We start from the raw sequence: 358,769 nt of genomic DNA on the forward strand, positions 1-358,769 counted from the left end.
GCCGGACGATCCGGCCGCGCGCGCCGCGTTCCAGGGCCCTCGCGGAGCCGCAGCGAAGCAGCCGTGAAGCAACGGTGGAGCAGCCGCGAGGTCGCCGCGAAGGTGACGTCTCCCTCCGCGAGCCCGGACCGGCCGCGAGACGAGGGCCGCCATGCCGAGCGCGGCGGCGACAACCATGGCGCCTCCGGCGGAATCTGGCACTCCATCAGGAACCGATCACCCCTTGATGTGACGTGCCCATGTCGCCACTCTGTTACCTGGCGCACCCCCCACGGAAACCCGGCGCCGCCACGATGACCGGGCCGCCGCCCGGCACCCACGGGACCGCGACACCCACGGTCCCCCCGTCCCAAGGGAGTTCACCATGTCCACCGGCACCGTCTACGCGCGTCGACTCGCCATTCTGGCCACCTCCGCCGCCCTCACCGTCACCGGTCTCCTCGCCACCGCCCCGGCCGCCCAGGCCGCGATGCCCACCCCGGTCAGCGCCACCACGGCCCGCAGCTATCTGGCGGCGCTCACGGTCAAGGCGGAGGGTTCCACCACCGGTTACAGCAGGGACCTCTTCCCGCACTGGATCACCCAGTCCGGCGCCTGCAACACCCGCGAGACCGTCCTCAAGCGCGACGGCGTGAACGTCGTCACCGACTCCAGCTGTGCGTCGGTCAGCGGCAGCTGGTACTCGGAGTACGACGGCGCCACCTGGACCCTCGCCTCCGACCTGGACATCGACCACGTCGTCGCCCTGGCCGAGGCGTGGCGCTCCGGCGCCAACTCCTGGACCACCGCGCAGCGTCAGGCGTTCGCGAACGACCTGACCCGGCCGCAGCTCATAGCCGTGACCGACAACGTCAACCAGGCCAAGGGCGACCTCGACCCCGCCGAGTGGCTGCCCTCGCGCACCGCCTACCGCTGCACGTACGCCCGGGCCTGGGTGCACGTGAAGTACCACTGGAACCTCAGCGTCGACTCCGCCGAGAAGAGCGCCCTCCAGTCCGTCCTCAACGGCTGCTGAAACGTTACGTCCTGAATGCCCGTCAGGGCGCCTGACAGCGGACGGTCACCGGGGCGGGCGCCCCGCCCCGGACTCCCCGGTGACCGAATGTTGAACTTGCAAGTATTGGTGAGGGGTGCCTAACCTTCGGCTCATCGGTTCCCGTCCCCCACGCCCCGCCCTCCCCCGCGGGGTCAGACCGAAGGAGTCCCCCATGGGCCATCGCCCCACGCCCGCACTGACGAACCGCCTCGACCTGGCCCGGCCGTACGCCCTCGGCCTCTTCCGCATCGTCACGGGCCTGCTCTTCGCCTGCCACGGCGCCGCCTCGCTCTTCGGCGTGCTCGGCGGCGCGATGGGCGGCGGCACCGTCCCCGCCGGTACCTGGCCGGGCTGGTACGCGGCCGTGATCCAGCTGGTCGCGGGCGTCCTGGTCCTCGCGGGGGTCGGCACCCGCAGCGCCGCGTTCCTGGCCTCGGGCTCGATGGCGTACGCCTACTTCAAGGTCCACCAGCCGGAGGCCCTCTTCCCGCTCCAGAACGGCGGCGAGACCGCGGCCCTGTTCTGCTGGGCGTTCGCGCTGCTGATCTTCACCGGGCCGGGCGCGCTGGCCCTCGACGGCCTCTTCGGGGCACGCGGCCGCTCGGCCGCCACGCCCCGGGAGGACGGCGAGAAGCAGGCCTCGCCGGTCGCCGCCTGAACCGCCCGAACCACTTGAGCCGCGCCACCCGATAGCGGACGCGGCCGGAGCGCACCAGTACGATTTCCGGTCACGTCCGCACCGGGCCCGCTCGTGCCCGGCCGCGCCCGCTCCCGCCCCCCGCGGGCAGCACAAGGCCGCCGCGAGCAGCGAGCACCCGGGGGCCAGCTCGCCCCCCGGGCCCCGCTCGCACCCACGGGCAGCGAGCACCCGAGCCCCGCTCGCACCCCGCGGGCGGCAGGCCCGGGGCCCGCCACGGCCCCGCTCCAGCGTTACTCGGCCCCCGCCCCAGCGCGGGTCCAGCGGCGCCGCGTAGGCTCTGGCGCGTGAATCTGCTCGACAGCCTGGGCTCGCTGCGGTCGCTGACCGCGGGCCCATGGATCTACCCGGTGGTGGCGACGTCGATCCTGCTCGACGTCTTCCTGCCCGTACTGCCGAGCGGATTCCTCGTGATCACCGCCGCCACGGCCGCGGCGACGGCCACCGCCGCCTCCCCCGACGTCCCCTCCCTCCTCCCGCTGCTGCTCTGCGCGGCCACGGCCTCCGTCCTGGGCGACTTCCTGGCGTACCGCCTGGCCCGCCGGGGCGGCGCCCGGCTGGACCGGGCCATCGCGCGCTCGCGCCGCCTCACCGTCGCGCAGGAACGTCTCGGCACCGCCCTCGCCCGGGGCGGCGGCCTGCTCGTCGTCCTCGCGCGCTTCGCCCCCGCCGGCCGCTCCGTCGTCTCCCTGGCCGCGGGCGCGGCCAGGCGCCGCATCAAGGACTTCCTGCCCTGGTCGGCCCTCGCGGGCGTGACCTGGGCCTCGTACAGCGTGGGGCTCGGCTGGCTGGGCGGCCAGTGGCTGGGCGCGACGTGGTTCGCCGCGGGCGTGTCGACCCTGGCGCTGTTCCTCGCGGGCGGGCTCGCGGCCTACGTCATACGGCGTCCGGCTGCGGCTCCGGCCGCCGCGTCCTGACGGCGGGGTGCGCGCCGCGCACCTCCAGGCCGTCGAGCAGCCGCGCGGTGGCCGCCGCTATCTCCTCGACGGCGCGGTCGAACACCTCCCGGTTGTGCGCGGCGGGCGCGCGGAACCCGGAGACCTTCCGGACGTACTGGAGGGCAGCCGCGTGGATGTCGTCCTGGGTGGCCTCCTCGGGCAGCGCGGGCGGGCGGAGCGTCTTGATGCTTCGGCACATGCCTCCAGTGTGGCGCGCGCCACTGACAACCGCGTTCCGCGGCGGGAGGGCGGCGGCGGCTGGGGGCGGGGACGGACCGGTGCGGTACGGGGCCCCGTAGTCGTACCGTCGCCGTTCCGGCGGCGGGCACTCACCCCCGTACGGAGGCCCCCACCCACGCGGGGGCTCCGGATCAGCTCCCGAGGCCGCGTCTGCTCCGCGCGTTGATCTCGGCGGCGCGGGCGCGCAGCTCGCGCAGGGGTGTGGCGGGCTGGACGTCGGCCGGCTCGGCCTCCCATTGGGCGCCGCCGTGGACGGCCCGGATCAGAAAGCGTCCGGAGACGCTCTCCACATAGAAACCGACCCGCCCGGTGGCGGTGTCACGGACGAGGTCACCGGCCTCGGGCAGTGGCTGCACGCGTCCCCTCCGTCCCGATCCTGATCCTTGGGGACCACAAGGGAAACGCCGGGAGGCCGCCCTGTCAACGTATCTCTAGAGATGTCCCCCGATGGATGGATCGAGCCCGCGGGACGGCGCACACCTGTGCCCTCGGGCCCGCGACCGCGCCGTAGGGTGTCCCGCAGACGAAGGGAGTGGTCCGCCCGTGACTGACCAGGACAGTGCTCGTCGGCCCAAGTACCAGCGCATCGCTGACGAGTTGAGAAGCGCGATCCGGTCGGGCGCCTTCGCGCCGGGTGATCGCCTCCCCGGCGAGAACGACCTCATGAGCCGGTACGAGGTGGCCCGGATGACCGCCCGGCAGGCGCTCTCCGTCCTCCGCGCCGAAGGCCTCGCCGAGGCCCGCAAGGGCGCCGGGGTCTTCGTCCGCACCTTCCGCCCCCTGCGGCGCCGCGGCATCGAGCGCCTCTCCGGGGCGGGCTGGGGCAGCGGCCGCTCGGTCTGGGCGGCGGAGGTGGAGGAGCGGGCCCTGGTGGTCGACCGGATCGAGGTGGCGGAGGAGCCCGCCGGCCCCCGGGTCGCCCACGTGCTGAACCTGGCCCCGGACTCCCCCGTCTGCGTCCGCAGCCGCCGCTTCGTCCTCGACGACAAGCCGGTGCTGCTCTCCGTCTCGTACCTCTCGGCGGAGCTGGTCCGCGGCACGCGGATCACCGAGACCGACACCGGCCCCGGCGGCACCTACGCCCGGCTCGCGGAGCTGGGCCACCGCCCGGTGCGTTTCCGCGAGGAGATCCGCTGCCGGATGCCGACGGCCGACGAATCGGACCGGCTGGCCCTGGAGTTCGGCACGCCGGTGGTGCTGATCGGCCGCACGGCGTTCACCGGCCCGGGCGTGGCCGTGGAGCTCAACGAGATGACGCTGGACTCGTCGGCGTACGTCCTGGAGTACGACTTCGACGCGTAGCCGGCGTGACGGTGAACGTCACGCCGGGGTCGGCGTGGCGGACCTCCCCCGGGAACGCGGCGGCGGCCCGGGCGACGGCCTCGGCCGGGTCCGTACCGGGCCCGACGTGCGTGACGACGAGCCGGCCCGCACCCGCCTCCGCCGCGCTCCGCCCGGCCTGGGCGGCCGAATGGTGGCCCGGCACCTCCCCGTCGGCCTCGCAGAGGAGGAGGTCACAGTCCCGGGCGAGTTCGACGAGCGCGGGGCAGGGCTCGCAGTCGCCGGAGTACGCGAGGGAGCGCCCCGCCTCGTCCTCGACGCGCAGCGCGAAGGCCGGCATGCCGTGCTCGACCGCCCGCGCGCGCAGGGTGAGCCCGCCGACCCGGGCGACGTGCCCGTCGTACAGCTCCTCGACGGCGAAGGCCCGCTCGACGGGGCTGCGTTCCGGCCCGTTGGTGAGGAACGCAGCCAGCCGGTCGGCGGTGCCGGGCGGCGCCAGGAGACGTACGGGAAGGTCGACCGCGAGCCCGGCGTACAGCAGGCCGTAGTAGGCGGTGAGCAGATCGGCGCTGTGGTCGGCGTGCAGGTGCGAGATCCAGACGGCGTCGATCCCGCCGAGCGGCGCGTACCGCTGGAGCTCGGCGAGCGTGCCGCTGCCCGCGTCCACCCACACCCGTACGCCGCCGCCCTCGACGAGATAGCCGGAGCAGGCGTTCCCGGGCCGGGGGAAGGGGGTGGCGGAGCCGAGCACGGTGATCCGCAGCGCGTCGCTGACCATGCGGACGAGTCTAGGCGGGGCCGCGTCCCGATGTCCGGAAGTCGTGCAGAACTGGTGAAGGGCGTGCGTATTCTGTGTGCTCGCCGGGCCCCATCGGCGGGCGCTCCGGCAGAAACTGAGGGACATTCATGCATCGCGTACGCACACTCGCGGCCCTTACCGCGGCCGCTGCCTCCGGCATCCTGCTCCTGCCCGCGCAGGCGCAGGCCGCCGGCTCCGTCCACCTGTACAAGATCTACTACGACAGCCCCGGCTCGGACACCGGCGCCCAGAGCAGCCTCAACGCCGAGTGGGTGCAGATACGCAACACGACGGGCGCGGCGGTCAACCTGCGGGGCTGGACGCTGAGGGACGCGGCGAACCACACGTACACCTTCGGCTCCTACACGCTCGGTGCGGGCAAGATCGTCACCATCCGCACGGGTCGCGGCACGAACACCGCCGCGAACCTGTACCAGAACCGCGGCTGGTACGTGTGGAACAACGACAGGGACACGGCGACGCTGCGCAGGGCCACCGGCGCGTGGGTCGACTCCTGCGCGTACAACTCGACGCGGTACGACTACAAGTGGTGCTGACGCGCGCCTAGCGGCGGGCCGTTGCTCAGGGCGCGCGATCGTCCGGGTCTCGGCACAGCTCCCTACCGTCTCCGGAGGGTCAGGCGCCCTCGGGGGCGGTGCGGGGGGCCGGGATGGCGGCGCCGTGCTGCTGCACGGCGGCGGTGACCTGCCCGCCCAGCGTCATCACGTTCAGCGTGGCCGAGTTCTCCCCCGCGATCGCCTTCTCCACCCGGGCCACCAGCAGCGAGAACGCCTCCCGCTTCGACAGCCCGTGGTAGGGGCCGACCCTGGTCTCGAAGTAGATCCGCTCGTGCCCGAGGAGCTGCTCCGTCGACCGGTAGTTCTTCCACTGCTCGCGGTACCGGTACACGCTCTCCAGCGACACCGCCGCGACCACCACCACGCTCAGCACCGTGGCCGTGACCCGCGCGAACGGCAGGTCCACGTTCACGAACACCGGCACGAGCGCCCCGCCGACGACCGAGACGGTCCGCATCCGCAGATGCATCGCCTTCATCCGGGTCGCCTTGGTGTCGTACCACTCCTGGTACTGCCCGAGCCTGCTCTCGATGTACCGCTGCGGCGTCATCCCACCGCTCTCCACACCCATGTCGGGCGCGTCCCCCACCTCAACCATGCCGGGAGTACACCCCCGCCCTCGCATCCACGTCAAACCCCTCGGGGCGGGCGCGGGCATGCTCATGGCATGCCGGGCGGCATCATCCGCATCGCGGAACGTCACGCCCAGGCTCTTTTTCACTTTGGACCAGGAGAAGTTCGGCGCCCTTCCAGTCGTCGACCTGACAGCCGAGTACGGCAGCGCGTGCCGCCAGTCGTCCGACGTGTTCCTGTACGCACGCTGATCACCCGGTGAGGAGTGGACCGGAAGACTCGGCACTGCTTCGAGAGCTACTCCGACCGGAACGGCTGACCGCACCTACAGGTCTGAGGCGAACCGTTGCGGCCTGATAGCGACCCCGGCAGGCCGTGACCGGGCCTGCGAAACCCCAGCCCGCCAGAACGCACAACGGTTGGGCTGCGAAAGCCCGCGAGACGCCCGGAACATCGGCCAGGACGCTACGGTGCTGGATCGTCCCGACCTTAGCCCTTGGAGGTTCGTTGCCCACGCGTGTCCAGCCTGCCCGTCCTGGCGATCCCGGCCGCGTTGGCCCCTACCGGATCCTCGGCCGTCTGGGTTCCGGCGGAATGGGAACTGTGCATGCTGCTCTGGACTCCGCGGGGCGTCGAGTCGCGCTCAAGCTCATTCATCCGGCGCAGGCCAGCGACGGCGAGTTTCGTGCACGGTTCAAGCGGGAAGTCACGCTGTCCCGGCGGGTCTCCGGTCCTTGTCTGGTGGCGTTGCTCGACGCCGACACCGACGCCGACCACCCCTGGTTGGCCACCGAGTACGTGCCCGGCCCCACGCTTGCTCAGCGCGTCACTGCGGACGGTCCACTCGCCGGGGCCCAGTTGTACGCCTTGGCGGCGGGCACCGCGGCGGCACTGGCGGCCATCCACAAGGCAGGGGTGGTTCACCGCGACATCAAACCGGCCAACGTCATCCTGGCACCATCCGGCCCTCGGGTGCTCGATTTCGGTATCGCACACGCTCTTGACGGCACCTCTGTAACCCGCACGGGTGTGATGACAGGCACCGCCGGCTGGATCAGCCCCGATTACTACCGAACCGGCACGGCTGGAGCCGCTGGCGATGTGTTCGCCTGGGGAGCTCTGATCGCGTACGCCGCGACGGGACGCCTGCCGTTCGGCACCGGAGCCCCGGACGTAGTGGCATTCCGCGTGATGTCCGGCGAACCCGATATCGCAGGCGTGCCCGAGGACTTGCTCGCGGAGGTGACGTCGTCATTGGCCAAAGAACCTGGCGACCGCCCCGCCCCCGCCGTGCTGGCGGAGAAATGCACCGCTCTGCTCGCCGCCCAGGCCACCAGCCTTCTGTCCCCGAACGCTGACACGGCCAACGTCATCGGGGACTTCGTGGCCGCCCACTGGGACATGCCTACGCAGGACGACCCTGCATGGACGCTTGCCCAACGACGTCCCCTCCGACGCCACGCCGGGCTCCTTGCGACCGTTGGCGTGATGGCATTCGCCGTGGCGCTGGGAGTTACCTACACAATCCGGGAGCAACATGCGGTCACTCCAGCCCCTCCCACGGCAATGCACCGCAGCGACCAATCGGCCCCGGCTTCGACGCCGTCGTCAACCACCACTCTGCCGAGTGTCGCAACGTCGGCCACATGCCTGCCCGTTACCTACAAGTTTCCGGACGGGGAGCGAAGCTGTGAACCCAAGCAAGCCATCTGCGAGAACGGTGCGCCGTGGTACGTCTCCGATATCAACACTCTGTGTGGCGAACACCCTTCCACCCGGGTTGTCCACCTCGTTTCCCAGCCTGAAACCGGCGGCGATCCCGGCACCGTCTTCTGTATTGCCTGGACTGGCGAAGAAACGGGGGCCGACCGCAGCGGCGCGCTTCTCTTGAACGCCCCTGGCTATCAGTGCGGCGCCACTCTCGTGGGCGCCGTCGACGGGCAAGCTGTGCATCTGGACGGCGAGTCGGTCGTTTTCTATGACTCCCCACAAGAGTGCACACCCTCCTACCCCGGGACACGTCTGACTTACCCGGCGATCCTCGACTACAGCCGTCTCGAATCCCAGGTACCCCCGGCATACGTCTGTCTGGTGGAACACGCGGGCGCCTGACGACCAGCGCATCGCCCCCTCAAGAGCGGATGACCGCGTGACCCAGCACACTGCGGGGCGGTTCCCCCAGGCCCAGGTCCTCCCTCCATGGGCCACCCCGGAAGACGGCGTTGTCCAGCCCTTCGACGGTCTCCCGGGCGGGTCGAATACATCTTTCACCCGCTCCCCCTCGTGGATTCCCAGCCTGCATCCCCCTCTGCGCGCTGCGGGGGCTCTTACGAGCTGACGGCCCGGGCAGCGACCCTCCAGTGACCGCGGTTTACCGCTCGATCTGGCACGCAATTGGCACGCACACCAGATCGCAATCCGCTTGCTCACGACGTCATCAGGCTCCCCGTAGCGCAGCACGACGTGAGCCGGCCGAAACGGAAGCGCACGCCAGCCCGGCTCCATCACCCGGTGCAAAGCGTCCGCATCAGCCCCATAGGCAAAATGAAAAGGTCTCCCTTACCGGACTCGACTGCGACTGGCTTTGCTGATGTCAGAGACTCGACTGAGTGGGCGGTCTCCCGGCCTCAGCGTGGGGGGCGCCTCTTCGGGGGGACCGGGCCCGGGATCACATCCTTGCCAAGGTGTTCCTTGATCAAGTACTTCAGTTCCGGCCCTTCGATGAGCTGGAGCCGCCCATGTTGGCGGGCAAAGTCGTGGCTGGCCCTGCCGAACCACGACGTGGTGATCAGGACCCCCTTGGCGGCACGCTTGTGCTCGACCACTCCGGCCAGCGCCTGGACGGACTCCACACCCACGAGCTTGCTGTAGCGCTTCGCCTGAATGATGCACTCACCGTTGAAGACGGGATCCTTGCTGACAGCCACCGCGTCAACGCCCTCGTCTTTGGACGCCTGGGTGTTCCAGGCCTCCATGCCGATCGCCTCGAACAGTTGGCGAATCAGGTGCTCGAACTCGGTGGGCGTCAGCTTCAGCAGCACGGGCCTGCTGTCCAGGCCTGCGACTACGTCCATGCTGTCCATAAGCCGGTACTTCGACAGGTCAAACTCGATGATGGGGCGGATTGGTTCCAGATCATAGGGGTTGGGAGACACCAAAGCATTGAGTCCCCTGAGACACTGCGCTGGATCAACCTGACTGAGACGCAGCTTCGCGAATTGCTCCCTGCTGACGCTAAGCGTCACCAGGCAGGGTGAGACCTCCTGACCGGTGGCACGGTCGATAGTTCTCACATGGCCGTTCAGGATCACGCCATTGACAATCCGATCCGGATCGCTCGTGAAGACCTCGTGGACAGTCCTCAGAGCGACTTGGGCCAGGACGGAGGCGTAGATCTCCTTGCGCTCTTTCTCCGGACGAGGCAGCACGGTCGTCTCATCCCGGTTCTTCACGTAACGGTAGCCCCGCGCGGTAGGGACGATCGCCTCAGGCGGTAAGTGAATCTCAACGAGTACGTCACCCGTGGCAGGTCGAAAGGCGATCCGATGCTCGTGGGGGAAGCCCAATGGATACTCCGACGCATGCAGAACATCCCCTAGATGAGCCTCGACCGCTGCCGGCTCCCCAGCCCTGTACGCCTCGCGCTCTGCGTCCAACTTCGCATTGAAAGTCGCCACTTGGCCAAGGGCTTGCGCTTCGGCCTGTCGATGCTCGGCGCGCTTCCGCTCCAGCGTCGACAGGCGCATCTGCTCGGCCCGCCTGTGGCGCTCTTGTGCCTCGCCGAACCGCGCTCGCGCCTCTGCAACCGCAGCTTCGTAACGCTTCCTGCCAAGACCCAAGACAGCAGCCAGACCACCAGGCTCCGGGGGCGCGAACTCCTCCCAGCGCGGCGAAGGCTCCGGACGAGACCAAGGACGCTCGTCAAACTTCTTCGGCGTGTGAGTCCTCCGCCGACGCTCAAAGGTTGTAGGCGGGTCGCCCACGACCGCGTCACGGAGCAGCTTCCCTAGCTGCTCGACCTCATGCTCAACCGCGATCGTGCTCACCTGCGCCTGCTCGGCCTGGTGCTGCTGATACGCGGCCTTCCGCTCGCGCTCTTGCCGCTTGCTGGCCGTCTCAGCGGCCTTGCGGTCCCGCTCCACTTGTCGTGCCTGTTGCTCCTGGGCACGTCGTAACGCTTGCTGCTGCCGCTGATAGTCGTTGCCTCGGCCGCTGCCCCGTTGCGCCACCTGCTATCCCTCCCTGGCCTTACTCCGCCACACGGCTACATTCCCCTCCCACGTCACAGAATCACGCAGGTCAGGGACGTCACCTTAGACCGGCGCGAGCAATCACGGCGTGCTCCGAAGGCGTCCCGAGCAAGCCGAAGAGTTCGCCCCGCATGACAGCACCCTGCCACCACGCACTGACAGTCGACCTCTGCCGGGCATCCGAATCTGGGCCACCCGTCCCGCTCGCTTCGTAAGCTCGCGCGGACCACAGTTCGCAGGGGACCGCCCCAGCCCACGGGTGTCGCGAAGAGCCGCTCAGGGCTGCCGTCATTCACCGTCGTTCATGTCAGATAGTGGCACGACGCCTCTCGACCGCTCTCGCGGCCGAGCAAAGAACAAGGCCCAGGCTCCCGGTTCAGTACCGGTGACCTGGGCCTTTGTCTATCTACCTACTGGTGGGCGCGGACGGTTTCGAACCGCCGACATCTGCTTTGTAAGAGCAGCGCTCTACCCCTGAGCTACGCACCCGTGGAAGGAGCAACAGCCTACATGGCCCACGGGTGGGTGCCGCAAACCGATTGGTGGTGGTGGGGGGGACAGCCCTACCCCGGGGACGGTGGGTCGCCGGATCGTGGGGTGGGGTGGGGGCCTCGTAGGTTCGGGGGATCGTACGCGTTCGGTCTGGGGGGTTTCGTCATGGGTGGTCGTCGGCGTCTTCGTGGGGTGCTCGCGCTCGTGGGTGCGGGTGTCGCGATGGTCGGGGTCGTGGGGTGCGGGAGTGCCGATGTGGAGGGGGCGCCCGTGGAGCGGCGGGCGTTCGCGTTTTCCGGGGAGGTCCTCACCGTCGACTCGGACGACTCGGAGCTGGTGATCACGCCCGACGACATCGACGACGTACGGGTCGAGCGGCAGGTCGACGGGTGGGTGTTCCTGGGGGACGGGCCCCGGGCCAGTTGGGGGCTGGTGGACGGGCGGCTCACGTTGCGGGTGGACTGCGACGCCGTCGCGGCGAACTGCGGGGCCGTGCACCGCGTGCGGGTGCCCCGCGGGGTCGCCGTGTCCGTCGAGGACGACAACGGCGACGTGACCGTGGAGGGGTTCGACACCCCGCTCAAGGTGCGGTCCGACAACGGTGACGTACGGGTGCGGGAGGTGTCCGGCGCGCTCGACATCGGCAGCGAGAACGGGGACGTGACCGTCGAGGCCTCCGCCACCTCGCCCGAGGTCGTCACCCGCTCGGACAACGGCGACGTGCGGATCGCGCTGGGCGCCGTGCCCCGGCGCGTCGACATGGTCAGCGAGAACGGCGACCTGACCGTCTCCCTGCCCTCCTCCGCCGCGTACGACGTGACCGGCACCACCGAGAACGGCGACCGCCGCGTCGACGTGCCCGAGCGGCGCGGCAGCGGGCACACCGTGCGCGTGCGCAGCGACAACGGCGATGTCACGGTCCGTACGGCGAACTGATCGGCCCGTGTGTTCGTCCTTACCGGGTGGGAGAATGAACGGAACCGATCCGGACCGGGGCACGGCGGACACAGCACGGGAGAGGGACGTTGGCGGCGAGCGACGAGACAGCCCCCGGGGACAGTGCGACGCCCCGTCCCCTCACCGCGTTCCGGCTCGCCCTCGCGCTGCCGCTGCTCGCGGGTGCGCTCCTTCCGCAGGCCTTCGCCGGGGGCGGGACCCGGCGCTGGTTCGGGGGGCGCGGGGAGGGGCAGCGCGCCGAGGCGCAGGCCGCCAAGGACGCCGCGGCGGCCGCCTTCTACGAGCTCGACACCGCCCAGCGCGGGCTGCGGATCTCCATCGAGACGATCACGGCCGTGGACGATTCGCCGGAAGCCCGGCGGGCCGTCGAGGGGTTCGAGGCGCTCGGGCGGCGCATCGACGAGGTCAGCCACGTCTACATCTCCGCCGTCGACGCCCATGACCTCGACCACGACGAACTGGACGCCGCCACCGCCACACGGGCCAGGGACGAGCTGACCCGCGCCAAGGACGCACTCGACACGGTCCGCGGCGAGCTCGACCGCTTCGAGGCGGGCCTCGCGCCGCTGCTCGACCGGGCCGAGACCCAGCTCGCCCGGCTCGCCCCCGCCGCGGAGCGGGCCCGGCAGGCGCTGCGCGCGGCGAGCGACGCCCTCGACGCCGTACGGGGGAAGGGGCTGCGCGCCGACGATCTGGCCGCCCGGCTCGCGGCCCTCGGGCCCGAGCTGACCCGGCTCAACGAAGGTGCGGGCCGGCACGGCGTCCCCGAGACGCTCCAGCGCGCCGACCGGGTGCTGCGGGACGCGGAGGCGGTACGGGCCGAGGCGGAGCGGCTGCCGCAGCGGGCCGCCGAGATCGACAAGCGCCTCGTCTCGCTCCGTACCCGTGCCGAGGCGCTGACGACCCGCGCCGGGGCCGTGGAGCCGGTCCTGTCCGAGCTGCGGCGGCGGTTCACGGCCGCCTGCTGGCAGGACCTCCAGCACGTGCCGGAGCAGGCCGCCGCGACCGTACGGCAGGCGGAGGAGCGGCTCGCGGAGGCGGGCCGGGCCCGTGAGGAGCAGCGCTGGCCCGACGCGATCTCGTTCCTGTCGACCGTCCGCGCCCTGCTCGACTCGACCGACGAGGCCGTGTCGGCCGCCGGGGAGCGGCTGCGGCGGCTCGACGCCGTGGCGAAGGACCCGAAGGCGGAGATCGAGCGCACCCGGTTCACGGTGCGCGACGCCCAGCGCCTGGCCATGGAGGGCCGCAACACGCCCGATCCGCGCCATGCGCGGCCCCTCGACGAGGCCGTCGCCCGTCTCGACCGTGCGGTGGCCGGCCTGGAGGGGCGGCACCCCGACTACTGGCACTTCCTGACGGAGCTGGCGGCCGTTCGGGCCGACGCGGCCCGCGTCGTCGGCCGCATCCGGGAGGAGCGGGGCGCCGGAGCGGCTCACTGAGTCTCCGTCGCCCAGGGCCCGGGCCCTGGGCGAGCGTGTGCGCGGGCGCGGCTGAGTTCGGCCAGGTTCGCTCCGGGTGTCCACATCCCGACCCCGGGGCCTCCCCCGGTCGCGTCGGCGCCGTTAGCCTGGGCGGCATGCCTCGATACGAATACCGCTGCCGCGCCTGCGACGACACCTTCGAACTCGATCGGCCCATGGCCGAGTCCTCCGACCCCGCCGTCTGCCCCGCCGGGCACGGCGACACCGTGAAGCTGCTGTCGGCCGTGGCCGTCGGCGGGTCCGCGGGCGCCGCCCCCGCGCCGAGCGGAGGCGGAGGCGGCGGTGGCGGCGGCTGCTGCGGTGGCGGCTGCTGCGGCTGACCCCGCCTCACCGCGCCCGGCTGCGCCTGGGCGATCAGCGGGCGGCGGCGACGCGGAAGCGGCGGAGGATCTCCTCGCCGGCCGCGACGCCCCGCTCCGTGAGGACGTCGAGGTGCGGGGCGGTCCACTCCGAGTCGGCGAGTTCGCCGTGGCCCGGGCGCCAGGCCAGGTCCGCCGCGAGGAGCAGGTCGGCGTCGAGCAGGGAGTCGCCGGCGGCCAGCGTGAGCGTGGCGCCGGTGCGGCGGGCGACCTCGCGGACCGCGGCGCTCTTGGTGAGCGGCTTCGGCACGGCGTAGACCTTGCGGCCCTGGAGGGAGACGGTCCAGCCGCGGTCGCCCGCCCAGCTGCCGAAGCGGTCGAGCCAGTCCTGGGGGAGCCGCTCGCGCTCGACGACGAGGTACGCGAAGAGGTCCTCGGCGACCCGGTGCTTGCGCACCCACGACAGGTCGGTCGTCGCCGTGAGGTAGGCGCGGATCTCGGAGAGCGGCGCGCATTCGTCGGCGAGCCTGCGGAGGACGGAGGCGTGCCAGTCGGGGTCGGTGACTCCGTCGACGAGGATGTGTCCGCCGTTGGCGCAGATCGCGTACGCCGGCGCGCTGCCCGGGAGCTGGATGCGCTGGTACTGCTTGCGCGTCCGTGTCGTCGTCGGCACGAAGACGGTCTCGGCGGTGAGCCGCGCGAGGAGGTCGGCCGCGTCCTCGGTCATGTAGGAGAGCGGCTTGGACTCGTGGACCTCGACGCAGAGCAGCCGGGGCGCCAGGGCGTCGGGCATGCCGAGGGCGAGGGCCGCGGTCGAGTAGATGAGCGTGCGGTCGAGGTCGCTGGCGACCAGGGTCGTACTCACCGGGACACCACCGCCGTGCCGTCGGCGCCCGTCGCGCCCCGGGTGTATTGGGGGTGGATCAGGCCGACGCAGCTGTACGGGAGGTCGTCGACCTCCTCGACCGGTACGCCGCGCTGCTCGGCCAGCAGGCGTACGTGCGCGAGGTCGGTGCCCGCGCCGCGCTTGGCGAGGATCTTCCAGGGGACGCGGCGCAGCAGGACGCGGGTGGTCTCGCCGACGCCGGGCTTGACCAGGTTGACGTCGTGGATGCCGTACTCCTCGCTGATGCGCTCGACGGCGGCCCAGCCCTCCCAGGTGGGGGTGCGGTCGGCGGCGAGGAGTTCCTTGACGTCGGTGTCGACGGTGTCGGCGACCTCGTCGAAGCGGGCGGCGACGGCGTCGAGGAAGGCGCCGGAGACGTCGGCGCCGGCCAGCTCGCGGTAGAACTTGGCGCCGTGGAAGTCGTCCGGGCCGACGAGGTCGGCGCGCAGGACGGTCCTCGATATCAGGCCGGAGACCGTGGAGTTGAGGCAGGCGGAGGGGATCAGGAAGTCCTCGCGGGTGCCGTACGTGCGGACGCAGGAGCCGGGGTCGGCGAGGACCGCGATCTCCGGGTCGAAGCCGTCGAACTCCTTGAGGGCCTCGGCGAGTTCGCGGGTGATGGCGCCCTTGCCGGTCCAGCCGTCGACGAACACGACGTCGGCGGGGTCGTGGTGGGCGGCGAGCCAGCGCAGCGCGTTGGCGTCGATGCCGCGGCCGCGCACGATGGAGACGGCGTAGTGGGGCAGGTCGAGGCCGTGGCGGGCCTGGGCCCAGCGGCGCATGAGGACGCCCACGGGGGTGCCGGCGCGGGCGAGCGAGACGAGGACGGGGCGGCCGGGGCGCTCGGCGAGGACGGTCTCGGTGACCGTGCCGACGGCGCGGGCGATCCGGGCGGCGGAGGTCTCCAGGGCGCTGTGGAAGAGCTCCTGGTAGCGGGCGCTCGGCTGGTACTCGACGGGGAGCGATTCGGCGTAGTGGGCGCCGCCGCTCTGGATGGCTTCCTCGCGTTCCTCGGTGGGCGCCTCCAGTTCGACGTCCGAGAGGTCCTGGAGCAGCCAGCCGACCTCCTCGGGTGCGTACGAGGAGAAGGCGGGGCCGCGGAGGGGCTCGGGCAGCATGGAGCTCCTTTCGGGAGCTTCGGAGACCGGGGACGTGTGCGTGGACGTGTACGGGGTCGCGTACGGGGAGGCGTACGGGGACGGCGACGGGGCCGCAGCCGCGGAGGGGGCCCGGGTCGGCGTGCCGGGCACGTACGAGGGGACGACGGCGAGGACCACGTGCGGGACGTGCGCGGCGAGGCGGGCGAGCAGGCCGTCCGGGGCGTGCAGCTCCGGGGTGTCGGCGACGGAGTCGACGACGGCGACGACCGCGTCGAAGCCGGCGCCCGCGACGTTGTAGGCGTAGCGCTCGCCGGGACCGTCGGCGGGGGCGTCGTGGGCGGGGAAGACGAGCCGGGTGCGGATGGCGTAGCCGGGGTCGTCGACGGCGAGGACGGGCGAGCGGGTGGTGGTGGAGTACGAGACGTCGTGCCCGGCGCGCTCCAGTCCGAGGGCGAGCCGCAGCGGCGCGTACATCAGCTCCTCGAAGCCGAGGACGAGGACCCGCCGGGCGTCGCCGAGGGCCGCGGCGAGGCGCTCGGTCATGGCCGGCAGGGCCTCGTTCAGGGCGGCGGCGTGGGGTGCGGTGAAACCGTGGCGGCCGCCGTCAGGGACGGCCGCCGGCCAGCCGAGCTCGACCCGTACGGCGCGGCCGTGCCCGGCGCCGGGGTCGTGGGGCTCGCCGGATGCCTGGGGCTCCTGCCGTGCGGGGGTGCCGAGGTCCGCCGTCTCGTGGGCGGCGACGAGCGCCTGGCCCTTCTCCAGGACCCCGTCGGGCAGCCGTACGGTGCCGGCCGCGCCCGCCACCAGGTCGATGCGGGCGCCGATCTCCCGGGCGAAGGCCTCGAAGCGGCCCAGGTCGGCGGCGGAGCGCATGTCGACGAGGGCCACGACCACGTACCGCTCGCGCGGATGGCGGGCGTGCAGGTCACGGATGGTGTTGAGGACGGTGTTGCCGGTGGAGAACTCGTCGTCGACGAGGACCAGCGGGCCGTCCCCGGCGAGCAGCTTCGGGTCCTCGGGGAGCAGCAGGTGCGAGGTGGCGTGCGAGTGGGACTCCTCGAAGCCGCCCGCGCTCGGCACGCCGTCGACCGGGCGCCGGGTGGAGTGCAGGTAGGGCGCGAAGCCCATGCCGTCGGCGACCGAGTGGCCGAGGCCGGTGGCCGTCTCCGCGTAGCCGAGGACGACGCCGCGGGCGGTCTCGGCCGGGCCGAGGAGGTCCCGGACGCGCAGGCCGAGGGCGAAGCCCGAGCCGTACACGACGGAGGGCCGCTGCGGCACGTGCTTGCCGAGCACGCTGGAGACCAGCAGGTGCGCGCGCTTGGGGTTGCGACGCAGTGCGAGGCCCAACAGGGCCGGTAGCTCCTCGCCGCCGATCAGTTCGACGCCCAGTCGCTCCGCGACCCACGTTCCGGTCCACACCACGTCGTCGACGTCCCTTCGTCAGCCGGCCAGGCCGGCGGTGAGCAGTTCCACGAAGCCGACGTCCTCCGCGGCGACGCCGAAGACCTCGGCGCGCAGGAGCGTGCGCTCGGCCCAGGCGCGGTGCGGCTTCACTTCGTTCATCTTGTTCGTGTACACGGAGCGGAGCACTCCGCCACCACCCTGTTCCGGCCGCAGAATGTCCTGCGCGTCGCTCCACTCCTCGTGGCTGACGACGGAGAGCGCGTGGACGGGCAGCACGTGGGTGGGGTGGATGCAGGTCTTGCCGAGCAGTCCGTTGGCGCGGTCGAGTTCGATCTCGCGCAGTAGTCCGTCCAGGTCGTGCTCGATGAGGGCGGTGCGCAGGTCCTCGGCGCGGCCCTCCAGGAAGGGGCTGCGGCGCAGCTGTGGCTTGAACATGCGCTCGCCGGGGCGGAAGTACTCCCAGACGGGGCCGGTGATGGTGAATCCGGAGCCGTCGGCGCGGCCGAGGACGTTGACGACGTCGGCGATGACGTGGGCGACGACCTTGACGTCGTACGCGGTCATGTCGGGCGAGCGGCGCAGGCCGTAGGCGGAGCAGAAGTCGGTGACGCCGAGGCGCAGGGCGAGGACGCGGTCGCGGTGCTTCTCGGTGATGGCGGCGATGCCGGCGAGGGTCTCGGCCCGGGTCTCCAGGTGGAGGAGCTCGGGGGACTCCAGGACGGGCATGGCGAAGAGGCGGCGGCCGCTGGTGCGCTCGGCCCGGGTGAGCGCGTCGAGGAAGGCGTGGCCGCGTGCCTCGGTGAACTTGGGCAGTACGAATCCGGACAGCAGGCGAACCGTTTCGCCGAGCCGGTCGACGAGGTCGGTGATCTGGCGCGGCTCGCGGACCCGGATGAAGAGGAGGGGCAGGTCCGCGGCCGGGTCGGCGTCCGCGGCGGTGTCGGCGGCCGCCGCGGAGTCCTGGTCGGCGCGGGGGCCCGGGGCGGTGCCGGCGTCCGTCCGGCGGCCGGCCGCGAGGTCGGCGAACTGGTGGACGAGGTTCGTCTCGCCCGCCTCCACGTCGGCGTCGCTGATGGAGTCCTCGAGGCACAGCACCATGGAGGCCACTCCGCGGGCGGCCTGCTTGCGCACGTCGTCGGCGAGCCGGGGCCGGGTGGCCGGGCTGTAGAGCGTGGCGCCGAGGGCCACGGCGAGCGTGCGCGCGGGCGAGTCCGCCGTGAAGACAGCGGGCTCGCGGTGGAACAGCCCTGCCCGCACAGCGGACGGGATGTGTCCGAAATGACGCATGTAACTCCCCCGACTGACCCTCTGGGCCCTGACGACACGTGGCCGGTAATAGTACGTAGGTACGGGTGTCCGTAGTTCCCTCACCGCATGAAATTCAGGTAACTCGTCAGCATCCGTCGCCTCTCTCCGGTATCGGTGGTGCCCCCGCGTTGTCCGCGGGTCGACCGGGAGGGCAGGATTGCGGTCATGACGCACGCGATGCTGAAGGGCTCCAACGTCCCTCTCGACACCGCGGCCGTACGGGCCGTGCTCCGCTGGACCCCGGGCCCCGGGGTCCCCGACGTGGACGCCTCGGCCCTGTTGCTCGGCCCCGACGGCCGCGTGCGGTCCGACGAGGACTTCGTCTTCTACAACCAGCCGCGCCACCCCTCCGGGCTCGTGCGGCGGCTGCCGAAGAAGCGGGACGCCGACGGGCTGACGGACACGGTCGAGGCCGACCTCGGCTCCCTCGAGCCGTCCGTCGACCGGGTGGTGGTGGCCGCCTCCTCCGACGGCGGCACCTTCCGCTCCGTGACGGACCTGCGGATCCTGGTCTACGACGCGGGCGCCGGGGCCGGTCGCGAGCCGCTGGCGCTGTTCGACGTGACCGCGGAGACCGGCGAGGAGACGGCCGTCATCTGCGGCGAGCTGTACCGGCGCGGGGAGGGCTGGAAGTTCCGCGCGGTGGGCCAGGGCTACCCGACCGGCCTCGTGGGCCTCGCCACCGACTTCGGGATCTCCGTCGACGAGGACGCGGAGGAGAGCGGCGCGGCAGGCACGGCGGGCGACTCCGGCGCCGGCGGGGCCACCGCGGCCTCCGGCGGCGGCACGGGCGGCGGTGCGGCCGATCCGGACGCGACCGTCGTGCACGCTCCCGTACCGCCTCGGCCGGCCCAGCCCCCCGTACCGCCGCAGCCGACCGCTCCGCCCGCCTACGGCTACCCCCAGCAGCCGACGAACGCCCCCGGGCCCGCCTACGGCTATCCGCAGCCGGTGGCCGCGGCGCAGGAGCCGCGGGCGGCCGAGTTCCGCATGCCGCCCATGGGCCCGCAGTTCATCCGCCCGTAGGCGCGGCTCCGACGACGGAGCAACCGACGGGGCCTCCCGTAACGGCACCGCTCAGGCCTTGGTCTTGTAGCCGCGCCCCCACTGGAGGCCCCAGCCGTAGAGCCGGTCCAGCTCGGCCTGGAAGCCGTAGACGAACCGGACCTCGCGGCGGACCGTCAGCTCGCCCTTGACGCTCTCCACGGAGAAGATCGCGCAGGAGCGGGCCTGCGGCGCGCGCTCGTCGAGCTGGATCTCGATCCGGGGCCCGCTGCTCGGATGGAGCGTGACCGTGGCGTGCGTACGGTCGAAGGCGGGCGTCTGGTCGTAGATGTACGCGAAGAACAGCAGGCGCTTGATCTCGTCCTTGTGGTCGAGGTTGACGAAGATCGTCTCCCCCGACGAGCCGCCGAACCGGTCGTCGCCGCTCAGCTTCACGTACGGCGCCGCGTTCAGGTCGCCGAAGAAGCCGCCGAGCGGCTGGACCACGCCCTTGCTGCCGTCCTTGAGCTCGTAGAGGCAGCCCAGGTCCAGGTCGACGTTGACCACGCCCTGGGTGTGGGCCTGGACGACCTCGGGCTTGAACAGCTGGGAGGGGTTGCGCAGGAGCCGGCCGCTCTGGCGGGAGCGGCCCTCGATGTCGGAGGTCCGCATCCGCCAGGAGAGGTTGACCCGGAGGTTGCCGGCGGCCGCGCCCTGCTGGGTGAGCGAGACCGTCGGGCGCCGACGCGTCAGGTCGATCGTGTTCGCCGCGGCGCCGCCGAAGTCGTAGCGCGCCGTCTGCCCAGGAAACAGCCTGTCCCAGAAGGCCATGGCCTCCACCCCCCACACTCTTCACCACACCGGTCACGCGTGCACCGCGCACATGCCTGCGGGGCGGCCGGGTGCTCCGGCCGCCCCGCAGTGAAGCGTTCCTCATTGTCCGGGGTGTCACACCCCGGCGGTCACCTCGGTCTTGTCGCCCGAGGAGCCCGCTCCGCCCCCGGCCGCCGCGAGGGCCTTGTTGCGGCGGACCGAGGACCAGAAGGACCAGGCGATCAGCGCGACACCGATGAGGCCGGTGACGACCTCGGGGATCTGGTACCGGATGCTGACCATGAGGATCACGGCCAGCGCGCCGATGGCGTAGTGGGCGCCGTGCTCCAGGTAGACGTAGTCGTCGAGGGTGCCCTGGCGGACCAGGTAGACCGTCAGCGAACGGACGTACATGGCGCCGACGCCGAGGCCGAGCGCCATCAGGACGATGTCGTTGGTGATGGCGAAGGCGCCGATGACGCCGTCGAAGGAGAACGACGCGTCGAGGACCTCGAGGTAGAGGAACATGAAGAACGCGGCCTTGCCGGCCAGCTGGATCGCGGAGACCTGCTTGCCGCTGCGCCTGGCCTCTTCCTCGGCCTCGTGCTCGCGCTCCTCTTCCTCCTCCAGCTTGTTCTCGAAGTAGCCGGAGAGGCCTCCGACGACGAGGTACGTGATGAGACCGAAGACGCCGGAGAGCAGGACGGTCGAGGCCTTGTCGACGTGCGTGCCGCCGTGCTGGTGGGCCTGGGTCGCGAAGGTCATGGCGCTGATGGCCAGGACGATCAGGGCGATGCAGACGGAGAGCATGTCGATCTTGCCGAGCTTGGCGAGGGGGCGCTCCAGCCAGCCCAGCCACTTGATGTCGCGGTCCTCGAAGATGAAGTCGAGGAAGATCATCAGCAGGAACATGCCACCGAAGGCGGCGATCGACGGGTGGGCGTCGGTCACGAGCTGCTCGTAGCGCTCGGCGTCGTTCAGCGCGAGGTCGACGGCCTCGATGGGGCCGATCTTGGCGCTGATGGCGACGATGACGACGGGGAAGACCAGCCGCATGCCGAAGACGGCAATCAGGATGCCGATCGTGAGGAAGATCTTCTGCCAGAAGGCATTCATCTTCTTCAGGATTCCGGCGTTGACCACCGCGTTGTCGAAGGACAGCGAGATCTCGAGGATGCACAGGATCGCGACGATCCCGAACGCTTCCCACCCCCCGTAGAGCACCGCTGCGACCAGGCCGAGCGCAGTGATCGCGAACGACCAGCCGAAGGTTTTCAGAACCACTGTCTACCCCATCGTTTTAAGTACGCGTCTTTACGAAACGTTGACCCCGAAGTCTAGAGCGATGCCCCGGAGGCCGGACGCGTACCCCTGACCAACCGCCCGGAACTTCCATTCGCCGTTGTAGCGGTAGAGCTCACCGAAGATCATCGCGGTCTCGGTGGAGGCGTCCTCGGAGAGGTCGTAGCGGGCGAGCTCCTGGCCGTCGGCCTGGTTCACGACGCGGATGAAGGCGTTGCTGACCTGGCCGAAGGTCTGGCCCCGGTTGTCGGCCTCGTGGATCGAGACCGGGAAGATGATCTTGTCGCAGTGGGCCGGCACCTTGCCGAGGTCGACGATCAGCGACTCGTCGTCGCCGTCACCTTCGCCGGTGAGGTTGTCGCCGGTGTGCTCGACGGAGCCCTCGGGGCTGCGGAGCTGGTTGTAGAAGACGAAGTACTCGTCCCCGAGCACCCGGCCCGCCTGGCACAGCAGGGCGCTCGCGTCGAGGTCGAAGGGGGCTCCGGTGGTGGAGCGCGCGTCCCAGCCGAGTCCCACGAGGACCTGGGTGAGGTTGGGTGCGGCCTTGGAGAGGGAGACGTTGCCTCCCTTGGCGAGCGTGACGCCCATGGTGATCGGTTCCTCCCCGGTGTGTCCTGCCGTGCTGCGGTCCTGCGGGTCCTGCGGTCGTGCGGGTCCTACGGCCGTGCGGGTCCTGCGGCGGTGTCGTGGTGCGGTGCGCCGGTGCCGCGTCGGCGCCGTGGAGTGGTCGTTCCCCCTGTGGCCACCGAGGCACGTCCGGCGCCGCACGGGACGTGCGGCGCCGGACGGTGCGAACGGCTCGGGTCAGACGTTGACGCCGAAGTCCTGCGCGATGCCGCGCAGGCCCGAGGCGTAGCCCTGACCGACGGCGCGGAACTTCCACTCCGCACCGTGGCGGTACAGCTCGCCGAAGACCATGGCGGTCTCGGTCGAGGCGTCCTCGGAGAGGTCGTACCGGGCGATCTCGGCGCCGCCGGCCTGGTTCACGACGCGGATGAACGCGTTGCGGACCTGGCCGAAGGACTGCTGGCGGTTCTCGGCGTCGTAGATGGACACCGGGAAGACGATCTTGGCCACGTCGGCGGGCACGCCGGCGAGGTTGACCTTGACCTGCTCGTCGTCGCCCTCGCCCTCGCCGGTGAGGTTGTCACCGGTGTGCTCGACGGAGCCGTCGGCGCTCTTGAGGTTGTTGAAGAAGACGAAGTCCTGGTCGTTGCGGACCTTGCCCTCCTCGCTCACCAGGATGGCGCTGGCGTCGAGGTCGAAGTCCGTACCGGTGGTGGTGCGGACGTCCCAGCCCAGACCGACGGTCACGGCGGTGAGGCCAGGGGCCTCCTTGGTCAGCGAGACGTTGCCGCCCTTGCTGAGGCTGACTCCCACGAGTCCCTCCATAGGTTTCCAGGGGCAGCGCCCCCAGTCGTGCGTTGGCATCGGATCAACGACTGGATCCTAGTGACGGGTTCCCCGTCGAAACAGGCGATTCGCCCGGAGATTCGCCCGGAGATTCGACGGTGTCGCTCTTCGGGCGGTGGGGCGGCCGGCTCAGAGGGTGTCGAGGGCCTTGACGTACTCGCCGAGGTCCCGGGCGTCCGGGAGGGCGTTGACGACGGTCCAGCGGACCACGCCCTCCTTGTCGATGATGAAGGTGCCGCGCACCGCGCAGCCCTTCTCCTCGTCGAAGACGCCGTACGCGCGCGAGGCCTCGCCGTGCTTCCAGAAGTCGGAGAGCAGCGGGTAGTCCAGGCCCTCCTGCTCGGCGAAGACGCGCAGGGTGTGAATGGAGTCGTTGGAGACGGCGAGGAGCTGCACGTCGTCGTTGACGAACTTCGGCAGGTTGTCGCGCAGCTCGCACAGCTCGCCGGTGCAGACACCGGTGAAGGCGAACGGGTAGAAGAGCAGCACCACGTTCTTCTCTCCGTGGAAGTCGGAGAGCCGCACCGAGCGGCCGTGGTTGTCCTTGAGCTCGAAGTCCGGGGCCTTGGAGCCGACCTCGATCGCCATCGCGCACGCTTCCCTTCGACGGGGCCCACCCGTTGGGCCGAATCGGTGACCCCACCCTACGGCCTGCGCACGAAAGCCCCCGCCGGTGGCCCGGCGGGGGCTTCTCGCAGCTGGGGGGATCAGCGCTTGGGGGTGGCCAGGCGGGTGCCCGTCCAGTCCTTGGCGACGCTGATGCTCTTGGTCTGGGAGAGACCAGCTGTCTGCGCGGCATCGTTGATGTCGGACGGCTCGATGTAGCCGTCACGGCCGGTCTTCGGAGTCAGCAGCCAGATCATGCCGCCGTCCTCCAGGAGACCGATGCTGTCCACCAGGGCGTCGGTGAGATCACCGTCCTCGTCACGGAACCAGAGGACGACCACGTCGGCGACGTCGTCGTAGTCCTCGTCCACAAGGTCCTGGCCGATGATGGACTCGATGCCTTCACGGAGATCCTGGTCGACGTCGTCGTCGTAGCCGATCTCCTGGACCACCTGTCCGGGCTCGAACCCCAGCCTTGCAGCCGGGTTGGTCCGCTCCTCCGCGTGGTCCGCGGTCGCGCTCACGGCTTGCCTCCTGATCATGTATCGGAAAATGCTCGGGCCACGCGTGTGCGCGCGGCGCTGGCCGTAGTCCACACGTGCCGGGCCTGATCGCGCAAGTACCCGGCCGTCGAGACCGCCGAAACGGTGACGTTTGGGGCCGTCTCGCCGCAACTTCCGGCTCGCTTGTACCCCGCCTCGTGATCAGGCACACACGAATCGTCCCGCTCTGCGGGCTTCTGAGTCTTCAGTCTGCCGAACGGAAGGGCGAAACGCATGCGCGAGTTGGGCGTAAGGTTGCGATTTGACCGATCACGGCACCCCGGGAGGGTTACCCCTCGGTAAAGATGACGTTTGGCGTCGGCGGGGTACACGATGGAACATCCCGGCTTCAGCGGGGCTCCCCTCCCCCGTGGGGTTCCGCCCGACCAGCGAAGGAACAGCGTGGCTCCCGGATCCGATCGCAGCCCGATCATCATTGGCGGCCTTCCCAGCCAGGTCCCGGATTTCGACCCCGAAGAGACGCAGGAGTGGCTCGACTCCCTCGACGCCGCCGTCGACGAGCGGGGCCGGGAACGGGCTCGGTACCTCATGCTCCGGCTGATCGAGCGGGCCCGCGAGAAGCGCGTGGCCGTGCCCGAGATGCGCAGCACGGACTACGTGAACACCATCGCCACGCGGGACGAGCCCTTCTTCCCGGGCAACGAGGAGATCGAGCGCAGGGTCCTCAACGCCACCCGCTGGAACGCGGCCGTGATGGTCTCGCGGGCCCAGCGCCCGGGGATCGGGGTCGGCGGCCACATCGCGACCTTCGCCTCCTCGGCCTCCCTCTACGACGTCGGCTTCAACCACTTCTTCCGCGGCAAGGACGAGGGCGACGGCGGCGACCAGATCTTCTTCCAGGGGCACGCCTCCCCCGGCATCTACGCCCGCGCGTACCTGCTGGACCGGCTCGACGAGACCCAGCTCGACGCCTTCCGCCAGGAGAAGTCGAGGTTCCCGAACGGCCTCTCCTCGTATCCCCACCCGCGGCTGATGCCGGACTTCTGGGAGTTCCCGACGGTGTCGATGGGCCTCGGCCCGCTCGGCGCGATCTACCAGGCGCGGATGAACCGCTACATGGAGGCGCGCGGGATCGCCGACACCTCGAAGTCGCACGTCTGGGCGTTCCTCGGCGACGGCGAGATGGACGAGGTCGAGTCGCTCGGCCAGCTCTCCATCGCCGCCCGCGAGGGCCTGGACAACCTCACCTTCGTCGTCAACTGCAACCTCCAGCGGCTCGACGGCCCGGTGCGCGGCAACGGCAAGATCATCCAGGAGCTGGAGTCGATCTTCCGGGGCAACGGCTGGAACGTCATCAAGCTGATCTGGGACCGCTCCTGGGACCCGCTGCTGGCGCAGGACCGCGACGGCATCCTGGTGAACAGGCTGAACACCACCCCGGACGGGCAGTTCCAGACGTACGCCACGGAGACCGGTGGCTACATCCGCGAGCACTTCTTCGGCGACGACCACCGGCTGCGGGCCATGGTCGAGGGCATGTCGGACGACCAGATCCTCCACCTCGGGCGCGGCGGCCACGACCACAAGAAGATCTACGCGGCCTACGCGGCGGCGAAGGCGCACACGGGCCAGCCGACCGTGATCCTCGCCCAGACGGTCAAGGGCTGGACGCTGGGCCCGAACTTCGAGGGCCGCAACGCGACCCACCAGATGAAGAAGCTGACGGTCGACGACCTCAAGCGCTTCCGCGACCGGCTGCACATCCCGGTGCCGGACAAGGAGCTGGAGGAGGGACTGCCGCCGTACTACCACCCGGGGCGGGACTCCGAGGAGATCCAGTACATGCACGACCGCCGCAAGGCGCTCGGCGGGTACGTGCCGACGCGGGTCGTGCGGGCGAAGCCGCTGGTCCTCCCCGAGGACAAGACCTACGCGGCGGTGCGCAAGGGCTCGGGGCAGCAGTCGATCGCGACGACGATGGCCTTCGTCCGGCTGCTCAAGGACCTGATGCGGGACAAGGAGATCGGCAAGCGCTTCGTGCTGATCGCGCCGGACGAGTACCGGACGTTCGGCATGGACTCCTTCTTCCCGAGCGCCAAGATCTACAACCCGCTGGGGCAGCAGTACGAGGCGGTGGACCGCGAACTGCTCCTGGCGTACAAGGAGTCGCCGACGGGCCAGATGCTGCACGACGGCATCTCCGAGGCGGGCTGCACGGCCTCGCTGATCGCGGCCGGCTCGGCGTACGCCACCCACGGCGAGCCGCTGATCCCGGTGTACGTCTTCTACTCGATGTTCGGTTTCCAGCGGACCGGCGACCAGTTCTGGCAGATGGCCGACCAGCTGGCGCGGGGCTTCGTGCTCGGCGCCACCGCCGGCCGGACGACGCTGACCGGTGAGGGCCTTCAGCACGCGGACGGTCATTCGCACCTCCTCGCTTCGACGAACCCGGCCTGCGTCTCCTACGACCCGGCGTTCGGTTTCGAGATCGCGCACATCGTCAAGGACGGTCTGCGCAGGATGTACGGCCCGGAGGCCGAGGACGTCTTCTACTACCTGACGGTCTACAACGAGCCGATCCAGCACCCGGCCGAGCCCGAGGACGTGGACGTGGAGGGCATCCTCCACGGCATCCACCGCTTCAAGGCCGGCGAGGCGGGCTCGGTCCCGGCGCAGATCATGGCCTCGGGCGTCGCCGTGCCGTGGGCGATCGAGGCCCAGCGGATCCTGGCCGAGGAGTGGAACGTCCGGGCCGACGTCTGGTCCGCGACGTCCTGGAACGAGCTGCGCCGCGAGGCCGTGGCCGTCGAGGAGCACAACCTGCTCCACCCGGACGAGGAGCAGCGCGTCCCGTACGTGACGCGGAAGCTCCAGGGTGCCGAGGGACCGTTCGTGGCGGTCTCGGACTGGATGCGGTCCGTGCCGGACCAGATCTCCCGCTGGGTGCCCGGCGCCTACACCTCGCTGGGCGCGGACGGCTTCGGCTTCGCGGACACCCGGGGCGCCGCCCGCCGCTTCTTCCACATCGACGCCCAGTCGATCGTCCTCGCGGTGCTGACCGAGCTGGCCCGCGCGGGCAAGGTCGACCGCTCGGCGCTGAAGCAGGCCGTGGACCGCTATCAGCTGCTCGACGTGGCCGCCGCCGACCCGGGCGCCGCGGGCGGCGACGCCTGACGGCCGGGCCGCCGGCACGGACCGGCTGGTGAAGGGCGGTGGGACCGGTGGTCCCGCCGCCCTTCGGCGTTCCTTACGATGCCCGGCATGTCCATCGACAAGGAACGCTGGGAAGAGCGCACCCAGACACCGCTGCTGGTGCTGGCCGTGGCCTTCGGCATCGCCTACGCCGTGCCGATCGTGGCCCCGGACGCCGCGCCGTGGGTGCACCGGTGGTGCAACCACGTCGAGTGGGCGGTCTGGGCCGCCTTCGCCCTGGACTATCTGGTGCGGTTGACCGTCTCCCCGGCCCGCTGGGCGTTCGTGCGCTCCCACCCCCTGGATCTGATCGCGGTCCTGCTGCCGATGGTGCAGCCGCTGCGGCTGCTGCGGTTGGTCTCCACGCTCCTCCTCGTGGGCCGGCGGGCCCGGATGGCCCCGCAGATCACGCTCACCACGTATGTGGCGGGCGCGGTGGTCGGCCTGCTGATGTTCGGTTCGCTCGCGGTGCTGCACGTCGAGCGGGACGCCCCGGACGGCAACATCAGGACCCTCGGGGACGCGGTCTGGTGGTCCTTCACCACGATGACGACCGTCGGCTACGGCGACCACGCCCCGACCACGGGCCTCGGCCGGGTCCTCGCGGTGGGCCTGATGCTCTCCGGGATCGCCCTGCTCGGTGTGGTCACCGCCAACATCGCGGCGTGGTTCATCTCCCGCTTCGAGCGGGACGACGCCGTGGAACGCCGGCAGACGGAACTCCTGGAGTCGCTGACCCGCGAGGTGCGGGAGCTGCGCTCGGAGGTGGCCCGGCTCTCCGCGCCGCCGGAGCCGCCGGCCCGGCCGGAAGCGCCGGCCGCGCCGCCCACGCCGCTCGCGCCGCCCGCGCCACGGGGGCCCGGCGGGCCCGAGGTCCCGGCGCCTACCGCTCCCACAGCTTGAACGCTCTGACCTCGTACGGGGTCTGCGGCACCCAGGTCCCCCGCCCCGGGTACGTCTCGAACTCGCCCGTCTCCTCGCACTCCGCCGACTGGTACGTCGTGACCGGCCGTCCCGTCCGGTTGGCGAGGGACTGGGCCGAGGCTCCGGCCGGCAGGACGACGCAGCTGTCGATGTCCGTCGTGGCCAGTTCGTACGCCCTGGACTTCCCCTTGAAGTCGGGCCGCGGCCAGAGGCAGAGCGCCCCGGGCCCACAGGTCCCGAGCACGGTGCCCCGCGCCCCGGCGGACGCCTCCGCCCCGCTGCCGGCCGGGACCGCCGCCGCGGGCAGCGCCGCCGCGGGCAGTGCCGTCAGCAGGGCGGCAACCAGCACCACGCCGAACGGCAGTGCCCCGAAGGGCAGTGCGCCGAAGGGCAGTGCGCGTCGCTTCACCTTCACGTTCATGTCTTCCAACCCCCGATGCCGTCGATCATTGTCACTCTCTGTAATCAATACTCTGACCGACGTCACACCCCGTTGAGAAGAGGGCCAAAGCTTCTCCACCCGAACGGGTGATACGACACGGCGGCCCCCTCGGATCCGAAGATCCCGAGAGGGCCGCCGAAGCGCCGACACGGGGGCGTCAGATGTGGGCCGCGCCCGCGCCCGCCTCCGCGTTCTCGCCGCGCTTGGTCAGCGTGGCCACCAGGGCCGCGACCACCGCGACGACGCCCGCGACGGTGAAGGCCAGACCCATGCCCTCCAGGAAGGTGTCGTGGATGACCCCGCCGATCTTGGCGAAGACCTCGGGCGTCATGCCGGGCGCCTGCGCGATGCCCGGCGGGACCATGCCGAACTCGGCGGCCTCCTCCAGGGCCGGGTTCGGCGGCACCGGGATGCCGGCGGCCTGCCAGTTCTCCTCGAAGGAGCCCGCGACCTTGGAGGACATGACGGCGCCGAGCACCGCCGTGCCGAGCGCGCCGCCGACCTGCATGGCGGCCTGCTGCAGACCGCCGGCGACGCCGGAGAGCTCCAGCGGCGCGTTGCCGACGATGACCTCGGTGGCGCCGACCATGACCGGGGCGAGGCCCAGGCCGAGGAGCGCGAACCAGAGGGACATCGCGAGCGTGCTCGTACCGGCCGAGAGGGTGATCATGCCGAACATCGCGACGGCCGTGCAGACCATGCCGCCGACCAGCGGCACGCGCGGGCCGAACCGGGTGATCAGGGCGCCCGCCAGCGGCGAGGAGACGATCATCATCGCGGTCAGCGGGAGCAGGTGCATGCCGGCGTCGATCGGGCCCTGCCCCTTCACGCCCTGCAGGTAGAACGTCACGAAGAAGAGGCCGCCCATGAAGGCGAAGGCCATCAGGACCATCAGCACCACACCGGCCGACAGCGGCACCGAGCGGAACATCGCCAGCGGGATCAGCGGCTCCTTGACCTTGGTCTCCCAGAAGGCGAAGACCGCGAAGAGGAACAGCGCGCCGATCAGGCAGCCCCAGGTGTAACCGCTGGCCCAGCCCCAGTCGGCACCGGCCTTGATGAGGCTCCATACGAGCGAGCCCATGGCGCCGGAGAGCAGCACGATGCCGAGGACGTCGAAGGAGCGCGGCGCGTTCTCGGCGCGGTGGTCGTTGAGGATGACCAGGCCGAGGACGAGCGCGAGGACGCCGACGGGCACGTTGATGAAGAAGACGGACTGCCAGCTGACGTGCTCGACGAGGAAGCCGCCGAGGATCGGGCCGCCGGCGGTCGAGGCGCCGATGACCATGCCCCAGATGCCGATGGCCATGTTCAGCTTCTCGGCGGGGAAGGTGGCGCGGAGCAGGCCGAGCGCGGCCGGCATCAGCAGCGCCCCGAAGAGGCCCTGGAGGACGCGGAAGGCGATCACGGCCCCGATGGACTCGGAGAGGCCGATCGCGCCCGAGGCGGCGGCGAAGCCCGCGATGCCTATGAGGAAGGTCTGCCGGTGGCCGAAGCGGTCACCGAGCTTGCCCGCGGTGATCAGGGCGACGGCGAGCGCGAGCAGATAGCCGTTGGTGATCCACTGGAGCTGGTCCAGGGAGGCGCCGAGGTCGGCCTGGATGGCGGGGTTGGCGATGGCGACGATCGTGCCGTCGAGCGCGACCATCATCACGCCGACGGCAACGGCGAACAGGGTCAGCCAGGGGTGGCCGCGCAGGCCCTTCGCCGGGCCCGGCACGGGTTCCCGGGCACCCCCCTGACCCTGCGGGGTCTTGTCCACGGTGGTCTGACTAGTCATGGAAGGAGGCTAGTGACAGTCACTGACAATTGACAAAGCGATTCACGCGTCGGTAACTGTCACGTAGCTCACAGGTACGCTGAGCTGGACGAAACCCCCGAAAAGAGGCCCCGAACGTGACCCCGCCCGCACCCGGTCTCCGCGAGCGGAAGAAGCAGCGCACCCGCGACGCGTTGATCCGGGAGGCCCTGGAGCTCTTCACGAGCCAGGGATACGAGCGGACGACCGTCGACGAGATCGTCGACGCCGTCGAGGTCTCCCAGCGCACCTTCTTCCGCTACTTCTCCTCCAAGGAGGAGGTCGCCTTCGCCGTGCAGCAGATGGTGGAGGAGCGGTTCGTCCGGACGCTCGCCCTGCGGCCCCCCGAGGAGGGCCCCTTCGACGCGATGCGGAACGCCGTCCTCGGCTCCTGGGACGACCTCGGCGAGGCGATCGCCGAGATCATCCCCGTCGAGCTGCACCTGCGCACCTACCGGATGATCGAGTCGACGCCCGCGCTGCTCGCCGCCCATCTGCGGCGCTCCACCGAGATGGAGGACGCCATCGCGCGCCTGATCGCCGACCGCGAGGGCCTCGACGTGGACGCGGACCCGCGTCCCCGGATCGCGGTGGCCGCGTTCAGCGGCGTGATGAGGGTCACGGGCCAGATGTGGGGGCGCGGCGGCGACCAGAGTCTGGCCGCGATCCGGGCGCTCACCGAGCGGTACCTCGACCACCTCAACCCGGCCCTCGCCCGGCACTGGCGGGACGCCACCAAGCCGTACGACGCCAAGAAACCGCACGACGCCACGAAACCGTAGGACGCCACCGAGCCCGGGGTACGCGGCGGGGTGACCGCCGGCGCGGACGCCGCTCCGCCGCCCGGCGACCCGTAGGATCCGGCCACCCGCACCCCGTAGGGTGGCGGCCCGTGACCTCAGCCGACGTCCCGCCCGCCCTCGCCGTCGCCCGCACCCTGATCGTGCTGGCCGTCGCCCTCGTGCTCCTCGCGACCACCGGGTGGACGACGATCCGGCACCAGCCCGCCCCCGGCCTCTCCCGCGAGGCCGCGCTCGCCGCCTGGGCCCGGGAGCGGATCGACCACCGCCCGCCGCCGAGCCCGTACGGCGCCGCCGCCGGTACCGTCGCCGCGTTCTTCGCCCGGCTCGGACCGGCCGGATCCGAGCGGCTCGCCGAGCGGCACCCGCTGGTCGTCGGCAACCTCAACGGTGCCCCCCTCGCCCTGCGCTACCGCGCCAACCGCATCTCCCTCGGTCGCGCGCTCGACGCCGAGCGGAGCCGGGTCGACGACGCCCGGCTCACCGCCGACGGGCGCCACGAGGCGCTCCGGCGCGTGCACCGCTTCGCCTCCCTCCTGCGCCCCGGCCGCAGGATCCTCGCCTTCGACCCGACCGGCCGGGGCCGCGCGGCCGAGGTCCTCGGGGACCTGGAACGGGCCGAGCGGGTGTCCGTGGTCGTGCCCGGCGTCGACACGAACCTCCTCACCTTCCAGAAGACCCACAACCGGTACGGGGCCCCCGCCGGCATGGCCGCGGCGCTGTACGACGCCGAGCGCCGCGCCGCGCCCGGCACCCGGGTCGCCGTCATCGCCTGGGCCGACTACACCGCGCCCGCCGGGGTCGGCGTCGACGCGGTCACCGGCCGGCTCGCCGCGCACGGGGCCGAGCGGCTCGTCGGGCTCGTCGACGCGCTCCCCGGGACCGCCCCGGTGGCGCTCTTCTGCCACAGCTACGGCTCCGTGCTGTGCGGCCTCGCCGCGCACCGGCTGCCCTCCCGGGTGGCCGACCTGGCGGTCGCGGGCAGCCCCGGGATGCGGGTGGAGCGGGCGGCGGACCTCGGCACCCGGGCCCGGATCTGGGCGATGCGGGACGCGGAGGACTGGATCGCGGACGTGCCGTACGTGGCGGTCGGCGGGGTCGGCCACGGCGCCGACCCGGTCGAGCCGGAGTTCGGGGCGCGGCTGCTCTCGGCGGGCGGGGCGGCGGGTCACAGCGGCTATTTCGAGCCGGGGACGGAGAGCCTCGGCAACTTCGCGGCGATAGGGACGGGAGCCTACGACCGCCTGGTCTGCGCACATGCCGACAGCGCTTGCCACGACGGAATCTTCGGGCCGGACGGCCGCTGACCGGTGCGGGAAAGGCCCGGACGCGCGTAGATCGCAGAATTTCCGGACCTTTCGGAGGGGCGACGCGGGCGCGGGCGCCGCATACGATGAGGCGCATGGGTGATGTGCTGGCCGGAATTCATGCCGCCTGGGAGTTCGAGAGCGACGCCCTCGTCATCCGCTTCGATCGGGGGATCATCCGCACGCCGAGGCTCTTCCAGGCACTGCGCGAGCGACGCGTGCCGCACCGGGCCCTGGCGTCCGTGACGCTGACGCCCGGCAGGCGGGGCACCGTCGTGCTGCACGCCGTGCCGCGGCCGGGCGCCGATCCGCTGATGGAGGCGGCCGCGGGGCAGCTCAAGGAGAGCTGCGACCCGTACCGGCTGGTGCTGCCGGCGGACCGCGAGACGCTCGCCGAGTACTACCGGGACGAGCTGCGGGCGCTCCTCGCGCCCGACGCGCGGGAGCCGGCCGAGGGCTTCCTCGTGGCGCCGCCGGAGGGGCCGCGGTCCTTCAAGGCGTACGACGGCAAGGCGACCTTCGACGGGCGCGGCGAGGTGTCGTTCCGCTGGTTCTCGACGGCGGCCTCCTCGACGAAGTGGAAGGCGGGCGACCAGACGTTCCCGGTACGGGAGCTCGGCGGGGTCGAGTGGCGCTCGCCCGACGTGCTCGACGGGTACCTGCGGCTGGTGCCGCGCGGCGGGGAGCCGCGGGCGGCCCAGCCGGACCACGACCCGGCCTCCGTCGTCTTCGGCCTCGGGTACGGCCCGGTCCACGAGTCGCTGCCGTTCGCCGCGGCCGTCCTCGCGGCGATCCGCGGCAGCGGCGACCGCACCCCGGTCGCGGTGACGGCCTCCACGGCGGGCCGCGGCAATGCCTCGCTGGACCCCGGCGCCGTAGCTGAAAGGATTCGGCACCTGGGCGAACTGCACCGGGCGGGGCTGGTGACGGACGAGGAATTCACGGCGAAGAAGGCGGAACTCCTGGCGGAGCTCTGACGCGGGGGGGCCGGGTGCGGGCGCCCTGCGGCGCCGCGGCTCCGGGCCCCTCGTGGGGCCGAGGCCTGGCCGCAGGCCTCCGCGCGGCGGCGCCCATGCGGCCCGTGCGGCCCGTGCGGCCGAGCGGCCCCTCCGGTCCGGGCGCCCGAGCGGCCGCCGCCCGGGCCGCCCCCGCCGCCCGTCATACCCCGGTATCACGCGCCGGACCGCTCCCCGGTATGACGTGCGGGGTCGGGGGCGGTGCCTACGCTGGGGAGGTCATGGGGAACGAAGCGCGGCGAGAGCCGCTCATACGCAGGGGCGGCGAGCGCGTGCGCGAGGCGGTGCGCGGGCTCGGGGTGGCGTTGACCACGCCCGCCGCGCCCGGGACGCCGCTGCTCGCCGAGGGGTCGAAGCGCTGGGTGCGGCTGCTGCCGTACGCCGTCGGGATCGCGCTCGTCAGCTCCCTGCTGCCCACCACCGTCCACCTCCTCGTCCAGGACTACGGCGTGGGCGCCGCCCTCGCCGGTGCCGTCGGAACCCTGCAGACCGCCCCGCTCCTGCTGGCCGTCTCACGGCCCCTCCAGGCCTGGTGGCTGGTCTTCGCGGGCAACGTCCTCGGCGCGTTCGTCCTCCTCGGCTGGGACGGCGACCAGGCCCGGCTGTGGCCCTGGACGCCGCCGGCCGTCGTCGGGTACTGCGCCCTGATGCTCGCGCTCGGTCTGCGCGAGTCCCGTCGCGCGCTGTTCGGGGTGTGGCTGGCCACGGTCGTCGCCGGCTACGCGCTCGACCCGCTCCGGCCCGCCGGGGCCACCAACGTCCACACCCTCGTGGTCGTCCTGAGCGGCGTCCTGCTCCTGCTCACCTCCGCCGTCCGGGCCCGCCTCGACGCCCAGCGGCGCCTCGCCGAGCAGGAGACCATCAGCGAGGCCGAACGGGCCCGGCGCACGCTCCTGGAGGAGCGCGCCCGGATCGCGCGCGAGCTGCACGACGTCGTCGCCCACCACATGTCGGTGATCACCGTGCAGGCGGACTCGGCGCCGTACCGGATTCCGGAGCTGCCGGAGGCGGCCCGCGAGGAGTTCACCTCCCTCGCGGCGAGCGCGCGGGAGTCGCTGGCCGAGATGCGGCGGCTGCTTTCGGTGCTGCGCAGCGACGGCGGCGAGGGCGAGCGCGCCCCGCAGCCGGGGCTCGACCGGCTCCAGCAGCTGGTGGAGGCGACGGTACGGGCCGGGGTCCCGGTCGAGTTGACGCTCTCCGCCGACCTCGGTGACGTACCGCAGGCGGTGGACCTGTCGGCGTACCGGATCGTGCAGGAGGCCCTCGCCAACGTGGTCCGGCACGCGCCGGGCGCGCCGACCCGGGTCTCCGTGCGCGGCGACGGGAACGGCCGGCTGACCGTCCTGGTCGTCAACGGGCCCGCCGAGGAGCGCACTTCTCCGCTGGAGAGCGGCTCGGGCACCGGGCACGGGCTGGTCGGGATGCGGGAGCGCGTACGGTTGACGGGCGGCTCGCTGGACACCGGGCCGCTGCCGGACGGCGGCTTCCGGGTCGCGGCCCGGCTGCCGCTGCGTACGCCCGACAGCTGAGGACGCCCGTGACCATTCGCGTGATCATCGTCGACGACCAGGCCATGGTGCGGGCGGGGTTCGCCGCGCTGCTCGCCGCCCAGCCGGACATCGACGTGGTGGGCGAGGCGCCGGACGGCCGGCAGGGCGTCGAGGTGGCCCGCTCGGCCCACCCGGACGTGGTGCTGATGGACGTGCGGATGCCGGAGATGGACGGCCTGGCCGCCGCGCGCGCGATCCTGCACCCGCCGGCCGGGGTGGTGCACCGGCCCAAGGTGCTGATGCTGACCACCTTCGACATCGACGACTACGTGTACGAGGCGCTGCGCGCGGGCGCCTCCGGCTTCCTCCTGAAGGACGCGCCGCCGGCCGACCTCATCGCCGCCGTACGGGTGGTGGCGGCGGGCGACGCCCTGCTCGCGCCCTCCGTGACCCGCCGGCTGATCGCCGACTTCGCCGCCTCCCGCCCCGCGCCGCGCCGCGACACCACCGCGCTGCGCCTGAACGGCCTCACCCCGCGCGAGACGGAGGTCCTGGAGCTGATCGCCCGGGGCCTGTCCAACCAGGAGATCGCGGACCACCTGGTCCTCGCGGAGCAGACGGTGAAGACCCACATCGGTCGGGTTCTCGCCAAGCTGGACCTCCGCGACCGGGCCCAGGCGGTGGTCTTCGCGTACGAGTCGGGCCTGGTCACGCCGGGTGAGCCGAGGTAGCACCGCCCGCCGGGTGCTCCCTTCCGGGTTGTCCCCGAGGGTTGTCCCCCGGGGGTTGTCCCCCGGGTCCGCGGGGGGTTTTCGGGTCCGCCACCCCCTACCCCGGTACCGGTCCGGAGTTGGCTCCCCGGTGTGACGTGGCGTCAGCCGTCCGCTTCCTACCTTCCTCTCGCCAACGACGCGAACGACGCGACGCGAGTGAGGGAGGGCGGGCCGATGCGCCGCTTGACGAGGATTCGGCGGGGTCTGACGACGGCCGCCCTGGTGGTCGCCGTGGTCGCCGGGACGGCCGGGTGGGCGTCCGGGGACGCGCAGGTGCCGGTGACCGGTGGGCCCGTCGGGATCGAGGCGTGGCGGGGTGCGGGGCTGCCCGACCCGGAGCGGGTGGGGGCGGCCGGGATCGCGCGGTACTTCGCGGGGCTCCCTCCCGTACGGCAGCGGGAGCTGGCCCGCACGTACCCGACGGTCGTCGGGAACCTCGACGGGGCGCCCCTGGAGCTGCGGTACGAGGCCAACGCCCGCACCGTGCCGGGGCGTTATCCGGGGGCGCGGGTCCTGGCCCACGATCCGCGCGGCCGGGGGCAGGTGGTCCTCGCGTACGGGGACGTGGCGCGGGCGGCGCACGTGGCCGTGATCGTGCCCGGCTCGGACGTCGACGCGGGCCGGATCGGGCCGCTCGCGGACATGGCGGCCGCGCTGCACCGGGCGACCGGGGGCCGTACGGCGGTGATCGCCTGGGCCGGGTACACCACCCCGGTCGGGGTGGGCCTGGACGCGGCCACCGGACGGCTCGCGGAGGCGGGGGCGGACCGGCTGGCCCGGTTCGCGGACGGGCTCGCCGCCGTCGGCGCCGCCGAGCCCGCCGTCTTCTGCCACAGCTACGGCTCGGTGGTCTGCGGCCTCGCCGCGCACGAGCTGGAGGCCGCGGACCTCGTCGTCCTCGGCTCCCCCGGGATGCGCGCGGAGAACGTCGCCGGCCTCGGCACCTCCGCCCGCGTCTGGGCCGCGAAGGACCCCGCCGACTGGATCGACCGGGTGCCGAACGTCTCGGTCGGCGGCCTCGGCCACGGCCCCGACCCCACCGACCCGGCCTTCGGGGCCCGCCCCGTCCCGGCCGGCGACGGCCGGGGCCACGGCGGCTACTTCGCGCCCGGCACCTCCTCCCTCCGGGCCTTCGCCCGCATCGCCGAGGGGGACGTGCGATGAGGGCCCTGGTCCGGAGGATCGAGGCGGGCACCCCCGCCCACCGCGACCGCGCCGTCGACGGACTGCGCGCCGTCGCCCTGCTCGCCGTGCCGACCGGGCACTGGCTGCTCGGCGGGTTCACCCGCTCCGCCGACGGGGCGATCCACAACGCCAGCCCGCTGTCCGCCTTCGCGGGGCTCGCCCCGGTCAGCTGGGTCCTCCAGATGCTGGGGATCTTCTTCCTGGTCGGCGGCTTCGCCTCGGTCCTCTCCTACCGGCGCCGCACCGGCTCCACGCGCGCGTGGCTGGGCGGGCGGCTCGCCCGGCTCGGCCGCCCGGTCCTCGGCGTCACCGCCGTGTGGGCGGCGCTCGTCCCGCTGCTGCACCACGGGTTCGGGGTGCCCGTCGACTCCCTGCGGACCGCGTCGACGCTGGTGATCCAGCCACTGTGGTTCGTCGGCGTGTACACGGTGGTCACCGCCCTCACCCCGCTGTGCGTGCGGGCCGCCCGCCGCGCGGGGGTGTGGGCGGCCGCGCCGCTGCTCGGCTCCGTCGCCGTCGTCGACCTGCTGCGCTACGGGCCGTACGCCGACGCCGTACCGTCCTGGCTGAGCCTGCTGAACATCCTGCCGGGTTGGCTCTTCGCCTATCAGCTGGGCGTCTCCTGGGGCGAGGGCCGGGTCACCCGGCGCCACGCCTGGGGGCTGCTCCTCGGTGGCGCCGCGCTCTTCGCCGCCCTGCTCCTGGCCTTCGGCTACCCGGCGTCGATGGTCGGCGTCCCCGGCGAGGCCCGCACCAACTCGCACCCGCCGTCGCTGCTCGTGCTCGCCCTCGCGGCCGCGCAGAGCGGCGCCGCGATCCTGCTCCGCGAGCGGCTCGGCCGGCTCCTGCGGCGCCCCGCGCTGTGGGCCCCGGTCGTGGTGGTCAACCTGTCCGCGATGACGATCCTGTGCTGGCACCAGACGGCGATGCTCGCCGCCGCGATCCCCGCCGCGTACGCCGGTGAGGTCGCCGGGCTGGTCGGCGCGCCCGACTCGGCCGGCTGGATCCTGGCCCGGCTGGCCTGGCTGCCGGTCTTCGCCGGACTGCTGGTGCTCATCGGCCGGTACGCGCGGGGCTTCGAGTCCCCGTGGGCGCGGACGGGCCCGGCCCGCCGCACCCTGGCGGGCCTGCTCGCGGCGGGGTTCGCGGTCTTCGCCCTGGGCCTGGCGTGAGGCGACTGCCGGGAGGCGACTGCCGCGAGGCGACTGCCGTGGGCCCCCGCGCGAGGCCTGAGCCCCGCGCGCGAGCGGGCGGGACCGCTCAGACCTCGCGTGAGACCGAGGTGAACCGCATGTCCGGGTAGCGGTCGCCCGCCACCAGGCCCGCGATCGGCTCCAGCGCGGCCAGTTCGGCGCCGGTGAGGGTGATCCGGGTGGCGGCCGCGTTCTCCAGCAGGCGGGCGCGCTTGCGGGTGCCCGGGATCGGGACGACCGTCAGGCCGTGCACGGCGGCCCGCTGCTGCACCCAGGCGAGGGCGATCTGCGCCGGGGTCGCCCCGTGCGCGGCGGCGATCTTCCGCACCGGGTCGAGGAGGGCGGCGTTCCGCTCGGCGTTCTCGCCGGTGAAGCGGGGCTGGAAGCGCCGGAAGTCCGCCTCCGACAGGTCCTTGCCCGCGTCCGCGAACGCCCCCGTGAGGAAGCCGCGTCCGAGCGGCGAGTACGGCACGAAGGTCACGCCGAGTTCGGCGGCGGCGCCGACCGCGCTGCGCTCCACGTCCCGCGAGAAGAGGGACCACTCCGACTGGAGGGCGGCGATGGGGTGCACCGCGTGCGCCTCGCGCAGCTCGGGTCCGGTGACCTCGCTCAGGCCGAGGTGGCGGACCTTGCCCTCGCGGACGAGTTCGGCCATGGCGCCGACGGACTCGGCGAGCGGCACCCCGGGGTCGCGGCGGTGCATGTAGTAGAGGTCGATGGTGTCGACGCCGAGGCGGCGCAGGCTGTTCTCGGCGGCCCGCCTGATGTACGCGGGGTCGTTGCGGACGGCCCGGTGGGACGGGTCGTCGGCGCGCCGCTCGATGGCGAACTTGGTGGCGAGGGTGATCTCGTCGCGGTGGGCGGCGACGAACGGGGCGAGGAACTCCTCGTTGGCGCCGTTGCCGTAGATGTCGGCGGTGTCGATCAGTGTGACGCCGGCCTCCAGGGCCGCGTCGAGGGTGTCGCGGGCGGCGGCCTCGTCGGTGTCGCCGTAGAACTCGCTGATGCCCATGGCGCCGAAGCCCTGGACGCCGATCTCGGGTCCGTCCTGGCCGCCGAGCCGTACGGTGTCGATCCTGCTGGTCATGTGGGTGTTCCTCCGCATGCGGTGCCGTAGTGGCTGATCTTGATGTCGAGGACGGCGAGCGTGTCCTGGAGCTCGCCGATGCGGGCGGCGACGTCCCGCCGCGTGGCCTCCAGGAGGGCGCGCCGCTCCTCGCGGGTGTGGTCGCCGGCCCGTACGAGTTCGGCGTAGCGGACCATGTCGGCGACCGGCATGCCCGTGAGACGCAGCTTGCCCACGAAGGCGAGCCAGCTCAGGTCGTGCTCGGTGAAGCGGCGCTGCCCGGTGTGGGAGCGGTCGACGTGCGGCATGAGGCCGATCCGCTCGTACCAGCGCAGGGTGTGCGCGGTCAGTCCGGTCAGTTCGGCGACCTCGCTGATGCTGTAGTGGGTCCGGCCCCGGGGACGGGTACCGCTCGTGCTCGTGTCGGCGATCACGCTCATGGGTTCCACGCTAAGAGGTTGGAGTGCACTCGAAGCAAGGGCGCCCAGTAGGCTCGGCCCCATGGAGAGCAGTCTGCCGAGCCTGGCGTCGATCGAGAACTGGCCCGTCCCCACGGCGGCGGCGGCCGTCGTCCGCGCGGACGGCACCCTGGCCGGGTCCCACGGCCCCACCGGACGGCGGTTCCCGCTCGCGTCGGTGACGAAGCCCCTGGTGGCGTACGCGGTGCTCGTCGCGTACGAGGAGGGGGCGGTCGACCTGGACGAGCCGGCCGGGCCCGAGGGCGCGACCGTCCGCCACCTCCTCGCCCACACCTCGGGGCTCGCCTTCGACGAGGACCGGGTGACGGCGGCGCCGGGCACGCGCCGTATCTACTCCAACAGCGGCTTCGAGGCGCTCGGCGACCACGTGGCGAAGGCGACGGACATCCCCTTCGCCGACTACCTGCGCCAGGCGGTCCTGGAACCGCTCGGCATGGCGGACACGGCGCTCGACGGCTCGCCCGCCAAGGACGGGGTGTCGACCGTGGACGACCTCGTGCGGTTCGCCGCCGAGGTCCAGGCGCCGCGGCTGCTCGACGCCCGGACGGTCCTGGACGCGATGACCGTGGCGTACCCGGGGCTGACCGGGATCCTGCCCGGGTACGGGCACCAGCGGCCGAACGACTGGGGGCTCGGCTTCGAGATCCGCGGCGCCAAGTCCCCGCACTGGACGGGCGCCTCGTCCTCCCCCCGGACGTTCGGGCACTTCGGGCAGTCGGGCACGTTCCTGTGGATCGACCCGGACGCGCGGGCCGCGTGCGTGGCGCTGACGGACCGGGCCTTCGGGCCGTGGGCGGTCGAGGCGTGGCCGCCGTTCACGGACGCGGTGCTCGCGGACCTGGGGCGCTCGCGCGCCTGAGGCGCGGGGCCCACGGCCCTGGAGCGCGGGGCCTTCAGCACGCGGGGCCGACGGCCCCGGAGTGCCGGACTTCAGCGCGCGGGGCCGACGGCCCTGGAGTGCCGGGTCTACGGCGTGGCCCGGCAGCGCTCGGCGGGCAGGGTGCCGTCCGGGCCGGTGAGGGTGACCTCGGCCCGGCCCGCCGGGTCCTCCGCGTAGGCGGTCGTGCAGACGAGCTGCTGGACGGCCGGTTCGCGCAGGCCCGTCACCGGGAACGGTGCCCGCACCCGGAACAGCCGGCGCCCCTCCGTGCCGCCCTGTTTCTCCTCCTGGACGTGGAGGAGGCCGCGGGAGGCGGGGAGCGCGGTGGTCAGGCCCGCCGCGGCCTCGGTGTCGCCGGGGCCGTGGAGCAGCGCGCCGAGCACCTTGTCGGTGACCACGCGCGTGCCCCGCAGGTCCTCGGCCCTGATCTCGTAGCCGGTGCCGAAGCCGTCGTACGGGAGCCGGGCGGCGCCCGTGCCGTCACCAGGGTGCGTGGGGTCGGCGACCCCGACCCCGACCTCCCGGGCCACCGGCATCGACCGGCCGTCCGGGCCCAGGAAGTACAGGATCATCCGGCTCTCGGGGATCGGCGCGACCGCGACCGTGGGGGCGCCGCCCGCCTCGACGACGTCGCTCTGCTGGATGCCGCAGGCGGTGAGGGGCAGCAGGCCCGCCGCCGCCAGCAGGCCGGGGAGGGCCGCGGCGGCGCGGCGACGGTTCACAGCGGCATCCTCACGGTGAAGACGGCGCCGCCGCTCGGGTGGTTGGCGGCCTCGACGGTGCCGCCGTGGAGGTGGACGTTCTCCAGGGTGATGGCGAGCCCGAGGCCGCTGCCCGCCGAGCGGGTGCGGGCCGGGTCGGCCTTGTAGAAGCGGTCGAAGACGTGCGGCAGGACGTCCGGGTGGATGCCCGGCCCCCGGTCGGTCACCTCCGTCACGAGCCGGTCCCCGTCGGCGTACACCCGGACCGTCACCGGGGGCCGGCCGTGCCGCAGGGCGTTGCCGACGAGGTTGGCGACGACGACGTCGAAGCGACGCGGGTCGAGGCGGGCCCTGATCCCCTCGTCGAGGAGCGGCACGACGAGCGCCGGGTCGGTCCAGTGCCGGTTCTGGAGGGTCTTGCGCACGCAGTCGGCGACGTCGACCTCGTCCGTGTGGAGTTCGGCGGCGCGGGCGTCGAAGCGGGAGATCTCCATCAGGTCCTCGACGAGCACGGCGAGCCGGCCGGTCTCGGAGCTGATCAGGCGGACGGCGCGGGCGGTGTCGCTGTCGAGGGTCCCGGCGTCGGCGTCCTCGTCGAGGACCTCGGTGACGGCGAGCATGCCCGCGAGCGGGGTGCGCAGTTCGTGGGAGACGTCCGAGGCGAAGCGGCGGGCGCGGGCCTCGGCGCGCCGGAGCTCGGTGACGGAACGCTCCAGCGCGGCGGCGGACTCGTTGAACGTGCGGGCGAGGTCGGAGAGTTCGTCGCTGCCCTTGGCGTGGATGCGGGTGTCGAGCCTGCCGCGTCCCATGTTGTGGGCGGCGTGGCGCAGTTCGCGCACGGGGCGCAGCACCCCGCGGGCGGCGAGGAGGGCCGGGATCAGGGCGACGGCGAGGGCGGGCAGGGCTCCGTCGCGGGCCGCCGCGACGAGGGCCTCGATGTTCGCCTCCTCCTCGTTCAGGTCCATCACGGCGTAGAGGACGAGCCCGGTGGGCTGGCCCGTGCCCTCGACGGCGTCGGTCCGGAAGACGGCGGGGACGGCCATGGTCAGGTACGGGGTGCCGTTCCTGACGACCCGCTGGAAGCTGACGTGCGGGGTGGCCCCGCGGTCGTGGGCGCGGGCCCGCAGCTCGGGGGTGAGGACGGTGGAGGTGGGCCGGTCGGTGGAGGAGGCCCGCAGGGAGCCGTACTCGGCGTAGACCCGCCAGGGGCGCGGCTTGCCCTGGCCGGCGATGAAGAGCGCCCGGTCCCTCAGCTCCTCGGCGGTGGGCGGCAGGGTGATGTTGAGGGCGTCGACCTGCTGGTGGAAGGCGGAGACGGCGGTGTTCTGGGTCTGTTCGAGGATCGCGTTGCGAGCGGCGCGGTAGGTGAGGGCGGCGGTGGTGCCGCAGCCCACGGCGGCGACGAGGAGGAAGGCGAGGACCATGCGGGTGCGCAGGCCGAAGGGGCGCAGGCGGGGCGGGCGGGCGCGGCGCCCCGGGCGGGTGGCGTTCCCGGTGCCGGTCCCCGTGCCGGTCTCCTTCCCGGCCTTCGCTGCGGCTCCGGCTCCGGTCCCCTTCCGGGTCTCCGTACCGGTCTTCGTACCGGTCTCCGCCCCGTTCTCCGCCTCGGGGGCGGGAGAGGTCCTCACAGGGGTCCGAAGCGGTAGCCGAAGCCGCGCAGGGTTTGGATGTAGCGGGGTTCGCCGGGGGTGTCCTCGATCTTGTTGCGCAGCCGGCGGACGCACGCGTCGACCAGCCGGGCGTCGCCGTGGTAGCTGTGCTCCCAGACGTGTTCGAGGAGCTGCTGGCGGCTGAAGACCTGCTCGGGGGCGGCGGTGAGGTGGAGCAGCAGCTTCAGCTCGGAGGGGGCGAGGGCGAGGCGTTCGCCGTTCTTGGCGACGGTGAGCCCGGCGCGGTCGATGGCGAGTCCCCCGTGGAACTCGACGGCCGGCCGCCCGGAGCCGGGCTCCTCGATGCGGCGGAGGACGGCCCGGATGCGGGCCTCGATGACCTCCGTACGGGCGGGCTTGACGATGTAGTCGTCGGCCCCGGCCTCCAGGCCGACGACCACGTCGAAGTCGTCCCCGCGCGCCGTCAGCATGATGATCGGCAGCTGGCTGCTCTCGCGGACCCGGCGGCAGACCTGCACGCCGTTCATGCCGGGCAGCATGAGGTCGAGCAGGAGCAGGTCGGGCCGGAACTCGCCGAGGGCGTCGAGCCCCGCCTCGCCGGTGGGCGCGGTGCGCACCTCGTGGCCGCGGCGCCGGAGCCCGAGCTCGACGCCCTCGCGGACGGAGGGATCGTCTTCTATCAGGAGCACGCGCGGCATCTGTGGAGTATCCCAAGGTCGGTCGGGGCGCCCCGAGGGCGGGGGGCCGGTCGGTTCACGCGCGGCGCGCGCGGGAGCGGGGGCGTGGCCGGGCGAGGGTGCGCAGGAGGGCCTGGACCTCGGTGAGGCGGAGGGGGCGGGCGAGGAGCGCGAAGACCGCGAGGACGGCGAGGCCGCCCGCGAGGCCCGCGACGACCGCGCCCGCGGTGGCGCCCGCGCCGGTGACCGCGCCGGTGACGGTGTCGGCGACGAGGAGTCCGTACCCAGTGGCGGGCACGGCGGCGAGCAGGAGCCGGCCGGTCGCCCCGCGGGTGCGGTCGGAGGGGCCGATGGCGCCGGAGGGCCCGGTGCGGTCGGAGGGCCCGCGGAGCCGCCGGCGCAGCACGTACCCGGTGAGGGCCCACCCCGCCCACAGGGCCAGCGAGTACCCGGCGGCCATGCCGGCGACGGTCCAGCGGGTCGGCAGCCAGAGGTGGGCGGCGAGCGAGAGGCCCGCGTTCAGGCCGGCGATCACCAGGTTGAGCAGGAAGGGGGTGCGGGTGTCGCGCAGCGCGTAGAAGGCGCGGGTGCACACGTACTGGCCGGAGAGGGCGACCAGGCCGGGCGCGAGGGCCATCAGCGTCCAGGCCATGGCGCGGACGTCGGCGCCGCCGGTCCTGCCGTACCCAAAGACGACGGTCATCAGGGGCACGGCCAGCGCGAAGAGGGCGCACGCGGCGGGGACGACGGCGGCGGCGCTCGTCCGCTGCGCCCGCGCGACGTCCCGGCGCACGCCCGCGAGGTCGCCGTCGGCGGCGGCCGCGCTCATGCGGGGCAGCAGCGCGGTGACGAGGGAGACGGTCACGATGCCGTGCGGGACGGTCCACAGCAGATAGGCGTTGTTGTACGCGGCGAGGCCGGTGCCGCCGGTCCCCGCGTCGGCGCCCGGACCGGTCGGGTCGCCGGCCGTCGTGGCGACCCAGGTGGTCACCCAGTACGCCGCCTGGTTGGTGAGGACGAGCAGCACCAGCCAGCCGGCCGAGCGCAGCGGGGCGGCGAGGCCGCTGCCGCGCCAGTCGAAGCGGGGGCGCCAGCGGAAGCCGGCCGCCCGCAGGGACGGCACGAGAGCGAGGGCCTGGACGGCGATGCCCGCGGTCGTGCCCCAGCCGAGGAGGGCGGTCTCGCCCGGCGTGAGGGCGCCGCCGTCGGCCACCACCAGGAAGAGCGCGAAGACGGCGACGACCACGACGTTGTTGAGGACGGGCGTCCAGGTCATGGCGCCGAACCGGCCGCGGGCGCCCAGCACCTGCCCGAGCAGGGTGAACAGGCCGAGGAAGAGGATCTGCGGCAGACAGCTGCGGGCGAAGGCGACGGTGGTGTCGCGCTGGGCGCCGGTGTAGTCGGTGTACGTGTCGACGATGACGGGCGCGGCGAGCACGGCGGCCGCGGTGAGGGCGGCGAGGGCGAGGGCGCAGAGGGTGAGCAGCCGGTCGGTGTAGGCGACGCCGCCGTCCTCGTGCTCCTTCGCGGCCTTGACCAGCTCCGGTACGAAGACGGCGTTGAGGGCGCCGCCGAGGAGCAGCATGTAGACGATCGTGGGGACGGAGTTGCCGACCGCGTAGCCGTCGGCGACGAACCCCGCCCCGAGCGCGGCGGCGACGACGGAGGCCCGGACGAAGCCGGTGGTGCGGGAGACGAGCGAGCCCACCGCCATGAGGGCCCCGCTGCGCAGCGCGGACGGCGCGGCGGCCGCCGGGGCTTCGGCGCGGACGGGTACGGACGGTGCGGACCGCACGGGAAACGGCCCCGGTACGGCGCTCGGGGGCTGGGTCATCGGCGGGCCAGATAGGCCTGGAAGGCGCGGTACAGCGCCTGGTTGGTCGTGCCCGGCATCGGTGTCTCCCACTCCCCCAGCGTCTCGACGACCTGGCCGCCGGTGCCCAGCTTCCAGCGCAGGAGGCCGTGGGCGCGGACGTCCGGGTCGAGGGTGGAGGGTACTCCGCGCATGTCGTAGACGGCGGCGCCGAGCGCGTGCGCGTCGAGGAGCATCCGCCACTGGAGCGCGTTCGAGGGGCGGACCTCGCGGCGGTGGTCGGCGGAGGCGCCGGTCTGGTACCAGACCCGGCCGCCGACGGTGATCATGGTGTGGGCGGCGAGGACCTCGCCCTCGTGGCGGGCCAGGTAGAGCTTCATCCGGCCGGGGTGCTCGGCGTTGAGGACGGCGTACTGGCGCTCGTAGTAGGCGAGGGAGCGGCCGAGCCGGAAGCCGTCGCGCTCCTCGGTGACGCGCAGCAGCCGGTAGAACTCGGGCAGGTCGGCGGCGGAGCCGACGACGACCTCGACGCCGGACGTGCGGGCCTTGCGGACGTTGCGGCGCCACTCCTGGTTGAGGCCGGACCACAGGTCGTCGGTGCCGCGGCCGGTGAGCGGGACCTGGAAGACGTGCCGGGGCTGGGCGTCGGCGCCGTCCTCGGAGTCGCCGCCGCAGCGCCGCCAGCCGCGGGCGCGGAGGCGTTCGGCGACGGCGGTGCCGAGCGGGTCCACCTCGTCGGCGAGGACGTCGGCGAGGCGGCGGCCGGGTCCGGTGCGGGCCTTGACGGTGGCGGCGGTCCAGCGCCGGTAGGCGGGCGACGGGCCGATGCGGACGGCGAAGGCGCCGAGCGAGCGGAGGTGTCCGAGGAGCGGGTCGAGCCAGCCGTCGAGGTCGGGGTCGGACCAGTCGGCGACGGGCCCTTCGGGGAGGTAGGCGAAGCACTTGCGGGTGCCGGGGAAGGGCCGCAGGAGGACGAGGGCGACGCCGGTGAGCGGGCCCGACTCGGGCCCCCAGCCGACGAGTTGGTGGGTCCAGCCGTCCTTGACGTCGGCCCAGGAGGGAAGCTGGAGGAAGCTCGGGCCGTCCGCGCCGGTGGAGCGGGAGGCGAGGAACGCGCGGTACGCGTCGGGGGTGACGGGCCCGAGCCGGAGCGGGCCGGCCGGGGCGCGGCGTTCGGTGGGTGCGGCCGTCACGAGCAGCGCAGACACAACGGGAGCCTCCTGGTTCCGCCCCTCGGTCGTGGGGCGCACAGCAGGCTCACAGCGGAATGCGACCGGTCCGCGCGGCGCGTGTGACCGGACGGTGACCGTTCCTCTGCAGGGCCCGTCACATGGGCTCCGGGCGCCCCGCGAGGCGGTCGGAGCGGCCTAGAGTCCGGGGCGTTCCCCCTGTTCTCGCCCCTCGTTGCGGAGGTCTTCCGTGCTGCCGATACGCACATCCCGTCCCGCGCTCGTGGCCGTCGCGGCCCTCGTCTCCCTCACGGCCTGTACGGCGCGGGCGGCCGACGGCCCCGCGGCGGGCGGGGGTCCGGGGCCGGAGGGCTCCGCCGGGGCGAAGGTGCCGCCCGCGAAGGTGACCGTCGTGGACCCGGCGGCGGGCAGGCCGGTGACGGTGACGGCCTCGGGCGGCACGATCGCCTCGGTGCGGGTGGCCGACGGGGACGGCGGCGTGCTCGCGGGGCGGGCCGCGGCGGGCGGGACGCGCTGGGTCTCGGACCGGAAGGCGGCGCCGGGCACCGCGTACACGGTGGAGGTGACGGCCCGTACCGCCGGCGGCGGCGAGTCGACCACCCGGTCGTCCTTCCGCACCCCGGAGGCGGAGCGGGTCAACGAGCTGACGCTCGCGCCGGGCAAGAACACCACGGTCGGCATCGGGCATCCGCTGTCGGTCGTCTTCGACCGGCCGGTCACGCGGAAGGCGGACGTCGAGCGGCAACTGAAGGTCACCACCTCCAACGGCACGGAGGGCTCCTGGGGGTGGGTGAAGGACTGGTCGGGCCGCGACCGGGCCGACTGGCGCCCCAGGGCGTACTGGAAGCCGGGCACGAAGGTGACCCTGGAGGCCGACCTGAACGGCACGGACTCGGGGGACGGCTGGTTCGTACGGGACTACCGGACCGGGTTCACGGTCGGGGACGCGCAGGTCGTCAGGGTGGACCTCGACCGCAAGCGGCTGTCCGTCGTCCGCGACGGCCGGACGGTCCGTACGATCCCGGTCTCCGGCGGCACCCCCGGCGGCGACAAGCGGTCCTGGCGGGGCACGGCCGTCCTGATGGCGAAGGAGGGCACGATCAACATGAACTCGGAGACGGTCGGGCTCGGCGACGCCTACGACAAGATGGTCGACTACTCGATGCGGCTGACGTGGTCGGGTATGTACGCGCACGCGGCGCCCTGGAACGCGGCCCACTTCGGGCGGGCGAACCGCAGCTCGGGGTGCATCGGCATGAGCGACGCGGACGCCGCCTCCTTCTACGCCTCGGTACGGGTCGGCGACCCGTTCGAGATCACGGGCACCGACACGAAGGGCACGGTGGCGGAGGGCAACGGGTACGGGGCGTGGAACCTGAGCTGGGAGCAGTGGAGGGCCAAGAGCGCCCTCCACTGAAGGACGGCCACCGGCCCCGGGGAGACCCGCGTCGACCAGACACCCGCTAGGGGGCGCGCAGCTCCCAGACCAGGGCCTCGGCGTCCGCCGTGGCGAGCAGTGCGAGGCCCGTGGGAGCGGTGATCCGCGCCGCGTCCCCGGGCGCCAGCTCCTCGTCGCCGACGCGCACCCCGCCCCGTACGACGTGGACGTACAGGGCGTCGGCGTCCGGCAGCGCGGTGCGCTCACCGGCCCGCGGGCGGTGGACGTGGAGGACGGCTCCCGCCGCCGGCAGGTCGTACCGGCCGGGAAGGGCACGGACCAGCTCGTACGACGGGGTGCCGCCCGCTTCGCGCGGGGCCAGCCACATCTGGACGAAGACGAGGGGGTCCGGGCCGTCGTTGCGTTCGACGTGGCGGACGCCGGCCGCCGAGGAGAGGTGCTGGAGGTCTCCGGCGCGGACGACGGTCTCGTGGCCGGCCGAGTCCCGGTGGGTAAGCTCGCCCTCGACGACCCAGGTGACGATCTCGGTGTGGCTGTGCGGGTGCTCGTCGAAGCCTGCTCCCGGAGCGAGCCGCTCCTCGTTGACGGCGAGGAGGGCGCCGAAGCGGAGGTTGCCGGGGTCGTAGTGGGACCCGAAGGAGAAGGAGTGCCGGGTCTCGATCCCGTTCTCCGGGTCGCCCCCGGGGTACCGCTCCCCGGCGCGCTGGATCGTCATCACGTCGGCAACGGTATCCAGCCTTCCGGCGGGAAGCCGCCCCGACCCCGCACGCCGGCGTCCCGATAAGGCAGTCTTGTCCCCGTGCCTGAACCCACGAACGCCCCTCACCCGCACACCGCGACCCTGAAGCGCCTCGAACAGTCCTCCGGGCGGCTCGCCGCCAACGCCATTGCCCGCATGGACGAGACGCTGCCGTGGTACCGGGCGATGCCGCCCGAGAACCGGTCGTGGATCGGTCTGGTCGCCCAGGCCGGCATCGCCGCGTTCACGGAGTGGTTCCGGCACCCCGAGACGCCCCAGGCGATCTCGACGGACGTCTTCGGCACGGCCCCGCGCGAGCTGACCCGGGCGATCACGCTCCGGCAGACCGTGGAGATGGTCCGCACCACCATCGAGGTCATGGAGGCGGCGATCGACGAGGTCGCCGCGCCCGGCGACGCCTCGGTGCTCCGCGAGGCACTCCTCGTCTACGCCCGGGAGATCGCCTTCGCCACCGCCCAGGTGTACGCCCAGGCCGCCGAGGCCCGGGGCGCCTGGGACGCCCGCCTGGAGTCGCTCGTCGTGAACGCGGTGCTGTCCGGCGAGGCCGACGAGGGCGCCGTCTCGCGGGCCGCGGCGCTCGGCTGGAACTCCCCCGAGCACGTCTGCGTGGTCCTCGGCACCGCCCCGGACGGCGACAGCGAACTGACCGTGGAGGCGATCCGCAGGGCCGCCCGGCACGCCAAGCTCCAGGTCCTGACGGGCGTCCTCGGCGACCGGCTCGTGGTCATCGCCGGCGGCAACGACAACCCGCTCGCTGTGGCGAAGGCCCTGATCGGGCCCTACGCGGCGGGTCCCGTGGTGGCCGGGCCCGTGGTGCCCGACCTGCTGGCGGCGACCCGCTCCGCGCAGGCCGCGGCCGCGGGACTCAAGGCATGCTCGGCGTGGCAGGACGCTCCGCGCCCCGTTCTGGCGGACGATCTCCTTCCGGAGCGGGCGATCGCCTCGGATCCCTCGGCGCGCGAGCAGCTGGTGGAGGAGATCTACAGACCGCTGGAGGAAGCCGGCTCGGCGCTCCTCGAAACTCTGAGTGTCTATCTGGAGCAGGCCAGCAGCCTGGAGGGCGCCGCACGCATGCTCTTCGTCCACCCGAACACCGTGCGCTACCGGCTCCGACGTGTGACCGACGTCACCGGCTGGTCACCCTCCGACGTCCGATCCGCCTTCACGCTGAGGATCGCGCTGATCCTCGGGCGCTTGGCCGACGCGGATCCGCAGTCCTAGACTTTTGTCGAACACCAACAATTCCCCCGACGGTTCTTCGTCCCTGTCCTCACGGGCGTTCGGAGCCGTCCCCAAGAGAGAGTGTGAGGGTGCTCGTACTCGTCGCTCCCGGCCAAGGCGCCCAGACGCCCGGCTTCCTGACTCCCTGGCTCGAACTCCCCGGTGCCGCCGACCGCGTCGCGGCCTGGTCCGACGCCATCGGGCTCGACCTCGCCCACTACGGCACGAAGGCGGACGCGGACGAGATCCGCGACACCGCCGTGGCCCAGCCGCTGCTCGTCGCGGCCGGCCTGCTGTCCGCCGCCGCCCTCGGTGACGTCGCCCCCGGCGCGGTCGCCGGACACAGCGTCGGCGAGATCACCGCGGCCGCCTTCGCGGGCGTCCTCGACGACACCGCCGCCCTGCGTCTCGTACGCACCCGGGGTCTGGCGATGGCCGAGGCCGCCGCGATCACCGCGACCGGCATGTCGGCGCTGCTCGGCGGCGACCCCGAGGTGACCGTCCCGCACCTGGAGAAGCTCGGCCTGACCCCGGCCAACGTGAACGGCGCCGGCCAGATCGTGGCCGCCGGCACGCTGGAGCAGCTGGCCGCCCTGGAGGCGGACAAGCCCGCGGGCGTCCGCCGGGTCGTCCCGCTCAAGGTCGCCGGTGCCTTCCACACCCACCACATGGGTCCCGCGGTGGAGAAGCTGCGGCAGGCGGCCGCCGAGCTGTCCCCGGCCGACCCGACCGTGACGTACGTCTCCAACAAGGACGGCCGGACCGTCGCCACCGGCGCCGAGGTCCTCGACCGCCTGGTCGGCCAGGTCGCCAACCCGGTCCGCTGGGACCTCTGCATGGAAACGTTCCAGCAGCTGGGCGCCACGGCGCTCGTCGAGGTCTGCCCCGGCGGCACCCTGACCGGAATCGCCAAGCGGGCCCTGCCGGGCGTGGCCACCGTCGCCCTCAAGACCCCCGACGACCTGGACGCGGCCCGTACGCTCATCGCCGAGCACGCGGCCGTCTGACCAAGGAGTGTCGAGAAGCATGTCGAAGATCAAGCCCAGCAAGGGCGCCCCGTACGCACGGATCCTGGGTGTCGGCGGCTACCGCCCCACCCGGGTCGTGCCGAACGAGGTGATCCTCGAGAAGATCGACTCGTCCGACGAGTGGATCCGCTCGCGCTCCGGCATCGCCACGCGCCACTGGGCCTCCCCGGAGGAGACCGTCACCGCGATGTCGGTGGAGGCGTCCGGCAAGGCCATCGCCGACGCCGGGATCTCCCCGGAGCAGATCGGCGCGGTCGTGGTGTCGACGGTCTCGCACTTCAAGCAGACCCCGGCCGTCGCCACCGAGATCGCCGACAAGATCGGCGCGGGCAAGCCGGCCGCGTTCGACATCTCCGCGGGCTGCGCGGGCTTCGGCTACGGCCTGACGCTCGCCAAGGGCATGATCGTCGAGGGCTCGGCCGAGTACGTTCTCGTCATCGGCGTCGAGCGGCTCAGCGACCTGACCGACCTGGAGGACCGTGCCACGGCCTTCCTGTTCGGCGACGGCGCGGGCGCCGTGGTCGTCGGCCCGTCCGACGAGCCGCACATCGGCCCCACGGTCTGGGGTTCCGAGGGCGACAAGTCCGAGACGATCAAGCAGACCGTGCCGTGGAACGAGTTCACCGTCGGCGACGTCTCGAAGCTGCCGCTGAACGAGGCCGGCGAGGTCAAGTTCCCGGCCATCACCCAGGAGGGCCAGGCGGTCTTCCGCTGGGCCGTCTTCGAGATGGCCAAGGTCGCCCAGCAGGCCCTGGACGCCGCCGGCATCGCTCCGGACGACCTGGACGTCTTCATCCCGCACCAGGCGAACATGCGGATCATCGACTCGATGGTGAAGACCCTCAAGCTGCCGGAGCACGTCACGGTCGCCCGTGACGTTGAGACCACCGGCAACACCTCGGCCGCCTCGATCCCGCTCGCGATGGAGCGGCTCCTGGCGACCGGTCAGGCGAAGAGCGGCGACACCGCGCTCGTCATCGGCTTCGGGGCGGGTCTCGTCTTCGCAGCGACGGTCGTTACCCTCCCCTAGGCACTCGGATCTTTCCGAAAACCCCCGTACCCGAAGTAATCGCAAGAAGGAGCGCCACTATGGCTCACACCCAGGACGAGATCGTCAAGGGCCTCGCCGAGATCGTCAACGAGATCGCCGGCATCCCGGTCGAGGACGTCCAGCTGGACAAGTCCTTCACCGACGACCTGGACGTCGACTCGCTGTCCATGGTCGAGGTCGTCGTCGCCGCCGAGGAGCGCTTCGACGTCAAGATCCCCGACGAGGACGTCAAGAACCTCAAGACCGTGGGCGACGCTGTCGACTACATCCTGAAGAACCAGGACGGCGGCATCTCCAAGGGCTGACCCCGCCCTCGTTGACCCGGCCAGCCACCCGGCGGTGGCGCCGTATCCCGACCATCACACACATGGAGAACGAATTCCTGTGAGCTCGACCCATCGCACCGTGGTCGTCACCGGTATCGGCGCAACGACACCGCTGGGTGGCGACTCCGCATCGACCTGGGAAGGTCTGATCGCGGGACGTTCCGGCGTCAAGCCCCTGGAGGGCGAGCGCTTCGCCGAACTGCCCGTCCAGATCGCCGCGACGGCCGCCGTCGACCCCGGCGACGTGCTGCCCCGCCCGCTCGCCCGCAAGCTGGACCGCTCGGCGCAGTTCGCGCTGATCGCGGCCCGCGAGGCGTGGGCCGACGCGGGCTACACCGCGCCCGCCGGCGAGGACGGGAGCGTCGCGCCCGAGCGCCTCGGCTCCGTCATCGCCTCCGGCATCGGCGGTGTCACCACCCTGCTCGACCAGTACGACGTGCTGAAGGAGAAGGGCGTCCGCCGCGTCTCCCCGCACACCGTGCCCATGCTCATGCCCAACAGCCCCTCCGCCAACGTGGGTCTGGAGGTGAACGCCCGCGCGGGCGTCCACACCCCCGTCTCCGCGTGCGCGTCGGGCGCCGAGGCGATCGGCTACGCCGTCGAGATGATCCGCACCGGCCGGGCCGACGTGGTCGTGGCCGGCGGCACCGAGGCCGCGATCCACCCGCTGCCGATCGCCGCCTTCGCCAACATGATGGCGATGTCGAAGAACAACGACGAGCCCCTGAAGGCCTCGCGTCCGTACGACACCGAGCGCGACGGCTTCGTGCTCGGCGAGGGCGCCGGCGTCGTGATCCTGGAGTCCGAGGAGCACGCGAAGGCCCGCGGCGCCCGCGTCTACTGCGAGGTGCTCGGCCAGGGCCTGTCGGCCGACAGCCACCACATCGCGCAGCCCGAGCCGACCGGCCGGGGCATCGCCACCGCGCTGCAGAACCTGCTGGACGCGACGGACCTGAAGCCCTCCGAGGTCGTCCACCTCAACGCCCACGCCACGTCGACCCCGCAGGGTGACGTCGCCGAGATCAAGGCGCTGCGTAAGGTCCTGGGCGACGACCTGGACCACGTCGCCGTCTCCGCGACGAAGTCGATGACCGGTCACCTCCTCGGCGGCGCCGGCGGCATCGAGACCGTCGCGACGGTCCTGGCGCTCCACCACCGCCTCGCCCCGCCGACGATCAACGTCGACCAGCTGGACCCGGAGGTCGACGCCGACATCGTCCGCGACGAGCCCCGCGAGCTCCCGCAGGGCACGATCGCCGCGATCAACAACAGTTTTGGCTTCGGCGGCCACAACGTGGTCCTGGCGTTCCGCACGGTCTGACGCCACCCGAACACACCGGGGCCCGCTCCCTCACGGGGGCGGGCCCCGGCGTTTCCCGTCGCGACGCCCGCCACCAGCACACGGGGGGCCGTTTCGTGGCGGTTCCCCGGGGTCAGCGCAGGGCGAAGGCCGCGCAGCGGTGCGAGGGACGCACGAAGAAGAGGTCAACAGTTTCGGCTTCGGCGGCCACAACGTGGTCCCGGCCTTCCGCACGGTCTGACGCCACCCGAACGCACCGAGGCCCGCTCCCACCACGCGGGCGGGCCCCGGCGTTTCCCGTCGCGACGCCCGCTACCAGCACACGGGGGCCTCGGCCACGCCGGCCGGACGGAGTCCGGCACAGCGTCCCGAAGCCCGCGCAGCGGTGCGAGGGACGCACGAGGAAGAGGTCAACAGTTTTGGCTTCGGCGGCCACAACGTGGTCCCGGCCTTCCGCACGGTCTGACGCCACCCGAACGCACCGGGGCCCGCTCCCTCACGGGGGCGGGCCCCGGCGTTTCCCGTCGCGACGCCCGCCACCAGCACACGGGGGGCCGTTTCGTGGCGGTTCCCCGGGGTCAGCGCAGGGCGAAGGCCGCCGGTTCCGTCTGCATCAGGAGTTGGTTGAGGACGACGTGGCCGCCGGGGACCGCGTGGAGCTGGGACTCGTGGGAGATGTCCACGGTCTTGCCGGTGTGGGCGACGAGGCGCTGCCGGACGCGGCCCGTGGCGCGGTCGAGCAGCGCGACGGCGCCGGAGCGCTCGTTCTCCAGGACGCCGATGCGGCCGTCGGGTTCCGCCGTGAGCGCCAGCGTCTGGTGCTCCAGCGTCCGGGACCACACCGTGCGGCCGTCCTTCAGCGAATGGGCGACGACCGTGTCCGGGACGATCTCGTCCCGCTCCGCGAGGGTGACCAGGAGGTCGCCGAGGACGAGGGGCCGGGAGAAGAAGCCCATGCCGTCGCCGACGCCCGCGCCCGCGGAGAGCACGCCCGCGGGGCCGGTCAGCGGCACGGAGACCGTGGGCGCCCCCTTGGCGTCGAAGGCGAGGAAGGCGTGGGTGCCGCGGGCGTCGGCCTCGTCGACGGCGATCACGGCCGGGGTGACCGAGACGACCGTCGCCAACGCCTTGGACTCGACGGCGAGGTCACGGGTCCACCGCTGGGCGCCGGTACGGGTGTCGAGGGCGACGATCCTGGCCGCCTCGCCGCACTGCTCCACGACGAGCGTGCGGGCGGCGTCCGCGTCGAGGGCCCGGACCACGCAGGCGGCGGGCAGCGCCCGCTCCCAGAGCCGGTCCCCGGTGTCGGCGGCACGGGCGCGTACGGCTCCGTCCTCCGCGACGACCGCGCTCGCGCCGCCCACCGCGAGGCCGCGGGCGACGAGGCCCGCGCCGCCGAGGGTCCGCTTCCACAGGACCGTGCCGTCGGAGACGCGGACGGCGAGCAGGGTCGCGCAGGGCTTGTCGTGCCGGCCGTGCGCGACGAGGCCGACGCCCTCGCCGATCCCGGGGGACATGGCGCAGAGCGCCTCGCGCCGGGGGGCGGGCACGCTCCAGCGGACGGCGCCGTCGGCGGAGCCGTACGCGAAGAGTCCGTCGATCCGGCCGTGCGCGACGGTGGCGCCGAGGCCCCAGGAGCCGACCCCCTCGTCGTAGACCTGCCCGGCGGGCGGGATCGTCCAGGGGACGGCCGGGCGGGTGTCGGGGGACGCGGAGGAGGAGCCGGGCTTCGCGGGGGCGCCGCCCTGCGCGGTGCCGTCGTCGTCTCCGCCCGCCACGGCCCAGATGCCGCCCGCGAGGAGGGCGAGGACCCACACCGCTGCGGCGGCCACGAGCGACCCGCGACCCGCGCCGCCGACCGGCCCGGGACCGGCGTCCTCGTCCGTCTTGGCGGTACGGGACGGCGGGGCGTCCGTGGCAGCGCCCCGCGCGGAGCCGCCGCGCCGGGCGGCCGCAAGGAGCGTGGCGCCGAGGGCCGCGAGGACCAGGGCGCCGACGAGGGCGGCCCCGCCGGTGGGCCAGGCCCCGGCGACGGCGCCGGACACGGCGAAGACGGCGGCCGCTCCGAAGGCGGCGCCGGAAAGGATCGCGGCGGCCGTCGAGGGCCGCCCGCGCTCTGGTGTCACGTCTCTCCCGCCCGGCGCGCCCCCTGCCCGCCCGGGTGGAATCTACCCGCGTCAGACCACCTGGTGCAGCCAGCGGACGGGGGCGCCCTCGCCGGCGTACCGGAAGGGCTCCAGCTCGTCGTCCCACGGCTTGCCGAGCAGCTTGGCGATCTCCGCCTCCAGCTGCGTCTCGCCCTGCGCGGAGCGGGCGAGCGCGGCGCGCAGCCGGTCCTCGGGGATCAGGATGTCCCCGTGCATGCCGGTGACGGCGTGGAAGATGCCGAGTTCGGGGGTGGCGCTGTAGCGCTCGCCCTCGGCGGTGGGGCAGGGTTCCGCGGTGACCTCGAAGCGGAGCATCTGCCAGCCGCGGAGGGCGGAGGCGAGTTTGGAGGCGGTGCCGGTCTGGCCCTGCCAGGAGAACTCGGCTCTCCAGGTGCCGGGGGACGCCGGCTGACGGATCCAGTCGAGCTGGACCCTCGCACCGAGGACACCCGCCACCGCCCATTCGACGTGCGGGCACAGCGCGCGCGGTGCGGAGTGAACGTACAGAACTCCACGTGTCGTCACCGGGACCTCCAGTGTGGGACGAGGTTCGCCTTTCCCAGCGGCCTCAGTAAACAGCATCAGGAGTAAAACTCCGCAAAAGGGACAGCATGTGACGTGATGTAATTTACCGGAGCCGGTCGGCAAAGGTGCCTCTGGTTCGACGGGGGAAAAGCTACCGTGCCGCGCCGTCATCGGGGTGACGTACGGTCGGTCCGGGGACGGGTGAACACGAACCTTTCACCCACCAGGACGCCGAAGGAGGGGCCGGGGGATGCGCGGCCGACACCGTTTCCGTACCGCCGTGGCCGCGTGGGCCGCCGGACTGCTCACCGTGGGGGCGCTCTCGGGGTGCACCGCGGCCGGGCCCGGGACGGCGGCGCCGAGGCCGAGCGCCACCCCCGCCCCGACGCCGCCGCCGTGGGACGTCTCCCCCTCCTCCGTGGCCGCCGTCGGCGACTCCATCACCCGTGCCTTCGACGCCTGCGGCATCCTCTCCGACTGCCCCCAGGCCTCCTGGGCGACCGGCACGGACGCCGCCGTCAACAGCCTGGCGCGGCGGCTCCTCGGGCCCGAGGCCGTGACCACCCGCAGCTGGAACCTGGCGCGGACGGGCGCGCGGATGGCGGAGCTTCCGGAGCAGATGGCGCGGGCCGCGGCCGCGGGGCCGGAGTTGGTGACGGTGATGATGGGCGCCAACGACGCCTGCCGGGACAGCCCCGCCCTGATGACCCCGGTCGAGGACTTCCGGTTCTCCTTCGAGACGGCGCTCGCCGGGCTGCGGAAGGCGGCGCCGAAGACGCAGGTGTACGTGTCGAGCGTGCCGGATCTGCGGCGGCTCTGGTCGACGGGGCGGACGAACCCGATGGGCCGGCAGGTGTGGAAGCTGGGCGTGTGCGCCGCGATGCTGGCCGATCCGGAGGACCTGAGCCCGGCGGCGGAGCGGCGCCGTACGGCGGTGCGCGAGCGGGTGGTGGCGTACAACGCGGTGCTGCGGGACGTGTGCGCGAAGGACGCGCGCTGCCGGTACGACGACGGGGCGGTCTTCGCGTTCCGCTTCGACGAGGCGCAGCTCAGCCCGTGGGACTGGTTCCATCCGAGCCGGAACGGGCAGGCGCGGCTCGCTGAGCTGGCGTACCGGCGGATCACGGCGGAGTAGCGGTCCCCCCGGGCTCGCCCCCGGGGCCCCGGGGGCGGCTGTCAGGGGCCGCCCCCGGGGCGGTCTGCGGGGGTCACACCTCCAGGGTGGCGGTCAGCCGGACGTCCGCGAGGGAGTGCGCGACGAGGACCTCGTACGTGCCGGGGACGAAGGTCCAGCCGTGCTTCTCCTCGTCCCAGATCTCGAAGGCGCGGCGCGGCAGTTCGAGGGTGGTCCCGACGGTCTCGCCGGGCCCGGCGGGGACGCTCGCGAAGGCGGCGAGCAGGCGGGCCGGGCGCTCGGCGGTGTCCGCGACCGGGGCGAGGTAGACCTGGACGGTCTCGCGGCCGGGCCGGTCGCCGGTGTTGGTGAGCCGGACGGTGACGGCGTGCGGGGTGGCGTCGAGGGAGTCGTACGACCAGGTGGTGTAGCCGAGGCCGTGGCCGAAGGGGTACGCGGGGACGGCGCCGGCCCTGTCCCAGGCGCGGTAGCCGACGTAGAGGCCCTCGTCGTAGGCGAGCCGGCCGCCGGCGGGGGTGACCTCGGTGACGGGGGCGTCGGCGAGGGTGCCGGGCCAGGTGGTGGGGAGGCGGCCGCCGGGTTCCTCGGCGCCGGTGAGGACGTCGGCGAGCGCGGCGCCGCCCTCCTGGCCGGGGAACCAGCCGAGCAGGACCGCGGCGACGTCCTCGCGCCACGGCATCTCCACGGGGGAACCGGCGTTGACGACGACGACGGTGTTCGGGTTGGCGGCGGCCACGGCGCGGACGAGGTCGTCCTGGCGGCCGGGGAGGGCGAGGTCCGTGCGGTCGAAGCCCTCGGACTCGACGCGTTCGGTGGTGGCGACGACCACGACGGCGGTGTCGGCGGCGCGGGCGGCCCGCGCCGCTTCGGCGATCAGTTCGTCGGGGTCACGGCGGGGACCGAGGTGGACGAAGGAGAACATGACGGCGGGGAGGGGGGCCGCGAACTCCTTGTCGAGGGTGTGGAGGAGGGAGATCTCGACGGTCTCCCCCGCGGTGAGCGCGACCCGGCCGCGCTCGACGGGCGAGCCGAAGAAGGCCTCGAAGGGGTCGGTCTCGGGGCCCATGGTCTGGACGCCCTCGAAGAGGGTCGTCCCGGCGACGGTGAGGGTGTAGGCGCCGAGGCCGCGGGTGCCGAAGGCGTGTTCCCCCGACTCGCGCGGGGTGAAGGTCCCGACGACCTCGACGGAGGCGAGGGTGTCGTGGGTGACGCCCTCGGGCAGGTCGTCGCCGATCCACTGGACCTGGCCGTTGGGGAGGCTGCCCTCGCCGAGGAGGCGGCCCTCGGCGTCGCGGCAGCGGGCGCGGAGGGTGAAGCCCTGGTCGGCGGGGGCGAGTTCGTCGCTGGGGTCGGCGCCGACGGTGAAGGTCAGCGCCCCGTCGGGCAGGGCGGCGGTGAGGCCGTCGAGCGGGGAGACGACGTGGTCGGGGAAGACCTGGGCCGAGCCGCCGCCGAGGACCCGGGCGTCGCGGGCGGCGGCGCCGGAGAGGGCGACGCTCGCGCCGGGGGCGAGGGGCAGGGCGCCGTTCTCGTTCCGTACGAGGACGAAGCCGCGGCGGGCGATCTCGCGGGCGAGGGCGTCGCCGTCGATCGGGGCGGGCGGTTCGGTGACGACCGGCGGGGCGCCGTCGAGGGCGCCGACGCGGGCGGCGAGCCGCAGGACGTGGCGCACGGCGGTGTCGACCGCCGACTCGGCGACCTCGCCGGCGCGGACGGCGGCGGCGAGGGCCTCGCCGTACACGGTGACGGGACCGGGCATGGCGACGTCGAGGCCGCCCGTGATGCCGCCGGTGGTGGAGCGGGCGGCCATCCAGTCCGAGACGTTGACGCCGTCGAAGCCCCACTCGCCGCGCAGGACCTCGTGGACGAGCTCGTGGTGCTCGGTCATGGTCACGCCGTTGACCTGGTTGTAGGCGGTCATGATGCCCCAGGGGCGGGCGTGGGTGACGATCGCCTCGAAGGGGGCGAGGTAGAGCTCGCGCAGGGGGCGCGGGGCGATGCGGTTGTCGACGGTGAAGCGGTCGGTCTCGGCGTCGTTGCCGACGAAGTGCTTCACGGTGGTGCCGACGCCGCCGTCCTGGACGCCCAGGACGTAGCCGGTGCCGATGGCGCCGGTGAGGAGGGGGTCCTCGCTGTAGGCCTCGAAGTGGCGGCCGCCGAGCGGCGTGCGGTGCAGGTTGACCGTGGGGGCGAGGAGGACGTCGACGCCCTTGCGGCGGGCCTCCTGGGCGAGGAGGCGGCCGGCCCTGCGGGCGAGTCCGGGGTCCCAGGAGGCGGCGAGCGCGGTGGGGGACGGCAGGGCGACGGACGGGTCGTCGGCGGTCCAGCGGACGCCGCGGACGCCGACGGGTCCGTCGGACATCACGATCGACCGCAGGCCGATCTCCGGGAGCGCGGGCAGGGACCACATGTCCTGGCCGGCGAGCAGCCGGGTCTTGGCGTCGAGGCGGAGCGCGGCGAGCGCCGCCTCGACGACGGCGTTCCTGGCCCGCTCCTGATCGGCGTCGGAGTCTGTTGCGAGCCGCGCCCCGGTCTCCGGACCGTGCTCCGCTCCGTGCTCCGCACCGTGTGCCGCCATGGTCGTACCTCCTCGTTGACGTACTCCTGACCCCGATGGGCGTCATGGTGCCCACACCTACCGGTAGATCGGTAGGTGACGTTACTGTTTCGTGATGACATCATGGCGTACGGTCGCGGAGGCGAGGACTTGCCGGAAGGAGTCGGGGCGATGGTGCGGGCCAGGAGCGAGGAGCGCCGTGCGGAAATCCTGCGCGCCACCCTGGAGGTGATCGCCGAGCGCGGTTACCGGGGCGCGACGCTCGGCGCGGTCGCGGAGCGGGTGGGCCTGACCCAGCAGGGGCTGCTGCACTACTTCCCGACGAAGGAGGCGCTGCTCGTCGCCGTCCTGGACGAGCGCGACCGCTGGGACACGAGCGGCGCGCGGGACAGCGAGGGGTGGCGGCTCGACCTGCTGGAGTCGCTCGTCGAGTACAACGCGATGCGGCGCGGGATCGTGCAGACGTTCTCGGCGCTGCTCGGCGAGAGCGTGACGGACGGGCACCCGGCGCGGGAGTTCTTCACCGAGCGGTACGCGCAGGTGCGGGCGAACATGGCACGGGTGCTGCGCCTGGAGTTCGGCGAGCGGCTGCCGGGCGGTCTGACTCCCGAGCGGGCCGCCCCGCTCCTGACCGCCGTGATGGACGGTTTGCAGTACCAGTGGCTCCTGGACCCGACGGCGGTGGACATGCCGACCGCCTTCCGCGACTTCCTGCGCCTGCTGGCGGGGCCGGGGCGGTCGGACCGCGTCGGGGAGTCGGGCGGGCCCGGGGAGACGGCCGACGTCTAGGTCGTTCCTGTCTGACCGGGGCCGCCGGGGGAGACGGCCGAGGGGCTGCGAGCATGGGCCCATGATGATCGCCGCCGCACAGTTCGCCCCGGTCGCCGGGGACGTCGACGCCAATGTCCGTACCGTCGCGGGAATCGTCCGGGACGCCGGGGCCGCCGGGGCCCGGGTCGTGGTCTTCGCGGAGCTGTCGCTCACCGGCTACGACACGGCGTTGATCCGGTCGCGTCCGGAGCTGGTCCTCACCGAGGACGACGCCCGTCTCGAACCGGTCCGCGCGGCCTGCCGGTCCGCCGGGGTGGCGGCGGTCGTCAACGGGCCGGTGCGGGGCGCCGGTTCGCTGCCCGGCCTGACCTCGCTGGTGATCGGCCCGGACGGCTCCCTGCTCGCCCGCTACGACAAGCGGCACCTGTACCACGGGCACGAGCAGGACACCTTCGCGGCGGGCACGACGGACGGCCGGTTCGCGCTCGACGGGGTCCGGTTCGCGCTCGCGACCTGCTACGACAACCGGTTCCCCGAGCTCGCCGAGCGGGCCGCCGCCGACGGCTGCTCGGTCTACCTGGCCAGTTCGATGCTGGAGGCCGACAACGACTCGTACGAGACGGTGTATCCGGTACGGGCCCGGGACTTCGGTCTGTTCGTGGCGCTCGGCAACTCGCTCGGGCCGAGCGAGGTGGGCGAGGGCGGCGGCAGGGCCGGCGTCTGGGGCCCGGACGGCGGGCGCCTCGCGGACGCGGGCCCGGAGAAGCCGGGGTTCGTGCTCGCCGAGGCCGGCTGAGCCCGTACGACGAGGCGACGCGAGCCCGGCCCGATCCGTAGGAGACGGACCGGACCGGGGTGTTCCCGCCGGGTGCGAAGGGGAGCGCCCGGCGCGAGGAGGCGACGCGCTTCAGTCGTAGGACAGGTCGCCGGCCGAGTAGCGGCAGGTGGTGCCGTCAGGGCCGGTGCCGATCTCCTTGGGCTCCTTGCCGGTGTCGTTGCCGGTGAAGCGGGTGCACGGCTTGATCTTCTTCTTGGCGTCGCCGTGGACGCGGACGTTGCGCAGGCTCGCCGTGTCGCCGTAGTTGGCGTTGACCCCGACGATCGACTTCCCGGGGACGGTGATGTCGACGTCGTTGATGATGATCGTCCGGGCGTACTGCTTGCCGCAGTTGCCGCAGGAGCGGACCAGCTTGCCGAAGTCGGCGACCTGGAACTTGGTGACGACGAGCTTGCCCGCGCCGTTGAACTGGAAGACCTTGTCGGAGGCGCCCTTGGCGCCGCCGCCGTGGACGGAGTGGACGGCCGTCTTTGAGGTGCCCTTGAAGGTGGCGGCGTCCTCGCCGACGTTCTCCCACCAGACGTTCTGGAGGGTGCAGCTGCCCAGGCAGTGGACGCCGTCGGCGGCCGGGGTGCCGATGATCACGTTCTTGAGGACGGCGCCGTCCTTGAGGACGAAGACCGGCTTCTGGCTCTCGTCCTGGCCGTCGGAACCGAGTTCACCGGTGCCGGTGAAGCGCTTGAGCCTGCCGTCGTAGGTGCCGGAGACCTCGATGGTCGTGGGGACCGACCGGGCGCCCTTCGCCTGCGGCCAGGCCGGGGCCGCCGGGGCGGCGCCCGCCGGGGAGAGGAGGCCGGTGGCGAGGATCGCGCCGCCGGTGACGGCGAGCGCGCCGACGCCTCCGACGATCGCCCGGCGCAGGCCCTTCTTCCGCTTGTGTGCAGTCATCGCGTTCTTTCTTCAGTGGGGGAGGTGGTGCACCTCCTGGTTGCCACCGGAAGCGAAAGGGTTGCCGCGTTCTTGATCGATTTTCTCGCCGTGGCCGTCGGCGGGCTCGCCGCGCAGGTCACGGACCATCAGGGTGGCTCCGGCGACCGCGCCCGGCATGAGGAACACGGCGACGAAGGGGACGAGGAAGGAGAGCGTCAGCGGCACGCCGAAGCCGAGGACGGCCAGCCGGCGCCCGCGCAGCAGGGCCAGCCGCTCCTTGAGCTCGACGCCCCGGCGCTGGAGGGCGACGGAGGTGAGCTCCTGGGCGAGGAAGAAGCCGGAGACGCAGAAGCCGACGACGGGGACGACGGTCTGGCCGACGACCGGGACGAAGCCGCAGGCGAAGAGCAGCACGCCGAAGAACGCGACCCGGAGCAGAATGCGCAGGCTGTCGCGGGCGGAGATCCACAGTTCGCGCCAGAGCGGCAGCCCGGACTCGGGTACCTCGCCGCCCTGGGAGCGGTCGACCTCCTCGGAGAGCGACTCGTAGAAGGGCTGGCCGACGAGGAGGGTCACGGCGGTGAAGGTGATGACGGCGAGGAAGAGGCCGAAGCCGAAGACCAGGGCGGTGAGGGCGCCCCGGAAGACACCCTGCCAGGGAGTGCCCCAGTCGTCGGCGAAGGGGGTGGCCCAGGCGGCCAGGTCGTCGGCGCCGTAACCGAGGCCGACGAGCGCGCCCGCGTACAGGACGAGGGTGACGAGTCCGGGCAGCAGCCCGAATCCGAACCACCGTCCGTGCCGGCCGACCCACTTCTGGCCCTTGACCAGGTAACCGAAACCCACCCCGAGATCGCGCATGGAACCAGCCTAACGGGGCCGGTCCGACCCCGGCACGGGTGAGGGCCGCACCCCGGTCGGTCGGGGTGCGGCCCTCACTCAGTGTGCGCGACCGGGGCTCAGACCGCGAGCTCGACCGTGATGTTGCCGCGGGTCGCCTTGGAGTACGGGCAGACCTGGTGGGCCTTCTCGATCAGGCTCTTGGCGGTCTCGGCGTCCACGTTCGGGATGGTCGCCGAGATCTTCACGATGATGCCGAAGCCGTCGTCGTTCTTGCCGATGCCGACCTCGGCGGTGACCGTCGAGCCCGAGACGTCGGCGTTCTCGTTGCGGGCGACGACGCCGAGGGCGCCCTGGAAGCAGGCGCTGTAGCCGGCCGCGAAGAGCTGCTCGGGGTTGGTGCCCTCGCCGGACCCGCCCATGGCCTTGGGCGGGTTGACGACGACGTCGAGCCGGCCGTCGTCCGTGGCGACCCGGCCGTCACGGCCGTTCTCGGCGGTGGCGACGGCGGTGTAGAGGACGTCGGTGTGCTGGATGGACATGCGGGGTCTTCCTTCTTCGGTTCGCCGCGACTCGCGCCCACGATCGCGACGGCTGAGGGAAGACTAACGGGTCGTCGATACGATCATCTTGCCGGTGTTCTCGCCGCGGAGCATTCCGAGGAAGGCCTCCACGCCGTTCTCGATGCCCTCGGCGAAGGTCTCGCGGTACTTCAGCTCGCCGGAGCGCAGCCAGCCGCCGACCTCCTGGACGAACTGCTGCTGGAGGCCGTAGTGGTCGCCGACCAGGACGCCCTGGAGGCGGAGGCGCTTGCCGATGATCATCGCCATGTTGCGCGGGCCGGGGACCGGCTCCGTGTCGTTGTACTGCGCGATCATGCCGCAGATGGCGGCGCGGCCGTGCACGTTGAGCGAGGAGATCGCGGCTTCGAGGTGGTCGCCGCCGACGTTGTCGAAGTAGACGTCGATGCCGTCCGGGGCGGCCGCGCGGAGCTGGTCCTTGACCGGGCCGTTCTTGTAGTTGAAGGCGGCGTCGAAGCCGAGCTCCTCGACGAGGAACTTCACCTTCTCGTCGGAGCCCGCGGAGCCGATGACGCGCGAGGCGCCCCTGAGCTTCGCGAGCTGGCCGACCTGGCTGCCGACGGCACCGGCGGCGCCGGAGACGAAGACGGCGTCGCCCTCCTTGAAGGAGGCGGTCTCGAAGAGGCCCGCGTAGGCGGTGAGGCCGGTCATGCCGAGCACGCCGAGGTACGTGGAGAGGGGGGCGAGCTCCGGGTCGACCTTGGTGGCGTGCTGGGCGGGCACGTCCGCGTACTCGCGCCAGCCGAGGCCGTGCAGGACGTGGTCGCCGACGGCGAAGCCCTCGGCGTTGGAGGCGACGACCTCGCCGACCGCGCCGCCGTCCATGGGGTGGTCGAGCTTGAACGGCGGTATGTACGACTTCACGTCGTTCATGCGTCCGCGCATGTACGGATCGACCGAGAAGTGGAGGTTGCGCACGAGGACGCGGCCCTCGGCGGGCTCGGCGACGGGCACCTCGCGCAGGGCGAAGTCCGAGGCGACGGGCCAGCCGTGCGGACGGGAAACGAGGTGCCACTCGCGGCTGGTCGCGGGAAGTGCGGACATCTGTACGGCCTCCTGGAAAACTACTTCACTACCTGAAACAACCATGCGCCTGGATATTTCATGTTGTCAAGCTTCTGGCTAGAATGAGTCCCATGGCCACCCCACGCACGGACCCCCTGACCCTCGAAGTCGTCGAACTGATCGGCACGGTCGTGGCGCGCTACCACGAGGAGTACGAGGAGGCCGCGGCCACGCACGCCCTCACCGGCGCCCAGGCCCGCGTGCTCGGCCTGCTCACCCTGGAGCCGACGCCGATGCGGAAGATCGCCGAGAAGCTGCGCTGCGAGCCGTCGAACGTGACGGGGATCATCGACCGCCTGGAGTCCCGGGGCCTGGTCGAGCGCCGCCCCGACCCCGCCGACCGCCGGGTCAAGCTCGCCGCCCCCACCGAACAGGGCCGCGACACGGCCCGCCGGCTGCGCGACTCCCTGCACTTCGCCCGCGAACCGCTCGGCGAACTCACCGACGTCGAGCGCACCCTGCTGCGCGACCTGCTGAGGCGGATGCTGGGCGAGGCCGCCAAGTAGCGAGACGCCCCCTAGACGCACCACCAGAGGAAGCGGGTGCACTCCGACGCGGAGGGGCTCGGGGTGGGCGTGGGGGCGGGGGTCGCCGACGTGGGACCCGACGACGGGGTCCCGGACGGGCTGCCGTCCGGCGCCGGGGCGGTCGGGGAGGACGTCGGGGTGGGCGAGCCCGACGCCGACGGGGTGGCCGACGGGCTGGGCGTGACGGCCGGGACGGGCGGCGCGGAGGAGTCCGCCGGGGACGGCGCGCCCGTGCCGGGCGCCGAGACCTGCGCGGTCCCCTCCCCCGTACCCGGGTGGGCGTCCGTGCTCACCTGGCGCGGGCGCGTGGCCTCGGCGCTCGGGGACTCCGTCACCGCGGAGGGCTCCCCGCCCTCCGGCTGCGCGGTCGGCGCGGGGGGCTCGGGCGCCGGCGGTTCCTCGGGGGCGTCCAGCTCCTCCACGGCCGTGGCCGCGCCGCGCTCGTCGGGCTCCGCGAGGGCCAGCCGGACCACGCCCAGGGTCCCGGCGGCGAGCACGAGCCCGACCGCGCCCACCAGGGCGGTGCGGCCCCCGCCCCGCCTCCGGCGCGCACCGGAGCGGCCCGCCGCGCGTCGGCCACCCCCTGTGGCGCCGCGCGGAGGGACCACGACATCCAGCTCGTAGACGTGCTCGGGCGCGAGGGCGTCGGAGGACTCCCCGGCCTCGACGGAGCCGGCGGACCCGGTGGGCTCCGCGGGCTCGGTGGCGCGGGGGGCGGCGACAGCGCCGGGGGCGTCGGCCGGGCCCGCGGCCCACGGTGCGTACGCATCGGGCGCGTCGGGCGCGGCGTACGCGTCCTGCGTGCCGTACGCGGGCGGAGCGCCGTACGCCGATGGGGTGCCGTACGCGTCCTGCGTGCCGTACGCGGGCGGAGCGCCGTACGCCGATGGGGTGCCGTACGCGTCCTGCGTGCCGTAGGCGGGCGGGGTGTCGTACGAGGCCGGGGCGCGGTACGCCTCCTGCGCGGCGTACACGGGCGGCGCGGCGTACACGGTCTCCTGGACCGGTGCCGCGAACTGGTGGGGGATGCGCTGCCGCAGTTCCTCGACAGGGGTCCCGCACCCGGCGCAGGCGAGGGCCCCGTTGAGATGCCGCCGGCACGCGTGGCAGTAGTCCATGGGCCCCGCAGGCTACGTCGCCCGACGCGGCCCCAGCGAGTCGAGGACGTGAGGATCCTGTGAGGAATCCGCAGGTCGTCGACGGTCCGCCGTGATTCTCCCGCTTCGGGAAGGAACGTTCACGCGCCGTCGGGAACCACTCGGACCCGGAACCGTACGGCCCCGGGCGGCGCATCCCAACGCGCGCCGGGCCCCGGGCGGTCGCACGATGCGAACAGGACCGCGCATCAGAACCGCGAACGCGAACACCTCGCCCGTGTCAGCACCGCACTCCGGAGGATCCGCCGTGACCGTCAGCCTGGAACAGCTGCGCCGTTGCCATGTCGCCGTCGACCTGGGCGCCGCCCGCACCCGGGTCTTCGTCAAGGGCGCCGGACTCGTCGTCGACGAGCCGAGCGTCGCCGCCGTCAACACCCGCACCGGGGCGCTCATCGCCGTCGGCGCGCTCGCCGAGAAGATGACGGGCCGCACCCCGGACTACATCCGGGTCGTCCGCCCCGTCTCCGGCGGCACCGTCGTCGACATCGAGATGGCCCAGCGGATGCTCCGTCACCTGCTCGGCGAGAAGCTCCGCCGGCAGCTGCGCCGCAAGCCCCGGCTCCGCGCCGCCGCCTGCACCCCGCACGACAGCGACCCGCTGGCCCAGCGCGCCGCCGTGGAGACTCTCGTGGGGCTCGGGGCGCGCCGGGTGGAGCTGGTCGACACCCTGATCGCGGCGGCCGTCGGCTGCGGTCTGCCCGTGGAGCAGCCGACCGCCACCATGATCCTGGTGTGCGGCGCGGCGACGACCCAGGTCGCGGTGCTCTCGCTGGGCGCGATCGTCACCGCCGAGCGGATGCCGGTCGGCGGCGACGCCATCGACCACGCCGTCATCCAGCACCTGCGCCACCACCACGAGCTGATGCTGCCGAGCCAGTCGGTGCGCCCGCTCCAACTGGCGCTGAGCGGAAACGGCCTGACGCTCCAGGGGCCGAGCTCCACCGAGATCCACGGCCGGGACGTCGCCACCGGCCTGGCCCGCTCGGTGACCGTCGACACCGCCGCCGTGCGGGACGCGATCCACACTCCGCTGACGGCCGTCCTCGACGGCATCGGCAAGGTGCTGCGCGACTGCCCGCCGGACCTCGTGGCCGATCTGGCCGACCGCGGCATCATGATGGTCGGCGGCAGCGCCCTGCTGCCCGGCCTCGACCAGATGCTGCGCGAGGCGACGGGAATGCCGGTGCACATCGCCGAACGGCCGGACGTCTGCGCCGTCATGGGCCTGGGCGCGATGCTGGAGGGCAAGGTCCAGCCGATGGTGCTCGACCCGCTGACCGAGCGCGACCCCCTCTCCGACGACGCCTGAACCGGAGCATACGCCCGATTCGTACGACAATGAGACCATGGCGATCATGGACCAGGACGAGGGCGCGGACAAGGACGTGGACACGGACGGGGTCGTGGACACGGACGGGGTCGTGGACACGGACGGGGCGGGTGACGGGGCCGACGAGCCCCGCCTGCCCCAGCTGCTCGAAGCGGTCCTGGGCGTCGGCACCGACCTCGAACTCCGGACCACTCTCCAGCACATCGTGGACTCCGCGACCGAGCTGACCGGAGCCCGCTACGGGGCGCTCGGGGTCGTCGACCCCGAGCGCCGCCGGCTCACCGACCTGTTCACCTCCGGCATGACGGACCAGGAGCGGTCCCGCATCGGCCGCCTCCCCGACGGCCGCACGGGGCTGCTCGGCGCGCTGATCCGGGACCCTCGGCCGCTGCGGCTCGACGACCTGACGGCCGATCCGCGCTCGTCCGGCGTCCCCGAGGGCCATCCGGAGATGCGGACCTTCCTGGGCGTGCCCATCCGGGTGCACACCGAGGTGTTCGGGAACCTCTACCTCACCGAGAAGGGCGACGGCGCCTTCACCGAGGAGGACCTCGCCCTGCTGCGGGTCCTCGCCTCCCAGGCCGGCATCGCCATCGGCAACGCCCGGCTGTACGAGACGGCCCGTCAGCGGGAGCGCTGGATCGAGGGGGCGGCGGCGGTGACGACCGCCCTGCTGACCGGGGCGTCCGCCGAGAACGCGCTGATGACCGTGGCCGAGCGGGCCCGCATCCTCGCCGGCGCCTCGGCCGGGGTGGTCCTCCAGCCCACGCCCGAGGGCGGGATGGAGATCGTCACCGCCTCGACCACCGACGACCCGGGCGACCTGATCGGCACCGCCATCGCGCCGGGCTCCCCCGTCCTCGTCCAGCTCCTCGGCGGTGAACCCGTGTTCGTCGAGGACTCGGCGACCGACCCGCGCATGACGACCCCGGTCAGGTCCCGGTTCGGTCCGTCGATGATGCTGCCGCTGCAGAGCGGCGGGAAGCTCATCGGCACCCTCGCCCTGCCCCGGCGCCGCGGGGACGCCCCGTACACGGCGGTGGACCGGCTGCTCGCCTCCCAGTTCGCCTCGCAGGCGGCCCTCGCGCTGGTCCTCGCCGACGCCCGGCACGACCGGGAGCGGCTCGCGGTCCTCGAGGACCGGGACCGGATCGCCCGCGACCTGCACGACCTGGTCGTGCAGCGGCTCTTCGCCACCGAGATGATGCTGGAGTCGACGCGGCGCCGGGCCGCGGACGCGTCCGAGGAGAGCGCGCTGCTCGGCCGGGCGGTGGACGAGCTGGACTCGACGATCCAGGAGGTCCGTACGACGATCTTCGCCCTGCAGCAACCGCCCGCCGACGCGCCGGCCACCTTCCGGGGGCGGGTGCTGCGGGAGACGGGCGGGGCGGCGGCCCTCCTCGGCTTCCAGCCGTCGGTGCACTTCTCCGGCGCGGTGGACACGCTCGTCGACGAGGAGACGGCCGACAAGCTGCTCGCCGTGCTGCGCGGCGCGCTCGCGGCGGCCCATCGAAGGCCGGGCGTCGGCGCGGTCACGGTGGAGGTCGGCGTCGGAGCGGCGGGCAGGAGCGGCGTCGGACCCGGAAGCGGAACCGAAGACGCCACCGACGGCGGAACCGAAGACGGCACCGGCGGAGACGGCGGGGGCGGCTGGCTGCGGGTCGCGGACGACGGCACTCCCCCGGCGACGGTGACCTGGCCGTAGCTGTCGTCGCGCCGCCCGGATCCCGCCCCCCTGACGGAGCAGTCCGGCGCGCAGCACCGGGGCCCCCGACCTTGACTGGGGGCGTGGACACCGACACCAAGCCCCCGTCGACGGCGGCCTACCGCAACCTCGCGATGGCCACCATCGGCTTCACGCTCACCTTCTGGGCGTGGGACCTCATCGCACCGATCGCGAGCTGGTACGGCGAGCGGCTGAACCTCAGCTCCTTCCAGCAGTCGCTGCTCGTCGCCGTCCCCGTCCTGGTCGGCTCGGTGGGCCGGATCCCGGCCGGAGCGCTGACCGACAAGTACGGCGCGAAGCTGATGTTCCCGCTCGTGTCGGCGCTGACGATCATCCCGGTGCTCCTGCTGATCGTGGTCAAGGACAGCTACGGCCTGATGCTGGTCGTCGGCTTCCTCCTGGGCCTCGGCGGGACGACGTTCGCGATCGGCATCCCCCTCGTCAACTCCTGGTTCCCGCCCGCCAAACGCGGCCTCGCGCTCGGCGTGTTCGGCATGGGCATGGGCGGTGTGGCGCTCTCGGGCTACTTCACGCCCCGGATCGCGAAGCACGGCGAGAACCTGCCGTTCGTCGTCGTCGCCGTCGCCCTCGCCGTGTACGCGGTGCTCGCCTCGTTCCTCATCACCGACCGGCCCGACCGGCCGGTGCCCACCGCCTCCCTCGCGACCCGGCTCGGCTCGGCCGGGAGGCTGCGGGTGACGTGGGAGCTGTCGGCGCTGTACGCGATCGGCTTCGGCGGCATCGTCGCCTTCGGCGTCTACCTGCCGACGTACCTGAAGACCTGGTACGGCCTCGATCCCACCGACGCGGGCACCAAGGCGGCGGGCTTCGCCCTCGTCACGGTGGTCTTCCGGCCGATCGGCGGCTGGCTCTCGGACCGGGTGCACCCGGCGGTCGTGACCTCCTGTGCGCTCGGGTTCGTCGCCCTCCTCGCGATCGTCCAGGCCTTCGACCCGAAGCTGGACCCGGTCGGCACGATCGCGCTGCTCTGCATGGCGGCCGGCCTCGGCACGGCGAGCGGCTCGGTCTTCGCGCTGGTCTCGCAGGTGACCCCGCAGGCGCAGGTGGGTTCCGTCACCGGCATCGTCGGCGCCATGGGCGGCCTCGGCGGCTTCGTCCCGCCGCTGGTGATGGGCGCGATCTACAGCGCCAAGGACTCGTACTCGATCGGCTTCATGCTCCTGTCCGACCTGGCGCTCGCGGGCTGTGTGTACGCGTACGGGCGGATGCGCACGATCCGGCAGGGCGGCGACGAGCCGGCCCCGGACGACGCGACGAAGGTCCCGGCCGCACGGCCCTGACATCCCGACCACCCCGGCCGCCCCGGCCGCCCCGGCCACGCCCGGCGCCCCGGCCGCACGGCCCTGACACCCCGGCCACCCCGGCAGAATGCCTCCGGCAACCCTCGCTCCGACGACCCGAGGAGTACGACCGGTGAGTGCGCTCTTCCCGGCCCTTGCGGGCCCCTCCGAACGGCCCGCGCTCCGCTGCGGCCCCGACGCCCTCACGTACGGGGAGCTGGCGCGGGCCGCCGACGCCCTCGCCGTACGCGTCGCCGACGCCGTACGGGAGGCCGGGGGCGCCGGGCGGGTCGCCGTCTGGGCCACGCCGACCGCCCGCACGGCGGTCGCGGTGGTGGCGGCCCTCCTCGCGGGCGTGCCCGCCGTACCGCTCAACCCGCGCACGGGCGAGCGGGAGCTGGCCCACATCCTCGGGGACAGTGCCCCGGGCGCGGTGCTCGCGGGTCCGGCGGACGAACTCCCGGCGGGACTCGCGGGGGTGCGCCGGATCGACGTCGACCTGGGCAGCGGGACGGACCCGGCTCCCACCGGTGCGCCCGCTTCCCCCACCGGTGCGCCCGCTTCCCCCACCGGTCCGGCCGCCGTCGAACCCGACGACCCCGAGGCGACCGCCCTGGTCGTCTACACCTCCGGCACCACCGGCCCGCCGAAGGGCGTCCTTCTCTCCCGGCGGGCCGTCGCCGCGTCCCTCGACGCGCTGGCCGACGCCTGGTCGTGGACGGCGGACGACGTCCTCGTGCACGCACTGCCGCTGTTCCACGTCCACGGGCTGGTACTCGGCGTCCTGGGCCCCCTGCGGCGCGGCGGCGAACTCCGCCACCTGCGCTCCTTCTCCGTGGAGGCCGTCACGCGGGAGCTCGGGAGCGGCGGCACGATGCTGTTCGGCGTACCGACGATGTACCACCGGCTCGCGGACGCCCTCCCCCACGATCCGGCGCTCGTCGACGCCCTGGCCGGCGCGCGGCTGCTCGTCTCCGGTTCGGCGGCGCTCCCGGTCCACGACCACGAGAGGATCGCGGCGGCGACGGGCCGGACGGTGGTGGAGCGGTACGGGATGACCGAGACGCTCATGAACACGAGCGTGCGGCCGGGCGACGGGCCGCGCCCCGGGAGCGTGGGGACGCCGCTCGCGGGCGTGGAGCTGCGGCTCGTGGACGAGGACGGCGCGGTGCTCGCCGCGCGCGACGGGGAGACGGTCGGCGAGGTGCAGGTGCGCGGCCCGAACCTCTTCTCCGGGTATCTGAACCGGCCGGAGGCGACGGCGGCGGCCTTCGACGGCGGCTGGTTCCGCACCGGGGACGTGGCGGTCCTGGACGGGGACGGCGCGGTGCGGCTGGTGGGCCGCAGGGCGACCGACCTGATCAAGAGCGGCGGCTACAAGATCGGGGCGGGCGAGATCGAGAACGCCCTCCTGGACCACCCGGGGGTGCGGGAGGCGGCCGTGACCGGCGAGCCCGATCCGGACCTGGGCGAGCGGATCGTGGCCTGGGTGGTGCCGGCGGACGCCTCGGCGCCGCCTGCGGAGGCGCAGCTCGCGGACCACGTGGCCCGGCTGCTCGCCCCGCACAAGCGGCCCCGGGTGGTGCGGCTCCTCGACGCACTCCCCCGCAACGACATGGGGAAGGTCCTGAAGAAGGCGCTGCCGGGCGCGGGGTGAGCGGGCGGGGTCCGTTACGGCGTCGGGTTCAGCGCGTCGTACCGGCGGAAGTTCCGGGCGTAGAGGGCGAGGAGGCCGATCGCGAGGACGCAGGCGAGGCCGCCGCCCGTGACGGCCACGGTCGGCGAGGTCAGATCGGCGACCGAGCCCGCCAGGAAGTCCCCGAGCCGGGGGCCGCCCGCGACGACCACGATGAAGACGCCCTGGAGCCGGCCGCGCATCTCGTCCGGCGCGGCGACCTGCATCATCGTGTTGCGGAAGATCATCGATGCGGTGTCGGCGTAGCCGGCGAGGGCGAGCAGCAGCAGTCCCAGCCACAGGTTCCGGGTGAGCCCGAAAGCGGCGATGGCGGTGCCCCAGCAGGCGACGGAGACGAGGATCGCCTGCCCGTGGTGGCGGATGCGGCTCTGCCAGCCGGACAGCACGCCGCCGAGCAGGGCCCCGAACGCGGGCGCGGCGACGAGGAGTCCGGTGGTCTTCGCGTCGCCGCCGAACCACAGCACGGCGATCGCGGGGAACAGGGCGCGCGGGTGGGCGAGGATCATCGCGCAGAAGTCGGAGAGGAACGTCATGCGCAGGTTGGGGCGGGTGGCGAGGAACCGCAGTCCGTCGAGGACGGAGGCCCGCTTGGTCCCGGTGCGGTCCGGCAGCATCGAGGGCAGCCGCCACATCGCGTACAGGCTCGCGGAGAAGGCGAGGGCGTCGATCAGGTACGCGGTCTGGTAGCCGGCCAGGCCGACGATCAGGCCGCCGAGGCTGGGGCCGACGAGCGTGCCGAAGGTCATGACCATCGAGTTGAGGGCGTTGGCGGCGCGCAGCTGCTCGGCCGGCAGGAGCCGGGGGATCATGGACGTGCGGGCGGGCGAGTTGAGCGCGGCGCACACGGCCTGGAGCGCCACGATCCCGTACAGGAACCAGACGCGGTGGAAGCCCGCGAAGGCGGCGGCCGCCAGGGCGGCGGAGAGCACGGCGGAACCCGCGGCACTGGCGAGGCCCAGCTTGCGGCGGTCGACGGTGTCGGCGACGGCGCCGCCGTACAGGCCGAAGACGACGAGCGGGACGAGGGAGAAGAGGCCGACGAGCCCGACGGAGAACGGCGAGCCGGTGATGTCGTACACCTGGAGGGAGATGGCCAGGGTCGTCATGCCCTGCCCGACCCAGGAGATGGTGCTCCCGAACCAGAGGCGGCGGTAGTGGGCGGAGGTCCGCAGCGGGGTCAGGTCGGCGAGGAGCCTGCGGCGGGGCGGCTCCTGCTCCTCGGCCCCTTCCCTCCCCCGCTTCTCGGTGGCGGTCACGCGGCGCCGGTCCGGACCTCGTCCGCGGCGGGGGCGGGAGCGGGGGCGGGGTGCGTGAGGTCGTACCGCAGCTCGGGGCGGTCCCAGTGGATCCGCCCGGCGGCCCGGACGGTGCCGACCCGCCGCGCGCCGGTGCGGAGGTAGAACTCCTCGGCGGGCGGGTGCGCCACGACCCGCACCCCGTCCAGCCCGGCGGCCCTGGCCTGCTCGGTCATGTGGACCATCAGCGCCCGGCCGATGCCGAGGCCCTGCGCGGAGTCGGCGACGAAGGCCAGGTCGAGTTCGGCCTCGTCGGCGAGGAGGGCGTAGAACCCGAGCACGAGGCCGTCCGCGTCGACGGCGACGTGGACGAGGTGGTGCTCGATGTACGGGCCGCCGACACGGTACCCCTCGACCATGGCGGCGTAGTCGCCCCGGTAGGCGGCGGACTTCCGGACGAGCCGGGTGAGCCGCGGGGCGTCTTCGGCGGTGGCGCGCCGGACGGTGATCTCGGACATGGGGCGAGTATAGGGGTGACCTTGAGCGGCGATCCTTACGAGCGCGGCCGAACCCCGCCGTCAGGCACCGCCGCAGGCGGCGAGGTCGTCGGGGTCGACGCCGTCGAGCCGGGCGGCCAGGGCGTTGAGGCGCTCGCGGAGCTCGACGATCTCGCCCAGGTCGAGGCCGGTCGCGGCGGCGATCCGGCGCGGGACGCCGAGGGCCTTCTCGCGCAGCTCGGCCCCGGCGGGGGTGACGCGCGCGGTGACGGACCGCTCGTCCTCGGCGCTGCGCCGCCGCTCCACGTACCCGGCCGCCTCGAGCCGCTTGAGCAGCGGCGACAGGGTCCCGGAGTCGAGCCGGAGGCGCTCCCCGATGCCCTTGACGGGCAGCTCCCCGTGCTCCCAGAGGACCAGCATCACCAGGTACTGGGGGTAGGTGAGCCCCAGCTCCTTGAGGGCCTCGCGGTAGACGCCGTTGAAGGCGCGGGTGGCCGCGTGCAGCGAGAAGCAGATCTGGTGGTCGAGGCGGAGGAACTCTCCGTCGGGGACCGTGTCGAGCGTCTCCATGCCCCCAGGATACGCGACGGCCTCTCACTCGCAATTGAATTGCGCACAACTTAATAGTGCGCTATCAATAGAGGCACCACCCGGGCATTCACCCCGCCGAGAGGAACAGGAACCCCATGGACGCGATCTACACCGCCGTCGCCACCGCCAACGGCCGCGAGGGCCGCGCCGTCAGCTCCGACGGCCACATCGACCTCCCCCTCGCCCACCCCCAGGCCCTCGGGGGCAACGGCCGGGGCACCAACCCCGAGCAGCTCTTCGCCGCCGGGTACGCGGCCTGCTTCGCCAGCGCCATGGGCCTCGTCGCCCGCCAGGAGAAGATCGACATCGCGGACGCCTCCATCACCGCCGAGGTCTCGATCGGCAAGGACGCGGCGGACGGCGGCTTCGGCCTCGCGGTCGTCATGCGCGCCGAGTTCCCGGACCACCTCCAGGGCGAGGCGGGTCGTGCCCTCCTGGAGAAGACCCACGCGTTCTGCCCGTACTCGAAGGCGACCCGCGGCAACATCGCGGTCGAGCTCGTCGTCGAGTAGTCCGGTAGTCCAGTGGTCCCGTAGGCGAGGGGCCGCCCCCCGTACGGGAAGACCCCCGGCGCGCATCGCTGTGCGCCGGGGGTCTTCCCGTACGCGCACAAGGGGTTCGCCTTCCGTACGGCGGGCAGTCATGGGGCGGCTGCCCGTACGTGGGGCGCGGGCGCTGTCCTTGGGGCGCCTCGCGGCCACCCCGCCCGGCACCGCAGGCACCGCAGGCACCGCCAGGCACGCGCACCACAGCACGCGCACCGCAGCACGCGCACCACCCGCACCGCCAGGCACGCGCACCACAGCACGCGCACCGCAGCACGCGCACCACCCGCACCGCCAGGCACGCGCACCGCAGGCACCCGTACCCGTCCGCTCCCACTCCGGAGGGCAACTCCCCATGGTCGATCTCGATCGCCGCCGGTTCCTTCAGCTGGCAGGCGGCGCCGCCGCCCTGACCATGCTGTCCGACAGCATCGCCCGCGCCGCCGCCATCCCCGCGCAGGGCTCCACCGGCACCCTCCAGGACGTCGAGCACATCGTCGTCCTGATGCAGGAGAACCGTTCCTTCGACCACTACTTCGGCGCGATGAAGGGCGTGCGCGGCTTCGGCGACCCCCGCCCCGTGACCCTCCCGAGCGGCAAGTCCGTCTGGCACCAGTCCGACGGCAAGACCGAGACCCTGCCCTTCCGGCCGGAGAGCGCCAAGCTCGGCATGGAGTTCCTCCAGGGCCTCAACCACGACTGGGCCGGCGGCCAGAGCGCCTTCAACAAGGGCCGGTACGACAACTGGGTGCCCGCCAAGACCAAGGCGACGATGGCGTACCTCACCCGTGAGGACATCCCGTTCCACTACGCGCTCGCCGACGCGTTCACGATCTGCGACGCGTACCACTGCTCGTTCATCGGCTCGACCGACCCGAACCGCTACTACCTCTGGTCCGGCCACACCGGCAACGACGGCACGGGCGGCGGCCCGGTCCTCAACAACGCCGAGGCGGGCTACAGCTGGAAGACCTACCCCGAGCGCCTGGAGGCGGCCGGGATCTCCTGGAAGGTCTACCAGGACATCGGCGACGGCCTGAACGCCGCCGGTTCCTGGGGCTGGATCAGCGACGCCTACCGCGGCAACTACGGGGACAACTCCCTCCTCTACTTCAACGCCTACCGCAACGCCCAGCCCGGCAACCCGCTCCACGACAAGGCCCGCACCGGCACCAACGCCAAGGCGGGCGACGGCTACTTCGACGTCCTGCGCGCCGACGTCCAGGCCGGGCGGCTGCCGCAGGTCTCCTGGATCGCCGCCCCCGAGGCCTTCTCGGAGCACTCCAACTGGCCCTCGAACTACGGCGCCTGGTACATCTCCCAGGTCCTCGACGCGCTCACCTCGAACCCGGACGTGTGGGCCCGTACGGCGCTGTTCATCACGTACGACGAGAACGACGGCTTCTTCGACCACGTCGTCCCGCCGTACGTTCCGGCCTCGGCCGCGCAGGGCCTCTCCACGACGCCGACCGCGCTCGACCACTTCCCGGGGAAGACCGGGTACGTCGCCGGGCCCTACGGCCTCGGCCCCCGCGTCCCGATGCTGGTCGTCTCGCCCTGGTCCACCGGCGGCTACACCTGCTCCGAGACCTTCGACCACACCTCGGTCATCCGCTTCATGGAGCGCCGCTTCGGCGTCCTTGAGCCCCAGATCTCGCCCTGGCGGCGGGCCGTCTGCGGCGACCTGACCTCCGCCTTCGACTTCGGCCGCTCCAGCACGCAGGCGGCGCCGCTCCCGTCGACCGCCGGTTACTACCCGCCGGACCGCAGCCGGCACCCCGACTTCCCCGCCACCGCCCCGGCCGTCGGCTCGATGCCCCGGCAGGAGCCGGGCGGCAAGCCCACCCGCCCGCTGGCCTACGCCCCGTACGTCGACGGCGCCGCCGACACGACCGCCGGCACCTACCGCCTCACCTTCAGCGGCGGGCCGGCCGCGGGCGCCCAGTTCTACGTGACCTCGGCGAACCGCACGGACGCCCCCTGGACGTACACGACGGAGGCCGGAAAGACGATCTCCGACACCTGGAACACCAAGTACTCCAAGGGCCTCACCGACCTCACGGTCCACGGCCCCAACGGCTTCCTGCGCCGCTTCCGCTCCCCCGGCAAGACCCTGGTCCCCGAGGTCAGGGCCCGGCACAACGCCACCACCGGCACCCTCGATCTCACCCTCACCAACCCGACGACGGCCTCCGTGACCCTCACGCTCACGGACGCCTACGCGGGCACCCCGGTCTCGGTCCAGCTCGCCAGGGGCGCCACGGTCACCCGTTCCCTCGACGTCTCCGCCGCCCACCACTGGTACGACGTCACGATCACCACCCCGGCCTACCCCGACTACCTCCGCCGCCTCGCGGCCCACGTCGAGACGGGCGCGCCGAGCCACTCGGACCCGGGCATCCGCACGTCCTGACCCGCCCCGGCGACGCTCCGGCCCTCCGGCCCCGGCGGCCTCAGGGCTGCGGGGTGCCGGAGCGGCGCTGGTCGCTCTCGTTGCGGAGGTCGGTGGTGCGGCGGGCGAGGCCGTCCACGCGCGCGGCGAGGTCGGCGGGCAGCCGGGGCCGGGTGGCGCGGGCGCGGGCGAGGGGCTCCAGGAGGCGGGCCGGATCGTCGGCGGCGAGGGCCTGGCTGAGGTCGCGCCGCAGCGCGGCGGGGAGGCGGTCGAGGGCCGTGATCTGGCCGGCGAGCTGGCGCAGGTCGGCGGCGTTGTCGCGGGCCCAGCTCGTGACGGAGCGGTCGGCGGCGCGGCGGTCGCGCGTCGCCTGGACGCGCTCCTCGCGGGTGGCGCCGGGGCGGCCGGGGCGTACGCGCAGGTAACGGCGCTCGGCGGCCTGGCGGCTGGTGACCCCGAGGGGCTCGGCGAGATCGGCCCAGCTGACGCCCGCCTCGCGGGCGGCCTCGATGAGGCCGGGCTCCCAGCCGGCCAACTGCTCGCGCAGCTCGCGCAGGAGCAGCAGCGCGGCGAGCGCTTCCTCGGACGAGGCGGCCGGGGCCGAGGAGGCACCCGGGCCCGGCGAGGCGGCCGGGGCGCCCGAGGGCTCCGTGGCGGTGGGGGCGCTCGCGGAGCGGGCCGCGCGGACGGTCTCGTCCATCGCGGCGAGCGCCGCCAGCGCGGCGTGGAAGGTCACGGGGTCGCCGCCTTCACCCATGGGATCACGCTCTCCGAATGTCGTCGCTCGAATGTCGTCGTTTCGATGACAGTCCAGTTGTCATCCATCCGTTGACATGTTACAACGGTGTCAGGTGAAGCGCATTGGCCATCACTGCCTGAACCTTTGGAGGTGTTCCACGATGTTGATGCGCACCGACCCGTTCCGCGAACTCGACCGCCTCACGCAGCAGATGCTGGGCTCGACCGGTACGTGGTCCCGTCCCTCCGCCGTCCCCATGGACGCGTATCGCGAGGGCGACGCATACGTGATCATGATGGACCTGCCCGGTGTCTCGACCGACGCGATCGACATCGACGTCGAGCGGAACATGCTCACGGTCAAGGCCGAACGCCGACCGGTCGAGAAGGCCGACGACGTGCAGATGGAGCTGTCCGAGCGGCCCCTCGGCGTCTTCTCCCGCCAGCTGATGCTGGCCGACACCCTCGACACGGAGAAGATCGCGGCGAGTTACGAGGCGGGCGTCCTCACGCTGCGCATTCCGATCGCGGAGCGCGCGAAGCCCCGCAAGATCAGCATCAGCAGCGGCGACGACCGCAGGCAGATCAGCGGCTAGGCCGTTCCTCTCGGATCACGCCGAGACGGCGCACCGAGACGGCGCACCGAAACGGCTCTTCTCGGATCACGCGGAGACCGAGACGGCCCAGGCCGCCACGGGCCGGACGCGGAGGCGGCGAAGGGCGACAGCCCTCCCCTTCTCGCCCCTCCGCTCCGGCCGCCCCGCATCCCCCCGTCCACGAAGGGGTAGCGATGAGACTGCGATGGCAGGCGTTCCTCGAACAGGTCCGGGAACGCGGCGACTACGGCACGCAGGACGAAGCCGAGCGCGCCGCCCGGGTCGTACTGGCGCTGCTCGGCGCCCATCTGGTCGGCGACGTGCGGGCCGCGCTCGCCGCCCGCCTCCCCGAAACCTTCGCCGTCGTCCTGCTCAACCCGCTCCAGGCCGCCGAACCGCTCTCACCGGAACGATTCGTCCGGGCGACGGCCGCCTGGATCGAAGGGGCCACCGAACGGACGGCCGCCTGGGACGTCAGCGCCGTGCTCAGCGTCACCGCCGACGCGGCCGGCGAGGAACTCACGGCCCGGATGCTCCTGCAGCTCCCGCCCGGATACGACCTGCTCTTCGGCCGGCCGCACCTTCCGCGGTGAGCCCGGCGCGCCGCCCCACGCCCCCGCACCGCCCGCTCCGACACCTGTTCGCTCCGCCCGCCCACCCGGCGGGCCCGAAGAGAACGGCGACCTCGTTCCCCATGACCGTCACGACCACCACCACCGCCGACACCACCACGACCGCAACCGCCGGCACCACCACGACCGCTACCGCCGGCACCACGAGCGCCGTGCCCACGCCCGACCGCGGCGGAGTCTCGTACACCGCCCTTCTCGAACGCATCCGGTACGAGGGCGCCTACCCGACCCGCGAACGCGCCGAGACAGCGGTCCGCGCCGTCCTCGCCGCGCTGGGACGGCAGCTCGTCGGCGACGAACGCGTCGAACTCGCCGCCCGCCTCCCGTTCGAGGCGGCCCTGACCCTCACCGCCCAGGTCCCCGCCACCACCCCGCTCACCGGCTGGGAGTTCGTGAAGGACCTCGCCCGCCGCACCGGCGGCAGCCCGGCCACCACCCGCTGGGACGTGGGAGCGGTCCTCGCCCCCGTCGCCCACCTGGCCGGCCCCGACCTCACCGACCGCATCGTCGACCAGCTCCCCCCGGGCTACGCCCTCCTCTTCGGCAGGGCCGAACTCCTCCCCTCGGGCGCGGGCCGCACGCGGGACCGCGACGCCGCCTGAGGCCCGAGCTCCGCCCCGGACCGGACGTCAGAGGGCCGGGCCCGCCGCGTCCCGGCCCGTGACGCCCGCCCTGCGCAGCGTGGAACGCCACGCCAGCGCGACCGCGGTCTCGGCGAGGCCGAGGAGGACGAGCCACAGGCCGAGCAGCCTGGTCAGGGCCCGGGCCGACTCCGTCGGCAGCGCGAGGACGACGACGCCCGCGACGATGCCGAGGGCCGCCACGCCCATCACGACGCCCCGGTGGGGCATGCCCTTGACGGCGATGGCCGTGTACAGGGTGACGATGCCCGACACCAGCCAGGCGGCGCCGGTGATCAGCGAGAGCGCGGCGATCGTCTGGAGCGGGTTGCGCAGGCACAGCACCCCGCCCAGGACGCAGACGACGGCGACGATCAGGCCGGGGGCGCGGTCGCTCTCGCGCCCGAAGACGGCCACGAACCGGAAGCCGCCGATCAGCAGCAGGTACACCCCGATGAGCACGGCCAGGACGTGCAGGGTGACGTCGGGCCAGACGAGCGCGAGGACGCCCGGGACGAGCGTCGCCATGGCGGCGCCGAACAGCCACACCCACGAGCGGCCGAGCCGTGCCAGCTGCTCCTCGGGGTCGACGGCGGGGTCGACGCCGTGGTCGACGGCGGGCGCGGGGCCTTGTGACGTTGCCATGTGTCCTCCTGCCGCCGGTCAGGTCGAACTTCCCCCACCCGTGCGGGTGCCCCGCCAAGCTCCAGCACAAGTGTGCGCCTTCGCCCCGCATCCCGCCCGACGCGCCCGACTCGCCCGCCCGACTCGCCCGTCCCGCCCGTCCCACCGCCTCTCGAGGTGCGAGGAGCGGGAGGGAGCGGTGACGATGGGGTGTGACCGGTGGTCCGGACAGGCGGGCCTCGGGCTCCCGCCGGGAGCGGGCCCGACGAACGGAGGAAGCACCATGGACGCCGAAGAGGTTCCCGAGGTGGGGCCCGTCGATTACCTGGTCCTGGAGTTCCCCGGCAACCGCATGACCGGAGAGGGACTGTCCCGCCTGATCGACCTGGTCGACCGGGGCATCATCCGCATCCTCGACCTCTCCTTCCTGCGCAAGGACACGGACGGCTCCGTCACCGCGCTGCAGATCGCCGATCTCGACGGCGACGGCGAACTCGACCTCGCCGTCTTCGAGGGCGCCTCCTCCGGACTGCTCGGCGAGGACGACCTGCGGGAGGCCGCCGCCGTGCTCGAACCGGGCAGCTCGGCGGGTGTGCTCGTGTACGAGAACGTCTGGGCCGCGCCGCTGGCGACGGCGCTGCGCCGCAGCGGCGCCCGGCTCGTCGCCGGCGGACGGATCCCCCTCCCGGACCTCTTGGCGTCCCTGGAGTCGCTGGAGTCCCAGGAGTCCGAGCAGAAGAGCTCCGCGGCCTGACGCCTCTCCCCCACCCACCCGACGACAAGGAGTTCCGCCATGCCCGGCCTTCTGCGCGGCGTCGCCCGTACCGCCGTCATCTCCGGTACGGCCACCGCCGTCTCCAACCGCGTCTCGCGCCGCCAGGCCGGCCGCTGGGCCCGGCAGAGCGAGGCGCAGGCCGTGGCGCAGCCGCCGGCCGCGCCCGCCGCCGCCCCGCAGGCCCCCGCGGCTCCGCCCGTTGCGGCACCCATGGACGCCAAGATCGACCAGCTGCACCAACTCGGCCAGTTGCGCGACCAGGGCGTGCTCACCGAGGAGGAGTTCGAGGCGCAGAAGCGCCGCGTCCTCGAGTCCTGAGCCGCGACGGCGGCCGGGCGAACCGATGCAGTGAAGGAAGTACGGACATGAGCGGTGTCACCGACAAGCTCAAGGGCCGGATCAAGGAGGTCACCGGAAAGATCACCGGCGACCGCAGGCTGGAGACGGAGGGAAGGACCGACCAGGCGAGGGCGAAGGCCCGGTCGGCCGTACGGGAGGTCCGCGAACGCGCCCGCGGCGTCCGTGACTCGCTCAGGAGGGACCACTCCTGACGCGCGGCCGTGGCTGACCCAGGAGGAGGCCGGATGCCCGAACCGCCACCGGCCTCCGCCCGTCGCGCGCAGCGGCGACGGCGGTGGGCCACGTCGCTCCGGCGCCCTTCGCGCCGCCTGCGCAGGGACCTGTCCCAGCTGCTGTGCGCGGTCGTCGGTCTGGGGCTGGGGCTGCTGGCCCCCGTGATCACGGCGGGCCCCCAGGCGGACGCGGGCCGGGTGGTGGGCGTGCTGTTCACCCTGGGCTTCGGCGTCATCAGCCTGGTCAGCATCATCTACTCGGTGCTCTTCCTGGTGGTGCAGTTCTCCGCGAGCACGTTCACCCCCCGCCTGAACCTGTTCCGCCAGGAGCCCATCGTCTGGCGCACGTTCGCCCTCACCATCGGCGTCTTCGTCTTCTGCGTCACCTCGGGCATCGCCATCGGATCCCGGAAGGACGTCTCCGTCCTCGTCCCCGGGACGGCCATGGCCCTCGCCCTCGTCGCGCTCGTCCTCATGCGTACGCTCCAGATGAAGGCGTTCGAGTCGATCCAGCTCGGCGAGTCGCTGTCCGCGATCGCCGCCCGCGCGCACCGCCTGTACGCGGCCCTGTACGTCCGCCCGTACGCCCCGCCGGGTACGGCGGCCGCCCCGCCCTCCCCCGTGACCGGCACCCCCGTGGCCGACTCCGGCGTGGCCGTCCGGTGGGCGGGGCCGCCCGCCGTGCTCCAGGGCATCGACGTACCCGCCCTCCTCGACGCCGCCCGGCGGCACGACTTCTCCGTCGCCTTCCTGGTCGGTCCCGGTACGACCCTGACGGACGGCACGGTGATCGGCCGGGTGACCCCGGGCGGCGCCGGGGAGGGGGCGCTCCGCGCGGCCCTGTCGACGGGGGTCGAGCGGACCTTCGACCAGGACCCCGAGCTGCCCTTCAGGCTCCTCGCCGACATCGCGCTGCGCGCCCTGTCACCCGCGGTGAACGACCCGGCCACGGCCGTGGAGGCGCTGGACCGCCTCGGGGGCCTGCTCGCGCTCCTCGCCGACCGCGACCTGGACGTCGGCCGCTTCGCCGACCCCGCCGGCCGGACGAGGGTGAGCGTGCCGACGCCCGGATGGGGGCGGTACGTCCGGACCGCCGTCGACGACGTGATCCTCGCCGCCCAGGGGTCACCGATGGCCCTGCGCGGAGTCCGCGACCTCCTGCGCGGCCTCGCCGAGCGGGCCCCCGCCGCCCGGCGCCCCCTCGTGCGCGAGCGGCTCCGCTGGGTCGAGCGGACCGGCAGCGAGGCGTACCCGCTCGTCTGGGCGGACACCTGAGCCGGACGGCCCCCGCGGGCGCACACGTGGCACCACCGGACGAGGAGGCCGAGAATGGGAGACCGGACGCCCCGCCCGGCGCGACCCGCCCGGAACGCGGCACGGACCCAGGTGGTGACACATGTGCCGATGGCTGGCCTACTCGGGTACTCCCGTACTGCTCGACACCATCCTCTACAAACCGGCGCACTCCCTGATCGACCAGAGCCTGCACTCCAAACTCGGGGTGGAGACCACCAACGGTGACGGGTTCGGCGTCGGCTGGTACTCGGACGGCACCGGTTCACCGGCCCTGTTCCGGGAGATCGGCCCGGCCTGGAGCAACCGGAACCTGCGGGAGCTGGCGGACCACGTCCACTCCCCGCTGTTCTTCGCCCACATCCGGGCGTCGACCGGCACCGCGGTGCAGCAGTCGAACTGCCACCCCTTCCGGCGCGGCCGCTGGATGTTCATGCACAACGGCGCCATCTCCGGGTTCCACCTCATGCGCCGCGACCTGACGATGCTCGTGGACCCCGCGCTGTACACCGACATCGAGGGAACGACGGACTCCGAGGTCATGTTCTATCTGACCCTCACCTTCGGCCTCGACGAGGACCCGCCCGCCGCCGTCGCCCGCATGGCGGGCGTGGTGGAGCGCGTCGGCCGCGACCACGGGGTGGAGCACCCGCTCCAGATGACGCTGGCCATCACGGACGGCACCCGCACCTGGGCCTTCCGCTACTCCAGCGCCCGCGCCTCCCGGTCGCTGTTCTACAGCAGCCGGGTGGAGGCGCTGCGCCGACTGCACCCCGACGTCACGTTCCTCCAGGACATCTCCGAGGAGACCCGCCTCATCGTGTCCGAGCCCCTCGGTGACCTGCCCGGCGCGTGGAACGAGGTGCCGGAGAGCACCTACGGCGTCGTCCAGCCCGGCCAGGACGAGCTGCGCCCCTTCGCCCCGGCAGCGGCGTGACGCGGGCGGTGCCGCCATGGTCCTCGACCTGGTCCTGATCGGGCTGGCGGTCACGCTCTTCCCGCTCCCCGTCATGGCCTTCGCCCTGGTGCTGGCCTCGCCGCAGGGGGCGCGGAAGGGCGCGGCGTTCATCGTCGCCTGGCTGGCGTGCCTGGGGGCCGTGACCGCGGCCGTCCTCCTCCTCACGGGCGGCGAGCCGCCCCCGCCCCGCTCCCCGCCGTCCGTCGCCGCGCTCGTGGCCACGCTGGTCATCGGCGTGGGCCTGGTCGGCTACGGCGAGTGGCGACGCCGCCGCAACCGCCGTGCCGCCGGCGCGCCGACGCCACCGCCCCCGGAGTCCCGGGGCCAGGGCGCCACCGTCTGGTCCGCCGCCGTGCTCGCCGTACTCCTCCAGCCCTGGGGCATGGTCGGCGCCGCGGCCACCACGATCGTCCAGGCGAACCTCTCCGAGGGCGGCTCCTTCGTGGCCCTCGCGTTCTTCTGCCTCCTGGCCACATCGACCCTGCTCGCCATGGAGACGTACACGGTGCTCTCCCCCGAAACGTCCCGCCACACCCTCCTCACCCTGCGCACCCGCCTGCTGCGCCACAAGGAACCCGCCATCGTCCTCATCTGCCTGCTCCTGGGCCTCTGGCTCGTCGGCCGAAGCATCTACCGCCTCGTCAACTGAGCCGACGTCGCGCATCGACGGTCGCCCGTGCCGATCCACCGCCGGGACGACGGGGGGGAGGCGACCAGGAGGCGGACGCGCAGGAGCGGCGGAGGCGGGAGAAGGACAGCGGAAGCTTCAGCCGCGCGGGCCGGCTCTCCGACGAGTTCGGGGGCACCTTTCCGTACAGCTACGAGAAGTTCGTGGAGAATCCGTCGTCCGAGCCGTACGTGGGCACGCTGGCGGTCGTGGACTGCTCGCCGGACGGAAACCCTCAGCCCCTCGACCCGCCGAGCCAGACCGTCACCGTGCCGCCGAAGCAGGGGAAGCTCGCCTTCAAGGTGTCCTTCAGCTTCCCCGAAGGGCAGGGAACGGTGACCTCCAACCAGCCGCGCCTCATCTGCGTGACGCTTCGGGACGAGGGCGGGTTCAGGGGCGAGGACAGGGACGCCCTCTCCGTACAGCTGAATCCTCCCAGCGAGACGACCCCCGAGGAGACGACGACCGGGGAGACGACCACCGGAGAAACGACCACGGGGGAGACAACCACCGGGGAAACGACGACCGGGGAGACAACCACCGGAGAGACGACCACCGGGGAAACCACCGACGGGGGCACCGGCGAGTCCGGCGGGCTCGGCTGAGCCGCCCGAGCGAAGGGGGCCGCATGGCCGAAGGGAACCGGCGGGACGACGGGGGCCCCACGGCCGACGGGCCGCCCCTCACGGCCGAGGCGGATTCCGGCGGCGAGGGGCGGCCCTGGAGCAACTGGGCCCTCACGCTCGCCACGCTGCTCGCCCCGACCACCTTCATCGGCGCCCTGCTGCTGTACTTCGGCTTCGCCTACACCAACGCCCTCTACGCGCACTTCGGCGTCGACGCGGCGACCCTCGGCTTCTCCGCCCAGGACTACGCGCTGCGCAGCGCGGGCGCCCTCTACGTACCGGCCGGCGCCGCGCTCACCGTCGCCCTGGTCGCCGTCCTGGTCTACTACGGGGCCCGCGCGGTGGGGGCGAGGAGCGGCGGCCTGCCGCCGGGCGGCCGGTTCGCGCCGTACCTGGTCTCGGTCTGCGGCCTGGCCCTCTTCGCCCTCGGCATGCTCGGCGGGCTCGGCGCGTGGAACGCCGGGGCGATGGACACCCCGCTGCTGCTCGGCAGCGGACTGGTCCTGGTCGTGTACGGCAGGGCCCTGTTCTTCAAGCTGAGCGGCGCCGACTACCCGGTGGCGCGCGAGCGGCTGGCGCTCGCGCTCGTCGCCGCGCTGGTCGGCCTCTCGTCCTTCTGGGCGGTCCACGCGTACGCGAAGCAGCACGGCGACGACGACGCCCGGTATCTGGCGCGCAACCTGTGGCTGCGCCCGGCGGTGACCGTCGACACGACGGAACGGCTCCACTTCCCGCCGCGGCAGGCACGCGAGACCGTCCTGCCCGTAGCCGACCACCCGCAGCGGTTCCGGTACCGGTACGAGGGCCTGCGCCTCCTGGCGGAGGTGAACGGCCGGATGTTCCTCATCCCCGAGAACTGGTCCGAGGCGGGCGGCAGCGTGCTCGTGCTCCCCGCGGGCAACGCGGTCCGCGTCGCCTTCCGCGCGGACTGAGGCGTCGGGGCGACTCCGGGCGCGTCACCGAGAGGCTCCGCCCCCGAACCGGGGCGGAGCCTCGTGGCGTCTCCTCTCAGAGCAGGCCGCGCTGGTACTTCCACGTGACCTTGCCGTCGGTCAGGTGGAAGAACCCGACGGGCGGGAACAGCCCCTTCGCGGCATCGCAGTCGTACTCGAGCCTGTGGCCGGTGGTGGACGGCCAGTTGGGGTAGGCCTCCTGGGTGACCACGCAGGTCGTCCTGGGCACGATCGACCAGAACTGCGCCTCGGACATGCCCACCTGAACCTGGTTGTACATCGCGCGCGTCATCGCCGGAGCCACCGGCTTGTAGAGGTAGTCGTTCTGCTTCGAGAACAGCTGGCCCGCGTCGTTGAAGTTGAAGTTCGCGTACGGGACGTAGTCGCCGCTCTTGGTGAAGCACTGGATCGTCCAGGTGGAGCGGTCACACCAACCGCTCGCGGAGCCCGGCGGAGGCGACTGCTCCGCGCCGACGACGATCTGCCAGACCGTGGCCTGGTCGGCGCCGAAGGGCACCGCCTCGTACTCCTGGACGGTGAAGCTGAAGGCCGTGGTCTCCGCCTGCGCGGCGCCCGTGCCGCCCAGCATCGCCGCCCCCACCGCGGCGCAGGTGACCGCGGCCCACCATGTCTTCTTCATGCTCTCCACCCCTTCTGTCGGGTATCTCCCGGACGCACGCCATCCTTGACGAGCGCACTCTTCCGGTGATCTCCGCCGACTCTCCGTGGCCGGATCCGGCGGGGCGGTGCGTACGGGGTGGGGGCGCGGCCGGACCGCGGGGCTCCGCTGCTCCAACGGAGGGCATTGGGGTGAGTCCCGGCGTGTCGTTCCCGTGATGCGGGTCACAGTGGGTCACCGTGGCGTGAAAGAGCCCGCGGGCGCAGGTGAATCCTTCCTGCGGCCACGGGCGGTGGTGGGGCGGGTGGGACTCGAACCCACGGCCGACGGATTATGAGTCCGCTGCTCTAACCGGCTGAGCTACCGCCCCGTGCGGTCAGGCGCGTACAAGTGTGCGCGCCGTCTGCCGCAGCATAGCCGCTCATACGATCTCCTGCTCCGGAAGATCGGCTCTGCTCGACCGTGAAGACCCCGCCGCGCCCCGCGCGGTTCCCCGGAACGCGAAAAAGGACCCCGAAGGGTCCTTCTCCGTTGGCTCCCCCGGCTGGACTCGAACCAGCAACCCTCCGGTTAACAGCCGAATGCTCTGCCAATTGAGCTACAGGGGATCGCGCTCCCCCGACTGGACTCGAACCAGTAACCTGCCGGTTAACAGCCGGCTGCTCTGCCAATTGAGCTACAGGGGATTGCTGCGTTGCACCGAACGGATCCACCTCGGGCCTTCCCGGGCGGCGCTCGCTCGCTGCGACACATACATTAGCGCAAGCAGGGGGGTGCTCCGCCAATCGGTTCCCCCAGGACGCTTCGGGGAAGGATCGCAGCCATGCGGTACAAGCTGATGTTCGTCGCGGGACTGGCCGTCGGGTACGTCGTCGGGACGCGGGCAGGTCGCGAGCGGTACGAGCAGATGAAGAAGTCCGCGCAGGGCTTCGCGCAGAACCCGGCGGTGCGCAACGCCGCCGAGTCCGCCGCCCTCACCGGGCGGCAGTTCGCGGGCAAGGCGGCCCACGTCGTGGGCGACAAGGTGGGTGACCGGCTGCCGTCCTCCGTGACCGACCGGCTGCACGCGCTGCGCGAGCGCAGCCGGGCCAACGGGCGGGTCTACGAGGACGACGACTGGGGCACCAGCAACACCTGAACCGCCGTGCGTGCGGCAGAATCTCTGTCATGGGGATAGTCGCCGGACTGGACAGCTCTGCGGAGTTCACACGCATCGTCGTCTGTGACACGGACACGGGTGCCGTACTGCGGCAGGGGTACGCCCCCCATCCCGGCGAGCCGAAGGCCTCGGACGTCGACCCGCAGGCCTGGCTGCTCTCCCTCGGGGAGGCCGCGACCGGCGGCCTCCTGGAGGGCGTGGAGGCCATCGGCGTCTCCGCGCAGCAGCACGGCCTGGTGCCGCTCGACGCCACGGGCGGCCTCGTGCGGCCCGCGCTCGTCGGCAACGACAAGCGGGCGCAGATCGCCGCCGCCGATCTCGTCGAGTCGCTCGGCGGGCGCGGCGCCTGGGCCGAGGCCGTCGGCACCGTCCCCCAGTCCGGGCTGCCCGTCGCCAAGCTCCGCTGGCTGGCCCGTACCGAGCCCGAGAACGCCCAGCGGGTCGCCGCCGTGCTCCAGCCGCACGACTGGCTGGTCTGGCAGCTGCTCGGCAGGCCCGCACGGCGGACCACCGACCGCGGCGCCGCCTCCGGCACCGGCTACTGGTCGGCCCGCACCGGCACGTACCGCCCCGACCTCGTCGAGCTGGCCCTCGGCCACCAGGCCGTGCTGCCGGAGGTGCTGGGGCCCGCCGAGCCGGCCGGCACCACGCCCGAGGGGCTGCTCATCTCGGCCGGTACGGGCGAGACGATGGCCGCCGCGCTCGGCCTCGGCCTCGGCACGGGCGACGCGGTCGTCTCGCTCGGCGCGTCCGGGTCCGTGATGGCCGTGCACCACGAGGCGCTCGCCGAGCCGGGCGGCATGATCACCTCCTTCGCCGACGCCACCGGCATGCACCTGCCGGTCGTGCACACCTCCAACGCGGTGCGGACGCTGCGCGGCACCGCCGAGATGCTGGGCCTCGACTCCCTGGAGGAGCTCTCCGCGCTGGCCCTGAAGTCCACCCCGGGCGCCTCCGGGCTCGTCCTGCTGCCGTACCTGGAGGGCGAGCGGACCCCGAGCCTGCCGCACGCCGCCGGCACCCTCACCGGGCTGCGCCGCGAGTCGATGAAGCCCGAACACCTGGCGCGGGCCGCGTTCGAGGGGATGCTGTGCGCCCTGGGCGACGCCCTGGACGTGCTGCGCGGCCGCGGGGTCGAGGTGCGGCGGATCTTCCTGCTCGGTGCGGCGGCCGCCCTTCCGGCGGTCCAGGTGCTGGCGCCCGCGCTCTTCGGCGCGCAGGTCGTCGTCCCCCAGCCGGCCGACTACGCGGCGATCGGTGCGGCCAAGCAGGCCGCCTGGGCCCTCGGGGTCGCCCGGGGCACGCTCTCCCCGACCGCTCCCCCGGCCTGGCAGGGCGCCGCCGCCCAGGTCCTGGAGCCGGGCGAGGAGCTGCCGGTCGGCCAGTCGGTGCGGCAGCAGTACGTGGCCACGCGGGATCAGTTCCACCCGGGCGCGTTCGGGGCGTAGGAGGGCGGCGCTGCGGGGCTCCCAGGCTCGCCGCGGCGACGACACGCCCCCACCCGGGCGGCGAAACCGAGTCGTAACGCCGCGGGGCCGCGGGCGATAGTAGGAGCCGTGCTCATAAGACTTCTCCGAACCCACCTGCGGCCCTATCGAAAACCCATCGCCCTGCTCGTCCTGCTCCAGTTCCTTGCGACCTGCGCGAGCCTCTACCTGCCGACGCTGAACGCCGACATCATCGACGACGGCGTCGTGAACGGCGACACCGGCTACATCCTGCGGTTCGGCGCCCTGATGGTCGGCGTCTCCGTCGTCCAGGGCGTCTGCAACATCGGCGCCGTCTACTACGGTGCCCGCACCGCCTCGGCGCTCGGCCGGGACGTGCGCGGAGCCGTCTTCGACCGGGTGCAGTCGTTCTCCGCCCGCGAGCTCGGGCACTTCGGCGCGCCCTCGCTGATCACCCGTACGACCAATGACGTGCAGCAGGTCCAGATGCTGGTCCTGATGGGATTCACCCTGATGGTCTCCGCGCCCATCATGTGTGTCGGCGGCATCGTGATGGCCCTCGGCCTGGACGTGCCGTTGTCGGGCGTGCTGCTCGCGGTGGTGCCGGTGCTCGGCGTCGCGGTGTCGCTGATCGTGCGCCGGATGCGGCCGCTGTTCCGGACCATGCAGGAGCGGCTCGACACGGTGAACCGGGTGCTGCGCGAGCAGATCACCGGCAACCGCGTCATCCGGGCCTTCGTGAAGGACGGGTACGAGGAGGAGCGCTTCCGCGGGGCCAACACCGATCTGACCGACGTGTCGATGGCGACCGGCCGGCTGATGGCGCTGATGTTCCCGACGGTCATGACGGTCGTGAACATCTCCAGCGTCGCCGTCGTCTGGTTCGGCGCCCACCGCATCGACAGCGGTGCGATGCAGATCGGCGCGCTGACCGCCTTCCTCGCCTATCTGCTGCAGATCGTGATGGCGGTCATGATGGCCACCTTCATGTTCATGATGGTGCCGCGGGCCGAGGTGTGCGCCGAGCGGATCGAGGAGGTCCTCGCGACCGCGTCGAGCGTCGTGCCGCCCACCGAGCCGGTGCGCGCCCTGGAGCGGCGCGGGCACCTGGAGGTCAGGAGCGCGGACTTCCGGTACCCGGGCGCGGAGGAGTCCGTCCTCCGGGACGTGGAGCTGGTCGCCCGGCCCGGGGAGACCACCGCGATCATCGGCTCGACGGGCAGCGGCAAGTCGACCCTGCTCGGGCTCGTGCCGCGGCTGTTCGACGCGACCGGCGGCGAGGTCCTCGTCGACGGCGTCGACGTGCGGCGGATCGACCCGGCGCTGATGGCGCGGACCGTGGGGCTGGTGCCGCAGAAGCCGTACCTCTTCTCGGGGACGGTGGCGACGAACCTGCGGTACGGCAAGCCGGACGCGACCGACGAGGAGCTGTGGCACGCGCTGGAGGTCGCGCAGGCCGCCGAGTTCGTACGAGGTCTGGAGCAGGGCCTGGACGCGCCGATCGCGCAGGGCGGCACGAACGTGTCCGGCGGTCAGCGGCAGCGGCTCGCGATCGCGCGGACGCTCGTGCAGAAGCCGGAGATCTACCTCTTCGACGACTCCTTCTCGGCGCTCGACTACACCACCGACGCGCTGCTGCGCGAGGCGCTCTCCCGGGAGACGGCCGACGCGACCGTGGTGATCGTGGCCCAGCGGGTGTCGACGATCCGGGACGCCGACCGGATCGTCGTCCTCGACGAGGGCCGGGTCGTGGGCTCCGGACGGCACCACGAGCTGATGGCGGAGAACGAGACGTACCGGGAGATCGTGCTCTCCCAGCTGACCGAGGCGGAGGCAGCCTGATGGCCGGTCCTGGCGGACGCATGATGGCCGGTGGCGGCCCCGACCAGCGGTCGATGGACTTCAAGGGGTCGAGCCGGCGGCTGCTGCGGCAGCTCGCGCCCGAGCGCGGCGCGCTGTGGCTGATGCTGCTCGCCTGTCTGCTCTCGGTGGCGGGCTCGGTGGTCGGGCCGAAGATCCTCGGCAGGGCGACCGACCTCGTCTTCGCGGGCGTGATCGGGCGCGGACTCGACGCCGGTACGACGAAGGAGGAGGCGCTCGCGGGGCTGCGGGCGGCCGGTGACGACGGCATGGCCGACATGCTCTCCGGCGTCGACTTCGTCCCCGGCGAGGGCATCGACTTCGGCGCGGTCGGCTCGGTCCTGCTGTGGGTCCTCGCCGTGTACGTGGCGGCGGGCCTGCTGATGCTGGTGTCGACCCGGATGTCGATCCGGGTGATCAACCGGACGGTCTACCGGATGCGGGAGGACGTCCAGACGAAGCTGGCGCGGCTGCCGCTGTCGTACTTCGACAAGGCGAAGCGCGGCGAGGTGCTCTCCCGGGCGACGAACGACATCGACAACATCTCGCAGACGCTCCAGCAGTCGATGGGCCAGCTGATCAACTCGCTGCTCACGATCGTCGGCGTGCTGGCGATGATGTTCTGGATCTCGCCGCTGCTCGCGCTGGTGGCCCTGGTGACGGTGCCGCTGTCGGTGTTCGTCGCGGCGCGGATCGGCAAGCGCTCGCAGCCGCACTTCATCCAGCAGTGGAAGACGACGGGCGCGCTCAACGCGCACGTGGAGGAGATGTACACCGGGCACACCCTGGTGAAGGTCTTCGGCCGGCAGGACGAGTCCGCCGCGGACTTCCGCACGCAGAACGAGGCGCTGTACGAGGCCGGGTTCAGGGCGCAGTTCAACAGCGGTGTGATGCAGCCGGTGATGTTCTTCATCTCGAACATCAACTACGTGCTCGTGGCGGTCGTCGGCGGGCTGCGGGTGGCGAGCGGCACGCTCTCCATCGGTGACGTGCAGGCGTTCATCCAGTACTCGCGCCAGTTCTCGATGCCGCTGACGCAGGTCGCGTCGATGGCGAACCTGGTGCAGTCGGGCGTGGCCTCGGCCGAGCGGATCTTCGAGCTGCTCGACGCCGAGGAGCAAGAGCCGGACGCCCCGCGGAGCGAGCGGCCGAGCGAGCTGAAGGGCCGGGTGGCCCTGGAGGACGTCTCGTTCCGCTACCAGCCGGACAAGCCGCTCATCGAGGGCCTGTCGCTGGCGGTGGAGCCGGGGCAGACGGTCGCGATCGTCGGTCCGACGGGCGCGGGCAAGACGACCCTGGTCAACCTCCTCATGCGGTTCTACGAGGTGACCGGCGGGCGCATCACGCTCGACGGGGTCGACATCGCGAGGATGTCCCGGGAGGAGCTGCGCGCGGGGATCGGCATGGTCCTCCAGGACACCTGGCTCTTCGGCGGGACGATCGCGGACAACATCGCGTACGGCGCGACGCGCGAGGTGACCCGGGCGGAGATCGAGGAGGCGGCGCGGGCCGCGCACGCGGACCGGTTCGTGCGCACGCTGCCCGAGGGGTACGACACGGTCATCGACGACGACGGGGCCGGGGTCAGCGCGGGCGAGAAGCAGCTGATCACCATCGCGCGGGCGTTCCTCTCGGACCCGGTGATCCTCGTCCTGGACGAGGCGACCAGTTCGGTGGACACCCGGACCGAGGTCCTCATCCAGAAGGCGATGGCCCGGCTCGCGCACGGGCGGACCTCGTTCGTGATCGCGCACCGGCTCTCCACGATCCGGGACGCGGACGTGATCCTGGTGATGGAGGACGGCTCGATCGTCGAACAGGGCACGCACGAGGAGCTGTTGGCCTCGGGCGGGGCGTACGCCCGGCTGTACGCGGCGCAGTTCGCGCAGGCGGTCGTCGAGGTCGACTGAGCCGGGGGCGGCCGGTCGATCGGGGGGCGGTCCGCGCGCGGGCCGCCCCTCAGTCGAGGTAGCCGCGCAGCTGGTCGGCGTAGGCGTGGGCGCGGAGTTTGCCGAGGGTCTTGGACTCGATCTGGCGGATGCGTTCGCGGGTGACGCCGAAGAGCTGCCCTATCTCCTCCAGGGTGCGCGGCCGGCCGTCGTCGAGGCCGTAGCGGAGCTGGACGACCTTGCGTTCGCGTTCGCCGAGGGTGGAGAGGACGTCGTCCAGGTGGCGTCGGAGCAGCAGGAAGGCGGCGGACTCGACGGGCGAGGCGGCGTCGCCGTCCTCGATGAGGTCACCGAGGGCGACGTCCTCCTCCTCGCCGACGGGTGCGTGCAGGGAGACGGGTTCCTGGGCGAGGCGGAGGACCTCGCCGACGCGTTCGGGGGCGAGGTCGAGCTGGGCGGCGACCTCGTGGGCGGTGGGTTCGTAGCCGCGTTCCTGGAGCATGCGGCGCTGGACGCGGATGACCCGGTTGATGAGTTCGACGACGTGGACGGGGACGCGGATGGTCCGGGCCTGGTCGGCGAGGGCCCGGGACATGGCCTGGCGGATCCACCAGGTGGCGTACGTGGAGAACTTGTAGCCGCGCGCGTAGTCGAACTTCTCGACGGCCCGGATGAGGCCGAGGTTCCCCTCCTGGACGAGGTCGAGCATGGTGAGGCCGCGGCCGACGTACCGCTTGGCGACGGAGACGACGAGGCGGAGGTTGGCCTCGATGAGCTTGCGCTTGGCGATCCGGCCGAGGACGACGAGCCGGTCCAGGTCGATAGCCAGTTGCGTGTCCAGGTCGGGGGTGGTGGCGAGCTTCTCCTCGGCGAGGAGTCCGGCCTCGACGCGGCGGGCGAGTTCTACCTCCTCCTCGGCGCTGAGGAGCGGGATGCGGCCGATCTCGCGGAGGTACTGGCGGAAGAGGTCCGAGGAAGGGCCGTTGCCTCCGCCGAGGTCGGGGCGGCGGCGCTGGACGGGGATCTCCGGCGGCTCGTCCGGCTCCTCGGGGGACGGCTCCTGCGACACGGTCCGGATCTCGGTCTGCACGGCGGGCGACCTCCAGGAGGGGCGGAACGGCTCCGTCACCCAGTGTGGGGTACGACACATCGCCCCCACGAGGGGCGTGCGGTGACTTTTTGAGTCCGGACCGTGACCGAACGTGTGTCAGAGGGCGGCGGCGCCGTTGTTCCGCAGGGACTGGCCGTACTGGGTGAGCACCCACAGTTCGTTCTGCACGGCGGCGACCTGCTCGGGGTCGCCGTGGGCGCCGAGCCGGGCGAGGGTGCCCTGGACGTCGCGGATGCGGCGGTCGACGGCGCGGAGGCGGACGGTGACGAGCTGGTCGCCCGCGTAGGCCTCGTCGACGGACTTGGCGAAGATCGTCTCGACGGCGAGTTCGGTCACGAGGGCGCGGACGGTGTCGTTGGGGGCGGCCTCGCGGACGGCGTCGAGGTAGTCGGAGGGGGCGCCGGTGGCGCCGCCCGCGTCCTGGATGCACTGGCGGACGGCGGCGTAGGGCGGTGCGGTGAACTCGTCGGTCCCGTAGGCGTCGAAGGCCGGGGAGACCAGTTCGGGCCGCTGCAGGGCGAGCTTGAGGAGTTCGCGTTCGGTGCGGTGGGCGGGGCTGCGGAGGTTGAGCGCGGGGCCGGAGGGGGCGGCGGCCGGGGCGGGGGTGTCGTACGTCCGCCGGGGCTGCTGGCGGCTCGGGCCGCGCTCACCGCCCTGCCGCTGCCAGCGGGCGATCTGGGCGACGCGGCGGACGACGAACTGGGTGTCGAGGATGCCGAGCATGCCGGCGAGCTGGACGGCGACCTCGTGCTGGGAGGCGATGTTCTTGATGCGGGCGACGACGGGGGCGGCCTCGTCGAGGGCGGCGGCGCGGCCCGCGGGGGTCTCCAGGTCGTACCGGTTCACGATCTGGCGGAGGGCGAACTCGAAGAGCGGGGTGCGGGGCTGGACGAGGTCGACGACGGCCTCGTCGCCCTTGGCGAGGCGGAGGTCGCAGGGGTCCATGCCGTCGGGGGCGATGGCGATGTACGTCTCGGCGGCGAACTTCTGGTCGTCCTCGAAGGCCCGCAGGGCGGCCTTCTGGCCGGCGGCGTCGCCGTCGAAGGTGAAGATGACGCGGGCCGAGCCGTTGTCCATGAGGAGGCGGCGGAGGATCTTGATGTGGTCGCCGCCGAAGGCGGTGCCGCAGGTGGCGATGGCGGTGGTGACGCCGGCGAGGTGGCAGGCCATGACGTCGGTGTAGCCCTCGACGACGACGGCGCGGCTGACCTTGGCGATGTCCTTCTTCGCCAGGTCGATGCCGTAGAGCACCTGGGACTTCTTGTAGATCGGCGTCTCGGGGGTGTTGAGGTACTTGGGGCCGGTGTCGTCCTCGCGGAGCTTGCGGGCGCCGAAGCCGACGACGTCGCCGCCGACGTCGCGGATGGGCCACATGAGGCGGCCGCGGAAGCGGTCGATGGGGCCGCGGCGGCCGTCCTGGGAGAGGCCGGAGAGGACGAGTTCCTTGTCGGAGAAGCCCTTGCCGCGCAGGAAGCGGGTGAGGTGGTCCCAGCCGGCCGGGGAGTAGCCGACGCCGAAGTGTTCGGCGGCGGCCTGGTCGAAGCCGCGCTCGGCGAGGAACTTCCGGCCGATCTCGGCCTCGGGGGAGTCGAGTTGGTCGGCGTAGAACCGGGCGGCGACCTTGTGGGCCTCGACCAGGCGGATGCGTTCGCCGCGCTGATGGCCGGGGTTGTAGCCGCCCTCTTCGTACCGCAGGGTGATGCCCGCCTTGGCGGCGAGGCGCTCGACCGTCTCCGAGAAGGAGAGGTGGTCGATCTTCATCACGAAGGCGATGGTGTCGCCGCCTTCCTGGCAGCCGAAGCAGTGGAAGAGTCCCTTGCTGGGGCTGACCTGGAAGGAGGGCGACTTCTCGTCGTGGAAGGGGCAGAGGCCCTTGAGGTTGCCGCCGCCCGCGTTGCGGAGCTGGAGGTACTCGGACACGACGGCGTCGATCGGGACCGCGTCCCGTACCGCCTTCACGTCGTCATCGTTGATCCTGCCTGCCACGCATGAAGTCTACGTGGGGCCGGCGACGGTCAGACCAGGCTCTCCAGGGGTACGGAGGGGTTGGCGAGGGCCTCCGGGTCCACGGCCGTGCGGGAGCGGATGAGCTGCTGGACGGGCTCTGTGACGTCCCACACGTTCACGTTCATCCCGGCGAGGACGCGGCCCTCCTTGAGCCAGAAGGCGATGAACTCGCGCTTCCCGGTGTCGCCGCGGACGACGACCTGGTCGTACGAGCCGGGGGGCGCCCAGCCGGAGTACTCCATGCCGAGGTCGTACTGGTCGGTGAAGAAGTACGGCACCCGGTCGTAGGAGACGGTCTGGCCGAGCATGGCGCGGGCGGCGGCGGGGCCGCCGTTGAGGGCGTTGGCCCAGTGCTCGACGCGGAGCCGGGTGTGGAGCAGCGGGTGGTGGGCGGCGGCGACGTCCCCGGCGGCGTAGATGTCGGGGTCGGAGGTGCGCAGGGACTCGTCGACGGCGATGCCGCCGCCGTCGGCCCGGTCGACGAGGGCGAGGCCGGCGTTCTCGGCGAGGGCGGCGCGGGGGGCGGCGCCGATGGCGGCGAGGACGGCGTGGGCGGGGTGCTCCTCGCCGTCGTCGGTGCGGACGGCGAGGACCATGCCGTCCTGGCCGACGATCTCGGTGAGCCGGGCGCCGAAGTGGAAGCGGACGCCGTGGTCGGTGTGGAGGTCGGCGAAGAGCTGGCCGAGTTCGGGGCCGAGGACCCGGTGGAGGGGGGTGGGGTCGGACTCGACGACGGTGACCTCGGCGCCGTAGCCGCGGGCGGCGGCGGCGACCTCCAGGCCGATCCAGCCGGCGCCCGCGACGACCAGGTGGCCGTTGTCGCGGCCGAGGCCGGCGAGGACCTGGCGGAGCCTGTCGGCGTGGGCGAGCCGGCGCAGGTGGTGGACGCCGGCGAGTTCGGTGCCGGGGACGTCGAGGCGGCGGGGCTCGGAGCCGGTGGCGAGGAGCAGCTTGTCGTAGCGGATGACGGTGCCGTCGCCGAGGCGGACGGTGTGGGCCTCGCGGTCGACGGCGGTGACGGACTGGCCGAGGTGGAGTTCGATGTCGTGGCTCGCGTACCAGGCGGCGTCGTGGACGAAGACGGTGTCGCGGTCCTTGGCGCCGGTGAGGTAGCCCTTGGAGAGCGGTGGGCGCTCGTAGGGGTGGTCGCGTTCGTCGCCGATGAGGATCACTCTGCCGTTGAAGCCCTCGGCGCGCAGGGTCTCCGCCGCCTTGGCCCCGGCCAGGCCCCCTCCGACGATGACAAAGGTCTGATCTGCGTCGACCACGTCGTTTCCTCCTCGTTGCGACCGCTTCCAACCTACGCCCCCGGGAGTTCCCCGGGCCGTACCGCCTCGGGGGCGTGCCTGCGAGGGTCCCGTACGGAGCGGGGTGGCGGAAGAGGGCCTGGGGGTTGCGGCTACCGGTGGGACCGGAGGCGGTCGTGGAGGGTGCGGGCGGAGGCGTCGGTGAGGGAGGCGATCTGGTCGACGACGACCCGCTTGCGGGCGCGGTCGTCGGGGGCGGCGTCGAAGAGGGTCCTGAACTGGGGTTCGAGGCCGTCGGGGGCGCGGGCGACGAGGGCCTCGGCGAGTTCGGCGACGACGATCCGCTGGTCGGCGCGGAGGGCCTCCTGTTCGGCGCGCTGTATGACGTACCGGTCGGCGACGGCCTTGAGGACGGCGCATTCGTTGCGGGTCTCGCGGGGGACGACGAGCTCCGCGCCGTAGCGGGTGAGGGGGCCGGGGCCGTACGCGCGGCGGGTGGCGGTCTCGGCGGCGAGGCAGAAGCGGCCGATGAGCTGGCTGGTGGCGTCCTTGAGGCGGGCCTGGGCGACGGCCGAGCCGTCGTAGCCGTGCGGCCACCACTCCTGGTCGAGGAGCCGGTCGAGGGCTTCGGCGAGCTCCTGCGGGTCGGTGTCCTCGGGTACGTAGCGGCCGACGGCGACCCGCCAGATGTCGGCGCGCTCGGGGTCGGCGAGGAGGAGGTTGGGGTCGACGTGTCCGGCGTGCAGGCCGTCCTCGAAGTCGTGGACGGAGTAGGCGACGTCGTCGGACCAGTCCATGACCTGGGCCTCGAAGCACTTGCGGTCGGCGGGGGCGCCTTCGCGGATCCAGGCGAAGACGGGCAGGTCGTCCTCGTACACGCCGAACTTCGGCGAGCCGGGGTCCTCGGGGTGGCCGCCGCGCGGCCAGGGGTACTTGGTGGCGGCGTCGAGGGCGGCCCGGGTGAGGTTGAGGCCGACGCTGACGAGGTCGCCTTCGGCGTCCGTGACGAAGCGCTTGGGCTCGATGCGGGTGAGGAGGCGCAGCGACTGGGCGTTGCCCTCGAAGCCGCCGCAGTCCTTGGCGACGTCGTTGAGCGCCTGCTCGCCGTTGTGCCCGAAGGGCGGGTGGCCCATGTCGTGGGAGAGGCAGGCGGCTTCGACGAGGTCGGGGTCGCAGCCGAGGGCGGCGCCCAGTTCGCGGCCGACCTGGGCGCACTCCAGGGAGTGGGTGAGCCGGGTGCGGGGGCTGGCGTCCCAGGCGTGGCTGCGGGTGCCGGGGGTGACCACCTGCGTCTTGCCGGCGAGCCTGCGGAGGGCGGCGGAGTGCAGGACGCGGGCGCGGTCGCGCTGGAAGGCGGTGCGGCCGGGGCGTTTGTCGGGCTCTGCGGCCCAGCGTGCGGTGGCGGTCGGGTCGTAGCCGGGAGTGTCCTGTGACGTGGGTTCCGTGATGCCTTCCATGGGTCGACGGTAACCGGAGGGACCGACAGAAGGGCTCAGATCGTGACGAGTTCTCGTACGGGAACGGAGGTGCGGGCGGCGAGGTCGTAGCGGCGCAGGAGCAGTCGGGCAAGGGCGGGGTGGGCGCCGAGGGGGTCGGAGGCGATCCAGGGGGCGTGGGCGGCGCTGCGGGTGGCGAAGAGGCCGGGGGCGGTGAAGCAGGAGGCGACGGCGATCCGGTGGCGGCCGCGGGCGGCGAGGGCGCGCAGCGCCTCGGGGACGGTGGGCGCGGCGGCGGAGGCGTAGGCCGGGACGACGGGGACGCCGCCGAGGCGTTCGCCGAGGAGGCCGGCGATCCGGTGGATGTCGTCGGCGACGCGGGGGTCGCGGGAGCCCGCGGAGGCGAGGACGACGCCGGTGGAGTCCGTGTCGCCGGGGGTCCAGCCGGCCTCGGTGAGCCGGTCGGCGAGGGCCTCGGCGAGGAGGGGGTGCGCGCCGAGGGGGTCGGCGATCCGGGCGCGGAGGGTGGCGGGAGCGGCGGCGACGGCGGCGGGCAGGTCGTGGGTGACGTGGTAGCCGCGGGCGAAGAGGAGGGGGACGAGGATCGCCTCGCGGCCCTCGGCGGCGAGGTCGGCGAGGGTCTCGTCGAGGCGGGGGGTGTCGATCTCGATGTGGGCGAGGCGGACGTCGAGCCGGGGGCGCAGCTCGCGGACGCGGTCGAGGAGCCGGGTGAGGGTGGCGCGGGCGCGGGGGTCGCGGCTGCCGTGGCCGACGGCGACGAGGGTGGGGCGGGTGCGGGTGTGCATGGGTGGGTACCTCCTCCTCGGGCTTCCCGGCCGGGGCGTCGTACGGATGCGTACGGATGCGTACGGATGCGTACGGCGGCCGGGCCGGAGCGGGCGCCGGTCCGGGGTCCGGCCGGGGCCGGTGGCGGGGGGGCGTGTCGTCCGGCTCCGTCTCGTACCGATCGTGTCGGGCGTACGTTGCCTGTCCGTTGCGCGGGGGTCACGGCTTCTTTCCGTGGTCTCACGGCCGTGTTTCCGCGGCCTCACGCGCGGGGGGCGTGAAGTGTCAGGCGGGCGGGGAGGCGGGGCGCCCGGCCGTGAGGCTCGAAGGCGCGCGGCCCGGGCGGGGCGCGGGCGCCGTCAGGCGTCCAGCCAGATCCGGAGGGGGCCGATCTCCTCGAAGCCGGCGGCCCGGGCGGGGGGCAGGTCGTCGCCCGACTCGTAGCCGACGACGGGCCGGTCGGCGGGGGCGGCCGCGAGGGCGCCGGCCCAGCTGAAGGAGGGGTCGGTGTCGCCGGTCACGAAGACGTTGGAGACGCCGGTGACGCGGGCGCTCGCGCTGAGCACCGCGCCGCCGAGGACGCGCCCGTCGGCGGCGTGGCCCGCGACGAGGGTGGTCGCCGGGTCGTCGAGGAGCCCGGGCGGGAAGAGGGCGGCCTCGTCGGTGTCGCCGCCGCTGCGGGCGAGGGCCCAGGCGGTGAGTTCGGCGGGGGTGCGGACGGGGCGCCAGTCGCCGGTGACGGCGGGGGCCGGGAGTCCGGCGGGGCGGTGGATCCACCGGGCCTCGAAGAGCAGCCGGAAGCCCTCGGCGGCCAGGTCCAGGCGGGCGTGGCTGTCCTTGACGGAGGCGCCGGGGGCGGTGCGGTCGATGCCGTCGAGGACGTCCCGGACGTCCGCGTCACCGGTCAGCGTCACCGCGTCCGGGTAGTAGAGCGGGGTGCGGCGGGCGCTGGTCCAGGCGCGTGGTCCGAAGGTGCCGGTGAGGCCGTGGGCGCGGCACATGGCCTGGCACCACTCGGCGTTGTTCCGGACCGCGTCCCCGAGGACCTCTGTGGTGATCATCCGCAGATCGTACGGGTCCGCCCGCGTACCCCTGCCCTCTTTTTTCCTTCCGGATAACGGAATATCTTTTCCGTCATGAGAATGTCCCCCGCGTCGCTCCCCCGGCGCGCCGCAGCCGAGTTCATCGGCACCGCCTCGCTCGTCGCCGTCGTCGTCGGTTCCGGCATCCGCGCCGACTCCCTCAGCCAGGACATCGGCGTCCGGCTGCTCGCCAACGCCCTCGCCTCCGCCCTCGGGCTCGGCCTGCTCATCGCCCTGCTCGGTCCGCTCTCCGGCGCCCACTTCAACCCCGTCGTGACGCTCTCCGAGTGGTGGTCGCGCCGACCCCGCGACGGGGGCAGGGACGCCCTCGTCTACATCGCCGCGCAGCTCGCGGGCGCCGTCGCGGGCGCCCTGCTCGCCGAGGCCATGTTCGGGCGGACGCCCGGCGCCTGGGCGACCGCGCCACGCTCGGAGCCGCACCTCCTGCTCGGCGAGGCCGTCGCCACCGCCGGTCTTGTCCTCGTCGTCCAGGGCCTGCGGCACACCGGCCGCCCCCAGCTCGCGCCGGTCGCGGTCGCCACCTACATCGGCGCCGCGATCTGGTTCACCTCCTCCGGCTCCTTCGCCAACCCGGCGGCCACCGCCGGCCGGGCCCTCACGGACTCGTTCACCGGCATCGCCCCCGCCTCCGTGCCCGCCTTCGCCGCCGCCCAGCTCCTCGGCATGCTGCTCGGCATGGTCCTGGCCGGTGTGCTCTACGGAACAGAACGGGCGTCCACCGAACCGAACGCGGCCGGATCGCGTCGGACGGGGTGACAGCACGTCACCGCCCCACCCCGACCCAGGGAGGTCCCCGCATGCCGGCACGGTTCAGCCGCTGGCTCCCCCGCTCCACCCGGGCCCGCCGCCGCACCGTCCAGGCCGTGATGCTCGGGGCGGTCCTCGCGCTCGCCCCGGCGACCTGGATGCACACCGCCGCCGCGGGGAAGCTCCGCACCACCGCGGACGTCCCCGCCCGGGACGTCGCCCTCGTCTTCGGCGCCGGACTGTGGAAGGGCCGCCCCACCCCGTACCTGGCGCACCGGCTGGACACCGCCGCCGAGCTCTACCGGACCGGCAAGGTCCGGGTCCTCCTCGTCACCGGCGACAACAGCAGGACCGCGTACGACGAGCCGAGCGCCATGCGGACCTACCTCACCGAGCGCGGGGTGCCGGACGCCCGGATCGTCAGCGACCACGCGGGCTTCGACACCTGGGACTCCTGCGTGCGGGCCCGGAAGGTCTTCGGGGTCGACCGGGCGGTCCTCGTCACCCAGGACTTCCACATCAAGCGGGCGGTCGCGCTCTGTGACGCCGCGGGCGTCGACGCGTACGGCGTCGGGGTCGCCGAGCCCCACGACCGCACCTGGTACTACGGCACCACCCGCGAGGTGTTCGCCGCGGCCAAGGCCGCCCTCGACGCGGGCCTGCGCCCGGACCCCCGCTTCCTCGGCCCGCGGGAGCCCGGCGTCACGGAGGCCCTCGCCTCACCCGCCGGGCGGCCCTGAAGCGAGCGGGGAGCACCGCAGTTGTAATACGGGACGCCGTCCCGCGTAACACGGCCGACGCACGATGGCGACATGTCCGAGGTCACCGCCGTTCCCACCCACTGCCCCTACTGCTCGCTGCAGTGCGGCATGTCGCTCCGCCCGACCGGCGCGCCGGAGCTGCCCGCCGAGGTGGTCGAGCGGACCGACTTCCCGGTCAACCGGGGCGCGCTCTGCGGCAAGGGCCGCACCGCCCCGTCCGTACTCTCCTCCCGGGTCAGGCTCACCGAGCCCCTGATTCGTCGCCCTGACTCGGGGGCCCTGGAGCCCGCGTCCTGGGAGGAGGCACTCGTCGCCGTCGCCGAGGGGCTTCGCCTCACCCGCGCCGACCACGGCCCCGACGCCGTGGGGGTCTTCGGCGGCGGCGGCCTCACCAACGAGAAGGCGTACGCCCTCGGCAAGTTCGCCCGGCTCGTCCTCGGCACCTCGCAGATCGACTACAACGGCCGGTTCTGCATGTCGTCGGCGGCCGCCGCCCACCAGCGCGCCTTCGGGCTCGACCGGGGGCTGCCGTTCCCGCTGGAGGACATCCCGCGGACCGGCTGCGTGATCCTCGTCGGCTCCAACCTGGCCGAGACGATGCCGCCCGCCCTGCGCTACCTCACGGAGCTGCGGGAGAACGGCGGGAAGCTGATCGTCGTCGACCCCCGCCGCACGCGGACGGCCGAGCAGGCCGACCTCCACCTGGCGCCCCGCCCCGGCACCGACCTCGCGCTCGCCCTCGGGCTGCTGCACCTCGTCGTCGCCGAGGGCCGGGTGGACGAGGAGTTCGTGCGGGAGCGCACGGAGGGGTGGGAGGCGGCCCGCGCCGGGGCGATGTCCCACTGGCCCGAGCTGGTCGAGCGGATCACCGGCGTGCCGGTCCCGCTGCTGCGGGACGCCGTGCGGACGTTCTGCGACGCCGAGAACGCGATGGTGCTCACGGCCCGCGGCCCCGAGCAGCAGTCGAAGGGCGTCGACACCGTCGGCGCCTGGATCAACCTCTGCCTGGCGACCGGCCGGGCGGGCCGGCCGCTCAGCGGCTACGGCTGCCTCACCGGGCAGGGCAACGGCCAGGGCGGCCGCGAGCACGGCCAGAAGGCCGACCAGCTGCCCGGCTACCGCAAGCTCGACGACCCGGCCGCCCGGGCGCACGTCGCCGGGGTGTGGGGGGTGGCGCCGGAGTCGCTGCCGGGGCCGGGCCGCAGTGCGTACGAGCTCCTCGACGCACTCGGCGGGGACGTCAGGGCCCTGCTCCTGATGGGCTCCAACCCGGTGGTGTCCGCCCCGCACGCGGCCCACGTCGAGGAACGGCTGCGCTCCCTGGACTTCCTGGCCGTCGCCGACGTCGTCCTCTCCGAGACCGCCGCGCTCGCCGACGTCGTCCTGCCGGTGACGCAGTGGGCCGAGGAGACCGGCACCATGACCAACCTGGAGGGCAGGGTGCTGCTGCGCCGCCGGGCCCTGACCCCGCCCGCCGGGGTCCGCAGCGACCTGGAGGTGCTGCACGGGCTCGCCGGGCTGCTCGGCTGGGAGAAGGGGTTCCCGGCCGACCCGGAGGAGGTCTTCGAGGAGCTGCGCCGGGCGTCGGCGGGCGGTCCCGCGGACTACTCGGGCATCAGCTACCGGCGCATCGAGGAGGAGCAGGGCGTCTTCTGGCCCTGTCCCGGGACCGGCGCGGGCGAGCCCGACCACGGCGGCACGCCCCGGCTGTTCCTCGACCGGTTCGCGACGGCGGACGGCCGGGCCCGGTTCGTGCCGGTGGTGCACCGGGCCGCGGCGGAGGAGCCGGACGCCGAGTACCCGGTGCTCCTGACGACGGGACGGGTGGTGTCGCAGTACCAGTCGGGGGCGCAGACCCGGCGGGTGGACGAGCTGAACGCGGCGGCGCCGGGGCCGTTCGTGGAGCTGCACCCGCGGCTCGCGGAGCGGCTCGGGGTGGCCGAGGGCGAGCGGGTCGCGGTGGTGTCGCGGCGCGGGCGGGCCGTGGCACCGGCGCGGGTCACGGGGGCGATCCGGCCGGACACGGTCTTCATGCCGTTCCACTGGGGCGGTGAGGGCCGGGCGAACACCCTGGTGAACCCGGCGCTCGACCCGGTCTCGCGGATGCCCGAGTTCAAGGTGTGCGCGGTGCGGCTGGAGCGGGCCGAGGGGGCCGGGGAGTCCGGCTGAACCAGTCGCCGGTGGCGATGAGCGGCCCGAGGGGGGTGCCGGGGGCCGCGAGGTAGACCCAGGCGCGGACGGTGGTCCCGTCGCGGACGCGGAGCGCGTCGCGGGCGGACCGTACGTACCCGGCGCCGCCCTCGATCCGGTCGAGCGCGGCGAGCAGTTCGGCGTACGCGTCGGGCGCGGGCGTCACGAGCGTGCCGGTGACGGTGCCGTCGCCCGGCACGGCGTACGGGTATCCGGGGCCGTCGTGGAGGAGGGCGCCCGGCAGGAGCGCCTCCTCCTCGGCGGCGGTGCGGCCGAGGAGGAGGCGGTCGTGGTTGTACGCGCCCGGCCGGAGCGTCCCGTAGACGAAGAGTGGCAGGGTCACGGGGTGCCGGCCTCGGTTTCCAGCCACTCCAGGTAGGCGGCGGAGCCCCGGGCGACGGGGGTGGCGAGGATCTCCGGCGTCGCGTAGTCGTGGGCGGCCAGGAGGTGGGCCTCCAGGGCCTCGTAGCGGGCCTCGACGGTCTTGAACACGACCAGCCACTCCTCGGCGGTCTCGATGGCCCGCTGCCAGTGGTAGACGGAGGTGACGGGCCCGGAGACCTGGGCGCAGGCGGCGAGCCGGGCCTCGACGGCGCCGCGGGCGAGCGCTTCCGCCTTGGTCCGGCTGTCGGTGGTGGTGGTCACGGTGAGGGCGCGGGGTGCGGAGGTGGTCACGCCCTCACCGTACTGTCCGTCAGGCGCCGGCGAACTGGGCCCGGTACAGCCGGGCGTACGCGCCGTCCCTGGCGAGCAGTTCCTCGTGGCCGCCCTGTTCGGCGACGGCGCCGTTCTCCATGACCAGGATCGTGTCGGCGTCCCGGATGGTGGAGAGCCGGTGGGCGACGACGAAGCTGGTGCGGCCGGTCCGCAGCGAGGACATGGCCTGCTGGACGAGGAGCTCGGTGCGGGTGTCGAGGGAGCTGGTGGCCTCGTCGAGGACGAGGATCACGGGCTCGGCGAGGAAGGCGCGGGCGAGGGCGACGAGCTGGCGTTCGCCGGCGCTGAGTCCGCCGCCGTCCTCGTCGAGGACGGTGTCGTAGCCGTCGGGCAGGGTGCGGATGAACCGGTCGGCGTGGGCGGCACGGGCGGCGGCGACGATCCGCTCGCGGGAAACCTCGCCGGGCGCGCCGTAGGCGATGTTGTCGGCGAGGGTGCCGCCGAAGAGCCAGGTGTCCTGGAGGACGGTGCCGATGCGGGAGCGCAGGTCCTCGCGGGTCATGCGGGCGGTGTCGACGCCGTCGAGGGTGATGCGGCCGCCGGTGGGTTCGTGGAATCGCATGAGGAGGTTGACCAGGGTGGTCTTGCCCGCTCCGGTGGGGCCGACGACGGCGACGGTGCGGCCGGGTTCGACGGTGAGGGAGAGGTCGTCGACGAGCGGCCGGTCCGGCTCGTAGCGGAAGGCGACGTTCTCGAAGGTGACCCGGCCGCGCGGGGTGGCGGTGGGGCCGTCGGCGGTGGCGGGTCGCTCGGGGTCGGCGGGGTCGGGCCGCTCCTCCTCGGCGTCGAGGAGGTCGAAGACCCGTTCGGCGGAGGCGACTCCGGACTGGAGGAGGTTGGCCATGGCGGCGACCTGGGTGACGGGGCCGTTGAACTCGTACGAGTACTGGACGAAGGCCTGGACGTCGCCGACGGTCAGGGTGCCGGCGGCCACGCGCAGTCCGCCGAGGACGGCGATGAGCACATAGGTGAGGTTGCCGACGAGGGTGAGCGCGGGCTGGATGAAGCCGGAGACGAACTGGGCGCGGAAGCTCGCCCGGTAGAGCTCCTCGCCGAGCTCGTCGAAGCGGCGGACGGCGTCGTCGCGGCGGCCGAAGGCGACGACCTCGGCGTGGCCGGTGACGGTCTCCTCGACGTGGCTGCCGAGGCGGCCGGTCACGGCCCACTGCCGTACGAACTGCGGCTGGGCGCGGCGGCCGACGAGGGCGGCGACGGCGAGCGAGACGGGGACGGTGCCGAGGGCGACGAGGGCGAGCACCGGGGAGATCCAGAACATCATCACGAGGACGCCGACGAGGGTGAGCAGGGCGCGGACCATCTGGCTGAAGGCCTGCTGGAGGGTCTGGGTGATGTTGTCGATGTCGTTGGTGGTGCGGGAGAGGACCTCTCCGCGCGGCTGTCCGTCGAGGTACGTGAGGGGCAGCCGGGACAGTTTGGCCTGGGCGCGCTCGCGCAGCCGGTGTCCGGCGCGCTGGACGACGGTGGTGGCGAGGCGCTGCTGGACCCAGGTGAGCAGGGACGATCCGGCGACGACGGCGGCGGAGAGGGCGAGGACCCGGCCGACGGCCGCGAAGTCGACGCCGCCGGGGCCGGCGGCCCCGGTGACGACGAGGTCGGTGGCGCGGCCGAGGAGCAGGGGGCCGAGGACGGCGAGGGCGACGGCGGCGGTGCCCGCGGCGAGGACGGCGGCGAGGCGGGCGCGGTCGGGGGCGAGGGTGCGCAGGAGGCGGAGGCCGGAGGCGCGGAAGGCCAGGGAGCGTTCGAGGGTGGGGGTGGCGAGGCCGGGGTCGCGCTGGGGCGGCGGGCCGGTGCGGGCGGGGGCGGTGGGGGCCCGCGTCGGCGCGGGCGGGTTCGTCTCGCGCGGGTTCGCCGTCGCGGTGCTCACGCTGCTTCCTCCTCGGTCGGCTGGGAGCGGACGATCTCGCGGTAGGTGGTGTTGGTCCGCAGGAGTTCGTCGTGGGTGCCGGTGCCGACGGTCCTGCCGTGGTCGAGGACGACGATCCGGTCGGCGTGGCGGACGGTGGAGACGCGCTGGGCGACGAGGACGACGGTGGCGTCGGCGGTCTCGCGGCGCAGGGCCTGCCGGAGCCGGGCGTCGGTGGTGGCGTCGAGGGCGGAGAAGGAGTCGTCGAAGAGGTAGAGGCGGGGGCGGGCGACGAGGACGCGGGCGATGGCGAGCCGCTGGCGCTGTCCGCCGGAGAGGTTGGCGCCGCCCTGGGAGACGGGGGCGTCGAGGCCGGCGTCGAGGGCCCGGACGAAGTCGGCGGCCTGGGCGACCTCCAGGGCGTGCCAGAGCTCCGCGTCGGTGGCGTCCGGTCTGCCGTACCGGAGGTTGGAGGCGACGGTGCCGGAGAAGAGGTACGGCTTCTGGGGGACGAGGCCGACGGTCCTCGCGGTGAGCGCGGGGTCGAGGGTGCGGACGTCGGTGCCGTCGAGGAGGACCCGGCCTTCGGTGGCGTCGAAGAGGCGGGGGACGAGGCCGAGGAGGGTGGACTTGCCGCTGCCGGTGGAGCCGACGACGGCGGTGGTCTCGCCGGGCCGGGCGGTGAGGGCGATGTCGGTGAGGACGGGTTCCTCGGCGCCGGGGTAGCGGAAGCCGACGCCTTCGAGGTCGAGGCGGCCGGGGCCGTCGAGGGTGCGGACGGGGTCGGCGGGCGCGGTGACGGAGGGCCGGGTGTCGAGGACCTCGCGGACGCGTTCGGCTCCGGCCTCGGCGCGGGGCATGTGCATGAGGAGGAACAGGGACATCATCACGGCCATCGACGTCTGGAGCAGATAGCCGAGGAAGGCGACGAGTTCGCCGGGGTGGAGGGTGCCGTCGTCGATGCGGTGGGCTCCGGCCCAGACGAGGGCGACGGTGGTGAGTTCCCAGATGACGAGGACGAGGGGGAACATGACGGCCTGGAGCCGGCCGGCGCGGAGGCCGACGGCGAGGAGTTCGTCGTTGGCCTCGGCGAACCGCGCCTGCTCGTGGTGGTCGCGGACGAAGGCGCGGACGACCCGGACGCCGGTGATCTGTTCGCGCAGCACGCGGTTGACCCGGTCGAGGCGGGTCTGCATGCCGCGGAAGAGGGGCCGCATCCGCAGGACGACGGTGCCGACGGCGCCGGCCATGACGGGGACGAAGAGGACCAGGATAAGGGCGAGGGGCACGTCCTGGCGCAGGGCGAGGGCGAGGCCGCCGACGCACAGGAGCGGGGCCGGGACCAGCAGGGTCAGGGCGAGGACGGTGAAGGTCTGGATCTGCTGGACGTCGTTGGTGGTGCGGGTGATGAGGGAGGCGGCGCCGAACCGGCCGCGCTCCCGGGCGGAGAAGTCCTGGACCCGGCGGAAGACCTCGGAGCGCAGGTCGCGGGCGAGGCCCATGGCGATCCGGGCGGCCACGTAGGTGGCGGCGGCCGCGGCGGCGCCCTGGAGGAGGGTGACGCCGGCCATCGTGGCGCCGCCGGTGAGGACGCGGCCGGTGTCGCCGCGCAGGACGCCGTGGTCGATGACGCCGGCGTTGAGGGCGGGCAGGGCGAGGGAGGCGAGGGACTGGAGGAGCTGGAGGAGGGCGAGTAAGGCGAGGGCGGGGCGGTGGGCGCGCAGGCGCCCGGCGAGGAGTCGCGGCAGCATCGGACGCGCCTCTCAAGCCGCGTACGGGCGGACGGACTTGGCGTCGCGCAGCGCGTGGCCCCACCAGGCGAGCTGGTCGAGGAGGACCTTGGCGGCGTTCTCGGGGCCGGTGGGGTCCTTCAGCCGGCCGTCCTCGTCGAACTGGTCGTGGGCGAAAGGGAAGGTGACGGTGTCGCGCATGGTGACGGCGTGCATCTCGGCGTAGACCTGACGGAGTTGCTCGACGGCGCGCAGGCCGCCCGACATCGCGCCGTAGGAGACGAAGCCGACGGGCTTGGCCCGCCATTCGGTGTAGTGCCGGTCGATGAGGTTCTTGAGGGCGGCGGGGAAGGAGTGGTTGTACTCGGGGGTGAGGACGACATAGGCGTCGGCCTCTTCCAACAGCGGTGTGACCTTGGCGAGTTCGGCCCGGACGGCCGGGGACGGGTCGTACGAGAGGGAGGTCGGCAGGTCGACGTCGGCGAGGTCGAGGACGGTGACGGCGAAGTCGTCGCGCTCGGCGAGCCGGGAGCGGAACCAGTCGGCGAGGACGGGCGCGAAGCGGCCTTCGCGGTCGCTGGCGACGACGAGGGTGAGGGCGAGGGGGGCGGCGGGCGCGGCGGAGGCGGCGGACGCCGCGGAGTTCGTGAGGTCCATGCCGACGATCGTGGTACCTCAACTTTGGTTGAGGTCAAGCGGATCCTTCACGAGCCGTACGGTGAGGCCATGACGACCCCCTCCGGCTCCGCCCCCTACGTCCAGATCGACGGCGCCCCGGCCACCGACCCGGCCGTCCTCGCCTCGCTGCTGTCCGGTTACGGGCACTTCACGGCGATGCAGGTGCGGGACGGGCGCGTGAAGGGGCTCGGCCTGCACCTGGCGCGGCTGGACGGCGCCACCCGCGAGCTGTTCGGCCGGGAGCTGCCCGGCGACCGGGTCCGCGCCCTGGTCGCCGAGGCCGTCGCCGCCTCCCGCCGGACGGACAGCTCGACCCGCGTGTACGTCTACGGGGGCGGCCCGGACGGGGACGTACGGGTCGTGGTGACCGTCGCCGCGCCCGCGCCGGACGGGCCCGGCGCCCCGCAGCGCCTGACGGCCGTCGACTACCTGCGCCCGGCGGCGCACCTGAAGCACCTGGGCGGCTTCGGCCAGCGCTACCACCGCGAAGCGGCCGCCCGGGCGGGCTTCGACGAGGCGCTGCTGACCTCCCCGGGCGGCGAGGTCGCCGAGGGCGCGGTCGCCAACATCGCCTTCTGGGACGGCACGTCCCTGGTCTGGCCGTCCGGCCCCTGCCTGCGCGGGATCACCATGGCGCTCCTGGAGCCGCTGCTGCCGTCGGCGCACCGCCCGGTCACGCTCGCCGACCTCCCCTCGTACCGGGCCGCGCTGGTCACCAGCGCACGGGGCATCGCGCCCGTGACGGCGATCGACGGGGTCGGGTACGCGGTGGACGAGGAGCTGATGGCCCGGGTGCACGCGGCGTACGCGGGGGTCGGGGCGGAGGCGCTGTAGCTCCCGGCAAGGCCCGGTCACCCGTTCGGCACGGAGCGTCAGCTGACGCCTCGTAACCGCGTCTGACCTGCGCAAACACCGGCGATCCAGGCGACACACCGTATCGAACGGCGCAATCCTGATGCCCCATCAGCAGGCGGGGGGCGCGCGACGGCTCTTATCTCGGTCACAGGAGGTCGGTCCCGGGAAGTCCCTCCCGGGAGGACCGCACCGGCATGACCGCTCGCGCGCCCCGGAGGACCCCCATGCGCACCACTGCCCGCCTGCTCACCGGTACCGCGCTGTCGGTCGCCGCGATCGGGGCGTTCGCCGCCCCCCTGGCCCACGCCGACAACTTCCAGTCGCTGGAGGTGTACCCGTCGTCCGCGTCCCCGGGCACCACCGTCACCGTCAACACCCTGGCCTGCGGCAAGCACGGCCACGGCGTCGGCGACGCGAACTCGCTGGGAGCGGGCGAGTTCCAGCTGAGCCCGAGCACGCACAAGGAGGTCGTGGTCGGACAGTTCAGGGTGCCGGAGCACGCCAAGCCCGGCACGTACGGGATCAGTGTCGCCTGCGACAACGGCAAGACGGCCCGGGGCGACCTGACCGTCAAGCACCGCGGTCCGAGCGGACACGTCCAGACCGGTGTCGGAGGCAGCATCGGCCCCGACACCGCCCAGGTCACGGCGGGCGCGGCGGTGCTGGCCGCGGCTGCCGTCGGCGGTGTCTGGCTCCTGCGCCGCCGGGCGAGCGGCGCGCAGGGCCTCTGAGACCACCGCCCGTCCTGCCCCCGCCGCGCGCCCGTGGACGGCCCGGCGGGGGCAGGGCCACACCCCGCGCCCGAACCGGTGCGGGGGCAGGGCCGCACCCCGCACCAGGACCTTCACGACCACCGAGGAACCGACGTGACCAACAGGACCAAGGGCTGGGGCATAGCGGTGGCCGCCTGCGTGGGCCTCTGGCTCGTCCAGAACGGCTCGCAGGACGTCACGCCGCCCGTGCCGACCGCCGCCCAGGCCTTCGCCGCAGGCCCCAGCGTGCACACGGACGCCGCCGCCGACCCGCTGCCGCCGTCCGAGCCGGTGCGGCTGCGCATCCCGGAGACGGACGTGGACACCCCGATGACCGGGCTCGGCCTCGCCGCGAACGGCTCCCTCGACGTCCCGCCGGCCGGCGACCGGAACCTCGCGGGCTGGTACGAGGACGGCACCACGCCCGGCGCCAAGGGCACGGCGATCGTCGCGGGCCACGTCGACAACGCGGACGGACCGGCGGTCTTCTACACGCTCGGCGCCCTGAAGAAGGGCCACCGGATCGAGGTGGACCGGAAGGACGGCCGGACGGCGGTCTTCACGATCGACGCCGTCGAGGTCTACGAGAACGACGAGTTCCCGGACGAGAAGGTATACGGCGAGAGGGACCGGGCCGAGATCCGGGTGATCACCTGCGGCGGCGGCTTCTCGAAGAAGGGCGGCGGCTACCAGGGGAACGTGGTCGCCTTCGGCCACCTCATCGGCGTGCGCTGAACCCTCGTCGGCGTGCGCCGGAGGCCCCCGACCGGCAGGCCCGGGACCCCGACGGGCGCGCGCCGACCCCCGGCCGGGGCCTCAGCTCCACTGGTCGAAGGCGAGCTTCGCGACCAGCGAGAAGACGACGAAGAGCAGCACCCCCCGTACGAACTCCGAGCCCTTCCGCAGCGCCATGCGGGCCCCGAGCATCCCGCCCGTCAGGTTGAAGACCGCCATGACGGCGGCGAGCTGCCAGTAGACGCTGCCCTGGACGGCGAACGTCACCAGGGCGCCCGCGTTGGTGCAGACGTTGACGATCTTGGCGGTGGCCGAGGCCGTCACCAGGTCCAGGTGGAGGACGGCGGTCAGGGCGAGCACGAGGAACGTTCCGGTGCCGGGCCCGAAGAGACCGTCGTAGAAGCCGATGCCGCCGCCGACGACGACGACGGCGGTGACGATCCGGGCCCGGGTCAGCGGCGCCCGCTCCTCCCCCTCGGCCTTCGCCCCGAAGGACGGCCGCAGCATGACGAAGGCGGCCACCGCGAGCAGCACCACCATGATCACCGGGCGCAGCACCTCGTTGCTGATCCCGGCGGCGAAGACCGCGCCGCCCATGGACCCGGCGAGCGCGGCGAGCCCGATCCGCACCGCCGTCCCGACCCGTACCGGCGCCCTGCGGGCGTAGGTGACGGCGGCCCCGGTGGTGCCGACGATGGCGACGGCCTTGTTGGTGCCGAGGATGTGCGCGGCGGGCACGTTCGGCAGCCCGAGCAGCAGCGCGGGCAGCAGGAGCAGTCCGCCCCCGCCCACGACCGCGTCGATCCAGCCGGCGACGAGCGCGGCGAGGCAGAGCAGGACGAGGGTGGTCAGCGTGATCTCGGGCATGATCGCGAGCCTAGGGAGGGGGTCGTTGCCCCGTCCATCGATCGCCGGATCGTTGAGCTACCTCTGAGGTTGCGCACGCGCGGCGGCCCCGCGGCCGTGCCCGGCGGCCCCGCGTGGCGCCCGCCGCGGCCCTCACAGCGGCCTGCGGCGAGGACTGAGGTCAGCGTTCCGTACGGGAAACAGTCGGGATGCCGTCGGGTAACACCCGCCCCGCACCCTTCCGGGTATGAGTACACGGATCGTGGTGGTCGGAGGCGGAACGGCGGGCCTCCGCCTCGCCCAGCGACTGCCCGTCACCCTCCTCGGCGAGGAGGCGCACGCACCGTACAACAGGGTGCTGCTCGCCGACGTCCTCGCCGGGCGGTACGCCCCCGAGGTCATCGCCCTCCCCGAGGCCCGGGAGCCGGTGCGCTCCGGGGTGCGGGTGGTGCGCATCGACCGGGCGGCGCGGACCGTCGAGTGCGCCGACGGCACGCTCGTCGGTTACGACCGGCTGGTCCTGGCCACCGGCTCCAACCCGGTGCTGCCGCCGCTGCGCGGTGTGCACGGGGCGCGGCTCCCGGAGGGCGTCCACCCGTTCCGTACGCTCGACGACTGCCTCGCGCTGCGGGCGGTCGTGCGGCCCGGGGTGCGGGCGGTCGTCATCGGCGGCGGTCTCCTCGGCGTCTCCGCGGCGCGGGCGCTGGCCGCGCTGGGGGCCGAGGTGGTCCTCGCCCAGCAGGGCGAGCGCCTCATGGAGCGGCAGCTGGACGCGCAGGCGTCCGCGCTGCTCCGGGAGCACGTCGAGGCCCTCGGCGTCGAGGTGCACACCGAGTGCCGGGTCAGCGGTCTGCGGCAGCGGGACGGGGCGGTGACGGCGGTCGAGCTGGCCGACGGCTTCGTGCTCGACGCGCGGGTCGTGGTCCTGGCGTGCGGCGTGCGGCCGAGGGTGGCGCTCGCCCGGGAGGCGGGGCTCGACGTCGCCCGCGGGATCGTCGTCGACGACGAGCTGCGCACCTCCGACCCGTACATCCACGCGATCGGCGACTGCGCGGAGCACGCCGGCCAGGTCTACGGCCTCGCGGGCCCGGCCCTGGAACAGGCGGACGTCCTGGCGGACGTGCTCCTCGCCGAGTCGGCCGGCGGTCCCCGCTACACCGGCACCCGCGCCCTCACCCGGCTCACCCTGGGCGGTGCGCGGCCCCTCGACCTCGCCGCCTTCGGCGAGGCCACCCCCCTGCCGGGCGACGACGTCGTCCAGCTCACCGATGCCACGCGCAGCGCGTACCGCAAGGTCGTCGTCCGCGGGGACCGGCTCGTCGGGGGCGTCCTCCTCGGCGACCTGGCCGCGGTCGGCGCGCTCGCCCGGGCCTGGGAGGGCGACGAAGCCCTCCCGGAGGCCCCGCTGCTCCACCTGCTCACCCACGACGGAGGCTCCTCATGACCATCCCCACCATCGTTCTGGTCGGCCACGGAATGGTCGGCCAGCGCTTCCTGGAGTCGCTCGCCGACCGTGGCGTCACCGGGCGGGCCCGGGTGGTGGTCCTCTGCGAGGAGCCGCGCCCCGCCTACGACCGCGTGCAGCTGACCTCGTACTTCTCGGGGAAGACGCCCGACGACCTGTCGATGGTCGAGGACGGCTTCATGGAGAGGCACGGCATCGAGCTGTACGTCGGCGACCCGGCCGAGTCGGTGGACCGCGAGGCCCGTACGGTCACCGCCCGCTCGGGGCGCGTCTTCGCGTACGACTCGCTCGTCCTCGCCACCGGCTCGTACCCCTTCGTCCCGCCGGTCCCCGGCAAGGACGCCCGCGGCTGCTTCGTCTACCGGACGATCGAGGACCTCCTCGCCATCGAGGAGTACGCGAAGACGGCGACGACCGGCGCGGTCGTCGGCGGCGGTCTGCTCGGCCTGGAGGCGGCGGGCGCGCTCAAGGGCCTCGGCCTCGACACGCACGTCGTGGAGTTCGCGCCGCGGCTGATGCCGGTGCAGGTCGACGAGGGCGGCGGCGCGGCGCTGCTGCGCACGATCGAGCAGATGGGCCTGACCGTGCACACGGGCACGGGCACGCAGGAGGTCGTCGCCGAGGACGGCGCGGTCACCGGGATGCGACTGTCGGACGGCTCCGAACTGGCCACGGACATGGTGGTGTTCTCGGCCGGTGTGCGGCCCAGGGACCAGCTGGCGCGGGACTGCGGCCTGACGGTCGGCGAGCGCGGCGGCATCGCGGTCGACGAGCAGTGCCGCACCTCCGACCCGGCGGTCTTCGCGATCGGCGAGTGCGCGCTCGCCTCCGACGGCCGGGTGTACGGCCTGGTGGCGCCCGGGTACGAGATGGCGCAGACGGTCGCCTCGGTCCTCGCCGACGAGGAGACCGGTCCGGGCTTCACCGGGGCGGACATGTCGACGAAGCTGAAGCTGCTCGGGGTGGACGTGGCCTCGTTCGGCGACGCGCACGGCACGGCCGAGGGCTGCCTCGACGTCGTCTACTCGGACTCCCGCTCGGGCGTGTACAAGAAGCTGGTCATCGACGGCGACGGGGTGCTGCTCGGCGGCGTCTTGGTCGGTGACGCCGAGCAGTACGGGCTGCTGCGCCCGCTGACCGGCACGAAGCCGCCGGTCTCGCCGGAGCAGCTGGTGCTGCCGGCCGGTGCGGGCGCTCCGGTGTCGCTCGGCCCCTCGGCGCTGCCGGACGACGCGGTGATCTGCTCCTGCCACAACGTGACCAAGCACGCCATCGGCCAGTGCGCGACGCTGCCCGAGGTGAAGAAGTGCACCAAGGCGGGCACGGGCTGCGGAAGTTGCGTGAAGGTGATCGAGAAGCTGCTTCCGGCGGCCGCCGACAAAGGGCTCTGCGCCTGCTTCACCTACACCCGCAGCGAGCTCTACGAGATCGCCCGCACTCTGCGGGTGACGTCGTTCGCGGAGTTGCTCGACTCGCACGGCAGGCCGGAGGCGCGCGGCGGTGAGGGCTGCGAGGTCTGCAAGCCGACCGTCGGCTCGATCCTGGCCTCCCTCAACAACGGGTACATCCTCGACGGCGAGCAGGCGTCCCTCCAGGACACCAACGACCACTTCCTCGCCAACATGCAGCGCAACGGCTCCTACTCGGTGGTGCCGCGCATCCCCGGCGGTGAGATCACCCCGGAGAAGCTGATCGTGATCGGCGAGGTGGCCCGTGACTTCGGGCTCTACACGAAGATCACCGGCGGCCAGCGGATCGACCTCTTCGGCGCGCGGGTGGACCAGCTGCCGGCGATCTGGACCCGGCTCGTGGACGCGGGCTTCGAGTCGGGGCACGCGTACGGCAAGGCGCTGCGCACGGTGAAGTCCTGCGTGGGGCAGACCTGGTGCCGCTACGGCGTGCAGGACTCGGTGAAGATGGCGATCCAGCTGGAGCTGCGCTACCGGGGCCTGCGCTCCCCGCACAAGCTGAAGTCGGCGGTGTCGGGCTGTGCCCGCGAGTGCGCGGAGGCCCAGTCGAAGGACTTCGGCGTGATCGCGACGGCCAACGGCTGGAACCTGTACGTCGGCGGGAACGGCGGCGCGACGCCGCGCCACGCGGACCTGCTCGCGCAGGACCTGTCGGACGCCGAACTGGTGCGGCTCATCGACCGGTTCCTGATGTTCTACATCCGGACGGCGGATCGCCTTGAGCGGACGTCGACCTGGCTGGAGCGCCTGGAGGGCGGGCTCGACCACCTCAAGGACGTGGTGGTGCACGACTCGCTCGGGCTCTGCGACGAGCTGGAGGCGCTGATGGCCGCGCACGTCTCGGACTACCAGGACGAGTGGGCGCAGACGCTGGACGACCCGGAGCGGCTGCGGCGCTTCGTCTCGTTCGTGAACGCGCCGGAGACGCCGGATCCGACGGTCCGGTTCGTGCCGGAGCGCGACCAGATCAAGCCGGACCTCATGATCCTGACGATCGGTTCGCCGGTCGGCACCCTGGAAGGAGCCTCATCCTGATGACGACATCGCCGACGACACCGCGGACGACCCTGCCGACGCTCGAACTCTCCCTCTCCCCCGAGCAGTGGATGCCGGTCTGCGAGGAGTCCCGGCTGACGCCGGGCCGTGGCATGGCGGCGCTCCTGCCGGACGGCCGGCAGGCGGCGGTCTTCCGGGACCGGGCGGGCCGGACGTACGCGATCGACAACCGCGACCCGTTCACGGGGGCGCAGGTGCTGGCCCGGGGTCTGATCGGCTCGGCGGAGGGACGGCCGTTCGTGGCCTCGCCGCTGCTCAAGCAGCGCTTCGACCTGGAGACGGGGCGGTGCCTGGACGACGACGAGGTCGCGGTGGCGGTCTTCCCGGTCCGGGTGAAGTAGCCCCGCCGTGCGGGACCTTGGGGATACGTGACCGAACCACACCCCGCGCCGGGCCCGCGAGGGCCCGGCCTTGTCCCGGCGACTCCGGCCCCGGCCCTCGTCGCGGCCTGCTGCGCCCGGGCCCGGGGCTCAGCCCTGCGCGGCGGCCGGGTCCATCCAGAAGACCTCCCAGTGGTGGCCGTCCGGGTCGGCGAAGGAGCGGCCGTACATGAAGCCCAGGTCCATCGGCTCCTTCGCCGGGCTCCCGCCGGCGGCGAGCGCCGCGTCGGCCAGCTCGTCGGCCTTCTCACGGCTCTCGGCGCTGAGGGTGAGGAGCACCTCGGTGGTCCGTCCGGCGTCCGCGATCTCCTTGCCGGGGGCGGTGAAGCTCCGGAACTTCTCCTCGGTGAGGAGCATCGCGAAGATCGTGTCGCTGATGACCACACAGGCGGCGGTCTCGTCGGTGAACTGCGGGTTGATCGAGTAGCCGATCTTCTCGTAGAAGGCCTTGCTGACGTCGAGGTCCTTCACCGGCAGGTTCACGAAGATCATCTGGGGGGCCATGGTGGTTCTCTCTCTCCTCCGTCGCCGGCCCGCGTGCTCGGTGCGGGCGCTGTCGAGAGGTTGGACGGTCGGGGCGCCCGGAACTCATCGCTCTCCCGGACATCTTTTCGGCTCAGGCCACGGTCCGCAGCGCGAGCGCCGCCAGCGGTACGAATCCGCCGCCCGCTCCCCCGCCGCCCGCCGCCCCGGCCCCGGTGGCCGCCTCCGGCCCCGCGAGCCGCCGCAGCATGGCGACGGCGATCCGCTCGCCCTGCCCCTTGGCGCGCTCGGCGACCGGCCCCCGGTGCAGGCCGTCCACGGAGGCGCGCCAGAGCTGGACCCAGCGGCCGAAGTGGGCGGCCGTGAGGGGCCGCGCCGAGTGCAGGGCCGCGTGCGGGGCGAAGGCGTCCCGGCCGTAGGCGGCGGTACGGAACAGGGCGCGCTCCCAGAAGTCGGTGATCCGCGGGAGGTGGGCCTCCAGGTCGGTGCCCGCGACCTCCGTGAAGAAGGGCCCGATGAGGGGGTCGGCGAAGGCCGCCGTGTAGAAGCGGCGCAGCAGCGTGTCGAGGTCGGCTCGGCCGCTGATGTCCCTGGGGTCCCGGGTGGCGCACATGCCCCCAGTGTGCCGCGCCCCGCCCCGTACCCCCAGTGCCCCGCCCCGTGCTCCCGGTGCCGAAGGTCCCGCCCCCGGCCGCTTCCGCTTCATCGCTTGTTGATGCACAGTCAACTCCGTACTCCTAGGTTCCCGTAGCGCGCGACCCCCGCCGCTGACCGTGCGGCGGGCCAAACCACCACCCCTGGAGTGAGACGTGGAGCGACGCAGTTTCCTGCGCGGAGCGGTCATCGGCACGTCGGCGGCCGCCTTCGGCGGCACCCTGATGCGGGGCGCGGCCTACGCCGCCCCGGCCCAGCCCGGCGCCGGCCCGTACGGAGCGCTCGGCGCCGCCGACGCCAACGGCATCCAGCTGCCCAGCGGCTTCACCAGCCGGGTCATCGCCCGGTCCGGCCAGACGGTCCCCGGCACCTCGTACACCTGGCACAGCGCTCCCGACGGCGGCGCCTGCTACGCCGACGGCACCGGCTGGATCTACGTCTCGAACTCGGAGATCTCCAGCACCGGCGGCGCGAGCGCGATCAGGTTCAACTCAACCGGCACCGTCACCTCCGCCTACCGCATCCTCTCCAACACCAACCGTAACTGCGCGGGCGGCAAGACGCCGTGGAACACCTGGCTCTCCTGCGAGGAGGTCGACACGGGCTACGTCTACGAGACCGACCCGTGGGGCGTGAACGCCGCCGTCCGCCGGGCCGCGATGGGCCGCTTCAACCACGAGGCCGCCGCCGCGGACCCGGTCCGCCGGGTGGTCTACCTGACCGAGGACAAGTCGGACGGGAAGTTCTACCGCTTCGTGCCGACCACCTGGGGCGACCTCTCCTCCGGCACGCTCCAGGTCCTCAAGGCCGGCACGGCCACCTCCGGCTCCTTCACCTGGGCCAACGTCCCGGACCCGGACGGCTCCCCGACCGCCACCCGCTACCAGGTCTCCGGCGCCAAGGTCTTCAACGGCGGCGAGGGCTGCCACTACGCCAACGACACCGTCTGGTTCACCACCAAGGGCGACAACCGCCTCTGGCAGCTGAACCTCGCCGCGAACACCTACGAGCTGGCCTACGACGACTCGCTGGTGCCCAGCGGCGCGGCCCCGCTGACCGGCGTCGACAACGTCACGGGCTCCTCCTCCGGCGACCTCTTCATCGCCGAGGACGGCGGCAACATGGAGATCTGCCTGATCACGCCGGACGACACGGTCGCGCCCTTCCTGCGGATCAACGGCCAGTCCGGCTCCGAGATCTGCGGCCCCGCCTTCTCCCCCGACGGCCGGCGGCTGTACTTCTCCAGCCAGCGCGGCACCTCGGGCAGCTCATCGGGCGGCATCACCTACGAGGTGACCGGCCCGTTCCGCGCGTAGCGGTCCGGCTCCAGGGGTCGTTGGGCGCCGCCGAGGAGGGCGGCGCCCAGCGGCGTCAGCGTGTGCAGCACCGCGTTGCCGTGGCGGAGGGTCGCGACGAGCCCGGCCTCGCGGAGCACGCCCGCGTGCTGGCTCGCCGAGGCGAGCGAGACCCCGGCGCGGCGGGCCAGCTCGCTGGTCGTCCCGCCGTCGCCTATCGCACGCAGCACCGTGGAGCGGGTCTGGCCCACGAGCTTGGCGAGCGAGTTGCCGCCCGGGGTGCGGACGGTGGGCGCCTCGCCGTGCGTGACGGGGTAGACGAGGACCGGCGGCAGCGCCGGGTCGCGCAGCACGACGGGGGTCCCCCGGCAGAAGTACGACGGCTGGAGCAGCAGCCCGCGCCCGTCGAGGTGGACGTCCCGGTCGACCGGGTAGTCGGCCTCGAGGACGGGCGCCCGCCAGCGCAGCATCGGCGGCAGCGAGCTGAGGAGCTCCTCGGCTCCGCCGTCCAGGAGCGCCCGGCCGCGGCGGGCCCGGTCGGCCTCGACGCGGGCCCTGATGTGCGGCCAGTACGGCTCGACGGCGGCCCGGTGGTAGCTCCGCAGGGCGCCGATGAGCCGGTCGAAGGGCTGCGCGCCGCCGTCGGCGAGGGCGCGCAGCGAGTGCGGAACCGTCCGGGCGCCGCTGCGGTCGGCGGCCAGGAGCGACAGTTCGTCGGCGAGGCGGCCCGGGTCCGTGGCGCGGATGGCCTGGAGTCCCTCGTCGAGTCCGACGACGCCCTCGGCGGGCGTCAGAAAGTCCGGGAAATAGCCCCGGCTGGGCACGAGGGCGGCCAGGAGCCGGGTCTCGCCGCCGAGCCGCATGCGCGTATCGGAGCGCCATTCTCCGTAGACGACCGTTCCCCGGCGGTCCCTTAAGCGGTGAAAGCTGAGAATCGTTTCCCACAGAACGTCCGGCCGTGCGGCCGTCCTCACTCCCGCCAGGTCTTCCCCGGTGAAATGAATCCGCAGCATGTAGGTCCCCACCTGTGCACTCGCAACCGCCCCCGACGTCGAGTATGCACAGCATCACAGGTTGTTACCAGGGTGTTTCAGCCACACTTGAAAAGCGTCGCGGCGAACGGGGGTGAACCGAAAAGCTGTGCGTGTCGGGCAGGAAACCTTCAGGACCGAGGTGACGTGTCGAAGACCGTGGGGGGCTTTGCGCGTCCGGCGGCGGTCGGCGAGGTTGCGGCTCACCTGCCCGACACGGGTAAAGGGCGCGGCCTCCGGGTGGGGATCCGGAGGCCGCGCCTGTCCCGTTCTTTGCCGCAGAAACGGGAAAGTTCAACAGCCAATAATTCAATCGGCTGTAATTGAACAGGAACTCACTTCCCGCCCACAATTCAAACGACGGGACGGACACCTCCGCACAAAGGTGTCCGTCCCGTCCCTTTCGGTTCCGGAGCCGCCGCCCGCCGGTGAGGGTGGGGTGACCGACGGCGGCCCCGGTGGCCCTGCGGGGGTCAGCGGCTGTCGCTGCCCCTGGACTCGGCCGCCGCGCGACCCGCCTCCAGGCGCGCCACCGGGATCCGGAACGGCGAGCAGGAGACGTAGTCGAGGCCTACCTCGTGGAAGAAGTGCACCGACTCGGGGTCGCCGCCGTGCTCGCCGCAGACGCCGAGCTTGATGTCGGGGCGGGTGGCGCGGCCGGACTCGACGGCGCTGCGGACCAGCGCGCCGACACCGTCCTTGTCGATGGTCTCGAAGGGGCTGACGCCGAAGATGCCCTTCTCCAGGTACGCGGTGAAGAACGAGGCCTCCACGTCGTCGCGGGAGAAGCCCCAGACCGTCTGCGTCAGGTCGTTGGTGCCGAAGGAGAAGAACTCCGCGGCCTCGGCGATCTGGCCGGCGGTCACGGCGGCGCGCGGCAGCTCGATCATGGTGCCGAGCGCGAGCTTCAGCTCGACGCCGGTCCGCGCCTGGACCTCGGCGATGACCTGCTCGGCCTCCTCGCGGACGATCTCCAGCTCCTGGACGGTGCCGACGAGCGGGATCATGATCTCGGCGCGCGGGTCGCCCTTGGCGTCGATGCGCTGGGCGGCGGCCTCGGCGATCGCCCGGACCTGCATCGTGAACAGGCCGGGGATGACCAGGCCGAGGCGGACGCCGCGCAGGCCCAGCATCGGGTTCTGCTCGTGCAGCCGGTGCACGGCCTGGAGGAGGCGCAGGTCGTTCTCGTTCGGGTCCTTGCGGGCCTCTGCGAGGGCGACGCGCACCGAGAGCTCGGTGATGTCGGGCAGGAACTCGTGCAGCGGCGGGTCGAGGAGCCGGACGGTGACGGGCAGGCCGTCCATCGCCTCGAAGAGCTCGACGAAGTCCTTCTTCTGCAGCGGCAGCAGCTCGGCCAGGGCGGCCTCGCGCTCCTCGTCGGTGTCGGCGAGGATCAGGCGCTCGACCATCTCGCGGCGCTCGCCGAGGAACATGTGCTCGGTGCGGCACAGGCCGATGCCCTGGGCGCCGAAGCGGCGGGCGCGCGAGGCGTCCTCGGCGTTGTCGGCGTTGGCGCGGACCCGCAGGCGTCGGACGCGGTCGGCGTAGGCCATGATCCGGTGGACGGCCTGGACCAGCTCGTCGGCGTCGTCGGCGCCGGCGTGCATGCGGCCCTCGAAGTACTCGACGACGGGGGACGGCACGACGGGTACCTCACCGAGGTAGACCTTGCCGGTGGAGCCGTCGATGGAGACGACGTCGCCCTCCTCGACGACCGTGCCGGAGGCGGTGGTCATCCGGCGGCGCTTGGTGTCGACCTCCAGCTCCTCGGCGCCGCAGACACAGGTCTTGCCCATGCCTCGGGCGACGACGGCGGCGTGCGAGGTCTTGCCGCCGCGCGAGGTGAGGATGCCCTCGGCGGCGATCATGCCGTCCAGGTCGTCCGGGTTGGTCTCGCGGCGGATCAGGATGACCTTCTCGCCGGAGCGGGACCACTTGACGGCCGTGTACGAGTCGAAGACGGCCTTGCCGACCGCCGCGCCCGGGGAGGCGGCGATGCCGCGGCCGACCTGCTCGACCTTCGCGTTCTCGTCGAACTTGGGGAACATCAGCTGGGCGAGCTGGGCGCCGGTGACGCGCTGGAGCGCCTCGGCCTCGTCGATGAGGCCCTGGTCCACGAGCTGGGTGGCGATGCGGAAGGCGGCACCGGCGGTGCGCTTGCCGACGCGGGTCTGGAGCATCCAGAGCTGGCCGCGCTCGATGGTGAACTCGATGTCGCAGAGATCCTTGTAGTGGGTCTCCAGCGTCTCCATGATCTCCATGAGCTGGTCGTACGACGTCTTGTCGATCGACTCCAGCTCGGCGAGCGGCACGGTGTTGCGGATGCCGGCGACCACGTCCTCGCCCTGGGCGTTCTGCAGGTAGTCGCCGTAGACGCCCTGGTGGCCGGAGGCGGGGTCGCGGGTGAAGGCGACGCCGGTGCCGGAGTCCGGGCCGAGGTTTCCGAAGACCATGGAGCAGACGTTGACGGCGGTGCCGAGGTCGTGCGGGATGCGCTCCTGGCGGCGGTACAGCTTGGCGCGGTCGCCGTTCCAGGAGTCGAAGACGGCCTTGATGGCCAGGTCCATCTGCTCGCGCGGGTCCTGCGGGAAGTCGCGGCCGGTGTCGGCCTTCACGATCTCCTTGAACCGCTCGACGAGCGCCTTCAGGTCGGCGGCGTCGAGGTCGGTGTCGCTGGCGACCTTCTTGGCGGCCTTGGCCTCGTCGAGGGCCTCCTCGAAGAGTTCGCCGTCGACGCCGAGGACGGTCTTGCCGAACATCTGGATGAGGCGGCGGTACGAGTCCCAGGCGAAGCGCTCGTTGTCGGCCTGCTGCGCGAGGCCCACGACCGACGCGTCCGAGAGGCCGATGTTGAGGACGGTGTCCATCATGCCCGGCATCGAGAACTTGGCGCCCGAGCGGACGGAGACGAGCAGCGGGTTGTCGGCCTGGCCGAGCTTCTTGCCCATCTTCTGCTCGAGGGCGTCGAGGTGCGCGCTGACCTCGTCGCGGAGCTCGACCGGCTCGGAGCCGCTGTCGAGGTAGACCTTGCACGCCTCGGTGGTGATCGTGAAGCCCGGGGGCACCGGCAGACCGAGGTTGGTCATCTCGGCGAGGTTGGCGCCCTTGCCACCGAGCAGGTCCTTCAGGTCCCTGTTGCCCTCGGTGAAGTCGTACACGAACTTCTGATCAATATTTTCCGACACGGGTCTCGACTCCTCGACGACTCGGTTGGCTGCCCTGACGGCGAGGAACATACCCAGATCGAAGGCTTCTGGGGAGGTACGCCTAGCGGTCACATGGCCTTAACCACCCGTCCGCCAGCACTTCGAAAGTAACTGAGGGGTAGCTTCCGCTTTCATACCCCGAAGGCCCCTTGACTCAAACTAGGGGTTTAACGCTCACCTGAGCGCCCTGAGGAGCGTTTGTGTTCACTTCTTGAACACAAAAAGGGTGGCACTCAGTGCCACCCTTCAGGCCGTGCAGCCACCCGTAACCTGCTCATCTGAGCACCACACCCCTCAAGGGTGGCGAGGATCACTCCTCCGGAACGGCCGAATCTCAGCCGCCGGACGTGTCCAGCTCGGCGTCCTCGCTCACGCCCGCGCAGTCGTAGGGGTCCTTCAACCAGCCGTCCGGCAGGACGACCCGGTTGTTTCCGGACGTACGACCCCGGGGCCCGTCGGCGCCCACCGGCCACGGCTGGTCCAGGTCGAGTTCGCTCAACTGAGCGCGCAGCTCGTCCAGGGACGAGGTGATCGCGAGCTTCTTCCGCATCTCCGAACCGACCGAGAAGCCCTTCAGGTACCAGGCGACGTGCTTGCGGAAGTCGACGACACCGCGCGCCTCGTCGCCCAGCCACTCGCCGAGCAGCCGCGCGTGCCGCACCATCGCGTCCGCGACCTCCCGCAGCCCCGGCTGGGCATAGGCGGCGGTGCCCTCGAAGGCGGCCACCAGGTCGGCGAAGAGCCAGGGACGGCCCAGGCAGCCGCGTCCGACGACGACGCCGTCGCAGCCGGTCTCCCGCATCATCCGCAGGGCGTCGTCGGCCGACCAGATGTCGCCGTTGCCGAGCACCGGGATCTCCGGCACGTGCTCCTTGAGCCGGGCGATCGCGTCCCAGTCGGCCGTGCCGCCGTAGTGCTGGGCCGCCGTGCGCCCGTGCAGGGCGATGGCGGTGACGCCCTCCTCGACCGCGATCCGGCCCGCGTCGAGGTACGTGATGTGGTCGTCGTCGATGCCCTTGCGCATCTTCATCGTGACCGGCAGCTCGCCGGCGTTGGTCACGGCCTCGTGCAGGATCGCCCGCAGCAGCGGTCGCTTGTACGGGAGCGCGGAGCCGCCGCCCTTGCGGGTCACCTTGGGGACCGGGCAGCCGAAGTTCAGGTCGATGTGGTCGGCGAGGTCCTCGTCGACGATCATCCGCACGGCCTTGCCGACGGTCACCGGGTCCACGCCGTACAGCTGGATCGAGCGCGGCTTCTCGGTCTCGTCGAAGCGGATGAGCTGCATGGTCTTCTCGTTGCGTTCGACCAGTGCCCTCGTGGTGATCATCTCGCTCACGAACAGGCCCTTGCCGCCGGAGAACTCGCGGCAGAGGGTGCGGAAGGGAGCGTTGGTGATGCCGGCCATCGGCGCGAGCACCACCGGCGGCTGCACGATGTGCGGCCCGATGGCAAGGGGGGAGAACGCGGTCATGGACCCATTGTCGCGTACCGCCCGAGCCTTCCGTCAGCCGTACGGTCCGCCACCCCCCGGACCGGCCCCCGACGCCGGGAAGCCCCCGGTCCCGAGGAACGGAACCGGGGGCTTCGCCGTACGGCCGTGGCCGGACTCAGCAGCCGAGCAGGCGGCTGCCCAGGTAGCTCTGGATCTGGTCCAGGGAGACGCGCTCCTGCTTCATGGTGTCGCGCTCGCGCACGGTCACCGCGTTGTCGTCGAGGGTGTCGAAGTCGACGGTGACGCAGAACGGGGTGCCGATCTCGTCCTGGCGACGGTAGCGGCGGCCGATGGCGCCGGCGTCGTCGAACTCGATGTTCCAGTTCTGGCGCAGGTCCGCCGCGAGGCCCTTGGCCTTCGGCGACAGCTGCGCGTTGCGGGAGAGCGGCAGGACCGCGACCTTGACCGGGGCCAGGCGGTGGTCGAGGCGCAGCACGGTGCGCTTCTCCATGACGCCCTTGGCGTTCGGGGCCTCGTCCTCGACGTACGCGTCGAGCAGGAAGGCCAGCATCGCGCGGCCGACACCGGCGGCGGGCTCGATGACGTACGGCGTGTAGCGCTCGCCCTCCTGCTCCAGGTAGGTCAGGTTGGCGCCGGAGGCCTTGGCGTGCGCGTTCAGGTCGTAGTCGGTGCGGTTGGCGACGCCCTCGAGCTCGCCCCACTCGCTGCCGCCGAACTGGAAGCGGTACTCGATGTCGGCGGTGCGCTTCGAGTAGTGGGAGAGCTTCTCCTGCGGGTGCTCGTACCAGCGCATGTTCTCCTCGCGGAGACCCAGGCCGGTGTACCAGTTCCAGCGCTGCTGCATCCAGTACTCCTGCCACTGCTCGTCCTCGCCCGGCTTGACGAAGAACTCCATCTCCATCTGCTCGAACTCGCGCGTGCGGAAGATGAAGTTGCCCGGAGTGATCTCGTTCCGGAAGGACTTGCCCATCTGCGCGATGCCGAACGGGGGCTTCTTGCGCGAGGTCGACTGCACCTGGGCGAAGTTGGTGAAGATGCCCTGGGCGGTCTCGGGGCGCAGGTAGGCGACGGAGCCGGAGTCCTGGGTCGGGCCGAGGTGGGTGGAGAGCAGGCCGGAGAAGTTCTTCGGCTCGGTGAAGGTGCCCTTGTTGCCGCAGTGGGGGCAGTTGAGGTCGGCGAGGCCGTTCTCGGGGAGACGGCCGTGCTTCTCCTCGTACGCCTCCTCCAGGTGGTCGGCGCGGAAGCGCTTGTGGCAGGAGGTGCACTCGGTCAGGGGGTCGGTGAAGGTGGCGACGTGACCGGAGGCCTCCCAGACCTCGGTCGCCAGGATGACCGACGAGTCGATGCCGACGACGTCCTCGCGCGAGGTGACCATGTAACGCCACCACTGGCGCTTGATGTTCTCCTTGAGCTCGACGCCCAGGTGCCCGTAGTCCCAGGCGGCGCGCTGGCCGCCGTAGATCTCACTGCAGGGGAAAACGAAGCCACGGCGCTTGCTCAGGCTGACGATGGTGTCGATCTTGTCGGCGGCCACGGTGCTCTCTTCATTACGACGACGAAGTGCGAATGCCACAGGTTACCGGCGCCCGCGGCCCCGGAATCAAATCGGTTCCCTCCGGCCCCTCCCGGCCGCTCCGCGGGGCTCGGGGTGGCCGGGGCCACAAGCAGTTCAATTGACAACCGTTTCCAGTTTTGTTGAAAATGAGTGTCATGAACGTACGTCGTCTGATACCCAGCACCGCCCTCGCCGGAGCCGTCGCGCTCGGCCTCGTCTCCCTCTCCGCCTGTGGCTCCTCCGACGCGACGGGCAAGGACTCCGACGGCAAGCTGGACGTGGTGGCGTCGTTCTACCCCATGCAGTTCCTGGCCGAGCGGATCGGCGGCGGCCACGTCGCCGTCAACACGCTCACCAGGCCCGGCGTCGAACCCCACGACCTGGAGCTCAAGCCGAGGCAGATCGGCGAGCTCGGCGAGGCCGACGTCATCCTCTACCTCAAGGGCATCCAGCCCGCCGTCGACGACGCCATCGCCCAGGCCGGCGTGAAGAACACCGTCGACGCCGCCGGCCTCACCACGCTGGAGGCGCACGGCACCGCGGAGGGACACGCCAACGAGGCGCACGCGGGCGAGACCGAGGCCGAGCACGCCGAGCACGCGGGCGAGGGCAGCGAGGAGGAGGGCCACGACCACGGCTCCGAGGCCGGCGCCGACCCGCACGTCTGGCTCGACCCCGTGAAGTACGCCGAGGTCGCCAAGGGCGTGGGCGCGGCCCTGGAGAAGGCCGACCCGGCCCACGCGGCCGACTACCGGAAGAACACCGACGCCCTGGTGAAGGAGCTCGGCGCGCTCGACACCGCGTTCGAGACCGGCCTGAAGAACACCACCACCCGGACCTTCATCACCACGCACTCCGCCTTCGGCTACCTCGCCGAGCGCTACCACCTGGACCAGGAGGGCATCTCCGGCCTCGACCCCGAGTCCGAGCCGAGCCCCGCCCGGATGAAGGAGCTCCAGGACGTGGCGAGGGCGGACAAGGTCTCCACCGTCTTCTTCGAGACCCTCGCCAGCGACAAGACCGCGAAGACCCTCGCCGCCGACACCGGTCTGAAGACCGACGTGCTCGACCCGCTGGAGGGAATCACGGACACCTCCAAGGGCGATGACTACTTCGAGGTGATGCAGGCGAACCTCGACGCGCTGAAGAAGGCCCTCGGCGCCAAGTGACACCCACGCACGTATCGGAGGCACCGGCCATGGCCAAGGAACCCGTCATTTCCGTCCGCGGAGCCACGGCGGCCCTCGGCGCGCGCCCGGTCCTCCGGGGCGTCGACCTCGCCGTCGGGCACGGCGAGGTCGTCGCCCTGCTCGGCGCCAACGGCTCCGGCAAGTCCACCGCCGTCCGCGCGATCATCGGCCAGGTGCCGCTGACCGGCGGCACGATCGAGCTGTTCGGCACCGAGCGGAAGCGTTTCCGCGACTGGGCCAGGATCGGGTACGTGCCCCAGCGCACGACGGCCACCTCCGGCGTCCCCGCCACCGTCCGCGAGGTCGTCTCCTCCGGCCGCCTCTCCCGCCGCCCCTTCGGCCTGCCCCGGCGCGCCGACCGGGAGGCCGTCGACCGGGCCCTGGAGCTGGTCGGCCTCGCCGACCGCGCCCGCGACTCGGTGAGCGCCCTCTCCGGCGGCCAGCACCAGCGGGTGCTGATCGCCCGCGCGCTCGCCTCCGAGCCCGAACTGCTGATCATGGACGAGCCGATGGCCGGCGTGGACCTCGGCAGCCAGGAGATCCTCGCCGCCACGCTGCGCGAGCAGGTCGCGGGCGGCACCTCCGTCCTCCTCGTCCTGCACGAGCTGGGCCCGCTGGAGCCGCTGATCGACCGCGCCGTCGTCCTGCGCGACGGCTGCGTCGTCCACGACGGCCCGCCGCCGAGGGCCGTGGGGCAGCACGCCCTGCCGGGCCACGACCACGTTCATCCGCACGCGGCGGACGAGCCGCTCCGCACGGGACTGCTGACCTGACCATGGACTTCCTCGAACCCGCCTTCATGCAGCGCGCGCTGCTCGCCGCCGTCCTCGTCGGCATCACCGCGCCCGCCGTCGGCGTCTACCTCGTCCAGCGCCGCCAGGCCCTCATGGGCGACGGCATCGGCCACGTGGCGATGACCGGCGTCGGCCTCGGCTTCCTCCTGAACAGCAGCCCCGTCTGGATGGCCACGCTCGTCGCCGTCGCCGGCTCCGTCGCGATGGAGCTGATCCGGGCGTACGGCAAGACGCGCGGCGACCTCGCGCTCGCGCTTCTCTTCTACGGCGGCATGGCGGGCGGCGTGCTGCTCATCAACCTCTCGCCGACCGGCTCCAACGCCAACCTCAGCTCGTACCTCTTCGGCTCGCTCTCCACGGTCTCCGCCGAGGACGTGACGGCCATCAGCGTCCTGGCCGCCTTCGTGGTCCTCGTCACGGTCGGCCTGCGCCGGCAGCTCTTCGCGGTCAGCCAGGACGAGGAGTTCGCCCGGGTCACCGGCCTGCCGGTGCGCCTCCTGAACCTGCTGATCGCGGTCACCGCCGCGGTGACCGTCACGGTCGCCATGCGGGTCGTCGGCCTGCTCCTGGTCAGCGCGCTCATGGTGGTGCCCGTGGCGGCCGCACAGCAGCTGTCCCGGTCGTTCCGCACCACGTTCGCGCTGGCCGTGGTCATCGGCACCGGCGTGACGCTGTCCGGCACGATCACCTCGTACTACCAGGACGTGCCGCCCGGCGCGACGATCGTGCTCCTCGCGATCGGGGTCTTCGTGGTCCTCACCGTCCTCGCCGCGCCGCTCGCGCGGCGCAGGGCCCGCGCGGCCGAGGAGGCGTCGGCCGCGTGCGACGAGCGGTGCGTGCCCACCACCCGGCGCCCGGCGGACGACGTGAAGGTCTGAGGCGCCCCGGACCCGGCGTCCCGGGGGGCTGGCAGAATGGCGGGGGCAGACAAGGACTCAAGGAGGCCCCCGTGACAACGGCAGGACCCCCCGTACGCGGCCGCTCGACCAAACAGCGGGCGGCCGTGGCGGCGGCGCTGAGCGAGGTGGACGAGTTCCGCAGCGCCCAGGAGCTGCACGACATGCTCAAGCACCGCGGCGACTCCGTCGGCCTCACCACCGTCTACCGCACCCTCCAGTCCCTCGCGGACGCGGGCGAGGTCGACGCGCTGCGCACGAGCGACGGCGAGACCGTCTACCGCCGCTGCTCGACCGGCGACCACCACCACCACCTGGTCTGCCGCGTCTGCGGCAAGGCCGTGGAGGTGGAGGGCCCGATGGTGGAGCAGTGGGCCGAGACGGTCGCGGCCGAGCACGGCTTCGTGAACGTGGCGCACACGGTCGAGATCTTCGGCACGTGCGCGGAGTGCGCCGCCAAGGCGTGAGCGGACGCGCGTCGGGTCGCACGACCTGACGTACGGCCCGGCCGACCTGACATACGGGAAGGGGCCCGCACCGGACGGTTCCGGTGCGGGCCCCTTCTCGGCGTGCCGTGGTCCGTTGGACGGGTGCCGTCAGACGCGGCTGCTGTGCCGGTCCAGGAGCGCCCGGAGCCGGTCGACGTCGGTCGGGTCGGCGAGGCCGGCCTTGGGCAGGTAGGCGAAGCCGGAGCCCGTCCTGCGGGGGGTCAGCAGGACGAAGAGCCGGTCGGTCTCCGCGTACCGGGGCAGCATGGCCCAGCGGATGGTGGTGTCGGCGTTCCGGGAGGTCCACCGGCCGCCCTCGGCGTCGACGACGGCCGTGGCCTCGCCGCCCTGGGCGCGGGCGGCGAGGTAGAAGCTCTGGGTGACGGCCCAGGTCATCAGGTGGACCACCACGACGGCGGCGACGCCAAGACCCGTCATCCGCGCCACGGTCCCGGCCTCCGGCTCGCCCGGGAGCAGCAGCTCCAGAGCGGCGACCGTGAAGGCGAGGGCGGCGGAGCCGTACGCCAGCCACCGCAGCGCCCGCCACCAGCGGGCGACCCGCAGGGTGACGCGCACCGCCTCGCGCACGTCGGCAAGGACGGCGGAGTACGTCAGCTCGACCCGTTCGCGGGACGGGGAGCCGTCCGGTGTCCCCGCCACGTCAGGCCTTGTCGAGGACGGCCAGGTCGGCCGGGTCGACCCCGCCGAAACGCCGGTCCCGCTGGGCGTACTCGACGCACGCCCGCCACAGGTCGCGGCGGTCGAAGTCGGGCCACAGCACGTCCTGGAAGACCATCTCGGCGTACGCGCTCTGCCAGATCAGGTAGTTGGACGTGCGCTGCTCGCCGCTGGGCCGCAGGAAGAGGTCCACGTCCGGCATGTCCGGGTAGTACAGGTACTTCTGGATCGTCTTCTCGGTGATCTTCGCCGGGTCCAGCTTCCCCGCCCGCACGTCCTCGGCGAGCGCCTGCGCCGCGTCCGTCAGCTCAGCGCGGCCGCCGTAGTTCATGCAGAAGTACAGCGTCAGCTTGGTGTTGTCCTTGGTCTGCTCCTGCGCGACCTGGAGCTCCTTGGCCACCGACTTCCACAGCTTGGGCATGCGGCCCACCCAGCGGACGCGGATGCCCAGCTCGTCGAGCTGGTCGCGGGTCTTGCGGATGAAGTCGCGGTTGAAGTTCATCAGGAAGCGGACCTCTTCGGGCGAGCGCTTCCAGTTCTCCGTGGAGAAGGCGTAGAGCGAGATCGCCCCCACCCCCATCTCCAGCGCGCCCTGGAGCACGTCGAGGACCTGCTCGGCGCCGACCTTGTGCCCCTCGGTGCGCGGCAGCCCGCGCTCCTTGGCCCAGCGGCCGTTGCCGTCCATGACGATCGCGACGTGCTCCGGGACCAGCTCCGGCTGGAGCTTCGGCGGGCGGGCGCCGGACGGGTGCGGCTCGGGGGTGCGGTACTCCCGACGCTGGCGACCGAGGAGTCGTGCGATGGCCATGGGTGGTCTCTCCTAGCTCTTTTCCACATAACGCAGGGAGCGCAGGCCGCGCTCCAGGTGCCAGTGGAGATAGGCGGACACCAGTCCGCTCCCCTCCCTGACGTGACGCGGCTCGCACGCGTCCGCCGTCGCCCAGTCGCCGGTGAGCAGCGCGCTGAGCAGGCCGATGGCCTCCGCAGAGGGTACGACGCTTCCGGGCACCCGGCAGTCGCCGCATATGACCCCGCCCGCCGCGACCGAGAAGAACCGGTTCGGCCCGTGGAGGCCGCACTTCGCGCAGTCGTCGAAGCTCGGCGCGTAGCCGTTCACGGCGAGGGAGCGGAGGAGGAAGGCGTCGAGGATGAGGTGCGGCGCGTGCTCGCCCCTGGCGAGCGTCCGCAGCCCGCCCACGAGCAGCAGGTACTGCTGGACGGCCGGCTCCCCCTCGTGGTCGGTGAACCGCTCCGCCGTCTCCAGCATGGCCGTGCCCGCCGTGTACCGGGCGTAGTCGGTGACGATCCCGCTGCCATAGGCGGCGATCGTCTCGCTCTGGGTGCAGAGCGGCAGCCCGCGTCCGACCAGCTCGCTCCCGCGGGCGAAGAACTGCACGTCCACGTGGGAGAAGGGTTCGAGGCGCGCCCCGAACTTGGACTTCGTCCGGCGCACCCCGCGCGCGACGGCGCGTACGCGGCCGTGACCGCGCGTGAGGATCGTGATGATGCGGTCCGCTTCGCCCAGCTTCTGGGTGCGCAGCACGATGCCGTCGTCGCGGAACAGACTCATGGCCCCATTGTCCCGTACGGACGGGGGCGCCCGGACCGGAACGGCCGGGCACCCCGGGACGGGGACCCTCAGGGCACCTCGCCCCGGCTCCGCGCGTTCACGTGCGCCGTGGCCGCGCTCAGCCGCTCCGCGGAGGTCGCCTCCCGCACCTCCTCGGGCTGCACGTCCCACTCCCGCCCGCCGCCGAGCGGACGGATCTGTACGTAGGGCCCCTCGTGCCCCATGACTCTCGCGACCCGACCGGTGCGGATCTCCACGACGTACGACCCGATGGGCAGCGTCATGACCGGTACTCCTCCCCCGGCAGTACGGCGCCGGCGAGGAGCCGGGCCGTTTCCACCGTGCAACGTCCCAATTCGACGAGCGGCCTCGGTGGGTCGGCGGCGAGGGTGACGGCGTCGAGACCGAGCGAGGGGAGCGTGATTCCCGCACGCGCGAGCGCCTCGCGCAATTCCGTCACCGCTTGTCCGGCCGCTTCGATCGCCCCCGTGGTCGGCTTCATGCTGTCTTCCTTCACCAACGTATGCCTTTCTGAATCCATTTCCGGGTTCCCCACTCCAGGGTGGTACGGGATCCGTAGACTCGGCAGACGCACGGGCCGTACAACTGCGGCGTAGGGTTCGGGAGTTAATCCATGGCCAAGGGCAAGCAGCAGGACGTGTGGGGCTTCTTCGGCGGCCTCCTCAAGGAGGGCCGGGAGGCCGCGGGCCTGTCGCAGACCGAGCTGGGCACACGGGTGTTCGTGTCGGGGGCGTATATCGGGCTTTTCGAGCAGGGAATTCGAAAGCCGCAGTTGGATGTGGCGAAGCGAATCGACACGGTCCTACAAACCGGCGGTATTTTCGAACGAACGGTTCGGGAACTCATCGACACGTCACCGTACGCCTCCTATTTCAGCGCGGTGGCGGAACTGGAGGCCGTGGCGACGAAGCTGTGCGAGTTCGCGCCGACGGTGGTGCCGGGGTTGTTGCAGACGGCGGCGTACGCGCGGGCGGTGACGCTCGCGGCGAACCCGTTCGCGTCGGAGGAGTACGTCGAGGAGAAGGTCACCGCGCGGGTGAGGCGGGCGGACATCCTCAAGGAGGTCACGAGGCCCGAGTACTGGGTCATCCTGCACGAGAACGCCCTGCGCACTCCGGTGGGCGGCCCCGGGGTCATGGCCGAGCAGCTCGACCACATCGCCGCGCTCGCCCGGCAGCGGTGGGTCCTGGTGACCGTGGTGCCCCGCGCGGCGGGAGCACTCGCCTCCATGAACGGCACACTCAAGCTGATGGAGTTCACCGACCAGCCGCCAACGGCCTATACGGAGACCTCGTTTTCGGGCACGCTCCTCGATGATCCGGCAGTGGTGAAGCGTGCACAGCGCGCCTACGATCTGCTCAGGGTCGCCGCCTTGTCGCCGGAGGCGTCCCTGGCCCTGATCGACGCGGCGGCGGAGGACTTCAGACGATGCGCCAGTACGACCTGACCAACGCCACCTGGTTCAAGAGCAGCTACAGCAACGGCGAGGGCGGCAGCTGCGTCGAAGTCTCGTACGACTTCGCGGGTGCCACCTGGCGCAAGAGCTCCTACAGCAACGGCGAGGGCGGCGACTGCGTCGAAGTCTCCGACGCCTTCCCCGGTTTCGTTCCCGTCCGGGACAGCAAGAACCCCCACGGCCCCGCCCTCGTCGTCGGGGCCGGGGCGTGGGCCGAGTTCGTGGCCGGTGTGGCCGGATGACGACCGCCCCCTCCCTCGTCCTGCGCGGCAGCGGCGAATCCGTCCTCCGCTTCGAGGGAGGGCCGGTGACCCTCCGACGTGCGGACAAGGAACACCACATACCCCTGGAGGCGATCGCCCTCGTCCACGCCGAGGGGCGGTCCCTCGCGATCGCGCTGGCGGCGGCGGGGGCGAGCGAGCCCACGGTCTACCGGGTCACGGACGTGAGCGAGGCCGCGGCCGTGGCCTTCGCGGACGCCGTCACCGCCGCCCTGCCCGCCCCGGCGGGCGAGGTCGACGGGGCGGCCCTGGTGACGACCAGGACCCTCGCCGCACCGGAGCCCCGGCCCGTGCGGACGTGGGTGCTCGGCGGGCTCGCGGCGGCGCCGCTCGTCGCGCTCGGCGTGTACATCGGGGTGGCCGGGCCGAGGATCGAGTACGCGATCGTCTACGGGATGGCGCTCGTCTTCGGCGCCATCGGCAGCTTCATGGTGTGGTCCATGGGCGGCGAGGCGTACCGGCAGTGGCGCCTGCCGAGGCACGGGATCACGGTGCTCGGCGAGTTCACCCACTACACCAACAACCGGAAGGTGTACCGCTACACGGACACCGAGGGCGGCCGCCACACGTACACGGCGACCTCCGGGCCGAACCGGATCGAGCTGGCCTACGACCCGCGCGACCCGGAGCGGGTCGTCCGCCCGGCGGGGTTCGCCGAGCTGTGCGGGACCCTCTGCGTCACCCTCCTCGGGTGCGGGATCGCGGGCGGTGCGCTGTTCGCGGCCGGGGCGCTCGTCGTCGCGGCCGCGAGGGGCTGACGCGGCGGCTCCGCCGCCCGTACGATCCCGGGCATGTCGATCACCGCGTCCGTACCGGTGCTCCAGGGGAGCGGCGGGGCCGTCCTCAGCGCCGAGGACAACGGCCTGCTCCTGGAGCGCCCCCGCGAGCACGTCACCATCCCGCCCGACGCGATCGCGCGGGTGCGGGCCGAGGGGCGGTCGGTGGCCGTGGAGCTGCGCGCCCCGGCCGGGGCGGCGCCGACGGTGTACCGGATCGACGACGTGGACGAGGCCGACGCGACCGCCTTCGCCGACCGCCTGACCGCGCTGCTGGAGGGGCTGGGCGACGAGCCCGCGGAGGTCGACGGGAAGGCGCTGGTCGTCCTGAGGACCCTCAGGACGCGGTGGCAGGTGCGGCACAAGCGCCGGATCACGTGGTTCGTCCTCGGCTGCGTCGCCGCGGTCGTCGCCGCGTCGGCGGTCGCCGGGACCTCGGGCGGTGCGGGCTACGGGGCCACCGCCGCCCTGATCGGCGCCCTCGCGGTCGCGGCGCTGTGGCCCGGGGCGTGGGAGGCCGGGAAGTGGGCGCACCGGCGCCGGCTGATCAGGCGCGGGGCGAAGGCCTTCGCCCGGCCGTCCAACGTGCCGGGCGTCTTCCTCTACGTCGACGCCTCCGGCACGGCCCGGACGGTGGCGCACGCCTCGTACGGGTCGTACGTCGAGGTGCGCTTCGCCCCGGAGGACCCGGCGGACGTGGCCGCGGTGAAGCCCGATGTCCCGCAGCGGTTGAACAGCGTGTTCGCGGGGCTGTTCGTGTGCTGCGGGGTCGTCATGGCGGCGGTGCTGGCCCTTCTGACGGCGGATGCCCTGACGAGCGGCTAGTTCCAGCCATTCCTTTGAGAAGTCATAAGTTCGCCTTATGAGTCCATAGAGCGGGCCCGGGTACCACTTCGGCGCAGAAGTTATTTAGGGTGACCTAAGTGTCGGCGGCCTCGCCGCCACGTCGTAGTCGAAGGGAACCCAGACATGCCCCGCCCCCTCCGGGTCGCGATCGTCGGCGCCGGCCCCGCCGGAATCTACGCCGCCGATGCGCTGCTGAAGTCCGAGGCCGCCACCGAGCCGGGCGTGTCCATCGACATCTTCGAGCGGATGCCGGCCCCCTTCGGCCTGATCCGCTACGGCGTGGCCCCCGACCACCCGCGCATCAAGGGCATCATCACCGCCCTCCACCAGGTGCTCGACAAGCCGCAGGTCCGCCTCTTCGGCAACGTGAACTACGGCACCGACGTCCACCTCGACGACCTGCGCTCCTTCTACGACGCGGTGGTCTTCTCGACCGGCGCCATGTTCGACCGCGAGCTGCAGATCCCCGGCGTCGAGCTGGACGGCTCCCTCGGCGCCGCCGACTTCGCCTCCTGGTACGACGGCCACCCGGACGTCCCGCGCACCTGGGACCTGTCCGCCGAGAAGGTCGCCGTCCTCGGCGTCGGCAACGTCGCCCTCGACATCGCCCGCATCCTCGCCAAGACCGCCGACGAGCTGCTGCCGACCGAGATCCCGGCCAACGTCTACGAGGGCCTCAAGGCCAACAAGGCCGTGGAGATCCACGTCTTCGGCCGCCGCGGCCCGGCGCAGGCGAAGTTCAGCCCCATGGAGCTGCGCGAGCTGGACCACTCGCCGAACATCGAGGTCATCGTCAACCCCGAGGACATCGACTACGACGAGGGCTCGATCGCCGAGCGCCGCAAGAACAAGCAGACCGACATGGTCGCGAAGACCCTGGAGAACTGGGCGATCCGCGACGTCGGCGACCGCCCGCACAAGCTGTTCCTCCACTTCTTCGAGTCGCCCGTCGAGATCCTCGGCGAGGACGGCAAGGTCGTCGGCCTGCGCACCGAGCGCACCGAGCTCGACGGCACCGGCAACGTCAAGGGCACCGGGCAGACCACGGACTGGGACGTCCAGGCCGTCTACCGCGCCGTCGGTTACCTCTCCGACGAGCTGCCCAAGCTGCCGTGGGACGCCGTCACCGGCACCGTCCCGGACCGGGGCGGCCGCGTGATGGAGGGCGAGGAGCACATGGCCTCCACCTACGTCACCGGCTGGATCCGGCGCGGCCCCGTCGGCCTCATCGGCCACACCAAGGGCGACGCCAACGAGACGGTCGCGAACCTCCTGGAGGACTTCGCCGCCGGCCGCCTCCTGACCCCGGAGAACCCCGAGACCGACGCGGTCGTCGCCTTCCTCGAGGGCAAGGGCCTCACGTACACGACGTGGGAGGGCTGGTACGCCCTCGACGCCGCCGAGAAGGCGCTGGGCGAGCCGCAGGGCCGCGAGCGCGTGAAGATCGTCGAGCGCGAGGACATGCTCCGCGCGAGCGGCGCCGTCCAGTAGCACCACCGGGTCCCTGCGACGCGTCGTGACCCCCGGCCGCCCGTCGTCCCCCGACGACGGGCGGCCCTCCGCTTTCCGGTCCTAGGCTGGTACCACCGGGAAGAGGTGAGGGCCATGTCCGCATCCGCACCCCCGGTCGACCGGGTCGCGCGGGCGCGGGACGCCGCGGCCAGGGAGGCCTGGGCCGAGGCGTACGCCCTGCTGAGCGCGCACGACCGGCACCCCACGAGCGCCCTGACCGCCGAGGACCTCGACTCCCTCGCGGACGCGGCCTGGTGGTCCGGGCGCGTCGACGAGTCCGTCGCGGCCCGGCTGCGGGCGCACGCCGCGTACGTCGCCGTCGGCGACCACCGCGGCGCCGGGCTCGCCGCCTGGTGGCTGCACCACGAGTACGCGGGCCTCGGGCGCCCCGCGGCGGCGGCCGGCTGGCTGCACCGGGCCCGGCACCACCTGGAGGACCTGCAGCCCTGCCCCGAGCAGTGCTTCCTCGCCCGGACGGACGCCGAGGAGGCCACCGCGCGCGGCGACCACGCCGCCGCCCTCGCCGCGGCCCGGCGCATGCACCGCCTCGCCCTCCGCTCCGGCAGCCCCGACCTGCTGGCCCTCGGCCACCAGACCGCCTCGGCGGCCCTCCTCGCGCAGAACCGCCGCGCCGAGGCCCTCGCCCACCTCGACGCCGCGATGGGCGCGGTGACGGCGGGCGAGCTGAGCGGCCTGTTCACCGGCCGGTTGTACTGCCTGGCCGTCACCCAGTGCATGGAGTCGGCGGACCTCCCCCGCGCCATCGAGTGGACGAACGCGGCGATGGAGTGGTGCGCCCCGCCCTGGACGGGCCGGGGCGGGCCGCCCCCGGCCACCGCGCACGACGGCGGGCCCATGACCGCGCCCTCCGGTGAGAACCCGTTCCGGGGGGTGTGCAGGGCGCACCGGGTCGAGGTGCTCGACCTGCTCGGCGCCTGGGCGCTCGCCGAGGCCGAGGCGCGCCAGGCGTGCCGCGAGGTGCCGGTGGACTGCCTGGAGTCGGCGGCCGCCGCGTACTGCGCCGCCGGGGACGTCCAGCGCCGCCAGGGCCGCCTCGACGAGGCCGCCGCCTCCTACGCCCACGCGCACGACCTGGGTCGGCTCCCCCAGCCCGGCCTTGCGCTGCTGCGCCTCGCGCAGGGCCGGGCCGACGCCGCCGTGGCCGGCCTCGCCCTGGCCCTGGCCTGCGCCCCCGACCGGCAACGCGACCTGCTCGGCCGGGCCAGGCTCCTCGGCGCCCGCACGGAGGTGGCCCTCGCCGTCGGCGACGTACCGGGCGCGAGGGCGGCCGCGACGGAGCTGGACGCGCTGGCCGGGGACGTACCGCTGCTGCGGGCCATGGCCGACACCGCCCTGGGCGCGGTCGCCCTCGCGGGCGGCCCCGGCCCGGCGCCGCCGCTGCTGCGGCGGGCCCTCGCGGGGTGGCTGGAGCTGCGCGTCCCGTACGAGGCCGCACGGGTGCGGATGCTGCTCGCGGCGGCCGGCCGGAGCGCCGGGGACGAGGAGGCCGCGCGGCTCGAACTGGCCTCCGCGCGGGCCGGTTTCGAACGGCTCGGAGCCGTGCCGGACGCCCGGCGCGCGGCGGCGCAGCTCTCGGCGGGGGCGCGGCGGCGACTGCCCGGCGGCCTGACGGCCCGCGAGGCGGAGGTCCTGCGGCTCGTCGCCTCCGGCGCGACCGACCGGGACGTCGCGAGGACCCTGATGATCAGCGAGCCCACGGTGGCCCGGCACCTGCACCACGTCTTCGCCAAGCTGGGCGTCGCCTCCCGCCCCGCCGCCACGGCGTACGCCCACGCCCACGGCCTGACCTGACGGAACCCCGGTCCGACCGGTGCCCCGGCCCGGCCGGCGGCCGGCGGCGGCTAGTGTCGCGGGCATGGCCGGACACGACGCACTCGACGCCACCCGCGACGCCTACGACGACGCCGCCCCCGCCTACGCGGAGCTGTTCCGCGACTCGCTGCCCGGCCTCCCCCTGGACCGCGCGGTCCTGGGCGCCTTCGCGGAGCTGGTCCGCGCGGCTCCGGGCGGCGGAGGCCGGGTCGCGGACCTGGGGTGCGGGCCGGGCCACGTCACCGCCCACCTGCGCGGTCTCGGGCTCACGGCCTTCGGGGTCGACGTCTCCCCGTCGATGATCGAGCTGGCCCGGCGGCACTTCCCCGGGCTGCGGTTCGAGGTGGGCTCGATGGCCGCGCTCGACCTCGCCGACGGCGCGCTGGACGGCGTGCTCTCGCGGTGGTCCGTCATCCACACGCCACCCCGGGAGGTCCCCGCCCTCCTGGCGGAGTTCCACCGCGTGCTGGGGCCCGGCGGCCACCTGCTGATCGGCTTCTCGGCCTCCGACGGCCCGTCCCACCCGACGCAGGTCTTCGACCACGCGGTCGCGCCCGCGTACCGCTGGTGGCCCGATCACCTGGCCGCGCAGCTGGGCGCGTGCGGCCTCGTCGAGGTGGCCCGGCTGGTGCGTGCCCCCCTGCCGACCGACCGGCGGCCGTTCCGGGAGGTCCACCTCATCGCCCGCAAGGGCCGGGTCGTGTCCGGAAAGTAGCGCCGTCTGCCCGAAGGGCAGGGCCTGCGGCGTCCGGTGCGTGCGGTCGCAAGGCGGAGGGTCGCCCTCGTACCGGGCGTACGCGGGTGATCCCGACAACGCGGCGTGGGGGTACCTCCCGTGCTCGCAGGGCTGCGGGAGAGGGCGTGCCGGGCGTCGCAGGCCGGGCGGGACTTTCCGGACGCGGCCCAGGTGCTACGGCACGGTCCTGGCCGAGGCCAGCAGGCGGAGGGTGTCGTCGGGTGGCAGGGCGAGGGCGTTCCCGACGGTGCCGAGGACCTCGCGCTCGGCGGGGCTGTAGGCGCCGTCGGCCAGTGCGATCCGGGCGGCCTGGAGCAGGATCGACTCCCGGCCCGCGGGCGCGAGGTGCGGGGTGAGCGGCTCCAGGGCCTCGTGGATCTCGATGGCGAGGAGGGCGCCCTCCGGGTTGACCTCGGGCATGAAGCGCCCGGTGTCGGCCTCCAGGCCCTCGACGAGGTCGACGAGCTGGACGGCCGTGCAGTCGGCGTAGCCGGCGGACCGGACGGCGTGCACGGCCCGGTCCAGGACCTCGCGGGACTCGGTGCCGCCCGCGGCGAGGACGGCCAGGGCGACGGTGTGCACCGCGTCCCGCAGCATCCCGGAGAAGCGGCTCGTCGTCGGCCGGTCCAGGACCTCCGTACCGAAGTGGGTGTGGCAGGCGGCGCACTCGACGACGGGGCCGGTGCAGCCGCGGGGCAGGACCGGGACGCCGAGGACGGCGAACCGGCGGCGTCCGGTGCGGCGCCGGTAGTTCCGGTCGCCTCCGCACTCCTCGCAGAAGAACTCACCGTCTCCGACGGTGTTCCAGGAGGTGCGGATCCCGCAGACGGTCACCTTCCCCCCACGTGAATTCCGGGCAGACCGCACACGCACCTCCTCAACGGCCCGGCTGCACTGCCGGCGTTGGCGTGATGTTAGCCACATCGGTGAGGGGACGTCAGCACCTCGTCACCATTCCGCTGTGGAGATGGCCGAGACCGGCCCTCGGTACGACGCTGTCCCGCACCCTCGGGGAGGGTGCGGGACAGTAGCCCGGAAGGGTGATCAGCGAGCCGAGCGGTTGACGGCCGAGATGACCGCCTTCAGGGAGGCGCGGGTGGTGTTGGCGTCGATGCCGATGCCCCACAGGACCTGTCCGTCGATGGCGCACTCGATGTAGGACGCGGCCTGCGCGGAGGCGCCCTCGCTCATCGTGTGCTCCTGGTAGTCCAGCAGGCGGGCGTCCACGCCGATCGACTGCAGCGCGGCGAAGAAGGCCGAGATCGGACCGTTGCCGGAGCCGGACAGGACCGTGTCGACGCCGTCCACGACCGCCTCCACGGTCAGGGTGTCGGTGCCGTCCTTGTCGGAGGTGGTCTGGCCGGAGCGCAGCTGGATGCGGCCCCAGGCGTTGTCCGGGTTGGGCAGGTACTCGTCCTGGAAGACGGACCAGATCGCCGCCGGCGTGACCTCGCCGCCCTCGGCGTCGGTCTTCTGCTGGATGATCTTCGAGAACTCGATCTGCATCCGGCGGGGCAGGTCCAGCTTGTGGTCGTTCTTCAGGACGTACGCGATGCCGCCCTTGCCGGACTGCGAGTTGACGCGGATGACGGCCTCGTAGGAGCGGCCGACGTCCTTCGGGTCGATGGGCAGGTACGGCACGGCCCACTCGATCTCGTCGACGGTCTTGCCCTGGGCGGCCGCGTCGGCCTCCATGGCGTCGAAGCCCTTCTTGATGGCGTCCTGGTGGGAGCCGGAGAAGGCCGTGTAGACCAGGTCGCCCGCGTAGGGGTGGCGCGGGTGGACCTCCATCTGGTTGCAGTACTCGGAGGTCCGGCGGACCTCGTCGATCTGCGAGAAGTCGATCTGCGGGTCGACGCCCTGGCTGAACAGGTTCATGCCCAGGGTCACCAGGTCGACGTTGCCGGTCCGCTCGCCCTGGCCGAACAGGCAGCCCTCGATGCGGTCGGCGCCGGCCATGATCGCCAGCTCGGCCGCCGCCACCGCCGTACCGCGGTCGTTGTGCGGGTGGACCGACAGGCAGACGTACTCGCGGCGGGTCAGGTTCCGGGACATCCACTCGAAGCGGTCCGCGTGGGTGGACGGCGTCGACCGCTCCACGGTGGCGGGCAGGTTCAGGATGATCTCGCGGTCCGGGCCGGGCTGCCAGACGTCGCAGACGGCCTCGCAGACCTCCAGGGCGAAGTCCAGCTCGGTGTCGGTGAAGATCTCGGGGCTGTACTGGTAGCCGAAGATCGTCTCCTCGCCCAGCAGCTTCTCCGCGTACTCCATGACCAGCCGGGTGCCGTCCACCGCGATCTGCTTGATCTGCTCCTTCGAGCCGCGGAAGACGACCCGGCGGAAGGTGGGCGCGGTGGCGTTGTACAGGTGGACGGTGGCGCGCCGGGCGCCGACCAGGGACTCCACGGTCCGCTCGATCAGGTCCTCGCGGGCCTGGGTCAGGACGGAGATGGTGACGTCGTCCGGGATCGCGCCCTCTTCGATGATGGAGCGCACGAACGCGAAGTCGGTCTCGCCGGAGGACGGGAAGCCGACCTCGATCTCCTTGTAGCCCATGCGGACGAGCAGGTCGAACATCTCGCGCTTGCGGGCCGGGCTCATCGGGTCGATCAGCGCCTGGTTGCCGTCGCGCAGGTCGGTCGACAGCCAGCGGGGCGCCTTGGTGATGCGCCGGTCCGGCCAGGTGCGGTCGGGGATGTCGACGGCCTCGTACCGGCCGTACTTGTGGATCGGCATCCCGGACGGCTTCTGCAGCTGCGTCGCGTTGGTGACGGGCGTCGGCCGGCCGATGAACGGGGACTGGGTCATGGCGTGGGGCTCCTCGGGTCCTGCGGGGAGGGGACGGCCGACTGTCGAACGCAACGCCAGTACCCGCGGGGAGGGGGTCGGCCTACGACTACAGGCCCTCGCCGCGGCAGCTAAGGAGAAGCAGCCCGAAACGCATGATGTGCGTCACCATAGCCCAGGGTCGGCGAAGGAGGACGTCCGTTTCAGTATGCGGGACGGCCCCCGCGTCAAGGGAGAAAGGTGACCCATCACTCCATTTCGCCAATCGTCGCCGCATCGCGTGACAGCGCGGTCACGCACTGCCACATTGCCGGTATGAACCCCCTCGCGCCCGCTCTCTGCACGATCGTCCCGCCCCACCTCCTGGAGCACCTGGCCCGGTCCTCGAACCCGGCCGTCGCCGCCGCCGCCCGCCGCACCCTGGTCGCCGACGCCGCGGTCCGCACCCGCCGCACCCTGCCGCTGCCGACCACGGAGGCCCCCGCCGCGCCCCGGAGGGGGCCCGCCCGCCCGAACCGGACCCTGTACGACGCGCAGCACCGCACCGAGCTGCCGGGCGTGAAGGTGCGGAGCGAGGGCGAGGACGCGACCGTGGACGCCACCGTCAACCGGGCGTACGCCGGGCTCGGCGCCACCTTCGAGCTCTTCCGCGACGTCTACGGGCGCGACTCGATCGACGGCACGGGCCTGCCGCTGGTCGCGACCGTCCACTACGACGAGAACTACGGCAACGCCTTCTGGAACGGCGAGCAGATGGTGTTCGGCGACGGCGACGACGAGATCTTCCTCGACTTCACGCTGCCGGTGGACGTGATCGGCCACGAACTGGCGCACGGCTTCACGCAGTACACGGCCAACCTGGAGTACTTCAGCCAGTCCGGCGCGCTCAACGAGTCCGTCTCCGACGTCTTCGGCTCCCTCGTGAAGCAGTACGCCCGCGGCCAGAGCGCCGACCAGGCCGACTGGCTCATCGGCGAGGGCCTCTTCCACCCGAACGTGCAGGGCACCGCGCTCCGGTCGATGAAGGCCCCCGGCACCGCGTACGACGACGACGTCCTCGGCAAGGACCCGCAGCCCGGCCACATGGACGACTACGTGCGCACGAGCCAGGACAACGGCGGCGTCCACATCAACTCCGGCATCCCCAACCGCGCCTTCTACCTGGTCGCGACCGAACTCGGCGGGAACGCCTGGGAGCGGGCCGGGCAGATCTGGTACGACGTGATGACGGGCGGGGCGCTCACCCCCGAGACCCGGTTCTCCGAGTTCGCGGCGTCCACGGTCGGGGCGGCCCGGGAGCGGTACGGCGAGGGGGCGGAGATCCAGGCCGTCGTGAAGGCCTGGACGGCGGTGGGGGTGCCCAGCGACTGAGCTGCTGGTAGACAGGGCCCATGCGGATTCGAGTGCGGCGCACGGGCGGTTTCGCGGGGATCGAGCGCACGGCGGAGGTGGAGGTCACGGACCCCGAGTGGGAGTCCCTGGCCGCCGCCGTCCTCGCGGACGACGACGCCGAAAGTGCCGGTGAGGGCGCCGGTGCCGGTGAGGGTGCCGTCCGGGGCGTGCCGGACGGCTTCTCGTACGAGATCACGATCGACGGCCGCACGGTCCTGTGCGACGACCCCCGGCTCACGGAGGCGCAGAGGACCCTCGTGACGAGGGTCCTCAAGGAAGGCGCGTGACCGCCGGCCCCGGGACGTCCCTCAGCGTCCGGCGCGGCGCCAGAACCGGCCGGGCTCCTTCGGCGGGCGGACCTCCAGGGTCCAGTCGCCCTCGGCGCTGCTGACCCGCACGAGCAGCGGCCCCTCGGGCAGGTCCCTGGTGTCCTTGGGGCGCCTGCCCGCCACGTTGGCGAGGAGGTGGTCGCGGCCGCGCGGCTCGAGGCCGTACACGTGGAAGTACGCGTGGCCGAAGGTGTGGAGCCGGGAGGCGAGCCGGCCCGCCGGGCCCGCGTGGAACAGTACGTCGGCGCCCCGGCCCTTGGCGCCCCCGCCCAGTTCCTCGAGGACGCTCACCGGACGGACGGCGATCGTCCACTCGCGGTCGTACGCGCTGACGCGCAGGCGCAGCGGGCCCTTGCCGCGGTGCCGCAGCACGGCCCGGCCCTCGAAGTCCTCCAGGTTCGTGTTCGCGAGGAGGTCGCGGTCCTTGCCCTGCTTGTCCAGGCTGTGCACGCTGAAGTAGCCGTCGCCCCGGCGGGACGAGTCGACCACCACGTACCCGGGCGGGATCTCCACGTCGACGGTGAAGCTCTTCCTGCCCTTGCCGCTGCGGACGAACTCGGGGAAGTCCTCGCCGAAGACGCGGACGCCCGACGCCGGGCCGGTCGGCACGGGGTCCTGGACGGGAGCCGGTTCCGGGACGGCGGCCTCGGCGTCCCTCACCTTCGCCAGAAGCTCCTCCGGGACCTCTTCGGGCGCAGCGCCGTCCTGGTCGGGGGCGGCCTCGTCGGCGGCCTCTCCGGCGACCTGTTCGGCGGCGGGGCCTTCGGGGGCGGGCCCGGCGTCGAGGGCGGTGACGGCGTCCGGTGCGGCCTCGTCCGGGTCCCTGCCCTCGATGCCGAAGTCCGCCGCGAGGCCGACGAGGCCGGAGTCCCAGCCCTGGCCCACGGCGCGGAACTTCCACGCCCCGTCGCGCCGGTAGAACTCGCCGAGGACGAACGCCGTCTCGGTGCTCGCGTCGTCGACCTCGTACAGCGCCAGCTGCTTCCCCGTACCGGCGCTGATCGTCCGTATGTGGAGGCCCGGCACCTGGCCGAACGTCCCCGCGTCGGTCGAGGCGCTGATGACGATGCGGTGGACGGCGGGCTCCACCAGCGCGGTGTCGACCTCCAGCCAGTCGGCGACGCGGTGCTGCTCGTCGCGCACCTGCCCGATGTGGCGCACGGCGCCGGACGGATGGGTCAGCTGGTTGTAGAAGACGAGGTCGCCGTCGCCCCTGACCCGGCCCGTGGCGTCGAGCAGCAGCGCCGAGGCGTCGACCTCCGGCACTCCGTCCCCGGCCGCCCGCCGGACGACCGCGATCCGCCACACCTGCCCGGGGACCGGCAGGTTCCCCCCCTTGACGATCTTTGTCACGCCGTCATGCTGGCACGCGACCGCCCCGCCTGCCCGGGGATCGCGGAAACCCGGCAGAAGCACGGCCGGGGCCTGCCCTGCTAGAAGCCCAGGCGCCGCAGCTGCTTGGGGTCGCGCTGCCAGTCCTTCGCGACCTTCACGTGGAGGTCGAGGAAGACGGGGGTGCCGAGGAGGGCCTCGATGTGCTTGCGGGACTTCATGCCGACCTCCTTGAGGCGGCTGCCCTTGGGGCCGATGATGATGCCCTTCTGGCTGGGGCGCTCGATGTACACGTTGGCGTGGATGTCGAGCAGCGGCTTGTCCGCCGGGCGGTTCTCGCGCGGGATCATCTCCTCGACGACCACGGCGATCGAGTGCGGCAGCTCGTCCCGTACGCCTTCGAGCGCGGCCTCGCGGATCAGCTCGGCGACCATGACCTGCTCCGGCTCGTCCGTGAGGTCGCCCTCCGGGTAGAGCGGCGGGGATTCCGGCAGGAGCGGGATGAGGAGGTCGGCGACGAGCTGCACCTGCTTGCCGCCCACGGCGGAGACCGGCACGATCTCGGCCCACTCGATGCCCAACTCGCGGCCGAGCTGGTCGATGGCGATGAGCTGCTCGGCGAGGGTCTTGGAGTCGACGAGGTCCGTCTTGGTGACGATGGCGACCTTCGGCGTCTTGCTGATCTCGGCGAGCTCCTTGGCGATGAAGCGGTCACCGGGGCCGAGCTTCTGGTCGGCGGGCAGGCAGAAGCCGATGACGTCGACCTCGGCCCAGGTGGTGCGCACGACGTCGTTGAGCCGCTCGCCGAGGAGGGTGCGCGGCTTGTGGAGGCCGGGGGTGTCGACCAGGATCAGCTGGGCGTCCTCGCGGTGCACGATGCCGCGGACGGTGTGCCGGGTGGTCTGCGGCCGGTTCGAGGTGATGGCCACCTTCTGGCCGACCAGAGCGTTCGTGAGGGTGGACTTGCCCGCGTTGGGGCGGCCGACGAAGCAGGCGAAGCCGGCCCGGTGGACGGCTTCGGTTTCTTGGTTGCGAGCGCTCATGGGGGCCATTGTCCCCGATGAGCGCCCCCCTCACGCACCGGGGACGTGCGAGGGCCCGGCGCTCGGCGCCGGGCCCTGCTCGTGCGGTGCGCGGTTCAGCCCGCGGTGACGGCCGCCCGCAGCTGTCCGTCGGGGCCCGCGAGCAGCACCGGCGTCTGTGCGCCGCCGAGGTCGCGGACCGCCGCGCGGTCCGCCTCGGACGCGGCCTCGGCGGTGGAGACCACGGCCGCCGCCTCCAGGGACTCCGCCCCGCTGGCGACGGCCATGGCGACCGCGGTCTGGAGCGCGCTGAGCTTGAGCGACGCCAGGTCCACGGTGCCGGCCACGTAGGTGCGGCCGGTCTCGTCCCGCACCGCCGCGCCCTCGGGCACACCGTTGCGGGCGCGGGCGCTGCGCGCCAGCGTGATGATCTTGAGGTCCTCGGCGCCGAGGTCGCCGTGCTCCGTGCTGAGTGTCATGCCCCGAGCATAGGTCGGGGCACGGGATCAGCCCTTGGCGCCCTTGGCGAACTTCTCGACGGCGAGCTTCGCGAAGCCGTCGAAGTCCTTGTGGCCTGAGGCGTCGGCGGGGACGTGCGAGAAGCGGGTCAGACCGGTGCCCTGGGCGGCGACGAGCATGTTGGACTCGACGTTCAGGCCGAGGTCCGCGATGTTCATCTTGATCCGGAAGGCGTGGGCCTGCTCGGCGCCCTGCGGGGCGGTGAGCTTCTCCAGCGTGATCTTCATCTTCATGCCCTCCATCTCGGCGGAGAACCCGGAGCAGCTGCCCAGGGCGGTGCCGATGGCGGAGGCGTAGTCGGCGGCGCCCTTGCCCGGGAAGGTCATGACCTGCTGGCTCAGCAGGGAGTCGGCGTTGCCGCGCTCGAAGTCCACGGAGGCGCCGATGGTGGCACCGGCGACCTTGTCATCCAGGAGGGTCGCGATCGGCTGGCAGGCCTTGTCGTCGACCGTGTAGGTGGTGGTGTCCACCTCGGCCTTGCTCGCCTTCCAGCCCGCGGGCAGGTCCGTGAGGGCCAGCACGCCGGCCTTCATCTGGGCGGCGGTCAGGGGGGCGGCGGCCTGCGGGGCGGCGGTCGCGTCGCCCTTCTCCGCGCCGCCCTTCGCGGCGCCGTCGGCCTTCTCGTCGGCGCCGCCGCCGCAGGCGGCGGTCAGGGAGAGCGCGGAGACGGCGAGGGCGGCGGCCAGGCCGCGGCTGAAGCGAGTACGCATGGTGAAGGTGCCTCTTGAGGGTTCGGGGTGAGCGGAGAACCGGGTCGCCCGCACGGCGGAACCGGACGGCTCGGAGGATATACGGCACCTCCGACACCCCGACCGCCCGGGACCCCGGGACCTGCGGGACCGCCGGGGCCCGGGACCCCGGGACCTGCGGGACCGCCGGGGCCCGGGGCCTCCGGGCCCCTCAGCTCGCCACCGGGTACAGCGCGCCCCGGCGGCCCGCCGGGGAGGCCAGCCACTCCAGCTTCGCGGCCGTGTCCGCCTCCGGCAGCGGGGTGTGCATCACGATCACCAGGTCGGGGCGGGCGGGGACCCTCAGCTGCGTCGCCTCGACGACCAGCGTGCCGACCAGCGGGTGCTCCATCTCCTTGCGGTTCTGGCCGCCGGGCAGGATGTCCCGCCGCTCCCAGAGCTCCGCGAACTCCGGGCTGAGCGCCTTGGCCTCCTCGATCACCGCCCGGAAGCCCTCGTCGTCCGGGCACTCCGAGCAGGCCGACCGGAACTGCGCCACGACCTTCGGCGCGAGCTCCTCCCAGTGCCCGACCCGCGAGCGGTAGAGCGGGTCGGTGAAGAAGCTCACCAGGCAGTTCTGCGAGATCTCCGGCCGCATCCCGAGCACCGCCGCCGCCGCGTCGTTGTAGAGCACCGTGTTCCAGTACGCGTCCATGATGTGCGCCGGGAAGGGCATCCACGCGTCGATGAGCCGCCGCAGCCCGTCGCACATGTCCCGGTCCTCCGGGGCGGCCTCCAGGGCCGGCGGGTTCAGCGCCGCCAGGACGTACAGGTGGCGCCGCTCGGCCGGGCTGAGCCGCAGCACCCGCGCCACCGCGTCGAGCACCTGCGGCGAGACGGTGATGTCCCGGCCCTGCTCCAGCCACTGGTACCAGGAGACGCCGACGCCCGCGAGGACCGCGACCTCCTCGCGGCGCAGGCCCGGGGTGCGGCGGCGGGCCCCGCCGTCCGGGAGCCCGGCCTCGGCGGGCGTGACCCGTGCCCGACGGCTCATCAGGAACTCGCGCAGTTCGGCCAGTCGGTGCCGCTTGGCGTCCGTGCTCTCGACCGCGGTGGCCACGTCCCGGTCCTCCCCCTGGATGGCTGGTGGTACGACCAACAGGATAAGTACCCGCTCCCCGGCCGTGTTCCCGCGCGCCGAAGGTGGGCGCATGGCAACCCTCTCCCCCTCTTCGAAGACCCCCGCGCCCCCCGCTTCTCCCCAGTCCCCCGCGTCCCCCGCTCCCCCGGCCCTCACCGGCCGGGCCCGGCTCGTCCTCTTCGTGCTGTGCGCCGCCCAGTTCATCGTGGCGCTCGACTTCTCCGTCCTGAACGTCGCCCTGCCCGTGCTCGGCGCCGACCTCGGTCTCGACCGGTCCGCGCTCCAGTGGGCGGTCACCGCCTTCGCCCTCCCCGCCGGCGGCTTCCTGCTGCTCTTCGGGCGCGTCGGCGACCTCTACGGGCGCAAGCGCCTCTTCCTGGGCGGGCTCGGCCTCTTCGCCGCCGCCTCGGTCCTCGCCACCGTCGCCTGGGACCCGGCCTCGTTCCTCGCGGGCCGCGCCCTCCAGGGCCTCGGCGCCGCCGCGATCGTGCCCACCGGCATGTCCCTGCTGACCACCTCGTTCCCCGAGGGGCCGCTGCGCGACCGGGCGCTCGGCATCTCCGGCACCCTGCTGTCGCTCGGCTTCACCATCGGCATGGTCCTCGGCGGCATCATGACCGACACCCTCGGCTGGCGCTCCACCATGGGCCTGCTGGCCGTCGTCACCCTGGTCGTGCTGCCGCTCGCGCCCGGTCTGCTGCGGGAGTCCCGCACCCCCGGCCGGCCCCGGCTCGACGTGCCCGGCGCGGTCACCGTCACCGGCGGGCTGCTCGCCCTCGTCTACGCCCTGACCACGGCCGCCGAGCGCGGCTTCGGCGGCCTGGACGTGCTGCTCGCCCTCGCCGCCGGGGCGGTGCTGCTCGCCGCCTTCGTGGTGGTCGAGTCGCGGCACCCGGCCCCGCTGGTCTCGCTGCCGATGCTGCGGCGGCGCACGGTCGCCTTCGGCAACCTCGGCGGGCTCGTCACCTTCTCGATGATGTCGACGATCGTCTTCGTCCTGACGCTGTACCTCCAGGAGACCCTGGGCCTCTCGGCCTTCGCCACCGGTGTCGTCTTCGGCGTCCAGGGCGCCTTCTCGGTGCTGGCCGGGACGCTCACCCCCAAGGTCGTCGGCCGGCTCGGCGCCCGCCGGACGCTCGTGGTATCCCTCGCGGGCCAGGCGGTCCTGACGGCGGCGCTGCTCGGCGCCGGGGAGCGCTCGGGCGTGGTCGTGGCGACGGTCGCGGTGACGCTCGCCTCGATGTTCCACCTCGGCGCGATCATCTCGTACGGCCTGACGGTGACCTCGGGCGTCCGGGACGCCGAGCAGGGCCTCGCGACCGGCCTGGTCACCACCACCCAGCAGGTCGGCCTCACCGTCGGCATCCCGCTGCTGGGCGTGCTCGCCACCACCGGCGGCGACCTGTACGGGGGCGTGCGCACGGTCGTCGCCGTGGACGCGGCGATCGTGCTCGCCGCCGCGGTCCTGATCGCCCTGGGGCTGCGGAAGCGCCCCTGAGCGTCAGGGCCGGTCGAGGCGGAGCCGTACCGCCTTGGGAAGACCGGCGACGACGAGGTCGTACGAGTCCTCGACGAGCTCCCGGACCATCCGGTCCGGGAGCTCTCCCACGGTCACGGTGTTCCAGTGCCGCTTGTTCATGTGGTAGCCGGGGGCGATCGCCGGGTGCTCCGCACGGAGGCGGACCGCCTCGTCCGGATCGCACTTGAGGTTGACCCGCAGCGGCTCGCCGTCCAGCCACGACAGCGCGAACAGCTTCCCGGCGACCTTGAAGACGGAGGTCTCCGGGCCGAAGGGGAACTCCTCGGACGCGTCGTTGAAGCCGAGGCAGAAGGCGCGCAGCTCGTCGGGGGTCACGCCGGGTCCTCCTCCGGTTCCACGGGTTCGACGAGCACGGTGACGATCTTGTTCCGACGGCCGGCAGGGGACTCCGCCGTCAGCCGCAGCGCGCGGCCGTCCGGCAGCTTCACGACGGCCCTGGCGCCCGCGATGGGGACGCGGCCGAGGGCCTTGGCGAGCAGTCCGCCGACGGTCTCGACGTCCTCGTCGTCGTACTCGTCGGGGCCCAGGCCGTACAGCTCGCCCAGGTCGCCGATGTCGAGGCGGGCCGTCACCCGGTGGCGGCCCTCGTCGAGGTCCTGCACGGGCGGCAGCTCCCGGTCGTACTCGTCGGTGATCTCGCCGACGATCTCCTCCAGGATGTCCTCGATGGTGACGATCCCGGCCGTGCCGCCGTACTCGTCGATGACGACGGCGACGTGGTTGCGCTCCTGCTGCATCTCGCGCAGCAGGTCGCCGGCGTTCTTGGTGTCGGGCACGAAGGCCGCCGCGCGCATCGCCGTGGAGACCTGGTCGGCCTCGGCCTCGCGGTTGATGTGCGTCTTGCGGACCAGGTCCTTCAGGTACACGATCCCGACGATGTCGTCCTCGTTCTCGCCGGTCACCGGGATGCGGGAGAAGCCGGAGCGCAGCGCCAGGGTGAGCGCCTGCCGGACCGTCTTGTACCGCTCGATGCAGACGAGGTCGGTGCGGGGCACCATGACCTCCCGTACGAGCGTGTCGCCGAGCTCGAAGACCGAGTGCACCATCCGGCGCTCGTCGTCCTCGATCAGCGACTCCTGCTCGGCCAGGTCGACCATGGCGCGCAGCTCGGCCTCGGAGGCGAAGGGGCCCTTGCGGAAGCCCTTGCCGGGGGTGAGGGCGTTGCCGATGAGGATGAGCAGCTGCGGGATCGGGCCCATGATCCGGGCCAGCGGCAGCAGGACGTACGCGGCGGCCGTCGCCGTGTTCAGGGGGTGCTGGCGGCCGATCGTGCGCGGCGAGACGCCGACGGCCACGTAGCTGACCAGGACCATGACGGCGATGGCGACGAGCAGCGCCTCCCAGGTCTGCGGGAAGGCGTCGAGGCAGGCGTAGGTGACGAGGACGCCGGCCGCCATCTCGCAGGCGACGCGGACGAGCAGCGCCACGTTGAGGTAGCGGGTGGGGTCGGAGGCGACCTGGGCGAGCTTCTCCGCCCCGCGCCGCCCGGACCGTACGGCCTCGGCGGCGCGGAAGCTGGAGACGCGGGCGAGGCCGGCCTCGGCGCAGGCGGCCAGCCAGGCGACGACGACGAGGGCGACGGCGCCGAGGATCAACTGCGGACTCATGGGCGGGCCGGGCTCAGGAGACGGTCGGGGCGGGGGACGGGCCGGTGAGGCCCTTCTCCGCTCGCCAGCCGTCCACGATGGCCGCCTGCAGGCCGAACATCTCGGCCTTCTCCTCGGGCTCCTCGTGGTCGTAACCGAGCAGGTGCAGCACCCCGTGGACGGTCAGGAGCTGGAGCTCCTCGTCCATGGAGTGCTGCGTCGGGGCGTCCTTGCCCTGCTGGGTGGCGACCTCGGGGCAGAGCACGATGTCGCCGAGGAGCCCCTGCGGGGGCTCCTCGTCGTCCTTCGACGGCGGCCGGAGCTCGTCCATCGGGAAGGACATGACGTCCGTGGGTCCGGGCAGGTCCATCCACTGGATGTGGAGCTGCTCCATGGCCTCCGCGTCCACGACGATCACCGACAGCTCGGAGAGCGGGTGGATGCGCATGCGGGCGAGCGCGTAGCGGGCGATGTCGAGGATCGCCTGCTCGTCGACCTCGGTGCCGGACTCGTTGTTGACGTCGATCGACATGTGCTGTTTCTGCTACTTCCCGTTGCGGCCGTTGCGGCTGTCGTACTGCTCGTACGCGTCGACGATACGGCCGACGAGCTTGTGCCGGACGACATCCTGCGACGTGAGCGCCGAGAAGTGGACGTCGGGGACCCCGTCGAGGATGTCCCGCACCTGCCGCAGACCGCTCTTCGTGCCGCCCGGGAGGTCGACCTGGGTGATGTCACCGGTGATGACGATCTTCGAGTCGAAGCCGAGGCGGGTGAGGAACATCTTCATCTGCTCGGGGTTCGTGTTCTGGGCCTCGTCGAGGATGATGAACGCGTCGTTGAGCGTGCGTCCGCGCATGTACGCCAGCGGCGCCACCTCGATCGTCCCGCTCGCCATCAGCTTGGGGATGGAGTCGGGGTCGAGCATGTCGTGCAGGGCGTCGTAGAGCGGCCGCAGATAGGGGTCGATCTTCTCGTAGAGCGTGCCGGGCAGGAAGCCGAGGCGCTCGCCCGCCTCGACGGCCGGGCGGGTCAGGATGATGCGGGTGACCTGCTTGGACTGCAGGGCCTGGACCGCCTTCGCCATCGCCAGGTACGTCTTTCCGGTGCCGGCGGGGCCGATGCCGAAGACGATCGTGTGCTTGTCGATCGCGTCGACGTACCGCTTCTGGTTGAGCGTCTTCGGGCGGATGGTGCGGCCGCGGCTGGAGAGGATGTTCTGGGTGAGCACCTCGGCCGGGGTCTCCTGGCCGCTCCCCGCCTCGCCGTCCTCCGCCCTGAGCATGGCGATCGAGCGTTCCACTGCGTCCTCCGTCATCGGCTGACCGGTGCGGAGCACCAGCATCATCTCGTCGAACAGGCGCTGGATGAGGGCGACTTCCGCCGCGTCCCCGACCGCGCTGACCTGGTTGCCCCGGACGTGGATGTCCGCCTGCGGGAACGACCGCTCGATGACGCGCAGGAGTGCGTCGCCGGAGCCGAGGACGGTCACCATCGGATGCTTGGCGGGGACGGTGAAGTGGGCGCGGGCCTGTCCCTGCGTCCCGTCGTGGGACGCTCCGTTGTGGGCTGTGGGTGTGTGAGTCATGGGCCGGCACTGTGGCCTGCACATACCTCCCGTTGCAGGGTTCTCGCTGCTCGACAACCTCTCGGGTCCAAGCCTACGACCTGGGGCCGACAAGCCCGAAAGGGTTTACGAAGGTGCCGGGCGGAAGCCGATGGTCGGCACGGCGCGGCGCAGCGGCCACGGCCGGGCCGGGGCGGGCAGGAGACGCTCCAGGAAGGCGTACCGCTCGCGCAGCGCGGCCGGGTCCTGGCGGGCGTCGCCCTGCACGTGCTGCCACCAGGCGGCGATCTCGTCCCAGGTGGGGGCGGAGAGCGAGCCGCCGAACTCCTGTACGGAGAGGGCGGCGGTCAGTCCGGCGAAGGCGAGCCTGTCGGCGAGCGGCCAGTCGGCGAGCGTGCCGGTGACGAACCCGGCGACGAAGACGTCCCCCGCGCCGGTCGGGTCGAGGGCGTCGACCCGGATCGCGGGGACCTCGGCGGTCTCCCCGGTGGCGCCGTCGACGGCGTAGGCGCCCTCCGCGCCGAGGGTGACGACGGCGTAGCGCACCTTGTCGGCGAGGGCGCGGGCGGCGGCGCGCGGGCAGTCGGTGCGGGTGTAGGCCATGGCCTCGGCGGCGTTGGGCAGGAACGCCTCGCAGTGGTCGAGGTCGGCGAGCGCGGCCAGCTCCCAGCGCCCGGTCTCGTCCCAGCCGACGTCGGCGAAGACCCGGGCGCCGGAGCGGGCGGCGCGGGCCACCCAGTCCTCGGTGCGGTCGGGGGCGAGGGAGGCGACGGCGGCGCGGGCGTGCGGGGGGCAGGCGGGCAGGGCGCCGTCGGGCGGCGGGGCCTCGTGGCCGTGGGAGACCATCGTGCGCTCGCCCTCGTAGGCCATGGAGACGGTGACCGGGGAGTGCCAGCCGGGGACGGTGCGGGAGAGCGAGAGGTCGATGCCCTCGCCCTGCTCAAGGGCGTCCCAGCAGTACTCGCCGTAGTGGTCGTCGCCGAAGGCGGCGGCGAGGGAGGTGCGCAGGCCGAGCCGGGCGAGGGCGGTGGCCATGTTGGCGACGCCACCGGGGCTCGACCCCATGCCGCGGGCCCAGGACTCGGTGCCGCGGACGGGTGCGGAGTCGAGGCCGGTGAAGATGATGTCGAGGAAGACCGTGCCGGTGAGGAAGACGTCGCAGGTGGGGTCGGTGGCCTCGCGGACGCGCACCAGCGGGTCGACCGCGGTGTCGTCGCGCGGCTGGTCTCCCTCTGCTCCGGTCACGGCAGGTCCGGTCACGGCAGGCTCCCCGGTCGTGGTGCGTATCCGGCCAGTGTGCCCGATTCGGGTCGGGTGACGGTCGCGGGCGCCACGGGAAGTCGAGCCCCTCTACCCCGATTCCTCTGCACCAAACGCCATGTGACCCGGATCACGGCGTGAACGGGGGTGCTCCGCCTTCTCCGGACAGCCCCCGGTTGATACACATGTCCCGATCACCCGTGTGCACCACCGGGCGCTCCACTTCCCCCTCCCCCCTGTTCTTCCCGGGAACGCCCATGTCGTCGCGGACGCGCGCCCCGGGGGCCCTCGCCGCCCTCGTCGCCCTCTTCACCGCCGGATACCTCGCCCCGTACCTGCTGCCGACCGTCGTCGGCCGGCTCTCGGCGGGCCTCGGCCTCTCCCCCGCGCAGGCGGGTCTGGTCGGCTCCGTCCTGCTCCTCGGCTCCGCCTGCGCCGGGTTCAGCCTCGCCGCGCGCGTGCAGCGGATCGGCCCCCGCCGGGCGGCCCGCGCCGGGCTGCTCGCGATGGCGGTCGGGTACGGCTCCGCCGCCGCGACCGGCACCGTGCCGCTCGTCGTGGCGGGCGCGGTGCTCGGCGGCTTCGGCTCCGGTACGGCCACGGCGGTCGCCGCCTCCGGCATCGCCGGGCAGCGCGACCCGCACCGCGCCTCCACCCTCGGCCTGCTGTCGGTCTCCGCGACGGCGGGCGCCCTCTATCTCACCCTGCCCCACCTGGCCCCCGGCCACGGCCCGCCGTTCCTGGCGATCGCCTGCGCGGCGGCCCTGGTGTGGCCGCTGACGGCACGGCTGCCGGGCCCCACGCGCGCGTGCGACGACGCGGCGGGCCGGACGCAGGACCTGGCGCAGGACCGGACGGCGGGCCGGACGCGGGGCCGGACGGCGGGCCGGACGCGGGGCCTTGCGCAGGACCGGGCGCCCGCCCCCCTCCCGTACCGCACCGCCGGGGCCGTGCTCGCCACGGGCATCCTCTGCTGGTCCCTCGCCCAGAACGCGCTCTGGGGCGTGAGCGGCCGGATCGGCCTCACCCAGGCCGGGCTCTCCGAGGTCACCGTCGGCGCGGTCTTCGCCGCCGCCCTCGGCGCCGGGCTCGCCGGCGTCACGGCGGCGGGCGCGCTCGGCTCCCGCCTCGGCCGGGCGGTGCCGATCGGCCTCGGCACGGTCCTGATCGCGGGCTGCGTGCTGCTGAGCGCCTCCGCCGGGGACCTGGCCTCCTTCGCGACCGGCGAGATCCTGTGGAACGCCCTCTACCCGGTGGTCCTGTCCTACCTGTTCGGCCTGGCCGCCTCCCTCGACCCGCGCGGCCGCTGGGCGGTCCTCGTCGGCTCGGCGTCCTCGCTCGGCACGGCCTGCGGCCCGGTCACCGGAAGCCTCCTGTCGGAGCACGCCGGCCACCCGGGCATGGGCGCGGTCCTCTGCGCCCTGCTGCTGCTCGTCGCGGTGCCGATGACGGCGGTGGCCCGGCACGCCTCAGGCCGCCCGCTGGTCCCCGGCTCGATCCGCCGCCGCGGCGGCGCCCCGGCGGCCGTCCTCGCCGGCACGGCGTCGGCGACGACCGCCCTGCTCCCGCAGGTCGGCGCCCCCGAGCAGGAGGTGGCCCCGATCCCGGTCCCGCCGACGGCCCCGCGCCGCCGCGCCGCGAGGTCGTCGTTCCGCCTGGCGCGCCCGGGCGACCGGGGCTGACCGCGATCCCCGGGGCCCTGGCCCCCGGGGCCGGTCAGCCGAAGTCGTACGCCTCCACCTCGGCGAGGTACCGCGCCCGGCGCGGCTCGTCGTCGTCCAGGAACGACGCCTCGAAGGAGTTCCGCGCCAGCTCCCGCAGCTGCTCCGGCGCGAGGCCCAGCGCGTGGCGCACCCCGTCGTAGTTGTCCCCGACGTACCCGCCGAAGTACGCCGGGTCGTCGGAGTTCACCGTCACCAGCAGCCCGGCCGCCATCATCGCGGGCAGCGGGTGGTCGGCCAGGGTGTCGACGACCCGGAGCCGTACGTTCGACAGGGGGCACAGCGTCAGCGGCACCCGCTCGCGGGCGAGCCGCGCCACCAGCTCCGGGTCCTCCATGCAGCGCAGGCCGTGGTCGACCCGCTCCACGCCGAGGACGTCGAGGGCCTCGCGCACATAGGCGGCCGGGCCCTCCTCGCCCGCGTGGGCGACGCGCCGCAGCCCGAGCCGAGCGGCCTCCTCGTACACCTCGCGGAACTTCGCCGGCGGGTGGCCGACCTCCGCCGAGTCGAGGCCGACGCCGGTGATCCGGTCCAGATACGGCTTCGCGGCCTCCAGGGTGGCGAGCGCCGACGCGGCGGACTCGTCGCGCAGGAAGCACATGATGAGCCGGGTGGAGATCCCGTACCGCTCCTCGGCGCGGTCGAGGGAGGCGGCGAGCCCCTCGACGACCGTGCCGAGAGGAACGCCGCGGGCCGTGTGCGCCTGCGGGTCGAAGAAGATCTCGGCGTGCCGGACGCCCTGCGCGGCGGCCCGCTCCAGATAGGCGTCGGCGAGCGCGGTGAAGTCCTCGGCGGTGCGCAGGACGGCCATCAGGCCGTAGTACAGGTCGAGGAAGGACTGCAGGTCGTCGAAGCGGTACGCCCGGCGCAGCTCGTCGGTGTCCGCGTACGGCAGGGTGACGCCGTTGCGGGCGGCGAGCGCGAAGGCCAGCTCGGGTTCGAGGGTGCCTTCGATGTGGAGGTGCAGTTCGGCCTTGGGTACGGGCATGGGGGGTGTCTATCTCTTCGGTACGGGGACCCTCATGAGGTCCTGGGCAATGCTCAGTTCGCCCGCGTACCCGGCGGCCCGCGCCTGGCGCTCGAACGCCTCCGGGTCGGAGTAGCGCTGCGAGAAGTGGGTGAGGACGAGGTGGCGCACCCCGGCGTCCCGGGCGACGGCCGCGGCCTGACCGGCGGTCAGATGGCCGTGGTCGACGGCGAGACGGACGTCCTCGTCGAGGAAGGTCGACTCGATGACGAGCATGTCGGCGCCCTCCGCGAGGGCGTGCACGCCGTCGCAGAGGCGGGTGTCCATGACGAACGCGAAGCGCTGCCCGCGCCGGGTCTCGCTCACCTCGTCGAGGGTGACGCCGTCCAGGGCGCCCTCGCGCTGGAGGCGCCCCACGTCGGGGCCCTTGATGCCGAGCGCGGCGAGCCGCTCGGGGAGGATGCGCCGGCCGTCGGGCTCGACGAGCCGGTAGCCGTACGACTCGACGGGGTGCGAGAGCCGGTACGCCTCCAGCGTGTACGAGTCGGTGACGGCGAGCGGCCCGTCCCCGGCCACCGGCGTCTCGGCGATCTTCACGGTCTCGCGGTAGGCGGTGGCGTACCGCAGCCGCTCGAAGAAGTGCTGCCCGCTCGCGGGGTAGTGGGCGGCGACCGGGTGCGGGACCTGGTCGAGGTTGATCCGCTGGATCACCCCGGCAAGGCCGAGCGAGTGGTCGCCGTGGAAGTGCGTGACGCAGATCCGGTCGAGGTCGTGCGCGGCCACCCCGGCCCTCAGCATCTGCCGCTGGGTGCCCTCGCCGGGGTCGAAGAGGATGCCCTCGCCGTCCCAGCGCAGCAGGTAGCCGTTGTGGTTCCGGTGCCGGGTCGGCACCTGGCTCGCCGTGCCGAGGACGACCAGCTCGCGTACGGACACGTCCGTCTCCCGCCCGTTCCGCTTATCCGGGCGGCCAGTTGAGGCCGCGGCCGCCCAGCACGTGCGCGTGCGCGTGGAAGACGGTCTGCCCGGCGCCGGTGCCGGTGTTGAAGACGATGCGGTAACCGCTGCCGTCGACCTTCTCCTGCGCGGCGATCTCCCCCGCCTCCCGCAGCACGTCGGCGGCGACGGCCGGCGCGGCGGCGGCCAGCGAGGCGGCGTCCGGGTGGTGCAGGCGCGGGATGACGAGTACGTGCGTGGGCGCCTGCGGGTTGATGTCGCGGAACGCGACGGTCGTCTCCGTCTCGCGCACGATCGTCGCCGGCACCTCCCCCGCCACGATCTTGCAGAACAGACAGTCGCCCTGCGGCTCTCCGGCCATTGGCCCTGCCCTCCTCACGGTCCGTCGGTCACTACCCGCGCATGCTATCGGCCGCCGGTCCCCCGGCCGTCGTCCGGTCAGTCCTTCGGCGCGCGCCGGTTCAGGGCCGTGCGGCTCACCCAGTAGGTGATGATCACCGCCCAGAACAGCGGCGCGCCGAGCCCGCCGACCACGCCCGCGTCGAAGGACCACAGGGCCATCGCCGCCACCGAGTACAGCCCGAGCAGCGCCACCGCGGCCGCCATCGCCAGCACCGGCCGGCAGCCGCGCGCCACGAGCAGCAGCGGGCGGCGCAGCCGCGGCGGAACCCGGCGGGTCATCCACAGCGCCCAGCCGCCCCAGGCGCCGACGAGGACGGCCGCGCCGATCAGGAACGGCACGACCGCCCCGGCCCCGGTCGCGCCCGTGCGGGCGGGGGCGGAGCCGAGCGCGGCGGCGAAGAAGCCGAGCAGGGCGACCCAGCGGGCCCCGGCGGCGGTGCTCCACGCCATGGCCTCCAGGTTGTAGCGCGCCTTGCGGTCCTGGACGTCGAGCGCGGCGGAGGCGACGAAGCCCTCGGCGGCCTGCGTCCACGCCCCGCGCCGGAACCAGCGGCGCCGCAGCCGCAGCAGCGACAGGTTGTTGTGGGCCTCGCTGCTCTGCGGGTTGAGCCGCAGCGCCGTCTCGTACGCCCGCTGCGCGGTGGCGTGGTCGCCCCGCCGCTGGGCGGTGAGACCGACCAGGAAGTGCGCCGCGTCCTCCTCGGGCCCGAGGGTGACGGCGGCGCGCGCCGCCTCGTACGCCTCGACGGTCCGTGCGGGCGTACGCGTGTGCTCGCCGTGCTCGGCGAGGGCGGTGCCGAGCGCGTAGTGGCTGCCCCAGAAGTTCGGCGCGAGCGCGACGGCGTGCCGGCCGGCCGCCTCGGCCTCCGCGTACCGCTTGAGGGCCAGCAGGATCTGGGTGCGCATCAGCCAGGCCATGAGCAGCTCGGGCCGGGCCCGCAGCGCCTGGTCGACGGCGGCGAGGGCGGCCGGGTGCTTCTCGGCGCGGTGGTGGCAGCGGGCGAGCAGCACGAGGGCCTCGGCGTCCTCGGGGTCGGTCGCCAGGTGCTGGGCGACGAGGGCCCCGGCCTGCGCGTACCGCCCGGCGTCGTACAGCGCCTCGGCCCGCGCGAGCGCGGTCGGGGTGCCGGGCGTGCCGGGGGTGTGCGGCGGGTGCGGCGTGCTGGGCGTGGTCACAGCTTGCGCTTCCGCTTCAGGTAGGCGAGGAGGTCGTCGTAGAGGCCGCCCTCGTTGGCGAACATGGCGACGTTCCGGGCGGCCGCGAACCACGGCTCGGTCGACGGCCTGATCTGCTTGGCCGCGCCCAGCAGGTCCTTGGTGGAGATGAGGCGTACGGAGCCGCTGCGGGCGGAGTCGAGGAGCGCGGCCTCGGCGGCCGTCTCGCAGACGTGGGCGAGGTCGGCGCCGGAGAAGTCCTCGGTGGCCTTGACGAGTTTGCCCAGGTCGACGGCCTCGATGGGCCGCTCGCGCAGGTGGTAGCGGAGGATCGCCTCGCGCGCGGCGGCGTCCGGCGGCAGCACGAGCAGCGTCCGGTCGAGGCGGCCGGGGCGGCGGAGCGCGAGGTCCACGTCCCAGGGCACGTTGGTGGCGGCGAGGACGAAGACCCCTTCGTTGCCCGCGCCGCTCGCGATGCCGTCGAGTTCGGTGAGGAGCTGGTTGACGACGTTGCGCAGTCCGCTGTGGTGGGTGCGGGAGCGCTTGCCGCCGAGGGCGTCGAGCTCGTCGAGGAAGACGACGCAGGGCGCCTGGCGGCGGGCGGTCTCGAAGATGTCGTGGATGTTCTTCTCGGAGGCGCCGATCCACATGTCGAGGACGTCGGAGAGCGACACGGTGAGGAAGTTGGCGCCGAGCTCGCCCGCGACGGCGCGGGCGATGAAGGTCTTGCCGCAGCCGGGGGGGCCGTAGAGCAGCAGCCCGCCGCGCAGCGACTTGCCGTACAGCCTGCGCAGTTCGGGGTTGCGCATGGGCGCGAGGAAGGCGGCCTCCAGGCGCTCCTTGACCTCCCGCATGCCGCCGACGTCGGCCAGGCGTACGGCTCCGGGGGCGTCCACGTCCCAGGCGGCGGCGTCCCCGGCGGTGCCCTCGCCGTCTGCGGCCTGCGGCCCGTCGAGGAACCGGGGCCCGACGAGGTCCCGCACCTGCTGCTCGGCGGCGGCCCAGTCGAAGGCGGGCGCCTCGGGGGCCGGGGCCTCGGGCGTCTCGGGGGCCTCGGGCGTCTCCGGCGCGGGCGCGGGGGCCTGCGGCACCGGCGCGGGGGCGGGGGCGGGCGGCACGGGCGCGGGGGCCTGCGGCATCCCCATGGCCCGGACCATGAGCGTCCGGGCGGCCTCGTCCCCCGGCGCGTGCTGGAGCGCGACGGCCGCCTCCGCGACGGCCTCGTCGTTCCGGCCCTCGGTGAGGAGGAGCTCGGCGAAGTGGAGGCGCAGGGGCACGTCGTCGGGCGCGGCGGCGACCGCGGCGCGCAGACTGCGGATCAGGGGGGACTCGTCGGCCATGCGGGCCAGCCTAGAAAAGCGCCCGGGCTCCCCGCCCACCGCCCCCGCCGTCCACCCGCGGGCAGCCCCTAGGCTCACCGCATGAGCCGACGTGCACGCGCGCCCCGCAGGTTGACGGTGGACGGCGAGGTGTGGCTGTGGAACACCGCCCACAGCCACCGCCGGGGCTGCCGCACGTACGTGACGCTGCGCCGGGCCGAGCGCCGCAACGCGCTGCTGCGGCTGGTCTTCGACGGCGGGCCCGGTCGCGTCACGGCGGGCTTCCCCTACGGGGTGGGCGAGGTGGCGGCCGTCGGCGGCGGCCACCTGAACCTCAACACACCGGGAGCCGTCCGCGCCCTCCTCGACCTGGCGGCCGCCCGCGGCCTCCTCCCGACGGCCGACGGCCCCCACGAGGTGGACGGCTGGCCGCTCTTCGACGAGCTGACCGCGCCGGAGGAGACGACCTAGCTCCAGCGGCCGGTGCGGGCGAGGACCAGGGCCGTGGCCGCCGTGCCGGCCGTGGAGGTGCGCAGGACGCTGCGGCCGAGGCGGTACGGGCGGGCGCCCGCCTCCTCGAAGACGGCCAGCTCCTCCGGGGAGACACCGCCCTCGGGTCCGACGACCAGGACGATCGAGCCCTTCGCGGGGAGTTCGGCGGTGGCGAGCGCCCCGCTGGGGTGGTCGCGGTCCTCGTGCAGGACGGCGGCGAAGTCGGCGGTCGCGAGGAGCGCGGCGACCTGCTTGGTCGACATCTGGTCCGCGACCTCGGGGAACCGGGTCCTGCGCGACTGCTTCCCGGCCTCGCGGGCGGTGGAGCGCCACTTGCCGAGCGCCTTGAGACCGCGGTCGCCCCGCCACTGGGTGATGCAGCGGGAGGCGGCCCACGGCACGATCGCGTCGACGCCGGTCTCCGTCATGGTCTCCACGGCGAGTTCGCCCCGGTCGCCCTTGGGCAGCGCCTGGACGACGGTGACGCGCGGCTCCTCCGCCGGGTCCTCGTGGACGGCCGAGGCCTCCACGGTCAGCCGGTCCTTGCCCTCGACGGCCGAGACGACGCAGTCGGCCCAGCGGCCCCGGCCGTCGGTGAGGACGACGGCCTCCCCCGGCTCCAGCCGCTTCACGGAGACGGCGTGCCGTCCCTCGGGCCCGTCCAGGACGAACTGCCGGGTGTCGGGGAGGGAGTCGACGACGAAGACGGGTGCGGTCATGAGGCGCTCCTGCGGTCCAGCTCGGAGAGTGCGGTGTCGAGTTCGGCGGCCAGCACCTCGACGAGCTGCCCGGCGGGCAGCTCGCGGGCGAGCCGGTGGCCCTGGCCGGCCCACAGGGCCATGCCCTGCGCGTCGCCGGCGGTCGCGGCGGCTTTGCGCAGCGGGGCGGTGAGGTGGTGGATCTCGGGGTACGCGGCGGGGGCGTACGGCCCGTGCTCGCGCACGAACCGGTTGACGAGCCCGCGCGCCGGGCGCCCGGAGAAGGCCCGGGTCAGCTCGGTGCGGGTGAAGAGGGGGTCGGTCAGGGCCCGCTTGTGCAGGGGGTGGGCGCCCGACTCGGGGCAGACGAGGAACGCGGTGCCCAGCTGGGCGGCCTCGGCGCCCGCGGCGAGGACGGCGGCGATCTGGGCGCCGCGCATGATGCCGCCGGCGGCGACGATCGGCAGCGCGACGCGTTCGCGGACCCGGGTGATCAGGGTCAGCAGCCCGGTGCCGGGGTCGCCCTCGTCGGAGGAGTCGTCGCGGTGGGTGCCCTGGTGGCCGCCGGCCTCGACGCCCTGGACGCAGACGGCGTCGGCGCCCGCGCCCTCGGCGGCGAGGGCCTCGTCGGCGGAGGTGACGGTGACGATCGTGTACGTACCGGCGCGGGCGAGGGAGGCGAGGGTATCGGGCGCCGGGCAGCCGAAGGTGAAGGAGACGACGGGCACCGGGTCCTCCAGGAGGATGGCCAGCTTGGCGTCGTACGCGTCGTCGCGGCCCTCGTCGGTCTCGCCGAGCTGCGTCTCGTACCAGGTCGCCTCGCCAGCGAGCTGGTGCCGGTAGACCTCGACGGCCGCGGGGTCGGCGGGCCGCCCGCCGGAGGGCATGAACACGTTGACGCCGAACGGCCGGGCGGTGAGCCGGCGCACCTGCTTGATCTCCTGGTAGAGCCCGCCGGCCGTCTTGTACCCGGCGGCGAGGAAGCCGAGCGCCCCGGCCTCGCAGACGGCCCCGACGAGCTCGGGACAGGAGGCGCCACCCGCCATGGGGGCCTGCACGATCGGAAAGCGCGAGAGATCGTTCAGTGCGGTGGTGGACATACGGGCATCGTGTCATGTCGCCCCCGCGGGCAAGGAAAAGGGGCGGCACCGGAGTGCCGCCCCTGATCCCGAACGTGACTGCTCAGCGCCCGTTGAACGCGTCCCGCTGTGTCGGGACCTCAGCGCCCGTTGAACGCGTCCTTCAGGCGGGAGAACAGGCCCTGCTGTCCCGGCTGGAACTGGCCCGTGGGGCGTTCCTCGCCGCGCAGCTTGGCCAGTTCGCGCAGGAGCCGTTCCTGCTCGGCGTCGAGCTTGCTCGGCGTCTGGACCTCGACGTGGACGATGAGGTCGCCGCGCCCGTTGCCGCGCAGGTGCGTCACGCCGCGCCCGTGGAGCGGGATCGACTGGCCGGACTGGGTGCCCGGGCGGATGTCGATCTCCTCGACGCCGTCGAGGGTCTGCAGCGGCACCTTCGTGCCGAGCGCGCCCGCGGTCATCGGGATGGTGACCGTGCAGTGCAGGTCGTCGCCGCGCCGCTGGAAGACCTCGTGCGGGGTCTCGTGGATCTCGACGTACAGGTCGCCGGCGGGGCCGCCACCGGGGCCCACCTCGCCCTCGCCCGCGAGCTGGATGCGGGTGCCGTTGTCGACGCCGGCCGGGATCTTGACCGTGAGGGTGCGGCGGGACCGCACCCGGCCGTCGCCCGCGCACTCGGGGCACGGGGTCGGGACGACGGTGCCGAAGCCCTGGCACTGGGGGCAGGGCCGGGAGGTCATGACCTGGCCCAGGAAGGACCGGGTGACCTGGGAGACCTCGCCGCGGCCGCGGCACATGTCACAGGTCTGGGCGGACGTGCCGGGGGCCGCGCCCTCACCCGAACAGGTGGTGCAGACGACCGCCGTGTCGACCTGGATGTCCTTGGTGGTGCCGAAGGCCGCCTCGTTGAGGTCGATCTCCAGGCGGATCATGGCGTCCTGGCCGCGGCGGGTCCGCGAGCGCGGTCCGCGCTGCGAGGCCGTGCCGAAGAACGCGTCCATGATGTCCGAGAAGTTGCCGAAGCCGCCGGCTCCGAAGCCGCCCGCGCCGCCGCCGCCCGAGGCGGAGAGCGGGTCGCCGCCGAGGTCGTAGACCTGCTTCTTCTGCGGGTCCGAGAGGACCTCGTAGGCCGCGTTGATCTCCTTGAACCGCTCCTGCGTCTTCGGGTCCGGGTTGACGTCCGGGTGAAGCTCGCGGGCCAGTCGGCGGAAGGCCTTCTTGATCTCGTCCTGGGACGCGTCGCGGCGTACGCCGAGTACGGCGTAGTAGTCCGTGGCCACTTACGACTCCGCCAGGATCTGTCCGACGTAACGTGCCACTGCGCGTACCGCTCCCATCGTTCCGGGGTAGTCCATGCGGGTCGGTCCGACCACGCCGAGTTTGGCGACTGCTTCGCCGCCCGAACCGTAGCCGACCGAGACGACGGACGTGGAGTTCAGTCCCTCGTGGGCGTTCTCGTGCCCGATGCGTACGGTCATGCCCGATTCCTTGGCCTCGCCGAGGAGCTTGAGGAGCACGACCTGCTCCTCGAGGGCCTCCAGGACGGGCCTGATCGTCAGGGGGAAGTCGTGTCCGAAGCGGGTGAGATTGGCGGTGCCGCCGATCATCAGCCGCTCCTCGTGTTCCTCCACGAGGCTTTCGAGGAGGGTCGCGAGCACGGTGGAGACCGTGGCGCGGTCCTCGGGCTCCTCGAAGGACTCGGGGAGGTCCTGCACCAGCTGCGGCACGTCGGCGAAGCGACGGCCGACGACCCGGCTGTTGAGCCGGGCCCGCAGGTCGGCGAGGGAGGTCTCGCCGAAGGGCGCCGGGCAGTCGATGACCCGCTGCTCGACCCGGCCGGTGTCCGTGATGAGGACGAGCATCAGGCGGGCCGGGGCCAGCGAGAGCAGCTCGACGTGCCGGACGGTCGACCGGGTCAGCGAGGGGTACTGGACGACGGCGACCTGCCGGGTCAGCTGGGCGAGCAGCCGGACCGTCCGGCCGACGACGTCGTCGAGGTCGACCGCGCCGTCCAGGAAGTTGTGGATGGCCCGCCGCTCCGGGGTGGACAGCGGCTTGACGCCGGCCAGCCGGTCCACGAAGAGGCGGTAGCCCTTGTCGGTGGGGATGCGGCCCGCGCTGGTGTGCGGCTGGGCGATGTATCCCTCGTCCTCCAGGACGGCCATGTCGTTGCGCACGGTGGCGGGCGACACGCCGAGCTTGTGGCGTTCCGTGAGCGCCTTGGAGCCGACGGGCTCCTCCGTGCCGACGTAGTCCTGGACGATGGCGCGCAGCACCTCGAGTCTGCGTTCGCTGAGCATGGCGCACACCTCCAGCTGTCGTCGTTCCCGGTTGCTCCGCTTTTGGCACTCGACCCGTCCGAGTGCCAGGAATCCCCCGGCCAGTGTACGGCCGGGCCCGTCGCTCCTGGCAAGGAGGCGGACCCGCTAGCGTCGCCCCATGGAGATCGACTGGGCAGCGTGGGGATGGGAAGGGCTCTCGGACGGGGTGGGCAGGCGACGGCTCCCCGGCTGGGACGCGACGGCCGGACTGGTCCTGGGAGAACGGGCCGTACTGCTCTACGACACCGGCTCGACCCTCGCCGAGGGCGCCGGGCTGCGGGAGCAGATCGAGGGGCTGACCGGCGGCCGGAGAGTGACGCACATCGCACTGAGCCATCCGCACTTCGACCACGTCCTCGGCACCGCGGCGTTCGCGGGAGCGGAGGTCTTCGGCGCGGTCGGCGTGGACGGGCTGCTGCGCCGGGCGGGCGAGCGCGAGGGGCTCCTTGCGGACGCGGTACGGCAGGGGGTGGACGCGCGGGCCGCCGAGGAGGCCGTCGCGGCCCTGGTGTCCCCGGGCCACACGGTCACCGGCGAGTGGACGCTCGACCTGGGCGGCCGGCAGGTGCTCCTGGCGAACGTGGGCCCCGGCCACACCGGCCACGACCTGGTGCTCCTGGTGCCGGGCGAGCGCGAGGTCGTGTTCTGCGGGGACCTGGTGGAGGAGTCGGGCGAGCCGCAGGCGGGCCCGGACGCGATCCCGTCCCGCTGGCCGGACGCGCTGGACCGGCTCCTCGCGCTGGGCGGCGAGGACGCGGTGTACGTGCCCGGGCACGGGGCGGTGGTCGACGCCGCGTTCGTACGACGCCAGCGCGATGAACTGGCACGGCGCTTCTCCGTGGCCTAACGTCGCCCGAATGCGCAGCTACAACCCGGATCTGACGCCCCCTTGGAAGCGTTCCGCGCCCGTACCCGAGGTCCCGGCCGACCTCGACCTGGTGGTGGAGGAGGTCGCGACGGGCTTCTGCGGGGCGGTCGTCCGCTGCGAGGCGGGCACGGTGACCCTGGAGGACCGGTTCGGCAAGCACCGGGTCTTCCCGATGGACCCGCGCGGCTTCCTCCTGGAGGGGCGGGTCGTCACGCTCGTCCGCCCCGCCCCCGGCGGCCCGGCCCGCCCCGCCCGTACGGCCTCCGGCTCGATCGCGGTCCCGGGCGCGCGGGCGCGGGTGGCCCGTGCGGGCCGCATCTACGTGGAGGGCCGCCACGACGCCGAGCTCGTCGAGCGGGTGTGGGGCGACGACCTGCGGATCGAGGGCGTGGTCGTGGAGTACCTGGAGGGCGTGGACGACCTCCCGTCGATCGTCGCGGAGTTCGCCCCGGCACCGGACGCCCGGCTGGGGGTCCTGGTGGACCACCTGGTGCCGGGCTCGAAGGAGTCCCGCCTGGCCGCGCGGGTGACGGGCCCGGACGTCCTGGTGGTCGGCCACCCCTACATCGACGTCTGGGAGGCCGTGAAGCCGTCCTCCCTGGGCATCCCGGCCTGGCCGAAGGTCCCGCACGGCCAGGACTGGAAGACGGGCGTGTGCCGGGCGCTCGGCTGGCCGCACGAGAACACGGGCGCCGTCTGGCAGGCGATCCTGGACCGGGTCCACTCCTACAAGGACCTGGAACCGGCGCTCCTCGCCCGGGTGGAGGAACTGATCGACTTCGTCACGGCCGGGCCCGGCTAGGCCGTCTCTTCCGGATCTCGCCGGGCTCCCGACGCCCGGTGTCGCGAGCCCGGCCCGATCCGGAAGAAGCGCCCTAGTCCACCAGGTCCCGCACCACGGCGTCGGCGAGCAGCCGTCCCCGCAGGGTCAGCACCGCGCGCCCGGCTTCGTACGGCCCGGCGTCGAGAAGCCCGTCCGCACGCGCCCGTGCGGCCGCCGCGAGCCCCGCCGGCCGCAGCAGCGACAGCTCGACGCCCTCGCGCAGCCGCAGCTCCAGCAGGATGCGCTCCACGCGCCGGTCCTCGTCCGAGAGGACCTCCCGGCCGGCGCCCGGTGACTTCCCGGCGCCGAGCGCGGCGGCGTACGCGCCCGGGTGCTTCACGTTCCACCACCGGACGCCGCCCACGTGCGAGTGGGCGCCGGGGCCGGCGCCCCACCAGTCGGCGCCGCGCCAGTACAGCTCGTTGTGGAGGCAGCGCCCGGCCTCCGAGGTGGCCCAGTTGGAGACCTCGTACCAGGAGAAGCCCGCCGCCTCGAAGGCCTCCTCGGCGATCAGGTACCGGTCGGCGTGCACGTCGTCGTCGGTCATCGGCACCTCGCCGCGCCGGATGCGGCGTGCCAGCTGCGTGCCCTCCTCGACGATCAGGGCGTAGGCGCTGACGTGGTCGGGTCCGGCGCCGATGGCCGCGTCCAGGGAGGCCCGCCAGTCGTCGTCGGACTCGCCGGGGGTGCCGTAGATCAGGTCGAGGTTGACGTGCTCGAAGCCCGCCGCGCGCGCCTCGGCGACGCACGCCTCGGGGCGTCCGGGGGTGTGGGTGCGGTCGAGGACCTTGAGGACGTGCTGCCGGGCGCTCTGCATCCCGAAGGAGATCCGGTTGAAGCCGCCGGCCCGCAGCTCGGCGAGGTAGGCGGGGTCGACGGACTCCGGGTTGGCCTCGGTGGTGACCTCGGCGTCGTCGGCGAGCCCGAACTCGTCACGGATCGCCCCCAGCATCCGTACGAGGTCGCCCGCGGCGAGCAGCGTCGGCGTCCCGCCGCCGACGAACACGGTCCGCACCGGCCTGGGGTCGTCGCCGAGGACCTTCCGGGCGAGCCGGATCTCCTCGACGACCTGTCCGGCGTAGTTGTCGCGGGAGGCGAGCACGCCGCCCGCACCGCGCAGCTCGCTCGCGGTGTACGTGTTGAAGTCGCAGTAGCCGCACCGCGTGGCGCAGTACGGCACGTGCAGATAGAACCCGAGCGGTCGCTCCCCCGCCCCTCGCAGGGCGTGCGCGGGCAGCGCCCCGTCCTCGGGCATGGGCTCACCATCGGGCAGTACGGAAGGCATGAGCCCATTGTCCCGTACTGCCCGCGGTGGCTCCGCGGCCGCCGTGGGCCCTGGCCTCGCGGCCGTGGGCGCGGGCAGCCTCGCGGCCGTCGGCTCAGGCCTCGCGCGACCCGGCGTACATCTCGTCGATGAGGTCCTTGTAGGTCCGCTCGACCACGGGTCGCTTGAGCTTCAGGGACGGGGTGAGCTCGCCGTGCTCGATGTCGAGGTCGCGCGGCAGGAGCCGGAACTTCTTGATCGTCTGCCAGCGCTGGAGGCCCTCGTTGAGGCGGTCGACGTACCCCTGGATCAGCTTCTGCGTCTGGGGCGCGGCGACGACCTCGGCGTACGGCTTGCCCGCGAGGCCGTGGTCGGCGGCCCAGCCGAGGATGGCGGGCTCGTCGAGGGCGATGAGCGCGGTGCAGAAGTTCCGGTCGGCGCCGTGGACGAGGATGTTGGAGACGAACGGGCAGACGGCCTTGAACTGGCCCTCGACCTCGGCCGGGGCGATGTACTTGCCGCCGGAGGTCTTGATGAGGTCCTTCTTGCGGTCGGTGATCCGGAGGTAGCCGTCGGCGGAGAGTTCGCCGATGTCCCCGGTGTGGAACCAGCCGTCGGACTCCAGGACCTCGGCGGTCTTCTCCGGCAGGCCGTGGTAGCCCTCCATGATGCCGGGACCGCGCAGCAGGATCTCGCCGTCGTCGGCGATGCGGACCTCGGTGCCGGGGAGCGGCTTGCCGACGGTGCCGGTGCGGTAGGCCTCGCCGGGGTTGACGAAGGAGGCGGCGGAGGACTCGGTGAGGCCGTAGCCCTCCAGGATGTGGATGCCGGCGCCGGAGAAGAAGTAGCCGATCTCGGGGGCGAGGGCGGCGGAGCCGGAGACGCAGGCGCGCAGGTTGCCGCCGAAGGCGTCGCGGATCTTGGCGTAGACGAGGGCGTCGGCGACCTTGTGCTTGGCGGTGAGGCCGAAGGGCGCGGAGGCGGTGCCGGTGCGGCGGAAGTTGTCCTGGGTGACCTTGGCGTACTCGCGGGCGACGCCGCTGGCCCACTGGAAGATCTTGTACTTGGCGCCGCCGCCGGCCCGCGCCTTGGCGGCGACCCCGTTGTAGACCTTCTCGAAGATGCGGGGCACGGCCGCCATGTAGCTGGGCTGGACGACCGGCAGGTTCTCGATGATCTTGTCGACGCGGCCGTCGACGGCGGTGACGTGGCCGACCTCGATCTGGCCGGAGGTCAGCACCTTGCCGAAGACGTGCGCGAGCGGCAGCCAGAGGTACTGGACGTCGTCCTTCGTGACGAGGCCGGTGGCGGCGATCGCCTTGGCCATGTACGACCAGTTGTCGTGCGGCAGGCGGACGCCCTTGGGGCGGCCGGTGGTGCCGGAGGTGTAGATGAGGGTGGCGAGCTGGTCGGAGGAGATGGCCGCGACCCGCTCCTTCACGGCCTCGGGGTGCTTCTCCAGGTACGCGGCGCCGCGCGCCTCCAGGTCGGCGAGGCTGAGGACCCACTCGTCGGAGGTGTCGACGCCCTCGGCGTCGATGACGACGACGTGGTGGAGGCCGGGCAGGTCGGCGCGGCGCTCGACGGCCTTGGCGAGCTGGGCGGCGTTCTCCGCGATCAGCACCTTCGACTCGGAGTCGGAGAGGATGAAGGCGGACTCGTCGGCGTTGGTCTGCGGGTAGACGGTGGTGGTGGCGGCGCCCGCGCACATCACGCCGAGGTCGGCGAGGATCCACTCGACCCGGGTGGAGGAGGCGAGGGCGACGCGCTCCTCGGCCTGCACGCCGAGGTCGACGAGGCCGGCGGCGATGGCGTACACCCGCTGCGCGGCCTGGCCCCAGCTGAGCGACTTCCAGTCGTCGGGACCCTCGCCCGCGGTGGCCACCGGATAGCGGTAGGCCTCGGCATCGGGGGTCCGCTCGACGCGCTCAAGGAAGAGGGTCGCCACGGAGGGCGGCCGGTTCTCGATCAGGGTCTGTGTGTCGCTCACGACGTCCTCCGGGCGGCGGCGGTGCCTACGGGTGGTGCGTAACTAACTGGCGAGTAACCTTCGAGCCGGGTTCAGAGTAGAGGCCGGAAAGCCGCCACGTAAGGGGCTGCGGATAACGAACGGGCCCACGTGCGCTGCGCACGTGGGCCCGTCCCATGCACACGTCCGTGCACGAATCAGTGCACACGTCCGCGCGAGTCAGCGCCTGAGGAGGTACCCGTCCCGGCCGGGTTCCTCCCGCTTCTCGCCGCCCTACTTCTTCCTGCTTCTTCTTGCTTCTTCTTGACGTCTTCTCGCTACTTCTTCTTGCCGCCGGACTCGTCGCTCGAGAGGACAGCGATGAAGGCCTCTTGCGGCACCTCGACGGATCCGACCATCTTCATGCGCTTCTTGCCCTCCTTCTGCTTCTCGAGCAGCTTCCGCTTGCGGGAGATGTCACCGCCGTAGCACTTGGCGAGGACGTCCTTGCGGATGGCGCGGATGGTCTCGCGCGCGATGACCCGGGAACCGATCGCGGCCTGGATCGGCACCTCGAAGGCCTGCCGCGGGATGAGCTCGCGCAGCTTGGCGACGAGCCGCACGCCGTACGCGTAGGCGGCGTCCTTGTGGGTGATCGCCGAGAAGGCGTCGACCTTGTCGCCGTGCAGCAGGATGTCGACCTTGACCAGGCTGGAGGCCTGCTCGCCGGTGGGCTCGTAGTCCAGGGAGGCGTAGCCGCGCGTCTTCGACTTCAGCTGGTCGAAGAAGTCGAAGACGATCTCCGCGAGGGGGAGGGTGTAGCGGATCTCCACCCGGTCCTCGGAGAGGTAGTCCATGCCGATCAGCGTGCCGCGGCGGGTCTGGCAGAGCTCCATGATCGCGCCGATGAACTCGCTCGGGGCGAGGATCGTGGCGCGTACGACCGGCTCGTACACGTCGCTGATCTTGCCCTCGGGGAACTCGCTCGGGTTGGTGACCGTGTGCTCGCTGCCGTCCTCCATCACGACGCGGTAGACCACGTTCGGGGCGGTGGCGATGAGGTCGAGCCCGAACTCGCGCTCCAGGCGCTCGCGGATCACGTCCAGGTGGAGCAGGCCGAGGAAGCCCACGCGGAAACCGAAGCCGAGGGCGGCGGAGGTCTCCGGCTCGTAGACGAGCGCGGCGTCGTTGAGCTGCAGCTTGTCGAGGGCGTCGCGCAGCTCGGGGTAGTCCGAGCCGTCCAGCGGATACAGGCCCGAGAAGACCATCGGCTTCGGGTCCTTGTATCCGCCGAGTGCCTCGGTCGCGCCCTTGCTCTGGCTGGTGATCGTGTCACCGACCTTGGACTGGCGGACGTCCTTCACGCCGGTGATCAGGTAGCCCACCTCGCCGACGCCGAGGCCGTCGGCCGCCAGCATCTCGGGAGAGTTGGTGCCGATCTCCAGCAGCTCGTGGGTGGCGCCGGTCGACATCATCCTGATGCGCTCGCGCTTGTTGAGCTGCCCGTCGATCACACGGACGTACGTGACCACGCCCCGGTACGAGTCGTACACCGAGTCGAAGATCATCGCGCGGGCGGGGGCGTCGGCCACGCCCACGGGGGCCGGGACCTCCCGGACCACGCGGTCGAGCAGCGCCTCGACGCCCATGCCGGTCTTCGCGGAGACCTTGAGGACGTCCTCCGGCTGGCAGCCGATGAGGTTCGCCAGCTCCTCGGAGAACTTCTCCGGCTGGGCGGCCGGGAGGTCGATCTTGTTGAGGACCGGAACGATCGTGAGGTCGTTCTCCATCGCCAGGTAGAGGTTGGCGAGGGTCTGCGCCTCGATGCCCTGCGCCGCGTCGACGAGGAGGATGGTGCCCTCACAGGCCGCGAGGGACCGCGAGACCTCGTAGGTGAAGTCGACGTGCCCGGGGGTGTCGATCATGTTCAGGATGTGCGTCCTGCCCTGATCGGGGCCCTCGGTCGGCGCCCAGGGCAGCCGGACCGCCTGGGACTTGATCGTGATGCCGCGCTCGCGCTCGATGTCCATCCGGTCGAGGTACTGGGCGCGCATCTGCCGCTGGTCGACCACTCCGGTCAGCTGGAGCATCCGGTCGGCAAGGGTCGACTTGCCGTGGTCGATGTGCGCGATGATGCAGAAGTTGCGGATCAGAGCCGGGTCGGTACGGCTCGGCTCGGGCACGTTGGTAGGAGTCGCGGGCACGCAGGGTTCTCGTCTCGGGCGATGTTCAGAACGGATACGTAGGCTCCATGGTCCCATGCCCGCCGCCCGGCGCCCGGTTTGGGCGGGCCGGAGGGCGCCTGATACCGTGGACAGCTGTGTCTCGTGTGCCCTCTCAGCTGCGTGACACATCCTGAAGGAACATCGAACCTGTAAAGGCTCTCTCAGTGGCGAACATCAAGTCCCAGATCAAGCGGAACAAGACCAACGAGAAGGCGCGCCTGCGCAACAAGGCCGTCAAGTCGTCGCTCAAGACCGCGATCCGCAAGGCCCGTGAGGCTGTCGCCGCCGGCGACCTCGAGAAGGCCACCGTGGCCACCCGTGCCGCCTCGCGTCAGCTCGACAAGGCTGTCTCGAAGGGTGTCATCCACAAGAACGCCGCCGCCAACAAGAAGTCGGCGCTGGCGATCAAGGTCGCTTCCCTCCAGGGCTGAGCTCTGATCTAGCGCTTCACCGGTCGCGTACGGGACCCAGCGGACCCTCTCTACCGCTCCCGCCCGACCACCCGGCCCCGCACGCGAGACGCGTTCGCCACGCGTGTGCGGAACCACATCACGACGCCGAAGGCCCCGCCGCCCCTTCCCCAGGGACGCCGGGGCCTTCGCCGTACCGTCGCCTGTGGACCATGCGCTCCCCGGAGCCCCCCGCCGGGGCCGGGCCGGCCCGCTCGGATGCCGAAGTACGCAGGACCGGGGACGGGCGCACCGCCGCCGCCCATGGCGGGCGACGCGAAGCAGCCGCGCACCGGGCGGGGACGCGGGCCGTGACGGCGCGAAGCAGCCGCGCCCGGGCAGAGACGCAGGCCTGGCGGCGCAAAGCAGCCGCGCACCCGGCGGGGACGCGGGCCGTGGCGGCGCGAAGCAGCCGCGCCTGTCGGGGACGCGGGAGCGCGGCGCCCCGAAGCAGCGCGGCACCCAGCCGGAAACGGGGGCCGTGGGGGACGCGAAGCAGCCGCGCCTGCCGGGGACGCGGGAGCGCGGCGCCCCGAAGCAGCGCGGCACCCAGCCGGAAACGGGGGCCGTGGGGGACGCGAAGCAGCCGCGCACCCGGCGGGGACGCGGGCCGTGACGGCGCGAAGCAGCCGCGCCCGGGAAGAGACGCAGGCCTGGCGGCGCGTAGCAGCCGCGCCCAGACCGGGGGCCCGGGGGCGCAGCCCCCGGAGAACAACCCCCACCCCACCAGCCCCCGGCGGGGTTTCGGGAAGGGGCGGGGTGGGGGAAAAGCACCGCCCCCGAAACCACCACCCCGGCCCACAGCCGATGGCACAGGCCCGACGGCGCGAAGCGACCGCCGCCCACAGGCCGGCGGCCGAAGGCACAGGCCCCACGGCGCGAAGCAACCGCCGTCCATAGGCCGGCGGCCGGGGGCGCAGGCCCACGGCGGCGCGAAGCAGCCACTCACAGCCGTCGACGAGCCGGGCGGCGCGAAGCAGCCGCCCGCAGACCGGGGCCCCGGGGGCGGCAGCCCCCGGACAGCACCCCCCACCCCCCACCAGCCCCCGGCAGGGTTTCGGGAAGGGGCGGGGTGGGGGGAAATGCCCCGGCCAGGTCAGCCGCGCCGCGCCCTCGCCGCACGCGCCACCGCCACCACCGCCTTCTCCAGCGCGTACTCGGGGTCGTCCCCCCCGCCCTTCACCCCCGCGTCCGCCTCCGCGATCGCCCGCAGGGCGACGGACACCCCGTCCGGCGTCCACCCCCGCATCTGCTGCCGCACCCGGTCGATCTTCCACGGCGGCATCCCCAGCTCCCGCGCCAGGTCCGCCGGCCGCCCGCCCCGGGCGGACGACAGCTTGCCGATCGCCCGCACGCCCTGCGCGAGGGCGCTGGTGATGAGCACGGGGGCCACGCCCGTGGAGAGCGACCAGCGCAGCGCCTCGAGCGCCTCCGCCGCACGCCCCTCGACGGCGCGGTCGGCGACGTTGAAGGACGAGGCCTCGGCCCGGCCGGTGTAGTAGCGCCCCACGACGGCCTCGTCGATCGTCGTCTCGACGTCGGCGGTGAGCTGCGCGACGGCGGACGCCAGCTCCCGCAGGTCGCTGCCGATCGCGTCGACGAGCGCCTGGCACGCCTCGGGCGTCGCGGAGCGCCCGAGGGCCCGGAACTCCTGTCGTACGAAGGTCAGCCGTTCCGCCGGCTTCGTGGTCTTCGGGCAGGCCACCTCCCGGGCCCCCGCCTTGCGGGCGGCGTCGAGCAGCCCCTTGCCCTTGGCGCCTCCGGCGTGGAGCAGGACGAGCGTGATCTCCTCGATGGGCGCGTCGAGGTACGCCTTGACGTCCTTGATCGTGTCGGCGGAGAGGTCCTGGGCGTTCCGCACGACGAGGACCTTGCGCTCGGCGAAGAGCGAGGGGCTGGTGAGCTCGGCGAGACTGCCGGGCTGCAGCTGGTCGGGCGTGAGGTCGCGCACGTCGGTGTCGGCGTCGGCCGCGCGGGCGGCCGCCACCACCTCCTGGACGGCGCGGTCGAGGAGCAGGTCCTCCTGCCCCACGGCGAGCGTCACGGGGCCGAGGAGGTCGTCGGGGGAAGTCTTTCTGGTGGCCATCGCGGTCCAGCATCCCACGGGCCACCGACAGCGCCGTGCGCCCGGCCGACGGGGCCCGGGCCAGGCTCCCCGGCCGGGGCCCGGACCGGGGAGCGGGCCAGGACGGGCGGGACGCGACAATGGCGGCGTGAGTGGACGACACGTACTGGTACTGCCCGACCGTGACGCGGCCGAGGAGGTCGCCGAGGAGCTCCCCGACCGGTTCGGCGTGGCCGAGGAGCCCCAGCTGGTGCGCGACGCGCTGGCCGGCGAGGACGACGCCGAGGACGCGCAGTGGCTGGTGGTGGTCGAGGACCCGGACGACCGGCTCGACCCGGCGGAGCTCGACGCGCTGGCCGCCGAGTACGAGGGGTGGCTCGAGGCCCCGTAGGCCTCAGCCCCGGACCGTCCCCGGGCGCGTGCGGCCGTCCCCCGGGCGCGTGCGGCATCTACGGCGTCTGCGGCACCTTCGGCACGATCTGGATGTCCAGGTCGATGGTGATGCTGGACCCGACCGCCGCGATGCCTCGCGCGAGCAGTGTCTGCCAGGTGAGCGTGAAGTCCTCGCGGTGCAGTTCGGTGGAGGCCCGGCAGGCGGCGCGGGTCTCGTCCTCCAGGCCGTTGCCGAGGCCGAGGTACTGGGTGTCGAGGGTCACCGTGCGGCTCACTCCGTGGAGGGTGAGGGCGCCGGTGACGGCCCAACGGCTGCCGCCCCGGTGGACGAAGCGCTCGCTGAAGAACTCGATGGTGGGGTAGGCCCCGACCTCCAGGAAGTCGGCGGAGCGCAGGTGGTCGTCGCGCATCTGCACCCCGGTGTCGATGGAGGCGGCGTCGATGACGACGTGCATGGCCGAGTCCTCCATCCGGTCGGCGACACGGATGGCGCCCGCGAAGCTGTTGAACCGTCCGTGGATCCGGGCGAGTCCGATGTGCCGGGCGACGAAGCCGATCTGCGAGTGGTGGGGGTCGATCTGCCACTCGCCGGGTTCGGGGAGCTGCGGCTGCGGGGCGATCTGGAGGAGGACGTCGCCGAGGCCGTGGTGTTCGCCCTCGGTGACGACGGCGCTGGTGCGGTGGGGGGTGTACCCCTCGGAGGTGACGGCGAGCCGGTACTCGCCCGCCGGGACGGTGGCCAGCACCCGCCCGTAGGGGTCGCTCTCGCCGCCCAGCACCCTGCGGCCTGCGGCGTCGCTGAGGACGAACTCGGCCTGCCGTACCGGTTCGTGCACGGGGTCGAGCACCCGGCAGCTCAGCACTCCCGCCGAGGCGGGTACGGCGACGTCGGCGTACGGGCCGCTCCGTGCGGCACCCGCCCCACGCTTCGCGAACAGACGACCGAACATTCCTCACGCACCCCCGTGCGACTCGTTCACCATGCAACGAAGTCGCATTCGATCACTGCTGGGGCGTTCGAGGCAAACAGGCCGAGTGTCGTCAAGTGTGGCCAAGTGTTACCGAGGGTCCGAATTGAGGGGTCCACGTACGACGGGCAGCTCGTCCAGCGTGATCCCGAACAGGTCCCGGTACGCGGCCCGTACCTCCTCGTCCGCGTCGAGGTCGCGCTCCAGCCGCTCGCCGTGGACCCGGCTGATCATCTTCATGCCGCTGAGGGTCACCCGGCCCTCCTCCGTGAGCAGCGAGCAGATGAGCGAGCGCGGGAAGTGCGAGTCGGGCGAGGTCTGGTGGTACCAGGCGCCTGCGGCGAAGTCGGCGAGCTCGCGCGGGCGGACTTCGAGGCGGTACTGCGGCTTGCCGTCGCGCAGGACGTCCAGGTCGCCCGTACCGTCACCGGTCTCCCTGATCAGGAAGACGCCCGCCGGGTCCGCCTGCTCGCCGCGCTCGTCGAAGGCCAGGGGGTGGTGGCTGTGCTCGCCGAAGCCGACGTCGGCCAGCCACCTGGCCCCGTCCGCCGTTTCCACGAGCAGCGCCATGTGGTCGTACGGGATGCCCGGCCGCCCCTCCTCGCCGAAGACTCGGCCCTGGAGCAGCGAGACCCGGTAGCCGAGCCCCCGCAGCAGCACCGCGAAGGCGGTGTTCAGTTCGTAGCAGAAGCCACCGCGCCGGGCGCCGACCACCTTGTCGACCAGCGCCTTCTCGTCGAGCACGATGGGCTCGCGGAGGTGGATCGAGAGGTTCTCGAAGGGCACGCTCCTGAGGTGGCGCAGGTGCAGCGCGCACAGGGCGGCCGCGTCCGCCCGCGCGGGCCGCTCCGCGCCGATGCGCCGCAGGTAGGCGTCGATGTCGTCGGCGGAGAACGCGGTGGTGCCGGCGGGGGTGGTGCCGGTCGGCTGAGTCGTCATGGTGGCAGTCTGCCCCGGCCCGCCCCGGAGATCATCCGACTATGACGCGTTCCCCTTCGCTCGTGGGCAGTTCGCGCATCCGCGCGAGCGGGGAGGGCAGCAGCCAGAGGACGGCGAAGACGGCTCCGACGGTCGCTGTCCAGAGCGTCGGGCGCAGCCCGATGGCGGTGCCGAGCACTCCGCCGACGAGGGCGCCGAGCGGGCGGAAGCCGTGGTTGAGGGTGCGGTACGCGCCCATGACCCGGGCCCGGATGGCGTCGGGTATCGCCGCCATCTGGTACGCCCCGGCGGCGATGTCCACGATCATCACGCCCACGCAGGACAGGAACTCCGCGAGGAAGAGCAGCGCCACGACCAGCGGCAGCGGCCCGTCGGCCAAGGGCACGAGGAGCAGGGGCAGGGTGAAGCCGAGGAAACCGGTGATGAGCGAACCACCGATGCCGATCCTCCGGACGACCGCGCCGCTGACCACGGCCCCGATGAGACCGCCGACGGCTCCGGCGGCCAGCACGGCCCCGAGCAGGCCCGCGCTCAGGCCGAGTTCGGTGGTCACGTAGAGCACGAAGAGGGTGTGGAACATGTAGTTGAAGAACTGGATCGTGCCGGAGGAGGCGAACAGCGCCCGCATCGAACGGTCCCTGAGCACCCAGCGGAGCCCTTCCGTGAAGTGCCCCTTGACCACCGGAGCGGGCGCGGGCTCCACCGGCCGGATCCGGGCCAGGTATCCCGCCGACAGCAGGTAGGTGAGGGCGTCCGCGACGAGGGCCAGCGGCGCGGTGAGGACCTGCACGAGCACACCGCCGACACCGGGCCCGCCGAGCCAGGCCATCGAACGCGCGCCGTTGACCAACGAGTTGGCCTGCACATATCGGTCGGCCGGGACGAGGGCCACGAAGATCGTGGCGTTGCAGACGTCGAACAGCACGGTGAGCGCGCCGACGCCGAAGGCGACCGCGTACAGCTGCCCCAGGGTGAGCGCGTCGAGCGCGTAGGCGAGGGGCAGCGTCAGGAGCAGCGCGGCACGCCCCAGGTCCGCCGCGATCATGACGTGCCTGCGCCGGGCCTGCCGGTCGGCCCACGCGCCGAGTGGCAGGTTCAGCAGCAGGGCGGGGAGCAGTTCGACGGTCTTGAGCCAGCCCATGGCCGCGGCGTCGGCCCCGAGGACCATGATGGCGGCGAGCGGGATCGCGATGAGCGAGATCTGGTCGCCGAGGAGGGAGACGGTCTGTCCCGTCCAGTAGCGGCGGAAGACCGGCTCGCGTAGCAGCGCCGGTATGCGGTCCGTCAGGGCCATGTGTCTCACTCCTCCGTGGTGTCGTCGGTCTGCCGAGGCTCGGTGGTGTGCCGGGGTTCGACGGCGTGCCGGGGTTCGGCGGCGTGCCGGTCCTCGTCGGGGCCGGGGTCCAGGTAGGCGATCCGCATGATGCTGACGGGCTCGGCGCCGGCGGGCCGCAGGCTCGGGTCGGTCTCGCGCTCCTCGTAGGGCAGGAGCAGGTCGACGATCCGCTGACCGAGGTCGGCGAGTTCCGCGGGGGTGAGGTAGAGCAGGGAGTCGCCGAACTGCTCGGCCTCCCGCCACTCCTTCGACACCCCGCCCCGGTTCTCCAGGGCCTGGGCGAACCGCCCGAAGTAGCGCTCGGCGACGGCCACGTTCAGCGCGTCGGTCGCCTCGGCCACCGAGGGGTCCTCGCTGTAGCCGGGCCACTCGGTGTAGCGGGCGGTGGCCCGCCAGGGCTTCTCGCGGCCCCGGCCGCCCGGGGCCTCCTCGACCAGTCCGTACTTGGCGAGTATCCGCAGGTGGTACGAGCAGCTGGCGACGGACTCGCCCGTCAGCTCGGCGGCCCGAGTGGCGGTGAAGGGCCCGCTGCGCCGCAGCAGTCCCACCAGCGTCATGCGCAGGGGGTGGGCGTAGGCCCGCAGGGCGCGGGGGTCGGTCAACTGGATGCTGCGGGGCTGCTCGCCCTCGGGCTGGGGTGTGCTCTCCGGCATGTTCTCAAGCTATCTATAGAAAGACTCCTTTACAAGCATTCCTTTACATAGGTCGCCGGCCCAGCGCGCTCCGTTCATTCCCCCCTCGTCACGGCGACGAGGTCCCGCCCCGCCCCCACCACGGCCACCGCCCCGTCCCGGTCGGTCCGCAGCACTCGCGCCCCGCCCGCCCGCAGCGCCGCCACCGTCCGTGGGGACGGATGCCCGTACGGGTTGTCGCTGCCCGTCGACACCAGCGCGAGCCGGGGCCGGGCCGCCCGCATCAGCCCGGGGTCCTGGTGCGCGGACCCATGGTGGGCGACCTTGAGCACGTCCACCCGTGCCACCTCCAATGCCGAGGCGACCAGCAGGGCCCGCTGCGCCGGCGGTTCCAGATCGCCGAGCAGCAACAGCCGCGCTCCCCCGGGAGTCCGTACGAGGAGGGTGACGCTAGCGTCGTTCGGCCCCGTCTCCGCCGCCGGAGCCCCGGCCGCCGGCCAGAGCACCCGCCATTCCAGGGCGCCGACCCTCCGCCGCTCCCCGGCCTCCGCCCGGATCAGGGGCACCCCCGCGGCCGCCGCCGTCCGCCGGACGAACGCCGCCTGCCCCGGCGGCTCTTCCAGCCCCGTGGTCTGGATCGCCCCCACCGCTCTCCCCCGCAACACCCCCGGCAGACCCGCCACATGGTCCGCGTGGAAGTGCGTCAGCACCACCAAAGGCACCCGGCGGACGCCCAGTTCGCGCAGGCAGCGATCGACGGGCGCGGGGTCGGGCCCGGCGTCGACCACGACCGCCTCGTCCCGGCCCGCCGCGAGCACGGTCGCGTCCCCCTGCCCCACCTGGCACATCGCGAACACCCAGCCCGGCGGTGGCCACCCCGTCGCCCAGCGGGCCAGCGGCGCCGGTCTGACCACCACGAGGAGGAGCAGGACGGCGGCGAACGACGCGAGCCAGGCCCGGTACGGCAGCCGCCGCACCCCGAGCACCATCAGGGCGGTGAGCAACGCGAGGGCGAGGCCGCCCCACCAGCCGCCGGGCCAGGCGAGTTCCGCTCCGGGGAACTCCGCCCCGGTCCTCGCCACCCGCGCGATCCAGCCGGCGGGCCACCCCGCCGCCCAGGCCAGTCCCACCGCCGCGGGCTCCCAGGCCGGGGCCACCGCGAGCGCGGCGAAGCCGAGCACCGTGGCCGGGGCGACGGCGAGTTCGGCGAACAGGTTCGCAGGGATCGCCACCAGGCTCACCCGCGCGGCGAAGACCACGACGACCGGCGCGCAGACCGCCTGGGCCGCCAGGGTCGCGGCCAACGCCTCCGCGAGCCGCCCGGGCACCCCGCGCCGCCGCAGGGCCGCGCTCCATCGCGGTGCGAGCGTCAGCAGCGACCCGGTGGCCAGCACCGAGAGCAGGAACCCGTAACTCCTCGCCAGCCAAGGGTCGTAGAGCACCAGGAGGAGCACGGCGGCCGCCAGCGCCGGGATCAGCGACCGCCGTCGGCCCGTACCGATCGCGAGGAGGGCCACCAGGCCGCAGGCGGCGGCGCGCAGCACGCTCGGATCCGGTCGGCAGACGAGCACGAAGGCGAGGGTCAGCCCGCCTCCGGCCAGGGCGGTGATCCTCAGCGACAGCCCCAACCGCGGCGCCAGACCGCCCCGTTCCACCTGGCCTGCCGTCCCCGGCCGTCCGATCAGCAGCAGCAGGACGACCGCCAGGTTGGACCCGGACACGGCCAGGAGATGGGTCAGGTCCGTCGCCACGAAGGCGTCGCGCAGGTCCGTGCCGATCCTGGACGTGTCGCCGACGACCAGCCCGGGCAGCAGGGCACGGGCATCGGCGGGGAGTCCCTCGCTGACCCTCCGCAGACCGGCCCGCAGCTCCCCCGCCGTGCGCTGCGCGGCGGTCGGCGGGGCGACGACCTCGGGAGGACCCGCCCGGACGACCTTCACCACCGCCGCGAACGGATCGGCGGGATCGAGGGGCCTCGCGAATCGGGCGACCAGCCTCACCCGGGTCGACGGAAGCAGTCCCAGCCAGTCGTCCCGCCCCTCCCCCGGCGGCACGATCACCAGCACCGGGGCCCGGGTCCGCAGAACCGAACCGTCCGCCCTGTCCACCCTCGTCACCTCACCGTCCACGACCACCGAGACGGGCGCCATCGCGTTGCCCCGCACCTTCGGCCGGGTCAGCCGAGGATCGGACGTGACCGTCACCTCCACCTCGGCACGGCCGTACTCCTCTGCCAGGGCCGGGACGGGTCCGCGCACCAGATCCGCCGCGTGCAGTCCCGCCGACGCCGCTCCCGCGGCCGCGCACAGCAGCACTCCGGCGGCCGCCGTGGCCCGCAACCGCCACCCCGGCGTGCAGACGGGTGCCGCCCCGGCGGGCCGACCCGTCACCCGGGTCGCCAGCAGCACTCCCGCGCCCGTCAGGCAGACCGCGACCACGGCCACCGTCGACCCCCCGGTGGCGCCCAGCGCCCACGCGGCGGCCGCCCAGGCCGCCAGGGCCAGGGGCACGAGCCGCAGATCGGCCGGACCTTCGCGCGGCTCCCGCTCCCCCGGCGGGCTCCCGCCGCCGTTCACGGCCTGACCAGCGGTTCCAGATCGGCGAACCGGCGCTCGCCGATGCCGTTGACCTCCCGCAGCTCGGCGACCGTGCGGAAGCCGCCGTGCTCGGTGCGGTGGTCGACGATGTGCCGGGCGAGGACCGGTCCGACGCCGGGGAGCGCGTCGAGCTGCTCCACCGTGGCGGCGTTCAGGCTGAGCGGCACGGGGGGTCCGGGCGGCCCGGCACCGGGAGCTGCACCCGTCCCCGCGCCACCACCCGGCGGGCCCGGCACCCCCACGAGGACCTGCTCACCGTCCATGAGCACGCGCGCCCGGTTGAGCCCGGTGAGATCGGCTTCCGGCTTCGCGCCTCCCGCCGCCCGCACGGCGTCCGCGACGCGGGACCCCGCCGGCAGGGTCAGCACCCCGGGGCTGCGCACCTTGCCGCCCACGTCGACGACGACCTCGGACGCACCCGTGGCCCGCGCCGGCACCTGCCGCGCCCCGCCGCCCCCGTTGGCCGCACCGCTCGGGGTCGGCGCGGCCGCCACGGGCACGGTCTCGACCGGCGCCGCACGGACCACCTCGGGAGCGCGCACCGTCTCCGGCCGCCCCGACCAGAAGTAACCACCCGCCGCCCCGGCCGCCACGACGAGGACGACGGACAGCGCGGCCAGCGTCCTCGGTTCGAGCCCGCACCGCGTCTGCACCCACACGGGAGTCCGCTCACGGAGCACGGACGCCAGCCGCTCCCGTACCCCCGGCCCGCCCTCGACCGCCCCGCCGTCCACCGAATCGGCACCGGACTCCGCCGCGGCCGAGGCCCCCGACGCCTCCGGCCCCGCCGCGGCCGGGAACAGCGCGTCACCCCGGGCCCGCGCCGCGCCCTCGCCGTGCGGCGCCCCGACGACCACCCGCCGCACCCTCGTACGCCGCCGGGCGCGGCCCGGAGGCGAGCCGCGCCCGCCGGGGCGGCTCCGCCCGTCGGAACCCGGCGCCCTGCCCGGCCCGCTCCTCGGAGCGGCGTACCCGCTTGCCGTGCCGAGCGCCGTTGATGGCACCGATGCTGCCGAGGCAGCCGCCGCCGATGCCGCTGCCGAAACCGTCGACGCCACGTCAGCCGTCGACGCCGCGTCTTCCGTGGATGCCGTCGTGCGTGTGTGAAGAGTCATGCTCGTGACGGTAAGGATCACCGCCCCGCCGTGCCGGTCCCCTTCGTGATCCGTGGACAACGGCCCGGTTGTGGAAAACTCCCTCACTCGTTCGAGGGAGTGACCACCTCAGCGCGGCGAGACGACGACCGCGAGCAACCCAGGGCCCGTGTGGGCGCCGATGACCGCGCCCACCTCGCTGACCCGGAGCTCCTCGACGCCCGTCAGCCGCTCCTTCAACCGGTCCGCCAGAGCGGCGGCCCGCTCGGGGGCGGAGAGGTGGTGAACGGCGATGTCGACGGCGCCGGCACCGGCCTGCTCGACGGCGATCTCCTCCAGGCGCGCGATGGCCTTCGACGCGGTCCGCACCTTCTCGCGCAGCACGATCCGGCCCCCGTCGAGTTCGAGGAGCGGCTTGACCGCGAGGGCGGAACCCAGCAGGGCCTGCGCGGCCCCGATGCGCCCGCCCCTGCGCAGATACTCCAGCGTGTCGACGTAGAAGTAGGCGGAGGTGCCCGCGATCCGCTTCTCCGCCGCCGCGACGGCGTCGTCGAGCGAGCCGCCCGCCTCCACGGCCTCCGCCGCGGCCACGGCGCAGAAGCCCAGCGCCATGCCCATCATGCGGGTGTCCACGACCCGTACGGGCACGGGAGCGTCCTTCGCCGCCAGAACGGCGGCGTCATAGGTGCCGGACACCTCGGCGGAGAGGTGGAGGGAGACGATGCCGTCGGCGCCGGCCTCGGCCGCCTCGCGGTACGCCGCGGCGAAGACCTCCGGACTGGGCCGCGAGGTGGTGACGGAGCGCCGCTTCTGCAGGGCCTCGGCGAGGGACCTGGCCGAGATCTCCGTGCCCTCCTCGTAGGCGCGGTCGCCGATGACGACGGTCAGCGGAACCGCGGTGATGGCGTGCCGCTCCATCGTCTGGGGTGGCAGGTAGGCCGTGGAATCGGTGACGATCGCGACATGCCGGGACATGAGCGGGAGGTTACCCGCCGAGGCCACCACGTGGCAGCCCGGCCCCCTGACCGGCGCCGGTCCGTGCCCCTGGCAATCGGAGCCGTCACCCGCGTCAGGTGGTGCTCTCCGGCCGCGGTGCCTTCTCCCACGGGTAGGAACTCAGGCGCGGGTCGGGCGCGGTGATCGACGGCTGCTCCGCCGGCCGCCCCGCCGCCGTGCCCGATTCCGTCTGTCCAGCACGGCCCGCCGCCCCACCGCCGTACGTCCCCCCGTACGTCTCCTGCGCGGGCGCGGCGGCCGGCTCGCCCCAGGCGTCCGGGGCGGTGGGGTCCGAGGTGCCCGACGGCGTGTCCCAGTGCCTCAGCGCGCCCGCCTCGACGTCGATCTGGGCGCTGAGGGTCGACAGGTCGTCCTCGGCGAACTTCCGCGCGCGGTCCCGGGCGGCGCGGCGCAGCGCGTCGGCCGAGCCGGTGATCTGCTCCGTCCGCGCGGTCAGGTCCGGCAGCTGCCCGGCGACGTAGGCCCGGTCCGGCTCCCGCTCCAGCCGCTTGAGGTCGGCGTCCAGTTCGAGACCGTGCGCGCTGAGCCGGTGGAAGAGGTCGAGCGACTCCCTCAGCGAGGCGTCCTCGACCGCGCCCGCCCGGAGCGCTTCCTGCGTGGCCCGCATCGAGGTGCGCAGGTTGAGCCGCAGTCGGGCCAGCTCGCCCGCGACCCCCGCCTGGCCGAAGCTCTTGGCCCGCAGGGTGGTGTCCTCGACCGTGCGCCTGGCCTGGTCGAGGGTGCGGTCGACGCCTCGCTTGGCGGCCTTGGCGACCTTCACCGTGACGAAGATCCCGAGCCCCACGAACGTCAAGAAGAGCAGCGCCAGGATCGTGATAATCGCGGCTTCCATGTGCGCCCCTCCGGCGTCCGACGAGTTCCCCACTGCTGTGGTTCCTCCACGGTAAACGGAACGGGCAGGCCGGTGGTTCCATCGGAACCCCCAACCTGCCCGTAGGGGAAAACCCCTGGGTCCATCCGACCGGTCATCCGGTCACCCGGTCACCCGGTCACCCGCCCGTCGGCGATCAGCCACCCGTCGGCGATCAGCCGGCCACGATGTTGACCAGCTTCGGCGCGCGGACGATCACCTTGCGGATCTCCGCGCCGCCCAGCGCCGCGACCACGTGCGGGTCCGCCAGTGCCAGCGCCTCCAGGTCGGCGTCACTGATCGACGGCGAGACCTCCAGGCGGGCCTTGACCTTGCCCTTGATCTGCACGACGCAGGTCACGGTCTCGTCGACGACGTAGGCCGGGTCGGCGACCGGGAAGGCCTGGTGGACGACCGACTCGGCGTGGCCCAGGCGGCGCCACAGCTCCTCGGCGATGTGCGGCGCCAGCGGGGCGACCAGCAGCACCAGCTGCTCGGCGACCGCGCGGGAGAGCGCGCCACCGGACTTGGTCAGGTGGTTGTTCAGCTCGGTGATCTTGGCGATGGCGGTGTTGAAGCGCATCGCGACCATGTCCTGGGAGACACCGTCGATCGCCTTGTGCAGGGCCCGCAGGGTGTCCTCGTCGGGCGCCGTGTCGACGACGGTGACCTCGCCGGTCGACTCGTCGACGATGTTGCGCCACAGGCGCTGCAGCAGCCGGTACTGGCCGACGACGGCGCGGGTGTCCCACGGACGGGAGACGTCCAGCGGGCCCATCGCCATCTCGTACAGGCGCAGGGTGTCGGCGCCGTACTCGGCGCAGATCTCGTCCGGCGTGACGGCGTTCTTCAGGGACTTGCCCATCTTGCCCAGGACGCGGCTGACCTTCTCGCCCTCGTAGTAGAAGGCGCCGTCCCGCTCCTCGACCTCGGCCGCCGGCACCGCGATGCCGCGCGCGTCGCGGTAGACGAAGGCCTGGATCATGCCCTGGTTGTACAGCTTGTGGAAGGGCTCGGCGGAGGAGATGTGGCCCAGGTCGAAAAGGATCTTCGACCAGAAGCGGGCGTACAGCAGGTGCAGGACCGCGTGCTCGGCGCCGCCGACGTACAGGTCGACGCCGCCGGTCGGCATGCCCTCGCGCGGGCCCATCCAGTACTGCTCGACGGCCGGGTCGACCAGCTTCTCGTCGTTGTGCGGGTCCAGGTAGCGCAGCTCGTACCAGCAGGAGCCCGCCCAGTTGGGCATCGTGTTGGTCTCGCGGCGGTACTTCTTCGGCCCGTCGCCCAGGTCCAGGGTGACGTTGACCCAGTCCTCGTTGCGGGACAGGGGCGTCTCCGGCTGGGTGTCGGCGTCGTCCGGGTCGAAGGTGCGCGGCGAGTAGTCCTCGACCTCGGGCAGCTCCAGCGGCAGCATCGACTCGGGCAGCGAGTGCGCGACGCCGTCCTCGTCGTAGACGATCGGGAAGGGCTCGCCCCAGTACCGCTGGCGGCTGAACAGCCAGTCGCGCAGACGGAAGTTGACGGTGCCCTCGCCGATGCCGCGCTCGGCCAGCCAGGCGGTGATCCGCGCCTTGGCGTCGACGACGCCCAGGCCGTCCAGGTCGACCTCGTCGTTCGAGGAGTTGATCAGCTTGGCCTCGTACGAGGCGAAGGCGTCGTCCCACGTCGACGGGTCGGTGCCCCGGTCGTCCGAGGGCTCGACGACGCAGCGCATGGGCAGCTCGAAGGCGCGCGCGAAGGCGAAGTCGCGGGTGTCGTGCGCCGGGACGGCCATGATCGCGCCGGTGCCGTAGCCCATCAGGACGTAGTCGGCGATGAAGACGGGCACCTGCTCGCCGCTGACCGGGTTGGTCGCGTACGCGCCGGTGAAGACGCCGGTCTTGTCCTTCGCCTCGGCCTGGCGCTCGACGTCGGACTTGGAGGCGGCCTGCTTGCGGTAGGCGTCGACGGCCTCGGCGGGGGTGGCGTGGCCGCCGGTCCACACGTCGTGGGTGCCCTCGGGCCAGGCGGCCGGGACGATCTTCTCGACCAGGTCGTGCTCGGGCGCCAGGACCATGTACGTGGCGCCGAACAGGGTGTCCTGGCGGGTCGTGAAGACGGTGATCGCACCGGCGTCGCCGACCTGGAAGTCGACGCGGGCGCCCTCGGAGCGGCCGATCCAGTTCCGCTGCTGCAGCTTGATGGCCTCGGGCCAGTCCAGGCCGTCCAGGTCGTCGAGCAGGCGGTCCGCGTAGGCGGTGATGCGCATGTTCCACTGGCGCAGCTTGGCCTTGAAGACGGGGAAGTTGCCGCGCTCGGAGCGGCCGTCGGCGGTGACCTCCTCGTTGGCCAGGACCGTGCCCAGGCCGGGGCACCAGTTGACGGGCGCGTCGGAGGCGTAGGCCAGGCGGTACTCGCCCAGGACGTCGGCGCGCTCGGCGGCGTTCAGCTCGCTCCACGCGCGCGTGCCGGGAACCTCACGCGTGCCGGGAACCTCACGGGTGCCGTTCTCGAACTGCTCGACCAGCTCGGCGATCGGGCGCGCCTTGCCGGCCTCGTCGTCGTACCAGGAGTTGAAGATCTGCAGGAAGATCCACTGGGTCCACTTGTAGTACTCCGGGTCGATCGTGGCGAACGACCGGCGCTTGTCGTGGCCCAGGCCCAGCCGGCGCAGCTGGACCTTCATGTTCTCCATGTTGGCCTCGGTGGACACGCGCGGGTGCGTGCCGGTCTGCACGGCGTACTGCTCGGCGGGCAGGCCGAAGGCGTCGAAGCCCAGGGTGTGCAGCACGTTGTGGCCGGTCATGCGCGCGTGGCGGGCGAAGACGTCCGTGGCGATGTAGCCGAGCGGGTGGCCGACGTGCAGGCCCGCACCCGAGGGGTACGGGAACATGTCCATGATGAACTTCTTGGGCCGGGCGGCGACCTCGGCGTCACCTGCCAGGTCACCGGTCGGGTTCGGCGCCTCGTAGGTGCCCTCGGCGTCCCAGAAGTCCTGCCAGCGTGCCTCGATGTCGGCGGCCATGGCCGCCGTGTAGCGATGCGGAGCCGCCGTCTCGGCGGCCGTATTGATCTCGGTCATGGTCCTTGAAGCTCCATCGATCGTCTCTGCCCACTGCCACGAACTGCCACGAAATGAAAAATCCCCTCGCACAGGAGGGGACGCCGCGCCGACTCCGACGGAATGTCGTCATCCGTCGGGACTGGTCAGCGCGGCTCGATAAGCAGGAGGCGTACGGCACGCATGGCGCCAGGGTACCGCAGGGCCCGCGGCGGCCGCATCGATGTCCACGCTGCGGCACGCGAAGAAGCGGGCCACCCGATCCGGGTGACCCGCTTCTCTTTTGTGGAGCTAAGGAGAATTGAACTCCTGACCTCCTGCATGCCATGCAGGCGCTCTACCAACTGAGCTATAGCCCCTTGCTGTTTCCGTCTCCGTTTCGGTTTCCCTCGCGGCGACAGACAGAACATTAACCGGCTCCCCGGCAGATCTCCAAATCGGTTTCCGAGGGGGCCTCCGGGGCGGCGGGTAGGGTCGCCGACTGTGTCCGTCTCCGTGCTCTCCAAGACCCGCGCCCGGCCGTGGCCCCTGGCCACCGCCGCGGCGATATGCCTGCTCTCCTTCGCCGCGTTCTGGGTGGCCCAGCGCCTCGCCCACGTGAACATGCTGGACGTGATGGTCTACCGGGCCGAGGGGGAGACGCTCCGCGCGGGCGGCGACCTGTACGCGATGCGCGCCACGTCGGCGAACCTCGCCATGACGTACCCGCCCTTCGCGGCCGTGCTGTTCCTGCCGCTGACCCTGGTGAGCGTCCCGGTGATGCGGACGCTGTCCACGGCCGGGAACCTGCTCCTGGTGGTGGCCCTGGTCCAGCTCTCGCTCCAGCTGGTCCGCCCGGCGCTGTCCCGCGCGGACCGGCGGACGGACCTGTGGCGCACGACACTGTGGGTCGCCGCGGTCGTGGTCTGGTGCGAGCCCGTGTGGACGACGCTGCGGTACGGGCAGATCAACCTGCTCGTCGCGGTGGCGGTGCTCTGGGACCTGACGCGCCGCGAGGGCAGCCGCTGGGCCGGCGTGGGCATCGGGCTCGCGACGGCGGTGAAACTCACCCCGGGCCTGTTCGTGGTCCTGCTGCTCGCCGTCGGTCTGCTGCAGTGGCGCCGGGACCGCGGGCTGGGCCCGGGCCGGAACCCGTGGCTGCGCACGGCGGTGACGGCGACCGGCGTCTTCCTCGGGACGACGCTGACGGTGGCGCTCGTCCTGCCGGCCGACTCGAAGCGGTTCTGGACGCAGACGCTGTTCGAGACGGGCCGGGTCGGCTTCGCGGAGGAGACCGCGAACCAGTCGCTCAGCGGCGTCCTCGCCCGGCTGATGCACACGGACTCGCCGGGCGTCTGGTGGCTGCTGGCCGCCGCCGTCTTCGGCGGGGTGTCGATGGTCCTCGCCGTACGGGCGGGGCTGCGCGGCGACCGGGCGGTGGCCGTGGTCGTCTGCGCGTTCACGGCGCTGATGGTCAGCCCCATCTCCTGGTCCCACCACTGGGTCTGGTGCGTGCCGCTGCTGATCCTGCTCGCGGACCGCTCCACGCGCGCGTGGCCGGTGACGGGTGCGGTTGCGCTCGCCTTCGCGTCGTTCGCGCTGTGGTGGGTGCCGCACGACCCGGGCCGCCCCGAACTCGACCAGAACGCGGGCCAGATGCTGCTCTCGGCGGTCTACCCGCTGACGGCGACGGCGCTGCTCGTGGGATACGCGCTGACGTTGCGCCGCCGCCCGGCGACGGCGCCTCAGGCCGTGGCGAAGGAGTAGAACCGCTTGAGGGTGCAGTGCTCGTCGAGGAGCCGGCCGTAGATCGGCTCGCCCTCCAGCTCGCGGTACGTCTCGATCGGGTCGCCTTTTATGATCAGCGCCCGCGCGCACTCCTCGCACCAGTACTGGAACTCCGGGTTGACGGGGTCCATGTCCCGCACGATGGGCGTACCGCTGCCGCACCAGTCGCACTTCCGCCTGTGCGCACCCAAAGGCCACCCTCCCGTCGGAACCCGGTCCCCCTCCGGCCGTCCGATTCTGCCATGGCCCCGCAAGGGGTTCAGCGCGCTCGGCGCAGCTGCCCCGCCCCGGCCGCGACGAACGAGGCGGCGGCGAGCGCGAGGGCGGTGGCCCACAGCGCGTCGGCGGAGTTCCCCGCCCCCGGTCCGGCGGCCCCGGCCAGGAAGAGGGTGCCGAAGGTGGCGACGCCGACGAGCTGCCCGAGCTGGGTGACGGTGGCGAGCAGACCGCTGGCGTCGGCCGCGTCCTCGGGCCGTACGGCGGCCAGGGCGCCGGTCAGGGCGGGGCTGAAGGCCAGGGCGAGCCCCGTGCCCATCGCGACGAGCGCCGGATACAGTGCCCAGCCGCCCGCGCCGCCGTCCTTCAGGACGAGGCCGAGTGCGAGGGAGGCGAGGCCCGCGAGCAGGAACCCGCCGGGGATCAGGGCGCCCCTCAGCCGCTCCGGCCACCGTCGCCAGGTGAGGCCCACGACGCCGAACGCGACGGCGGCGGGACCGAAGGTGAGCCCCGCGCGCAGGGCGCTGTGCCCGAGGCCGCCCTGGAGGTGGAGGGTGAGGGTGAAGAGGAACCCGGCGTTGACGGCCATCGCCACGACGATCCGGAACACGGCCCGTCCCATGCCGGGGATGCGCAGCACCCGAGGGGCGATCAGCGGCGCGCCACCGCGCCGGGCGAGCCCCGACTCGTACGCGCCGAAGGCCGCGAGCAGCACCAGGGAGCCGCCCGTCGAGAGCAGGGACCACAGCGGCCAGTCCTGCTCCTGGCCGAGGACCAGGGGCACGGTCAGCAGCGTGACGGCGGCGGCGAGGAGCAGGAGGCCCGGCAGGTCCTGGCTGCGGCCCCGCTCGGGCGCGGTGCGGGTGTCACGGGGCAGGACCCGGGCGCCGAGGACCAGCAGGGCGATCCCGAGCGGCACGTTGACCAGGAAGACCGGCCGCCAGCCCGTACCGAAGAGGTCGGCGCTGACGAGGACACCGCCCACCACCTGTCCCGCGGCGGCTCCGGTGGCGAGGACCGCGGAGTACGCGCCGAGCGCCCGGACCCGGCCCTCGCCGGTGAAGGTGCGCTGGATGAGGCTCAGCACCTGGGGGATCATCAGGGCCGCTCCCGCGCCCTGGGCGATCCGGAAGGCGATCAACTGGCCCGTGTCCGCGACGAGTCCGCACGCGAGCGAGGCGGCGGTGAAGACGGCGAGGCCCGCGAGGTAGGCGCGCCGGTGGCCGAGCAGCTCGCCGAGGCGCGCGCCCGTGATCAGCAACACCGCGTAGGCGATGGTGTATCCGGCGACGACGAGCTGGAGTCCGGCTCCGGAGGCGGAGAGTTCGGCGCGGATCGTCGGGGCGGCGACGTTGACGATGAAGACGTCGAGCAGCGCCATGAACTGGGCGGCGAGCACCACGCCCAGCAGCAGCCCGGGACGATTGTCGGTGCCGCGGTCTTTACTGAGTACGGGACGTGTTGCGGTCGAGGTCATGCGCCCAGCATGACCTCGAGCGGATACGGGTAACGAGAGCCCGCCGATGCTGGTACTGACACCACCTGGCAGCGGCGGCACGGGGACTCGACCATGGGGGTGTGACGACTTTGGCAGTACCGACTCCAGCGCGCCGCCGGCCGGAACTGGCCGCGTTCCTGCGCAGCCGCAGGGCCCGGGTGACCCCGGAGGACGTGGGCATGCCCCCGGGCCTGCGGCGCCGCACCCCGGGGCTGCGCCGCGAGGAGGTCGCCCAGCTCTCGGGCGTCGGCGTGACCTGGTACACGTGGCTGGAGCAGGGGCGGCCGATCAACGCCTCCGCGCAGGTGCTCGACGCCGTGGCCCGCACGCTCCGCCTCGACCGGCCCGAGCGCGAGCACCTGTACCACCTCGCGGAGGTGCCGTGCGAGCCGGACCTGGCCGCCGAGCCGGTGCAGGCGGTCAGCCCGGAGCTCCAGGGCATCCTGGACGCGCTGGCGCCCCTCCCGGCGGTGCTCTACAACGCGCGGTACGACGTCCTGGCGACCAACTCCACGTACGAGCGGCTGTTCCTGGAGGACAGCGAGGAGGTCGGACGCAACCCGTTCGGCGTGCGGAACGTGCTGTGGGCGCTGTTCACGACGCCGAAGCCCAAGTGCCCGGTGGTGAACCGGGAGGTGGAGCTGCCGCTGATGGTGGCCCAGCTGCGGGGCTCGTACGGGCGCCATGTGGGCGAGCCGGCCTGGGAGTCGTTCGTGCGGCTGCTGTCGGAGGCGAGCCCGTACTTCGCGCGGCTCTGGCGCAGCGGCGACGTGACCCCGCCCGGGACCCGGGTGAAGACGTTCCGGCACGAGCTGGTGGGCGAGGTGCGGATGACCTCGGTCTCGCTGTCGGTCAACGGGATGCCGGAGTGCCGGATCGTGACCTACACGCCGAACGACGAGGCGAGCAGGCGGGCGATCGAGACGCTGCGGGGGCCACGGCCGGGAAACGACGAATCCCGCCCCCTTGCGGGGACGGGATCCGGTGACTGTGGAGCTAAGGAGAATTGAACTCCTGACCTCCTGCATGCCATGCAGGCGCTCTACCAACTGAGCTATAGCCCCTCGTGTTCTTCGCGCTCTGCGCTGCGAACAAGAAGAACTTTAGCCTGTGACCTGCCGGAAAGTGAAATCCGGGTCCGGCGGGCCGCTCCCGGTCGGTCTCAGTCGTCGTCGCCGAGGACCGGCTCGGGCAGGGTGCCGGCGTTGTGCTCCAGGAGGCGCCAGCCGCGCGCGCCCTCGCCGAGGACCGACCAGCAGCAGTTGGAGAGCCCGCCCAGGCCCTCCCAGTGGCGGGCCTCCAGGTCCAGGAGCCGGCCGATGGTGGTGCGGATCGTGCCGCCGTGGCTGACCACGACGAGGGTGCCGTCCTCGGGCAGCTTGTCGGCGTGCTCCAGGACCACCGGGGCGGCCCGGTCGGCGACCTCGGTCTCCAGCTCGCCGCCGCCCCGGCGCACCGGCTCGCCACGCTTCCAGGCCGCGTACTGCTCGCCGTACCGCGCGACGATCTCGTCGTGGGTCAGACCCTGCCACTCCCCCGCGTACGTCTCGCGCAGCGCGGAGTCGTGGGCGACGGTGTGGCCGGTGAGAGCGGCGAGCTCGGCGGCGGTGGCCGCCGCCCGCTTGAGGTCGGAGGCGACGATGGCGTCCGGCTTCAGGGCGGCGAGCAGCCGGGCGGCCCGGCGCGCCTGGGCGACGCCGGTCTCGGTCAGCTCGATGTCCGTGGAGCCCTGGAACCGGCGCTCCAGGTTCCAGGACGTCTGGCCGTGACGCCAGAGGACGATGCGGCGGCCCCTGCCGCTCCTGGTGCTGCTCAGCTCAGCTCACCGTCCGTTCCGTCGGCACCCGTGAGGGCGGCGTGCTCGGCCGCCTTGCCGCGGGTCTTCAGCGCGTCCTCGGGCAGGGGCAGCTCGGGGCAGTCCTTCCACAGCCGCTCGAGGGCGTAGAAGACCCGCTCCTCGCTGTGCTGGACGTGGACGACGATGTCGACGTAGTCCAGGAGGATCCAGCGCGCGTCGCGGTCGCCCTCGCGGCGGACCGGCTTGGCGCCGAGCTCCTTGAGCAGCCGCTCCTCGATCTCGTCGACGATCGACTTGACCTGGCGGTCGTTGGGCGCGGAGGCGAGCAGGAAGGCGTCGGTGATCGACAGCACGTCGCTGACGTCGTACGCGATGATGTCGTGAGCGAGCCGGTCGGCAGCCGCCTGGGCGGCGGCGTTGACGAGCTCGATGGAGCGATCCGTGGCGGTCACATGCAGGCTTTCGTCGGCGGTCCAGTACCCCTCCAGGGTCTCACGGACCGCCGACGGACCCGCAAACGATTACGAAGCGCCCGGAATCCTGTAGTCCTGACCGAGGACGACGGTGACCGCGGCGGTGCCCGTGGGCTTGCCCTTGCGGACCGCCGTGGGCGGCAGCCCCAGCGTCTTGGCCACCTCGGCGGCGGTCGCCTTCTGCGCGTCGTCCGCGTAGAGGACCTGCGAGGTCTCCTCGGTCCCGGTCGTGCTGCCGCCGACGAAGGCGTAGCCGCCGTTGATCAGGACGACCCGGGCGGCCTCGGTGGCGTTCCTGCCGGAGCCGTCCTTGACCGACACCTTCGGCACGCCGCCCGCCTCGGGCGCGGTGACCTTGCCGCCGAGGATGTCCTTGACCACGCTGTCGCTCGCGCCCGCGGTCAGCGTGCCGTCCGCGGCCACCGGGAGCAGCGCCGTCTTGTGGGCGCCGATCTTGGCGTGCTCGGCGAGCTTGGCGAGGGAGGCGCCGAGGTCCTTCTCGGGCAGCGAGGGGTCGAGGATCTGGACGAGGTACTCGACGGCCGTGGTGGCGGACCGGGCGTCGCTGGGCATCTTGCGCAGCACGCCGTACATGACCTGGCCGAAGCGCTGGAGCCGGTGGGCCTCCGCCTCGCCCGGGGCCTGGTAGGTGGCGTAGGCGACGGCCGCGGCGCCGTTCAGGCTCTGCTTGGTGCCCTTCCTGACGAGCGGCTCGGCGCCCTTCTTCCGGGCGGGCACGACGGTGTCGGTGTCGATCTCGATGCCGCCGAGGTACTCGACGAGGTTCTCCAGGTACGGCGTGTCGAGCCGCCAGGTGCCGGTGATCCTCGCGCCGAGGAGGTTGCCGATCGCCTCGCGGGTGCCGCTGGAGCCGTCGGCCTCGACCGACTTGCCGAGGGTGGTGGCGGAGCCCTCGTCGTCGGCGACCACGACCGAGTTCGGGAGCAGGACGGTGGTGCCCTGCTTGGTGGTGGTGTTGTCGACGAGGAGCGCGGTGGCGGTGCCGCCGCCCCGGGTGTCGTGGAGGTGGACGACGATCGTGTCCCGCTTCTGCGGGCCGGTGGCGGTGTTCCGCGGCTGGTCGGGGTCGGCGGAGCCGGGGAGCAGACCGGCGGACCAGAGGTAGCCGACGCCGCCCACGGCGGCCAGGACGAGGACGACGACGAGCGCGACGACCCGGTTGCGGCCGCGCCGCCTGGCCTCCTCGCGCCGCTCGGAGCGGCTCTCGGTGAACTTCAGCCAGTCGATGACGTCCTCGGAGTCCTCGTCGGGCTCCTCGATGAACGAGAACTGCTCGGTGCGGTAGGCCCGCTCCTCGTGCTCGGGCGCGGACCGCTGCCCGGGGACCGGCGCGGTGGACGGCGGCTCGGACTGCGCCTCGGGCGGCGCGGGAGCGGCGACCGGGGCGGCCGCGGAGGCGGCCTGGGGCGGGGCCGTGGGCTGCGGGGCGGCCCACTGCTGTCCGGTGTCGTACGAGGGGTACGCGTACTCCTGCTGCTGACCCGCGTACGGGTCGTACGGCTGCTGGGCCGGCTGCGCGTCCGGCCGGGCGTACGGGTCGTAGACGTACTGCTGGGGCTGCGGGGGCTGCGGGTACTCCTGCTGAGGCTGCTGAGGCTGGTGGTGCTGCTGGGCGTACGGGTCGTACGGGTCGTACGGCTGCTGCGCCTGCTGCGGGACCTGCTGCTGGTACACCGGCTGCCCGTACGCGTCGTAGCCGATGATCTGCGGCTGCGGATGGTACGGGTCGTACGGGTTCTGCTGGTCGTTCACCGGTGCCCCTTCCGACTCACTCGCCGCGGTACAGCTGACGCTTGTCGATGTAGCGCACCACGCCGTCCGGGACCAGATACCAGACGGGATCGCCCTGCGCGACGCGTGCCCGGCAGTCCGTGGAGGAGATGGCGAGCGCGGGGACCTCGACGAGCGAGACGCCGCCCTCGGGCAGCCCGTCGTCGGTCAGGTCGTGGCCCGGTCGGGTGACCCCGATGAAGTGCGCGAGCGAGAAGAGCTCCTCGGCGTCGCGCCAGGTGAGGATCTGCGACAGCGCGTCGGCCCCGGTGATGAAGAAGAGGTCGGAGTCGCTGTTCAGGGAGCGCAGGTCCCGCAGGGTGTCGATGGTGTACGTCGCGCCGCCCCGGTCGATGTCGATGCGGCTGACCGAGAACTGCGGGTTGGACGCCGTGGCGATGACCGTCATCAGATAGCGGTCCTCGGCCGGCGACACGGCCTTGTGGCTCTTCTGCCACGGCTCCCCGGTCGGTACGAACACCACCTCGTCGAGGTGGAACAGGGCGGCGACCTCGCTGGCCGCCACCAGGTGTCCGTGGTGGATCGGGTCGAACGTCCCGCCCATCACGCCGAGTCGGCGCTTGCCGCGGCTGCCAGTAGGCACTTCCTGCTCTCCCATGCGTGCAGAGCCTACTGGCACGGCGGCGAACGCCGGATCGGCGGACTCCCGGATCAGCGGACTCCCGGCTCGGCGGTCGGTCGCGGTCGGCTCAGCGGTCGCGGTTGAAGCGGGTGGTGATCCAGAGCAGGAGCATGAGCGCGATGAAGGCGCCGCCGCCCGTGATGTACGGGTTGAGGCTGTTGTGGTTGCCGCCGTGCTCGGCGCCCTCGGAGGCGAGCGTGACCAGGTTGGCGGCGGTGGTGTGGAGGCTCATCTTCGGCAGGACCTATCGATCGGGGATGGGAGCGGAGACTTCGCGCACATCGTATGCGGGCGGTCCTGGCAGTCTCACGCCGACTCAGGCGTTGGCGTCTTCCCTCCTCCGTCGTCCACAACGCCCGGGTTGTCCACAGGCTCCGGCACGCGGTGGCGCCAGCGCCTAGGGTGGGTCCAGTCAGGGGGACGAGCACCGACTCGTACGAACAGGGGGCATCCATGACCGAGAACCACGAGGGAAACGTGCCGAGCAGGCAGCGCAAGCGGTTCCCCGGCATCTCCTCGCGGGCCTACGAGCACCCGGCCGACCGCTCGGCGCTGGTGGCTCTGCGGAAGCTCAGCGGCTTCGACACGGCCTTCAAGGCGCTCAGCGGGCTGCTGCCCGAGCGCAGCCTGCGGCTCCTCTACCTCTCGGACTCCGTCCGGGTGAGCGACGCGCAGTTCAGCCACCTCAACGACATGCTGCGGGACGCCTGTTACGTCCTGGACCTGGAGAAGGTCCCGGCGATGTACGTGACGCAGGACCCGAAGCCCAACGCGATGTGCATCGGCCTGGACGAGCCGATCATCGTCCTCACCACCGGTCTGGTGGAGCTCCTCGACGAGGAGGAGATGCGCGCGGTCGTCGGCCACGAGGTCGGCCACGCCCTCTCGGGGCACGCCGTCTACCGCACGGTCCTGCTGTTCCTCACCAACCTGGCGCTCAGGATCGCCTGGCTCCCGCTGGGGAACGTCGCGGTCATGGCGATCGTGACGGCGCTGCGGGAGTGGTTCCGCAAGTCGGAGCTCTCCGCGGACCGGGCGGGCCTGCTGGTCGGGCAGGACGTGCAGGCCTCGATGCGGGGTCTGATGAAGATCGCCGGCGGCAACCACCTGCACGAGATGAACGTGGACGCGTTCCTCGCCCAGGCGGACGAGTACGAGAAGGCGGGGGACCTGCGGGACTCGGTCCTGAAGATCCTCAACGTGCTGCCGCGCTCGCACCCCTTCACCGCCGTGCGGGCGGCGGAGCTGCGGAAGTGGTCCGAGAGCCGTGACTTCCAGCGGATCATGGACGGGCACTACCCGAAGCGCTCGGAGGACAAGGACACCTCGGTCACCGACTCCTTCCGGGAGTCGGCGGGGCACTACGCCGAGACGGTGCGTACCAGCAAGGACCCGCTGATCAAGCTGGTCGGGGACATCGCGGGCGGCGCGGGCGACCTGGCGGGCGACCTCGGCGGTCGGCTCAGGAACCGGTTCGGCGGCCAGAGCGGCCAGAGTGGCCAGAGCGGCAAGCCGGCCGGCGGCGACCGGGCCGCGGAGAACGGCGGCGAGCGGGACGGGGACGGTCAGAGAGAGGGCTGAGCGCCCGGCGCGAGCGCCCCGCACAGGGACGGGGCGGCGGGCCGCTGCGTGGCGTACGGGTCGGTGATCGCCGGCCCGCCCCCCTCCTCGGCCCGCGCGCCCGCGAGGAGCGGCTTCAGGGAGCCGGTGGCGTCCGCGCCGCACGCCTGCGGGCCCGCCTCGACGGTGCTGGTCAGCAGCTCGGCCCGGTGCATCCGCAGGTCCTCGCGGTCGAAGCGGAAGTGGACCTGGCGGTGGACGGTGAAGAGGGACGCCTCGGACGGCGGGGCCGTCCCGCCGTTCACGGGACGCAGGGCGTACGTGAAGGTGTGGTCCGCCACGACGTCCAGGGTTTCGACGGACGTCTCCTCGAAGCGCAGGGTGCCCCGCACCCGGGCGGCGGGGTCGGCGAGGACGACCTGCCGGGGGTCGAAGCGGACGAGCCAGCCCGCGAGGGCGTGGCGGCCGTCGTCGGCGGGTGTCTCGACGGCCCGGTCGAACTGGGCCTGCTGGTCGGGGTCGATCAGCAGGCGCGCGGGCCGGACGGTCGTCCCGGCGAGGACCTCGGGCTCCAGGGAGGAGGCCACGAGGTAGTCCTTGGCGATGCCGAGGGCGGCGACGACCTGGCTCTCCGAGAAGTGCATCGTGCGGGCGGCGACGGGCAGGGTGATGCCGGCGGCTCCCGAGCGGTACTCGGCGGCGGGGCTGCGGGCGAAGAGCCGGTCCGGCGGGCCGCCCGGGACGGCGGTGCGCGGGGCGAGGGGGATCACGGTGGTGCGCAGCGGCTCGGCCCGCTGGTCGACGGGGGGCTGGTACGGGTTGCGCACGCCCAGGTAGATGGCGGTGCCGAAGGCGAGGAGGATCAGCAGGACCAGCAGGGCCGCCTGGCGGGAGCCGGTGCGGCCGGACTCCCGGGGGGAGCGGCTGCGGACGGCCTGGGCGTACTCGCCCATCCGTTCCTGGGCGGAGAACTCCTGGAGCCGGGCAGCGCGGACGAACGACTCGTCGAAGACGACGGATCGGTACTCGTCCTCACCGCCGGGGAGCCCCTCGGGGGTCCCCTCAGGCGGGTCGCCACGCCCTGCCATACCTTCAGGGTAGGTCGGCGGGGGGCGCCGTAAACGCCCAGGTACACGACAAGTTCCGAAGAATTCGGCCGTCAGGGTGTGCCGGGCAGGGCGGTCGCGGGCGGGGGCGCCGGTGCGGGGGCCGCGGACGGGGTCGCGGTGGCCGTCGACGGCGGCGGCTCGTGGCCGACGGGGACCCGTACGGACGGGCCGTCGGCGGCGGGCGGCGCCGGGTTCGGGGTCGGCTTGTCGACGCCGGTGGTGGCGGGCGGCGGGACCTGGTCCTGACGGTTCGCGGCGGCGCCGCGGTAGACGGCGGCGAAGGCGAGGGCGACCATGCCGATGCCCATGAGGAGGGCGAGGATCCAGGCGACGGGCCGGTGCCAGCGGGCGCGGCCCCGGTAGGGGCGCAGGGCGCCTCCGTGGCGGCCGTAGGGGCTGTCGTCGTCGCCGATGTCGTCGGGCTCGTAGGTGAGGCCCGCGGGGTCGTAGCCGTCCTCGTAAGGGTCGTCGTCGACGGAGCCGCCGCCGGCGCGGGCGCGGGCGGATTCCGCCTCGGCGCGGGCCTGGGCCGCGGCGAGGAGACGCTCGACGGCGGTCGGTTCGTGGACGGGGGCGGCCCGCACGAAGTCCTCGTCGAAGACCACGGCGGCGTAGTCCTCGTCTGCGCCTCCGCGGTCGACAGAGTCCTCGGGGTCTGCGCCGTCCGGGAACGGCGTGCCCCCCACGTCGTCCGGCACGGATTCAGAGTAGACCCGGGAGGGGGTTTTGGGCAGGGAGAGTGCGAACCCTCCCCGCCCAACCGATAAGGAGGCGATTACCGGATGTGACCGTCACCGGTGACGATGTACTTGGTCGAGGTGAGCTCCGGAAGGCCCATGGGGCCGCGGGCGTGGAGCTTCTGGGTGGAGATGCCGATCTCCGCGCCGAAGCCGAACTGTCCGCCGTCCGTGAACCGGGTGGACGCGTTCACGGCGACGGTGGTCGAGTCGACCAGCTGGGTGAAGCGGCGGGCCGCGGCCTGCGAGGTGGTGACGATGGCCTCGGTGTGGCCGGAGGACCACGTGCGGATGTGCTCGACGGCCTTGTCGAGGGAGTCGACGACGGCGGCGGCGATGTCGTACGAGAGGTACTCGGTCTCCCAGTCCTCGGTCGTGGCCGGGACGACGGTGGCCTTGGAGCCCTCGGCGTGGGCGAGGACCCGCTCGTCGGCGTGGACGGTGACCCCGGCCTCGGCGAGGGCGGCCAGTGCGCGGGGAAGGAACGCCTCGGCGATGTCCTCGTGGACGAGGAGGGTCTCGGCGGCGTTGCAGACGCTGACCCGCTGCGCCTTGGAGTTGATCAGGATGTCGACGGCCGTGTCGAGGTCGGCCTGGGCGTCGACGTAGACGTGGCAGTTGCCGGTCCCGGTCTCGATGACGGGGACGGTGGACTCCTCGACGACCGTGCGGATGAGGGAGGCGCCGCCGCGCGGGATGAGGACGTCGACGAGGCCGCGGGCGCGCATGAGCTCGCGCACGGAGTCGCGGGACTCGCCGGGGACGAGCTGGATGGCGTCGGCCGGGAGTCCGGCGCCGCCGATGGCGTCGCGGAGCACCTTCACGAGGGCGGTGTTGGAGGCGTACGCCGAGGAGGAGCCGCGCAGCAGGACCGCGTTGCCGGACTTGAGGCAGAGGGCGGCGGCGTCGACGGTGACGTTGGGCCGGGCCTCGTAGATGATGCCGACCACGCCGAGCGGGACGCGGACCTGGCGGAGGTCGATGCCGTTGGGGAGGGTCGAGCCGCGGACGACCTCGCCGACGGGGTCGGGCAGCGCGGCCACGTCCCGGACGTCGGCGGCGATGGCCCGGACGCGCTCCGGGGTGAGGGTGAGGCGGTCGATGATGGCCTCGCTGGTGCCCGCCTCGCGGGCCTTGGCGATGTCCTCGGCGTTGGCCTCGACGATCTCCGCGGTCCGCACTTCGAGGGCGTCCGCGATCGCCAGGAGGGCGTCGTCCTTGGTGGCGCGCGGGAGTGGCGCGATCTGGGCGGCGGCGCCACGGGCCCGGTAGGCGGCCCGGGTGACCGGGGAGAGGTTGTCGAGGGGCGTGAGCGAGGTCATGTCCGCAGGGTACTGGCAGCCCTGCGGACATCCCTCACGTATCCCGCACTCCGAGACGCGTCCGCGGACACTCCCCGGACACCTCCGGGACGCCCCCCGAGCGGCGCGCGGCGGCCCGGGGCGTCCCCGAGGGCCCGGACGACGGCCCCGGGGGCGGCGGGCCGAGTCAGTAGGGGTGCACGCCGACCGGGGCGGCCGGCGGTGGGCCGTAGCCCTCCGCGATCCGCTGGTGGTAGGTCTCGCGGTCGATGACCTCGAGGCCGACGATCTCCCAGGGCGGCAGCTTCGCGGTCTGCCGGTGCTCGCCCCACAGCCGCAGGGCGACGGCCGCGGCGTCGTGCAGGTCGCGGGCCTCCTCCCAGTAGCGGATCTCGGCGTGGTCGTTGGCGTAGCGGCTGGTCAGCAGGAAGGGGTGGTCGTGTGCCAGCTGTTCGAGTCCGCGCCGCACCTCCTTCAGCGGTGACTCCACGCCCGAGACGCTGAGGGTGATGTGCCAGAGCTTCGACACGGGCCGCTTCTCGGCGGCGCGTGCCTCGGGTGTGTCGCTCTTCCGGTCCGTCTTCCGGTCCGTCTTCCCGTCCGTGGCCCTGTCCCGTGCCTCGTCGAAGTCGGCTCCGGCCTCGACACTGGTCAGGGCGCGTTCGGCAGTCCCGCGGGGCAGTGCCCCTGGGCGCGCTCGTCTCACCGGCGGCCTCCTGTGTGATGCGTGTGGTGCTGTACCCCGCCTTGCTCTTACCCCCGAGACAAAGTTGACCAGTCCGAGGCGGTACGTGGGGCGGTTTTGGTGAACGTCCCTTCCGGATGGCAGGAGTTTCAGCCGTTTCGGCGGGGGTTTCGCAAGGGCTTCCGCGGCGTCTTTCAGCCGATGACGACGAGGTCGTCGCGGTGGACGACCTCCCGCTCGTACTCGGGGCCGAGGGCCTTGGCGAGCTCGTGCGTGGAGCGGCCGAGCATCCGGGGGAGCTCCTTGGCGTCGAAGTTGACGATCCCGCGGGCGACGGGCCGCCCCGTGGTGTCGCGCAGTTCGACGGGGTCGCCGGCCACGAAGTCGCCCTCGACGGCCGCGATCCCGGCGGCGAGCAGCGACTTCTTGCCGTCGACGACGGCCCGTACGGCTCCGTCGTCGAGGGTGAGGGAGCCCTGCGGGGTGGAGGCGTGGGCGAGCCAGAGGAGCCGGTCGGCGGAGCGGCGGCCGGTGCGGTGGAAGTACGTGCCGGTGTCGCGGCCCGCGAGGGCGTCGGCGGCGCGGCTCGCGGAGGTGAGGACGACGGGGACGCCGGCGGCGGCGGCGATCCGGGCCGCCTCGACCTTGGTGACCATGCCGCCGGTGCCGACGCCCGCCTTCCCCGCGGAGCCGATCTCGACGTGCGCGATGTCCTGCGGGCCGCGGACCTCGGCGATGCGCGACGTGCCGGGCTTGGACGGGTCACCGTCGTACAGCCCGTCGACGTCGGAGAGCAGGACGAGCAGGTCGGCGCGGACGAGGTGGGCGACGAGGGCGGCGAGCCGGTCGTTGTCGCCGAAGCGGATCTCGTCGGTGGCGACGGTGTCGTTCTCGTTGACGACGGGCAGCGCGCCCATGGCGAGGAGCTGGTCGAGGGTCCGGTAGGCGTTGCGGTAGTGGGCGCGGCGGCTGGTGTCGTCCGTGGTGAGCAGGACCTGGCCGACGCGGACGCCGTAGCGGGCGAAGGAGGCGGTGTAGCGGGCGACGAGGAGCCCCTGGCCGACGCTGGCGGCGGCCTGCTGGCGCGCGAGGTCCTTGGGGCGGCGGGTGAGGCCGAGGGGGGCGAGGCCTGCGGCGATGGCGCCGGACGAGACGAGGACGATCTCCTTCTCGCCGCCGCTGCGGACCTTGGCGAGGACGTCGACGAGGGCGTCGACGCGGTCGGCGTCGAGGCCCCCGGAGGCGGTGGTGAGCGAGGAGGAGCCGACCTTGACGACGATCCTGCGGGCCTCCGTCACGTACTGCCTCGCCGGATCCGTCTGCACCGTCGTCATCTCCGTCGCCACCTGCGTCGTCCTCACTCGGCCTGTTCCCCGCGGCGCGCGTCGCCCGCCGCGGCTGCGACGCAATCTACGCGAGCCGCGAGGGCTCCCGCTCGTCCGTTCCGTTCCCTGGACCGGACGCCCCGGGCTCGTCGCCGGGCTCGTCCTCGGACCGGCGGGGCACCAGGATGCGCTGGGAGATCAGGTAGGTGAAGGGGATGGCGACGACGGCGGCGACGAGTGGCGCGATCCTGTCGTCCGTTCCGGCCCAGGTGACGAGGGCGTACAGACCGACGCTCTGCACGAGGTAGTTGGTGACGTTGGTGAGTGGGAAGAGCGCGAACTTCTTCCAGGTCGGGCGGGTGCGGTAGGTGAAGTAGGTGTTGAGGAAGAAGGAACCGACCATGCTGAGGAGGAAGGCGAGGGTGTACGCGGCGAAGTACGGCATCCAGGGGTGGAGGAGCAGGTAGCACCCGAAGAACGTGCCGGTGTTGACGCCTCCGACGAGCGCGAAGCGGACTATCTCGGCGAGCCGTGCCCGCCGCCCGGTGGAGCCCATCAGCGGTCCCGTTCGTTGGCGGCGACGCGGATGCGTTCGGCCGCGGCCTGTTCGGCGGCGCCGCGGCCGAAGGAGCGGTGGGTCTCCTTCACCAGGAAGTGCGGCCGGCGCTTCGTCTCGTAGTAGATGCGGCCGATGTACTCGCCGATCAGCCCCAGCATCACCATCTGTACGCCGCCGAGTCCGACCACGATCGCGACCAGGGTGACGTAACCGGGCGCGGTGACGCCCTGGAAGAGGGCGGCCACGGTGATCCAGACCGCGTACAGGGCGGCGAGTCCGCTGAGCATCAGGCCGAGCCAGAGCGCGATGCGCAGGGGCCGGTTGTTGAAGGAGATCAGCCCGTCCATGCCGTAGTTGAGCAGGGAGCCGAACTTCCACTTCGTCTCGCCGCCCTCGCGCGCGGCGTTGCGGTAGTCGAAGGTGACGGTGTCGAAGCCGATCCAGGAGAAGAGGCCCTTGGAGAAGCGGTTGTACTCCGGCAGGGAGAGGAGCGCGTCGACGGCGGGCCGGGAGAGCAGCCTGAAGTCCCCCACGCCGTCGGTGAGTTCGACGTCGACCCAGCGGTTGACGGCACGGTAGTACACGCGGCTGAGCGCCGACCGGAGCTTCTTGTCGCCCTCGCGGGTGCGCCGCGCCATCACCTGGTCGTAGCCCTGGTGGTGGAGGTCGAGCATGCGCGCGAGCAGTTCGGGCGGGTGCTGGAGGTCGGCGTCCATGATGACCACGGCGTCGCCGCTGGCCTTGCGCAGGCCGGCGAGCATGGCGGCCTCCTTGCCGAAGTTGCGGCTGAAGGAGGCGTACTGGGTGCGGTGCGGGTGCCGGGCGGCGATCGCGCGCAGTTTGCCGAGGGTTCCGTCGGAGCTGCCGTCGTCGACGTAACAGATCTCGTAGCCGACCGGGAGTCCGTCGAGGACGTCGCGCATGCGGGTGTCGAACCGCTCGATGACGTCCTCCTCGTTGTAGCAGGGGACGACGACGGAAAGCCTGGTCATGTGAACGGTCACTCCAGAGGGCCGAGCGAGAGTACGTCCTGAGGGACCGCCACCGAACTCTCCGTCGAGCAGCGCGGCCACGGTACGGCGCGGGGGTGACCGGCGTGCGTCGCACGAGTGACCGCTCGCGGTCGGCATGTCGTCCACGCAGCAAAGCATGCGCGGAAGATATTGATATACGGGACATTTTGAACCATTTTTCACCCATAGAGGCGATCTCAGCCACTTGGAGCGACGACCGGTGAGCAGCACGACCCAGGAGACGGACTCGGACGCGGACTCCGAGCCGGAATCGGAGCCGGACGCGGAGCCGGGCACAGAGCCGGAATCGGAGCCGGACGCGGAGAGCGAGAAGGGAACGGGGAAGGAGACGGACGGGAACAGGAGGAGACGGGCCGCGTCCCGCTCCGGGGCGGTCCACCGCGTCGCCGCAGGCCTGGCCCTCCTCGTCGCCGCGGGCGCCGGGGCGCTCCTCGCGGTCGGCGCCTTCCTCGGGCTCTACGTCCGCCCGACCTCCGACGACTGGTGCGCCCTCTGGAAGACCCGGGACCTGGGGCTCCTCGGCATCACCGCGGACTTCTACCGGACCCAGAACGGCCGCGTCACCAACGCCTTCCTGACCGGCCTCGTCTACACCGACGGCATGACGGGCCCGAAGCTGCTGCCCGCGTTCCTCGTCGTGAGCCTCGGCGCCGGGCTGTTCCTCCTCGCCCGCGAGGCGCTGCGCGCGCTGCGCCTGACGGCCCCCGTGGTGACGACGGTCGCGGCCGTGGCCCTGCTCGAAGCGCTCCTGTTCTTCGCGGGGACCCGCCCCTACCAGGCACTCCTCTGGGCCCCCGCCACCCTCTCCCACACGGTGCCGAGCCTCCTCGGCGTCTGGGCGGTGCTCTGCGCCGTGCGGGCCGCGCGCAGCCGCCGCCGCTGGGCGCGGGCCGCCGCCGTCGGCGCCGCCGTGGCGCTCGGCGCCGCGGCCGGCATGCTCAGCGAGCCGTTCGTCGCGACGGCCGGCCTCACCGGCGCGGTGCTGGCCGTGCTCTGCCTGCCCCGGCTCGGCTGGACCCGCGACCGGTACGCGACGACCTGGTGCACCGCCTGGTGCCTCGGCCTGCTCGTCGGCCTCGTCCTGCTCTGGACCTCCCCCGGCGCGCGCTGGCGCCGCTCCGTGCAGCCGAGGGAGCCCTTGTCCGCGGACGCGCTCCGGGCGACGGTCCAGGACTGGCTGCGCATCTGGGAGACGATCCTCGGCCAGTGGGCGTACGCCGGCGCCCTCGCCGTCGGCGTCCTGCTCGGCCTCGGCCTCGGCCTCACGGCGGCGACGACCACGACGGCCAGGACGTCCACGCCCAGGAGGACGCGCCCGGCACCGGCGCCCACGACCGCGACGCCCACGACCGCGACGCCCCCGCGGTGGCTTTTCCTCCTGCTCGTGGCGCTGCCGGTGCCACTGATCGCGCTGGCAAGTCTCGCCGCCGCGTACGGGCTGCACAGCGGGTACGGCGCGAGCGGCTGGACGTACGCCCGCACCTGGACCAGCTTCCTCGTCCCGTTCCTGCTGGCGCTCTGCGGCTACGGCGCCTGGCTCGGCCTCGTCCTCGGCCGCGCCCTCGCCGCGCGGCCCCCCGCGATCGTCGTCGCGAGCGCGGTCGCGGGCGGGCTGGCCCTGGCGAGCGGGACGGCCCTGGTGCCCGCCGCGCGGACGACGACCACGCAGACGGTGGCCCGCAGCATCGCCTGGGACGCGCAGGACGCCCGGATCCGCGCGGAGGTGGCGCGCGGGGCCACGGAGGTGGCGTACCGCCCCCTCTACATCGGGCACCTCGCAGAACCCTTCTTCACCGGGGTGTACGCGAAGGACTGGGCGGCCCAGTGCGCGGCCCGGTACTACGGAGTGGACCGCGTCCGCCGCCCCTGACGCCACCGGGCCACCGAGCCCACGGCCCCGCCCCGGCCCTGCCCTCGACCCAGCCCCCCGGCTCCGGGCCGTCGGCGGGACCACCGGCATCCGGCCACCGCCACCCCACCGCCACCGCCTCGGCGCCGCCCCCCGGCCTCGTACCCCCGGAACCCCGCCGAAGGGTGTGTTCCCCCTCACGTCGGCGGGCCGGGCGTGCAGGGGTTTGGGGTAGGTTCTCGGCACATGTGCCCCCGCGCGGGCGCCGCCGAACCGGCAGCGCCCGTACGGGCGACTCCCGGCGCGTGAGGATGGTTGCCCCCGCGAGCCCCGCTCGTTCCATCACGATCGGGACACGGCACGTGCCGCACCGCCGGAAGGCGCGGCGAACCCGGTGGAGAACACCAGGTAGCTTGGGTGTGTCTGGAGGAAAGACAAGTGGATCGAGGTGCAAGTGCCTGACGTCTCCGTGGTCGTCATCGCCTACAACGACGCAGAGCGTCTCCCGACGGCCGTTCAGTCGGTACTGGATCAGACCCTGCACGGCGTCGAAGTGGTGATCGTCGACGACTGCAGCAAGGACAGCACCTTCGAGGTCGCCCAGGCGCTCGCCGCCGCACACCCGGACCGGGTCAGGGCCTTCCAGCTGCCGCAGAACAGCGGTGGCTGCGGCGCGCCCCGCAACCACGGCATCCAGCAGTGCGCCGGCGACTACGTCATGTTCCTCGACAGCGACGACGTGCTCGAGCGCAACGCCTGCCGCAACATGCTGGAAGCCGCCGAGAGCACCGGCTCCGACATCGTCTCCGGCCTCTGCGTCCGCGTGCACCTGGACAGCCGCTACCAGAAGAAGACCGCCTGGTACCCCTGGCTCTACTCGACGACCCGCACGATCGAGTCGATCACCGAGCTGTCGGACCTCCTGACCTTCGACACCCTGTCGACGAACAAGTGCTACCGGCGCGAGTTCCTCCTGGAGTCGGGGCTCGAGTTCCCGGTCGGCATCCACTACGAGGACCTGCTCTTCTCGGCCCAGGCGTACGTCGCCGCGCGCCGGATCACGCTGATCCCGAACACGGTCTACTACTGGAACGTGCAGGAGAGCGCCGCCGCGAAGTCGATCAGCAACCGGCGCCACGAGATCGCCAACTTCGTGCACCGCATGGAGATCCACCGTCGTGTGGACGCCCTGCTGGAGAGCAAGGGCTACGACGAGCTCAAGTACCGCAAGGACATCAAGTTCCTCAAGCACGACCTGGTCCTCCACTTCCGCGACCTGGCGCTGCTCGACGAGGACTACCGGCGCGAGTTCGCCGAGCTGGCCAACGGCTACCTCGCCGAGATCGACCCGCAGGCGTACGAGGAAGTGCAGCCGCTGCACGCCATCTGCGCCTACCTCCTGAGCAAGGAGGACTGGGAGAACCTGCTGCGGGCCACCGAGGCGCTCACCAACCCGGGCCGCCTCACCTCCCCGCTCGCCGAGGTGGACGAGAAGATCTACTGGTGCGACCGGCACCTGGACACCGAGCAGGGACGCCAGATCCTGGACGTCACCGAGCGCGGCTTCCACACCCGTCCGCTCACGGCGCTCGCCCTCGGCAACAAGCTGACCTCGTACGAGAGCACCGACGGCGTCGTGAAGCTCGCCGGCCGCGTGGTCAACCCGCTGGGCCGGATCAGCCCGGACGCCGAGATCAGCGCCGTCCTGGAGTTCTCCGCCCGCCGCAGCGTCGGCGGGAAGACCGCGCACATCCCCGTGACCCAGGTCCGGCACGCCGGCGAGTGGATCGAGTGGGAGGGCACCGCCGACGTCGCCCGCACCGTCCGCCCGCTCGGCATCATCGACGCCGTCTGGGACGTCCGCCTCATCCTCACGGTCGACGGCGAACGGCTCCGCACCCGCGTCTCCGTCGGCGGCACCTCCCTCGACAACGCCCGCTCCCTGAAGGTCCGCCCGCGCCTCACGACGCTGGTCTCCGACCGCTTCGTCCCCGAGATCACGAAGAAGGGCAACCTGTCCTACGTGCTCTCGGCGGAGGGCAAGGCCGCCGTCCACGCCAGCTCGGTGATCGAGGGCGCCATGCACGGCCGCACCGCCCAGCTGGCGAAGACGAGCCTGCGCCGCCTCCTCAAGGCGAAGAAGGACCTGCAGTCGGGCGAGACCAAGCTGCGCGTCTACCACGAGTTCTACAGCAAGCTGCCGATCCGCAAGGGGCTCGTGGTCTTCGAGAGCCACCTCGGCAAGCAGTACAGCGACAGCCCCAAGGCGATCTACGAGGAGATGCGCCGTCAGGGCGTCGACTTCGAGGCCGTGTGGTCCTACGCGGGCGCGAAGCCGATCGGCTTCCCCGAGGACGCCACCCTGGTGAAGCGCTGGAGCTGGCAGTACCTGCGGGCGCTCGCCCAGGCCGAGTTCTGGATCGACAACCAGGGCTTCCCGCTGCGCCTCACCAAGCGCCCCGGCACCACGTACATCCAGACCTGGCACGGCACGGCCCTCAAGCGGATGGGCTTCGACGAGCCCAACACCAAGGCGCGCGGCCTCGCCGCCCAGGCCTCCTTCCAGCAGGCCCTGGACCGCTTCGACCACTTCCTGATCCGCGGCGAGCACGACCGGCGCACCCTCGCGAAGGGCTTCCGCCTGCGCGACGAGGTGCTGCTGCCCGTCGGCTACCCGCGCAACGACGAACTGGCCGAGGCACGCCGCAAGGAGGCCGAGACCGGCACCCGCGAGCGTGGCCCGCTCGCGGCCGAGCTGGGCATCGACCCGGAGAAGAAGGTGCTGCTGTACGCGCCGACCTTCCGGGCCGCGCCCGGCGGCAAGGTGCGCGCCTTCGAGCCGCCCTTCGACATCGAGGAGTTCGCCGAGCGCTTCGGCGACACCCACACGCTGCTGATCAGGACCCACTACCTGAACAGCGTGACGCTGCCGCCGTCGGTGCGCGGACGGGTCGTCGACGTCTCCAAGCACCACGACATCACCCCGATCCTCGCGCTCGCGGACGGGCTGATCACCGACTACTCGTCCGTGATGTTCGACTACGGGCTGCTCGACCGCCCGATGATCTTCTTCACGTACGACTACGACGAGTACGCCAAGGAGAACCGCGGCACCTACTTCGACCTGAAGGAGCGCGCGCCGGGCCCGGTCGTGGCCACGGAGGAGGAGCTCTTCGGAGTGATCGCCAACTTCAAGGACGAGGCCGACACCAAGTACGCGGCGGCCCGCCAGCGGTTCAACGCAGAGTTCAGCGAGTACGACCGGGGCGACGCGGCCCGTCAGATCGTCGCCAAGTTCTTCACCAGGAGCGGGAAGTGACCAACCAGACCACCGTGTCCGGCGGCCGCGACATCTTCATCGTCTCCAACAGCGTGGACGAGATGGGCGGTGTGACCACCTGGACGCACCAGATGGCCCGCGCGTTCACCGACCGCGGCCACAAGGTCCACGTCATCGGCATCACGCCCGCCCCCGCGGGGCGGCAGCACGAGTTCCCGGACCCGCTGCCGTACGCCACCACCACGCTGTACGACGCGCACCCGCCGCAGGTGAAGCCGCTGCGCGGGCTCAAGGGCAAGCTCAACGCGGCGGAGCGGCGGCGCCACGCCGCCCGCGCCGCGGGCATGCGGGAGCGCGCCGACCGGATGACGGCGCTCTTCGCCGCCGCCCGGCCCGGCGCGATCGTGATCGTGACGCAGGTGTGGGCGATGGAGTGGGTCTCCCTCGCCGACACCAAGGGCCACGTGGTGATCGGCATGAGCCACGAGTCGTACGCGGCCAGCGCCGCGTCCTCCCGGCTCGCCCGCGTGAAGCGCTACTACAAGGACGTCGACCGGCTCCTCGTCCTCACTCCGGGCGACGCGGACCAGTGGATCCGCGCCGGCATGGACAACGTCGGCCACATGCCGAACGCGCTGCCGTTCATGCCCGACGCCCCGGCGCCGCGCAGCGAGAAGGTCGTCGTCTCCATCGGACGCCTCTCGCACGAGAAGGGCGTCGACATGCTGCTCGACAGCTGGGCCGAGATCGCCTCCCGTCACCCCGACTGGAAGCTGCGGATCTACGGTGCCGGTGACGAGGAGGAGGCGCTGCGGCTGCGCACCACCGAGCTGGGCCTCGACGGGTCCGTGGAGTGGATGGGCCGCACCAACGACGTGCTCGGGGCCCTGTCCGGCGCCTCGGTCTTCGCGCAGGCGTCCCGCGCCGAGGGCTTCCCCATCACCCTCCTGGAGGCGATGGCGGCGGGCGTGCCGTGTGCCGCGTTCGACTGCGCGCCGGGCGTGCGGGAGATCATCCGGGACGGCGAGGACGGGCTGCTCGCGCGGCTCGGCAACGCGATGGAGCTGGGCGGCCACATCAGCGCGCTGATCTCCGACAAGGAGCTGCGCGACCGGATGGGTGACGCGGCGTTCGAGAACGTGAAGCGGTACTCGGCCGACGAGATCACGGACCGCTGGGAGGCGCTGTTCGCCTTCCTGGAGCGCTGACGCTACCGCGAGGATCCGAGAGAGCGCGAAGACGGCGAAGACCGCGAAGGGGAAGGGCCGGGGAGTGTCGACTCCCCGGCCCTTCCCCTTCGTTTCCGTTCGAGGGTCAGACGATGGCGGCCCCGCGGCGCGCGACCCAGCCCTCCCAGGCCGAGCTGATCATGTCGCGGACGTCGTGGCGGGCCTTCCAGCCCAGCTCGGCGGCGATGCGGTCGGCGGAGGCGACGACCCGCGCGGGGTCACCGGCGCGGCGCGGGGTGACGAGCGGCTCGGTGGTGTGACCGGTGATCTCGTTGATCAGCGCGACCATCTCGGTGACGGAGACGCCCTCGCCGCGGCCGATGTTGACGGTCAGGTCGCGCGGCTCGCCCGCCTGGGCCCACTCCGCGAGCTTGCGCGCCGCCACGAGGTGGGCGTCGGCCAGGTCCTCGACGTGGATGTAGTCGCGGATGCAGGTGCCGTCCGGCGTGTCGTAGTCGTCGCCGAAGACGCGCGGGGACTCGCCGGCGTCGAGGCGCTCGAAGACCATCGGGACCAGGTTGAAGACGCCGGTGTCGGCGAGTTCGGGGGTCGCCGCGCCGGCCACGTTGAAGTAGCGCAGGCAGGCGGTGGAGATGCCGTGGGCGTGGCCGGCGGCGCGGACCAGCCACTCACCGGCGAGCTTGGTCTCGCCGTACGGGCTCAGCGGCGCGCACGGGGTCTCCTCGGTGACGAGGTCGACGTCCGGCATGCCGTAGACGGCGGCCGAGGAGGAGAAGAGGAAGTTGCGCACACCGGCGGCGGCGACGGCCTCCAGGAGGACCGTGAGACCGATGATGTTCTCGCGGTAGTAGTGCAGCGGCAGCTCGACGGACTCGCCGACCTGCTTCTTCGCGGCGAGGTGGACGACACCGGTCACGCCGTGCTCGGCGATCGTCTTGTCCAGGACCTCACGGTCGAGCGTCGAACCGACCACCAGCGGCACGCCCTCCGGCACCCGCGACTCGTAGCCCGTGGACAGGTCGTCGAGGACGACGACCCGCTCGCCCGCCTGCGTCATGGCGCGGACCACGTGCGAGCCGATGTACCCGGCGCCTCCGGTGATCAGAAAAGTCATAGCGCCCCAAACCCTTTCACTGAGAACTGCGGGAGAGCCGACGGAGCCGGGCCCTGACCGCCCGGAGACCGTCCCGGGCTCCCGGTGCGATCCGTACCGCCAGCGAGCCGTTGGCCGTGACGTACTGCTGCACCAGGAGTACACCGTACCGGCTGCTCGGGAGGACCGAGCGCCGCTGCGAACCGTCCGGGAGCCGCAGCGCGGTGGTGAAGGACTCGCCGTTCGCGCACGTCACGGTGATCCCGACGTCCCACAGCTGGGTGCCCCGACGACCACTCCTGCGGGCGGTCCTGGCGAGCGCGGTGAGCGGGAACGGGACCCGGCCGGTCCAGCCGCCCTCGGGGCCCTGCGCGCCCTGCGCGCCGTCTGCGGGGGCGAGTGCGGTCCGTTCGGTGCGGGCGGGTTCGGCGGCGCCGCGGGGGGTGAAGGCCAGTTCGGCGGTACGGGGCAGGGCCTCGGCCAGGCGCCCGTACAGGTCCCGGACGGTGAAGGTCAGCTCGCCGCTCCCGGTCGCGCGCAGGGAACCGTCCACGATCAGCGGCAGCTCGTCCAGGGGCAGGCGGTCCATGCCGTCGAGCTCGGCCTCCGGCAGGTCCTCGGCCCAGACGGCGGCGGCCGGGGTGCCCGCGTAGGGGGGCAGGAGCCGGGCCGGGTTCGCGGTCAGCCGGGAGAGCCGGGCCAGGTCGCGCGGCTCCTTCGCGGCGCGCAGGAACCGGGCGGCCCAGCGGGCCGGGGTGACGGCGGCGGCGATCTCCGCCTCCTCGAAACCGGCCAGGTGGTCCCGGGTGAGCGCCCACCAGTCGGCGCGGTGGGCGGCGTCCCGCTGCCGCAGGTCCCGCGCGTACATGCGCAGGTCGTGTTCGAGGAACTTGGTGCGGCAGGCAGCGGCCAGCTCGGGCCGGCCGGCCTCGGCGAAGGTCTCCACGGCGGCGCGGTGGGCGTCGACGCGGGAGCGCCAGTTGGCGACGCCGTCGCGGTCCAGGGAGATCGACAGCCGTGCGGCGGCCCGCCGCACGTGCCAGACGTACACGGTGTCGGGGATCACCGCGACGCGGGGCGCGGCGGCGTACACGCGGGCGGTGAAGAGGAAGTCCTCGTAGACGAAGCGGCCGTCGGGGAAGCGGATGCCGTGCTCGTCGAGGAACGCGCGGGCGTAGACCTTGTTGACGCAGAGGGTGTCGTGGAGCAGCGGCCGCAGCTCGTCCACGGTCTCCAGGACGGCGGGCTCGCGGTAGAGGGCCGGCTGCCAGCGCACGTCCCGGCCCTCGGGGAGCTCCCGCCGGACGCAGACGCCGACGGCGACGGGGGTGCGGTGCCGCTCGGCGGCGGCGACGAGCGCCTCGGCGGCGCCGGCCGGGAGGACGTCGTCGCTGTCGAGGAACATGACGTACGGGGCGGTGGCGGCCCGGATGCCGTCGTTGCGGGGGGTGCCGCAGCCCCCGCTGTTCTCGGCGCGGCGCAGGACCCGCACCTTGGGGTGCCGCGCGGCCAGCTCGTCGAGCACGCGCACGGTCCCGTCCCCAGAACAGTCGTCGACCACCACGACCTCGGCCACGACGGGCCCCTGGTCGAGCGCGGACCTGATCGCCTGGCCGACGAGCGCCTCGTCGTTGTAGGCGATGACGACGACACTCAACTTGTCCGCGGTCCGGGACGGGAAAGCGCTACTCACACCAGGATCCTACGGGAGCCCCCCACCACCCCCGTGGGGGGCGACGGGGGGCTCGGTCCGGCCCGGCGCGCGGCCGGGATCCGGCTGCGCCGGACTCCGTCCGCCGACCGGAGGACGAGGCCCGGCGCGCGGCCGGACCCGCCTAGAACGGATCGAACTCGTTGAACTCCCGGTCCGACTCGTCACGCTCCGCCTGACGGTCGCGGCGACGCTGCGCCGCCGGCCGCGGGGCCTCCATGCGGTGGTCCTCGCCGCGGCGGCCGAGCATTTCGGCGCCGGCGGTCATCGAGGGCTCCCAGTCGAAGACGACCGCGTTCTCCTCGCTGCCGATGGCGACGCCGTCGCCCGCGCGGGCGCCCGCCTTCATCAGTTCGTCCTCGACGCCGAGGCGGTTGAGGCGGTCGGCCAGGTAGCCCACGGCCTCGTCGTTGTTGAAGTCGGTCTGGCGGACCCAGCGCTCCGGCTTCTCGCCGCGCACGCGGTACACGTCCTCCTGCTCGTCGTACGTGACGGTGAAGCCCGCGTCGTCGACGGCCTTCGGGCGGATGACGATCCGGGTCGCCTCCTCCTTCGGCTTGGCCGCGCGGGCCTCGGCGACGATGCCGGCGAGGGCGAAGGACAGCTCCTTCAGACCCGTACGGGCCACGGCGGAGACCTCGAACACCTGGTAGCCGCGCTCCTCCAGGTCCGGGCGGATCATGTCCGCGAGGTCCTGGCCGTCCGGGATGTCGATCTTGTTGAGGACGACGATCCGGGGCCGGTCCTCCAGGCCGCCGTACTGCTTCAGCTCCTCCTCGATGACGTCGAGGTCGGAGACCGGGTCGCGCTCGGACTCCAGCGTCGCCGTGTCCAGGACGTGGACGAGGACGGAGCAGCGCTCCACGTGGCGGAGGAACTCCAGGCCCAGGCCCCGGCCCTGGCTCGCGCCCGGGATCAGGCCCGGCACGTCGGCGATCGTATAGACGGTCGAACCGGCGGTGACGACGCCCAGGTTGGGGACGAGGGTGGTGAAGGGGTAGTCGGCGATCTTCGGCTTCGCGGCGGAGAGCACGGAGATGAGCGAGGACTTGCCGGCGCTCGGGTAGCCGACGAGCGCCACGTCGGCGACGGTCTTCAGCTCCAGGACGACGTCCTGGAGGTCACCGGGCTCACCGAGCAGCGCGAAGCCGGGGGCCTTGCGGCGCGCCGAGGAGAGCGCCGCGTTGCCGAGGCCGCCCCGGCCGCCCTGCGCCGCGACGTACGTCGTGCCGTGGCCGACGAGGTCCGCGAGGACGTTGCCCTGCTTGTCGAGGACGACGGTGCCGTCGGGCACGGTCAGGACCAGGTCCTGGCCGTCCTTGCCCGCGCGGTTGCCGCCCTCGCCGGGCTTGCCGTTGGTGGCCTTGCGGTGCGGCGAGTGGTGGTACTCGAGCAGCGTGGTGACGGACTGGTCGACGACCAGGATCACGTCGCCGCCACGGCCGCCGTTGCCGCCGTCGGGGCCGCCGAGCGGCTTGAACTTCTCGCGATGGACGGAGGCGCAGCCGTGGCCTCCGTTACCCGCGGCGACATGCAGCTCGACGCGGTCCACGAAGGTGGTCATGGTTCTGTGCCTCCAGAAGTGCCGTACGTACAGAAATGTCTATCTAGTAACACGCGAAAGGCGGACCCTCTTCCCTTACGGGAAGTGAGGTCCGCCTCCGCAAAGATCCGATCAGGCGACCGGAACGATGTTCACGACCTTGCGGCCACGGTGGGTGCCGAACTGCACCGAACCGGCCTGCAGGGCGAACAGCGTGTCGTCGCCGCCACGGCCGACGCCCGCGCCCGGGTGGAAGTGGGTGCCACGCTGGCGGACCAGGATCTCACCCGCGTTGACGACCTGACCGCCGAAGCGCTTCACGCCGAGCCGCTGGGCGTTGGAGTCGCGACCGTTCCGGGTGGACGATGCGCCCTTCTTGTGTGCCATTGCTCAGTCCCTCTTTACTTCGCGGCCGTCGGGATCGCGGTGACCTTGATCGCCGTGTACTGCTGACGGTGACCCTGGCGACGGCGGTAGCCGGTCTTGTTCTTGTAGCGCAGGATGTCGATCTTGGCGCCCTTGTGGTGGTCCACGACCTCGGCCGTGACCTTGATGCCGGCCAGGACCCACGGGTCGCTGGTCACGGCCTCGCCGTCGACAACGAGCAGGGTCGAGAGCTCGACCGTGTCGCCAACCTTGGCAGTGGAAATCTTGTCAACCTCAACGATGTCGCCGACAGCAACCTTGTGCTGGCGACCACCGCTGCGCACGATGGCGTACACGCGGATCTCTCTCTCACTCGCAATGGAACCTCTGACGCCAGCCGCCCGCACGGGCCGAGGGCCCGCGACGGTCCGGATTCGGACGAGCGGCCTCTCCCGCCAGGCGGGAGGGAGGTGCTCAGAGGCGCGGCGCGTCATCCGACACGCCGACGGTCTAGGTTACGGGCGGCTGCCGCAGAGGGTCAAATTCGCCCGGGCGGGTGCGGGCCGCCCCACGAGGGGGCGGCCCGCACCACCGGATCAGTCCTGGGCCGGAGCCGTGGTCTTCTCCGCCGCCTTCTTGGCGGTCGTCTTCTTGGCGGTGGTCTTCTTCGCCGCCGTCTTCTTGGTGGCGGCCTTCTTGGCCGTGGCCTTCTTCGCCGGCGCCTTGCGGGCCGTCTTCTTGGCCGGGGCCGGGGCGGCCTCGGCCTCCTCGACGGCCTCCGGCTCGACCGCCCCGGTCACCTCGGCCGTCTCGACCGGGGCCGCCGTGGCGACCACGACGACGGCGGCCTCCTCGGCGCCCGAGGGCGAACCGGCCGGCGCGGTGGCCTTGCGGACCACCCGGCGGCGTGCCCGGGGCGCGACGGCCACGGGGGCCTCCTCGACGGCGGGCTCGGCGGCGGCGACCGGCTCCGGCTCGACGACGGCTGCCTCGGCCGGGGTCTCGGTCTCGACGACCGGGGCCGGCGCGGGGGTGACCGTCTCGGCCTCCACCGCAGGGGTCGACGCGACCGGCGAGGTCACCCGACGGGTGGCCCGGCGACGACCGCGGGGCGCGGGCGCGGCTGCCTCCTCGACGACCGGCTGCTCGACGACCGGGGCCGGCGCGGACACCGGCTCCGGCTCCCGCTCCGGCTCGACGGCGACGGCCTCGGCCGGGGTCTCGACGACCGGCGCCGGGGCGACCGGGGTCGAGGCGACCGGCGCGGTCACCCGGCGGGTGGCACGGCGACGGCCGCGGCCGCGCGTGGCGGCCGCCTCGGCCTCGGCGACGGAGCCGTACAGCTCCTCGTCCGGGGCGATCGGCTCGGGCAGGGCCACCGGGGCGGCCAGCTCGGCCGCGACCTCGGCCTCGGTCTCGACCTGGTCCTCGGCCTCCGCAGCGGCGTCGGACTCCACGGCCTCCACGGCCTCGTGGTGCTCGGCGTGCTCGTGGACGTGCTCGGCGCCGCCGCGGCCGCGCTTCTTCGAGCGCTTGCCGCCGCCACCGCCACCGGAGGTGGTGGGCTGCTCCATGTGCACGATGACGCCGCGGCCGTTGCAGTGGACGCAGGTCTCGGAGAAGGACTCCAGGAGGCCCTGGCCGACCCGCTTGCGGGTCATCTGCACCAGGCCGAGCGAGGTGACCTCGGCCACCTGGTGCTTGGTCCGGTCCCGGCCCAGGCACTCCAGGAGGCGGCGCAGCACCAGGTCGCGGTTGGACTCCAGGACCATGTCGATGAAGTCGATGACGACGATGCCGCCGAGGTCGCGCAGCCGCAGCTGGCGCACGATCTCCTCGGCCGCCTCCAGGTTGTTCCTGGTGACGGTCTCCTCGAGGTTGCCGCCCTGGCCGGTGAACTTGCCGGTGTTGACGTCGACGACGATCATCGCCTCGGTCTTGTCGATCACCAGCGAGCCGCCGGAGGGCAGCCAGACCTTGCGGTCGAGCGCCTTCATGAGCTGCTCGTCGATCCGGTACGTGGCGAAGACGTCGACCTCGCTGGTCCACTTCGACAGCCGGTCGACCAGGTCGGGCGCGACGTGGCCGACGTACCCGTGGATGGTCTCCCACGCGTCGTCGCCGCTGACGATGACCTTGGAGAAGTCCTCGTTGAAGATGTCGCGGACGACCCGGACGGTCATGTCCGGCTCGCCGTAGAGCAGCGTCGGGGCGTTGCCGCTCTTCGCCTTCTTCTGGATGTCCTCCCACTGCGCCTGCAGTCGCTCGACGTCGCGGCGCAGCTCGTCCTCGCTCGCGCCCTCGGCGGCGGTGCGCACGATGACGCCGGCGTCCTCGGGGACGATCTTCTTGAGGATGGTCTTCAGGCGGGCGCGCTCGGTGTCCGGGAGCTTGCGGCTGATGCCGGTCATCGAGCCCTCGGGGACGTACACGAGGTAGCGGCCCGGCAGGGAGACCTGGCTGGTGAGGCGGGCGCCCTTGTGGCCGATCGGGTCCTTCGTCACCTGGACGAGGACGGACTGGCCGGACTTGAGGGCGGTCTCGATGCGGCGCGGCCCGTTGGCCATGCCGAGCGCCTCGAAGTTGACCTCACCGGCGTACAGGACGGCGTTGCGGCCCTTGCCGATGTCGACGAAGGCGGCCTCCATCGACGGCAGCACGTTCTGGACCTTGCCCAGGTAGACGTTGCCGACGTACGAGGTGGCCTGCTCCTTGTTGACGTAGTGCTCGACGAGCACGTTGTCTTCCAGGACGCCGATCTGGGTGCGCTCGCCGTTCTGGCGGACGACCATCACGCGCTCGACGGCCTCGCGGCGGGCGAGGAACTCGGCCTCGGTGATGATCGGCACGCGGCGGCGGCCCTGCTCGCGGCCCTCGCGACGGCGCTGCTTCTTGGCCTCCAGGCGGGTCGAGCCCTTGATGGACTGGACCTCGTCGGACGGCTCGGCCTTCTCGCGGGCCGGGCGCGGCTCGCGGACCTTGACGACCGTACGGACTCCGTCGTCGTCGGCGCCCTCCGTCTCCACGGAGGCGTCACCGCTGCGGCGGCGCCGGCGCCGGCGCCGGCGCGAGCTGCTGGAGCCGCCCCCGAACGCCTCTGCGTCGTCGTGCTCCTCGCCGTCCTCGGCCTCCTCGGCCTCCTCGGCGTGGAGCTCGTCGCCCTCCTCGGCCTCCTCGGCCTCGGCGAGCTCGCCGCGGCGACGGCGGCGGCCCCCGCGGCGGCGACGGCGGGACGGGCGGTCCTCGTACTCGTCGTTCTCGTCGGCCTCGACCTCGGCCTCCGCCTCCTCGGCCTCGTCGGCGACGGTCTCGACCTCGGGCTCGTCGGCGACGGTGGCCGGGACGGGCTCGACGGCGACGGGCTCGCCGCGGCGACGGCGACGACGGCGGGAGCCGGTCTCGGCGGGAGCCTCGACGGGCGTCTCGACGACGGCCTCGGCCTCCTCGGCCTCGACCTCCTCGTCGAGCTCCTCCGCGTCCTGCTCCGCGGCCTCGGCTGCGGCGATGGCGGCCGCGGTCTCCGGGGTCTGGAACATGGGCTCGGTGAAGACCGGCGCCTGGAAGACGGCGACGGCGGGGCGCGCGGCGCGGCGGGGGCGGGAGGTCTCCTCGGCCCCGCCCGGCTCGGCGGTGAACTGCGGGGAGGTGGCGCGGCGGCGGCCGCGGCCACGGGTGGCTGCGGTCTCGGCGGCGGTGACCTGGTCCTCGTCGGCGGCGATCTGCGCGACGGTGTCCTGCGGCAGGGACTCACCGGTGGCGGCGGTCTCGGCGGGGGCGGTGGACGTCACCGGAGCGGTCGCCTTGCGGGTCGCGCGACGGCGGGTGCGCGGCGCGGGAGCCTCGGCGGCCTCGGGAGCATCCTCCGTCACCGGAGCGGCCTCGACGGCCGGAGCGGCGTCCACGACCGGCTCGTCCACCGGAGCGGTCGACGTCACCGGAGCCGTCGCCTTGCGGGTCGCACGGCGACGGGTACGCGGCGCGGGAGCCTCGGCGGCCTCGGGAGCATCCTCCGTCACCGGAGCGGCCTCGGCGACCGGCTCCTCCACCGGAGCGGTCGACGTCACCGGAGCCGTCGCCTTGCGCGTCGCACGACGGCGGGTACGCGGCGCGGGAGCCTCGGCGGCCTCCTCCACGGCGGGAACGGCCTCCACGACGGGAGCGGCCTCCACGGCCTCGGCGACCGGCTCCTCCACCGGAGCGGTCGACGTCACCGGAGCCGTCGCCTTGCGCGTCGCACGGCGACGGGTACGCGGCGCGGGGGCCTCGGCGGCCTCCTCCACGGCGGGAACGGCCTCGACAGCCGGTGCGGCCGCGGGGACGGGGGTGTCGGTGGCCTCGGCGGCCCCGCCGGTCACCGGCGGGCCTGCGGGGCGGGAAGCGGCGCGGCGCCTGCGGCGCGGCGGCAGCTTGTCACCGGGGGCGTTGTTGTCGTTGTTCTCTTCGAGCATGCGGGCGGTTCTCCCGTCACGCTCCCGGGCGCCGCGCCTTGGTCCGGTCCGGCTGCACGATCGCGCCAGTGGCGCGGTGCCGCCGTCCGGGGCGCGGGCGCCGCACGGGAGCTGTATGTCTGGCTCGCCGGTTCCGCACGCCCGATGCGTGCGGCCTGGCGAAAGTCTCCTGGTCAGTGCGCTGCCCGACCCAGGTGGCTCCCGAGTACGAGGGCTGCGCTACGACGACTGCTCCCTACGCGGTACCCGCACCCGGCGCCGTCGCTGAGGCGGTCGCGGCGGCCGTGGGTGAAGCGGCCGTGACTGCCTCGCGGTCGGGCGCGAGCGGGTCGGTCACCGTGCCGGACTCCTCGTCGAAGAGCCCCTGCGCCAGCCTGGTCACCGCTGCGGGGACCGGCGGCGCCAGGTCGGCCACAGCTCGGAGACCGGACAGGACGTCGTCGGGTCGCACGGCAGGTGTCACGTGCCGAACAACCAGCCGCAGTATCGCACAGGCATTGTCCAGCGGCCTATCACCCTCGGGATCGGCCTGTGGACGCGCTGCGACGAGTTCGGCGACGGCGGAGCGGGCGTCGAAGGTGCGGATGCCGTTCTTGGTCTTCCGCTGCACCTCCACGGTCTCGGCCGCGTTGAAGGCCGCGACGGCCTTCTCGGCGTCCTCGACGGTGACGCCGTCGAGCCGCAGCTCCCACACGGAGGCGGTGAGCCGGTCGGCGAGGCCGGAGGTCCGGGCCTCGACGGCGTCGGTGATGTCGAGGCCGTCCGGGAGGGACTCGTCGAGCAGGACCCTCAGGGTCTCCGGGTCACGCGCCTCGGTGAGGGCGATCTCCAGGTACTCGGCCTCGGAGCCCGTACCCGTGGGGGCGGCGTTGGCGTACGACACCTTGGGGTGCGGGGTGAAGCCGGCCGAGTACGCCATGGGTACGTCGGCGCGGCGCAGGGCGCGCTCGAAGGCGCGCTGGAAGTCACGGTGGCTGGTGAACCGGAGGCGGCCGCGCTTGGTGTAGCGCAGTCGGATGCGCTGCACCGCCGGTGCGGGCGGCGGGCCTTCGGGCTGTCGCTTGCCCAGTGGTTCTTCTCCTCGGTGCGGGGCGGGCGCGGGGGGCGCTCCGCCCGGAAGCTCGGGACGGTCTCCGGGGGTCCCGCCCGGATCACCCCCGCGTCTGCGGGGAGATCTCGGGGGCGGGCGCCGCGCCGGTGACGTTCGTTGTACTACCCAGAGTACGCGCCCGGGCCACCTCCGGTTCCCCGGGACCGGCCACGCGGGTTCCGCCGACCAGGGCACGCCAGGCGTCCTCGCGGGCCTGGCGGGCGGTCGCGCGGGCGGCCGCGAGCGCCTCCCGGGCGGCCCGTCCGGCCTCGACGGAGGCGCGGCGCGCCGGGGCCCAGACGGTGTCGCGCACCCAGTGCCCTGCGGGCCGGGTGACGTGCCGGTGGAACCAGCCGACGGGGCGTCCGATCAGGTGCACCGCGAGCCACTTGAGGGCGCGGCCGACGGCCCGGGAGACGAAACCGGCGACCCGCCAGCCGATGACGAGCGCGTCGTGGAGCTCCCGGCCGAGCGGCGCGAGGACGTGCCGCCAGAGCCACCCGACCGGCCGCACGAGCCCGTACCGTCCGAGCGGCACGAGCACGTACCGCCACAGCCCCGCCCAGGGCCACACGAACAGCCCCTTCACCAGCCACTCCCCCGCCACCGCGAGCACCCGCCCGAGCTCCCGGAAGAACCGGCGCAGGCCACGGCCCGACGGGACCAGCACGTACCGGTCCAGCCAGCGCGCCGGGGCCACCACCCCGTACCGGAACAGCGGGACGAGCACGTACCGGAAGAGCGCGGCGAGCGGGACGAGGAGCAGGTGCTCGACGAGGAGGACGAAGGCGGTGGCGAGCGGGGTGAGGACCCAGTGGTGGAGCAGGCGGGCGGGGGCCGCGATCCCGTACCGTCCGAGCGGGACGAGCACGTACCGCCACAGTCCTACCCACGGCCACACGAACAGGGCCCTGGCCAGCCACTCCCCCGCGACGGCGAGCGCGCGGCCCACGGGGCGCAGGACCGTCCGGTCGAGCACGCGGGCGGCGGTGGCGAGGGCGTCCCACGCCAGGCGGACGGGGACGACGAGCACGATCACCACGATCCGGACCGGGACCCGGACGAAGGCCGTCAGACAGCCCTCGGGCGCGGGGCGGGGCGGCGGCGGCTTCTCGATGCTCATGCCGGAGATGACGCGACGGCCCGCCCCGGGGTTCACCCGGGGCGGGCCGTCGTCGGAGCGTTACGGGACTACGGAACTACTTGACCACGGTCAGCGGCAGCAGCTTCTTGCCCGTCGGGCCGATCTGGATGTGGGTGTCCATCTGCGGGCAGACGCCGCAGTCGAAGCACGGGGTCCAGCGGCAGTCCTCGACCTCGGTCTCGTCGAGGGCGTCCTGCCAGTCCTCCCAGAGCCAGTCCTTGTCGAGACCGGAGTCCAGGTGGTCCCAGGGCAGGACCTCCTCGTAGGTGCGCTCGCGGGTGGTGTACCAGGCGACGTCGACGCCGAACTCGGGCAGCGTCTTCTCGGCGCAGGCCATCCAGCGGTCGTACGAGAAGTACTCGCGCCAGCCGTCGAAGCGGCCGCCGTCCTCGTAGACCGCGCGGATGACGGCGCCGATGCGGCGGTCGCCGCGCGAGAGCAGGCCCTCGACGATGCCGGGCTTGCCGTCGTGGTAGCGGAAGCCGATGGAGCGGCCGTACTTCTTGTCACCGCGGATCTTGTCGCGGAGCTTCGCCAGGCGCTCGTCGGTCTCCTCGGCGGAGAGCTGCGGGGCCCACTGGAAGGGGGTGTGCGGCTTGGGGACGAAGCCGCCGATGGAGACGGTGCAGCGGATGTCGTTCTGGCCGGAGACCTTGCGGCCCTCGGCGATCACGTTCATCGCCATGTCGGCGATCTGGAGGACGTCCTCGTCGGTCTCCGTCGGCAGGCCGCACATGAAGTACAGCTTCACCTGGCGCCAGCCGTTGCCGTACGCGGTGGAGACGGTCCGGATCAGGTCCTCCTCCGAGACCATCTTGTTGATGACCTTGCGCATGCGCTCGGAGCCGCCCTCGGGGGCGAAGGTGAGGCCGGAGCGGCGGCCGTTGCGCGTGAGCTCGTTCGCGAGGTCGACGTTGAAGGCGTCCACGCGGGTCGAGGGCAGCGAGAGGCCGATCTTGTCTTCCTCGTACCGGTCGGCGAGGCCCTTGGCGATGTCGCCGATCTCGGAGTGGTCCGCGGAGGACAGCGAGAGCAGGCCGACCTCCTCGAAGCCGGTGGCCTTGAGGCCCTTCTCCACCATCTCGCCGATGCCGGTGATGCTTCGCTCCCGCACGGGGCGCGTGATCATGCCGGCCTGGCAGAAGCGGCAGCCGCGGGTGCAGCCGCGGAAGATCTCGACGGACATCCGCTCATGGACGGTCTCGGCGAGCGGGACGAGGGGCTGCTTGGGGTACGGCCACTCGTCGAGGTCCATGACGGTGTGCTTGGAGACGCGCCACGGCACGCCGGACCGGTTGGGCACGACGCGGCCGATGCGGCCGTCGGGCAGGTACTCGACGTCGTAGAACGCCGGGATGTAGACCGCGCCGGTCTTGGCGAGGCGGAGGAGGACCTCCTCGCGGCCGCCGGGGCGGCCCTCCGCCTTCCACCCACGGATGATCTCGGTCATGTCGAGGACGGCCTGCTCGCCGTCGCCGATGATGGCCGCGTCGATGAAGTCCGCGATCGGCTCGGGGTTGAAGGCCGCGTGGCCGCCGGCGAGCACGATGGGGTGGTCGACCGTCCGGTCCTTCGACTCCAGCGGGATGCCCGCCAGGTCGAGCGCGGTGAGCATGTTGGTGTAGCCCAGCTCGGTGGAGAAGCTCAGGCCGAAGACGTCGAACGCGCCGACGGGGCGGTGGCTGTCCACGGTGAACTGGGGCACCTTGTGCTCGCGCATCAGCTCTTCGAGGTCCGGCCACACGCTGTAGGTGCGCTCGGCGAGGACGCCCTCGCGCTCGTTGAGCACCTCGTAGAGGATCATGACGCCCTGGTTGGGCAGACCGACCTCGTACGCGTCCGGGTACATCAGCGCCCAGCGGACGTCGGCGGACTCCCACGGCTTGACCGTGGAGTTCAGCTCTCCACCGACGTACTGAATCGGCTTCTGCACGTGCGGGAGCAGAGCTTCGAGCTGCGGGAAGACAGACTCGGCAGCAGACATCTCGAACCTTCGTGAGCTGGCAGGGGGGCGACTCTCAAGCGTACCCCGGTGCTCAGTGGGTCAGAGCCGCGTCGAGTTCCCCGGCTGAGGCCCGGGCCCAGACCCCCGGCAGCTCCCGCTGCGCCGCCGCGGCCGCCGCCTCCTCGTGGCCGTATAGAAGTCCCCAGGTGAAGGCCGATTCACCGACGCCGTGGGCCTGCAGTCCGAGCTCGCGCAGGGCGCTGCGGGCGACGACGGCGTCCTGGTGTTCGCCGAGGAGGGACTGGACGGCCTTCACCCGCTTCGCCAGCCGTTCGGCGGGCTTCCCGAGGGTGGGGCGGGCCGCGTCGGCGGCGTACCGCGCGCGTTTGGCGGCCTTGCGGGCCTCGTGGAGGGCGAGGTCGCGCTGCTCGCCGGGGGCGAGGGCGAGGGCGCGCTCGATCCGGGCGCCGAGCCGGTCGTGGTCCTTGCGCACGGCGCGGGCGAGGACCCGCGCGGCGTCGCGGCCCGCGGCCTTGCGGAGGGCGGGGGCGGCGACGTAGGCGTCGAGCCGGGCGAGGAGGTGGAGGTAGCGGTCGGAGTCGAGCGCGGCGAGGGCGCGCTCCCGGGCGTTCCGGCCGCGGGCTGCGTCCCTGCGGCGCAGCCGGGCCCTGACCGGGCCGAGGACGAGGGTGTCGGGCAGCTCGTCGACGCGGGCGCGCAGCCGCTCGTCGAGGACCTCCTGGTCGCGGGCGACGCCGAGTTCCCCGGCGAGCCACTTCAGCTCCTCGCCGAGCGGGTCGGTGGCGGTGCGGTCGAGGACGCGCCGGTAGCTCTTGAAGGCGCTGCGCAGGCGGCGGCAGGCGACGCGGAGCTGGTGGAGGGCGTCGGGCAGGTCGCGGCGTACGGCGGGGTCGTGGGCGACGATCGCGTCGACCTGTTCGCGTACGTAGGCGAGGACGGCGGCGCCCGCGGTGCCGTCCTCGGGGCCGGCGTCCTCGCGGCGGGCGCCCTTGGCCCGCCGGGGTCCGGCCGGCTCGGCTCCGGTCTCGGCGAGGGCCCTGGCCAGCTTGGAGGAGGACGTGGAGGGCCGGATGCCGGCCTTCCCGAGGCGCTTCTCGACGGCGTCGAGGAGGGCCGGGTCGGCGTCGTCGGCGAGCTCGACCTCGATCTCGGTCCAGGCGGCCTCGCCCGTGCCGGTGAGGCGCTCGGCGTGCACGGTGTCGACGGAGAGCTCGGCGAGGAGGCCGCCGTCGCCGTCGAGGAGGTGCCGGACGTCGCGGGAGGAGCGGAGCCGTACGACGGGGACGACGTCGTCGTCGCGGACGCGGGAGCGCAGGAGCCCCGCGAGGGACCGCGGGAGCGTGTCCGAGAGCGGGGCTCTGACCTCGTCGCGGATTCCGGAGGCGACTGGGAACTTCAGGTGCCAGCCGGCGTCCGCGCCGCCGGTGCGGCGGCGCAGGGTGAGGGCGTCCGCGGCGAGCCGCAGGCCCGGGGTGTCGTAGTAGACGGCGTCGAGTTCGCTGACGCCCTCGTCGGTGACCGTGGCCACTCCGGGGACGCGGGTGAGGTCCGGCAGCCGCGTCTCCCCGGTGGCTTCGTACTTCCGCTCGATCTCGCGTTTCGTCTCCGCCATGCCTCGAATCTAGCGGCCTTCAGGCCGTTATGGGCCGTTGGACCCGGATCGACTGGAGGAGTCCGATCGCCACCCACACGGCGAACATCGAGGAACCGCCGTACGAGACGAACGGCAGCGGCAGGCCGGCCACGGGCATGATGCCGAGGGTCATGCCGATGTTCTCGAAGGACTGGAAGGCGAACCAGGCGATGATGCCGGCGGCGACGACCGTGCCGTACAGCTCGGTCGTCTCGCGGGCGATCCGGCAGGCGCGCCAGAGGACGACGCCGAGCAGGACGAGGATGAGCCCGGCGCCGACGAAGCCGAGCTCCTCGCCCGCCACCGTGAAGACGAAGTCGGTCTGCTGTTCGGGGACGAACTGGCCGGTGGTCTGCGAGCCCTTGAAGAGTCCGGCGCCGAGGAGGCCGCCGGAGCCGATCGCGATGCGGGCCTGGTTGGTGTTGTAGCCGACGCCCGCCGGGTCGAGTTCGGGGTTGGCGAAGGCCGCGAAGCGGTTGATCTGGTACTCGTCGAGCATGCCGAGCGCGGTGACGAGGACCGCGCCGGTGACGCCCGCGCCGATGAGGCCGAGGACCCAGCGGTTGGAGGCGCCGGAGGCGAGGAGGACGCCGAGCACGATGACGGCCATCACCATGACGGAGCCGAGGTCGGGCATCAGCATGACGATGCCCATCGGCAGGGCGGCGAGCACCAGGGCCTTGGCGACGGTCCGGTGGTCGGGGTGGAGCTGGTCGCCGGCGTCGACCTTGGCGGCGAGCAGCATCGCCATGACCAGGATGATCGTGATCTTGACGAACTCGCTGGGCTGGAGCGAGAAGCCGCCGCCGATGACGATCCACGCGTGGGCGCCGTTGATGGTGGCGCCGAGCGGGGTGAGGACGGCGAGGATCAGGAGGACCGACACGCCGTAGAGGATCGGTACGGCTCCGCGCAGGGTGCGGTGGCCGAGCCAGATCGTGCCGATCATCAGGGCGAGGCCGATGCCGGTGTTGAGGACGTGCCGGAAGAGGAAGTAGTACGGGTCGCCGTTGTTCAGCTCGGTGCGGTTGCGGGTGGCGGACCACACGAGCAGCGCGCCGACGAGGGAGAGCGCGAGCGCCGAGAGGAGCATCGGCCAGTCGAGGCGGCGCAGCACCGAGTCGCGGGCGGTGAGCCGGGCGAGGGCGCCGCGCTCGGGTGCGTACCGGGAGACGGAGAAGCCGTGGGGTGCGGTCATGGGCTCAGTCCCTCTGCCAGGCGGCGGGCGGTCCGGCGAGTTCCTGGTCGTCGTCCGGCTGAGGGGGCTTGGTGCCGTCCTTCGGCGCGTTCGGGTCCACCTTCTGGGCCTCGGGGTCGTACGGGCCGATCTTCGGGGCGTCGATGGAGCCGTCGGCCTCGATCTTCGGCAGGGTCTTCTGCGGCTGCGGGAGCAGGGCGCGCTTCAGGTCCTGGTTGCCGGCGTCGTCGAGTCCGTAGAGCGCGTCGTAGATGTTGCGCACGGCGGGGCCGGAGGCGCCCGAGCCCGTACCACCCTGGGAGATCGTCATGACGATCGAGTAGTCCTTGGTGTACGTGGCGAACCAGGAGGTCGTCTGCTTGCCGTAGACCTCGGCGGTGCCGGTCTTGGCGTGCATCGGGATCTTGTCCTGCGGCCAGCCGCCGAAGCGCCAGGCGGCGGTGCCGCGCGTGGCGACTCCCGCGAGGGCTTCCTCTATCAACGCCTGGGTCTTGGCGTCCATGGGGAGCCTGCCGTGGGACTTGGGCCTGATCTCGGTGATCTTCTTGCCGTCGGGGCTGACGATCGCCTTGCCCACGGTGGGGTTCCACAGGGTGCCGCCGTTGGCGATGGCGGCGTAGATGGTGGCCATCTGGATGGGGGTGACGAGGGTGTCGCCCTGGCCGATGGAGTAGTTGACGGAGTCACCGGCGCGCATGAGGTTGCCTTCGAGGCAGTTCTCGTAGGAGAGCTGCTGGACGTAGGTGCCGCCGCGCTTGCCGACCTTGCACCAGTACTCCTTGTTGTCCTCCCAGAAGGTCTGCTTCCACTTCCGGTCGGGGACGCGGCCCGTGACCTCGTTGGGGAGGTCGATGCCGGTCTCGGCGCCGAGGCCGAACTGACGGGCCGTCTTGTAGAACCAGTCCTTGGCGTCCTTCTTCGGCCGCAGACCGCCGTCCTTCTGCCACTGCTGGTGGGAGAGGGCGTAGTAGACGGTGTCGCAGGAGACTTCGAGCGCCTGGCCGAGGGTGATGCTGCCGTGGCCCTGGGACTCGAAGTTCTTGAAGACCTGGTTGCCGATGGAGTACGAGGAGGGGCACGGGTAGCGGCCGTTGAAGTCGTACCCGGCGTTGACGGCGGCGGCGGTGGGGATGACCTTGAAGATGGAGCCGGGCGCGGCCTGGCCCTGGATGGCCCGGTTGAGGAGCGGGAAGTTGGAGTTCTTGCCGGTCAGGGCCGCGTAGTCCTTGGCGGCGATGCCGCCGACCCAGGCGTTGGGGTCGTAGTCGGGCAGCGAGGCCATGGCGACGATCCGGCCGGTCTTCGTCTCCATCACGACGACGGCGCCGGCGTCCGCCTTGTAGTTCTCGTTGGTGTTGCGGTCGTGGACCTTGCGGGCCTCGACCATCGCGTTGTGCAGCTCCCACTCGGCGACCGCCTGGACGCGGGCGTCGATGGAGGTGACCACGTTGGAGCCGGGGACGGCGGGGTCGTTCTTGGCCTGGCCGATGACGCGGCCGAGGTTGTCGACCTCGTAGCGGGTGACGCCGGCCTTGCCGCGCAGCTGCTTGTCGTAGGTGCGCTCCAGGCCGGAGCGGCCGACCTGGTCGGAGCGGAGGAACGGCGAGTCGGTGTCCTTGGCCTTCTCGATCTCCTCGTCGGTGACGGGCGAGAGGTAGCCGAGGACCTGCGAGGTGCGGGCCTTGCCGGGGGCCGGGTAGCGGCGGACGGCGGTCGGTTCGGCGGTGATGCCGGGGAAGTCCTCGGCGCGCTCGCGGATCTGGAGGGCCTGCTGGGTGGTGGCCTCGTCGGTGACGGGAATCGGCTGGTAGGGCGAGCCGTTCCAGCAGGGCTTGGGCGTCTGGGAGTCGCAGAGCCGGATCTTGTTGATGACGTCCTGGGGCTTCATGTCGAGGACGGCGGCGAGCCGGGTGAGGACGGCCTTGCCGTCGTCCTTCATCTTCATGAGCTCGGTGCGGGACGCGGAGACGACGAGCCGGGTCTCGTTGTCGGCGAGCGGGACGCCGCGGGCGTCCAGGATGGAGCCGCGGACGGCGGGCTGGACGACCTGCTGGACGTGGTTGTTCTTCGCCTCGTCCGTGTACTCCTTGCCGTTGCGGATCTGGAGGTACCAGAGGCGGCCGCCCAGGGTGAGCAGCAGCGAGAAGACGAGGACCTGGATGACGACGAGCCGGATCTGGACCCGGGGGGTCCGTCCGGTCTCGGGGATGTTGCTCATGCTGCGCGTTCCCCCTCGGTCACAGTCGCTTGACTCCCTTGATGCGTCCGGCGCGTGAGGCGCGGCTCCGTGCGGCCTTCACGCGCAGGCCGCCGCGCTGGGTGCCGATCCTGAGGCCGGTGCCGGACGAGAGCCAGCCGGAGGAGACGTCGGCGCCGCTGCCGGCGGTGGCGTCGGCGACCGGGTCGTTCTCGGCCCGGCGGGCCAGGGCCATGATGAGCGGCACCGTGAACGGCGCGAGGAGCAGGTCGTAGAGGGCCGCGGTGAACAGCAGGAAACCGAGGCCGACATGGCGGGCGGCGGTGTCGCCGACGAGGGCGCCGACGCCCGCGTACAGGAGGGTGGAGCCGACGGCGGCCGCGACGACGACGGCCATCGGGCCGGTGGCGGAGGTGAGCCGGCCGTTCTCGGGCCGGGCGAGGCCGACGAGGTAGCCGATGACGCAGAGCACGAGGGCGTAGCGTCCGGCGGCGTGGTCGGCGGGCGGCGCGAGGTCGGCGAGCAGGCCGGCGCTGAAGCCGATGAGGGAGCCGCTGACGGGCCCGTACACGAGGGCGAGTCCGACGACCGTGAGGAGGACGAGGTCGGGGACGGCTCCGGGGAGCTGGAGGCGGGCGAGGACGGAGACCTGGACGACGAGGGCGACCACGATCAGGGTCGCGGAGAGGAGGATGCGGTTGAACTTCACGGTGTCGCGTCCCCCTCGTCCTGCGCCTGCTGATTCTGGTTCTGGCCCTGGTTCTGGTTGCCGTCCTGCTGCTGCGCGTCGGCGGGCTTCTGGCCGTCGGCGGGCTTCTGGCCGTCCGCGGGCGGCGGCGGGGTGACCGTGACGGTGACGGTCGGGGCCGGCTTGGGCTTCTGCGGCAGGACCATGTCGCGCGGGTCCGAGCGCGGGGCCTGGACGACGACGCCGACGATGTCGAGCTTGGTGAAGCCGACGTACGGGCGGACGTAGACGTTGCGGGTGAGGCCGCCGCCCGCGGGGTCGACGCGGACGACCTCGCCGACCGGCACGCCGGGCACGAAGGGCTTGTCCGCGCGCGAGCCGAAGGTGACAAGGCGGTCGCCGGGCTTCACCTTGGCCTTGCCGTTGAGGAGCTGCACGAGGAGCGGCCGGTCGCCCTGCCCGGTGGCGAAGCCCAGTTCGTCGGTCTTCTCCATCCGGGTGCCGACGGTGAAGTCGGGGTCGTTGGCGAGCAGGACCGTGGAGGTCGACGGGCCGACGGTGGTGACGCGGCCGACGAGCCCGGCGCCGTTGAGGACGGTCATGTCCCGCTTGATGCCGTCGCGGGCGCCGACGTCGATGGTGACGGTCCAGGAGAAGCCCTGGGCCGCTCCTATGGCGATGACCTGGGCGCCCTTGATGCCGTACTGCCCGGCTCCGGCGGTCTTCAGGATCGTGTCGAGCTCGCGCAGCCTGCTGCGGTTGCGGTCGTCGCTGCCGAGCGCCGCCTTGAGTTCGGCGTTCTCCTTCTCCAGGGCGGCGATCCGGTTGTGGCGCTCGCCGGAGTCGCGAACGGCGCCTATGGCGTTGCCGATCGGATCGACGGCCGCCGCGACGCCGTTCTCGACCGGTCCGAAGACCGCGGCGGCGGCCTGCCGGGCGCCGTCCACCGGCGACTCCTGGCCGCCGCGGATGTCCACCGTGATCAGTGCGAACGCGATGGCGATCAGCAGCACCAGGAGCAGCCGGCTCTCTCGTGTGTCCCTCACGTGCGGCGGCCGTGCCCTTTCCTCGTGGTTCGTCGTGCAGGTTTCTGCGGGCGGTGCGGGTGTGGTGCGTACGGTCCGGGGTCCTGCGGGGTGGTGCGGTGGCCTAGCGGCGCGGCTGGGCGTCCAGGACCTGCTGGAGGGCCTCGAACTCCTCGACGCACTTGCCGGAGCCGAGGGCCACCGAGTCCAGCGGGTCCTCGGCGATGTGGATCGGCATGCCGGTCTCGCGGCGCAGTCGCTCGTCGAGGCCGCGCAGCAGGGCGCCGCCACCCGTGAGAACGATGCCGCGGTCCATCACGTCACCGCTGAGCTCCGGCGGGCACTTGTCGAGCGTCGTCTTGACGGCGTCGACGATCGCGTTGACCGGCTCCTCGATGGCCTTGCGGACCTCGGCGGCCGAGATGACCACGGTCTTGGGGAGACCGGAGACGAGGTCGCGGCCGCGGATCTCGGTGTGCTCGTCCTTGTCGAGGTCGTACGCGGAGCCGATGGTGATCTTGATCTGTTCGGCGGTCCGCTCACCGAGGAGGAGCGAGTACTCCTTCTTGATGTGCTGGATGATCGCGTTGTCCAGCTCGTCGCCGGCGACCCGGATCGACTGTGCCGTGACGATTCCTCCGAGGGAGATCACGGCGACCTCGGTGGTGCCGCCACCGATGTCGACGACCATGTTGCCGGTGGCCTCGTGGACGGGGAGGCCCGAGCCGATGGCGGCCGCCATGGGCTCCTCGATGATGTGCACCTGTCGGGCACCGGCCTGCGTCGACGCCTCGATGACGGCGCGGCGCTCCACTCCGGTGATGCCGGAGGGGACGCAGACGACGACGCGGGGGCGGGCCAGGTAGCGGCGCTTGTGGATCTTGAGGATGAAGTAGCGGAGCATCCGCTCGGTGATCTCGAAGTCGGCGATGACGCCGTCCTTCAGCGGGCGCACGGCGACGATGTTGCCGGGGGTCCGCCCGATCATCTTCTTCGCCTCGGCACCGACCGCCAGGATGCCGCCGGTGTTGGTGTTGATCGCGACGACGGACGGCTCGTTCAGAACGATGCCTCGACCCCTGACGTACACCAGCGTGTTGGCGGTCCCGAGGTCGACAGCCATGTCACGGCCGATGAACGACATTGAGTTCCCCTTGTTTCCCATGGCTGAGGGTGGTGCGGCGTGGAGTTTTCCATCGTAGTGCCGCTCACGCGGATACCGCGCGGTGGTCCACCTCTGTATAGGTGACGGTAGGACGCGGCGATCCGTTCCCGGGATGGGCGTTCATATGCCTGGGGGCGACCGAAATTCCTTCGGTCGCCCCACAACTGGCTGCTGTTCGGCTGACGCCGGGTCAGCTCGGCATCCGGATCAGAGGCCGGGGAAGAAGATCTTCAGCTCGCGCGCGGCGGACTCCTCGGAGTCGGACGCGTGGATGAGGTTCTCCCGGACGATGGTGCCGTAGTCGCCGCGGATGGAGCCCGGGGCGGCGGCGATCGGGTCGGTCGGGCCGGCCAGCTGGCGGACGCCCTCGATGACCCGCTCGCCCTCGACGACGAGCGCGACGACCGGGCCGGACGCCATGAAGCCCATCAGCGGCTCGTAGAAGGGCTTGCCCTTGTGCTCGCCGTAGTGCTGCTCCAGCGTGTCCTGGTCGAGCTCGCGCAGCTCCAGGGCCGCGATGGTCCAGCCCGCCTTGCGCTCGATGCGGCCGATGATCTCGCCGATCAGGCCACGGCGGACGGCGTCGGGCTTGAGCAGGACGAGCGTGCGCTGGCTCACGGGGGAACTCCTTCGGAAAAGCGGTGTGTGCGGGTGTCCGAGGCTACAGGGCCCCTCCCCCTGTCGATTACGCAGCGTCAGGCCCTGCGGAGCCCTACGGGGCCGCCTGGGACTCGGCCCAGCGGGCCTTGATGTCGTCGATCTTCCGGCCGTAGTGCACCGAGGCCCACCACAGCGCGGCGAAGACCACGCCGAGGAAGAACATCGTCGGGACGAAGAAGCCGCTGAGGATCAGGCCGACCTGGAGCGCCCAGCCGAGCTGCACGCCACCGGGACGGGTGATCATCCCGCACAGCAGCACCGACACGGCCATCGCGATCCCGCAGACCGTCCACACCGTGGACATCTCCAGGCCGTCGTCCTTCATGGCGACGAGACCGGCGAAGCCGATCACGAAGAACTCGCCGATGAGCGTGGAGGAACAGAGCGTACGCATCGGGTTCAGCCCCTTCGCAGCAGCAGCCGGGCGTCGCCGACCGTGAAGATCGAGCCGGTCACGAGGACGCCGGCGCCGCCGAACTCGGCCTCCTCCTCCGCGAGCGTGATCGCCGCGTCGAGGGCGTCGGGCAGCCGCGGCTCGACCACGACACGGTCCTCGCCGAAGACCTCGACCGCGATCGCGGCGAGCGCGTCGACGTCCGTGGCCCGCGGGTTGGAGTTCGCCGTGATCACGACCTCCGCGAAGATCGGCTCGAAGGCCTCGAGGAGCCCGCGGGCGTCCTTGTCGGCGCTGGTCGAGACGACGCCGATCAGCCGGGAGAACCCGAAGGCCTCGCTGATGCCCTCGGCCGTGGCCCGCGCGCCGTGCGGGTTGTGCGCGGCGTCCAGGACGACGGTCGGCGAGGAGCGGACGACCTCCAGGCGGCCCGGCGAGGCGACCTGGGCGAAGGCCCGGCGGACGGTCTCGACGTCCAGGGTGCGGGCGTGCTGGGCGCCGATGCCGAAGAAGGCCTCGACCGCGGCGAGCGCCACCGCCGCGTTGTGCGCCTGGTGGGCGCCGTACAGCGGCAGGAAGACGCCGTCGTACTCGCCGCCGAGGCCGCGCAGCGTGAGGAGCTGGCCGCCGACCGCGATCTCGCGCGAGACGACGCCGAACTCCATGCCCTCGCGGGCCACGGTGGCGTCCGCGTCGACGGCCTTCTTCAGCAGGACCTGGGCCGCGTCGACCGGCTGCTGCGCCAGGATCACGGTCGCGCCCTGCTTGATGATCCCGGACTTCTCGCCGGCGATCTCGCCGGGCGTGCCGCCGAGCCGGTCGGTGTGGTCGAGGTCGATCGGGGTGACGACGGCGACGGACGCGTCGATGACGTTGGTCGCGTCCCAGGTGCCGCCCATGCCGACCTCGACGACGGCCGCGTCCACGGGGGCGTCCGCGAAGGCCGCGTACGCCATTCCGGTGAGGACCTCGAAGAAGGAGAGCCGGATCTCCTCGCGCGCGTCGACCATCTCCACGTACGGCTGGATGTCCCGGTACGTCTCGACGAACCGCTCGGCGGAGATCGGGGCGCCGTCCAGGCTGATGCGCTCGGTGATCGTCTGCACGTGGGGCGAGGTGTACCGGCCGGTGCGCAGTTCGAAGGCGCCGAGCAGCACCTCGATCATGCGGGCCGTCGACGTCTTGCCGTTGGTGCCGGTGATGTGGATCGAGGGGTACGCGCGCTGCGGCTCGCCCAGCACGTCCATCAGCGCCGCGATCCGCTTGACCGACGGCTCCAGCTTGGTCTCGCCCCAGCGGGTGGACAGCTCGGTCTCGACCTCGCGCAGGGCGCGGTCGAGCTCCGGGTCCTCGGGCCGGCCGGGCACGGGGTCGCCCTGCGGCGGGCCGGCCTGCGCGCGCAGGGTGCGGCTGCCGGCCTCGATCACCGCCAGGTCGGGGTCGCGGTCTGTCTCGGCGTCGACGATGTCGTCGAAGACATCGGACGGGTCGGACGGGTCGTCGGCGGCGTCGAACGGGTCGCGGGGCTCACTCACGGACCCCAGTCTACGGAGGGGGGCCGACACGGCCACGGACCCACCCCATTCGGGACAAGCGGGCAGCCCGCCGGCCGGGCACCACCGGCGACGCGGGCCCTCCGACGGAGCCCGGCCGGCCGCGCCCGCGCCCGGCGGGGCTCCGCCCCTCAGACCCCGCCCGGGCGGCGCAGGCCCGACGGGAGCCGGGCCGTCACCACGTACTCCCCCGCCTCCGGGCGGGCCCGCAGCGTGCCGCCCATGCTCGTGACCCGTTCCTCCATGGAGACGAGCCCGGTGCCGGTCGACACGGGGGTCCGCTCCGGCGGGGCCTTCGGCAGCGGGTTGCGGACCTCCACGCGCAGGTCGGGCCCCGCGACGGTGATCAGGACCCGCACGGCGAGGCCCGGCGCGTGCTTGGCGGCGTTCGTGAGGCACTCCTGGACGACCCGGTGGACGGCCGCCTGCCGCAGCGGGGACAGCGCCTTGGCCTCCTCCGCGACCGCCAGTTCCACCGGGCTGCCCATGCGCTCGCTCTCCCGCGCGAGGGCCGCGAGGCCCTCCAGGCCGCCCGGCGCGGCCGCGTCCTCCCGGTCGGCGCGGCGGACGATCGTCTCGTTGAGCATGAGGTGGGCGCGCCGCGCGGTGTCCGCCAGCTCCTCGAAGTCCTTCTGGTGGGCCTCGCCCCTGGCCCGTACGGCGAGGACCTCGGCCCGCACGGCGAGGACGGTCAGCTCCCGGCCGACCAGGTCGTGGACGTCCCGGCCGACTTGGATGCGTTCCTCCTGGACGGCCTGCCGGGCGGCGGCCTCGCGGCGCTGCGCCTCCAGGGCGCGGACGAGGTCCTGCCGGTACGCGGCGATGCCGACGCCCGCCGCGAGGACGCCGATCGGCACGACCAGGCTCAGGAAGTCGCTCAGGGTGGCGCCGTGCCGCAGGGGCCAGCCGGGCGTGTGGAAGAGGGCGTAGGCGACGCCGACGTACAGCACGGTCGCGGCGACGGCGGGCCGCCGGCCCCGGTAGCGGCCGAGCGAGTACAGCGCGAACTGGATCATGGTCAGCTCGTGCAGCCAGCCCATCAGGACGAGCGCGACGACGTACGGGATCCACGGCAGCCTGCGCCGCAGCACCAGGGTGGCCGCTCCGGCGGCGAGGACCAGGGTGGCGGTGACCCCGGTCAGCGAGTTGTCGGCGCGGGCGAGGCCCGGCACGTCCAGGACCATCAGGGCGAAGGCGCTCAGCGCGGCGACGACGTCCAGGGCCCGGGGGGAGCCGGCCCACCGGTCCGCGCGACGGCGCAGCGCGGGGACGGCGGGGAGGCGGGGCATGCCTCCCATCATCCCGGGTCTCGCGTCCCGGCCCCACGGACCGCGGTCACCGGGCGTGTGACGTCACGCACGGCGTACGACGCACGGAGGGGCCCGGAACCGATCGGTTCCGGGCCCCTCCGTGCGTCGGGTCAGGCCTGCGGCAGGCGCTCCAGCTGCGCCTGGATGCGGGCGATGTCCTCGTCCGCCTTGGCGAGCCGGCCCTTGATCTTGTCCACGACGTTGTCGGGTGCCTTGGCCAGGAAGGCCTCGTTGCCGAGCTTGGCCTCGGCCTGGGCCTTCTCCTTCTCGGCGGCGGCGAGGTCCTTGGCGAGGCGCTTGCGCTCCGCGGCGACGTCGATCGTGCCCGACAGGTCGAGCGCGACCGTGGCGCCCGCGACCGGCAGGGAGGCGGTGGCGGCGAAGCCCTCGCCCTCCGGCTGGAGGCGCAGCAGCTGGCGGATGGCGGCCTCGTGCGGGGCGAGCGCGGTGCCGTCGAGCTCCAGGCGGGCCGGTACCTTCTGGCCGGGCTGGAGACCCTGGTCGGAGCGGAAGCGGCGGACCTCGGTGACGACCCGCTGGACCAGCTCGATCTCCTTTTCCGCGGCCTCGTCGCGGAAGCCGGAGTCGGTCGGCCACTCGGCGACGACGACCGACTCGCGGCCCGTCAGCGTGGTCCACAGGGTGTCCGTGACGAACGGGACGATCGGGTGGAGGAGTCGCAGGGTGACGTCGAGGACCTCGCCCAGGACGCGGGCCGAGACCTTGGCCTGCTCGCCGCCCTCGAAGAACGTGGTCTTGGACAGCTCGACGTACCAGTCGAAGACCTCGTCCCACGCGAAGTGGTAGAGCGCGTCGGCGAGCTTCGCGAACTGGTAGTCGTCGTAGTAGGCGTCCGCCTCGGCGACGACCTTGTTCAGGCGGGACAGGATCCACCGGTCGGTCGCCGACATGGAGGAGGCGTCCGGCAGGGGGCCCTCGACCGTCGCGCCGTTCATCATCGCGAAGCGGGTGGCGTTCCAGATCTTGTTGGCGAAGTTGCGGGACGCCTGGACCCAGTCCTCGCCGATCGGGACGTCGACACCGGGGTTGGCGCCCTTGGCCAGGGTGAAGCGCAGGGCGTCGGAGCCGTACTTGTCCATCCAGTCCAGCGGGTTGACCGTGTTTCCGAACGACTTCGACATCTTCTTGCCGAACTCGTCGCGGACCATGCCGTGGAACGCGATCGTGCGGAACGGCGGCTGGCCGTCCATCGCGTACAGGCCGAACATCATCATCCGGGCGACCCAGAAGAACATGAGGTCGTAGCCCGTGACCAGGACGGAGTTCGGGTAGAACTTCTCCAGGTCCGGGGTCTGTTCCGGCCAGCCGAGCGTGGAGAACGGCCACAGGCCGGACGAGAACCACGTGTCGAGGACGTCGGTGTCCTGCGTCCAGCCCTCACCGGTGGGCGCCTCGTCGTCGGGGCCGACGCAGACCAACTCGCCGTTCGGACCGTGCCAGACGGGGATGCGGTGGCCCCACCACAGCTGGCGCGAGATGCACCAGTCGTTGAGGTTGTCGACCCAGTCGAAGTAGCGCTGCGACATGTCGGCCGGGTGGATGGTGACGCGACCGTCGCGGACCGCGTCACCGGCGGCCTTGGCGAGGGTCTCGACCTTGACCCACCACTGCATCGAGAGGCGGGGCTCCAGCGTCGTCTTGCAGCGCGAGCAGTGGCCCACGGAGTGGACGTACGGGCGCTTCTCGGCGACGATCCGGCCCTCGGCGCGCAGGGCGGCGACGATCGCGGAGCGGGCCTCGAAGCGGTCCAGGCCCTGGAAGGGGCCGTGGGTGGTGATGACGCCGCGCTCGTCGAGGACCTCGATGGACTCGAGGTCGTGGCGCTGGCCGATGGCGAAGTCGTTCGGGTCGTGCGCCGGGGTCACCTTGACGGCGCCGGTGCCGAACTCCGGGTCCACGTGCGTGTCCGCGACGACCGGGATCGTACGGTCGGTCAGCGGCAGCTTGATCTGCTTGCCGATCAGGTGGGCGTAGCGCTCGTCGTCGGGGTGGACGGCGACGGCCGTGTCACCGAGCATCGTCTCGGCGCGGGTCGTGGCGACGACGATGGTGTCGTCACCCTCGCCGTACTTCATGGAGACGAGCTCGCCGTCGTCGTCCTGGTAGTCGACCTCGATGTCGGAGATGGCCGTCAGACAGCGCGGGCACCAGTTGATGATGCGCTCGGCGCGGTAGATCAGCCCGTCGTCGAACATCTTCTTGAAGACGGTCTGGACGGCCCGGGAGAGGCCCTCGTCCATGGTGAAGCGGTCCCGGCTCCAGGCCAGGCCCTCACCGAGGCGCCGCATCTGACCGGCGATCTGGCCGCCGGACTCGGCCTTCCACTCCCAGACGCGCTCGACGAAGGCCTCACGGCCCAGGTCGTGGCGGGACTTGCCCTCCTTGGCGAGCTCGCGCTCGACGACGTTCTGTGTGGCGATGCCGGCGTGGTCCATGCCCGGCTGCCACAGCGTCTCGAAGCCCTGCATGCGCTTGCGGCGGGTGAGGGCGTCGATGAGCGTGTGCTCGAAGGCGTGGCCCAGGTGGAGCGAGCCCGTGACGTTCGGGGGCGGGATCACGATGGTGTACGCCGGCTTCTCGCTCTTCGCGTCCGCCTCGAAGTACCCGCGCTCTACCCAGCGCTCGTACAGCGGCCCTTCTACCTCGGCCGGCGCGTACTGGGTCGGCAGTTCGGTGGGGGCTGCTGTCTGCTGCTGAGTGTTCTCGGTCACGGGCCCAGTTTAGGGGTGTCCCGGCCCTGCCCCGAAACGCTTTGGTTCGGTAACGGTGTGGCCCCCGCCGCACTCGGGGGACGACGTTTCCGCGAGGATGTCGACTACGCATAAACATCCTGTGAGGGGAACCTGTCGATGAGCTACAACCAGCCGGGCCCGTACGGCGGCCAGCCGCCGCAGCAGCCGGGTCCCTACGGCCAGCCGGGACCGTACGGCCAGCAGCCGCAGCAGCCCGGTCCGTACGGCGCGCAGCCCGGCTACGGCTACCCCCAGCAGGCCCCGCAGGGCGTCCCGCCGCAGCAGCCGCCCTACGGCTACCCGCAGCAGCCCCCGCAGCCCGGCCCCTACGGCCAGCAGCCCCCGTACGGCGCCCCACAGGGCCCCGGCGGCTACGTCCCGCACCCTCCGGCCCCGAAGAAGTCCAAGGCGGGCTGGATCGTCGGCGCGGTCGCGGTGGTGGCGGCGCTCGGCGTGGGGGCGTACTTCGTCCTGGGCGGCGGGGGCGGGAACGGCGCCGTGGCCGACGACACCAAGGGGTACAAGATCACCCCGGCGGCGACGATCGGCGAGTACAAGAAGGAGGGCGGCGACCGGAGCGCTCCGATGAACGCGGAGCAGAAGGCCAACGCCACCGCCATGGGCATCTCCAGCCCCCAGATGGTCGCGGCCTCCTACAAGGTGGGCAGCGGCGCGACCGCCAAGAACATGAGCCTGAACGGCATGTGGGGCGAGATCGCGGACCCGGAGAAGGCGGTCGACACCGGCTTCGCCAACTACGAGAAGGACCAGGCCGCCACGATGGAGGGCATGAAGATCACGCCCGTCGGCAGCCCGGAGACCAAGACGCCCGCGGGCTTCGAGGGCGCGCTGATGAAGTGCCAGAACATCAAGTTCGAGAACACGTCGTCCGAGACCACCCCGGGAGTCCCGAAGGAGTTCCAGGTGCCCACCTGCATCTGGGGTGACTACAGCACCCTGGGCGTCGTCAACGCGATCGACCCGGTGGCGATGGCGACCGGCGGCTCCGGCTTCACCCTGGACCAGGTCGCCGACCTGGCCGCCCAGCACTACAAGGCCTCGCGCAGCAAGGCGTGACCGTACGAAGGGGGCGCCCCACCGGATCGGTGGGGCGCCCCCTTCGTCGTGTCGTCGGGTCGTCGTGTCGTCAGGCCGACTTCTCGTGGCGACCGTCGTTCTTCACGATCCGCGGGACCAGGGTCGGGTTCACGTTGTCGCGGACGACGTCCGCCGTGATGACCACGCGGGCCACGTCCTTGCGGGACGGGACCTCGTACATGACCGACTGGAGGACCTCCTCCATGATGGCGCGCAGGCCGCGTGCGCCGGTGCCGCGGAGGATGGCCTGGTCGGCGATGGCCTCCAGGGCCGGGCGGTCGAAGTCCAGCTCCACGCCGTCGAGTTCGAAGAGGCGCTGGTACTGCTTGACCAGGGCGTTGCGCGGCTCGACGAGGATCTTCAGGAGCGCCTCGCGGTCCAGGTTGTGGACCGAGGTGATCACGGGGAGGCGGCCGATGAACTCCGGGATCATCCCGAACTTCACCAGGTCCTCCGGCATGACCTCCTGGAACTGGTCGCTCGCCTCGATCTCGCGCTTGGAGCGGATGGTCGCCCCGAAGCCGATGCCCTTGGCGCCCGCACGCGACTCGATGATCTTCTCCAGGCCGGCGAAGGCGCCGCCCACGATGAAGAGCACGTTCGTCGTGTCGATCTGGATGAACTCCTGGTGCGGGTGCTTCCGGCCGCCCTGCGGCGGTACGGAGGCCGTGGTGCCCTCCAGGATCTTCAGGAGGGCCTGCTGCACACCCTCGCCGGAGACGTCCCGCGTGATCGACGGGTTTTCGCTCTTACGGGCGACCTTGTCGATCTCGTCGATGTAGATGATCCCGGTCTCGGCCTTCTTGACGTCGTAGTCGGCGGCCTGGATCAGCTTGAGGAGGATGTTCTCGACGTCCTCGCCGACGTAGCCGGCCTCCGTGAGCGCCGTCGCGTCGGCGATGGCGAACGGGACGTTGAGCATGCGGGCCAGCGTCTGCGCGAGGAGCGTCTTGCCGGAGCCCGTGGGGCCGAGCAGCAGAATGTTGGACTTCGCCAGTTCGATGGCGTCGTCACGGCCCTGCGCGCCGCCGTTCTCGCCGGCCTGGACGCGCTTGTAGTGGTTGTACACCGCGACCGAGAGGGCCTTCTTCGCGGGCTCCTGCCCGACGACGTACCCCTCGAGGAACTCGTAGATCTCGCGGGGCTTGGGGAGTTCCTCCCACCGCACCTCGCTCGTCTCGGCGAGTTCTTCCTCGATGATCTCGTTGCAGAGGTCGATGCACTCGTCGCAGATGTACACACCGGGTCCCGCGATGAGCTTCTTCACCTGCTTCTGGCTCTTTCCGCAGAACGAGCACTTGAGCAGGTCGCCGCCATCACCGATGCGTGCCACGAGGTGCTTCCCCTATCGCCTGGGAGCCGCATGGTTCAGCGACTCCTGGTGCCTCATATTCGACGGTACCTTGCCGGGCCCCCCGTTCGGGCCCCCCTTGGCGTGGTTGGCATGGTCGCGATTCGGCCACGCCAACCACGGCGAGGGAAGGTCGAGCGTCAGGCTGCCGCGGCGGCCGTGCTCTTGCGGGTCGAGACGATCTGGTCGACCAGGCCGTACGCGAGGGCGTCCTCGGCGGTCAGGATCTTGTCGCGCTCGATGTCGTCGCGGATCTTCTCGATCGGCGTCGAGGAGTGCTTGGCCAGCATCTCCTCCAGCTGGCTGCGCATGCGCAGGATCTCGTTGGCCGCGATCTCCAGGTCGGAGAGCTGCTCGCGGCCGGTGCCGCCGGAGGGCTGGTGGATCAGCACGCGGGCGTTCGGCAGGGCCATCCGCTTGCCGGGGGTGCCGGCGGCGAGCAGCACGGCCGCGGCGGAGGCCGCCTGGCCCATGCAGACCGTCTGGATGTCGGGCTTCACGAACTGCATCGTGTCGTAGATCGCCGTCAGCGCGGTGAAGGAGCCGCCGGGGCTGTTGATGTAGATCGAGATGTCGCGGTCGGGGTCCATCGACTCCAGGCACAGCAGCTGCGCCATGACGTCGTTGGCGGAGGCGTCGTCGATCTGCACGCCGAGGAAGATCACGCGCTCCTCGAAGAGCTTCGCGTACGGGTCGTACTCGCGGATACCCTGCGAGGTGCGCTCGACGAAGCGGGGGACGACGTAGCGGTTGTCCATCGGCGCGCCGGTGTAGAGGCCGCTCGGGGAGAGGTTGTTCTGCATCTGGGTGTTCACCGTCCTGGTGGCGTTCGGTGGGCTGGGGCTCGTGAGCGGGTTGACGGGGCTCAGGCTCCCGTGCCGCCGCCGCCCGGAACGCCCGCGGCGTGCGTGATGATGTCGTCGATGAGGCCGTAGTCCTTGGCCTCCTGCGCGGTGAACCAGCGGTCGCGGTCGCCGTCGCGGATGATCGTCTCGACGGTCTGGCCGGAGTGGAGCGCGGTGATCTCGGCCATGCGCTTCTTGGTGCGCAGGAGGTACTCGGCCTGGATCTTGATGTCCGAGGCGGTGCCGCCGATGCCGGCGGAGCCCTGGTGCATCAGGACGTCGGTGTTCGGCAGCGCGAAGCGCTTGCCGGAGGTGCCGCCGGTGAGCAGGAACTGGCCCATGGAGGCCGCCATGCCCATGCCGATGGTGACGACGTCGTTCGGGATGTACTGCATGGTGTCGTAGATCGCCATGCCGGCCGTCACCGAGCCACCGGGGCTGTTGATGTAGAGGTAGATGTCCTTGTCCGGGTCGGCGGCCAGGAGGAGCATCTGCGCGGTGATCTTGTTGGCGATCTCGTCGTCGACCTGCTGGCCGAGGAAGATGATGCGCTCGCCGAGCAGCCGGTTGTAGACATGGTCGCCGAGGCCGCCACCGATGGACGGCTCACCCGCGGCGTAAGGCTTCAGATTCGTCACGTATCCACCTGCTCGTCTCCGACGGCCCCCGGGCCGTCTCAGCGTCTCGTTCAGAGGGCAGTGCCCTCGTATTCATGGACCCTAACGCGCAGGTCGGACAAGACCATCCCGCTTCCCCAACTGTTCGCTGGGAGCGCAAGGTAGTTGGGGGCGCGTGAACGGGTCACGAGGGGGTCCTCGTACGTCCACGGGCCCGGCAGCACACGTGGTGCGTCCGGGCCCGTGGCGGGGGTTCAGCGCGGGGCGCGGGGGCCTCGCGGTGAGCCTTACTTCTCCTCGGAGACCTCGGCCTCGCCGGTGGCGGCCTCGGCGGCCTCGGCCTGCTCCTCGTCCTCGTCGTCGGAGAGGTCGACGACCTCGCCCTTGGTGTCGACGACCTTGGCGGCCTCGACGACGACCGCGAGGGCCTTGCCGCGGGCGACCTCGCCGACGAGCATCGGCACCTGGCCGCCCTGGGCGACGGCCTGGGCGAACTGGTCGGGGCTCATGCCGGAGGAGGCGGCGCGGCGGAACAGGTGCTCGGTGAGCTCCTCGCGGGAGACGTCGAGCTTCTCCTTGTTGACGAGCTCATCGAGGATGAACTGCGTCTTGATGCCCTTCTCGGCCTGCTCCTTGGTCTCGGCCAGGAACTCCTCCTCGGTCTTGCCCTGGATCTCCAGGTACTTGTCGAGGGTGAGGCCCATCTGGCCGAGCTGGTGGTGCTCCAGGTTGTGCTTGCGGGTGTTGATCTCGTCCTCGAGGAGCTTCTCGGGCATCGGGACCTCGACCAGCTTGAGGAGCTCGTCGAGGACGCGCTCCTGGGCCTGGGTGGCCTGGTCGAACTGCTTCATGTTCTCGAGGCGCTTGCGGCTGTCGGCCTTGAGCTCGTCGAGGGTGTCGAACTCCGACGCCATCTGCGCGAACTCGTCGTCGAGCTCGGGGAGCTCGCGGGCGGCGACGGCGGTGACCTTGACGGTGACCTCGGCGTCCTTGCCCTCGGCGGAGCCGCCCTTCAGCTGCGAGGTGAAGGTGGCCTCGCCGCCGGCCTCGAGGCCCTTGACGGCCTCGTCGATGCCGTCGAGCAGCTCGCCCGAGCCGATGGTGTACGAGACGCCCTCGGCGACACCGTCGGGCAGGACCTCGCCGTCGACCTTGGCCTCGAGGTCGATGGTGACGACGTCGCCGTCCTGGGCGGCGCGCTCGACCGGGGAGGTCGAGGCGAAGCGCTCGCGGAGCTGCTCCACGGACTTCTCGACGTCCTCGTCGGTGACCTCGACGGCGTCGACGGTGACCTCGATGCCGGAGTAGTCCGGGATCTCGAGGGCCGGGCGCACGTCCACCTCGGCGGTGAAGGCCAGCACCTCGCCGTCCTTCAGCTCGGTGATGTCGACCTCGGGCTGGCCCAGGGGGTTGACCTCGGCCTCGTTCACGGCCTCGGTGTAGAACTTCGGGAGCGCGTCGTTGACGGCCTCCTCCAGCACGGCGCCGCGGCCGAACCGCTGGTCGATGACGCGCGCGGGGATCTTGCCCTTGCGGAAGCCCTTGACCGTGACCTGCTGGTTGATCTTCTTGTACGCCGCGTCGAGGCTGTCCTTGAGCTCCTCGAAGGGCACCTCGACAGTGAGCCGAACCCGGGTCGGGTTCAGGGTCTCCACGGCGCTCTTCACGGTTCGGTCTCCTTGTGGCTGATTCCTGGATGCTGCCGGTGCCGCACGAGGCGGTTCCGGCCGATCGGCCCGGTCAGAGAGACACACGGGCACGCAGCTTGCATAGTAACCGCAAGCGGGAGGGGGGCCACAACGCGATCAAGAAGTGCCGGTCAGGAGGCGTGATCGACATGGTCGGGGTGGCGGGATTTGAACCCACGGCCTTCCGCTCCCAAAGCGGACGCGCTACCAAGCTGCGCCACACCCCGTCGGTGCGACACGTAGGGTACATGGACGGAGACCCTGCGACGCCCCCTCTTTTTCGGGGTGTGCACGGACCGCTCCGGACCCGCTACGATGCTGTCCGTGCCGCGGTCGGATGCCTCCGGCGCGCGTCTGTGCGGGCGTAGCTCAATGGTAGAGCCCTAGTCTTCCAAACTAGCTACGCGGGTTCGATTCCCGTCGCCCGCTCTCCATACGGTTCGGGCCCGGTTCCTCGTCGAGGGACCGGGCCCGAGTCGTACGTTCAGAACTTTATGGACCCGACGGTCTGCGTGATGGAGTCCAGGAAGCGCTGGATGTCGTCGGCCATGCCGGTGGACGCGAGGAAGAAGCCGAAGAGGACGGCGACGACGGCCGGGCCGCCCTTGAGGTTCCCCCCGCGGATCAGCACCACCAGGATGATCGCCAACAGCAACACCACAGACAGTGAAATGGCCACAACTGATCACACCCTCGGTCGGTCCCGCCTTGCCCGCCGGGGAGCGCGCACCTGAACACACCCCCCGCTGCCTCCATCGTGCCACCAACCCCCTTGCCCTCGCTGGCCCGTGACGAATCGTGGGACGCCGCGGGGGCGGGGCGGGGGTGACGGGAGGGGCGGAGAGAGAAAGCGCACAGGCGCACAACCCTGCGCCTTTTGCCCAGTTTCGTAGGCCCTGACCGAAGTGCGGACGCACCAATCAGCCCCGTTTTGACCGCTCTTGTCTTCCGGGAAGTCGCGGGTTTGCAGACAGCCGGCACACAGCTAGCGTCACGGCAATGTCGTCCCTGACCTCACCCGGAATCGCCCCCGCGCCCCGGTACGCGGTGGTGGCCGAAACGGTTCCCGCCGCGGTGCCCGCACCGCGGGCCGGTGGCCGTGACCCGTACTTCGACAACGCGAAGTACCTGGCCATCCTGCTCGTCGCCGTCGGGCACATCCTGCCGGTGGTGGTCGAGGGGAGCCGGACGACCCGGGCCCTGTACATGTTCGTGTACGCGTTCCACATGCCGCTGTTCATCCTGGTCTCCGGCCACCTCTCGCGGAGCTACACCGGCCGGCCCGACCAGCTGCGGCGGCTCCTGACCGGCGTCGCCCTGCCGTACGTCGTCTTCGAGGCCGCGTACACGCTGCTCATCCGCCTCGGGCCGCAGCCGGACCGGCCGCTGAGCCTGCTCCACCCCTCGTACCTGATGTGGTTCCTGCCGGCGCTCTTCATCTGGCGGGTGACCGCGCCCTTCTGGTCCGTGGTGCGGTGGCCGGTGGCCGTCTCGCTGGTCGTCGCGGGGCTCGCCTCGGTGACGCCCGACCTGAACGGGCCGCTGGGCCTCCAGCGGGTCCTGCAGTTCCTGCCGTTCTTCGTGATCGGCCTGCGCATGCGGCCCGAGCACTTCCGGTTCCTGCGGCGGCGGCCGGTGCGGGCCCTGGCGGCCCTGGTCCTCGGCCTGGCCGTGCCGTTCACCTACTGGGCGACGTACCGGATCGACATGGACTGGTTCTACCGGACGCTGAGCGCGCAGGAGATGGGCTCGCCCTGGTGGGGGCCCGGGCTCGTGCGGGTCGGCGCCCTGTTCGTCGCGACCCTGGTCCTGACCGCCGCCTTCCTCGCGCTCGTGCCGGGCCGCCGGCGCTGGTTCACGGCGCTCGGCGCGGGGACGATCTGCGGCTACCTCCTGCACGGCCTGCTGATCCGGACCGGCCAGTACTCCGGGTTCTTCGACCAGTACCCTTCGCTCGGCACGCCGGTGGGACGGGTCGCGCTCACGCTGGCGATGCTGGCCGCGATGACGCTGCTGTGCACCCCCGTCGTCCGGCGGGTCATGAAGCCGGTGACGGAGCCCGAGATGGCCTGGGCGTTCAGGCGGGGCGGGAGATCAGGAGCAGCGCCCGGTCGTCGTTGACGTCCTTGGCGACGGCCTCGATCAGGTGCCAGGCGACGCCCTCGAAGCCCTCGGCGACGCAGCGCTCTGCCTCGCCCGTGAGGCGGTCGATGCCCTCGGCGATGTCCCGGTCGGCGGCCTCGACGAGGCCGTCGGTGAAGAGCATCAGGACGTCGCCGGACCGCAGGGAGCCCTTGACCGGGTGGAACTCGGCCCCGTCGTAGACGCCGAGGAGCGGGCCGTCGGCGGCCTTCTCCTCCCACCGGCCGGTGCCCGCGTGGAGCTGGAGGGCGGGCAGGTGCCCGGCCGAGAACAGCTCGTAGTCGCCGGACTCCAGGTCGAGGACGAGGTGGATGGAGGTGGCGAAGCCCTCGTCCCAGTCCTGCCGGAGCAGGTAGCCGTTGGCGGCGGGCAGGAAGCCGTGCGGCGGGAGCGAGCCGAGGAGCCCGCCGAAGGCGCCGGAGAGGAGCAGGGAGCGGGAGGCCGCGTCCATGCCCTTGCCGGAGACGTCGGTGAGGACGATCTCCAGGGTGCGGCCGCCGTGGGTGCGGGCCGCGACGACGAAGTCGCCGGAGAAGGACTGGCCGCCGGCCGGGCGCAGCGCCATCTCGCGGTGCCAGCCCTGCGGGAGGCGGGGCAGGGCGCTCTGCACCCGGATCCGCTCGCGCAGGTCGAAGAGCATGGTGCCGCCGCGCCGCCAGGGCACGCCGACCCGGGCCCGGAACTGGGCGATGAGCAGCCCGAAGAGGCCGCAGGCCGCGACGGTCAGGACGGTGCCGGGGGTGACCCTCGCGGGGCCCTGGGTGTAGGGGCCGAGGACGAAGGACTCGACGATGAGCGCGCCCGCGGCCGCGGCGTACAGGCCGAGGAGGCTGGCGGGGCGCAGCAGCACCCCGCCCGCGACGATCGGCAGGACGAGCGCGGCGGGCGCGCACCACACGGGCTGGAGCACCGTGCCGCAGGCGATGGCCGGGACGGCGAGGAGGAGTCCGGCGAAGGCGAGCCGGTCGGAGCCGTCGCCGCGGAAGTAGTCGACGCCGGTTCTGCGCAGCGCGGTGCGGGCCCGGCGGGCGCGCCTGCGCAGCCGGGCCGCGTACGTGTTCACTCCCGCGCGCTGTCCCATTGGGCTGTGACCTTATCCACCCGCCCGGGGATCGCGCAGGGGTACCCCGGTGACAAGGTGCGTGAAATCGGGTCGCCCCGGACGCATCGCGCTGATATCGATGGCATATGACGACTGAGCTGCGAGTTCTCGACCCGACCGACTGGGACCGCTGGTTCGACGTGCTGGAGCTCGCCTTCGGCGGGGTGCCGGAGCCGCCGGAGTCACGGGCGCTGTGGCGGGAGCTGACGGAGCCGGAGCGTTCGATCGGCGCCTGGGACGGGGACCTGTGCGTGGGGACGACCGGCGCGTTCTCGTTCCGGCTCTCGGTGCCGGGCGGCGCGCTGGTGCCGGCGGCCGGGGTGACGATGGTGAGCGTGGCGGGGACGCACCGGCGGCGCGGGATCCTGACCTCGATGATGCGGCGGCAGCTGGACGACGTGCGGGCCGCGGGCGAGCCGCTGGCGGTGCTGACGGCCTCGGAGCCGGTGATCTACGGGCGGTTCGGGTACGGCGCCGGGTCGTGGTCGGCGTACGCGACGATCGACACGACCCGGGTGCGGCCGACGGTGCCGGAGGGCACGGACGAGGTGACGCTGCGGCAGGCCGACCTGACGGAGTCGTCGGCGGTCTGCGAGGAGGTCTACGCCCGTCTGGTGCCGGGGCGGCCCGGGATGCTCGCCCGGCGGCCGGGCTGGGAGAAGCTGCCGCTGCTGGACCCGGAGGCCGAGCGCGACGGGGCGTCGCGGCGGCTCTGCGTGCTCGCGGAGCGGGACGGCGAGGTGGTGGGCTTCGCGCAGTACGCGGTCAAGCCGGAGTGGTCGTACGCGGGGGCCGAGGGCGTGGTGCGGGTGCACCAGCTGCTGGGGCTCGACCCGGCGGCGGAGGCGGCGCTGTGGCGGTTCGTGTGCGCGGTGGACCTGACGTCGAAGGTGCGGATCGGGAGCAGTCCGGTGGACGCGGCCTGGTGGCACCTGGTGTCGGACGTACGGCGGTGCGAGGCGACGGTGCGGGAGGCGCTGTTCGTCCGGCTGGTGGAGGTGGGCGCGGCGCTGGAGGCGCGGACGTACCAGGCTCCGGTGGACGTGGTGTTCGAGGTCGAGGACGCGTTCTGCCCGTGGAACGAGGGGCGGTGGCGGCTGACGGGGGACGCGAAGGGGGCGACCTGCGTGCGGACGGCCGATCCCGTGGACCTGGCGCTGTCCGTACGGGAGTTGGGGTCGGCGTATCTGGGCGGGACGTCGCTGGTGGCGCTGGCCGCGGCGGGACGGGTGACCGAGCTGCGGGAGGGCGCGCTCGCGGAGGCGTCGGTGGCCTTCGGGTCGCCGGTCGCGCCCTGGCTGCCGCACGGTTTCTAGCGGGGCGTGGGCGGTCGCCCGACGCGCCCGGCGGTCGTCGCGGTCGTGCGCGGCCCGCCGGGCGTCAGCGGGTCTGGCAGGTGGGGCACCAGAAGAGGTTGCGGGAGGCGAGGTCCGCCGTGCGGATGGGGGTCGCGCAGACGTGGCACGGGAGGTTCGCGCGGCGGTAGGCGTAGACCTCGCCGCCGTGGTCGTCGACGCGCGGCGGGCGGCCCATCGCCTCGGGGGTGTGTTCGGGGCGGACCGTGTCGATGCGGTTGGCGCGGACGCCGTCGCGCATCAACGCCGCGAGGTCGGTCCAGATCGCGTCCCACTCCGCCGCCGTGAGGTCCTTGCCCGCGCGGTACGGGTCGATGCCGTGACGGAAGAGGACCTCGGCCCGGTAGACGTTGCCGACGCCCGCGACGACCTTCTGGTCCATGAGCAGGGCCGCGATGGTGCTCCGGGACTTCGAGATGCGGCGCCAGGCCCGGTCGGGGTCGTCGCCGTCGCGGAGGGGGTCGGGGCCGAGGCGGTCGTGTATCGCGCGCTTCTCCGCCTCGGTGACGGCCGCGCAGGTGGTGGGGCCGCGGAGGTCGACGTACGCGTCGGGGTTGGCGAGCCGGAGCCGGACCGTGTCGGTGGGCGGGGGCGCCGGGGCGGGGCCGAAGGTCACCTTGCCGAAGAGGCCGAGGTGGATGTGGACCCACTCCCTCTCCCCGAAGGAGAGGAACAGGTGCTTGCCGTGGGCGTCCACGCCGTCGAGGACGGCGCCGTCCAGGAGGGCCGCCGAGGCGGCGAACCGGCCCTGGGGGCTGGAGACGCGCACGGGCCGGCCGCCGAACCGTTCGAGGTGGTCGGCGGCCAGCCGGTGGATGGTGTGCCCCTCGGGCATCAGGCGGTGGGCTCCTGCGGGTGGTGCGCCGGGATCGGGGGGAGCTCGCCGGTGGTCTCGTACGCGGTGAGCATGTCGATGCGGCGCGTGTGGCGCTCGTCGCCGGAGTACGGGGTGTTCAGGAAGATCTCGACGAACTTGGTCGCCTCTTCCCGGGTGTGCATGCGGCCGCCGACGGAGATGACGTTGGCGTTGTTGTGCTCGCGGCCGAGGGCGGCGGTCTGCTCGCTCCAGGCGAGGGCGGCGCGCACCCCCTTCACCTTGTTGGCGGCGATCTGCTCGCCGTTGCCGGAACCGCCGATGACGATGCCGAGGCTGTCCGGGTCCGCGGCCGTCTTCTCGGCGGCCCGCAGGCAGAACGGCGGGTAGTCGTCGAGGGCGTCGTAGATGTGGGGGCCGCAGTCGACGGGCTCGTGGCCGTGGGCGGTGAGCCACTCGACGAGGTGGTTCTTGAGTTCGTAGCCGGCGTGGTCGGAACCGATGTAGACGCGCATGGCTCCGAGTGTGGCACGTCAGGGCCGGGGTAACCGTCAGCGGGGTCGGGACCTTCGGCCCTGTCTGGTCCGGACCTTATGCCCTGAATCACGATCCGGAATCAGCCCTTCCATACTCCCCGGTCACCGGGTTTCATGTCTCCGGCTCGCGATCCGAGCCGACCCCCACACATGAGGACGCGTCCATGAACACGCAACCGACCCTGACGAAGGACGGCGAGGGAACCGGCACCACCGGCGCCCCGAACTCCCCCGACGGCCTGAAGGCCGGGCTCAAGAACCGCCACCTGTCGATGATCGCCATCGGCGGTGTCATCGGCGCGGGCCTCTTCGTCGGCTCCGGTTCCGGCATCGCCGCCGCGGGCCCGGCGATCCTGCTCTCGTACGCCCTCGTCGGCGCGATGGTCGTCTTCGTGATGCGGATGCTCGGCGAGATGGCCGCCGCCCGGCCCTCCTCCGGCTCCTTCTCCGCCTACGCCGACCGCGCGCTCGGCCGCTGGGCCGGTTTCACCATCGGCTGGCTGTACTGGTTCTTCTGGGTCGTCGTCCTCGCCGTCGAGGCGACCGCCGGAGCCAAGATCCTGGAGAGCTGGATCCCGGCCGTCCCGCAGTGGGGCTGGGCGCTGATCGTGATGGTGGTGCTCACCGCCACGAACCTGGCGTCGGTCTCGTCGTACGGCGAGTTCGAGTTCTGGTTCGCGGGGATCAAGGTCGTGGCCATCGCCGCCTTCGTGGCCGTCGGCCTCCTCGCGGTCTTCGGCGTGCTGCCGGGATCGGACAACCCGGGGGCCGGGTTCGCGCACCTCACCGACACCGGGGGCTTCTTCCCGATGGGCGCGGGCGCGATCCTCACCGGCGTCCTGATGGTCGTCTTCTCCTTCATGGGCTCCGAGATCGTCACCCTGGCCGCCGGTGAGTCCGAGGACCCGCAGCGGGCCGTCACCAAGGCGACCAACAGCGTGATCTGGCGGATCGGCGTCTTCTACCTGGGCTCGATCTTCGTCGTCCTGACGCTGCTGCCGTGGAACGACAAGTCGATCGTCGACAAGGGCTCGTACGTCGCGGCCCTCGACTCCATCGGCATCCCGCACGCCGGCCAGGTCATGAACGTGATCGTGCTGACCGCCGTCCTGTCCTGCCTGAACTCGGGCCTCTACACCGCCTCCCGCATGGCCTTCTCGCTCGGTCAGCGCGGGGACGCGCCGAAGGCCTTCGCGAAGGTCAACCAGCGGGGCGTGCCGACGGCCGCGATCCTCGGCTCGGTCGTCTTCGGCTTCGTCGCGGTCTTCTTCAACTACAAGTGGCCGGACACCGTCTTCGCCTTCCTGCTGAACTCCTCCGGCGCGGTGGCCCTCTTCGTCTGGCTGGTCATCTGCGTGACCCAGCTGCGCATGCGCGGGATCATCCTGCGCGAGTCGCCGGAGAAGCTGGTCGTGCGGATGTGGCTCTTCCCGTACCTGACCTGGGCGACGATCGGCATGATCGTCTTCGTCCTCGGCTACATGATCTACGACGGCGGCAGCGCCCGGGAGCAGGTCGTGCTCTCGCTGCTCGTGGCCGCGCTCGTGCTCGTGGTCGCGGTGGTCCGCGACCGGTTCGCGAAGGCCATCCGGCCGTAGTCGCCCCGGCCCGCCCCCGCCGCGCGGACGGCGGGCACCGACGACGGGCGCGTACGACGAAGGGCCCGCCACTCCCCCGGAGTGGCGGGCCCTTCCGCGTGCGGGCCGTCGCCGGACGGCTACTTCCGGCCGATCAGCTTCCAGGCGGTGGGCAGGGCGCCCATGGCGAGGGCGGCCTTGAGGGCGTCGCCGACGAGGAAGGGGGTGAGGCCGAGGGCGACGGCCTTGCCGAAGCCCATGCCGGTGGCGAGGGCCAGGTAGGGCACGCCGACCGCGTAGATGATCGCGGAGCCGAGGGCCATCGCGCCGGCGGTGCGCAGGACCGAGCGGTCGGCGCCGCGGCGGGCGAGGGCACCGACGACGGTGGCGGCGAGGAGCATGCCGAGGATGTAGCCGAAGGTGGGCATCGCGAAGCCCGAGGAGCCCTCGGCGAACCACGGCACGCCCGCCATGCCCGCCACCGCGTACAGGGCGAGGGAGAGGAAGCCGCGGCGGGCGCCGAGCGCGGTGCCGACGAGCAGGGCGGCGAAGGTCTGGCCGGAGACCGGGACCGGGGAGCCGGGGACCGGGACGGAGAGCTGTGCGGCGAGGCCGGTGAGGGCGGCGCCGCCGACGACCAGGGCGATGTCGCGGGCGCGGCTCGCGGGGAGCAGGTCGGCGAGGACGGTGCCCGGACGGAGGGTACGGGCGGGGACGGCGGCGGTGCTCATCGGGGTACTCCGCGGGGTGAGGGTGGGGTCCCCGCACGCCCGCAGGGCCATGGGGGGAGGGACGTGTCGACGCTATGTCAGGGGTGAACGCCCGATCACCGTCAGCGGTCCACAAAGCGGGAGCCGAGCGTTTCATGAGGTTCCGACAAAGGGCGCCGGGATGGGGACGGATGGGCGTGCCGCCACGTGACCCTTGTCACTGGCGGCTCGCCGAAAGACGCCCCTTTTGCGCAGAGCGCGGTCCAGCGGAGAGACTGTGGGGTCTCCATAAAGTGCCCCGAGTCACGAGAGCGCGAGTCCCCCACCATGCGCGACGCCCCGCCGTCCCCCCTGCTCACCGAACCCGAGCCGCTCTCGCACGGCCTGAAGCAGCGTCATCTGACGATGCTGGGCCTGGGCGGGGTGATCGGTGCCGGGCTCTTCGTCGGTTCGGGCGCGGGCATCGCGGTCGCCGGGCCGGGGATCGTCCTGTCGTACCTGATCGCGGGCGCGCTCGCGATGCTGGTGATGCGGATGCTGGGCGAGATGTCGGCGGCGATGCCGGCGTCGGGGGCGTTCTCGGTGCACGCGGAGCGGGCGCTCGGCCGCTGGGCGGGGTTCTCGGTGGGCTGGCTGTACTGGTTCCTGCTCGTCGTCGTCCTCGCCGTGGAGGCGACGGGCGCGGCGCGGATCGCGCACGGCTGGCTGCCGGACGTCCCGCAGTGGGGCTGGGTCCTCGTCTTCATGGTGGTGTTCACGGCGGCCAACCTGGCGGCGGTGAAGAACTTCGGCGAGTTCGAGTTCTGGTTCGCGGCGCTGAAGGTCGGCGCGATCGTGCTGTTCCTGGTCCTGGGGGCGCTCGCGATCGTCGGCTGGCTGCCGGACACGGACCCGGTGGGCCTGGCGAACCTGACGGGGCAGGGCGGTTTCCTGCCGAACGGCTGGGAGGGCGTGGTCTCCGGGGTGCTCGCGGTGGTGTTCGCCTTCGGCGGCCTGGAGGTGGTGACGATCGCGGCGGCCGAGTCGGACGACCCGGCGCGGAACGTGGCGCGGGCGGTGCGCAGCGCGGTCTGGCGGATCCTGCTCTTCTACGTGGGGTCGATGCTGGTGATCGTGACGCTGCTGCCGTGGACGGCGATGCGGCCGGGCGAGTCGCCGTACGTCGCGGTCCTGGACGCGCTCGGGGTGCCGGGCGCCGGGCAGATCATGAACGTGGTGGTGTTCGTGGCGCTGCTGTCGGCGCTCAACGCCAACCTGTACGGCTCCTCCCGGATGGTGTTCTCGCTCGCCGAGCGCGGGGAGGCGCCGAAGGGGCTGCTGAGGGTGTCGGGCGGCGGGGTGCCCCGGCGGGCGGTGCTGGCCTCGGTGGCGTTCGGCTTCGTCTCCGTCCTGCTCAATCTGAAGTGGCCGGATTCCGTCTTCCTCTACATGCTCAACGCGGTGGGCGCGGTGCTGCTCTTCGTGTGGGCCCTGATCGCGGTGTCGCAGCTGCGGCTGCGGCGCCGGATCGAGCGGGAGGCGCCGGAGACGCTGACGCTTCGGATGTGGGGCTTCCCGTGGCTGACCTGGCTGGCGCTCGCCGCGATGGCGGGGGTGCTCGTCCTGATGCTGTACGACGACGGGGCGCGGCCGCAGGTGCTGTGGTCGGGGGCGGCGACGGCGGCGGTGCTGCTGGTCGCGTGGGTCCGGGAGCTGCGGGCGCCCTCCACGAAACGGAACTGAATCTTCACCTTGTGTGAACCCGGTGACCGTATAGCGGACACCCGTTCCCTGTGAGCGGTGCGGGCCCACAGACTGTGGGCTCCCTCCCCGTCTCAGCTACTGAACAGGGTTCGCCCATGTCTCGGACCACCGCGCCCGCGCCGGCCGACCGCAAGGACGGCGCGACCGCCCCCGCCGAGGGCCTGTCCCACGGCCTCAAGCAGCGTCATCTCTCCATGATCGCCCTCGGTGGCGTCATCGGTGCCGGGCTCTTCGTCGGCTCCGGCGCCGGCATCGCCGCCGCGGGGCCCTCGATCGTGCTCGCGTACGCGATCTCCGGCGTGCTCGTCATGCTCGTGATGCGCATGCTCGGCGAGATGTCGGCGGCGAACCCCGCCTCCGGCTCGTTCTCCGTGCACGCGGAGCGCGCGTTCGGCCCGTGGGCCGGGTTCACCGCCGGCTGGGCCTTCTGGTTCCTGCTCTGCGTGGCCGTCGGTCTGGAGGCCATCGGCGCGGCGAAGATCATGACGGGCTGGTTCCCCGGCAGCCCGGAGTGGGCCTGGGTCGCGCTGTTCATGCTGGTCTTCTGCGCCACCAACCTGGCGGAGGTGAAGAACTTCGGCGAGTTCGAGTTCTGGTTCGCGGCGCTGAAGGTCGGCGCGATCGTCCTCTTCCTGGGCATCGGCGTCCTCGCGATCGTCGGCGCGCTGCCCGGCACGGACGCGCCCGGCACGGCCAACCTCACCGGGGACGGCGGCTTCTTCCCGCACGGCTCCGAGGGCCTGATCGTCGGACTGCTCGCCTCGGTCTTCGCCTACGGCGGTCTGGAGACCGTCACCATCGCGGCGGCCGAGTCCGAGCACCCGGTGCAGGGCGTCGCCAAGGCGGTCCGTACGGCGATGTGGCGCATCGCGCTCTTCTACATCGGCTCCATGGCGGTCATCGTCACCCTCGTCCCGTGGGACGACAAGGCGGTCGTCGAGAAGGGCCCGTACGTCGCGACCCTCGACCACCTGGGCATCCCGGCGGCCGGCCAGATCATGAACGTGGTCGTGCTCGTCGCCCTGCTCTCCGCGATGAACGCCAACATCTACGGCGCCTCCCGCATGGCGGGCTCGCTCGTCTCGCGCGGCCAGGGCCCGAAGGCGCTCGGCAGGCTGTACGGCGGGGTGCCGCGGCCCGCGGTGCTGGTCTCCTCGGTGGTCGGCTTCGGCTGCGTGCTGCTGAGCTACTGGTCCCCGGACAAGGCCTTCACCTGGCTGCTGAACACGATCGGCGCGATCATCCTGGTCGTCTGGTTCTTCATCGCCGCCTCCCAGCTGGTGCTGCGGCGCCGCACCGAGCGCGAGGCGCCCGAGAAGCTGGTCGTGCGGATGTGGGCGTTCCCGGTGCTGACGTGGGTGGCGCTGGCCGGCATGGCCGCCGTCTTCTTCCTGATGGCCCGTGAGGAGGGGACGCGCGTGCAGCTGTACTCGACGGGCGGACTGACGCTGGTCCTCGCCGCGATCGGTTTCGTCCGCCAGAAGCTGGCGGCGGACCGCGCCGCCTGAGCCGCTCCCCGCGGGAAGCCCCTCCCCCGTACGCCGCAACCCCCGGACCACCACTCGGTCCGGGGGTTTCGCTCTGTCCTGCCCCGGGGGTTCGCCGTGTCGGGCCCCGGTCCCAGGTCCCCGGGCTGATCAACTTCTCCGCATCTACTGTTAGCCTGCACTTGCACATAGGTTGCAATAAGCGATCGAGAGGCCGGGGCACATGGCGATCTACACCCTTCCGGAGCTGCCGTACGACTACGCGGCGCTGGAGCCGGTGATCAATCCGGAGATCATCGAGCTGCACCACGACAAGCACCACGCCGCCTACGTCAAGGGCGCGAACGACACCCTGGAGCAGCTGGCGGAGGCCCGCGACAAGGAGCAGTGGGGCGCGATCACCGGCCTGGAGAAGAACCTGGCGTTCCACCTCTCCGGGCACATCCTCCACTCCATCTACTGGAACAACATGAACAGCCCGAAGGACGGGGGCGGCGGCGAGCCGCTGGCCGCCGACGGCGTCGGTGAGCTCGCGGACGCGATCACCGAGTCCTTCGGCTCCTTCGCCGGGTTCAAGGCCCAGCTGACCAAGGCCTCCGCGACCACCCAGGGCTCCGGCTGGGGCGTCCTCGCGTACGAGCCGATCAGCGGCCGGCTCATCGTCGAGCAGGTCTACGACCACCAGGGCAACGTCGGCCAGGGCTCCGTCCCGATCCTGGTCTTCGACGCCTGGGAGCACGCCTTCTACCTCCAGTACAAGAACCAGAAGGTCGACTTCATCGAGGCGATGTGGCAGGTCGTCAACTGGCAGGACGTGCACCGGCGCTACCAGGCCGCGCGGACGAGCGTCCCGCTGATCTCGTTCTGACCGGCACCCCCGAAGCGCCCCGCTCGTGATCGTCTTCTCACCCTTCACGGAGCGGGCGGACAGGAGGACGGCCCCCGCGACGACGTGAGTCGCGGGGGCCGTCCGCCATGAGGGCCGGGGCCAGGGCGGGTCCCGGGCGAGGGGTGGCTACTCGAAGCTCGGCGCCGCCGTCCGGGTCCGCTTGATCTCGTAGAAGCCCGGCGTCGACGCCACCAGCAGCGTGCCGTCCCACAGCCGCGCCGCCGCCTCGCCGCGCGGGGTCGGGGTCACGACCGGGCCGAAGAACGCGACCTCGTCCCCGTCCGGGCCGGGCACCGCGATGACCGGGGTGCCGACGTCCTGGCCGACCTTGTCTATGCCCTCCTTGTGGGAGGCGCGCAGCTCGGCGTCGTACGTGTCCTTGTCGGCGTACTCGACCAGGTCCTCCGGCAGGCCGGCGTCGGCCAGCGCGCCAACGATCGCCTCGCGCGTCGGGCCCTCGCCGTTGTTGTGGAAACGGGTGCCGAGGGCCGTGTAGAGCTTGCCGACGACCTCGTCGCCGTGCAGCTGCTGGGCGGCGATCACCACCCGCACCGGGCCCCAGGCCTTGGTCTCCAGCATCTCCCGGTACTCCTCCGGGAGCTCGTCGATGCGGTTCTCGTTCAGCACGGCCAGGCTCATGACCTTCCAGGTCACGTCCACCGGGCGCACCTTCTCCACCTCCAGCATCCAGCGGGAGGTCATCCAGGCCCACGGGCACAGGGGGTCGAAGAAGAACTCGGCGGTGGTCCTGCTCTCGGACATGTCACTCCTCGGTCGGGACATCGGGACGTCGTGCGCCGAAGAAGCAGAACGCCTCGGCCACGCGGCGGCATTCCCGTGCGCGGTGCGGCGGTGCCCCGTGGGAGGATCGGGTCTGTTTCGAACACGCCACGAAGGAGTGACCGTGCCCGGTGAGAACCTGTCCCGAGAAGAGGCCCACGAGCGGGCCTCGCTGCTGACCGTCGACGCGTACGAGATCTCCCTCGACCTGCGCTCGGCGGTGGGCGACTCCGACGAGGCGGTGCGGACCTTCCGCTCGCTGACGACGATCCGGTTCCGCCGTACGGGTACGGGCACGTCCACCTTCGTCGACCTGGTCGCCCCCGCGGTCGACGCGGTCACCCTCAACGGCCGCTCCCTGGACCCGGCGGCCGTGTTCGACGGCGCCCGGATCACGCTCGACGACCTCGCCGACGACAACGTGCTCGTGGTCGACGCGCGGTGCGCCTACAGCCGCACCGGCGAGGGCATGCACCGCTTCGTCGACCCGGAGGACGGCGAGGTCTACCTCTACACGCAGTACGAGCCGGCCGACGCCCGGCGGGTCTTCGCCAATTTCGAGCAGCCGGACCTCAAGGCGCCGTACCGCTTCGACGTGACGGCGCCCGAGGGCTGGACGGTCTGGTCGAACGGGGCGGGCGAGCAGGACGCCGAGGGCGTGTGGCGGTTCGCGGAGACGAAGCCGATCTCCACGTACATCACGTGCGTCGTCGCCGGCCCGTACCACTACGTCACGGACACCTACACCCGCGGCGACCTCGTCATCCCGCTGGGCGCGATGTGCCGCAAGGGGCTCGCGAAGCACTTCGACGCGGACGACGTCTTCCTGATCACCAAGCAGGGCCTCGACTTCTTCCACGACACCTTCGACTACCCGTACCCCTTCGGGAAGTACGACCAGGCCTTCGTCCCCGAGTACAACCTCGGCGCGATGGAGAACCCGGGCATGGTCACCTTCACCGAGGAGTACATCTACCGCGGCAAGGTGACGCAGGCGGCGTACGAGCGCCGGGCCAACGTCGTCCTCCACGAGATGGCCCACATGTGGTTCGGCGACCTCGTCACCATGGTCTGGTGGGACGACCTGTGGCTGAAGGAGTCGTACGCCGACTTCATGGGCGCCTTCTCGCTGGCCGAGGCCACCCGTTTCACCCACAGCTGGGTGACCTTCGCCAACAACCGCAAGGCCTGGGCCTACCGGGCCGACCAGCTGCCCTCCACCCACCCGATCACGGCCGACATCCGTGACCTGGAGGACGCCAAGCTGAACTTCGACGGCATCACCTACGCCAAGGGCGCCTCCGTCCTGAAGCAGCTCGTCGCGTACGTGGGCCGGGACGCCTTCCTGGAGGGCGCGCGGATCTACTTCAAGCGCCACGCCTACGGCAACACGCGCCTCGCCGACCTGCTCGCCGTCCTGGAGGAGACCTCCGGCCGGGACATGAAAGCCTGGGCCGCCTCCTGGCTGCAGACCTCCGGCGTCAACACGCTCACTCCCGCCGTGACCTACGACGCGGAGGGCCGGATCACCGAGCTCGCCGTCGTCCAGGAGGGCGAGCGGCCGCGCCCGCACCGGGTCGCCGTGGGCCTCTACCGGCTGTCCGGCGGGGAGCTCGTGCGGTACGCGCGCGCCGAGCTGGACGTGACCGGCGCCCGGACGGTCGTCGCCGACCTCACCGGCGCCGAGCGGCCCGACCTGGTCCTCGTCAACGACGACGACCTCACCTACTGCAAGGTCCGCTTCGACGAGGGCTCCCTGGCGACCCTGCGCGCCCACCTCGGCGACATCACCGACCCGCTGGCCCGCGCGCTGTGCTGGTCGGCGCTGTGGAACCTGACCCGCGACGGCCTGATGCCGGCCCGGGACTTCGTCGCCGTCGCCCTCGCCCACGCGGGCCGCGAGACCGAGATCGGCGTGCTCCAGATGGTGCACGCCTGGGCGCAGTCGGCCGTCAGGCACTACGCGGCGGCCGCGTGGCGCGAGGAGGGCGGGCGGCTGCTCGCCGAGGGCGGCCTGCGGGAGCTGCGTCTCGCCGAGCCGGGCAGCGAGCACCAGCTCACCTGGGCGCGGTTCTTCGCGGCGACGGCCTCGACGGACGCCGACTTCCAGCTCCTGGGCGGGCTGCTCGACGGTACGGCGAAGATCGACGGCCTCGACGTCGACCAGGAGCTGCGCTGGGCGCTGCTGACGCCGCTCGCCTCGCACGGCCTGGCCGACGAGGCGCGGATCGACGAGGAGCTGGCCCGGGACGACACGGCGACGGGCAAGCGGCACCACGTGCGGCTGCTCGCCTCCCGGCCCTCGGCGGCGGTCAAGGCCCAGGCCTGGGCGCAGGTCGTGGAGTCCGACACCCTGTCGAACGCGCTGGTGGGCGCGACGATCGCGGGCTTCGTGCAGTCCTCGCAGCGCGAGCTGATCGCCCCGTACGCGGAGAAGTACTTCGCGGCGATCGAGCGGGTGTGGGCCGAGCGGTCGATCCAGATCGGCATGGACGTGGTCCGCGGCCTGTTCCCGGGGCTCCAGGACCGGGAGGAGACGCTGGCCGCGACGGACGCGTGGCTCGCCGAACACGCCTCGGCGGCGCCCGCGCTGCGCCGCCTGGTCGTCGAGTCCCGTGACGACCTGGCGCGGGCGCTGCGGGCGCAGGCCTGCGACGGGCTGGCCGACTAGTCGGTTCCCCGGGGTGGCGGCCCGCACGGGCCGCCACCCGGACGGGGAGCCAACCCGACGGGGGCCAACCGGACGGGGCGTCTTCATCGGCAGTCGAACGCGCGTACTTGAGGGCGAAGTTGTCCCGGTTCGTCGACGTGCGTGTAACAGGGGTTAGGGGAGCCTTCGGAAGCGGAAGACCCCCGTCATGAACCACGACACCCCCATCACCCCCCGCCCCGGCACCCTCGCCACCCCCACCGCCCGCACCCAACGACTGGCCTCCGCCGTCCAGTTGAGGGCGCAGGGCATCACCGCCGCCGAGGTCGCCGCGCGCTGCGCGACCGGCGGCGACTGGCAGCAGCTGCTGCCCGGTGTGTTCCTGCTCCGCCCCGGCCGCCCCACCAGCGAGGACCGGCTCGGCGCCGCGCTCCTCTACGCCCGCAAGGACGGGACCCTGCCCCCGCAGGGCCCGCACGCGATGCTCACCGGCTTCGCCGCCCTCACCCTGCACGGCTTCTCCGCCGCTCCCCCACTGACCGCCCAGGAGCGGATCGACGTGCTGGTGCCGCGCACCCGGCGGCTGCGGTCGACCGGATTCGTCCGGGTGGTGCGGGCCGTGGAGTTCCCCGAGCCGCTGGAGGTCACGGCCCTGCCGGTGGCGCCCGTGGCCCGCGCCGTCGCCGACGCCGTGTCGGGCGTCTCGGACCCGGAGGCCGTACGCCGGCTGCTCACCGAGGCGGTCCGCGGCGGGCACTGCGAACCGGCACACGTGGTGCGGGAGTTGAGCCGGGCGCGGCTGCTGACCCGGCCGCACGTGGTGGACGCGGTGGACGCCCTGCTCACCGAGGGGCGGGCCCTCTCGGAGGAGCGGCTCTACGAGATGGTGCGCGAGTTCGGACTGCCGGACCCGCTGTGGAACGTGGACCTGCGGCTGCCGGGCGGCCCCCACCTGGGCGGCCTCGACGCCTACTGGCCGGACCAGGCGGTGGCCGTGGAGCTGGACACGCGGGCCCCGCGGCAGGACGACGACGCGCTGTGGTCCGAGTACACCCGCAAGCGGGAGCACCTGGAGCGGCTCGGCATCACGGTCGTCCACGTCACCCCGCGCAAGCTGCGCGAGGCGATGGAGCAGCAGGCCACCGTGGTCCGTACGGCCCTGATGGCCGCGTCGGACCGGCAGCCCGCCGCCTATGTCGTCGTCCTGCCCCGGTGACGGATCAGCCCGCCGGGAGCAGGTTCCGCACTCCGAGTCCCGTCACGGCCGGGCTCTTCGCGGCGAGGCCCTTGGGGTCGGCGGCGTGGGGGTCGGCGCCGGTGCGGCCGGTGGCCTTCGGGGCGGTGGCCTTCGGGACGGCGCCGCAGAACTCGGCCTCGATGACGGACTGCGTGTCGCCCGTCCAGTCGGCGTTGAAGTTGGCGGCGAGGGAGTGCCGCCCGTCGCGGGTCGTGTACGCCTCGGAGATCGAGCCGTGGATGCCGCCGCCGTGGCCCCAGACCTCGGTCCCGCAGCTCAGCTTCTGCCAGGAGATCCCGAGGCCGTAGCGGAACTGGGGGTGTTCGGGCGAGACCGGCACGGCGGCGGTCAGTTCGCGCATCTCGGCCTTCGGGAGCAGCCGGCCCTTCAGCAGGGCGCGGTAGAAGGTCTGGAGGTCGGCGGAGTCGGAGATCATCTCGCCCGCCGCGTACGCGAGGGAGGGGTTCAGCTCGGTGACGTCGTGGACGGGGGCGCCGGCGTCGGGGGTGAGGGTGGAGAAGGCCCGGCTGCTCGGCTGCGGCAGGGTCGGCCGGGTGCCGGGGACGCTGGTGGCGCGCAGCTTCAGGGGCTTGATGATGCGGTTCTCGACCGCCTTGCCGTAGGGGCGTCCGGTCACCTTCTCGATCACCAGGCCGGCGAGGACGAAGTTGGTGTTGGAGTAGCGCCAGCCGGTGCCGGGCGCGAAGTCCGGCGCGTGGGTCATGGCGACGGCGACGAGCTGCTCCGGGGCCCAGGTGTCGTAGCGGTGCTCCAGGAAGCCGGCGCCGAAGATCTTCTGCTGGAATCCGGGGTCCTCGGTGTAGCTGTAGATGCCGCTGGTGTGGTTGAGGAGCTGGCGGACGGTGATGGCGCGGCCGTCGTGGCCGTTGCCGCGGACCAGGCCGGGGAGCCACTTCGCGACCGGGTCGTCGAGGTCGAGGCGGCCCTCGGCCTGGAGCTGGAGGAGGACGGTGGCGGCGAAGGTCTTGGTGATGGAGCCGACGCGGAAGCGGTCGTCGCCGCCGCGCTCGCCCGCGGTGCCGGTCCAGCGGTGGTGGCCGTCACGGGCCTGGGCGACGGCGCCGGGCACCCCGGCCTCGACGGCCGCCCGCAACGCCTGCTGGGTGGCCGTGTGGTGCGGGGCGGCGGGCGCCGCGGGGGTGCCCGCCGCGAGGGCCGGGGCGGCGAGGGCGGTCCCGGTGAGGCCGGCCACCAGGGCGGTGGCGACGGCGGTACGGGCGAGGGTGCGGGTCGTACGGGCAGTGCGGGCGGTACGGGCTGACATGCGGGTCCCCTGGTTTCCGTGGTCCGTGTACTGCGGTCGGCGGGGAGGACCACGGGGCGGCCGGGACGGTTGAGCGGGGGTGCGCCGGTTGAGCCGTTTTCAGCCGTTCGGCGGCAGGGTCAGCGGTTCGTGGGGTCGGCGAGCCGGGAGCGGCCGACCGGGGGCCGTTCCCGCCAGAGGTCGAGGCCGATGTCGACCAGCTCGACGCGGGTCAGGCCGGCCACCGAGTCCAGCGGGTGCCAGGCGGCCAGGTCCGTGGAGCCGCCGGTCTCGTTGCGCAGCTCGCCGCCGGTGATCCGGGCCTCGTAGAGGATGCGGAGGCCCTGGAAGTCGCCCGGTCCGCGCAGCCGGCGCACCCAGCCGCGGCGGATGGAGTCGATGCCGAGGAGGGCGGTGGGTTCGGTGAGGTATCCGGTCTCCTCCTCGACCTCGCGGACCACGGTCGCCGTCGGCTCCTCGCCGTGGTCCATGCCGCCGCCGGGCAGCGTCCACCGCTTGGCGCCGTCGTCGGCGACCCAGCGGGCCAGCAGGATCTGTCCGTCCCGGACGCACACGGCGTAGGCCGCCACCCTCAACTCCTTGGTCATCCGACGAGGTTAGGCCGGAAAGGGCGGGGAGGCCTACGGGGTTTCCGGGTTGGCCGGGGAGTACTCCGGCGGGGACCAGCGCAGGGGGCTGGCCATCGGCGTCTCGATCGTGTGCTCGACGTGGAAGCGGACGACGCGCTCGCCGTCCGGCGTGAGCTCGTTGCGGGCCCGGCCGCCGAGCCGGAGGCCCGCGCCGGTCTCCCAGTCGAGGAAGAGCAGCCCGGCGCGGCCGTCCAGCTCCAGGTTTCCCAGGGTCAGGAACATGGCGTTGCCCGGGTAGTCCCGCCAGCTCAGCTCGGTGGGTCCGTCGACCCGCACGAAGCCGGGGTTGCCGCCGCGGTGGCTGGCGTCGACGCCGTCGGGCGCGGCGGTCGCGACGAAGAAGGTGTCGGCGGCCCGGACGAACCGCGTCTGCTCGGGGGTGAGCGCCTCGCCGTGGCGGACGGCGCCGGGCCCGGAGCCGGGGCCGTGGCCCTCGCCGGAGCCGGTGTCGTCGGCGAAGCCGTAAAGCTCGCGCTTCTGGAGGTACTTGGGGCAGTTGGAGAAGACCTGCTCGGCTTCGACGGTGAAGCCGCGCGGGCCGGGGTGCGCGGTGCCGTTGAGCCGCATGCGGCGGCGGGTGCGCGGGTCGAGGGCGATGGTGCCGACGGCGGCCCCGGCGGGCGTGCCCTCGGGGAGGGCGGCGGCCACGGAGACCGTGCGCGGCCCGGTGGCCCGGACGAAGCCGGGGGCGCCGGTCAGCAGATGGGCGCCGACCCGGCCCTCGCCGTCCGCCGCCCCGACGACCAGCATCGGCTGGAGTTCGAGGAAGGCGGCGGCGACGGGGCGGATCGTGGGGGCGATGGAGCGGCCCACGTGGTCCGCGAGGTCGCGGACGCCGACGCGGGTCTGTACGGCGAGGGAGCCTGCATTGTACGCGGTCACGGGGACCTCCTGGGGTTGGGGTGGGAGTGGGGGCGCGGGCTTAGAAGAAGCCGCAGGTCGGGGCGGACTCCGAGGGGGCGGGGGCGTCTTCCGCGCCCTTGGCGACGGCGATCTCCAGGCGGGTGCCGTCCGGGTCGTGGAAGAAGATGCCGCCGGACGCCGCGCCCTCGCTGTGGGCGACGACGCCCTCGTACGCGAAGGTGGTGCCCCGCTCCCTCAGCGCGGCCTCGGCGGCGCGGACGTGGTCGATGGACTCGGCCTCGAAGGCGAGGTGGTGCAGTCCGGCGAGGGCGGGGGCGTAGCCGCCGTCGGCCTGCTGCCAGAGCGCGAGGACGAGGCGGCCGCCCTGGCCGAGCAGGGCGTAGCGGCGCCCCTCCTCCTTGCCCTCGGTGAGCACCTCGAAGCCGAGCACGTCTCCGTAGAAGGCGAGCGAGCGCTCCAGATCGGTGACGTTGAGGCCGACGTGGTGCGTGGTGAGCGTGCCGATCGCGGACATGGCGGTCCCTCTCTGCGTGGCCGGCCCCCGTCGGGCTAACCTCTTAAATTGACTTTAGGGGTTAGTCATGACGAGCGTCAACCGCTGACGTACTCTTGAGGGGTTAGATCGACGAGGAGAGTGCCCGCCATGACCGTCACCGACCCCCGGCCGCTCACCGGCGAGCCCGTCTCCCTCGACCTGCTGAACACCCGGTGGAACCAGGAGGGCGCCCGGCACGACCTGCTCACGGACACCGGGGGGCTCGCGGTCTGGCTGGCGGCCAACGGGCTCGACGGGCGGTTCGCGGCCGACGCCGCCACCCTGCGCCACACGCTCGCCGCCCGGGACGCCCTCGCCGCGCTCGTCGACCGGCCGGGCGACCCCGACGCCACCGCGCGCGTCGACGCGGTCCTCGGCCACGGGCGGATCCGGGCCCGCCTCACCACCGAAGGACCCGGCGAGGAGGCAGAGTTCACGGACGCCGCCCGGGGGCCGGGCTGGATCGCCGCCCGGGACTACCTCGACCTGCTGCGCACCGCCCCGGACCGCATCCGGGCCTGCGCCCACGAGGCCTGCGTCCTGCACTTCTTCGACACCTCGCGGAACGGCACCCGCCGCTGGTGCTCGATGGCCGTGTGCGGCAACCGCGCCAAGGCCTCGCGCCACTACGCCCGTACGAAGGAGGGCTGAGCCCTCCGGGCCGGCGCGTCGGCGCCGCCGCCGGACCGCCCCGTTGGGGCGGTTTCGTCCTCGATGGCGCGTCCGGGAGGGTGGCGGGTTCATGCCACGGCGCCATTCCGCGTCCGTCAACCCTCCACAAACCCTGCCCCTTGCGAAAGGCTGAGCGGTCATCCGGTACCGAAATCCGGACCCTCTCCTTCACAAACAGGGATGTAAATGACCACCCCCGAAACTCTGAGCGTCATATCCGGACGCTCGACGCACGGGCGGAGACGAGCGGCTCGCATCGCCGCCGCCACCGGCCTGGTCGCCGCGCTCGTCGCGACCGGTGCCGCCCCCGTGCTGGCCGCCGATGACCCGGCGACCGCTCCCCCGGTCAAGTCCGTCGACGCCGCCGACAAGCTCGGCACCGCCGACGCCCAGCGGCTCGCGGAGGCCGAGGCGACCGGCGCGCGGAACGTCACCGTGCTCATCGCCACCGCCCCCGGCGCGACCGAGCAGGTCGCCGGCCAGCTCGACGCCGTGCCCGGCGCCTCCGTCGGCAAGCGGAACGACGCGCTCGGCTACGTGCGCGCGACCCTGCCGACCGGCAAGGCCGAGGCCGCGATCACGGCCGCGACCAAGCTCTCCTCCGTCCAGTCCGTCGACCTCCAGGCCGAGGTCAAGCTGGACGACCCGACGCCGGACGCGGGCACCGCGGGCGCCGTCGAGGGCACCACGGTCACCCGCACCTACCCGGCGCCCTCGAAGTCCACGCCGGCCCGGAACCCGTACAACCCGTCCCACGAGACGGGCGCCGTCGAGTTCGTCGAGGAGCACCCCAAGGCCGACGGCCGCGGCGTGACCATCGGCGTCATCGACTCCGGTGTCGACCTGGCCCACCCGGCGCTGCAGAAGACCACCACCGGCGAGCGCAAGATCGTCGACTGGGTGACCGCCACCGACCCGCTGGCCGACGGCGACGCCACCTGGCGCGCCCAGATCACCCCGGTCGCGGGCCCGGTCTTCACCGCCGCCACGCAGTCCTGGAAGGCCCCCGAGGGCGCCTACCAGTGGAGCCGGTTCTCGGAGTCGATCACCGCGGGCGGCGACCCGGCCGGTGACATCAACCGCGACGGCGACACCACCGACGTCTTCGGCCTGCTGTACGACCCGGCCGCCGGGACCGTGCGCGTCGACACCGACCAGAACAACGACTTCACGGACAACGCGCCGATGAAGCCGTACAAGGACGGGTTCCAGATCGGCTACTTCGGTACCGACAACCCGGACACCGAGGTCGCCGAGCGCACCCCGTTCGTCGTGGAGATCCGCAAGGACGTCCCGATGGACCCGCTGGGCGGCACGTGGGTCGGCCAGAAGCGCGACTTCGTCAACGTCGGCCTCGTCGAGTCCTCGCACGGCACGCACGTCGCCGGCATCACCGCCGCCCGCGGCCTCTTCGGCGGCCGCATGAACGGCGCGGCCCCCGGCGCGAAGATCGTCTCCTCGCGCGCGTGCACCTGGACGGGCGGCTGCACCAACACCGCCCTCACCGAGGGCATGATCGACCTCGTCGTGAACCGCGGCGTCGACATCGTCAACATGTCGATCGGCGGCCTGCCCGCGCTGAACGACGGCGACAACGTCCGCGCCCGCCTCTACACCCGTCTGATCGACGAGTACGGCGTCCAGCTGGTCATCTCGGCCGGCAACTCGGGCCCCGGCATCAACACGATCGGCGACCCCGGCCTGGCCGACAAGGTCGTCTCGGTCGGCGCGGCGATCTCCCGCTCGACCTGGGCCGCGAACTACGGCTCCGCCGTCGAGAAGTCGTACGCGATGTTCCCCTTCTCCTCGCGCGGCCCGCGTGAGGACGGCGGCTTCACCCCGACCGTCACCGGTCCCGGCTCCGCCGTGAACACCATCCCGACCTGGCAGGCCGGCGCCGGCGTCGCCGAGGCCGGCTACGCGCTGCCCGCCGGTTACGGCATGCTCAACGGCACCTCGATGTCGTCCCCGCAGGTCGCGGGCGCGAGCGCGCTGCTGCTCTCCGCCGCCAAGCAGCGGGGCATCGAGCTCTCGCCGCTGACCCTGCGCACCGCCCTCACCTCGACCGCGCAGCGGATCCCGGGTGTCGCGGCCCACGAGCAGGGCTCGGGCCTCGTCGACATCAACGAGGCGTGGGAGTCCGTCAAGGACGGCGCGACCGCCCACGCCTACAAGGTCGAGGCCCCGGTCGACACCGTGATCTTCCCGGCCCCGCACACCGGCACCGGTGTGTACGACCGCGAGGGCGGCCTCAAGGTCGGCCAGAAGAAGGTCTACGACGTCACCGTCACGCGGACGAGCGGCCCGGACCGTGTCATCGAGCACGAGCTGGACCTCAAGTACAACGACGGCACCTTCCGCATCCTCGGCGACGACGAGATCGACCTGCCGCTGAACAAGCCGGTCACCGTCAGGCTCCAGGCCCGGCCCTCAACCGCCGGTGTCCACAGCGTCATCCTGGAGGCCGACGACGAGCGCACCGAGGGCGTCGACAAGCAGATCCTCGCCACCTCGGTCGTCGCGAGCGACCTGGTCGCGCCCGGCTACGCCTTCTCCGCGTCCGGCTCCGTCCAGCGCAACAGCCACAAGTCGTACTTCGTGACCGTGCCGGAGGGCGCCACCTCCCTGGAGGTCTCGCTCGGCGGGCTGAAGGAGAAGAGCCAGACCCGGTTCATCGCCATCCACCCGTACGGCACGGCCTTCGAGTCGACCGCGTCCAACGTGTGCTACCCGCACTACAACCCGGCGAACACCTGCCGTCCCGACCTGCGCTCGTACGCCGACCCGCAGCCGGGCGTGTGGGAGATCGAGGTCGAGTCCCGCCGCACGTCGCCGGACCTGGACAACCCGTACACCCTGGGCGTCTCCGTCCTCGGTGCCTCCTTCGACCCGGCCGTACAGACCGTGGCCGAGGCGAAGATCGGCACCCCGGCCGCCGTGCAGTGGAACGTCACCAACGGGTTCGCCGCGCTCGACGGCAAGCTGAAGGGCGGCCCGCTCGGCTCGCAGAAGTCCGAGACGCCGACCATCCAGCACCACGAGCAGCAGACGAAGACCGTCACCATCGGTGAGGGCGTCGAGCGGCTCGACATCGCGATCGGCAACACCTCCGACAAGGCCGCCGACCTCGACCTGACCGTCCTCCTGAACGGCAAGCAGGTCGGCCAGGCCGCCGACGGCGACTCGGAGGAGGCCGTCTCCCTGGTGAAGCCGGCCGCCGGCACCTACACCGTCGTCATCGACGGTTACTCGGTGCAGGCCGCGGGCGGCACGTCCTACGACTACAAGGACGTGTACTACTCGGCCGCGCTCGGCAGCGTCCGGGTCGACGACGCGAAGACCTACGCGCTGGCCAACGGTGCGAGCGCCGCGGTCGCCGCCGAGGTCGTCGTCGCCGGGGCGGCTCCCGAGGGCCGCCAGTTCTTCGGCCAGGTCCAGCTCGTCAACGCGCGCGGCACCGTCGCGGGCTCCGGCAGCGTCCTGATCGGGAACGTCACCCCGTAGCACCGCACGGCACCACGAGGTGAGGAGGGGCGGGCGCCGCAACCGGCGCCCGCCCCTCCGCCGTCTCGCCGCATGTCCCGCCCCTTGGACAATGGATTGGACAAGGCGGGCCCGGAGACACGCATCATGGACGGCAGCAGCCTGCACATTCGTACGGAGGAGTCCCCGTGAAGGTCGGAATCGTCGGAGCCACCGGTCAGGTCGGCACAGTCATGCGCAGGATCCTGGCCGAGCGGAACTTCCCCGTCGACGAGCTGCGGCTCTTCGCCTCCGCCCGCTCCGCCGGCACCGTCGTCGACGGCATCACCGTCGAGGACGCCTCCACGGCCGACTACACCGGCCTGGACATCGTCCTGTTCTCCGCCGGTGGCGCCACCTCCAAGGCCCTCGCCGAGAAGGTCGCCTCCCAGGGTGCCGTCGTGATCGACAACTCCTCCGCCTGGCGCCGCGACCCCGAGGTCCCCCTCGTCGTCTCCGAGGTCAACCCGCACGCGATCAAGGACCGCCCCAAGGGGATCATCGCCAACCCGAACTGCACCACGATGGCCGCCATGCCGGTCCTCAAGCCGCTCCACCAGGAGGCCGGCCTCACCGCGCTCATCGCCACCACCTACCAGGCCGTCTCCGGCTCGGGCGTGGCCGGCGTAGCCGAGCTGGACGGCCAGGTCAAGGCGGTCGCCGAGCGCGCCACCGAGCTGACCCACGACGGCGAGGCCGTGGAGTACCCGGAGCCCGGCGTCTACAAGCGCCCGATCGCCTTCAACGTGCTGCCGCTGGCCGGCTCGATCGTGGACGACGGCTCCTTCGAGACCGACGAGGAGCAGAAGCTCCGCAACGAGTCCCGCAAGATCCTGGAGATCCCGGACCTCAAGGTCTCCGGCACCTGCGTGCGCGTCCCGGTCTTCTCCGGCCACTCGCTCCAGGTCAACGTCCGCTTCGACCGCCCGATCAGCGTCGAGCGCGCCTACGAGCTGCTGAAGGACGCCGAGGGCGTCGAGCTCTCCGAGATCCCCACCCCGCTCCAGGCGGCCGGCAAGGACGCCTCGTACGTGGGCCGCATCCGCGTCGACGAGACCGTGGAGAACGGCCTCGCGCTCTTCCTCTCGAACGACAACCTCCGCAAGGGCGCCGCGCTGAACGCGGTGCAGATCGCGGAGCTGGTCGCGGCCGAGCTCAAGGGCTGACACCGGGCCCCACGCCGGGCCGGGACGACCGGCCCGTACGACGTCCGGAGGGGCGGCTTCCCGTTGCGGGGAGCCGCCCCTCCGGCGTGCCCGCGCGTGCCACAGTTCCTCCATGACCCAGATACCGAAGGGCGCCCACGTCCCGGTGCCCCCGCAGGCCCTCCACGTCGCGGTCAGCTGGCGCACCGGGCACGGGGTCCCCGACGTGGACGTCTCCGCGCTGCTCCTGGGGCCCGGGGAGCGGGTCCGGGGCGACGACGACCTGGTCTTCTACAACCACGCACGGCACCGCTCGGGGGCCGTGCGGCACCTGGGCAAGTCGGCGCCCGGCGCCCCCGGCACCCCGGCCGCCGACTGGCTCTGGCTGGACCTGGCGCGCGTGGAGCCCGAGGTGGGGCGACTGGTGGTGGCCGCGTCCGTCGACGGGGGCGCCTTCGGCCGGGTGCCGGAGCTGGACGTCCGGGTCACCGACGCGGCCGGGCTCCCCGTCGCGTCCTGCGCGATCGGGGACGCGACCACCGAGACGGCCTTCGTCTTCGGGGAGTTCTACCGGCGGGACGGCGGCTGGCGCTTTCGGGCCGTCGGGCAGGGCTACGCCTCCGGGCTCGCCGGCCTCGCGACCGACTTCGGCATCGTGGTGGAGGCCCCGCCGGCGCCGATCCCCGGCCCCGGCTACGTACCGCCGCCGCCCCCGCCGCCCGCGCCGCCCCCGCCGCGCGCCCCCCGGCCCGTACCGGCGCGGGTCGATCCGTACGGCGGGGACTTCCGGCCCGCCGCGTACCAGGGCCGCGGCAAGGAGACCGTGCGCTGCGACCCCGGTCTGCCGCCCGGCGCCTGGGTGCTCCTGGAGATCGAGTCGTACCACTCGCTCTCCACCACCATCGAGTCCTGCGACGCCTACGGCCGCGTCGAGGACTTCCTGCTCATGGCGTACGAGGACGACGTACGGGCCCGGACGGTCGCGCTGGTCCCCCGCTCCCGCCCGCTGACGCTGCGGGTCGACGCCGACGCCCCGTGGACGCTGCGGGTGCTGCCGCTGGCCCACGCGCGCCGCTTCGACAGCCACATCGAGGGACACGCGCACGACCTCGTGCTGTACGAGGGGCCGCCCGGGGTCCTGGACTTCCTGCACCAGGGGGCGTCGAACTTCACCGTCCACCAGCACACCCCGCCCGCGGACCCGCTCTACGACGACGAGGAGCAGGACCTGCTCGTCAACGAGATCGGCGAGGTCCGGGTGAGCGCGCCAGTGCCGGGCCCCGGGCTGCTGCGGATCAGCGGCGACGGGGCCTGGAAATGTGCCGTGCGGAGGTGACGCGGCCCGTGGAAGGATGAGCCAAACGTCACGAAATTGAGGAGTTGACCGGGTGCCTGGCACGAACCTGACCCGTGAAGAGGCGCAGCAGCGGGCGAAGCTGCTGTCCGTGGACGCGTACGAGGTCGAACTGGACCTCACCGGTGCGCAGGAGGGCGGGACCTACCGGTCCGTCACCACCGTCCACTTCGATTCCGCCGAGGCGAACGCCGAGAGCTTCATCGATCTCGTCGCCCCCGCCGTGCACGAGGCGGTGCTGAACGGCCACGCCCTCGACGTCGCCGCCGTCTTCCGCGACTCCCGCATCGCGCTGCCCCATCTGAAGCAGGGCCGCAACGAGCTGCGGGTCGTCGCCGACTGCGCGTACACGAACACCGGTGAGGGCCTCCACCGGTTCGTCGACCCCGTCGACGACCAGGCGTATCTGTACACGCAGTTCGAGGTGCCTGACGCGCGCCGCGTCTTCGCCTCCTTCGAGCAGCCCGACCTGAAGGCGACCTTCCAGTTCACGGTGAAGGCGCCGGAGGGCTGGAGCGTCATCTCCAACTCGCCGACCCCGGAGCCCAAGGACGGCGTGTGGGTCTTCGAGCCGACCCCGCGGATCTCCACGTACATCACGGCCCTGATCGTCGGCCCGTACCACTCGGTGCACTCGTCGTACGAGAAGGACGGGCAGACCGTCCCGCTCGGCATCTACTGCCGTCCGTCGCTGGCCGAGTTCCTGGACGCGGACCACATCTTCGACGTGACCCGCCAGGGCTTCGACTGGTTCCAGGAGAAGTTCGACTACGCCTACCCGTTCGCCAAGTACGACCAGCTGTTCGTGCCGGAGTTCAACGCGGGCGCGATGGAGAACGCGGGCGCGGTCACCATCCGCGACCAGTACGTCTTCCGCTCGAAGGTGACGGACGCGGCGTACGAGCGGCGGGCCGAGACCATCCTGCACGAGCTCGCCCACATGTGGTTCGGCGACCTCGTCACCATGGAGTGGTGGAACGACCTGTGGCTGAACGAGTCGTTCGCCACCTACACCTCGGTCGCCTGCCAGGCCTCCGTGACCGGCACCCGCTGGCCGAACGCCTGGACCACCTTCGCCAACGCGGAGAAGACCTGGGCCTACCGCCAGGACCAGCTGCCGTCCACGCACCCGATCATGGCCGAGATCAACGACCTGGAGGACGTGCTCGTCAACTTCGACGGCATCACGTACGCCAAGGGCGCCTCGGTCCTCAAGCAGCTCGTCGCCTACGTCGGCCAGGACGAGTTCTTCGCCGGCGTGCAGGCCTACTTCAAGCGCCACGCCTTCGGCAACACGCGCCTCTCCGACCTGCTCGGCGCCCTGGAGGAGACCTCCGGACGCGACCTGAAGACCTGGTCGAAGGCGTGGCTGGAGACCGCGGGCATCAACATCCTGCGCCCGGAGATCGAGACCGACGACAGCGGCACGATCACCTCCTTCGCGGTGCGCCAGGAGGCCCCGGCGCTGCCCGCGGGAGCCAAGGGGGAGGCCGTGCTGCGTCCGCACCGGATCGCGATCGGCTTCTACGAGCTCGACGAGACCGGCCGGATGGTGCGCACCGACCGCCTGGAGCTGGACATCGAGGCGGCCGCGCTGACCTCCGTGCCGCAGCTGGTGGGCAAGGCCCGCCCGGCGGTCGTCCTCCTCAACGACGACGACCTGTCGTACGCCAAGGTCCGTCTGGACGAGGTGTCGCTGCGGAACGTGACGGCGCACCTCGGCGACTTCGCCGAGTCGCTGCCGCGCGCGCTGTGCTGGGCCTCCGCCTGGGACATGACGCGCGACGGCGAGCTGGCCACCCGCGACTACCTGGAGCTCGTCCTCTCGGGTGTCGCCAAGGAGACCGACATCGGCGTGGTGCAGTCGCTGCAGGGCCAGGTCAAGGCGGCCCTCGACCTGTACGCGGCGCCGGAGTGGCGCGACACCGGCCTGACCCGCTGGACGGAGGCGGCGCTGGCGCACCTCCAGGCGGCCGAGCCGGCCAGTGACCACCAGCTGGCGTGGGCGCGGGCGTTCGCCGCGACCGCCCGGACGCCGCAGCAGCTCGACCTGCTCGCCGCGCTCCTGGAGGGCCGGGAGACGATCGAGGGCCTCGCCGTCGACGCCGAGCTGCGCTGGGCGTTCGTGCAGCGGCTCGCCGCGACCGGCGTCTTCGACGAGACGGAGATCGCCGCCGAGCTGGAGCGGGACCGGACGGCGGCGGGCGAGCGGCACGCGGCCACCGCGCGGGCGGCCCGCCCGACGGAGGCGGCGAAGGCGGAGGCCTGGGCCTCGGTCGTCGAGGACGACAAGCTGGCCAACGCCGTGCAGGAGGCCGTCATCGCCGGCTTCGTCCAGACCGACCAGCGCGAGCTGCTCGCCCCCTTCACGGCGAAGTACTTCGCGTCGATCAAGCGCGTGGCGGAGACCCGCAGCCACGAGATGATCCAGCAGATCGTGGTCGGCCTCTACCCGACGCTCCAGGTCTCGCAGGAGACCCTGGACGCCACGGACGCCTGGATCGCCGAGCACAACCCGGTCCCGGCGCTGCGGCGCCTGGTGACCGAGTCCCGCGCGGGCGTCGAGCGGGCCCTGCGGGCGCGGGCGGCGGACGCGGCGGCCGCGAAGTAGCACCCGGTCGCACCGGTCGCACCGGTCGCACCGGTCGTACGGAGAAGGGGCGCCCTCCCCCACGGGGGCGCCCCTTCGCCGTGTCTGGAGTCCGCCCGGCGGGCGGGCGTCGGCGCGCGGCCGCGCCGCCGGGCGGAAGCGGGTGGGACCCGGCTCAGCCGCCGAGGGCGGCGTAGCGGGCGCGCAGGTCGGCCGCGCCCTGGTCCGTGAGCGTGCCGTGGAGGCGCATCCGGGCGACGCCGCCGTCGGGGAAGGCGTCGAGGCGGACGTGGGTGACGACGGCCCGGGCGGGGAGCTTGAAGCGGTGGAGGGTGTCGGGCTGGAGCCGGGTCCTGGGGATGATCTCGAACCACTCGCCGGACTCGCCGTTGCGGCCCTGGAGGGCGATCCAGCCGGCCGAGTTGCCCTTGAGGTAGGCGGTGTCGATCTCGACGGCGCGGACGGCGCCCTGGGCGACGAGCCGGAAGCGGACCCAGTCGTTGGTGCCGCGGACCCGGCGGCGGCGGTTCTCCCAGCCGTCGTCCATCTTGCGGGAGGTGCCGGGCAGGATGATCTGGGTCGGCGAGGAGTAGAACCTGTCGCTGGCGTCCTCGTAGGAGCCGCCGTTGAGGACGGCGATCAGGTCGAGGGTGCCGAGGAGGTCGAGCCACTCGGGGTCGGGGACGACCTCGCCGTGGACGCGGAGGCGGGCGACGCCGCCGTCGGGGTGCTGGCAGAGGCGCACGTGGGTGAAGCGGCGCTCGACGGTGATCCCGAAGCCGTTGGCGGCGTGGCCGCGCACGGGGGTGGGCGGGACGAGCTCCTCCCACGTCGCGTCGAGGAGTTCGGCGGGGCTCGGCGTGCCCTCGACGGCGGTGGCCTGGATGCTGACCTTCTGCGGGTAGTTGCCGCGGAAGTGGGCGGTGTCGACGACGATGCCGCGGATCACGCCGGGGGCGCCGAGGCGGACGATCGCCCAGTCGTGGTCATCGGGGGCGGGGAAGACGTTCTCGGCGTCGGCGCCGCGGCGGCGGCGGGTCTCCCAGCCGTCCATGATCTTGCCCTTGTGGCCGAAGTGCTCCGGGTCGAAGACGGCCCGCTCGCGGACGAGGAGGTTCTCGCGCTCGGCGAAGAACTCGTCGTTGGCGGCGACGACTCCGGCGCCCAGACGACGGTCGGCGAGGTCGACGAGCTCGGTGAAGGGGAAGTCACCGGCGCGGTAGTCGGCGTACGGGTCGCCGCCCGCGTAGGGGGCGGCGTCGTTGGCGTGCGGGTCGTGGCTCGCGGCCTTCTCGGTCTGCTCGGCGTTCTCGGTCTGCTCGTGGTTCTCGGTCTGCGCGGCGGAGGTCGTCATGGAGCGACTGTCCCGCGCCCGCAGCCCCCTGGTCCATCGAATGTTTTCGACGGTCCTTTTCAGTTCTGCTGAACGGTTTCGCGGGCGGCGGCCGCGTGGCGGAGAGCGGCGAGGACCCGGGCCACGCCCCGGCCCTCCTCGGCGCCGCGCCGGACCGCCGCGACGACGTGGCGGCGCGGCTGGTCGGCGGAGAGGACCCGCATGACGACGCCGGGGCCGCCGCCGCCCCGGCGCTCCGCCGCGGCCATCCGGGGCACGAGGGCGACGCCCATGCCGGCGCCGACCAGGGCGAGGATCGCGGTCCAGCCGGCGGCGCTGTGGGCCTGCTCGGGGACGAAGCCGGCCGCCTCGCAGGCGGCGGTGGTGATCTCGGACCAGGGGCCGGAGCCGCCGAAGATCCAGGGCTCGCCGGACAGGTCGGCGAGCCGCAGTCCGGGCGCGTCGGCGAGCGGGTGCCCGGCGGGGAGGGCGACGTCGAGGGGGTCGGCGAGGAGCGGAACGCGGCCGAACTTGGGGTCGCGGGCCGTGGGCGCGTGGGCGGCGAGGGAGAGCGCCAGGTCGACGGCGCCGGAGCCGAGGAGCTCGTACGCCTCGGCCGCCTCGGCCTCGTGGACGCGGACGTCCAGGCCGGGGTGGTCGGCGCGGAGCCGCTGGACGGCGGGGACGACGAGGGCGGGGACGGCGGTGGAGAAGGCGGCGACCCGGACCCGTCCGGCCTCGCCCCGCAGGTACGCGTCGAGTTCGGCGTCGGCCCGCTCCAGCTGGGCGAAGACGCCCTCGGCGTGGCGCAGCACGAGGTGGGCGGCGTCGGTGAGCCGGACGCGGCGCCCGTGGGCCTCCAGGAGCGGGACGCCGAGCTGCTTGGCGAGGTTGGTGAGCTGCTGGGAGACGGCCGAGGGGGTCATGAGGAGCGTCTCCGCGGTGGCGGTGACGGTGCCCCGGTCGCGCAGGGTCCGCAGGATGTGCAGCTTCTTGATGTCCCACTCGGTCATGGGGCGCAACCTACCGGGCGCGGCTTCCCCTACCGGGCGGAGCCCAGCGCCACTCCGCCGAGGATCAGCGCCATGCACGCGCCGCCCGCGAGGCCGAGCCGCTCGCCGAGGAGCGCGTACGAGAGCAGGGCGACGCAGACGGGCTGGAGGTAGTAGACGACTCCGGCGCGGGCGGCGCCGATCAGGGAGACGGCCCGGTTCCAGGCGAAGAAGGCGACGGCGGAGGAGAGCACGCCGACGTAGAGGAGGGGGCCGACGGTGGCGCCGGTGGCCGGGAAGCCGCCCTGGACGGCGAGGGAGACGGCGTACGCGGGGGCGAGCATGAGGGCGCCGAGGGCGAAGGTGGTGAGGAGGAAGGCCGGCCCGTCGATGCCTCGCGGCCTGCGCTTGAGGAGGGCGCTGTACGAGGCGAAGGAGAGGGCCGCCGCGAACATCCAGAGGTCTCCGGCGGTGAGGTCGACCGCGAGGGAGCCCTTGCCGACGAGCAGCAGGACGCCGAGGACGGCGACGGCCAGGCCCAGGAGGCGGCGGGCGCCGAGCCGTTCGCCGCCGAGGCGGGCGTACCCGGCCATGAGGACCGGCGAGGCGGCCATGATCATGCCCATGTTGGTGGCGGATGTGGTCAGTCCGGCCTGGTGGACCAGGGTGTTGTAGAGGGCGACGCCGAACAGCGAGGCGAGGGCGAGGAATCCGAGGTGCCGTCGGATCGCCGCGCGCTGCCGCCAGAGGGGGCGGGCGGCGAAGGGGGCGACCGCGAGGAGTGCGATGATCCAGCGCCAGAAGACGGCCTGGACGGGCGGGACGGAGTCGGCCATGTCGCGGGTGGCGACGAAGCTGCCGGACCAGACGACGGTGGCGAGGAGGGCGAGGAGCAGACCGAGACCGGCGCCCTTGGCGGGCGCCGGTCTCTCGGTGCGGGTCGCGCCGCCGGCCGCTGAGGGGGCGGTCGGGGTGGCGGGGGCGGTCGGGGTGGCGGGGGCGGTCGGGAGTCGGGTGGTGGGGAGGCTCATGCGGCCTACCGTCGCAGGCCAGAAACCTCCAGGTCCATCGAAACTTCCTGACCGTTCTTTTCAGGTGAACTGAACAATGTGGCGGGTCGGACCTTCGCGGGCGGGGCCAGCTGGCCCGCGAGGGTGGCACCGAAGGCGATCGCCATGCCGAGGACCTGCACGGGACCGAGGGCCTGGCCGAGCGCCGCCCAGCCGATGACGGCCGCGGTGATCGGCGAGAGCGGTCCGAGGAGGGTGACCGAGGAGGCGCTGAGCCGCTCGATGCCGCGGAACCAGAGGAAGTACGAGACGGCGGTGTTGCCGAGGGCGAGGTAGGCGTAGCCGGCGAGGTTCTCACCGGTCAGGGCGGGCGGGGCGCCTTCGAGGAGGAGGGCGACCGGCAGGATGACCAGCCCGCCGGCGGTGAGCTGCCAGCCGGTGAGCGCGAGGGCCCCGACGCCCTCGGGGCGGCCCCAGCGCTTGGTGAGGACGACGCCCGCGGACATCGACAGGGAGGAGAGCAGTCCGGCGCCCACCCCGAGGAGGTCGAACGCCGCTCCGGCCTTGAGGACGACGAGACTCACACCGAAGGCGGCCGCGACCGCGGTGAGCAGGGACCGCACGGTCGGCCGCTCCGCCAGGAAGAGGGCGGCGAGGCCGACCACGAAGAGCGGGCCGACGGAGCCGACGACGGCGGCGACCCCTCCGGGCAGGCGGTAGGCGGCGAGGAAGAGCAGCGGGAAGAAGGCGCCGATGTTGAGGGCGCCGAGGGCCGCCGACTTCCACCACCAGGCCCCCTTCGGCAGCGTCCGGGTGAGCGCCAGGAGCAGGAGCCCGGCGGGCAGGGCGCGCAGGAGCCCGGTGAGGAGCGGCCGGTCGGGCGGCAGGAACTCGGTGGTGACGACGTAGGTGGAGCCCCAGGAGATCGGGGCGAGGGCGGTGAGTGCGACGACGGCGGCCTTGCGGGACATGACGGTCTCCCCCTTGCTGCGGAGCCGGACCGGGCGGCACGGCTTGCTTTGCGGTAATTAACTTAGCACTAAGCTACTTACTTGCAAGTGGCTTTCTTGCCATCGAGTGGCAGGGAGGGGAAGACTGCCCCCATGAACACGCCGCAGCCCGCGCCGCAGCCGCCCGCGCACGACGCCGTCGACGCCATCACCGACCAGTGGGCCGCCGTCCGCCCGGACCTGGAGACGCTCCCCATGGCGGTCTTCGGACGGATCTACCGGCTGGCCGCCGCCATGCGCGGCAAGGTGGACAAGGCGTACGCGCCCTACGGCATGGCGCTCGGGGAGTTCGACGTGCTCGCGACGCTGCGCAGGTCCGGGGAGCCGTACACGCTCTCACCGCGCGAGCTGACGGCCACGCTGATGATCACCACCGGCGGGATGACCGGCCGGCTGGACAAGCTGGAGAAGGCCGGGCTGCTCACCCGCAGCCCCGACCCGCACGACCGGCGCGGTCTGCGGGTCACCCTGACCGAGCGCGGCCGCGAGCTGGTGGACCAGGCCGTCGGCGCCGGGCTCGCGCAGCAGCGCGCGGCCCTGGAGTCGGCGCTCAGCGCCGAGGAGGCGGAACAGCTGGCCGGCCTCCTGCGCAAGCTGCTCGCGACGACCGCCTGAGGACGGGCGCGAGGACGCGCGAGGACGGCGCGCGTCCCGGCCGTACGCATGCGAGGGCGCCGCACGGTGGTTCGTACCGTGCGGCGCCCTCGGGAAGAACGAGGAGGCGGTTACGCCTTCTTCGACTTGTCGAGCACCATGACGAGGCCCGCGATCACCAGGAACAGCACCAGCGGGGCCGCCACGAACAGGCCGAGGGTCTCGATGACCTCCAGCTTGGGGGCCGGGTCGTCACCGTCGTCGCGGGTGAGCGCGAGCGCGGGGGACGACATGAGCAGCATCATCAGCGTCGTACCGGCCGCGACGGAGCCGGCGCGCAGGGCGTTCTTCTTGTCCACGGTGCAAACGTAGCGAACACCTAAACGCGTCGCGCGCCCGGGGGTGCCGTACGGGCCCCCACCCCCTCGGCGGCCAGGCGCAGCAGGGCGTGCGCGCGCGGCGAGGCGGCCAGCCGCTCCAGGGTGACCGGCTGCCCGTCGGGGCCCGCGACCGGCAGCCGCCAGTTGGGGTACTGGTCCCAGGTGCCCGGCAGGTTCTGCGGTCTGCGGTCCCCCACCGCGTCCGGCAGCCAGAGCCCGACCATGCGCGCCGGGGTGGCGCACAGGAACCGGTGGACGGCCCTGATCTCGGCCTCCTCGCCGCCCGCGCCCTCCGGCAGCAGCCCGAGCCGCTCGAACAGCCCCAGCCACTCGGCGGTCTCCGTCGCGTCCGCCACCCGCTCGCGCTCCGGGTCCCCGGCGAGCAGCCCGAGCCGCTGCCGCAGGGCGACGTGGTCGCCGGAGAGCCGGGCGGCCGTCGACGGCAGGTCGTGCGTGGTGGCGGTGGCCACGCACTCCGCGCGCCACCGCTCCGGGGCCAGCGGGCGGCCGGTGCGGGCCCAGTCCCGCTCGAACCAGAGCACGGACGTCCCGAACACCCCCCGCCGGGCCAGCTCCTCCCGCACGCCCTGCTCGACCGTGCCCAGGTCCTCGCCGACGACGAGCGAGCCCGCCCGGTGGGCCTCCAGGGCGAGCACGGCCAGCATCGCGGCCGCGTCGTAGCGGACGTACGTCCCCCGGGTCGGCTCGCTGCCCTCCGGCACCCACCAGAGCCGGAACAGGCCCATCACGTGGTCGATGCGCAGGGCGCCCGCGTGCCGGAGCAGTTCGCGCAGGAGGCCGCGGTACGGGGCGTAACCCGCGGCGGCGAGGGCGTCGGGCCGCCAGGGCGGCAGGCCCCAGACCTGGCCGCGGGAGTTGAAGGCGTCGGGCGGGGCGCCGACCGACATGCCCGGGGCGAAGTCCTGCTGCCGGGCCCACACGTCCGAGCCGTCGGGGTGCACACCCACGGCCAGGTCGTGGACGATGCCGACCGCCATCCCCGCCTCGCGCGCGGCGGTCGCGGCCTCGGCGAGCTGCCGGTCCGTCAGCCAGGCGAGCCGGCAGTGGAAGTCGACCCGGGCGGAGAGGGCGCCGTCGGCACGGACGGCCGCGGCGGCGGTCGCGGGCGAGCGCAGCTCCTCGGGCCAGGAGCGCCAGTGGGGGCCGTGCCGCTCGGCGAGGGCCTGGTAGGTGGCGTGGTCCTCCAGCGCCCGGCCGCGCTCGGCGAGGAAGTCGCAGTAGTCGGCGCGCCGTCCGGGACCGAGCTCCACTCCGGCCACCACGATCTCCAGGGCCCGCCGCTTCAGCTCCCAGACGGCGTCCCGGTCGATCAGCGCGCCCTTGCTCAGGACCTGCTCGCGCAGCTCGGCGGCGTCGGCGAGGACGCGGTCGAGCTCCTCGCGCCGCTCGGGACCCACGTGCGCGTACTCCGGGACGTCCTCGATCCGCAGGTGGACGGGGTCGGGGAAGCGGCGCGAGGACGGGCGGTACGGGGAGGGGTCGGTGGGGGCCCCGGGCACGCCCGCGTGCAGGGGGTTGACCTGCACGAAGCCCGCGCCGTGCGTACGGCCGGCCCAGGTGGCCAGCTCCCGCAGGTCGCCGAGGTCGCCCATGCCCCAGGAGCGCTGCGAGAGCAGCGAGTAGAGCTGGACGAGGAGCCCGTACGAGCGCCGCGCGGGCTGCGGCACGCGCGCGGGGGCCACGATCAGGGTGCTCGTGCCGGTCCGTCCGTCGGGGGCCGCGGCCTCGACGGTGTGGACACCGAGCGGCAGCCGCTCCCAGTCCCACCCGGTGACGACCGCGCCCTCCTCGGTGGTCACCCGCAGCCGGGTCTCCGGGGGCAGGTCCGCGGGCGGCCGGGGCGGCTCCTCGCCCGCGTGGTGGACCAGGGTGGGCGGCAGCAGGCGCTCCGCCTCGGCCCGCTCCGCCGCGCCGAGCGCGGCGGCCACCGCCTCCGGGGTGGCCGCGTCCACGCCCAGGGCGCCGAGAACGGCCACCACGGTGGCGTCCGGTACGGCGACGGTGACGCCCCGCGAGGGGCTGTACTCGGTGGCGACGCCGTGTCGGGCGGCGAGACGGGCCAGGGTCACATCACACTCCGGGGGACTCCGTGCCGCCCGCCGTGCCGGGGGCGGTGGGCTCGCTGGTGAGGGGGGCCGCCTCGGTGAGCGGCGGTTCACTGGTGAGGGGCGCGGCGTCCGCGAGCGGCGGCTCGCTGGTCAACGGCTCGCCTCCGGGCTCGCTCTGACGCGGAATCCGTATCCGCTCGATGGGGTGAACGGTCGTGGTCACGGGGTTCTCCCGGTTCGTCTCGACAGGGGGTACCGGAGCCGGGAAGGCCCCAACGCCGTAAGCCCTACCCACCGCACCACGTTTTACCGGCGGAAACCGGGGAAATGGCGTCACCTCGCCGAAGGGTTGCCGGGCAAAGGCGACACATCGGCCACGCGCATTGACACTGCCGTGCGACGGGTGGTGGGGTCGTAACCCGCTCGTGACCCGCCGGAGGGTCGCGCAGCCGGGCAGCCGACCGGGCCGAAGGGAGTTCCCCGTGCAGCTGGGGCACAGGAAGAAGCGCACCGCGACGGCGATCGCCGTGGCCGTGATCGGCGGACTCCTCGGTGGCGGCGCGACCCGGGGCACGGCGTACGCGACCGCGACCGCCACCCCGCCCGCGACAGCCACCACGACCGCGACCGCCCGGCCCGCGGGGCGCACCCCCGCCGTCTGGCCCCGGCCGCAGACGCTGACCGCCGCCGGGCCCGCCGTACGCCTCGGGGACGAGGTGACGCTGCTCGCGGACGCCGACGCCGATCCGCACGCGCTCGCCGCCCTGCGGGAGCTGCTCGCCGCCGCCGGGGTGCGGACCGTGCACCCCGCGCTTCCCGGTCGCGGCCCGGTGGTCCGCGCCGCCGGTCCGACCGGCGAGGGCGCGGCGGGCGCGGAGGAGGCGCTGCGCGCCCTGGGGGTGCGCGAGCGGCTCGACCTGCCGCGCGGTGGCTACCGGCTCGCCACCGGCCGCCACGAGGGCCGGGACACGGTCGTCCTGGACGGTGTCGGCGAGGACGGCCTGTTCCACGCCGTCCAGACCCTGCGTCAGCTCCTCGCGGGCGGCGGCGAGGTGCCGGGCGTGGTCGTCCGCGACTGGCCGGGCACCGCCGAGCGGGGCGTCACCGAGGGCTTCTACGGCACCCCCTGGAGCCAGGAGCAGCGGCTCGCGCAGCTCGACTTCCTGGGCCGGACCAAGCAGAACCGCTATCTGTACGCGCCCGGCGACGACCCCTACCGCCAGGCGCAGTGGCGCGAGCCGTACCCGGCCGACCGGGCCGCCGAGTTCCGGGCGCTCGCCGAGCGGGCCGCCGCCAACCACGTCGCGCTCGGCTGGGCCGTGGCGCCCGCCCAGTCCATGTGCCTCGCCTCGGACCGGGACGTGGCCGCCCTGACCCGGAAGCTCGACGCGATGTGGGAGCTCGGCTTCCGCTCCTTCCAGCTCCAGTTCCAGGACGCGGGGTACGGCGAGTGGCACTGCGCGAAGGACGCCGACGCCTTCGGGCGGGACGCCCGGGGCGCGGCCACCGCCCACGCGCGCGTGGCGAACACCGTCGCCCGGCACCTCGCCGAGCGCCACCCGGACGCGGCGCCGCTGACGGTGATGCCGACGGAGTACTACCAGGACGGTGCCACCGACTACCGCACGACGCTCGCCGAGGCGCTCGACGCGCGCGTGCGCGTGGCGTGGACGGGCGTCGGCGTCGTGCCGCGCACCATCACCGGCGGGGAACTGGCCGGGGCGCGCGCGGCCCTGGGCAGCCATCCGCTGGTCACCATGGACAACTACCCGGTCAACGACTACGCGCAGGACCGGCTGTTCCTCGGCCCGCAGACCGGCCGTGAGCCCGCGGTGGCGGCCGGCTCCGCCGCCTTCCTCGCCCTCGCGATGGCGCAGCCCACGGCCTCCCGGGTGCCGCTCTTCACCGCCGCCGACTACGCCTGGAACCCCCGCGGCTACCGGCCGCGGGAGTCCTGGAACGCCGCCGTCGAGGACCTGGCGGGTCCGGACCGGGCCGCCCGGGAGGCGCTGGCCGCACTCGCGGGGAACGGCGCCTCCTCGATCCTCGACCCGGGCGCCGAGTCGGCCTATCTGAAGCCGCTCCTGGCCGCCTTCTGGTCCGCCCGCACCTCGCCCGACCCTGCCGTGCGGGACCGGGCGGCGCACGAGCTGCGGGCGGCGTTCACGGTGATGCGGGAGGCGCCCGAGCGGCTCGCGGGGACCGCGGGGGGCGCCCTGGGCGACGAGACGGGTCCCTGGCTGGAGCAGCTCTCCCGGTACGGCCTGGCCGGCGAGACGGCCCTCGACATGCTCCGCGCGCAGGCGCGCGGGGACGGCGCCGCGGCCTGGCAGGCACGGCTGCGGCTCGACGCGCTCCTGAAGGCGCTGAAGGCGAGCCGGGTGACGGTCGGCAAGGGCGTCCTCGGGCCCTTCCTCACGCGCGCGGTGGCCGCGTCGGACGCGTGGACCGGTGCGGCGAGGACCCCGGCGCGGTCGGTCGACCGCGCCCCCGGCTCGTACACCGTGCGCCTCGACCGGGCCCGGTCGGTGGAGGCCCTGACGGTGCTGGCTGAGCCGGGCGCGGTCGACGGGGACGCGCGCGTGGAGGCGTTCGTGCCCGGCGAGGGCTGGCGTTCGCTGGGCCCGCTGGCGGCGAGCGGCTGGACGCACGCGGAGCTCAAGGGGCTGCGCGCGGAGGTCCTGCGGGTGGTGTGGAGCGAGAGCGGCACGGCCCCGGGCGTACGGGCGCTCGTGCCGTGGTTCGCGGACGGGCCGCGCGCGGGGCTGTCCCTGGCGCGGTCCGAGACGGACGTGGAGATCGGCGGCCCGGCGCAGCGCGTGCGGGTGGAGCTGTCGGGCCTGCGCGCGGACGAGGTGCGCGGGACGGTCACGGCGAAGGCGCCGAAGGGCGTCACCGTACGGCTGCCGAAGGAGAGCGCGGTGGAGCGGGGCGCGCGCACGACCGTGCCCCTCGACGTCTCGGTGGCGGCGGACGTGCCGGCCGGCTCCTACCGGGTGCCGGTGGCGTTCGCGGGCGAGGAGCGGGTCCTGACGGTGCGGGCCTTCCCGCGCACGGCGGGCCCGGACCTGGCGCGGACGGCGACGGCCTCCTCCTCCGGCGACGAGACCCCGGACTTCCCCGCGGCGCACGCGGTGGACGGCGACCCGGCGACCCGCTGGTCCTCCCCCGCGGAGGACGGCGCCTGGTGGCAGCTGGAGCTGCCCGAGCCGGCCCGTATGGGGCAGGTGGTGCTGCACTGGCAGGACGCGTACGCCTCGCGCTACCGGGTGCAGGTCTCGGCGGACGGCCGCAGCTGGCGGACGGCGGCCACGGTCACCGACGGGCGCGGGGGCCGGGAGTCGGTGCGGATGGACGCGGCGGACACGCGGTTCCTGCGGATACAGGGCGACGCCCGGGCGACCGAGTACGGCTACTCGCTCTGGTCGGTGGAGACGTACGCCGTCGCGCCGACGCCCCCGCCCGCGAAGCCGTCGACGGACGACACCGCCGCCACCCCCGCCACGCCCGCCTCGCCGTCGACGCCCCCCGCTCCGCCGGCGTCCGCGCCGCACGGGCCCGCGGCCGGAGCCGGCGCAGACGAGGAGCGGGACGCCCCCTGAGGGGCGCCCCCGTCCCGTACGCGAAAGGCCCGGGTCAACCCGCCGTCAACGCCCCCGCGGGGGTGTCGGCGACGGAGTCGATCCGGGCCATGACGTCCTCGGCGCCGTACGGCGTGAGGTACGGCAACCAGCGTGGGTCCCGGTGTCCGGTCCCGATGATCCGCCAGGCCAGGCCGGTCGGCGGGGCCGGTTGGTGGCGCAGCCGCCAGCCCAGCTCCCGCAGGTGCCGGTCGGCCTTGACGTGGTTGCAGCGGCGGCAGGCAGCCACCACGTTCTCCCACGCGTGCGTGCCTCCCCTGCTGCGCGGGACGACGTGGTCGACGCTGGTCGCGACGGCCCCGCAGTAGGCGCAGCGCCCGCCGTCGCGCGCGAAGAGCGCCCGGCGGGTCAAGGGAACGGGCCCCCGGTAGGGGACCCGCACGAAGCGCTTCAGCCGCACCACGCTGGGCGCGGGGACGACTTGGGTCTCGCTGTGCAGGAAGGCGCCGGACTCCTCGAGGCAGAGGGCCTTGTTCTCCAGGACGAGGACGAGTGCGCGGCGGAGCGGTACGACGCCGAGCGGCTCGTACGACGCGTTGAGGACCAGGACATGCGGCACGGATGCCTCCTATGACGCCGGCGGCGCGTGGCTCGCGCCGGGACGAACTGCTCTCAGTCTCCCCTCATGCCTGGTCGGAACGCCACCACGTCCCCGAAACGGAGGGGTGGGCCGGGGGTGTTCTCGACCACATCGGCATGTCTCCCCTCTTACGTGCCCGGGTGAGGTCCGTCTCTCCCTCGAACACGGCAACGGGAGCACGTCCGGCGCCCCGTTAGTGTGGATGGCCTTGAACGCGAAGCCTGGAGGTTGTCCCGTGTCCTGGTCCGCCCTGGCGGCTGCCACCGAACCCGAGCCCCTGCCGGTGACCCTGGACGAGGCTGCCGAGAGGGCCACGAACGCGGCCGGCTGGGTGGAGGAGAACTGGTCCACCTGGCTCAACACGGGTCTGCGCATCCTGCTGATCCTGGTCGTCGCGGTCCTGCTGCGGATGGCCGTCCGCCGCGCCCTGACGAAGCTGATCGAGCGGATGAACCGCTCCGCGCAGGCGGTGGAGGGGACGGCGCTCGGCGGTCTCCTCGTCAACGCCGAGCGGCGGCGGCAGCGCTCGGAGGCGATCGGCTCGGTGCTCCGCTCGGTGGCCTCGTTCCTCATCCTGGGCACCGCCGGTCTGATGGTCCTGGGCGCCTTCCAGATCGATCTGGCGCCGCTGCTCGCCTCGGCGGGTGTGGCCGGTGTGGCGATCGGCTTCGGCGCCCGGAACCTGGTGACGGACTTCCTGTCCGGCGTGTTCATGATCCTGGAGGACCAGTACGGGGTCGGGGACAGCGTCGACGCGGGCGTGGCCTCCGGCGAGGTCGTCGAGGTGGGGCTGCGCGTGACGAAGCTGCGCGGCGTGGACGGCGAGATCTGGTACGTCCGCAACGGCGAGATCAAGCGGATAGGGAATCTCAGCCAGGGCTGGGCCACGGCCGGTGTCGACGTGACCGTCCGGCCGACGGAGGACCTGGACGCGGTGCGGGCGGTGATCACCGAGGTGGGCGACGCCATGGCCAAGGAGGAGCCGTGGAACGAGCGGCTGTGGGGTCCGGTGGAGATCCTCGGCCTCACCGAGGTGCTGCTCGACTCGATGACGGTCCGGGTCTCGGCGAAGACGATGCCGGGCAAGGCGCTGGGCGTGGAGCGCGAGCTGCGCTGGCGGATCAAGCGGGGCCTGGACCAGGCCGGCATCCGGATCGTGGGCGGGCTGCCGGCGGCGGAGGAGTCGGCCGCCGATCCGACGGCCGGCATGGCGGCGCCGTCGGCCTTCGCCTCGACGACCTCGCCCCAGTCGGCGGCGGCGACCCCGCTGCCGCGGACGGACCTCGCCAAGTGACGACGGACCTCGCCACGTGAGGACGCGCCCCAGGCGCCGCCCCCGGTAGCGCACGGGCCCTCCGCTCCCGGCACCTCGCTCCGGGCCGCGCACCACCACGCCCCCGCGGGTAACGCTTCGGTTGCCTTCGGGGGCGTCCCGCGTTCCCGGGTATTGACGCTCGGACGACGGCGGCCCTACCGTCCTCCCTCAGATAGGAAACTTTCCTAACAGTGTGTTCCACCGTACGAGGGCAGGTGCACTCCACATGGCCGGTACGACCCCGGGAACCCCCGGCGCTCCCGGCCCGCCGGGCACTCCGCGCGTGCTGCGGGCCATGAACGACCGGGCCGCCCTCGACCTGCTCCTCGCCCACGGGCCCCTGTCCCGCACCCGGATCGGCAAGCTCACCGGCCTGTCCAAGCCGACCGCCTCCCAGCTCCTCGCCCGCCTCGAAGCAGCCGGGCTCGTCGTCGCCACCGGCACCACCGCGGGCCGCCCGGGGCCCAACGCCCAGCTGTACGCGGTCAACGCGGGCGCCGCGTACGCCGCCGGGCTCGACGTCGACCAGCACCGCGTCCGCGCCGCCGTCGCCGACGTCACCGGCCGGGTCGTCGGCGAGTTCGAGCTGCGCACCCCGGGCCGTACCGCCGCCGGGGTCGTCGGCCAGGTCACCGACGCCCTCGACGGGGCCGTCAAGGCGGCCGGGCTCACCCGCGAGCGGGTCCGGCGCCTGGTCATCGGCACGCCCGGCGCCTTCGACCCGGCCACCGGGCGGCTGCGGTACGCCTCCCACCTGCCGGGCTGGCACTCCCCCACGCTCCTGGAGGAGCTGGCCGCCGCGCTGCCGATGCCGTTCGAGTACGAGAACGACGTCAACCTCGTCGCCGTCGCCGAGCAGCGCCTCGGCGCCGCCCGCGGCCACGCCGACTTCGCGCTCCTCTGGAACGAGGCGGGCATGGGCGCCGCCCTCGTCCTCGGCGGGCGGCTGCACCGCGGCTTCACCGGCGGCGCCGGAGAGGTCGGCTTCCTGCCGGTGCCGGGCACCCCGCTCGTCCGCCAGGTCGCCAAGGCCAACTCCGGCGGCTACCAGGAACTCGCCGGCGTGCAGGCGGTCCCCCGGCTCGCCCGCGCGCTCGGCATCGACACCCCCGAGCAGCCGTACGTGCCGGTCGCGAGCGGTCTGCTCGCCACCGCGGCGGAGACCCACGAGGACGACCCGCGGTACGCGGAGCTGCTCGACCGCTACGCGGAGCGGGTCGCGACCGGTCTCGCCTCGCTCACCGCCGTGCTCGACCCCGAGCTGATCGTGCTGTCGGGCGACGTCCTCGTCTCCGGCGGCGAACCCCTCAGGGCCCGCGTCCAGTCGGAGCTGGCCGACCTCGCGGCCTCCCGGCCCAGGCTCGTCCTGGCCGAGGTCCGCCACGGCCCCGTGCTGCGCGGGGCGCTGGAGAGCGCCCTCGCCACCACCCGCGACGAGGTCTTCGACACCTCGCGCTGACCCGCCCCGACGATGCCCGAAGCCCGTCCGCCCTCCCCGTCCCCCAAACCCACCCGTCCCCACCTCCGTACGTCCCAGCCGTCCCAGGGAGACTCCGCCATGTCCGTACGCCCCCGCAGAGCGGCCGCCGCGCTGGCCGCCACCGCCTCGCTCGCCCTCCTCGGCTCCGCCTGTACCGGTTCCGGGAGCAACGGGGCGACCGACGACCCCAAGGCCGAGACCACCATCACCTTCTGGCACGGCTGGTCGGCGCCCTCCGAGGTCAAGGCGATCGAGGACAACGTCCGGCGGTTCGAGCAGGCCCACCCGAACATCAAGGTGAAGGTCGTCGGCAACATCAACGACGACAAGCTCGGCCAGGCGCTGCGCGCGGGCGGCTCGAACGGCCCGGACGTCGTCTCCTCGTTCACCACGGCCAACGTCGGCAAGTTCTGCCACTCGGGCGCGCTCGCGGACCTGAAGCCCTTCATCGAGAAGGACAAGCTGGACCTGGACGCGATCTTCCCGAAGGTCCTCCAGGAGTACACCCAGTTCGAGGGCAGGCGCTGCACCCTGCCGCTGCTCTCCGACGCGTACGGCCTCTACTACAACAAGGACGCCTTCGAGAAGGCGGGCATCAAGGAGCCCCCGAAGACCTGGTCGCAGTTCACCCAGGTCGCCAAGAAGCTGACGAAGACCAAGGGCGACTCGTACGAGCAGCTCGGCTTCATGCCCAACTACCTCGGCTACGAGACGAGCGTCTCGCACTACATGTCGCAGTGGGACCACGCGTACTTCGACGCGAACGGCGCGTCGAGCGTGGCCAAGGACCCGGCGTTCGCCGAGATGATGACGTACCAGAAGTCGCTGGTGGACGCCCTCGGCGGCTTCCGGAAGCTCGACACGTACCGCACCACCTTCGGTGACGAGTGGGGCGCCAAGCACCCCTTCCACACCGGCCAGGTCGCGATGCAGCTGGACGGCGAGTGGCGGCTGAACTTCCTGAAGGAGGCCAAGGTCGGCTTCGAGGTGGGCGTCGCGCCGCTGCCCGTCGCCGACGACGAGGTGGACGAGTACGGCAAGGGCTACCTCTCCGGCACGATCATGGGCATCGCCCCGCAGAGCCGGAAGCAGAACGCGGCCTGGGAGCTGGTCAAGTACATGACCACCGACACCGAGGCGGTGGTGAACTTCGCCAACGGAATCGGCAACGTCCCCTCCACCCTGGAGGCCCTGAAGTCCCCGGACCTCAAGCTCGACGACCGCTTCAAGGTCTTCCTGGACATCGCCCGGCACGCCGAGTCCACCACCTCGGACGGCGCGGTCAACGGCTCCGCCTACCAGGACACCCTCCAGAAGTTCGCCCAGCAGTACGAGAAGGGCCAGGTCACCGATCTGAAGAAGGGCCTCGCGGAGACCGCGGCCCAGATCGACCGCGACATCGCCGCGGCGAAGTGACGGCCGGTCCCCACCCATGAGCACGGACACCCTGCCCGCGAAGGTGGCGGCCGCCCCGGCCGCCCCTTCGCCCGGAGGCCGGAACACGCTGCGGGCCAAGCGCCGGCGGAACGCGCTGCGCACCCTGGCGTTCATGTCGCCCTGGCTGATCGGATTCGGCGTCTTCTTCGCCTATCCGCTCGTCTCCACGCTGTACTTCTCCTTCATGCGGTACGACGGCCTGAACCCGCCGACCTGGCGGGGCACGGACAACTGGACGTACGTCTTCGGGGACTTCCCCCAGTTCTGGCCCGCGCTCCGGAACACGCTCTGGCTCTGTGTCGTCATGGTCTCCTGCCGGGTGGTCTTCGGCCTCGGCATCGGCCTGCTGATCACCCGGATCAAGACGGCCGCCGGAGTCTTCCGCACCCTCTTCTACCTGCCGTACCTCGCCCCGCCGGTGGCCGCGACGCTCGCCTTCGTCTTCCTGCTCAACCCCGGCACCGGCCCGGTCAACGCGCTCCTGGAGGCGGTCGGCCTGCCCGCCCCCTCCTGGTTCAACGACGCCGACTGGTCCAAGCCGGCCCTGACGGTCCTCGCCGTGTGGGGCGTCGGCGACCTCATGGTCATCTTCATGGCCGCGCTCCTCGACGTACCGAAGGAGCAGTACGAGGCCGCCGCACTGGACGGTGCGAACGCGTGGCAGCGGTTCCGGCACATCACGCTGCCGAACATCGCGCCGATCGTCCTCTTCGCCGTCGTCACCGGGATCATCGCCGCGATGCAGTACTACACGCAGCCGATCGTGGCCTCCAAGGTCGCCTCGGGCGTGATGGGCGGCTCCGGCGTCACCTTCGTCCCCGGCTACCCGGACGACTCCACGCTCACCCTGCCGCAGCTCGTGTACAACCTCGGCTTCAGCCAGTTCAACTACGGCGCCGCGTGTGTGGTGGCGCTCGTGCTCTTCGCCTTCTCCATGGCCTTCACCGCGCTCCTGATGCGGCGGCGCGGCGGCCTGATCGGCTCGGGTGACTGACCATGACGACCGCAACCGCTCCCGCCGCCCGTCCCGTGGCGAGCGCCGCCGCGCGGCGCGCCCGCCGCACGGCGCTGCTGCACTGGATCGCCGTGCACGCGCTCGGCGTCGCCGCCGCCCTGTTCTTCGTGCTCCCGTTCGTCTTCGTGTTCCTCACCTCCCTGATGAGCGACGAGCAGGCGCTCACCCGGGACCTGACGCCGAACTCCTGGCACTGGGACAACTACCTCCGGGTGTTCCGCACGGAGGGCTTCCTCACCTGGTGGGGCAACTCCCTGCTGTACGCGGGGCTCGGCACCGCACTCGTGGTGGTGTCGTCCGTCCCCGTGGCGTACGCGCTCGCCAAGTTCCGCTTCCGCGGACGGCATCTGTCGCTGCTGCTGGTGATCTCGATGATGATGCTGCCGCCGCAGGTCGTGATCATCCCGATGTACCTGTTCTGGGCCAAGCAGATGGACCTGTCGGGCACGCTGTGGCCGCTGATCCTTCCGATGGCGTTCGGTGACGCCTTCGCGGTGTTCCTGCTGCGCCAGTTCCTGCTGACCATCCCGGACGAGTACGTCGAGGCCGCGCGGATCGACGGCTGCGGCGAGTTCCGCACCCTGACGCGCGTCGTGCTGCCGATGGCGAAGCCCGGCATCGCCGCCGTGGCCCTCTTCCAGTTCTTCTACTGCTGGAACGACTACTTCGGGCCGCAGATCTACGCCTCCGAGAACCCGGGCGCCTGGACGCTGAGTTACGGCCTGGAGTCCTTCAAGGGGGCGCACCACACCGACTGGAACCTGACCATGGCCGCGACCGTGCTGGTCATGGCCCCGGTGATCCTCGTGTTCTTCTTCGCGCAGAAGGCGTTCGTCGAGGGAGTCACCCTGACCGGAGTGAAGGGCTGAAACGCGAAATGAAGCTCGCTGTCGTGGGGGGCGGATCCACCTACACCCCCGAACTGATCGACGGATTCGCGCGGTTGCGCGAAACCCTGCCCCTCACCGAACTCGTCCTCGTCGACCCGGCCGCCGAGCGGCTCGAACTCGTCGGCGGGCTCGCCCGGCGGATCTTCGCCAGGCAGGCCCACGAGGGGAAGATCACCACCACCACCGACCTCGACGCCGGGGTCGAGGGCGCCGACGCCGTCCTGCTGCAGCTGCGCGTGGGCGGTCAGGCCGCCCGCGAGCAGGACGAGACGTGGCCGCTGGAGTGCGGCTGCGTCGGCCAGGAGACCACCGGAGCGGGCGGTCTCGCGAAGGCGCTGCGCACGGTCCCGGTCGTCCTGGACATCGCCGACCGGGTCCGGCGCGCCAACCCGGACGCCTGGATCATCGACTTCACCAACCCCGTCGGGATCGTGACGCGGGCGCTGCTGCGGGCCGGGCACAAGGCGGTCGGCCTGTGCAACGTGGCCATCGGCTTCCAGCGGAAGTTCGCCGCTCTGCTGGACGTGGCCCCCACCGAGATCCACCTGGACCACGTCGGCCTCAACCACCTCACCTGGGAGACGGGCGTACGGCTCGGGGGGCCGGAGGGCGAGGACGTGCTGCCGCGCCTGCTCGCCGAGCACGGCGACGCCATCGCCGCGGACCTGCGGCTGCCGCGCCCGGTGATGGACCGCTTCGGTGTCGTCCCCTCGTACTACCTGCGGTACTTCTACGCGCACGACGAGGTGGTGCGCGAGCTGCGCACGAAGCCCTCGCGGGCCGCGGAGGTCGCGGCGATGGAGAAGCGGCTCCTGGAGATGTACGGGGACCCGGCGCTCGACGAGAAGCCGGCGCTGCTCGGCAAGCGCGGCGGCGCCTTCTACTCGGAGGCCGCCGTGGACCTGGCCGCCTCGCTGCTGGGGGGCGCGGGCTCGCCGTACCAGGTGGTGAACACGTACAACAACGGCACGCTGCCGTTCCTGCCGGACGACGCAGTCATCGAGACGCAGGCGGCGGTCGGGACCGGTGGCGCGACGCCGCTGCCGGTGGCGCCGGTCGACCCGCTGTACGCGGGGCTGATCGCGCACGTGACGGCGTACGAGGACCTGGCCCTGGACGCGGCGCTGCGCGGCGGCCGGGAGCGGGTGTTCAAGGCGCTGCTCGCACACCCGCTCATCGGGCAGTACGAGTACGCCGAGGGGCTCACGGACCGGCTGATCGCGCACAACCGGGAGCACCTCGCGTGGGCGTGAACCTGGAAGGGGGGCCGGGGGTGCTCCTCGCGGTCGACGCGGGGAACAGCAAGACCGACGCCGTGGTGCTGTCGGTGCGGGGCGAGGTCCTCGGCACGGCGCGCGGCGGCGGGTTCCAGCCGCCGGTGGTGGGGGTGGAGCGGGCCGTCGACGGGCTCGCGGAGATCGTCGGGCGCGCGTGGGAGGCGGCGGGCGGCTCCGGCCGGCCGCCGCGCTTCGCGCACGTCACGGCCTGTCTCGCCAACGCCGATCTGCCGGTGGAGGAGGAGGAGTTGCGGGCCGCGCTCCTCGCGCGGGACTGGAGCGGCTCCGTACGGGTGCACAACGACACGTTCGCCATCCTGCGGGCCGGGCTCGACGAGCCGCGGGGGGTGGCCGTGGTCTGCGGAGCGGGGATCAACTGCGTCGGGATGACCCCGGACGGCCGCACCGCCCGCTTCCCCGCGATCGGGAAGCTCTCCGGCGACTGGGGCGGCGGCAGCGGGCTGGCCGAGGAGGCCCTGTGGTTCGCGGCGCGGGCCGAGGACGGCCGGGGCGAGCCGACGGAGCTGGCGCGGGCGCTGCCCGCCCACTTCGGCCTGGAGACGATGTACGCGCTGATCGAGGCGCTGCACCTGGGCCGCATCCCGTCGGCGCGGCGGCACGAGCTGACCCCGCTGCTGTTCGCGGTCTCCGACGGGGGCGACCCGGTGGCCGGGGCGCTGGTGGACCGGCTGGCCGAGGAGGTCGTCGCCCTGTCGGCGGTGGCGCTCGGGCGGCTCGGGCTGCTCGACGAGGAGGCTCCGGTGATGCTCGGCGGCAGTGTGCTGGCCGCCCGGCACGCCCGCCTCGAGACCCGGATCCTGGAACTCCTGGCCGTCCGCGCGCCGAAGGCGGTGGTCGGGTTCGTGACGGCGCCGCCGGTGCTGGGGGCCGCGCTGCTCGCCCTCGACGAGGCGGCGGCGACGGACCGCGAAGCGACGGGCCCGGAGGCGGCGGGCCCGGAGGCGGCGGATCCGGAGGCGGCCGCGCGGGTGCGGGGGCATTACGGGGGGTGAGGGCCGGGGGGCCGGGTGCCGGGGTCGTGGGGGCTCCGGGGGCCGGGTACCGGGGCCGTGAGGGCTCCGGAGAGCGTGGGGCGTTCCGTCGTCGTGGCGGGGCGCCCCTCGGCGCGTCGGGCGGGGGTGCGCGGGGCCGTTCACCCGTTTGTTCAGGCGATGGTTCACCCGTTCGAGGGGTGTCCGAAAGGGAACCGATCATGGTCGGGCGGCGTATTCAGAGTGAGGGGGTTCGCCCGCGGATGTGCGGGCGGCATAAGGCACGATAGGAACAAGATCGCGTCAACCCTGGTGTGCGGAGGGGCCCCTGAGGTCATACTGCTCGCCGGGCAGATGTCGACGACCGAGGGGGAGGTCACGTGACACACCCGCCGAACGCGCCTGCGGCGTCGGCGGCGCAGGGCGCGCGAACCGCGCCCGCGCGCCCCGTCGGCGTACCCGCCCAACCGTCCGCCGTGCCCCTCGCGGGGGCTCCCGTTCCGCTGCCGGGCGGCGCGCCGCCCGCCGGCCGGGGCGCCTGGGCCGTGGGGCGGGAGCGGCTGCGGGAGGCCGTCACGACCACCCCGGGGCGGCTGCAGCTCCTCGGGGCCGTCCTTGCGCTGCTCGTCGTGGCGTTCGGGGCGGCGACCTGGTTCGAGGTCTCGGACCGGACCTCCGCCGCGAAGGACGTCGTCGACCGCAGCCAGCCGCTGAGCGCCGACGCCGCGGCGATCTACCGCTCCCTCGCCGACGCCGACTCGACGGCCGCCGCCGGGATCCTCGCCGGCACCCTGGAGCCGGCCGCGTCCCGCGAGCGGTACGCGTCGGACATCGCCACCGCGTCCCGGCTGCTCGTCAAGGCCGCGGCGAACACGGACGGTTCGACCGAGGCGGGCCGCGAGATCGGCACCCTCAACCAGGGGCTCCCCCGCTACACGGGCCTGATCGAGCGGGCCCGCGCCGCCAACCGCCAGGGCCTGCCGCTCGGCGGCGCCTATCTGCGGTACGCCAACCAGCAGATGACGCGCGTGCTGCTGCCGGCCGCCGAGCGGCTGTACGCGGCGGAGACCGAGCGGCTCCACCGCGACGACGAGGCGGCGCGCGCCCTGCCGCTGACCGCGCTCGCGGTCGGCCTGCTCGCCCTCCTGGTGCTCGTCGCGGCCCAGTACCGCGCCTACGTCCGGACGAACCGCCTCCTCAACCCCGGGCTGCTCGCGGCCACCGCCGCCTCGCTCGCCGTGCTGCTCTGGCTGCTCGCCGCCCACACGATCGCCCGCTCCGAGCTGACCACCGCACGGACCCAGGGGCAGGAGTCCCTCCAGCACCTCACGACCGCCCGGATCAGCTCGCTCAAGGCGCGGGCCAACGAGAACCTCACCCAGGTCGCCCGGGGCGCGGTGCTCACGGAGGACGGCAAGAACGACAAGTACGAGGCCGACTACGCCACCAGCATGGCCGACCTCACGACGGCCCTCGCGCAGGCGCGGGAGCTGGCGGACGACGACGCCGGGCGCGACCCGCTGGGCGAGGCCGCCGAGCGCGCCGCCCAGTGGAGACAGCGCCACGACGGCGCGCGGGCGCTGGGCGAGGGCGGCGACTTCCAGGGCGCGCTGAACCTGATCATCGGCCCGAAGGGGACGACGGGCGAGTCCTTCGACCAGGTCGACGAAGCCCTGGAGCGGGCCCTCGCGCACGAGCAGGCCGAGTTCACCCGGGCCGCCGACGGCGCCGTGGGCACGCTGGCGGCGCTGCCGTTCGGCGCGGCGGTGCTCGCGGTCCTGGGGGCGGCGGCCGCCCTGCTCGGCATCAACCGCAGGCTTTCGGAGTACCGGTGAGAGGGGGCGGGATGCCGAACGGCACGGACCCGCTGGTGCGGCGGACGGCACCGCGCACCCCGTCGTGGGCGGCGCGGGCGGTGCGGCGGCCCGCCGCGCGACTGCGCGGCTGGGGCGGGGTGGGCGCCATGGCCGTGGCCTGCGGCCTGACCGCCGCCCTGACCCTGGTGCCGCTGGCGCAGGACGGTCCCGGCGTGGCGGCCGAGCCGGCCGCCACCGGGCCGGGGCCCGGCGTGGGGACGGGCGTCCAGGTCAGGGCCGACAGCTGCGAGGCCCCCGAGGCCTCGCTGCGGCCCTCGGCCGCCGACGGCCCGTCGATCGCGGCGATCAAGGCGCGCGGGAAGCTGATCGTCGGCGTCGACCAGTCCAGCTACCTCTGGGGCTTCCGCAACCCCGCCACGCAGGCCGTCGAGGGCTTCGACATCGACCTCGCCAGGGCCATCGCCAAGGACCTCCTCGGCGACCCGGACGCGGTGATCTTCCGGGCGATCCCCACCAACCAGCGGATCGCCGCGCTCGACAGCGGCCGGGTCGACCTCGTCGTGCGGACGATGACGATCAACTGCAAGCGGATCAAGCAGGTCGCCTTCTCCACCGCCTACTTCGAGACCGGTCAGCAGGTCCTGGCGCCGAAGCTCGACCGGAGCATCACCGGGCACGACGCGTCCCTGCGCGGCAAGCGGGTCTGCACCGCCGAGAGCTCCACGGCGTACGAGGCACTGGAGGAGAACTCCTTCGGCGCCGTCTTCAAGGACGAGGCGGACGGCACCAAGGACGACGCGGACCTGCTGACCGTGCCGAACCAGCTCGACTGCCTGGCCCGGCTGCAGCTCGGCGAGGTCGACGCCGTGGTCACCGACAGCGCCCTCGCCGCCGGCCAGGCCGCGCAGGACCCGGCGGTGGAGCTGAAGGGCACGCGCTTCACCAAGGAGTACTACGGCGTGGCCGCCAAGCTGGGCAACGACGACCTGGTCCGCCGGGTCAACCACGTCCTGGAGGGCTACCGGAAGGGCCCCTGGCAGGACGCGTACGAGAAGTGGCTGTCCGACGTCCTGCCCGGGATGAACACGCCGCCCGCCCCCAGGTACAAGTAACCCAGCGGAAGAGGTGATCGATGGGCGTCGCGGGACCCCCCGGTCCGGTGATGGACCGGGACGAGGTGGACCGTGCGCTGGCGCGGCTCGGCGCGGAGCACAAGGCGGTCGAGGACTCGCTCCTCGCCCTCCAGGACCACGCCGGCCGCAGGCTGCTCGAAGGGGCCGCGCTGACCGGCACGACCCGGGACCGCTGGGCGGCCGCCGAACGGACCATCACCCTGCTCTGGACCTGCTTCGACGCGTACACGGCCGCCCTGCGGGAGGCCCGTGAGGTGCGGGCGCGGCGCCGCTGGCCCGGGCGGGAGGAGCTCGTGGAGCTGACCGACCGGCTGCGCGGCGACACGGTGATCGTCGCGGGCGGGGCCGCCGAGGGCGCCCTGCTGACCGAGCGGTTCACCCTGGAGGGCCTGGTCCGCCGGATGAACGAGTTGTACGCCTCCTCGCTCGACCTGGTGGTCGCCGCCGACGCAGTCTGGTCGGCGCTGCCTGCCCGGATAGACCTGCTCGCCGCCGAGCTGGGCCGTACGCGCTCGCTCGCGCACTCGGTCGGGGTGCGGCCGGGCGAGCACCCCGCCGGGGACGAGCTGGAGTCGATCACGGCCGAGCTGACCGCGCTGCGCTCCCAGGTGGTGACCGATCCGCTGGCGTTCTGGCGCCCGGCGACGGGCAGTTCGGCGCCGGGCGGCGGCCGGCCGGACACCGAGCGGTACGACCGGGCGGCGCGCGCCCTGGAGGACGTGCGGCGCGAGATCGAGGCGGTCCTCGCGGTGCGGCAGGACTCCGAGGACCGGCTGCTGCGGCTGCGGGACGTGCTGTCGCGGGCGGACCGGACGCTCGCCGAGGCGCGGGCAGCGCGCGGGGAGGTGCTGGCGAAGATCGCCGCCTCCGAGGTGCCGGCCGTCAGCGGTCCCCCGACGGCGCTCCAGGAGCGGCTCGTGGCGGCGGCCGAGTACCGCAGGCACGCCCAGTGGCACCGGCTCTCGCCGCTCCTGGACGCTCTGGAGGCGGAGGCCGAGGACGAGTTGCTGCGGGCCCGCGAGTCGCTGACCGCGGTGACGGCGCCGCTGGCGGTCCGGGCGGAACTGCGCGGGCGCCTCGACGCGTACAAGGCGAAGGTGGCCCGGCTCGGGGCGGCGGAGGACCCGCTGCTCGTCGAGCGGTACGACGCTGCCCGGCGGATGCTGTGGAGCGCGCCGTGCGACCTGCGGGCGGCGGAGCAGGCCGTGCTGCGCTACCAGCGGGCGGCGGCGGACGTGCTGTCGGGGCCGCGCGACGCGGAAGGACGGCAGTGGTGAGCGGGGGAACGAGCGTGGGTGCGTGTCAGCGTCCCTCGTGCGAGGGTTCGTACGAGGACATGGGCGGCGGCGAGCTGTACTGCGACACGTGCGGTCTGGCGCCGGTCGTCGCGCCGGGCGGGATGCTGCGGTCGACGCGGACCGGGATCGCGGTGCCGGGCAGGGGCACGGGCGTCGGCGGGCGGGACTCGGCCTCGGGGCGGAGCGGTTCGACGGCGTCCTCGCGGGCGTCGTCGCGCGCCTCGTCGCGCTCGTCGACCTCGCGCCGTTCGGTCTCGGGCCGGCTCTCGCGCTCCCTGTCGGGGGCGGCGTCGACGCGTTCGGTGTCGGTGCGCAGTTCGGGGGCGTCGGCCGGGCAGTCGGCGCGGAACCGGCTGGGCGCGGGCCTCGTGACGATTCCGGAGGTGCCGCGTCCGGATCCGCGCGGCGCGGTGATGGAGAACCCCGAGGTCCCCGAGCGGAAGCGTTTCTGCTCCCGTGCCGACTGCGGGGCTCCCGTGGGCCGTTCGCGCGGCGACCGGCCGGGCCGCACCGAGGGCTTCTGCACCGCGTGCGGGCACCCGTACTCCTTCGTGCCGAAGCTGCGCGGAGGGGACATCGTGCACGGGCAGTACGAGGTCGCGGGCTGTCTCGCGCACGGCGGTCTCGGCTGGGTCTACCTCGCCGTCGACCGGGCGGTCTCCGACCGCTGGGTCGTCCTCAAGGGCCTGCTCGACACCGGCGACCAGGACGCGATGGCCGCCGCCATCTCGGAGCGGCGCTTCCTGGCCGAGATCGAGCACTCCAACATCGTCCGCATCTACAACTTCGTCGAGCACCTCGACCCGCGCACCGGCTCCCTCGACGGCTACATCGTCATGGAGTACGTCGGCGGGAAGTCGCTCAAGGAGATCGCCAACGACCGGCGGACGCCGGACGGCCGGCGCGACCCGCTGCCGGTCGAGCAGGCCTGCGCGTACGGCATCGAGGCCCTGGAGGCGCTCGGCCACCTGCACAGCAGGAACCTGCTCTACTGCGACTTCAAGGTCGACAACGCCATCCAGACCGAGGACCAGCTGAAGCTCATCGACATGGGCGCGGTCCGGCGGATGGACGACGACGAGTCCGCGATCTACGGCACGGTCGGCTACCAGGCGCCGGAGGTGGCCGAGGTCGGGCCGTCCGTCGCCAGCGACCTGTACACGGTGGCGCGCACGCTCGCGGTGCTGACCTTCGACTTCCAGGGGTACACGAACGTCTTCGCGGACGCGCTGCCGGACCCGGAGCACATCGAGGTCTTCCGGACCTACGAGTCGTTCTACCGGCTGCTCATGCGCGCGACCGACCCGGACCCCGCCCGCCGGTTCTCCTCCGCGCAGGAGATGGCGGAGCAGCTGACGGGAGTGCTGCGCGAGGTCGTGGCGCTCCAGTCGGGGCGCCCGCGCCCGGCGCTCTCGACGCTCTTCGGCACGGAGACGCGGGTCACGGACACCGAGTTGTTCGCCGACCTGGAGGAGGACGTGTCGCTGCTCGGCGTCCGGCGCGGGCGGCGGGCGCAGGTGCCGCCGGTGACCGGCGTCCCCGAGGGGCACGGACTCGGCGGCGCCCTCGCCCCGCTGGACGTCCCGGCCACGGCGCTCGCGCTGCCCGTGCCGCGCGTCGACCCGGGCGACCCCAACGCCGGGTTCCTCGCGGGACTCGTCGCCGCCGCGCCCGCCGAACTCCTCGGCGCCCTCCAGGCGGCCCCCGCCCCCTCCCCCGAACTGTGGCTCCGCGCGCTGCGGGCCCAACTGGAGCTGGGCGACCTGTCCGCCGCGGGCCGGACGCTCGTCGCCCTGGAGGAACGGCAGGCCGAGGACTGGCGGGTGATCTGGTACCGGGGCGTCGCCTCCCTCGTCGTCGGCGACTTCGAGCACGCGGCGCTGGCCTTCGACGCGGTCTACGACGCCTTCCCCGGCGAGCCGGCGCCGAAGCTGGCCCTCGCGGTCTGCGCCGAGGTGCTGGGCCAGCTGGACAACGCCGCCGAGTACTACGGCCTGGTGTGGGCCACCGACCCGAACTACGTCAGCGCGGCCTTCGGACTCGCCCGGGTGCGGCTCGCCGCGGGCGACCGCACCGGGGCCGTGCGGGCCCTCGAGTCGGTGCCGGAGGCCTCCATCCACTACACGGCGGCCCGGGTCGCGGCCGTCCGCGCCCGGCTGCGGCGGCGCCCGGCGCGCGAGGCGCTCGGCGCGGACCTGACGGCCGCGGCGGCGCAGGTCTCCGCGCTCCGGGGCTTCGGCCTCGACGCGGTGCGCCGGGAGCGGTTGTCCACAGAGGTCCTCGGGACGGCCCTCGACTGGGTACTCTCCGGAAGTCCCGGCGCGGCACCGGGCGGCGGCGCGCTGCTGCTCGGAAGTGAACTGGACGAGCGCGGACTGCGCTTCGGCCTCGAACGCTCGTACCGGGTGCTGGCCCGGCTCGCCCAGCAGGGCGGGGAGAGGAACGAACTGGTGGAGCGGGCCAACCGCTTCCGCCCCAGGACGTGGGTGTGAGGATGTCCCAGAATCCGAAGCCGTCGCACGGACTCGCCGCCTGCCCGGGCTGCGCGGAGCCGCTGGAGTCGGGCGACCGGTTCTGCGGGGCCTGCGGGTACGACCTGTCGGCCGTGACCGCGGCCGGGCCGGAGCCCGACCGCCCGACCGTCGCCCTCGCGACCCCCGTCGTCTGGCCGGACGCCCCGCCCCGGGACCCCGGCTCCCTGTCGACGCTCACCCAGCACCCCGGCGACCTGGCGGGCGTGGACTCGGGCAGCGGGGCGGCGGAGGCCGGAGCCGAGCCCGCGCCGGAGCCCACGGCCGGGCCGGCCGCGGCCGCCGGGCCCGCGCCTGAGCCCGGGCGCGAGAGCGTCCGCGCGCCCGGGACCGAGGCCGCACCGCGTGCCGCCACCGGTTTCGGCTCCGGTTCCGGTGACTTCGAGCTGGCCGCGCCCGACCCCCGTACCGCCGTACGGAACGATCCGGCCCCCGCACTCGCACCGGCCCCCGCGCCGCCGTCGGCACCGGCACCCGCACCGGCACCGGCGCCCGTGTCGGCGGCGGCCGGGCCCGCCGCGCCGGGGGTGTGCGTGGCCTGCCGCGGCGGGCGCGTGGACACCGACGGGTACTGCGAGAACTGCGGGCACGCCCAGCCCCGCGAGCGCGACCACCTGGAGCGGGACCTCGGCGGGGTCGCGGCCGTCAGCGACCGCGGCCTGCGCCACCACCGCAACGAGGACGCGTTCGCCGTGGCGGCCACGACGCTGCCCGACGGCTCCCCCGCCCGGCTGGCGATCGTCTGCGACGGCGTCTCCTCGGCGACCCGCCCCGACGAGGCCTCGGCCGCGGCGGCCGAGGCCGGGTGCGCCGCGCTGCTCGCCGCGCTCCCCCGCGGCACCCACCCCCAGCAGGCGATGCACGAGGCGATCGTCGCCGCCTCCGCGGCCGTGAACTCCCTCGCGGACGAGCCCGGCCTGGACGGCGCCGACCACGAGGCCGCGCCCCACCGGAACGCACCGGCCTGCACGATCGTCGGCTCGGTCGTCGCGGGCGGGCTGCTCGTCGTCGGCTGGGTCGGTGACAGCCGGGTCTACTGGGTGCCGGACGACCGCGCCACGCCGCCCGCCCGGCTCACCGAGGACGACTCCTGGGCGGCCCAGATGGTCGCCGCGGGACTGATGAACGAGGCCGAGGCGTACGCGGACGAGCGCGCCCACGCGATCACCGGCTGGCTGGGCGCGGACGCCTACGAACTGGAGCCGCACACCGCCGCGTTCTCGCCGGACCGGTCCGGGGTGGTCGTCGTCTGCACGGACGGCCTGTGGAACTACGCCGAGGGCCCCGCCGACATGGCCCGGGTGGTGCCGGCGGACGCGGCGGCCCGTCCGCTGCACGGTGCGCAGGTGCTCGTCGGCCACGCCCTCGACGGCGGCGGCCACGACAACATCACCGTCGCCGTCCTGCCGTTCGTCCTCCCCGCCGCCGGGGCGGCGCCCGCCGGAGCGGTACCGGCCTGAGCGGCCCGGGCCGCCGCGCCCCCGCCCCGCCGCGCCCCCGCCCCGTCCCCACACCGTTGTTGCCGAGGAGCCGAAGAAACAGATGGCGAACTTCTCCAAGTCGACCGTGCCCCAGTTCTCGGTGGACGTGTACCAGAACGAGTTCCTGCCGGAGGGCGGCCGCGAGGTCAGCGCCATCGTCACGGTGACCGCCATCGGGGGCGGCACCACCGGGGCCGCGGGCCTCGGGCGCGGCTCCGCCGCCGGAGTGGTGATCATGGTCGACTGCTCGGGCTCGATGGAGTACCCGGCCACCAAGATGCGCGGCGCCCGGGAGGCGACCGCCGCCGCGATCGACACCCTCCGGGACGGCACCTCCTTCGCCGTCGTCGCCGGCACCCATGTGGCCAGGGAGGTGTACCCGGGGGACGGCGGCCTCGCCGTCGCCGACGCCCGCACCCGCGCCGAGGCCAAGGAGGCGCTGCGCGGACTGTCCGCCGGGGGCGGCACGGCGATCGGCACCTGGCTGCGGCTCGCCGACCGGCTGCTGTCCGCAGGGCCCGCCGCGCCCGCGATCCGGCACGGCATCCTGCTCACCGACGGCCGCAACGAGCACGAGTCGCCGCAGGAGCTGCGGGCCGCGCTCGACGCGTGCGCGGGCCGGTTCACCTGCGACGCCCGCGGGGTCGGCACCGACTGGGAGGTCAAGGAGGTGACGGGGATCGCCTCCGCGCTCCTCGGCACCGCCGACATCGTCGCCGATCCGGCCGGTCTCGCCGCCGACTTCGCGGCGATGATGGAGGGCGCGATGGCGAAGGGGGTCGCGGACGTGGCCCTCCGGCTGTGGACGCCCGTCGGGGCGGAGATCGTCCTCCTGAAGCAGGTGGCGCCGACGGTCGAGGACCTGTCCGGACGGCGTACGGAGGCGGGACCCCGGGCCGGGGACTATCCGACCGGCTCCTGGGGCGACGAGTCCCGCGACTACCACGTGACCGTGCGGGTCCCGCAGGCCTCCGTCGGCCAGGAGATGCTCGCGGCCCGGGTCTCGCTGCTCGTCCCCGACCCGGTGGACGGCACGCCCCGGCCCGTGTCTCAGGGACTGGTACGGGCGGTGTGGACCGACGACCTCGCGATGTCGACCTCCATCAATCCGCAGGTGGCCCACTACACCGGGCAGGCGGAGCTCGCGGACGCCATCCAGGCGGGTCTGGATGCCCGCAAATCGGGCGATCGGGACGGCGCGACGGCGAAGTTGGGGCGCGCCGTGCAACTCGCGGCGGCCTCGGGCAACGCCGATACGGCGAAACTCCTTTCGAAGGTGGTGGACGTGGTCGACGCGGCGACGGGTACTGTGCGTTTGAAGGCGAAGGTCGCGGAAGCGGACGAGATGACACTCGAGACCCGCTCCACCAAGACCGTTCGCGTGAAGAGGTAGCCCGGCGCGCAGCCACCGGGCCGGACGACGAGAGGGGGAAGCACCGACATGCCGACCTGCCCGAACGGACACCAGTCGGTCTCCGACGACTGGTGCGAGGTCTGCGGCCATCGCATGGCCGCGGCGGGCGCGCCGACGGGTGCCGTACCGCCGCCTCCCCCGCCGCCGCCGCCCGCGTACGGATACCCGGGCCCGAACGGCCCCGGCGGCCCCGGCCCCGGCGGCCCCGGCCCGGCCCCGACGCCCGGCATGCCGCCCGCCGGTGGCTTCGGCCCGGGCGGCGACCCGAACGCCACGGCCCAGGCCGAGCTCTGCCCGCAGTGCCGGACGCCGCGCGAGCCCATGGCGCCGTTCTGCGAGGAGTGCCGCTGGAACTTCCTCACGAACACCGCGACCTCCTACACGCCGCTGGCCCCGCCGCCGCAGCCCTCCCGGCCCGCGCCGCCCGCGCAGCAGCCGGGCCCGCCGCCCGGCCTGAACCTGCCGCCGGGCTTCCAGTCGACGCCGCAGGCCCCGCAGCCCCCGGCGCAGCAGCCGCACGACCCGTTCGGCTACCAGGACTCGCGGCCCTCGCAGGTGAACCGGTCGGCCGAGCCGCTGGGCTCCGACCCGACGCACCACCAGGCCCCGCCGCAGCGTCCGGCCGCGCAGCAGCAGCCGCCCGCCCCGCCCGCGTACCTCCAGGCCCCGGCCCAGGCTCCCGCCCCGTCGGCGCCGCCGCAGCCGCGCACGGACGACGACTGGGTCCTGTCGCCGCCGTCGCAGCCGCCGCACGCCACCCCGGCTCCCGCGCCGACGCCCGCCCCGGCCCCGGCCCAGGCCCCGCCGCCGCAGGGACCGCCCCAGGGCCCGCCCGCGCAGCAGGGCCCGCCGCAGGGACCGCAGCAGGGCCAGCCGCGCCAGGGCCCGCCGCCGCAGTTCCAGCAGCAGCCCGCGCAGCACCAGCAGCCTCAGCACCAGCAGCCCCCGCAGCACCAGCAAGCACAGCCGCCGCAACAGCCGCAGCCGCCTCAGCAGCCGCTCCGCTGGACGGCCGTCGTCGCCCCGGACCGCGACTACTTCATGGCGATGATGCAGCGCAGCGGCCCCGAGGCGACGGGCCTCAACCTGCCCGCGTACTCCCCGGCCAAGCACCTGCCGCTCCAGGGCAACCAGGTCTCCATCGGCCGCCGTCGGCACTCCACGGGCGAGTCCCCCGACATCGACCTGTCGGTGCCGCCGGAGGACCCGGGCGTCTCGCACCAGCACGCGGTGCTGGTGCAGCAGCCGGACGGTTCCTGGGCGGTGGTGGACCAGAACTCCACCAACGGCACCACTCTCAACGGCGGTGAGGAACCGATCCAGCCGTACGTACCGGTCCAGCTCCAGGAGGGCGACCGGGTGCACGTCGGCGCCTGGACGACCATCACGATCCGGCGGGGCTGAGCAGCGGCCAGGCGTACGGCCCTCCGGGGTCGTCCAGCCAGGCCCACTGCAGCTCCCCGCTGACCGTCACCCCGAAGCGCTCCCGCTCCGGCCGCCCCTCGCGGCGCCAGAGCGAGAGCGCTTCGCGCCTGTCCAGGCGGTCGCCGACGAGCCCGTACAGGAAGCCGACGCGCTCGTCCCCGGCCGGTGCGGGGCGCGGGGTCACGGCGCCGGAGCCCCGCAGCGGCACGAAGTACGCCGGGGTGCGCAGGAACCGTCCCTCCGCGTGCTCCGCGTCCCGCACCCGCAGCAGGAGGAGCCCCGTGGACATCGGCGTGAGGACGAGGGCGCCGGGCCTGCACTGGCGGAGCCAGGGGTACGGGACCGAGGGCACCGCGCAGGTCGCCACGATCCGGTCGTACGGCGCGCGCTCGGGGCAGCCGCGGGCGCCGTCCGCGACGCGCACGGCGGGCCGGTATCCGGCGGCGGCGAGGTGGGCGCGGGCGGACTCGGCGATCTCCTCGTCCAGGTCCACCGTCGTGACGTGCGCGTCGCCGAGCCGGTGGCAGAGCAGGGCCGCGTGGTAGCCGGTCCCGGCGCCGATCTCCAGGACGTCGTGCCCGTCCCGTACGTCGAGGACCCGGAGCATCAGCGCCATCAGCGACGGCTGGCTCGCGGAGGAGACCAGCTCCCCGTCCCTCACCCGGGTGGCGAGGGCGGCGTCCCGGTACGCCCCGCGCAGCCAGCGCCCGCGCCGCTCGGGGTCGGGGTCGCCGGACCAGAGCCGCTCGTAGCCGCCGGGCCCGGCGCCGTAGTGGTACGGCACGAAGAGGTGGCGCGGCACCTCGGCGAAGGCCGCCCGCCACGCGGGGTCGGCCAGCTCGCCGTACTCCTCGACCTCCCGCACGAGGCCCCGCCGCTCCCGCGCGGCGGCCTCCGCGAACTCGTCCCGCGGCCGCTCACCCATGGCTCCACTCTCCCGCCGCCCGGGGCGCGGGGCGAGCGGTCGGTCGGAGGTCCTGGTTCCTCCGTCCTCGGCCGGGGCGTCTGAGACGATGGAACGGTGAACGAGATTCCCGGGGAGACCGTGCAGGAGCAGACCTTCTACGAGCAGGTCGGCGGCGAGGAGACGTTCCGCCGACTGGTCCACCGCTTCTACCAGGGCGTCGCGGAGGACCCGCTGCTCCGCCCGATGTACCCGGAGGAGGACCTCGGCCCGGCCGAGGAGCGGCTCGCCCTCTTCCTGATCCAGTACTGGGGCGGCCCCCGCACCTACAGCGACCACCGCGGCCACCCCCGCCTGCGGATGCGGCACGCCCCGTTCACCGTGGACCGGGCGGCCCACGACGCCTGGCTGCGCCACATGCGCGACGCCGTCGACGAGCTGGCGCTCGCCCCGGAGCACGAGCGGGAGCTGTGGCACTACCTGACGTACGCGGCGGCCTCGATGGTGAACACGGCCGGCTGACGGGCGCGGGCGAGCGCCCCCCGTTCCGTTCCTCCGTGGTCGGACTCCATCGACGAACTCCATCGGCGGACTCCATCGGCCAACTCCGAGGACGGACTCCGCCGGACGGCCACATTCCGGAGATCGGACGCCGAATAACGGTCACGATCCCATCAAGGTCGGTCCGTAAGCGGTTTCCAGTAACCCGTTCACTCTGAAAACATCCGAGGACGTTCGGGTCCAGGGGGATGGGTGACGGGGTTCGTACTTCTGCGCGTCAGGGCTCACCGGCTGCTGCTCGCCGCGGCCCTGCTCGCGATCCTGCTGACCACCGCGGTGCTCGCCACCCTTGCCGCCTTCTCGGGGTCCATCGGAGACGCCGCGCTCCAGGCCGGACTGCGGGGCCGCTCCGCGCCCGCCGCCGCGCTGCTGGTGCGCGGGCAGGTGCCCGCCGAGAAGCGGGCCAGTGCCGAGGAGGCCGTCCGCTCCGGGATGAGCGGGACCTTCGACGGACTGCCCGTGACGGTGCGGAAGCTGGAGCGGACGGGCCCGTACGCGCTGCCCCGGAAGCTCCAGCCCCCGGCCGCCCGCGCCGGCGACCCCGACCTGACGCACTTCGCGGCCCTCGACCGCTCGCGCCTCGCCCTCGTGCGGGGCGCCTGGCCCACGGCCGCGCGGCCCGGCGGGGTGGTCGAGTCGGCGCTCCCCGAGGAGGCGGCGAAACGGCTGCGGATCGCGCCGGGGGCCGTCCTCGACCTCACCGACCGGATCACCGACACGACGGTGCGGACCCGGATCACCGGCGTCTACCGGCCCGTCGACACCGCCGACCTCTACTGGCAGCTGGACCCGGCGGGCGGCCGCGGCGTCCGGACCGTCGCCTTCACCACGTACGGGCCGCTCCACGCCGACCCCGCCGTCCTCGCCTCCGGGGCGCTGTCCCGCGGCGACACCTCCTGGCTCGGCTCGGCCGACTTCTCCGCCCTCACCACGGACCGGATGGACGCGCTGCGCGCCGCGGCCACGGCGGGCCCGCGGGCACTGTCCGCCGACACCGCCCGGTTCGGCACGACGATCAGCGCGTCCACGGCGCTCCCCCTCGTCCTGGACCAGACCGAGCGCGCCCTCGGCGTCTCCCGCTCCACGCTCGCCGTCGTCGCCGTACAGCTGGTGCTGCTCGCCGGGTACGCGCTGCTGCTCGTCGCCCGGCTCCTCAGCACCGAACGGGCGGGCGAGAACGCGCTGCTGCGCGCCCGCGGCGGCTCACGGCGCCGGATCGCGGGGCTCGCGACCGTCGAGGCGCTGCTGCTCGCGCTGCCCGCGGCCGTCGCCGCCCCGCTGCTCACCGGCCCGCTGACCCGGCTCTTCGCCGAACGGTCCGCGCTCGGCTCCCTCGGCGTACGGCTCGACTCCACGCCCTCCCTCCAGGTGTGGCTGGTCGCCGCCGCGGTGTCGCTCTGCTGCGCGGCGGCCGTGGTGGCCCCCGCCCTCGCCGCCGGGGACGGTTCGGCGGTGCCGCTGCGCGCGGGTCGCTCGGCTTCGCTGCCCGGGCCCGTGCGGGCCGGTGCCGACCTCGGCCTCCTGGCGGTGGCCGTCGTCGCCTACTGGCAGCTGCAGCGGCAGCCCGCGTCGGGCGGTGACGCCGGCGCCGCGCGCTTCGGCTCCGGTTCCGTGGACCCCGTCCTCGTCGCCGCGCCCGCGCTCGCGCTGCTCGCCGGGACCGTCCTGACGCTCCGTCTGCTGCCGCCCGCCGCCAAGCTGGCCGAGCGGCGCGCCTCCGCCGGGCGGGGGCTCTCCGCCGCGCTCGCCGGCTGGCAGTTCAGCCGCCGCCCGCTGCGCGGCGCCGGACCGGTGCTGCTGCTCGTCCTCGCGGTGGCGACGGGCATGCTGGCGATCGGCCAGAGCGACTCCTGGCAGCGGTCCCAGCGGGACCAGGCCGACTTCCGGGCCGGTACGGCCGTACGGGTCCTGGGCGCGGGTCCCGGCGACGCGGCGCAGACCGCCGGGCTCGCCGCCGTGCCGGGGGTCCGCGCGGTGGCCCCGGTGCACCGCGCCTCGATGGACGTGGCCGGCCGGAACGCCACCGTCCTGGCCGTCGACACCCGCGGCGCCGCGGGCGGGCTGCTCCTCCGCCCCGACCTGGCGGGTGCTCCGGCCCCGTCCGTGCTCGCCCCGCTTGCCCCCCGGGGCGGGCCGCGGAAGGGCGTCGCCCTGCCCGCCGGCAGCCGCTCCCTCCTGCTCGACCTGCGGTCGACGGCGCCCGCGGGCACCCCGGACACGGAGGTCTCGATCGCCCTGGAGGACGGCTACGGCATCCCGTACCGGCAGGTCGTCGGCCGGGTGCCGACGGACGGACGGACGCACCGGCTGGTCTACGACCTCGCCGCCCTCGGCTCGGGAGCCGCGGCGGGCGAGGCGGGTCACTCGCGAGGCGCCGGGCAGGTGGGGCATGCCCCGCAGGACTCCGGACGGGGAGCCGGGGAGAAGGCCCGGCAGACTTCGCAGGACTCCGGGCAGGGAGCCGGGCAGGCCGGCTCGGGCGGCGCGGCCGAGGGTGCCACCGGCCCCGGGCAGGCCGGCTCGGGCGGCGCGGCCGAGGGTGCCACCGGCCCCGGGCCGTCCTTCACGCTCACCGGGCTCGACGTCGACGGCCGGATCGACGACGGCCGGGACCGCACCCAGACCTTCCGCGTCGACCGCATCGCGGTCGTCGGAGCGGACGGGACGGAGCGCGCCCACTCCCCCGGCGCCGTCCTCGCCGGCTGGACCGCCTCCTCCGACCAGACCCTCGACGGTGACCGGCAGAAGCCCGTCCGCGTCTCCGGCCGGTCCCCCGGACCCGGCACCGCAGCGCGGCCCGCGCCGTACTCCGTCACGTACTCGGTGACGGCCCGGCCCCCCGGCGACCCGCGCTTCGGGCTGGAGGAGTACGGGGTGCGGCTGACCGCACCGGTACCGACGGCGCCCGGGCAGGTGGTGCCCGCCGTCGCCACCGACGCGTTCATGAAGGCGACCGGCGCCGCCGTCGGCGAACGCTTCGAGGTCCCGCTCGGCGGCCGCCGGATCGACGTCGCCGTCCGGCGCGTCGTCCAGGAGCTGCCCACCACGGGCACCGCCGCCCGCGCCGCCACGTTCACCTCGGCCGTCACCCCGGAGGACGGCGGGGCGATCCTCCTCGACCTGGCGGCCGTCAACCAGCACCTGGCGGCCGACCCGATCGCCTCGGTGCACCCGACCGAGTGGTGGCTCACGCCCGAGCCGGGCCGGGCCGCCGAGGTCGCGACGACGCTCCGGGCCCGCGCCGACATGGCCCCCGACCGGGTCGTCGTACGCGACGAGATCGCCGCCGAACTCCTCGGCGACCCGCTCGGGGCGGGACCCAACGCCGCGCTCACGGCGGTGGCCGCGGCCGCCGCGGCGCTCGCCGCCGTCGGCTTCGCGGTCGGCTCGGCCGGCGCCCTGCGGGAACGGTCCGCCGAGTTCGCGGTCCTCCGGGCGCTCGGCGCGCCCCGCCGCCGTCTGGCCCGGCTGATCGCCGCCGAGCAGGGCGTGCTCATCGGCATCGGCCTGCTCGTCGGCGTCGGCCTCGGCACGGTCCTGGCCCGGGCGGTCGTCCCCCTCGTGGTCCTGACCGGCCAGGCGACCCGGCCCGTGCCTCCGGTCCTGGTCCAACTGCCGCTCGACACGGTGGCGCTGCTCCTCGCCGGAGTCGCCGCCCTGCCCCTGGCGGTCGTCGCCACGATCGCGCTGCGGCGCACGGACCCCGTCGCGACCCTCCGTCACCAGGGGGACCACTGATGCCCGAGAACCGCGGCCACGAGCAGCCCGAGAACCGGGGACCGGGCCGGGAACAGCCCGAGAACCGGGGCCCGGGCCGGCGGCCGGGCACGCCCACCCCTTCCGAACGCGAACGCGAGGAGGCCCCCGACGTGCCCGGGTCCCGGATTCCGTCCCGGTCCGAGAAGCCCGGCCGGGCCGTGGCGCCGTGGGTCAGGACCCGGCTGCGGGCCGCGCCCGGCACCGCGGCCGCGCTCGCGCTCCTCGTCCTGGTCAGCGCCTACCTGGCGGCCGCGCTGCCCCGGGTCGTCGACGCCTACGAGACGGACGGCCTGCGGCACGACATCCGCACCGCAGCACCGCGCACCAGCGTCCTCGAACTCACCGCGCCGCTCGCCCTGGACACCCGCCCGGAGGAGGTCGGCCCCCGGACCCTCGCCCGCCGCGAGGGCGAGCTGAGCGCGCTCTTCCCCGAACCGCTCCGCACCGATCCCGAGCGGACCGTCCACGGCCTGCGGACCGTCAAGCGCGTCGAGGGGCTCGACCCCTGGCTGCCGCGCCCCGACGGCCTCTCCCCCGAGTTCGTCCTCGCCTCGCCGTCCGAGCTGTCCGGGCACGCGGCCCTGCGGGCGGGCCGCCTGCCCGCAGGCACCGCCGCGCGCCCCGAGGCGGCGGTCACCGCCGCCACGGCGAAGGCCCTCGGCATCAAGCCCGGCACCGTCGTCCACGTCCCGGGCCACGGCGGCGACCAGGCCGTGACCGTGACCGGCGTGGTGGAGCCGCGCGGGCCCGAGACCCCGTACTGGGCGGTGGAGCCGCTGCTGCGCACCCCGGTCCTCGCCGCCAAGCCCGCCGGCGGCGAGGTCCGCTCCTACTGGCAGGCCTCGCTGCTCCTCTCCCCCGCCTCGGCGCCCGTGCTGATCCGCAGCACGGGCGAACCGGAGGCGTACTGGCGCTTCATGCCCCTGGAGAGCCACCTCACCGGCCGGAACGCGGAACGGCTCGCCGCCGCCCTCGACTCGGCGGCCGGCGGGCCCGACCTGCTGCGGCTGCGCGAGGTCATGGGCGAGACGGGCGCCCTCACCACGGACCTCGACGCGATCGTCGACGGCTACGCCTCGATGCGGGCGGCGATCGCGCCGGTCACCGCCGTCGCCGTCTTCGGCGTCGGCACGGTCGCCGCGGCCGTCCTCGCCATGACGGGCGGCCTCTTCGTCGCCCGCCGGGACGCCGAACTCGCGCTGCTGCGTTCCCGCGGCGCCTCGCTCCCCGGCATCGCCCTGCGGCTGCTCGGCGAGACCGCCGCCGTCGCCGTCCCGGCCGCCGCCCTCGCGGTCCTCCTGGCGCGGCTGACCGTCCCGGGGCCGCCCGGCGGCGGCGTCCCCGACCCGCCCTCCGTCCTCGCCGCCACGGGCGTCGCCCTGCTCGCGATGCTGGTGCTGCCCGTGCGGGCCGTCCTCCGGCACCGGCGGCCGCGTCTGCACGGCGGGCGCGACGACCTGCTCACCGCCCGGCCCTCCCGCCGCCGCACGGTCGCCGAGCTCACGCTGCTCGTGCTGGCCGCCGGTGCGGTGGTCTCGCTGCGGCTGCGCGGTACGGCCGACTCCGGCGACCATCTCGTGAGCGCCGCGCCCGTGCTCGTCGGCCTGATCGCCGCGCTCGTCCTCGTACGGGTCCATCCGCTGCCGCTGCGGTGGGCGGCCCGCCCGGCCCGGGGGCTGCGCGGGGTCGTCGGGCCGCTGGCGCTGGCCCGCGCCGGGCGCGCCCCGTCGGCCGGGGCGCTCCTCCCGCTCCTGGCCCTGGTGCTCGCCCTGACCACGGCGGCCTTCGGCGGCTCGGTCCTCGCGGGCGTCGCCGACGCGCGCGACCGGGCCGCGCTCCTGGCCACCGGCGCCGACGCCCGGATCGACGGGTCGGTGGAGTGGACCCCGCTGCCGGACGGGCTGACGGAGGCGGTCCGGGGCGTGCCCGGGGTACGGGACGTGACCGAGGTCCAGATCGAGTACGGGGTCGAACTCCCCTCGTACCAGGGCACCTCCGCGGCCCCGATGAGCGCCCCGCTCGTGGGCGTCGAGCCCGGCTCGTACAGCGGGCTCGCGGGCCGGACCGGCTTCGGTCCGTTCCGGGCCGGGCTGCTCGCGTCGACGGGGAAGGGCGGCCCCGACGCGGTCGCGGACACCGGCCGCGTGCTGCCCGCGGTCGCCTCGCCGACGGTCGCGGAGCGGCTCGGCCGGGAGTCGCAGGAGATCGTGTCGGCGGCCGGCACGTTCCGGGTGAAGGTGGTGGCCGTGGTGGCGGCCACCCCGGCGCTGCCCGGCGCGGACTTCCTCCTCGTCAACGCCGCCGACCTGGTCCGCGCACGGCCCACCACGCTGCTCGTCACCGGCCCCTCGGACGGGGCGCCGCTGCGGGCGGCCGTGGCGGCGAGGTCCGACGACTTCCTGGTCACGACGCGCGCCGAACAGCGCGCCACCTACGTGGACTCGCCGCTCCAGTCGGGCGCCGAGACCCTCTACGCGGCGGCCATCGGGGCGGGCGCCGCGTACGCCGTCGTGGCCGTGCTGCTCTCCCTCCTGCAGAACGCGCCGGAGCGGAACACGCTCCTCGCGCGGCTGCGGACGATGGGGCTGACCCGTCGGCAGGGGCGGCGGCTGCTCGGCCTCGAGGCGCTGCCGCAGGCGCTGCTCGCGGCGCTCGGCGGCACGCTCGTCGGCTGGGCGACGGTGCCGTTGCTCGCGCCGGGCATCGACCTGTTCCGGCTGGCGCTCGCGACGACGCCGGGGCTGGCGGCGCTGGACAGCGCCCCGCTGAAGGCGGACCCGTGGTCGCTGACGCTGCCGGCGCTCGGTGTGGTCCTGCTGACGGCCGCGGCGGCGGGGGTGCAGGCGTGGTGGGCGGGGCGGAAGGGCTCGGTCAGGGAACTCAGGGTAGGAGACGCACGATGACGGGGACTGGGGCGACGGAAACGGTGTCAGGGTCGGGGTCGGGGGCCGCGGGGGCGTCGGGCGCGAGCCTGGAGGAGTTGGAGCGGCGGGCCCACGCGCGCCGCGACCGGCCCTCGTACGGCCATGACGCGCTCATCGCCTGCGACCGGCTCGTCCGGATCTTCACCACGGACGGGGTGGAGGTGCAGGCGCTCCAGGGGCTCGACCTCCTGGTGAAGGAGGGCGAGTTGATGGCGCTGGTCGGGGCGTCGGGCTCCGGCAAGTCGACCCTGATGAACATCCTGGCCGGGCTCGACGTGCCGACCGCGGGGGCGGCCCGGGTGGCGGGCTGCGACCTGCTCGCCATGGACGGCAAGGCGCGGCTGCGTTACCGCCGCGAGGTCGTCGGCTTCGTCTGGCAGCAGACCGCCCGCAACCTCCTGCCCTATCTGACGGCCGCTCAGAACGTGGCCCTGCCCATGCAGTTGCGCGGCCGGGCGCGGCGGATGGCGGAGCGGGCGGAGGAGCTGCTCTCGATGCTGGGCATCGCGGAGATCCGGGACCGGCGGCCGCACCAGCTCTCCGGCGGTCAGCAGCAGCGGGTGGCGATCGCCGTGGCGCTCGCCAACAACCCGTCGGTGCTGCTCGCCGACGAACCGACCGGCGAGCTGGACTCGGCCACCGGCGAGCAGGTCTTCGCCGCGTTCCGCCGGGCCAACGAGGAGCTGGGGACGACGATCGTGATCGTCACGCACGACCTGGCGGTCGCCTCGGAGGTGCGTCGCACGGTCGCCATCCGCGACGGCCGGACCTCCTCGGAGGTGCTGCGCCGCACGGAGGTCGACGACGAGGGCCAGGAGTCGCTGGTGGCGCGGGAGTACGCGATGCTCGACCGGGCCGGCCGCCTCCAGCTCCCGGCGGAGTACACGCGGGCCCTCGGCATGGAGCACCGGGTGGCCCTGGAGCTGGAACAGGACCACATCGGCGTCTGGCCGGACGACACCGGCCGCTGACCCCACGCCCGGGGGGTGGAGGGACGCGGGACCGGGCCTCCGCGGTCGTACGACTCCGGGGGCGCCCTTGCGGTCGTACGGCTCCGGGGTCGTACGGCTGCCCGGTCGTACGGCTCCGGGGGCCGGAGAGGTCAGGCGGCGGGGCCCGGAGCCGGGGCGACCGGGAGGCCGAGCGGGGCCGTACGGAGCGCTATCGAACCGTACGGGGTGCGCAGCCGCAGCCAGGGGCCGGAGGCGAACAGCGCGACCGGCACCTCGTGCGGGGGCAGGAAGCCCAGCGACTGGGCGGCGTGCACGGCCCGCAGCGGCAGGCCGGTTCCGGCGAGCGTGCGGGACCAGATCTCGCGGCCGATGCGGTCGCGCTCGGCCCGGGTGCGCCGCTCCTGCGGCAGGGCCTCGTCGCGGCCGCGGAACTCGCTGACGGCGGCGGCGACCACGCCGCGCATTCCCGCGACGTCGGGGAGGCCCGGGACGGGCTCCCAGCCGCCGCGCGGCGGCAGGACACCGGCCCACGGCGGGCCGGTGACGGCGCCGGGAACGACGGCCTTGCCCGCCGCCTCCTCGATGCCGTCGAGCAGCTCGCCCGCGGAGACGGTGACGTCGAGCTCCACGGCGTCGACGAGCCGGGCGGTGCGGATCGCGAGGACCTCGAAGGACGCCGGCCGCCCGAAGACGGCCAGCGCCCCGCCGCCGGCCCGCGCGGCCTGCGGCGCGGAGGGCGTCGCCTGCAGGCGGACGGCGGCGGCCCGGTCGTAGTGCACCAGCCGGGTCAGGAAGGCGGCGAGGGCCGCCGCCTCCCTGGGGTCGGCGAAGTGCAGGGGCGCGAGCACGGTCATGCGGCGGAGGTCATCCCGTCGTCCACGAACTCCTCCAGGAAGGAGCGCTCCTCGGCGGTGATCCGCCGGGGACGCTGCGCCTCCAGGTCGAAGGGCACGACGACCGTGGAGGCCCGTACGTAGGTGACGTCCGGGTCCTTGATCTCGTACGCGATCGTCAGCGACGCCGCGCCTATCTTGGTGACCCACGACTCGATGGTCACCGGCTGGTGCCGGTGGACCAGCGGCCGCACGTAGTCGATCTCGTGCCGGGCCACGACGGACCCGCCGGAGAAGGACGGGGAACCGTCCCCCGGCGCCAGCCGGAACATGAAGTCGATCCGCGCCTCTTCCAGGTACCGCAGGAAGACGACGTTGTTGACGTGCCCGAAGGCGTCCATGTCCGACCAGCGGAGGGGACAGCTGTAGATGTGCCTCGCCACGGACCTCAGCCTCGGGTCAGCTTCTTGTGGGTGGCGCGGTGCGGACGGGTGGCGTCCGGGCCGAGCCGCTCGACCTTGTTCTTCTCGTACGACTCGAAGTTGCCCTCGAACCAGAACCACTTGGAGTCGCCCTCGTACGCCAGGATGTGCGTGGCGACCCGGTCGAGGAACCAGCGGTCGTGGGAGACGACCACGGCGCAGCCCGGGAAGTCGAGGAGCGCGTTCTCCAGCGAGGAGAGCGTCTCGACGTCGAGGTCGTTGGTGGGCTCGTCGAGGAGCAGCAGGTTGCCGCCCTGCTTGAGGGTGAGCGCGAGGTTGAGGCGGTTGCGCTCACCGCCGGAGAGCACGCCGGCCGGCTTCTGCTGGTCCGGGCCCTTGAAGCCGAAGGCGGAGACGTAGGCGCGGGACGGCATCTCGACCTGGCCGACGTTGATGTAGTCCAGCTCGTCGGAGACGACGGCCCACAGCGTCTTCTTCGGGTCGATGTTGGCGCGGCCCTGGTCGACGTAGGAGATCTTGACCGTCTCACCGATCTTGATCTCGCCGGCGTCGGGGGTCTCCAGGCCCTGGATCATCTTGAAGAGCGTGGTCTTGCCCGCGCCGTTGGGGCCGATGATGCCGACGATGCCGTTGCGGGGCAGGGTGAAGGAGAGGTCGTCGATGAGGACCTTCTCGCCGAAGGCCTTGGAGAGGTTGTTGACCTCGACGACGACGGAGCCCAGGCGCGGGCCCGGCGGGATCTGGATCTCCTCGAAGTCCAGCTTCCGCATCTTCTCGGCCTCGGCGGCCATCTCCTCGTAACGGGCGAGGCGGGCCTTGGACTTGGCCTGGCGCCCCTTGGCGTTCGACCGCACCCACTCGAGCTCTTCCTTGAGGCGCTTCTGGCGCTTCTCGTCCTTCTTGCCCTCGACCTTGAGGCGCTCGGCCTTCTTCTGGAGGTAGGTCGAGTAGTTGCCCTCGTACGGGTGGGCGCGGCCGCGGTCGAGCTCCAGGATCCACTCGGCGACGTTGTCGAGGAAGTACCGGTCGTGGGTGATGGCCACGACGGTGCCCTTGTACTGCGCGAGGTGCTGCTCCAGCCAGTTCACCGACTCGGCGTCGAGGTGGTTGGTGGGCTCGTCGAGGAGCAGCAGGTCGGGGGCCTCCAGGAGCAGCTTGCAGAGCGCCACGCGGCGCTTCTCGCCACCGGAGAGGTTGTTGACCTTCCAGTCGCCGGGCGGGCAGCCCAGCGCGTCCATGGCCTGCTCCAGCTGGGCGTCGAGGTCCCACGCGTTGGCGTGGTCCAGGTCGTCCTGGAGCTTGCCCATCTCCTCCATGAGCTCGTCCGTGTAGTTCGTGGCCATCTCCTCGGCGATGGCGTTGAACCGGTTGAGCTTGCCCTTGATCTCCGCGACGCCGTCCTCGACGTTCTCCAGGACGGTCTTGGACTCGTCGAGCTTCGGCTCCTGCATGAGGATGCCGACGGAGTAGCCGGGCGAGAGGAAGGCGTCGCCGTTGGAGGGCTGCTCCAGGCCGGCCATGATCTTCAGGACGGTGGACTTACCGGCACCGTTCGGGCCAACCACACCGATCTTCGCACCGGGCAGGAAGCTCAGCGTCACGTCATCGAGGATGACCTTGTCGCCGTGCGCCTTGCGCGTCTTGCGCATCGTGTAGATGTACTCAGCCAAGAGAAACCGTCCGGCAAAGAGTGAGTGGGCAGATACACCCATCTTGCCAGCCGTCCGCAGTCAGACGGAAACCGGTGAGGCCGCGGCCCGCCGCCGGGCGCGGCCGGGGTCCGGGGTCGGGCGGGATCGGGCTCCCGGCCCGGGTGGGCGCGGAGTCCCGGGCCGAGGGGCGCGGGACGTGCGACGGCCCCGGACGCGGGTGCGTCCGGGGCCGTGCGTGGCCGTGTGCGGCCGGATGGGGCCGCGGGGCGTCGGCCGGAGGGGGTGATCCGCGTGACGCGGATCACTCCGCTCAGTGACCGGCGGTCTTCTTCTTGCGGAGGAAGAACACCGCGCCGCCGCCGGCCAGGACGAGCGCGACGGCGATGCCGGCGATCATCGGGGTGGCGTTGGAGCTGCCGGTCTCGGCCAGGTCACCGCCGCCGGTGGTGCCGGTCGAGCCCGTGGTGCCGGTGCCCGTGGAGCCGGTGGTGCCGGTCGAACCGGTGGAGCCGCCCGGGGTGGTCGGGGAGGGCTCGACGGAGGGGGTCCCCGAGGGGGTCTCGGACGGGACCGGGCCCGGCGTGGCCGTCTCGCAGTCGTAGACGCCCTCGAAGGTCTCCTCGAAGTTCGGACCGGTGATCGTGAACTTGTACGCCTCGTCCTCGGCGAGCGGGACCGTCACGGTCTTGGTCTCACCGGGGGCGATGGTGTGCGAGGTGCCCTTCAGCTCGAAGGTCCACGGCTCGTCGCCCTCGTTGGAGGCGGTGACGTCGAGCCCGCCCTTGGCGCAGTCCTTGGCGACGCTGACGGCCGGGACGGCACCGGTCTTCGCCCAGGTGGCGGAGGCCTTGGCGGTGACGGTGGAGTCGCTGGAACCGGCCAGGATCAGGGTCTGGGACGGGCCGTCGATGGAGACGAAGGCGCGGCCGAGGGAGACCTTGGTGGTGGCCTCGGCGGTCACCTCGGCGGCGCCGTCGGCGGTGCCGGCCGGGACGTCGAAGTAGATCTCGTCACCGTTCTTGGCGGAGGTGACGGGCTGGCCGGCCTTGTCGACGATCTTCACACCGGCCGGGGTGCCGGCGCCGGTGGTGATCGCCGGGTTGGCGTTGGTGGTGACCTTGATCGGGCCGAGCTTCTCGCCCGCCTTGCCCGCCACGGAGGACGGGGAGAGCGACAGGGAGGCCTTCGGCTCCTCCAGCTTGACGGCCTCCTTCAGGAGGTACTCCGTCAGCTTCTTCGCGTCGGCCGCCGCGGGGGTGGCCGTCACGTCGTCGGAGAACGTCCAGATCGCGGCCTGGGTGCCCGCGGCGGCCTCGTTCTGGTCGAGGTCGACGTCGAGCTTCTTGCCGAGCGCCTCGGCCGAGAACTTCGGGTACGCGTTCTCCAGGATCCAGAGGATCTTGCCCGCGTTCTCGTTGTCGTGCAGCGAGGACTCGCCCCAGCCGACTTCCTTGTAGTCGAAGTCGTGCTTCGCCCCGGTGCGGAGGTCGATGCAGTAGGTCGAGAGGGTTCCGCCGCCCTCGACCTGCATGGTGAAGAGGCCGCCGCTGACGGCGTCCGGCCAGGCGGTGCCGTCCTTCTCCACGATGTTGACGTCGCCGCGGTCGGTCATGCCGCCGAGCTTCGCCGTGACGCCGCCGGTCCCCTCGGGGCCACCGTCGGCGAGGGCCGGACCGGCGGTCGCCATCGTGCCGGCGGCGACGAGACCCGCGACGAACGTCGCGGCGGCGAGACGAGCAGCGCCCCGCCCACGAACTGAAAACATTGGATTCCCCTCCGGGCGAGCCGCTCCGCGAACGTGGTCAATTCGCGTGGGGGGAGCGCCCGCCAGCACACTTACAGACTCGATGGGCTCACGTGCCTCATGAGTACTCGGGAATCCTAGGGATGCGGAAGACCCCGGTGCCCGGTCATGCGATCAGATAACCATTCCGTCTCGGAATCGTTATCGGCACGGCGAGTTGGTCGACAAATCCCCACAACTCATGGTCAGGGAGCGGCTACGAGCTGATGTGCCGCTTCCGTCCAGGGGTCCGCACCCGGTGGTTCCGGAGGCGCGACGAGGGCGGGGGACGGGGTCGGTGACGGATCGACCGGGGCCGTCCGTTCCACGCGCGCGGCCCTGCGGAAGGCGGCCGTCCCGCGCGTCAGATCGTGGCCGACGGCGAGCGCGTCGACGTCCACGAACGTCTTGCGCTGCCCGTCGCGCTCGTCCTCCCGCACCCGCAACCGGCCGTGCACCACGAGCGGTTCGCCCACGGACACGCTGGCCGCCAGGTTCGCGCCGAGCGTCCGCCAGGCCGACACCGTGTAGAAGCTGGTGGCCCCGTCGGCCCAGACCGCCCGCTCCCGGTCCCAGCGCCTCGCCGTCACGGCGAACCGGAACCTGGCCACCCCTCCCGTCGGCGTCTCGCGGTACTCCACCGCCGTCGCCACGTTGCCGACCAGCGTCACCGTCGTCTCGTTCATCGTTCCGCCCCCTTGTGCGATGTCCGCGCGTCCCGGCGCGTCCGTACTTCTCGTACGGCACTCATCCTGGAGCGATCGGGAGCAACCCGCTGAAGCCTGGGGACAACGGGACGGCTGTGAACAACTCCCGCACTCGTTCGGGTGAATGACGGACCGTGTCTCCCCCGCCTCCCGGCCCTGCTAGCGCCCCCGGACGCCCGCCCTCGGCGCCCTCGTCGCGCCCGGCCGGCCGAGCGGGCGGCCGTGGCCGACCACCCGCGCCGACGGCCGGTTCCCCGCCACCGCCGCGTACTGCTCGCGCACCTCCCGGTACCGCATCAGTTCCGCCGCGACCGGGTCGAGCACCCGGGCCCGGCCGCAGGCGGCGACCGCCTCGCGCAGCCGGCGCTCGGCCTCCTGCCCGTACCGCCGCGCCGGCCCCTTGACCGCGCCCTCGCAGGCCCATTCGACGAGCGGTCCCCCGACGATGCCGCCGACCATCACCAGGACCGGCGGCAGGATGCCCGGCTCCACGACGCCCACGATCTGGCCCACCAGCCAGAGCGCGCCGAAGACCTGCAGGAGCGTCATCACGACCTGCGCCAGGACGGCGGCGGGCCACCACGCGGGCCGGGGCGGCCGGGCCGCCGGGTCACCCATGGTCACGGTCAGCTCGTCGAGCGCCTCGGGCAGCCCGTCGGCCCCGCGCGCCGCCGCCTCGCGCACCGCCTGCGCCCACGGCGCCGGAAGCCCCCGCGAAGCCTCGTCGGCGACGATCCGCACCGCCTGCTCGACCCGCTGGCGGGCCGTCAACTCGTCCTCGACCGGGCTCTCCAGACGCGGGTCGGTGGAGCCGTGCGCCCGCAGCCGCTCGTACCAGCGGTAGAGCCGCAGCCAGGGCGTGCCGCAGGCGCGGATCGCGCCCCGCCGCCAGACGCGCTCGGCCGCCTCGCCGGCCGCCTGCGCGCCCACGGCGACCGCAAGCCGGTCGGTGAAGTCCTCGCGGGCCCGCTCGCCGAGGCCGGGCCGGCCGTCGGCGACGTACGCGGGCCGCAGCCGGGCCGCGGCGGCGTCCACGTCGGCGGCGAGGCGCCGCTCGGGCGCGGTGCGCTCCTGGACGAAACGGGCGAGGAGCTCGCGGAGTTCCGGCACGCCCTCGCCGGTCAGCGCGGAGACGGCGAGCACCGCCGCGCCGGGCTCACCGTGCTCGCCGAGGGCCACGCCGTCCTCGTCGAGCAGACGGCGCAGGTCGTCGAGGACGAGGTCGGCGGCCTCGGTGCCGAGCCGGTCGATCTGGTTGAGGACCACGAAGGTGACCTCGGCGTGCCCGGCGAGCGGCCGCAGATAGCGCTCGTGGAGGGCGGCGTCCGCGTACTTCTCGGGGTCGACGACCCAGATCACCGCGTCGACGAGACCGAGGACGCGGTCCACCTGGTCGCGGTGGGAGACAACCGCGGAGTCGTGGTCGGGCAGGTCGACGAGGACGAGCGGCTGGAGGTCGGCGTCGGCCGCGCCCCCGGCGAGCGGACGGCGCCGGAGCCTGCCGGGCACGGCCAGCCGGTCGAGGAGCCCGGCCGCGCCCTCGGACCAGCTGAGCGCGATCGGCGCGCAGGTGGTGGGGCGGCGCAGGCCCGTCTCGGAGACGGGGACGCCGGCGAGGGCGTTGAAGAGGGTGGACTTGCCGCTCCCGGTGGCGCCCGCGACGGCGACCACAGTGTGCCGGGCGGAGAGCCGCTGCCGGGCCGCCGCCTCGTCGAGCACGCGCCCCGCCTCGGCGAGGGCCTCGCTCTCCACCCGCGTACGGGAGAGGCCGACCAGCTCGTGGAGGGCGTCGAGGCGGCGGCGGAGGGCGCCGCCGTACGCCCCGCCGGGCGGCGGCAGGGCGTCCTCGTCCCCGGGCCCGTCCCCCGGCCCCTCCCCCGGTCGGTCCGAGGACCCTTCGTCGGGGGCGGCGGCCCGCTCGGCCGCGCGACGCGCGATCAGCCCGTCGTCCCAGCGCTCCCGGCCGCGCTCCCGGTCGTTGTCCACCACGTCCACGTCACTTCTCCTTCTGCAGTACGGAGAGCGCGGCGATCAGCTCCGCCTGCGGCTCGGGGGTCACGTCGAGCGCCTCGAGCGGCGCGAGGCACCGGTCGCGCGCGGCGTGCAGGACACGGTCGACGCAGGAGAGGACCAGGTCGCCGCCCTTGTCGCGCAGGCGCAGGGCGGTCTGGGCGCCGAGCAGCTCCGCGAGGCGCTCCCCCGCCGGCCGGGCGCGGCGGCCACCGAGGAGGGAGGCGGCGAGGAGGGCGGCGACGGTCTCGGGGTCCGGCAGGGCGGTACGGGCGGCGGCGCGGGCCGCGCGGGAGCCGGTCGGGCGCTCCACGCCCCGTACCTCCTCCTCGGCGAGCTCTTCGAGGACGCGGCGCCAGCGGCGCACCTCGAGCCCGATGCGCTCGGCGGCCTCCCGGCCGCCGCCGTTCCCCGCGCGCAGCTGGGCGGCGGCGGGCTCGCGGCGGTGGGCGTCCCGTACGTGCTCGTCGGCGGCGGCCACCGCGCAGTGCAGGAGCGCGGCGAGGGACTCGGTCAGGGCGTCGAGCAGCTCCTCGGCGGTGCTGTCCCGGGGGTAGCCGCGCCAGCGGGTGCGGGCGTCCCCGGCCAGGACGGCGCCCCGGCCGAGCTCCTTGCGGACGCGGGCACCCTGCTCCCGGTAGGCGGCCTCGACGGCGCCCCCGAGCCGTACGGCCGCGGCGTACTGGGCGGCGACGGCGCCTGCCAGCTCGGGCAGGCGGGTGTCGAGGGAGTCGATGACGCCGGTCGCGGTGCGGCAGACGGCCTGCTGCCGGGCCGCCGGGTCCTCGGCCCGGTGCGCGAGCCAGGCGCGCAGCGCGGCGACGGCGCTCTCGGGCAGCAGCCCGCTGCCGCCCCCCGTGGACTCGGGCAGCTCGGGGATGGTGAAGCGCGGTACGTCGCCGAGGCCGGCCTTGTCGAGCAGGGCCTCGTACTGCCGGGAGACCTCGCCGATGACCTGGTGCGGGACGCGGTCGAGGACGGTGACGAGGGTGGCGTCGTACTCCTTGGCCGTACGCAGCAGGTGCCAGGGCACGGCGTCCGCGTAGCGGGAGGCGGTGGTGACCATGACCCAGATGTCCGCGGCGCAGATCAACTCGGCGGCGAGCAGCCGGTTCTCGACGACGAGGGAGTCGATGTCGGGCGCGTCGAGCAGCGCGAGCCCGCGGGGCAGCCCGGCGGCGGTCTCGACGCGCAGCGCGTTCTCCTCGGGCGGCTCGTCGGCGGGGTTGTCCTCGTCGGCCTGGGGCAGCCAGACGCGGGTGAGCTGCGGCAGGACGCGCATCCCGGCGAACCAGTGGTGGTCCTCGGGGTGACAGACGAGCACGGGCGTCCGCGTGGTGGGTCTGAGCACCCCGGCCTCGCTGACCCGCCTGCCCACAAGAGAGTTGACGAGCGTGGACTTCCCGGCCCCGGTGGACCCGCCGACGACGGCGAGGAGCGGCGCGTCGGGGTCCTTCAGGCGGGGCACCAGGTAGTCGTCGAGCTGCGCGAGCAGCTCCGCCCGGGTCTGGCGGGCGCGTGGGGCGTCCGGCAGGGGGAGCGGGAGACGCACGGCGGCGACTCGGTCGCGCAGGGCGGAGAGTGCGTCGATCAGCTGAGGCCGTTCGTCCAAGGTCACCACATGCGAAGAATGCCCAATTTATGAGTGTTTTTGAAGCGTATTGCGGCCCTGCGCGCCGAAGAGAAGGGCGGCGACCGGACGCCCAGGCATAACGAGTGCACAACACCCGCCCCGAGTGGCGTGAAAAGCGCTGCGCAAATCGCACCTGCCTGCGATTATCGTTCCGCTTCACCGAACCTCCACATCGTGTCACGCAGGTGAAGCGCCCGGGCCAAGGGGATCGGAGCCCTATCCTTGACCCGGCAAGGCCACACCCCACCCACCAGGGGCTCCTGGCCACACGGCCACCACCGGCCCCCGTAGCTCAGTGGATAGAGCAGGTGCCTTCTAAGCACTTGGCCGCAGGTTCGAGTCCTGCCGGGGGCGCTCCGCGACAGGCCCTCCTTCGGGAGGGCCTTTTTGCTGGTCAGGAGCGGTTTTCGGCCGATGGCCGGAGGGCCGGGGAGAGGGCCTTGGATGGCTGGACCTGTCCGGCTGAAACTGGCCAGGGGCGGCCTCTGGCGGCTGGTTTTCCCGAAAACTGCCCGAAGTTTTGGGATCGCCCGCTGCCCTGCCTCACTCCGACCGGCGTGCTCTCCTCGTCGATCAACCCCCGGCTGGATGACGGTGAGCCGCCCCTCGACTCCCGCCGGCAGGGTGGACCGGGGCACGGGGTGGGGCGAGGCAAGCGAGGAAGCGAAGATCGCGGCCAGGCCGTGCGGCACGCCGGCGCTGAAGCTGGCGCACCACAGGTACGGGTCCCCGACGACAGGCTACGAGCACGGCGAACCACTGGCCGTACGGGCCTGGGCACCCTCCAGCTCCGGGCCGCGGTCTCGGCCGCCCGCGCCGGCCGCGCGACCGAGGCGGAGGACCGGATCGGGTACGCGAAGGACGCCGCCGAGCGGATGGACGCGTACGCCGGGACGCCGGTGTACGACCGGCACTCGCTCACGTTCTCCGCCGGGAACGTGCAGATCCACGCGATCAGCGTCGCCCTGGAGATGGGCGAGCAGGGCAAGGCACTGGAGATCAACCGGCGTACGAGCCCGGAGCTGGTCGGTGCCCTGCCCAACTCCCGTCAGGGGCACCACCACATGGACATCGCACGGGCCTGGCTGTGGGACGGCAACCGGGACAAGGCCCTCGTCGAGCTGGAGACCGCCGAGCGGATCGCTCCCCAGCTCGTACGCAACCATCCCATCGCACGCTCGACCCTCCGCAGCATCGTCTACGCCGAACGGGCAGCGACGCGTGAGAAGTTGCGGCGCATGTCCGACCGCTTTCACCTGGACGGATAGGGGTCGTATTCCTCCGGCTCATATTCGGGGTCTTGGGCGTCCCTAGCTTCGAGGGCATGACCGGACGAAGCCTCCCCCATCTCCCCGCTCAAGGAGCCGAGTTGGGAACGGCGGCTCCCTTCCTCCCTCAGCTCGGCGACCTCGCCGCCGACACGGCCCGCGAGGGCCGTGTCGGTGTCGTGGTCACCCTCCCTGGTGAGGGCTCCGCCACCACCTACCACTTGTGCCCGCCCGGCGGCGGACCCGCCTGGTCCGCGCCGGCGGACGGCACGACACTGCGCCCGGTGCCTGCGCAGGCCACCCACGCCACTCTGCTGCCCGGTCGTGACGCGGTCTACGACCCGCGCGCCCGCCAGGGATCGGTGCCCGTGACGATCCACTTCGAGGACGGCTCGTCCTCCGAAGGGGCCCTCGTCCTCACTTCGGTCGAGCTTGAGCGGCTGTACGCGCAGACCTGCCGCCTTCTCGACAAGCACGAGGACGTCCTCGGCGAGACCTCGTAAACAGGGCCCGTCACCGCGTCTCTCGCCCCGCGCCCCGCACGGGGCCGGACCGCAGCGGCCGGATCGCCCTGACGTTCCTCGCCATCGCCGGTCTGACCGGGCCCTCCTGGGCGCTGCGTACCCAGGCCGTCCAGCTCCTCGACGCCACGGGCGACCGAGTGGCTGTGGCCGTGCCGGACATCGCCCTTCCGCCTCTCGCCACCGGCCGCTGAACGGCCCTCCGCCGAGGAGACCCGGAGCCTCCCCGCACCGCTCCCGCACCACTCGGCGGAGGGCGACCAGCCCCTTGAAACCCCACCACCCCTGACCACCTGCGCCCAGGAGGTTCTGATGGACCTTGTCCTTGCCCGTACGAAAGATGTCGACGCCGTCACCGTCCGTCCCGGCCGCCCGCTCGCCGGCACGGTCCGGGTGGACGGCTCGAAGAACGCGGCCCTGCCGCTGCTGGGCGCCGCCGCGTCCCTGGGCCGCGGGGTCCGCCTGTCCGGCGTCCCGGCCAGCGCCGACGTCCAGAGGATGCTCGGTCTGCTGGAGCAGGCCGGCTACCGCGTCGCCCGTCCGGTCGCCGAGCCGGGAGCCGTCATCGTCACGCCCCAGGAGCACCCCGACGAGGCGCCTGACCTGGCCGACGCCGCCCGGATCCGGGCCTCCTACTACCTGGTGGCGCCACTCCTTGCCGCCTACGGGCAGGCCGCCCTGCCCTGGCCCGGCGGCTGCCGGATCGGTGACCGCGGCATGGAACTGCACTTCACCGTCTACGAGGCGTTCGGCGACACCGTCCTGCTCGACGACACCGGATACCGCGTCCTGGCCGCCGCCCAGACCCGCGACAAGGTCGTCCTGACGCTGCCGTTCCGCTCGCGGGGAGCGAGCATCGCCGCGATCTGCCGTGCCGTCGTGGCCGACAGCCGCCTGGAACTGGGCAACCCCAACCTGTCCCCGGAGACCACAGGCGTACTCGCCGCCTTACGGTCCGCCGGATGGACGGCCCATGCCGACAGCGACAAGATCACGCTGGCCCCGCCGCCGGGCGTCCCGGCCGGGACCGTCGCCTGGACGGTTCCCGGTGACAAGATCGAGGCAGGCACGCTGGCCTGCGCAATCGCCGCCACCGGCGGTGAAGGCCGCGTCGAGGGCGTCGCCGGATCGGATCTCAAGGTGCTGGCCGACCTGCTGGACTGGGCCGGTATCCCCGTCTCCCTCGCCCCCGACGCGATCACCGTCCACCGGGCCCGCACCGTGAGCGGACGGCCTCTGCGGGCGGTCGCCTCGCTGACCCCGGACGGTCTGGACGCCGACTTCGAGCCCGCACTGATGGCCCTGGCCCTCACCCTGCCCGGCACCCACCTGTTCGCCGACGACATCAACCCCGGCCGCCACGGCAACCTCCTCCCCGAGCTCGCGAGGCTCGGGGCCGTGATCGAGGAACTCTCGCCCACCCGCTGCCGCCTGGCCGGCCCCCAGCGCCTGAACGGCACCGCGGTGAAGGCCACCGACATCCGCACCGGCTCCGCCCTCCTGATCGCGGGCCTCGGGGCCCGGGGCGCCACCACCGTCAGCGGCCTCGACCAGCTGCGTCGCGGCCACGCCGACCTGCCCGCCAAGCTCCGTATCCTCGGCGCCGACCTCACCGACGTACCGCGATGAGCAGGGCGTACGGCCAGATCGTGGCCACCACCGACCTGCACTCCGCCCTCGACCAGGCCCACAGGCTCCTGCCGCACCTGCACCACCTCAAGGCGACCTCGCTCATCGCCGACTGCGGCGACTTCTTCGAGGGCACCGGCTACTACCGCCTTGCGGAGCCCGTGGTCATGACCGCGCGGGGGCCGCGGTGGTCGATGATCCTACCGACGCGGATTCCGGCGATGCCGGAGACCACTAGGGCGAGCGAGAACGCCGCCATCGTGACGCCGTCGGACCAGCCGGTGGCGGCGGTGATCTGGGGGTTCAGGACGGGGAAGGCGTAGTAGACGATCCCCCAGCTGGTGATCTGCGTGGCGCAGAGCGCGGGCAGGACGGCGCGAGGCCGCGACCGGTCCCCAGTTCCGGTCGCGGCCTCGCGGGTGTGAAGGTGGGTCATCTGGCGATCAGCAGCAGCCACCGGCGGTGGCCGGTTCGCTCGCCTGGGCGTCGGCGGCGGCCGGGCTGGAACAGCACGTGCTGCTCTGCTGCTTGGCCAGGGTGTCGGCGTCGGCCTTGACGACGTACACCTCCCACGGCTCGCGGCCGGGGCCGTGGACCCACACCTTGTCCTGGAGGGCGTAGCAGCAGGTGGTGTCGTTCTCCTCCGTGGTGGCGAGACCTTCCTGGGCCAGCCTGGTGGTGGCGGCGTGGACGGCGTCGGTGGTGTCGACCTCGACGCCGAGGTGGTCCAGGCGGGTGTCCTCGCCGTCGGCGCCTTCGATGAGGACGAGCTTGAGAGGCGGTTCGGCGATGGCGAAGTTGGCGTAGCCGTCGCGGAGCTTGGCCGGCTCGGTGTCGAAGAGCTTGGTGTAGAAGGCGACGGATGCCGAGAGATCGGGGACGCGCAGGGCGAGCTGTACACGAGTCATGACGAACCTCCTGCTGTGGGTGTGTGGTGGGGCGGGTCAGCAGCCGCCGGAGGTGGCCGGGGAGCCGACGCCGAGCTGGATGAGGGCCGGGGCGGGGGCGCAGCAACCGCCACCATCGGCCGCCTCGTCGGTCTGGGGCTGGTCGAAGAGGCCGGCGCCGCCGCACACTCCGGTCTCCGGCAGGACGAGTTCGACGCGCTCGGCCGACTCCCGGTCCCCGGCGATGGCGGCGACGACGGAGCGGACCTGCTCGTAGCCGGTGAGGGCGAGGAAGGTCGGGGCTCGGCCGTAGGACTTCATGCCGACGAGGTAGACGCCCTCCTCGGGGTGGGAGAGCTCGTTGACGCCGTGCGGGTAGACCGTGCCGCAGGAGTGCTGGTTGGGGTCGATGAGCGGGGCCAGCTCGACGGGGGCCTGGAGGCGCTCGTCGAGGCCGAGGCGGAGTTCGGAGAGGAAGGACAGGTCGGGGCGGAAGCCGGTCAGGACGATGACTTCGTCGACCGGGTCGAGCCGGCGGCCGTCCTCGGCCACGAGGATCAGGCTGTCGCCGTCTCGCTCAATCGCCTCCGTACGGAAGCCGGTCACGGCGTCGGCGTGGCCCTCGTCGACCGCGGCCTTCGCCGCGAGACCCAGGGCACCTCGGGCGGGGAGCTGGTCCGCCGCACCGCCGCCGAAGGTGGAGCCGGAGATGCCCCGGCGCAGGATCCACACGGCCTTCGTCCCCGCGCCGTCCTCTGCCTTGGCCAGCTCGGCGAGGGAGGCAAGGGCGGTGAACGCGGAGGCGCCGGAGCCGATGACGGCGGTGCGCCGGCCCGCATAGCGGGCGCGGACGGACGGGTCCTTGAGGTCGGGGACGCGGTAGGTGACGCGGTCGGCGGCGGCCTTCTCGCCGAGGGCGGTGAGGCCGGACGCCCCTGCCGGGCTCGGGGTGGACCACGTGCCGGAGGCGTCGATCACCGCGCGGGCGAAGAGCCGCTCCTCACGTCCGTCGGCGTGGGCGACGTGGACGACGAACGGCTGGGCCTCGCGGTCGGCGTCGACGATGCGGTCGCGGCCGGCGCGCGAGACGCCGGTGACGGTGGCGCCGGTGCGGACGCGGTCGCCGAGGACGTCGGCGAGCGGCTGGAGGTACTTCTCCGCCCAGTCACCGCCGGACGGGTAGGTCTTCGCGTCGGGCTTCACCCATCCGGTGGGGGCCAGGAGCTTCTCGGCGGCCGGGTCGGTGACCTCGCCCCAGGTGGAGAAGAGTCGGACGTGTGCCCACTCGCGTACCGCCGCACCAGCCGCCGGTCCGGTTTCCAGGACCAGCGGTTCGAGGCCGCGCTCGACGAGGTGGGCGGCGGCGGCCAGGCCGGCGGGCCCGGCCCCGATGACCACGACGGGCAGCTGGTCGGTGGCGGTGGTGTTCACGACGATTCCCCTTTGTTTCGACATCCGTCGATCTCTTGCGCTGCCAGCATGACACTTGGATCGATACTCGTCAACATAGACATTCATCGAAATGGACTGGGACCCTCGGGCACCCCTGGGCGACTGCTTCGACATGTGTCAACATAGATGCATGTCGAATGTCACCGCGCTGCCGCTCCCTGAGCCCGAGGTCGCCCCCTGCTGCCCGCCGCTCACCGAGCGCCCGCTGAACGCCGAGGAGGCCGAGCGGACCGCGAAGATGTTCAAGGCCCTCGGCGACCCGGTCCGGCTGCGCCTGTTCTCCGCGGTCGCCTCGCACGAGGGCGGGGAAGCGTGCGTCTGCGACATCTCCGACGTCGGCGTCTCCCAGCCGACCGTCTCCCATCACCTGAAGAAGCTGAAGGAGGCGGGTCTCCTCTCCTCCGAGCGGCGCGGGACCTGGGTCTACTACCGCGTCGAACCCGCCGTCCTCGCCGCCATGGGCGCGCTCCTCACCAGGGCTGCCGCCGCGTGACCGCCTCCACCATCGTGGTCCCGCTCGCTGCGGAGCACGCCGACGAGGTCGTCGCGATCTACCAGGCCGGCATCGACGAGGGAAACGCCACCTTCGAGACCGCCGCCCCCACCTGGGAGCAGTTCGACGCGGCCAAGCTCCCCGAGCACCGCTTCGCCGCCGTCGACGAGACCGGGCGTGTACTCGGCTGGGTCGCCGCCACCAAGGTCTCCGACCGGTGCGCGTACGCGGGCGTCGTCGAGCACTCCGTCTACGTCCACCCCGACGCCCGGGGCCGGGGCATCGCCTCCGCGCTTCTGAAGGCGCTCATCGACTCCACCGAGGCGGCGGGGATCTGGACCATCCAGTCCGGCATCTTCCCCGAGAACGCGGCCAGCCTCGCCGTCCACGCCCGTGCGGGCTTCCGGGTCATCGGCACCCGCGAGCGCATCGGCCGCCACCAGGGCCGCTGGCGCGACACCGTCCTCGTCGAACGCCGCAGCCCCCATATCGACTGATGGGCGTCAGCCACCCTCGCCGAGGGTGAGCTGGCGCTGGTGGAAGTCGAAGTGCCGGGTGGGATACCGGTAGAGGTCCGCGAGGGTCATGAAGTCGCTGAAGAACGGGTCCCATCGGACCGGATAGTGCATCCCTCGCGCCAGATCGCGTTCGGACTCCTTCGCGAGCCGCCGCGCCAGCGAACCGGTGATCCAGTCGAACGCCGTGCCCATCCTGCGGGGCCCGACCACCTTCACCGCCCCGCACGGCCCGAGGTAGTTGATCACGTCAAAGGGCCGCGTTCCCGCGTCAAGCACGCGGGCGAATGCCTTGCTCGCGCCCCGGGGCAGGCGTCCGAAGCCGCGTACGAGGAACAGCAGGACGCGGGTGACGAGGTAGCCGAAGAGCATGTGCCACAGCAGCTGCCGATTGGTCCAGCGGGTACCGCTGGTCGGACGGGCGAGGTCGGACGGCGTGGCCCCGTCCAGGAGAGCGTGGAAGGTCCGGCGGGCCGTGGCGTAGCCGTCGAGGACGCCCTGCCGGTCGAGCAGGAACGACCATCTGGCATCACACCACTCCCTTCGGAGCCCGAGTCCCCCAGGGTCTGGATGATTCCCGCCAGGATCACCACAGAACCCAGGTCCTCACCTGCGCTGCGGACTCACACGACGCCGAGCAGGCCGGCGATCTGCCGGGCGGCTTCGCGTGCCGGGCGGCCGACGCCGATGAGGGTGGCGGAGGCCGGGCCGGTCCAGTCGCCGTAGCCGAGGAGGTGGAGGCGGGGTTCCCCGATCGCCTGGGTACCGGACGTGGGGATGTGACCTCGGGGGCCGCGCAAGCCGAGTGGGGCAAGGTGGGAGAGGGCTGGGCGGAAGCCGGTGCACCAGACGATCGCATCGGCCTCGGCGGTCATACCGTCGGCCCACTGCACCCCGGTCGGAGTCAGACGGGTGAACATCGGCTGGGCCTTGAGCAGGCCGGCGTCCCGCGCCGCTCGGACGGGCGGGACCGCGACGATGTCGCCGAGTGAGGCCACGCCCCCTGTGTCCGTACGGCCTTCGTCGAGGGCGCGGCGGCGGGCGGTGGCGTGGTCGAAGAGGGCGCGGCCGTCGATGTCGTCGGCGAGATAGCGCGGCTCGCGCAGGGTGACCCAGGTCAGATCGGTGTCGTACGCGAGGTCGGCGGCGATCTGGGCGCCGGAGTTGCCACCACCGACCACGATCACCTTCTGTCCGGCGAAGTCGCGCGGGCTGGCGTACTCGACCGTATGGAGCTGGGCGCCCCGGAACTCCGTACGGCCGGGCACGGCGGGCACGAACGGGCGCGACCAGGTGCCGGTGGCGCTGACGACCGCCCGCGCCCGCCACGTACCGGAGTCGGCCTCGACGCGCAGGAGTTCGCCGTCGCGGTGCACACCGGCCACCCGTACGGGACGGCGGACGGGGAGTTCGTAGCGCTCCTCATAGTCCGTGAGGTACGAGACGACGTGGGCGGCGTCCGGGTACGTCTCCCCCGGCTGCGGCGGCATGAGCCGGCCCGGCAACGAGGAGAAGGCGGCCGGGGAGAACAGGTGGAGCGAGTCCCAGGTGTGCTGCCAGGCCCCTCCCGGAGCGGCCTGAGCGTCGAGGACGACGAAGCCCAGGCCGAGGCGGCGCAGGTGGTAACCGGCGGCGAGACCTGACTGGCCGCCGCCGATCACCACCACGTCCACGACCTGGGTCACTCGGCGTCCGTCTTCCCGCGCATGAAGATGACCGCGACCAGCGCCAGGCCCACGACCACTCCGATGATCTGCATGCCGATGAACGCGGGGACCGAGGCCGGGGCGATGCCCGCGAAGGTGTCGGTGAACGCGCGGCCGATCGTCACCGCCGGGTTGGCGAAGGACGTGGACGAGGTGAACCAGTAGGCCGCGCCGATGTACGAGGCGACCGCGACGGGCGCGAAGCGGAGCCGGTCCGTACGGGCCAGGCCGAAGATCAGCAGGATCAGGCCGGCCGTCGCGACGACCTCGCCGAGCAGGAGGTTTCCGGCTGAGCGGTCGTGCGTGGACCACTTCACCAGCGGCTCGCCGAACATCGCGTCCGCGAGCACCGCGCCCGCGATTCCGCCGACGATCTGCGCCGGGACGTAGACGGCGAGTTCACGGCCCGTGACACCCGCGCCGCCCCGGCGGGCGGTCCACCACTCGGCCAGGCTGACCGCCGGGTTGAAGTGCGCTCCGGAGACCGGCCCGAGGAGGGCGATCAGGACGCCGAGGCCGAAGACAGTGGCGGTGGAGTTGGCGAGGAGCTGCAGCGCCACGTCGTCGGTGAGCTGGGTGGCCTGGATGCCGGAGCCGACCACGATCGCCACCAGGGCGGCGGTGCCGACGAGCTCGGCGGCGGCCCGGGCGGCGAGCGGGGTACGGGGCGGGGTGGCGCCGGGTGCGGGCTGCGGCGTCGGGCCGGTGGCTATGGCGTCGCTCGCAGCGGGCTCGGTGGCGGTCACGGGCGGGTACTCCTCGGCAGGTGAGGCACAGGGGGCGGGGTCAGGGGCAGGAACGCTTGAAGTTCGCCTCGGCGGTCAGGCGCGCGGTCTGCGCGAGGGCGGCGAACTGATCGGCGAGCTGCTCGATGACGTCCGGCTTGAGCCGGTAGTAGGTGAACCTGCCGCACGGCTCGGTCTCCACCACTCCGGCCTCGCGCAGCACTCTCAGATGGTTGGAGAGGTTGGTCTGCTTGGCACCGGTCTCTTCCACCAGGTGGGTGGTGCACAGCGTCTCGCGGGCGAGCAGGGTCACGATCTGGAGGCGCAGGGGGTCGCCAAGCACCCGAATCAGATCAGCATCGACTGACGTCATCATGGACTGATAATCTCATATCACCCGGAGCTGATACCAGCCTGGGCTGACCTCTAGAACCCGCCGAAGGGGGTTCTCGCCATGGCCGCGTCCTCGCACCCGGTCCTTCCCGACGAACGTCTCGCGGCCGGTGTCGCCCGCCTCGCCGTGCGCCATCAGGGCCGGTACTCCGTGGAGACGGTACAGCGGCTGTTCGCCGACTCCTACGGGCAGCTCGCCGCGAACGCGCACGTCCGCACCCACCTGGTGGTGCTGACGGAGCGGTTCGCCACCGAGCGCCTGGACGCACTCGCGCACGTCGAGAACCCGACTGCGGGCGACGGTCGACCGCGCGTGCTGTTCGTGTGCAGCCACAACGCCGGCCGCTCCCAGCTGGCGGCAGCCCTACTCGCGCATCGCGCAGGCGACGGCGTGATCGTCTCCTCCGCTGGCACCCACGCTTCCGGTGCCGTCGACCCGCACGTCGTCCAGGCGCTCACCGAGGCCGGCGTCGCGCTCGACGACGTCTACCCCAAGCCGCTGACCGACGAGGTCATCCAGGCCGCCGACATCGTGATCACCATGGGCTGCGGCGACGCCTGCCCCGTCTTCCCCGGCCACCGTTACCTGGACTGGCCGGTCCCCGACCCCGACGGCGCCCCGATCGCCGTCGTGCGCGAGATCCGCGACGCCCTCGACGCCCGGATCACCGCCCTGCTGGACACCCTGCCGTCCGGCTCCTGAGCCTTTCCGTCCCCCGCACCATCCCTGCCCTCAAGGAAGAACCGATGACCGCTCCGCTCGCCTCCGTGCTCTTCGTCTGCGTCCACAACGCCGGCCGCTCCCAGATGGCCGCCGGCTTCCTGCGCCACCTCGCCGGAGACCGCGTCGAGGTCCGCTCCGCGGGCTCCCTCCCCGGCGACCAGATCAACCCCTCCGCCGTGGCCGCCATGGCCGAGCTGGGCATCGACATCTCCGACCAGAAGCCGAAGGTCCTCACCACCGAGGCCGCCCAGGCGTCCGACTACATCATCACCATGGGCTGCGGCGACGCCTGCCCGTACTTCCCCGGCAAGACCTACCTCGACTGGACCCTCGAAGACCCAGCCGGCCAGGGCGTCGAGGCCGTCCGCCCCATCCGAGACGAAATCAAGACCCTCATCGAGGGCCTCATCGCCGACATCGACGCCAAGAAGGCGTGACCGGCGTGACCGACACCGACCAGACCAACGGCATACGCGACGTCGTCATCATCGGCTCCGGCCCCGCCGGATACACCGCAGCCCTCTACACCGCCCGCGCCCAGCTGAAGCCCCTGCTGTTCGGCAGTTCGATCTTCGTCGGCGGCTCCCTCACCACGACCACCGAGGTCGAGAACTTCCCCGGCTTCCCCACCGGCATCGACGGCCCCGACCTCATGGACAACATGCGAGCCCAGGCCGAACGCTTCGGCGCCGAGCTGATCGACGACGACATCGTCGAGGTCGACCTCACCGGCGACATCAAGCTCCTGACCGACTCCGCCGGCACCGTCCACCGCGCGAAGACGGTGATCATCGCGACCGGCTCCGGCTACCGCAAGCTCGGCCTCCCGAACGAGGACGAGCTCTCCGGCCGCGGTGTGTCCTGGTGCGCGACCTGCGACGGGTTCTTCTTCCGCGACCGCGACATCGTCGTGGTCGGCGGCGGGGACACCGCCATGGAGGAGGCCACCTTCCTCACCCGCTTCGCCCGCTCGGTCACCGTCGTCCACCGCCGCTCGACCCTGCGCGCCTCCAAGGCCATGCAGAACCGCGCGTTCGCCGACGACAAGATCTCCTTCGCCTTCGACAGCGAGATCGCCGAGATCAAGTCCGAGAACGGCATGCTCTCCGGCGTCGTCCTGCGCGACACGTTCACCGGCAACACCCGCGACCTCGACGCCACCGGCCTGTTCATCGCCATCGGCCACGACCCGCGCACCGAACTCTTCACCGGCCAGATCGACCTCGACGACGAGGGCTACATCCAGGTGGAGTCGCCTTCCACCCGCACGAACATCCCCGGCGTCTTCGCCGCTGGCGACGTCGTCGACCACACCTACCGCCAGGCCATCACCGCCGCCGGATCCGGCTGCCAGGCCGCCCTCGACACCGAGCGCTACCTCGCCGCCCTCTCCGACAAAACCCCGGCCGCGGTCACGGCCTGACCGACACCGTTCCGGCCCGACGCTGCTGAAGCGGCGGGCCGGGACTGCAGTGGTCCTGCAGTTGCGGCTGTCCGGCCCGCCTGTGCGCCCCTGCGCACTTGCGTGATCCGGTCCCCGAATCCGTACCTTCGCAAGGTTCGTGAGGCGCCCGTGCGAGCCGTAGGGGACTCATTGAAGCCTGCCAAGAAGGTACTTCTGGACCTCGACACGTCGTCGAACATCTCCGTCCGCTCCAACGAAGAACTGCTCGGCAAGGTGCGTTCCGTGATCGCCGCGGACGACAAGACGCGCAAGGAGAAGGGCGACGAGCCGCTCCGCCGCAAGCCGCACCTGTCCGAGATCCCGCGCAGCGAGCTCGACCGCCAGACGCGCGTGTCCCTATGGGACGTCCTCCATACGCTCGCCCGCGCGACAGCGCTGTCATGGAAGGGTGCGGGACGGGGGCTGGCCGAACACTGGGGAGCCCTGAAGTACAGCCAGGCGCTGGCGGGCGGGGCCGACTCCTTCCTGGGATTGAGCGAGGAGGGGCGGCAGATCGCGGAGCGGTACAAGAACCTGCAGTCGCACGAGCTCGGTATCGGCTTCGCCCTCACGCTCGCCAAGACCCTGCTGGGGCGCAAGTACCCCGACCACTCCGTGAGCATCATCCCCGCCGACACGGCCTTACGCGGAGGCTGGGCCCTGACCAGCAGGGACAAGGGGAACAAGGTCGGATATCGCTATCGGCCGCAGTACTTCGCAGAGGTCTGGCGCCCCGGCGAGCCGTCCCTGGTGGTCCCCGTCGTCTGCAAGGGCAACCACAGCAACGCCTCGGTCTCCGTCGACCAGCTCGCCTCCGCATCCGTCCACGCCGAAGGCGTACACATCGGCGAGTGGAACGAGACCCCGAGTCTGCTGTTCAGCACGGAGCTGCCCACGGGCGGGACCGTGACCGTCCATGCGGTGCAGGCCAAGGGCCGGGGCGGGTGGCTGGCCGGGCCCTCCGGGGAGACCGAAGCCAACCTGGACGCGGGCCCGCGACATGAGAACGTCATGCCGGGCATTCAGCCGCCGCGCACGGGCGACGTGATGCCCGAACCCGTGCCGGGCTGCCACGTGACGCCGGAGTACTACACGTGGTTCCAGGAGACCGTCGGTCTGACGGCGGCAGCCGAGCTCATGGCCTTCACCGGGTCCGGCCGGGCGACCGCGGGTTATCTGACCGAACGGCAGGGACACAAGCGGTTCGAGGGCTTCGAGCATGCCGCTGCCGGCAGCGTCCAGGACATCAGCCACGAGCTCCTCGGGGACACCTACGCAGGCACCGACCACGTATTCCGGCTCAACGGCCCCCGCGTCGAGGCGTTCTCCGGGGTGGACGCGAAGCTCTTCGAACTCCTCGCCAAGGGGCAGGTAGAGGAATACCGCGCCCGCGTGCACGCGGCCCGGCACACCCGCCCGCGGCTCGCCTGGGACGAGAAGTGGGGCGGCCCCGTCTCCGTACACGCCGACGGATCCGTCCTCGCCATGCGCCTCCTGCCCGGCCAACGACGGGCCCGCCGCTAGTTGCCCAGCCCTGTGGCCCGGGACAGGCCGCAATGCCGCCCCCGGCCGCAGGGCCCCGAGCTTCCAGAACTCTCAGTGACGAACGGTTACGGTATGGCGTCAGCGGATCACCATGGATCACCGTCGTCCGGAGGCTGTCCTTGCTTCGTCTCAGCGCACTCGCCGCCACTGCGGCCCTCCTCCTCTGCGGAACTCCCGCTCAAGCCATGGACGGGCCGGAGGAACTGACTGTGATGTCGAACGAGCAGTACGAGGAGATGCTCAGCGGTCGGGGGCGGCCCACCACACCGAGTGAGGCGGCGCCCCGTACCGACGGCGTGGCGTTCACCTCGGCGGCGCCGGGCTGGGCCACGGTGAAGTTCAACAGCATGGACCGACGGGGCAAGGTGGTACCGACCCGCGTCGGAAACAGCGTGCTGGGCTGGAAGCACTTCTCCGGGCCGCACAACATCACGAACCCCGACGTCATCAAGAAGATCATCGGTGGCACGAGCAACCCGGCGACGAGCAGGGACCAGCCGCACAGGCTCGTCTACGACGGTGCCCTCGTCGCCACGGGCGGACTGCTCGATCCGCCCCGCAAGATCGCCAACATCCGCATCATCGTCCAGTACCACTGGCAGACGGCGGACAGGCGATACTCGCTCAGCGACAGGAACGCCAAGATCGGCGTCATCACGGCGTACTGCCGCAACGTCCCCCGCAACCGCTGCCCCGACAAGGTCAACCAGGCATGACCGAGAACCTGCCGCCGGAGTGGGACGACGAGGGACTGGTGGACCTGCACCGCATCTTGATGTGGCAACTGCTCTGCTTCACGTCGTCGCCGCTTTCGGGTGCCACCGACGCGGGACTCGTGCGTGGTGTCCTGCTGCCGCCGGGACGACGAGGTGTCACCCGGGTCGTACTGTGGGACGGCCACCGGCTGGAAGCCTCCATGGCGTACGACCTGCCTCTGATCCACCCGCAGGGCGACAACATCCCCTGGACCTATCTCATCGCAGCACTCCGCCAGGTCCTCGTCCATCCCCCCGCGCCCGACAGCACCGACCCCGTGGGCATCCCGTTCGCCGACGCCCGCCGGCACGTGCTCGACGTCCTCGGCCACATCACGTTCGGCCTCGGGGACGCACTCCACTCCGCCGCCTCGATGCTTCAGCCCCAGGATGATCCGGAAGACAGCGGCCGCCTGCGACTGGACGGCTTCCTGCTGCAGGACCATGCCACCGCGCGCCTGTACGTCACCACACCCGGCACCGCCGGCCTACTCGGACTCGACGTCTCCCTCCGCGACGACAACGGCCGCGTACGTGTCGGCAACACCGCCCTCATGGCCGCACTGCCCTCACTCGTCCCCGACGAACTCGACAGCAACCCCTCCCCCGCCCAGGACCCCTACGCCCCCGCCGGCGTCTACGACTTCACCCACTGGTGAGATACCCGCACCAGCGACTGACCGTCCCGAAAACACCCGAAGTTCTCGGGACGGGCCAGCGCCCCACCGCATTCGCCCAGGTCAGAGCCACCCCACTCCCCCATCCACCAAGTGCCTTCTCAGCACTTGGCCGCAGGTTCGAGTCCTGCCGGGGGCGCTGCGCGACAGGCCCTCCTACGGGAGGCCCTTTTTGCTGGTCGGGGTGGTTTTCAGTCGGTGGTGGGGGCGTCAGGGAGAGGCCGGGATGGCTTGATCCGCCCGGCTGAGACCGGCCAAGGGCGCCCTCCGGCGGCCGTTCGGCCCGAAAACGGCCCGAAGTTTTGGGCCGCCCACTGCCCGCCTCACTCCGTCCCACCGCCCTTCTCTGCCGCTCCAAGGAGATGCCGGCAGAGAGTCCGCGAGCGAGAACCGCCTCGGCCTTCCCACCAGGCGGACCACCTCATCGACCTCCCCCCGCTTCCCGCCTCCGGCCAGTGGTACGTGAGTGCCTCGTGGGCCCAGCAGACGAACTGCGAGATCGACCTCGTCGCCTTCGTCCTCGACGAGGACGAGCAGGTCTCCAGCGACGGGGACTTCGTCTTCTACAGCGCGCCGGAAAGCCCGGACGGGGCCACCCGTCTCCTCTGCGACGGCCCGACCGAGCAGACCATCGCCGTCGACCTCGCGGCACTGCCTCCCGCCGCCCACAGGATCGCGATCGCCGCCGCCATCGACGGTGCCGCCACCTTCGGGGACATCGGAGCCGTCCGGATGACCCTCGCACCGGGCATCGACGCTCCGGCCACGACCCAGGCCACTCTGGACGCCGCCACCAGCGAACGCACCCTGCTCCTCGCCGAGATCTACCGCCGTGGCCCACGATGGCGCTTCCGCGCCGTCGGCCAGGGCTACGACCACGGCCTGGAGACCCTCGTACGGGGATACGGCATCGACGTGGAGTAACCCTCAGCACCCGCCGAGGGGCGAGGAGCGGCCCCGTACATCGGTCGGCGGAAACCGAGGGGGACACCGGGCTCCCTGGCGCCGAGAGCGCTTCGACCTCGCGCTGGGGTCCAGCTGCTCAACTGCGCCGAGGACCTCGCCACCGTGGAGCGGATGTGCCGCAACGTGCACCGGAGCCTGCGGCCCGGCGGGGAGTTCTTCCTGCTCGACCCGACGGTCTCGTTCGTCGCGCTGCGGCCGCGCCGCGAGGTGTACGAGACGTGTCTGCGGGCCGCCGGGTTCGGCGAGGTGACGTGGGTGCCGCTGGAGGTGTCGGGGGCGGGCGTGCGGGAGTTCGGCGCGGACTTCTGGGCGGACTTCCGTGCCAACCCGCCGCTGGAGACGCTGCGCCGCCGCGCCTGACGGGGCGTCCGGTTGTCAGTGGTGGCCGCTAGGTTCGGGTCATGAAGAGTTGGATCGACGCCCGGGTGGGGGACGCGCACCGGGGCCGTGAGGTGAGTCTCGTCTTCGTCCGGGGGCTGTCCGCCGGCGCCTTCGCCGAGGGGCTCGGCGGGCTGCGGCGCGAGGTGCTGGAGACGGGGTCGGGCGGCGGCTGGTTCTGGGCGGTGCACGAGATGTGCGCACCGGAGACCGGTGACTTCGAGACCGCGGACTACCGCCCGCTGTACGGGGACGGGGACGGGGTCGAGGTGGTGGTGTTCGTGGTGGAGCCGTGCAGCGCGAGGGCGCACCCGCCGAACTTCACGTACCTGAGGGGCGGCCGGTGCGTGCTGCACTTCTCGTTCGAGGACCTCGCCGAGCGGGTCGGGGACAACCCCGACCACCTCTCGCCCGAGCTGCTGGAGGCCGGGCTGATCGGTCCCGGCACGGTGTGCGACGTCGACGACGACGAGGACGGGCACGACTGCGACGAGCACGAGCGGGACGACGACGTCCTGGTGCGGACGATCGCGGCCTTCTTCGGGCTGCCGTCGCCGCCGCTCGCGGCCTCGGTGGCGGCGGGCACGAGCACGGGGGTTCCGGGATGAGCCTGTTGGCGCCGGACACGTTCGTCACGTTCTCCCGGGGCATGGACGCCCGGCTGCTGCACCGCCTGGTGGCGGAGGCCGGGCGGCCGGTGCGGGCGGTGGGAGAGGACGGGGGCTGGGCGTGGGTGGAGCAGGACGCGTACGTGGGGCCGGAGGAACAGGGGGCCGCGGAGCTGGCCCGGGACCTCACGGGATACCGGTTCCGGGAGCTGGTGGGCGGCCGGGCGGAAACGGTGTTCCTGGCGTCGACGCCGGCGTGCGCGTGCCCGGAGGGCCGGTACTACGCGATACCGCACTGCGCGCGGCACCCGTTCCAGTTCTCCCACCACCGCGGCGGCTTCGAGCAGCTGTACCTCAACCTGGGCGGCGGCCGGGAGTCGCGGCGCGGCGGCCCGTGGGCCGACCGTCCGCTGCGGGAGTTCCTGGCGGCGGGGCTGGTCGGCCGGGAGACGCGGTACGCGACGGAGCCGGGGTTCAACGAGGACGGGGCGGTGGCGCTGGGCGTCCTCGTGCGCCTCTTCGGGCTGCCCTCGGCGGCCTTCCGGGGGGAGGGAGCGGACCCGGACGGGGCCGCCCCGTAGGGCGGCCCCGGCGGTGGGGGTCAGAGGCCGCCGGTGTAGAGCAGCCGGTTCGGCGAGGTCGGGCTGACGGCCTTGACGGCGTCCTTGGTGGACGTGTTCCCGAGCCAGTCGGCGACGTCGGCGCCGGTGGCGTTGGGGTGGGCGCCGAGGTAGAGGGCGGCGACGCCCGCGACGTGCGGGGAGGCCATGGAGGTGCCGTTGAGGGCGACGCTGCCGCCGCCCATCTTCGCGGAGAGGATGTCCTGGCCGGGGGCGTACAGGGAGAGGCAGGGGCCCCAGTTGGAGAAGTAGGTCTCCTCGTCCTCTCGGTTGGTGGCGCCGACGGTGAGGGCTCCGTCCGCACTGGCGGGTGAGGTCGCGCAGGCGTCGACGGCGCTGTTGCCCGCGGCGACGACGGGCAGGACCCCGGTGGCGTACAGGGCGTCCGTGGCGGCGTTGACGGCGAGCGACCTGGCGCCGCCGAGGGAGGCGTTCATGACGGCCGGCTTGACGGCGTTCTTGGCGATCCAGTCGAAGCCGGCGATGATCCCGGCCCAGTCGCCCGTGCCGTCGCAGCCGAGGACGCGGACGCTGACCAGGGACGCCTTGCGGGCGACGCCGTAGGTGCTGCCGGCGACGGTGCCGGCCACGTGGGTGCCGTGGCCCTGGCAGTCGGCGCCGTTCAGGCCGTCGCCCACGGCGTCGAAGCCGAAGGAGGCCCGGCCGCCGAACTCCTTGTGGGTGTAGTCGATGCCGGTGTCCAGGATGTACGCCCGTACTCCGGCGCCGTTGCCGGCGGTGGTGAACTGCTGGTCGAGCGGCAGGGCGCGCTGGTCGACGCGGTCGAGGCCCCAGACCTCCGTGGGGCCGAGGGCCCGCCCCTCGGTGCCCTGCGCGAGGGCCCGTCCCCCGGTGGCGTAGGCGGCGACTTCGGCGTTCTGCTCGACGGCGCTGACCAGGGGCGAGGTGCGGACGTAGGAGAGCTGCTCGGCGGTGAGGGTCGCCGCGAAGCCGTTCAGTACGGTGCCGTACGTGAAGGAGGCCTTGCCCAGCTGCGGGACCCGGGTGGTGAAGGCGGCGGCGTCCGCCCCGTCCTTGAGGGTGACGATGTAGCTGTTGGGGACCGCGACGCCCGCCGAGCGGGTCACCGGGACCGGCTCCTGCCGTTCCGGTGCGGCGGCGGCGCCGGGCGTGGTCGCCAGCGGGGCGAGGATCAGCGGGAGGGCGGCTGCGGCGCAGCGCGCGAGCAAGCGCATGGGGGTGCTCCAGGGGTGGGTCGGTCGGGACCGGCCGCCCGCACCGGTGCTCTCCCGGCAGCCCGGCGGCCTCTGACCGCTTCGGCACGCACGCGGGTGCGCCCGAGTGCCGGGACCGCCGATCGGCCCACACTCGTCCGATCGGGAAACCGCAGTTCACCAGGGGTCGCCCGGTCGGTCCGAGGGGAGCGCAGAAAGGATTTCTCGCCGCCCGTGCGGGGCCGGGGGCCCGTTCCGGGACCCCGCGGCGCCGATTTCACCCGGGAGGCTCGTCACGCGGCGCGTCACTCAGGAGGCCCGGGCGAGGCGGTTCGCCGCGAACTGCTCCGGGGACCAGGAGACGGACCAGACGTCCAGGGCCGGGTCGCCGGTGAGGATCGCCGACTGGAGGTTCTGGAGCCGGGGGCAGGGCTCGACGCCGAGCTCGTGGTTGAGGACGGACCGCAGGCGGTGGAAGGCCTCCAGGGAGCGGCCTACGCGGCCGGCCCGGTAGAGGGCGATCATCAGGTACGCGCAGAGGTTCTCGTTCATCGCGTTCCTGGCGACCACGCGGGTCAGTTCGCCGAGCAGGTCGGCGTGGCGGCCGAGGGCCAGGTCGGACTCGATGCGCCGTTCCAGGGCGCCGAGCCGGCTCTCCTCCAGGGAGACGGCCTCGATCTCCAGGACGCTGCCCTTGCGGACGTCCACGAGCGCGGGGCCGCGCCACAGCTGGAGGGCCTGGCGCAGTTCCTCGGAGGCGCGGCGGTGGTCGCCGGCCTCGGAGGCGGCGCGGCCCGCCCGTACGCGGCTCTCGAAGACGGAGACGTCCGTCGTGCAGGCGTCCTCCTCCAGGAGGTAGCCGCTGTGACGGGTGCTCAGGATCTGCCGGACGCCGGGGCGGTCGCCGTCGGCCGCCGCCAGCGCGTTGCGCAGCTGGAGGACGTACGTCTGCAGGGTGGTGGCGTGGCTGCGCGGGGGGCGGTCGCCCCACAGCTCCTCGATCAGCGCCGGGACGGTGACGACCCGGCCCGCGTTGAGCGCGAGCAGGGCGAGGACCTGGCGCTGCTTGGGCGCGCTGGCCGTCACCGGCGTCTCGTCGAGGTGCAGGGACAGCGAGCCGAGCAGCCCGACGCTCAGCTGTCCGGGCTGCCGCCCGACGTTGACGGGGTCGTACCTCTTGGGGCCTTCGGACATATCCGTTCCTCCAGGCATCGCACCTATCGATCTCGGTTTCCAGCATGCCGAGAGGGCCGGAACTTGCCCACTGAGCTGCACATCTATCCGATGTGAAGAATTCACACGGCGAACGTGAATCGGTGCATGGCGGCCCCCGCGGCCCGAGTTGGAAACTTCGAGCACCGCGGCGCCGACCGCCGCGGAAGACGGACGAGAGAGGCGACGACATCATGCAGATCCAGATCACCGCCAGCGCCGACGACCTGATCATCGAGAACCTCGACGGTGCCACCTGTGCCGCCGACGACCCCACCGGATGGTGCTTCATCCTCACTCCGGTCGCGGTCGCGGCTCAGTAGAGGACGGTCGCACGTCATGCGTGTGGACACACGACCGATCGGATTCCGGCGCCACCTGAGGGCCGAGATCGTCCCGGGAGAGGCCGTCTACCTCGTCTCGCCCCGGGGGACGACCGCCCTCTCCGGCAAGGCCATCCAGAAGGTGGCGCCGCTGCTCGACGGGTCGATGACCCTGACCGAGCTGCGGGAGGCCACGGAGTTCCCCGCGGAGCAGCTGGACGGCATGCTCGACCGGCTCACCGCCGCGGGTCTCGTCGGTTTCCACACGGGTCCCGAGGACGCCGCCGCCGGCGCGTACTGGGACATGGCCGGGGTCGGCGGTCCCGCGGACGCGGAGGTGTCCGTCGTGGCGTTCGGCGGTGCCGACGCGGCGGCGGCCGAGCGGGCCTGCCGGGCGGCGGGGCTGAGCTGCGGCCCGGACGCGCCCTTCACCCTGGTCGTCTGCGACGACTACCTCGATCCGGCGCTCGCCGCGTTCAACGCGGCGCGGCTGGTGGACGGCCGGCCGTGGCTGCCGGCGAAGCCGCACGGGGCGCAGCTGTGGGTCGGTCCGGTGTTCCGCCCGGGGGCGGGTGCCTGCTGGTCCTGTCTGGCGGTACGGCTCCGCTCGCACCGGCGCGGGGAGTCGCACGTGCGGCGCGCGCTCGGGCTCGCGGGTCCGGTGCGGGTGCCGGACGCCTCGCTGGCGGCCACGCGTGAACTGGGGCTGCAGACGGCGGCCCTGGAGGCGGCGAAGTGGCTCGCGGGGCTGCGCGACGAGCACCAGGACGCGCTGTGGACGCTGGACACGCTGACCCTCGCGGCGAGCCACCATCCGGTGGCGTCGCGGCCGCAGTGCCCGGAGTGCGGGGACGCGGGTCTGGTCGCGGAGCGGGCGCTGCGGCCGGTGGTGCCGGTGTCCCGGCCGAAGGGCGTGGCCGGGGGGAACGGTCACCGGGCGCTGTCGGCGGAGCGGATGTGGGAGCGGTACGGGCATCTCGCGGACCCGGTCACGGGGATCACGGACCGGGTGGTGCGCGATCCGCGGAGCCCGTCGTTCCTGCACTGTTACCGGTCGGGGCCGAACCTGGCGCTGCCGGAGGCCGGTCTGGCCGCGCACCGTGCGGGGCTGCGCATGCAGAGCGGCGGCAAGGGGCGGACGGACGTGGAGGCGCGGGTCAGCGCGCTGTGCGAGGCGGTCGAGCGGTACAGCGCGACGCGGTTCGGTGACGAGGCGACGGTGCGCGGGAGTTACCGCGCGCTCGCGGGCCGGGCGGTGCACCCGGGCGACTGCATGCTGTTCGACGAGCGGCAGTACGCGGAGCGGGAGCGGTGGAACGCCTCGGGTTCTCCCTTCACGTACGTGCCGGAGCGGTTCGACGAGGACGCGGAGATCGAGTGGACGCCGCTGTGGTCGCTGACGGGTGGTGAGCACCGGCTGCTGCCGACGGCGCAGCTGTACTTCGGCGGGGACGCGGTCGCCTCGGTGGTGGCGGACTCGAACGGGAACGCGGCGGGGGGCTCCGTGGAGGACGCGGTCCTCCAGGGCTTCCTGGAGCTGGTGGAGCGGGACGCCGTGGCGCTGTGGTGGTACAACCGCACGCGGCACGCGGCGGTGGACCTGGCGGCGTTCGGTGACCCGTGGGTGGCGGCGCTGCCCGCCCGCTTCGCGGAGCTGGGGCGTGCGGTCTGGGTCCTCGACCTCACCGCCGACCTGGGCGTTCCGGTGATGGCGGCGGTGTCGCGGCGGCTCGACGGGCCCGCCGAGGACATCATGCTGGGCTTCGGGGCGCACCTGGATCCCGCCGTGGCGCTGAGCCGGGCGGTGACGGAGCTGGGTCAGATGCTGCCGTCGCTGCCGTCGGGTTCGGAGGGGTACGCGCCGGGGCTTCCGGCGCACCTGCTGGGCTGGCTGCGGGGGGCGCGGGTCGCCGACCAGCCCTATCTGCTGCCGGACGCGGAACTGCCCGCGCGGACGCCGGAGTCGTACGGGTACGTGGCGCGGGCCGATCTCCGGGAGGACCTGGACCATCTGTGCGCGCTGGCCCGGGAGGCGGGTCTGGAGGTGCTGGTCCTGGAGCAGACGCGGCCCGATCTGGGGCTTCCGGTGGTGAAGGTGGTCGTACCGGGGCTGCGGCACTTCTGGGCGCGGTTCGCGCCGGGCCGCCTGTTCGACGTTCCCGTGCGGCTGGGGAGGCTTTCCGCGCCGACGCGTTACGAGGATCTGAACCCGGTCCCGCTCTTTCTTTAACTGTCCTGTGAATCAGTTGAATTGACGAACCTTCTCGGCCAACGCGTCTGAAAAAAGGGAATTGTGCTCATGACAAGGTGATGCCTGGTCTGTAAGATCATCGGCGGTATTCAAGGGGGGGATGCCCGGGCGTTCGCCTGTGCTCTCTGTCACCGCAGGTATGACCAGGAGGCACGCGCCGATGCCCGACGTACCCCGAACCGGCGGACGGGACGACGAGTCCGGCCCCCAGACCCCGCGCATGGCCCTGTTGGTCACCCTCGGCGTACTCGGCGGACACACGCTCGTGACCGTCCTGAACGTCCTCGGCGCGCAACCGAGCGCCGCCCAGCTGGCGATCCTGGCGCTCTCCCTGGCGGTCCTCCTTCCCCTTCAGTACGCGCACTCCCTCCGCTACCCCCATACCTGGCCCGTACACGTCCGCGTTCTCACGCTGTCCGGGCAGGCCGTGGTCACCTACCTTCCGCTGCTCTGGCTCGGTATGCCGTGGGGGGCGATGACCGGTCTGCTCGGCGGATCGGTGCTGCTCACGGTGCTCGGCCGGCTCCGCTGGCTGCTCCTCGCACTCGTCACCGGGGCCATCGTGCCCATCGTCGTGGCACTCGCCGGGCCGGGCGTCGCCCTGTACAGCCTCGGGGTGACGCTGCTCGCCAGCCTGATCATCTACGGCGTCAGCTCGCTCGCCGGGCTCGTCACCGAGCTGCGCGAGACCCGGCGCGAACTCGCGGGCATGGCCGTCGTCCAGGAGCGCCTGCGGGTCGCCGGCGACCTTCACGACCTCCTCGGCTACAGCCTCTCGGCGATCGCCCTGAAGAGCGAGCTCGGCTACCGGCTGCTCCCCTCCGCGCCCGACCGGGCCAGGTCCGAGGTGGCCGGGGTCCTCGGGATCGCGGGCGAGGCCCTCGCCGACGTGACCCTCGTCGCGACCGGCTACCGCGACATGTCGCTGGCCGCCGAGGCGGAGTCCGCCCGCTCCGTCCTCGCCGACGCCGGGATCGAGACCGTCACCGACGTGGGCTGCGGCCCGCTCCCCAAGGAACTGGACACCGTCCTCGCCATCGTGCTGCGCGAGGCCGTGACCAACGCGCTGCGGCACAGCAAGGCCGAGCACTGCGAGATCGGCGCGGTCCGCGAGGGCGACACGGTGACCCTGCGGATCCGCAACGACGGCGTCGGGGAGACCAGCCGGGACACCGTCGCCGGGGGCGGCAGCGGCCTCGGCAACCTGGCGACCCGGCTGACCGGCGTGGGCGGTGAGCTCACCGGCCGGCCCACCGGCGACGGCTGGTTCGAGGTCCTGGCGCACGCGCCCGTCGGCGCGGCGGGGACGCCGGGCGGGGACGGCGCGGCCCGGGACGCCGACGGAAAGCCGTACGCGGGCGCGGAGACGTACGAAGCCGGCGCCGACGCCCGTACGGGATCCGGCGCCGGGGAGCGGGAGCCCGCCTCCAAGCACTGGGCGGTCCGGATGGCCCGGACCATGCTCGTCGCCGTCCTGGTCGGCTACACGCTCATCACCGTCATCAACGCCGCCGCCGTCGCCGGGTCGGGCGCCGGGATGCTCGGCTTCCTCGGCTGCTTCGCCGTCGTCGTCACGCTCCAGGCCCTCCACTCGCTGCGCCGCCCGCGCACCTGGAAGGTGCGGACCCGGGCGCTCACCCTCGGGGTCCAGGGCCTCGCCACGTACGCTCCGCTGCTCTGGCTCTCCGGCCCGTGGGGCTCGATGGCCGGATTCTTCGCCGGGTCGTTGCTGATCGCGACCCGTCGGGCCCCGCGTTTCTGGCTCTACGCCGCCGCCATCGGGGCGGTGGTCCCGGCGGCGATCGCGGCTGGAAATCCCCTGTACGACGTCGTCTACTTGACGGATTCCTCGCTCGTGGCGGGACTTGTCCTCTACGGTTTCACGGCGCTGTACCGGCTGGTAACCGAGCTGCACGAGGCCCGCGGGGCGCTCGCTCGACTGGCCGTCGACCGCGAGCGGCTGCTCGTCGAGCGCGACCTGCACGAGGTGCTCGGTTCCAGCCTCTCCACCATCACCATGAAGTGCGCGCTCGTCCACCGGCTGCTGCCCGCCCATGCGGAGCCCGCCCGGGACGAGTTGACCACCGTGCTCGAACTCTCCCGTCAGGCCCTCGCCGACGTCCGGCTCGTGGCGCGCGGCTACCGGGCGCAGGCGGGCCCGCAGGAGACGCCGGAGCACCGGCGCTCTTTGCCGGAGCTCGACACTTCCCTGACGGAGGAACCACCCCTCACACTGCAGCAGGAGGACGCCGCCATCTGATAATCCATGGGCATTCGGGTCGATGGATGCCCATTCTCATCGGCAGAAGTCAAAGGGGGACAAGTGGAGATTCGGCGACTCAGAATTCTCCTGGCCGAGGACATGCACATGGTGCGGGGGGCCCTGGTCGCGCTGCTCGAACTCGAGCCGGACCTGGAAGTCGTCGCCGTGGTGGACCGGGGGGACCTGATCGTCCCCGCCGCCCTGGAGCATCGGCCGGACGTCGCGATCATGGACGTCGACCTGCCCGGCATGGACGGGCTCACCGCGGCCGAGACGCTGCACGCGAAGCTTCCGGAGTGCCGCACGCTGATCATGACGGGGCTGGGACGCCCCGGTCTGCTGCGGCGGGCGATGTCCGCGCGGGTGTCGGGCTTCCTGCTCAAGGACTCCCCGGCCGAGGGGCTCGCGCAGGCGGTCCGCGAGGTGGCCGCCGGCCGCCGGGTGATCAATCCTCAGTTAGTGATGAGCGCCTGGGACATCGGCGAGAACCCGCTCTCGGAGCGCGAGACCGAGGTGCTCCGGATGGCCGCGCAGGGGGACGAGCCGCGGGAGATCGCCGCGAAGCTGCATCTGTCGCTCGGCACGGTGCGCAACTACCTGACGACGACGGTGATGAAGCTCAACGCCCGTAACCGGATCGACGCCGTCCGCATCGCCACCGAGGCCGGCTGGCTCGCCTGATCCGCGCGGGACACCCGCGACCGGTCCTCGACCGACCGTCCACCGACGCGCCCCAGAATGCCGACATTCGGCGAGGTGAGAGCACCTCCGTGCGGCATGAGGAGTGCGTGATGCGCAAGGTCGTTTCCCGGGACGGCACGACGATCGCCTACGAGAAGTCGGGTGACGGCCCGCCGATCGTGCTGCTGAACGGCTCGTTCCGTGATCACACGATCTTCGACGCGCTCGTCCCCGAGCTGTCCCCGCACTGCACGACGTACGTGTACGACCGCCGCGGGCGCGGCGAGAGCGGCGACGCGCCCGCGTACGCCGTCGAGCGCGAGGTCGAGGACCTCGCGGCGGTCATCGAGGCCGCCGGTGGCGAGGCCGTGGTGTTCGCCGGTTCCTCGGGCGCCAATCTGGCGCTCGAGGCGGCGTTCGCCGGCGTGCCCATCACCCGGCTCGCCCTGCACGAGCCCTTCTTCCGCGTCGAGGGCTTCCCCAAACCCCCGTGGAACGTGGCGAAGACGACCCGCGTGCTGCTGTCGGAGGACCGCCGCCACGAGGCGGTCGAGTACTTCCTCGGCTCCTTCCTCGGCCTCACCCCCGACAGCGTCGCCGAGTGGCGCCGCGGCCCGCTCTGGGCGACGAACGAGGCGAACGCCCACACCCTCCTGTACGACATCGCCATCTGCGGCGACTACGAGGTGCCCGTCGAGCGGCTCGCCGCGTACGAGACGGAGACCCTGGTCCTCAACAGCTCCGGCACCAGCGAGTGGCTGCGCGCCGCGGCCCGTGCGACCGCCGACGCGCTGCCCCACGGCCGCTCCCTCGAACTGCCGGGCTCCTGGCACCGGATCGACATGGACGTCCTCGGCCGCACCCTCGCCGAGTTCGCCACCGCCTGAGCGGTCCCCACCGACGTCGACTCACGTGCAGGAGAGCATCACCGTGACCACTGCTCCCACCCTCGCCGCCGTGGCCGCCCCGGCCACCCGGGTCACCTCGGCGGCGGCCCCCCGGGCGCGCGGCGCCACCGTGTGGCTGACCGGGCTGCCCAGCGCGGGCAAGACCACGCTCGCCCGCGCCCTCGCCGAGCGGCTGCGCGCCCAGGGGCGCCCGGTCGAGGTGCTCGACGGTGACGAGGTCCGCGCCCACCTGTCGGCCGGGCTCGGCTTCGGCCGGGAGGACCGGCACACCAACGTCACCCGGATCGGCTTCGTGGCGGAGCGGCTCGCCGCGCACGGCGTCACCGTGCTCGCGCCGGTCATCGCCCCGTACGCCGCCTCCCGCGCCGCCGTGCGCGAGCGGCACGCCGGCCGCGGCACGGCCTTCGTCGAGGTCCATGTGGCCACGCCCGTCGAGATCTGCTCGGAGCGCGACGTGAAGGGCCTCTACGCCAAGCAGGCGGCCGGTGAGATCTCCGGTCTGACCGGCGTCGACGACCCCTACGAGATCCCGGCCGAGCCCGAGCTGCGGATCGCCACCCAGGGCCGCTCCGTGGCCGAGTGCGCCGCCGAGCTGCACGCCTACCTGACCGAGAGGGGTCTGCTGTGAGCGACGCCCGCCCGGCCGCCCGGCCGCGCACGACCACCAACGCCGCCCCCCGCTGCCGCGCGGGCGCCGGGGCCCGGGGAAGGGACGCCGCATGACGACCGCGACCCGCCGGCCGGCCGAGGCCTCGGAGAACCCGTACGCGCTCTCGCACCTGGACGTCCTCGAAGCGGAGTCGGTGCACATCTTCCGCGAGGTGGCGGGCGAGTTCGAACGCCCCGTGATCCTCTTCTCCGGCGGCAAGGACTCCATCGTCATGCTCCACCTGGCGCTGAAGGCCTTCGCCCCGGCGCCGGTGCCCTTCGCGCTCCTGCACGTCGACACCGGGCACAACTTCCCCGAGGTCCTCGCCTACCGCGACCGGGTCGTCGCCCGGCACGGGCTGCGGCTGCACGTCGCCTCCGTGCAGGAGTTCATCGACGCGGGACGGCTGCGCGAGCGCCCCGACGGCACCCGCAACCCGCTCCAGACGGTGCCGCTCCTCGACGCCATCGAGACCCACCGCTTCGACGCGGTCTTCGGCGGCGGGCGGCGCGACGAGGAGAAGGCCCGCGCCAAGGAGCGGGTCTTCTCGCTCCGCGACGAGTTCGGCGCCTGGGACCCCCGCCGCCAGCGCCCCGAACTGTGGGCGCTCTACAACGGCCGGCACTCCCCCGGCGAGCACGTCCGCGTCTTCCCGCTCTCCAACTGGACCGAGCTGGACGTCTGGCAGTACATCGAGCGCGAGGGCATCGAACTGCCCGGCATCTACTACGCCCACGAGCGCGAGGTGTTCGCCCGCGGCGGCATGTGGCTGACGGCCGGCGCGTGGGGCGGCCCGAAGGAGTCCGAGCCCGTGGAGAAGCGGCTCGTCCGCTACCGGACGGTCGGGGACATGTCCTGCACCGGGGCCGTCGACTCGGCCGCCGCCACCAACGCGGACATCATCGCCGAGATCGCCGCCTCCCGGCTCACCGAGCGGGGTGCCACCCGCGCCGACGACAAGCTGTCCGAGGCCGCGATGGAAGACCGCAAGCGCGAAGGGTACTTCTGATGAGCACGTCCACCGAGCGGTCGGCCCCGGCACCGGCGGCCACCTCCCTGCTGCGCTTCGCCACCGCGGGCTCCGTCGACGACGGCAAGTCCACCCTGGTGGGCCGGCTCCTCCACGACTCCAAGTCGGTCCTGGCCGACCAGCTGGAGGCCGTCGAGCACGCCTCCCGCAACCGCGGCCAGGAGGCCCCCGACCTGGCGCTGCTCACCGACGGCCTGCGGGCCGAGCGCGAGCAGGGCATCACCATCGACGTGGCCTACCGCTACTTCGCCACGCCCCGGCGCCGGTTCATCCTCGCCGACACCCCGGGGCACGTGCAGTACACCCGGAACATGGTCACCGGCGCCTCGACCGCCGACCTCGCGGTCGTCCTCGTCGACGCCCGCAACGGCGTCGTCGAGCAGACCCGCCGGCACCTCGCCGTCGCCGCGCTGCTCCGGGTCCCGCACGTCGTCCTGGCCGTCAACAAGATGGACCTCGTCGGCTACGCGGAACCCGTCTTCGCCACGATCGCCGCCGAGTTCACCGCGTGCGCGGCCGACCTCGGCGTCCGGAACGTCGTACCGATCCCGCTCTCCGCGCTCGCCGGGGACAACGTCGTCGAGCCGTCCGCGCACATGGACTGGTACGGGGGGCCGACCCTGCTGGAGCACCTGGAGACCGTGCCGGTCGCCGGCGACCCGAGCGGGGAGCCCGTGCGCTTCCCCGTCCAGTACGTGATCCGCCCGCAGACCGCCGAGCACCCCGACTACCGCGGCTACGCGGGCCAGCTGGCCTCCGGCGTGCTGCTCGTCGGGGACCCGGTGACCGTGCTGCCCTCCGGCCGCACCACCACCGTCGCCGGGATCGACGCCCTCGGGAAGCCGGTCGACCTCGCCTGGGCCCCCCAGTCGGTCACCGTCCGGCTCGCCGACGACATCGACGTCTCGCGCGGGGACCTGATCGCCGCCGCGGGCCCGGCGCCCGAGCCGACCCGGGACGTCGAGGCCGGCGTCTGCCACCTCGACGAGCGGCCGCTGCGCGTCGGCGCCAAGGTGCTGCTCAAGCACACCACCCGTACCGTGCGCGCGGTCGTCCGCGACATCTCGTACCGGATCGACATCGGCACCCTCGCCCGGCGGCCCGCCGACGACGACGGGCTGCACGTCAACGACATCGGCCGGGTCGTGCTGCGCACGGCGGAGCCGCTCGCCCTCGACCGCTACGCCGACAACCGCGGGACCGGCTCGTTCCTGCTGATCGACCCGGCCGACGGCACCACGCTGACGGCCGGGATGGCGGGCGAAACCCTCGGCTCCGCGGCCTCCAGCGGAGTTCGACGTACCTCCGACCCCGGCTTGAGCAGGGTCGTTGAAAGTGGCACTGGGTGGTCACCGGCGAAGGGAGATTGACATGGGCGCACGGCTGAGATCCGCCATGCGATCCCTCTGGAAGGACTTCGGCGAAGGCCTGATGTGGATGGGCTTCGCGTGGAACGGCATGTATCCGCCGCTCGAATGGCAGGACTTCCGCGTCCCACCTCCCCCCGCCGACCAGCCCTGTCTGCCGCCGTTGTCGGAAGAGGAGCTCGCCGAATGGTCGGCACTGGTCAAGCAACTGCGATAGAGGCGCAGCGAACCCCCGAGGAGGCGGTCGAATGCACAGCAATCTGATAGTGGCCCGAATGGATTCCCGTTCGAGTGCCGAGGTGGCGCGCCTCTTCGGCGCCTTCGACGAGACCGAGATGCCGCACCGCATGGGGACTCGGCGACGTCAGCTCTTCATGTTCAACGGTCTGTACTTCCACCTTCAGGACTTCGACGGCGAGAACGGCGGAGAGCTGATCGAAGAGGCGAAGACCGACCCCCGCTTCGTGCAGATCAGCCAGGACCTGAAGCCGTTCATCGAGGCCTACGACCCGGCGACCTGGCGCTCCCCCGCGGACGCGATGGCGAAGCGCTTCTACCACTGGGAGTCTCAGTGACCGGCAGGCGTGTGGTCGTCACCGGAGTCGGCGTGGCCGCTCCGGGCGGTATCGGCACCAAGAACTTCTGGAGCCTGCTGAGCGAGGGCCGGACGGCGACGCGGGGGATCACGTTCTTCGATCCCGCGCCGTTCCGCTCCCGCGTCGCGGCGGAGATCGACTTCGACCCCGAGGAGCACGGGCTCTCCCCGCAGGAGATCCGGCGCACCGACAGGGCCGCGCAGTTCGCGCTGGTCACGGCGCGCGAGGCGATGGCGGACAGCGGCCTCGACCTGTCCGGGCACGCGCCGCACCGGATCGGTGTGGCGGTCGGCTCGGCGGTCGGCGCCACGATGGGGCTGGACGAGGAGTACCGGGTCGTCAGCGACGGCGGCCGGCTCGACCTGGTCGACCACGAGTACGCCGTGCCGCACCTCTACAACTACTTCGTGCCCAGCTCGTTCGCGGCCGAGGTGGCCTGGTCCGTCGGCGCCGAGGGCCCGTCGACCGTGGTCTCCACCGGCTGTACGTCGGGCATCGACTCGGTCGGGTACGCGGCGGAGCTGATCCGCGACGGCTCGGCCGACGTGATGATCACCGGCGCCACGGACGCGCCGATCTCGCCGATCACCGTGGCGTGCTTCGACGCGATCAAGGCGACGACCTCGCGCAACGACGACGCGGAGCACGCCTCCCGGCCCTTCGACCTGACCCGCAACGGCTTCGTGCTCGGCGAGGGCGCGGCGATGTTCGTCCTGGAGGAGCTGGGGTCGGCCCTGCGGCGCGGCGCGCACATCTACGCCGAGATCGCCGGCTACGCCAGCCGCTGCAACGCCTTCCACATGACGGGCCTGCGCCCCGACGGCCGGGAGATGGCCGAGGCCATCCGCTCGGCTCTGGACGAGGCGCGGCTCGCGCCCGAGGCCGTGGACTACATCAACGCGCACGGCTCGGGGACCAAGCAGAACGACCGGCACGAGACGAGCGCCTTCAAGCGCAGCCTCGGCGAGCACGCCTACCGGACTCCCGTGAGCTCGATCAAGTCGATGGTCGGGCACTCGCTGGGCGCGATCGGCTCGATCGAGATCGCGGCCTCCCTCCTCGCCATGGAGAACAACGTGGTGCCCCCGACAGCGAACCTGCACACGCCCGACCCCGAGTGCGACCTCGACTACGTGCCGCTGACCGCGCGCGACCACCGCACCGACGCGGTGCTGACGGTCGGCAGCGGCTTCGGCGGTTTCCAGAGCGCGATGGTCCTCGCCCGACCGGACAGGAAGACGGCATGAGCACGACCAAGGTCGTGGTGACCGGCATCGGTGTCGTGTCGCCCAACGGTTTCGGCGCCGAGGAGTACTGGGACGCCACGCGCGCCTCGAAGAGCGGCATCGGCCGCATCGAGCGCTTCGACCCGGAGCAGTACCCCTCGAAGCTCGCCGGTGAGATCGACGGCTTCGTCGTCAAGGACCACCTGCCGAGCCGGCTGGTGCCGCAGACGGACCGCATGACGCAGCTGGCGCTGGTCGGCGCCGAGCACGCCCTGACGGACGCCGGGGTGAGCACGGAGGAGGCCGACGAGTACGGCATGGGCGTGATGACCGCCAGCTCCTCGGGCGGCTTCGAGTTCGGCCAGGGCCAGCTCCGGAACCTGTGGAGCCAGGGCAGCCAGTACGTCTCCGCGTACCAGTCCTTCGCCTGGTTCTACGCGGTGAACACCGGCCAGATCTCCATCCGGCACGGGCTGCGCGGCCCCAGCGGCGTGGTCGTCAGCGACCAGGCCGGCGGTCTCGACGCGCTGGCGCACGCGCGCCGCCTGGTCCGCAAGGGCAGCGACCTGATCCTGTCCGGCGGCGTCGACGCGGCGATCTGCCCGTGGGGCTGGGTCGCCCAGCTGACCACCGGGAGGATGAGCACGGAGGAGCGGCCCGACCGCGCCTACCTGCCGTTCGACGCGGACGCCTCCGGGTACGTGCCCGGCGAGGGCGGCGCGCTGCTGATCCTGGAGGACGCCGAGGCGGCCCGCCGCCGCGGTGCGACCCGGGTGTACGGCGAGATCAGCGGGTACGGCTCCACCTTCGACCCGGCCCCGGACAGCGGGCGCGAGCCGGCGCTGCGCAAGGCGATCGAGATCGCGCTGGCGGACGCCGGGGTGTCGGCGGACGAGATCGACGTGGTCTTCGCGGACGCGTCCGGCGTCCCCGAGCTCGACCGGATCGAGGCGACGGCGCTCACCGAGGTCTTCGGGCCGCGGGGGGTTCCCGTCACGGCGCCGAAGACGATGACGGGCCGGCTCGGCTCGGGCGCGGCGCCGCTGGACGTCGCGACGGCGCTGCTCGCCATGCGCGACGGGGTGATCCCGCCGACGGCGAACGTCACGCTCTCGCCCGACTACGACCTCGATCTGGTCACCGCGCCCCGGGACACGCCCGTGTCCACGGCGCTCGTCCTCGCCCGGGGCCACGGCGGCTTCAACTCCGCCGTCGTCCTGCGCTCCGTCGACTGGAACTGACCGAAGTGAAGGAGACCAGGGTGGGCACCACCGGGTCGGCAAGCGCGCATCCCCCCGTACAGAAGCGCCGCATCCTCCAGCTGTTCCGTCCGTACCGGAGGAGCCTGCTGTTCGTCGCGCTCCTGGTCGCGGGCTCGTCCCTGGTCTCCCTCGTCAACCCGTTCCTGATCCGGGAGATCATGGACACGGCGCTGCCGCAGGGCAGGACGGGGCTGCTGTCGCTGCTCGCGCTCGGCATGATCGTCGTGTCGATCGCGACGAGTTCGTTCAACGTCTGGCAGACCCATGTGTCGGCGAAGGTCGGCCAGTTGGTCATGCACGACCTGCGGACGGCCGTCTACTCGCACCTCCAGCGGATGTCGCTGGCGTTCTTCACCCGGACCCGCACGGGCGAGGTGCAGTCCCGCATCGCCCACGACATCGGCGGGATGCAGGTGACGGTGACGACCACCGCCACGGCGCTGGTGGCGGACCTGACGATCGTCGTCGCCACGACGAGCGCGATGCTGCTGATCGACTGGCGGCTGACGCTGGCGTCCCTGGTGATGCTGCCGGGGTTCGTGTGGGTGAGCCGGCACGTGGGCGACGAGCGCCGGGTCATCACGCGGGACCGGCAGAAGCAGTTCGCCGAGCTGTCGGCGAACGTGCAGGAGTCGCTGTCGGTCAGCGGGATCATGCTCGGCCACACCATGGGCCGTTCGCGCTCGCTGACGGACACCTTCGCCGAGCAGTCGCGGAGGCTGACGGCGATCGAGGTGCGGGCGAGCACGGCGGGGCTCTGGTACCAGTCGACGATCTGGATCGTCATGGCGTCGATGCCGGCGGTGATCTACTGGGTGGCGGGGCTCACGGCGAGCGGCGGCCACATGGCGGTCTCCATCGGTTCGCTCGTCGCCTTCACCACCCTCCAGCAGGCGCTGTTCCGTCCGGCGCAGCGACTGCTGACGATCGGGATCGACATCCAGAGCTCGCTGGAGCTGTTCGCCCGCATCTTCGAGTACCTGGACCTGCCGGTGGACGTCGCCGAGCCGGAGCACCCGGTGGAGCCGGGGAAGGTGCGGGGCGAGGTGGCGCTGCGCGGGGTCGGCTTCTCGTACCTGGGGGCGGAGCGGCCGACGTTGGACGGCGTGGACGTGACCGTGCCGGCCGGGCGGAGCCTGGCGATCGTCGGCGAGACCGGCTCGGGCAAGACGACGCTGAGCTATCTGATCCCGCGGCTGTACGACCCGACGTCGGGGACCGTGACGATCGACGGGATCGACGTGCGGGACCTGTCCTTCGGGACGCTCGCGGCGACGGTGGGCGTGGTCTCGCAGGAGACGTACCTGTTCCACGCGACGGTCGCGGAGAACCTGCGCTTCGCGAAGCCGGACGCGACGGACGAGGAGCTGGTGGCGGCGGCGCGGATCGCGCACATCCACGACTACCTGATGTCGCTGCCCGACGGGTACGACACGGTGGTCGGCGAGCGTGGCTACCGGTTCTCGGGCGGCGAGAAGCAGCGGCTCGCGATCGCCCGCGCGATCCTGCGGGACCCGCCGGTCCTGGTCCTCGACGAGGCGACCAGCGCGCTCGACACGCAGACGGAGAAGGCGGTCCAGGCGGCCATCGACGCGGCGAGCGAGGGCCGGACGACGATCACGGTGGCCCACCGGCTCTCGACCATCCGGAACGCGGACGAGATCGTCGTCCTGGAGCGGGGCCGGGTGGCGGAGCGGGGCACGCACGAGGAGCTGCTCGCCCTGGGCGGGCACTACGCGACGCTCGTGAACAGGGACCGGGACAGCAGGGACAGCAGGGACGACGAGCGGGCGGTCGCCACCGTCTGATCCCCCCCTTCGCTCGAAACGGAAGCGACGGCGCCGCCGGCGGGTTTCGGGATGCCGAAAGGGGATTAGACCGACTCGATTATGAGTCGCCAAGGAAATCGGGTAAAGT

The 358,769-nt window shown here is 72.9% G+C and carries 316 protein-coding genes, 10 tRNA genes and 3 pseudogenes; 154 read left to right on the forward strand and 175 right to left on the reverse strand.

Translation table 11 applies throughout. The annotated features are described in order from the left end of the window. Window positions 1-364 precede the first annotated feature (364 nt). The 3 genes from ACWDVG_RS00005 to ACWDVG_RS00015 all read left to right on the forward strand — a co-directional run bounded on the left by ACWDVG_RS00005 (window position 365) and on the right by ACWDVG_RS00015 (window position 2,650). Window positions 365-1,015 (forward strand): HNH endonuclease family protein, encoded by a 651-nt coding sequence (locus ACWDVG_RS00005; RefSeq protein WP_451694561.1) that lies wholly within the window; start codon window positions 365-367, stop codon window positions 1,013-1,015. Between the two features lie 217 nt (window positions 1,016-1,232). Further along, entirely contained in the window at window positions 1,233-1,694 is a 462-nt protein-coding gene (locus ACWDVG_RS00010; protein WP_451695083.1) for a DoxX family protein, read from the forward strand. A gap of 332 nt (window positions 1,695-2,026) precedes the next feature. Then, window positions 2,027-2,650 (forward strand): DedA family protein, encoded by a 624-nt coding sequence (locus ACWDVG_RS00015; protein WP_451695085.1) that lies wholly within the window; start codon window positions 2,027-2,029, stop codon window positions 2,648-2,650. Here ACWDVG_RS00015 and ACWDVG_RS00020 read toward each other — a convergent pair. Then, entirely contained in the window at window positions 2,610-2,870 is a 261-nt protein-coding gene (locus ACWDVG_RS00020) for a DUF2277 domain-containing protein (protein WP_451694563.1), read from the reverse strand. The two genes, ACWDVG_RS00015 and ACWDVG_RS00020, sit on opposite strands and share 41 nt — an antisense overlap. 172 nt (window positions 2,871-3,042) lie before the next feature. Further along, window positions 3,043-3,267, reverse strand: coding sequence for a hypothetical protein (locus ACWDVG_RS00025; protein ID WP_451694564.1), 225 nt, complete (start codon window positions 3,265-3,267; stop codon window positions 3,043-3,045). 187 nt (window positions 3,268-3,454) lie between these two features. Between ACWDVG_RS00025 and ACWDVG_RS00030 the strand changes: the two genes are divergently transcribed. Further along, complete coding sequence (locus ACWDVG_RS00030; RefSeq protein ID WP_451694566.1) at window positions 3,455-4,213, forward strand: GntR family transcriptional regulator; 759 nt, start codon at window positions 3,455-3,457, stop codon at window positions 4,211-4,213. On the opposite strand, the gene ACWDVG_RS00035 is transcribed toward ACWDVG_RS00030, so the two are convergent. After that, the gene (locus ACWDVG_RS00035) at window positions 4,155-4,970 is read right to left on the reverse strand and encodes an MBL fold metallo-hydrolase (protein ID WP_451694568.1); all 816 of its coding nucleotides are present in this window, start codon (window positions 4,968-4,970) and stop codon (window positions 4,155-4,157) included. The genes ACWDVG_RS00030 and ACWDVG_RS00035 overlap by 59 nt on opposite strands. 128 nt (window positions 4,971-5,098) lie before the next feature. On the opposite strand from ACWDVG_RS00035, the gene ACWDVG_RS00040 reads away from it, so the two are divergent. Beyond that, window positions 5,099-5,548, forward strand: coding sequence for a lamin tail domain-containing protein (locus ACWDVG_RS00040; protein WP_451694569.1), 450 nt, complete (start codon window positions 5,099-5,101; stop codon window positions 5,546-5,548). Window positions 5,549-5,627: 79 nt separating this feature from the next. Here the strand turns inward: ACWDVG_RS00040 and ACWDVG_RS00045 are convergent, their stop codons facing one another. Continuing rightward, complete coding sequence (locus ACWDVG_RS00045) at window positions 5,628-6,167, reverse strand: DUF4231 domain-containing protein (protein ID WP_451694571.1); 540 nt, start codon at window positions 6,165-6,167, stop codon at window positions 5,628-5,630. Window positions 6,168-6,736: 569 nt separating this feature from the next. On the opposite strand from ACWDVG_RS00045, the gene ACWDVG_RS00050 reads away from it, so the two are divergent. Beyond that, on the forward strand, window positions 6,737-8,254 hold the full coding sequence (locus ACWDVG_RS00050) for a protein kinase domain-containing protein (protein WP_451694572.1): 1,518 nt from the start codon (window positions 6,737-6,739) through the stop codon (window positions 8,252-8,254). A gap of 515 nt (window positions 8,255-8,769) precedes the next feature. Here ACWDVG_RS00050 and ACWDVG_RS00055 read toward each other — a convergent pair. Further along, the gene (locus ACWDVG_RS00055; RefSeq protein ID WP_451694574.1) at window positions 8,770-10,284 is read right to left on the reverse strand and encodes a restriction endonuclease; all 1,515 of its coding nucleotides are present in this window, start codon (window positions 10,282-10,284) and stop codon (window positions 8,770-8,772) included. A 522-nt stretch (window positions 10,285-10,806) separates the two neighbouring features. Next, window positions 10,807-10,881: transfer RNA gene (locus tag ACWDVG_RS00060), tRNA-Val, on the reverse strand. A 258-nt stretch (window positions 10,882-11,139) separates the two neighbouring features. On the opposite strand from ACWDVG_RS00060, the gene ACWDVG_RS00065 reads away from it, so the two are divergent. The 3 genes from ACWDVG_RS00065 to ACWDVG_RS00075 all read left to right on the forward strand — a co-directional run bounded on the left by ACWDVG_RS00065 (window position 11,140) and on the right by ACWDVG_RS00075 (window position 13,642). Then, window positions 11,140-11,820 (forward strand): DUF4097 family beta strand repeat-containing protein, encoded by a 681-nt coding sequence (locus ACWDVG_RS00065; protein WP_451694576.1) that lies wholly within the window; start codon window positions 11,140-11,142, stop codon window positions 11,818-11,820. An 89-nt stretch (window positions 11,821-11,909) separates the two neighbouring features. Next, window positions 11,910-13,280, forward strand: a complete 1,371-nt coding sequence (locus tag ACWDVG_RS00070) for a hypothetical protein (RefSeq protein WP_451694578.1) — start codon at window positions 11,910-11,912, stop codon at window positions 13,278-13,280. Between the two features lie 137 nt (window positions 13,281-13,417). Beyond that, window positions 13,418-13,642 carry an FmdB family zinc ribbon protein gene (locus tag ACWDVG_RS00075; RefSeq protein WP_451694580.1) on the forward strand — a complete coding sequence of 75 codons (225 nt, stop codon included), beginning with the start codon at window positions 13,418-13,420 and terminating at the stop codon, window positions 13,640-13,642. Between the two features lie 34 nt (window positions 13,643-13,676). Here the strand turns inward: ACWDVG_RS00075 and ACWDVG_RS00080 are convergent, their stop codons facing one another. From ACWDVG_RS00080 to ACWDVG_RS00090, 3 genes are read right to left on the reverse strand one after another with little or no spacing between them, the layout of a single operon-like run. Next, window positions 13,677-14,486 (reverse strand): HAD family hydrolase, encoded by an 810-nt coding sequence (locus ACWDVG_RS00080; protein ID WP_451694581.1) that lies wholly within the window; start codon window positions 14,484-14,486, stop codon window positions 13,677-13,679. Then, window positions 14,483-17,029: a phosphoribosyltransferase gene (locus ACWDVG_RS00085; RefSeq protein WP_451694583.1), complete on the reverse strand. Its 2,547-nt coding sequence runs from the start codon at window positions 17,027-17,029 to the stop codon at window positions 14,483-14,485. The genes ACWDVG_RS00080 and ACWDVG_RS00085 overlap by 4 nt, the downstream gene beginning before the upstream one ends. Window positions 17,030-17,047: 18 nt before the next feature. Beyond that, window positions 17,048-18,298 carry an HpcH/HpaI aldolase/citrate lyase family protein gene (locus tag ACWDVG_RS00090; RefSeq protein WP_451694585.1) on the reverse strand — a complete coding sequence of 417 codons (1,251 nt, stop codon included), beginning with the start codon at window positions 18,296-18,298 and terminating at the stop codon, window positions 17,048-17,050. 186 nt (window positions 18,299-18,484) lie between these two features. Here ACWDVG_RS00090 and ACWDVG_RS00095 point away from each other — a divergent pair, with 186 nt between their 5' ends. After that, window positions 18,485-19,345, forward strand: a complete 861-nt coding sequence (locus tag ACWDVG_RS00095; RefSeq protein ID WP_451694587.1) for a TerD family protein — start codon at window positions 18,485-18,487, stop codon at window positions 19,343-19,345. 51 nt (window positions 19,346-19,396) lie between these two features. Here ACWDVG_RS00095 and ACWDVG_RS00100 read toward each other — a convergent pair whose 3' ends face one another. The 6 genes from ACWDVG_RS00100 to ACWDVG_RS00125 form a co-directional block, all read right to left on the reverse strand. Then, complete coding sequence (locus tag ACWDVG_RS00100; RefSeq protein ID WP_451694589.1) at window positions 19,397-20,134, reverse strand: TerD family protein; 738 nt, start codon at window positions 20,132-20,134, stop codon at window positions 19,397-19,399. A gap of 117 nt (window positions 20,135-20,251) precedes the next feature. Next, window positions 20,252-21,400 carry a DUF475 domain-containing protein gene (locus ACWDVG_RS00105; protein ID WP_451694590.1) on the reverse strand — a complete coding sequence of 383 codons (1,149 nt, stop codon included), beginning with the start codon at window positions 21,398-21,400 and terminating at the stop codon, window positions 20,252-20,254. A 30-nt stretch (window positions 21,401-21,430) separates the two neighbouring features. Further along, entirely contained in the window at window positions 21,431-22,006 is a 576-nt protein-coding gene (locus ACWDVG_RS00110) for a TerD family protein (RefSeq protein ID WP_451694592.1), read from the reverse strand. A 216-nt stretch (window positions 22,007-22,222) separates the two neighbouring features. Then, complete coding sequence (locus ACWDVG_RS00115) at window positions 22,223-22,798, reverse strand: TerD family protein (protein ID WP_030210761.1); 576 nt, start codon at window positions 22,796-22,798, stop codon at window positions 22,223-22,225. Window positions 22,799-22,960: 162 nt separating this feature from the next. Continuing rightward, on the reverse strand, window positions 22,961-23,419 hold the full coding sequence (locus tag ACWDVG_RS00120) for a peroxiredoxin (protein WP_451694594.1): 459 nt from the start codon (window positions 23,417-23,419) through the stop codon (window positions 22,961-22,963). Window positions 23,420-23,538: 119 nt separating this feature from the next. Then, window positions 23,539-23,961: a DUF3052 domain-containing protein gene (locus ACWDVG_RS00125; RefSeq protein WP_451694596.1), complete on the reverse strand. Its 423-nt coding sequence runs from the start codon at window positions 23,959-23,961 to the stop codon at window positions 23,539-23,541. Between the two features lie 420 nt (window positions 23,962-24,381). On the opposite strand from ACWDVG_RS00125, the gene aceE reads away from it, so the two are divergent. Together aceE and ACWDVG_RS00135 are read left to right on the forward strand one after the other, a co-directional pair. Beyond that, a complete protein-coding gene (gene aceE / locus ACWDVG_RS00130) occupies window positions 24,382-27,114 on the forward strand; it encodes a pyruvate dehydrogenase (acetyl-transferring), homodimeric type (RefSeq protein ID WP_451694597.1) in 2,733 nt (910 codons plus the stop codon). A 78-nt stretch (window positions 27,115-27,192) separates the two neighbouring features. Continuing rightward, entirely contained in the window at window positions 27,193-28,035 is an 843-nt protein-coding gene (locus tag ACWDVG_RS00135) for a potassium channel family protein (RefSeq protein ID WP_451694599.1), read from the forward strand. Here ACWDVG_RS00135 and ACWDVG_RS00140 read toward each other — a convergent pair. Both ACWDVG_RS00140 and ACWDVG_RS00145 read right to left on the reverse strand, forming a co-directional pair. Continuing rightward, window positions 28,016-28,435 (reverse strand): peptidase inhibitor family I36 protein, encoded by a 420-nt coding sequence (locus tag ACWDVG_RS00140; RefSeq protein WP_451695086.1) that lies wholly within the window; start codon window positions 28,433-28,435, stop codon window positions 28,016-28,018. The genes ACWDVG_RS00135 and ACWDVG_RS00140 overlap by 20 nt on opposite strands. A 220-nt stretch (window positions 28,436-28,655) precedes the next feature. Beyond that, on the reverse strand, window positions 28,656-30,278 hold the full coding sequence (locus tag ACWDVG_RS00145) for an MFS transporter (RefSeq protein WP_451694601.1): 1,623 nt from the start codon (window positions 30,276-30,278) through the stop codon (window positions 28,656-28,658). Window positions 30,279-30,394: 116 nt separating this feature from the next. Between ACWDVG_RS00145 and ACWDVG_RS00150 the strand changes: the two genes are divergently transcribed. From ACWDVG_RS00150 to ACWDVG_RS00180, 7 genes are all read left to right on the forward strand, one after another. Continuing rightward, on the forward strand, window positions 30,395-31,078 hold the full coding sequence (locus ACWDVG_RS00150; protein WP_451694603.1) for a TetR family transcriptional regulator: 684 nt from the start codon (window positions 30,395-30,397) through the stop codon (window positions 31,076-31,078). 110 nt (window positions 31,079-31,188) lie between these two features. Beyond that, the gene (locus ACWDVG_RS00155; protein WP_451694605.1) at window positions 31,189-32,403 is read left to right on the forward strand and encodes an alpha/beta hydrolase; all 1,215 of its coding nucleotides are present in this window, start codon (window positions 31,189-31,191) and stop codon (window positions 32,401-32,403) included. A gap of 86 nt (window positions 32,404-32,489) precedes the next feature. Next, window positions 32,490-33,380, forward strand: coding sequence for a DUF4429 domain-containing protein (locus ACWDVG_RS00160; protein ID WP_451694606.1), 891 nt, complete (start codon window positions 32,490-32,492; stop codon window positions 33,378-33,380). A gap of 260 nt (window positions 33,381-33,640) precedes the next feature. Next, window positions 33,641-34,948 carry a sensor histidine kinase gene (locus ACWDVG_RS00165; RefSeq protein ID WP_451694608.1) on the forward strand — a complete coding sequence of 436 codons (1,308 nt, stop codon included), beginning with the start codon at window positions 33,641-33,643 and terminating at the stop codon, window positions 34,946-34,948. Between the two features lie 8 nt (window positions 34,949-34,956). Then, on the forward strand, window positions 34,957-35,640 hold the full coding sequence (locus ACWDVG_RS00170) for a response regulator (RefSeq protein WP_451694610.1): 684 nt from the start codon (window positions 34,957-34,959) through the stop codon (window positions 35,638-35,640). Between the two features lie 225 nt (window positions 35,641-35,865). After that, complete coding sequence (locus ACWDVG_RS00175) at window positions 35,866-36,846, forward strand: alpha/beta hydrolase (protein WP_451694613.1); 981 nt, start codon at window positions 35,866-35,868, stop codon at window positions 36,844-36,846. Next, complete coding sequence (locus ACWDVG_RS00180) at window positions 36,843-38,039, forward strand: acyltransferase family protein (RefSeq protein ID WP_451694614.1); 1,197 nt, start codon at window positions 36,843-36,845, stop codon at window positions 38,037-38,039. The genes ACWDVG_RS00175 and ACWDVG_RS00180 overlap by 4 nt, the downstream gene beginning before the upstream one ends. An 88-nt stretch (window positions 38,040-38,127) precedes the next feature. On the opposite strand, the gene ACWDVG_RS00185 is transcribed toward ACWDVG_RS00180, so the two are convergent. Continuing rightward, complete coding sequence (locus ACWDVG_RS00185) at window positions 38,128-39,147, reverse strand: aldo/keto reductase (RefSeq protein ID WP_451694616.1); 1,020 nt, start codon at window positions 39,145-39,147, stop codon at window positions 38,128-38,130. Beyond that, a complete protein-coding gene (locus ACWDVG_RS00190) occupies window positions 39,144-39,566 on the reverse strand; it encodes a MerR family transcriptional regulator (RefSeq protein WP_451694618.1) in 423 nt (140 codons plus the stop codon). Before ACWDVG_RS00190 ends, ACWDVG_RS00185 begins: the two co-directional genes overlap by 4 nt. 61 nt (window positions 39,567-39,627) lie before the next feature. On the opposite strand from ACWDVG_RS00190, the gene ACWDVG_RS00195 reads away from it, so the two are divergent. Beyond that, complete coding sequence (locus ACWDVG_RS00195) at window positions 39,628-40,464, forward strand: serine hydrolase domain-containing protein (RefSeq protein WP_451694620.1); 837 nt, start codon at window positions 39,628-39,630, stop codon at window positions 40,462-40,464. A 107-nt stretch (window positions 40,465-40,571) separates the two neighbouring features. Here the strand turns inward: ACWDVG_RS00195 and ACWDVG_RS00200 are convergent, their stop codons facing one another. From ACWDVG_RS00200 to ACWDVG_RS00220, 5 genes are all read right to left on the reverse strand, one after another. Beyond that, entirely contained in the window at window positions 40,572-41,207 is a 636-nt protein-coding gene (locus ACWDVG_RS00200) for a hypothetical protein (protein WP_451694622.1), read from the reverse strand. Then, window positions 41,204-42,610 carry an ATP-binding protein gene (locus tag ACWDVG_RS00205; RefSeq protein WP_451695088.1) on the reverse strand — a complete coding sequence of 469 codons (1,407 nt, stop codon included), beginning with the start codon at window positions 42,608-42,610 and terminating at the stop codon, window positions 41,204-41,206. Before ACWDVG_RS00205 ends, ACWDVG_RS00200 begins: the two co-directional genes overlap by 4 nt. A 200-nt stretch (window positions 42,611-42,810) precedes the next feature. Continuing rightward, window positions 42,811-43,494, reverse strand: a complete 684-nt coding sequence (locus tag ACWDVG_RS00210) for a response regulator (RefSeq protein ID WP_451694623.1) — start codon at window positions 43,492-43,494, stop codon at window positions 42,811-42,813. Between the two features lie 55 nt (window positions 43,495-43,549). Further along, on the reverse strand, window positions 43,550-45,307 hold the full coding sequence (gene murJ, locus ACWDVG_RS00215) for a murein biosynthesis integral membrane protein MurJ (RefSeq protein ID WP_451694625.1): 1,758 nt from the start codon (window positions 45,305-45,307) through the stop codon (window positions 43,550-43,552). Next, window positions 45,304-46,494, reverse strand: coding sequence for a lipid II:glycine glycyltransferase FemX (locus ACWDVG_RS00220; protein ID WP_451694627.1), 1,191 nt, complete (start codon window positions 46,492-46,494; stop codon window positions 45,304-45,306). The genes murJ and ACWDVG_RS00220 overlap by 4 nt, the downstream gene beginning before the upstream one ends. A 211-nt stretch (window positions 46,495-46,705) precedes the next feature. Between ACWDVG_RS00220 and ACWDVG_RS00225 the strand changes: the two genes are divergently transcribed. Beyond that, window positions 46,706-47,893, forward strand: coding sequence for an Ig-like domain-containing protein (locus ACWDVG_RS00225; protein ID WP_451694628.1), 1,188 nt, complete (start codon window positions 46,706-46,708; stop codon window positions 47,891-47,893). A gap of 46 nt (window positions 47,894-47,939) precedes the next feature. On the opposite strand, the gene ACWDVG_RS00230 is transcribed toward ACWDVG_RS00225, so the two are convergent. After that, a complete protein-coding gene (locus ACWDVG_RS00230; RefSeq protein WP_451695090.1) occupies window positions 47,940-48,590 on the reverse strand; it encodes a pirin family protein in 651 nt (216 codons plus the stop codon). Window positions 48,591-48,674: 84 nt separating this feature from the next. On the opposite strand from ACWDVG_RS00230, the gene fasR reads away from it, so the two are divergent. From fasR to fabF, 5 genes are all read left to right on the forward strand, one after another. Beyond that, window positions 48,675-49,856, forward strand: a complete 1,182-nt coding sequence (gene fasR, locus ACWDVG_RS00235; RefSeq protein WP_451694630.1) for a fatty acid biosynthesis transcriptional regulator FasR — start codon at window positions 48,675-48,677, stop codon at window positions 49,854-49,856. A gap of 89 nt (window positions 49,857-49,945) precedes the next feature. Beyond that, on the forward strand, window positions 49,946-50,863 hold the full coding sequence (locus ACWDVG_RS00240; RefSeq protein ID WP_451694632.1) for an ACP S-malonyltransferase: 918 nt from the start codon (window positions 49,946-49,948) through the stop codon (window positions 50,861-50,863). Window positions 50,864-50,882: 19 nt separating this feature from the next. Next, the gene (locus ACWDVG_RS00245) at window positions 50,883-51,914 is read left to right on the forward strand and encodes a beta-ketoacyl-ACP synthase 3 (RefSeq protein ID WP_451694634.1); all 1,032 of its coding nucleotides are present in this window, start codon (window positions 50,883-50,885) and stop codon (window positions 51,912-51,914) included. 59 nt (window positions 51,915-51,973) lie between these two features. Continuing rightward, on the forward strand, window positions 51,974-52,240 hold the full coding sequence (locus ACWDVG_RS00250; RefSeq protein ID WP_451694636.1) for an acyl carrier protein: 267 nt from the start codon (window positions 51,974-51,976) through the stop codon (window positions 52,238-52,240). A 79-nt stretch (window positions 52,241-52,319) separates the two neighbouring features. Then, window positions 52,320-53,582, forward strand: coding sequence for a beta-ketoacyl-ACP synthase II (gene fabF, locus ACWDVG_RS00255; RefSeq protein WP_451694638.1), 1,263 nt, complete (start codon window positions 52,320-52,322; stop codon window positions 53,580-53,582). Window positions 53,583-54,139: 557 nt separating this feature from the next. Here fabF and ACWDVG_RS00260 read toward each other — a convergent pair. After that, window positions 54,140-55,687, reverse strand: a complete 1,548-nt coding sequence (locus ACWDVG_RS00260) for an outer membrane protein assembly factor BamB family protein (RefSeq protein WP_451694640.1) — start codon at window positions 55,685-55,687, stop codon at window positions 54,140-54,142. Between the two features lie 51 nt (window positions 55,688-55,738). After that, window positions 55,739-56,233: a DUF3145 domain-containing protein gene (locus ACWDVG_RS00265; RefSeq protein ID WP_365717224.1), complete on the reverse strand. Its 495-nt coding sequence runs from the start codon at window positions 56,231-56,233 to the stop codon at window positions 55,739-55,741. Between the two features lie 250 nt (window positions 56,234-56,483). Between ACWDVG_RS00265 and ACWDVG_RS00270 the strand changes: the two genes are divergently transcribed. Then, window positions 56,484-57,368 carry an SGNH/GDSL hydrolase family protein gene (locus ACWDVG_RS00270; RefSeq protein ID WP_451694642.1) on the forward strand — a complete coding sequence of 295 codons (885 nt, stop codon included), beginning with the start codon at window positions 56,484-56,486 and terminating at the stop codon, window positions 57,366-57,368. A gap of 73 nt (window positions 57,369-57,441) precedes the next feature. On the opposite strand, the gene ACWDVG_RS00275 is transcribed toward ACWDVG_RS00270, so the two are convergent. Next, complete coding sequence (locus ACWDVG_RS00275) at window positions 57,442-59,946, reverse strand: beta-glucosidase (protein WP_451694644.1); 2,505 nt, start codon at window positions 59,944-59,946, stop codon at window positions 57,442-57,444. 150 nt (window positions 59,947-60,096) lie between these two features. On the opposite strand from ACWDVG_RS00275, the gene ACWDVG_RS00280 reads away from it, so the two are divergent. Further along, window positions 60,097-60,714 (forward strand): TetR/AcrR family transcriptional regulator, encoded by a 618-nt coding sequence (locus ACWDVG_RS00280; protein ID WP_451694646.1) that lies wholly within the window; start codon window positions 60,097-60,099, stop codon window positions 60,712-60,714. Window positions 60,715-60,775: 61 nt separating this feature from the next. Next, window positions 60,776-61,492 carry a carbon-nitrogen hydrolase family protein gene (locus tag ACWDVG_RS00285; protein WP_451694648.1) on the forward strand — a complete coding sequence of 239 codons (717 nt, stop codon included), beginning with the start codon at window positions 60,776-60,778 and terminating at the stop codon, window positions 61,490-61,492. Between the two features lie 111 nt (window positions 61,493-61,603). Here ACWDVG_RS00285 and ACWDVG_RS00290 read toward each other — a convergent pair whose 3' ends face one another. The 4 genes from ACWDVG_RS00290 to ACWDVG_RS00305 form a co-directional block, all read right to left on the reverse strand. Further along, the gene (locus ACWDVG_RS00290; protein ID WP_451694650.1) at window positions 61,604-62,422 is read right to left on the reverse strand and encodes a pectate lyase; all 819 of its coding nucleotides are present in this window, start codon (window positions 62,420-62,422) and stop codon (window positions 61,604-61,606) included. A gap of 12 nt (window positions 62,423-62,434) precedes the next feature. Further along, complete coding sequence (locus tag ACWDVG_RS00295; RefSeq protein WP_451694652.1) at window positions 62,435-63,262, reverse strand: EI24 domain-containing protein; 828 nt, start codon at window positions 63,260-63,262, stop codon at window positions 62,435-62,437. Window positions 63,263-63,360: 98 nt separating this feature from the next. Beyond that, on the reverse strand, window positions 63,361-63,783 hold the full coding sequence (locus ACWDVG_RS00300; RefSeq protein ID WP_451694654.1) for an organic hydroperoxide resistance protein: 423 nt from the start codon (window positions 63,781-63,783) through the stop codon (window positions 63,361-63,363). Between the two features lie 63 nt (window positions 63,784-63,846). Continuing rightward, complete coding sequence (locus tag ACWDVG_RS00305; protein ID WP_451694656.1) at window positions 63,847-64,866, reverse strand: NADP-dependent oxidoreductase; 1,020 nt, start codon at window positions 64,864-64,866, stop codon at window positions 63,847-63,849. Between the two features lie 92 nt (window positions 64,867-64,958). On the opposite strand from ACWDVG_RS00305, the gene ACWDVG_RS00310 reads away from it, so the two are divergent. Continuing rightward, window positions 64,959-65,393, forward strand: coding sequence for a MarR family winged helix-turn-helix transcriptional regulator (locus ACWDVG_RS00310; RefSeq protein WP_451694658.1), 435 nt, complete (start codon window positions 64,959-64,961; stop codon window positions 65,391-65,393). A gap of 11 nt (window positions 65,394-65,404) precedes the next feature. Here the strand turns inward: ACWDVG_RS00310 and ACWDVG_RS00315 are convergent, their stop codons facing one another. After that, a complete protein-coding gene (locus ACWDVG_RS00315) occupies window positions 65,405-66,532 on the reverse strand; it encodes an SCO2400 family protein (RefSeq protein WP_451694660.1) in 1,128 nt (375 codons plus the stop codon). A 286-nt stretch (window positions 66,533-66,818) separates the two neighbouring features. Here ACWDVG_RS00315 and mreB point away from each other — a divergent pair, with 286 nt between their 5' ends. From mreB to ACWDVG_RS00335, 4 genes are all read left to right on the forward strand, one after another. Further along, entirely contained in the window at window positions 66,819-67,880 is a 1,062-nt protein-coding gene (mreB, locus tag ACWDVG_RS00320; RefSeq protein WP_451694662.1) for a rod shape-determining protein MreB, read from the forward strand. 37 nt (window positions 67,881-67,917) lie between these two features. Next, window positions 67,918-69,606 (forward strand): GAF domain-containing sensor histidine kinase, encoded by a 1,689-nt coding sequence (locus tag ACWDVG_RS00325; protein ID WP_451694664.1) that lies wholly within the window; start codon window positions 67,918-67,920, stop codon window positions 69,604-69,606. A gap of 134 nt (window positions 69,607-69,740) precedes the next feature. Then, the gene (locus ACWDVG_RS00330) at window positions 69,741-70,928 is read left to right on the forward strand and encodes an MFS transporter (protein WP_451695092.1); all 1,188 of its coding nucleotides are present in this window, start codon (window positions 69,741-69,743) and stop codon (window positions 70,926-70,928) included. 133 nt (window positions 70,929-71,061) lie between these two features. Further along, on the forward strand, window positions 71,062-72,585 hold the full coding sequence (locus ACWDVG_RS00335; RefSeq protein ID WP_451694666.1) for an acyl-CoA synthetase: 1,524 nt from the start codon (window positions 71,062-71,064) through the stop codon (window positions 72,583-72,585). Between the two features lie 14 nt (window positions 72,586-72,599). On the opposite strand, the gene ACWDVG_RS00340 is transcribed toward ACWDVG_RS00335, so the two are convergent. From ACWDVG_RS00340 to ACWDVG_RS00350, 3 genes are read right to left on the reverse strand one after another with little or no spacing between them, the layout of a single operon-like run. Next, the gene (locus tag ACWDVG_RS00340) at window positions 72,600-73,880 is read right to left on the reverse strand and encodes an MFS transporter (RefSeq protein ID WP_451694668.1); all 1,281 of its coding nucleotides are present in this window, start codon (window positions 73,878-73,880) and stop codon (window positions 72,600-72,602) included. Then, window positions 73,877-74,377, reverse strand: a complete 501-nt coding sequence (locus ACWDVG_RS00345; RefSeq protein ID WP_451694669.1) for a GNAT family N-acetyltransferase — start codon at window positions 74,375-74,377, stop codon at window positions 73,877-73,879. Before ACWDVG_RS00345 ends, ACWDVG_RS00340 begins: the two co-directional genes overlap by 4 nt. A gap of 60 nt (window positions 74,378-74,437) precedes the next feature. Then, complete coding sequence (locus tag ACWDVG_RS00350) at window positions 74,438-74,926, reverse strand: MarR family winged helix-turn-helix transcriptional regulator (RefSeq protein WP_451694671.1); 489 nt, start codon at window positions 74,924-74,926, stop codon at window positions 74,438-74,440. A gap of 116 nt (window positions 74,927-75,042) precedes the next feature. Here ACWDVG_RS00350 and ACWDVG_RS00355 point away from each other — a divergent pair, with 116 nt between their 5' ends. Together ACWDVG_RS00355 and ACWDVG_RS00360 are read left to right on the forward strand one after the other, a co-directional pair. Further along, entirely contained in the window at window positions 75,043-75,459 is a 417-nt protein-coding gene (locus ACWDVG_RS00355; protein WP_451694672.1) for an organic hydroperoxide resistance protein, read from the forward strand. 388 nt (window positions 75,460-75,847) lie between these two features. Continuing rightward, entirely contained in the window at window positions 75,848-77,905 is a 2,058-nt protein-coding gene (locus ACWDVG_RS00360; protein ID WP_451694674.1) for a phosphocholine-specific phospholipase C, read from the forward strand. A gap of 40 nt (window positions 77,906-77,945) precedes the next feature. Here the strand turns inward: ACWDVG_RS00360 and ACWDVG_RS00365 are convergent, their stop codons facing one another. After that, window positions 77,946-78,641 (reverse strand): type III effector protein, encoded by a 696-nt coding sequence (locus ACWDVG_RS00365; RefSeq protein WP_451694675.1) that lies wholly within the window; start codon window positions 78,639-78,641, stop codon window positions 77,946-77,948. Window positions 78,642-78,783: 142 nt separating this feature from the next. On the opposite strand from ACWDVG_RS00365, the gene ACWDVG_RS00370 reads away from it, so the two are divergent. The 3 genes from ACWDVG_RS00370 to ACWDVG_RS00380 all read left to right on the forward strand — a co-directional run bounded on the left by ACWDVG_RS00370 (window position 78,784) and on the right by ACWDVG_RS00380 (window position 80,452). Then, window positions 78,784-79,218: an Hsp20/alpha crystallin family protein gene (locus tag ACWDVG_RS00370; protein WP_451694676.1), complete on the forward strand. Its 435-nt coding sequence runs from the start codon at window positions 78,784-78,786 to the stop codon at window positions 79,216-79,218. A gap of 194 nt (window positions 79,219-79,412) precedes the next feature. Then, window positions 79,413-79,811: a DUF2267 domain-containing protein gene (locus tag ACWDVG_RS00375; protein WP_451694678.1), complete on the forward strand. Its 399-nt coding sequence runs from the start codon at window positions 79,413-79,415 to the stop codon at window positions 79,809-79,811. Window positions 79,812-79,912: 101 nt separating this feature from the next. Then, entirely contained in the window at window positions 79,913-80,452 is a 540-nt protein-coding gene (locus ACWDVG_RS00380) for a DUF2267 domain-containing protein (protein ID WP_451694679.1), read from the forward strand. A gap of 27 nt (window positions 80,453-80,479) precedes the next feature. On the opposite strand, the gene ACWDVG_RS00385 is transcribed toward ACWDVG_RS00380, so the two are convergent. Further along, window positions 80,480-81,115: an HdeD family acid-resistance protein gene (locus ACWDVG_RS00385; protein ID WP_451694681.1), complete on the reverse strand. Its 636-nt coding sequence runs from the start codon at window positions 81,113-81,115 to the stop codon at window positions 80,480-80,482. 262 nt (window positions 81,116-81,377) lie between these two features. Here ACWDVG_RS00385 and ACWDVG_RS00390 point away from each other — a divergent pair, with 262 nt between their 5' ends. From ACWDVG_RS00390 to ACWDVG_RS00425, 8 genes are all read left to right on the forward strand, one after another. Then, window positions 81,378-81,848 (forward strand): DUF6325 family protein, encoded by a 471-nt coding sequence (locus ACWDVG_RS00390; RefSeq protein WP_451694682.1) that lies wholly within the window; start codon window positions 81,378-81,380, stop codon window positions 81,846-81,848. 39 nt (window positions 81,849-81,887) lie between these two features. Next, a complete protein-coding gene (locus ACWDVG_RS00395) occupies window positions 81,888-82,187 on the forward strand; it encodes an SHOCT domain-containing protein (RefSeq protein WP_451694684.1) in 300 nt (99 codons plus the stop codon). Between the two features lie 47 nt (window positions 82,188-82,234). Further along, window positions 82,235-82,420: a CsbD family protein gene (locus ACWDVG_RS00400; RefSeq protein WP_451694686.1), complete on the forward strand. Its 186-nt coding sequence runs from the start codon at window positions 82,235-82,237 to the stop codon at window positions 82,418-82,420. A gap of 33 nt (window positions 82,421-82,453) precedes the next feature. After that, a complete protein-coding gene (locus ACWDVG_RS00405; RefSeq protein ID WP_451694688.1) occupies window positions 82,454-83,716 on the forward strand; it encodes a DUF2254 family protein in 1,263 nt (420 codons plus the stop codon). 121 nt (window positions 83,717-83,837) lie between these two features. Continuing rightward, a complete protein-coding gene (locus ACWDVG_RS00410; protein WP_451694690.1) occupies window positions 83,838-84,671 on the forward strand; it encodes a class II glutamine amidotransferase in 834 nt (277 codons plus the stop codon). 16 nt (window positions 84,672-84,687) lie between these two features. Further along, complete coding sequence (locus ACWDVG_RS00415; protein ID WP_451694692.1) at window positions 84,688-85,341, forward strand: GAP family protein; 654 nt, start codon at window positions 84,688-84,690, stop codon at window positions 85,339-85,341. Window positions 85,342-85,523: 182 nt separating this feature from the next. Next, window positions 85,524-85,964 (forward strand): hypothetical protein, encoded by a 441-nt coding sequence (locus ACWDVG_RS00420; RefSeq protein ID WP_451694694.1) that lies wholly within the window; start codon window positions 85,524-85,526, stop codon window positions 85,962-85,964. A 23-nt stretch (window positions 85,965-85,987) separates the two neighbouring features. Continuing rightward, the gene (locus tag ACWDVG_RS00425) at window positions 85,988-86,917 is read left to right on the forward strand and encodes a hypothetical protein (protein WP_451694696.1); all 930 of its coding nucleotides are present in this window, start codon (window positions 85,988-85,990) and stop codon (window positions 86,915-86,917) included. A 76-nt stretch (window positions 86,918-86,993) separates the two neighbouring features. Here ACWDVG_RS00425 and ACWDVG_RS00430 read toward each other — a convergent pair whose 3' ends face one another. The 4 genes from ACWDVG_RS00430 to ACWDVG_RS00445 all read right to left on the reverse strand — a co-directional run bounded on the left by ACWDVG_RS00430 (window position 86,994) and on the right by ACWDVG_RS00445 (window position 88,243). Further along, on the reverse strand, window positions 86,994-87,578 hold the full coding sequence (locus ACWDVG_RS00430; protein WP_451694698.1) for a BLIP family protein: 585 nt from the start codon (window positions 87,576-87,578) through the stop codon (window positions 86,994-86,996). Window positions 87,579-87,850: 272 nt separating this feature from the next. Then, window positions 87,851-87,927, reverse strand: a tRNA-Ile gene (locus ACWDVG_RS00435). Between the two features lie 162 nt (window positions 87,928-88,089). Next, window positions 88,090-88,165: transfer RNA gene (locus tag ACWDVG_RS00440), tRNA-Asn, on the reverse strand. Window positions 88,166-88,170: 5 nt separating this feature from the next. After that, a tRNA-Asn gene (locus tag ACWDVG_RS00445) sits at window positions 88,171-88,243 on the reverse strand. Window positions 88,244-88,380: 137 nt separating this feature from the next. On the opposite strand from ACWDVG_RS00445, the gene ACWDVG_RS00450 reads away from it, so the two are divergent. The 4 genes from ACWDVG_RS00450 to ACWDVG_RS00465 all read left to right on the forward strand — a co-directional run bounded on the left by ACWDVG_RS00450 (window position 88,381) and on the right by ACWDVG_RS00465 (window position 93,934). Beyond that, window positions 88,381-88,695, forward strand: a complete 315-nt coding sequence (locus ACWDVG_RS00450; protein ID WP_451694700.1) for a YtxH domain-containing protein — start codon at window positions 88,381-88,383, stop codon at window positions 88,693-88,695. A 29-nt stretch (window positions 88,696-88,724) separates the two neighbouring features. Further along, window positions 88,725-90,164 (forward strand): FGGY family carbohydrate kinase, encoded by a 1,440-nt coding sequence (locus tag ACWDVG_RS00455; RefSeq protein ID WP_451694701.1) that lies wholly within the window; start codon window positions 88,725-88,727, stop codon window positions 90,162-90,164. A 108-nt stretch (window positions 90,165-90,272) separates the two neighbouring features. Continuing rightward, on the forward strand, window positions 90,273-92,006 hold the full coding sequence (locus ACWDVG_RS00460) for an ABC transporter ATP-binding protein (RefSeq protein WP_451694703.1): 1,734 nt from the start codon (window positions 90,273-90,275) through the stop codon (window positions 92,004-92,006). Next, window positions 92,006-93,934: an ABC transporter ATP-binding protein gene (locus tag ACWDVG_RS00465; protein WP_451694705.1), complete on the forward strand. Its 1,929-nt coding sequence runs from the start codon at window positions 92,006-92,008 to the stop codon at window positions 93,932-93,934. The genes ACWDVG_RS00460 and ACWDVG_RS00465 overlap by 1 nt, the downstream gene beginning before the upstream one ends. A 49-nt stretch (window positions 93,935-93,983) precedes the next feature. Here the strand turns inward: ACWDVG_RS00465 and ACWDVG_RS00470 are convergent, their stop codons facing one another. From ACWDVG_RS00470 to ACWDVG_RS00495, 6 genes are all read right to left on the reverse strand, one after another. Then, window positions 93,984-95,063 (reverse strand): RNA polymerase sigma factor, encoded by a 1,080-nt coding sequence (locus ACWDVG_RS00470; protein ID WP_451694707.1) that lies wholly within the window; start codon window positions 95,061-95,063, stop codon window positions 93,984-93,986. A gap of 57 nt (window positions 95,064-95,120) precedes the next feature. After that, window positions 95,121-97,010: a DNA primase gene (gene dnaG / locus ACWDVG_RS00475; RefSeq protein WP_451694708.1), complete on the reverse strand. Its 1,890-nt coding sequence runs from the start codon at window positions 97,008-97,010 to the stop codon at window positions 95,121-95,123. 29 nt (window positions 97,011-97,039) lie between these two features. Continuing rightward, window positions 97,040-98,299 carry an NAD(P)/FAD-dependent oxidoreductase gene (locus ACWDVG_RS00480; protein WP_451694710.1) on the reverse strand — a complete coding sequence of 420 codons (1,260 nt, stop codon included), beginning with the start codon at window positions 98,297-98,299 and terminating at the stop codon, window positions 97,040-97,042. Window positions 98,300-98,430: 131 nt separating this feature from the next. After that, window positions 98,431-99,735 (reverse strand): deoxyguanosinetriphosphate triphosphohydrolase, encoded by a 1,305-nt coding sequence (locus ACWDVG_RS00485; RefSeq protein ID WP_451694711.1) that lies wholly within the window; start codon window positions 99,733-99,735, stop codon window positions 98,431-98,433. A gap of 35 nt (window positions 99,736-99,770) precedes the next feature. Beyond that, complete coding sequence (locus tag ACWDVG_RS00490; protein ID WP_451694713.1) at window positions 99,771-100,520, reverse strand: sirohydrochlorin chelatase; 750 nt, start codon at window positions 100,518-100,520, stop codon at window positions 99,771-99,773. 339 nt (window positions 100,521-100,859) lie between these two features. Then, window positions 100,860-101,561 carry a hypothetical protein gene (locus tag ACWDVG_RS00495; RefSeq protein ID WP_451694715.1) on the reverse strand — a complete coding sequence of 234 codons (702 nt, stop codon included), beginning with the start codon at window positions 101,559-101,561 and terminating at the stop codon, window positions 100,860-100,862. A 75-nt stretch (window positions 101,562-101,636) separates the two neighbouring features. Here ACWDVG_RS00495 and ACWDVG_RS00500 point away from each other — a divergent pair, with 75 nt between their 5' ends. The 3 genes from ACWDVG_RS00500 (at window position 101,637) to ACWDVG_RS00510 (ending at window position 105,280) form a co-directional block, all read left to right on the forward strand. After that, complete coding sequence (locus tag ACWDVG_RS00500) at window positions 101,637-102,359, forward strand: aquaporin (protein ID WP_451694717.1); 723 nt, start codon at window positions 101,637-101,639, stop codon at window positions 102,357-102,359. A 41-nt stretch (window positions 102,360-102,400) separates the two neighbouring features. After that, window positions 102,401-103,090 (forward strand): SanA/YdcF family protein, encoded by a 690-nt coding sequence (locus tag ACWDVG_RS00505; protein WP_451694719.1) that lies wholly within the window; start codon window positions 102,401-102,403, stop codon window positions 103,088-103,090. Between the two features lie 72 nt (window positions 103,091-103,162). Further along, window positions 103,163-105,280 carry a molybdopterin oxidoreductase family protein gene (locus tag ACWDVG_RS00510; RefSeq protein ID WP_451694721.1) on the forward strand — a complete coding sequence of 706 codons (2,118 nt, stop codon included), beginning with the start codon at window positions 103,163-103,165 and terminating at the stop codon, window positions 105,278-105,280. Here the strand turns inward: ACWDVG_RS00510 and ACWDVG_RS00515 are convergent. Genes ACWDVG_RS00515 through ACWDVG_RS00535 form a run of 5 tightly spaced genes read right to left on the reverse strand, consistent with a single transcriptional unit; the run spans window position 105,225 to window position 110,269 of the window. Then, window positions 105,225-105,644 (reverse strand): gamma-glutamylcyclotransferase family protein, encoded by a 420-nt coding sequence (locus ACWDVG_RS00515; RefSeq protein WP_451694722.1) that lies wholly within the window; start codon window positions 105,642-105,644, stop codon window positions 105,225-105,227. The genes ACWDVG_RS00510 and ACWDVG_RS00515 overlap by 56 nt on opposite strands. Next, window positions 105,641-105,976 (reverse strand): divalent-cation tolerance protein CutA, encoded by a 336-nt coding sequence (gene cutA / locus ACWDVG_RS00520; RefSeq protein ID WP_451694724.1) that lies wholly within the window; start codon window positions 105,974-105,976, stop codon window positions 105,641-105,643. The genes ACWDVG_RS00515 and cutA overlap by 4 nt, the downstream gene beginning before the upstream one ends. Window positions 105,977-105,995: 19 nt before the next feature. Continuing rightward, entirely contained in the window at window positions 105,996-107,903 is a 1,908-nt protein-coding gene (locus ACWDVG_RS00525) for an ABC transporter ATP-binding protein (RefSeq protein WP_451694725.1), read from the reverse strand. Continuing rightward, window positions 107,900-109,633: an ABC transporter ATP-binding protein gene (locus ACWDVG_RS00530; RefSeq protein ID WP_451694726.1), complete on the reverse strand. Its 1,734-nt coding sequence runs from the start codon at window positions 109,631-109,633 to the stop codon at window positions 107,900-107,902. Before ACWDVG_RS00530 ends, ACWDVG_RS00525 begins: the two co-directional genes overlap by 4 nt. Before the next feature lie 12 nt (window positions 109,634-109,645). Then, complete coding sequence (locus tag ACWDVG_RS00535; RefSeq protein WP_451694728.1) at window positions 109,646-110,269, reverse strand: NADPH-dependent FMN reductase; 624 nt, start codon at window positions 110,267-110,269, stop codon at window positions 109,646-109,648. Between the two features lie 69 nt (window positions 110,270-110,338). Between ACWDVG_RS00535 and ACWDVG_RS00540 the strand changes: the two genes are divergently transcribed. The 3 genes from ACWDVG_RS00540 to ACWDVG_RS00550 all read left to right on the forward strand — a co-directional run bounded on the left by ACWDVG_RS00540 (window position 110,339) and on the right by ACWDVG_RS00550 (window position 112,632). Then, on the forward strand, window positions 110,339-111,124 hold the full coding sequence (locus ACWDVG_RS00540) for an aminotransferase class IV (RefSeq protein ID WP_451694730.1): 786 nt from the start codon (window positions 110,339-110,341) through the stop codon (window positions 111,122-111,124). A 245-nt stretch (window positions 111,125-111,369) separates the two neighbouring features. After that, on the forward strand, window positions 111,370-111,876 hold the full coding sequence (locus ACWDVG_RS00545) for a hypothetical protein (protein WP_451694731.1): 507 nt from the start codon (window positions 111,370-111,372) through the stop codon (window positions 111,874-111,876). A 135-nt stretch (window positions 111,877-112,011) separates the two neighbouring features. Next, entirely contained in the window at window positions 112,012-112,632 is a 621-nt protein-coding gene (locus ACWDVG_RS00550; protein ID WP_451694732.1) for a class F sortase, read from the forward strand. Window positions 112,633-112,713: 81 nt separating this feature from the next. Here the strand turns inward: ACWDVG_RS00550 and ACWDVG_RS00555 are convergent, their stop codons facing one another. Continuing rightward, on the reverse strand, window positions 112,714-113,499 hold the full coding sequence (locus ACWDVG_RS00555) for a sulfite exporter TauE/SafE family protein (protein ID WP_451694734.1): 786 nt from the start codon (window positions 113,497-113,499) through the stop codon (window positions 112,714-112,716). A gap of 226 nt (window positions 113,500-113,725) precedes the next feature. On the opposite strand from ACWDVG_RS00555, the gene ACWDVG_RS00560 reads away from it, so the two are divergent. The 3 genes from ACWDVG_RS00560 (at window position 113,726) to nirD (ending at window position 117,809) form a co-directional block, all read left to right on the forward strand. After that, complete coding sequence (locus ACWDVG_RS00560) at window positions 113,726-114,922, forward strand: NAD(P)/FAD-dependent oxidoreductase (RefSeq protein ID WP_451694736.1); 1,197 nt, start codon at window positions 113,726-113,728, stop codon at window positions 114,920-114,922. Next, window positions 114,919-117,447 carry a nitrite reductase large subunit NirB gene (gene nirB, locus ACWDVG_RS00565; RefSeq protein ID WP_451694738.1) on the forward strand — a complete coding sequence of 843 codons (2,529 nt, stop codon included), beginning with the start codon at window positions 114,919-114,921 and terminating at the stop codon, window positions 117,445-117,447. Before ACWDVG_RS00560 ends, nirB begins: the two co-directional genes overlap by 4 nt. 71 nt (window positions 117,448-117,518) lie before the next feature. Next, window positions 117,519-117,809, forward strand: coding sequence for a nitrite reductase small subunit NirD (gene nirD / locus ACWDVG_RS00570; RefSeq protein WP_451695093.1), 291 nt, complete (start codon window positions 117,519-117,521; stop codon window positions 117,807-117,809). Between the two features lie 129 nt (window positions 117,810-117,938). Here the strand turns inward: nirD and ACWDVG_RS00575 are convergent, their stop codons facing one another. Both ACWDVG_RS00575 and ACWDVG_RS00580 read right to left on the reverse strand, forming a co-directional pair. After that, complete coding sequence (locus ACWDVG_RS00575; RefSeq protein ID WP_451694739.1) at window positions 117,939-118,352, reverse strand: VOC family protein; 414 nt, start codon at window positions 118,350-118,352, stop codon at window positions 117,939-117,941. 112 nt (window positions 118,353-118,464) lie between these two features. Then, window positions 118,465-118,944: a group III truncated hemoglobin gene (locus tag ACWDVG_RS00580; protein ID WP_451694740.1), complete on the reverse strand. Its 480-nt coding sequence runs from the start codon at window positions 118,942-118,944 to the stop codon at window positions 118,465-118,467. Window positions 118,945-119,140: 196 nt separating this feature from the next. On the opposite strand from ACWDVG_RS00580, the gene ACWDVG_RS00585 reads away from it, so the two are divergent. Next, the gene (locus ACWDVG_RS00585) at window positions 119,141-120,301 is read left to right on the forward strand and encodes an alkaline phosphatase PhoX (RefSeq protein WP_451694742.1); all 1,161 of its coding nucleotides are present in this window, start codon (window positions 119,141-119,143) and stop codon (window positions 120,299-120,301) included. On the opposite strand, the gene ACWDVG_RS00590 is transcribed toward ACWDVG_RS00585, so the two are convergent. The 4 genes from ACWDVG_RS00590 to ACWDVG_RS00605 form a co-directional block, all read right to left on the reverse strand. Beyond that, on the reverse strand, window positions 120,271-121,293 hold the full coding sequence (locus ACWDVG_RS00590) for a helix-turn-helix domain-containing protein (RefSeq protein ID WP_451694744.1): 1,023 nt from the start codon (window positions 121,291-121,293) through the stop codon (window positions 120,271-120,273). The genes ACWDVG_RS00585 and ACWDVG_RS00590 overlap by 31 nt on opposite strands. A 491-nt stretch (window positions 121,294-121,784) precedes the next feature. Next, complete coding sequence (ppdK, locus tag ACWDVG_RS00595; RefSeq protein ID WP_451695094.1) at window positions 121,785-124,496, reverse strand: pyruvate, phosphate dikinase; 2,712 nt, start codon at window positions 124,494-124,496, stop codon at window positions 121,785-121,787. A 355-nt stretch (window positions 124,497-124,851) separates the two neighbouring features. Next, a complete protein-coding gene (gene dusB / locus ACWDVG_RS00600) occupies window positions 124,852-125,988 on the reverse strand; it encodes a tRNA dihydrouridine synthase DusB (RefSeq protein WP_451694745.1) in 1,137 nt (378 codons plus the stop codon). 136 nt (window positions 125,989-126,124) lie between these two features. Next, on the reverse strand, window positions 126,125-127,504 hold the full coding sequence (locus ACWDVG_RS00605; RefSeq protein ID WP_451694747.1) for a glycine--tRNA ligase: 1,380 nt from the start codon (window positions 127,502-127,504) through the stop codon (window positions 126,125-126,127). Between the two features lie 176 nt (window positions 127,505-127,680). On the opposite strand from ACWDVG_RS00605, the gene ACWDVG_RS00610 reads away from it, so the two are divergent. The 4 genes from ACWDVG_RS00610 (at window position 127,681) to ACWDVG_RS00625 (ending at window position 130,872) form a co-directional block, all read left to right on the forward strand. Continuing rightward, window positions 127,681-128,694 carry a metal ABC transporter substrate-binding protein gene (locus ACWDVG_RS00610; RefSeq protein ID WP_451694748.1) on the forward strand — a complete coding sequence of 338 codons (1,014 nt, stop codon included), beginning with the start codon at window positions 127,681-127,683 and terminating at the stop codon, window positions 128,692-128,694. A gap of 29 nt (window positions 128,695-128,723) precedes the next feature. After that, entirely contained in the window at window positions 128,724-129,488 is a 765-nt protein-coding gene (locus ACWDVG_RS00615) for a metal ABC transporter ATP-binding protein (protein WP_451694749.1), read from the forward strand. A gap of 2 nt (window positions 129,489-129,490) precedes the next feature. Further along, complete coding sequence (locus ACWDVG_RS00620) at window positions 129,491-130,387, forward strand: metal ABC transporter permease (protein ID WP_451694750.1); 897 nt, start codon at window positions 129,491-129,493, stop codon at window positions 130,385-130,387. Between the two features lie 71 nt (window positions 130,388-130,458). Beyond that, on the forward strand, window positions 130,459-130,872 hold the full coding sequence (locus tag ACWDVG_RS00625) for a Fur family transcriptional regulator (protein WP_451694752.1): 414 nt from the start codon (window positions 130,459-130,461) through the stop codon (window positions 130,870-130,872). Between the two features lie 129 nt (window positions 130,873-131,001). On the opposite strand, the gene ACWDVG_RS00630 is transcribed toward ACWDVG_RS00625, so the two are convergent. From ACWDVG_RS00630 to ACWDVG_RS00650, 5 genes are all read right to left on the reverse strand, one after another. After that, window positions 131,002-131,553: a YcxB family protein gene (locus tag ACWDVG_RS00630; RefSeq protein ID WP_451694754.1), complete on the reverse strand. Its 552-nt coding sequence runs from the start codon at window positions 131,551-131,553 to the stop codon at window positions 131,002-131,004. Window position 131,554: 1 nt separating this feature from the next. Further along, complete coding sequence (locus tag ACWDVG_RS00635; protein WP_451694756.1) at window positions 131,555-132,379, reverse strand: isoprenyl transferase; 825 nt, start codon at window positions 132,377-132,379, stop codon at window positions 131,555-131,557. Window positions 132,380-132,391: 12 nt separating this feature from the next. After that, entirely contained in the window at window positions 132,392-133,141 is a 750-nt protein-coding gene (gene recO / locus ACWDVG_RS00640) for a DNA repair protein RecO (protein ID WP_093876190.1), read from the reverse strand. A 68-nt stretch (window positions 133,142-133,209) separates the two neighbouring features. After that, on the reverse strand, window positions 133,210-133,425 hold the full coding sequence (locus ACWDVG_RS00645) for a hypothetical protein (protein WP_451694757.1): 216 nt from the start codon (window positions 133,423-133,425) through the stop codon (window positions 133,210-133,212). Next, window positions 133,422-133,643: a hypothetical protein gene (locus ACWDVG_RS00650; protein WP_451694758.1), complete on the reverse strand. Its 222-nt coding sequence runs from the start codon at window positions 133,641-133,643 to the stop codon at window positions 133,422-133,424. The genes ACWDVG_RS00645 and ACWDVG_RS00650 overlap by 4 nt, the downstream gene beginning before the upstream one ends. 132 nt (window positions 133,644-133,775) lie before the next feature. Here ACWDVG_RS00650 and ACWDVG_RS00655 point away from each other — a divergent pair, with 132 nt between their 5' ends. The 7 genes from ACWDVG_RS00655 to ACWDVG_RS00685 all read left to right on the forward strand — a co-directional run bounded on the left by ACWDVG_RS00655 (window position 133,776) and on the right by ACWDVG_RS00685 (window position 140,581). Continuing rightward, a complete protein-coding gene (locus ACWDVG_RS00655; RefSeq protein ID WP_451694760.1) occupies window positions 133,776-134,609 on the forward strand; it encodes a helix-turn-helix domain-containing protein in 834 nt (277 codons plus the stop codon). After that, window positions 134,591-134,860: a DUF397 domain-containing protein gene (locus ACWDVG_RS00660; RefSeq protein ID WP_451694762.1), complete on the forward strand. Its 270-nt coding sequence runs from the start codon at window positions 134,591-134,593 to the stop codon at window positions 134,858-134,860. The genes ACWDVG_RS00655 and ACWDVG_RS00660 overlap by 19 nt, the downstream gene beginning before the upstream one ends. After that, entirely contained in the window at window positions 134,857-135,657 is an 801-nt protein-coding gene (locus ACWDVG_RS00665) for a hypothetical protein (RefSeq protein ID WP_451694764.1), read from the forward strand. Before ACWDVG_RS00660 ends, ACWDVG_RS00665 begins: the two co-directional genes overlap by 4 nt. Window positions 135,658-135,690: 33 nt before the next feature. Beyond that, window positions 135,691-136,500 carry a hypothetical protein gene (locus ACWDVG_RS00670; protein ID WP_451694765.1) on the forward strand — a complete coding sequence of 270 codons (810 nt, stop codon included), beginning with the start codon at window positions 135,691-135,693 and terminating at the stop codon, window positions 136,498-136,500. Window positions 136,501-136,644: 144 nt separating this feature from the next. After that, complete coding sequence (locus tag ACWDVG_RS00675) at window positions 136,645-138,012, forward strand: FAD-dependent oxidoreductase (RefSeq protein ID WP_451694767.1); 1,368 nt, start codon at window positions 136,645-136,647, stop codon at window positions 138,010-138,012. A gap of 114 nt (window positions 138,013-138,126) precedes the next feature. Beyond that, on the forward strand, window positions 138,127-139,845 hold the full coding sequence (locus tag ACWDVG_RS00680; RefSeq protein ID WP_451694769.1) for a LuxR C-terminal-related transcriptional regulator: 1,719 nt from the start codon (window positions 138,127-138,129) through the stop codon (window positions 139,843-139,845). A gap of 64 nt (window positions 139,846-139,909) precedes the next feature. Further along, a complete protein-coding gene (locus tag ACWDVG_RS00685) occupies window positions 139,910-140,581 on the forward strand; it encodes a class I SAM-dependent methyltransferase (protein ID WP_451694771.1) in 672 nt (223 codons plus the stop codon). Window positions 140,582-140,776: 195 nt separating this feature from the next. Here the strand turns inward: ACWDVG_RS00685 and ACWDVG_RS00690 are convergent, their stop codons facing one another. Both ACWDVG_RS00690 and leuA read right to left on the reverse strand, forming a co-directional pair. Further along, on the reverse strand, window positions 140,777-141,469 hold the full coding sequence (locus tag ACWDVG_RS00690; protein WP_451694773.1) for a TerB family tellurite resistance protein: 693 nt from the start codon (window positions 141,467-141,469) through the stop codon (window positions 140,777-140,779). A gap of 177 nt (window positions 141,470-141,646) precedes the next feature. After that, window positions 141,647-143,410: a 2-isopropylmalate synthase gene (gene leuA / locus ACWDVG_RS00695; protein WP_451694775.1), complete on the reverse strand. Its 1,764-nt coding sequence runs from the start codon at window positions 143,408-143,410 to the stop codon at window positions 141,647-141,649. Window positions 143,411-143,704: 294 nt separating this feature from the next. On the opposite strand from leuA, the gene ACWDVG_RS00700 reads away from it, so the two are divergent. Further along, complete coding sequence (locus ACWDVG_RS00700) at window positions 143,705-144,760, forward strand: M4 family metallopeptidase (RefSeq protein WP_451694776.1); 1,056 nt, start codon at window positions 143,705-143,707, stop codon at window positions 144,758-144,760. Window positions 144,761-144,780: 20 nt separating this feature from the next. Beyond that, window positions 144,781-145,068 (forward strand): protealysin inhibitor emfourin, encoded by a 288-nt coding sequence (locus ACWDVG_RS00705; protein ID WP_451694778.1) that lies wholly within the window; start codon window positions 144,781-144,783, stop codon window positions 145,066-145,068. Window positions 145,069-145,089: 21 nt separating this feature from the next. Here ACWDVG_RS00705 and ACWDVG_RS00710 read toward each other — a convergent pair whose 3' ends face one another. From ACWDVG_RS00710 to ACWDVG_RS00730, 5 genes are all read right to left on the reverse strand, one after another. After that, entirely contained in the window at window positions 145,090-146,463 is a 1,374-nt protein-coding gene (locus ACWDVG_RS00710; protein ID WP_451694780.1) for a TerD family protein, read from the reverse strand. A gap of 80 nt (window positions 146,464-146,543) precedes the next feature. After that, the gene (era, locus tag ACWDVG_RS00715) at window positions 146,544-147,494 is read right to left on the reverse strand and encodes a GTPase Era (protein ID WP_451694782.1); all 951 of its coding nucleotides are present in this window, start codon (window positions 147,492-147,494) and stop codon (window positions 146,544-146,546) included. An 86-nt stretch (window positions 147,495-147,580) separates the two neighbouring features. Further along, complete coding sequence (locus ACWDVG_RS00720; RefSeq protein ID WP_451694784.1) at window positions 147,581-147,943, reverse strand: cytidine deaminase; 363 nt, start codon at window positions 147,941-147,943, stop codon at window positions 147,581-147,583. Window positions 147,944-147,970: 27 nt separating this feature from the next. Further along, entirely contained in the window at window positions 147,971-148,693 is a 723-nt protein-coding gene (locus ACWDVG_RS00725) for a hypothetical protein (RefSeq protein WP_451694785.1), read from the reverse strand. A gap of 190 nt (window positions 148,694-148,883) precedes the next feature. Next, entirely contained in the window at window positions 148,884-149,771 is an 888-nt protein-coding gene (locus ACWDVG_RS00730) for a helix-turn-helix transcriptional regulator (protein WP_451694787.1), read from the reverse strand. A gap of 91 nt (window positions 149,772-149,862) precedes the next feature. On the opposite strand from ACWDVG_RS00730, the gene ACWDVG_RS00735 reads away from it, so the two are divergent. Continuing rightward, window positions 149,863-151,290 carry an MFS transporter gene (locus tag ACWDVG_RS00735; protein WP_451694789.1) on the forward strand — a complete coding sequence of 476 codons (1,428 nt, stop codon included), beginning with the start codon at window positions 149,863-149,865 and terminating at the stop codon, window positions 151,288-151,290. Window positions 151,291-151,293: 3 nt separating this feature from the next. Here ACWDVG_RS00735 and ACWDVG_RS00740 read toward each other — a convergent pair whose 3' ends face one another. The 5 genes from ACWDVG_RS00740 to ACWDVG_RS00760 form a co-directional block, all read right to left on the reverse strand. Then, window positions 151,294-151,647, reverse strand: coding sequence for an MmcQ/YjbR family DNA-binding protein (locus ACWDVG_RS00740; protein ID WP_451694791.1), 354 nt, complete (start codon window positions 151,645-151,647; stop codon window positions 151,294-151,296). Next, complete coding sequence (locus ACWDVG_RS00745) at window positions 151,644-152,939, reverse strand: hemolysin family protein (protein WP_451694792.1); 1,296 nt, start codon at window positions 152,937-152,939, stop codon at window positions 151,644-151,646. The genes ACWDVG_RS00740 and ACWDVG_RS00745 overlap by 4 nt, the downstream gene beginning before the upstream one ends. A 13-nt stretch (window positions 152,940-152,952) precedes the next feature. Continuing rightward, window positions 152,953-153,450, reverse strand: a complete 498-nt coding sequence (gene ybeY, locus ACWDVG_RS00750; protein ID WP_451694794.1) for an rRNA maturation RNase YbeY — start codon at window positions 153,448-153,450, stop codon at window positions 152,953-152,955. Window positions 153,451-153,462: 12 nt separating this feature from the next. Continuing rightward, window positions 153,463-154,506 (reverse strand): PhoH family protein, encoded by a 1,044-nt coding sequence (locus ACWDVG_RS00755; protein ID WP_451694796.1) that lies wholly within the window; start codon window positions 154,504-154,506, stop codon window positions 153,463-153,465. 105 nt (window positions 154,507-154,611) lie between these two features. Beyond that, entirely contained in the window at window positions 154,612-155,730 is a 1,119-nt protein-coding gene (locus ACWDVG_RS00760; protein ID WP_451695096.1) for a carbohydrate kinase family protein, read from the reverse strand. Window positions 155,731-156,002: 272 nt separating this feature from the next. On the opposite strand from ACWDVG_RS00760, the gene ACWDVG_RS00765 reads away from it, so the two are divergent. Beyond that, window positions 156,003-157,427: an MFS transporter gene (locus ACWDVG_RS00765; RefSeq protein WP_451694798.1), complete on the forward strand. Its 1,425-nt coding sequence runs from the start codon at window positions 156,003-156,005 to the stop codon at window positions 157,425-157,427. Between the two features lie 34 nt (window positions 157,428-157,461). Here the strand turns inward: ACWDVG_RS00765 and ACWDVG_RS00770 are convergent, their stop codons facing one another. The 5 genes from ACWDVG_RS00770 to ACWDVG_RS00790 form a co-directional block, all read right to left on the reverse strand. Beyond that, window positions 157,462-158,454: an adenosine deaminase gene (locus tag ACWDVG_RS00770; RefSeq protein ID WP_451694800.1), complete on the reverse strand. Its 993-nt coding sequence runs from the start codon at window positions 158,452-158,454 to the stop codon at window positions 157,462-157,464. Window positions 158,455-158,463: 9 nt separating this feature from the next. Further along, entirely contained in the window at window positions 158,464-159,366 is a 903-nt protein-coding gene (locus tag ACWDVG_RS00775) for a ribonuclease Z (RefSeq protein ID WP_451694801.1), read from the reverse strand. Window positions 159,367-159,388: 22 nt separating this feature from the next. Then, window positions 159,389-159,748 carry a histidine triad nucleotide-binding protein gene (locus tag ACWDVG_RS00780; protein WP_451694803.1) on the reverse strand — a complete coding sequence of 120 codons (360 nt, stop codon included), beginning with the start codon at window positions 159,746-159,748 and terminating at the stop codon, window positions 159,389-159,391. Window positions 159,749-159,825: 77 nt separating this feature from the next. Beyond that, the gene (locus tag ACWDVG_RS00785; protein ID WP_451694805.1) at window positions 159,826-160,965 is read right to left on the reverse strand and encodes a tetratricopeptide repeat protein; all 1,140 of its coding nucleotides are present in this window, start codon (window positions 160,963-160,965) and stop codon (window positions 159,826-159,828) included. After that, window positions 160,962-162,284, reverse strand: coding sequence for an ATP-binding protein (locus ACWDVG_RS00790; RefSeq protein ID WP_451694806.1), 1,323 nt, complete (start codon window positions 162,282-162,284; stop codon window positions 160,962-160,964). Before ACWDVG_RS00790 ends, ACWDVG_RS00785 begins: the two co-directional genes overlap by 4 nt. 81 nt (window positions 162,285-162,365) lie before the next feature. Between ACWDVG_RS00790 and ACWDVG_RS00795 the strand changes: the two genes are divergently transcribed. Next, window positions 162,366-162,734 (forward strand): hypothetical protein, encoded by a 369-nt coding sequence (locus ACWDVG_RS00795; protein ID WP_451694808.1) that lies wholly within the window; start codon window positions 162,366-162,368, stop codon window positions 162,732-162,734. Here the strand turns inward: ACWDVG_RS00795 and ACWDVG_RS00800 are convergent. The 4 genes from ACWDVG_RS00800 to hrcA all read right to left on the reverse strand — a co-directional run bounded on the left by ACWDVG_RS00800 (window position 162,731) and on the right by hrcA (window position 166,829). Continuing rightward, window positions 162,731-163,474, reverse strand: coding sequence for a 16S rRNA (uracil(1498)-N(3))-methyltransferase (locus ACWDVG_RS00800; RefSeq protein ID WP_451694810.1), 744 nt, complete (start codon window positions 163,472-163,474; stop codon window positions 162,731-162,733). The two genes, ACWDVG_RS00795 and ACWDVG_RS00800, sit on opposite strands and share 4 nt — an antisense overlap. Continuing rightward, window positions 163,471-164,553: a nitronate monooxygenase gene (locus ACWDVG_RS00805; RefSeq protein ID WP_451694812.1), complete on the reverse strand. Its 1,083-nt coding sequence runs from the start codon at window positions 164,551-164,553 to the stop codon at window positions 163,471-163,473. The genes ACWDVG_RS00800 and ACWDVG_RS00805 overlap by 4 nt, the downstream gene beginning before the upstream one ends. Before the next feature lie 119 nt (window positions 164,554-164,672). Further along, window positions 164,673-165,809 carry a molecular chaperone DnaJ gene (dnaJ, locus tag ACWDVG_RS00810; protein WP_451694814.1) on the reverse strand — a complete coding sequence of 379 codons (1,137 nt, stop codon included), beginning with the start codon at window positions 165,807-165,809 and terminating at the stop codon, window positions 164,673-164,675. Next, window positions 165,810-166,829 carry a heat-inducible transcriptional repressor HrcA gene (hrcA, locus tag ACWDVG_RS00815; protein WP_451694816.1) on the reverse strand — a complete coding sequence of 340 codons (1,020 nt, stop codon included), beginning with the start codon at window positions 166,827-166,829 and terminating at the stop codon, window positions 165,810-165,812. A 139-nt stretch (window positions 166,830-166,968) separates the two neighbouring features. Here hrcA and ACWDVG_RS00820 point away from each other — a divergent pair, with 139 nt between their 5' ends. Next, a complete protein-coding gene (locus tag ACWDVG_RS00820; RefSeq protein WP_451694817.1) occupies window positions 166,969-167,697 on the forward strand; it encodes an MBL fold metallo-hydrolase in 729 nt (242 codons plus the stop codon). Window positions 167,698-167,707: 10 nt separating this feature from the next. Continuing rightward, window positions 167,708-168,520, forward strand: a complete 813-nt coding sequence (locus tag ACWDVG_RS00825) for a DUF3097 domain-containing protein (protein ID WP_451694819.1) — start codon at window positions 167,708-167,710, stop codon at window positions 168,518-168,520. A gap of 73 nt (window positions 168,521-168,593) precedes the next feature. Here ACWDVG_RS00825 and hemW read toward each other — a convergent pair whose 3' ends face one another. The 3 genes from hemW to lepA all read right to left on the reverse strand — a co-directional run bounded on the left by hemW (window position 168,594) and on the right by lepA (window position 173,957). After that, entirely contained in the window at window positions 168,594-169,826 is a 1,233-nt protein-coding gene (hemW, locus tag ACWDVG_RS00830) for a radical SAM family heme chaperone HemW (protein ID WP_451694821.1), read from the reverse strand. Between the two features lie 94 nt (window positions 169,827-169,920). Continuing rightward, complete coding sequence (locus ACWDVG_RS00835) at window positions 169,921-171,795, reverse strand: AMP-dependent synthetase/ligase (RefSeq protein WP_451694823.1); 1,875 nt, start codon at window positions 171,793-171,795, stop codon at window positions 169,921-169,923. Window positions 171,796-172,091: 296 nt separating this feature from the next. Continuing rightward, the gene (gene lepA / locus ACWDVG_RS00840) at window positions 172,092-173,957 is read right to left on the reverse strand and encodes a translation elongation factor 4 (RefSeq protein ID WP_451694825.1); all 1,866 of its coding nucleotides are present in this window, start codon (window positions 173,955-173,957) and stop codon (window positions 172,092-172,094) included. Window positions 173,958-174,142: 185 nt separating this feature from the next. Here lepA and rpsT point away from each other — a divergent pair, with 185 nt between their 5' ends. Beyond that, window positions 174,143-174,409, forward strand: coding sequence for a 30S ribosomal protein S20 (gene rpsT / locus ACWDVG_RS00845; RefSeq protein ID WP_093876150.1), 267 nt, complete (start codon window positions 174,143-174,145; stop codon window positions 174,407-174,409). A 1,114-nt stretch (window positions 174,410-175,523) separates the two neighbouring features. Here the strand turns inward: rpsT and holA are convergent. Continuing rightward, complete coding sequence (holA, locus tag ACWDVG_RS00850) at window positions 175,524-176,513, reverse strand: DNA polymerase III subunit delta (RefSeq protein ID WP_451694827.1); 990 nt, start codon at window positions 176,511-176,513, stop codon at window positions 175,524-175,526. Window positions 176,514-176,640: 127 nt separating this feature from the next. On the opposite strand from holA, the gene ACWDVG_RS00855 reads away from it, so the two are divergent. Next, window positions 176,641-176,883 (forward strand): hypothetical protein, encoded by a 243-nt coding sequence (locus ACWDVG_RS00855; protein WP_451694829.1) that lies wholly within the window; start codon window positions 176,641-176,643, stop codon window positions 176,881-176,883. A 58-nt stretch (window positions 176,884-176,941) separates the two neighbouring features. On the opposite strand, the gene ACWDVG_RS00860 is transcribed toward ACWDVG_RS00855, so the two are convergent. The 6 genes from ACWDVG_RS00860 to ACWDVG_RS00885 all read right to left on the reverse strand — a co-directional run bounded on the left by ACWDVG_RS00860 (window position 176,942) and on the right by ACWDVG_RS00885 (window position 184,214). Continuing rightward, entirely contained in the window at window positions 176,942-177,835 is an 894-nt protein-coding gene (locus tag ACWDVG_RS00860; protein ID WP_451694831.1) for a YceI family protein, read from the reverse strand. Window positions 177,836-177,943: 108 nt separating this feature from the next. Then, complete coding sequence (locus tag ACWDVG_RS00865) at window positions 177,944-178,792, reverse strand: arylamine N-acetyltransferase family protein (RefSeq protein ID WP_451694833.1); 849 nt, start codon at window positions 178,790-178,792, stop codon at window positions 177,944-177,946. Between the two features lie 31 nt (window positions 178,793-178,823). Next, a complete protein-coding gene (locus ACWDVG_RS00870) occupies window positions 178,824-180,086 on the reverse strand; it encodes an MFS transporter (protein ID WP_451694835.1) in 1,263 nt (420 codons plus the stop codon). 5 nt (window positions 180,087-180,091) lie between these two features. Then, the gene (locus tag ACWDVG_RS00875; RefSeq protein ID WP_451694837.1) at window positions 180,092-180,781 is read right to left on the reverse strand and encodes a winged helix-turn-helix domain-containing protein; all 690 of its coding nucleotides are present in this window, start codon (window positions 180,779-180,781) and stop codon (window positions 180,092-180,094) included. A 74-nt stretch (window positions 180,782-180,855) separates the two neighbouring features. Beyond that, on the reverse strand, window positions 180,856-183,270 hold the full coding sequence (locus tag ACWDVG_RS00880) for a ComEC/Rec2 family competence protein (protein WP_451694839.1): 2,415 nt from the start codon (window positions 183,268-183,270) through the stop codon (window positions 180,856-180,858). Between the two features lie 62 nt (window positions 183,271-183,332). Continuing rightward, complete coding sequence (locus tag ACWDVG_RS00885; RefSeq protein ID WP_451694841.1) at window positions 183,333-184,214, reverse strand: helix-hairpin-helix domain-containing protein; 882 nt, start codon at window positions 184,212-184,214, stop codon at window positions 183,333-183,335. A 124-nt stretch (window positions 184,215-184,338) separates the two neighbouring features. On the opposite strand from ACWDVG_RS00885, the gene ACWDVG_RS00890 reads away from it, so the two are divergent. Further along, window positions 184,339-184,464 (forward strand): hypothetical protein, encoded by a 126-nt coding sequence (locus ACWDVG_RS00890; RefSeq protein ID WP_451694843.1) that lies wholly within the window; start codon window positions 184,339-184,341, stop codon window positions 184,462-184,464. A gap of 116 nt (window positions 184,465-184,580) precedes the next feature. Here the strand turns inward: ACWDVG_RS00890 and ACWDVG_RS00895 are convergent, their stop codons facing one another. From ACWDVG_RS00895 to ACWDVG_RS00910, 4 genes are all read right to left on the reverse strand, one after another. Then, complete coding sequence (locus ACWDVG_RS00895) at window positions 184,581-185,426, reverse strand: DegV family protein (protein ID WP_451694844.1); 846 nt, start codon at window positions 185,424-185,426, stop codon at window positions 184,581-184,583. Window positions 185,427-185,520: 94 nt separating this feature from the next. Further along, window positions 185,521-186,300: a hypothetical protein gene (locus ACWDVG_RS00900; protein WP_451694846.1), complete on the reverse strand. Its 780-nt coding sequence runs from the start codon at window positions 186,298-186,300 to the stop codon at window positions 185,521-185,523. Window positions 186,301-186,493: 193 nt separating this feature from the next. Then, on the reverse strand, window positions 186,494-189,379 hold the full coding sequence (gene leuS / locus ACWDVG_RS00905) for a leucine--tRNA ligase (protein ID WP_451694848.1): 2,886 nt from the start codon (window positions 189,377-189,379) through the stop codon (window positions 186,494-186,496). 265 nt (window positions 189,380-189,644) lie between these two features. Further along, window positions 189,645-189,717: transfer RNA gene (locus tag ACWDVG_RS00910), tRNA-Ala, on the reverse strand. A 124-nt stretch (window positions 189,718-189,841) separates the two neighbouring features. Between ACWDVG_RS00910 and ACWDVG_RS00915 the strand changes: the two genes are divergently transcribed. Beyond that, complete coding sequence (locus ACWDVG_RS00915; RefSeq protein ID WP_451694850.1) at window positions 189,842-191,104, forward strand: glycosyltransferase 87 family protein; 1,263 nt, start codon at window positions 189,842-189,844, stop codon at window positions 191,102-191,104. Here the strand turns inward: ACWDVG_RS00915 and ACWDVG_RS00920 are convergent. Both ACWDVG_RS00920 and ACWDVG_RS00925 read right to left on the reverse strand, forming a co-directional pair. Further along, window positions 191,083-191,316: a hypothetical protein gene (locus ACWDVG_RS00920; RefSeq protein ID WP_005317760.1), complete on the reverse strand. Its 234-nt coding sequence runs from the start codon at window positions 191,314-191,316 to the stop codon at window positions 191,083-191,085. The two genes, ACWDVG_RS00915 and ACWDVG_RS00920, sit on opposite strands and share 22 nt — an antisense overlap. A 68-nt stretch (window positions 191,317-191,384) precedes the next feature. Beyond that, on the reverse strand, window positions 191,385-192,818 hold the full coding sequence (locus ACWDVG_RS00925) for an MFS transporter (RefSeq protein ID WP_451694851.1): 1,434 nt from the start codon (window positions 192,816-192,818) through the stop codon (window positions 191,385-191,387). 101 nt (window positions 192,819-192,919) lie between these two features. On the opposite strand from ACWDVG_RS00925, the gene ACWDVG_RS00930 reads away from it, so the two are divergent. After that, window positions 192,920-193,849 (forward strand): helix-turn-helix transcriptional regulator, encoded by a 930-nt coding sequence (locus ACWDVG_RS00930; RefSeq protein WP_451694853.1) that lies wholly within the window; start codon window positions 192,920-192,922, stop codon window positions 193,847-193,849. Here the strand turns inward: ACWDVG_RS00930 and ACWDVG_RS00935 are convergent. From ACWDVG_RS00935 to ACWDVG_RS00960, 6 genes are all read right to left on the reverse strand, one after another. Beyond that, window positions 193,831-193,903, reverse strand: a tRNA-Ala gene (locus ACWDVG_RS00935). The genes ACWDVG_RS00930 and ACWDVG_RS00935 overlap by 19 nt on opposite strands. A 98-nt stretch (window positions 193,904-194,001) precedes the next feature. After that, window positions 194,002-194,655: a histidine phosphatase family protein gene (locus tag ACWDVG_RS00940; protein ID WP_451695098.1), complete on the reverse strand. Its 654-nt coding sequence runs from the start codon at window positions 194,653-194,655 to the stop codon at window positions 194,002-194,004. Then, on the reverse strand, window positions 194,652-195,089 hold the full coding sequence (rsfS, locus tag ACWDVG_RS00945; RefSeq protein ID WP_451694855.1) for a ribosome silencing factor: 438 nt from the start codon (window positions 195,087-195,089) through the stop codon (window positions 194,652-194,654). The genes ACWDVG_RS00940 and rsfS overlap by 4 nt, the downstream gene beginning before the upstream one ends. Window positions 195,090-195,158: 69 nt before the next feature. Beyond that, window positions 195,159-196,883, reverse strand: coding sequence for an LCP family protein (locus ACWDVG_RS00950; RefSeq protein WP_451694857.1), 1,725 nt, complete (start codon window positions 196,881-196,883; stop codon window positions 195,159-195,161). A 16-nt stretch (window positions 196,884-196,899) separates the two neighbouring features. Continuing rightward, window positions 196,900-197,520: a nicotinate-nucleotide adenylyltransferase gene (gene nadD / locus ACWDVG_RS00955; protein WP_451694858.1), complete on the reverse strand. Its 621-nt coding sequence runs from the start codon at window positions 197,518-197,520 to the stop codon at window positions 196,900-196,902. Window positions 197,521-197,611: 91 nt separating this feature from the next. Continuing rightward, complete coding sequence (locus ACWDVG_RS00960; protein ID WP_451694860.1) at window positions 197,612-197,776, reverse strand: hypothetical protein; 165 nt, start codon at window positions 197,774-197,776, stop codon at window positions 197,612-197,614. 221 nt (window positions 197,777-197,997) lie between these two features. Between ACWDVG_RS00960 and ACWDVG_RS00965 the strand changes: the two genes are divergently transcribed. Continuing rightward, complete coding sequence (locus ACWDVG_RS00965; RefSeq protein WP_451694862.1) at window positions 197,998-199,125, forward strand: M48 family metallopeptidase; 1,128 nt, start codon at window positions 197,998-198,000, stop codon at window positions 199,123-199,125. Here ACWDVG_RS00965 and ACWDVG_RS00970 read toward each other — a convergent pair. The 7 genes from ACWDVG_RS00970 to ACWDVG_RS01000 all read right to left on the reverse strand — a co-directional run bounded on the left by ACWDVG_RS00970 (window position 199,110) and on the right by ACWDVG_RS01000 (window position 205,812). Further along, a complete protein-coding gene (locus ACWDVG_RS00970) occupies window positions 199,110-200,192 on the reverse strand; it encodes an SCO2583 family membrane protein (protein WP_451694865.1) in 1,083 nt (360 codons plus the stop codon). The genes ACWDVG_RS00965 and ACWDVG_RS00970 overlap by 16 nt on opposite strands. 71 nt (window positions 200,193-200,263) lie before the next feature. Then, the gene (locus ACWDVG_RS00975) at window positions 200,264-200,911 is read right to left on the reverse strand and encodes an SCO2584 family spore wall biosynthesis protein (RefSeq protein ID WP_451694867.1); all 648 of its coding nucleotides are present in this window, start codon (window positions 200,909-200,911) and stop codon (window positions 200,264-200,266) included. Window positions 200,912-200,988: 77 nt separating this feature from the next. Then, a complete protein-coding gene (locus ACWDVG_RS00980; RefSeq protein WP_451694869.1) occupies window positions 200,989-202,272 on the reverse strand; it encodes a glutamate-5-semialdehyde dehydrogenase in 1,284 nt (427 codons plus the stop codon). 166 nt (window positions 202,273-202,438) lie between these two features. After that, window positions 202,439-202,957, reverse strand: a complete 519-nt coding sequence (locus tag ACWDVG_RS00985; protein ID WP_451694871.1) for a hypothetical protein — start codon at window positions 202,955-202,957, stop codon at window positions 202,439-202,441. 173 nt (window positions 202,958-203,130) lie between these two features. Beyond that, window positions 203,131-204,270 carry a glutamate 5-kinase gene (proB, locus tag ACWDVG_RS00990; RefSeq protein WP_451695100.1) on the reverse strand — a complete coding sequence of 380 codons (1,140 nt, stop codon included), beginning with the start codon at window positions 204,268-204,270 and terminating at the stop codon, window positions 203,131-203,133. Window positions 204,271-204,346: 76 nt separating this feature from the next. Next, complete coding sequence (locus ACWDVG_RS00995; RefSeq protein ID WP_451694872.1) at window positions 204,347-204,817, reverse strand: GtrA family protein; 471 nt, start codon at window positions 204,815-204,817, stop codon at window positions 204,347-204,349. Beyond that, complete coding sequence (locus ACWDVG_RS01000) at window positions 204,817-205,812, reverse strand: glycosyltransferase family 2 protein (RefSeq protein ID WP_451694874.1); 996 nt, start codon at window positions 205,810-205,812, stop codon at window positions 204,817-204,819. Before ACWDVG_RS01000 ends, ACWDVG_RS00995 begins: the two co-directional genes overlap by 1 nt. A gap of 241 nt (window positions 205,813-206,053) precedes the next feature. Here ACWDVG_RS01000 and ACWDVG_RS01005 point away from each other — a divergent pair, with 241 nt between their 5' ends. The 3 genes from ACWDVG_RS01005 (at window position 206,054) to ACWDVG_RS01015 (ending at window position 212,191) form a co-directional block, all read left to right on the forward strand. Then, a complete protein-coding gene (locus ACWDVG_RS01005; RefSeq protein WP_451694875.1) occupies window positions 206,054-207,724 on the forward strand; it encodes a DUF6056 family protein in 1,671 nt (556 codons plus the stop codon). A gap of 427 nt (window positions 207,725-208,151) precedes the next feature. After that, window positions 208,152-211,022: a bifunctional glycosyltransferase/CDP-glycerol:glycerophosphate glycerophosphotransferase gene (locus ACWDVG_RS01010; protein ID WP_451694876.1), complete on the forward strand. Its 2,871-nt coding sequence runs from the start codon at window positions 208,152-208,154 to the stop codon at window positions 211,020-211,022. Window positions 211,023-211,084: 62 nt separating this feature from the next. Further along, window positions 211,085-212,191, forward strand: coding sequence for a glycosyltransferase (locus ACWDVG_RS01015; protein ID WP_451695102.1), 1,107 nt, complete (start codon window positions 211,085-211,087; stop codon window positions 212,189-212,191). Between the two features lie 106 nt (window positions 212,192-212,297). Here ACWDVG_RS01015 and galE read toward each other — a convergent pair whose 3' ends face one another. The 20 genes from galE to ACWDVG_RS01115 all read right to left on the reverse strand — a co-directional run bounded on the left by galE (window position 212,298) and on the right by ACWDVG_RS01115 (window position 240,089). Beyond that, on the reverse strand, window positions 212,298-213,287 hold the full coding sequence (gene galE, locus ACWDVG_RS01020) for a UDP-glucose 4-epimerase GalE (protein WP_451694878.1): 990 nt from the start codon (window positions 213,285-213,287) through the stop codon (window positions 212,298-212,300). A 16-nt stretch (window positions 213,288-213,303) separates the two neighbouring features. Further along, the gene (locus ACWDVG_RS01025; protein WP_451694880.1) at window positions 213,304-214,959 is read right to left on the reverse strand and encodes a glycosyltransferase family 2 protein; all 1,656 of its coding nucleotides are present in this window, start codon (window positions 214,957-214,959) and stop codon (window positions 213,304-213,306) included. 142 nt (window positions 214,960-215,101) lie between these two features. Further along, window positions 215,102-216,541 (reverse strand): GTPase ObgE, encoded by a 1,440-nt coding sequence (obgE, locus tag ACWDVG_RS01030; RefSeq protein ID WP_451694883.1) that lies wholly within the window; start codon window positions 216,539-216,541, stop codon window positions 215,102-215,104. A gap of 111 nt (window positions 216,542-216,652) precedes the next feature. Continuing rightward, window positions 216,653-216,907, reverse strand: coding sequence for a 50S ribosomal protein L27 (gene rpmA / locus ACWDVG_RS01035; protein ID WP_010041940.1), 255 nt, complete (start codon window positions 216,905-216,907; stop codon window positions 216,653-216,655). Between the two features lie 14 nt (window positions 216,908-216,921). Beyond that, window positions 216,922-217,242 carry a 50S ribosomal protein L21 gene (rplU, locus tag ACWDVG_RS01040; protein ID WP_338676644.1) on the reverse strand — a complete coding sequence of 107 codons (321 nt, stop codon included), beginning with the start codon at window positions 217,240-217,242 and terminating at the stop codon, window positions 216,922-216,924. A 240-nt stretch (window positions 217,243-217,482) separates the two neighbouring features. Continuing rightward, window positions 217,483-221,334: an Rne/Rng family ribonuclease gene (locus tag ACWDVG_RS01045; protein WP_451694884.1), complete on the reverse strand. Its 3,852-nt coding sequence runs from the start codon at window positions 221,332-221,334 to the stop codon at window positions 217,483-217,485. 235 nt (window positions 221,335-221,569) lie between these two features. After that, on the reverse strand, window positions 221,570-222,361 hold the full coding sequence (locus ACWDVG_RS01050; RefSeq protein WP_451694886.1) for a TIGR03936 family radical SAM-associated protein: 792 nt from the start codon (window positions 222,359-222,361) through the stop codon (window positions 221,570-221,572). Window positions 222,362-222,485: 124 nt separating this feature from the next. Beyond that, the gene (locus ACWDVG_RS01055) at window positions 222,486-223,547 is read right to left on the reverse strand and encodes a hypothetical protein (RefSeq protein WP_451694888.1); all 1,062 of its coding nucleotides are present in this window, start codon (window positions 223,545-223,547) and stop codon (window positions 222,486-222,488) included. A gap of 76 nt (window positions 223,548-223,623) precedes the next feature. Next, window positions 223,624-225,552 (reverse strand): TIGR03960 family B12-binding radical SAM protein, encoded by a 1,929-nt coding sequence (locus tag ACWDVG_RS01060; RefSeq protein ID WP_451694889.1) that lies wholly within the window; start codon window positions 225,550-225,552, stop codon window positions 223,624-223,626. 52 nt (window positions 225,553-225,604) lie between these two features. After that, complete coding sequence (locus tag ACWDVG_RS01065; protein ID WP_451694891.1) at window positions 225,605-227,146, reverse strand: CYTH and CHAD domain-containing protein; 1,542 nt, start codon at window positions 227,144-227,146, stop codon at window positions 225,605-225,607. Window positions 227,147-227,165: 19 nt separating this feature from the next. Beyond that, entirely contained in the window at window positions 227,166-228,365 is a 1,200-nt protein-coding gene (rodA, locus tag ACWDVG_RS01070; RefSeq protein ID WP_451694893.1) for a rod shape-determining protein RodA, read from the reverse strand. Between the two features lie 4 nt (window positions 228,366-228,369). Beyond that, entirely contained in the window at window positions 228,370-230,583 is a 2,214-nt protein-coding gene (mrdA, locus tag ACWDVG_RS01075) for a penicillin-binding protein 2 (RefSeq protein WP_451694895.1), read from the reverse strand. 19 nt (window positions 230,584-230,602) lie between these two features. Then, window positions 230,603-231,271 (reverse strand): rod shape-determining protein MreD, encoded by a 669-nt coding sequence (gene mreD / locus ACWDVG_RS01080; protein ID WP_451694897.1) that lies wholly within the window; start codon window positions 231,269-231,271, stop codon window positions 230,603-230,605. Continuing rightward, complete coding sequence (gene mreC / locus ACWDVG_RS01085; protein WP_451694899.1) at window positions 231,268-232,296, reverse strand: rod shape-determining protein MreC; 1,029 nt, start codon at window positions 232,294-232,296, stop codon at window positions 231,268-231,270. Before mreC ends, mreD begins: the two co-directional genes overlap by 4 nt. A gap of 103 nt (window positions 232,297-232,399) precedes the next feature. Beyond that, entirely contained in the window at window positions 232,400-233,419 is a 1,020-nt protein-coding gene (locus tag ACWDVG_RS01090) for a rod shape-determining protein (RefSeq protein ID WP_017239313.1), read from the reverse strand. A 228-nt stretch (window positions 233,420-233,647) separates the two neighbouring features. After that, window positions 233,648-234,058, reverse strand: coding sequence for a nucleoside-diphosphate kinase (gene ndk, locus ACWDVG_RS01095; RefSeq protein WP_451694901.1), 411 nt, complete (start codon window positions 234,056-234,058; stop codon window positions 233,648-233,650). Between the two features lie 94 nt (window positions 234,059-234,152). After that, on the reverse strand, window positions 234,153-234,494 hold the full coding sequence (locus tag ACWDVG_RS01100; RefSeq protein ID WP_451694903.1) for a DUF4233 domain-containing protein: 342 nt from the start codon (window positions 234,492-234,494) through the stop codon (window positions 234,153-234,155). A gap of 5 nt (window positions 234,495-234,499) precedes the next feature. Further along, window positions 234,500-236,029 carry a bifunctional tetrahydrofolate synthase/dihydrofolate synthase gene (folC, locus tag ACWDVG_RS01105; protein WP_451694905.1) on the reverse strand — a complete coding sequence of 510 codons (1,530 nt, stop codon included), beginning with the start codon at window positions 236,027-236,029 and terminating at the stop codon, window positions 234,500-234,502. Between the two features lie 149 nt (window positions 236,030-236,178). Next, window positions 236,179-237,336, reverse strand: a complete 1,158-nt coding sequence (locus ACWDVG_RS01110) for a sensor histidine kinase (protein WP_451694907.1) — start codon at window positions 237,334-237,336, stop codon at window positions 236,179-236,181. A 131-nt stretch (window positions 237,337-237,467) separates the two neighbouring features. Further along, window positions 237,468-240,089, reverse strand: coding sequence for a valine--tRNA ligase (locus tag ACWDVG_RS01115; RefSeq protein WP_451694909.1), 2,622 nt, complete (start codon window positions 240,087-240,089; stop codon window positions 237,468-237,470). A gap of 138 nt (window positions 240,090-240,227) precedes the next feature. Between ACWDVG_RS01115 and ACWDVG_RS01120 the strand changes: the two genes are divergently transcribed. Further along, window positions 240,228-241,187 carry a hypothetical protein gene (locus tag ACWDVG_RS01120; RefSeq protein ID WP_451694910.1) on the forward strand — a complete coding sequence of 320 codons (960 nt, stop codon included), beginning with the start codon at window positions 240,228-240,230 and terminating at the stop codon, window positions 241,185-241,187. Window positions 241,188-241,257: 70 nt separating this feature from the next. Here the strand turns inward: ACWDVG_RS01120 and clpX are convergent, their stop codons facing one another. From clpX to ACWDVG_RS01145, 5 genes are all read right to left on the reverse strand, one after another. Beyond that, window positions 241,258-242,541 (reverse strand): ATP-dependent Clp protease ATP-binding subunit ClpX, encoded by a 1,284-nt coding sequence (gene clpX / locus ACWDVG_RS01125; protein ID WP_128980430.1) that lies wholly within the window; start codon window positions 242,539-242,541, stop codon window positions 241,258-241,260. Window positions 242,542-242,699: 158 nt separating this feature from the next. Continuing rightward, window positions 242,700-243,362: an ATP-dependent Clp protease proteolytic subunit gene (locus tag ACWDVG_RS01130; protein ID WP_451695104.1), complete on the reverse strand. Its 663-nt coding sequence runs from the start codon at window positions 243,360-243,362 to the stop codon at window positions 242,700-242,702. Window positions 243,363-243,424: 62 nt separating this feature from the next. Further along, window positions 243,425-244,042 (reverse strand): ATP-dependent Clp protease proteolytic subunit, encoded by a 618-nt coding sequence (locus ACWDVG_RS01135; RefSeq protein ID WP_451694912.1) that lies wholly within the window; start codon window positions 244,040-244,042, stop codon window positions 243,425-243,427. 266 nt (window positions 244,043-244,308) lie between these two features. Then, window positions 244,309-245,688 (reverse strand): trigger factor, encoded by a 1,380-nt coding sequence (gene tig, locus ACWDVG_RS01140; protein WP_451694913.1) that lies wholly within the window; start codon window positions 245,686-245,688, stop codon window positions 244,309-244,311. A 171-nt stretch (window positions 245,689-245,859) separates the two neighbouring features. Beyond that, window positions 245,860-245,936: transfer RNA gene (locus ACWDVG_RS01145), tRNA-Pro, on the reverse strand. Between the two features lie 131 nt (window positions 245,937-246,067). Between ACWDVG_RS01145 and ACWDVG_RS01150 the strand changes: the two genes are divergently transcribed. After that, window positions 246,068-246,138: transfer RNA gene (locus ACWDVG_RS01150), tRNA-Gly, on the forward strand. A 55-nt stretch (window positions 246,139-246,193) separates the two neighbouring features. On the opposite strand, the gene ACWDVG_RS01155 is transcribed toward ACWDVG_RS01150, so the two are convergent. Continuing rightward, the gene (locus ACWDVG_RS01155; protein ID WP_030684996.1) at window positions 246,194-246,388 is read right to left on the reverse strand and encodes a hypothetical protein; all 195 of its coding nucleotides are present in this window, start codon (window positions 246,386-246,388) and stop codon (window positions 246,194-246,196) included. 320 nt (window positions 246,389-246,708) lie between these two features. On the opposite strand from ACWDVG_RS01155, the gene ACWDVG_RS01160 reads away from it, so the two are divergent. Continuing rightward, the gene (locus ACWDVG_RS01160) at window positions 246,709-247,830 is read left to right on the forward strand and encodes an acyltransferase family protein (protein ID WP_451694915.1); all 1,122 of its coding nucleotides are present in this window, start codon (window positions 246,709-246,711) and stop codon (window positions 247,828-247,830) included. On the opposite strand, the gene ACWDVG_RS01165 is transcribed toward ACWDVG_RS01160, so the two are convergent. Continuing rightward, window positions 247,787-248,932 (reverse strand): PP2C family protein-serine/threonine phosphatase, encoded by a 1,146-nt coding sequence (locus ACWDVG_RS01165; protein WP_451694917.1) that lies wholly within the window; start codon window positions 248,930-248,932, stop codon window positions 247,787-247,789. The two genes, ACWDVG_RS01160 and ACWDVG_RS01165, sit on opposite strands and share 44 nt — an antisense overlap. A 107-nt stretch (window positions 248,933-249,039) precedes the next feature. Here ACWDVG_RS01165 and ACWDVG_RS01170 point away from each other — a divergent pair, with 107 nt between their 5' ends. Further along, on the forward strand, window positions 249,040-250,269 hold the full coding sequence (locus tag ACWDVG_RS01170) for a GNAT family N-acetyltransferase (protein ID WP_451694918.1): 1,230 nt from the start codon (window positions 249,040-249,042) through the stop codon (window positions 250,267-250,269). 64 nt (window positions 250,270-250,333) lie between these two features. Here ACWDVG_RS01170 and ACWDVG_RS01175 read toward each other — a convergent pair whose 3' ends face one another. Then, on the reverse strand, window positions 250,334-251,143 hold the full coding sequence (locus ACWDVG_RS01175) for an Fpg/Nei family DNA glycosylase (protein WP_451694920.1): 810 nt from the start codon (window positions 251,141-251,143) through the stop codon (window positions 250,334-250,336). Beyond that, window positions 251,143-251,637, reverse strand: a complete 495-nt coding sequence (locus tag ACWDVG_RS01180; RefSeq protein ID WP_451694922.1) for a ribose-5-phosphate isomerase — start codon at window positions 251,635-251,637, stop codon at window positions 251,143-251,145. Before ACWDVG_RS01180 ends, ACWDVG_RS01175 begins: the two co-directional genes overlap by 1 nt. Window positions 251,638-251,822: 185 nt before the next feature. Between ACWDVG_RS01180 and ACWDVG_RS01185 the strand changes: the two genes are divergently transcribed. Further along, a complete protein-coding gene (locus ACWDVG_RS01185) occupies window positions 251,823-253,256 on the forward strand; it encodes an amino acid permease (RefSeq protein ID WP_451694923.1) in 1,434 nt (477 codons plus the stop codon). Between the two features lie 119 nt (window positions 253,257-253,375). On the opposite strand, the gene ACWDVG_RS01190 is transcribed toward ACWDVG_RS01185, so the two are convergent. Further along, window positions 253,376-253,966 carry a biotin transporter BioY gene (locus ACWDVG_RS01190; RefSeq protein ID WP_451694925.1) on the reverse strand — a complete coding sequence of 197 codons (591 nt, stop codon included), beginning with the start codon at window positions 253,964-253,966 and terminating at the stop codon, window positions 253,376-253,378. A 306-nt stretch (window positions 253,967-254,272) separates the two neighbouring features. Between ACWDVG_RS01190 and ACWDVG_RS01195 the strand changes: the two genes are divergently transcribed. The 3 genes from ACWDVG_RS01195 (at window position 254,273) to ACWDVG_RS01205 (ending at window position 258,043) form a co-directional block, all read left to right on the forward strand. Beyond that, window positions 254,273-255,667, forward strand: coding sequence for an amino acid permease (locus tag ACWDVG_RS01195; protein ID WP_451694927.1), 1,395 nt, complete (start codon window positions 254,273-254,275; stop codon window positions 255,665-255,667). Window positions 255,668-255,783: 116 nt separating this feature from the next. Continuing rightward, on the forward strand, window positions 255,784-257,196 hold the full coding sequence (locus ACWDVG_RS01200) for an amino acid permease (protein WP_451694929.1): 1,413 nt from the start codon (window positions 255,784-255,786) through the stop codon (window positions 257,194-257,196). 202 nt (window positions 257,197-257,398) lie between these two features. Continuing rightward, complete coding sequence (locus ACWDVG_RS01205; protein WP_451694931.1) at window positions 257,399-258,043, forward strand: superoxide dismutase; 645 nt, start codon at window positions 257,399-257,401, stop codon at window positions 258,041-258,043. A gap of 147 nt (window positions 258,044-258,190) precedes the next feature. Here ACWDVG_RS01205 and ACWDVG_RS01210 read toward each other — a convergent pair whose 3' ends face one another. After that, window positions 258,191-258,826: a mycothiol-dependent nitroreductase Rv2466c family protein gene (locus tag ACWDVG_RS01210; protein WP_451694933.1), complete on the reverse strand. Its 636-nt coding sequence runs from the start codon at window positions 258,824-258,826 to the stop codon at window positions 258,191-258,193. Window positions 258,827-258,968: 142 nt separating this feature from the next. Between ACWDVG_RS01210 and pepN (ACWDVG_RS01215) the strand changes: the two genes are divergently transcribed. Together pepN (ACWDVG_RS01215) and ACWDVG_RS01220 are read left to right on the forward strand one after the other, a co-directional pair. Beyond that, a complete protein-coding gene (gene pepN / locus ACWDVG_RS01215; protein ID WP_451694935.1) occupies window positions 258,969-261,515 on the forward strand; it encodes an aminopeptidase N in 2,547 nt (848 codons plus the stop codon). 187 nt (window positions 261,516-261,702) lie between these two features. Further along, window positions 261,703-262,710 carry a hypothetical protein gene (locus tag ACWDVG_RS01220; protein ID WP_451694936.1) on the forward strand — a complete coding sequence of 336 codons (1,008 nt, stop codon included), beginning with the start codon at window positions 261,703-261,705 and terminating at the stop codon, window positions 262,708-262,710. Window positions 262,711-262,714: 4 nt separating this feature from the next. Here the strand turns inward: ACWDVG_RS01220 and ACWDVG_RS01225 are convergent, their stop codons facing one another. From ACWDVG_RS01225 to ACWDVG_RS01240, 4 genes are all read right to left on the reverse strand, one after another. After that, window positions 262,715-264,016 carry a serine hydrolase domain-containing protein gene (locus tag ACWDVG_RS01225; RefSeq protein WP_451694938.1) on the reverse strand — a complete coding sequence of 434 codons (1,302 nt, stop codon included), beginning with the start codon at window positions 264,014-264,016 and terminating at the stop codon, window positions 262,715-262,717. Window positions 264,017-264,135: 119 nt separating this feature from the next. After that, on the reverse strand, window positions 264,136-264,603 hold the full coding sequence (locus ACWDVG_RS01230) for an NUDIX hydrolase (RefSeq protein WP_451694939.1): 468 nt from the start codon (window positions 264,601-264,603) through the stop codon (window positions 264,136-264,138). 33 nt (window positions 264,604-264,636) lie between these two features. Further along, window positions 264,637-265,527 (reverse strand): pyridoxamine 5'-phosphate oxidase family protein, encoded by an 891-nt coding sequence (locus ACWDVG_RS01235; RefSeq protein ID WP_451694941.1) that lies wholly within the window; start codon window positions 265,525-265,527, stop codon window positions 264,637-264,639. Between the two features lie 40 nt (window positions 265,528-265,567). Continuing rightward, window positions 265,568-266,023 (reverse strand): VOC family protein, encoded by a 456-nt coding sequence (locus ACWDVG_RS01240; RefSeq protein ID WP_451694943.1) that lies wholly within the window; start codon window positions 266,021-266,023, stop codon window positions 265,568-265,570. A 129-nt stretch (window positions 266,024-266,152) separates the two neighbouring features. Between ACWDVG_RS01240 and ACWDVG_RS01245 the strand changes: the two genes are divergently transcribed. The 5 genes from ACWDVG_RS01245 to pepN (ACWDVG_RS01265) all read left to right on the forward strand — a co-directional run bounded on the left by ACWDVG_RS01245 (window position 266,153) and on the right by pepN (ACWDVG_RS01265) (window position 275,348). Beyond that, window positions 266,153-266,695 (forward strand): CGNR zinc finger domain-containing protein, encoded by a 543-nt coding sequence (locus tag ACWDVG_RS01245; RefSeq protein WP_451694945.1) that lies wholly within the window; start codon window positions 266,153-266,155, stop codon window positions 266,693-266,695. 207 nt (window positions 266,696-266,902) lie between these two features. Beyond that, window positions 266,903-270,220 (forward strand): S8 family serine peptidase, encoded by a 3,318-nt coding sequence (locus ACWDVG_RS01250; RefSeq protein WP_451694947.1) that lies wholly within the window; start codon window positions 266,903-266,905, stop codon window positions 270,218-270,220. A gap of 167 nt (window positions 270,221-270,387) precedes the next feature. Continuing rightward, complete coding sequence (locus ACWDVG_RS01255) at window positions 270,388-271,404, forward strand: aspartate-semialdehyde dehydrogenase (RefSeq protein WP_451694949.1); 1,017 nt, start codon at window positions 270,388-270,390, stop codon at window positions 271,402-271,404. 112 nt (window positions 271,405-271,516) lie between these two features. After that, window positions 271,517-272,719, forward strand: a complete 1,203-nt coding sequence (locus ACWDVG_RS01260) for a TerD family protein (protein ID WP_451694951.1) — start codon at window positions 271,517-271,519, stop codon at window positions 272,717-272,719. Between the two features lie 52 nt (window positions 272,720-272,771). Continuing rightward, window positions 272,772-275,348 carry an aminopeptidase N gene (gene pepN / locus ACWDVG_RS01265; protein ID WP_451694953.1) on the forward strand — a complete coding sequence of 859 codons (2,577 nt, stop codon included), beginning with the start codon at window positions 272,772-272,774 and terminating at the stop codon, window positions 275,346-275,348. Between the two features lie 154 nt (window positions 275,349-275,502). On the opposite strand, the gene alc is transcribed toward pepN (ACWDVG_RS01265), so the two are convergent. The 4 genes from alc to ACWDVG_RS01285 are packed head-to-tail and all read right to left on the reverse strand — an operon-like array spanning window position 275,503 to window position 279,633. Next, window positions 275,503-276,681, reverse strand: a complete 1,179-nt coding sequence (gene alc / locus ACWDVG_RS01270; RefSeq protein ID WP_451694955.1) for an allantoicase — start codon at window positions 276,679-276,681, stop codon at window positions 275,503-275,505. Between the two features lie 59 nt (window positions 276,682-276,740). Then, window positions 276,741-277,673, reverse strand: coding sequence for a LysR family transcriptional regulator (locus tag ACWDVG_RS01275; protein ID WP_451694957.1), 933 nt, complete (start codon window positions 277,671-277,673; stop codon window positions 276,741-276,743). A 29-nt stretch (window positions 277,674-277,702) separates the two neighbouring features. Further along, window positions 277,703-278,683: a DMT family transporter gene (locus ACWDVG_RS01280; protein ID WP_451694959.1), complete on the reverse strand. Its 981-nt coding sequence runs from the start codon at window positions 278,681-278,683 to the stop codon at window positions 277,703-277,705. Between the two features lie 5 nt (window positions 278,684-278,688). Continuing rightward, a complete protein-coding gene (locus ACWDVG_RS01285; RefSeq protein ID WP_451694961.1) occupies window positions 278,689-279,633 on the reverse strand; it encodes an EamA family transporter in 945 nt (314 codons plus the stop codon). A 132-nt stretch (window positions 279,634-279,765) separates the two neighbouring features. Here ACWDVG_RS01285 and ACWDVG_RS01290 point away from each other — a divergent pair, with 132 nt between their 5' ends. Next, window positions 279,766-280,287, forward strand: coding sequence for a MarR family winged helix-turn-helix transcriptional regulator (locus ACWDVG_RS01290; RefSeq protein WP_451694963.1), 522 nt, complete (start codon window positions 279,766-279,768; stop codon window positions 280,285-280,287). Window positions 280,288-280,397: 110 nt separating this feature from the next. On the opposite strand, the gene ACWDVG_RS01295 is transcribed toward ACWDVG_RS01290, so the two are convergent. The 3 genes from ACWDVG_RS01295 to ACWDVG_RS01305 are packed head-to-tail and all read right to left on the reverse strand — an operon-like array spanning window position 280,398 to window position 282,938. Further along, window positions 280,398-280,625 carry a hypothetical protein gene (locus tag ACWDVG_RS01295; protein WP_451694964.1) on the reverse strand — a complete coding sequence of 76 codons (228 nt, stop codon included), beginning with the start codon at window positions 280,623-280,625 and terminating at the stop codon, window positions 280,398-280,400. Window positions 280,626-280,645: 20 nt separating this feature from the next. Beyond that, window positions 280,646-282,736, reverse strand: a complete 2,091-nt coding sequence (malQ, locus tag ACWDVG_RS01300) for a 4-alpha-glucanotransferase (protein WP_451694966.1) — start codon at window positions 282,734-282,736, stop codon at window positions 280,646-280,648. Between the two features lies 1 nt (window position 282,737). Then, entirely contained in the window at window positions 282,738-282,938 is a 201-nt protein-coding gene (locus ACWDVG_RS01305; protein ID WP_451695113.1) for a hypothetical protein, read from the reverse strand. Window positions 282,939-283,197: 259 nt separating this feature from the next. On the opposite strand from ACWDVG_RS01305, the gene ACWDVG_RS01310 reads away from it, so the two are divergent. Next, window positions 283,198-286,317 (forward strand): beta-N-acetylglucosaminidase domain-containing protein, encoded by a 3,120-nt coding sequence (locus ACWDVG_RS01310; protein ID WP_451694968.1) that lies wholly within the window; start codon window positions 283,198-283,200, stop codon window positions 286,315-286,317. Window positions 286,318-286,351: 34 nt separating this feature from the next. On the opposite strand, the gene ACWDVG_RS01315 is transcribed toward ACWDVG_RS01310, so the two are convergent. Beyond that, on the reverse strand, window positions 286,352-286,915 hold the full coding sequence (locus ACWDVG_RS01315) for an HNH endonuclease (protein WP_451694970.1): 564 nt from the start codon (window positions 286,913-286,915) through the stop codon (window positions 286,352-286,354). 256 nt (window positions 286,916-287,171) lie between these two features. On the opposite strand from ACWDVG_RS01315, the gene ACWDVG_RS01320 reads away from it, so the two are divergent. The 14 genes from ACWDVG_RS01320 (at window position 287,172) to ACWDVG_RS01385 (ending at window position 306,420) form a co-directional block, all read left to right on the forward strand. Beyond that, window positions 287,172-288,230 carry a mechanosensitive ion channel family protein gene (locus ACWDVG_RS01320; RefSeq protein WP_451694972.1) on the forward strand — a complete coding sequence of 353 codons (1,059 nt, stop codon included), beginning with the start codon at window positions 287,172-287,174 and terminating at the stop codon, window positions 288,228-288,230. A 247-nt stretch (window positions 288,231-288,477) separates the two neighbouring features. Next, the gene (locus ACWDVG_RS01325) at window positions 288,478-289,710 is read left to right on the forward strand and encodes an ROK family transcriptional regulator (protein WP_451694974.1); all 1,233 of its coding nucleotides are present in this window, start codon (window positions 288,478-288,480) and stop codon (window positions 289,708-289,710) included. A 99-nt stretch (window positions 289,711-289,809) separates the two neighbouring features. Further along, window positions 289,810-291,147 carry an ABC transporter substrate-binding protein gene (locus ACWDVG_RS01330; protein ID WP_451694976.1) on the forward strand — a complete coding sequence of 446 codons (1,338 nt, stop codon included), beginning with the start codon at window positions 289,810-289,812 and terminating at the stop codon, window positions 291,145-291,147. A 16-nt stretch (window positions 291,148-291,163) separates the two neighbouring features. Further along, complete coding sequence (locus ACWDVG_RS01335) at window positions 291,164-292,162, forward strand: carbohydrate ABC transporter permease (protein ID WP_451694978.1); 999 nt, start codon at window positions 291,164-291,166, stop codon at window positions 292,160-292,162. A 2-nt stretch (window positions 292,163-292,164) separates the two neighbouring features. Further along, on the forward strand, window positions 292,165-293,052 hold the full coding sequence (locus ACWDVG_RS01340; protein ID WP_451694980.1) for a carbohydrate ABC transporter permease: 888 nt from the start codon (window positions 292,165-292,167) through the stop codon (window positions 293,050-293,052). Between the two features lie 8 nt (window positions 293,053-293,060). After that, window positions 293,061-294,326, forward strand: a complete 1,266-nt coding sequence (locus ACWDVG_RS01345) for a 6-phospho-beta-glucosidase (protein ID WP_451694982.1) — start codon at window positions 293,061-293,063, stop codon at window positions 294,324-294,326. After that, on the forward strand, window positions 294,317-295,363 hold the full coding sequence (locus ACWDVG_RS01350) for an N-acetylglucosamine kinase (RefSeq protein ID WP_451694984.1): 1,047 nt from the start codon (window positions 294,317-294,319) through the stop codon (window positions 295,361-295,363). The genes ACWDVG_RS01345 and ACWDVG_RS01350 overlap by 10 nt, the downstream gene beginning before the upstream one ends. Before the next feature lie 359 nt (window positions 295,364-295,722). Continuing rightward, a complete protein-coding gene (locus ACWDVG_RS01355) occupies window positions 295,723-297,177 on the forward strand; it encodes a hypothetical protein (protein ID WP_451694986.1) in 1,455 nt (484 codons plus the stop codon). Between the two features lie 11 nt (window positions 297,178-297,188). Further along, a complete protein-coding gene (locus tag ACWDVG_RS01360) occupies window positions 297,189-298,271 on the forward strand; it encodes a glutamate ABC transporter substrate-binding protein (protein WP_451694988.1) in 1,083 nt (360 codons plus the stop codon). A 20-nt stretch (window positions 298,272-298,291) separates the two neighbouring features. Beyond that, window positions 298,292-299,569 (forward strand): hypothetical protein, encoded by a 1,278-nt coding sequence (locus ACWDVG_RS01365; RefSeq protein ID WP_451694990.1) that lies wholly within the window; start codon window positions 298,292-298,294, stop codon window positions 299,567-299,569. Between the two features lie 59 nt (window positions 299,570-299,628). After that, complete coding sequence (locus ACWDVG_RS01370; RefSeq protein ID WP_451695106.1) at window positions 299,629-302,082, forward strand: tetratricopeptide repeat protein; 2,454 nt, start codon at window positions 299,629-299,631, stop codon at window positions 302,080-302,082. Between the two features lie 2 nt (window positions 302,083-302,084). After that, window positions 302,085-303,581, forward strand: coding sequence for a PP2C family serine/threonine-protein phosphatase (locus ACWDVG_RS01375; RefSeq protein WP_451694992.1), 1,497 nt, complete (start codon window positions 302,085-302,087; stop codon window positions 303,579-303,581). Window positions 303,582-303,663: 82 nt separating this feature from the next. Continuing rightward, complete coding sequence (locus ACWDVG_RS01380) at window positions 303,664-304,995, forward strand: vWA domain-containing protein (protein ID WP_451694994.1); 1,332 nt, start codon at window positions 303,664-303,666, stop codon at window positions 304,993-304,995. Between the two features lie 48 nt (window positions 304,996-305,043). Next, entirely contained in the window at window positions 305,044-306,420 is a 1,377-nt protein-coding gene (locus ACWDVG_RS01385) for an FHA domain-containing protein (protein ID WP_451694995.1), read from the forward strand. Here the strand turns inward: ACWDVG_RS01385 and ACWDVG_RS01390 are convergent. Further along, a complete protein-coding gene (locus tag ACWDVG_RS01390; protein WP_451694997.1) occupies window positions 306,401-307,366 on the reverse strand; it encodes a methyltransferase domain-containing protein in 966 nt (321 codons plus the stop codon). The genes ACWDVG_RS01385 and ACWDVG_RS01390 overlap by 20 nt on opposite strands. Before the next feature lie 96 nt (window positions 307,367-307,462). On the opposite strand from ACWDVG_RS01390, the gene ACWDVG_RS01395 reads away from it, so the two are divergent. From ACWDVG_RS01395 to ACWDVG_RS01410, 4 genes are all read left to right on the forward strand, one after another. Then, window positions 307,463-307,867, forward strand: a complete 405-nt coding sequence (locus tag ACWDVG_RS01395; RefSeq protein WP_451694998.1) for a globin — start codon at window positions 307,463-307,465, stop codon at window positions 307,865-307,867. 231 nt (window positions 307,868-308,098) lie between these two features. After that, window positions 308,099-311,644 (forward strand): FtsX-like permease family protein, encoded by a 3,546-nt coding sequence (locus tag ACWDVG_RS01400; protein ID WP_451695000.1) that lies wholly within the window; start codon window positions 308,099-308,101, stop codon window positions 311,642-311,644. After that, complete coding sequence (locus ACWDVG_RS01405) at window positions 311,644-314,568, forward strand: FtsX-like permease family protein (protein ID WP_451695002.1); 2,925 nt, start codon at window positions 311,644-311,646, stop codon at window positions 314,566-314,568. Before ACWDVG_RS01400 ends, ACWDVG_RS01405 begins: the two co-directional genes overlap by 1 nt. Then, window positions 314,565-315,560 (forward strand): ABC transporter ATP-binding protein, encoded by a 996-nt coding sequence (locus tag ACWDVG_RS01410; RefSeq protein WP_451695004.1) that lies wholly within the window; start codon window positions 314,565-314,567, stop codon window positions 315,558-315,560. Before ACWDVG_RS01405 ends, ACWDVG_RS01410 begins: the two co-directional genes overlap by 4 nt. A 131-nt stretch (window positions 315,561-315,691) precedes the next feature. On the opposite strand, the gene ACWDVG_RS01415 is transcribed toward ACWDVG_RS01410, so the two are convergent. The 7 genes from ACWDVG_RS01415 to ACWDVG_RS01445 form a co-directional block, all read right to left on the reverse strand. Beyond that, complete coding sequence (locus ACWDVG_RS01415; RefSeq protein WP_451695006.1) at window positions 315,692-316,396, reverse strand: hypothetical protein; 705 nt, start codon at window positions 316,394-316,396, stop codon at window positions 315,692-315,694. Beyond that, window positions 316,393-316,818, reverse strand: coding sequence for an acyl-CoA thioesterase (locus tag ACWDVG_RS01420; RefSeq protein WP_451695008.1), 426 nt, complete (start codon window positions 316,816-316,818; stop codon window positions 316,393-316,395). Before ACWDVG_RS01420 ends, ACWDVG_RS01415 begins: the two co-directional genes overlap by 4 nt. A 5-nt stretch (window positions 316,819-316,823) precedes the next feature. Beyond that, window positions 316,824-318,488, reverse strand: a complete 1,665-nt coding sequence (ettA, locus tag ACWDVG_RS01425; protein WP_451695010.1) for an energy-dependent translational throttle protein EttA — start codon at window positions 318,486-318,488, stop codon at window positions 316,824-316,826. Between the two features lie 292 nt (window positions 318,489-318,780). Further along, the gene (locus ACWDVG_RS01430; protein ID WP_451695012.1) at window positions 318,781-320,235 is read right to left on the reverse strand and encodes an LAETG motif-containing sortase-dependent surface protein; all 1,455 of its coding nucleotides are present in this window, start codon (window positions 320,233-320,235) and stop codon (window positions 318,781-318,783) included. A 224-nt stretch (window positions 320,236-320,459) separates the two neighbouring features. Continuing rightward, window positions 320,460-320,939, reverse strand: coding sequence for a single-stranded DNA-binding protein (locus tag ACWDVG_RS01435; RefSeq protein ID WP_451695014.1), 480 nt, complete (start codon window positions 320,937-320,939; stop codon window positions 320,460-320,462). A 180-nt stretch (window positions 320,940-321,119) separates the two neighbouring features. Continuing rightward, window positions 321,120-322,955, reverse strand: a complete 1,836-nt coding sequence (locus ACWDVG_RS01440) for a GTPase (protein ID WP_451695016.1) — start codon at window positions 322,953-322,955, stop codon at window positions 321,120-321,122. Window position 322,956: 1 nt separating this feature from the next. Beyond that, a complete protein-coding gene (locus ACWDVG_RS01445; protein WP_451695018.1) occupies window positions 322,957-324,582 on the reverse strand; it encodes a dynamin family protein in 1,626 nt (541 codons plus the stop codon). Between the two features lie 302 nt (window positions 324,583-324,884). Here ACWDVG_RS01445 and ACWDVG_RS01450 point away from each other — a divergent pair. From ACWDVG_RS01450 to ACWDVG_RS01470, 5 genes and pseudogenes are all read left to right on the forward strand, one after another. Then, window positions 324,885-324,957: transfer RNA gene (locus ACWDVG_RS01450), tRNA-Arg, on the forward strand. A gap of 384 nt (window positions 324,958-325,341) precedes the next feature. After that, window positions 325,342-325,871, forward strand: a pseudogene (locus tag ACWDVG_RS01455) (helix-turn-helix domain-containing protein); the annotation flags it as partial. Window positions 325,872-325,927: 56 nt separating this feature from the next. Then, window positions 325,928-326,374 carry a hypothetical protein gene (locus ACWDVG_RS01460; RefSeq protein ID WP_451695021.1) on the forward strand — a complete coding sequence of 149 codons (447 nt, stop codon included), beginning with the start codon at window positions 325,928-325,930 and terminating at the stop codon, window positions 326,372-326,374. Between the two features lie 330 nt (window positions 326,375-326,704). Next, a complete protein-coding gene (locus ACWDVG_RS01465) occupies window positions 326,705-328,021 on the forward strand; it encodes a UDP-N-acetylglucosamine 1-carboxyvinyltransferase (RefSeq protein WP_451695022.1) in 1,317 nt (438 codons plus the stop codon). Next, window positions 328,018-328,188, forward strand: a pseudogene (locus ACWDVG_RS01470) (bifunctional metallophosphatase/5'-nucleotidase); the annotation flags it as partial. The gene ACWDVG_RS01465 and the pseudogene ACWDVG_RS01470, both read left to right, overlap by 4 nt. On the opposite strand, the pseudogene ACWDVG_RS01475 reads toward ACWDVG_RS01470, so the two are convergent. From ACWDVG_RS01475 to ACWDVG_RS01485, 3 genes and pseudogenes are all read right to left on the reverse strand, one after another. Continuing rightward, window positions 328,176-328,457, reverse strand: a pseudogene (locus tag ACWDVG_RS01475) (MFS transporter); the annotation flags it as partial. The pseudogenes ACWDVG_RS01470 and ACWDVG_RS01475 overlap by 13 nt on opposite strands. Before the next feature lie 7 nt (window positions 328,458-328,464). Further along, window positions 328,465-328,929 carry an ArsI/CadI family heavy metal resistance metalloenzyme gene (locus tag ACWDVG_RS01480; protein ID WP_451695024.1) on the reverse strand — a complete coding sequence of 155 codons (465 nt, stop codon included), beginning with the start codon at window positions 328,927-328,929 and terminating at the stop codon, window positions 328,465-328,467. Between the two features lie 36 nt (window positions 328,930-328,965). After that, on the reverse strand, window positions 328,966-330,363 hold the full coding sequence (locus ACWDVG_RS01485) for an NAD(P)-binding domain-containing protein (RefSeq protein WP_451695026.1): 1,398 nt from the start codon (window positions 330,361-330,363) through the stop codon (window positions 328,966-328,968). 127 nt (window positions 330,364-330,490) lie between these two features. On the opposite strand from ACWDVG_RS01485, the gene ACWDVG_RS01490 reads away from it, so the two are divergent. Next, the gene (locus ACWDVG_RS01490; protein ID WP_451695028.1) at window positions 330,491-330,853 is read left to right on the forward strand and encodes an ArsR/SmtB family transcription factor; all 363 of its coding nucleotides are present in this window, start codon (window positions 330,491-330,493) and stop codon (window positions 330,851-330,853) included. After that, window positions 330,850-331,350 carry an N-acetyltransferase family protein gene (locus ACWDVG_RS01495; RefSeq protein ID WP_451695030.1) on the forward strand — a complete coding sequence of 167 codons (501 nt, stop codon included), beginning with the start codon at window positions 330,850-330,852 and terminating at the stop codon, window positions 331,348-331,350. Before ACWDVG_RS01490 ends, ACWDVG_RS01495 begins: the two co-directional genes overlap by 4 nt. A gap of 6 nt (window positions 331,351-331,356) precedes the next feature. Here ACWDVG_RS01495 and ACWDVG_RS01500 read toward each other — a convergent pair whose 3' ends face one another. The 4 genes from ACWDVG_RS01500 to ACWDVG_RS01515 all read right to left on the reverse strand — a co-directional run bounded on the left by ACWDVG_RS01500 (window position 331,357) and on the right by ACWDVG_RS01515 (window position 334,175). After that, on the reverse strand, window positions 331,357-331,881 hold the full coding sequence (locus ACWDVG_RS01500) for a DinB family protein (protein WP_451695108.1): 525 nt from the start codon (window positions 331,879-331,881) through the stop codon (window positions 331,357-331,359). A gap of 110 nt (window positions 331,882-331,991) precedes the next feature. After that, window positions 331,992-333,053 (reverse strand): ArsO family NAD(P)H-dependent flavin-containing monooxygenase, encoded by a 1,062-nt coding sequence (locus ACWDVG_RS01505; RefSeq protein ID WP_451695032.1) that lies wholly within the window; start codon window positions 333,051-333,053, stop codon window positions 331,992-331,994. Then, entirely contained in the window at window positions 333,050-333,820 is a 771-nt protein-coding gene (locus tag ACWDVG_RS01510; RefSeq protein WP_451695034.1) for an aquaporin, read from the reverse strand. Before ACWDVG_RS01510 ends, ACWDVG_RS01505 begins: the two co-directional genes overlap by 4 nt. Window positions 333,821-333,860: 40 nt before the next feature. Beyond that, the gene (locus ACWDVG_RS01515) at window positions 333,861-334,175 is read right to left on the reverse strand and encodes an ArsR/SmtB family transcription factor (protein WP_451695036.1); all 315 of its coding nucleotides are present in this window, start codon (window positions 334,173-334,175) and stop codon (window positions 333,861-333,863) included. A 78-nt stretch (window positions 334,176-334,253) separates the two neighbouring features. Between ACWDVG_RS01515 and ACWDVG_RS01520 the strand changes: the two genes are divergently transcribed. From ACWDVG_RS01520 to ACWDVG_RS01570, 11 genes are all read left to right on the forward strand, one after another. Next, window positions 334,254-334,895, forward strand: coding sequence for an arsenate-mycothiol transferase ArsC (locus tag ACWDVG_RS01520; RefSeq protein WP_451695038.1), 642 nt, complete (start codon window positions 334,254-334,256; stop codon window positions 334,893-334,895). 44 nt (window positions 334,896-334,939) lie between these two features. Next, on the forward strand, window positions 334,940-335,353 hold the full coding sequence (locus ACWDVG_RS01525; protein WP_451695040.1) for an arsenate reductase ArsC: 414 nt from the start codon (window positions 334,940-334,942) through the stop codon (window positions 335,351-335,353). 32 nt (window positions 335,354-335,385) lie between these two features. Continuing rightward, entirely contained in the window at window positions 335,386-336,339 is a 954-nt protein-coding gene (gene trxB / locus ACWDVG_RS01530; RefSeq protein ID WP_451695110.1) for a thioredoxin-disulfide reductase, read from the forward strand. Window positions 336,340-336,510: 171 nt separating this feature from the next. Then, complete coding sequence (locus tag ACWDVG_RS01535) at window positions 336,511-337,884, forward strand: hypothetical protein (RefSeq protein ID WP_451695042.1); 1,374 nt, start codon at window positions 336,511-336,513, stop codon at window positions 337,882-337,884. Between the two features lie 233 nt (window positions 337,885-338,117). After that, on the forward strand, window positions 338,118-338,621 hold the full coding sequence (locus ACWDVG_RS01540) for a hypothetical protein (RefSeq protein WP_451695044.1): 504 nt from the start codon (window positions 338,118-338,120) through the stop codon (window positions 338,619-338,621). Further along, a complete protein-coding gene (locus ACWDVG_RS01545; protein WP_451695046.1) occupies window positions 338,618-339,319 on the forward strand; it encodes a hypothetical protein in 702 nt (233 codons plus the stop codon). Before ACWDVG_RS01540 ends, ACWDVG_RS01545 begins: the two co-directional genes overlap by 4 nt. Before the next feature lie 74 nt (window positions 339,320-339,393). Next, window positions 339,394-339,476: transfer RNA gene (locus ACWDVG_RS01550), tRNA-Arg, on the forward strand. A 323-nt stretch (window positions 339,477-339,799) separates the two neighbouring features. Then, on the forward strand, window positions 339,800-340,261 hold the full coding sequence (locus ACWDVG_RS01555; protein ID WP_451695048.1) for a TerD family protein: 462 nt from the start codon (window positions 339,800-339,802) through the stop codon (window positions 340,259-340,261). 153 nt (window positions 340,262-340,414) lie between these two features. Then, window positions 340,415-340,663: a hypothetical protein gene (locus tag ACWDVG_RS01560; protein WP_451695050.1), complete on the forward strand. Its 249-nt coding sequence runs from the start codon at window positions 340,415-340,417 to the stop codon at window positions 340,661-340,663. A 41-nt stretch (window positions 340,664-340,704) separates the two neighbouring features. Then, on the forward strand, window positions 340,705-341,289 hold the full coding sequence (locus ACWDVG_RS01565) for a hypothetical protein (RefSeq protein ID WP_451695052.1): 585 nt from the start codon (window positions 340,705-340,707) through the stop codon (window positions 341,287-341,289). After that, a complete protein-coding gene (locus ACWDVG_RS01570) occupies window positions 341,286-341,870 on the forward strand; it encodes a hypothetical protein (protein WP_451695054.1) in 585 nt (194 codons plus the stop codon). The genes ACWDVG_RS01565 and ACWDVG_RS01570 overlap by 4 nt, the downstream gene beginning before the upstream one ends. 20 nt (window positions 341,871-341,890) lie before the next feature. Here ACWDVG_RS01570 and ACWDVG_RS01575 read toward each other — a convergent pair whose 3' ends face one another. Both ACWDVG_RS01575 and ACWDVG_RS01580 read right to left on the reverse strand, forming a co-directional pair. Continuing rightward, the gene (locus tag ACWDVG_RS01575; protein WP_451695056.1) at window positions 341,891-343,105 is read right to left on the reverse strand and encodes a S8 family peptidase; all 1,215 of its coding nucleotides are present in this window, start codon (window positions 343,103-343,105) and stop codon (window positions 341,891-341,893) included. Window positions 343,106-343,393: 288 nt separating this feature from the next. Next, a complete protein-coding gene (locus ACWDVG_RS01580; protein WP_451695058.1) occupies window positions 343,394-344,278 on the reverse strand; it encodes an AfsR/SARP family transcriptional regulator in 885 nt (294 codons plus the stop codon). A gap of 212 nt (window positions 344,279-344,490) precedes the next feature. On the opposite strand from ACWDVG_RS01580, the gene ACWDVG_RS01585 reads away from it, so the two are divergent. From ACWDVG_RS01585 to ACWDVG_RS01645, 13 genes are all read left to right on the forward strand, one after another. After that, window positions 344,491-344,619: a hypothetical protein gene (locus tag ACWDVG_RS01585; protein WP_451695060.1), complete on the forward strand. Its 129-nt coding sequence runs from the start codon at window positions 344,491-344,493 to the stop codon at window positions 344,617-344,619. Window positions 344,620-344,635: 16 nt separating this feature from the next. Then, window positions 344,636-346,849, forward strand: a complete 2,214-nt coding sequence (locus ACWDVG_RS01590) for a TOMM precursor leader peptide-binding protein (protein WP_451695062.1) — start codon at window positions 344,636-344,638, stop codon at window positions 346,847-346,849. A gap of 181 nt (window positions 346,850-347,030) precedes the next feature. Further along, the gene (locus tag ACWDVG_RS01595; protein WP_451695064.1) at window positions 347,031-349,130 is read left to right on the forward strand and encodes a histidine kinase; all 2,100 of its coding nucleotides are present in this window, start codon (window positions 347,031-347,033) and stop codon (window positions 349,128-349,130) included. A 69-nt stretch (window positions 349,131-349,199) separates the two neighbouring features. Next, a complete protein-coding gene (locus ACWDVG_RS01600) occupies window positions 349,200-349,814 on the forward strand; it encodes a response regulator transcription factor (protein WP_451695111.1) in 615 nt (204 codons plus the stop codon). Between the two features lie 110 nt (window positions 349,815-349,924). Beyond that, window positions 349,925-350,701, forward strand: a complete 777-nt coding sequence (locus ACWDVG_RS01605; protein WP_451695066.1) for an alpha/beta hydrolase — start codon at window positions 349,925-349,927, stop codon at window positions 350,699-350,701. 43 nt (window positions 350,702-350,744) lie between these two features. Further along, on the forward strand, window positions 350,745-351,350 hold the full coding sequence (cysC, locus tag ACWDVG_RS01610; RefSeq protein ID WP_451695068.1) for an adenylyl-sulfate kinase: 606 nt from the start codon (window positions 350,745-350,747) through the stop codon (window positions 351,348-351,350). A gap of 91 nt (window positions 351,351-351,441) precedes the next feature. Next, the gene (cysD, locus tag ACWDVG_RS01615) at window positions 351,442-352,380 is read left to right on the forward strand and encodes a sulfate adenylyltransferase subunit CysD (protein WP_451695070.1); all 939 of its coding nucleotides are present in this window, start codon (window positions 351,442-351,444) and stop codon (window positions 352,378-352,380) included. Further along, window positions 352,380-353,771 (forward strand): sulfate adenylyltransferase subunit 1, encoded by a 1,392-nt coding sequence (locus ACWDVG_RS01620; RefSeq protein ID WP_451695072.1) that lies wholly within the window; start codon window positions 352,380-352,382, stop codon window positions 353,769-353,771. The genes cysD and ACWDVG_RS01620 overlap by 1 nt, the downstream gene beginning before the upstream one ends. 1 nt (window position 353,772) lies before the next feature. Next, window positions 353,773-353,985 (forward strand): hypothetical protein, encoded by a 213-nt coding sequence (locus tag ACWDVG_RS01625; RefSeq protein ID WP_451695074.1) that lies wholly within the window; start codon window positions 353,773-353,775, stop codon window positions 353,983-353,985. Window positions 353,986-354,016: 31 nt separating this feature from the next. Further along, a complete protein-coding gene (locus ACWDVG_RS01630; RefSeq protein ID WP_451695076.1) occupies window positions 354,017-354,343 on the forward strand; it encodes a TcmI family type II polyketide cyclase in 327 nt (108 codons plus the stop codon). Next, window positions 354,340-355,611, forward strand: coding sequence for a beta-ketoacyl-[acyl-carrier-protein] synthase family protein (locus ACWDVG_RS01635; RefSeq protein WP_451695078.1), 1,272 nt, complete (start codon window positions 354,340-354,342; stop codon window positions 355,609-355,611). Before ACWDVG_RS01630 ends, ACWDVG_RS01635 begins: the two co-directional genes overlap by 4 nt. Then, on the forward strand, window positions 355,608-356,831 hold the full coding sequence (locus ACWDVG_RS01640; RefSeq protein WP_451695080.1) for a ketosynthase chain-length factor: 1,224 nt from the start codon (window positions 355,608-355,610) through the stop codon (window positions 356,829-356,831). Before ACWDVG_RS01635 ends, ACWDVG_RS01640 begins: the two co-directional genes overlap by 4 nt. 20 nt (window positions 356,832-356,851) lie before the next feature. Continuing rightward, window positions 356,852-358,660 (forward strand): ABC transporter ATP-binding protein, encoded by a 1,809-nt coding sequence (locus ACWDVG_RS01645; RefSeq protein ID WP_451695082.1) that lies wholly within the window; start codon window positions 356,852-356,854, stop codon window positions 358,658-358,660. Window positions 358,661-358,769: the final 109 nt, after the last annotated feature.

The organism is Streptomyces sp. NPDC003327, assembly GCF_053589515.1.

Coding starts and splice junctions, on each gene's coding strand:
- ACWDVG_RS00185 (WP_451694616.1), bottom strand. CDS start 39,147: ATGACCAGCAGGATCGACACCGTACGGCTCGGCGGCCAGGACGGACCC.
- ACWDVG_RS00490 (WP_451694713.1), bottom strand. CDS start 100,520: ATGCACACCCGCACCCGCCCCACCCTCGTCGCCGTCGGCCACGGCAGC.
- ACWDVG_RS00270 (WP_451694642.1), top strand. CDS start 56,484: ATGCGCGGCCGACACCGTTTCCGTACCGCCGTGGCCGCGTGGGCCGCC.
- ACWDVG_RS00205 (WP_451695088.1), bottom strand. CDS start 42,610: ATGGTCCTCGCCTTCCTCCTCGTCGCCGCCGTGGGCTGCGGCACCACC.
- ACWDVG_RS01275 (WP_451694957.1), bottom strand. CDS start 277,673: ATGACCGAGTGGGACATCAAGAAGCTGCACATCCTGCGGACCCTGCGC.
- ACWDVG_RS01360 (WP_451694988.1), top strand. CDS start 297,189: ATGCCGAACGGCACGGACCCGCTGGTGCGGCGGACGGCACCGCGCACC.
- ACWDVG_RS01515 (WP_451695036.1), bottom strand. CDS start 334,175: ATGATGACGTCAGTCGATGCTGATCTGATTCGGGTGCTTGGCGACCCC.
- ACWDVG_RS01385 (WP_451694995.1), top strand. CDS start 305,044: ATGCCGACCTGCCCGAACGGACACCAGTCGGTCTCCGACGACTGGTGC.
- ACWDVG_RS01465 (WP_451695022.1), top strand. CDS start 326,705: ATGGACCTTGTCCTTGCCCGTACGAAAGATGTCGACGCCGTCACCGTC.
- ACWDVG_RS01280 (WP_451694959.1), bottom strand. CDS start 278,683: ATGAGCCTCCCCACCACCCGACTCCCGACCGCCCCCGCCACCCCGACC.
- ACWDVG_RS00925 (WP_451694851.1), bottom strand. CDS start 192,818: ATGACCTCGACCGCAACACGTCCCGTACTCAGTAAAGACCGCGGCACC.
- nirD (WP_451695093.1), top strand. CDS start 117,519: ATGCCGGTCTGCGAGGAGTCCCGGCTGACGCCGGGCCGTGGCATGGCG.
- ACWDVG_RS00660 (WP_451694762.1), top strand. CDS start 134,591: ATGCGCCAGTACGACCTGACCAACGCCACCTGGTTCAAGAGCAGCTAC.
- ACWDVG_RS01205 (WP_451694931.1), top strand. CDS start 257,399: ATGGCGATCTACACCCTTCCGGAGCTGCCGTACGACTACGCGGCGCTG.
- ACWDVG_RS00770 (WP_451694800.1), bottom strand. CDS start 158,454: ATGCCCGTACCCAAGGCCGAACTGCACCTCCACATCGAAGGCACCCTC.
- ACWDVG_RS01175 (WP_451694920.1), bottom strand. CDS start 251,143: ATGCCCGAGGGGCACACCATCCACCGGCTGGCCGCCGACCACCTCGAA.
- ACWDVG_RS00365 (WP_451694675.1), bottom strand. CDS start 78,641: ATGGGTGAAGGCGGCGACCCCGTGACCTTCCACGCCGCGCTGGCGGCG.
- ACWDVG_RS01290 (WP_451694963.1), top strand. CDS start 279,766: ATGAACACGCCGCAGCCCGCGCCGCAGCCGCCCGCGCACGACGCCGTC.
- ACWDVG_RS00755 (WP_451694796.1), bottom strand. CDS start 154,506: ATGACTCACACACCCACAGCCCACAACGGAGCGTCCCACGACGGGACG.
- ACWDVG_RS01375 (WP_451694992.1), top strand. CDS start 302,085: ATGTCCCAGAATCCGAAGCCGTCGCACGGACTCGCCGCCTGCCCGGGC.
- ACWDVG_RS00285 (WP_451694648.1), top strand. CDS start 60,776: ATGATGATCGCCGCCGCACAGTTCGCCCCGGTCGCCGGGGACGTCGAC.
- proB (WP_451695100.1), bottom strand. CDS start 204,270: ATGACGACGGTGCAGACGGATCCGGCGAGGCAGTACGTGACGGAGGCC.
- ACWDVG_RS00580 (WP_451694740.1), bottom strand. CDS start 118,944: ATGTGCGCCACCCGGGACCCCAGGGACATCAGCGGCCGAGCCGACCTC.
- ACWDVG_RS00540 (WP_451694730.1), top strand. CDS start 110,339: ATGACGACCCCCTCCGGCTCCGCCCCCTACGTCCAGATCGACGGCGCC.
- ACWDVG_RS01130 (WP_451695104.1), bottom strand. CDS start 243,362: ATGCAGAACAACCTCTCCCCGAGCGGCCTCTACACCGGCGCGCCGATG.
- ACWDVG_RS01285 (WP_451694961.1), bottom strand. CDS start 279,633: ATGTCCCGCAAGGCCGCCGTCGTCGCACTCACCGCCCTCGCCCCGATC.
- ACWDVG_RS01605 (WP_451695066.1), top strand. CDS start 349,925: ATGCGCAAGGTCGTTTCCCGGGACGGCACGACGATCGCCTACGAGAAG.
- ACWDVG_RS01260 (WP_451694951.1), top strand. CDS start 271,517: ATGACCCAGATACCGAAGGGCGCCCACGTCCCGGTGCCCCCGCAGGCC.
- ACWDVG_RS00635 (WP_451694756.1), bottom strand. CDS start 132,379: ATGGCCATCGCACGACTCCTCGGTCGCCAGCGTCGGGAGTACCGCACC.
- ACWDVG_RS01195 (WP_451694927.1), top strand. CDS start 254,273: ATGCGCGACGCCCCGCCGTCCCCCCTGCTCACCGAACCCGAGCCGCTC.
- ACWDVG_RS00360 (WP_451694674.1), top strand. CDS start 75,848: ATGGTCGATCTCGATCGCCGCCGGTTCCTTCAGCTGGCAGGCGGCGCC.
- hrcA (WP_451694816.1), bottom strand. CDS start 166,829: ATGCTCAGCGAACGCAGACTCGAGGTGCTGCGCGCCATCGTCCAGGAC.
- ACWDVG_RS00330 (WP_451695092.1), top strand. CDS start 69,741: ATGGCCACCATCGGCTTCACGCTCACCTTCTGGGCGTGGGACCTCATC.
- ACWDVG_RS01480 (WP_451695024.1), bottom strand. CDS start 328,929: ATGACTCGTGTACAGCTCGCCCTGCGCGTCCCCGATCTCTCGGCATCC.
- ACWDVG_RS01250 (WP_451694947.1), top strand. CDS start 266,903: ATGACCACCCCCGAAACTCTGAGCGTCATATCCGGACGCTCGACGCAC.
- ACWDVG_RS00860 (WP_451694831.1), bottom strand. CDS start 177,835: ATGTTCGGTCGTCTGTTCGCGAAGCGTGGGGCGGGTGCCGCACGGAGC.
- era (WP_451694782.1), bottom strand. CDS start 147,494: ATGGCCCCCATGAGCGCTCGCAACCAAGAAACCGAAGCCGTCCACCGG.
- ACWDVG_RS01345 (WP_451694982.1), top strand. CDS start 293,061: ATGAAGCTCGCTGTCGTGGGGGGCGGATCCACCTACACCCCCGAACTG.
- ACWDVG_RS00800 (WP_451694810.1), bottom strand. CDS start 163,474: ATGACCGCACCCGTCTTCGTCGTCGACTCCCTCCCCGACACCCGGCAG.
- ACWDVG_RS00145 (WP_451694601.1), bottom strand. CDS start 30,278: ATGACTAGTCAGACCACCGTGGACAAGACCCCGCAGGGTCAGGGGGGT.
- ACWDVG_RS00430 (WP_451694698.1), bottom strand. CDS start 87,578: ATGAAGAAGACATGGTGGGCCGCGGTCACCTGCGCCGCGGTGGGGGCG.
- ACWDVG_RS00045 (WP_451694571.1), bottom strand. CDS start 6,167: ATGGTTGAGGTGGGGGACGCGCCCGACATGGGTGTGGAGAGCGGTGGG.
- ACWDVG_RS01380 (WP_451694994.1), top strand. CDS start 303,664: ATGGCGAACTTCTCCAAGTCGACCGTGCCCCAGTTCTCGGTGGACGTG.
- ACWDVG_RS01335 (WP_451694978.1), top strand. CDS start 291,164: ATGAGCACGGACACCCTGCCCGCGAAGGTGGCGGCCGCCCCGGCCGCC.
- ACWDVG_RS00050 (WP_451694572.1), top strand. CDS start 6,737: ATGGGAACTGTGCATGCTGCTCTGGACTCCGCGGGGCGTCGAGTCGCG.
- ACWDVG_RS00120 (WP_451694594.1), bottom strand. CDS start 23,419: ATGGCGATCGAGGTCGGCTCCAAGGCCCCGGACTTCGAGCTCAAGGAC.
- ACWDVG_RS00680 (WP_451694769.1), top strand. CDS start 138,127: ATGTCCGCATCCGCACCCCCGGTCGACCGGGTCGCGCGGGCGCGGGAC.
- ACWDVG_RS00530 (WP_451694726.1), bottom strand. CDS start 109,633: ATGCTGCCGCGACTCCTCGCCGGGCGCCTGCGCGCCCACCGCCCCGCC.
- ACWDVG_RS00645 (WP_451694757.1), bottom strand. CDS start 133,425: ATGACGCTGCCCATCGGGTCGTACGTCGTGGAGATCCGCACCGGTCGG.
- ACWDVG_RS00245 (WP_451694634.1), top strand. CDS start 50,883: ATGTCGAAGATCAAGCCCAGCAAGGGCGCCCCGTACGCACGGATCCTG.
- ACWDVG_RS00675 (WP_451694767.1), top strand. CDS start 136,645: ATGCCCCGCCCCCTCCGGGTCGCGATCGTCGGCGCCGGCCCCGCCGGA.
- ACWDVG_RS01180 (WP_451694922.1), bottom strand. CDS start 251,637: ATGCGCGTCTACATCGGTTCCGACCACGCCGGCTACGAACTCAAGAAC.
- ACWDVG_RS00040 (WP_451694569.1), top strand. CDS start 5,099: ATGCATCGCGTACGCACACTCGCGGCCCTTACCGCGGCCGCTGCCTCC.
- ACWDVG_RS00425 (WP_451694696.1), top strand. CDS start 85,988: ATGGCCGAAGGGAACCGGCGGGACGACGGGGGCCCCACGGCCGACGGG.
- ACWDVG_RS01210 (WP_451694933.1), bottom strand. CDS start 258,826: ATGTCCGAGAGCAGGACCACCGCCGAGTTCTTCTTCGACCCCCTGTGC.
- ACWDVG_RS00020 (WP_451694563.1), bottom strand. CDS start 2,870: ATGTGCCGAAGCATCAAGACGCTCCGCCCGCCCGCGCTGCCCGAGGAG.
- ACWDVG_RS01520 (WP_451695038.1), top strand. CDS start 334,254: ATGGCCGCGTCCTCGCACCCGGTCCTTCCCGACGAACGTCTCGCGGCC.
- ACWDVG_RS00035 (WP_451694568.1), bottom strand. CDS start 4,970: ATGGTCAGCGACGCGCTGCGGATCACCGTGCTCGGCTCCGCCACCCCC.
- ACWDVG_RS01230 (WP_451694939.1), bottom strand. CDS start 264,603: ATGACCAAGGAGTTGAGGGTGGCGGCCTACGCCGTGTGCGTCCGGGAC.
- ACWDVG_RS00355 (WP_451694672.1), top strand. CDS start 75,043: ATGGACGCGATCTACACCGCCGTCGCCACCGCCAACGGCCGCGAGGGC.
- ACWDVG_RS00500 (WP_451694717.1), top strand. CDS start 101,637: ATGAGAATGTCCCCCGCGTCGCTCCCCCGGCGCGCCGCAGCCGAGTTC.
- holA (WP_451694827.1), bottom strand. CDS start 176,513: ATGGCCACCAGAAAGACTTCCCCCGACGACCTCCTCGGCCCCGTGACG.
- ACWDVG_RS00685 (WP_451694771.1), top strand. CDS start 139,910: ATGGCCGGACACGACGCACTCGACGCCACCCGCGACGCCTACGACGAC.
- ACWDVG_RS00345 (WP_451694669.1), bottom strand. CDS start 74,377: ATGTCCGAGATCACCGTCCGGCGCGCCACCGCCGAAGACGCCCCGCGG.
- ACWDVG_RS00575 (WP_451694739.1), bottom strand. CDS start 118,352: ATGGCCCCCCAGATGATCTTCGTGAACCTGCCGGTGAAGGACCTCGAC.
- ACWDVG_RS01340 (WP_451694980.1), top strand. CDS start 292,165: ATGACGACCGCAACCGCTCCCGCCGCCCGTCCCGTGGCGAGCGCCGCC.
- ACWDVG_RS01100 (WP_451694903.1), bottom strand. CDS start 234,494: ATGCGTACGCTCTGTTCCTCCACGCTCATCGGCGAGTTCTTCGTGATC.
- ACWDVG_RS00780 (WP_451694803.1), bottom strand. CDS start 159,748: ATGGCCGGAGAGCCGCAGGGCGACTGTCTGTTCTGCAAGATCGTGGCG.
- ACWDVG_RS00305 (WP_451694656.1), bottom strand. CDS start 64,866: ATGTCCGCACTTCCCGCGACCAGCCGCGAGTGGCACCTCGTTTCCCGT.
- ACWDVG_RS00410 (WP_451694690.1), top strand. CDS start 83,838: ATGTGCCGATGGCTGGCCTACTCGGGTACTCCCGTACTGCTCGACACC.
- ACWDVG_RS00160 (WP_451694606.1), top strand. CDS start 32,490: ATGAGGCGCATGGGTGATGTGCTGGCCGGAATTCATGCCGCCTGGGAG.
- ACWDVG_RS00610 (WP_451694748.1), top strand. CDS start 127,681: ATGAACGTACGTCGTCTGATACCCAGCACCGCCCTCGCCGGAGCCGTC.
- ACWDVG_RS01370 (WP_451695106.1), top strand. CDS start 299,629: ATGGGCGGCGGCGAGCTGTACTGCGACACGTGCGGTCTGGCGCCGGTC.
- ACWDVG_RS01435 (WP_451695014.1), bottom strand. CDS start 320,939: ATGAACGAGACGACGGTGACGCTGGTCGGCAACGTGGCGACGGCGGTG.
- nadD (WP_451694858.1), bottom strand. CDS start 197,520: ATGGGAGAGCAGGAAGTGCCTACTGGCAGCCGCGGCAAGCGCCGACTC.
- ACWDVG_RS00455 (WP_451694701.1), top strand. CDS start 88,725: ATGGGGATAGTCGCCGGACTGGACAGCTCTGCGGAGTTCACACGCATC.
- leuS (WP_451694848.1), bottom strand. CDS start 189,379: ATGACCGAGATCAATACGGCCGCCGAGACGGCGGCTCCGCATCGCTAC.
- dusB (WP_451694745.1), bottom strand. CDS start 125,988: ATGACCGCGTTCTCCCCCCTTGCCATCGGGCCGCACATCGTGCAGCCG.
- ACWDVG_RS01325 (WP_451694974.1), top strand. CDS start 288,478: ATGGCCGGTACGACCCCGGGAACCCCCGGCGCTCCCGGCCCGCCGGGC.
- ACWDVG_RS01460 (WP_451695021.1), top strand. CDS start 325,928: ATGACCGGACGAAGCCTCCCCCATCTCCCCGCTCAAGGAGCCGAGTTG.
- ACWDVG_RS00165 (WP_451694608.1), top strand. CDS start 33,641: ATGGGGAACGAAGCGCGGCGAGAGCCGCTCATACGCAGGGGCGGCGAG.
- ACWDVG_RS00180 (WP_451694614.1), top strand. CDS start 36,843: ATGAGGGCCCTGGTCCGGAGGATCGAGGCGGGCACCCCCGCCCACCGC.
- ACWDVG_RS00380 (WP_451694679.1), top strand. CDS start 79,913: ATGACCGTCACGACCACCACCACCGCCGACACCACCACGACCGCAACC.
- ACWDVG_RS00535 (WP_451694728.1), bottom strand. CDS start 110,269: ATGGACCTCACGAACTCCGCGGCGTCCGCCGCCTCCGCCGCGCCCGCC.
- ACWDVG_RS00655 (WP_451694760.1), top strand. CDS start 133,776: ATGGCCAAGGGCAAGCAGCAGGACGTGTGGGGCTTCTTCGGCGGCCTC.
- rodA (WP_451694893.1), bottom strand. CDS start 228,365: ATGACCGCACCCCACGGCTTCTCCGTCTCCCGGTACGCACCCGAGCGC.
- ACWDVG_RS00825 (WP_451694819.1), top strand. CDS start 167,708: ATGCGCAGCTACAACCCGGATCTGACGCCCCCTTGGAAGCGTTCCGCG.
- ACWDVG_RS00590 (WP_451694744.1), bottom strand. CDS start 121,293: ATGCTGCGGATTCATTTCACCGGGGAAGACCTGGCGGGAGTGAGGACG.
- ACWDVG_RS00720 (WP_451694784.1), bottom strand. CDS start 147,943: ATGACACTCAGCACGGAGCACGGCGACCTCGGCGCCGAGGACCTCAAG.
- ACWDVG_RS00735 (WP_451694789.1), top strand. CDS start 149,863: ATGGCAACCCTCTCCCCCTCTTCGAAGACCCCCGCGCCCCCCGCTTCT.
- ACWDVG_RS00560 (WP_451694736.1), top strand. CDS start 113,726: ATGAGTACACGGATCGTGGTGGTCGGAGGCGGAACGGCGGGCCTCCGC.
- ACWDVG_RS00400 (WP_451694686.1), top strand. CDS start 82,235: ATGAGCGGTGTCACCGACAAGCTCAAGGGCCGGATCAAGGAGGTCACC.
- ACWDVG_RS00670 (WP_451694765.1), top strand. CDS start 135,691: ATGTCGATCACCGCGTCCGTACCGGTGCTCCAGGGGAGCGGCGGGGCC.
- ACWDVG_RS00510 (WP_451694721.1), top strand. CDS start 103,163: ATGTCCGAGGTCACCGCCGTTCCCACCCACTGCCCCTACTGCTCGCTG.
- ACWDVG_RS01625 (WP_451695074.1), top strand. CDS start 353,773: ATGGGCGCACGGCTGAGATCCGCCATGCGATCCCTCTGGAAGGACTTC.
- ACWDVG_RS00210 (WP_451694623.1), bottom strand. CDS start 43,494: ATGCCGCGCGTGCTCCTGATAGAAGACGATCCCTCCGTCCGCGAGGGC.
- ACWDVG_RS01245 (WP_451694945.1), top strand. CDS start 266,153: ATGACCGTCACCGACCCCCGGCCGCTCACCGGCGAGCCCGTCTCCCTC.
- ACWDVG_RS00995 (WP_451694872.1), bottom strand. CDS start 204,817: ATGGGCTCCACCGGGCGGCGGGCACGGCTCGCCGAGATAGTCCGCTTC.
- ACWDVG_RS00505 (WP_451694719.1), top strand. CDS start 102,401: ATGCCGGCACGGTTCAGCCGCTGGCTCCCCCGCTCCACCCGGGCCCGC.
- ACWDVG_RS01545 (WP_451695046.1), top strand. CDS start 338,618: ATGACCGAGAACCTGCCGCCGGAGTGGGACGACGAGGGACTGGTGGAC.
- ACWDVG_RS01165 (WP_451694917.1), bottom strand. CDS start 248,932: ATGGGACAGCGCGCGGGAGTGAACACGTACGCGGCCCGGCTGCGCAGG.
- ACWDVG_RS01620 (WP_451695072.1), top strand. CDS start 352,380: ATGAGCACGTCCACCGAGCGGTCGGCCCCGGCACCGGCGGCCACCTCC.
- ACWDVG_RS00450 (WP_451694700.1), top strand. CDS start 88,381: ATGCGGTACAAGCTGATGTTCGTCGCGGGACTGGCCGTCGGGTACGTC.
- ACWDVG_RS01110 (WP_451694907.1), bottom strand. CDS start 237,336: ATGCCCCGCCTCCCCGCCGTCCCCGCGCTGCGCCGTCGCGCGGACCGG.
- ACWDVG_RS01595 (WP_451695064.1), top strand. CDS start 347,031: ATGCCCGACGTACCCCGAACCGGCGGACGGGACGACGAGTCCGGCCCC.
- ACWDVG_RS01560 (WP_451695050.1), top strand. CDS start 340,415: ATGTGCCGCAACGTGCACCGGAGCCTGCGGCCCGGCGGGGAGTTCTTC.
- ACWDVG_RS01015 (WP_451695102.1), top strand. CDS start 211,085: ATGGGCGGTGTGACCACCTGGACGCACCAGATGGCCCGCGCGTTCACC.
- ACWDVG_RS01540 (WP_451695044.1), top strand. CDS start 338,118: ATGTCGAACGAGCAGTACGAGGAGATGCTCAGCGGTCGGGGGCGGCCC.
- ACWDVG_RS00465 (WP_451694705.1), top strand. CDS start 92,006: ATGGCCGGTCCTGGCGGACGCATGATGGCCGGTGGCGGCCCCGACCAG.
- ACWDVG_RS00545 (WP_451694731.1), top strand. CDS start 111,370: ATGCGCACCACTGCCCGCCTGCTCACCGGTACCGCGCTGTCGGTCGCC.
- ACWDVG_RS01120 (WP_451694910.1), top strand. CDS start 240,228: ATGAGCTACAACCAGCCGGGCCCGTACGGCGGCCAGCCGCCGCAGCAG.
- ACWDVG_RS01415 (WP_451695006.1), bottom strand. CDS start 316,396: ATGACCGTGCTCGCGCCCCTGCACTTCGCCGACCCCAGGGAGGCGGCG.
- ACWDVG_RS01240 (WP_451694943.1), bottom strand. CDS start 266,023: ATGTCCGCGATCGGCACGCTCACCACGCACCACGTCGGCCTCAACGTC.
- ACWDVG_RS00960 (WP_451694860.1), bottom strand. CDS start 197,776: ATGAGCCTCCACACCACCGCCGCCAACCTGGTCACGCTCGCCTCCGAG.
- ACWDVG_RS01190 (WP_451694925.1), bottom strand. CDS start 253,966: ATGAGCACCGCCGCCGTCCCCGCCCGTACCCTCCGTCCGGGCACCGTC.
- ACWDVG_RS00310 (WP_451694658.1), top strand. CDS start 64,959: ATGGCCACCCCACGCACGGACCCCCTGACCCTCGAAGTCGTCGAACTG.
- ACWDVG_RS01200 (WP_451694929.1), top strand. CDS start 255,784: ATGTCTCGGACCACCGCGCCCGCGCCGGCCGACCGCAAGGACGGCGCG.
- ACWDVG_RS00275 (WP_451694644.1), bottom strand. CDS start 59,946: ATGGCGGCACACGGTGCGGAGCACGGAGCGGAGCACGGTCCGGAGACC.
- ACWDVG_RS01490 (WP_451695028.1), top strand. CDS start 330,491: ATGTCGAATGTCACCGCGCTGCCGCTCCCTGAGCCCGAGGTCGCCCCC.
- ACWDVG_RS00865 (WP_451694833.1), bottom strand. CDS start 178,792: ATGACGACTCAGCCGACCGGCACCACCCCCGCCGGCACCACCGCGTTC.
- ACWDVG_RS01045 (WP_451694884.1), bottom strand. CDS start 221,334: ATGCTCGAAGAGAACAACGACAACAACGCCCCCGGTGACAAGCTGCCG.
- ACWDVG_RS00615 (WP_451694749.1), top strand. CDS start 128,724: ATGGCCAAGGAACCCGTCATTTCCGTCCGCGGAGCCACGGCGGCCCTC.
- ACWDVG_RS00110 (WP_451694592.1), bottom strand. CDS start 22,006: ATGGGCGTCACGCTCGCCAAGGGAGGCAACGTCTCCCTCTCCAAGGCC.
- ACWDVG_RS00555 (WP_451694734.1), bottom strand. CDS start 113,499: ATGCCCGAGATCACGCTGACCACCCTCGTCCTGCTCTGCCTCGCCGCG.
- ACWDVG_RS01225 (WP_451694938.1), bottom strand. CDS start 264,016: ATGTCAGCCCGTACCGCCCGCACTGCCCGTACGACCCGCACCCTCGCC.
- ACWDVG_RS00005 (WP_451694561.1), top strand. CDS start 365: ATGTCCACCGGCACCGTCTACGCGCGTCGACTCGCCATTCTGGCCACC.
- rpmA (WP_010041940.1), bottom strand. CDS start 216,907: ATGGCACACAAGAAGGGCGCATCGTCCACCCGGAACGGTCGCGACTCC.
- ACWDVG_RS01570 (WP_451695054.1), top strand. CDS start 341,286: ATGAGCCTGTTGGCGCCGGACACGTTCGTCACGTTCTCCCGGGGCATG.
- ACWDVG_RS00745 (WP_451694792.1), bottom strand. CDS start 152,939: ATGAGTCCGCAGTTGATCCTCGGCGCCGTCGCCCTCGTCGTCGTCGCC.
- ACWDVG_RS00705 (WP_451694778.1), top strand. CDS start 144,781: ATGCGGATTCGAGTGCGGCGCACGGGCGGTTTCGCGGGGATCGAGCGC.
- ACWDVG_RS00650 (WP_451694758.1), bottom strand. CDS start 133,643: ATGAAGCCGACCACGGGGGCGATCGAAGCGGCCGGACAAGCGGTGACG.
- ACWDVG_RS01220 (WP_451694936.1), top strand. CDS start 261,703: ATGAACCACGACACCCCCATCACCCCCCGCCCCGGCACCCTCGCCACC.
- recO (WP_093876190.1), bottom strand. CDS start 133,141: ATGAGTCTGTTCCGCGACGACGGCATCGTGCTGCGCACCCAGAAGCTG.
- ACWDVG_RS01430 (WP_451695012.1), bottom strand. CDS start 320,235: ATGTTTTCAGTTCGTGGGCGGGGCGCTGCTCGTCTCGCCGCCGCGACG.
- ACWDVG_RS00895 (WP_451694844.1), bottom strand. CDS start 185,426: ATGTCCCGGCATGTCGCGATCGTCACCGATTCCACGGCCTACCTGCCA.
- galE (WP_451694878.1), bottom strand. CDS start 213,287: ATGACTTTTCTGATCACCGGAGGCGCCGGGTACATCGGCTCGCACGTG.
- ACWDVG_RS01090 (WP_017239313.1), bottom strand. CDS start 233,419: ATGTCGTTCATCGGCCGTGACATGGCTGTCGACCTCGGGACCGCCAAC.
- ACWDVG_RS01170 (WP_451694918.1), top strand. CDS start 249,040: ATGACGACTGAGCTGCGAGTTCTCGACCCGACCGACTGGGACCGCTGG.
- ACWDVG_RS00250 (WP_451694636.1), top strand. CDS start 51,974: ATGGCTCACACCCAGGACGAGATCGTCAAGGGCCTCGCCGAGATCGTC.
- ACWDVG_RS00300 (WP_451694654.1), bottom strand. CDS start 63,783: ATGTCCATCCAGCACACCGACGTCCTCTACACCGCCGTCGCCACCGCC.
- ACWDVG_RS00820 (WP_451694817.1), top strand. CDS start 166,969: ATGGAGATCGACTGGGCAGCGTGGGGATGGGAAGGGCTCTCGGACGGG.
- ACWDVG_RS00385 (WP_451694681.1), bottom strand. CDS start 81,115: ATGGCAACGTCACAAGGCCCCGCGCCCGCCGTCGACCACGGCGTCGAC.
- ACWDVG_RS01160 (WP_451694915.1), top strand. CDS start 246,709: ATGTCGTCCCTGACCTCACCCGGAATCGCCCCCGCGCCCCGGTACGCG.
- ACWDVG_RS00100 (WP_451694589.1), bottom strand. CDS start 20,134: ATGGCCTTCTGGGACAGGCTGTTTCCTGGGCAGACGGCGCGCTACGAC.
- mrdA (WP_451694895.1), bottom strand. CDS start 230,583: ATGAGCAACATCCCCGAGACCGGACGGACCCCCCGGGTCCAGATCCGG.
- ACWDVG_RS01580 (WP_451695058.1), bottom strand. CDS start 344,278: ATGTCCGAAGGCCCCAAGAGGTACGACCCCGTCAACGTCGGGCGGCAG.
- ACWDVG_RS01060 (WP_451694889.1), bottom strand. CDS start 225,552: ATGTCTGCTGCCGAGTCTGTCTTCCCGCAGCTCGAAGCTCTGCTCCCG.
- ACWDVG_RS01330 (WP_451694976.1), top strand. CDS start 289,810: ATGTCCGTACGCCCCCGCAGAGCGGCCGCCGCGCTGGCCGCCACCGCC.
- obgE (WP_451694883.1), bottom strand. CDS start 216,541: ATGACCACCTTCGTGGACCGCGTCGAGCTGCATGTCGCCGCGGGTAAC.
- ACWDVG_RS00700 (WP_451694776.1), top strand. CDS start 143,705: ATGAACCCCCTCGCGCCCGCTCTCTGCACGATCGTCCCGCCCCACCTC.
- ACWDVG_RS01630 (WP_451695076.1), top strand. CDS start 354,017: ATGCACAGCAATCTGATAGTGGCCCGAATGGATTCCCGTTCGAGTGCC.
- ACWDVG_RS01575 (WP_451695056.1), bottom strand. CDS start 343,105: ATGCGCTTGCTCGCGCGCTGCGCCGCAGCCGCCCTCCCGCTGATCCTC.
- ACWDVG_RS00875 (WP_451694837.1), bottom strand. CDS start 180,781: ATGCCGGAGAGCACACCCCAGCCCGAGGGCGAGCAGCCCCGCAGCATC.
- cysD (WP_451695070.1), top strand. CDS start 351,442: ATGACGACCGCGACCCGCCGGCCGGCCGAGGCCTCGGAGAACCCGTAC.
- ACWDVG_RS00415 (WP_451694692.1), top strand. CDS start 84,688: ATGGTCCTCGACCTGGTCCTGATCGGGCTGGCGGTCACGCTCTTCCCG.
- ACWDVG_RS01405 (WP_451695002.1), top strand. CDS start 311,644: ATGCCCGAGAACCGCGGCCACGAGCAGCCCGAGAACCGGGGACCGGGC.
- ACWDVG_RS01185 (WP_451694923.1), top strand. CDS start 251,823: ATGAACACGCAACCGACCCTGACGAAGGACGGCGAGGGAACCGGCACC.
- ACWDVG_RS00370 (WP_451694676.1), top strand. CDS start 78,784: ATGTTGATGCGCACCGACCCGTTCCGCGAACTCGACCGCCTCACGCAG.
- alc (WP_451694955.1), bottom strand. CDS start 276,681: ATGACGACCTCCGCCGCGCAGACCGAGAACCACGAGCAGACCGAGAAC.
- ACWDVG_RS01640 (WP_451695080.1), top strand. CDS start 355,608: ATGAGCACGACCAAGGTCGTGGTGACCGGCATCGGTGTCGTGTCGCCC.
- nirB (WP_451694738.1), top strand. CDS start 114,919: ATGACCATCCCCACCATCGTTCTGGTCGGCCACGGAATGGTCGGCCAG.
- ACWDVG_RS01525 (WP_451695040.1), top strand. CDS start 334,940: ATGACCGCTCCGCTCGCCTCCGTGCTCTTCGTCTGCGTCCACAACGCC.
- ACWDVG_RS00725 (WP_451694785.1), bottom strand. CDS start 148,693: ATGCGTACTCGCTTCAGCCGCGGCCTGGCCGCCGCCCTCGCCGTCTCC.
- ACWDVG_RS00665 (WP_451694764.1), top strand. CDS start 134,857: ATGACGACCGCCCCCTCCCTCGTCCTGCGCGGCAGCGGCGAATCCGTC.
- ACWDVG_RS00980 (WP_451694869.1), bottom strand. CDS start 202,272: ATGACCTCGCTCACGCCCCTCGACAACCTCTCCCCGGTCACCCGGGCC.
- ACWDVG_RS00090 (WP_451694585.1), bottom strand. CDS start 18,298: ATGCGTCATTTCGGACACATCCCGTCCGCTGTGCGGGCAGGGCTGTTC.
- ACWDVG_RS00290 (WP_451694650.1), bottom strand. CDS start 62,422: ATGACTGCACACAAGCGGAAGAAGGGCCTGCGCCGGGCGATCGTCGGA.
- ACWDVG_RS00765 (WP_451694798.1), top strand. CDS start 156,003: ATGTCGTCGCGGACGCGCGCCCCGGGGGCCCTCGCCGCCCTCGTCGCC.
- ACWDVG_RS00485 (WP_451694711.1), bottom strand. CDS start 99,735: ATGGAAGGCATCACGGAACCCACGTCACAGGACACTCCCGGCTACGAC.
- ACWDVG_RS01390 (WP_451694997.1), bottom strand. CDS start 307,366: ATGGGTGAGCGGCCGCGGGACGAGTTCGCGGAGGCCGCCGCGCGGGAG.
- ACWDVG_RS00195 (WP_451694620.1), top strand. CDS start 39,628: ATGGAGAGCAGTCTGCCGAGCCTGGCGTCGATCGAGAACTGGCCCGTC.
- ACWDVG_RS01565 (WP_451695052.1), top strand. CDS start 340,705: ATGAAGAGTTGGATCGACGCCCGGGTGGGGGACGCGCACCGGGGCCGT.
- ACWDVG_RS01485 (WP_451695026.1), bottom strand. CDS start 330,363: ATGTCGAAACAAAGGGGAATCGTCGTGAACACCACCGCCACCGACCAG.
- ACWDVG_RS00095 (WP_451694587.1), top strand. CDS start 18,485: ATGACGCACGCGATGCTGAAGGGCTCCAACGTCCCTCTCGACACCGCG.
- ACWDVG_RS01585 (WP_451695060.1), top strand. CDS start 344,491: ATGCAGATCCAGATCACCGCCAGCGCCGACGACCTGATCATCGAGAAC.
- ACWDVG_RS00315 (WP_451694660.1), bottom strand. CDS start 66,532: ATGGACTACTGCCACGCGTGCCGGCGGCATCTCAACGGGGCCCTCGCC.
- ACWDVG_RS00390 (WP_451694682.1), top strand. CDS start 81,378: ATGGACGCCGAAGAGGTTCCCGAGGTGGGGCCCGTCGATTACCTGGTC.
- ACWDVG_RS00795 (WP_451694808.1), top strand. CDS start 162,366: ATGAGCCGACGTGCACGCGCGCCCCGCAGGTTGACGGTGGACGGCGAG.
- ACWDVG_RS01065 (WP_451694891.1), bottom strand. CDS start 227,146: ATGGCGGAGACGAAACGCGAGATCGAGCGGAAGTACGAAGCCACCGGG.
- ACWDVG_RS00135 (WP_451694599.1), top strand. CDS start 27,193: ATGCCCGGCATGTCCATCGACAAGGAACGCTGGGAAGAGCGCACCCAG.
- ACWDVG_RS00230 (WP_451695090.1), bottom strand. CDS start 48,590: ATGACGATCCAGCGCGCCGGGGAGCGGTACCCCGGGGGCGACCCGGAG.
- ACWDVG_RS00495 (WP_451694715.1), bottom strand. CDS start 101,561: ATGATCACCACAGAGGTCCTCGGGGACGCGGTCCGGAACAACGCCGAG.
- ACWDVG_RS00870 (WP_451694835.1), bottom strand. CDS start 180,086: ATGGCCCTGACGGACCGCATACCGGCGCTGCTACGCGAGCCGGTCTTC.
- ACWDVG_RS00325 (WP_451694664.1), top strand. CDS start 67,918: ATGGCGATCATGGACCAGGACGAGGGCGCGGACAAGGACGTGGACACG.
- murJ (WP_451694625.1), bottom strand. CDS start 45,307: ATGACCCAGCCCCCGAGCGCCGTACCGGGGCCGTTTCCCGTGCGGTCC.
- ACWDVG_RS00965 (WP_451694862.1), top strand. CDS start 197,998: ATGACCGAGAACCACGAGGGAAACGTGCCGAGCAGGCAGCGCAAGCGG.
- ACWDVG_RS00395 (WP_451694684.1), top strand. CDS start 81,888: ATGCCCGGCCTTCTGCGCGGCGTCGCCCGTACCGCCGTCATCTCCGGT.
- ACWDVG_RS01000 (WP_451694874.1), bottom strand. CDS start 205,812: ATGACCAGGCTTTCCGTCGTCGTCCCCTGCTACAACGAGGAGGACGTC.
- ACWDVG_RS00295 (WP_451694652.1), bottom strand. CDS start 63,262: ATGCGCGATCTCGGGGTGGGTTTCGGTTACCTGGTCAAGGGCCAGAAG.
- ACWDVG_RS01365 (WP_451694990.1), top strand. CDS start 298,292: ATGGGCGTCGCGGGACCCCCCGGTCCGGTGATGGACCGGGACGAGGTG.
- ACWDVG_RS00790 (WP_451694806.1), bottom strand. CDS start 162,284: ATGGCCGACGAGTCCCCCCTGATCCGCAGTCTGCGCGCCGCGGTCGCC.
- ACWDVG_RS00470 (WP_451694707.1), bottom strand. CDS start 95,063: ATGTGTCGTACCCCACACTGGGTGACGGAGCCGTTCCGCCCCTCCTGG.
- ACWDVG_RS00970 (WP_451694865.1), bottom strand. CDS start 200,192: ATGGCAGGGCGTGGCGACCCGCCTGAGGGGACCCCCGAGGGGCTCCCC.
- ACWDVG_RS00805 (WP_451694812.1), bottom strand. CDS start 164,553: ATGTCCACCACCGCACTGAACGATCTCTCGCGCTTTCCGATCGTGCAG.
- ACWDVG_RS00190 (WP_451694618.1), bottom strand. CDS start 39,566: ATGAGCGTGATCGCCGACACGAGCACGAGCGGTACCCGTCCCCGGGGC.
- ybeY (WP_451694794.1), bottom strand. CDS start 153,450: ATGTCGATCGACGTCAACAACGAGTCCGGCACCGAGGTCGACGAGCAG.
- ACWDVG_RS01055 (WP_451694888.1), bottom strand. CDS start 223,547: ATGAGCATCGAGAAGCCGCCGCCGCCCCGCCCCGCGCCCGAGGGCTGT.
- hemW (WP_451694821.1), bottom strand. CDS start 169,826: ATGCCTTCCGTACTGCCCGATGGTGAGCCCATGCCCGAGGACGGGGCG.
- ACWDVG_RS00620 (WP_451694750.1), top strand. CDS start 129,491: ATGGACTTCCTCGAACCCGCCTTCATGCAGCGCGCGCTGCTCGCCGCC.
- leuA (WP_451694775.1), bottom strand. CDS start 143,410: ATGACCCAGTCCCCGTTCATCGGCCGGCCGACGCCCGTCACCAACGCG.
- ACWDVG_RS00280 (WP_451694646.1), top strand. CDS start 60,097: ATGGTGCGGGCCAGGAGCGAGGAGCGCCGTGCGGAAATCCTGCGCGCC.
- ACWDVG_RS00350 (WP_451694671.1), bottom strand. CDS start 74,926: ATGGAGACGCTCGACACGGTCCCCGACGGAGAGTTCCTCCGCCTCGAC.
- ACWDVG_RS01410 (WP_451695004.1), top strand. CDS start 314,565: ATGACGGGGACTGGGGCGACGGAAACGGTGTCAGGGTCGGGGTCGGGG.
- ACWDVG_RS00900 (WP_451694846.1), bottom strand. CDS start 186,300: ATGGAAGCCGCGATTATCACGATCCTGGCGCTGCTCTTCTTGACGTTC.
- ACWDVG_RS00405 (WP_451694688.1), top strand. CDS start 82,454: ATGCCCGAACCGCCACCGGCCTCCGCCCGTCGCGCGCAGCGGCGACGG.
- ACWDVG_RS01590 (WP_451695062.1), top strand. CDS start 344,636: ATGCGTGTGGACACACGACCGATCGGATTCCGGCGCCACCTGAGGGCC.
- ACWDVG_RS00075 (WP_451694580.1), top strand. CDS start 13,418: ATGCCTCGATACGAATACCGCTGCCGCGCCTGCGACGACACCTTCGAA.
- ACWDVG_RS00375 (WP_451694678.1), top strand. CDS start 79,413: ATGAGACTGCGATGGCAGGCGTTCCTCGAACAGGTCCGGGAACGCGGC.